Origin of the sequence: Paenibacillus sp. MER TA 81-3 (assembly GCF_023713585.1) — a bacterium.
Classification (GTDB): domain Bacteria; phylum Bacillota; class Bacilli; order Paenibacillales; family Paenibacillaceae; genus Paenibacillus_B; species Paenibacillus_B profundus.
On the sequence record NZ_JAMAWB010000005.1, the window covers coordinates 1 to 354808 of the forward strand.

Consider the following 354808-nt stretch of genomic DNA (forward strand, 5'->3'; position numbering starts at 1 on the left):
TATTCGGGTGTTCCAATAACAATCCTCTTGTATTTCAGACATTGAAACGGGCCTTGCAAGAAGCACCAGGAAGCAAGCCCATGCTTCATAGCGACCGGGGTTTCCAATATACCTCTCTGGACTTCAAGAAGCTCTTGGACGACAACAAATTGACTCAGAGTATGTCCCGTGTTGGATGATGCATCGATAACGGTCCAATGGAATCTTTGGTGGGGAACCCTAAAATGCGAGAAGTATTATTTACACACCTACATACCTTTGAGGAGCTCGAAAAAGACATCCAGGCCTACATCCACTTTTACAATTACGAACGATTACAAGCAAAACTAAACGGCAAAGTCATCAAAGATGACGAGGGGATAGCCCTTTCTTCTTTTTGACATACCGGATAATCATCTTGCGCGTGTCGTGAACGTGGCGATTGATCGTCTGGATGACCAGGACCCTTTCTATACCCATGGCGTAGCGGAATATCGCATCATTGTCTTCAAGCCGACGAAAGCCGTCGAAGGGCTGCACAGCCGTCTGTTTTCAAATTAATACGGAACAAAACCCGGCGGTCCTCATTCTGCCGGGTTTTGCTTTTTGCTTCGTTATATTAGTTTCGCATACCGTCAATCGGCGTTACGAAAAACAACCAGAACTCGATTTTTATGCTGTGTTCCGCCAACGATATTTTTCCTTGTTTTAAAGGGTTCCTTATACGATTATAAAGAGGCAGATTCGCGTTTTTTTCATCATTGACAGTCTATCGGAAACCCTCTATGATTAACATAAAACAACATGAATTAACAACAATCCACAACAATACACAGAAGGAGCTGGCTCGATGTCTTTGTCCTATGAGGAGCGCAAAGTAGACATCCTTGCGACGCTGGACCGAACCGAACGCGTCCAAGTGCAGTCGCTGGCGGATCAACTCCAAGTGTCCACCGAAACGATTCGCCGTGACTTGGATCGGCTCGAGAAAGAGGGCAAGCTCAAGAAGGTATACGGCGGGGCCATCAAGGCTCGCATGGAGGCATGGGAGGCGCCTTTTGTTCAACGTACGCATATGCTTGCCGCAGAGAAGCGGGCTATTGGCCGATATGCTTCGTCCCTGATTGGCCAGGGCGAGACAATTATGGTCGACAACGGAACGACAACGATCGAGCTCATCCGTCATTTGCAGGATCGGCCAGACGTGACGATGATCACCCATTCCATTCCCGTCATGCTGCTGGCGCTCGAACTATTCCGCGGCAAGATAATATTCGCCGGAGGGGAGATCGACGGCCGCTCGCAGACTGCGTCTGGCACGCTCACGGAACAGATGCTGCAGCAGTTCACCGTGCACAAGGCATTCATCTCTGTCGGCGGCGTGTCGCTTGTTGAAGGCACCACCGATTATGAATTGAACGAGGCGAGCCTCTCCCAGCGGATGATGGAACGGGCTGAAGAGGCTATCGTGCTGGCCGATCATACGAAGTTCGGCAAGACGACCTTTGCCCGTATTGCGCCGTTGGAAGAGGTGTCTAGGATCATTACGGACGAAGGCTGTTCTCCGGAATGGATACGGCAAATCAGCGACCTTGGCGTTCAGGTCATCGTTGCGGCCGAAGATGGTCGCAGCGGGCAGGGTTAATCCTTTGTTACACCGTGATCAAGCGTGCTTCGGGGCCGGATAAGCTTCTTAATGCCCGGGCAGCCGCATAAGCTAGAAACCATGTGAACTTTATAAGGATGATGAATATGATGACGGACATGATAGCCATACACCCTGAAGTATGGCAAATCGATTATTGGGAATTAACGATTCGCGTGATCATTGCGGTAGCGCTCGGCGGCGCGATCGGGCTGGAACGCGAACTGGGCGAGCATGCGGCCGGTTTCCGCACGCATATACTCGTCTGTCTCGGCTCGGCCTTGATTATGATGCTCTCCAGCTATGGCTTCTCGGCATTCATCTATGAGACGAACGTCCGGATGGACCCGGCACGCCTTGCGGCTCAAGTCATCAGCGGCATCGGCTTCTTGGGAGCAGGCACGATTCTGCGGACCGGGATGACTGTGTCAGGGCTGACGACGGCAGCCTCACTATGGGTAGTAGCCGCCATCGGCCTCGCTGTAGGGGCAGGCTTCTATTACGGCGCCATCTTGACCGCATTCACCGCTTTCTTCAGTCTGTTCATGCTGAATAAGCTTGAGAAAAAGTTCGCGCGCTTCACGAAGTCTTCGCAGACCCGGCATCTTGCCCTCGTCGTGCATGATGCGCCGAGCCATATTGGTACGGTGCTGCAACTCCTTAAGGAGCAGGGGCTAACCGTATGCGACATGGCAGTCGAGCCTCTTGATTCGTGGAATGGAACTGGAGATGGATTGCAGTCGAATACGGATGTCGGCGCATTGGATATGGAATGCGTCTTGCTTCAATTGACATTGAAGTCCCGGGCTTGGCACGTCGAGACCTTGCTTGGGGAGCTGTTATCTTTGCCATGCGTCAAATCCATCAAGCATTTCGCCCTAGAAGACTTGGTGATTGAACGAGGGAAATGGAGCTTGAGCGATCTGTTCGGCGGCGAAAAGCGTCCGGGACGTGACGTGGACACGAAACTATAAAAATAATTATAAACAATTTTAAAAAAAGTTGTAAAAGAGGTTGTTAAACTCAATCGCAGATCACCTTTATATAAGAAGAACCAAACCCCAATTGCCACGCTCGTCTATGTTCAAAAGGTTCAATGTGAACACCTTTAAATAAGAACACCCCGTGCTAGGATCCTTCAATGGTGTCCTCACACGGGGCTTTTTGTCATTATTCGGCGTATTTCTCGGGAAATAACGCTTCCTCGCCATGTTCGCGTCGAAAGAACTCGTTACGCGTCGTAACGTTTTGCACGATACACAATGATGCATAATAGGACAGAGGCAACCGCCCAGATGAAAGTAACGCCGATATGGCTCCAAATATCAGTCAAGCTGCCGCCATTCCAGAGGATGTCGCAAGCTGCCGCCATTTGTTCCGTAGGCAAGTAGCCAATTGCGATGTTGACGGCTTCGCTGTTCAGCAACGCGCCGAACATCGGTCCCATGAGGAAGATGAGCAGGAGCGGCATGCCGAGGAATGACGTTTCCATTGACGTGCGGGACATCAATCCGATTAAGGTGCCGAGCGCCAAATACATGACGATATTCGGGATGAGCAGGAGTAAAAAAGACACCAGGTTAATGCTCGGTGTATTGGCAATCAAGATGGACAGGATGACTGCACTTACTGTCATAATGGCCGAGATGGCGCTCTTGCCGAGCAGCACTTCTATCGGCTTGGCCGGAGAGAGCATGAGCACGCGCAGCGTATGCTTCTCTTTCTCTTCGGCAACCATCATCGCCTGTACGAAAGCTCCGGTAATGCTCAGGGCCATGTTCATAGGCATTGTGAGGACGGAAGCCCCCACACTCTGTTCGCTGCGGAACAAGAAAGCGAATATGACAGGAATTACGGCAGTTAACAGCAGCACCGGGTTTTTGGAAGAATCCTTCCACTCCTTTTGAATAATGGCCGAAACACGTTTCATTGCTAGTGTCATTTCAATATGCCCCCTGTTACTTTGATGAAAATGTCGCTTAAGGTCGGTTCGTTCGAATGAATCGCCACCATTTTGCCGGTCGTCATCCAGTCGTAAATACGGCGTGCGCCTTCGTCATCGCGCTGCACCGAATAGGTGCCCTCGGCAGTCGTTACCGTTATTGTCGAATCCGCATATTTTAGGCGCAACCTTTGCGGTGTGTCCATTGCAGCGATATGACCTTGATGGAGGAAAGCAACCTGATGACAGAGCGATTCGGCTTCTTCCATATCGTGTGTCGTGAGGAAGATGGTCGTCCCAGCACGGTTTAGAGCTTTCAGCGCATCATGAATATGTCTTGTGTTGGTAGGGTCCAGAGCCGATGTCGGTTCATCCAGGAACAAAATGTCCGGATTATGCAGCAGAGCTCTTGCCAGTGTAACCCGCTGCTTCATGCCCTTGGAGAGTGTCTTGACTGTTGTCTGCCGTTCATTAGCGAGATTGACCTGCTCCAATACTTCCTTTGCGCGGCTCGATGGCACATTGTAAAGCTTGCAGAATAGCTCCAGATTGTCTTGAATCGACAGCCGGTCGTACAAGGTGCTGTTATCGGTTAGAATCCCGATTCGCGATAAGTGGCGATGACGATCGGCTTCGTTCATCTTTGCAATGTCAACGCCGAATACGCGGGCCGTTCCGGTAGTTGGAAGCAGTTGACCAGACAGAATTTTCACCGTCGTCGTCTTACCGGAGCCGCTCGGCCCAAGAAAACCGTATATTTCTCCGCGTTGTATCGTAAAATCGATTTGTCTCAAGGCCTGTTTGTTGCCGAACGCCTTCGTTAAAGCCTGCACTTCAATGATTGGTTCCATGTCACGTTACCTCGCTTTATATAAATGGTTATGATGAGTGTCGTACTCTGTGTCGTCTGCTTGCAAGCTGCGAACGGTAAGCGTCGTTTGCAGCTTGCCTTTTGACATCCTCATCATATCCCGAATGCCCAGGAGACGCCTTATAAAGGCGGCAACTAGCGTATTTTGGAGGGTGAATGGAACACTTCACGGGGTGAGTGGAGCAAGTGGGTTCAACTAATTCCCATGATGGTTTTCATCTCTTCGTACTTATTCTTTGATAACGGCACCGTGCTTTTCTTTTCATCATCCAGCACCAAGCTATAGCTGTTGCGGGACCAAATGATGACTTCACGCACCCGCTGCAGGTTGACCAGGTAGGAGCGATGACAGCGGAAGAAGCCGAACGGCTTTAGTTTCTTTTCCAATTCCGCCAGAGTCATCGAGCAAGGATACATGCCGGAATGAACGTGCAGCTGTGACGTGCCATCCTGACTCTCGATGAAATTCATTTCAAGCGGGTCGATGAGCACGATTTTATCTTCCACACGTGCTGGAATTTTATCGAACGAGAGCTGTGGATACCAGCGTTGTCCGAGTGTATCGGCATCGTCCTCCAGCGCCGAATCCGATGAGACCTCTTCAGCGTTGCCCCGATCCTCATTCCGCGCGGCGGAAGCCTCTTCTGCCTGAGCTGCTGACACTGCTGGATCATAAAGCGTTTCTTCGCTGTCTGGAGCTGATACATCTATGTCGTAGACAGCATTCGGTTCCTCCGGTTCCATAATGGCTGCGTCGTTCTGTTCCTCCTCGATCAATACGGGCTTGAAGCCGGACGGGGTCCAGCGAATGACATCATCCGTCATCGTTAACGCGCTTTCTAACGACGGTACCGTCATGAAGATGGAGACCCCCTCCCCGCACATCGCCTGAATCCATTGACGCAGCAAATAGCTGCTCTCCAAGTCCATCTGGAATTCAGGATCTTCAAGGATGATCAGCTCGGGGCGATGAATAGCGGCCCGAGCCAGATGGAACCGCCGCTGCTCCGATATCGAGTATTTGCCGAGCGAAGTATGCTGCTTCTCTTGCAGTCCGACCAGTTGTAGCAGTCGGTCCACCTGCGATTTGTCGAACGAGCCGTATAGCTTCATATAGAAAGTGAGCGCATCTCGTGCAGAAAGCCGCTCATGAATGGCGTCTGTTTGCCTTATCCAGCCGATACGGGAAGTTGCGGAGGCAGCGGACAGAGGCTGGCCGCCCCATGTCGCTCGTCCAGCAGAGAGCTTCGATCTGTCCATTAACACATCTATAATTAGCGAGCCGGTTATATGATTACATTGAACAGCCAGGCATTGGCCGGGCCGTATCGTTAAGCTAAGTGATTCTAACAATGTTGAATTTCCTTTCGTTACGTACAGTTTGTCTAAAATAAGACCGTCCGAATCCGAGGCGGGCTTCAAGGTCATGGAGAACACTCCGTTTCTTTATAATCAAGGATTGTGTGATAAATATCATTTATTATCATAGATCGAGATGATGGAGTTGAGTAGTCTGTTGTCGTGGAAAAGAAGCTTGCAAAAGCAGGGAAAAGAGTCAATGTTCGTGTTTTATGCATATAAACGAAGATTAGAAACTGAATTCCGCCTGTTTATAAGGTTAATTCACGAACGTTAGGTTGATAAACTGTTGACTTGTTCGGTGGAATTCGATACAATATCCATGTCGCCAGCAAAGCGACTGCAAGGAGCGATTGGACTCTTATTTGTTTATCCTGTTCGTATATCCCTGGAGATAAGGTCTGGGGGTCTCTACCAGGAGCCGTAAATTCCTGACTACGATGGGTGTGCTTTTGCATACCTGAACGTAACAGGATATTTTTTTGCCCGCATCATTGTGGGCTCTGGAACAGAGACGAATCAGACCAAGACAACGCGCATATCGAGGAGGAACCAATGAGCAAATATGATGTAATTGTCGTTGGCGCAGGACCGGCCGGAATTTTTACATGCTATGAACTGACGTTGAAGGCTCCCCATTTGAAAGTGATGCTGGTGGATAAAGGACATGATATTTACCGCCGCAGCTGCCCAATATTGGAGGAGAAGATTCAAATGTGCCCGCCGGCTGCCGGCAAGAAGGAATTTGCGGGCTGCCTTCCGGCGTGTTCCATCACGAACGGGTTCGGTGGTGCCGGAGCTTATAGTGACGGTAAATTTAACGTTACAACCGAGTTCGGGGGATGGATGACCGATTATTTGCCGCCCTCGCACGTGTTGGACTTGATTAAATATGTAGATGGCATCAATTTGGAGCATGGTGCGACACCAGAAATTACAGACCCAACGACTGAGACCGTTCGCCGCATTGAGCAGCAAGGTTACGCAGCTGGGCTGAAGCTGCTGCGGGCGCAGGTGCGCCATCTGGGTACCGAGCAGAACTTGGAAATTATGAAATCGATATACGAATATTTGCGCCCGCGCATTGATATGGTGTACAAGGCGGAAGTGGCCGACATCGTCACCGTCAAGCAGGACGGCCGCCATGTGGTGACCGGCATTGAGATGAAGAATGGAGACACCCATGAGGCTGCTCAGGTCGTAATCGTCCCCGGACGTGACGGTTCGGCGTGGCTGACGGAAATCTTGAAGAAGCGCCGCCTGAAGATGTTCAACAACCAAGTGGATGTCGGCGTGCGCGTGGAGACATCCGATGTTGTTATGCGTGAAATTAACGAGCATTTATATGAAGGGAAATTCATATTCAATACGTCTGTCGGGACACAGGTCCGCACCTTTTGCAGTAATCCGTCAGGACACGTCGTGGTAGAGAATCATAGCGGCATTATGTGTGCGAATGGCCATTCCTTCAAAGACCCGAAGCTCGGATCCGCCAATACGAACTTCGCGCTGCTCGTCTCGCATAAGTTCACGGAGCCGTTCGACAAGCCGAACGAGTACGCGCGAGAGATCTGCAAGCGGGCGAATGACCTGTCCAACGGGGGCGTCATTGTACAGAAATTCGGCGACATTATGCGCGGACGCCGTTCCACGGACAACCGCATCAAGGAAGGCTTCCTTGAGCCGACCTTGAGAGAAGCGGTTCCGGGTGATTTGGGTCTCGTCTTGCCATACAACACGATGAAAAGTTTAGTGGAGATGGTGGAGGCGCTGGATAAAGTAACGCCAGGCATCGCTTCGGAACATACGCTGTTCTATGGGGTGGAGGCGAAGTTCTATTCTGCCCGGCCGAAGCTGGACCAGTCGTTTGAATCGGAAATCGCGGGGCTATACTGTGGTGGAGACGGTGCGGGAACGACCCGCGGACTGGCGCAAGCCGGGGCGGCAGGCGTTCATATCGCCCGCAGTATTATGGAGAAGCGCGAAGGAACCTTCATCTAATATAGGCAACAAAGTACGTTCAACAGGCCTGCAGGCGTCATACGCTCGCAGGCCTGTTCGGTATAGGGGAGCAACGTTGCGACTTGTGAATAAAATGGTACATCTTTGAAGCAATCTTTGTGATAAATTGCACAACATCGTCTGAAACACTTCGTTACAATGAACTTGCAACCGGTACTTCTCATGCACATGATGCTCGAAAAAGAGAGGAACGGCTGCAGATTTTCTTGACATGACAGAATCGGGCATATCGGTACTGGTGTACAGGGGGGATTCATATGGCTGGCTATTTAAAGCCGCAGCGGATTGCAGAGGCGACGGTGGAGACCGGTGTTGTGAAAGCGAGAAATCCGCTCTCGGCGATGATTATCCTTGGATTTCTTGCCGGAGCGTTCATTGCGCTTGGGTACTTGCTATATATTCGTGTAACCGCAGATGCGCCTCAAGAATGGGGCAGCATCAACAGCTTAATCGGAGCGTCATTGTTCCCGGTGGGGCTCATTCTCGTTCTGCTTGGAGGCGGGGAACTGCTGACAGGCAACATGATGGCAGTGCCATTGGCACGTATGAAAGGCCGCATTTCTACGGGCGAAATGATGCGCAACCTGATCGTCATTACACTGAGCAACTTTGTAGGAGCGCTGTTCGTTGCGTATTTCTTCGGGCATATCGTCGGTCTGACGGCATCAGGGGTTTACTTGGAAAAGACGGTGGCTGTGGCGGGGCATAAGCTGCACGACAGCTTCCTGCAAGCATTCATATCCGGTATTGGCTGCAACTGGCTTGTTGCGCTGGCGGTCTGGCTATCTTACGGGGCCAAGAGCTTTAGCGGCAAAATTATGGGGATATGGTTCCCGACCATGACATTCGTTGCCATCGGATTTCAGCACGTTGTGGCTAATATGTTCGTCATTCCGGCGGCCATATTTGAAGGCCACTACAGCTGGGGAGAATATTTCGTGAACTTCGTTCCGGTCTGGCTTGGCAATTTGGCTGGCGGCGTCATCTTCGTGGCTGGAGCTTATTATTTGACCTACTTGCGGAACGTTCCCGAGAAGGAAACAGCTGTGAAGACGCAAGCTGTGCCAGCGCAGTCAGGCACTTCCACATCTGTGGGGGCATCGACGGCAGGGGCGAGCATAAGCTAATTCTATTTAGATTAAAAAACTGACATATGAACCAAGCCCTTATACGGCTTGGTTTTTTCGGTATCTCGCCTCAGAGTGTCACGTTACCCTTACCGAAGAAGGTATGCCTGTTCTATCCCTTGCCTCACTCTCCCATTGATTCAGAAAAGGCAGCATGCCCTTCCCTTTGAAACGAAAACATGATATCGGGCTTCGGTACTATGGCCCTTATGTTCATTCTCCCATACAGTCAGGAGTGATAACGTCGAGGATAAGGCACATTTCGTTGCGTGTCCTGCCATGAACCGACCGCTCATGATGGCAGTTAACTAGAGTGGTCACTGGACGTGTCACTTTCTGATGGAAGGGGAGAATGGAGCAAAGGGGCGGGTGAAGTGAATCACCGTCAGTTAGAACGCGCACTGTACGACGGAACATTGCGTTCATGGTGAAGAGTCAATGCCCTACTATTTGACAGACGGGCGCGTGTCTGTATATGCCCCGGTTGAACGAGCTGGGAAATATGCTAGAATAGGCAGTGGTTCGTGTTAAAAGAATGAACTTTGCAGCAACAGGAAGGTGAGCCATTACTATTCTCTGTCTGTAAATGATCACATATAGTACAATAATATAGCGGCTCGATTAGCTGTGGGCGGCATACTAAGTTGTAACCGTTTCCGCAACGGACGTATTGCTCACGGCGTGCCGCAGGAGGCGCAGCCGTTCCGGCTCGGGCATCGCGTGCAACATGTAGAAAAAGGCTATCAGGATATGAAATGATGACCACTTGGAGGGAACTGGCATGAAACTGAACATGCAAGGCAACATCGACGATTTGACACAAGGGGTGGTTGAACTTCAGCGACTATTAGGTATTGAACTAGCGGAGGACGGCATTGCTGTGCACGTGGAGCGTGGGGACGGTCCTCTCACAGTCAAGCTTTCACAAGGGCAAGGTGTGATCCGCTATCAAGACAAGATTCACTTCTTCCGTGCGCTTGGGCTCTTTGTAGAGCAGGCGCGTGCGCAGGCGGAATTTAGCATAACGGAACATCCTCAATTTACTTATAACGGAACGATGATCGACGCTTCGCGTAACGCTGTTCCGAATGTGCATATGATGAAAGAAATGATGCGTTCCATGGCTCTGATGGGCTTGAATGGCGTCATGCTCTATACCGAAGATACGTATGAAGTACCGGAACGTCCATACTTTGGTTACATGCGGGGCCGCTATACCGCCGAAGAATTGTACGACATCGATCAGTATGCTGCACAGTTCGGCATCGAGATCGTTCCATGCATACAGACGCTGGGCCATCTGGCGCAAGCGCTGAAGTGGGATTACGCGGATGAATTGCGCGATACGGAGGACGTGCTGCTCGCCGGTTCCGAGGAGACGTATCGATTTATCGAAGACATGATCGTGGCTGTTACGAAGCCGCTTCGTTCCAAGCGCATTCATATCGGCATGGACGAAGCCTTCGGACTTGGTCTCGGCCGCTACCTGTTCAAGAATGGCTTCCGCGAACGGTTTGACATTATGAACGAGCATTTGAGCCGCGTTATGGACATTACGCGCAAGCATGGGCTGGAGCCGATGATGTGGAGCGATATGTACTTCCATCTGTTGATGAACAATGGCGGACATTATTACGATCTGGACATAGATTTTTCCGCAGAAGTGGTGGAGAAAATTCCGAAGGGCGTACAATTCGTCTACTGGGATTACTACCACGACGACCAAGGCTTTTATGAAGAATTTATTGAGAAGCATCGCAAATTCGGTTCTGATCCGGTATTTGCGGGCGGCGTCTGGGTATGGGGCAGCATGAGTCCGAACTACGGCAAGACGTGGCAAAACACGAATCCGGCGCTTATGGCATGTAAATCCAAGGGGATTAAGGAAGTATTCGCTACGGCTTGGGGCGATAACGGCCAAGAAACGAACCACATGACGATTCTGCTTGGCTTGCAATTGTTCGCGGAGCACGGTTATACGGCAGGCGAAGTGGATGAAGCGAAGATGAAGGAACGCTTCAAGCTGTGTACGGGGCAGGATTTCGACGATTACTGGCAGCTGACGTATCTGGACGAGACGCCGGGTGTAACGAAGAACAACATGCACGGCTCGAACGGCTCCAAGTTCTTGCTGTGGCAGGATACGCTTATCGGCTTGTTCGATAAGCATATTGAAGGTGAACTGGAGACCGCGCTGCCGGAGCATTATGCGAAGCTGGCACAGCGGCTTGCGGATGCGCGCGGGAAGGCGACCGGAGACCACGTGCGTGTGTTCGACCTGTACGCGAAGCTCGCCGAGACGCTCGCCGCGAAGGCGGCGATCGGTCTGCAAGTGACGCGCGCTTATCAAGGCGGCGACACAGCGGAGCTGCGCCGTATCGCGGAGGACGTGCTGCCGCGCATTCGCGCGCTTGTCGACACGACTCGCAAGGCGCACCGCAGCTTGTGGATGGCGACGAGCAAGCCGTTCGGTTGGGAAGTGCTCGACATTCGCTATGGCGGCGTCCTTGCCCGCCTGCAATCGGCGGAAGATCGCCTCATCGATTATGTCGAAGGCCGGACGGAGCGCTTGGAAGAGCTGGAAGCGGAGCGGTTGCCGTTCTATTCGAACGACCCGGTCGGGGAGCATCGCATCTCCCATTCTCCGTTCTTCCACCGCATCGCGACGGGAGCGGTGTTATCCGCCACTTAATAACTTGATGATTGCACGGGATGAGACTCGGTGATATATGTTTCACCGAGTCTCATTTTACTGGAAATGGCAATCTGTGATACTTCTACATACCGAAAGAAGGAATCTCGTCATGTTTATATACGGATTATTGTTGGTCATTGCCTCTGCCTTCGCGCATGCCACATGGAATATGTTCGCGAAGCGGAGCATTCATAAGGAATCCTTTTTGTTTTGTCTGCACGGTTTGGCTGCTATTTTGTTTATGCCGTTCTTTATTCATGATATATACGTGATGGAATGGACTTGGCCAACCGGATTGCTGCTCTTATCTTCTCTATTCCTGCAAGGGATTTATTTATGGCTTGTCTCCAAAGCGTATCAGTTTGGCGATCTATCTAAGGTCTATCCGATGATGCGGGGGACAGCAGCCCTTATCGTGCCTATCGTCAGTGTATTTATGTACAGCGAGAGCCTGTCTCTCGTGGGATGGATCGGATGGGGGTTCATCGTCGGCGGATTGTTCGCGTTAAGCGGGATGTTCTCCTCGAAGGAGCTGCGAGACAGACGATGGTGGCTCACCTTGGCCGTAACGACTTCCGTCGGGCTGTGTACCGCAGGCTATACGCTTACAGACAAGACGGTCGTGGAATTCTTCAGCCCGCTCGGTCTTATCCAAATTTCTAACTTTGGCGCGCTTCTCTTTCTGGCTCCATCCATCGTCCGAACGAAGCAGCTGCGTCAGGAATGGCGCGTTAATTGGCGCACCATTGTGCTTGGCACCATTTTATCACCAGGTTCGTACCTATTGTTCCTGTATGCAATGACGTTGGCGCCGCTCGCTCATCTGGCTCCGATTCGTGAATTCAGCATTGTCATTGGGACATTGCTTGGCATATTTGTCTTGAAAGAACAGCAGGGGCGGACGAGGATCGTGACGTCGGCTGTCGTAGCGGCCGGTATGGCCTTAATTAGTATTTGGGGATAGGGGAGAAGGGAACGAAATTCAATGCAAAGCATGGCGAAGCTGCTTCTCGGGCAGGTATCGGACCGTTATGGAGGTTTGATGCTAGTGTTAGCGGTCACACCGTTGATAGTCCATTCGGATCCGCTTGGAACCTTACTGCTGCCGCTTTCGATCGCAAGCCGTGGGCGGGTGCATATCTCGATCCCGGTGGAGTTGGCTTCACTGTGCTTGCTTGGGTGCGCGCCGAACCGGGCAGCGCCGCATACTATTGCATTGCAGCCGAAGGCGAGCATGCGGGCGTGCAGCGCGTCATTGACGACATGCTATCCGGTACCCTTCTGACCATGCGGCGGTTACTGCGGATTTGGTGTGGGACCAGGCGACGTAGGCTGCCTAGAGCACAAGCTGGGATAGAATGAAGCCTATAACAACCGCGACCGAGGTCGCGACGAGCCCAGGCAGCATAAAGCTATGATTGAATAAAAAGCGCCCGATTCGTGTCGTTCCCGTTCGATCGAAATGAATGGCCGCAATGACTGTCGGATAGTTCGGGATGAAGAAATAACCGTTCACCGCCGGAAACATCGCTATGAGAGCAGGGGCAGGCAAGCCTAAAGCGATGCCGAGCGGCATTAAGCCGCGCACCGTTGCCGCCTGACTGTTCAGTAGAATGGACATGGCGAACAAGGCGAAGGCGAACAGCCATGGAGCCGCAGTGACGGCATCATGGATCGATCCTTGCAGCACGTCCATATTCCCTTTAAAGAACGTATCGCCCATCCATGCAATACCGAATATGCTGATAACAGCCTGCATGCCAGCGACAAACACACCGCCTTTCACTACACTGCCGGCTGGTATGCGGGTGATGAGCAGAATGACGGCAGACGTAGAGAGCATGACCATTTCGACGACTTGGGGCATGCCCAGCGTATGCATGAGTCCTTCCGCATCTGTCCAAGCAGGACGCAGGGACGGAACGGAACCGAATAGGACGACGAGGACGACGCCCAGCAAGAACAGCACGACCGAAGCAACTGCTCCTCGGCCCAACCCGGGATTTGCACTGGACACTTCTTGTCCGCCAGCATCCTGCCCGTCACGAACGCCAATTGGCGGCACGCTTCCTTCTGTGACGCGACGGCGAAATTCCTCGTCCTCAGCGAGAGGCTTGCCGTACCGGGTCATAATTAATGCGGCAACTAGGCAGCCAATGAACGTTGCGGGAATGCTCACCAGCAATATATCAAATAGATGGTATCCTTGATCAGACAGGAGCGATAGCAGAGCGACGGTCGCTGCCGAGATCGGACTTGCGGTAATGGCTTGCTGGGAGGCGATGACCGCGATGGACATTGGCCGTTCCGGCCGCACTCCCGATTGGCGGGATACCTCGGCAATAACCGGCATAACGGAGTATGCCACATGTCCGGTTCCGGCGCAGATCGTGAACAAGTACGTGACGAGCGGCGCCATGAACGTGATGTGCTGCGGATTGCGCCGCAGCGCCCGTTCGGCAAGGCGCACGAGCACGTCCATCCCTCCGGCCGCTTGCATAGTAGAGGCTGCTGTAATGACGGCAGCAATCATCAGCATTACGTCAATGGGCGGAGCGGTAGGTTCCAACCCGAAGCCGAAGGTGAGTATAGAGAGACCAAGTCCTCCCATGACACCCAGGCCAATTCCACCGAGTCTGGATCCGACGTATAAGGCAATGATGACAATAAATAGCTGTAACCAGAACATGGATAACATCCTTCCAACATCTTCATATTGTGCAAAAAGACAGAAGTGCCCGCTATCGCTGGGCCTGCATGGAGCAGGAGATGCCGCGATAGCGGGCGCTTTGATTGTTGATGCAACACGGATTGTGCAGGTTCAAAAAGGTGACTTTTTGGACAACCTTTAATTAACAATCTTATATTTATCGTTCGTCAATTCGAAAATTTTCTTGATGCCGGAGGTGCAGTACACGTCATGCTCCGTCGTAATAAAAATCGCTTCCACATCGGGATTGGATTCGACGAATTTCATTCCTTCCTCCAAGCCGAGGGCAAAGGTGGAGGTAGAGAGCGCATCCGCGTCCGTCGAGCTAGTCGTAACAATCGTTACACTGCTCAAACGATTCTCGACAGGATAGCCAGTCTCGGGATCAAGAATGTGATGATAGTGTTTCCCGTTTTCGACAAAATAACGTTCGTATACGCCAGAAGTGACGATTGTTTTGTCCTTCACCTTCATTTTGCCGATTTGATTGCCTCGGGTAGTGTCCGGGTCCTGCACGCCAATGGTCCAATCGGTGCCCCCAGGCTTCTCGCCCACGGCGTAGATGTTGCCCCCCAAGTCGACAATTGCGCTTGGAAAGCCAGATTCGCGCAAGTAGTCAGCAATGCGGTCGGCTGCATATCCTTTACCGATACTGCCCATATCCAGTTCCATTCCTGCTCGGTTCAGCTTGATTTCACGTTTGTCCGCATTGAGCGTCACATCTTGATAGCCGACCAGTTGCAGCTTTTCCTTCAATACGTTTGGATCCGGTACTTTGGCATTCTCGTGTCCAATGTTCCATAAATCCACTATCGGGCCGACCGTCGGGTCGAAGCGCCCCTTCGTCCGTTTGGCATAATCGATCGACTTCGCCACTACGTCGAACGTTTCTTGCGATACTTGAACCGCCTCTTTGCCGGCAGCGCTGCGTATTTTAGCAAGCTCGCTCGTGTCCTTCGTTCGGTTCATGCTTGCGTCGATTTCATTTAGTATGGATTCAATATCTTTGAATTGTTTGTCTCCGGCACGCTCATCATATATCTTGACGGTAACGATGGTATCGAAGATGAAGTACGACTGTTGTTTAATGGAAGATTTGCTGCCAGCCGTACCGGATTCCGTCTTGGAGCCGGAAGCGCTGTTGTCTTTGCCGCCATTTCCGCATCCGCTAACAATGAGAGCGAAGGCAGCAAGCAGAAGGAGCGCGCTGCGCAGCAAACTGCGTGAACGATGTGTCATAGGCCATTCCTCCAACATTTTTAAGCTTAAAGTGGTCTTATGCAAGCATCTTATTATAGCAGTTCCCATAAAAGTTGCAAATCAAGCACATCATACATGGAGCGAAGAAAGCTCTTTTTATATCCTTTGTTCACGGTTCCGCCAAGTAACGAACATTGAACCTTCCTTCACGAAGAGGTATAATGACATATAGTTTTAAAATTAAAATGAATCCCGAGGAGTCAACAAACATGAAACGTGGAGACCTGATCCTCATCGGTGTAATTGTCATCGCGGCGCTGGCGTTTCTCGTGCCGAAGTGGCTGTTTCAGAACGAAAGTGAAAATTTGCACAATTCAAAGGTGGTCGCCCATATTTCTGTAGATGGCGAGCCCTATAAAAAAGTGGAATTGACACAGGAAGAGCAAATTATTAAAGTGGACACCGATCACGGCTTCAACATCCTGAAAGTTCACGATTACGGCATTGAAATGTTCGATGCTGATTGCCCGGACAAAGTATGTCTATCCTTCGGCTTCGTATCGCGACCGAACGATACGATCGTATGTCTGCCCCATCGCGTGCTCGTAGAGCTGTTCAGCGAAGGAGATGGCGGTGAGGAGAGTGACATCGATGCCGTCGTTCAATAAATCGGGGGGCTCACGCCTGCCGAACCAATCGGAAGCGTTGAAGAAAGCGGTCATTATAGCTATCTTCAGCGCTGTTGCTGTCGTGCTCGGATTCGTTGAAGCGATGCTCCCGGTACAGACGATTCTCCCTATTCCCGGAGCGAAGCTGGGGCTTGCCAACGTGATGATTTTGGCATGCTTGTACTTTTTGAACGGACGCGATGCGCTAATGCTCGTCGTTCTGAAGACGCTCCTCATGACATTAATGCTCGGCACATTCTCCGCTTTCTTATTCAGCTTTCTGGGATCGCTGTTCAGCTTTATCGTCATGTATGCCATCCTGAAGATAGGCCGCGACAGCGTGAGCTTAATCGGTATCAGCGTTGTCGGCGGGGCTGCGCACAATGCAGGTCAATTGACGGCGGCGTATATCGTCTTCGGTACGGCTAATATATTTTACTATTTGCCTGCTTTGCTCATTACCGGCGTCGTTACGGGGATTTTCATCGGCATTGCCGTAAAATACATCGTTGCCGCGCTGGAGAAGCTGCCGTTGTTCGACACTTGGACTCCTCAAGTCGACGCATCCGCAGCAGACGGCAAGCGCAGAACGCTCTCCGTGGAGCAGGAGCCAGTTCAAGCAGCGCAGCCGCATCAGGCTGTACCCGCACCTGCGCATACGCAGCAATCTGCGTCCCATCCGTCTCTGGATTCGTCGGCCACGCACGATTTAAATCCGGGCGATGCCATCGTAATGAAGGACGTGCATTTTCAATACGGGAGCAAGCAGAAATTGTTCAAGGGCATATCGCTGCATATACCGCATGGACAATGGGTATCCATCGTTGGTCCGAATGGTTCGGGCAAATCGACGCTCATTAAGCTATTGAACGGTTTGTTTATGCCGCATGCTGGGCATATTTATGTGAATGGGCTCCACCTTGATGACAGCAGCGTGGGTGAGATTCGCCGACGCGTCGGTTTTTTGTTCCAAAATCCGGATAATCAATTTTTTGCAACGACAGTGAAGGACGATATTGCATTCGGCATGGAGAACCGCTGCGTCTCCCGGGAAGAGATGGAGCGGCAGATTGCAGAGGTTGCCGCTGAGTTCCGTGTCGACCAATGGCTGGAACGCCATCCGGCAGAGCTGTCAGGTGGTCAGAAGCAGCGGGTGGCTATTGCAGGAATTATGGTGCTGCGGCCCGATATTATTATTTTCGACGAGGCCACCTCGATGCTCGACGAACGTTCCAAGCGGGAGCTGACGGCGCAATTGCAGCAGATGCATGCGTCGAACCGTTACACCATTATTTCTGTCACGCACGATGCGGAGGAAATTCTAGCTTCGGACCGTGCCATTGTGTTGAAAGAGGGACAGATTGCGGCCGATATGCGGCCCTCTGAATTGTTCCATAAAAAAGAATTGATGCGGGAATGCCGCCTGCAGCCTCCGTTTACGTTGGCATTGTCTCAAGCGCTGCAAGCGCGCGGCATCGGCGTGGCCGATACGAATGATGAAAGAGAGCTGGTGAAATCGCTATGGCCATTGTGCGAGCAGAACGGTTAACGTTTCACTACCCTAGACAGGGGCCGTCTGCGCCTCTGGCGCTGAACGGACTGGATCTGACGCTGGAAGCGGGGCAATTCATTGCCGTGCTCGGTTCGACTGGCTCCGGCAAGTCTACGCTTTTGCAGCATTTTAACGGTATATTGCAGCCCGTCTCTGGCTCGCTGCAAATACTTGATTATACGTTTGTCGGCGGGGAGAAACAGAAGGGCCTAAAATCGCTGCGGCAGCGAGTCGGACTCGTATTTCAATTTCCTGAGCATCAATTGTTTGAAGAAACGGTGGAACGCGATCTGAAGTTCGGTCCGCTCCAATTCGGGCAGAGTGAGGAGGAGGCTGCCGCTTCGGCCCGCAAGGCGCTGAGGCAAGTGGGCTTGGATGACGCGCTTCTGCAAGCGAGTCCCTTCGAATTGAGCGGCGGACAAATTCGCAAAGTAGCGATTGCCACCGTGTTGTCTTCCAACCCGGAAGTGGTCGTATTGGATGAGCCGACGGCTACGTTGGATCCGGTGAGCCGGACGGAGCTGATTCAGCTGCTTCACCGCTTATGCAGGGAAGAGGGCAAGACGATCGTCATGGTTACGCATCGTCTGGATGAGGTGTTTGCTTATGCGGATACGTTCGTGCTGATGAAGGAAGGGACGGTGACGTTCCAAGGCGCGCGATCTGAATTGATGAGTCAGCCGGAACAGCTGGAAGCGGCGGGCATCGTCATTCCGAGCACGCTGCGCTTTGCCGCTCTCGTAATGGAGAGGACAGGCGCTGCGTGGGAAGAACTGCCGTACGATATCGAGGCATGGGCAGATTGGATTGCAGTCCGGCTCAAAGACACCCAGAATGACTATGACGGCGAGAACGGGAAGGAGGATCAGCTATGCAAGCCAAAATGATGATCGGCCGCTATGTCGCTGCCGATTCTTGGATTCATCGGCTTGATCCGCGTGCGAAGCTCATTGCGATGGTAATCTATCTGGTTGCAGTTATATTAGCCGAGCAATTCACGGAGCTTGCCGCACTAACCGTATTCGCGCTCCTCATTATGATGAGCTCGCGCATTTCGCTGTACCGCTATTTTCGCGCGTCACGACCGCTATGGTTCATTATGGCCTTTATGTTTATTTTCTACATGCTGTTCGATAAGAGCGGAAATTCACTAGTAAATGTAGCTGGACTGAACATTACGACCGGTGGGGTTACCTATGGCGCGTATGCGGTATGGCGTATGGCGCTGCTCGTTACTTTTACAGCAATATTGACATTCACGACGACTCCGGTAGATTTGAATCTTGGATTAGAACGCGTATTCAAGCCTATTAAATACGTAGGCGGGTCGCCGCAGCAATGGTCGATGATGATCGGCATCTCGTTACGCTTCATTCCTACCATTTTTGAAGAGGCAGACAAGGTGATGAAGGCGCAGGCGTCTCGCGGGGCAGATGCTCAAGATTTATCCTTTACCCAAAAAGGGAAAATGGTCATGACGCTCATGGTGCCAGTCATTGTGAGTGCTTTTCGGCGTGCGGAGGAGCTCGTGCAAGCGATGGAGGCGCGGGGTTATGTTTTGAACGCTCCCCGTACTTCACTTAGGAAGCTAACGTGGAGTGGAGCGGATCATGCATTTATGGCTTTGTTTATCGCGATGCTGCTGCTTGTAATGTGGTGGTAAAAGCCTAAAACGTGAATTTTTTTCAACAATAGTGTTTGGAATAGCACATTTTTGGTCATAAATTGTGAAAATAATCACAAATTTAGCTTAAAATTATGATATAATTTTTTGTGAGGTAATTGCTGCTGCATGCTGCAAAATAAACACAATATAAGCTTGGGGGAGAGCGATTGTGGCTAGATATTTTAACGGAAAAGAAATTGAACTGTTGGCTCCGGCCGGAACATTTGACATTTTCAAAGCGGTCATTGACTCGAATTGCGATGCGGTATACTTTGGGGGACCGAGCCTCAATATGAGAATGATGCGCAAAGGCTATAACTTATCGTACGACGAAGTACGTGAAGCAATTAACATGACGCATGAACGCGGCAAACGCGCGTACGTGACCGTGAACAACCTGATGAACGAAGAGGACCTGGACGAAGCAAAGCGCTATTTGGCGTTTTTGAACGATATTGGTCCGGACGCGATCATTGCACAAGATTTAGCCGTATTCCCACTCATCCAAGATATGAAATTAACGAATGTGCCCATCCATTCTTCCGTCATGATGAACGTTCACAATCTGGATATGATTGAAGCGCTCAAGCAAATGGGCGTCACGCGGGTCGTCGCTTCGCGCGAGATGGATTTGCATACAGCCGAGCTGCTGCATGCGAAGACGGGCATGGAGTTTGAATATTTTGTACACGGCGATATGTGTACGGTGCATGGGGCGAACTGCTTGTACAGCTCGATGCTGTACGGCAACAGCGCCAACCGCGGCCGCTGCATGAAGCCTTGCCGCTGGGACTACCGCGTGAAGAAGGACGGCAACGTATATCCGACCGAATATCCGCTGGCGGCGAAAGATATGTACATGTATGAGCATATTCCTGAACTGATTAAGTCAGGCATTACCTCCTTCAAGCTCGAAGGACGGATGCGTGATCAGGAATTTCTGCTTATGATTACTAACAGCTATGGCGACGCAATTGACCGGTATATTGCCGACCCAATCGGCTATGACCGCAAGGAGAACAGCGAGACGCTGCACGAGAATCGTAAGCGTGATTTCTCGACTGCCTATGCGTTCGGCAAGCCGGGAATTGATTATATTAACACCCGTTATGAGGGTACAGGCAAGTTCTACAGCACAGGGAAAGTATTCAGCACGCCTACGGCGGAGCGCGAAGTGAAGCTGGAACGGTTGGAGCAGGTGCGTGACACCATTGCGGAAAGCCGCAAGCCTGAGACAGCGGATGTGCGTCCTCAGCTGTCCGTACACGTCAACAATTTGGAACAAGCGAAGGCAGCTGTGGAAGAGGGAGTCGATACGGTATATGTAACCGGTGATGTATTCCAGCCAGATCGGCCGTTTACCCGGAAAGACCTCGAAGCGTTGACTTCGATGAAGGGCGCTTCGCAAATCATTCTCGGCATGCCGCGGATGATGAATGAAATGCATATGGAGCAATACAATCATTTCCTGCGTAACGGCAATTACGACCTGGATGGATTGCTCGTGACCAATATTGGCGCGATGCACAAATTCCGCGACTTGGGACTGCCGATGATTGCCGATTTTAACTTGAACGTCTTCAATCATATGTCGGCAGAGCTTTATCACAACCATTTCGGCATGGAGCGGGTGCATTCTTCTCTGGAGCTTCCATTGGATGATTTCTCGAACCTGCTGAAGCAATCGAAGGTGCCGGTAGAAGTTATCGTGCATGGCTCGCCGATCGTGATGTATTTGGAGCTTGATTTGTACGAGAATGCGGAAGTGATGGACCCGATTATGCAGGAAGACAACAAGCATGTCGACAATCAGTACCTTGTGCTGCTGACGGATAAAGGGGAAAATCCGGTCTACCGCGATTGGAGCGGCCGCAATCACTTGGCTCTGGCGAAGGAGCTGTGCTATATGCCGTTCCTGAAGGAACTGCACGAAGCAGGCGTGAACCATTTCCGGATTGAAGGCAAGACATACACGACCGAACAGCTGCGTGACATCATTCGGATGTACCGGACCGCTATTCAAGACTTGTCGCACTGCGGAGAACTGTACCGTGAGATGAAGCCGGTGTATGCAGGTTATACGCTCGGATCGCTTCAATTCGGACAAGCACTGGCCTTGGAACCAGCCGGAGTATAAACGAAGGGGTGGATGAAAGGTGATAGACACAGGAAAAGATAAAGAGAACGGATATATCGGGCCGGAGGGCGTCGTCGCGAAGCGGAAGCAATATTTCTTCCCGTGTACGCATCATTTTTATAGCAATCCGCCGCAAATCGTGCGCGGTTCCATGCAATATTTGTTCGACGATACGGGAAAACAGTACGTGGACTTTTTTGCCGGCGTATCGGTTGTAGCTTGCGGGCACTGCAATCCCCGCATTACGGAAGCGACAATCAAGCAGCTGCAGACGTTACAGCATACGACTACCATCTATTTGACCCAACCGATGGCAGACTTGGCGGAACGGCTCGCGAACGGGATTCTGCCTGGAAATCTGAAGCGGACCTTCTTCTGCAACAGCGGCTCAGAAGCGAATGAGGGCGCGATGCTGCTGGCCAGATTGCATACGAAGCGCCGTGACTTCATCGCCTTGGAGCAAGGCTTGCATGGACGCACCTTCTTGACGATGGGTGTGACGGGCATCCCGATGTGGCGTTCCGACGATCACCTCGATCAGGGCGTAACCTTCATTCCGCGTCCGTATGACCCGGCTACCGATAACGAGACGGCTGCGCGCCGTTCGATTGAGGCGTTGAAGCGAGTGCTCGCAGAGAAGGGCGACACGATTGCGGCCATGATCGTAGAGCCAATTCAAGGGAACGGCGGCATGATCGCGCCTCCGGATTGGTACTTCCGCGAAGTGAAGGCATTGCTGGAGCAATATGGCGTCCTCCTTATCGCCGACGAGATTCAGACCGGGTTCGGCCGTACGGGACGCATGTTCGCCATGAGCCATTACGGCGTCGTGCCGGACATCATGTCCATAGCGAAAGCGCTCGGCAACGGAATACCCATCGGTGCCTTCGCCACGACCGATGAGATCGCGGCCAGCTTCAACCGCGCGTCTGCATCGACGTTCGGGGGCAATCCGGTATCGTCAGTGACTGCGCTCGCCGTATTGGACTATATTGAGCAGGAAGGCTTGGTGGAACGAGCAGAGCGTCTAGGCGGCTTATTGAAGACGGGACTGCAAAAGCTCCAAGCGAAGCACAGAATGATCGCCGACGTGCGCGGCAAGGGCATGATGCTTGGTGCCGAGCTGCGCGGTGCAGATGATGGTGAGAGCGCGGCATTGACGGACCGCGTGCTTGAAGCGATGAAGGATCGGGGCTTCATTATCGGGAAGAATGGTGTGGGCCGCAACGTGCTCGCATTTCAGCCGCCGATCGTCATGACGGAAGAAAATATCAAGTCGATGCTGACCGAGCTGGATGACGTGCTGGCTGGCATTCAGCCGTAAGTCATGTGGGCATCGCAGGCATCAAGTTCAAGCGGATATGGGCGTTCCTCATCAGGCTCGTCTATTCCGTTTTGACTTTAATAGTTGGAAGACAATGCCGGAACGTCCCGCAATGGAGGAGCAACTCATGGAAATGATTCAGAAAGTATTCCGGAAGACGCGCATGTTCGGTGAGCTTGTCATGTTCTCGCATACGCTGTTTTCGCTGCCGTTTGCCGTCATCTCCATGGTCTGGGCGGCAGGCGGCATACCTTCGGCGCATGTGATGCTGTGGTCGCTGATCGCGCTTATAGGAGCTCGGAATGGAGCGAACGCCTTTAATAGACTCGTGGATCGGCGCTTCGACGAAGCGAACCCGCGCACCGCGCACCGCCATATGCCGCGCAAGCTGCTGCGGGAACGCGAAGTGACGCTGTTCGTCATCATTAATTTCGCTATCTTCATCTTAGCGGCAGGCATGCTCAATTCACTCTGTCTCTGGCTGTCGCCAGTAGCGATTGTGCTCATCTGCTCGTACTCGTACACGAAGCGGTTTACATGGCTATGCCACCTGTACTTGGGCTTTACGATTGCTTCCGCGCCAGTCGGCGCCTGGTTCGCGGTAACGGGGCAGTTCGCCGTTACGCCGTTCATTCTGGGAACCATCGTCATGCTCTGGATCGCGGGATTCGATATTATCTATGCTACGCAGGACATTGAATTCGACCGCAAGACGGGGTTGTGGTCGGTGCCGAGCATATTCGGGTACGAAGATTCTCTCTTCATCGCCCGCTCGCTGCATACGATTATGATTGTGCTGCTGCTCGCTCTGTTCTTCATACAAGGCTTAGGCTGGCTGTACTTGGCAGGCATCGGAGCTGCCGTCGTGCTGCTCGCGATTGAGCACAACATCATCAAGCCATCGAGCCGCCAACGAATGAATGTAGCGTCGTATAACCTGAACCAAGTCATTAGCATGGTCATCCTGTTCTGTACGATGGCCGATTATTTTCTGCGATAACATAAGCAAGGGGAGGTCATGCTCCGATATCCCGGCATGGCTTCCCTTTTTCATGTTAATGAACACTTCGATTGCATTTTTGCAGTTTTTCAGGCTCTTATTAGAAAAATGGTGAAAACAAATGTACATTTGCAGTTCTTCGGGTATGTCGTATGACATAACTGATAAAATAGAGAGTTACATTAACTTTTATACACCGAGCGCTAGTATGTTCAGTATTTTCGAAGTCGCACCCTCTATTAAAATTGAACTACATTGTTTCCCGTGGTCGTAGCAAGCTCCATTGGAAAAGGTATAGCGAAATGTACGGATAAGGCCATTAAAAGTGATGGGGACTGTATTTTGTACAGTGGATCTGGCGAAGAGGGGGACGGATGAACAGAGATATTTTCACATAGGCTCCAGCGAAAATAAATCATTTAAACAACAACAACCCGCCTCCTGACAGCGAAGGGGCGGGTTGTCGTTACTTCATGTTGGAATCGCCTTTGGCGTCCTCTTGCTCTAGCGCATAATCAAGGTCATCGATATCATATATCGGAATTGGAATTTCATTCTCGATTAGACGGCCGACAAACTCGAATTGATCCGTGAGCAGAGGAGCTTGTTCGCGTAATGCAGTAAGAATAAGTTCAGTCTCCACTGGATCGAACAGCTCTCCATAGCGGGCATTGTCCATGGCATTCACGATGATGCAGGAGACGTTTTCTTGCAGAAGCAGCGGTGGGCTTTGACGCCAAGGCACCGTCAAGGCACGTTCGATTTTCTTTTTATTCAGCTCGCTCTCGAAAAAAGTAATGAGCTGCTCAATCTGCTGCTTGGCATGTACGTCATCTTCAGGATCGGGCATCACCTGATCGCCTTCTAAACGCATCTCATACAATTCCATAATGGTCGTGTAAGGAATGATATACTCCACCGGGCGCTTAGGAGTAAATAATTGACCGTATACCGCTAACATCACGGCTTCGATTACAAATCGTCGAGGCTTCATTGTCGATCCCCCTTTGTCTAAGATGTGATAGCTTGACAAGCAAACTGCACATTAACATAATACCACCTTGCCCTAACGCGCAAAAGAGTAAACGGTACAATTTGTAAATGAAGATAACAATAAAGCCGAAGCCCTTCACAAAAAGGGTTCGGCTTTCCACTCATGATATCGTTAGTAAGTTCGTTCTTCGAAGTAGTTCCACAGCGTTCTTAAATCCTCATGAGCGTTGAAATCCGAGAGCTGATCAATGATGTCCCATGCCCGTTGCATAAAGTCATGGCTCATCAACAGCGCTTGGTCCAATGCGCCGCTGGCGCGAATGAATTCAATAGCCTCGTCGAACGCCGCATCAGGTGAAGTCGAACGCAGCTCGCGCAGCCTGCTCGCTACAGCCCCGTCCTTCATTGCTAATATGACAGGCAGTGTTGCATGGCCGTTGCGAAGGTCCGCACCGGCTGGTTTGCCCAATTGTTCCGCAGACTTGGTAAAGTCCATAATATCGTCGCGAACTTGAAACGCCATGCCAAGATGGTCGCCGAAGGCATATAGCAGCTCCGATACCCTGTCGTCGGCATTGGAGGCTTTCGCCCCGACCTGCAAGCATGTCGCCATCAGGAGCGCGGTCTTGTTGCGCGTCTTCTCCCAGTATTCATCAAGCGACAGCTCGAAATTGTAGCGATGATGCATCTGCTGGTATTCGCCAATGCATAGCTGGGTCGTCGTCACGGACGCTACGTCCTGAATGTAACGTTCGGGCTCTTGGACGTTGGAAGTCATCAGCTCGATGACACGGCTCATCATGTAATTGCCGATATGCACCGCTTTATATATGCCCGTCTTGCGGTGCAGGGCCGGTTGGCCACGCCGCATATCCGCCTGGTCCAAAATATCGTCATGAACGAGCGAGGCCGCATGGATAAGCTCGACGACAGCAGCAAGACGGTATGCGTCGTCGGATTCCGGCTCAGTGCCGAATCGGCTGCCTACGATCGTCATCATCGGACGAAGGCGCTTGCCGCCTGCACGGATGAGTTCCAAGACGCTTTGAGCGACAATGGATCGGGAGGATACATCCGGATCGTGCAGAACGATGCGTTCTAAATCGCGATTAATGCGCTGCAGCGGGATATTCAACTGCTCGTGAAGCGAATCGTTATATGACTTCATAAGCCACCTGCTTGTAATGCTTCGCTAGAAACCGGCATATGCGCTGGTGCAGAAGCATATCCGTCGTGTTGCCTTCCGCGCGCCGAATCTGAATGCGCTTGTTCGTTGTGGCCAAGTCGATGACGAGCTTCATCTGTCCGTGGCGAACGGCGAATTGGTAATACATGCTCATCAAAAAGTCGCCGTCCAATACGGTTTTACCCGCAAGTTGTTCCTCGGCAGGAACATGCTGATGGGTGCGCATGGCTTGACGAAGCAGCCAATAGCAGCCGAGCAGCGCCCGCCGCTCATCTGGCTCCATATCGTAGGCATGCAGCGCGCTCGCCATATCCAACAGAAAATGTTCATCGCTTCCGACCGTCAATCGGATGCCTGCTTCAGGCGGCATCTCTTGCGTCAGGAGCCGACCTGTTTCCATTATGAGTTGCCGATTCATGGGAACCCCCCGCTTCCCTCAGAAATAAGGAAAGTAATGTGACACATGGTACACATTACTTTTCCTATATGCAATAAAGACTATTCTTATTTACGTATTAATCCGTGTAAAGGTACCAACGTTTCACGAACGGTATCTTCTTCCAGATTCGTTTCAGGCGAGGGTACAGATAGTAATCCGCACCGAACGTGCTGCCGGAACCGCCGATAAGCGCGATGCCGCCGAAGAAGTACCAGAACATTTCATAAGGAGCCATGCCGGACGTGTAAATCATGACGCCCATTGCACATGTTGCTATCGAAGCGATAGCTGTGAACAAGCCCAAGATGAGCATAATGCCGAAGATGACTTCAGCCGCAACCATGCAGCCTTGGAAAATGTAAGCCATCGTCGTATAGCCGCCGTCATGCGTGTAGAACATTAAATCCATCGACCAATCCACAATGCCCTTAATGAAGTTAGGCACTGGAATCGCTTTGATGGCCGAGCTTGCGCCTTCTACGGCCGATGCCGCCGTCTGAGCATCTACGGTTGAATGCACCGCATCCACCGCTTGCGAAGCAGCCGTTACGCCGTCCATCGCCTTAGGCGGGATCAAGAACATCTGGGAAGGATCCTTCAGCAATTTTGCGCCTTTTTCCCAGCCTTGCATCAGCCACATGACACCGATATAAATCCGCAGCGGAACGAGCCAGAAATTCGGCGAACGTTTCGAGAAGTGACCGCCGACGAAGCTTCTGCGGTTTCTAACATGGAAGAATTCGTGCATCATGTAAGACCAAATCTTATGGAATCCGAGTACTTGCAAGAAGTACACAATATTGATCATATGTTTGAAGAACATCGCCATGAAGCCTGAGAAGTGGAACATTTTCTTCGGCGTGCCCACGGCAGCTACCCCATAACGGCCACCGATACACACCATCGTACCGTGGAACGTCGGCTTGTAGGATTTCTTCGTTCCGCCCTTGATGTCACAAGTGATATTGTGGGCGATGAGACCTGCGGAATGCTCTGCGTTCTCGACCATTTGCGGAACGGGACGCTCTTCGCCTTCCGGAATATAGAAGATGTTGTCGCCGACAACATACACATTTTCATGGTCAACGGACTGCAGCTTGTCGTTCGTTAGAATACGTTTGCGCCCTTGCTGCTGTACGTCGAGGTTGCCGACGAGGTCGGAACCTTCGACACCGGCCGTCCAAATGACGGTGCTCGATTTGATCTCGTTATTCTCACCGAGAACGACGGAATTCGGCGTAACACCGGAAATTTTAGCCCCGGTTACAATTTCAACCTTCATTTTGCGGAGATATTTATCCGCTTTGTCAATCAGATTCTGCGGCAGAATAGGCAAAATCTTCGGAGCCATATCGGCTACGACAAGGCGAACTTCTGACTCGTCCACACAGAATTCGTGGCACAGCTCTTCACGGTATTCCGCCAATTCGCCGATCATTTCCACACCGGTAAACCCGGCGCCGACGACGACGAATGTCAGCATTTGCTTGCGCAGTTCTGGATCCGATACTTTCGTTGCATCCATGAACATTTGACGGATTTGATGCTTCAATACGACTGCGTCCTCGAAGGACCACAGCGAGAATGAGTTTTCTTCCGCACCGGAAATGCCGAAGAAGGATGGCTTGCACCCGGTACCGATTACGAGATAATCATAATCGTAAGATTTTTTCTTGCCTTTCAATGCTTTACCGTCGAAGTCGATATTCGTAACTTCATCCAATACGACTTCTACTTTGCGACCGGCAAAGATTTGCTTCAGGTCCATCTTGATGGCTTCTTCATCAACACGGCAGGCCGCAACTTCGTGCAGCTCGGTCATCATCGTATGGAAAGGTTTGCGGTCTATCAGCGTGATGCTGACGTCTTTGTCTTTTTTTAGACGATTCGCCAGCTTCTTCGCCGTCAGGACCCCACCGTAACCGCCGCCCAAGACAACGATCTTTTTCATGGTTTCACCCCTGCGATAGCTATTTATTTGTAAATGGTTAAAAATTGAACTTCATGCTATCAACAATGGAGCCCCGCGAGTAAAAGCAATGATGCACCAAGCCGTCCAAAGCATGCTCGTTGACCATCTTGCTTTCCTACAGCGGAGCTTCCAAAGTCTTACCTATTTCCATCAAGGAAAATAAGAGATTCGTCTTACTTCGCTTGAGCCAACGCTTGTTCAGCCAATTGCACGAAGCCACTTACGTGGATGGATACGCCAGATACAGCGTCTGTTTTGCCTTCGCCGTTAACTGCAACAGCTTTAGGATCTTGCTTCGCGATCAATTCTTCATCCATTTTCTTGGCTTGCTCGCTCCATTCGAACTCAGATCCGGCTTTTTTCATGCCATACTCTTCGCCCAATTCTTTCTTTGTTTTGCCGCCGTCTTTGCTGACAGCGTCCCAGTTAACTGCTGTAATTTTGCCATCTTTTACAGTAATGTCGAGGGTATCTTTCCAGCCGGATTTTTCGTCAAAGTCAGCTGCTTCGGCATGGTAGTCGCCATCTTTGTATTGGGCTTCCGTAGCTGTGTTTGTGTCAGTAGTTGTTTCCGTGCCTGTTGCAGGTTCCTTCGCTTCTTCTTTCTTATCGCCGCAGCCAGCCAGCATGCCTACGACCAATACTGCGGATAACAACAGTACAAGTTTCTTTTTCATTTCAGTCCCCACCTTTTCCTTATTCAAAAATACTTTGTGAAAATTTTAACTAACCTTTTGACAACCCAATTATAACATCGAGTCCATATTTTAGATGTGATAAATGTCACACTGAATAAACAATTTTTAAAATACTCTACACCATACTTTGCCATGTTAGCCTCTATCTTATACAATAAAGACACCGTAAAATCAGATGCATTCGGATCATATGTCAACACCTACATGCTCTTTGCAAAAACAAACTTTGCCGAACAAACTATGAGGTGAAAAGATGTTGCAAGCGAAAGACATCGTACTCGGTCTGCTCATGCAAGGTCCTAAGTCGGGATATGACATTAAACAGGAATATGAAATAGAGTTATCCCATTTTTTTGATGCCAGCTATGGTTCCGTCTATCCGGCACTGAAGCAATTGGAGAAATCCGGCATGATCGTCAAGGAGACCGTTATGCAGGACTACCAGGCGCAAATCAAAGCCATGCAGCAGGGGATAGATTATTTAAAATCTGACCAGGGCCATGAGTTTTGGGAGATGCCGTCTTGAATAGTCATTCGTATGAATAAGGAAATTAAATCTCTTCGCATGTCTGGTTCCAAGCACTCCGGACATGCGATTTTTGTATTGGCTTTCTCATTCATTTATGTTAAAGTTAACGACTGCGCCCGGCACTATCCCATCTGTAGATGATGTTCTGGCAAGGCGTCGCGGTTCGAAACCATCCCGCGTAATCAAAACTAAAGGGGATTGCATCATGTTTAATTTTGTGTGGGGCGTCACGTTCGTTTTGGCGAACTTTGCGTTCTTTTTGCTCTGCTACCGGCTGTTCGGTAAGTACGGCTTATATGCCTGGATAGGAGTAATGACCGTTATCGCGAACATTCAAGTCGCTAAGACGATCGAAATGTTTGGCATCGTCATGACGCTTGGCAATACGGCCAATGCCAGCCTGTTCATGACGTCTGATTTACTGAACGAGAAGTACGGGCCGAAGGAAGCGCGCCGTGCCGTATGGTTCGGATTCTTTACGCTTATTATGACGACGGTCATCATGCAGATGGCGCTCGTCTTCACGCCGCAGCCAACCGACATTGCCCAGCCGTCGCTCGAAACGATCTTCGGTCTCATGCCGCGTCTGGCGCTAGGCAGCTTGACGGCATATTTTGTTAGCCAGTTTCTCGACGTGAAGCTGTTTGCCTTGGTAAGGGCAAAATATCCGAAAGCAAACCAGCTTTGGATTCGCAGCAACGGAAGCACCGGTATTAGTCAATTGGCCGATTCTCTCGTTTTCTGCACGATTGCCTTTGCCGGATCCGGGTTATATACGTGGGACGTCTGGTTCCAGATTTTTTTGACCACTTACGTGGTGAAGCTAATCTTATCCATTGCATCGACACCGTTTCTGTATTGGGCAAGAAGCTTCCGTGTGCCGGACTATCTGGAGCGGGATCGGACTTCTAACTGACGCATCCGAGTCGCCCCTATAGGTTCGGCTTGCTGGCCTGTTTTCCTTTTGTATGAAAAGGAAGGCAGGCTTTTGGGCGTTCCCGTTCCTGGAGAAAGTATGCCTGTACACCCATTGCTTCACTCTCCCCATCATTCAGAAATTCAGCCCCTATTTTCAAACGAAACCATGATTTCGGTCCAGACTTTCCTAGAACGGCTCTTAGTTTCATTCTCCCATACAGTCAGGAAGGATAACGATGGGGCCAAGGCGCATGACGTGTTGCATAGATACCAGGGTATAAACGGTTGAGCATGATGGCAGTGAACCAGAGTCGTCCTTGGGAGTGCGGCCGCTTGACGGCGTTGAACCAGCGTTTTCCTTAGGTGTGCCGTTTTCTGATGGAAGGGGAGAACGAAGCAAAGGGTTGTATGTCGCCCCCTGAGCGTACCGTCGCCTGACGGAAGGGGAGAACGAAGCAAAGGGTCGGATGAAGCGAATCCCCGTCAGTCTAAACGCGATCCCCCATCTTTGAAAGGTCTCGCTAGAGGTTTTCTCGCGGCTTCATAAAACCTTCGCAAAGAATAGGGCTCGTTCATGTTGCCACAGTGACAGCGAATAAGCTGCTGTGCAAATAGCGGGTCAGGTTGCACATGCTTATGCATGCAGAACTCCCATTTCAATTAAAACAAGCACCTCCTGGACCGCATGAACCGATGCGGGGAGGTGCTTGTTTGGCTTCGTGGAATGATAGATTGCATGCTATCTGCAGTCATTGCTGCGACTAGCTGCCTCCGAGCATCGCGCAGCGTCAAGGGATCAGTAGTGGCAGCCTGGAGTGTAAGTGATCGGAAGCGTAATGGTAAGAAAATTAGATTGATTCTATTCAATAGGTCAAATATAATAAAGATATAAACAATGTAAGCGATTACAAATGGGGGGGGCGATGCATTCCGCATCGTTTGTAATCCTTCACCTCGCTTATTGCAGTAATTCCATTATAGCTCATGAAGTCCATTTGCAAGGGTAAGATACTATCAACTAAGGTTAACAGTTTTAGCACACCATCTTGCAGCAAGGGGGATTTACTATGAACCATGGAAAGAAGACATTACTGCTCACTCTCATTATGGTGCTCATGTCATCGATGGTGCTAGCGGCATGCGGCAACAGCTCTTCCGGGGCCAAGCCGGGCGATGCTTCCGGCGAAACGGCTAAGAAGGATGAGAAGCCCGTCGAACTTATCTGGTATACGATTGGCACTCCGCAGTCGGATGTAGACAAAGTCATGGCGAAAGTGAACGAATATACGAAGGAGAAAATCGGCGCCACCATCAAGATGAAGATGCTGGATTGGGGCGATTATGACCAGAAGATGCAAGTTATTGCTGCTTCCGGCGAACCGTATGATATTGCATTTACTTGTTCCTGGGCATTTAACTATATTAACAACTCGCAAAAGGGAGCCTTCCTTGAATTGAATGATTTGGTGGACCAATACGGAAAAGGCATTAAGGAAGCGCTCCACCCATCCTTCCTTGAAGGAGCGAAGATTAACGGCAAGCTGTATGCGATTCCAGTCAACAAAGAGCTTCCGGCGCAGCGGGTGTTCCGCTTCAATAAGACGCTGGTCGATAAATATGGGTTTGATATTACAAAAGTGAAGACACTTGAAGATTTGGAGCCAATGCTGAAGACGGTGCTTGAGAAAGAAAACATCAAGCCGATCAACTCCAAAATCGGTCTGCCGCAAATGTTCGATTATATCATTAACGCGGACATTCCAATCGGCGTTCCGCTCGATTCCAAAGACTTGAAGCTGCAGCTTACGCTCGATACCCCAGAGCAGATGGCGCAGTTCGAAACGATGCGCAAATATTATAAGGCGGGTTATTTGCCTTCTGATGTCGCGTCGTATACCGATGCCAATGCAAGTGAAGCGCTGAAGACAGGACGTTGGTTCGTCGATACGGCGCATTACCAGCCGTATGCGGAGAATAGCTGGTCTGAGGGAATTCCAGACAAAGTCGTCGTTCAACCGGCTGAGGCTCCGATAGTATACAACTGGTCCGTTACCGGGTCGATGATGGCGATTTCTGCGACATCGAAATATCCGGAGAAATCGATGGAATTCCTGAACTTGCTCAACACGGACAAATATTTGCGCAACCTGATTAACTACGGCATCGAAGGCGAGCACTATAAGCGGGTGGACGATCAGACGATTGATCTGCTGCCTGCTAAGAAGGAACGCTACGATTTGCCGACCTTCACCCTGGGCAACCTGTTCTTGCTTGATTTGCTGCCGGCAGATCCGAAAGACAAATGGCAGAAGTTCGATGATTTCAACAACTCAGCTATCAATGCGCCGTTGCTTGGCTTTGCACTGGATACGTCCAAGATTCGCACCGAGATTGCGGCCGTGCAGAACGTGACGGACGAATTCATGAAGACGCTGACGACAGGAACCGTTGATCCGAAAGTGTATGTGCCGAAGGCCATGGAAAAATATAAACAGGCCGGTATTGAGAAAGTGATGGAGGTAGCACAGCGTCAAATTGATGAGTGGAAGAAAACGAAGCAATAATTGGATATACAGCGAGGCCGCAGCCGGAAAAGGCTCGGCTTCGCTGTTCTTGCTATATCCAGTTTTCATAGAACCTGCACTATACGGAGCCCACACATAGAGGAGGTACTTGAGCATGAACGAACAGAGTCCCAACATCATTATGATCGTCACCGATCAACAGCGCCGCGACACGCTGCGCTGTTATGACCCGAATACATTGTGCCAGACACCTAATCTGGATGCGTTAGCCGCAGACAGCGTGGTATTCGACAATGCCTATACGACTTGTCCGGTCTGCACGCCGGCAAGAGCTTCGCTTCAGACCGGCATGTATCCGTTCAAGCACGGCATGCAGACTAATACGTACACGTTGGGTTGCATTGTCAACGAGCTTCCGGACAGTCCAGGTCTGCTCAGCCGCCAACTGCAGCGGCATACGAATTATAGCATCGGACATACGGGCAAATGGCATCTCGGGCAAGGCCCGGTGGAACGCTCCAAGTTCGACCGCAACTTGAAGCATGTGGCGTTCCCGGACATCATGGCAGGTCATCGTTCCCTGCCTTCCGATGTCGGTTATGAGGGGGATGACTTTCCTGGGCATGGGGGCGGCGGATGGAATTATCCACAGTTCAGGAAATACTTGGCGGATGCCGGACTGGAACTGAAAATAGAGCACCGCATCAGCGGGCATTACGAAGGTCATTTTGCGGCAGAAGTGACGTCTCCTGTTGAGACGACGATCGAGCATTATTTGACAAATTGCGCCATGTTTCACATGGAACGTTTTCTGGAGAGGGAGCGGCCATTCATGATGGGCATTCATTACTGGGGGCCGCATGAGCCTTATATTGCGCCCAGCAGCACACTGGATTTATACCGTAATATATCGATGCCGCCGTGGCAGAACTTCCAGGAAAGGGAAGTGAACAAGCCGCTCATACATGACATTAAACGAAGTCCGGTGACGGATTGGATCGTGTTCGAGCCTTTCGTGAAGCACTATTATGCGAGCATGACCCATATTGACGCACAGATTGGACGCATCGTTGACTTCCTGAAGCAGCGCGGCATTTACGAAAATACTGTTATTATGTTTTGCGCCGACCACGGGGAATCGCTCGGCATCCATGGCGGACTGTGCGACAAAGGCTTTTTTATGTATGACGAAACGTGCCGCATTCCGCTTCTCATTAAGCCATCCCATGGACAGCCCGCAAGCCGGCGCGAGTCCGCTATGGCAGGCATGTGCGACCTGTATGCCACCGTGCTGGACTGTGCAGGCGTTCATGAGCTTCCTGCAGGAACGGATGGCCGTTCGTTGTTGCCTTTGATAGAAGGCAAGGAGGTAGACGATTGGCCAGAATCGGTCGTCACGGAAGGGGCTGGACTTGGCGGTGTCATGTTCACGCAGCGTATGATTCGGCGCGGCGATTACAAGTATGTATTCAACTGCGGCGATATTGACGAGTTGTACAATCTGCGCGACGATCCGCATGAGTTAGTTAACCTGGTTGGGCACACATCCTATGCCGATATGTTGGCCGATATGCGGCAGGCGTTGGCTTCATGGATGAAGGAGCATGACGACAGTTTGCTTATTGAATTTGTGCGCATGCGCCTAAGAGATAAATAGGGAGGACTTACAGCAATGTATAGAAAGCCAAATGTAATCTTAATATATTGCGATGACTTGGGATATGGCGATTTAGGGTGCTAAGGATCGGACGCTATACGAACGCCGAACGGGCCGTCCTCGGAAGCGCGCAACTGGCTGGACGGACGCGAGGACGAATATTATGGCGGCAGCGCCGGCATCTTCCGCGGGCATAAGGCGAGCTTGTTTGACGGCGGCATCCGCGAGCCGGCCATTCTGTACGTGCCGGATGCGCTTCGGGGCGGCACATGCGGCAGCGTGAACGATGAGCCGGTCATGATGGCTGATATAGTGCCGACGGTGCTGGATTGGGTGGGCGTGCCGTATGCGGCGGATACATTTGCCGAGCGCAGTCTGAAGCCGATGCTGACACAAGCCGGGACCTCCCCACATGAGCGGCTGTACTGGGAATACGGCAAGCAGCTTGCCGTGCGCGAAGGCAATTGGAAGCTTGTGCTCAACGGGATGCTGGACTTCTACAAGGGACAGCCGGATGAAGTTCATCTGTCCGACCTATCTGACGATCCGGGCGAGCGTGTTAACTTGGCCGAGGAACATCCAGAGCTGGTGGAACGACTGACGGCGGATGTAAAGCGCTGGTATGACGAGCTTACGGCTGAGGGGTGACGGAGAAGCCGACGATAGTTAGCATGGAGGTCCAAAGCGCTTGCAGTACGCACTGGCAGGTGCGTATCCCTTATTAAAGAAACCCGACCCACGGCCGGGTTTCTTTTACACTATAGAGTTTATAAACAATCGGGATAGAAGATGTCTTTTGCCTTGGAGTCGTCACGTTACCTTCCCGGAGAAGGCATGTCATTTCCATCCCTTGCCTCACTCTCCCTTTCATTCAGAAAGGCAGCACCCCCGTCCCTTGCAAACGAAAACATGATATCGAGTGTCGGGTTACCGTGCAATAGTCCATTGCTCCATTGCTCCATTCTCCCATACAGTCAGGAAGGATCATGTCGAGGATATAGGACATGCCGTGTCGTATAGACATCATGCCATGAGGTGTCCAATTATAATGGCAGTTATCCAGAAATGTTCATTGGCATACAGCCTCCTGATGGAAGGGGAGAATGGAGCAAAGTGTCGGATGAAACCCCGATGGAATGCCCGTCCCCTGAAGGGTGGGGAGAACGGAGCAAAGTGCCGGATGAAACCCCGATGGAATGCCCGCCCCCTGAAGGATGGGGAGAATGGAGCAAAGTGTCGGATGAAACCCCGATGGAATGCCCGCCCTCTGAAGGATGGGGAGAACGGAGCAAAGTGTCGGATGAAGCTCCCATGGAATGCCCGCCCCCTGAAGGATGGGGAGAACGGAACAAAGTGTCGGATGAGGCCCCGATGGAATGCCCGCCCCCTGAGGGATGGGGAGAACGGAGCAAAGTGTCGGATGAGGCCCCGATGGAATGCCCGCCCCCTGAAGGATGGGGAGAACGGAGCAAAGTGTCGGATGAGGCCCCGATGGAATGCCCGTCCCCTGAAGGATGGGGAGAATGGAGCAAAGTGTCGGATGAAACCCCGATGGAATGCCCGCCCCTGAAGGATGGGGAGAACGGAGCAAAGTGTCGGATGAGGCCCCGATGGAATGCCCGTCCCCTGAAGGTTGGGGAGAACGGAGCAAAGTGTCGGATGAAACCCCGATGGAATGCCCGTCCCCTGAAGGGTGGGGAGAACGGAGCAAAGTGCCGGATGAAACCCCGATGGAATGCCCGCCCCCTGAAGGTTGGGAAGAATGGAGCAAAGTGTCGGATGAAGCGATTCCCCATCAGTCTGAACGCGCCACTGTACGAACGGAACATTTCGTTCATGATAAAGAGTCGAAATACCTTACTATTTGACAGAGAGTATGATAGCACATAGAACTTGCTTCAAACGCGGTCGCCCATCTTCGAAAGGCCTCGATTACGTTTATGTTGGATGGCTATATCATTTCGGAGACAAGAAAAAAAGTTTCTATTACTAAGGCAGCTACAGAATATTGTGAAACCCAACTCCCTGCGGAATTGGGTTTCTCTTTTAACACAACTGTGAAAATGCTTCTATCTCCATTCGGCCGGAATATCGTTCTGCATCATGCCGCGCGTCCGTTCAGCGTTTCGGCCATGGCAATCGTTATACATTTGCTCCAACTCATTGTCATTCATTGATGGATGCATTTGCTTCATCCATGGGAGCATTTGCCCGAACCCGGAATCATCCACAGCCGCATAAGCAGCCGTGCCCATGACGAAGACTGCGGCCAGCACGGTAATAGCGATGACACTCTTTTTCATTGTTCATCCCTCCTTGTGAATTAATGTACATGAAAAATGTGTAGAAACGATGTAGACGAAGGGGTTCATTCGGGTCCAAAATGCTGGACTTTACGTTGACCGGGGACTATAATTACGAATGAAACGGCAAACTTCGACAACTATATACGCACGCTAGGGGTGCTGGAATATGGCCGGCTGAGATTGTATCCCATTAAAGATACCGACCCTTACACCTGATCTGGATAATGCCAGCGTAGGAAAGACGTTGAACCGCGTCTCTAATATCAGGTTTCATGCTTGTCAGATGTCCTGTAACTTGCTGCGCTTCTGGAACGCCAAGTGGCTTCCGAAGGTTATACGCAGCGGCGAGACGGGCAAGCATTAACTTGAAAGAAGGAGAAGATGGCGGTCATCGCACCATGCATTTTCGCATGTACGCATATAATGGCAGAACAGCGTCCCGATGAGGGGCGCTTTTTTTATTTTCATAGCATGCATTGGTTGTCGTCACGCCGTTGAAAAGCACGAAACGAAAGAGTTATGAACGAATAGAAAGGCGGGGGATTGACGATGCAAAGAACGCGGATGGCACGCGGATGGTTGCTCGCACTTGTCATGATGATGACTGTTGTGCTGGCTGCATGCGGAGGAAAGGGTCAAGAGGCAGCGCCTCAAAATAATGAGGCGGCGCAAAGCGGTGCTCAAGATCAGGACACGGAGCAGCCGAAGGAGAAGAAGGACGTCAAGGTGGTGCTGGAGTGGACTCCGAATACGAACCATACCGGCCTCTATGTTGCGAAGGAGCAGGGCTTCTATGAAGAGGAAGGCTTGAATGTGGAGATTATCCAACCGGGCACCGGCGGAGCCGATGCGATGATCGCTTCCGGCGAGGCGCAGTTCGGCATCAGCATTCAAGAGGGCATTACACTTGCGCGCGTACAGAACGTGCCGATTGTGTCCATTGCCGCCATCATTCAGCACAATACGTCAGGCTTCGCAGCGCCGAAGGACAAAAATATTAAGACGCCGAAGGATTTCGAAGGCAAAACATACGGGGGCTGGGGCTCTCCTGTGGAAGAGATGGTAATCCGTTCTCTTATGGAGAAGGAAGGCGCGGACTATGACAAAATCAAGAACGTCAACATGGGTTCGGCGGATTTCTTTACGGCCGTAAAGAAGGATATCGACTTCGCGTGGATTTTCTACGCCTGGACGGGCATCGAAGCCGAGCTGCGCAATGAGCCGATAGATATGATGTATGTTAATCAATACTCGGATAAATTAGATTACTATACTCCGGTCATTGCGACGAATGAAAAGCTGATTCAAGAGGATCCTGAACTTATAAAAGCATTTATGCGCGCAACCTCCAAAGGCTATCAATACGCGATCGACAAGCCGGAGGATGCAGCCGATCTTTTTTTGAAGGCCGTTCCGGACTTGGATAAAGATTTGGTTGTGGCAAGCCAGAAATGGCTCAGCTCGAAATATCAGGATGATGCGGCACGTTGGGGCGAGCAGAAGCGGGAAGTGTGGGATAACTACATGAACTGGCTGCTCGACCACAAGCTGATGGAAAAAGCGATTGATATCGATAAAGCGTACACGAACGATTTCCTTCCTTCGGCTTAACATTCAGAAGGACACGAGAAGGGAATGTGCAGAACGGATAGGAGACTTGACTAAGGAGGAGAAATAAAATGGTGAACAGCTTAGTGAGCATTCAAATTATTCCGAAGACGAAGAATGGGGAAAATGTGATCCCTTACGTGGACCGTGCGATCGAAGTCATTCAAGCCTCAGGCGTGAAGTATCAAGTGGGACCGCTGGAAACGACGATGGAAGGCGAACTGAGTGAATTGATGCAGGTCATTGAACGGATGAACGAAGCGATGATCGAATTGGGTAGTTTGAACGTCATTTCCCAGGTCAAAATTTTGTACATGCCTTCTGGCATTACGATGGATGAATTGACGGTGAAATACCGGCCATGAACCGACGCCGTCTCGCAAAGGCAGGACCGCCCATAGCGGCGTTCCTGCTATTTATCTTATTATGGCAAGTCGGGGTCATGGTGTCCGGCGTAGAAAAATGGATGCTGCCGAGCCCGCTCGATATCGTGAAGGAAGCGTCTGACAACGGGAGCGCCCTCCTGGTGCATACGCTTGCAACGCTGAAGCTAACTATCATAGGGTTCGGAGTCGGGGCAGCTGTAGGGCTTCTGCTCGCGTTTCTGCTTCATCCGATTCCCTGGCTCAAAGACGCCATTTATCCGTTGGTCATCGTAAGCCAGAACATCCCGACCATCGCGCTCTTGCCGCTGCTCATGATTTGGTTCGGCTTCGGCATGATGCCGAAGATTGTCGTCATCACGCTCGTCTGCTTCTTCCCGATATGCGTGGCTGCGCTCGATGGTCTGGCGCAGACCGACCGAACGATGCTGAATTATATGCGCATGGCCGGCGCAACGCGGGCCCAGCTATTCTGGAAGCTAGAGCTGCCGCATGCGCTGCCGTCCCTGTTCTCTGGCCTGAAGATTGCTGCGACGTACAGCGTCATGAGCGCCATTATTTCTGAATGGCTCGGTACGGACAAAGGAATCGGCTATTACATGGTGCTGCAAAAGGCGGCGTTCCGCACCGATCGGATGTTTGTCGCGATTGTGGTCGTCGTCTTGTTGAGCTTGGCGATGTTCGGAGTCGTACGCGCATTAGAGCGCGTGCTGATCCACTGGCGCCGCGATGACAAAAAGTGATGAAAGGAGAAGCCACATGAACGGAAATGCGATACTTGCGGAAGCGCGGGATGTGCATTCCGCACGAGAAGGAGGCCGCCCATTTGCGCTTGAGTTGAAGGACGCCAGCATGTCCTTTGCCGGAAGCACGGGCAAGCTCCACGTATTGGACAACGTGTCGCTGACGGTCCAGCAAGGCGAATTCGTGTCCATTATCGGCCCTTCCGGCTCAGGCAAGAGCACCTTGTTCCACCTGATCGGCGGCTTGCTCCGTCCGGCGGCAGGGGCAATTCAGGTGAATGGCCAAGACGTCGTCGGCCAGACGGGACACGTCAGCTATATGCCACAGCAGCCCGCGCTATTCCCTTGGCGCACGGTGGAGGACAATGTCATCCTCGCCCAGGAAATAGCCGGGACCTCCAAAAAGGAGGCGCGCGAAGAGGCGCGGAAGTGGCTCGCGAACGTCGGCCTGTCTGGCTACGAGCGTGCCTACCCGCATGAGCTGTCTGGCGGCATGCAGCAGCGCGTCGCTTTTCTGCGCGCCATGATGAGTCCGCATGAGCTCATGCTCCTCGACGAGCCGTTCAGTGCGCTGGACGCGCTGACGCGGAGCGGCATGCAGCGCTGGCTCATCGATCTATGGGAGCGCCACCGTCGATCCGTGCTGTTCATTACGCACAGCATTGAAGAGGCGCTGCTCCTGTCCGATTCGATATACGTGCTCTCGAATCGTCCAGCTCGGGTGCTGCAGAAGGTGCGAGTGCCATTCGCGCGGCCGCGCACCGAGGCGCTGGCCTCGGAAGCAGAGTTCATCCGCTTGAAGCGGGATCTGTCAGAGCTGCTGCACAGCGTTCAGAAGCCAGTTGAATAATACGGCAAGGGTTGTCTCCACAGGAGAGCAGCCCTTTTTTACGTTTAGTGCATGTTCAAAAAGGAAGCATTTGGACAGGCTCTATTACGGAGTGTTTACCGAATATCTCAAGCCCTATCTGACCTGACAATATTACAGGGCTTGCGTTTTTCAGTAATTGCATACGAATAGCTTTATCAACACAATTTATTAACATTGCGTGTTCAAAAAGGTGCAGATCATCTTGCTTCGCGGGCCGGTATCACATTGGGAAATCACGAAATCGCTGTCCGCTAAATGGATTTGAAAAGACAGACGTAAACCAACTAGGCGTATGTTTAGGGATACTATCATTAATAGATGAGAGGATTTGAAAAGATTACAGTGAAAGGCTTAACAGTGAAAGCTGGACTCAACCGGGAGACATTTTATTCAAAACAATATCTAGGGCCTAAAGGTGACCCCGCACGGCAAGACGATTCGAGTGATGATGATCCCGGCACGGGCAGATTATACGCTGCGAATGATACGAGCTGCATCACCGGAATAGATCGCGTTAACGAATTAAGATAAGTTGCTACTGGATGTGATCTGTGCACCGGCGGACATCGCATCGTTTTCTTACCATTTACAGCGATGTGATGCGGATGACTAACCGTTCATATTTGGGTGGAAAATGTTAGTTTTTACGTTTATAATGAGGTTCTGTCAAAAAAAGAAGGTTAACGGAACAGTGGAACTGCAGTTTTCTGGATGATTGAGTATGATGTGCTTATCACCTTCATACTCGACTTATTTGTCGCGCAGAAACGGTTTCGTCCATAACGAGGGGACGGCAAAGCTGTTTCGATTGGGGAGGAAACAGAATGATAGCAAAGGACAGCAACTTACGCTTCGTCGTTGCCGGACTGCTGCTCGGTATTTTGATGTCGGCGATGGATAACACCATCGTGGCGACTGCGATGCCGACCATTGTCGGGCAGATGGGCGGATATGAGCAATACGTCTGGGTTACTTCCGCATATATGGTTGCGACGATGGCAGGCATGCCGATATTCGGAAAGCTGTCGGACATGTACGGACGCAAACGGTTCTACATATTTGGCCTTCTCGTCTTCTTGATCGGCAGTGCATTGTGCGGAACTGCGGACAGCATTGTAATGCTAAGCGTATACCGCGCTATTCAAGGAATTGGCGGAGGCGCTTTAATGCCGATTGCATTTACGATTATTTATGATGTGTTCCCGGTGGAGAAGCGGGGCAAAATGACTGGACTGTTCGGGGCGGTATTCGGTATATCAAGTGTGGCCGGGCCGCTGCTGGGCGCCTATATTACCGAGTATGTCGGCTGGGAATGGGTGTTCTACATTAACCTGCCGCTTGGTGTTCTGTCATTATGGTTTATTTTACAGTTCTACAGAGAGACAGCAAAGACAACGAAGCAGCGGATTGACTGGGGCGGTGCGGTTACGTTGGTCGTTGCCGTAGTGAGCTTTATGTTCGCACTGGAGCTCGGCGGCAAAAAGTTTGAGTGGAGTTCGCCGGTCATTCTAGGACTATTCGCAACGTTTGTCGTCTTCCTGATTGCATTCCTTCTTATTGAACAGCGTGTGAAGGAACCGATTATATCGTTCTCACTCTTTAAGCGCCGTCTGTTCGCAGCCAGCCAGGGCGTGGGATTCTTCTATGGAGTCACGTTCGTCCTCGCCACTGTATATATTCCGTTGTTCGTTCAGGGGGTATATGGCGGAGCGGCCTCGAACAGCGGTCTTGTTCTGACACCGATGATGGTGGGGTCTGTCATTACGAGCTCGATTGGCGGAATTATGGCATCTAGAACAAGCTATCGCAAATTGATGATTATATCCGGCTTTTTCTTTACCGCAGGTATACTTTCGCTAAGCACGCTGTCGGCCGATACACCGCGTGCGTTAATTACGCTGTACATGGTGTTAACCGGTTTTGGTGTAGGGTTCTCCTTCTCCTTGATCAGCATGGCATCGATGCATGGCATGGAATATCACCAGCGCGGAGCGGCCAACTCGACGGCCTCCTTTTCCCGTTCGCTCGGGATGACGATTGGGATTACTGTGTTCGGTTCTGTGCAATCGGGCATCTTTGCCAGCCGCATGAAGGAGATGTTCCCTGAGGGTGGCGCAGCTGCCGATATTAAGCCGGAACAGCTGCTTAATGCGGGTCAGAGCCAGAACTTACCGCCTGAAGTGCTAAAGGGTATGTCTGACGCGCTTGGCGATTCCATCGGCGGCACCTTCATGTGGGCCCTCGTGCCGGTTGCCTTGGCGCTCATCTGTATCGCGCTGATGGGGAACGCCCGTATGATGGAGCAAGGCAAAGGGAAGAACGATAAGCCGGGCAATGGAAGCGGAACGGATGGCGCATTGAAATACGGCGAAGCGAAATAGGGGGCGGAGAGAGATGACGGTGCAGCGCAAGCATCCTAATCATTCTAATCATCCTGAACAGATTGAACAGCTTGCGAATATGGTGGACAGTCATATTCATTTGGACCTGTATCCGCCCGAGGATACAGCGGCTCTCGAGCAAGCGCTGGTAGCGCCGGGCCTCGATTATGTCGTGGCGGTATCGATGGGGCTGGAATCGGGCAAGCGCACGAAGGCGTGGGCCGAGCGTTATCCCGGGCGAGTGCTGCCGGCTTACGGCTTTCACCCCGAGCAGACGCTGCCGGCCGATGCCGAACTTGCCAGCCTGCTCGCTTGGATGGATGCGCATGGGGAAGACATGATCGCAGTAGGCGAGGTCGGGCTGCCGTACTATATGCGACAAGAGGTGCTGGAGCAGGGGCGGCCCTTTGAGCGTCAGCCGTATATGGAGCTGCTGGAGCACTTCGTTAAGCGGGCAGCGGCATGGAATAAGCCAATCGTGCTGCATGCCGTGTATGACGATGCTCCGCTCGTCATTGATTTGCTGGAGCGCAGCAGTGTGAAGAAGGCGCATTTTCACTGGTTCAAGGGAGATGCGCGGACAGTGGAGCAAATGGCGCGGAACGGGTATTTCGTTTCATTCACGCCGGACATTGTGTATGAAGAGGAAATACAGGCACTGGCCCGCCGCTATCCGGTGGAGCAAGCAATGACTGAGACGGATGGGCCATGGCCGTTTGAAGGCCCGTGTGCGGGTCAGGTGACTGTACCTTCGATGGTCCGTGAGGTTGCCGGAACGTGGGCGCGAATTCACGCGATGGACATCGGTGAAGCGGCGGAACTGCTGCGGAATAATGCGCGGCGTTGTTACGGCGTGTAGGCGGGACGGCAAAGATTACAACAGAGACAAGCAAAAGGGGCGATCCAGCGGATCGCCCCTTTTCTGTCGAGACCCCATCATGGTCTCCTTTATCTATTCCGTTACAGTGCGTGTTCAAAAAGGGAGCTTTTTGAACAGCCTCTTACAGCACCATGGCGGCAATGAAGCCGAACAGCAAGAGCGGCACGTTGTAATGGAGGAACGTCGGTATGCACGTGTCCCAAATGTGGTCGTGCCGACCGTCGGCATTCAATCCGGCCGTCGGCCCGAGCGTGCTGTCCGAGGCAGGGGAGCCGGCGTCGCCGAGCGCTGCGGCGGTCCCGATAAGCGCTACGGTCGCCAGCGGGCTGAAGCCAAGCTCGATGCACAGCGGCACGAAGACGGTGGCGATGAGCGGAATCGTCGAGAACGACGAACCGATGCCGAGCGTGACGAGCAGGCCAATGGCCAGCATCAGTAAAGCTGCCAGTGCCCGGTTGTCGCCCACCGTATGGACGGCCGCTTGCACGAGCGACTCGATATGTCCGGTCTCGCGCAGCACCGCGCCTAAGCCGGAGGCCGACATCATGACGAAGCCGATGTAAGCCATCGAGCGCATGCCATCCGTCAGCACGCGGTCGGCTCGGCTCCATGCGATGACGCGCGTGATGAGGAGCACGGCTAGTCCTGCCGCGGCGCCGTATATCATCGATCCGGTGCTAAGCTGTACGGCAAGCATTGCTGCCACGGCACCGAGTCCGGCCCATGTGCCGCCAGCGCCTGTCCGGGGCTCTGCAGCCTCAGCTTCTCCCATGCCTGCTCCAGCCGCTGATTCCGTGCCGACGATATAGGTCCGCGGCTTGCGGTAGGATAGGGCAAGCGCCGTCATGAGGCCGACAACCATGCCAACAGCAGGGATCATCATCGCTTTCGGCAGCATGGACGCACTAACAGTAAGACCGTTCATTGTCATATTGCTGACTACGGTCTCATGGAAAATGGCGCCGAAGCCGACCGGCAGGAACATGTACGGCGTAATAAGACCGAAGGTCAGGGCGCACGCCACTGCGCGCCGATCAAGCTGAAGCGAGTTAAAGAGCGCCAAGAGCGGCGGTATCAGTACCGGAATGAAGGCGATGTGCACCGGGATTGCATTTTGCGATAAGCAGGCGATGAAGGCGATCGCAACCAGCACGCCGTAACGTGCCGCAGCCCGCGGAGTATCCCCCGGTTGCTTCCCGCTCACGAGCCGAACGGCTCGCTTCACCAGCCGCTCCGGCAGTCCAGTCTCGGTCAACCCTGCGGCAAATGCGCCAAGCAGCGCGTAACTCAGAGCGATGCTCGCGTTATCCTTCAGGCCTTCGGTGAATACCTCCACCATATGGGTCATGCCGAGTCCGCCTGTCAGCCCGCCGACGACTGCGGCCGTCAGCATGGAGAAGATGACGTTCACCCTCAATAAACTTAATCCGAATAATACGACCAATGATAATAAGACCGCATTCATTATATTGTCACCCTAACGTTACTATGATAATTAATTAAAACATTAATACTTTACCATAGCAATGTATAATAATTTCCTGTTATTTCAATAAATTTGTATGATTCTTCAAAACTCATAACTCCTCCTGCAGACCTACCTCCTTTCCGTCTCATGAACCGCTCTCAATCCGTTCTCGAACAGGAGATAGAAGTCCCTCTGCGAACGGATGTATACGATTATCTTTTCCGATAAACTAATATGCAGTTAGGAAAAAAATACGTCTCAAAAACGATTGCGCTGCTTAATGAATTCCATTAAACTAAATGGGTTCTGCAACAAAATTAGAGAGAACAGAACGACAATCTATGATGTGATGGGGAGAGATGCACCATGGCTAACGCACAATCTGGGAACAGCAATTCAGCTTTCAGCTTGTTCCGCAATCGCTTTGTGCAAGCAATCATGCTGGCCGGTCTGTTTATGCAGGTTGGTATATGGGTGAGGAATTTTGCAGTCCTGCTTTTTGTAATGGAAATGACGAATGGAGATGCGTTCGCCGTATCGATGGTGTCCGTCGCGGAATTCGCTCCCATCTTCGTCTTCTCTTTTATCGGCGGCACATTCGCCGATCGCTGGCGCCCGAAGCGCACGATGATTTGGTGTGACTTCTTAAGCGCTCTGTCTGTTTTCGCCGTCATGCTGACCATTTTATCTGGCTCATGGCAAGCTGTCTTTTTCACGACGTTCATTTCCGCAATTTTATCCCAGTTCTCGCAGCCTTCTTCTATGAAGCTGTTCAAGCAGCACGTGCCAGAGGAGATGTTGCAGGCGGGGATGTCCATCTTTCAAACGATGGTTGCGTTATTCATGATACTCGGTCCGGCTATCGGAACGGCTATTTTCCAAAAATACGGAATATCGGTATCGCTCGTTGTCACAGGTATCGCGTTTATATTGTCCGCGGTCGCGCTCCTGTTTCTTCCATCTGATCATGCAGAGGATAAAGAGAAGCATGCCAACTCGAACGTATGGCAAGAACTGGCTGAAGGCTTCCGCTATGTGATGCAGAGCCGTCTGCTGAAGCCGCTTGGGGCTAGCTTTGCCTTTGCTGGCTTGGCGCTCGGTCTCATCCAACCGATGGGAGCGTTCCTCGTTACGGAGCGGCTTGGACTGCCGAAAGAATATTTGAGCTATCTGTTGATGGCGAACGGTATCGCAATGCTGATCGGCGGGGCGCTGGCTATGGGGCTGTCGAAGAAGCTGTTGCCGCAGCATATGCTTGCAATCGGAATGCTGACCAGCAGCGGCGGCATGCTGTTAGCCGGTCTGTCCACGGAGCTGTGGCTGACGCTGACCGCGCAGTTCATCAGCGGACTCGTACTGCCTTCGATTCAGATCGGAATCAATACGATGATTTTGCAAAATACCGAAGGTGCGTTTATCGGTCGCGTCAATGGCATTTTGAGCCCAATGTTCATGGGGGCAATGGTCATTACGATGTCCTTGTCAGGCTGGATTAAAGGAATGACCTCGATTGTGTTCATGTACGAAGCCGCGACAGTCTTGTTCTTGATCGGCATTGTAGTGCTGACGCCGATTCTGCGGATGCGGAAGCAAGCTGCGCCACCTATGCCTATGCCTATGCCGCAGGGACAGGCTACCGGCACGGAATCATAATCGAAATATTGCCATCGTTTTGTGAGTTTTGTGAAGAACTGCGGCGGCCCATTGACATTGGGCAGGCCGCTTGTTCATAATAAGAGAAATAAGTTGGAAGGTTAGACCAACATCGATGACGAGAACAAGTGCGTTGTGATGCAGTCTGAAGAGAGTCGACGGCCGGTGCGAGTCGACGTCTGGCACATCGTAACATCCTCTCCGAGATTCTATGCCGAACTCTGCCGGAACATGCGGCTTCGCAGATAGTAAGTGTGGACGGTATATCCGCCGTTACCTGGATGCGCGGTTAATCCGCGGCCAAGTGCCGCAGGACATGAAGTGTAGTATGCAGTAAGGTGCATTGCTTTCATACTGTCTTTAGCCCCCTGAGTAGAAGAGAAGAGGCGTCTGAGAGAAGTAAGAAGTAACCTTATTCATGCAGCTCTTGTTTCTGTGGAACAAGGGTGGTACCACGAGAAGAAGCTCTCGTCCCTTATTGGGGCGAGTTTTTTTTATTTTTATAAGCAGAATATAAGACTAGACATGCAGTACCTACACCGAAAGCGAGGAAACCGATATGGAGACGACACACACGGCTCCAGCCGTTACAATGGAGCATATTGTTCGCGCACACCACGTGCTTAAGGAAGTGATTGTTCGGACCCCACTTCAACGAGACCCGATATTATCGGCAAAATACGGCTGTAACGTATATTTGAAGCGGGAGGATTTGCAAATTGTGCGATCCTTCAAAATACGCGGGGCATACAATATGATTCGCCACTTAACTGCCGAAGAACTTGAACGCGGCATCGTCTGCGCCAGCGCAGGCAACCATGCGCAAGGGGTGGCTTATTCCTGCCAGGCGTTGAAGATTCAAGGCACGATCGTCATGCCAAGCACGACACCGAGCCAGAAGGTGACGCAGGTGAAGCGCTTCGGGGGCTCTCATGTCAATGTGGTGCTCACGGGAGATACGTATGATGATGCATTCGAAGCGGCGATGAACATTTGCAAAGAGAACGACATGACCTTCATCCATCCGTTCGATGATCCCTTTATCGTAGGAGGGAACGGAACCGTAGGCATGGAGATTATGGAGTCGCTTGATGTGCCGGCTGATTACGTGTTCGTTACCATTGGCGGTGGCGGTCTGGCAGCTGGTGTTGGTACGTACATCAAGACCGTTAGCCCATCGACCCGCATCATCGGTGTGGAGCCGGAAGGGGCAGCTTCCATGACGGCGGCGCTGGCACAGAAGGAAGTGCTTACGCTGGAGACGATTGATAAATTCGTCGACGGTGCGGCTGTGAAGCGGGTCGGCCAGCTGCCTTACGAGATTTGCTCGCAGGTGCTGGATGATGTAATTCGCGTTCCCGAAGGGAAGGCTTGCACGACGATTCTTGAATTGTACAACGAAAATGCGATCGTCGTTGAGCCTGCCGGATCGCTGCCGATTGCGGCGCTCGATTTGTACCGTGACCAGATCCGCGGCAAAAATGTCGTCTGTGTCATCAGCGGCGGCAACAATGACATCGATCGGATGCAGGAAATTAAAGATCGTTCGCTTATCTATGAAGGCTTGAAGCATTACTTTACGGTCAATTTCCCGCAGCGGGCAGGCGCCTTGCGTGAGTTTCTGCAGGAGGTGCTCGGGCCGAACGACGATATTACGCGATTTGAATATAATAAGAAGCACAACATGGACAATGCCTCTGCGCTAGTAGGTATTGAGCTCAAGCATCCAGAAGACTACGAGCCGCTTGTCGAACGGCTCCGCAAGAAAGGCATTCAGTTTATTGAATTAAACAAAGATATGACGTTGTTTAATTTGCTTGTATAAGAGGTATTCAAAAAGGTCGCTTTTGATCGCGAAGCATCTGCCCGCATATGCGGGAGCAGGTGAATCAGAGTTGAACTCCCGCAACGATACGGGTATATTAATAAGCAAAGCGTTAAGGGCAAAGAAAGGTTGATCATTGGTGGAAAACCCAACTAACACATCCAACTTTATTCGTAACATCATCGTAGATGACTTGAAGGAAGGCCGTGTGGACAGCATCGTGACCCGATTTCCGCCGGAGCCGAACGGTTATCTACATATCGGACATGCAAAGTCGATCTGCTTGAACTTCGAACTCGCACGCGAGTTCAAAGGCCGCGCGCATTTGCGTTTTGATGATACGAATCCGTTGAAGGAAGATACGGAGTATGTCGAGTCGATTAAAGAGGACGTGAAATGGCTCGGCTTTGAATGGGACGGACTTTATTTCGCGTCGGATTACTTCGAGGAAATGTATAAGCGTGCGGTGCTGCTCATTAACAAGGGCAAAGCGTACGTCGATGACTTGAGCGCGGACGAGATCCGCCAGAAGCGTGGGACGTTGACGGAGCCAGGACAGAACAGCCCGCATCGTGACCGCCCGGTGGAAGAGAATCTGGATTTATTCGAACGTATGCGGGGCGGCGAATTCCAGAACGGGGAAAAGGTGCTGCGCGCCAAAATCGACATGAGCTCGCCGAATATCAACCTGCGCGATCCGGTTATTTATCGTATCGCCCATGCGACGCATCATAATACGGGCGACAAATGGTGCATCTATCCGATGTACGCATTCGCACATCCGATTGAGGACGCGATAGAAAGCATCACGCATTCGATCTGTACGTTGGAATTCGAGGACCAACGCCCGCTGTACGATTGGTTCATCGAACAGTGCGAGATGGAATCGATACCGCATCAATATGAGTTTGCCCGCCTCAATTTGACGAATACGGTGATGAGCAAGCGCAAGCTGAAGCTGTTGGTTGATGAAGGAGCGGTGGACGGCTGGGATGACCCTCGCATGCCGACCATTTCCGGGCTTCGCCGCCGTGGTTATACACCAGAGTCCATTCGTACGTTCTGTCGGGAGATCGGCGTAACGAAGGGGAGTGGCGTTATCGATTCGAAATATTTGGATCATTTCCTTCGTGAAGACCTGAAGCTGAAAGCGCCGCGGACAATGGGCATTCTGAAGCCGCTGAAGGTCGTTATTACGAACTATCCGGAAGGCCAAGTGGAATGGCTGGATGCAGAAATCAATCCGGAGAATCTGGAAATGGGTGTACGCCAAGTTCCGTTCTCCCGCGAAATCTATATCGAGCAAGATGACTTCATGGAAAATCCGCCGAACAAGTATTTCCGCTTGTTCCCTGGCAATGAAGTCCGCTTGAAGCACGCCTATTTCATTAAATGCCATGACTTCGTGAAAGACGAGAACGGCAACGTGGTTGAAATTCACTGCACGTATGATCCGGAAACGAAGAGCGGCAGCGGATTTACCGGGCGTAAAGTGAAGGGGACGATTCACTGGGTGGAAGCCTCGCACGCGCTTCCGGCTGAATTCCGTCTGTATGAGCCGCTTATCCTCGATGAAGAGAATGATGAAGATGATTCGTCATCGTTCTTGGATCGCATCAATGCGAATTCGCTCGTGAAGGAACACGGCTTCGTGGAACCAAACATGAAGGATGTGAAGGGACAGGATAAGTTCCAATTTTTCCGACATGGGTATTTCAATGTCGATCCAAAAGGCTCGAGCGAAGATCATATCGTGTTTAACTTAATTGTTTCGTTAAAGAGCTCATTTGAGCTGCCGAAGAAGTAATTGCGCCGAACCTTGACGCACGAATAGACCGGAATGAGCAGGCTGTGCGAGAGATCGGCAGAGATTGCCATACAGGCTGGGAGGTCAAGAAGCATGAACGGGAAAGTCATTTTACTGACATCGGATTCGATTGGGGCGCAGGAGAACGGTCTCGGCGCTACCATTCTGGAAACATTTTTGACGCTGCTGAAGCAGCGGGAGGAGTAACCGGCGGCCATCTTCTGCATGAACCGCGGAGTGTTGGCCCTTACGTCCCGTTCGCTGGCATCGCTGCAGTTCGCGGAATTGGCTCAAGCGGGGGTGCCGGTGCTCGCTTGCAAGACATGTGTCGATCATTACGGCATCGCAGATGAACTGGCAGCAGGCGAAATATCGAGTATGGGTGCATTTGTCGATTTGGCTTCGCAGTACGAAGTCGTCACATTGGGATAGCAGAGCAGCTGCACAGCTATATTAGTGTATACGGAAGACCGAGTTCTCTTTGAGGGCTCGGTCCTCTTCTATTTTTCGTCGCTCCATGCGAAAAAGCCCTGACCCTTACGGAAAACCTCCGTGGGGGCAAGGGCCGTAACAGGCTGGCGCTGCAGTTACTCCAGCAGCTTCAGCTTCAGCTCTTCTATATCCGTTTCGGTTAAGCCGAGGGCATCCTCCAAGTACGGGTGGACGCCGCCGTATGCTTGTTCCATTTCCTCGAACGCGGCGGTCAAGTATTCTGGACGAGCTTCCATGACGGCTTGCAGCACGTCAGGGTTCACGAGCCCGTGCCTATCCGCCATCCAGGCTTCCGTCTTCAGACGCAAGTTAAAGACATTCAAGTACCTATTCGTCAGCATATAGTCGTGCATGACCGTCTCCTTCGGGACGCCGATCGCGATGAGAATGAGTGCGGATATGAGACCGGTGCGATCTTTGCCGGCTGTACAGTGGAAGAGAAGCGGCGTGCCATCCTCGCGGAGCAGCAGCTCGAAGACGCTGCGGATGCCGGCTGTGGAATGAACGAGCGAACGGTTAAGGTTGACGAGCAGTTGCCCCTGCTCGCCCGTATTAAAGGCGGACGGCTGTCGGATGACATCCCGCGAATGGCGAATGGCAGTTGACCCTGACAACTGCACGAGCGGGACGTGATTGCTGTTCACTGCCTGCAGGGGCGGAGAAGGCATGGAGGCTACTTCGTCGCTGTCGCGGAAATCGCACAGGGCGCGCAGATGGAGTGAATCGAGATAGGACACATCGTCCACTGTCAATTCAGATAGCTCTGCGGCCCGGTACAGCCGGCCCCAGCGTACTCTTCGTCCGTCGCTGGCAGCATAGCCTCCCAGATCGCGAAAGTTGGAACCGCCTGCAAGCGGCAGCACGCGTTCACCTACGGTCAACACCGCATAGCCGCTCTGCACCACGTGAACGTAGCAACGGCGTCCGGGCGTTGGATCACCGAACTCCAGAGCTGTTCCCTCGGTGCCGGTGGTGCTGGTGATGAAGGTAGCCTGCGCCCGATCCCAGTCGGGTGAAGGGCTGTTGTACACTTCATACTCGGCACCAGGCCTGCCGCATGATAAGTGTAAGCTTAGCTTGCCTGGTGCGCTTCCGCGCGTCAGCTCGGCTTGAAGGGCTGGTGCAGTGGAGCGGGTAGACGATGTCATCGATTCGGATGTGGACATATCGCATCACCTCTATCTATGATGTTAGGTCTCCGTGCGGGCACGGGACGGAAGACAGTGTTGCTGCTTCCATCATACAACATATCAGACGCTTCGAGCGAACGAGCAGCTCTACCGTACACCCCAAGCCGTTTACAAGGGGGTGGTCGCAGCCGTTAGAGGGTAGATAAGTCAATGGCCGTGGAAATGGAGGATGCAGCAATCTCCTCCGGAGTCACCTCGCGACCGAGCGTGCTCGACATATAGATGCCTTCACTGATAAGCATGGTGTTCAGCGCCAATTCAGCTGTTGGCAGAAGCGGCACAAGTCCGTTCAACGCAGCTGCCCAGTGACCTTGCGAAGAGTCGTATGCCCATTCATCCGGGTTGAGCAAATGATTACGGCTGTCCATGGCATCGAGATCAATCGTCGCGTTCAAGTCTAAATCGGCTACTGTGCTGTGATAGGAGAATGAATGCGCTCCCTGGCTCGTGCGGTAAGGCATGCGGATACCGCCTTCGGATCCGACGATGCTGCTGCCTTCGAAGCTGCTAAGGTATATCGCCCATGCTTCGATGATATCGAGCGTCACGCCGCCTTCGAATTTGACGAAGCCAAGACCAAGCTCTTCCACGTCGAACTTGCTCTGCTCACGGCGGTCCTGGAGCATTTCCATTTCTTGATACGTCTGCCCGCTGATGCGCGCCACCTTCGGCAGGCCAAGCAGGTATAGCAGTTGGGAAATGTGGTATACGCCCATGTCATATAGCGCTCCGCCTGAAGCGGTCGCTTTCTGTGTGAAGGCCATCGAGCCGTATCCGTCGACGAATGGGCGGCCGCGGCGGCGGAAGCCTGTGGAGCGGGCGTGATACAGCTTGCCAAGCTTCCCGGCGTCGATTAATGCTTTAGCTGCTTTTGTCTCTTTGGAATAAAGCGTCCCCAATTGGATGTGAAGCATGCGGCCGGTTGCTGCGGCGGCTGCTACCATTGCTGCGCCGTCCCGATAGGAGCCGGCAATCGGCTTCTCGCAGTAGACGTGCTTGCCGGCTTCCAATGCGGCTATCGTAACTGGAGCATGGAAGTTGTTGTGCAAGCATACATCGACAGCCTCGATGTCATCTCGTTGCAGTAGCTTGCGGAAGTCGGTATACACATGGGGCACCCTGTATTGCTCGGCGACGCGCGTTGCTTCTCCTTCATTCACATCGCATACCGCGATAACGTCGACACCTCCGACATGCGCATACTCATTTGCATGGTGCTTTCCAATCTGACCGACACCAATGATGGCGATACGTCTTCGTTCCATTTATTTTCCTCCTGCTATCACTATCTCTTCTCTATCCGCTCCTCCTTAAATTCGGGTTCTTGCAACCTTTTCGATGCTGAATAGTGGTCTTTTTGAACACGCGCTATAATAACATTCAGTCTGAAATATGTTCTGAACTGCTGCTCTCGTTCCGGCACGCGGCCACATGATGACGCAGCTTGTTCAATGCGTCGCCTACTGCGTTCAATTGGTCATTGTCCGCATTGTACTCAATGGCCCAATATCCATCGTATCCGTTTTGGATCAAGCTGGATACACGCTCCACGGCGTTATCTGCCTCAATTAAGCGGTGATCGACATGGGTATGGCGGACCCAACGGCTAACTTGTCGATCTCCTTCCTTCGCTAAGAGCGCGGCATCTTCCGCTGTAGCCTTACGGTGGCCGAATGGAACGCCTGTCGCCTGCCAGCGTCCGAGATGAAGCAGAATGCCGTAATGCGGGTGGTCGACTGCTTCGGAGATGCGAACGAGAGATTCCGGGAACAATGCGAGCCCGGTATGATTTTCGGGGCCTACCCAGTAACCGCCGTCAGCGGCCCGATCAGCATATTCACGGTAACGTTCGACAATGTAGTCCAAAGCTTCGTCGCTTAGCTGACCGTCACCGTGCAGCACCGCATCCAAGCGCACCGATTTCGCCTCCAGTATTTCAGCGGCCCGTAGATAGGAGAGTGCATTCTGATGGAGCGCCTCCCGTACCTCCGGATCAGCGTCCCATAGATGTGCGCTATCTACAGCAATGTTCACCAGGGTCATTTCTCGCTCCTTCAAAGCGTCGCGGATGCGCCGCAGTTGGTCGTCGTCAGCGACTTTCCAGAGCGGGCGCGAGCTGTCAGCGAAGAAGGCGTTCCAGAAATCAATGGCGTGGAGCTGATAACGTGCATGCACCGTGTCAATATAAGAGAAAATATCCATTTTCCCTTCCACGCGCATGTTATTGAACGAAAATCCACCTATAGATAATTTCATGCTTCTCCTCCTTTGCACAGCAACGGTTTCCCTACGAGCGTAGCAGATTATGGATTCTTGAACAATCCCTTCCTAGTGCTGTAATAGTACTGTTTAAATACCAAGCTTACCCTGCTGTTGCTTCTTGCGCCGGATCCCGAACTTTTCCGCGATGTCGCTATACATAAGAGGTTGTTCAAAAGGTCTTCTTTTGATCACGAAGGATATTTGGTAAGCGTATTCAGCTCTAACAATCGTCGGAACCATTTCTCTCTAAAAGGAGGGTCCGCCAAGTCGTCCTTTTGTTCACTATCCCAACAATTCAGAAAATGAGCACAATATCGAATATAGAACCGTTTTCTAAGCTCTTATTTGAATTTATTAGCCCTTTCTTTTACTGATTAAGCCATCTTTACAACATTGCTTTTTTCCAAACCTTGTGCATCGGTCCTGATCACCAGAGTGGACAAAGAGTAAATCGAAACAGGGGTGAGAACACGAGAGATAGCTTTGAGATGCATAAACAAAATAGGGAACCCTCTATCATTCGGGTCCAACACCGATTGACCGGGCTGCGGATTTTCCTGAGAAACCAGTGACGAGGTATTTGTCCTCGCTTGAACACCACACCCAGAAACGAAAGCCCGCATACTATCGCTGCGGGCTCGGGAAGTGCTATTCCATTGTTATTTCGTTACCATTGCTCTTTGATTAAAAATAATTAAAGAACACGCTTGGCACCGACATAGGTGCGGCTTGACCAAGAGGATGACAGGCTCGACACAATAACGCGGTGAGCATTGCCTGATGAAGCATTCAAATACTGGTTGTTGCCGATGTAGATGCCAACATGCGTTATGGATTTTCCTCCGTCCGCAAAGAAGAGCAAATCTCCAGGCTGCGGGTTGCTTACGGACGTGCCGGTGGCACGATACATGTCGCGGGAAGTGCGCGGCAGGGATATTCCATGCTTGCTATATACATAATTAACATATCCGGAGCAGTCGAAGCCGCTCGGCGAAGTTCCGCCCCATACGTAGGGCACACCGACGTAACTGTGGGCCGTGTTCAGGATGCGATCCGTCAGGGCGCCTGTTTTTGGCTCAGCTGCCTTAGGCACTTCTGGGGCATGGCGCTCAATGCTTGGAATGGTCTTTAAGTATTGAGGATTCCATGTAAATTCTAAATTGTATTGCTCCATTAAAAAGCGCAGCGGGAGATATGTATTGTTTTTGTACGCCCATGGCTCGCTTCCCATATCAACGGTTTGGCCATCAATTTCGGCTTTCGGACTGTCGGTGCGGAACCGTATGGTCTTGTCGCCGTTGGAAAATTCAATCTCAACAATATCTTCATCAACAGTCGTCCAATTTATCGTATATCCCATTTGATCGGCAAAGCCGCGCAGCGGGACGTAAAGGTTCTCATCTTCATCAAGAATTGGAATAATATCAGTAAATTGTAGTGCTTCTCCGTTCACATTAATCGTCACTTGCTTTGCTTCGGCAGCATGTACCGTCGCTCCAAGAGCGCCGTCTGCCCACAGCATGCAACCGAATACTGCGCCTGCCACTAGGGCAGTGCGTAAGGCGGTTTTCACTGCATCTCCTCCTTAAATGTAAAAAATGTAATCTGATTACTAATTAATCGACAAAACTAGACTAGCATAGTTGTTAAAAAGTTGACAATAGTCTGGGAGAATCATTATTACAAAAATGTAACTATTGTTCGAACTCCCTTAGCAGTGCTGATTTTAAGCGGAATCTTTGCTAAATTAACCACAGAACTGATATTGGAAATAAGAGGGATAATGATGAAAATAGAGAAAATTGTCGAAAAAAGTACTGGGAATTCACCCGTAAACCTTACTATGTCAGTAGTTGCAAACAAACTGGCCGAGGATGAAAAGGAGACTTTGCTTATGCATGTATTTGTGAAAAGACAGAAACCGTATCAGCAAGTTGGGTGCGCCCATTCGCGCAACGTCTTAATTGAACATGGAGGCGGGGGTGAAGGTCATGAAGCTGGATTTAGTGCTTTGGAACTATGGCTGCTCGGGCTCGCTTCCAGTGTGGGAACCTCGATGGAGGACTATGCTAATGAGAAGGAATGGAATATTACCTCTCTGCAGATTGAGGTCGAAGACGAGGTGAACGAGGAGGGTTACATTATGGATTTGAAGTTCTATATTACGGCTGAAGGGCTGACTGCTGCCCAGAGAGGTGAAATGTTCGGTGCCGTCCGGCAAGAGTGCAAGCTGCTGCATACAGTGAACCCTAATGTAGAGCTCTACTTCGCTGACAGGCTGGTGAAAGACGAAATCGGGCCTGCAGATTAGGTGGATACGGTTGTTTCAATACGTAAAATTATGGATCTAACACTTGCAATATAATACAATTAGGTCAAGTTCAAGAAGGGAACTTGAACAGCCTCAAGCTGACTGCTTGGTGAACATCAGGCAAGTATATTGCATGTGGGAACGAACCATTTGTGTTGAAGGAGACCGGGGTGGATGAGGACGATATTGGTAGCGGATGATGACGATCATATTCTCGAGCTTATCGGATTGTACTTGCGTAACGAAGGGTTCCGGGTGCTTGAAGCAAGGGACGGATTGGAAGCCATTCAACTAATGGAAGTGAATCGAGTGGACTTGGTTATTTTGGACATTATGATGCCGTGTATGGATGGGTGGGAACTGTGCAGCAAGCTGCGGCGCGGCTATCCTGATTTGCCCTTGCTTATGGTGACCGCGAAGGGGGAGCCGGGGCAGAAGATCAAAGGGTTTCAGCTTGGTACTGACGATTACATAACGAAGCCGTTCGATCCGATGGAGCTCGTCATGCGAGTGAAAGCGTTGCTTCGACGTTATCGGATCGTATATTCACAAGTTGTCCAGCTTGGCCAGCTGCGGTTGGATCGCAGCAGTTATAAAGTGATTAAGCCGGAAGACGATTCATCTATGACATTGCCGTTGAAAGAGTTCGAGCTGCTATTTAAGCTCGCATGCTGTCCAGGACAAATCTTGACGCGCGAGCAGTTGATTCAAGAAATATGGGGCATGGATTTCGAAGGGGACGATCGCACGGTGGACGTGCATATTAAGCGCCTTCGAGAACGCTTTTCCGGCTATGCGGAGTCATTCAACATCGTGACCGCCCGAAGTCTTGGCTATCGCTTAGAGGTATACCATGATTAAGACGCTGTATGTCCGGGTCGTGCTCACTTTTATGCTAGCATTGATTGTAGGGGTTTTCGCTGCATTTTCTGTATCTGGGATGTTGTTTCAAAAAGAGATGGAGGAGGTTGCGTTTCAGGATTTATCGAAATTGGGACAAGATCTGGTTCGACTTCGTGCAGGTATGCCGTTGCCTCAATTTCAACAATATTTACTCTCCATGCACTCTTTAGATACGTATCAAATGCAAATCTTCGACAGTCGAGGCCAGACTTTGCTGGAGCGCGGCATCGATGGACGCCAGATGCTCCATGTTGAACCTGACAGGGTTAAACGAGTATTGACGGGCGAACAAGTACGCATAATTGCGGATAATGACGATAGTGGTCCGATTATTGGACTCCCTATCGATATTAACGGAGAACGGCAGGCGCTTTTTTTGCAGATGTCCTTCGGCGGCTCAAATGTCATCGGGCGCTTCATTATCATGGTGCTTATCGTCGTGCTGGCAGTGGGGAGCCTGTGCTTCCTCGTGGCTGCGCGTTATATCGTCCTTCCGGTGAAGAAGATGACCGTGGCTACAAGGAGAATGGCAAAGGGTGATTTTACGACTGAATTACGTATGAAGAGAAAAGATGAGATCGGAGAATTGGCGGCCAGCTTCAATTATATGGCCAAAGAGTTGAATCAGGTGGAGAAAATGAGGCAAGATTTCGTCTCGAATGTCTCGCATGAGATTCAATCACCCTTGACGTCCATATTCGGCTTCGCCAAGGCGCTTAAAAATAACGTTGTCCCCGAACAGCAGCGTGAACGGTACCTGCAAATCATTATGACGGAAAGCGAGCGCTTGTCTCGTGTAAGCGACAACTTGCTGCAGCTCGCTTCCTTGGAATCAGAGCATCATCCTGTAAATATGAGGGCCTATTCGTTAGACGAGCAGATTCGTAAAGTCATTGTTGCTTGTGAACCGCAGTGGCAAGCCAAATCATTGCAAATGGACCTGCAGTTGGAGGCAGTCACGATTATCGCGGATGAAGACATGCTAAGTCTCGTCTGGATGAATCTGATTGGCAACAGTATGAAATTCACTCCGGATAACGGGACGATCACAGTCGTGTTGTCCCGCCAGTCCAAAGGAATCGAAGTTGTCATTTCCGATACCGGCATCGGCATACCTGAAGCGGATTTGAACCGGGTGTTCGAACGGTTCTATAAGGCGGATCGGTCACGGCGGCGTGACGGGAACGGAAGCGGTCTGGGCTTGGCAATTGTGAACAAGGTTATGTCTCTGCATAACGGGACGAGTGCGCTGGCAAGCGTGAGCGGTCAAGGAACCAAGGTGACGGTGACACTGCCGTTAATAAAAGGATAATTTGCCGATAGTGTCTACTGTCTTGCTATTTATTCATCGTAATAAGGTAATATATGTTCTCCACGACCATAACCGGGTTCGCTGCGGCTATGGTTTTTTTGTTCCTTGATTTTCCTTTGTTCATGCTCCGTTCATATTTCATTGTTACGTTGTGTTCTAAGCCGGTGCATTGGAACATGGAGCCGTAAAGGAGGAGACAAGGAGGAAACTATGAACTCGTTGATTCGATTTTCAATGAAAAATGTGGCTGCGGTTCTTATTATCGTAGCGTTGCTGTTCGGGGGAGGAGTGTATGCGTCCACGGGCTTGAAGATAGATAATATGCCCGACATTTCGTTCCCGTTAGTCTTAGTGACTGCAAGCTATCCGGCGCCTCCGCAGGACGTGATGGAAGAGGTGACGAAGCCGCTTGAGAAAAAAATATCCGGCATGGAGCGCATAAAGTCAATCTCCTCGACGTCCAGCGACCAAATATCTTCGATCCTCGTGACGTTTGAGGAAGGTGTGGACCCGGAGCGGAAGAAGTCGGATATCGAGAGCTTGATTCAAGAAGTTTCACTCCCGTCTGGAATGGAACGGCCTCATGTATCTACGCTCGGAGTAGCATCCATCCCTTCCTATTATTTGGCGGCATATGCGGATGAAGGCATGACGCAGTCCGAACTGGAGCAGCATTTCGAGAAGACGATCAAGCCGGGATTTCAAGCGTTAAGGGGCTTGGATCATATGGATATTATCGGCGCGAGCAGCACAACACTCAACATCCGTTTGTCGCCGGAGAGGCTCCGTACTTACGGACTTGCGCCGGCACAAGTGTCGGAAGCGCTGCGCAGCGCCCTTGCATTCGGACCTGCGGGAACGGTGGAGATTGATGGGAACACACTCCTTGCCCGTATGGATAACGGACTCCGCAGCGTGAAGCAGCTGGAGGGAATCTCATTGCAGACTGCCCTTGGAGGGACTGTGCATCTTGCTGAACTAGGGCAGATCGCAGAGATTACCGAGTCCAAATTCATGGCCAGATTGGACGATCAACCGGCCATCGGCATCTTGTTGTATAAGGCGAGCGGATCGAATGCCGTTGAATTTTCCAATGGGGCCGACCGGCTGATGGAGCAGTGGAAGTCATCGCTCTCCGGCGTAACCTTTAAAAAGGTATACAATTACGCGGACCAGGTGAAAGAATCCATTGGCGGGCTTGTGCGCGAAGGTCTTATCGGCGCTTTGCTGGCGTCGGTTATGATTCTTGTCTTTTTGAAAAATATACGGATGACGCTAATCGTGCTCGTGTCCATTCCTCTGTCGGTGCTTATCGCTCTGCTGCTTATGAAATGGATGGATATATCGCTTAATATTATGACGCTTGGCGGCATGTTTATAGCGATTGGCCGCGTAGTCGACGACAGCATCGTCGTCATCGAAAACATTTATTCCAAGCTGCAGCGAGCCAAGGAGAGGGACGAGTCTGTTATCGCCTTGGCAACCAAGGAAGTGGCGAATGCCATCACCTCATCCACGTTGACGACGGTGGGGGTATTTGCGCCGATTGGCATGATTAGCGGCCCGGCAGGACAGTTGTTCCGTCCGTTCGCCATTACGCTCGCCTGCGCCTTGATGGCCTCGCTGCTGGTAGCCTTGACCGTTATCCCGATGCTTGCCAAGCTAATCGTGCTGAAGCAGGCTGATGTCAAGGGGCACGGGGAGCCGAAGACATCCGCTCTTACGTCTGGCTATCGCCGTATGTTGGAGTGGTCCTTGACCCATCGCCTGAAGACGCTGCTCATATCTGCGCTGCTGCTTATCGTCACGATGGTGGCAGTCGTGCCGCAGCTTTCCTTTACATTTATGCCGGAAGGCAATCCGCCGCGGCAGTTCTTCTTCACGGTGAAGCTCCCCTATGAGAGCTCCTTGAAGACGACGGATTTCATCTTGAAGGAAATGGAATCGGAGCTGCGTGCGGCCCGGGATGGGCAGAACCGCCCTCTGTTCACCTTCATTGAGACGCTGGTTGGCTATGGCGGAGATCCGAACCCACTCCCCTATATGGCACAAGTCTATACGGAAGTGAATGAAGAGGCTGACGTTGGGCAGGTGAAACGGGAGTATAAAGCGAAGCTGGCTGCGCTGCTGCCGGCTGGATCGGAATTGGATACGCGCACCTTGTCTGGCGAAGCCGGATCGGCGCCGGATTTCACCTACGTGCTATACGGAGAAGATGCTGCTCAGCTTGAGCGGGCTGCCGCCGTCATCAAGCAGGAAATGAAGCAGTTCCCTGAATTGTCCGAAATTAAGGATTCCTTGAGTGAAGCTGCATCGGAAGTTGTCATCGATGTCGATCCACGGAAAGCGAATCAATTCGGCCTTACCCCTGCCGTCGTACAGAACACGCTGCAAACGTGGTTGTTCCAAGACAAAATTGGCGAGTACCGGTATGAGGAAGGGCTGCTTCCTACTGTAGTGGAAACCGAGGGCGGGGGACGGAACGGCTTGCAGTCTGTCGGCCTTATCCAATTGAAGACACCGACTCAAGACACGATAGCGATCGCTGATATCGCGGATATCAAACAGGTGCAAGCACCTGCTTCCATTAAGCGGGACAATCAAAAACAGGTTATCAACATAACCGCGAAAATCACGGGTCAAAACAAAGGCGGCATTAGCGCGCAGGTTGCGGCCGGGCTGGATCCCGTTGAGCTGCCCGAAGGCATCAGCCGTTCTGTGTCAGGCGTAAGTGAGGACATAGGCGAGAGTTTCAGTCAGCTGTTTGTAGCGATGGCTGCAGCGGTATTTGTTGTTTATTTGATTATGGTGCTGGCATTTGGCAATGCGAGCGCGCCATTTGCCATATTGTTCTCCTTGCCGTTCGCGGCTATCGGCGGCGTGCTTGGGCTGTTTGTAACCAATGAGTCGATCAATATTACATCGCTTATCGGCTTTATGATGCTTATCGGCATCGTGGTGACGAACGCCATCGTGTATATCGACAAGGCGCAGCAGCTGCGCGAAGCGGGCTTTGATGTGCGCCCAGCCTTAGTCGAAGCAGGTCTCTCCCGTCTGCGTCCTATTATTATGACGGCGGGAGCCACGATTATGGCTTTGCTGCCGCTTGCTTTCGGATTCGGGCACGGAACGCTGATTTCAAGGGGCTTGGCGGTCGTCGTTATCGGGGGACTGACAGTTTCTACACTCTTAACGTTGATTGTCGTTCCGATTATATACGATATCATTGCACGGCTGCAGCGAGGCGGCAAGCGAACTTCCGGACAACAGGGGAACGATGTAGCGCCGCATGCCGCAGGAAAGGGGATATAATGCATGAAACAAACACAAATAGAACGCCGAATGAAAAAGGTGCTTCTGTTGGCTTTGCTTGCGGGAGCGATTGCCGTCGTTGCCGGATGCTCTCAGCCAGACCAAGCCAAGGAGCTGGGAACGGAGAGCGCGCCGCCAACGTCCATACCTGAGGTCAAGACGATGGCTGTGACTAAGCAGCCAATGGGGGCGCCAGCGGAAGTGGTAGCTGATATTATTCCAGCGGTCACGATGGACATTGTAGTGAAGGGGGGAGGCGATGTCGTCTCGGTTCTGAAGCAGCGCGGAGATCAGGTGCGCCGCGGGGAAGTAGTGGCCCAGACGGATGTGACCCGCATCGTACTGCAGAAGAAGCGGGCAGAGAGCGCTTTGCAGAGCGCTCAGAAGCTGCTTGTGACCTCTCAAGAGAGCCGGCGTACCGATATGGCTGATGTGCGCTTGTCGATTACGAAGCTGGAAGTGCAAATCGAGGAGCAGACGAAGGCGTTGAACAAGCTGAAAAACGGGTATGACGAGGGAACAGTGGAAAAAACAGCGGTTGAACAGGCAGAAATGCAGCTTAAAAACGCACGCCTTGATTTGCAAGTGCTGAAGATGAAGCTGGATACAGCGGAGCGCGTCCAGTCCGATGTGACTGCAGAGGATCAAATCGCGGCGGCACAGTATCAGTTGACGGAGGCGAACCTCGCGCTGGAAGAAGCAGATATTAAAGCGCCTACCGATGGCATATTGACGGAATGGGAAGCTCTGACAGGGATGAATGTGACGGCGGGAACGAAGCTAGGCCGCGTTGCTAACATACGTACCGTTCGCATTCAGGCGAAGCTGGCAGAAGATATGCTGGCGCACGTAAACAGCAAAAAGACGTTATCCTTTTACATTTCCGGCAACCGGAATAAGAGCTATACGGGGTCGATCACATATTTGTCTTCCGTCATGGATATGGATACGCGCACATATGCCATCGAGATGAAGGCGGATAATGCCAAGCTTGAACTGAAGCCGGGAATGAAGGTTCAGATCAGCCTGGCGGGAGAGAAAGAGCGCGAGGTTCCTGTCGTGCCGGCGAATGCAGTCGTGCGTGACCAGGGAGCGACATTCGTCTTTATATATAAAGACGGTAAGGCAGTGAAGCGTTCTGTCACTCTGGGTCCGTTGGAGGAAGCCATGTATGCGGTGACGGACGGATTGCGGGAAGGAGAGTCCATTATAGTCTCAGGTCAGCATCAACTAAAGGATAAGCAGCAGGTGCGGCTTGCGCAGTAAAGGAGATGGCGAAAAATGAATAGAAAATTGATTCAATTGACAGCTGCCGCTGTTCTACTTGGAATCAGCGTCGGCTCGACTTCGGTCTACGCGCGCCAACCTGCGGATGACGGTCGTGCAACCGTTCATGCCGCCAAGGGGGAGAAGCCTAACGTAGCCAACCCGGTCAATCAGGGGACTCAGGAAAAACCGGATTATACGGCTAATAAAGTTAAAAATGTTAACAACACTAATCCGACTATACCGGTACAGACGTCGACACCGAATGCAACGGAATATATGAAGGCCAAGTTCCGATTACAAATCGAGTTAGCCGATGTCATCAATAGCGATACGACTGAGGGGCGGCAGGTTGCCGCTGTAATTAAGCTAAAGAACGAATCCGGCAAACGGCTTCGCCTGCCTGACTATGAGCTGTTCGTGCAAATGGATAATAAGGTGGAGTACGCCATGGAGCCCAGCTCGAACAATGCGCGCGTGCTGTCACCGGGCGAAATGGCCGAATGGCGCTGGATGAGCCATGTGATGGCTGAGGAAACGGCTGCTCCTGTCCGATTTATATGGAAGGAAATCAATCGTGAGGTGTATCCGAAAAAGGAGACTGCCATCGCCATAATGAATATGCCGCAGCAGGCATGGGAGAATGACTACACGCCGATAACCGATCCTGAGTCGATTAAGGAGTGGGGCCAACCTTTTCAGTTGAGCGCATTGTCTGATACATCGATGCTTATCTATACGCCGATAAGCATCGTGAAGAGCTCAGGTAAGCCAGAACAGGCGGCAGAGCGCGGCAAAGAAAAGCTGGAGTCCATCCATGTCGTCACGTTCCGCGTGGAGAACCGGAACAGCATACGGGAAAGTGTGCCTGACTTTAAGTTGATTGCCTGGTCTAACAATGAACTGTATTACAGCAAGAAGCTTGGTAAAGTTCCCGAGTCGCTCTTGCCTGGGGAAGGTGCGACCCTCCGATTTGCGGTCGAGACAGGGCCCCGCGCGGAGCTGACCGGCTTGCAGTTGATGACGCCGGAATCGTTCCAGCCTCCGGGAGCGGCCGATGCGACGCAAGCTGTTACGTATCAAGTAGGGCGTCTCTTCATTAACATTACGAAGCAAGCGTCAGCCCAAGTGACACCGACCGACTACAAGCTGCGGGAGCCGATGAAGTTCGGAGCTGGGGTTGATTTGTTCCCCGAGGGATTGAAAGTATCGATCGAGGAAGAGACGACGCTGGAGAACAAAGAAGCGGGCTTCAAAGCGCTGCTGCTTCGCTTCAAGCTCGAGAACAAGAGCGGCTCCTCCGTTGTGCTGCCATCGTTCCACGCTGAATTGGAGAATAAAGACGGAGCCCGATTCGGCGGAGAACGGATCGGTTCCAAGACAGACAAGAAGGCGCTCATACCGAATGCTGCTGTCGTTGAATCGCATCTGTTCGTTCTGCCTGATGGGGATAAGGGACAAGAGCTGCTGCTTCATATTGTTGACAGCCGCGAAGAGAAGGAGTATCCATTCGTCGTCGATACGTTCCGTTTTAAGACGAGTCCTGATTATACAGGCGACTTGTTGTTCGACATGTACCCGTTCCGATTGAAGATCGACGATTGGGAGGGCAAGTGGATCCGGGACGGAAATTCGATGATGGAATCAACCTCATACGCATTGAAGCTGAAGCTCAATATCGATCGCGCCCAACAGGTAATGGCCGATCCGAGCTTGTCCAAAATCAGATTGGAAATGACGGATCACGGCGGCCGCGTGCTCGGAACGAAGCTGTTCTCGCTCGTCGAGGAGCCTCGTCTGGCAGAGGGTGAGCAGAACATCATCTTCGAGAATATTGACATGAGTAGTGTGAGATACCCGGTTATCGTCAATTTCTACGAAGTGCTGGATACGCCTTACGGCCCAGTGAAGCGTTTCTTGGGCAAAGTTATCCGAAATTAAATAGTTAACATGCGCTATCCCCTTGTAGGTAACAATGAGAAAACACATAGGTTAAGATGTGTTTTCAATTGTTACCTCTAGGGGAGTTTTTCTTTTTATTAACATTTTAAATGAGCTCTTCGTCTAATGGATAAGATAGCACATGATTACGGAGTGGCTAGTGGGTGAATCATGCATGAACAATGCTATTTATAAGGAGTATCCGGAAACAGAACGTAACTCTACTATAAATAACTTGAGCTAGATTGTTCTCCGCAGTCGAAGTTAGTTCCATTGGAAAATATTCAGTGAAATGTACGGTTTAAGCGTCTAAATGGCGTTCAGACTGTATTATGTCCAGTGGATTTGGCGCTTTTCAGTGATTGCTCCTCAATGGAATGGCAAAGCATTGGATAATTCCAATGAAACCTGTTGTAGAAGAGGCATAGGTGCTGTTCCATTGGACAAAATCCAATGGAAGATGAGACAAGTGGGATACGGACCTGCCTTCAGCCCCGTTTTTTCTTAATAGAGGTTGTTCAAAAAGTCCGCTTTTGATCACGAAGTCACTCAGGAAGTAACTCAGGAAGTAACTCGGCGTCGAATCTTGCATTCACTCTCGAACAGCATATGCTTTCGAAGTCTGTTTCCTGCGGAAACTTTTCAGCTGCTTATGTAGTCTCGCCTACACTGCGCTGCTCCTTACAAGTTTTGCGGAGCAAAAACTTGCTTCGGGAGCATACGCTTAGAGTTCCTGCAACCTTCTCGGTGCTGAAAACTGGCCTTTTTGAACACGTGCTTATAATGAACCAACCAAAAACTATTAATTATTTGTATTTGTTTCTCCTGTAGCGAAAAATGCCATCAATACGTTGCAGGTGGAACTGCTGATAAATAGGTGAACCCCAATAGCTAATTTACCTTATTGTGGAGGAGGTGTTTTTGATCCGTAGTAATACGATTATTTTGGTTTGTTATTTTCCGCTTTAGTTGGTTGCGCTTCGACAACGGATCACGAAGAGGGAGCGCAGAAGTCTAATACGAGTATAGAGAAGTAACGATAAACAGCAGCCTACACCGAAGTGCCGGTGCAGGCTGCTGTTTTTGTTGGATTTATGTCAACGTAACCAAGAACGTACGAATTTCATACGGCTTGAGCGTAAAGGCAAATTCGTCTTTCAGCACATCGCCCTGCGGACGCTCCATCAAGTCGCATTCCTGCCAAGACTTGATGTGCAGGTCGCTTATCACGCGAACGTTGCTGCGGGAGCCAGAGAAATCGTGTACGCGAAGTACGACCTGCTCGCTGTCTTCCGCCTTTTTCACGGCGTCAATCATGACGTTCGGCGCGTCGATGCGGAACATCGAGAATTCATCCTGCTCGCCCCGGCCTGCGGTGCAACGGAGCGGGTTGTTCAGCATCCAAGCCTCCTGAACGGTATGGCCCGCATACCAATCGCCTGTGTGCGGCAGCAGCGAGTACGTAAATGCATGGTACCCTTGGTCAGCCGTCGGGTCAGGGTGAGTCGCGCACTTGATGAGCGATAGGCGGATGACGTTGTCTTTAATGTCATAGCCGTATTTGCAATCGTTCATCAAGCTGACGCCGTAGCCGCGATCGGACAAGTCTGCCCATTGATGGCCTACGGACTCAAATCGCGCCCAATCCCAGCTCGTATTCCAATGTGTCGGCCGCTTTACGTTGCCGTACTGGATATCGTACGTCGCTTCCGTTGCACGCACATCGACTGGGAACGCCACCTTCAGCAATTGCTTCGGATTGCGCCAATCAGCCTCCGTCTTGAAGTCGATGCGGCGGTTATGCGCGTAAACGATCATATCTTGCTCGATCGTCGCCTTCATGTACGTCCAAGTGAAGCGGACGACTGCACGGAGTTCGCCGTTCTCCATCGTTTCCACAGATTCCAGCGTCGTCACCTCACGCATTTTCTCCTGATAGAACAGATCGATATCCCATGCTTCGTGAGCAAGCGGCTTATCTTCGAACACCTGCAGCACGTTGCCGCGTGCGCCTGCCGCCAGCACTTCGCGCTCTGCCTGCTTGTCGTAGATACTGGTCAGCTGGCCATTTTCGTTCCACGCAAGCGTGTAGAACGGCGTGTCCACGCCCGAAGCGCTCACCGCAAATGGCGACCCCGATACATCTGCTGCAGCTGGAGCTTCTTCCGCCTGAAAGCGGATCGTCGTGAAGCCCATGGACGGCACGTCCTTCACCTCGACTATCCAGCCGCCATCCGTGCGCTGGGCTTGCAGCGTGTCGCCCGTTGCGTCCAGCCATGCGCCAGCTGCGCCGCTTGCGGCCGTATCGATGCTCACCCAGTGGGTGGCCGTCCACGGCGAGCCGTTCCATACCGTGAACGTGCCCGCGCTACCAGCCGGAAGGAGCTTCTGCACGGACTCGTTCAGCACGCCTTCACCAAGCTGCCACGCTTCCGCATATTCCGCGGTGCTGTCCTCGTACACTTCATGTATCGAGGAGCCCGGAATGATATCGTGGAACTGGTTGCGAAGAATGATCTTCCAGCCTTCGTTCAACTCGCCGTGGCGATAACGCTCCCAGCCATAACGCAAGCTGTCGAGCGCATTCAGCCATTCAGCCTCGCGGTACATGAGCTCGAGCTTGCGATTCATCCGCTTGTTGTACGCTTGGCTCGTGTACGTTCCGCGGTGATATTCTAAGTACAGCTCGCCGTCCCACGTATGGACGTATTCGCTCGTGTTATCCACCGTCTCGTGCAGCTTGTTGAAGAACGAGCCTGCGGTTCCTGTCTCGATCTTTGGCATGCCTGGCATCTTATCCAGACGGCGCCGCATTTCGAGCATCGAGCGGTTGACACCGCCGCCGCCATCGCCATAGCCATAGGACAAGAGCAGGTCCTGGTTCAGTTCCTTGTTGCGGTAGCCGTCCCATATTCCTTTGACCGTCTTCGGAATGATATGTCCATTATACGTATAGAACCAGGAATCTGGCTGGCTCCACGGCTCTGGCGTCGTGATGAAGTGGGTCAGCACTTCGGAGCCGTCGATACCGCGCCATTTGAACGTGTCGTGCGGAATGCGGTTGTATTGGTTCCAGCTGATCTTCGTCGTCATGAACGTGCGGATGCCTGATTTGCGCAATATTTGCGGCAGGGCCCAGCTGTAGCCGAACACATCCGGCAGCCACAAATAATCGCATTCTTGGCCGAACTCGTCGCGATAGAAGCGCGTGCCCACCAGCAATTGCCGCACGAGGGATTCACCGCTCGTCAGGTTGCAATCGGCTTCAAGCCACATGCCGCCTTGCGCTTCCCAACGTCCCTCCTTCACGCGGGCTTTAATGCCTTCATACAGTTCTGGATAATCGCTCTTCACATAATCATAGAGCTGCGGCTGCGTCTGCAGGAACACATAATCCGGGAACTGCTCCATCAAGCGCAGCACCGTCGAGAAGGAGCGTGCGCATTTCTCGCGTGTATGCTTCAAGCGCCATAGCCAAGCGACGTCGATGTGCGTATGGCCGATGCATTGCACTGTTACCGGTGATGCTTTCTCGATGCGGTCAATCTGAGCATGGAGGGTATCGCGCGCTTCCGCCACTGACGCATAGAACTCGTCAGAGCCCGGCACCGCCCAATCGATCAGGCGGAATGCGTCATTGACCGCCTTTAACAGCAACGGCTTCTCTGGACGGCCTTCTTCCAATACCTGACTCGTATCGAGCGCAGCCCATGCGGTATAGAACAAATCGTCCGCAGCTTCGTCGAGCCAGCACAGCTCGGCGCGTCTAATGTCATGCTCTTGCTCCTGTGGCTGACCGCCGCCTTCCAGACCGGACCAGAGGCGGAACGTCAGATCAAGCTTGTTGCCCGAGACACGCTCTGGGAAAAATACTTCCTGGTGATTCGAATCAACACCTTGATACGGCTTGCCCTCGAAGTAGAACAGTGATTCGAAGCCGGAATTGTTGCCGCCGCCTGTCGAGCCGAAGTCAAATCGTCCGAGCACCTTGCGGCCAGACCATTCGGCTGGAACATCCAGTGACGCCTTCATCCACAGATACAAGTCGCGTCCCTTCCATTTCTCGCCGACGCGCAGCTCAGTCCATTGGCCGCCCTCGGGCAGCTCAGGCGCAATTTCTTTCCCTTCGTTGACCTGGCTGTGGAACACCGGAATGCCAATACGATCGCGGTAACGCAAGTCGTTCAATTCCTGCAAGCGAGCTTGCAGCTTGTTTTCCGTTAAGAACATAGGAAGGGCCTCCTCTTTATAATGCAATTAATTTATATTTAATATATTGATCATGATATTATAGGTGTATGGTAAAGTCTAGTGAAGGAATTGTTGTTTTACAGTAAAAATTGTGGCTCTGGCACCATTTGGTTCTCCTTCTACATGCAAACGTTTGATAAAGTAATAAGAAGGGTGTAATGTAAGCACGAATCTGCCGAAAAACGAATAGCCCGTATTCAAAAAGGCAACTTTTCAAAGGGGACATTGTAAGTGACCTCTGCCACAGACAAATCGTTAATTTAACGATGGAGGTAAGCGCCATCATGTTCAAACAAATTTATCAAAAGCATTTCAAGAAAAAGCTGTTCAATAAATTGATTGCCGTGTACTCCTTTATCGCGGTCGCTTCCTTGCTCACCGTATCCGTGTTCGCCTACCAATATTTTGCGCGCAACGATATTAATACTGCTTTGCTGGAGCAGCAGCGCATCGTGGATAACATGAATCGCTATTTGGATCAGAAATACGATTTGGCGCAGGCGATAACCCAGCAGGTATTCCAAGATAATATGCTCATACGCGACACGGTTTATTTGCTCGAGCAAGGATATGAGCAATACATTCGCTACCGCCTCGATACGTATAGCTCAAGCAACGTGTTTTTTACCCGCAATCTACAGGATTTTTATGTACTGCAATTCTGGAAAGATCCCGATTTGCAGAACATTAATTTGATCAGTCCTACGAAGCAATTTGCCCTGATGTACAGTGCGCAAGCGTTAAGCGGCAAAATGTATGATTGGAGCAAGGAGCCCGGGCTGAATGAACAGTGGAGACGGGAGCGTTATGGTTTTCAGAATCCTTCCTATATGAGTCAGAAGGCGAAGCAGGCGGGAACTGAAACGAAGAACGGAACTGCCGATCCAGCTCCTTCGGATGTCGAACAGGGCGTTCAGGAGCCGGTGAACACTACGGACACAACCCGAGATATGCCGTTATTCACTGTGACGACACGCATCAGCAGTCCGGAGACGCTATTGACGGCGGGGCATATATCGATAGATTTCAATGCCAATGGGATTGCGCGCCAGCTCGGGTCTTCCATTAGAGGAGAGCAGTGGCTTGTCCTGAATCCAAAAGGGGAGATCGTATATCCCGCCCAAGCGGCCTATGATGGTCAAGTATGGCCGAACTTTGACAAGTTGGCTTCCATAAACCGGAATAAGTCGCAAGCGGTTGATCTGGATGGGCAGAAGTCATACGTCATCGTATCCAAGACGAACAAGCTTGGACTAACGGTAGTGGGTGCTTTGCCGCAAGCCGCGATTACCGATCATTTATCCGGGATCAGGAATACAATCGGCATCGTTACGATCCTGTGCATTGTCACCGTTTTGACGCTGACCTATTTCTCTGTGCTCCATCTGTCCCGCCGCACGCAGACGATCGTCAAGGCGATGAAGAAGGTGCAGGACGGCAATTTGAATACGCGTTTGCCTGTGGATCGGGAAGACGAGCTTGGTCTGATTTCGGAAAGCTTCAATAAAATGTGTGAAGATTTGAAGCAGTATATCAACCGCTTTTATAAATCAGAATTGAAGCAGAAGCACGCAGAGCTTATCGCGCTGCAAGCCCAGATTAAGCCTCATTTTTTATTCAATACGTTGGAAGTGATTCGGATGCGTGCCATCTCGCAAGGCGTTCATGATGTGGGGGAGATGATCTATAGCCTTGCTTCGATGTTCAGACATATGGTTAAAGATAAGACGGTCATTACAGTCAATGAAGAAATCGAGAACTGCCGCAGATACTTGGAATTGACCCGAATCCGGTACCGGGATAAACTACAGTACACGATCCATATGGATGAAAGACTGGGCGGTTATAATATTATGAAGCTGTCGGTGCAGCCGATCATCGAAAATTACTTGGTTCACGGTATTGGTCTGGAGCGGACCGACAATCACATCTTAATTGAAGTGATGCAGTCGGAAGAGGAACTCGTCATCCGCATTTCCGATAACGGGAAAGGGATCGAACCGGAACGTCTCAAGCAAATTCAGCAAGAGCTGGACGAAGCCCAGATTCAAGATCATGGATCGCTTGGCTTGAAAAATATACAGGAACGCCTCAGAATCTTGTATGGCGAATCATATGGCTTGACGATTGACAGTGTATTGAACCTAGGCACGATCGTTACCATTTGCGTGCCGCTTAACTAATAGGTGGACTAGGGTTGGGGGGATAAACGATGTATGATGTGTTCTTAGTCGATGATGAACCGTTTATTATTGATGGTTTGCAATCGATTTTAGAATGGAACGATTACGGGCTTCGCATTGTCGGTCAAGCAGAAAATGGTGAGGCGGCATGGGACATCTTAAAAGACCAGCCCGTCGATTTGGTCGTTACCGACATTATGATGCCGAAGATGACCGGACTTCAATTAATAGAAAAAGTAAAACAGGTTCATCCGCACACGAGATTTATCATTTTAAGCGGATATAACGAATTTGTATATGTAAAGGAAGGAATCAAGCTGGGAGTAGAGAACTATCTGCTCAAGCCAATTAATATTGAGGAATTTCGATTAACGTTGGAAAATACAGTGCAAAAATTAGACCAGTCCCGCATGCACCATATGACTGAACAGCATAACCGCGACATCTTGCGCGATAATGTGCTGTACCGCTGGCTGCGCGATCATATCCATTTGGAAGAGCTGCAGCAGCGTGCCGATTTGCTCGATATTCAGTTCAAGCATCCATACTATATGGTTGTATTGGTTCGGCCTGAGGTTCGGATGGACAATGAATTAGACTATCAAAAGCAGGAAGCGGTTGCTAAGGAGGCAAGAGCGCTTCTCGACTCAGCGTCTGGAGGCTTCTGCGTCAGGGAGTGGGATGGCGAGACGGCCATTGTATTCGGCTTATGCCAACCTGCGGACAAGCAGCCGATTATGGAGAAGCTGCGCGAGTGGAAGAAGGAAGCGGAGAGCAGATTGCTGACGCCGCTGCAAGTGACGATAGGCAGTGTGCAGGACGGGTACGCCAATGCGTCGCTGAGCTTCACACATGCGAAGCAGGTGCAGCCGTATCATCTCGTGCGGCTCGATGACGATGTCGTTGATTGCGATGAGATCGCAAGCTACCGCTCCTCGCGTCCGGCTGCCGTTCAACCAGAGACGGAACCCTATGTGAAGCTATTGTATGCCCGTGACCGGGGCGGAATCGCCGCACAGCTGCAGCGGGATTTTGACCATTTGTCCGTGACGGAAGGGGTGGCACCGCGTGACATTCGTAATTTTGCGGTGGAGCTCCTGATTGCTTGGAAGCAATCGATGAAGGATTCAGCCATCTTGCAGCTGGATGATGAGCAGGATTGGTTCGATGATGTGTATCATATGCAGACGTTGGATGCATTGAAGGAGCATGTGATGCAGGTGGCCAGGCGCATGATTGAACGACTGGCTGAACCGGAAGATATGAGTCCGGTCGTGAAGCAAGTGCTGCATGACATTCATGACCGCTACGCGGAGGAATTGTCGCTGAAGACGCTGAGTCAGATCTATAACATTAATCCGGTCTACCTAGGTCAATTGTTCCAAAAAGAAGTGCAATCCACCTTCTCCGATTATTTGAATAAGACACGAATTAAAAAAGCAAAGGAAATGTTAGTCGAAACGAACTTTCGCATGACAGATATTGCGGCGAAAGTCGGATATTGGGACAAAAGTTATTTTTACAAACAATTTAAAAAGTACGTCGGCATTTCTCCTAAAGAATACCGTGAAATCCATTGGAAGACAGATTGAATTGGGATGAAAACCATAATAGGAAAGGGCATCCACATCGAAACGGAGCAATAGTTTCGGCGTGAAAGCCCTTTCTTTATTTTGTACACCAAATCTAAAGTTTGTTGACTATTGGAAACGTATTAATTGGGGTACGCTAAATGTACAACATAGCAACGGGGGATGATCGGATGCAATCCATCAAGAATGCTTTTTCGAACTTAAACCGCAATCGGATCTTTCTTCTCATGGTTCTGCCAGGAGCCTTGTGGTTTTTGTTCTTCTCCTACCTGCCGATGTTCGGAACTGTGATCGCTTTCAAGGATTATCGTTTTAGCAGAGACGGCTTCCTCGCTAGCTTACAGCAGAGCGAATGGGTAGGATTTAAAAATTTCGAATATCTCTTTAGTACGAATGACGCCTATGTCATTACACGTAATACGATTTTATACAACTTAGTGTTTATCTCACTTGGTCTCGTATGTGCCGTGGCGATGGCTATTATCTTAAGCGAAATCGTCAACAAGCGATTGGCTAAAGTATATCAGACGGGGATGTTCCTGCCTCACTTCTTGTCTTGGGTTATCGTCGGATACTTTACGTTCAGCTTCCTGAGCGTAGACAAAGGGGTTATGAACCAATTCCTGACGTGGATGGGCAAAGACCCGTTATCTTGGTATTCGGAGACGACGTACTGGCCTTACATTCTGGTGTTCTTGAACCTGTGGAAAGGGATCGGTTATTCCAGCGTCGTGTATTTGGCGGCCATTGTAGGTATCGACAAGACGTACTATGAAGCCGCGATGATTGACGGAGCGAGCAAATGGCAGCAAATCCGCCATATTACGATTCCATCAATTACGCCGCTCATCACTATCTTGACTTTGCTAGCGGTTGGTCGGATTTTCTATGCTGACTTTGGTCTGTTCTATCAAATTCCGCGCGATTCGGGTCCATTGTACGCGGTTACGAACGTTATCGATACTTACGTGTACCGTGGTCTGAAGGCGACAGGCGAAATTTCGATGAGTACGGCTGCTGGTCTATATCAATCAATAGTCGGTTTCATTCTCGTCATGACCTCGAACTGGATTGTACGAAAATTCAACAAAGAAAATGCACTGTTCTAGGATAGGGGGGAATGACATTGCGTAAGAAAAAACATCGTGACGTTCATGACTTGCCGAAAGGCATGAACATCCTGTTCAACATTATTGCCGGTGGTTTTGCTTTCCTGTGTGTGTATCCGTTCCTGTTCGTTATTGTCATCTCATTGACGGACGAATCATCGTTAGCGACGAAAGGGTACAGCATATTCCCGGATAAATGGAGCTTCTCTGCTTATGAATACATTTTCAAAGCGGGGGATCAATTGCTTCGTTCCTACGGGGTAACAATATTTATTACGATTCTCGGTACGGTTGTCAGCTTGGCTATGATTGCATTGTACGCCTACGCGATTTCACGCAAAAACTTCACGTACCGTGGATTTTTCTCCTTCATTGCATTCTTTACGATGCTGTTCAACGGCGGTCTCGTACCGACGTATATGGTAGTTACGCAAGTATTGGGCTTGAAGGATTCCATCTGGGCACTCATTCTTCCGCTCGTCATGAACGCGTTCTACGTGCTCATCATGCGGACGTTCTACAGTACGACTGTTCCGGATGCAATTATTGAATCCGCGAAAATAGACGGGGCCGGCGAGCTGCGGGCGTTCTTCAAAATCGTGCTTCCGATTTCCTTGCCGGGTATTGCCACGATCGGGTTGTTCGCAACACTCGGCTTCTGGAACGACTGGTTCAACGCCTTGCTCTACATTGACAATCCGGCACTCGTTCCGCTCCAATCGATGTTGATGCGGATCGAGAACAGCATGCAGTTCCTGCTCAGCAACGCACAGCTAAGCTCTTCGGGTCAATCGCTTGAATTGCTCCGCTCGCTGCCGCAAGAAGCGACGCGCATGGCGCTCGTCGTGTTGGCAACTGTGCCGATTGCTTGTGCGTATCCATTCTTCCAACGTTATTTCGTACAAGGATTGACGATTGGTGCTGTTAAAGAGTAACACATATCTACAATCTTGATTATTTCCCGGGCGGCGGCATCCGTTCATAATAGATGCCGCTAGTTCGGAAATAATATACACAACTATGTGTGGTACAAAAGGGGAGGAAACAAAATGGCTAAGGCAAAAAAAATGTTGCTGATGACGTTCTGCCTCATGTTGGTCGCGTCTTTGGCACTGGCAGGTTGCGGTAGCAAAAAAGAAGAAGCTACTGGCGGCACAGGTGAAGCAGGGAAAAACGAAAAGCCGGTTGAACTGATCTGGTACACGATTGGTACACCGCAAAAAGACGTTGACAAAGTTATGGAGAAAGTAAACGAGTACACAGCTGACAAAATCGGCGTTACCGTAAAAATGAAAATGTTCGACTGGGGCGATTATAACCAAAAGATGGGTGTAATTGCTGCTTCTGGTGAACCTTATGACATCGCTTTCACTTGCTCATGGGCATTTGATTATGTAACGAATGCTAAAAAAGGCGCTTTCTACGAACTGGATGACCTGCTCGAGAAATATGGCCAAGACATTAAGAAAAACGTTCACCCATCCTTCCTGGAAGGGGCAAAAATCGACGGCAAAACGTATGCAATTCCAGTTAACAAAGAATTGCCTGCACAAAAAGTATTCCGCTTCAATAAGGAATATGTTGATAAATACAACCTTGACATTAACAGCGTGAAAACATTGGAAGACTTGGAGCCGCTGCTTGCGAAAGTTAAAGAAGGCGAACCAGGATTGTATCCAATCTCCGCTGACAAGCAATTTAAATTCGGCGTTCCTTACGATTTGGTATCCGAGAACTTGCCAATCGGCGTAGCTTTGACTGATACGAATGACCTGAAATTGGTTAACGTATTGGAACAACCGGATATGATGAAGAACTTCGAAAAAATGCATGACTACTACAAAAAAGGCTATCTGAAAAAAGACGCAGCAACGGCTCAAAACGGCGACGAAATGAAAACAGGCAAATGGCTTATTGACATGCCGGATACACAACCGTTCGCAGACAACCTCTGGTCCCAAACATTGGGCTATGGAGTCGTCTCTACGCCTTACACAGAGCCATATGTATACAACTGGTCCGTAATGGGGTCCATGCACGGTATTTCCGCAAACTCCAAGTATCCGGAGAAATCGATGGAATTCCTGAACCTGTTAAACTCTGACAAATACTTGCGCAACCTGATTAACAACGGTATCGAAGGCGTTCACTACAAACGCATTGACGACGAAACAATCGAATACTTGCCTGCGAAAACAGATGGTTACGATATGCCGTCCTTTACACTGGGTAACTTCTTCATCTTGGATAAACTGCCTACTGACCCTAAAGACAAATGGGAACAATTTGAAGAGTTCAACAATTCCGCTAAAAATGCGCCATTGCTTGGATTCCACTTCAATGGGGACAGTGTAAAAACGGAAGTTGCTGCTTTGCAGAACGTAAAAGAAGAATTCTACGCTTCCTTGTACACAGGAACAGTAGATCCGAAAGTATATGTTCCAAAAGCGGTTGAGAAGTTCAAACAAGCTGGTTTGGACAAAGTTCAAGCAGAAATGCAAAAACAATTGGATGAGTGGAAAGCATCCAAGAAGTAAGAAAGCAGTAATTCATATGAGGCAACAGCATCTCGCCTTGCAGCAGATTTGACAACATGGAATGACAGCAATGCATAAGCGAAATGAATAGCCCAATGTGTGCAATCAGGTGAAGCGTTGGCTTCACCTGATTGTGTTTATATAAGGTTGCACAGTGACCTTTTTGAACATGAACTATATGAGTTGTATTTTCACAATGTCTTATATACAATATGATTGACATATTTAATGATTTATTTGTTATAGAGAAAACACACAGATGGATTGGAGAAGGAGAGAGCCGATATGGAACGTCTACCGCAAGCCGTGCTTCGCGTGATGGAAGAAGCGAAGGCAAAATTGGCAGGTAACCCGAAATTGATGCAGCTGTTCTTGAACTGCTTCCCGAACACCTTGCAAACAACGACCAAATTGCATGAGGACGGTACGTCCTATGTCTTTACCGGAGATATTCCGGCGATGTGGCTGCGTGATTCATGCGCTCAAGTGCGTCAGTACATGCCGCTTGCTAAAGACGATGCTGACGTTCGCCGCGTAATTGCTGGACTGGTACGCAAACAATTGAAGTACATTCAAATCGATCCGTATGCCAATGCTTTTAATGAAGAAGAAATTCCACTTGACGAAATCCATCACCGCGACCAGACGAAATTGAATGGTTGGGTATGGGAACGCAAATACGAAATCGATTCCTTGTGCTATCCGTTACAGCTCAGCTATCTCTATTGGAAAGAAACTGGGGATACGTCGTTGTTCGACGGAGAATTCAAGACGGTCGCCTATATCATTATGGACTTGTGGACAGCTGAGCAACGTCATTTCGAGCACTCGCCATACCGCTTCGAGCGTATGGATTGCCGCAAAACCGATACGTTGAAGAACAACGGCATGGGCATGCCGGTTAACTATACGGGAATGACCTGGTCTGCCTTCCGTCCAAGCGATGACGCGTGCACATTTGGTTATCTAGTGCCTTCCAACATGTTCGCAGTCGTTGTGCTGCGTTACTTGGAGGAAATCGCGGGAACGGTGTACCAAGATGCTCCGTTTGCTGCAAAAGCGCGTGCCTTGCACGAAGAAATTGAGGATGGCATTCAAAATTACGGCGTCTTCCACCACCCGAAATACGGCAAGATTTATGCATATGAAACAGACGGCTACGGTAACTTTAACCTGATGGATGATGCGAACGTACCTAGCTTGCTCGCAATTCCGTATCTCGGGTATACGACGGCTGATGATCCAATCTATCAAAATACGCGCCGCTTTATTTTAAGCGAAGAGAATCCGTACTTCTATGCCGGCAAAAAAGCGAAGGGCATCGGCAGCCCGCATACGCCTGAACGCTACATCTGGCACATTGCGTTATCGATGCAAGGGTTAACGGCGAATTCCCAAGAAGAAATCGATTCGTTAATGACGTTGCTTGCGGAGACGGATGCCGATACAGGATATATGCACGAAGGTTTCAATGTCGACGATCCAGCACTATTCACACGTGAATGGTTTGCATGGTCGAACAGCTTGTTCTCTGAACTGATTTATCGCGAACACTGGTTGAAAGCATAACATCTAGAGGAAGAGAGGGATTGAACATGACGAAAAAGACAGCCCACATTATCTCGCACACTCACTGGGACCGCGAATGGTACATGCCATATGAGTATCATCATGCGTTACTGATTGAATTGATGGATACATTGCTTGACACGTTGGAGCACGATCCAGGCTTCAAGAGCTTCCATTTGGACGGCCAGACGATTATGCTGGAGGACTATTTGCAAGTTCGCCCGGAAATGAAAGGCAAGCTGGAAAAGTATATCCATGAAGGCCGCATTCATATCGGTCCGTGGTACATTCTTCAGGACGAGTTCCTGACGAGCAGTGAAGCGAACGTGCGCAACCTGCAGATCGGGCATCGTGACTGCGCTCATTACGGCGGACACATTTCCAAGGTAGGCTATTTCCCGGATTCATTCGGCAACATGGGACAAGCTCCGCAAATGCTGAAGCAAGCCAATATTGACGTGGCAGTATTCGGCCGCGGCGTGAAGCCGACTGGCTTCAACAACCAAGTGTCTGAGGATGCGGCTTATGAGTCTCCGTTCTCCGAAATGATCTGGCAATCCCCAGACGGATCGCGTGTCATCGGTATTTTGTTCGCGAACTGGTACTGCAACGGCATGGAAGTTCCTGTGGAAGAGAAGCAAGCAGTTGCTTATTGGGAAAAACATATTGAAAATGCAGAGAAATTCGCGTCGACGAATCATCTGCTGTTCATGAATGGTTGCGACCACCAGCCGATTCAGACTGATTTGTCCCAAGCGATCGAAGTGGCGAAGAAGCTGTTCCCGGACGTTGACTTCGTTCACTCTAACTTCAACGACTATGTAGATGAGCTGAAGCAAGAGTTGCCGGAGAACCTGCAGACGATTCAAGGCGAACTGCGCAGCCAACGTACGGACGGCTGGTATACACTCGTCAATACGGCTTCTTCCCGCGTCTATCTGAAGCAGATGAACGCCGAGAATCAGACGCTGCTGGAGAAAGTGGCAGAGCCGCTCGCTGCGTTCGCGCATCAAGCAGGCAAGCCTTATCCTCATCACCTGTTCGTGTATGCATGGAAGACACTGATGCAGAACCATCCGCATGATAGCATCTGCGGCTGCAGCGTGGACGAAGTGCATCGTGAGATGGTTACACGCTTCGAGAAGTCGAAGCATATGACAGAAATGATTATTAATGAAACGGTCGATAGCTTGCTTAAGCAAATCGATACGACTGTATATAGCGGCAAAGACATGGTACCGTTCACCGTGTTCAACACGGCGGGCTATGACCGCAGCGGTATCGTGGAAGTGAAGCTCGAGCTGTCGCGCCGTTATTTCCGCGAAGGGCATCCGACGAAATTAGCTGCGGAAATGAAGCAGGAGCCGATCGTTCCGGGCGCAGTCGTCGATGCGGACGGCAATGTGCTGGATTGCCAATGGGAAGATGCGGGCGTTACCTTCGGCTATGACTTGCCGAAGGACAAATTCCGCCAACCATACATGGCGCGCTCCATCAACGTGCGTTTGCAGGCGAAAGATATTCCGGCATTCGGATATCAGACGCTCGCATGGGTGCCAGGAGCTGCGAAAGAGCAATCTGCAGGTCTTGTTACCGGCGAATTTACGTTGGAGAACGATCGTTTGAAAGCGGAAGTGGGCGAGGACGGATCGCTTACATTGACGGACAAAGAGACCGGACATCTGTATGCGGGATTGAACGTGTATGAAGATGCGGGCGATATCGGCAACGAGTACATGTTCCGCATGCCGGAAGGCTCGAAGCCGTTGACGACGGCAGGACTGAAGGCAGAGCGCAATGTCGTCGAAAATACGCCGTTCCGCTCGGTTATCGAGGTCACGCATCATTGGAGCATTCCAGTTTCCGCCGACGAGACGCTGAAGCAAGAGCAGCTCGACATCGTCGACTTCCCGAGACGGAAGGCACAGCGTTCGACCGACATGGTTCCTTTTCGCATCGTGACGCGGTACACGCTGGATCGCGGGGCAAAGCGCGTGGACGTGCATGTGACAATGGACAACCAGTCCAAAGACCACCGCGTCAGAGCATTGTTCCCAAGCGGCTTCACAGCTGAAACGCACTTGGCGGAATCGATCTTCGAAGTGGCGCGCCGCAACAACGTGCCGGCACAAGAGTGGGAGAATCCGAGCAATGATCAGCACCAGCACACGTTCGTCAGCGTTAGCGACGGCAAGCTTGGCTTGACGGTAGCGAACAAAGGCTTGTTCGAATACGAAGTGTCGCAAGACAATAAAAATACGATTGGCGTCACATTGCTCCGCTCTTCAGGCGAGTTGGGCGACTGGGGTTACTTCCCTACGCCGGAAGCGCAGTGCATTGGCACGCATACGGCGGAATATGCGATTATTCCGCATGCGGGTGATGCTGTAGCTGCGGGCGTGCATGCTGAAGCACATTCGTTCCAAGTCCCTTGGATCGTTCGCCAAGTGGACGTTCACGAAGGACGTCTCCCAGCGAACCATGCATTCTTGGCATGGGAAGGCGAAGGCGTGGCGTTCTCCTCGATTAAGATGGCGGAAGAGTCAGGCGACATGGTCGGCCGTTGGTTCAACATCGCGCACGAAGGCAAGACATTGAACGTCCGTCTGCCAGAAGCGGCGACAGGCTTCTACCGTAGCAACATCTTGGAGCACACGGGCGACAGCATTGCGTCCGCGAACAACCAAGACGTAACGATTCAGCTGGGCAGCGCGGAAATCTTCACGCTCGGCATGAAGAAATAAGAAAGCAATCTATAAACGAAAAAGATGGTGGGGCAGGAACTATTTCTGCTTCACCATTTTGCGTTTTGTCGGCTGCATTCCGCCCCGCCCAGACGTTGAGCGCAGAGCATAGCATACTTTGAAGCTTGTCCCGCGCCTGCTTAGCGCACGCAGAGCACCCGCTGCTAGTAACGCACACAGAGCAATCGCGCACCCGCTGCTAGTAACGCACACAGAGCAATCGCGCACCCGCTGTTAGTAACGCACACAGAGCAACTCGCATCCGCTGCTTGTATCGCCATACAGGGCAACTCTACTTTCTTGCGGAAACAAGCCCCATTGGAAAATATACAGTGGAATCTACGATTTAGGCGACTAAATGGAATGTAGACTGTATTTTGTGCAGTGGATCTGGCTGCTTTTCAGCTGTTGCTGCGGAAAGAGAGTCAAGCCACTGCATGAATTCCAATGAAACTTACCGTAAAGAGATAAACGCTGCCATTCCATTGTACGAAATCCAATGCAGCAAGTGGCAAGAGAGATTCATCCCGTCCTTCAGCTAAAACGGGAACAGTCCTTCAGGTCATTCAGATTCAGACCTTTTGGGACAGCCAGCCCCTTTCTTGTATTGCCCGTTTCATCCATTGCCTCACTCTCCCCTTCATTCAGAATGACAGCAACCCATTATCCCCCTGCAAATGAGTATCTTTCATAGGATGAGAGATGAACTGAAACATAAATGTTTGTTTTGAGCCAAGAAACATGATGTCGGGCATTGGTTCGATGACCCTTATAATCACTCTCCCATACAATCAGGTAGGATAGCGTCATAGGTACATCCCGTTTTGTATAAACACTGTGCCGTGAAGCGACCGCTCATGAAGGCATGGCAGCGGGCATTTAGCGTCGTCACAGGAGCGTACCGCCTTTCTGACGGAAGGGGAGAATGAGGCGAAGGTGAGGCTGAAGCAGATCTCCCTCCGTCTGAACGCGCCATAATGCTTGGAACATTTCGTAAATCATGAAGAGTCATTGGTGATTCACTTGGCAGCGTCATGCCTCGTCATCGTGAATACCGTCTCCTGATGGAAGGGGGGGGCAAAGATGAATGCCGCTTATTTGGCTTATACGCCGATAACGGTCAGTTCTTTCGGATAAGAAGTCAGCACTGTAACACCTGTCTCGGTGACAGCAACATCGTCTTCGATGCGCACGCCTGCCACCTGAGGAACGTAGATGCCCGGCTCAATCGTAAAGGTCATGCCCGATTGGAGGAGGTCATCGTTCTGGCTGTGTATGGACGGATACTCATGAACATCGATGCCGAGACCATGTCCGAGACGGTGTGTAAAGTATTGGCCGTAGCCCTTCTCTGTGATGACCTGGCGGGCTGTCCGATCCAGGCTGCCGAACGTGACACCCGGCTTCACGGCTGCGATTGCTGTTTCGTTCGCGGCAAGCACTGTGTCATAAATCTCTTTGCACTTCGCATTTACTTCGCCGACGGCAAACGTGCGTGTTATATCGGAAGCATAGCCGTTCAAGTATACGCCCAGGTCGAACAGCAGCAGCTCGCCCTCTTGAATTTTGCGCGTACCCGGAATGCCGTGCGGCAGTGCGGCATTTTCTCCGGCAAGCACCATCGTGCTGAAGGAAGGGCCATCGGAACCGAGCTTTTTCATCAAGTATTCCAATTCCGCCACGACTTCGATTTCGGTCATGCCTGTTTTTACCTGGCTTACACATTGACGGAGCACGTCTTCGATGAGGTTCACTGCTTCCTTCATCCGCAGGAGCTCCTCTTCCGACTTGATAAGCCGCATGCTTTGCAGAATTGGGCCGGCATCCGCGTATCGCTGCGCCTGCACGGCATGGTCTAACGTTTCAAAACGCTGCAAGGACATATGATTTTTCTCGATGCCGAGAAGCGGAAGGCCATGCGGCAGATGCTGCTTCAGCACATCGTAGGGGTTATCTGTATCTGTGTGGGTTGCGATCCGCTTCACAGAGGAAGTGGAGGCCGCTTTATCTCCGTCGAGAGCAGGCACAATCAGTGCCGGTTCCTCATGCTGCGTTATGATGAGGCCAAGAAAGCGCTCATGAGGATCACAGGCAAACCCAGTCAAATAGTACACATGCTTCGGATCGGTAATGAGCAGCGCAGTAAGTGATTCCTTTTCCATTGACTTCATTAATGAGTTCCACTTTTCGTTCATCTCGATTCATCCTTTCATATATATCTACTGTTAAATCGAAGATACCACGAACGGTTGGAAATTGCGAATGGACAAAACGGAAAAAAGGAGTATTATATATAATACAGACTGATTATTTTAATTACTTTTTACACATTGTGTTTTAGTCTGTGTTAATACGTTTATTTCATTAGTATATATTCGTTATACAGTCTGAGCAGATAAAGTGGACATGGAAAGGGTGAACGACATGAACACATCGAAAGAACAACCACAACATCCAGTCGTAAGCCGCGGGGCAGACATCGTCGTCGAATGTCTCAAGCGGCAAGGCGTCTCTCACATATTTGGCATTCCGGGGGCTAAGGTAGACAGTGTGTTCGATGCACTAGTAGATCAAGGCCCTTCTTTGATTGTGTGCCGCCACGAACAGAATGCCGCGTTCATGGCTGCTGCAGTCGGCCGCTTAACAGGCAAGCCGGGCGTATGCCTCGTCACTTCGGGGCCGGGCGCTTCCAATCTGGCCACCGGGCTCGTTACCGCTACGGCAGAAGGGGACCCCGTCGTGGCCTTGAGCGGGGCGGTATCGCGCGCGGATCGGTTGAAGCGGACACACCAATCGATGGATAACGCGGCATTGTTCCAGCCGGTGACGAAATACAGCGTCGAAGTACAGCATCCAGACAATTTGCCCGAAGTGCTCACGAATGCATTCCGGGCAGCGACGTCGCCGCGCCCAGGTGCAGCGCTCGTCAGCTTGCCGCAGGACGTCATTACGAGTCCGGTCGAAGTGTCAGCGATCGGCCCGCTTCCTTCACCGAAGCTGGGGGCTGCTCCTTCCGAAGGGATTCGGGCAGCAGCCGAAGCACTGCACGGAGCGAGCATTCCAGTCATTTTGCTCGGTATGAGAGCTAGCACACCGGAAGCGACCTATGCGATCCGTGAATTGATCTTACATACGAATTTACCGGTTGTAGAGACGTTCCAGGCGGCGGGGGCCATTTCGCGCGAGCTGGAAAGCCACTTTTTTGGACGGATCGGATTGTTCCGCAATCAGCCTGGTGACGATCTGCTGGCGCAAGCCGACGTCGTTCTGACGGTAGGCTATGACCCAGTCGAATATGATCCGAAGTTCTGGAATAGTGATGGCCTGCGCCACATTATTCATTTGGATGAGGTCCAAGCTGATATTGACCATGATTACCAACCAGACTTAGAGCTGCTTGGCAGCATTGAACGGACGATACAGGAATTAACGAAGCACTTGTCTGGCCTGCAGCGCACGCCGGAAGCTTCCGGACTGTGTGATTCCTTGCACGCCAAGCTATTGGAAGCTTGTGAGCCTCCGGAGCATGTGCAGGAAGGATTGCTGCACCCGCTGCAAATTATACACGGCCTGCGCCGTGTGATTGATGATAAGGTGACGGTAACGTGCGACGTCGGCTCGCACTACATCTGGATGGCGCGCTACTTCCGCTCTTATGAGCCGCGCCGCCTGCTGTTCAGCAACGGGATGCAGACGCTCGGTGTCGCGCTGCCATGGGCAATAGCGGCAGCGCTGGTGCGCCCCGGCGAGAAGGTCGTCTCGGTATCGGGCGACGGAGGCTTCCTCTTTTCCGCCATGGAGCTGGAAACGGCTGTACGGCTGAAATTGCCTATTGTGCATCTCGTATGGAACGATGGCACGTACGATATGGTCGCCTTCCAGCAGCAGATGAAATACGGACGCACCGCCGGCGTGAACTTCGGTCAGCCGGATATGGTGCAGTTCGCCGAAAGCTATGGGGCACAGGGCTATCGTGTTACGGATCCGGATGACTTGGTGCCAACGCTGCAGCGGGCGCTAGCGGCGGAAGGGCCTGTCATCATCGATATTCCGGTCGATTACAGTGACAACATCGCCTTGGGCAATATGCTTTTGCCGGACCAATTCCATTAAAAAGCAAGGAGGGCATAATATCATGAAAGCCATATTACAACCAATGCAAGACCTACAAGACATAAAAGAACTGCAAGATCACGCATCAAACAATAAGCCCCTTGCCGGCCATGCAGCGCGACGGGGTGATTTAGAGCCCGTCACCATCTTTCAGACGTCCACGATGAGCGCCTTGTTGGATGGTGTCTACGAAGGAAGCATGACGATGAAGGAATTGGCTCGGCACGGAGACTTCGGCCTTGGTACATTTGATGAGTTAGACGGGGAATTAATCGCGTTCGATGGGGAATTTTATCACCTTCGACATGATGGGAGCGTCAAATCGGTTCATGCGGAGGAAATGACACCGTTCGCTTCGGTGACCTATTTTCAGCCGGAGACGACGTTCGCCATCGATCGCCCGCTGAACCGCATGGAGCTTGAAACGCTAATTGACAGCTTCCTCCCGAGTGAAAACTTATTCTATGCGCTGCGCATGGATGGACAATTCGAACAGGTGGTGACGCGTACGGTCACCAAGCAGAAGCGTCCGTACCCGACGTTGGTCGAAGCGACAAAATCCCAGCCGGTATTTACACTTAATCAAGTCGAGGGCACGATGGCGGGATTTAGAATGCCGGAATTCGCCCAAGGCTTGTCTGTAGCAGGCTACCATCTGCATTTTGTGGATGATAACCGCACAGGCGGCGGACATGTACTAGATTTTACGCTGCTTAGCGGAACGATCCAGATTGGCAAGCCAGCGGAACTGCATCTTCATTTTCCGGAAACATCGGGTTTTATGAACGCTGATCTAACAGGCCGCGATGTGGCGGGTGAGATCGAGCTTGCAGAAGGCGGGACTTCCCGGTAAATTTCCGTTATTCATTTCTATTGAACCGCCTTGCTTTTTCCAAAATGGAGAGCGCAGGCGGGTTAACTTCGCCAAGAAGGTCTGAATGGGAGAGCATGGAGCCCGTTTGGACCTTTTTTTATCGCAACATGCTTAGTATATCGGTCCTTAGCAACGATCTCCCAAAGAGTCAGGGAGGATAGGAAATAGATATGGATGTGGAAATGCACGTGGAAATAGGTGTGGAATTGGATACGGAAATAGTAATGGATAACGTATAACGTGGATAACGCAGGTTGGTCCTCATCTATATGAAGTCTTTTCTGATTCAAAGGGAGAATGAGCATAAGGGGATGAATATGAGGGAGATGGGCCATCAGGCTCTCATCTCCCCAAGTTCGAACACTTCATTATGAACTTTAAAAAACAGGTTAATCTGCAGCATTTTGTTACAATTGTCCTCGATACCACTGTGTATACCCGAGCCTCCACGACAGGTAATAGCATAGCGTGATCCCGCCGAGCAGCAGTACTAATAAGAGCCAATCCTTCCAAGTGACGCGCAGCTCCGTGTAGTAGGTGCGATCGCGCCGTCCGCTGAAGCCTTTGGAAATCATAGCAGCTGCCACACGCTCTGACTTGCGGATTGCGGAGGCAAGCAGCGGAATGGCATATCGCTTCCAAGCGCGCAGCTTGTTCTTCCAGCCCCGTTCGCGTTCGACGCCGCGCATGCGGTGAGCGTGCTGCAGAATGCGCAGCTCTTCCTTGAAGAACGGAAGAAAGCGATAGCCAGCCAGTATGCCGTACGCCCATTTCGGAGACAGCTTGCACTGCTGCATCAGGCTCAGCATGAAGCGGACAGGGTCGGTCGTCAGTATGAAAATTAGCGACAGCGCGGAGAAAATTAGCACTCTCAGGCCTAGAGATAAAGCTTGATGGAAGGTTGCTTCTGTCACAATGAACGAGCCCCACTGCCAGAGCACAGCACTTGCAGCGGGATCGGCTGTACGCGGAAATAGAAGTGCCGTCCAGACGTAACCAAAGCCCATGATAAGAAAGGGAGCAAAGCCCAATAGCCATTTGCGCCAAGGTACCCGCCCCAATCCGAAGGTGAACAGGATGGTAAAGGCGAGCGCCAAGAGTGGCGTTACCGGATCAAAGGTGAGTGACAACAGTATGACGGCAAGAATGATCGCCAGTCCCTTGATGCTCGGATTCCAATCCCGCAGCATCATCTCCGTTCACCGCCTTCCGCAAGTTGAGTGCGGAGCCGCCCGGCTACCGAATAATTCATCGGCATTCGCAGATGATTGGCCTCCAACAGAGAAGCATGTTCCGTCCATAAGGAGGCCGGAGATCCATCATAGCGAATCTGTCCCTCGGACAAGACGATGACACGGTCGGCATACGCTTCAACCCATTCCATATCATGCGTAATCATAAGCACAGCCGCACCGGCTTGCACCCGTGAATGGAGCATGTCCATCAGCTGCTTCGAGGCGTAGGCGTCTTGGCCGTATGTTGGCTCGTCGCACATGAGCAGCTGCTGGCTGTCGGTCAGGACAGCTGCTACGCTGAGACGCCGTTTTTGCCCTTGGCTCAGCGCGAAAGGATTGGCATCCGCTATTTTAGTCAGCCGGAAGCGTGTCAACGTATCGGTGACCTGGCTTTGAACAGCCTCTTCGCTGATGCCTTGCAGCCGCAGGCCGAACGCAAGCTCGTCGTGTACCGTATCTGCAATGAACTGATGCTCCGGATTTTGAAACACGTACCCGATGAACGCTCTCAGCTCCCGTTCAGCGTAACGATGAAGGTGAATGCCCTGCAACAGGATGTTCCCCTCATCTGGCTGAGTTAGCCCGGACAGAAGCGAGGCGAGCGTGGATTTTCCGGCCCCGTTCGGCCCGACAAGCGCCACCCATTCTCCGGCGCGCAGCGTAAGAGAGACACCATCGATGACGGCGCGCCCTTTTCGGCGAAATACGAGTTCGTGCGCTTGAAGGAAGACACGGTCTTCGGTATATGACCGCTTCGCCTTCAGTGGTGTTAATAGGCTTAGCGCCGTCGCTTGAGCGTCGCGGGGAAGGGATGACAGCTTGGCAAGCAACTGCTGCTCCGTCAGTGGCGGATCGTCTGCGTCTTCAGCGATGTCGGTAAAATCCCTTGAGGACACGTCAGTTGCCTTTCCGACCATCGACAAATCCTCCACTAACGCCTGCTGCAGCACAAGCGCCCGAGGGAGCCAAATGCCATGCGCCTTGGCCTCGGCAACGTGATGCTTGAAATATGGAGCGGGCAGTCCGTCGTAGACGATTATTCCGTCCGCATCCATGACGAGCAGACGATCCGCTATGTCAATCCAATCATCGAGCTGGTGCTCGATAATAAGCAATGTAAGACCTTCCCTGAGCGCGAGCTCAGTCACGAGATTGGCGAACTGGCGTCTCGCATACGGATCGAGATTCGACGTCGGTTCGTCCAGCACGAGCATCCGCGTGCGAAGAGCCAGTGCGCAGGCGAGGGCCAGCTTCTGTTTCATTCCTCCGGACAGCTCGTGGATGAATGCATGGCGCCAATCGTTCAAACTGACTTTATCAAGCACTTCGCGTATGATATGGTCCATGTCCGCGCGAGGGCAATTCCAATTTTCGAGACAGAAGGCGATTTCCTCTTCCACCCGCAGCATGCAGAACTGACTTTCGAAATCTTGAAAAACGATGCCAATGAGCTGTGCGATGTCTCCCGATTCATAGTCTGCCAGCGGCTTGCCGTATATGCTCACGCGCCCCTCCACATGGCTGTCAACCGCATAGGGATACAGTCCAGTAAGACAGAAGGCGAGCGAGCTCTTGCCGCATCCGCTCGGACCGAGCAGCAGCACGGTCTCGCCATCGTGAACCGCAGCGTCGATATTGGCAAGAACGGGCGCGTCGTGCTCTTCGAAAGCGAGGGTCAGCCCTTCCGCCATAATTGCTTTCCTGCTGTCGTGCTGATCGTCCCCTGCTGGAACGGAAGCCGAATGACTGCGGCCTGTTGCAAGAAGCTGCCCAGCCGTCATCTTACTTGCGCTCCTTCGCTATCGGGAAGCTTCGCAGGACGCCGGTCTTCGCCAATGCATCCGCGATCCATTTGCCGAGAAGGCCTGAGATGAGTGCTCCGCTAATGCAGCGCACCACGAGCATGGCAATGACGAGACCGAGGGAGTAAGCCCCGAACCCGCTGCGAAAATAACCCCAAATAAAGCTGAATACGGCGGAACCGACGCCGGCTGCCATAAGGACCTTTGTCGAATAGCTGCGATAACGCGAAGCGGCAAACACAGCTTCCGCTCCCAAGCCTTGAATGAGGGCGGACACGATCAATATCGGACCTACGGCGTTGCCGATGAGAACCTCCACGACACCAGCAACGGTCTCCGAGATGACTGCTGCCCCGGGTTTGCGAATAATATAGGCGGCGATAATCGATACGATAAACCAAATGCCAAATATAATTTCGTATCCCATCGGGCCCATGAAGCCAACAAGCACATTGCCCACTTGCAAAAAGAGCAAATAAATAACTGCGAATACGACGGATAAAGAGCTAAGCACGATAATATCGCGTAATTTCCATTGGTTGTTCATGTACAGTTCCTCTTTTCACCACGATTTATCTCGATGCATAAGTATTGCGCGCGTCTAAGAGCGCTCTTTCTTCGATGGGCTGTTGGCGGAAATTGTCGCCGTCATAACGACATGCGAAGCGTCGGAGGCTTGCGCTTTTACAAATGCATGCTCCAATGTAGTGAATACCCGCTGCGCGTCTCCGTCCAGACGGCTCGCATAGTGGGCGCTTCCGCCGAAGGTGCCTTCTTCCTTCGCTAACGCGACAATATCGTAAATCGTATCCATATAGCTCGCAGAACCGAGTGGATAGAGTGAGAATTGGGAAGCGACCTCGATCTGGATGGCTTGGCTATGTCCGGCATTCAGACGGATGTCGTCTGCGCTCAAATACACATCCCCTTCAGAATCTCCCGGACAGCCAATCGAAAAAGTCGCATTCAGCACGACATGTTCCCCACTAGCCGCACTATGCAAAAATATCGACTGGACAACGTCAAAGACATGCTCTGTCCGTCCGCGCACGCATGTGCTGACATCATCGGTTTTGGACCAGACCTTGGACATATTTGTTTCCTGTAAGGCCCCGATAATAATGTCGGTAAACCGATCGCTCATCGGATAGATCGAGAACCGGCAGCCGACAATGCGGCTTGATCCGCAAGATGCAGTATTCATAATAAACTCCTCTCTTGTTGCGGTTATATTTTGGCTAACAGAACGACAAAAAAACTGCACCATGAGTAAGTGCAGTTTCGATTCGAGATAACGTCTAGTCTCCATACGTGATGAAGCCACACTATATCTATCAGTCGACTACACTTCCCCACGCTAGTATTATCTAGTTCGGGTTATAAGGGTTAACAGCGTTGCCGCTGCCTCTCAGCCTGTTCAAGCACCCCTAGTGTTTCGAGATTACTATGCAGTTGTTCATATGCATTGCCGCTTTCATTATACAACGGACGGCTGGAATGTAAAGGGCTAATTAAGCGCCGTGAAGCAATTATCGGATCCGGGCTACGGTAAAGTCTCCCGCTAACGAGCCCAGCTCCGCGCCTAGTGCGGACGATGTCACAGAGCCGCGCGCGTCCAACATGTAGCGGAATTCATAAAATCCGCCAAGCGTCGCTTTGAAGTTGGTTTCCCAATAGTTAGTCATCAGCCATGCGTATGTTTCCGGCTTGGCGTCTTGCAGCTGTTGCGTATGAACAAGACGGCGGCCGTAGTCGAGCGGGCCGAACTGTACGAGCGGCGTGTCTGGCGTGCCGAGGAGCAATGTCCGGGACTGTGCTTCATTGACCCACGCCAGCCCTTCTTGAATGCACATGTAATCCAGCAAGGTGCCAGGCAGTTGGTCGATCCAAGGCCGCACGACGGCGCCCGCCTTCTCAACGTACAGTGTGTCCTGTGTGGCATCGCCATTGGTGAACGGAAGCGCGACATAAACGTTCTCTGGCAGCCAGACGCTGTCTTTGTGCAGACGAACGGACACGTCAACGCGGTTCATCGTCGCGTACACCTTCAAGAAGAGGGCGTAATAGCTCATGCCTGGCACTTCATACAATAACTCGACCGTGGCGTAGAGCGGTCCGTTCTCCAACGGACGGACACGGATGAGACGTCCGGCAGAACGCTCAACATGCAGCCCCTTGCGGTTGCGGCCCATGCGGCTGCGCACCGACCAGACCTGACTCTGATTCGTGGGGTCTCCAGCTGGCGTCACCTCATAGATTGGGGTGAAAGCGCCGTATGCACGGTCTTGATGAAGCAGATCCGCTCCTGTCTCCTTGTTCCGCCATAACACGATGCCGCTGTCCTCTCTCCACTCGATACGGATGAAGGGCGATTCGACACTGTGCTGCGAGATGATGACTGGATCGTGCGCGGATGAATCCTCCAACAGGTCTTCCATATCATACACGCGATCGCTGCCGACCAGCTTCGTGCTGGAAGTCATATAACCGGCTGCCAGGCCTGTGCCGTCCTGCGGACGGATGAGAAGTGTGCACTCAGCGCCTGCAGCCAACTGAACCTCGACGATGACTGCCTGAGGATGCGGGAGCTGGTGCGGCATGACTTGGCCGGTGGCTTCATTCACCACTTCCAACCCATTCTGGAATAAGGCGGGCTCCCAGCCGTCTATCGACAACGTGACGAGCTTATTCGCCGGCGCTGGTTCCGTATTGACGACGCGGTAGCGGAATGGACGCTCCGGATACAGCGTGGAAGCGCCTTGAGCTAAGAGTGTCTTATCCAGCGCCCGGTGAGCCAAGCGGCTCGCTTCCGCAGCATAGGCCTGCTTGCGCACTTCGAGCAGCTGCACGTTCGGATGCCACGGCTCGGCGATGGAAGAATGATAGCCCCATGTATGCTCGGCGTACATGACGAGCGCTTGCTCCGTCGCAGCAATTTCGTCTGCCGTCACGATCTGTCCATCCGGATCAAGCCGCTTCACTTGGCGCAGCGTTCGTTGCGCATCACGGAACAGCTGGGTATGCATCGCCGTCGAGCCGACGCCGTCCGACCACCAATCCGGCCAGTCGCCGCGGTATACCGGAATCGCGTTGACATCCTCCTGCTTAAGGCGGGCAAAGAAGCCGCTCAGCGTTGTCATTTCGATGCGAATCGGTTCCCCGTATTGCTCGTTCCATTTGTGGATGAATTCCATAATGCGGCCGTTCGGTGCTGCGTTATCCGTGCCTAAGCCAGACAGCATGACGGGAACGAAATCGTATGGATAACGCTCTTCTTCCAGCTTGCATACGTAGCGATGCAGGCGGATGCGCGCAATGTCGTCATGGTGCGCATCAATAAGCTGATTGTCGAACTCGTCCTGAATCATATATTTGCCGAGCGCATTCGGGCATAGCCCGAGCTCGTTGCCGAACATATAATGCTCGCCGTTCCAGACGAGAAGCCGTGCTCCGCTTGGCGCTTCCCACCAAAATGGTGTCTGCTTGCGGCCGAGCGCGAACATGCCATGATGGGTATGAATGCAGCTGAATAAGTGCTTGATGCCGTTGGACAGCAAGCTGTCGGCATAACCCCAGCCATACCCGTTAATGTCGGCGGTCATGGCAGAATCAATCGTATGGCCAATCGATCTGGCGTAAGCTTGCGCCTTGCCGTGTATGCTGCGCAGCAGATCGTAATCCGGCAGCTCCGTCATGTTCAAATAGGTGCCGGACAGCTCGATGTCACCACTTATGACCGCAGCGGCGAATTGCAGGCGCTCCTCATCGGATGCGCTTTCAAGGAAACGCTCGACTGCCCAGAACGTTTCGCATGTCCATTTGAAGCCCTGCCATTCCGGCTGTGCTCCGTCCTTGGCTTGGCGTACAATGTTCAACGCTTGGCGGATGAAGTCGACATGATATTGCTCGATCCGCTCCTGCCGCTCGGTATAGCCGATATCCGTATGTGAATGGTGGATGGCATAAATGGTCCAAGTCCGCTTCGGAGCGGGTGTCTCGGCAAGAGAAATACGTTGTTCCAAGTTCAAGTTCATCGTGAATCACTCCTTTAATGTGTATGGAGGTCAGGGGAGGTGTGATCATGCTTGCCCCGGACTTCACTGGGTCTACTAGCCAAGATGGACGTGCCGTCTGGCCAGAAGGAAATCGTTAATCGTATGGAAAGGCACATGTGCTCATTGAAACAGGGCATCGATACCCAAATACGTATATTCCATCACTTGATTGTTCGTCTGCAGCTCGCATTCGCATGGCTGCAGCAGCGCGTTCAGTTCTGCGGCGAACAAATCGGCACTCTTAGCAATTTGTCCGCCCAGAATAAGCCGGTGCGGGCGGAAGCCGTGAATATAAGGCGACAGCATCTCAGCAAAGCGTGTACCGAACTCGCGGAAGACATGCAATGAAGCGGTATCTCCGCCGCGGGCTGCTTCCGCCAAGTCGCGCACATCCTGATCGGGGCAGCGTGCATCCAAGAGCTCAGCGAGCTCCAGTATGCCGCGGCGGCCGAATTGCTCGTCCACGAGGCGGCCACGATACGCTTCGGCATAGAGCATGCCGCTGTCTGGCACACCGCTGCGGCCCGCAACGGGACGACCGGCCTCGATGAAGGCCGAGCCGAGCCCAGTGCCGAGCGTCAAGCAGAGGAGACGCCCGTGCGGGTGCAGGCGGCTTAGTCCAAGTGCGAACAGCGTCGCGTCGTTCTCGAAGCGAACGTCGGCGTTGGCCAGAGGGACCGCCCATGCTTCGCCGGACGCCGCTCGGCGGGAGAACTCGGCGCGGAGCGCGTCGCGTACGTTGACGCCATATAGGCGGTCGTACTTGCCCAGGCCCTGCAGGCGCGACACGCCCGCTTCGTAGTCGAACGGCCCGGGGAAGGCGAAGCCGATGCGCATCGGTGCCTCAGGCCGAGCCGGGCCTGCGGCCGCGTAAGCGCCAAGCAGCTCGCGACAGGCGTCGGCGAAGCTCGCCACGATGCTGGCGGCGTCGCCCTCCGAACGCGATGGCCACTGGCCGCTCACGTTCGGCACGAGGCGCCCGCCTGCGACGACGGCCGCCTTCAGCGCCGTGCCGCCGGCGTCCAGCGCCAGCGTCACCGCTTGCGGCGCTGGAGCGGAGCCGCAGTGCGCAGCCGAGGATGGGCCGCGCATCGATCAGGCCTCCTCGCCTGTGCGCCAACCGTGCGGCAGAAGCGGCGTTGACCAGGTGGACGCCACGCCCGCCTTCACGAGCTTGCACGGAGTGCCGCCAGCGTTCTCGAGGCGGTAGCGGCCGACGCTGGCCGGCACAATATACGCTTCCGCGTAGCCGAATTCCACGGCCTTCGCTTCGTTATCCAACGGCACGAGGCGTACGCGCTCGCCCTCGACGAGATTGTACATGACGAACTCGCCGTTCGTATCGTCTTCCCAGCGGTCGAAGAGATGAACCCGCTTGACGCAGAACAGCAGATCGTCATGTTGTCCGAGCAAATACTCTTGGTTGGCGCCTTGCTCACCGAGCAGCTGCGGCTCGGACATCAGATGGCGCTTGACCCAATCCGTATTTTTGTCGAAGTCGACATTATGCTCGGCATGCTCAATGCTAATCGGGCGCGGTTTGCCGTCTAAGTCCTTGCGCAAATAGTCGTATATTTTGAACGTAAACCACCACGTCGTGGAGGATACCTCAAGCACGAGGTTGCCTTCGCCAGAGCAGTGAACCGTTCCAGGAGGAATGAGGAACAAATCGCCTTTTTTGGCATCGAACTCATTCACATAATCCGTGAACGGCATCGGCACACCCGTCTCCTGAGCTTCACGAACGGCACCGAAGAAGCTGTCCGGAGTGCTGCGGCCGGTCAGGCCGAGATATACTTTAGCGCCATCCTTCAGCTCCATAATGTAGTAGGATTCTTGCTGTGTCATATGCTCGTTAAAGTTCTCTTCTACATAATCCTGCTTCGGGTGGACCTGACACGACAGGTTGCTGCCGTCAATCGTATCCAAATAGTCGAAGCGGACCGGGAAATAGTCGCCGAACAGCGCAACCGGCCGTTCTCCCATTACGCGGTAATATTCATAGGTCATCAGCAGCGTGAAAGGCACCTCGATCGTGCGGCCTTCATACTTGATCAGCATTGAATTTTCCGGTGCGATCGGCTCGAAGCTCCATGCGCAGTTCACCCAGTCCTGCGGCAGATCGCACAGCTCCTTCAAATACTGGCCGCCCCACACGCCCGGCGCAAAAAACGGCTTAACTCGCAGCGGCTGTGCGGCAACTTGCTCCAGCATGCGGCGCAAGCCGGCTGTCGTCGTAACGACGGGATCCTTCGGCTTGTTCATGTCTACATAATAGTCAAAGCGCTCCAAGTTCCGCTTCCGATAGGTCTCCCAGACCGGCCATTCGAGGAACAGGCAGATTTTATATGTTTCCACATGATCCCGATTCCATGACATGCCAAGGTTGCACAGGTTTTTGCGGTGCTCAAGCTGCTGATATTCACGGGATACGTCGAAGAAGAAGGACAAGTGAACGTTTGGTTGAGCGATCCATAGCGCCCCTGGGCCGAACAGCAGGATGATCTGCTTGCGAGAAGCGTCAGAGCGGTGCGAATGCCCCGCAGAATCGGCTTCCACAGCGGCTGCGAAGCGGTCTTTCGCATCGGTCATAAAGTAATCACCAACGTCCGCATCCGACGCCATATAGCCAAAAGCGCGGTTATCGGTAATATAGCGGTGGAATTGGCGGCGCAGCGTGTCGCCGCTGTGCATCAAGCTCGTGGTGCTGTAGACGTGAGCGGACACCTGTTCTCTATCTAGGCGTTCGACAATGCGCGCAATGACAAATTGCATATTTGCGCCATGCGTGCTGTCTAAGGCAACGACCAGCACATCTTGATTCAAATTATTTAAGGCGGACATAATCGCTTCCGCTATTGGTTCTGTACCATGCTCAAGTCCTTGCGGCATCCACGCCAACGGACGGTCGCCTTCACAGGATACGGACGAATGAATCACATTGTGCGGGTATTTGTTAAACATGAAGCAAGCCCTCCATTCTATCGCAGGTCATTGCGTAGGGAGAGGTAATCGCTCTCCGGTTCGCTTATGCCCCCATTGTAATGAAAGAAGGGAAGGCTGTATTTGGACAAGGAAGCTCCTTTTTTGTACAAAACGGACATGGATTCCGTTTAGGTGCGAGGTGTGGCTTTCAGGCGGGAACGCCCTTCGGCAAATTGCGAGCGCCGAAAACGGGCGGGGGATACACCCAGCTTGCGGGTGAACACTCTTGTGAAATAATGAACCGATTCAAAGCCGCACCGCTCGGCGATATCCTTAATCGCGGCGTTGGATCGGAGCAGCATCTCCTTCGCTGACTGAATTCGGCGCTCTTGCACGTAATGCACGAACGTTTGACCGCTTTCCTGTACGAATAAGCGCGAGAGATGCCGCGGGGAAATATGCAAATGCTGCGCAACGATCTCTAACGACAGCAGACCACTCAAGTTATCTTCCAAATAAAGCTGCGCCCGGCGGAATAAGTCGTTGACCGGACGCGCCGTTTCTTCTGCACCGAACGAGGTCGGCAGCCGATTCGGATCCAGCGTGAACAGCGGCAGCATGGAATAGAGCAATGCATGCGAGGCCGCTTGCAGGACAGGGGGCGGGTAGATCGCCTGCCCGGCGTCGAACATGCCAAGCAGCGCCTCCCATAACTTTGCCATCGGGGACGCAGAGGCATCCGGCATTATAGGCAAGGCGTGAGCGGCCATATGCTGGAACGCCTGGGCGTAGTCATCCTCCGTATGCTCCTCATCCATATCGAAGGCAACGAAGCATAATGCCAGCCCTTGATCGCTGCGAATCTGGTGCCAGATGCCAGGGCGGGAACAGAAGGCGGTTCCGGGGGTCAGCGGGTATTCTTGTCCGTCATCGGTGTACTCGCCCTCGCCATTTAACACATAGCACACTTCTAAGAAGGAGTGGCGATGCACAGTATTATTATAATGCTGCGGCATAAAGCCCCAATAATGCACGCGAAAGGCGATGGGGCCATTGCGGAGCATGGTGGCATGCACATTGAGCGCCGTGTTTGCTTTTTTGAAAACGGAATGGTTCATCATCATGCTTCCTTACCGGGATCAAGGGTGGTTTGCACATTGGACTGTTCGACATCGGAAATGAGGGAGCGGAGATCCTGCTCCATCCCAATGCCCGCCACCATGAAGCCCATAGCTATAAAAGATACGATGGCACGAAGACGGATAAATCCTTTGCGCGGTTGTTTTTTCATCGTTGTCTCCTTTCGGCGCCACCTATATTATGAGGAAACATTTGGGACTGTCTCTTTAGTGTGACGTTTGTTACAATAATCTTTACGACTAAAACAGTGTATCGTTTCGGCAGGATCACGCACCGAAATACACTTCACAGAAGCGTCACATAAAACGCTTTCTTCTTCCTTATTGTTTGCATTTTGTCACAGCTTTTAACAATTGAATATGGCATAATATGGATGCAGGAAGAAATCATCATATGGAGGGGACGGACGATGTTGTTAACGGCAGAACAGCCGGTGCAGTGGAACGATGAGACCGTAGAACGTTTGGAGACACGCAAGGCGGTGTATCAATTGTTAGCCGATTTCCTTGGCGAAATGCCAACGCTCGATGTCATTATGTCTTGGCGGAATCATCAGGGGTTACAGGAGATGTCCTGCGCGTCTGAAGGAGCCAAGCAGCTGCGCTTGTTGTTAGAGAACTTGTCGATTAACGAGTTGTACGCCGTATTCTCTTCGCTGCGCGATGAATATATGCGCCTCTTCGGTTCCTCGGGCCAACTGCCCGTGACTCCGTGCGAGACGATGTATCGTGCCAGCGAACAGATGCTGCCGAAGTCCTACGCTCAAGTTGTGCGGCAGACGTATGCTGAATTCAGCTTATATTTTAAAAAAATGAATGGTGAGCCTGACGATCATATCGCGATTGAACTGGAGTTCATGGCCGTTCTGATTGAGAAGATGATGAACAGCGTCATGACGGAAGAGCGCTTTGACCGTTATATGAACGGACAGCGTGAATTCGTGCTGCATCATTTGAAGCGGTGGGCGCCGCGTTTCGGGGATGACCTGAAGCAGCATGCGGAGCATCCGGTATATCAGGCCATTGGTCTGCTGCTTAAAGAATTTATTTCTAAGGAAGTAACTTGGGCGGAGAAGACGAAGACTGCATAAATATTGCGTTACGATTCGCATAACAGAATTGCGTCACTAAAATTAAGTTTCTAGAATTGAGTCACTCGATATTGCCAATCTATTATGAGATACATGATTATTCATAGCAAAGGGACCTTTCCAGTAGAAAGGTCCCTTTTTCCAACATCCTGATGAGGGTGAATAGATGCAGATGCTTCGCTCGGTTTCCCCAGATGACCTCACTTAGATTTGTAACAAAGATAAGCGATCTGTGCTAGTTCAAGGCTAATCATCCTTGATAGTCAGCCCTCGCCAATATATCGACCAAGCGGCTTCAAGCTTTTTCTCAAAGCGATCGGGTCCACCGTACAGCAGCTCTACGAATAGTCCATCCAGGATGCATATGAACGCTTTGGAAGCTTGTTCCGGATGCACGCCAAATATTTCTTGTGTTCTGAGGGCTTGAGCCATTCGGGGAACCAGTCCATTTTCCAACCGGTCCAAAAATTCATTCATGCGCTCCATGACTTGCTCCCGCAGCGTTTCTGGGGGGAAGAAGGAAACACGCAAAATGAACTTCAGCACATCGTACTGCTCATAACGCTGACGGTATGATTGAATCAGCAGGGTGAGCTGATCGTGAAGTGACAGATGATCATGCTTATTGAAAAAATCGGTAATCCAGTTCCACTCATCTATAAATACGGTTTGAAGAACATGAAGAAATAAATCGTCTTTGCTCTTATAATGAGCATAGATGGACGGCTTCTTGATGCCGACGTCTTCGGCGATTTTGGCTAAAGACGTCCCGTCATAGCCATACTTGGCAAAATGGGAGAGGGCGATGAGTTGAATGCGGTTTGCGGTCAAAGGGAATTCCTCCATTCCTCGCTGTTCCTTCATCTCGCAGAAACGGTCCTGTGTTTACAGTAATAGGCGGATGGCCGCCTCTACTTAGCTACCTACCGTTCGTTCGAAAATTATGTCATACGATTGTAACCGTTGTCAATGACATATTTGATGTTGTTGTTTTCGGGTATAGTAAAGCAATATAGCTTGTGCACTACCTTCATTGTCCCATCAGCTGGAAGAGTTTATGCGTTATGTAGTCGTCTTATCATTTATTTGGAAAAAACATTGGTTTATGCTGCGTATATGTAGATAAGTACAACGATAGGAATAGGAGAAAATGGGTGAATAGATAGAATGGCTAGTTAGAATGGGGGAGAATGTGGATGAGAAGAGCACTGCAGGTCGGGTTATTCATCATCATGTTGTTGACGTTTGGTCTATATATTAATGATACGTTTGGAAATACAATTGCTACAGCGCTAAGCATTATGACGACGCTGGCGGTCATTACGCTGGCAATCATTATCTTTATGGAGAACCGTCATCCGTCCAGCACGGTAGCTTGGATATTAGTGTTGGCGCTCGTTCCGGTAGTCGGGTTCATATTTTATATGCTGTTCGGACAGAACTATCGCAAGCGGCGGCGGTATGCGCGTAAAGCGCAGCAGGACAGACAAGCGTACGCCTTCATCGATAACGAATCATTGCTTCGCAGGGAGCAAATATTAGGCTCGTTTACCGATGATCAACGTCAATTGCTGCGCCTGACCAGCCGTCTCAGCAAGAGCCCGATCTCGTTCTCATCGGATACGCGCATTCTGAACAACGGGGAAGAAACGTTTGCTGCCCTGCTTGCAGAGCTTGGCCGAGCGGTTCACCATATTCATATGGAATATTACATTTATAGAGACGATGATATCGGACGGAAGATTAAGTACATTCTGATGGAAAAAGCGAGGCAAGGCGTGGAAGTCCGATTCATGGTCGATGCAGTAGGCAGCATGCAATTGCCAAAATCGTTCCTGAATGATCTACGGAGGGCTGGCGTAGAAGTAGCCGCCTTCGGTGCGGTGAAATTCCCGCTGTTCTCGAATCGGGTCAATTATCGCAATCACCGCAAAATTGTCGTTATCGACGGCGATGTCGGGTTTATCGGTGGACTGAACGTCGGCGATGAATATTTAAGCCGCAGCAAGACGTACGGCTTCTGGCGAGATACGCACATGATTGTAAGGGGCGAGGCAGTGCAGACGCTTCAGATTATATTTCTGCAGGATTGGGCGCATACGACGGCCGCCAACCTCTACGGGCCAGAATATTTGCTGCCGAGGTCGGTAGAGGCGACAGCCGGAGCGGTGCAAATTATCGCAAGCGGGCCTGATCAAGATTTCAAAACGATGAAAAACGTCTTTTTCTCAATGCTGACCTCGGCCAAAAAGTCCATTTGGATTGCTACGCCTTATTTCATTCCGGATGAAGATATTTTTACGGCGCTGCGGGTAGCGGCATTGGCAGGAATCGATGTGAAATTATTGTTTCCAGCCAAGCCAGACAAATGGCTGCCGTTTTTTGCGTCCCATTCTTATTTTCCCGGCCTCATGGAAACGGGCGTACAAATTTATGAATATGAAAAAGGCTTTCTGCATTCCAAGCTTATTATAGTAGACGGCGAGATTGCTACGATAGGAACAGCTAATATGGATATGCGCAGCTTCCATTTGAATTTCGAAGTCAATGCGATTTTGATGCGAACGGATAGTGTGGCGGCGTTGGTTGAAGATTTTGAACGGGATTTGCAGTACACGACGCCGATAGAGGAAGAAGAGTTTGCGCACAAGAAAATGATAACCCGATTTTTGGAATCCGCAGCCCGCCTATTTTCACCATTGCTTTAACGAGACGGCTTGCGGTGCATATCCCCGCATTCCGCACCAGCTTTCTGGTGAATTACATGCCGAGGGTCGATCCGCCGACCAAAAGCTTAGCGTTGTGTGTGCGGTACGGGTGCTGTGTTCGCCCCGATAAACTCCGCCATTCCACTGCCTTGAACTGTCACACGGATGGCCGGAATGACCCCCGTCAAAAGGGGCTGGGACTGATTGACTGCTGGCACCGTTTATGGCATGATGTTACTAATCATTCATTTGAGAACGATTTTCATTTTCTACAAGATTTACAAGGTGAAATATCTCATTTATACAGGTATCATTCATATACGTAATTAGAGCTGCTTCGCTTGATGGCGGAGCAGCTTTTTTGATTCTGGGCAGCTTCATGATCAAAAGGGGACTTTTTGAATAACCTCTAACAGACTTTAGTGGGAGAACGGGGATGGATGCAATGTGGAGTAACCGCAACGTATGGATTGTGCTGAGCGGAGAGTTTATCGCCGGTCTCGGCTTGTGGACTTCAATTATCGCGAATTTGGAATTTATGCAGCAGCACGTGCCGTCAGACTTTATGAAATCGCTCATTTTATTTGTGGGACTGCTTGCAGGCGTGCTAGTCGGTCCGTATGCAGGGAAGGTCATCGATACGAGCAGCAAGAAGAAGGTGATGATATACGCCGGAATCGGGCGAATGGTCAGCGTGTGCTTCATGTTTCACGCTTTGTCGATGGATTCGGTATGGTGGATGGTCCTGTTTGCGGTCAGTTTGCAGGTGTCTGCGGCGTTCTACTTTCCGGCACTTCAGTCGGTTATTCCGCTTATCGTCCAAGATAAAGATTTGATTGCGTTAAACGGGGTTCATATGAATGCTTCCACTATCGCCCGTATATTGGGAACAGCGATGGCGGGAATGATGTTGGCCGTCATGAGTCTGTCCTCATTATATCTCACCTCTCTCGTTGCGTACGCGCTGTTGCTTGCGTCCACCTTCTTCTTGCAGGTAGAGGGTACAGGCACGCCACATCGCAATAGGAACCAGAAAGGCAAAGAGAGCGGCGGGTTCAAGGATATCGTTCCGATGCTCAAACAACTCCCTGTAGCTGTCATGGCGCTCGGGTTGTCGATTATTCCAGCGCTGTTTATCGGAGGCTTCAATCTGATGGTCATCAACATTAGCGAATTGCAGCATGATCAGCAGATTAAGGGCCTGCTGTATGCAGTGGAGGGGACAAGCTTTATAGTTGCCGCATTTTTCGTGAAGCGGATTTCCGGAAAAGTGAATTTGTTGAAAATGCTGCTCTCGTTTTCATTTGTCATCGCCATCTCGCAAATGCTGTTGTTCTTTGGGGATATCAGATGGGTGGCGCTGCTGTCATTTGGCTTGTTCGGCCTGGCGGCAGGTTTTTTCTTCCCTTTGCTGTCGACGTATTTCCAGACGACCATTCCGAAGGACTATCATGGCCGCTTCTTCTCGTTCCGGAATATGCTAGACCGGGTGCTGTTCCAAATCGTCCTGCTTGGGACGGGCTTTTTCCTCGATACGATCGGGCTCCAGTACATGGTGCTCATCTTCGGCGGAATTTCATTGGTGTTGGCGCTGTATGCCTTGCTTTACTCCGACAAGATAACGGCACGAATGCTCTCCAAGCATGGCGGGCCAAGTGTGGAAACGGGGAGTACCCCGATGTAATCAGTTCCCGTTCGCATTGTGTTAGAGAAATGCGGCGGGAACTTTTGTATTTTCCTGGAGGACATATGGCAATATTTTACCGTTATGTGAAACAGTGTGCTATACTCTGAATATGGTATAGAAAGCGATTTCGTAGAGAACAGGGGAGGATAGTGAATGGCAGGCTCAGAAGAGATTATCCGCACGACGGAACGTTATGGAGCAAGGAATTACGATCCGCTGCCTATTGTCATTTCCAAAGCGGAAGGTGTATGGGTAGAAGATCCGGAAGGGCGCCGTTACTTGGACATGTTAAGCGCATACTCGGCCTTGAACCACGGACACCGCCATCCGAGCATTATTCAGGCGCTCTTGCGCCAGGCAGAGAAGGTGACGCTATCTTCCCGGGCGTTTCACAGTGAATCGTTGGCCTCATTTTATGAGAAGCTGTCGGCCTACACGGGGAAAGCGATGGTCTTGCCGATGAACACAGGTGCGGAAGCGGTGGAAACTGCCCTCAAAGCAGCGCGGCGCTGGGCATATAACCATAAGCAGGTCCCCGCTAATCAAGCAGACATCATCGTATGCAGCGGCAATTTTCATGGGAGGACGATTACGGTCACCTCCTTCTCCTCGGCGGAGGAATATAAGGAAGGCTTCGGTCCGTTTACGCCAGGCTTCACGATCATTCCATTCGGTGATGCTGAAGCGCTGGAGCAGGCTATCACACCGAACACGGCCGCTTTTCTCGTAGAGCCGATTCAAGGGGAGAATGGCATCGTCATTCCTCCCGACGGTTATTTGCGCCAGGCCTACGAAATATGCAAACGGCACAACGTCCTGTTCATGGCGGATGAAATCCAGACCGGCTTCGGGCGTACGGGCAGACGGTTCGCCTGCGACTGGGAACAGATCGTGCCAGACGTCTATATCATGGGTAAAGCGCTCGGAGGAGGCGTGCTGCCTATCTCGGCCGTAGCGGCGGATGAAGAGATTCTGGGCTTGCTGCAGCCTGGATCGCACGGCTCTACCTTCGGAGGCAATCCGCTTGCTTGTGCGGTGGCGGTAGCCGCCTTGGAAGTGCTGGAGGACGAACGGCTTGCCGAACGCTCGGTTGAGCAGGGAGCGTATTTTAAGCAGCGGCTAGAGGGCATTCAAAGTCCGGTAGTCCGCAATGTGAGGGGACGAGGGTTGTTCATCGGCGTGGAGCTGACGGAGCCTGCACGACCGTATTGCGAGATGCTGATGCGGCTTGGCATGCTTTGCAAAGAGACCCATGAGAATATCATCCGCCTGGCGCCCCCGTTAATTATTGAGGCAGCGGAGCTCGATTGGGCGTTGGAGCGTATCCAGCGCGTTTTGGCTCGCGCATAGCCGTACCCGCTTATCAGTCTTGGAGCTGTGTTGCATATTAGCTTGCAAGGAGGAGAAAGTTGTCGATGACGATGACGATGAATCGAAAGCTGTCAATGATTAGTGTTCCATTCGGATTAGGGGCTGGCAGAGCGGGAGCGGAGCAGGGACCGGAGAGCATTGTTCGCTCCGGATTGCTGCGGCAGCTGAAGCAGTTGGGGATAGAAGTGGCGGCGGAGCGCGAAGTGAATCTGCCATCGGCGGCTCCAGCTAGAGAGCAGTTGGATGAAGTGCCTGTTCCCGCGCGGAACGCGAAGCACTTAGCCGAGGTGCTCTATACTTGTTCCGCGTTGGCCGAACAGGTGTCAGCAGCCGTAACGGACGGTTGCTTTCCGCTCGTGCTGGGGGGCGATCACAGTATCGCGATGGGCACGCTCGCTGGATTGACGCGCCATTATCGCAATGTAGGAGTCATTTGGTTCGACGCCCATTCCGACTTAAATACGGAGGAGACGAGTCCAAGCGGGAACGTTCACGGCATGTCGCTGGCTGTTGCGTTGGGCAGAGCAGAGTTCGCGGAAATGCCGTGGTCAGGACCATACGTGAGAGCGGATCGCGTCGTGCTTATCGGGGCGCGCGACCTCGATCCCGGAGAGAAAGAATTCATTCGTCAGCAAGGCATCACCTGCTTTACGATGCACGAGATTGACCGCATGGGCATGGAACGGGTTGTGCAGGAAGCGCTGCGCATTGTCGGCAGCGGCACGGATGGAGTTCATCTCAGCTTTGATGTGGATAGCGTCGATCCTTACGAAGCGCCGGGAACGGGCACGCCAGTGCAGGGTGGAGTGAGCTACAGGGAAGCGCACTTGGCGATGGAGCTGCTGCACGAATCTGGCCTTGTCACTTCGGCGGAGTTCGTGGAAGTGAATCCGACGTTAGATGTGAACAACAAAACGGCAAGGCTGGCCAAGGAACTTATCGGTTCGTTATTCGGACAGAGAATTTTATAATGAATGAACAAAACCGGAGGCGCAAACCTCCGGTTTGTAGCTTCCAAGTATATATACTGGCTATGGTCACTTCATGATGACGTTAGGGATGCTGCCTATGGATAGTACCTGCTCCAGCGGCATCTGGACCTCTGCCCCATGATGATCGAGCAAGTAGAAGTTCTTTCCAGCATCTTCATGGCGGCGCAACAAGGCCGTGAATGGCTCCATTTGTTCCTGCAGCATCATTTCGTTTCATTCAAAGACGACACATTTCACGTTATGCTCCAGCAGCTGTTCCATGCCGAGAAACGCTTGGTATTCTCCCCCCTCGATGTCTACCTTAATCATGTCGATATGCGGCAGATGCGCGAGTGCATCGTCCAGCCGTATGGCCTCCGTCTCGAATTCAGATATATCGTCCCAGTAATGCTTGACATATTGTTGGCTATGCTTGTTCAGCTTGGCCGGACGGTCCCGTCAAATGGGCGAGAGACAGTGAAGTAACCGACATTAGCCCCGATATCGACGACAACGTGCCCCTTTTTTACGTGATTCTTCAAATACTTCGTTATCGCCACTCCATCGCGCCGTGCATGACGAGCTCTGGTGTAATGCTCAAATCGGCGGAAGGGACGATGAGCTTCTCTCCGTAAACAGGCTTGACGAGCAGGCGCTCATTGCCATGTAAATCGCGTGCATGCAGTCACTCCTTCGCAAGTGATGTCTTCCAATATAAAACTTTTCCATGTCAGACTTCTACAAACTTATGCGCCGCGATTCTGCAACATAACGATTGAATGGGAGACGTCTGTAAATCGCTGTGCCGGAGGGGTTGTGTTCTTGGCGAAGCCTTGGTAGGATGAGTCTGAAAGTGCTTGCAGCGGTCGGCTATCGTCGTGGAGAAAGCGGGACCGGTTGCGTACAATAGATACGAGCAACACGAGTGGAATAGTGGAACCATCAGGATAGATTGGAAAGAACGTTGGGGGAACGCTTAAAGAGGAGGAAGGGCGATGAAGTATCGCAGTGTGTTTGACATCATTGGTCCGATTATGGTGGGTCCGTCCAGTTCGCATACGGCCGGAGCGGCCAAGATAGGACGCCTCGCGCGAAGCATCTTCGGCAGACAGCCGAAGCGAGTGCATATTTCCTTGTACGGCTCGTTCGCAGAGACGTTCAAGGGACATGCGACGGATGTGGCGCTCATTGCGGGGGTGTTGGATTATGATACGAATGACCCGCGCCTGCCGCAGGCGCCGCAGTATGCCGAAGAAGCCGGCATCGAGGTAGTCATAACGACGGAAGACGCCGTGCCTGAGCATCCCAACACCGCCCGCATCATGATGTCGGACGAACGGGACGAGATGGAAGTAGCAGGCATCTCCATTGGCGGGGGCAAGGTGGAAATTACGGAATTGAACGGGTTCGAGCTGAAGCTTTCCGGTCTATGTCCGGCCATTCTCGTATTGAACCATGACCGGTATGGAGTCATCGCCGGAGTAACGCAAATATTGAGCGGCCAGCACGTCAATATCGGACATATGGAAGTAAGCCGCAAGGAGAAAGGCAAGATGGCACTCATGGTCATTGAAACGGATGAGAAGATAAACGAATCCATTATAGACGAGATTCGCGCTCTAGCGGGGGTTAACCGCGTGCTGCGCATGGAAGATTAATGACGCCATCGAGGAAGGGAGGACAAGATTATGTTCCGCAATGTAGCTGAATTAGTCGCGCTTGCCGAAGAGCGTTCGTGCTCGATCGCGCACATTATGATACAGCAGGAAATGGAAGTGCGCCAAACGTCGCGCGAATCGGTTATCGAGCTGATGACTCGGAATCTGGACGTCATGGAGCAAGCGGTTGCGCGCGGTCTGTCAGGTGTTAGCTCCCACTCTGGTCTGACGGGAGGAGATGCGGTCAAGATCCAGCAGTATATTGACTCCGGCAAAGTATTAAGCGGCGAAACCATAATGGACGCCGTCAGCAAAGCGGTGGCGACGAACGAAGTGAACGCTGCGATGGGGCTCATCTGCGCGACGCCGACGGCAGGCTCGGCCGGTGTCGTGCCGGGAACGCTGTTCGCGCTCAAGGAGAAGCTGCAGCCGACACGTGAACAGATGGTGGACTATCTGTTCACGTCGGGGGCCTTCGGCATGGTCGTGGCGAACAACGCCTCGATCAGCGGCGCGGCGGGTGGCTGCCAGGCTGAAGTGGGGTCAGCCGCAGGTATGGCGGCGGCAGCCATTACTGAACTGGCGGGCGGAAGCCCGCGCCAAGCGGCGCATGCGATGGCGATCGCGCTGAAGAACATGCTCGGCCTCGTCTGTGACCCTGTTGCAGGCTTGGTCGAGGTGCCGTGCGTGAAGCGCAACGCCATGGGCGCGGCCATTGCGATGGTGGCGGCAGATATGTCGCTTGCCGGCGTGGAGAGCGTCATTCCGTGCGACGAAGTCATCGAGGCGATGTTCCGCATTGGACAGACGATGCCTACTACGCTGAAGGAGACTGCGCGCGGGGGCTTGGCTGCCACCCCGACAGGTCAGCGGTTGAAGCAGCAAATTTTTGGAGATCAGACGACAAAATAAACGAAATTATCGCAGAATGAACGAGATAAATGAAAGATCTGGAGTCCGAATGGTTGGACTCCAGATCTGTAGGGGGTACCGAAATGCAAGAGCGACAGCCTGAACCGGGGGGATTGACCGGGCAGCGCAAGACAGAGCATGTTCGCATCTGTTTGGAGGAGCCGGTGAACAGTATTGGCATTACAACGGGACTGGAACGATACCGCTTTGTGCATCAGGCGCTTCCGGACATTGACTATCGCGACATTGATCTTGCTACCGCTTGGTTGGGCAAGCCGGTGCGGACGCCGCTCTTGATCAGCTCGATGACGGGAGGCAGCAGCCATACGGCGTCGATTAACCGCCGCTTGGCCGTCGTGGCGGAAGCGCGCGGCTGGGCGATGGGCGTCGGCTCAGTGAGGGCGGCGGTAGAGAATCCAGGCGTCGCGGACACGTTCCAGATACGCGATTTGGCGCCAACGATTCCTATGTTCGCGAACTTGGGCGCGGTGCAGTTAAATATGGGCATGGGGGCGGATGAATGCCGCCGTGCAGTGGAACTGGTGCAGGCAGACGGGCTTATTTTGCATCTCAATGCGCTGCAGGAGGTGTTTCAGCCGGAAGGCGACTTGAACTTTGCCGGGCTGCTTCACCGTATCGAGGAAGTGTGCCGTACATTGGAAGTGCCCGTCGGCGTGAAAGAAGTTGGCTGGGGGATAGCGGCGGACACGGCCAAGCAGTTGGCCGAGGTGGGCGTCGCCTTCATCGACGTCGCCGGAGCGGGAGGGACCTCCTGGAGTCAAGTCGAGAAGATGCGGCTCCCGGATCCGATTCGCCGGCAAGCTGCCGAGGCCTTTGCCGATTGGGGGATTCCTACGGCAGAGAGCGTGCGGCAGGTGCGCGCTGCGTTGCCTGACCACATGGTGGTGGCCAGCGGCGGGCTCCGCACTGGCGTCGATGCGGCCAAGGCGCTTGCTCTGGGTGCGAACACAGCTGGCTTCGGACGCTCCTTGCTTGCAGCGGCGGCCGATTCGGAAACAGCGGTGGACGCGGTGCTGGCACAGGTGGAGACGGAGCTGCGCATCGCGATGTTCGGCATTGGGGCACGAACGATCGAGCAGTTGCGAATGACTGAACGACTAGTCTAATAAGTGATCATCCTGTTATAATAGGATAAACTAGAAATGGCCGCAGCCTGATAACTGTGGCCTGTTTCTTGCAAATGTCAACCTGGAATAGTCATGAAAAACAGAAACTTTTCACGGAAATCGACGCTTTTTGTTCATAAAATCCTCGCTTTTCACGGTTTTTTACCTTCATATCTTGAAAATGTGTTTGAAAACATCATTTTTGGTAAATAAAACCTGTACCCATACTATGGAAAATCCTTTATATTATGATCGGAATCACATTCAAACGTTCGGATTTCATGATAATAAGTGCGTAAATAGTGGACATCGAACGGGAGAGCGTCGATAAATATTATAATGAGTGAAAAGGAAGGGTTGAATGGGATGAAACAATCGATTTTCAACTTTGATACCAAAACGGTAGTCGCTATCGGTATTGGAGCTGCTCTGTACGGCTTGCTCAGCACGATTACGATACCGTTAGTTCCTCAGACGGGATTGCGCCCGGCCATTGCCATTCTTACTATTTTCGGCGCGCTGTTTGGTCCTGTCGTTGGCTTTTTAAGCGGAGCGATTGGCCATATCATTACCGATTTAACATGGGGTGGCGGCACGATTTGGTGGTCTTGGGTGCTCGGTTCTGCGATTTCCGGTTTAGGAATGGGGCTCGTTTATGCAAGCAGCTCTTTTAACGTAAATGAAGGTCGTTCCACGAAAGGCAACATCGTTACACTAGCTATTTCCGGATCGGCTGCTTTGGCGGTCGGCTACGGGATTTCCAGTATTCTTGATGTCTATTTGTTTGGCGAGGCGCCGGACAAAATGTGGGTGCAATTTTATGCATCCGCCATTGCCAACATTGCCGTACATTTGATTCTCGGTGTGTCAGCTGTGCTTGGATTACTTAAATTGAACCGTCGCAACTCGAATTTGCGCGTACTTAAATAGGTTGCTAGATTGCAGCATGATGACAGGAGCTATTGAATCTATGAAGGAACCGCTTATCTCGTTTCGAGATTTTAGCTTTCAATACCGCAGCTTGTCTGAGCCGACATTGAGACAAATTAATCTGGACATTTATCCAGGTGAGAAAATACTCATTGCCGGGCCAAGCGGCTCGGGCAAATCTACGTTGGCCCATTGTATCAATGGGCTGATTCCTTTTACTTACAGCGGCACGTTGTCCGGAGAATACTCCCTTAGAGGGCAGCGTCCGGCCGACCTCAGCATTTTTGAAATCAGCCGCAGCGTCGGCACAATATTGCAGGATCAGGATGGTCAATTCATCGGCTTGTCCGTCGGCGAAGATGTTGCCTTTGCCTTCGAGAACGACTGCATGGCATCGGCGGACATGAAGCCGAAGGTGACGCATGCGCTCGATATTGTTGACATGCTGCCGCTTCACGATCAGAGCCCACACGAATTATCGGGCGGACAGAAGCAGCGAGTGTCGCTGGCGGGTGTGCTGTCGATGGAGGCGGATATTTTGCTGTTCGACGAGCCGCTTGCCAATTTGGATCCAGCCAGCGGCAAGCATGCGATGGAACTGATGGAGGAGATTCACCGTCAGACCGAGAAGACCATCATCATTATCGAACATCGCGTCGAGGATGTGCTAGAGCAGCCTGTCGACCGTGTCGTCATTATGGCAGAGGGAAGAATCGTTAAGGTGGGAACACCGGATGAAATTCTATCCTCCAACATCATGCGCGAGCACGGATTGCGGGAACCGCTTTACGTCTCTGCGTTGAAATATGCCGGCTGCGACTTGCTGCCGAAGGACAAGCCGTCCTCCTTGGCGCAGGTGAGCGCCAGCCCTGTTGTTAAGGAACGTCTGGCTGTGTGGGCGGACAGCGCTGAACCCGCATCAAAGTCTGCTCCTCATCCTCCGCTTATCGAAATGGAGGATGTCCGCTTCTCCTATGATGGGGAACGGGAAATCATCCGCGGCGTTTCCCTTGCGATAGGCATAGGGGAACGCGTTGCGCTGCTCGGCAACAACGGCGCAGGCAAATCGACGCTGTCCCATCTGCTGACCGGCATCGCGAAACCGAATGCCGGAGTCATCCGGCTGCAAGGAGAGCCGATCAATTCTTGGTCAATTCGCCGCCGCGGTGAACATATCGGTTATGTGATGCAAAATCCGAATCATATGATTACGCAGCCGATGATCTGGGACGAAGTCGCCCTTGGCCTGCGCGTGCGCGGCTTATCGGAAGATGAAGTGAAGACGCGGGTGGAAGAGACGCTGCGCATCTGCGGCTTGTACGGGTATCGGGAATGGCCGGTATCTGCGCTTAGCTACGGTCAGAAGAAACGGGTGACGATAGCTTCCATCTTAGTTATGGAGCCGAAGCTGATGATTTTGGATGAGCCGACAGCTGGACAGGACTATAGGCATTATACCGAATTTATGAGCTTCATCTCGCACTTGGCCGACAGCGGCATGTCGTTTCTTTTTATTACGCATGATATGCATTTGGCGCTTGAATATACGGAACGGGCCGCGGTTCTGTGCAACGGGGAACTGATTGCGGTAGGCGATACCGCGCATGTGTTGACGGATACAGACGCAATCGCGCAGGCGAATTTGAAAGAAACGTCGTTGGGCGCTCTGTCGCGTTTAACCGGTGTCTCCGCACCGGAAGCGTTCGTGCGTCATTTTATCGTGCAGGAGAAGAAGGTGAATCATCATGAGTAAGGCTGGAATGCTCTATATCGATAGTGACACCTTGTTCCACCGCATGGACGGAGCAGCCAAGCTTATCGTCTTGGCTGTCTGGACCGTCGTCGTCTTTTTATTTCAGGATATTCGTATCTTTGTCCCGCTTTTTCTGATCGGGATCATTATGTTGCTGTCCGCCAAGCTGCCATGGAAACGAATCCGTCTCCTCGTTTGGCTCATGATCGTGTTCAATATTTTCAACTCTCTGTTTACGCTTGCCATTACACCGGCCTATGGAAGTGAAGTGTCGGGCTCGACGACGGTCATATTGGATTTGGGATACAATGTGCTTACGCTTGAAACGGTAGTTTACGTACTGACCTTATCTATGAAATATATGTCGCTTATGCCGATTACCGTATTGTTTATTTATACGACGCATCCGACTCGTTTGGCCAGCAGCTTGAACCGGGTAGGGGTTCCGTATAAGGTGGCTTACGCGTTCAGCATCGCGTTCCGCTACATTCCAGATATGCAGGCGGAATTTCGCAACATCTCGAACGCTATGCAAGCACGGGGGCTGGGCTTCGGCAAAGGCGAAGGGACGCTGAGCCAAAGGCTCAAGCATTTCGTCTCGATTGCCATTCCGCTTGTCCAATCCTCGCTTCACAGGATTGAGACGATCTCGAATGCGATGGATTTGCGCGGCTTCGGCAAGCATTCCAAGCGGACGTGGTATTCTGCGACGGCATGGCACCGCGAGGATTATATAGTCATCGTCACGAGTCTCATCGTGCTTATTGCAGCGATAGCTTGGCGAGTACAGGGCTACGGAACGTTCTGGCATCCATATTGAATAATGAATCGGGTTCTCCAAGAGGAGGCCCGATTTTTTGATCCCAAAGATAATGTCCACGTATCTTACAACATCCTTCGTGTTCACTGACCCCTGTTTCGCTCATCCCTTTCGCCCACTCTCCCCATTTCTCAGTATTGCAATGAATGGCTCGGCGCGCAGTGATCGATCCGTGCATGTTATGAACGGACTAGCGAGCTGCCGTGATTGGTTCAGATGCGCAACAGCACGGCAGCTGAAGTAATAGTTTATTGGAGCGATTTGAATGAGATGGTTCTGAGGAACAGGGTGTGGAAAATAGATTAATGATAGGAGGTAGAAAGGATTCCGTGAATGGTAAGAAGTCTCTGAGCGCTTTGCTTAAACTTATCTGTCTCAAACGGTGATTCGATATGGTTCACATTATTCTGAATAGTTGGGAGAGTGAACAAAAGGGCTTTTGAAGGCAATCTTCTTTACGGAGAAAGAGCAGGCACGTAACGCTAGTTGCAGCAACCCGTGTGTTAGGGATGCATGCGTAAATGAACCGCCTGAATCAGTCGTCTTTTGTCACAAATTAACAAAAATTTCATATCAGCTTAATACTCTCTTACCAGAGGAAAGTTATGGTAGATGAGGATGGTGAATGATATGCCATCACAATATGAACGTTACCGTTAGAAGGGGAGAATCGTAACATGCAAATGCAAGCAAAGTGGATGCTGCTCCTGCTGCTCTGCTTCACGATGTTGGTCGGATGCGGACAGTCGGGAAGCTCGAACGCAGGGCAGGCTGCCGATAAGGCGGCAGGGCAAGGAAACAGCGGCACAGAGCCATCTGGCGACAAGAAGCCGAACGGTGGCGAAGAGAACATTGAGCTGACGTTCTACTATCCGATTGCCGTAGGCGGACCGCTAACGTCAGTGGTTGAGAACATGACGAAGAAATTTACGGAGAAGCACCCGAACATTACGGTCAAGCCGGTGTATACGGGCAGCTACGCGGACACGACGACGAAGATTCAAGCCGGCATTCAAGCGCAGCAGCCGCCGGATGTAGCCGTGATGCTGTCCACGGAATTGTTCAGTATGCTTGACACGAATGCGATACTTCCGCTCGATGATTTCATTGCGAAGGAAAGCGGAGACGTGCTGCAAGATTTCTATCCGGCTTTTCTTGCGAACTCGCAAGTGGAGGGAAAGACGTATAGCATTCCTTTCCAACGCAGCACGATCGTGCTTTATTATAACAAGGATGTCTTCAAGGAAGCCGGTCTGGATCCAGAGCAACCGCCGAAAACGTGGGCGGATCTTGTCGAAGTTGCAGCGAAGGTAAAGAAAGCAGGACGCAATGGCATCGAGGTTCCGGGCTCCGGCTTTGCTTATTGGATGTTCCAGCAGTTTGCTTTACAGAACATGAGCGACCCGAAGCAGAACTTGATGACGCAGGATGGCAAAAAAGTATTTTTCGATACTCCGGAAAATATTGAAGCGCTGCAATTCTGGCAGGACCTGTCTCTCAAGCATAAGATAATGCCGGATGGCGTCATTGAGTGGGCCACCGTTCCGACTGATTTCCTGGAGCAGAGGACGGCGATGATGATTCATACGACCGGCAACCTGACCAATATTAAAAATAGCGCCAAGTTCGATTTCGGAGTCGCTTTTCTGCCGATGAGCAAGCAGTATGGATCTCCGACAGGCGGAGGAAATTTGTACATATTTAAAGATATTGATCCGAAGAAGCAAGCGGCTGCATGGGAATTCATCAAGTTCATGACCGAGCCGGAGCAGGCGGCACAATGGAGTATTGATACGGGATATGTTGCAGTACGGAAATCAGCTTATGAGACGGACATCATGAAGACCTATGCGGCAGATTTTCCGCAATCGGTCGTCGCGCGCGACCAGTTAGAACATGCATATGCGGAATTGTCTACACATAACAACGGCAAAGTGTCCAAAGCGCTGACCGATCAGGTGCAGGCTGTCCTGACTGGAACGACCGACGCCGCGACCGCATTGAAGAAGGCGCAAGAAGAAGCGGAGCGTGCGCTCAAGCCGTTCAATAAATAACAATGTGTCCACACAAGGAGGACTAGATGCGGATGAGCGTCACATGGAAAGAACGGCTCGCGCGCAACGGACTAGCTTGGGCCTTGCTGCTGCCATCCTTGTTATTTCTAATTTTGTTTACGTATTATCCGATGCTGAAGACGGCATGGCTAAGTCTGTTTCAAGCGGACTTGGCCGTGCCGGAGCCGGTCTTTAACGGAGCGGACAATTATGCGTTCCTATTTTCCGACCCGGTGTTCCAGAAGGTGTTCAGCAACAACTTGTGGTTTGCTGTCGGCACGGTGCCGACGTCTATGATCTTGGCATTTCTGATGGCGCTCTTCGCGGACAAAGCAATGGCGGGCAAGACGTTCTCCCGCGTTGCCTTCTTCTATCCGAATATGGTTCCGATGATAGCGGTGGCTAACATTTGGTTGTTTATTTATACCCCGCAGTACGGGCTGCTGGCGCAGTTGGCGCAATGGGTAGGGCGTGCGGATATGAATCTGCTCGGTCATCCAGATACGGTAATGGGAGCTATGATCGTGATGATGATCTGGAAGGAAGCCGGCTATTTCATGATTTTTTATTTGGCTGGTCTTCAGAACATTCCGAAGGACTTGTATGAGTCCGCTTCTATGGATGGCGTTGGCGCATGGAAGGTGACTACACGAATTACGATACCGTTGACGATGCCGACAACCCTGTTTGTGGGGGTCGTCGCGTTAACGAACGCTTTCAAGCTGGTCGACCATTTGTGGATAATGACAAAAGGCGGGCCGGATAATGCGAGCAATCTGCTGCTCTATCATATTTACGACACGGCCTTCAGCTTCTACGACCAAGGGATGGCAGCGGCGATGACGGTCGTTATGATTGCGGTGTTGCTTATTTTGTCTTCCCTTCAATTTTTCGGCTGGGATCGCAAAATTCATTATCAATAGAGGGGGCTCCGAGGCTTTATGGGGAAATCGGATGAATTGGACAGAGCGGACGCGGTCAAATTCAGCCTAGACCGTCATTCCGGGATTGGCGCACGAACGGACCGCGAGCTGCGAATCGGACGTCTGAAGCAACGCGCCGCACGCGGGATATGGCATTTGGTTATGCTGGCCGTCGGCGTCGTCTGGCTCATTCCGTTCGTCTGGGTCATCTGGACAGCGTTCCGCCCGAAAGACGCAGGGATGAATTCATTCTTGACGTGGCAATGGACTTTGGAACATTTTGCCCGTGTATGGGAAGGGGCGCCGTTCGCTCAGTATTATTTGAACACGCTGACGATAGCCGGCGGGGTGCTCGCCGTTCAACTATTTAGCTTGACGCTGGCCGCCTACGCCTTTGCACGTCTGCGCTTCTTTGGCCGTGATGTCGTGTTCATGCTGTTTCTGGTGCAGATTATGGTGCCGGCAGACGTGCTTATTTTTTCTAACTATCATGTATTAAAAGAATTCGGCTTGCTCGATACGAAGCTTGGGATTATGCTGCCTTACTTTGCATCGGCCTTCGGAATCTTTCTGTTGCGCCAAACGTTCAAGCAGATGCCGCTGGAGCTTGAAGAGGCGGCAATGGTCGAAGGATGCTCCCGGATAGGTATTTTGTGGCGCATCTTCGTGCCGCTCTCGCTTCCGGTCTATATCTCATTCGCCGTCGTTTCGGTAAGCTATCAGTGGAACAACTTCCTCTGGCCGCTTATTGTGACGAACTCGGTGGAGAATCGCCCGCTTACGGTCGGCTTGGCCATGTTCGCCCAATCGTTCGAGACGGGCGCGCAGTGGGCGGAAGTGAGTGCGGCCACATTGCTCGTCGTCGCTCCGCTGCTCATCGGATTTCTGCTTTTTCAACGGAAATTTATTAACAGCTTTATGCATTCCGGCATCAAGTAGCACGTAAAATATAAATAAAATGTGAAAGATGAAAGAAATTTATAAAACAGAATTAATGTTGTGAAATTTTACCTTAGCAGGTTGGCCATTTTTTCAATAAAATGAAGTCTATATCTGCCGCCAAGGCATCATAGATATGATCGGAAGGGGTGCGTTACAGACAACATGCCAACACAAGGAAAATCTCAACAACATTCGCAACAGAATTCTTCCTGCCAATCGGGTTCCAAAAAATCGGAACAATTTAGCTCCTCGGGATTTATATTGGCGGCTATCGGCAGTTCGGTCGGCTTGGGCAACATGTGGAAATTTCCGTATGTTACCGGCCAGAATGGCGGCGGAGCCTTTTTTCTCCTGTTCATAATATGTCTGCTCATTGTCGGCTTGCCGGTTCTGCTTGGGGAATTGGCCGTCGGGCGGGCAGGGCGCGGCGATGCGGTAACTTCGTTCACGAAGCTTTCCAATAAGAAAGGCTGGGGCGCGCTCGGCTTCGTCGCCGTCTTGGCGGCGTTCCTCATCATGACCTACTACAGCACCATTGCAGGCTGGACGCTGCATTATGCGGTAGAATCCCTAACCGGCAATCTGTTCAACAATCCGAACTACGAACAGCAATTTACCGCTTTTACAGCCGGCATGTGGCCGATCATTTGGCAAATCGTCGTCATGGCGCTGTCTGGTTTCATTATTGCGCGGGGGATTTCCGGCGGAATTGAGAAGTTCAATAAAATCGTCATTCCGGGACTTTTGCTTATTTTGCTTATCATGCTCGTGCGTACGCTTACGTTGGACGGAGCTGCCGCAGGAATCAAATATTTCTTATATCCCGATTTCTCCGTGTTAACCTTTCAATCTGCGTTAGCGGCGCTCGGTCTCGCATTCTTTTCGCTATCGCTGGGTCTGGGAGCCATGCTGACGTATGGCGCTTATGTAGATAAGCGTCAGTCGCTGCCGCTCGCGACGTTGGCCGTTGGCGCTGGAGACTTGACGTATGCGTTGATCGCCGGCTTGATTATATTTCCGACGACGTTCACGTTCGGCATCGAGCCTAATTCTGGACCTGGACTCGTATTCGTTACTTTGCCGGCTGCATTTGCGTCCATGCCTTACGGCAACTTGTTCGGCGGGCTGTTCTTTATTCTTCTGGCTATCGCGGCGGTTACCTCGTGTCTATCGCTGACGGAGGTTCCAGTCTCTTATTTGATTCGGCGGTTCGGATTCACCCGCGGCAAAGCGACAACCACTGTCGTGCTTGCCATGTATGTCATTGCGCTGCCGTGCACGCTTGCCGCTGGAGGAGCATGGAGCAATGTTAAGTTCGGCGGGCGTAATTTGTTCGATTGGCTCGACTTCATTACGTCGAACGTCATGCTGCCGCTTGGCGGCTTATTCGTCACGCTGTTGGTCGGTTACGTATGGAAAGATGCGGGTAGTGAAACGGGATTGCGATCGTCGGGGATGAAAATTTGGCTGTTCACGATGCGTGTTGTCGCGCCTGTCTTAATTATTTTGATTTTCCTTTCATCTGTCGGCCTCGTATAACGTCGGCAAGAGAGCCTTTCTCCGTCTTAGGGGAGAGGCTTTTTTTTATATTTCGAGAAAAAAATGCATTTTCATGCAACATAATTGCAAGTCGTCCCGTCTATGAGGTTGAAAAAGAAACGAATCCCGGGATGAGAAACACCACATTCAATAAAAAACGAACTGGAATGCAGGAGGAACTCGATATGAAGAGACAAGCTTGGATGAAAATGTTGTTGACGACGTGTGTAGTGGCAATGGCGGCGCTCCCGCTGACAGCGGCAGCGAAGGCAGACCAAGTACAGGGCACGGTAGTGAGCCCGGCGGCGGAACAGAGTTCAGACATCACGATCCATAACACGGACGTGAAGAAGCCAGAGCAGCAGGAATCCTTCTCGACCAAAGGGACCATCGATCAAATTACGTATACGAAAAACGGCGCTTATGTGATGATGAAAGGAAAATCCGCGCAGACGCAAAATATAGATGAACTTCGGCTTGTGTTCGCCAAAGGAACGCTAGTGGTCGATCAAAACGGCAAGCAAGCGGACCTGCTGCAGGCGCTTGATGAAGGTTGGACGGTAACGGCTTATTATGGTTCCGCCATGACGAGCAGCATCCCGCCTCAGGTGAATGCGGAGAAATTTGTCGTCGAGCGTCCGAATGCGACAGAAGAGTTCAAGACATCAGGTGTCATTACAGAAGCGGGCAAAGACCGCATCTCAATTATTGGGGAATATCCGATAATATTGAATATTACCGATAAGACAAAGATTACGGATGAATCCGGCAAGACGCTGACGAAGGATGCCTTGAAGCAGGACGTACGCGTGGAAGTGGAATACAGTCCGGTCATGACGAGAAGTCTGCCGCCAATCAGCCATGCCGTCTCCATTGTCGTAAAAGAAGAGACCGTTCGCGCAGAGGGCACGATCGGCAAGGTGAACCAGCATGACGGGAGAACGTCAGTTGCGGTAGATGTGAAAGCAGATGGAGGCCAGGTGAGCGGCATCGTGCTGAATACCGATGAGAATACCGTCATCGTTAATCAATCCGGCGAGAAGCTTGACGCCAAGGATTTGAAGGCTGGACAGAAAATCATCGGCTTCCATGCTCAAATTATGACGATGTCGTTGCCGCCGCAGAGCTATGCTTACCAAATTGTCATAGCGAACTAACTTTATCAATCACCATTTCTTCTCACCATTTCTTCGTATCTCTGTTTGCATGCAGCCGATGCTGGGTAATGTATATAAAATGAATAATCGACTGTACAACGAAACAAGGGTGGTGAAGCTTTGTGCGGCGCAAATTACTGCGTATTGGCAATAGTTTCGGCCTTATCCTGACAAAGGATATTTTGTCGAAGTTGAAAGCAGAATACGGAGATTTATTTGAAATGGAAGTTAGGGAGCAGACTGGAGAAATTGTCATTCGCAAGGTCGCTGACGCATCTAACCGCAATAGAATAAAAGAGAAGACGAAAATATCGGTGTAGGGATTGTATCCCTGCACCTTTTTTTGTCGTTCAACAAGAAACAACCCCTGCAGCTCACTGTTGCCGAAAGGGTTGCTATGTTACCGTCTATTCAAGAAAAAGGGGGAGAATGTCATGCTATTATATAATCACCGAATTCTTTCCGTTTGAAACAACGGACATAAAATAATAGAATATACCTATTCATTTCACGATTATTCGACATTTTTCGATAAAAACAGTTCCATAGTTGACATGAAATGATATAATGGAAATTAAAACCACGGCCCCTATAATAGGGGTGGCTTATGGAGGCGTAGAGAAAATGGGCATGGCTAATGAAGCGGGATGGATTCAGGCATTCGGCTCGGAAGACAATATGCCGGAATTACTCTGTGTCATAGAGAACGGATCAAAGGAACAGTCCGCGGAAGCGGCTCAAGCTTTATTTGAGCAGATTTGCCGGGACAACGATGTGGATGAAGCAGCCTTTCCTCTGATTGATCCGCTGCTTGATATTTTGACCATACGTCACAAGTCGGTCGCCAAGGCAACGATCCTGAACGGTATTGCGCAGGTGCTGCGATGCTCCATGTCGAATCCGCTCCCTTTCGGTGTCACCCCGCTGTGTTACTGCAGCAGCCATAGTCATGGGGTGGAGGAAGAGACTAGTGCGGCGGCAGCGGTGGCACGGCACTGGCACAATACGCTGCGCGGCCGTTATGCGGAATGGTCTGTATTAGCAGAGGAAGAGGAATTAACGGCAATCCAAGTCGTATATGTGCTGCATTTGCTGCAATGGGATGACCCTCAAGTGGAAAATAAGCTGTTGCGTGCCGCTTTTAATGGGGAGACTTCCCGGCTTCGTCTGAACGCGCTCATCGCGCTTGCCGATCATCGCCGGCGTTCAGGCAAACCATTCAACCCATCGATTGCGTTCGGTCAGCATCGCGACGACGATCTGTATGAGACGGTACGTGCTGTCTGCGCAGTGTTAACGGCTTCCGAAGCTCAGTCTTTGCAGGTAACGGCTAAGCTGCTGCAAGGTTGTGCACTGCCGCGGCTCGATCGAATCCAATTTCCTTGGGCAGATGGGGCAATATCCTCGCTATGCGCACAGGCTGCCTGTTACCTATTTCAGGACGGCACTTCGATCGAAGAGCGAGCTGTGTTCTGGTTGGAGGCGCTTGAAAAATGTATTCATGCGCATCAGCTGCGCTCGCGCAAAGTGATATGGGAGATTGGAGAGTCGACCGTACAGTGGGATGAAGAGTTGCTGCAATGGAATTGGAACGGCCCGATGCTCGTGGCGGACGGCATGCTGCTCTCGTTGTTTCCTGTGAATGGCGTTCCTGTTGCGGAAAAGGGGGAAGAAATATCTCTTCCGTCGAACGTTTCGCGCGCCATCAAATTATGTCTCCAGCATCAAGTGGAGATGCCGAACGCAGAGCGTTACGGCGTAAGTCGTGTCATACGGCAGTTGTATCGTTTTATTACGTAAAGCGGGGTATTCCTGGCCCAGCATTCAACTGAGAAGGAACACCCGCGAGATATTTAAGAACGTGAAATGACTATATTGATGATGCCGAGACGGGACTAGTCCGTCTTTTTCTTTTTGTGCTGATAGGGGGTAACGGTTTTGGCTCCTTCCAATGTATCATTGACAAAGGCCATATCTTGGTTTTTCACTTTCATGTTGGTGGTGCCAGTGTAATTTCCTCGGTGTGTCTTGTTTTCCATGATGAATTTGACCTTCTTTCGATGTAAGATGTCATCCATCTCGTTCAGGATGCTCCGCCCTATTGTTAGCAAATTAGAAAGATGCTATCCAGATGCTATCCGTGAACGTGTGACAGAATCGAAACGCTTTTTGTAATCAAGCACGAGAAATTGTTGACAATATGGAAAAAATCTAGTCGATGACTAGGTTTTTTGTGCGTTGTTGGTTATAATGGTTAAGGAATTTTTGCACGTATTTATAGGCATCGAAACGGCATTGCAACGAACGAAATAATCGAAATCATTATCGAAATAGAACTATATTAAGGAGTTGTAATTATAAATGGCACTGAAAGCTGGTATCGTCGGATTGCCGAACGTTGGCAAATCTACATTGTTTAACGCAATAACGCAAGCAGGCGCAGAATCTGCCAACTACCCGTTCTGTACGATCGACCCGAACGTCGGCGTGGTGGAAGTGCCGGATGATCGTCTGGACAAATTGACGGAATTGGTCGTGCCGAACCGTACGGTTCCGACAGCGTTCGAATTCGTAGACATCGCAGGTCTTGTGCGCGGCGCGAGCAAAGGCGAAGGGCTTGGCAACAAGTTCTTGGCGCATATTCGTGAAGTGGACGCGATCGTGCATGTAGTGCGCTGCTTTGAAGATGAGAACATTACGCATGTGGACGGCAAGGTTGATCCAGTAAGCGATATTCAAACAATCAATCTGGAGCTCGTGTTGGCCGATCTCGAATCGGTAGAAAAGCGTCTTGATCGTACGAAGAAGAATTTGAAGAGCGGCGATAAGAAGTATGCGCAGGAAGCCGAAGTGCTTGAGCGCTTGAAAGACACGCTCTATAATGATAAGCCTGCGCGCAGCATGGATTTGAGCGATGATGAGAAGCTGCTGGTGCGCGATCTGCACTTGCTGACGATGAAGCCTGTGTTATATGCGGCGAATGTAAGCGAAGACGGTGTGGCAGATGCGGAATCCAATCCATATGTGCAGCAGGTGCGCGAATTCGCAGTGGCTGAGAATGCGGAAGTCGTGCCTATCAGTGCGAAGGTGGAAGCGGAAATCGCCGAATTGGAAGGCGAGGACAAAGAGATGTTCCTGCAGGAGCTGGGCTTGGATGAATCGGGCTTGAACCGCCTCATCAAGGCGGCTTACCGCCTGCTCGGCCTGTATACGTACTTCACCGCGGGTGTGCAAGAGGTGCGCGCTTGGACGATTCGCAAAGGCATGAAGGCGCCACAAGCGGCGGGTGTCATTCATACTGACTTCGAACGTGGCTTTATTCGTGCCGAGGTCGTATCGTATGATGACCTGGTTGCAGGTGGCTCGATGAACGTGGTGAAGGAGCAAGGCAAGCTTCGTTTGGAAGGAAAAGAATATGTCGTGCAAGACGGTGACGTCATGCACTTCCGCTTTAATGTTTAGATGAACGCCTTGCGCGAGTTGCAAGGCTGATGAATATAGGTGTTAAAGCCGGAGATTGAAGCATGAGAGAGGTGATCGTATTATGTTGGACCGTCTGCAATCCCTTGCGGATCGATATGATAAATTGAGTGAATTGTTGTGTGATCCGGACGTGGCGAACGATCCGAAGAAGCTGCGTGAATATTCGAAGGAACAGTCCGATTTGCAGCAAGCTTATGAGGCTTATATGGAATATAAGTCCGTTGTGAGCGAGCTGGAGGCGGCGAAAGTAATGCTGCAAGAGAAGCTGGACGATGAAATGCGTGACATGGTGAAGATGGAAATTGAAGAACTGAGCGCGCGCCAAGCTGAGTTGGATGAGAATATTCGCATCTTGCTTCTGCCCAAGGATCCGAACGACGACAAGAACGTCATCGTCGAAATTCGCGGCGCGGCCGGCGGCGACGAAGCGGCGTTGTTCGCGGCCGACTTGTACCGCATGTATACACGTTATGCGGATACGAAAGGCTGGCGTACGGAGCTGATGGAAGCCAACATCAGCGATTTGGGCGGTTTCAAAGAGGTCATCTTCTTGGTATCCGGCAAAGGCGCCTACAGCAAGCTGAAGTATGAGAGCGGAGCGCATCGCGTGCAGCGCATTCCATCTACGGAATCGGGCGGCCGCATCCACACGTCCACGTCGACGGTAGCGGTCATGCCGGAAATCGAAGACTTTGAAGTGGAGATTTTCGATAAGGATATCCGTGTCGATACATTCTGTTCCTCCGGCGCGGGCGGACAGTCCGTCAATACGACGAAGTCAGCCGTACGTGTCACGCACATTCCGACCGGAATCGTAGCGACGTGCCAAGACGGCAAATCACAGAATGATAATAAAGCGAAGGCGCTGCAAGTGCTGCGCGCGCGTATTTTCGACGTTAAGCGGCAAGAAGAGGAAGCGAAATACGCAGGCGAGCGGAAGAGCAAGGTCGGTACAGGTGACCGCAGTGAACGGATTCGGACGTACAACTTCCCGCAAAGCCGCGTGACGGACCATCGCATCGGGTTGACGCTGCACAAGCTCGACCAGGTGATGAATGGGGATATGGAAGAGATTGTTCAAGCGTTGACGTTGACGGAACAAGCGGAGCTCCTTGAAAAGGAGAATCATGCATGAGTGAGCACAGCAGATCGATGAGTGAAGGACAGACGCAGGGAACCGGCAATCCGGCCCTGCGCTTTCACCTCGTTGTGCCTGCGACGATTCGAGAAGCCTGGGTGCAGGCTTCTTCTTTTTTAGCGGCGAGCGGGGTGGATGACGCTGCGCATCATGCCGAGCTGCTGCTGCGGCATGAGCTGGAGATGGAGCGTGCGGCTTATTTGGTTGCCTTGCCGGATGCGCTGCCGGAAGCGGTGAACGGCCGCTTCGAGGAGGCGATATCGCGGAGGGCTGCGGGCGAGCCGACGCAATATATTATCGGCTGGCAGCATTTCTATGGCCTGCCGTTTGAGGTGACGCCGGACGTGCTGATTCCGCGTCCGGAGACGGAGCTGCTCGTGGAGGCCGTCATCGCGGAAGCGGCCCGCCTCTGGCCGGAGGAGGCGCCGCTTGAGGTGGCGGACGTCGGCACGGGGAGCGGCGCCATCGCGTGCACGCTGGCGCACCTGCGCTCGGCGTGGCGCGTCATGGCCGGCGACATTTCGCCAGCGGCGCTGCGGGTAGCCGAGCGTAACGCGGAGCGCCTCGGCGTGGCGTCGCGCCTGTCGTGGCTGCAGGGCGACCTGCTGGCGCCGTTCGCCGGCCGCGGGCTGGACATCCTTGTGTCCAACCCGCCGTACATTCCGGCCGGCGACTTGGCGGGGCTCATGCGCGAGGTGCGCGATTATGAGCCCCGCACGGCGCTGGACGGCGGTGCGGACGGGCTCGACCCGTATCGCCGTCTCGTCGCCATGCTGCCGCTGCTTGGCGCGGCGCCGCGCCTGATTGGCTTCGAGGTGGGCCAAGGACAGGCCCACGCCGTAGCCGCGCTGCTGAAGAGCGCCGGCTACGGCTCGAAGCTCGTCATTGTGCCTGACTTGGCGGGCATTGAGCGCCACGTCATCGGCGTGCGTTAGCTGCGCAATGTGCAATGATTCGCAGCACGCGCATTGAATAATTCGATTTATTTCGGAGATAGAGTTTTTTCGCGTCTGTGCCGCCTTCCTTATGGCTGCCGGATCGGAGAGACTCTATCTTTTTTTCTGTGAAAATCGAAATTGCTAGGTTTAATCACCTGACTGCCGGACATAATGATAGACAAGAGGCGCGCCCAACCTCACAAGGAGTAGAATGAACATGAAGATTCGTGTGTTCGTACTCGGTCTCGCACTTGTCACGATGGCAGCGGGAGCTTTGATGCGTTGGGAAATTGGTCGTGTGGATGCGGCTATAGGTGAAGTTAAGGAATTGAAGGCAAATGCGGCCTTACAAGAAGCTTCAGGTCGGAATGCCGATGACGTAATTCCGGAGGATGCGATACGCTTGCGGGTGCTGGCGAACTCCGATACGGATCGGGACCAGCAAGTAAAGCGCATGGTACGCGATGCGATCGTCGAGCAGATTAACGGCTGGCTGCAGCATGAAGCTGCACCGCAATCACGGGACGAGGCCCAGGCGCTCATTGCGAAGCATATGGATGAGCTGGCGCAGGCGGCGGCAGACGTGCTCGCCGAACAAGACATGTCTTACGAAGCGAAGCTGGAGCTAGGCGAAGTGTCTTTCCCGGCAAAATGGTACGGCGGCAACGTGTATCCTGCCGGCATGTATGAGGCGCTGCTCGTGACGTTGGGGGCAGGCGAAGGGCAGAATTGGTGGTGCGTGTTGTTCCCGCCGCTCTGCTTTATTGATGGAGATACGGCACAAGGTTCAGCAAGCGGCGACCTGCAAGCGGGAAAAACAGCCGAAGCGCAGCAAGCAGGTGTAGCGGGGGATGCTGCTAACGACGATCCGAGTGCCGCTGAGGATGCGACTGAAGTCCGATTTTTCTTATGGGATATGCTTGTCACTTTGCTTCAATGGATTTCTGAAGTGTGGACTGCTCTAGTCGGATAAGATATGCTTTTCATATATTCAAATTATTTGTGCAATCATATTTCTAAAATAATTATTCAGATAATTTTCAATAGTGCATTCGTGTATACACTCGGCTCATTTTTGGATGATATCTATATAAGTTGAACTATAAACCTTCCGAGTAATTGATTGTGTGCGCTGATATTCATACGGCCCAGGGCTGAACGCTAGGCTGTACTCCTTTTCCAATCCTCCATTGGATTTTATCCAACGGAACAGCACATATATCTTTTTACGGTCGGGTTTCATTGGAGTTCATCCAATGCTTTGTCACTCATTCCACAGCAAATGCTGAAAAACAGCAGATCCACTGTACGAAATACAGTCTAAATGCGGTTTAACCGACTAATTGGTACTTTCTACTGTATGTTTTCCAATGGGACTTACTTCGAGCGGGGCAAACAATGCAGTTCAACTTATATAGTTTGATATACATTTTGTAATCAATTGCTGCAATTATTTTTTATTAATGTGAAAACGATATGCCATTGACTACTGTATACGTGTGTTGTGCATTCTAATGAAAACTTAATATGAAACACTGCATGCTATGAATATGATATATGTTGTTTTCGCTATATACGCAACTAACTGCGTAATTATGCTATAACTGGACGATCCTCCGGCTCTTATGGTACAACTAATGAAGAAGCAAAGGAACGTGAAAGAAAAGATGTCGAAGCTCCTTCGGCATCTTTTCTTGCGATGCAACAACATTACCTTCTTGCTGTTTTTCACAATCGACTGAAGATGTCTTGTTTACCTTTCTAATGCAAAAGTACGTGAAGATTCGTTAGTTTATCCATTATTTGTGCGATATGAAGGGGATCACCTGAACTTTTACATCTCATGGAGTTTATTTTTAGAAAAAGGCTTGAACGGGATGCACCTTTACAGTATGGGAACAGAGTGAGACGCTCAGTTTAAATCATCTACAAGCCCCGGTAAAACAACGAGCAAGTAATAGACAGCAACTAGAATGCGGCAAACAAACAACTTGTAAACGGCCAATAAACGCTAAAACGCCAAACGCTAAACGCTAAACGCTAAACGTTAAACGCTAAACGCTAAAATGATAAACGATAAACGATGACAAATAACAATTAACAAATAACAAAAATAACAAGCAGCAGATACTAGGTAATCTATATCGAGGAATAAGAGCAATAGGAAGAAAGTACACAACCTCAATAACAGTAAGGACTTGACGCCATGAACAAATCAAATGATAGCAAAGTCGAAGCAAACCGCATAGGAGCACCCATTAGCCACGCCGCTGCCCGGCCTCAAGCCACGAAGTGGTGGAAGGTGGATGGGGCGATTCCGGTACAGGAACAAGCGTGCATTGTGCAAGCCGCCGCCATGCTGGCAGCAGGGCAGACGGTTGCCTTCCCGACGGAGACGGTATATGGCCTCGGGGCGAATGCTTGCGACAGTGAGGCTGTGGAACGCATTTTTACCGCCAAAGGACGCCCGTCAGACAATCCGCTCATCGTGCATATCGCGGATGTGGCGCAGTTGGATGCGCTGGTGCTGCCCTACGGAGAGACCGCACAGCGGTTGATGGAACGCTTCTGGCCGGGGCCGCTTACCATTGTGCTGCCGGTCCGGCCGAACGCGGTCTCTTCCCGCGTGACCGCAGGGCTCGACACCGTGGGCGTGCGCATGCCGGCGCACGATACGGCGCTTGCGCTCATTCGCGCTGCAGGCTGCCCGATTGCGGCACCAAGCGCGAACCGCTCGGGACGACCGAGCCCAACCCGCGCGGAGCATGTGCGCGCGGACCTGGACGGCCGCATAGGCGGCATCGTTGACGGCGGCACAGCAGGCGTCGGCGTGGAGTCCACGGTGCTCGAAGTGCAGGGCGATCGTGTGCACGTGCTGCGGCCGGGTGGAATTACGACAGCGATGCTGCGTGAAGTGGCGGCCGAGGTGACGGTCGATCCAGCGGTCGATCCGAACGGCGGCATGACGAGAGCATTGCCGCCGTCTTCTCCTTCGGCGGCACCGATCGAGTCGCAGCGTATGGCAGAGCATGCTTCAGGACTTGCAGCTGAACCGCCATTGAAGGAAGGCGCAGCGGGCCACACGGCAGAGCAAGCGGCAGAACGCTCAGATGAGCTGCTCTCGGTACAACCTGCGCCGCGCTCGCCTGGAATGAAATATACGCATTATGCGCCGCAAGGCACCCTTTCTATCGTGCAGGGACCGTCGGCGGACCGCGTAAGCCGCTGCATCCAAGCGGAACTGGATGCAGCCAAAGGACGCGGCGAGACGACCGGTGTATTGGCATTCAGAGAGCATGCCGAGCAATACCGGGCGGACATCGTCGTATCGCTTGGAAGCGTGGAGGCGCTGGAGGAAGCGGCCCATCATTTATATGATGCGCTGCGCCATTTCGATGAAGCGGGAGCCACCTATATGCTGGCGGAGGCTTGTCCGGCAGAAGGCATGGGACTTGCCGTCATGAACCGGCTTATTAAAGCAGCGGGTCACCGTATCATCCACTGTTAAAGATATGAAAATGGGTAAAATAGAGCTTGTCATGATTAAGGCCTTGTCCGCATACGTTGATTAAAGACGATCGGACGAGGAGAGAGGCAGATGTGGGAAACGGCTGCACCCCTAGGTCAATGGATTACGATTCTCGCTATGGCCCTGGCTCTTGGCTCGGACGCCTTTTCCCTATGTCTTGGCATCGGAATGAGAGGGGTACGGCGGATGGATGCCTTTCGCATCAGCGTCGTCATCGCGCTCTTTCATGTACTGATGCCGCTGATGGGCGTCATAACGGGCATATATATGAGCATTGTGCTCGGGAAGGTGACGGCGATGGCTGCCGGCGCTCTTCTCGTAATGCTCGGCGGACATATGATTTACAGCTCGTTCAAAGGGGGAGCATCTCACTTTATCGACACGGCTTCGTTCTGGGGTACAATTTTGTTTGCGCTGAGCGTCAGTGTCGATTCGTTCTCTGTCGGAGTAACGCTTGGCATGTTCCGTTCTGATTTGCTGATTACGCTCGCTGCATTTGGTCTGTTCGGCGGTGCGATGTCCATTCTCGGGCTGCTGCTTGGACATCATGCGGGACAGCGGCTCGGTGAGTACGGCGAAGCGGTGGGCGGTGCTGTATTACTCGTATTCGGCATCTTGTTTTTGATCCCTTCTTGACTTAGGGTACAATAGATAGAGGAGAACTTCACGAGAGGGGGAATGTGATTATGAAACGCATTTTGTTTGTGTGCACAGGCAACACTTGCCGCAGTCCTATGGCAGAAGCGATGCTGAGACATTTGGCAGAGGATAGGTCTTTGGACCTAGATGTGAAGTCGGCCGGCGTAGCGGCGTGGGATGGCACTCCTATTTCGGAGCATGCGGCTGAAGCGCTTGCCGAACAGCAAATTACGAGCCATCGGACGTTTCGGTCCACTGCCCTGAACGAAGAAGGGATACAGTGGGCGGATATTATTTTGACGTTAACCTTTGGTCATAAGCAGCATGTGCTGCAGCGCTTTCCTCATGCAGCGGACAAGACGTTCGCGCTGAAAGAGTATGTAGAGCAGGACGGGGCGGTGGTGGATGAGCGGGAACAACTGCTTGCTCTGGCGGCGGAACTGCAGTTGAAGCTGGCGCTGGGTGAAGAGCCGACTGAAGAAGAACGGAAGCAGCTCTTTGAACTGCAGCGGCGCGCACCGAGCATGGATGTGGCGGATCCATTCGGAGGCACGTTAGAGCAGTACCGAATGACGGCTGCGGAAATCCGCGAGGCGCTTCATCTGCTGCTGGACAAGCTGGACAAATAGGGATTGCATTTCATTTCCGTATCCTTTATTATCAGGGATAGAAAATGCAGGTTCGATGTAACTGGCGACGAAAGTGGGTAACCACGGTGGAGCATCGAATAATACGGCCGGTCGCCTGGGCGAAAGAGCAGTGTATGGTAATTGCCATGCTATGCTCTTTTTTTCATGTTATATTATGCTATATATGGTATAGATGGTGCTGAGTTGTTATGGATGTGATTTCTTGGATATTGCATCGGGGCGAGCATCCTGCATTCGTATGAGGCGCTTGTCTCAGGGGATGGTAAGAGAGAGGGAAGAAAATGCAATTTGTTTGCTCCAACTTCCCGGAAATTCGTTATAATAGAGCCATGGCTTGTCTCATGAACAACGTTGGATGCGCCTTAATGAAAGACGACGGATGGAGGGAATAACAATGAAAATTGCCGTAGGCGCAGATCATGCCGGTGTGCGGTTGAAAGATGGAATTATTTCAGTCATTAAGGACATGGGTCATGATGTTGTTGACTTGGGCTGCAATTGTACGGAATCGGTAGACTATCCAGATTACGCGGTGCCGGTTGCAGAGATGGTTGCTTCCGGGGAAGCAGACCGGGGCGTGCTCATTTGCGGCACAGGCATCGGCATGTCCATCGCCGCGAACAAAGTGCCGGGTGTGCGTTGCGCGCTCGTTCACGATCTGTTCTCTGCGAAAGCGACCCGCGAACATAACGATACGAACGTACTGGCCATGGGTGAGCGTGTCATCGGGCCTGGGCTTGCTGAGGAAATTGTGCGCGTCTGGCTGAGCACGGAATTCAGCCGAGGCGAACGTCATGTAGGGCGTCTGGGCAAAGTAACCGATGTGGAGCATAAATATCACCCTGCACCGTAATGAAGCGGAGGTGGAGTTATTATGAGTAGTAACACTCGCGAGCAGGCAGGAGCGGCTGCACGTGCCCTCGTGCAAGCGGCGGACTTGAAGCCCGGGCAGCTGGTTGTTATCGGGTGCAGCACGAGTGAGGTAGCCGGGGCGCGGATAGGAACGTCGGGCACGCTTGATGTAGCCCAGGAGATTTTTGCCGGGCTGGATGTGCTGCATACGGAATTCGGGCTCTACACGGCATTTCAATGCTGTGAGCACCTTAATCGCGCGCTCGTCGTAGAACGGCACACGCTCGAACGGTTCGGGCTTGAGGAAGTTGCTGCAGTACCTGTTCCGACAGCGGGCGGATCAATGGCTGCCTATGCGTATCGTCGATTATCCGCTGCTTGCTTGGCGGAGACAATCGCAGCTGATGCCGGAATCGACATCGGCGAGACGCTCATCGGCATGCACATACGCCGGGTTGCCGTGCCGCTCCGAACTGAGGTACGCACTATCGGCAAGGCAAGAGTCAATATGGCGGCAACGCGGCCGAAGCTTATCGGCGGGGAAAGAGCCGTCTATCGACTGCCGGATATCGCAGGTACAGATTCCTGTGAGTAAGATGAGGAGTAAGAAGGCTGCCGGATGACGATAACACATGGAACCTTAACGCAGAATGCGTTGTCATACATTGCAATAAGGTAATTTAACAATGGGAGGGTTATGGTAATGGTAGATCATTTAAGACAATCCGATCCGGACGTATTGAAAGCAATGGATCTGGAACTGCAGCGTCAGCGCAACAACATTGAACTTATCGCTTCGGAGAACATCGTAAGCGAAGCGGTGATGGAAGCGATGGGTACGGTGCTCACGAACAAATATGCGGAAGGCTATCCGGGCAGACGCTACTACGGCGGATGCGAGCATGTCGACATCGTCGAGAACATCGCGCGGGATCGTGCGAAGGAACTGTTCGGAGCGGAGCATGTTAATGTGCAGCCGCACTCCGGAGCGCAAGCGAACATGGCTGTATATTTGGCAGCATTGAAGCCGGGAGATACGGTACTCGGGATGGACTTGGCGCATGGTGGACACTTGACGCACGGCAGCCCTGTCAACGCATCGGGCCTGTTGTATAATTTCGTTGCATATGGCGTCGAAGAAGATACGTTCCGCATCGATTATGACAAGGTGCGCAAGGCAGCTTTCAAACATCGCCCGAAAATGATCGTTGCAGGTGCCAGTGCTTATCCGCGTATTATCGACTTTGAGGCACTGGCTTCAATTGCGAACGACGTAGGCGCGCTGTTCTTTGTCGACATGGCTCACATTGCCGGCCTCGTAGCGGCTGGACTGCATCCGAGCCCAGTTCCCCATGCCCACTTTGTAACGACGACGACGCATAAGACGTTGCGCGGTCCGCGCGGAGGCATGATTCTGTGCCGCCAAGCATGGGCTCAGGCGATTGACAAGGCAGTATTCCCGGGAACGCAAGGCGGTCCGCTCATGCACGTCATCGCATCCAAAGCGGTTGCTCTGGGCGAGGCATTGCAGCCGTCCTTCAAGGAGCATGCCGAGCAGGTGATTAAAAATGCGCAAGTACTGGCAGAGTCCCTTATGGCGGAAGGATTGACGATCGTATCCGGTGGTACGGACAATCACCTCATGCTCATCGATACGCGCGGCATCAACATAACTGGTAAAGATGCGGAAAAAGTTCTTGATTCCGTTGGCATTACCGTGAACAAGAATGCAATTCCGTTCGATCCGACGAGCCCGTTCATTACAAGCGGGATCCGTATCGGGACGCCGGCAGCAACTTCGCGCGGCATGGATGTGGCGGCTATGCGCATTATCGGGCAGGTCATCGCTATGACGCTCAAAAATCCGGCAGATGCGGCAGTATTAGATAAAGCGCGAGGTATGGTACGTGACTTGACGGCGCAATATCCGTTGTATGAGACATTGAAATATTAATGGTAAAGGCAGCGGGTTCCCGCTGACACAGGCCGGTATGCCTTGAACAGGCATGCGCGGCCTGTTTTTGTATGTGCTGCAGATGGCTAAGCATTAAGGACATCAGTAGTAGGAGATGGGTCAATGTACCTGTGTGAATGTAGTGATGCACTACCTTTTTCCCATGGCTTATTCGCTTGCATGTATAACCAATCCAAAGAATGTTTACTAATATTACAGTGACTCTTTCTTTTCCAAGTTCAGGGAAGCGGGAAAAAGGCTGACAAAAGTGATGGGGAACACTGTGCAGTGACGGGATACAAATGTTATAATAGAGCCTGTTTAGCGTAAACTGATAACTTGAAGGCAACGAGAGTAAAAAGCGGAGGGACATGTTATATGGGCAAATTGGTCATTTGCGATCATCCTTTGATTCAACACAAAGTGACATTAATTCGTGACAAGAGCACGAATACGAAAGATTTCCGGGAACTGGTGGACGAAGTGGCAACCTTGATGGCGTATGAGATTACGCGCGAGCTGCCGCTGCAGACCATCACGGTGGAGACGCCGGTAGCGGAGACAGAAAGCAAAATCATTGCAGGGCGGATGCTCGGTATCATCCCGATTCTTCGTGCGGGGTTAGGCATGGTGGAAGGCATCGTTAAGCTGATTCCCGGCGCCAAAATTGGACATGTCGGTTTGTTCCGCGACCCGGAAACCTTGAAACCAGTAGAATACTATACCAAGCTGCCTAAGGATGTTCACGAGCGCGCGCTTATCGTCATTGATCCGATGCTCGCAACAGGCGGCTCGGCCATTGCTGCAATCGATGTGCTGAAGAAACGCGATTGCACACAGATTAAGTTGGCATGCCTAATCGCCGCGCCAGAAGGTGTCAAGGCAGTGCAGGAGGCGCATCCCGATGTGGATATTTACCTTGCCGCATTGGACGAGCGTCTGGATGATCACGGTTATATCGTGCCTGGATTGGGTGACGCAGGGGATCGTCTGTTCGGCACGAAATAACAATACGTTTAGACTACGGAGGATTAGAAGATGTCCAAAGTGAAAGTAATGACGGTGTTCGGTGTGCGTCCAGAAGCGATTAAGATGGCGCCGCTCATCCTGGAATTGCAGAAACATCCGGAACAAATCGAGTCCATCGTGTGCGTCACGGGCCAACATCGTCAGATGTTGGACCAGGTGCTCGATGTATTCAGCATCAAGCCTGATTACGACTTGAACATCATGCAGGCGAGCCAGACGCTGAATGACATCTCGATTCGGGTGCTGCAAGGATTAGAGCCGGTGCTGCAGGAGGCGAAGCCGGATATCGTGCTTGTGCACGGAGATACGCTTACAACCTTCTTGGCTAGTTATGCGGCATTTTTGCAGCAAATCCAAGTTGGACATGTCGAGGCCGGATTGCGCACATGGAATAAATTGTCGCCGTATCCGGAAGAAATGAACCGGCAATTGACCGGAGTATTGGCAGACCTGCATTTTGCGCCTACCGATTGGTCGGCAAATAACTTGAGACACGAAAACAAGAAAGATTCATCGATATTTGTCACAGGCAACACGGTAACAGATGTGTTTCAATATACAGTACGATCCGATTACACGCATGAAGTGCTCGATTGGGCACAGGGCAAGCGGCTCGTGCTGATGACGGCTCACCGTCGTGAATCGCAGGGAGAACCGCACCGCAATATATTCCGCGCCGTGCGCCGTATAGCGGACGAGTTCGATGATATCGCCATCGTGTATCCGGTCCATCTTAGTCCGGCAGTTCGTGAACCGGCCTATGAGATGTTGGGGGATCACCCGCGCATTAAGCTGATTGACCCGTTTGATGTGGTGGACTTTCATAATTTTTATCCTCATACGCATCTCATACTCACCGATTCGGGCGGTCTCCAGGAGGAAGCACCGTCATTTGGCATACCGGTACTCGTCCTTCGTGAAACTACCGAACGACCGGAAGGCATCGATGCAGGCACTTTAGAATTGGTCGGTACCGAAGAGGAGATGGTATACACACGTACAAAGGCATTATTGACGGATGAATCAACTTATGCACGGATGAGCAAAGCCGCCAATCCCTACGGGGATGGCAAAGCATCCCAACGAATTGTCAGTGCGATTCTTCACAATTTTGGCATGCAGGCGGAGCGTCCGGAAGAATTTCACACAACGTTCACAAATTGATTCAGTGCTGTCTTCTAGAGCATAACGTTCCAGCATACAGTGACACTGTACGGTTTACGCGGTTTTTTGCAGCCTGGGAAACGAAAATACATCGTTTTCATCCTTATAAATACAGGGTTTTTATGAATTGACAAAATCTCGTATTGTTAAGTAAAATGAATGGGAATTATAGCCTATGAAGACCACTAAACGCAATGATAACCTGTGGCTGGTCGCTCTCAGTATTGGTGGAGCCGGCGTTATGCTTGCCATATATATTCTCATTGGATTTTTCGTTGGGAAGTGGTTAGCTCATGCATTGGACGGACCTAAGCTTTGGCTTGCCGTAGGTGCGATATCCGGGATGTGTCTCGGTATCGCGAACATCGTCTACTTTGTTAGAAAGTTCATGGGGGAACAAGATGAATGATATGACTTCCATTGTCAATGCCGTTACCAGAGTGACGTTCATCCTGTTGTCGGTGTTCCTTCTCGTATGGGCTTTTGCACCGGAATACCGGCCAATAGCTGCAGGCTTGACGCTGGGCACGGCTATAGGCTTGATCAACGTTCGATATTTGTCGATGAAGGTCCGGCAACTTGTCGACCTTGCCGTAAGCGCGGAGAGGAAGCGGTACAATTTTGGAATGGTTACGAGAATGTGTATTGCATTCTTGGCCGTCATGATCGCAGCGAAATTGGGTCATGTGAAAATATCGCTACCGTCAACCATAGTCGGATTGTTCATCGCGCAGCTATTGACCATTCCTGTGAGTATCTTTTTTGGAATAAGACAAAATAAGTAACTTTATTTTGGAAAGGGGTGAACACATTACATGCATTCAGCACCGATTATTCAACTTGGGGGCTTAAACATCGACTTATCGGCAGTATTCATGCTGCTAGTAAGCATGATCGTCGTATTCGTGCTTTGCCGCTTGGCCGTGCGCAACTTATCGGTCGAAAATCCTTCCAAATTGCAAAATTTTATGGAATGGGTTGTCGAATTCGTGCAAGGTATTGTCGGCAGTGCCATGGATCTTAAGAAGGGTAAGCCTTACATTTCTTTAGGGTTGACGCTCATCTTGTTTATCTTTGTATCCAATCTGCTCGGTTTGCCGTTTGCCATCATGACTGAAACGCATCATCCGGTATCGATTTTCGGTCAAGAAATCGTGACGACAAGTCAGGTTGCACTCGACAAATTGGCTGCGGAGGGAAAAGACCCGCATATCGAACTGCTATGGTGGAAATCACCGACAGCGGATATTAACATTACGTTCGGTCTTGCCATTATCGTCTTTGTCCTGATGAACTACTTAGGTTTGAAACATAACCGGAAGCATTACTTGAAACATTATGTGGAGCCATACTGGTTCTTCCTGCCTCTGAACATTATTGAGAATTTGGCCAAGCCAATCGCTTTGGCGATTCGTTTGTTCGCGAATATTTTCGCGGGTGAAGTGCTCATTTCCACCATTATTAAGGCGGGAGTATTCGGGGTTCCATTTCTCGCGGCGTGGCAAGGATTCAGTATTTTCATTGGCGCATTGCAAGCCTTTATCTTCACTATTTTGACAATGGTGTATATTGCGCAAACGACGATACACGAAGAGTATTGACAAACTCTGCCCGAACCCTTTCCCGTTATGGGTTACTTCGGATGAGATATATAAACAAAGCACTAAAATAATAAACAGATTCGAGGAGGATTTTCTAATGGAAATGTTAGCAGCAGCAATTGCAGTAGGTTTAGGCGCTTTGGGCGCAGGTCTTGGTAATGGTATGATCGTCAGCCGTACGGTAGAATCGATTGCTCGTCAACCAGAAGCACGCGGTCCATTGCAGACGACGATGTTTATCGGGGTCGGTATCGTAGAAGTTGTTCCGCTCGCGGCTACAGTTATCGCATTCTTGATCCTTTTCTCTTAATGATGATTATAAACACGGTTTGGCGGGGAAGGCCGATGCCATCCGCGCCTTCGTTTTGTTAATCCACTTCATGCTTAACGGAAAGGAGTGACTGTAGTGAGCTTAGTTTGGGAAAATATGGTTTTTTCAATTATTGCTTTTTTAATTCTCTATCTATTACTGAGAAAATATGCTTTTGGGCCTCTGTTCGACGTCATGGAAAAACGCCGGGCATTGGTTCAGCAGCAAATGGATGAAGCGGCTAACAGCCGTACGCAAGCACAAACGTTTGTGGAAGAACAGAAGCAAGCTCTTGCTACAGCGCGCAAGGAAGCGTACGACATTATCGAGCAAGCGAGACAGACCAGCGCGCGACAAGCAGACGATATACTTTCTGGCGCAAAAGAAGAATCGGTTCGCTTGAAAGAAGAAGCGGCCCGTGATATCGAGAGCGAGAAGAACAAGGCGGTGGCTGCGCTTCGCAACGAAGTAAGCAGCATGTCCGTTGCGATTGCTTCCAAAATCTTGGAGAAACAAGTGGATGAGAAGGAGCAAGAGCAATTGGTTGGCCAATACCTGAAAGAGGTAGGGGACAAACAATGAGCCAAGAAATCGGAGTTGCAAAGCGTTACGCCAGAGCGCTGTTCGAACTTGCCGAGGATCGCAAGACTGTCTCGGAAACCGAACAGCAACTGAAAGATGTGGCGACAGTGGTATCCGACAACGAGAAGCTGTATATCTTGTTGACATCGCCGAATGTTGTGTTGGCAGACAAAATCGGGGTGCTGGACATTGCGCTCAAAGATCAAGTCTCCGACATTGTATACAATACGCTGCAGCTGCTTATCGAGCGCGGCCGCATCAATATTTTGCATGAGGTGGTTAACAGTTATATTCGCATTGCGGGTGAAGCGATCGGGCTGTTGGATGCTTATGTGACAACGGCTTATCCGTTGAATGATGCGGAGAAGCAAGCTGTTGCCGCAGAGTTCGGTCACAAGCTGGGCAAGACCATCCGCATTCATAACGTGGTCGATGCATCCATCATTGGCGGCATGCTCGTCCGCATTGGGGATCGTCTGTATGATGGCAGCTTGTCCGGCAAGTTGGATCGCATGAACAAAACATTGAAATCTCAAGCACGGTAGTTTTCATATATAGCACGGTAGAATGGGGTGAAGCGAATTGAGCATCAGACCTGATGAAATCAGCACGCTGATTAAAAGTCAAATCGAGAAGTACAAATCGGAAATCGAAGTGGCAGAAGTCGGCACTGTCATTAATGTCGGTGACGGTATTGCTCGCGTGCACGGATTAGAGCAATGTATGTCCGGTGAGCTGCTCGAATTCTCCAATGGCGTTATGGGGATGGCACTCAACCTGGAAGAGAACAACGTAGGTATCGTTATTCTTGGACCATATACAGATATTCGCGAAGGAGACCAAGTGAAGCGCACAGGTCGCATCATGGAGGTTCCTGTCGGCGAAGCGATGCTAGGCCGTGTCGTAAATCCGCTCGGTCATCCGGTCGACGGGAAAGGACCAATCGCGACAACAGAATTCCGTCCGGTAGAAGCGAATGCGCCGGGCGTTATCGACCGGAAATCGGTTCATGAGCCGATGCAAACTGGTATTAAAGCGATTGACTCGATGGTTCCAATCGGACGAGGTCAGCGTGAGCTGATTATCGGCGACCGTCAAACAGGTAAGACGACGATCGCGATTGATACGATCATTAACCAAAAAGGCAACGGCGTAAAATGTATTTACGTTGCAATTGGACAAAAGCAATCCACAGTTGCGCAAGTCGTGGAGACATTGCGCCGCCACGGTGCGCTTGAATATACAATCGTCGTAACGGCATCTGCTTCCGAGCCAGCTCCACTTCTGTTCTTGGCTCCATACGCAGGCTGTGCGATGGGTGAATATTTCATGTACAAAGGCGAGCACGTGCTTGTCGTTTACGATGACTTGTCGAAGCAAGCCGCGGCATACCGCGAATTGTCCTTGCTCCTTCGCCGTCCTCCAGGACGTGAGGCGTATCCAGGGGATGTCTTCTATTTGCATTCCCGTTTGTTGGAGCGCGCTGCGAAGCTTAGCGACGAGAACGGTGGCGGTTCTTTGACCGCATTGCCTTTCATCGAGACACAAGCGAACGACGTATCCGCTTATATCCCGACCAACGTAATTTCCATAACAGACGGACAGATTTTCTTGGAGTCTGACTTGTTCTATTCGGGTCAACGTCCTGCGGTTAACGTAGGTATTTCCGTATCCCGCGTAGGGGGAGCGGCGCAAATCAAAGCGATGAAGAAGGTCGCTGGTACGTTGAAGCTCGATCTTGCGCAATATCGCGAGCTGCAAGCATTCTCCCAGTTCGGTTCTGATCTGGACAAATCGACGTTATCCCGCTTGAACCGCGGTGATCGTCTGATGGAGATCTTGAAGCAGGGTGTTAACCAACCGTTGCCGGTTGAGAAGCAGGTTGTCAGCATTTACGTGGCAACGAGAGGGCATCTCGACGAAATTCCGGTGAAAGATGTCCGCCGCTTCGAAAATGAATTCCATGCATTCCTTGAATCCAATCACGAGGCTATTTTCCAATCGATTCGCGACACGAAAGATTTGTCGAAAGAGAATGAAGAAGCATTGGTAAATGCCGTGACGAAGTTTAAGAAAAGCTTTGCCGTTTCGGTTTAATATACAGAATCATATGCAGCCGGGCCGCGCTGCGGCGCCCCGGCAGGCATGCTGAAGAAGTCCGCTTTGCCCCGCGCAAAGTGCCAAAGGCAGGTGAAACGTAAGTGGCTATAGGAATGCTTGATATTAAACGCCAGATTAAGAGTGTACAGAGCACGAAGCAAATCACGAAGGCGATGGAGATGGTTGCTGCAGCGAAGCTGCGCCGCGCACAGGAGAAAGCGCAAGCGGCTCGTCCTTATGCGGAAAAGCTTAAAGAAGTAGTGTCCAGCATTGCGGCAGGCACCCAAGGCATTCAGCATCCGATGCTCGAGAAGCGTCCGGTCAAGAAGACGGGATACCTTGTCATCACTTCAGACCGGGGATTAAAGGGCGGTTACAATGCCAACGTACTCCGCAAAGTGTCACAAACGATCAAGGAACGCCATCAGTCCAATGATGAGTTTGCGCTATTTGTCATCGGACGCAAAGGGCGGGATTATTTCCGCCGCAGAGGGATGCCGATTGTGGAAGACGTGACGGAATTGCCGGACTCGCCAACGTTTGCCGACATCAAGTCGATTGCATACAAGGCGGTTAAGTTTTTTGAGGAAGAGCAGTACGATGAATTGAACTTGTTCTACAATCAATTCATTAACGCGATCACACAAACGCCGGTCGAGAAGCGCCTTTTGCCGCTAGATGATAACACATTCAGCGGAGGAACAGCTTCTTACGAGTATGAACCATCTCCGGAGAGCGTGTTGGAGCAGCTATTGCCGAAATATGCGGAAACGATCATTTACAGCGCACTGCTGGATGCGAAAGCAAGTGAATTCGGTGCGCAAATGACGGCAATGGGCAGTGCGACGAAAAATGCGACGAAGATGATTAATTCGCTGACATTGACATACAACCGTGCGCGCCAAGCGGCGATTACGCAAGAGATTTCGGAGATTGTAGCTGGAGCGAACGCTCAAGCATAACGGGATAGCGCAAGCTTTTCAGTAGGAGGGAACGAGATGAATAAAGGACGCGTTATTAGCGTTACGGGTCCGGTTATCGACGTTGAGTTCGAACGTGGACAACTGCCTGAGATTTTGAACGCGATCAAGATTGAACAGAAATCGACGACTCCTGGCGCACCTGACATCAACTTGACGTTGGAAACATCGGTTCACTTGGGTGACAACGTAGTTCGCTGCGTTGCGATGTCTTCGACAGACGGTCTGGTGCGTGGCATGGAAGCAACAGATATGGGTTCGCCAATTACCGTTCCTGTGGGCTCTGTTACACTGGGGCGCGTATTTAACGTACTCGGCAATACGATTGACAATGCAGGCGATGTTAGCCGTGAGATGGTCAGTCCGATTCATAAACCGGCTCCTGGCTTCGATGAATTGTCCACGCAGGCGGAAATTTTGGAGACAGGCATCAAAGTTATCGACTTGCTTGCTCCGTATGCGAAGGGCGGTAAAATCGGCCTCTTCGGCGGTGCGGGCGTAGGGAAGACGGTAACGATTCAAGAGCTTATCAACAACATCGCACAAGAGCATGGCGGTATCTCCGTATTCGCTGGTGTAGGCGAGCGTACACGTGAAGGTAACGACTTGTATTATGAGATGAGAGAGTCCGGCGTTATCAACAAGACGGCGATGGTGTTCGGTCAGATGAACGAACCGCCTGGAGCGCGTCTGCGCGTGGCCCTGACTGGTTTGACAATGGCGGAATATTTCCGTGATGAAGAAGGCAAGGACGTGCTTCTCTTTATCGACAACATTTTCCGCTTCACGCAAGCGGGTTCCGAAGTATCCGCGCTTCTCGGCCGCATGCCTTCCGCGGTAGGTTATCAGCCTACGCTGGCTACGGAAATGGGTCAATTACAAGAGCGGATTACATCGACGAAGAAAGGTTCCGTTACTTCCATTCAAGCGATCTACGTTCCTGCGGATGACTATACTGACCCGGCTCCTGCAACAACGTTTGCTCACTTGGACGCGACGACGAACTTGGATCGGAAAATTTCCGAGATGGGTATCTTCCCGGCTGTTGATCCGTTGTCTTCTTCTTCCCGTATTTTGACTCCAGAAGTCGTGGGCGAAGAACACTACGATGTTGCTCAAGGCGTGAAGAAGATTTTGCAGCGCTATAAAGAGCTGCAGGACATTATCGCCATTCTCGGTATGGATGAATTGTCAGAGGAAGACAAGCTGACAGTTGCACGTGCCCGTAAAATCCAACGTTTCTTGTCCCAACCGTTCCACGTGGCAGAGGCGTTCACGAACATTAAAGGGAAGTACGTACCGGTTAAAGAAACGGTGCGCAGCTTCAAAGAAATTCTGGATGGCAAGTATGATGACCTTCCGGAAGCAGCTTTCTTGTTTGTCGGCACAATCGAAGAAGCTGTGGAGAAAGCAAAGACGCTGTAAGCGGCTTGACGTGAAACGGGCTGCCTAAGCCAATGCGGCAGGCAGAACGGAAGGAGGAAACCGCAGTTGAGCACCTATTTGTTGGAAATTGTTACACCGGAGCGCAAAGTGTTCGAACAGCAGGTGGACATGATTAGCGTCAAGGGCGTCGAAGGTGAGCTAGGTATTTTGGCGAACCATATTCCTTTGGTCACTCCGCTTCAAATTGGTCCGATGAAGATCAAAGAAGGCGGCAGAGAGCATTGGATTGCGGTTCACGGTGGATTTGTCGAAGTGCGCAAAGACAAAGTCGTCGTGCTTGCGGAAAGCGCTGAATTACCGGATGATATCGACGTTGAACGCGCGAAAGCAGCGAAAGCCCGGGCGGAGCAGCGCCTGGCGATAGCTCAACGGAGCAAGCAAGATTCCGTCGATTTCCGTCGTGCGGAATTATCGCTCCATCGTGCCGTGACGCGGATTAAAGTATCGCAAAGACAATGGTAAAATGCCTTTGGCATTAGTAAGGGATTGTCCCCGCAAGCAGAAGCTCTGCTGCGGGTACAGTCCCTTTTTCGTTAAGCTTGGAATCATTCTGAACATGGATTAACACGTAGCACAAAAAACCGGGTGAGTCATGTCGTGTACGGAGCCCACCCGGTTCTTGTCCGTATGGTTACCCGTTTATCTTGTCTTGAGTTGGAGCGCATTGTGCAGCATGACGGCTGCTTCTGCACGCGTTGCCCGGTGGAGAGGCTTTAGCTTTCGGTCTTCATAGCCGCTGAGCACGCCGTAGGAAATGGCAGTGTATACATCTTGTTCAGCCCATCCGGACAGCAAATACGTATCTGTATACCGTTTGTACGCTTCAGCCAATGATCGCTTGGGCAAATGCGAAGCTTGGACTAGCATAACCGCCATCTGTTCGCGTGTAATCCAATCATTCGATCCGTACGTATTCTCATCATAGCCTTGTACGATACCGTACGATTGTGCCGTCGCGATAGCGTCCTTGGCCCAATGCTTGGCTGTATCTGAGTAGACGCGACCGGCACGCGGCTTCAGCTTGTATGCGCCAACGATCATTTGCGCGAATTCGGCTCGTGTCACCCGGCGATTCGGCCGGAACGTTCCATCCTCATAGCCGCTCATCGTGTGGTCGGCGATGAGCTGTGCGATCGTGCTCTCTGCCCAGTGTCCGCGAATGTCCCTTAGCGGTTCATTGGCGGCAATCGGAGGAGTGTACGGTCCGATTCCTCCCCCTGGCAGTGCAGGGTTCGCTACATCTGCGATGAAGTAGCGTCGCCCGTACATATCGAATTGAGATACAGCGTTGAACTTGCCCTGCAAGAGCGGCTCGGTGAGTTGAATAGACTGATCTTTCCACGTGTAATCATTTTCCCACAACGGAATGACCAGCACCGCTTCTTCATCCTTGAGCTGTGCCTTGAAGCGATTCGGCTGAACAGCGACAGTCTTATTGCGCAGCTGAGCTGATCCTGTCAGCACGTCCACGCTTCCGGTAACTGCATGAAGAATCGTACCCGGGATATCGCTGCTCTGGTAAAATCCTTCCCAATGCGCACCATTGCGGGTTCCGCCAGCAGGAAGCACGAGCAGTGGCTTCTTCGTATCTTCGTAGCCGCTGATGAACAGGCTCATGCGTTCCGACACCATTTGGTTCAGTCTATTCGTCAGCTCCTTGGCCTCGACTGCGATCTCTGCCGGCAACGACTGCCATTCAGCGGACTGGGACGACAAGAGCGTTCTTACGGGCTCGGTGCCATTATAGGCGGCTTCCCGCCAATCGATTCCGGCCTCATCCGCCAACAACGCTGCCCACAGTGTGACAGCACGGCTTTCTTCCTCAAGGAAGGTTAACGCGGACGGCTTCCATTGCGCAGCTTCCGCACGCAGTGAACGTCTCCATGACGCCACATCACTGGCATCAGGATGAGCAGCTGCGTACAGAGCATAGTGACTGACGTACCCTGCCGTTCCTTCGCGGATCTCTTCGTTTATGCGTGCACGTGAATCGTCAGCGGCGTATTGATGATACGTATCCCACCAATATTTTGCTTCCTGCAGACGATTCTTACGGTAAGTCTCATCCAATACGGCGCTGGTCAACCGATCGATAAGTGCCAACCGGTATTCGCGCGGTTTTTCACTCAGCGGGTATCGTGTTGCGCGTCGTTTGCCTTCGCGAGGGAAGCCCAACGTAATCACCAGCTGCTCTGTAGCAAGCCGGAAGGCTCGTTCCGCTTCCGGTTCCGTGATGGGTCCTTGCAGGCGGCTATCCACCTTCCGTACGATTACGGCATGGCTGCCTTGCCATGTCCGCACGCTCACTTGCCCGTAGTCGGGCAATGGCAGAGCGGCTTGACGATCGCTCCCCGCCAGCAGCCGGACGCTTTTCGCTTCGATGGCGTAGACCTGATCGCCATCCGCGTAGAGGAGTACCACATCAGACCATGGAACATGCGGCCAGACGTTGTTCAGCTGCGGCCAGGCCGCGGCGCGAAGCGACTGCAGCAGATCAGGTACAGAAGCATCAGCAGCTTCGTTGACATGAAATCGCCGGGGGACTTGTTCCTCGCCGGTGATTGATTCGGAATGCGGCTTCGGCTGCGGGGAAGACGTCGAGCACCCATTAAGTGCGGAGACGAAAGTGAGGAGGAGACAGGTAACCCAGATTACCCACCGATTGAGCTTCCTTCTTCCGTTCGTGTTATGTGCATCCAATTACGCCACTCCTTTGTCATAAATACATCCATTCAGCGTATCTATTGCATTTAGTGTGAAGTAGAAACGAAAAACTTATGCGATCGGACAGAAGAGATGCTTACGGCGGGGGAGCAAACCTAGCAATATATAAGTTGAACTAAATTGTTTTTAGCAGTCGGAGTAAGCCCCATTGGAGAATATACAATAAACTGTACGGATTGGGCGGCTAAACGGCATATAGAAAAAACCGGGGAGACAAGCGTACGCGTGCCTCTCCGGTTCTAAACGGTCTCCATATGTTGTATTAAGGGAATTAAAAATTGATGGCCTTAAGAATTAATGGATTTAAAAGTTAACGACTTCAAAAATTAATAATATCAAGGTTTAAGCACAACCTCAGCTTCGACCTTTTTCTTATGCATTTGATAGAACGCATCCCCGATCGTTTGCGGATCAAACGGTGTATTATGCTGAACGAACCCGCATACCGTTAATGTGCCGGCATACAGTCCGTATCCTTTGAACTCCTCGTGCAGACTGAGCGCCAGACTGCGCAGCGCGGATTTGCCGATGCCGAGCGATGCCAATGCCGCCGTCGGATGCATAGCCTGTCCGCCACCCGTAAGCAGCAGGGAGCCCGTGCCACGTGCTCTCATACCGGGCAGTACGCATTGAGCGGCCGTTAACGCCCCAATCACGTTCACTTTAAAGTCCTCGGTCACTTGTCCGGGCACCACTTCGGAAGGAAGCCCGGGTGTGTGAGCAGAAGCGTTGTACACGAGCACATCAGGTGTGCCCCATTCTGTGTCCAAGTGTGCTAACGTATCCCGTAGCGCCTGCTCGTCTCCCGTATGGGCAACCGCACCGGCGGCTTCTATATTCATGTCGTGTAAAATATCCTGCATTTGCGAAAGCGTCTGTGCCTCGCGTGTAATAAGCATGGGACGGTATCCCCGTTGTCCGAACGACTTTGCAATGCCGAGTCCGATACCGCATCCTGCGCCGACGATCCAAATCATCGGTTGTGTCATTTCATTCAACCCCTTGTTGTTAGTCCAATGTATAAGAGGTTGTTCAAAAGGTCCCCTTCTGTGAACTTTTTGAACACGCACTATTAAGTATTGTAAACCGAAGAGACAGGTAAGTTCAAAATCATTTTTCACATTTCCGACAATTGGATAAAGTATCAACTATAACTGCTATGTCCGATGGATTCAATCGAACTTGATGCGCAGGAAGCCAATCGGGAGCGTGTCAAAATATTGAAAAATATTGCTTGACGGTGATGGGAGAAGCTTTTATAATGAAGACAGTTAATATTGATAATCATTCTCAAATGGATGATGGTCATATTAAACAACAGTGTCGAAATCCCTTCTTCTTGGTTATTTTGTTTTGCAGTAGGTTCGTTAATTGTAGGTAGTTTCCTCATCCTCCGTGAGCTGTGGTACGTCCGCAGCTCCTTTTTTTTTGTGAAATGGCTTTGTGTTGTCACAAAACGTTCAATTGGAGCATTTTCTACAGGTTGTGTAAAAATACCCCTTTTGATCACGATGATTATCTGATGGCATTTCGACATCGAATCTTGCATTCCCCTTCAAGTCCAGTGCTCATGTAGTCTCGCCAATGCTCGGCTCCTCCTTCTTCAGCTTCTTGCAACCCTCTCGGTGCTGAAAAGTGTACTTTTTGCACATGCACTTCTAGTCGCTGATGCATGTGAATAGTTATATATTGAATAAACCATGTCATTCCCGAAAAAAGAGGTAAAAGGTGGCAGGAATTGCATAGACGGGGTTGGTAGGTTTTGTTATAATTGTGGCGGGTTTATTACAAATTGCACAGTTTTCTTGCAAAATGTTAGCTGCTGCGACGGAGGGGATGTCTTTGGAGTACATCAATAATTACGTCATTGTGGCCATTTTTGTCGGGCTGGGTATTTTCCTGCCGGTTGCCGCACTGACGGCTGGCCGATTATTGCGACCGAAGAAGCCTACAGAAATGAAGCAGACGACTTATGAAAGCGGTAACGATCCGGTCGGTGTCGGACAAGTCCGGTTTAACATCCGGTACTACTTGTTTGCGCTTATGTTTGTCATTTTCGATGTGGAAACCGTTTTCTTGTACCCGTGGGCGGTCGCGTATAATCAATTGGGATTGTTTGCGCTCGTCGAGATGTTGATTTTCGTTGGATTGCTGTTAGTCGGATTAATTTATGCCTGGAAAAAGAAGGTGCTTCAATGGAACTCTCATTAGAGTCAATCACGCCGGAGGAACGGCAAGAGTTAGACCGCAACGTGTTTTTTGGCACGTTGGAGCAGTTGAAGGCATGGGCGCGCAGCAATTCACTATGGCCTTTGACGTTCGGGCTTGCATGCTGCGCCATCGAAATGATGGGGACCGGAGCATCCCATTACGATCTGGACCGCTTCGGCGTTATTTTCCGGACGTCCCCCCGTCAGTCGGACTGTATGATTGTGGCGGGAACCGTCACGAAGAAGATGGGGCCGCTCTTAAGGCGACTGTATGATCAGATGCCAGAACCGAAGTGGGTTATTGCCATGGGCTCTTGCGCCACTGCGGGCGGACCTTACGTCAAATCCTATGCGGTCATTAAGGGTGTAGACCAGATTGTGCCCGTCGATATTTATATTCCGGGCTGTCCGCCGAATCCCGCCGCGCTGATTTATGGCATTAACAAGCTGCAAGAGAAGATCCGCTATGAGGCGAAGACCGGGAAGCGGGTGACCAACTCATGAGTGAAGAACAAAAGGATAAGGAAACGAAACTAGAGAGAACGAACGACGTGTCAGAACCACAATCAGAAGAATCGGTAAAGCCGGATACTGAGGTGCCGACAGATACGGCTGCAGCAGCCGAGGCGGGAACCTCCCCAACGGCGGATGCACCTGCGTCCACGGGGGCAGACAAGCCGAAGCGGGCGCCGCTCACTGAAGAGGAGAAGGCGGCTCGCGTGCAAGCAGCAGCCGAAGCGCGCGCTGCTCGTGCGAAAGCCGCTGCCGAAAGAGTCGAGGGAAGCGCAGAAGCACCCGCCGACAAGCCTGCGCGTGCCCGCGATAAGGCAGAGGGCACCGCGGCAGGCGAGGAGAAGCCGGAGCGGCCGGCACGCGCACCGCGCGCCAAGGCGAATGAAGAGCCGCCGAAGCCGAAGGAACCGTCGCCGAAGCAGCCCCTTCTTGACCGGCTGGTCGCCATGCTGAAGGCGGACGTGGCTGAGGATGCGGTGGAGGATGCTGTCATCAACTATGAGAACGATCATTTGCCCACTGTGACGATTAAAAATGAGCATTGGCTATCCTGCGCGCATCAGCTGCGCGGTCATTTGGAATGGTCATGCGAGTATTTACGCAACCTGTCCGGCGTGGATCAGGAAACGCATCTCGAGGTTGTTTACCATATGATTAATTTATCGACGAAGGCAGAAGTCGCGGTTCACGTCAAGGTTGATCGTGAAGCGCCGACGGTCGCCTCGGTCACGCCAATCTGGCCGACGGCGGATTGGAACGAGCGTGAAGCTTATGATTTGCTCGGCATTCAGTTTACGGGACATCCCGATTTGCGCCGCATCATGATGCCGGATGATTGGGTAGGACACCCGCTGCGCAAAGATTACGAGTCGTTGGATTCGGAGGTGTAACCACCCGTGATTCGCACAGAAGAATTGCTTTTGAACGTCGGACCGCAGCACCCTAGCACGCATGGAGTATTCCGTATCGTCGTCAAGCTGGACGGTGAGGTTATCACTGAAGCCACTCCGGTAATGGGTTACTTGCACCGGGGAACGGAGAAGCTGGCCGAGAGTCTGAGTTATACGCAAATTATTCCTTATACGGACCGGATGGATTATGTGTCCGCCATGACTAACAACTACGTGCTCGTGCATGCAGTTGAGAAAATGATGAGCATTGAAATTCCGGAACGAGCTGAATTTCTGCGTCTTATCGTGATGGAACTGCAGCGTGTTGCAAGCCATTTAGTATGGTGGGGGACATATTTGCTTGATATAGGGGCGATGAGTCCGTTCCTGTACGCATTCCGTGACCGGGAAATTATTATCGATTTATTTAACGAGTTGTGCGGAGCGCGTCTCACCTACAATTACATGCGGGTTGGCGGCGTCAAATGGGATGCCCCTCCGGGATGGATTGACAAGGTGCGTGAATTCCTCCCGTATATGAAGAAGCGGTTGAACGAGTACGACAAGCTAGTTAGCGGCAATGAGATTTTTCTCGCCCGCATCAAAGGGGTAGGCGCTTATGATGCCGAGACAGCCATCGCATATGGCCTTAGTGGGGCCAACCTGCGCTGTACGGGCGTGAACTGGGACTTGCGCAAGGATGAGCCATACAGCTTGTATGACCGGTTTGAATTCGATGTGCCGCTCGGCGTGAACGGAGATTGCTATGATCGTTATCTAATTCGTATGGAGGAGTTACGGCAGAGCCTGCGTATTTTGGAGCAAGCAGTGGAGCAGTTCCCGAGCGAAGGAGAGACGATGGGCAAAGTGCCGCGTGTCATTCGGCCGCCGGCCGGAGAAATGTACGCACGGATTGAATCTCCGCGCGGTGAGATTGGATGCTATATTATTTCTAAAGGGAAAGCGGAGCCGTACCGCTTGAAGTTCCGCCGTCCATCTTTTGTCAATTTGCAGATCCTGCCGAAGCTGCTCGTTGGTGAGACGATGACGAACCTCATTACCATATTGGGCGGGGTCGATATCGTCGTTGGGGAGGTGGATTGCTAATGGACGAACTACTGAAGCAGACACTTACGTGGCAGAACGGATTTATTTTTCTCGGATGGGGAGTCGTGTTTCTCTTCGTCGTTCTTGGCTTCGTCACCTATGCAATTTACTTCGAACGCAAAGTTATCGGCTGGATGCAGCTTCGTCACGGACCTACACGCGTCGGACCGTTCGGACTGCTGCAGACGGTTGCCGATATTTTTAAGCTTTTGCTTAAAGAAGATACTATTCCTCGCAAAGCAGACAGAGCGCTGTTCATCTTAGCTCCAGTCATCACTTACGTTCCGGCGTTTGCCGTGTTAGCGACGCTCCCATATAGTGCAAACCTGGGGTTTGCCGATTTAAATGTAGGACTGTTATACTATGCGGCATTGTCCAGCATTTCAACTATTGGTATCATTTTAGGTGGTTGGGCTTCGAACAACAAATATTCTCTTTTGGGAGGAATGCGCTCTGCAGCGCAGATGGTAAGCTATGAAATTCCGCTTGTCATTTCCGTCGTCGGCGTAATTATGTTGAACGGATCGCTCAGCTTGCGTACTATTGTAGAAGGGCAAGGAAACTACTTCTGGGAGTGGAACTTTCTCCCGCAAATTATCGGCTTCGTCGTCTTTATTATTGCCGGGGTGTCCGAACTGAACCGCACCCCGTTCGACTTGCCGGAAGCGGAGTCAGAGCTCGTAGCAGGCTATCACGTCGAGTACAGCGGCTTCCGCTTCGCCTTTTTCATGTTGTCGGAATACGTGTATGTGTTCGCGCTGTCGGCACTTACGACCGTATTGTTCCTTGGCGGCTGGCATCCACCGCTTCCGTTTCTCGATTTCATCCCGGGGCTGCTGTGGTTCGTGCTAAAATTCTCGTTCTGCGTCTTCTTCCTTTTTTGGCTGCGTGCGACGATGCCGCGTATTCGCGTGGATCAATTGATGAGCTTCGGGTGGAAGGTGCTGCTGCCGCTTGCCCTAATCAACGTATTTTTGACGGCGGTATACATCGAAATTTTCAACAAATAGTTCATGTTCAAAAGATCTCATTTTCAGCAGCGAGAGTGAATGCGAGATTCGATGCCGAATCGTGATCAAAAGGGGATTTTTTGAACAACCTCAAAAAGGCTAGGGGTGAAATCCGTGAAGGGATTGATAAAAGGTCTTGGCGTCACCTGGAAGGCGATGACATCAAAAAAAGTCACCTATAAGTACCCGGATGTGCCTCTGCAAATGCCCGACCGGTTTCGCGGGATTCAACATTTTGACCCGGACAAGTGCATCGTGTGCAACCTTTGTGCGAAAATCTGTCCTACTGATTGCATTACGCTGACGGGCAAGCCGAATCCGGACCCGGAGAAAAAAGGAAAAGTGATCGATACGTACGATATCAACTTTGAGATTTGCATTCTGTGCGATCTGTGCACGGAAGTATGTCCGACCGAAGCGATTGTCATGACGAACAATTTCGAACTTTCGACCTACAGCCGGGATGATCTGTTCAAAAATATGGATTGGCTGAACGACAACAACGAACTGATCCGGCAAGAAAACAATTCCGCCATGCCAAAAGGGGGCGCGAAGAAAAATGTTTAACTTCTCCATTGAATGGACGGGGGAAACGGTTGCCTTCTTCGTGCTGTCCATTTGCATAATCTCTGGTGCTGTCTTGATGCTGAACTTTACGAAAGTGGTGCATATGGTCGTTTCGCTGGCGTTCGCTTTTCTGGGGCTCGCCGGCATGTATGTGCTGCTCGACGCGGAGTTCGTTGCTTTCGTGCAAGTGCTTGTGTACACGGGGGCGATCACCATCTTAATGATATTCGGCATCATGATGACCCGGCACGACAAGCAGGATGAACAGTTCGTGCGTCCGTGGAAGGAAGGGTTGGCTTCAATTGGCTGTCTGGCCCTGTTCGGAGTTCTCTTTTTTTCCATACGAAGCGCCGAATTTCCTGTGCACGACAAGGTGTCGTTGGCAGAGGACAATACACTGAATCTTGGGAAGCAAATTTTTACGGAACATGTCATCCCGTTCGAGCTGCTGTCCGTTCTGCTTACGGTGTCCTTCATTGGGGCTATCGTCATCGCGAAAAAGGAGGCGGACTAAGATGAGCACGATGTTGGCTTCTTACTTGACCCTCGCCGCTATCTTATTCTGTATCGGCCTGTTCGGAGTATTGACGAAACGCAACGCCGTTATCGTGCTCCTATCGATCGAGCTGATGCTGAATGCAGCCAATTTGAATTTAATCGCATTTTCTAAATACGGTGTAGTGCCAAGCTTAAAGGGGCAAATCTTCTCGCTCTTTACGATTGCTATCGCGGCCGCGGAAGCGGCTATCGGCATTGCCATTCTGATCGCGTTGTACCGGAACCGCGGGACGGCCAACGTGGACGAATTTGACGACTTGAAGAGATAATCGGTAGGGAGGATACGACAATGGAATCCGTCTTTTCGCAGTACGCTTGGGCCATTCCGGTCATTCCGCTGCTCGCGTTCCTCGTGCTGACGGCATTCGGCCGCCAGATGAAAGGCGTGGCCGTCGCGATCGGCGTCTTCAGCTCGTTCGCCGCGTTTGCACTTTCCGTCCTTGTTTTGTGGGAACGGGTACAGGGATCACCGGATGACTATACCCGAAGCTTTGAATGGTTGGGCTTTGGGGCTATTCGTCTGGAATTCGGATTTGACGTGACGAATTTGAATGCGTTGATGCTCGTTATCGTCACGCTTGTGAGCACGTTAGTTAACATTTATTCCAAAGGGTATATGCAAGGGGACGAGCGGCTGACGGTGTTCTACGCCTATATCGCCCTGTTTACTTGCTCGATGCTCGGACTTGTGCTGTCGCCGAATATGCTGCAGCTCTACATATTTTGGGAGCTGGTCGGCGTATGCTCATTTTTGCTCGTCGGCTTCTGGTATGAACGGCCGGCGGCGCGCGCGGCGGCTAAAAAGGCTTTTATCATAACGCGCATCGGTGATGTGGGGCTCTTGATTGCGATCCTGCTTCTGTTCTGGCACATGCCGAACCATGCGCTCGACTTCTCGATGATCAGCAACGTGTTCGCCAGTGCCGACTCGCTTACGCAGCATGGCATTTCAGCGGGCATCGCCACCTGGATTGCCTCGCTGATCTTCATAGGCGCAGTCGGGAAATCAGGGCAATTCCCGCTGCATGCGTGGCTGCCGGATGCGATGGAAGGTCCGACACCGATATCGGCATTAATTCATGCCGCGACGATGGTTGCCGCCGGCGTATATCTCGTGGCGCGCACCTTCGATATCTTCCACGTGTCGCCGACGGCGATGACGATCGTCGCGAGTGTAGGCGGTTTTACCGCCATCTTTGCGGCCACGATCGCTATCGCGCAGCGCGACATGAAGCGTATCCTGGCTTACTCGACCATCAGCCAGCTTGGCTACATGATGCTGGCGCTCGGACTTGGCGCGGTAACCGCCGGGGTGTTCCACCTGTTCACGCATGCTTTCTTTAAAGCTCTGCTGTTCCTGGGCGCAGGCAGTGTCATACACGCGGTACATACACAGGATATATTCCAAATGGGCGGGCTTGGCCGCCGGATGAAAGTTACAACATGGACGTTTGCCATCGGAGCATTGGCGTTATCGGGCATACCGCCGCTATCCGGCTTCTGGTCCAAGGATTCCATCTTATCGGCAGCATGGGAGCACAATAAGCTGTTGTTCGTCGTCGGTGCAATCGCCGCATTTTTTACTGCATTTTATATGGCGCGGCTGTTCTTCCTTGTCTTTACCGGTCAGCCGTCGAATGAATCCGATGCGTCCAAGGCGCACGAGTCGCCTTCATCTATGACGGTGCCGCTTATCATTTTAAGCGTGTTGGCCGTGGTTTCTGGATTTGTGTACACACCGTGGACCGGTTCCTTCGGTACTTGGTTGACGGGGGAAGAAGCAGGGGAGCATGCCAACGTTATCGTTATGGTCGTCTCCGTTCTGGTAGGCGTGCTTGGAATTGGTATAGGGTATATGATATATGGCCCTGGCCGCAGTCGGCGTGATGGACTCCAAGACTCAGCTGGTCCAGTATATCGTCTGCTCGCAAATAAATATTACATCGATGAACTGTATCAAATTGTGTTTGTCCGTTCCTTGCAGGGTATAGGCCAAGTGCTGAAGGCCATCGACAAGTGGGTCATCGACGGCCTTGTTCGTCTGGTGGCTGGAATAATGGTTGGCATCGGCAAGACCTCGACCCGTCTGCAGAACGGTCAGATGCAAACGTATGGTTTGGTATCGTTGTTCGGATTTGCAGGTTTGGTTGTGCTTGTATTGGCGCTCGGAAGGAGGTTCTGGTAAATGTGGAGTGAACTTTCATCTTGGCCGATATTGACGCTGCTCACCTTCTCTCCGCTGCTCGGGGTTCTTATTTTATTGCTCGTTCCGAAAGGGCGCGTGCGAGCCATCCAAATCGTGGGCATTGGAACGACAATTTTGCCGCTGCTCCTTGCACTCGTTATTTATGGCGGTTATGACATGCTGGAACAGGGAAAGGCGCTTACGGAGCAGTCATCATGGATTTCAATACCGCTCAACATCGAATTAATGAGAGGCATTCAATCCTGGACATTTGATATACAGTACCATCTATCGATTGACGGCTTATCGTTGCCGCTCGTCGTTATGACTACCATCGTGGCATCTATGGCAGCCTTTGCTTCACTTTACCTGAAGAAACGTTGGAAGACCTATTTCATTCTGTTTCTCCTGCTTGAAGTTGGGATGCTCGGCGTCTTTATGGCGCGGGATTTGTTCTTATTCTTTATGTTTTTCGAATGGACGCTCGTTCCGACGTATTTCCTTATCGGCATATGGGGCTTCATGCACCGCGAGAAGGCGGCGAACCGCTTCCTCGTCTACAACGGTCTCGGTTCCGCGCTCCTGTTGGTCGCTTTTGTCATCTTGACGGTAACCGCTGGCTTCGGTCCGAATCCAGCAGTGAGCGATGGCAGCCAGTATATATACAGTGGCAACCTGAACGTCATTATGCAGAATTTGGGCAACCCAGAGGCATTTGTGAACATGGCGGTCGAAGGTAACACGTTCTATCTTACGGAAGGGATGCGCACATTGGTGTTCGTCCTGCTGCTCATCGCGTTCGGAATTAAGCTGCCGCTCTTCCCGTTTCATACGTGGATGCTGCGTGTTCATGCCGAGGCGCCTGCTCCGGTCGTCATGCTTCACTCCGGCGTGCTCTTGAAAATGGGCGCCTATGGTCTCATTCAGTTCGGTACGGCGCTTCTGCCGCAGCAGACGGCGTCATGGGCGACCGTCATTGCCGCCCTTGGCGTAATTAACATCCTGTATGGCGCGATACTGGCCTTCGTGCAAAAGGAATTCCGGCTTGTGCTTGCTTATTCCAGCATCAGTCATATGGGCTTCGTGCTGCTCGGCATCGCGGGGATGAACGATATCGGTCTGCAAGGAGCTGTCGTGCAGATGGTGTCGCATGGATTCATCTCGGCACTCTTCTTCCTGATAGTAGGCAGCCTCTTGGAACGCACGGGCACGACACGAATCGATGAATTGGGCGGCTTGGCGAAGAGCATGCCGTTTATATGCGGCATCCTGCTGCTTGCGGGGCTCGCATCGCTTGGCTTGCCAGGCCTATCCGGATTCGTGGCCGAACTTCTATCGTTGCTTGGATTGTTCGGAACGATGAAGTGGGCAGCCGTGCTCGGCGCCTTAGGAATTATTTTGAGCGCGGTCTATGTTCTGCGCGGGGTGCTGGCCATCTCGTACGGTCCGCTGAACGAACGGTATACAGCTTTAAAGGACGCCAGACTCGTGGAAGCAATGCCGATTATGGTATTAACCGCGTGCATTGTCTTAATCGGCCTATTCCCGTACTTTGTGACGGCTCCGATTGAGACTGGTGTGGAACACATCATTGAATTATTCAAGGTGAGGGGGTAGGCCGATGGATGCGCCAACTGTTCAACTGCTGCAAGTGGGCGATCTTGCATTGCTGGCACCCGAGCTTACGCTCGTTATTGCAGCCATACTCATCACGCTCATCGATCTGGTGCTCCCCCGCCGCGTAAATCGAGATCTGATCGGGGGACTGTCGTTACTTGGCGTGCTCGTTTCGCTTGGGTTCGTCTTATGGAAGCTTTATGAGCGTATGCAGCAATCATCAGATGCCGTTCAACTGCTGAATCACAGCTATCGTGTTGATGAATTTGCTTTGCTGCTCAAAATTGTGTTTTTGGTCGGAACTGCATTCACTCTGCTCATGAGCATCGGCAATGTGCGGGATGAAGAAATTCCGCACCGGGGAGAGTACTATTACTTGTTGCTGCCTGCTGCGCTAGGCGGCATGATAATGGCCTCCTCCGGAGATTTGATTACGCTCTATGTCGGACTGGAGCTGCTCAGCATCACATCATACATTTTGGTGGCGATGAAGAAGAGCGACCGGAAGTCGACGGAAGGTGCGTTCAAGTACGCTGTCCTCGGCAGCGTGGCATCGGCCTTTATCTTATATGGAATGTCCTTCCTATACGGCATCACTGGCAGCACTCAGCTTGGAGCAATGGCGCAGGGATTGACGGGGAACTCCGCTTCCTTCGAGGCAATCATCTATGTAAGCTTTATTTTGATGCTTGTGGGCTTCGGCTTTAAAATTGCGGCTGCACCGTTTCATGCGTGGTCTCCAGACGTATATCAGGGAGCTCCGACGCCGGTTACCGCGTTTCTTGCCGTCGTATCCAAAGGAGCGGGTCTGGCCATTCTGTTCCGCGTTTTTTACAGCTTGTTCCTAGGCCTTGGCGGACCAGAAATGGTCATCTACCGTGATTTCTCGATTATGCTGCTGGTCGTTGCGGCGTTGTCGATGATAATTGGTACGACTATGGCACTGCGACAGGCGAACGTGAAGCGGCTGCTTGCTTTGTCTGGAATTGCGAATGCTGGCTTTTTGCTCGTTCCAATTGCATTGAATCCGCTGGGAAGTCATTTGCATACATCGAACTTCTCGGAGTTTATGTATTACTTGGTTGCTTACTTATTTATGACGACGGGGGCTTTTGCTGTCCATATGGTAATAGAACGCTCCGCTGGACATGATGAGATGAGCGGGTATGCCGGTCTGTATTACCGCTCCCCGTGGATCGCGGTCGCTATGACGGTGTTCGTACTATCGTTAGCGGGCATTCCGATTACAGCTGGCTTCTTCGGAAAGCTGTACATTATTTTGGGCGCAGTTGCCTCGCAAGCGGTGTGGATTGCCATTCTCATGATGGTGTCGGGCGTCGTGTCCTTCTATTTCTACTTCGGATTTATTCGCCAAATGTATATGCGGGCCGGCAGCGAAGCTCAAGTCCGTGTATCGCTTACGCAAGGCTTCGTCATTGTGATATGCGTGTTGGCCGTTATCTCGCTTGGCGTGTTCCCGAACATGGTGATGAGCGCTATTCAACGGGTCTTCTCCCTCGGGACGGATTTATTAATACGGTAAACATGCTTCCCGCGCAAAAGATTACAGGAAGTGTATGCAAGGACATCGCTCCAGCAGTGACCTGTAGGACTTGGACTTCCTAGTCAATCTTATAACGATGTATTTTCTTAAAAGAGACCTGAAATTACTCCATCGGAGGATTTTGGGTCTTTTTGTTTTGTGGTAGGTCTTAGGACCTAAATTAACGTTTTGTAACAGGAATGGCTGCTTTCATGGCGAACCTTAACATAAGCTGTGACCTGATTGGTCATATGCCAACAAGAAGAAGAGCAAATTAGATTAGAGGTCAGGAAGAACGGCGAATACGTGTTGTATTCTTCAAACTCAACTGGCCTTGATGTACGAATTGGATGGGATTTATGATGAAACGATTGTCTCGTGCCGTCGTATCGACCTTGATCATTGCGCTTACCTTTCTGACGTTAAGCGAGACGATTGCATCGGTACCGTTGAATCAAGCATTGCAGCAAAGGTACAAGACGGAGGAAACAGAACAGCAGGGCATGAGCAGCATGAACGTGACAAAGCGTACAGCCGCTTATTCAACTGCGAATGATGAAGCTGAGGCGTGCGCGACCTCCTGGATTGTCAAATGGAAGCAGGGGCAGAAGGATGCAAAACTGCTGCAAAAAAGTGAGATTATAAACGAACAGGCTGCCGTTGATATTGCGGTGCTTAGGCCTGTAGACGAAGCTGAGACGGAAAATTGGTTGCACGATGCGAAGCACTCGCGACAGGTGGAATACATCGAGCCGAACCATACGGTACATTCATTAGCATCTGGGGTAAAACCGAATGATACGCTGTATGCGCAGCAGCATTATTTACGGCAAATCGGGGCGGATACGGCATGGACTCAAGCCAAGAGCAATTCGTCCATTATTATAGCGCTGGTAGATACGGGCATTGATTTCAATCATCCGGATCTCAAGCAAAATATCGTTAAAGGCATCAACCTTCTAGATTCAGGCTTGCCCCAGGATGACAATGGGCACGGCACCAGTGTAGCGGGTGTGGTTGGCGCCGTGGGCAACAACAACAAAGGTACGACCGGTCTGCTCTGGTCAGCTAAGATTATGCCGATTAAAGCGCTCGATTCACGTGGCTACGGCGATGAGGACAAGCTGGGCGCAGGCATATTGTATGCAGTTGACCATGGCGCGAAGGTCGTCGTCATGTCCGTCGGATTGTATCGCTATTCGAAATATATGGAAGACATTGTAAACTACGCGGAGAAAAAAGGCGTCCTGCTCATTGCGGCAACCGGGAATGACGGGGGACGATATCAGGATAAAGTAGCTGTCAAGTATCCAGCCGCTTATCCTACTGTCTTCGCTGTTGGTGGCACTACACCGCAGATGAAGGTGGAGCCGAGGACGAATACCGGTCCGGAAATCGACGTGGTTGCGCCTTGGCACGTGTTCACTACCGCATTGGGCGGCGGATACAAAGCAGAAGAAGGCACATCGATGGCAGCGCCGCAAGCGGCGGGAGTGGCTGCGCTCTTATGGAGCAAATACCCCGAGTTGAAGCCGTATCAGGTTCGCCATCATTTACGCTATACGGCGAAGGACATTGATGGGAAGGGCTGGAACCGTAAAAGCGGCTACGGTTTGCTCCGTGCCGATGATGCATTGACTGTACCGTTTCAGGAAGATGCGTTCGGGACGAATACGGCTCGCAATAAGGCGAGGGTGTTCCCAATCGACACTTCGCTAAGCGCGGTTCTCCGTACAAAGGAAGAGCATTGGTATGTGGTCGATGCGCCATATGACGGTACGTTAAAGCTTCAATTTCAACGTATTCAAGGGTCGGGAAAAGTACATGTTACGCATTTTACAGGTGAACAGGTTTCTGGGACAACGTACAGTGACGTTGGCAGCAAACAGCCTGCTATTCCGGTGAAACGGGGGAAAAATGTACTGCGTCTGTCGTCCGATGACATCATTGGCAGTGTGGGGTTAACCTATAAACTAGCCTCGCGCTTCATCGTGTATCAAGATCCGTTCGAGCCGAACGACAAGCAGTACCAGGCTTATGCCATTCCGGCTCGAACGCAAGATATCGTTGGCACGTTCAGCCATGCGGGCGACACGGATTGGTACATGATTCAACTGCCGAGCAAAGCAACGCTGCGGTTGAAGGTAAGTACGGATACGGTCCGCATCGATCCGGCGCTTGAAATTAAAGGCTCGCAAATCGATACTCGCTGGATTGATGAGCAGAAGGAAGGGCAGTCCGAAATCGCCCTGCTGGAGGATCTGCCTCCTGGGAAGTATTATATTCAGGTGCAAAATGCAGTGACGGCACGCCCGGAAGCAGTAGCCGGCGAGTATACGCTGCATGTGGATTATATGACTCAGCTTGCTGATCCGAATGAGCCGAACGATAAGATGTACGAGGCGGTTACGATTAGCGAGGGCACCGAATATAAAGGCGTCTTTCACGAAGAAGATGATGTCGATTGGTTTCAATTCATCGTCAAGAAGCCAGTCTATGCAACGTTCAAGCTGAGCCAGCTGCCTTCGAACCGCATTGTCTCAATGGCGGTTATGTCGAAGGAGCAGAAGTCTCTTGGATCTGGGAGCAACGCTTCGGGGGAAACCGAAGTGGCGGCCGGAACAAAGTTGGATCCGGGAACGTATTATATACGCCTGACGACAAACGCGAAGTTTGATACGAAGTATTATCTTCTCTCTGTAAGCACAGAGCCGCTTATCGCCGGATTGCGGGACGTAAAGGGCCACTGGGCGGAGGATTCGATTGTTGAAGCCGTGACGTCCGGATGGATGAATGGATACGGCGACGCGAAGTTCGAACCGCATCGGCATATTTCCAGGGCAGAGGCCGCTTCGGTCATCGCGAACGCCTTCAAGCTGAAGCGCGATATCGGGCAGGCTCCTGCGTTTACGGATGTGCCCTCTTCACATTGGGCTCATGCTGCGGTTGCCCGGGTAGCCAAAGCAGGCATTACCTCTGGGGTGGGGCCAAAACATTTCGGTCCGAACCGGATGGTGAAGCGGGCCGAGATGGCCGTCATGCTTGGCAAAGCGCTTGGTCTTACACCGGCGAAGGTAACCGAGGCGCCATTTCAGGATGTAGCCGCTACACATTGGGCTGCTCCCATGATTGCTGAAATGAAGCGTCAGGGCCTGATCTCCAACAACCAGGAGGAAGGGTTCGGTCCGGAGCGCTTCGCGACACGGGCCGAATTCGTGGCGATGCTCGTCAATGTGCTGAATAGTGAGAAGTAAGGGAGGAATTCGCGTTGGAGGATTCGTTGTCTCAAGTAACTTCATCCGTAGGATGGAGCGGCATGGCGCATATGCTTATTACGCTTATATGCATTGCTATAGCTTGGTGGTCGCTGCAGCATCTGAAAATAGACTTGTTCATCCGACATCCGCAAAGTCCGCAAGGAAAAATGCTGCATCTTATCCTTGCGATTATTGTGGGCCGTGCGGTTGCCCAGTTTTTTTTAGATTATTGGGGATGGACTCAATCGCTGCGCTTCTTGTTTTGAAACGATTCAGAATGGTTAAGAGGAAAAAGGACAGCGTTCCCTTACAGGAATGCTGTCAATGATTCGCACAAACAAAGCTACGCCCGACAGAGAATCAGAACTTGTCGAATAACATCGAATAAAGATGTCAACAATGGTAGATAACCCTAAGTAAAATGTGGAAGGGTATGTCGAAAAATATCGCTTGTACCTACTTGTAATACAATGGTATTATGGAGTTTGGGTGAAAAAAAAGCGTGCCATTTTTTACGGATTTATAGATGATGGGGCGAAAAAAAGCGCGGAGGGAAACATGATGAGCAAATTTATCGTCCGCGGAGGCAGACGACTGACGGGCACCGTGCGCGTAAGTGGCGCAAAGAATTCAGTGCTTCCGATCATCGCTGCTTCGTTATTGGGAGAGAAGGGCGCAAGCATCATTTACGATGCTCCTCCACTCGACGATGTCAAGACGATACACCATGTGTTGGAGAAGCTTGGAGCCAACCTTACATATTCCAATGAAACCATTCGTGTTAATTCGGAGAAGCTTCATTCATTCGAAGCTCCTTATGAACTCGTACGCAAGATGCGGGCATCGTTCCTCGTCATGGGTCCATTACTGGCCCGCGCGGGACAGGCGCGTATTTCCTTACCAGGCGGCTGTGCCATTGGAACCCGGCCTATCGATCAGCATTTGAAAGGTTTTGAAGCGATGGGTGCGGAAATCGGACTTGGTCAAGGGTATATTGAAGCGAAAGTAAACGGCCGACTCAAGGGCGCCAAGATTTATTTGGACGTTGCGAGTGTCGGTGCGACTGAAAATATTATGATGGCGGCGACGTTGGCCGAAGGGACAACGACGATCGAGAATGCCGCTCGCGAGCCGGAAATCGTTGACTTGGCGAACTATTTGAACAAGATGGGAGCCAAGGTGCGCGGTGCCGGAACGGGTGTCATTCGCATCGAAGGTGTAGAGCAGTTGCATGGGGCCGAGCATACGGTCATACCGGACCGTGTTGAGGCGGGAACGTATATGGTTGCCGCGGCAATGACGGGCGGCGATGTGTATGTCGAGGGTGCGATTGCAGATCATCTGGGTCCGGTTATTGCTAAGATGGAAGAAATGGGCGTAATTATCGAGCCTGATGAGAACGGCATTCGTGTTCGCACTGATAAGCCGCTCAAAGCTGTAGACGTGAAGACGCTGCCGTATCCGGGCTTTCCGACGGATATGCAGTCACAAATGATGGCGCTTCTGCTTGTTGCGGAGGGGACATCGGTCGTCACGGAGACGGTGTTTGAGAACCGCTTTATGCACGTCGATGAATTTAATTTAATGAATGCCAATATTAAGGTGGAAGGCCGTACGGCCGTAGTGACCGGTAGAGTTAAGCTGGCGGGCGCCAAGGTGTGCGCTACCGACCTGCGTGCAGGCGCTGCACTCATCTGTGCGGGCTTAGTTGCTGAAGGAACGACGGAAGTCAGCGGCGTTCATCACATCGATCGCGGATATGTGAACTTGGCAGAGAAGCTGTCTTCTCTAGGCGCAGACATCTACCGCGTGACGCTGGAGGAGCAACCGGTTGAGGTGAAGGAAGAGCAGGAAGTGAAGCTCTTTAACGTACAGCCGACTTGGGCGTAAGTTCAGGTTACAGTTTGCGGAACGACCCTCAACGGAGGTTTCGACAGTTGAGAAGCATATATAGTTGAATCAGAAGATGAGGCCGTCCCGGTAAGGGGCGGCTTTATTAATGAGCTTTTCTATGGACAGGAACGTACTGTGCGCTGCACCTTAACCCAGTGCTGATATATTTTCAGAAACTGCGAGCCCTTACAGGGTTCACCCCAGTATGCGCATAGACTAGAATGAGGCGAATTGCTGTTTCTACATGTATGTGCTGGTGTGGATACAACTTAGCCGTTTTGAACGGTTCTGTCCACTACCTATAACTTTATACTTCTCTTTCATTGGAAAACTTACAGTAGAAATTAACTTTTTCGAATAAAATGTTCAATCCACTGGAAAATGTCCAGTGAAATTGAGTCATTTCCGCTGAATTGTTGCTAAAGAGCTGATTCCACTGTACCTAATCCAATACAATACCCCTTTATAGCAATTGGAACTATAAAACACTGCACAAAATCCAATGGAAACTAATCTTTGATTTATGAGGGCAGCTATACGTTTCTTTTCCTCGGTCCTTTTGTCCAATCATCCATCCGTTCAGGAAGTGCCAGCGTTACGAGTGAAAAGTAGCTATTTATGTAAAGTATCATCTACCCGGAAACTATCGAACTTTCAATTCTTACGTTCAATCGCCCCTTCGTTTAGGACCAATAACGTTAGGAGTAAGCAACAGTTATTTCCATAATGTGTCATTTACCGGAGGTTACCTGGCTCTCTCAGTTCTTATGTTCATTCTCCCTTTCGTTCAGGAACTACATCCGGTATGAACTGCTATCTACTCAAAGGCTGCATATTATTCTTGGGCAATCAAAATGCATAGTTTCTGACTTAAAGGGAGAGTGCATCAGAGGAGAGAAGCGAAGAACATAGCACCGCGAGCTCGGCCATGTTTTTAGCAGCTGTATCAACTCGTCAAAACATGAAAAACGGAAACGCTAGAACCAGTGCTTCATATTTGTTACCTTCTGAATACCCAATGGTTGGTCATTGTTGCTGATCGGGGCGCAAGGAGGTACATTGGAATAAAGAAAAAAGTAGGAGCGTAACCTGTGTAGATTATTCCATTGTAGATTATTCGATTACCGAGGATTGCAGAGGAATTACTTCGAGTCTCTCACCTGTGCTGGGTTGACTGCATCACCACAGAGAAACGTTTTCTCGTATCCATTGTCCTGATAGTAAGGACGTTGTACCTCAATAAGGAGGCGATGCCATGCTGTATTTCTGGTTTATACTGGGGGCCGTCGTGTTTGTATTGCTGTTAGGCACCATCTTTTTTTATAAAAATCGAAAGAAGAGGCAAAGGGTTGTCTCGATGGCGTCCTATGCGAAGAAGAAGCCGGTGTCCGGCCAGCCGTGTTCGTATTGCAAAAGGAAAGCAGTGAAGCTTACGTTTTACGCAGGCAATCACGGCTCCGTGGTGGGAGTATGCGCTTCATGCAGGAAGAGGGCGGAGCGGCAAGGGTTGCTGCCTATTTGAATAAAGGGATGTCTCTTAAAGCAGTTTGTGCTTGAACAGGGACATCCTTTTCTGTTGATAGGAGCCGTGATGAGCAGAGGATATCCTGTTAGAAGCGCGTGTGTTGGCTAGGTGCACAAGATAGGCCGGATGAGGGCGCGCTTTTGACTATTTCCATTTCGCAGCTCTATTGGTTTCCGCGGTTCTTTCTTCTCTTAAAAAAGCATAGGTTAGAAGAAGCAGAGGTTAGACTCGCTCTTTTCGAGAGATGCTAGAAGTATGAGTACGAGTTTCAAATGGAAACACGTTCGAAACGTGAAAATTAACCTCGAGAAATGGGAGTGTTGCGGGAGAGGAGAGAGAAGCCTATGGCTATGCAGCCGAGACTGCTGCTTGAAGAGGCGCGGCGACTGGCGAGTCGCCTTCGACCGCGCCTATGGGGGGGCTTCCGGGTGCTTCGGCGTCGAGGGAGGCGACGGAGCCGGAGGAGCGCAGCCCGTCCCCGGCCGGCGTTGGTGCGCGCCACCGCATGGGCCGGCGCGCTCACCGTGCTCGCCCTGCTCATGCCGCTGCTGTTGGTGGAACCCCGCCCGCTGCAGCGGGCGGCAAGCCCCGGCAGCGAGCGCACGGCGCAAGTGGCGCCGGATGTGGCGCCGCCCGAGGCCGGGGCGGCAGAGCAGGTGCGCGTGTACCTGAGCGGTACGCGCCAGGTAGAGCGCGTCGCGCTGGAGCAATACGTGCGCGGCGTCATCGCGGCAGAAATGCCAAGCGACTTTGAGCTCGAAGCGCTCAAAGCGCAGGCGATTGCCGCCCGCACGTACATCGTGCGCCGCCTGCTGGCACAGGACGCAAGCGGCGCACCGGATGGGGCCGACGTCACCGACACCGTCGCCCATCAAGCCTATGTGCCGCTCGCAGAGATGGAGCGGCGCCCGCAGGACGCGGTGGCGAAGCTGAACCGCGCCGTGAACGAAACAAAAGATATCGTGCTCACATATAAAGGAGAGCCGATTATGGCCGCTTTCTTCTCGACGAGCAACGGCTATACCGAGAACGCGGAGGATTATTGGACCAATCCCGTTCCGTATTTGAAGAGTGTATCGAGCCCTTGGGATCAAGCGATATCCCCGCGTTATACGGAACAGGTGGAAATGGGAGTGAGCACCGTACTGGCGAAGCTTGGCCTGTCGGCCAATGCGGTACCGGCTCTATCTCGCTTACTGGACTCTTCGAACGGTACGAACCACACGCGCCCTGAACCTTCAAAGCATGACAGTAAGTTGTCAGCTGCTGCCTTTTCGAAAGATATTCGAATTCTCTCACATACACCGGGCAAACGCGTAGAGCAGGTGCGGATTGGAACACATCGGTTTACAGGCCGCGAGGTTCGGGAAAAGTTAGATTTGCGCTCCAGCGCTTTTGAATGGAAGATGGAAGGCGACAAGGTTCTCATTACGACCTTCGGATTCGGCCATGGTGTTGGCATGAGCCAATACGGCGCTCAGGGCATGGCGAAAGAAGGCGCATCGGCGGAGAAGATTGTAACTTACTATTATAAAGGAGTTTCGCTCGACAAAGCTTCGAAGTTACTAACTTTAAATCTTAAAAATTAGCAAAACACTACGTATAAAAGTGATAGCCCCGGTAACAATGGTTACTGAGGTGATCACAAATGAGTGAACAAAACCAAAACTCAAAAAACAAATCTACAACAAGTTCATCGGCAACGAGTGCAACGAATACGCCTGAAGCTTCTAAATCGATGCAAGGAGCTCAAGCGGTTCAAACATCCGCGTGGAGAAAGCTGTTGTCGAAGAAATGGGTCTTTCCCGCTTTGTACATGGCCGCAGCAGCAATCATCCTAACGTTAGTGTGGGTCTATCAAGACATGAACCAGCAGCCACTAGACCCAAATAAGGATGCGACGCAGGTAGAACAACAAGTAGATTCCGGTACATTGGCGGAAGGCAAGACGAATGATGAGGCGGTTGAAGTGGTCGCATCCAATGAAACGTTGGGTTGGCCAGTAGCAGATGCGCAAGATGTAGATGTTGTCATGTCTTTCTATGATGACAAAGCTTCCAAAGAGGAGCAAGCAGCTGCTATGGTAGAATACAAGCAGACGTTTACTCCGAACGTAGGTATCGATTTGGCTCGCAAGGATCAAAAAGCGTTTGATGTTCTCGCAGCGATGAGCGGCAAAGTAACTCGCGCCGAGCAAAACCCGAAGACAGGCTTCGTAGTGGAAATCGACCACGGAAACAACTTGAAGACCGTATACCAGAGTCTGGTTGACTTGAAGGTGAAGAAGGGCGACACCGTGAAAAAAGGTGATGCGCTTGCTACAGCCGGACGCAACGAGCTGGAGAAGAACCTGGGCGTTCACGTACACTTCGAGGTGTATGATGACAACAAGCCAGTCAATCCATCGACGCTGTTGGCCAAAAATTAATAACACCCTGCGTTGGAAGAATTAATCTGACGACGCCAGTGGAAAAGCGGGAGCGCGAGCTTGCCGCTTTTTCTTTGTATTGATGTGCGCTCCGCTTCGAAAGGGGGAAGTTGGACATCCTGTCTAAATTTTTTTTCAGGTTGAATTATTCGCCTGGGATATTCGCTCCAAGGTTGTCCCACTTCGGAAGCTATTGCTACATTTTTTCCTAATCCAGCGAGCTTTTTTGGGACAGACAAGCTTTAGCCTCTTCCATCACTCCCTCCTATTTGTCCGCAGAACCTTGACAAATTTAGTGGTTAAGCCAAGCTTGTCAGGATTCGTAACAACGCATAAGTGTCCGCACCCCTCATATAATGTACCAATTAAACCGAGTAGGGGAGGCGGGAACGTGCACGATTACATCAAAGAACGGACCATCAAAATCGGTCGCTGCATCGTCGAGACCAAGCATACGGTTCGCACCATCGCCAAAGAGTTCGGTGTGTCCAAAAGCACGGTACACAAAGATTTAACCGAACGGCTGCCCGAAATTAACCCTGATCTGGCGGACCAGGTGAAGCACATTCTCGAATACCACAAGTCCGTACGACATCTTCGGGGAGGGGAAGCGACCAAGATCAAATATAAGAAGTCGAGTACGAAAAAACGCGAGGTGATGACCGCAGGAAAGTCTTAGGTAACCCTTCTTGAAGTTGGAACCGCTGCCTATTCGATAAATAACTCCTAAAATCGATTCCGAAATGACAGGTTTCGCCCCTCATTCACATTGAACCTAGCGCTCTAAATATGATATGTTAAACGATGAGTAAATATTTTGCAGGAAACGGTCGCAATTCATCGAAATATATGAAAAAAGAATGTGGAGGCTCTCGAACTTATGTTAAGCAAGGATATCGGAATTGACTTAGGAACGGCGAACGTTCTGATTCATGTCAAAGGGAAAGGGGTCGTGTTGGACGAACCGGCGGTCGTGGCGATTGAGAGCGATTTGAAGCGCGTTCTGGCTGTTGGGGAAGATGCCCGCAAGATGGTCGGGCGCACACCGGGCAACATTGTGCCGATCCGCCCGTTGCGTGACGGGGTTATTGCAGATTTTGACATTACGGAAGCGATGTTGAAGCATTTTATTAACCGCGTCGGCGGCCGCAAATGGTACTCACATCCGCGTATTCTAATTTGCGCGCCGACGAACATCACCTCAGTGGAGCAGAAGGCGATTCGGGAAGCTGCTGAGCGCAGCGGAGCGAAGGAAGTATATTTAGAAGAAGAACCGAAAGCGGCGGCAATCGGCGCGGGCATGGATATTTTCCAGCCAAGCGGCAATATGGTCGTGGACATCGGCGGCGGAACGACGGACGTGGCGGTATTGTCCATGGGGGATATCGTCACCGCCTCTTCTATTAAAATTGCAGGGGATAAGTTCGATAGCTCCATCATGCGTTATATTAAACAGAAGTACAAACTGTTAATCGGGGAGCGTACCTCCGAAGACATTAAGATTAACATCGGTACCGTGCGTCCGGCAGGCGGAGAGCGGGAGATGGACATTCGTGGACGGGACATGGTATCCGGCTTGCCATATACCGTATCGATTACATCCAATGAGATTCGAGAAGCGCTGTGGGACCCGGTATCCTCCATTGTCGTTGCTGCGAAATCGGTGTTGGAACGGACCCCGCCAGAATTGTCGGCGGATATTATCGATCGCGGTGTCATCTTGACGGGCGGCGGCGCGCTGCTTGACGGATTGGACGAGCTGCTTGCGGAGGAACTGAAGGTTCCGGTCCTGATTGCAGAGGATCCGATGCATTGCGTTGTAAAGGGAACCGGCATCATGCTTGATAATTTGGATAGGGTCATAAAGAAAAAGTTTATCTAGTCCGATAATATACATAGTGTAGATTAATGGATCGGGAGGATCGGACATGATTAGAGGGTTATATACGGCTGCTTCCGGCATGATGACGCAGCAGCGCCGTCATGATACGGTAACGAATAACATTGCCAATGCGAATACGCCAGGCTTTAAATCGGTGACGGGCGTGTCGCGTTCATTTCCGGAAATGCTGCTTTCGCTGCAGGGCAGCGATAAGGCCTCTGGACGGGAAATTGGACGGCTGAACACCGGCGTGTTCGCAGAAGAGAGCCGCATGCTGTTTAACCAAGGAGATCTCATGCAGACGAACCAATCTGGCGATTTTGCGCTGCTTGCTGATCTGCAGGTGGCAGGCGTAGCATTTGACGAGTCCGGGAAGGGCCGCGATGCTCAAGGCAACGTCGTATTTAAGCCGGAAGCATTTTTTACGGTTCGGGAAGGCAACGAAGTTCGATATACGCGTGACGGACACTTTCGTGTGAATGCGCAGAATGAGCTGGTTACGGCGGACGGTGCTCAGGTTCTTAACCGGAATAATGCACCCATCGTGCTGGACGTACAAGCCCTTGACGATGTAACGCTGAATGCAGCAGGTCAAATGTATAACACCCGTACTGGTGCTGCAATAGCAGGGGCGGATCTGCTGATTACCCGCATTGACAACCCGAATGATTTGATTCGAACAGGCAACGGACGCTTCCGTCTGCAGAACGGCGGACAGCCGGGAGCACCGGTTGCGTTGGGCCGTGACGTGCAAGTTCAACAGGGATATCTGGAACGTTCCAATGTGGATGCGGCACAGTCCACGATCGACATGATGATGGCGTACCGAGCTTATGAAGCGAATCAAAAAATTGTTCAGTTCTACGATAAATCGTTGGACAAGACTGTAAACGAAGTTGGCCGCGTCTAATGACACTTTAGGAGGAACGACATGAATCAATCGATGATTGCCGCATCCGTGTCGATGAATGGCATCCAACGCAAGCTGGATGTGATTGCGGACAATGTGGCTAATGTCAATACAAAAGGATATAAACGGAAGACAGCAAACTTCGCCGATGTGCTTACAACGGTGCGCCAGCACGATCCAGACTATCGTCTGCCTGGACGGGCAACGCCAATGGGATATACGATAGGCAATGGCTCGCATCTCACGTCGTTGAATCGTGATTTCACCCAAGGATCTCTCACTCAGACAGGAGTGGATACTGATTTGGCGCTCCAAGGGGACGCGATGTTTGAAATAATGACTCGCGATGGCGCAACAGCTTGGATTCGTGAAGGAGCCTTTCAATATAATATAGACAGAGCAAGCGGTGAGAAAATACTTGTAACCGCGCATGGCGATCAGGTGTTGAATGCCGAAGATTTGGAAATTCGTATCGCACCCGATAGAGAGCTGCAAATCGATGAGAAGGGGCGCATGTTTGCCGTTAAGAACGGTGAAGCGCCTGAAGCGCTGGGCAGCTTGAAGCTTGTTAAGGCAATCAAGCCCGAACAGCTTGTACAGACGGACAACAATTATTATGTATTGCCTCCGAATCTGGACCGCAACACGGCCGTCCAAGTGCTGAATCTGGCCGATGGCGATCGCTCGGACCCGAATCAGCCTGCCATCTATGTTCGACAAGGGATGCTGGAAGAATCGAACGTGTCGCTTATCGATGAGGTGAATGAGTTGATTCAAGCGCAGCGTGCTTATCAACTGTCCGCACGAGCGTTGACTTCAGGGGACGCGATGTGGGGACTGGCGAATAGTCTGCGCGCGTAAATGAAGTAGGTGATAATATGAGTGATACCCGTGATAAAGATAGAAAGCTGCCTGATTTTGAGCCGCTTCAACAGGACATATCGTTAGCGCGTCTGTCACGCTCACAACATAGCGATGAACAATCGGCTGACGAAGATCCTCTTGCTGCGGCCGCTGGCAGCGTGCGTGCTTCAGGAACTTCTGGCAAGCCTGTGCTGGAAGAGCGGCGTAAGGAACGGCGCAAGGAATCCGCACGCACGGACAAAGAGAACAAGAGAGAAGCGAAAGGGCACAAGCCGGCGCGGCGTTCCAAACGCGTCAAATGGCTCGTTCGCCTGGCCATTATTCCGATGCTATGCATCTTGACGCTATTTGCAGGCATGGTTACCGGATATGTGGTTCTAGGGAAAGGCTCTCTTGGTGAAGCATTAAATCTGAATACGTGGACTCATCTGTTCCAATTGGTGTTCGCCTGATAACATCCCCACTTCGGTGGGGTTTTTTGTTTGATAGTTCATGGAGGATGAGGTTGCAGGCGCTTCGCATCGGCTTTAGATTTCGTGTTTAGGTTACGGGGCGACAGTTTTATTTTTTATTTGGGCCATGTATAATGAGTTGGAGGAACATTGAAAATGGGGGTTACTGGGGGTTTTAGGGTTGAATTTACCGAATATGCTGACGATGGTTCGATTTCTTCTAATCCCCGTCTATGTGGCTTTGTTCTTCTTCGGTGAGCGGTACGCCGCGTTTGGCATCTGGCTGTTGGCCGGATTGACCGACATTTTGGACGGATATATCGCACGCAAGCACAATATGGTGACGACTGTCGGCATGATGCTAGATCCGTTAGCGGACAAGTTGATGATGTTGACTGTCATGCTGTCTCTGCTCTGGGCAGGAGATTTGCCATGGACGGCTGCTATTGCGATGCTAGTGCGCGATGCAGGGATGATTATTGGATCTGCGCTTTTTCATTTTAAAGGGAAAAAGACGGTGCCTGCAAACTGGATGGGCAAACTAACGACGGTCTTCTATTATATTGCAATATTATTCGTATATTTTCAGTGGCCTTATGCGATCGAGCTGCTGTGGGCCGTCATTATTTTTTCATTCCTGACCTCGTTGAGGTACGTCGCCCTGTTCGTCCGCTTGAACCGAAAGATGGAAGCCTGAGCATTGCGCCAAGGGAGACAAAGCGAGAACGACGATAGAGAATAGGCAAAAGGAGCTTCCCGTCCAGCGCCTCGCCGCTTGGGAAGCTCCTTATCTCAACCTTCACGCCTGCAGTCATGAAGGATGCTCTTAGTGTTGGCGCATCGGTACTATTTTATTCAAATTAGAGAAAAATTAAGAGGAAATTAGAAGAAAGGAGAATGAACTATGCTGAATATCGAACAAATTCAAGAGATTATTCCACATCGCTATCCGTTTCTTCTTGTCGACCGCATTATTGAAGTAGAGGAGGGCAAGCGGGCTGTCGGGATCAAAAATGTAACGATGAACGAGCCTCATTTCGCTGGCCATTTCCCGGGATACCCGGTGATGCCAGGTGTGCTAATCGTTGAAGCCCTTGCTCAAGTTGGAGCGGTTGCCATTTTGAAGATGGAGCAGAACCAAGGGAGACTTGCCTTCTTCGCGGGTATCGACAACTTCCGTTTCCGCGGACAAGTTGTGCCAGGAGACACGTTGACGTTATCTGTAGAAATTACGCGTCTTAAAGGAAGCATCGGCAAAGGACAGGCCGTTGCGAAAGTTGGCGAACAAGTCGTTGCCGAGGGCGAATTAATGTTTGCGTTATCAGATCGCAAATAGATTGCCATTCATTGTGAACAGGTATGCAAAGAAAAGACCTCGTTCGGTTATTCTAAAGGAAACGACGTCAGCAAAGAGGAAGATTGCCGCATAGGTGATTCGTTCTTTTGTGGAATAACGGGGGAGGTCTATGCGCCGTCGATGTCGAAAAGACTCGGAAGCGCTCGAAGAACATGCCATTGCGTATGGCATTCGTATTGGTTTAAGGAGGGAAACAATTGCTTCAACAGTTGGAAAATTGGAACCGGCGCATGAAGAAGTGGCTGTGGCTGCTTGTCATCGTTGGGTTAGTTGCTGCCACGCCTGTCGTGGTTCAGCGTGTGCAAACCGAACATACGGCCAATCAAATCGAGATGGTGTTCAACTATCGCGATTTAGTGGACATTTCCGCCTACAAGCCGAATCCGGCAGCGTTCATTGACGAACAATTGGAACGGTTGAAAGAGGCTGGCGTGCAGTCTATGGCTATGTTCGAAAGTACGCTGGCGGAATTGAAATCTTCTCGTCGCGTGATGCTGTACAATTCCCAGGATGCCGCGATGCTGCAAGGCAAGCTCCTTACTGGGGATGAGAACTATACATATCTGTTATTCACGTCCACTTCCAATGAAGAGCGGTTATCACCAATAATTGAGAAGACGTTCATGAATTTGGGTATTCAGGTTCGCCTATGGCAATTCGATGGGAAGAACGGCTTAATCTTGGAGACGCCGATTGAGAATGCGGTGATAAAGATGATGCCGCAGGATCCTGTCGCGGTAGAACAGCTGGTAGCGAAGGGCTTCCATATCGTCCCGCGCCTGTCCGACTCGTCGGAATACAATCAGGCGGAGATGGACGAGTTGCTGCGTGGTTATGCAGCGATTGGCGTCAAACGAATCGTGTTCGACGGCGAATCTGTCAAGGGATTCAATGACGACGCGGAGAAGAAGAGCTTGACCGCCTTTGCCGAGCTGTTGAACAAATATGATATTGGCTTTGCTGCAATTGAAGGGTTGAAAGCTCCGCAGAAAGGGATGAATAAGCTCGCTTATTTGACCAAATACAATGTGGCGCGCTTGCATTCCATCAATGGTCAGGAGTCGTTCAATGAACCGGAAGTGCTGGCGGACCGGTTTACACTTGCAACGAAGGACCGCAACATCCGCATGATTTACTTGAACGCGTCGGTCAAAAAAGCAACGACCAAAGCGGAAATCGTGCACTCTATCGACAACATTCTCCACACGCTGAAGGAGCCAGGCAAAGCGATTGCTTCCATTGAAGCGAACGGCTTCACGATGGGACAAGCGGTGCCGTTTGATATTGTCGACTCTTCATGGCAACGCTATGCGAAGATGGTTGTTGTTGTGGGTGGGGTTGCGCTTATTGCGCTGATGATCTCTTTCTTTGTGCCGTATATTATGCTTCCGGTGTTTCTTATCGGTCTTGTCGGAAGTGCAGGTTTATTTGTCCTGAAACCGACATTTTTCGAGCAAGCGCTGGCGCTCGGCGTATCGATTAGCGGGCCGACGATTGCGATGATATTGGCCGTTCGCCGGGTTGAACTGAATCCTCCGGTCACAGCGTTCGGCGCTCGATTTAAGAAATCAATCGCGCTGTTTGTACGAACGACGGTAATATCACTTATTTCTGTGCCGTTAGTGATTGCATTGTTGAATAATATTACGTACAGCTTGGTGCTGAACCAATTCCGCGGAGTTAGTCTGCTGCACTTCGTGCCGCTAGCGCTTACTGCATTGTACGTATTCCTGTACCGTGGCGATTCCGTATTCAAGGAAGCGGGCCGTTGGTTGAAAATGCCGATTACCGTGTTATGGGTTGTTGCCCTGGGAGTCGTTGGAGTTGTCGGGATGTATTATCTGTCCCGCACAGGCAACGCCGGCAACGTATCATCCTTTGAATTGTCGTTCCGATCGCTGCTGGAAAATACATTCGGCGTTCGCCCGCGGAACAAAGAGTTTTTGATGGCGCACCCGTTATTTATCGTCGCGGCATTTGTCGCTTTCCGTTATCGATTTGCCGTGTTCGCGTTTATCGTGGCTGCGATGGGGCAGCTGTCCATGGTAGATACGTTTGCTCATATCCATACGCCTGTCGTCATTTCGGCTATTCGGACGCTGCTCGGTCTCGGCCTTGGACTGGTCATTGGAATTATCGGCATCTTCGTATGGACTATCATTGAAAGGTGTTGGGATGCATGGCGTCCGAAGTTACAAGGATAGCTTTATCTGGCTATTACGGATTCAATAACAGCGGGGATGAGGCAGTGCTCCTGTCCATCCTCACCGCGTTGGAGCGTGCGGGAGAGCAAGCCGGCATGAAGCTTGAGCCGGTTGTGCTCTCTGGCGATCCTGCCACCACCACCCGGTTGTATGGGGTGCGCGCGGTTCACCGTATGAAGCCAGGTGATCTGCTGGGGGCGATTCGCAGCTGTGACGGCTTGATTAGCGGTGGCGGCAGCTTGCTTCAGGATGCGACGAGCTCGAAGACGATTCCGTATTATTTGGCGGTGCTGAAGCTGGCACAATGGTTCCGCAAGCCAACCTTTATTTATGCGCAAGGCGTCGGCCCTGTTCGGCGGGAATCGTTCTATCCTTATATCCGCCATGTGTTTAACCGCAGCGCATATATCTCGGTTCGCGATAACGAGTCGGCCGATCTGTTGACCCGCATGGGGTTGCAGCGGGATCGCATGCACGTAGTTCCGGACCCGGTTATGGGGCTTCGTCTTCCCGAGGCGGAATCTGGTGATGCTTCTGCTCATGCTATGCTGCCTGTTGGTGCGGCACAAGGATTTGATGAAGCCGGGCGTCCGTATGTCGGCGTATCGCTTCGCTTCTGGAATGAGGACCGTACGGATATGACGGCTATCGCGGATATGTTGAAGCGGGTTTGCCGCGCTCAAACGGTTCATTTGCGGTTTCTGCCATTCCATGGACAGGCGGATGAAGAAGCTTCACGCTTCGTGATGGAGAGCTTAAAGGACGAGGTAAAGCTATGGAATGGCGATATGTCTGGCGCTTGCGACGAGAATACGGTCGAAGGTGACATGGGGGACGAAGTTCCTTATGGCGCATCTGCTGTAACTGGTTCATCCGTAATGAGCCTATGTCCGGCTCTCGAGCACCCGCAAGCGATGCTGCGCGAAGTAAGTCAATGCCGCGTGCTTGTCGGCATGCGTCTGCATTCGCTCATTTATGCCGCGTCACAGGAAATTCCGATGCTGGGTATATCGTATGACCCAAAGATCGACCAATTTCTTCATCGGCTTAATCTGACAGCAGTCGGCTCCACAGCCAGATTAGATGCTTCTGAGGCAGCCGATGCGATTTTGCATTCACTCGAAAATGTGGAAGCATGGCAAACTGCGCATCATCAGGTCATTTCCGCATTGAAGCAAGAGGCGGAACAACCCGCGCAACAGGTTGCAGCATGGCTGCGTCATAAGAAATAAGGTGGTAGCGACATGAAAAAAGTGGTGGATGTGCCGACCGTCTCGATATACGGCATCCCTTTTTCAAAATTAAATATGCGCGACACGGTTCAAATGTTAACCGATTCAATAGACAGCGGACAGCAATCGCTGCAGGTCATTACAGCGAATCCCATCATGGTCATGGCTGCGTTGGAGAATGATAAGTTCATGAGCATTATGAAGCAAGCCGATTTGATCGTGCCGGATGGAACGGGCGTAGTCTGGGCCGCTAATTACGTAGGCAATCCGGTGGCTGAACGCGTGACGGGGTTTGACATGCTGCATGAATTAATGAAGTTCGGAGAAGACCGTCGCTGGAAAGTATTTTTGCTTGGAGCTGCGCCCAAAGTGGTTCAGGCTGCTGCGGAGCGGCTGCGTCAACAATATCCAGCTGTGGATATTGTTGGAGTTCGCGACGGTTTCTTCGGTGAAGCGGAGGATGAGGATGTCGTCCGTCAGGTTCAGGAAGCGAACCCGCATATATTGTTCGTCGCACGCGGGGCGGACACGCAGGAGCCTTGGATTGCGAAATATCGCCATCAGCTTCGAGTTCCCCTCATGATGGGCGTGGGCGGAAGCTTTGATATCCTATCAGGCAGAACAAAGCGCGCTCCGAAATGGACGCAGAAGCTGCGCATCGAATGGTTGTACCGTTTGGTGACGGAGCCTAAGCGTTTTAAACGAATGCTGGTCCTGCCGATATTTGCATGGAAAGTGATGCGGGATAAAGAAAAGGTGACAAAAGCCCATTGAAATGTCGTCCAATCTTTCATTTTCGTAAGAATCCTTATCGATACAGCGTTGGTGTTTCCATTATGAACGGAGTATAATTCAATCCGGTAACATAAATGGGGGTTGAGAACAACCGATGATAACCGTATATGTAGTAGGTGGATTGATAGCATTGCTGTTGGCCACCGGATTAACGCCGTTAGTTAAGAAGTTTGCGATTAAGGTCGGAGCGGTTGATGTTCCGAATGCGCGTAAAGTCCATACACGCATTATGCCGCGAATGGGTGGGCTTGGTATTTATGCGGCCTTTGTTTTGACGTTGCTTGCTCTTATGCCGTTTATTCCTGACACCTTGTTCGGTTCTGCACGTGATGGCAATCTGGTTAAAGCATTGCTCGCCGGGGGTTCAATCATCGTACTCGTGGGGGCGTTGGACGATCGCTTTGAATTATCGGCTAAGGTGAAGCTGGTCGGGCAGATTATCGCTGCATGTGTGGTCGTGTTCGGGTTTGATTTAACTGTGAACTTCGTAAATGTGCCTTTTGGTGATAAATATTGGTCAATTGAATCGTGGATTGCGATTCCGTTGACGATTTTCTGGATTGTCGGTGTGACGAACGCCATCAATTTGATTGACGGACTCGACGGATTGGCGGCTGGGGTATCCGGTATCTCGATTGCGACGATTATGGTCATGGCTGTCTTTATGGGAAATCCGGCTGTCATTCTACTGTGTGCAATTCTGCTTGGCAGCATTGTTGGATTTCTATTCTTTAACTTTCATCCGGCCAAAATTTTTATGGGTGATACGGGCTCGCTATTTTTGGGCTTCAGCTTGGCGGTATTGTCCATGCTCGGCTTCAAGCAAATTGCGATCGTCTCATTCATAACGCCGCTTCTTATTATCGGCGTGCCTTTATCGGACACCTTCTTCGCGATTATCCGCCGTTGGTTGCAGAAGAAGCCGATTTTCGCTCCAGACAAGGGGCATTTGCATCATTGTCTGCGCGAGCTAGGATTCAGCCACCGGAAGACGGTGCTTATCATTTACGGCATTGCCGCATTTTTCGGGATGCTCGCCATTATCCAATCGTTCGCGGCATCGCATGATGCGAATTGGGTCACCTTCGTCGTCATCTGCATCCTGCTCATCTCACTGCAGCTTGGAGCTGAAGTCATCGGCATCGTCAGCAAGACGAAGCGTCCGATGCTCAATATGCTTCATCGCCTGCGCGTGAAGGCGCATGCGGATTCACGCACGAAGTAACACAAAACTTTTATATGAAGCTTGTTCTCCTAATGTGAGAGCAAGCTTTTTTTGTTTCCATTATTGACGTATCTCTTAAATTTGGACAGCTCAAAGCCGATAACATGTCTATATGATTATATTGGTTGAATAAGGCATAATGGAGGCGATACAATGCGTGCGTGGTTAAAACCCCTTTGCATGTTGCTGGTCGTTGCCTTGATGTCCACGGGAATACCGCTGGGTATCGTAAAGGCGGCAGACGATCAAGAGGGAGCAAGATATTTTCACTTTTCTAATCTGAGCACAGTAAAGGATCATCCAACTCAGGTAAACACGGAAAATATTGAAGTGAAAGGTACGTTTAATGGAGTATCTTCAAGCTCGATTGGTTACAAAGTTGAATTAGAAGTGGACGGAAAGGTTGTTCATACAACGTATGGAACGGATGTAAAGCCGACTATTACAGGCAATTCATTCGTATTCCGCGCGGTTCCTTTGCGGACGGGATTAAACATTGTGACGGTTACGGGGCTAGGGCCGAACGGTAATACAGTTGAAGCCAGCGCTTTCGTTGAATTCAGCAACGTGCCGGCCATTTCCGATATTAAGCTGTCTGACGGACGTGCTCTGGAATCGGGCGCGCCGCTCATTGTGAAGAGCGATACGGCAGGTCTGTCCTTGAAGGCGCCAAATGCCTCTGAAGTATCTGTAAATGGCCGCCAGATGTTCAATGGTGGTGCAGGTGTCTTCGTTTCATCTGGCATTAAGCTTCAACCAGGCTTGAATGATATTATCATTGTGGCGACGAACGGCAACTTGACCTACACGATTACGCGTCAGGTGATTTCGTTCAACGGCATTTTGACAGGCTTTGATACCTTCATCGGGGACAAAGCGATTGATCATACGTCGAATCACTATGTGACGGGTTCGGTGGGCGGTGTCGTTAAAGGAAAGTTTATCGTCCCTAAGTCGCAGCAAAGTACAACGCCGAACGATCCGACAATGGAAATCCTCGTAACGAAAGATGGGGATCCTAATCCTCTGCTTGATGAAAAAAGCGGTACGACGATTACAAAAGTTGACGAGAGCTCGTCCTATATCATTTATGAATATATAACAGATGGCTCGGTCAACACCTCTGCAACGGGCAAACATTCGCTCAAGCTGACGGTTACGTTTGATGGCAAGACGAATGTATTCAACAATTTCTTCATTATAAGAGACAGCAGCGCCGCAGAAATCGTGGACGTGAAGCAGTTGTTCAATCCGCAAGAAAGCGGAGGTGGAGTGACGTTCGGAGCAGAAGCAACGTTCGCACAAAATAGCACAATCTTTGAAATGCCGCTCTATTTGAAGCTGCAGCTGAACAATTTTAGCAGTCAACCGATTACGATCACGGATTGGCAGAACGGCAATGAAGTTAAAAACCCTACCTTCCAGGCTGTGACTGGATTGACGACCATCAACAGCGAGCCGGTTATCCGCATCGATGCTTTGCCTGCTGGCGATCAGACTTTTAAAATTGAAGTGGGTGGCGAAGTATACGAAATCAAGGTGAACTACGCGCCAGGTCCTTACATTAAGTTGACCAACGTGTTCGATGGCAAAACGTTCGATAATGCGAAGGGTCTCCCGAACATTCAAGGGCGTTTAGTTAACTTCAACCTTCAGAACACGTCTGAAATGGATCGAACGTATATTACCTTTAATGGTAAGAAAGAGAAGTTGTCAGGCATCAATGCAGGTAACGGGGAGTTTGACCATCCGTTGGGTGGCGACCTTGTTGCGGGACCTAACAAGATTACGATCGATGGGGTGGCCAACGGAGTTCCGATTAGTTACACCATTACGATTTTCTTTTTTTCGAAGGATGTCCCTGCGATTGTGAAGATCTATCCGGTGCCAGAAGCGACGGATCCGACCAATCCGAACAAGGAAGACACGGAACAGAAGTTCAAATTAATAAAAGATTTCGAATTTGTCACAAAAGAGCATTCGGCTGATGTATGGCTTGAAGTGCAAAATGCGACGGGAATGAACATTTATATCGACGGGAAGCTCTTAACGACGCTCGAAGAGAAGGATTTCATCAATGGCAGTCCGAATACGAAGCCTTCTATCATGTTTAAAGAGCAAAACGTGCAAACGGGTTCCTACTTATTCTTAATGCATGGATTGGAATTTCCGAAATCCGGCAAGAAGAACGTGACGATCGAGGCACGCAAAGGCGTTACTACGGCACGTCAAACTTTGGAAATTACACGCGAGCAAAATACGTTTGAGTTGCTGTCGCCGAAGCTTCCGGAAGAAAGCGTCGTGAATCAGAACTTCCTGAAGGTAAGTATTCGTGCGGAAGGTGCGGATAAGGTGCTTATCGGGAAGCAAGAGCTGGTCAAAGGCGAGGAAGATATTTTCCGTGGCGAAGTGACGTTGAAGAACGGTAAAAACACGATTAAATTTACGGTCATGCAGGGCAAACAAAAAATTAATGGCAACTTTGAAGTGAATTATGCCAATGCGGCGCTCCCTGGAGCTCAATACAAGGCGTCCATCGGCAAGAACGGGAAGCTGTCCGTATTTGGAGGCAATCTGGTGCTGCAGCTGCCTAAAGGCACGATGCTGCGCGACATGAATCCGCGCCAAGGGCAAACACCGAAGGAAATACAATTGTTCGATAAGCAAAGCGTGCTGTTCGGTATTTCTGATCCGGATGATGGCAGAACGATCACTCGCGAGAACCAAGTCGGTGTCCGTAAACCGATAACCGGTGGAAGTGATGAGTTCCTGGATGGTGTCATGAGACGAATCGATCCAGATGAGTTTGCACGCAGCGTGCTGTTGCCTAAATCTCATTTTGGACTTGGTTCCCAATTGTATTGGATTGACGCAGGATACTTCAACTCAGAAGACAGCGTCCTGAATCAGGACTATAAGCTGGCTAGCGCGACACATCCTTATGATGAAGCGAAAAAATTCTATGAGCGTGGAGATCGGATGTGGCTCGAGCCGACGCATCGTGGAACAATTACTTTGAAGTACGACCCTAACATTGTAAATGAGCAAGCTCGCAATGTAGGCATCTGGCGCTGGAACAACACGAATAAGCTGTGGGAGAATGTTGGCGGCAAGCTGGATACGAAGAAAAAGACAATTACCGCGCCTTTTGACGGATTCGGATATTACGGAGTATTCAGTGTGCGATTCAGCTATGACGACATCATTTCGCACCGTTACGCTCGTCCGAGCTTGGAGCTCATGCTCTCGCGCGGCTTTATGAAAGCGAAGAATTTGAACGAATTCGGCGTGTATGACAACATTACGCGTGGTGAATTCGCAACGATGCTCGTGAAGATGCTGAACATTCCGCTAGACTACGATGCGGACAACCTGACGTTCGATGACGTATTGAACTATGAAATACCAGATTTGCTGTGGGATTATCGCTATATTGAGACTGCAGCCCGCAAAGGGATAGTTCGCGGACTGGCTCCGCGCTTGTTCATGCCGAACGGTGAGTTGACCAGACAAGAGGCAGCAGCCATGATTGCCCGTGCGATGAACTTGAAGCTTGGCGAGACAGAGAAAGAACAGGCGAAGATGCAGAAGTCATTCACAGATGCCAACACGATTGACTACTATAGTATAAGTTCTGTATCTGCGGTATCGAAGGCAGGCATTATTGCCGGCATTCCGAATGAACTGCAGGAAGGTCAGAAGAAACCGACCTATCGCTTCGATCCGAGATCACCTCTGACGAGAGCGGATGCGGCAGTGATGGGTGAGCGTATTCTTACCAAATTGAAAAAATAATCAAAAATCGTTGATTTGCTTGTTTTACTTTTGTATATTGCGGGTATTGAAGAGAAGAGCCGATCTGTCACTCGGCTCTTCTTCACATGCCGCCTGCTCATTCCCAATACTGAGAGGGGATGTATGAAATCCATAATGGTGGATTTACTGTAACGGGCTGGTAAACATTAGTGCGTGACGGAATACAGCAGGGAAGCTATACTATGGATTGTAGTCGCTGATGCATACATAAACGATGTCCGATGGTATAGCAAAATGTATAGCAGAAGCAAGCAAATGCTTGTGTACATGCAATGTTTTTGTGGTTATGATGAAATCTGCGAAAAAATAATTTTATTTTTTCACCGAGAGCGCAACTTTTTGCGAAGTGGTGCGTTTAATATGATGAAGTCGAAAACAGTGGTTAAATTCTATATTGTTCCCTGTATTTCACAAAAATATGCTTTACGCTGGGCGTTTGTCATTGTATAATGTCTAGAGTGGTATGAGTATTTCTATTTATTCTCATCTGTTCTTATTTTGATTACTAGTTTCTGTGGCATGTCCTTGTGTTACAGACTTCTTTTTTGAATACATTTCGCTCTTACTCTGGGAAGGGGGTGAATCGGCGAATGAGGGAAATGAGCTATCAAACTTCTACGCAATATTCTCAACAAACGAAGCAATTTAGAGGAGGAGAAAAAAAGGTTATGAAGAAAAGATTGGCCCTGCTGCTTTCCGTTGCTATGGCGTTCTCCATGTTCGCTAACGTAGCATTCGGTGCTGACGCAGCTAAGACGACACAAGAAAAATTCGACGCATTGAAACAACAAGGTGTATTTAACGGCTATCCAGATGGAACTGCTGGTCTTGACAAAGAAATGACTCGTGGCGAGTTCGCTAAAGTCATCGTTAAATTGCTCGATCTGAAAGAAGTACACGGCGTGTACTCTTACAAAGATAAGAACTACGGTGCTTCCAACTGGGCAGCTCCTTACATCGAAGCAGTTACTGCTGAAAACCTGATGCAAGGTAAAGACCTGGAAAAGAAATTGTTCGACTTTAACGGTAAAATCACTGTTGAAGAAGTAGCAAAAGTATTGGTTGAAGCGTTGAAATTGGAACTTCCTAAAGACGCTCAAAACAATGCTTCTGCATGGGCAAAAGAATATTTCCAAGCAGCTGTTGACGCTGGTTTGATCTCCAAGGATGCAAACCCTAAAGCGAACGCAACTCGCACTCAATTGGTAGAAGCATCTTTTGCAGCTGACGAAGCTTTGAAAGGACCAAAAGTTGAGTCCTACAAAGTAATCGACAGCAAAACTGTTGAATTCACAATGAGCGACAAAGAAGTTGTTAAAGTAACTTTGGAAAAAGCTCTTGAATCCAACAAAGAAACTGAAGTGAAATTCACTCACAAAAACAAAGAGTACACTCACAAAGTTACTCGCGTTGTAACATCGGCTCAAAAAATCGAGTCCGTTACAGCTGATAACGTGAAAGAAGTAGTTGTTACATTTGACGGTTCTCTTGAGCAAAAGACAGCTGAAAACAAAAACAACTACGAAGTGAAAGATATGAAGATTGACAGCGTAACATTGTCTTCCGACAAGCGTTCCGTTACAATCTTGCTCGAAGAAAACGGTTCTGACATGAAGAACCAAAAAGAAACAGAACTGAAAGTGAAAAACGTTCGTAACGAAGACGGTTCTAAAACGTTCAGCGAAACGAAAAAATTCACTCCAGTTGATGTAAAAACACCAGAAGTTAAAGAAGTTGTTGGTTTGGGTACGAAAGCATTCAAAGTTGTTTTCTCCGAGCCGGTAAAACGTGGTGACGCAGTTGCATCCAGCAACTACAAAGTTGATGGCAACATGGTAGCGGGCAGCGTTGACTACATGTATCCAAATGTAGTAATCGTGAACAAAGATTTGTCCGTTGGCGACCACAAATTGAGCGTCAGCAACATTACAGACTTCTCTGGTCTGAAGAGCATTCCTACTGACAAAGAATTCACAGTAGCAGAAGATACTTCCGCTCCTGAAATCGTGTCTGCAAAGACTAACGATTTGAAAGAACTCGAGATTGAATTTAACGAAACAGTTAAATCGATCGAGAAACTTTATCACAACGTATCCGGCAACACAGGTAAAATCACTTACAAGGATAACAAAGTGAAAGTTACCTTCAGCAACCAAATGTACAACGGAGACAACACTGTCTATGTTAAAGGTGTAACTGATTACAGCGGCAATAAAGCTGACCGCGAAATCAAAGTTAACCCTACATTGGATACTACGCGTCCAGAAATCTTGAAGTTGGAAGTTAAAGAAGTTGGTGCGTTGAACAACCATAAATTGGTGCTTGAGTTCAACAAAAAATTGGATAAAGACTCTGCAACTAATACAGTAAACTATACGTTGAAAGATAGAGACGGCAAAGTCTTGAAAAACTCCAACGGTGTAGACGCTGATGGACATCCAATTATGAAGCCATCCTACGACGAAAAAGATAACAAAGTGACAATTAACTTGAATAGTAAATTGTCCAACCAAACAGACTACATCTTGGAAGTAGTTGGCGTTCGTGATACGGCTGCATTGCAAAACACAATTGCACCATGGTCGCAAACATTTACAGCTAAGCAAACTTCTAAAACGGGAATCGTTCGTTCTTGGTTCACTCAAGGTAACGGCGAACAAAACCTTTACGTTCAATTCAAGGACAACATGAGAACTGATGGCGACGGAAGCGTGTTGGTTAAAGAGAAATATCTCTTCAACAACAAATCCATCACTGATCATGAAATCAATATGGTAAGTGGCGACACAGTTCGCATCACTTCTAAGGCTGACAAACTTCTTACTGCAGCAGAAATTGCGGATACGACGAAAGACTTTGCTTTGTCCGTAAGCCAAGTGAAAAATGCCAACGGCGATTACATTAAAAATGGTGATTCGTATACGTTGACATATAGCGGTAAGTTGAACAAAGAATTTGCAAATAGCATCTCCGTAAAGAACGCAAAAGTAGTTTCTCGTAATGAAATTAAGGTTGAATTTGCTGGAAAACTCAACTATGTAAATGTAGATGATTTCTATGTTACAGCACTTGGTTCTTCCTATACACCTTCAGAGCATGAACAAAGCAATGATGGTACAGTTCTTACTCTGAAATTCAACGGAGATCAAACGTTACCTACTAGCCTTTCTGGCGGAAAATTATGGGTTAGAGATAGCGTAACTACTGCTGACATTCTGAATGTTCGTGTTCAAGCAGGAGAAACACCTCTTACTGATCTTAACAATGTAAGACCAGAAGCAGTTTTGAGTTCACTGTCTGTTACTCCTACAGCAACTACTGCAACTTATCAAGCAACCATTCGCGTGACTGGAGATGTTAAAGTTGATAAGCCTGCTGAAGGCATCTTCACTGTAGAAGTTAATGAAGGACTAAAAGCTGTTGACAGAGTAACTAAAGTGAGTGTTTCTAACTCAGACAGCAAACTCTTGGTGATTGAATTCACTATGAAGAATGAGCCTGGTAAACTTATTAGCCTGACTAAGGACGACTTTGTCAATGTTAAGATGAGAGACGAAGATAACAATGTAAATAAATACATTGTTGACGCTAATGTCCCTACAAGTGCTCCTCAAGTGGCAATGAAAGGTTTCACTACAACAGCTCAATTCACTGAGAAGAAGTAATATCTTAAAGAAAGCCCTTCGGGGCTTTCTTTTTTTATACAAAGCTTACAACAATGTAACCCAGCAAATCGCGCGAAAAGCGAAACTTTCGGCTTCCCCCTAGCGTTATAATACATAGAAGAAACTTTCGATATAGGAGGAAGCAGATTGAATAAGAAAAAAACGATAGCGGCCGTACTTTCGCTGTCTTTAGCCTTAGGCACATTCACAGTCGTAGCTCCAGAAGTTCAGGCAGCTCCAAAGGCCTCCGACAAGCAGACTCAAACGAAGACAACAACGAAGACACCAGTCGTGAAAACTTTGGACAAGTTGAGTTCAATCAAACTTACGGGCAAAAGTTCCGTAAAATTAACCGATGTCAACATGTATCGACAGGATGAAAGCAATATCTTGTCTTATACGTTGACGTACACGAACAATGAAGCTCGGAGTATTCCCCTTATTGATTATTGGACAAAGGTACGCACGAAGAGCGGCACTGTTTACTCCAGCAATTTGACAGATGCCGACAAAGATAAGAAGGTCATTCCGGCTCAATCACAGCTAAGTGTTACATACTATGCAAAAGTGGCTAAACATTTAACGGTTCACGATTTGAATTATGACATCATTAAATGGGATTTTAGCCAATCTAATTTTGAAAATCGTATAGGATCGTTCCAAATTCCAACCGGTATAACAACTTCAACCGTTTCTGGAGGAACTCGCACGGTACGGATGAATGATGTTCCGATTAAGACTAGCGTTGATCGGGTTAATGTTTTTCCTTCTGATGAATATCACTATGTTAACGTAGCTGTCAATGTCCTGAATGCCGGTGTTAAAATGCTGGAGAACCCTGCTTACAAATATGCGGTGAAGACGACTAACGGCAGCAGCTATATTTTAGTTCCAGATGGAAGCAGCAAAGACTATAAGCTTCAACCTGGAGAGAAGAAAACATTGAACTTTATGACGACCATTCCGAAAAGTGTAAATGTTGACAAGCTTGAACTTCAAGTGCTTCAGGAACAAGCTCCGGCGAAAGAGAATGAAACAGGAAAAGTGAATTTGGCGGTGGGCACATTTGCGCTTCCGAAAGCGAGTGACGGAAACTCAGGTGTACCTGCTAACAAAGACAAAGTCATTACGATGAATGATGCAAAAGTGAGCACGAAAATAACGACGGGTTGGGTAAACCAAAGCTATTTCCAGAACGACATTACATTGACATTTATGTTCGAGAACTTATCCAACAAACCAGTAACCGTGCCAAAATATGAATTTGAGCTCCATGGCCCGAAAGGCTTTTCAACTCCGATTCCAACAAAATCGTTAGAAAGCTTGACGTTGAAGCCGATGGAGAAACGGCCAATTACGTTGAATGCATCAATCTCCACAGATATCGGTACGGATCAATTAAAATTGCATATGAATCGGCCTGGGGATACGAGAGAAAAAGACGCGAAAGATACAGTTCCAAATGCTTTTAAATATCCGGAAGGTATTTACAATGTTCCTGTTCTGCAGTCCATGCAAAATAAAACAGGCAGCGAGTATAACGTTCAACATAGCAAAGGAAACTTAGGGATTACGATTGATTCGCTCCAACGTTTGCCTTGGACAGATGGAAATATCGTTTCGGCCAAAATGACAATTAGAAATAAAGAGTCGAAATCAATCCAGTTGCCTGCACTTGAAGGTGTATTTAAAATTGATGCTGCAGAATCTGGTGGTAAAACGCAAGTCGTGACTTCCAATGGTGCGCTTATCATCGGTCCAAAAGAACATGTAAATGTGTACGTTGTTACGAAGCTTCCTTCGAACCTGGATTTCACGCAAATTCAAATTGCTCTGCTTGAGAAAATTGGGGAATCCGACAGCGCGCAACTTATTCAATTCACGAACATCGGAAGTTTGCCAGATGTTCCAGTAATCGAATATGGTTCTTATTTCAATCTTGAAACGGAAGGCCGTAAGGCAGAGATTATGGCTCGAAAGTCGAAGGTATATGCTGGGAATTCCGAACAAATTGTTTATACGGATCTTGAGATGAATAGTCGAGAAGGGATGCAAGCGACGTTGTCACAAATGGTCGGTTACTATCGAACATCCGACGGGCGCTATTATAAAGCCACTATCGCGCAGATCGACCGGCCGACCAGTCCAGAAGGCAAGAACGTTGTGACAGCATGGGCTAAGTTGCCAAGCTCTGTCAATACGAAAGATATGCAGCTCGTATTAGGTGAAGGCATTAAAGAGAACAAGCTGACGGCACCAAAGGAAGAGTCGGACGGTTACGTTAACGCGGTAGCGATGAACTTGGAAATCGGTCAACTATCGCTCAAACGGTACTTCGATAATTTGGACTTCTTCCCGTATTCGTTAACGATTAACGATTTCTATGCAACGATCAACAATTCTGCCCTGAAAATTGACTTCAACTATGAGTTGAAAAAGGATATGCAGTATGATATGGGCGAATATGAACATAAAGTCGTGCTGGAAATTACGGATGCAAGCAACCGCAGATTCGAAAGAGAGTTAGAAATTGATAAAGATGGCGGATTGAAAGTCGGGAAAAACTTGAGCTATACGACAAGCTTCTCCGATGCGCTCTTTGAACGAATCCAAAATGGGGGTTATCAAGTCTCCATCTACGATTCTTTCAAAGGCGAGAAAGTTAAGATTGCCAGCTACGGCAGCGCCTATAACATCAGAAACGCCCGTACTGCAGACTAACTGTCTGGCGGCTTTCGCGAACCCCCTCACTGCGAGGGGGTTTTTGGCAAGGGGCACAACATTTCCTTCGGGTCGTTCCGGCTGACGGCGGCACACTATACCTAAAGAATGCAAACCTGAAGGAGGAGCTTTATCGTGAGTAAAAAAACGTTAGTTCCAGCGAGCAAAGATGCCTTATACCGTCTTAAATATGAAATTGCGGCCGAGTTAGGCTTGCCGGTCGCTCAGCATGGTGTGCACATCGGCATGAATACCGAATTCGCGGGGGAGTTGGGTAGTATACCAGTGCAACAGACGACCAACAATGATGATTGGGGGCATCTGACGTCACGTGATGCCGGTTCCGTTGGCGGTGAAATTACGAAACGCTTGGTTATGCAGGCTTTACAGAAAAAATAGGAAGTCCAACTTTCATTTCATTCATTGACAGGACCGGACAAATACAGTAATATGATTTTTCGAAGGCTGGTATACAACCTTTTCCATGATGGAAAAGGTTACTTTTTTGTTTAGGCTGCTCGCGGGAGAGCCATATTAAAGGTTAGGAGGTCGAGTCCTATGTCATTGAAAGGACGCCACTTGTTCACATCCGAGTCCGTTACAGAAGGACACCCGGATAAAATATGCGACCAAATTTCGGACGCGGTGTTGGACGCCTTTTTGGCCAATGACCCGTATGCTCGGGTCGCGTGTGAAGTATCCGTAGCTACAGGCTTGGTTCTGGTTATCGGAGAAATTAGCACGAAAGCGGATTATGTTGATATTCCGTCTATCGTTCGCAATACCATTAAAGATATTGGGTATACGCGCGCGAAGTATGGATTTGACTATAACACCTGTGCGGTGTTGACCTCGCTTAACGAACAGTCTCCTGATATTGCGCAAGGGGTTAACGCAGCCATTGAAACGCGCACAGAAGATATGAAGCAAGAGACAGAAAACATTGGTGCGGGTGACCAAGGTTTAATGTTCGGCTTTGCGACAAATGAAACACCTGAACTGATGCCGCTTCCGATTGCTCTGTCTCATCGTATTGCACGTCGCTTGTCGGAAATGCGTAAAGACGGCACATTGCCTTATCTCCGTCCGGATGGTAAAACGCAAGTGACGATCGAATATATGGATGGTAAACCGGTTCGTGTCGATACAATTGTAGTATCTACTCAACATGCCGAAGATACTTTGCTTGAACAGATTCAACAAGATATTAGAGAGCATGTCATTGCTCCGGTCGTTCCAAGCGAATGGTTGGATGACAAAACGAAGTATTTCATCAACCCGACAGGACGCTTCGTTATCGGCGGACCGCAAGGCGATGCCGGTCTGACAGGCCGTAAAATCATCGTAGATACCTATGGCGGTTATGCACGTCATGGCGGCGGCGCATTCTCCGGTAAGGATCCGACGAAGGTAGACCGTTCTGCAGCTTATGCAGCGCGTTATGTGGCGAAGAATATCGTAGCTGCCGGCTTGGCCGACAAATGCGAAATTCAATTGGCCTATGCTATAGGCGTAGCAAACCCGGTATCCATCAGCGTAGATACGTATGGTACAGGGAAGGTAGACCAAGACAAATTAGTGGAACTCATTCAAAATAACTTCGACCTGCGTCCAACAGGAATCATTAAAATGCTCGACCTGCGTCGTCCGATATACAAGCAGACGGCAGCATACGGACATTTCGGCCGCAACGATCTCGATTTGCCTTGGGAACGTACGGATAAAGCAGATTCGCTGCGTGAGCAAGCTGGAGTAAAATAAAGCGTAATGATGGACCTTTTCTCGTAGTATGCGAGGAAAGGTCTATTTTGTTTTTATCCGATTAAACTATCTCTTCTAAAAAAACGGCCCCTTCTTGCCGACAAATAGAGTAGAATTGTCTTATCGGAAGGAAAGGAGCATTCTTCATGAAAAAATGGCTTTCCGCCCTGCTCGCAATCGTTCTCACCCTGGGAGCGTTCGGATGGGGGCCAGTCATTGCGGAAGCAAGTACTTCTGCAAATGATACAGCACTAGCAATTATCGCGACGACACCGACAAATGGACAGTCTGGTGTTTCGGCAAACCCTGCTGTCAGTTTTACATTTAACCAAAATGTAAAGATAGTAAATGGAAATGTGACTGTAACGCAGCAAGGAACGGGCAACAAGCAAATATTCAATAAAGATGGAGGAAACGGCATTGGCAAGGTGGTGTCCACCGACTTGCAGACCTACCAATTAGAGGGCTTACAGCCCTTGCAGCTAGGCGCCACTTATGAAGTATCGGTAGATCCTCTGCTTTTCATCAGTGAGGGCACGAACGAATTTTATAATGGCATGAAGTGGTCATTTACCGTAAAGCCGCAACCTGGCATTGAACGGGTATTACCCCAACAGGGAGTTGCTTCGGTTAATCCAAAGCTGGAAATATCATTTAAGCAACCGGTACAAGCTGGGACGGGGAGCATTCGTATTATTCGTTATAGTAATAACAGTGCGTTAACCCCAATTCCGGCAAAGAATTTTACGCTTGATTCAACAGGTCTAGTTGCCAGCTATCAGTTGAACGAGTCTCTTGAAGCCGGTACTGCTTATTATGTGACGGTTGATCCGGAATCTTTTAAAGATGCCGAAGGAACTCCGGTAGAAGGATTCACGTCGGCAGACCGTTGGTACTTCGAAACGGAGCGCGGAGCGGATACGACACCACCTGTTATTCAGAGCCGGGTGCCTGAGCGAAATGCAGTATCGCCGTTGCAATCTAAGATAGAAATGACATTTAATAAGCCTGTCTTTCAAGGGAAAGGGGACATTCTTGTTAAGTCAGACGGCAAACCGGATGTGCGTATTCCGGTAACCTCAGCCATTGTAGGTGGGGGCACGGCAGTAATCAAGTCTGTTAGTACGCTCACCTTTGAACAGAATCGAACGTATACCGTTATCGTGCCGGAGGGAGCATTCCGCGATCAAGCCGGCAACTTGATGAAGGAAGATACGTGGACATTCCGCGCTCAAACCATAGACACATCAGCACCGACGATCTCATATTACGATCCGTACACAGGCAGTACTGGGGTATCTACGTCGAAGACACTGACTGCCACGTTCAACAAACCGATTGCCTATTCAGGTACGGGTGTGGAGCTTCGCCGTCAAAATCAAACGACGAGTGAAAAAATCAATGTTTCTACTTCCGGTAGTGAGCTGAGAATTACACCGGCTTCCAGACTGCAGGACAATATGGTTTATACGGTCAACATTGCCAGAGGGGCCGTTAAAGATTCATCCGGCAATGAGTTTGCAGGCGCGTCTAACTGGACGTTCTCAACATCGGCCACCGACCGCACTGCACCGGCGGTTGAAAGTGTCAAGATGTATAGCAACACGCTGATTGAGATTCGTTATAACAAGTCGCTGGATTCGAGTGTTAATCCATCGTCTAGTGAATTTACGGTTACGGTTAACAACGGGGAGCGGAAAGTGAATAGCGCCTCAGTATCGGGCAATAGCGTATACGTTTCGCTCGTAAGCGGGGTCGCTGTCGGTCAGGACGTCAAAATCAGTTATGCCGCACGATTCCGTATGGTACGCGACACGTATGGCAATGCGGCGCCTTCGTTCGGCAGTCGTGTAGTGGAAAATAAAGTGGATTCGTCCCTGTCCAAAATCCGTGAAGCATCGATCTATAGCGATAAAATGTATATTTACTTCACTGATAATTTGAAAGACGTATCTTCTTATGCAGGCAGCCAATTTACCGTTACGTATGATGGCTCTTCGGTCGGTATCGATAAAATATCAAACAGCGGAAACGTGTTGTACCTGACCATGAACCGAACGGTATCAAATGGTGAAGTGGTCAAAATAAGCTACACTCCGGGCAGCTACCCGCTAGAGGATAGAAACGGAAGCAAGATCGGAGCGTTTGAAGGCGAATTCGTACGCAACTCGTACGATACGAAGCCGCCGGAGTTGACGGAAACGAATGTCATCAGCAACAAGCTAACCTTGATATACAATAAAGCGTTGGATAAGAACAGCGTTCCGCTGAACAACCATTTTTCAGTTCTCGTTAACGATAAGCCTAGATATGTAACAAAGGTGGAAATTAAAGCTAACCGGGTAGAGTTGACATTGCAATCTGCCGTGGCTACGAGTGATACGGTTACCGTGTCCTATGTAAGAGGATACCCAGCGCTGCGCGACTTGAACGGCAACTTGGCGTCCAATGTGAACCTTGCTGAGGCTGGCAACGTCACCGACAGTGAAACGCCTGTGGTGCAGTCGGCAACATGGAGCTCACCTTCTGTCGTGCTAACGTTTAATAAGAAGCTGGAGAGCATGCAGGCGTCCTCTTACAATCAGTTCTATATCCGAGCAGGGAATCAACTGCTGTCCGTCAAACAGGTGACGGTAAAAGACACTAAGGTTACGATTGAGCTCTTGAATCCACCAGCGCAGACAGACGCGCTGACTGTGTCCTACAATACGAGTTCTAAGCCGATAAAATCGACATCGGGCGTTGAAATTAAAACGTTCAGCAATATGAATGTCTCAGTCGGCCTGGAAGAGTTGGCAGGCGCCAACTTCGTCAAAGTGGCAACGGACACTTCATTTATCGATTCCATGATCGTGTTATTAGACGACGTGGCGCAGAAGTCTTCGGATAGAACGAGCAGCGGTCAAGTGGTCAATCGCTACACACTGGACCAGAACAAGCTGAAGACGGCGTTTCAGTTCCTGTCGAGCTCATCTGGTACCGATAAGCAGTTGATGTACGAAGTGCCTTCAAGCGAGTCTGCAGCTCGCGTGGCGGTTCCGTTGAGCGCGTTCGACTCGGCTTATATTAGTAAAGATCCGGTGATGTTCGCAATCAAGTACGGGAATACCTTGTACGGCATCAATATTAGCAGGGACAGCATCATTCAAGTGGTGCAGAACATTAAAGGCTCTCTTGCTAATTCATCGCTATTAATTGAAATAGAGCCTGCCCAGTCGCAGGGGACCAATATTCAAAATACGTTGGGCCGTACCCAATCGACAGCCCTTGTGCAAGGACATCGCTTTACGATATTCGGTTATACTGGCGGCAACCAGTTAAACGGTATGACCGAAGTGAAGATGGATGCAGTTATTAAAATGAGAACGTCGGATTCTGTGACGGCGGGAAGAACAGCCATTGTGGAATATCAGGCAAAGGATAATCAATTGTCCTATGTACCCACGAAGCTAACCCGTTCCGGTGTAGTCACTGTCGCTGAGGTGCGTGCGAAGCAGAGCATGCTGGCTGTGTTTGCGATTGGGAACAAGGTGTATATTGATATTCCGGGGCATTGGGCACAAGCCGATATGACGGCGCTCACCGCCAAAATGATTATGGATGGCCGAGGAAGCACCAAGTTCGAGCCAAACAAGCCGATTACACGTCAAGAATTTGCAGTATCCATTTCAAGAGCACTTGGATTGGAGCCGAGTGAAGAGTCGGCAAAGAGATTCCGGGACATCAACAGCTCGACATTGGATGGAACATACGTTGGAGCGGCTGTGAAGGCCGGAATTATAACCGGATTCCCAGATGGCACCTTCAAGCCGGACGATAGCATCACTCGCGAACAGATTACGCTCATGATGGTGCGCGCTGCCCAAGCTGCCGGTCACCGTCTGCCGAACTCCTCGACAACCGTGCTGAGCATGTTCAAGGATAGCAAGCAAATTACGAGCCTAGGCGCCCCGACTGTAGCTCAAGCCGTACAGGCTGGTCTTATCCAAGGTGTATCGAAAGATAAGTTCCAACCCAAAGGATCGGCAACGAGAGCGCAAGCGGCTGTTCTGCTGAGACGTCTTTTAAGCACAATTGACTATATAACTTTAGAGTTCTAATATTTTTTAGCAATATAGTAGATTTCTCTTACTATTAATTTCAGCCCTATCCGTTGTCTATCTGACACAAGGATGGGGCTTTTTGTCATTCTATGACCCGGGAAATATACGAATTGGTAACAAAACCGCAACTTTTTGTCGATTTTAATAGTCTATATATTAGAAGAGTTGAATAAATGGGGAATCGATACATATCAGTCATCATCTATTAGCTGGGAAATGGGAGAGTTGGATATGATGAAGTCACCTGCATCCGCCATACGGATGCCTAAGGGTCGTTGGGGAACGAAAGCGGCAGTCGTAGTGCTGTCGGGAGCGCTGCTGATTCAACCGATTGCGGGTTGGGGAACTTATGTTTATGCAGATGCATCAAGTGGGACAGTAAGCAACGCATCTATCAATCAATTGCAGAAGCTGAGCGAAGAAATTATTACTTCAGGCGCGAGACTCGTAAAATATCAATATGCGACCAAGCGCGGCAGCAAGACATACAAAACGTTGATCAATGTCATTGAAGCGGATTTGAAAAATCAATATTTGAAGCTGGATGTTATGACGGGCCAGAATGGGAAAACGGCGACAAGCCAGCCCGTGACGAAAATGACGAAAGATACCGGAGCTGTCGCAGGGGTGAACGGGGACTATTGGATGATGGGCTCGGACCGCGTTCCGATGGGAGGCTCCATTTCCAATGGGGTCCTTATTACAAGCCCGGCGGAGCTGCAAGGAATGTACGCGTTTGCTGTATCGAAGGATGGCAAGCCTAGCATCGGGCAATATCGCTTCGAGGGGAATATCACTGCTTCCGACGGCGAGACCTTTCCACTCTCTGGCATCAACAAGATGAAGTATGACAAAGAGCCTGGCAAAGTCCATAGCCATACGAATGCGATGTATATTTATACAAGCGCTTGGAAAGGGACAAAGCGGCCGAATGACACCACATCGACACCTACGGAGGTATTGGTCCGCGATGGAGTCATAGAGCAAATATCCGAGATGGCGCCGCTTCCGATAGACGTGCCGGAGGATGGGTACATTTTACGCGCTCATGGAAAGGCAGCGGAGTTCATCCGGCAACATATGCAGGTAGGAGCACCTGTTCAGTCCAACTATCGTCTTGTTTCCCAGTCTTCGGGACAGGCTGTCGATCCGTCATCCTTCCAGATGATGATAAGCGGTCATACGCTGCTTGTGGAGAATGGGAAGGCATCGGCCTTTACTCGGGATACGAGCGGGATTAGCGGCAGTTCGGTGACGGCGAGAACGGCGGTAGGCTATTCGAAAGACGGGCGCTACGCCTATATTGTTACTGCGGAATCCAACAGCGTCAGCTCAGGGCTCACACTGAAGGAGTTCCAGCAGGCACTCATGCAAGCGGGCGCATGGAAAGCGGTGAATCTGGATGGCGGCGGCTCCACGACGATGGCCGACCGACCGCTCGGAGAGACTGAAACGAAGCTTACGCACGAAACGAAGGAAGGCGGCAACAACATCCGCTCCGTCGTGAACGGCCTGGGCGTCTATACGACGGCCCCTAAAGGTCAAGTGAAGGGCATGACGCTGCGCGGAGAGAAAACGTTGTTTATCGGGCAACGTGCTACGTTCAGCATGAAGGGCTACGATGAATACTACAACCCGGTAGTTGATTTTACTGGCGTGGATATCAAGTGGAGCGCGTCTGATAATAAGCTGAAGTGGGACGGAGATGCGTTCGTAGCCAATAAATCGGGAAAAACACAAGTCGTGGCAGCATCCGGCGGAGCGAAAGCGACCGAGGAAGTCGAGATAATCGGCGCCGATCAAATCGCTGAAATGCGCATCGCAACGTCTTCTGCTCCATTGAGCGAAGGCTCCAATATTAAGCTTCCTGTGAAGATCACGCTGCAGGACGGCCGGAATTACACGTTGCCAGCCTCGTCCGTGAAATGGGAAATGAGCGGCTTCAAAGGTACGGTGCAAGAGGGCAGCCTTCACGTCGATTCAGTGCCGGAAGGCACGAAGATTGGGTATGCCATAGCAAGCTATGATGGGTTGCGCACGATGATTCCGCTGACGGTTGGGGCAGAGAAGCTGTTTGAAGACTTTAATGCCGTTAACTATCCAGTCTCTTTCTCTGGATTGCCGAGTGGGACGACGACTGGAAAGGTTGCTGTTGAAGGAAGCATCGGCGATCGCTCAGCGAATGACAAAGCGTTAAAGCTCACGTATGACATGACGTCAGGCACGGGCAACAAGTTTGCCTATGCGGAATTGAACGGCTCTACAGGAATCGAACTGCCGAGCGGTACGAGCGGCATGAAGCTCGACGTGTACGGCGATAAGAGCTTTAACAATCTGCGGATGGAAATCCATGATGCGAACAAGAAAATTCATTATGTCAATGTGCAGGAATCAATCAACTGGGAAGGCTGGAAGACGCTAGAGGTCAACCTTTCTTCCGAGAACATTGCTTACCCGGCGAAGCTGAAGCGTCTCTATCTCGTGAATTTCGCCGATGGGCAGGATGAGCGCGCTCCGCAAGGGATGATCGCGATTGACAACTTGAGAGCGCAGCTGCCGGCTGGGTCGTCTTCGATACTAAGCAATGCAGCGATGGATCTGACGGTGAACAGCAAGTCGGCGAAGATTAACGGCGAGACGAAGAGTCTTGACGTTGCTCCTATGGTCCTAAATAGCTCGACATACGTGCCGGTCCGCGTCATCCTGGATGCGTTCGGTGGAGAAACGAAATGGGACGGAGCCTCCCAAAGGGTCACCATCCTGCGCGGGGACCGCTTTCTAGAAATGAATGTCAATCAGAAAACTTTTAATCAGAATGGCAAACGACTTACGTCAGATGTCGCACCTGTTGTCCGCAATAATCGAACTTTAGTCCCGCTGCGGCTCGTATCGGAACAATTAGGCCTAACTGTAAAATGGGAACAAAAAACGAAGTCCATTACCATACGTTGATGTGTTATGATAAAGGGTGAATATCCTTTCATCCTTTACGACAAGGAGACGGAATGTAAGTGGAGAATCAAGTCGATGTGATTGACCGCGTAATTAAAAATGCAGTGAAAGTAATGGAAGATAGCAAGTATCAAATATATGAGATTTTGGACTCGTCACGCCATGAAGCCATTAACATGTGTAATGAGCTTCAAGAGGTGATGGACCAGACGGCGGAAATATGTGATAAAGTGGACGAGCTGGAACGAAACTATCGTCTGGCTCGTTTGCGTTTGACTGATGTCAGCCGTGACTTCGTACGCTATACGGAAGACGATATTAAGCAGGCTTATGAGAAGGCGACCCAGCTGCAGTTAGAACTTATGATTTATCGGGAGAAAGAGGGCTATCTCAAAACACGGAGAGATGATCTGCAAAAGCGTATGCGATCCGTTGAAGGTTCAATTGAACGGGCGGAAACGATCGGATCTCAGATGAGTGTCGCCCTCGAATACTTGTCGGGAGATTTGAGTCAGGTCACTCGTATTTTAGAATCGGCCAAGAATCGGCAGCTGCTCGGTTTGAAGATCATTTTGGCCCAAGAAGAAGAGCGGAAGCGCATCGCGAGAGAAATTCACGACGGACCAGCCCAGTCTCTGGCCCATCTAGTGCTTAGGACGGAAATTGTAGAAAGAATGCTGTTGAAGCAGGATTTTGAACTGGTGAAGAACGAAATAGTAGATTTGAAATCTCAGGTTCGTTTCGGTCTGGAGGAAATACGCAAAGTTATTTTCAACTTGCGTCCGATGGCTTTGGATGATTTGGGGCTCGTGCCGACACTGCGCAAATTCATTCATGATTACGAAGAGAAGCACAGAATTAAGACGTCTTTCGAAATTAGAGGACTGGAACGGCGTCTGAAATCGGAAATGGAAGCTGCCATTTACCGACTAGTGCAGGAGGCGTTCACGAATGCAGCGAAGCATGGGCATCCATCTCATGTGACGTGCGAATTGACCTATGACGAGAACGAGGTTCGACTTGTCATTCGAGATAATGGATTTGGATTCAAGGTGGAAGCCCTGGAGACGAAATCAAAAGAGCATATGCACTTCGGAGTGCTAGGCATGAAAGAACGCGTGGAATTGCTCGAAGGTCATATGGACATTCATTCAGCTGAGAACCGCGGGACTCGAATCGTGATTCAAATTCCGACGAATGTGGAGAAGAGAGAGGAGTAAACCTATGGAGAATCGTAATATGGGAAGATCACAGATTAAAGTACTCCTTGCTGACGATCACCAGCTTTTTCGTGAAGGACTGAAACGAATTTTAAATATGGAAGAGGATTTGGAAGTTATCGGGGAATGCGGTGACGGCATTCAAGTCGTCGAATTTTGCAATCAGGAGATACCGGATGTCGTGTTAATGGATATTAACATGCCGGTGGAGAACGGGGTGGTGACTACCGAGCGACTTCGTGATATTTTCCCTGACGTGAAGGTAATCATCCTATCCATACATGATGATGAGAGCTATGTATTCGAGACGCTGCGCAAAGGGGCTTCAGGTTACCTGCTGAAGGATATGGAGGCGGAATCGCTCATTAATGCGATACGATCAGTCGTTGGCGGGTATGCTTACATACATCCTAAGGTTACGGGCAAGCTGATTCAACAGCTGCGACGCATGACGTTGCTGGATGGCAGTGGAATCGTAAATAACCAATCCGGCCGGGATTCGGGCGTGAAATTTATTGCCGCGGAAGATAACCCGTTGACGAGACGGGAGGCCGAGGTGCTCCGTTTAATGGCGGAGGGCAAGAGCAATAAGATGATTGGCGAATATTTGTTCATCAGTGAGAAAACGGTGAAAAACCACGTCAGCAGCATCTTGCAGAAAATGGAGGTTGATGACCGGACGCAGGCGGTTATTAACTCTATTAAGAATGGTTGGGTTACGCTGTAACATATTCTAAATTAAAATGCATGTTCAAAAAGTTAACTTTTCAGCACCGAGAAGGTTGCATAAACCCGAAGAAGGAGGAGCGGAATGTAGACAAATCTACATAAGCACCGGATTTCGAGGGTGAGTGCAAGATTCGATGTCGAATCTGCGTCCTGATGCACTTCGTGATCAAAAGGGGACTTTTTGAACGACCTCTATAAAAGGCGACGCATGTCCGTCACCCTGACACCCCTTGCGGCATACACTTGGTAGTAAGGAGGTGGCCGCATGATCGCAATGCTATTATGGATTGTTGGGTGCTACGGGTTGGCGGTAGCGGCCGTTCATCTGGCGCATAAATGGCAGAAGCTGCTGCGTGGTGCCGCACCGGCTCCATGGATGCATGTCGTTATCGTGACTGAAAATGATGAACGCCATATGGAATGGTTGATGCGGGCGTATAGTTGGTATGCATGGCTGAAAGGGCGTCGTTTGCACTTTACCGTTGTCGATTGTGGTTCCACGGATGCAACAATCCATATTGCTGCGCTTGCGGCACAAGGACACGGCGTCAGCTGGCAAGGGCTGTACATTCGTCAGGATGAGCTGGAAACGGTTCTTATGGATTTACAGCAGCGGCAAGCAGCAGAGGAAACGTTGATTGTCGTTCAACCGCGTCGAAAAGAAGATTGGATGAAGGTTCCCTTTGTGACTGGCAATGCGATGTAGACGGTGGTGGCGCCGATGGATTCGGCGATGCTGCGCATGCCTTAGACATCGCTAGTCCTGTTCGCACCTGCACATCATCTGTCTAGTTTTCAAAGGGTATCTATGAGTCACGATTCTTGTGAACGGATACATCGAGGACATCTTTTTGCAGATTTTTGTAATAATGGGTTGCCAGAAAGGGCGGAATCGTATACAATTTTATACAAATACGATAGGCGCTGAGCATGAAGCACATGCCATTCCGATTAACGGATGGGGTGTGCTTTTTTTGATCTCGTGGACCAGACAACGTGAACAGGCCGACATCACCACTGTATGCTTCAGGAAAGCGCCGTGCGAATGAAGGAGAGAAAGAGGATGCAGGTAAGAATCTATGCCGTGCGAACGGAGTGCGGGTGGAACACAGGTATGACTCTGGATTGGCGCGTGGATGCAAGCTATTGGTTGTCAGAGGATGGGCGCAAGGCGAATGGAACGAAGCTTGTAATACTGCAGCAGGCTGTCTCGATTCAGGTTGGTTTGTCGGTACTCGAACAGTTCTTGTTCGTAAAAGAGATGGATGAATGGGGAAAGCGGAAATGGATTCAATATTTTGCCGAATTGCTTATACCGCATCGCGAGACGTTGGAAGAAAGTGCGCAGCTGCTGCTGGCGGAAGAACATCTGGATGTGCTAATTGTCGAGCCGCCGCATTCCGAGCCTACCTCGAACACGTACGTTAAGGAGCATCGAGATCAAGGATACTTGGTTGCCGAACGTGCGGCCATCTATATGGGAGAAGAAGAGCGTGCTACAGGCAACATCACCGATGTGCATAGTCAGCAACAAGAGGAAAGAACAGGGGCGCAGCGCGCTCCTCTTTCTTTGTTTGCGGAAGCGCGGCAATTTGCAGATGTGATGTGCGGGCGATTGCTGTTGGACGAGGAAATCGTTCAGCTTCTTCGTCACAAAGGGTGGGAGCGACTCGTTCCGATGAGACATGTGCTCATTCAATTTGGTTGGCTGCAAGGATGGTTGGAGTTACGTTCCAGCATTCAATGGAGCCGGGAAAGTGATGCTCATGATCGAAAGCGGAGGAAAGGGATATGGTGGCTGGGTACATCATCACTGTGGCCATTCAAAGATAAATCCACGGCAGCCTATTGCGGTCGATGCGGGAGCACGGAAGGATTGAATGCTTCTTCCTGTGCATCGTGCGGCTCCAAGCGTTGCCTGACGTGCACACAATGCTTGAATCTCGGCCGCAGCCGCTCCTGCGCGCTGCTCATTAGAGGCGTATTACAGCAGGAAGCGGACAGCCGTCAGCAAGCAGCGCCTGTCGAAGAGAGACTGAAAAAGTGGAGCTTGGCCCCGGCGCAAGAAGCGGCGAGTACACAGGCCTTGAAGTACATTCAGACACTCCGGGAGAAGGTGCGGCGTAATCAGAGAGACAAGTTACTACAGGGGAAAGGAGCGTTCTTGCTGTGGGCGGTGACAGGGGCGGGGAAGACAGAAATGATATTTCCACTGATCGAGGATACGCTGCTGCACGGCGGACGAGTGCTTGTAGCGACGCCACGGCGTGATGTGGTGTTGGAGTTGAAGCCCCGCATTGAGAAAGCATTTCCCGTTCAGAAGGTGGTCACCCTTTATGGCGGCAGTCCTGAGCGTTGGAACGAAGGCATGCTCACACTTGCGACTACGCATCAGCTGCTTCGCTTCGCAGAAGCTTTTGAGCTCGTCATTATTGATGAACTCGATGCGTTTCCGTATCACAACGATCCCATGCTCCATCGGGCTGCGAATCGGGTATGCCGTCCAGGAGGCGTGTTCGTCTATTTGTCTGCCACGCCTCCGGAATCGATGCAGCGGGACGTAAGGCGCGGGAGAATGGCTCATGCCAAGGTTCCGGTCCGGTTCCACCGTCATCCGCTGCCTGTGCCAGCTCACATTACGATGCCTGCTGTCGAACAGTGCCTCACTCGCCGTTCGCTGCCTGCTCCGTTGATGAAGCGATTGATGCATTCAGTCGAGCGGGGAGCCCAAGTGTTCATCTTCGTCGCCCGGATTCGTCAGGTTGAACCGATGGTCCGATTATTGAGCAACCAGTTGCTTGGAATCCCTGTAGGCGGCACTTCTGCGGTGGATGAACTGAGAAGTGATAAGGTGATGCGATTTCGGGAACGGAACATTCGCGTGTTAGTGACGACGACCATTTTGGAGCGGGGAGTGACGGTGCCGAAGAGCGACGTTTATATTTTGGATGCGCATGACCGCCTCTTCGATGCCTCGTCGCTTGTTCAGATGGCAGGCAGGGCAGGTCGATCGAAGGATGATCCCGCAGGCAGCGTCGTATTCGGTTCGGCCCAATGGAATGAGGCGCAGCGGAAAGCCGTGTATCAGATTCGTGAAATGAACCGGATCGCAAGGCGAAATGGCTACTTGCTGCCTGATGAGGAGAGGAGGAAGCAGGTTGGTTAGCTTGCCGCAATGGGGCGAGTGGATGGAGAAGGCCTATGGGAGATTGCTGCAGCCGCGAGTGAGCGCTTGTTTCGTCTGCAACAACAAAATAAGCGGTCCGTCGTCCTCTACGACTACAATGGAACCGCGCGCGAGCAGGCTGATGCAATTGCTGTGCTTAAAATGCATTGCGACAATTCCGTGGATTCAGGCTCTAGGCTGCCCTTCATGCGGACGCAGCATTCGCTGCACCGACTGCATGCGGCATCCGCTTCCGAAGGACGGGTTATCCGCCAATCGCAGCGTCGTGCAATATGATGAGCAGATGAGGCAGTGGCTCGCCGAATACAAGTTCAGAGGGGACATCCGTTATGAGCGTGTTATGGCGAATATGATGATATCGTCGTATAGTCTGCTGTTCGAATCGGTGTGGACTAGGCGCTCGAGAGTACGGAGACCACGACTGCTTTTGGACGCTGGGGATAGTCTACTGCCGGACCTCATCACCTATGTTCCCACCAGTGAGGCGCGTCTGCGCGCACGCGGGTTCAATCAAGCGGAGCAGTTGGCGCTAGAGTTAGGTCGAGCCTGGAAGATTCCGGTCCTACCACTGCTTGCACGGGTACAGGAATCCGAGAAGCAGAGCATGCAGTCGCGTGGCGGGAGGGCGAGTAATATCGCGCACGCTTTTGTCATGAAGGAACAGGCCCGGAACGACTTGATTGCCACCCTGCGAGATCTTCCTGTGGAACGATGGAAGAAGCTTAACGAGGTGCGCTTGTTGCTAGTGGACGACGTATATACGACAGGCAGTACGATTCGCGCATGCGCGCGGGAGATTGCCGTCTGGAACAAGAAATTTCGCATTCCCGTTGCGCTCGCGAGCTATACTTGGGCTCGAGCGTGAACGTATCTAAAAAACTGCTCGTCAACTGTCGATGAATAGGATATGATGAGATCATATGCAGCAAGCATCGAAGGGGGCGAAAGACATGGAATTGAGCAATTGTCCGCGCTGCGGAAGACTGTTTGCGAAGGCGTTCAGAGACCTCTGTCCGGCTTGCTTGAAGGAGATCGAACAGGAATATGAACGCTGCGTTGCTTATTTGCGTGAGAAGCGTCAAGCCGCGATGCAGGAGCTGAGCGAAGAGACGGAAGTAAGCGTGCGGCAGATTACCCAGTTCATTAAGGAAGGCCGCATCTCGGTATATCAAGCACCGAATTTGACGTATGAATGCGAATTATGCGGCAACCCGATTCGGGAAGGTCACATGTGCGAAGTATGCAGAACGAGGTTAATCCGAGATATGAATGAAGCGCGACAAGAGACGAGTGCAACTGTGGAGAAGCCTTCATCCAGTAATCGGGCTTATAAAGTCATTGACACGAAGCGGGAAAGATAGTATAACTTCTTTCAAATAATACTTAATATATCTTGACAATAAGCCGATAATCTTAGTAATGGTTATCGGCTTTTTGATTTTTAATGAGGTGAATCGAGATGAAAATTAATGAGACGCAGCGTCTTGGAGCGATACATACTTATCAGAAGCAGCAGGCAATGAACCGTGCCTCGCAGAAGCCTTCCCGCAAGGATGAGTTGATCATCTCCACGGAAGCGAAGGAAATGCTGGATGCCCAAAATCGCGTACAGGATACAGGGCGCAGCGAGCGACTTGCGGAGTTGAAGCACGCAGTAGCTACTGGCACGTACCATGTAGAATCGGATAAGATTGCGGAAAAACTACTTCCCCTGTTTAAAAAAGACGTCGAATGAGCGGAGGACCAAACGTGAGTGCATCAGCATTAATAGATGTATTGAGTCGAATGGAAACGGTCTATCAGCAGCTTGAAAGCATTGGAGAAGCGAAGACGCAGGTCATTATTCAAAATGATATTAAAGAGCTGGTTCGTCTGTCGAATCAAGAGTCAAAATGGTTGAAAGGCCTTTCCGCTCTGGAAGAAGAAAGGGAAGAAGCTGTATACGCTTTTTTACAAAGTAAAGGAATTAAATCCAAATTGAAGCTCACCTTGACCGAGATTATGAAGCTCGTATTTGATGCTCAAGAACGTACTCAGATGATGGCGGTGCAAGAGAGGATTGCCGCTACACTTCAGCGTTTGAAGCAAGTGAATGATCATAACCAAACGTTAATTGAACAATCATTGCATTTTGTAGAGTATCAATTGAATCTTTTTATAGATTATTCAGAACAGGACATGCTGTATCATCGTCCTGAACAACCAGCCTCGAGCTACAGCAGACCTGGCATGTTGGATACACGTGCTTAGATAGATACAGAAAGGAACGAAGTGAATATGAGATCAACCTTTCACGGGCTAGAAACGAGTAAGCGCTCCTTGTTTGTTCAATCGACGATGATGCAGACATTGGGGCACAATATTGCGAACGCATCAACGGACGGATATACGCGCCAGCGCGTCAACGCTACCGCAACCCGCCCGTTATCGATGCCTGGCATGTTCAATAGCGTGGCGCCGGGACAGCTCGGGACCGGCGTTCAGTATGACAGCATTACCCGCATCAGAGACAGCTTCCTCGACGTCCAATTCCGCAGAGAGAACCAAACGCTAGGTGCCTGGAGTATTGTCGATAACTCCATCCGCTCCATTGAAGGCTTTTTTAATGAACCTACCGAAAATGGAATGCGCGGCGTCATGGATAAGTTCTGGAACTCCTGGGAAGTTCTTAACCGGGACCCTTCCTTGCTCAGCGCGCGTGTAGAAGTAGTTGGCGCGGCCACGAACATGACGAATATGATGAAGCATATCGACGAATCGTTGACAAAGCTGGAGAATGACATCAATTCCAGTATTAACATCAAGGTCAATGAAGCGAATGACATCATCAACAACATAGCCAACCTGACTGACATGATCAAGCGTGTGGAAGGCACAGGGGATAATGCCAACGACTTCCGGGATCAGCGCGATCTTCTCATTGATAAGCTTTCAACGATAGTTGACGTTCAAGTGACAGAAGGCGAGCATGGCGACATGACGATTTTGGCAGGTGGCGTCACAGTGGTTGAGAACGCAGAAGCGACACCGATTACCGCCGATATTGCAGCCACAGCCGGTCAATTGCAAGGTTATGCCCTATCGTTGGGAGAAGTAGGGAAAGTTCGCGATCAGATGAATGCGATGGTGCAGACGATGGTTACAGGCAACGTGCAGGTGGAATTGGCTGCGGGATATGTTGCCTCATCCAACTTGGTTGCGAAGAGCTCTGTCGAGCTAGAAAATGGCATGACCATTCCACCGGGAGGCACTATTCCGGCAGGGGCGCGTCTGAAGAGTGCCGCACAGGTTGAAGTGAGCGGCTTCAATGGCCTGCATTCCTTGGGATATTCGCTATCAGATCCGGCAAAATCGGGAATTCCGTTCTTTACTTCCACTGATGGTGGCAACTTCTCCATCTCCAATATTCAAGTGAATCCGGAAATTACGAATGATGTAAGCAAAATAGCGGCTTCGGGCCGATACGATACGGCAAACGGACAAAACATAACGGTCAAAGGGAACAGCGTGATTGCCCATGCCCTGGCTTCCTTGCGTGACAAAACATTCAATTACCCGAGCGACATGACTTCATTGTCCACTGGCTCGATTGATGACTACTATCGCGCTATGATGGGCGACATGGGGACACGAGCGGCTAATGCAGAGCGTAATGTGAAAGTTCAAAACGATATGGTGGATTCAGTCACGTTCCGCCGTCAATCGGTAAGCGGCGTATCCTTGGACGAAGAAATGGCGGACATGATTCGATTCCAACACGCTTACAATGCGGCAGCCCGCAACATGACGACCGTCGACGAAATGCTGGACAAAGTAATTAATCAAATGGGCGTAGTTGGCCGTTAAAAATACACAATATTTATTACCATGAATAGCAAGGAGGACTTGAAATGCGCGTTACGAGTTCCATGCAAAATACACAGTTGCTGCACAATTTGCGGTATATGAACAGCAACATGACCGATTTGAACAACAAGCTTTCTACAGGACAGAAAATTCATAGACCTGGTGATGATCCTGTCGGTATCGGTTACCAGATGCGCTATGACAGCGAGTTGAATCGAAACGATGAATTCACGACGAATGCCCAGATGGGGACGGGAATGCTAAAAACGATGGATTCACTCATGCAGCAAGCGAGTGATGTCTTGAAGAGGGCGCGTACGCTTGTGCAGCAGGCTTCGAACGGAGCGACTCCTGATGATGCACGACAAGCAGTTTTGGCGGAGATGAAGCAACTGAAAGAGCAGTTGGTCATGATCGGGAACAGCTCGTACAATGGACGATACTTGTTTAACGGCCAGAAGACAGACCAGCCGCCATATACCAGCGATGGAGCAGCAACTCAGCAAACGGATCAAGGCATATATAAACTGAACGTGAGCCCTGCGGTTACTGTTCCGGTAAGTATTACCGGGGAGTTGATATTCGGAAGTGCGGTTGATACGGCAAAACCGATAGACAAGAATAACGATAACATTTTTCAGACTATGGACGATATGATCAAATCTCTGGAAAATAACGATGTTCAAGGGATGTTATCAGGTTTAGGACGAATTGATGCTTCATCTGATAGGATGAATACGCAGTGGTCAGAAGTTGGTGCGCGCATGAACCGGTTTGAATTGATGGAGAACCGATTGGCAGATGACAAGGTGAGTTTGAAAGAACAGCGTAAGGGCGTGGCGGACACGGATATGCCAGGCGGAATTATTGAACTGAAGACGCAGGAAAATATATTGCAAGCTGCATTGGCGACAGGTGCACGAATTATGCAGACCTCGCTCATTGACTTTATCCGTTAATCCGGGAAGGGCCTGATGATTGTGCGTATATCTGAAGTTGTAAAACAAATCCAATCGAATACGTTCCGCTACGAACCAGCGGAATTACACATTCGCAATCATTCCGCCGAGATGGATACCAACTGGGAGCAAGTATGGGATGAACTCGGCCTAAAAAAGCCGCTAGGTGTGGCTCGTGAAGTTCGGGAAGTGTCACAAGAGGCGGCGTTGCAGGCAACAGTGCAGTATGCCCAAGAAGGGGATCGGCTAGGCAACATTGCCAAGCAGAAGACGACATTCGGGCAGCTCGCCTTCGAACGGTACATGCAGAAGGGACAGAAGGAAGTTCGTATATACGCACTGCCTTCTCAAGGAGTATCTATAGATGTACGGATATTTCCGCCTGAAATTCAAGTGCAGACGAAAGGTGTTGTCCGAGATTGAAATCGAAGAGTGAGTATGTAACGTCAACAGTCATTCACAGCCCGAGTTATGGGGAGCTTCACCCTCAGCCACATCAAATCTATGAGTTCGTCAAAGGAATGGTCGGCTTTCAATCGATTGTCGCTTATGCACTCATGCCTTATGAAGATTCGGTGTTCTATATTTTACACGCAGTAGATGAGGATCGAAGCTTCATATTAATACCGGCGGAGAATGTTCAAGACTACAGCTTTGCGATTGACCAAGCCACAGTGGAAGTGCTGGAGATAGGGCAGCCTGAAGATGTGGTAACGATGCTTGTCGTGAACATCATTGACGATGTCATAAGCGTAAATTTAAGGGCTCCAGTTCTGTTTTCTCCTAAGACACAGAAGGGCTGTCAATACATTATCACGGACTCTAACCTTCCTATTCGGCACTTTATTCAGGGAAGGGGAGAATAAAATGCTCGTTCTGAAACGGAAAATCGGAGAAACCGTCATGATTGGCGACGAAATTGAAGTTCGTGTTCTCGGTGTAGAGGGAGAATATGTGAAGCTTGGATTTGCAGCACCGAAAAATGTGCAAATTATGCGAAAAGAGCTGTACGAGAGCATTGCAGAGGAGAACAGTTCTGCGGGGCTAGTCACACTTACAGCCATGGAAATGAAAGATATGAAACAAATGTTAAAGCACTTTAAAAAGTAAGTGTATTATATAACTTGTAGATTGAGTAATAAAGGGATATTTATACTATGTGAATCTAATGAGGTGGATATAGATGAGCAGCATTCATCGTACAGACGCCAACGGGTTAGACTTACAAGTTCATCGTGCGACGATCCAATCAGTGAGAAATGCACTTAGCAAAGACCTTTTGGATGAATCTAACGTTGTTCAAACAACTGCCAAAGTATTCGATTATGAAAAGCTACAGCCTGAGGACAAGCTTGATTTGCAGAAGAAGGTCGAAGAATTAAACGAATCGATTGCTAATTCAGGAAAAGAGATTCATTTCAAGTATCATGATGATGCCAAAGAACTGTATGTCGAAGTAGTAGATAGGAAGACGAAGGAAGTTATTGCAAGTTTGCCTCCGGAGTTCTTGATCGAATTGTCGGTAAAGATGAAAGAATTGATCGGATTGTTTTTGGATAAAAAAGTATAAATTTCAGGATGAAAGGTGGAGATAAAGATGTCTATGAACATTTGGGGATTGGGCTCAAATATGGATACCGGCTTAATGATTGAACAGCTAATGAAATTGGAGCAAATTCCTTATACGAAATTACAGGAGAAAAAAGAGAATTTTACTAGTTTCCAATCCTATTTTCGAACATTGAATACAAAGCTGTCAACACTTAAAGATAAAGCGTCTGAACTTACTTTGAATTCCAATTTCAATCTGACAACTACAACGAGCTCTGATGAACAAACCGTTAAAGCTACAGGTTCTGATAAGGCGATCTCCGGAAATTACCAAGTATCAATCCAAAAGCTTGCACAGTCACATGTTATCCAATCCAATAGCTTTAAATCAACGAATTTAGAATCTGGTTTGGCAGGGCAAAAGATTACTATACAAGAAGGAAAAGAAACACTCGAATTTGAATTAAAGGGGAAAAACAATGGAGAAATTCTTGAAAATTTAAAAAACGACATAAATCGGAAGTCGAAGTCAGTGCAAGCAACTGTAGTTGAAACATCACCTGGCGAAAAAACGATAGTATTCACTTCAGCAAAAACAGGTGAAGAGAACTCTTTCAAAAAAGATTCCGGACAAGGTGTTGTTTTAGGCGGAGATTTGACTTCTTTAGGAATATTTGATTCCGCTACGAATTCATTTAACACGGTACAAGCTGCGCGAGATGCGGAGTTGACCGTCAATGGATTACAAATAAAGAGCGCATCCAATGAAATTAAAGGCGTTATTGAAGGAGTTACATTAAATCTAAAAAAAGAGAACTCCACCGCTATGATTTCTGTCGGCCATGATTCCGACAAAGTTGTAGAAAAAGTTAAGGAATTCGTTAATTCATTTAATGAAGTCCGAAAACTAATACGCGACAATGTCGGAAAGGGAAAGCCTCTGCAAGGCGACTCTACGCTTAGACAATTGGACTCAGAATTATACAATTGGATGTCTGGGAAAATTGCCGGCTTAGCAACAACAGCAGACATTGGTATTGAAATCGATAAAGGCAAAAAAGCTGAAGAAATGACGGGACAAATATCTTTTGATGAGAAAAAATTTAAAGAACAATTAAATCAAGATCCGGATAAAGTCATCTCCATGTTCAATGCTGAAGGAAAATCAGGAAAAGGGATTGCAACGATTTTTTCTGAAGAATTGAAGCAATGGACGAGCAAATCAAATGGGTTGATTCAATCTCGAATCAAAGGATACGATTCAGATATTACATATGTAACAGATTCGATGGAAAAGATGGAAGTGCGGTTGCAGAACAAAGAAAAACAATTAAAGAGACAATTCTCTGCTATGGAAGTTGCGCTTGGGAAATTGAAAAATGAGCAGAATTGGCTGCAAGGTCAATTTAATAGTTTAACTAGAAAAGACTAAAAAATGAAATAATCAAGGGGAGACAATACGTGTACTCAAATGCTAACGGTTATTTGGCGTATCAGAAGAACAAATACGAGACGGCATCCCCCCATAGGCTAACGTTAATGTTATATACCGGTGCGATTAAATTTGTTAATCAAGCTGAACTTTCGCTCCAAGAAGGAGATTATATCAAGGCACATCAGCATCTGATTAAAGCCCAAGATATTATCTATGAGCTAATGGCATCTCTTAATGAACAAGAGGGCGGAGAAGTAGCAACTAACCTTAAAAATTTATACTTGTATATTAACGAACAACTTGTACAAGCGAATCTAACGAAGAGCGTAGAGCCAATTTTAGAAGTTAAACCTTTACTTCAATCAATTAAAGAAGCTTGGGAAGCTATCGGCAAAGATGTTGCCGTTGGTTCTTAATGGAGAAGATATGACTAGATTGGAAGCGTATCAACAACTTATTGCGTTAACCGAGGAATTCATGCGGGAAGTTAAGTACAATGCTAACTGGGATGAACAAAATTTTAACTTGTTTGAACAAAGTTGGAATAAATTAAAGGCTATAATTGAAACACAAGCGCAAGAAAAATCAAGTGATGAGGAAATGGCACTATGCAAACAGTTAAAGCATACACATGATTCTCTGATCGAATATATTTCAAACAAAAATTATCAATTATCAGATGCTGTACAAGGTGTACGTAAAAGTCAAACCTTGTTCAATGCGTATTATGGCTTAGGCAGAATTGATAGCAGTTCGATCTACTTTGACGAAAAAAAATAATAAGAAATATGTAAGTTTTCTATAAACAATTAATGATCATATGTCGATATAAATAATAGCCGCAAGGAAGTGGCAAATTATTAATCACGGAGGATGATTATAATGTCGATGTTTATTAACACGAACGTAGGTGCCATTAACGCGCACCGCAACCTGGGTATCAACAACTCTGCTATGGGTAAGACAATGGAAAAATTGTCTTCCGGTTTCCGTATCAACCGCGCTGCTGACGATGCTGCCGGCTTGGCTATCTCGGAAAAAATGCGTTTCCAAATCAACGGTTACAATCAAGCAACGCGCAACGCACAAGATGGTATCTCCATGATTCAAACTGCTGAGGGTGCGCTGACAGAAGTTCACTCCATGCTGCAACGTATGAACACGTTGGCAAACCAAGCTGCAACAGGTACGTATGAAGATAAAGATCGTGATAAACTAGATCTTGAATTCAAAGAATTGGTTAAAGAGATCGATAACATTGCGGACAATACCAAATTTAATGGTAAAGCTCTTTTCGATGGAAGTACTACAAAAGTAGGATTCCAAGTTGGATTCGAGAAAGATGTAAAAATCGAAGCTGAATTCGAATCTACTAAAGCAGATAAATTAGGTGTTAAAACTACTGATAATATCAAAACATCCGGTGCTGCTTCGACTGCAATGGCAAATATCCAATCTGCAATTAACAGTGTATCTGCAATCCGTGCAAAACTTGGTTCTGTACAAAACCGCCTGGAGCACACAATCAACAACTTGGGCGTAAACGCAGAGAACCTGTCCGCTTCCGAATCCCGTATTCGCAATGCTGATATGGCGAAAGAAATGACAGACTTCACTCGCAACCAAATCTTGGTTCAAGCAGGTACAGCGATGTTGGCACAAGCTAACTCTGCACCGCAAAGCGTTCTGAAATTGTTGGGATAATCAATCATTTCAAAATCCTTAAACCCTTTTCTGGGTTTAAGGATTTTTTTATGTTCTTAACTCTGTTATAAGTTCAATTCGCATGCCAAGAAACCGATATAAGTAGTATGACGATGTCGAAAGGTTGCGATTAAGAATGAAATTTGAAATAGATGGTCATATCGTGAAAGAATCTGTTGATGCAGTAGATCTCCCAGAACTGTTGGAAAATTCGCTGCGGCAACTAGCTAGTCAAAACAGAAGACTATCCGAAATCAGGATTGATAACGTTCCTGTCTACACAGATGTGTTGTCTTATGTCAAAAGAGCAGAGATGACCATTGAGTATATTCAATTACTTACAGTTTCCGTTCATCAATATGTGATGGACTTAAGTAAGCAAGTTAAAGAGTATTTACCGAACCTCATTGCAGGGATAAGGGGAATCACAGATCAATTTTATGGAGAAGTAACCAACGAAACTTGGAGTTATCTTATTGAAATCATTGAAGGAATGAATTGGCTTAGTCAATCGATGCACACTATTGATGAAGAAATCAAACATACAAGCAAGCCAATTTTCAAGGTGAACATTGAGTCACACATGCTTGCAAACATGAGAGAACATTTCGAAACTATAAATACTGCGTTGGAAAACCAAGATTATGTAACCGTGGCGGACATTTTTAAATATGAGCTTACTGCTCTTTTTGAGGAGTTGTTAAGTCAATTGCAAGAGGTGCCTGAATCCTATGTGTAACAGCCAGTATTACATCCTGCCTATATTTGAGGAACAGTATCCAGAATTGGTAACTGCTTTGGAGGAATCAGCAGGCAATGAAAGCATTTCTGTTCAATTAACAGATTGCAAAAACGGAATGAAAAATCTGCAGTTGATACAGGAAGAAACAGGCCGTAAGGTCAACATGTATAGTTCGTATAGTCCCGATAACGAGATTCAAAGATGGTTAGAGTCGATTTCTCCTCAAATTGAGCACAGTGAAAGTGTTATATTGTTTGGTTTAGGGTTAGGTTATCACTTGGAAGTTCTAATTGAAAGGTTTCCTGACAAATTATTTTTTGTATACGAGCCTTCTAACCAAGTAGTCCGGCATTCATTTGGCAGTACACTTGTGTCACAGTTACTATCAAGAAACAACGTGAAATTCTCGGCTGTTCAGAAGTGGGACCAATTGTTCTATATGATGCATGTGTATAGTGAAGAGTCCCCAGCATTGGTGGCAATACCGTTTTATCAACGGGAGTACAAGGATGAATTCGAAAAATTTCAGACTCAAATGAAAAATATGCTTGTAACCTTGAAAATTAATGAAAATAATGATATCAAATATCGAATACAGTGGATAAGAAATACGGTTCTTAATCTGCCAGCCATACTATCAAGACCATCTATTAAGAAGATGAAAAGTAAACTTGAAGGTAAGCCTGCAATAATTGTTGGATCCGGCCCTTCTTTGAACGAGGACTTGAGTCTTCTTAAATCACTTGAGAACCGGTTTTTTATTATCGCTGCGGGAACAAGTACACAAGCTCTGGAACGTGCAGGAATAACGCCACACTTAATAGTAACAATGGATGGCGGCCATTTTAATAATGTAGCTTTTAAAAATGTAAAAGTAACAGAGGTTCCCAAACTGGTTGTTCCACAAGTGCATCATGGTATTGTTGACCGACACATCAATTCTATATATCATGCCTTTTTAGACAATGATTTGATTGCAAATTACCATGTTCCATTTGAAGAAGAAATTGCACCTGTCTTCTATTCAACTTTCTCCGTAACCGGTACAGCGATACAAGCAGCGAGCTATTTTGGCTGTGAACCCATACTTATGACGGGGCAAGATCTATCTTATCCGAACATGTCCTATTATGCAGAAGGTGTTACGCATCTCAATGCTAAAATACAGCAATCGGATATAGCCTTAGCTACTGAAACGGTGGAGAACGTTAATGGTGATCTAAATGCAACAACACCTAAATTGTATATGACTTTGAAGGATATTGAAAATTTACTAGCATTACATCAAGATAAAACATTCATTAATACTTCCCGAAATGGTGCCAGCATTAAGTACACGAGATGGGCACCGCTACAAACTGCTTTAGAGCAATATGTTTCTTCAGAATTTGAACCAGAAACATTTACTGATCTTATAGAACAATTAACGTGTTGCTATACACTTGAGATACAAAGAAGCATAGCTAAGAAGGTATCAGAAGTTCCACAACAACTTGAGCTGTTTAGAAAAAAAAGTATAGTATTGTTAAGAGACTTGAAGAAGCTGCGGGAGTATAGTCGAACAAAGCCTCAGAAATGTATAAGTATCCAAAATAACGTTCAACGAGTATGGTCTGATTTGTATACTAACGAACTTTTCAAAGCTATTTTCGAAAAACTGTTGCAACCTTCTCTTCGACATATGGATCGTGAGTTGATGCATCTAACCCCCGACTTACCGATAAGGAAGATAAGTGATATACTTTACCAGGCCATTGAACCAGTCATTAATGATTTATTAGGGCAACTGCCAGCCATCGAAAAAATTTACAAAGAGGGAACAAATCGTTTACAAAAATCTGGCCATCTAGCAAATGAAGGTTAAGGAGCATCTTGAATGTACAAAGACAAAAAAATTCTCATCATTGGCGGAACCGGTACAATCGGGACATATCTTACAAAACAACTTCTCGCGTATGAGCCTAAAGTTATTAGAATCCTTAGTCGTGACGAGTATAAACAATATCAGATGAGTTTAGATTTCAAAGAACATATTTCCCGTTTGCGTTTTCTAATTGGTGATGTAAGAGATGCTCAGCGTGTGACACGTGCCATGGAGGATGTGGACTACGTGTTTCATTTAGCAGCTATGAAGCATGTTCCCCTTTGCGAGTATAACCCGTTTGAAGCGGTGAAAACTAATGTAATTGGGACACAAAACGTAATTCAAGCAGCCATTCATAATCATGTCAAAAGGGTCCTGTTTACAAGTTCGGATAAAGCCATTTGTCCGACAAATACTTATGGTGCAACCAAGTTAACGGCAGAGAGATTAATTATTGCTTCTGATTATCAAAAGGGTCCCAAGCATACGGTGTTTTCGGCGGTCCGATTTGGAAATGTGATGGGTTCAAGAGGATCGGTCATTCCACTATTTAAAAAACAGATATTAGAGCAACGCAAAGTAACCATTACGGATCTTAATATGCTGCGTTATATGATGACTCCTTCTGAAGCTATTTCATTAATGTTGAAAGCAAATGAGATAGCACAGGGTGGGGAAGTATTTGTATTAAAAATGCCAATCATTAAGCTGAAAGATTTGGCAGAAGTGTTGATAGAGGAAGTATGTGCAAAATACAATATTTTCGATCAGATTTCAATTGAAGAGATAGGGATTAGACCAGGGGAGAAAAAATGGGAAGAACTAATTAGTGATGATGAACGATTAATTGCTGATGAGACGGAAAGGATGTATATCATTCCGCCCTTTCATAAAAAAAATAGCAGCTCCGCAAAACAGGAGGTTTGTTATACCTCTCCGCAAGATGAGCTTCCTATTAGTAAGGAAACATTGCGTCGCTGGATTCGGGAAGAGCAGCTTATTTAGCTGCATATAGCGTTTCCAACCAATGAAGAAAGGGAAGTAGATATGAACTTTTCTGCAATTATTCCAGTTCATAACGGAAAAGCGTTATTAGAGCAAACTATTCTTACTTTATTAAGACAAACTGTTGCTCCAACCGAAATTATTGTCGTAGATGACGGGAGCACTGATGGAACTTCCGAATTGTTACATCAGCTTGCGCAAATATACTCTAACATAATTCCAACCTTTCTAAATGAGAATAGAGGGGTTTCCTATGCCCGTAACTTAGGAGTAAGTCATTCCACGGGCAATTGGTGTCTGTTCATAGACGCTGATGATTTAGTTGACTCATTGCTTTTAGAGAAATATATAAAGCATATTCATGAACTGGAAGAACAGGGAAGCTCTATAGATATGCTATTTTGTGCCTATGAACAAATAGATGAAAAAAATAATAAAATCACTTCGCCAAGCAGATTCAGACAGATAGACTCTTATGAGTACCTTGGATATCTATTTTATCGAAATCCAATTGTAAGCACTTCCGGCGTTGCGATAAAACGCGAAGTGTTCCAACACTTAAATGGCTTTAATCAAGAGTTTACATACAGTGAGGATTGGGACTTATGGTTACGAGTAGCAGAAAAAAATGTTGTGTCCTACATTGACGAAGTTCTTGTTCAAATTCGACGCCATCCTAACAATACCTCACGGGTTATAAATAATATGCAATACGGGGAAAGACTTGTCTTAAAACAGTATACTCCCGATTTTATAAAAAAGGCTATATTCCAGAGAGGATTATCCGAAGACCAGAATAGGCTTGATTATGTGTCAATTGCATACCGGCTTGATTTGTGGGATGAGGGCTATAACGAGTTGAACAAGGTGAGTAAGGATTCTGATTCTCTATATTTTTATAAGGGCTTGTATCATCTTAATAGACAAGATTATAAGAGAGCAAATGATTGTTTTATTATCACATATCAAATGAATCATAACCATCTAGCAGCACTTAACAACTCTGCTTGTTGTTTGTGGATGATTGGTGACGAGGAACAATCTGTAATCATCCTTCGCAAACTAGTTAATGAAATGCCGGATTATATGGATGCGGTCTTTAATTGTAAACAACTCTCGAGAGAGCCTGCTAATAAGACTATTGACCTTCGTTATACGTGGAGGGAGTTGCGTAAAGTATTAACTGTTTATCAGAGTTAAAAAACTTATAGGGGATAGTTTATATGTTAAATATTATAGTGTTTGGAACGGGAAGTAGTGCGGAATCTCTTTTTGCTAAATTAGATTTTAATAAGATTAATATAAAATTTCTATCGGATAACAATACTTCTAAGCATTATCTCCAATATAAGGGGTATTTGATCCTTCCACCCGAAAAAATTAGAGAAACAGAGTTTGACTATGTTTTTATCGCTAGTCAGTATTCCATCGATATCTTACAGCAGTTATTGGAATTGGGGATTCCTTATAACAAAATTATACCGTATGACTATGCAAACCATAGTAGGTTGAATATGAAATTTCATGAAGAAGCTTTCCAAACCGTGATAAAAAGAAAAAAAACAGACAATAAGAAAATGAAGATAGCAGTTACTAATTACGGTTATTCTCATTATAATGGATATGCTCTTTATCAAAATATACCAAAATATATTAAGTCGAAATATCAAATTGACTTGATAACAAAGAAAAATGTAGAAGTTCTTCAAGACTATGATGTAATTTGTTCATCATGTTTTGATGGTATTTATGATTCTAATCACATAAATATTGAGATGTGGCATGGATTTCCTATAAAAAGAATGGGAAATATGCATGAAGAATTAATTTCCGATAAATATCTTAACTTTCAAATAAAGCGTTCAAGTGCAATTAATTTAATATTGTCTTACTCAGAACTATACAGCACCTTTTTTAATTCATGTTACCCAAATAATATAACTAAATATAGAGTTAGTGGGATGCCTCGAAATGATTTGCTATTTAGAGAAAATGGTTTGAACAAGATAGAGAAAATCTGTAATAAAAAGATTGCTGATTGTAATATTGTCTTTTACTTACCCACTTGGAGAAAAAATGAGCATGTTGTTGATTCGAGTAAGGATTGGATAAGTCTATTTGGGCTTTCTGATGAAAGTGAATTGGAAATAATTAATATGCTCGAAGAACAGAACCTATTTTTAGTTGTTAAACTGCACCCGGTTGAATATAGAAAATACAAAGACTTGGATATTTTCAAACATGAAAGAATACATTTACTTACAGAAGAAGCTCTATCGTCGCATGAAATTCATTTGTATGAATTATTATCATCCGCAAAGATTTTAATTACAGATTACTCGTCCATATTTTTTGATACTTTATTAATAGATACGCCTGTTATATTTACACCTACTGATGTTACTGAGTATAAAAAGAATAGAGGATTTCTCCTTGAACCTTATGATTATCTAACACCCGGTCCTACTGTCGCTTCTATTAAAGAATTAAATGTGGAGATAAAAGCTTATCTTGACGGGGATGACAATTACAAAAAAGATAGAGAACTAGTAAGAAAATTAGTACATAGATATACTGACAGCAACTCAAGTTTAAGAGTATGGGAAGAAATAGACAATTACCTGTCAAACTTATAGTTATTTGATTAAGACGAAGTCAAAAAGAATTGGCATCCACCCCTTGAGAGGTAGAGCGAAGGAATGCAAGGGCATAGACCTAGTGTGATATGGGAGGGGAAAGAATGAAGAAAGTTGTAACTTACGGAACTTTTGATTTGCTACATTACGGACATATCAATTTACTTAGAAGAGCTAAAGAATATGGTGACTATCTCATTGTGGCCCTTTCTACTGATGAATTTAATGCTGTTAAGAATAAAAAGTCCTTTTTCTCATTTGAAGAAAGAAAGCTTATATTAGAGTCGATTAAGTATGTGGACTGCATTATTGAGGAAAAATGCTGGGAACAAAAAGCTGAAGATATTGTGAAAAATAAAATTGAAGTGCTAGTGATGGGTAACGACTGGGAGGGTAAGTTTGACCTGCTGAAAGATTACTGTGATGTCATTTACTTACCAAGGACACCTGAAATATCAACTTCAAAAATAAAAGAGGATTTGAGAATGTGCAGATAGGACACCATCGATAGGGGGATTTTTTTATGTTCGAAAAAGTAAAGGTAATGATATTTGGAACTGGGGAAGGAGCAAGAAGAGCTCTTGCTATATTAGATTTGGATAAGGTTGAGATTCTTTGTTATATAGATAACGATTCCTCGAAGCAGAACACTCTTTACAATGGTATCAAGGTTATAAGCCCAGAAGAAGTAAAACATAACTATGATTTTATTGTCATAGCAAGTATGTTCTTTGAAGAGATATTTTCTCAACTGATTGAATTAGGGGTGGAGAAAGGTAAGATCATAAAGATATTTAAGGAAAAAACTAGTACCTCAAAGGAAATGGTAAAACAACTGTTTGAAGAGAATAAGGTGTACACCCAATTAATAAAGAAATCTTGCCTCGAACATTATTACAATAACTATGCAGTGTGCGATATGATTATATTGGAGAAAGATAGAAATGAACTTTTATATAATTTTCCAGATTTTGTTATAAAAGGATTAGACTATGTTAGAGTCTCTACATTGGAATTGATCTCGCGAGAAATATACTCTAACAATATTGAAGGGGCAGTTGCTGAATTGGGTGTTTATAAAGGTGATTTTTCTAAAATTATTAATCATCTTTTTAAAGATAGAAGACTTTTCTTGTTTGATACTTTTGAAGGGTTTAGCCAAAGAGATGTGAATTTTGAAAAAAATCATCAATTATCGAACATTAAAGTTGGGCATCTATGTGATACAACAATAAACACGGTCTTATTAAAAATGAATAACCCAGAAAATTGTATTGTCAAAAAGGGCTATTTTCCAGAAAGCGCACAAGATATTAATAACGAAAAATTTGCATTCGTAAGTATTGATACTGATTTATACACTCCTACTCTAGAGGGCTTGAAGTTTTTCTATCCGCGGTTAGAAAAAGGAGGGTATATATTAATTCATGACTATAATCATGTCAAATATAAAGGTGTAAAAAAAGCCGTCAAGGAATTTTGTAAAGAAGAAGGACTTAATTATGTACCTTTAAGTGATTACTTTGGAAGTGTTGTAATAGCAAAATAATAAATATGCCCTTTATATTCATAAATCCGGGTTCCTTTTAGCCATTCGATAAAGATTATAATTTTTTCAAATGATCACTTTTTATAGCGGGATTTTTGCGAGAGGCAAGTCAAATTGCTATTAATTCGAGTAATTGAGGGATGAAAAACTAAATGAGGATAATACAAGAATATGTAAGTAGGAATTATGACAGAGTAATTGGTTGGGGAACCAGCGGATACTATGAAAAATACTCCAAAGAATTGAGTGTCGAATTAGATTATTTAATAGATAACGATCCAAATAAGAGGAATCAATTACTTGATGGTAAAAAAATATATCCACCATCAATTTTATGCAACGAAACTCCCAAAAAAACTTTAGTTATTATATTTTCAAGTTTTTACAATGAAATTAAAGAAACCATTCATCAGTTTGGTGACTTTTATACTATTAGCGGTAATCAACTGATTGGATTTGGTCATCTGCTAATGAAGAGTGAAAACAAATTATTGGAGGACGATGAATTAGACAAGGGTATTATTATTAGTATATCCAGAAATAATTTTGCGTTGTACCTTGGCGGCACAAGCAAATTTATAAGAGAACAGATGATTCTTTACAAAGAAAAAGGATGCATTAATCTTCACTTATTTTGGCGTATATATAACATTAAAGGCTTCAATGGGAGTTTTTTAACAGTAGTTAAAAATGGATCGGAAATTGGGCTGTTTACTATTGATCAATTCTTTGAAGCTATCAATAATATTAAAGCATTAATTGTTCATAATCTAATTGGTATGGAATTATCAGTGCTTGATACCATAATTAATAAACTGGATTCAAAAGTGCCGATATTATATTATCTACATGATTTTTCTTGTATATGCAGTAACATTAAGTTGATGCATAATGATGAGACTTTCTGTCATGGTTATGAAGATGAATGGAAGTTGTGTGCAAGTTGCGAGAGTAACGAACAAAAGAAAAAAATATTTGAATATCACAGTACTCTTTTTTCTATTAATAATATTAAATTAATTGCTCCTTCAAACCATACAAAATACGCTGTAACCAAAGCATTTAATCTAGATGAAAAAAAGATTGCTGTGATCAACCACCAGAAGCATACAATTGTAAATAAAGAAAAAATATCAGTGAATAATAAAATTAAAATTGCATATGTAGGTTATAAACACATCCATAAAGGTTGGGAAATATTTAAGAAAATCTTTTTTGAGTTTAAAAATAAATATGAATTTTATTGTTTGGGAACCAATGATGAATTTATTGAGGGAATAAATTATATAGATGTTTCCTTCATTGAAAATGGCGAGCTAGCCATGGTTAATAAGTTGGTTGAACATTCCATTGATGTAGCTTTTCTATGGTCTGTTTGGCCAGAGACATATTCATATACATACTATGAAAGCTTCGCAGCTGGATCACTTGTAATCACTAATGTATTAAGCGGGAACATTGCAGATCAAGTTAAAGTAAATCAAAACGGAGTTGTTTTTAATAATTATACTGAGCTAAGAGACTTATTATCGAATGAAGAGGAGCTACGTAATACGATTTTGAACAACAAAAAGATAATAAAAAATTTGAGGAGCAATAAAGAAGACATATTTGAAGAGATTGATATTGTTAAGAACATAAATAATTTAGAACTGTGAATAGAAAATTAGAAAAGCTGTAATAAATATAAAATAGTAAATAGTTAATTAATGATATGAGGATTTTAGCTATGAATGCATTAGTAATGAGCATATCAAAAAAGTTCTGATACTCAGAGCAATTAAGAAAGCACTTAAAAAGATAACAAAGCTTTATTATACGGAGCTGACATAGATGAATATTGTTTGGGCAAGTATTTTTGTGGATGTCTGCCTATCAATCAGCTGATAAAACTGAAGAGTTTAATGCTGACGCAGAGAGTGACAGTTTGTTAGATAACACTAATTTAAATTAGTGTTGAGGGATATAGTGTGATGCGAAAGGTCGTTATCTTTAGTACAGGTAACAGTGCTGAATCGCCGTGATGCTGCAATCTACATTCTCTAGTAGAACTTCTTAGGCTGTAAAAGTCGAAATCTTGAGAATAAGCGGGAAAACAGGAGAAAAATATTACTTTATAGTGGAAGTTATAATTGTCATATTGATATCATTGATTACGGAAATTTATAAATATTACACAGCTCATTGCAAAGTGGTATCTCCTGAACTTGAGGTACCACTTCTATGTATCTATAGCTGCTTGGTCATACGCTGGTAGTGTTACCGAGTAAATCATTGCCTCTTAAAAGTAAGCATTTATAATAATGAAAAGAGGAAGGGAATACAATGTACAGCATAATTATTTTTGGGACGGGCAGTAGTGCTGAAGCAATTGTTAGTCAATTAAACAATAATAAGGCAAGTATCATCGCTTTTATAGATAATAATATAGAAAAACAAGGGATGCTGATTCATGGAATTCCTGTGCATGCCCCGCAAAGTTTAAAAGACAATGATTTCAGTTATGACTATATAATAATTGCTAGTCAATTTGTTTCTTTCATTTATAATCAATTGTTGGAACTGGGAGTTGATTCGAGAAAAATAATACCTATCTATTCGGAGCTGCACACTTCCCAAATAAAAGAGTATATCGATAATATATTGAATGATATGACATATAACGATAATCATGAGATAAAGAGAATATCCATGGTTTCCATCAATCCTTCGGGATGCAATAGCAGAGCCTTATATCACCTGGCACCGGGATATATTAAGGATAAGTATGAGCTTGTTCTAAGGGAAAAAGGAAGCCTGGATAATGTTGAGGATGATGCCGTCATTACGACACATAGAAATGTTGCCCTGAAAGGAAATAAAATAAACATAGAGATGTGGCATGGATTCCCTTTAAAAGGGATGGGCAGGATGAACCGAAATGTAAACCAAGAAGATACAGGCTCTTCAGAAAACTGGAGTTCAGCGCATTTAATTTCATCGTATTCAGATATATATACTACACTTATGAATGCTTGTTTTCCTACAAACGTCACACAGTACACCGTGACCGGAATGCCTAGGAACGATTATCTTTATCGAAGTAAAGGGAAAGACGGTATAGTTAAAATTTTTGGCGATGTAATAAAGGATAGAACGATAGTTTACTACCTGCCGACATTTAGAAAGAAGACAACATATTCAACTAGAAATTTTGAAGAAGGCAATAGAATATGGAACAATACTTTTGGCTTTGAACAGTTTGATGAAGTCAAGTTCACGAATTTTTTGGAGCGACACAATATATTGTTAGTATGCAAACAACACGCATTTGAGGAAGCAGTCTACTCCCATGTCATTTCAGACTATATGAGGAACCACGTTTTGCAATTAACCAATCAGGCTTTAGAGGAGCAAAATTTAGATCTTTATGAAGTTCTTAATGCCTGTGATGTGTTAATAACAGATTACTCTTCCGTTTATTTTGACTATCTATTGCTGGATCGTCCCATTATTTTTACACCTCTGGATATAGAAGACTACCGTAAGACACGGGGATTTTTATTAGAACCGTATGATTTCTGGACACCTGGTGAACATGCGATGAGTCAAGAGGGTCTTGAGAAAAGCCTGCTTCTTGCTCTTTCAGATCCAAAAGCCCATGCAAAACAGAGGGAAGTGGTTAGAAATATAATTCATACGTATCGAGATGGCTGTTCTACCGAAAGAGTATGGCGGTGTATCGATGAACTTATATCTAACTATAGAACTCGATAATAAAGTATATAGCTAAGAGAGAGGGCTTCCGTAGATGAATGTATTAGTTATGAGTATATCCCGCAAGATTCCAATGTTAAAAGCTGTAAAGGAAGCAATGTTGCGCTTTAATGCACAGTCAATCCTTTATGGCGCCGATTCAGATAATTCTTGCATTGGCAAGTATTTTGTAGACGTCTTTTGGCAGTGCCCACCTATTGATAGCTTGCCATTGAATCACCTGATTGAATATTGTAAAGCCAATCGAATAACGATTATATTACCTAGCAGAGATGGGGAATTGATATATTTTTCTAATCTTAGAGATGAATTACATGCTCACGGAATTCATGTGATGATATCAAATGTTAACTCTGTCCGTTTATGCATAGATAAATTGTCATTTTATCATAAATTAAGCGAAAATAATTATCCGGTCATCCCTACATTTACGAATATGAATTTCAATAGCGAGCGTTATGTCGTTAAGGAACGCCATGGATCAGGAGCATTGCACATGGGAATCGGATTAAATGATGAGGAAACACAACAACATGCTGTACGTTTGAAGTCCCCAATCTTTCAACCGTATGTGAGCGGATTAGAATGTAGCGTAGATATTTATTTGAACAAACAAAGCATTCCACATGGAGCGATTGTTAGACAGAGGATTCAGGTTGTGGAAGGGGAATCTCAAATAACCTCCTCGTTCCATCATGAATATATCGAGAAGCTGTGTTGCGATATAGCGCAATTCCTTCAACTTAAAGGTCATGTTCTCTTTCAACTGTTGATTGATAAAAATGAGAGTATTCATATTATTGAATGTAATTGCAGGTTCGGTGGAGCTTCAACACTTAGCATTTCTATGGGACTGGACAGCTTCTATTGGTTTATGATGGAGAGTACAGGGAAGACCTTGCACCATGCGCCCTTCCTTAGATCTTCAGCAGACAAAACGTTGATTCGGCATGCGGAGGATTTCATACTGTGAAGGTATTCGTATTTGACCTAGACGACACGCTATATGATGAGAGCACTTTTGTGAGAAGTGGATTTATGGCAGTGGCAAATTATTTATGGCAAGAATTTGGAATTCATGGAGAAGAATCTTTTAAATTGATGTGGAATAGTCTCGAAGAGCATGGCAGGGGATTGGTATTCAATGAAACTTTGAGGCATTATGGCTTGGAGCGACAACAAACAGTTCGTAAATGTCTCTCTGTATATCGGTTACACTCCCCCGATATACATTTACTCCCAGATGCAGAGTCTATCTTGCAAGATTTAAATGACCGATCCGTATACATTGTTACGGATGGACATAAAATTGTTCAATATAATAAGCTGGCAGCCTTGGGCTTATATACGAGAGTAAATCGATGCTTCATCACATATCGCTATGGTAGGAAACATGCAAAACCGTCGCCCTACTGTTTTAATAAAATTGCCCAAATAGAAAAAGTCAACACATCCGATATAGTATACATTGGAGATAATCCGAATAAAGATTTTGTCGGGATTAAACCGCTTGGATATCGAACGATACGAATTAAGCGAGGCCCTTACGCTAACTTGTTGAAATCTGATGAGTTTAATGCTGAGGCAGAAATTGATACATTAACAGATATTATTAACGTTATACAATATTGGGGGAGGTCGAGGAGAACACAATGAAAACCATTATCATCATTCAAGCCCGAATGGGCTCATCACGTCTTCCGGGGAAAGTGCTGATGCCACTGGAAAAGCATCCCGTGTTGCGCTATGTAGTAGAGCGTTGCAGAATGGTAGCCGATGTAGATGATGTTATCGTCGCCACCTCTACGTTGCCAGGAGATGACAGAATTGCTGACTGGTGCGTGGCCAACAATGTATCCTATTTCCGTGGATCGGAAGATGATGTATTAGCACGATATTACGAATGCGCTTGCTCATTTTCTCCTGATTATGTAATACGAGTAACTGCCGATTGTCCTTTTGTTGATTATGAAATGGCGTCGGAGATTGTGCGGACGATGAAGCGAATGCCTTCGGATATTGTGCTCGTGCAGGGTGAACTTCCGCGTGGATTGGTAGTTGAGATGATCTCGTTCCGTGCTCTGAGGCACATATACGAACATGGGCATGAACCGAGACACCGGGAGCATGTGACTTATTATGCGTATGAGTCCCCACATGATTTCTCAGCAACAACATATGATGCTCCTGCGAACCGACGCTATCCAGAATTGCGGATCACACTGGACACCGAGGAGGATTATGCTTTGTGTCAGGCTGTTGCGGAACACTTCAACGGTGAGGTGGGAGTATCGGCAGCAGAAGTGGTGTCATATTTAAATGAACATCCGAAAGTAGCGGCTATTAATGCTCATATCGAGCAAAAGCTTATAATTTAGAAGGTGGAATAAACCAGGATGTTTCAAGTAGTGATTAGAGTGGATGCATCAGAGGAAATAGGTTTAGGGCACATTATGAGATGTATTACACTAGCGCAAATGTTGCAGGGGCATTTTGATGCAAATATTATTTTCGTATGTAATAGTAGCATACCAACATTCGTGGTAAATCAGATTAAAAAAAATAATTATACAGTTATATTCATGGATGGGGATCTTAATACATCAAGAAAAAACAATAAAATTGATGCTCGGATATTCATCGAGGCAATACGAAAATATGGGGAAATAGATTTGGTGATAGTTGATCACTATCAATTGGATATAGAATGGGAGAAAGAGATTCGTGCGCATACAAAATGTATATTAGTAATAGATGATTTAGCAAACAGACATCATGATTGTGATGTATTATTGGACCAGAATCTGACTAATAACATGAGTAAAAAATATGAAAACCTCCTCCCAAGACATTCGCTACAACTATTGGGTCCTATGTATACATTGTTACGGAAAGAGTTTTTTAATCTATCAGAAATGATAGATAAAAAAAAACGTTGCCGCAACGTATTCATTAATTTTGGAGGAAGTGATCCCACGAACGAGACAATAAAATTTCTAAGAACATTGAAACTCCATATAGAGGAGTTCCGTGAGGTGTCATTTTCCGTAGTTGCTGGTCCATCAAATTCTTGTCAGTTGGAAATTAAAGAACTGTGTAACCATTTTCCAAATGTGATTTACTATCCGGAATCTAAGGAGATTCCAGAGATGTTACTGAATTCTGATCTCGCTATAGGGGCTGGAGGGGTTTCGCTCTGGGAGAGATCCTTTATGGGGGTACCATCGATTGTAATAGCAGTAGCAGATAATCAGATTGAAGCTATTAAAGAAGCTGAAAGATTGGGGATGGTGTGGTATATAGGAGTTTCTAATGAGGAGTGCAGTAAAAAAGTATTAACTAATCTACGGTATATTTTAAGGAACCCTACCAGATTAAAAGAGAAAAGCAGCAATAGTTTGTCGGTCATGGAGCCATTAAGAGGCACAAAAATCCATCCACTATTATTAACATTAGAAACAATCATGACTTGAAACCTTGAAAAATCTTGCAGTATATAAGGATGGAGGGAATGTTTTGATCCTGGAGACTATTGTACATAACTTATCCCTTATTGATGAGCAACTGATGAATAAAAATATTATCATCTTCGGCACAGGGAAAGGTGGAAGACTTACACATTTTGTTTTGAAGACAATGGGATATTCCATTACATACTTTGTTGATAATGATCAAAGCACGTGGAATAAGAGTTTGTTAGGGAACACCATCCATTCTCCTGCAAGTTTATTGAATGAACAGAAAGATAATGTAATTGTGTTAGTTGCCAGTATGTACCATCAAGATATTTCCGAACAATTGGTTTCAATGGGTTTAGTTCTCAATGAAAATTTTAAATTTGCTTTATTGGATGAAGCAGTCATAGAGAAGAAACAAGTTCAGACAAATACTACGAATATAAATTATGAGAAGCATCGAAAAACTCATTACTACAAAGGAGTAGAAATTGGAAGATATACATACGGATATGATAAATTAGAGTTTATTCATGTGGTCGAGAAAATCGGTTCTTTTTGTTCCATCAATAGAACCGCATATATTGGTGCTAATCATCCTGTCAACTATATCTCAACTAGCCCTATCTTTTATCAGCCTAAAGGTATGGTTATTGGTGGTGGTGAACTTCTTGGAGTTTTAAAAGACGAAGATGTTCCTAATTTTTATGAAATAACAAACAATAGGAAAATTGTCGTTGGAAACGATGTCTGGATAGGTGCATATGCCGTTATACTTCCATCAATAAAAATCGGAAACGGTGCTATTATAGCTGCTGGAGCAGTAGTTAATAGAGATGTACCAGATTACGCTATTGTAGGCGGTGTTCCAGCAAAAATTATACGATATCGATTTACAGAAGAAGAAATTAAGAAGTTAAATGAAATTAAATGGTGGGACTGGCCTGAAGAGGAGATCATAAAGAATGCAAGGCTCTTTATGAATAATAAACTTTTCTTCAAGAAGTATTCTAACTTTCTTTAAGAAGGGTGAATCATGGATTTATATCTGAACAACCGTATAATTGGCAAAAATCATAAGCCTTTCATCATTGCCGAAATGTCAGGCAATCATAATCATTCTTTGGAACGTGCCTTGCAAATCGTCGAGGAAGCCGCGAAGGCTGGAGTAGATGCTGTTAAGCTGCAGACCTACACAGCCGATACGATGACGTTGGATATCCACGATGGAGACTTTTATATTGACGATCCAAATAGCTTGTGGAAAGGCAGTTCGCTTTACACGCTTTACCAAGAAGCTTACACCCCGTGGGAATGGCACAAGCCGATTTTTGACCGCTGCAAGGAGTTGGGCTTGATTGCGTTCAGCTCACCTTTCGATCAAACGGCGGTCGACTTTTTGGAAACGTTGGACGTTCCGGCATACAAGATTGCTTCCTTCGAAAATACGGATCACCGTCTTATCCACAAGGTGGCACAAACCGGAAAACCGATTATCATGTCGACCGGCATGGCGACTGCAGCTGAATTAGATGAGTCGGTGCGCGTAGCACGGGAAGCGGGATGCGAGCATCTTATTCTGTTAAAATGCACAAGCACGTATCCGGCTTCTCCGGAAAACACGAACCTGATGACCCTGCCGCATATGGAACAATTGTTTCAATGCCATGTAGGATTGTCAGATCATACGATGGGCGTAGGTGTATCTGTGGCAGCTGTGGCGCTTGGAGCTGTCGTAATCGAAAAGCACTTTACTTTATCACGTGCGGACGGTGGTGTAGATTCGGCATTCTCCATGGAGCCTGCCGAGATGAAGCAGTTGATCGAAGAGAGTAAGCGCGTATGGCTGAGTCTCGGTCAAGTCAAGTATGGCCCGACTGATGCGGAGAAGCCATCACTCAAACATCGGCGCAGTCTGTATGTTGCGAAAGACATGAAGGCGGGGGAGACGTTTAAAGAGGAGCATATCCGTGCCATTCGCCCAGGTTCTGGCTTGCCGACAAAATATGCTGATCTTTTCATCGGGCGTAAGGTAAAGTGTGATGTCAAAAAAGGAACGCCAGTTCATTGGAATCTATTGTAGTTAGCTTCATTTGCGCCTAGAAAGGGGAAACATTATGAACATCTTACTAACCGGCGGTGCCGGGTTTATCGGCCGATGGGTAGCGAAGAGGCTGCTTGAAGACGGGCATCGTGTATGGATATTGGACGATCTGTCCAACGGTCGGGAAGAGAACATTTCTGAACTACGCCAACATCCGGGATTTATGCAATTCATTAAAGGAACAATTATGGACGAGGGCCTGCTTGGGTCTTTGTTTGACGATCAACGCTTTGAAATATGCTACCATTTGGGAGCATCAATTAACGTGCAGGATTCGATTGATGATCCTAAAACGACATTTAACAATGATTCAGTAGGAACGTTTTATATTCTCGAACAATGTCGAAAGCATCGCACGAAAGTAGTATTTATGAGTACATGTATGGTTTATGATCGATGCACGGATGAACGTGGTATAACTGAGCTGCATCCGACGAAGCTAGCATCTCCTTATGCGGGAGCGAAAATCGCAGCCGAGAATATGGTGCTATCCTACTATCATGCATATGGGCTGCCGGTAGTTGTTGTTCGTCCATTCAACACTTACGGGCCATATCAGAAGACTGGTGGCGAAGGTGGAGTAGTTGCAATCTTTATTAAACAGAAGCTGAATGGCAAACCTCTCAATATCTACGGTGACGGTAAGCAGACTCGCGACTTACTGTATGTTTCTGACTGTGCGCAGTTTGTAGTGCAGGCTGGCTACAGTGATAAAGTAAATGGTGAAATTGTTAACGCTGGGTTAGGGCGCGACATTTCAGTAAATGAATTAGCGTCGCTGATAGCTGGCAATCCAGATCAGATTTGCCACATTGAACATATTCATCCACAAAGCGAAATTGCAAAGCTGTTGTGTAATTCAGACAAAGCCAAACAATTGCTGGGATGGGAACCGAAGGTCACGTTGGAGGAAGGTATTCAACTTACTCAAGAGTGGATTCAATCAACGGATTTAATATAGCTTGGGCAGCACTAGGGGGCGCATAAATAGTGGCGAATACGAATGAAGGCAGCCGAGAGTCATTTATTCCTTATGGACAGCAGTGGATTGATGAAGACGACATTGAAGCGGTTGTTAGGACACTTAGAAGCCCATTTATTACACAAGGGCCGGCTATCGAACAATTTGAAGCACGAATAGCGAACATCGTCGGTGCACGGTACGCTGTTGCTTTTACGAACGGAACGGCTGCGCTACATGGTGCATGCTTTGCTGCCGACATTGGTCCTGGGGACGAGGTCATTACGACACCTATTACGTTTATTGCGAGCTCCAACTGTGCCTTGTATCAGGGTGGCAAGCCGGTGTTTGCGGATATTGATATGAATACGTATAACATTGATCCTGATGAAATTGAAAAAGTGATGACAGACAGAACTAAAGCGATCATTCCAGTCGATTTCTCCGGACAGCCTGCCGAAATGGATCGCATCATGGACATAGCAAAGCGCAAAGGACTGACCGTTATCCATGACGCTGCTCATTCATTAGGTGCTGTGTTTCATGGAGTTAAAGTTGGTGTATGGGCAGATATGACGATGTTCAGCTTTCACCCGGTTAAGCATATCACGACTGGTGAGGGAGGTATCATCGTAACCAATGACGAACGATTCTATCGTCGCTTGCAATTATTCCGCAATCATGGCATGACTCGAAACCCGGAAGAATGGACGCGTAATGATGGCCCTTGGTACTACGAGATGCACGAACTCGGCTATAATTATCGCATGACGGATATGCAGGCAGCGCTTGGATTATCACAGCTGAATAAGTTGGATGAATTCGTGGAGCGACGCAAACGGATTGCAGCCCTCTATAATGAAGCATTTGGAACACTGGATGGAATCGTTATTCCACAACAGCACAAAGATGCGGGTTCAAGCTGGCACCTCTATGTTATACGTTGGCAACCTGAATACTTTGTGGCGGACCGTCGTGAGATATTTGAAGCGCTGCGGCAAGAAGGCATCGGGGTACACGTTCACTATATTCCGGTGTACAAGCAACCTTATTATCAAAGGATTGGATATGACATGGAGCTTTGCCCGAATGCGGAAATATACTATCAGACAGCCATGTCCATTCCGGTATTTCCTAAAATGAGTGATGAGGATATCAATAGAGTTATTTTGTCCGTTAAAAAGATACACAATCAATATTTAAAGTGAAAGTAAAAGTATTGAAACAGAGATAAATTAATGGATTATTTTGATTGACAACGCTTCCATCCGGTGATATAGTCAAACTTGTGAAGGACAAATCTTCACGGCATTTGAAGATGAAGGGAATGTTATCGACATGCAAGGTAAAGTAAAATGGTTTAACGCTGAGAAGGGTTATGGCTTTATCGAAACTGCAGAAGGAAACGACGTATTCGTTCACTTCTCCGCAATCCAAACAGATGGTTTCAAAACTTTGGAAGAAGGTCAAGCAGTAGAATTCGATATCGTGGAAGGCGCTCGCGGTCCACAAGCGGCTAACGTAATCAAATTGTAATCATTCCGGCGTGAGCCGAATTATATATGATTCCGATTAGCTCCACACCCCAGGCTGTACAGCCTGGGGTTTTTTTGTTTGTAAGGTAGTGGAGTGACACATGCTGAGGGGATCATTCTTCGTAAAATCATTGTTTCACCCCTTCCAAACAAGGGTATAAAAGTATACGGAATTGTAAACGAATTGTAACCGTTTTTTTCGTTCCGTGCCCAAATATATGTTATAATATAGACATCAAAGGAGGAGTGTCCTATGAATTATAAAGTTCGAGGTCAGAACATTGAAGTTACAGACGCGCTACTTGACTATGTCGAGAAGAAATTAAGTCGACTGGAACGGTATTTTGAAGCTCCCCCTACCTCAGACGTCAACGTGACGTTGAGCGTGATTCGTGATTTACACATTGTTGAAGTAACCATTCCATTAACTGGCTTGCTTCTCCGGGCGGAACACCGCAGTAAGGATATGTATTCTTCTATTGATTCCGTTGTGGATAAGCTGGAGCGCCAAATTCGCAAGCATAAGACGAAGGTGAACCGGAAATTCCGCCAGTCGGGAAACGCGGACCATCTGTTCAGCGACGAAGTGACACAGCTCCCTGCGGGTGAAGAGGATATGCTCGAAGTTGTGCGGACGAAGCGATTTACGCTGAAGCCGATGGACGTGGAAGAAGCTATCCTGCAGATGAATATGATCGGACATAATTTCTTCGTGTTCTCCAATTCGGAGAGTAAAGAAGTGAACGTGGTGTATCGTCGGAACGACGGCCGCTATGGGCTAATAGAACAAGGCTAAGAACGGGACAGCGAATCTGGAATTGAGAATTAGCAGAGACTGCACCTGATACCAAAAAAGGACTGAGCCTAATTCCACAACGGAATGGGCTCTTTTCGCGTATAATAGAGGTAGTCATTGCTCCTTTGAACATAATTAATATAGTATTATGAAAGTTTCATATCACTTACGAAATCAGCCAGACTCCCACCATACTGCTGTATCGGCATGAAAATGTACGCAAAACGTATGAAAACTTGCCTGGCGGCGGTTGCGGGACCTTGTTGAAACTGTTACAATTTATTGCAAAACAAGTCATTGTCACCGTTCTTTCTCTACAGACTGACCTGAGGGGGAGCGGCCATAAAATCACGATTGGATTTGCGTGAAAGGGGTTAACCATGCTAGGAATTGTGAAGAAGATATTCGGCGACGCCAATGAACGCGAAGTGAAGCGGTTAATGAAGACCGTGGAGCTTATCAGTGGTATGGAACCGGAATTTGAAAAGTTGTCTGATGATCAACTGCGCGCGAAGACAGATGAATTCCGTGAGCGCTTGGAGAAGGGCGATACGCTGGATGAATTGCTGCCAGAGGCGTTTGCAACGGTGCGTGAAGCGTCGAAGCGTACGCTAGGCATGCGTCACTATGACGTGCAGCTCCTGGGCGGTATGGTGCTTCATGAAGGTAAGATTGCAGAGATGAAGACCGGTGAAGGGAAGACGCTCGTCGGAACGCTTCCTGTTTATTTGAACGCGTTGTCAAGTAAAGGCGTACACGTCGTTACGGTCAACGATTATTTGGCTACGCGTGACAGTGAAATGATGGCCCAAGTGTACAACTTCTTGGGGATGACTGTCGGCTTGAACTTATCCGGTATGGACCATGCGATGAAGCAAGAGGCATATGCCTGCGACATTACGTACGGGACAAACAACGAGTATGGCTTCGACTATCTGCGCGATAATATGGTGCTGTACAAAGAGCAGATGGTGCAACGTCCGCTCAACTTCGCGATTATTGATGAAGTGGACTCCATTCTTGTTGACGAAGCGCGTACACCGCTCATCATTTCAGGACAAGCGGCGAAGTCGACGGATCTTTATTTCATTGCGGATCGCTTCGTTAGCAAATTGAAGCATGAAGAAGACTACACCATCGACGTGAAGACGCGCCAAGTCGCGTTGACGGAAGTGGGTGTATCGAAGGCGGAGAAAGCGCTCGGCATCGAGAACTTGTTCGACGTGAAGAATGTTACGATGAACCATCACATTCAGCAGGCGCTGAAAGCACATTCGATTATGCGCCGTGACGTTGATTATGTCGTGAACGAAGGCGAGATCGTCATCGTCGACGAATTTACGGGCCGTATGATGGCGGGACGTCGTTACAGCGATGGATTGCACCAAGCAATCGAAGCGAAGGAACAGCTCGAAGTACAGAACGAGAGCATGACGCTGGCGACGATTACGTTCCAGAACTACTTCCGCATGTACCGTAAGCTGGCCGGGATGACCGGTACGGCGAAGACAGAGGAAGAAGAATTCAAGAGCATTTACGGGTTGGAAGTTATCCAAATCCCTACTAATAAACCGAACCAACGGAAAGACTTCCCGGATGTCGTCTATAAGACGGCGAACGCGAAATTCAACGCGGTCGTAGAAGAGATTGTGCAGCGTCATCAGAAGCAACAGCCAGTGCTCGTCGGTACGGTATCGATTGAGAACTCTGAGCTGCTGTCCGACAAGCTGCGCAAAAAAGGCATTAAGCACCAAGTCTTGAATGCGAAGTACCACCGAGAAGAAGCGGAAATCATTGCGAGCGCGGGTGAACCGAATCAGGTTACGATTGCGACAAACATGGCTGGTCGCGGTACAGACATTATTTTGGGCGAGGGCGTATCCGATGTCGGTGGTCTTCATATCGTCGGTACGGAGCGTCATGAGAGCCGTCGTATCGATAACCAGCTGCGTGGCCGTGCCGGTCGTCAGGGTGACCCAGGCTCTTCGCAGTTCTATCTGTCGCTCGAAGATGAGCTGATGCGCCGCTTTGGTGCGGATAACGTACTCGGCATGATGGAACGCCTTGGATTCGAAGAGGATCAACCAATTGAATCCAAGCTCATCACGCGTGCTGTAGAGTCCGCTCAGAAGCGCGTCGAAGGCAACAACTTCGACCTGCGTAAAGTCGTCCTTCAATATGACGACGTCATGAACCAGCAGCGCGAAATCATTTATCGTCAGCGCCGTGAAGTGCTGGAAGCAGAAAATATCCGTCAAATTGTTATGGATATGATTAAGCCGTGCGTGGAACGCGTAGTCAGTGTGCATTGCAACGAAGACGATATTCCAGAGAACTGGGAATTGCAAGAAGTCGTTGATAACATGCACCGCAATATGTTGGATGAAGGGACCATCACGAAGGATGACCTGTGGGGCAAAGAGAAGGATGAGATTATCGAGTTCCTCTTTGACAAAGTGATGGCTAAATATACGGATCGTGAGGAGCGCATCGGACCTGAACTAGTACGCGAGTTCGAGAAGGTCGTCGTTCTCCGTGCAGTTGACTCCAAGTGGATGGACCACATCGATGCAATGGATCACCTGCGTCAAGGGATTCACTTGCGCGCCTACGGTGGTACTGACCCACTGCGCGAGTACCAGTTTGAAGGCTATGAAATGTTCAACAGCATGGTCGCTTCGATTCAAGAGGAAGTGTCCACCTACATCATGAAGGCGCAAGTTGAGCAAAATGTGGAACGTCAAGCGGTCGTAGACGAGAGCAAAATGTCGACGAATGCGGAGCCTGGGGAGAAGCGCCCGGTGACGAAGGAAGAATCCGTCGGCCGCAATGATCCTTGTCCGTGCGGCAGCGGCAAGAAATATAAGCAGTGCCATGGCAAGCAAGGATAAGGCTGCGAAGCCTTAAGCGAATACTAGCTAGCCAATTGACGGAGCATATCCGTCACGACTCATACAACTCCAGCGACGGGCGGCCTTTGCCGCCCGTTATTTGGGGAGACACTATGGACCGAGGTGAATTACGATGATCGACGCATCCGTACGCCATAATTTGCGAGACATCGCCGCGAAACTTACAAACCTTAGGGGGTCTCTTTGACCTCGATCTGAAGCAAGAGATGATTTCCAACTATGAGGAAAAAATGTCGGCTCCCGACTTCTGGGACGATAATGAGCGGGCGCAGGGCATTATTTCCGAATTAAACGCCGTCAAAGGCAGTGTGGAAGAATATCAGAAGCTGATGCAGGATTATGAAGACGCGCAGATGATGATCGAGTTGGCGGAGGAAGAGGACGATGAGTCCTTGGCAAACGAACTAACGGCGAATGTGGAACAGATTCTCACCCGCGTGGAGAATTTCGAACTGCAGCTCTTGTTAAGCGAGACGTATGACAAGTTCAACGCGATTTTGGAGCTCCATCCCGGAGCGGGCGGCACCGAGTCGCAGGACTGGGGCCAAATGCTGCTGCGCATGTACACGCGCTGGGCGGAGAAGCGCGGCTTCAAGGTCGAGGTGCTGGACTATTTGCCAGGCGATGAAGCGGGCATCAAGAGCGTGACGCTGCTTATTAAGGGCTATAACGCGTACGGCTATCTGAAGACGGAGAAAGGGGTACACCGTCTTGTGCGGATTTCCCCGTTCGATTCTTCTGGCCGGCGCCATACCTCGTTCGTCTCTTGTGATGTCGTACCGGAAATTACGGACGATGCCGACATTGAGATTCGTACGGAAGATTTGAAGATTGATACGTATCGTGCCAGCGGCGCGGGCGGTCAGCATATTAACACTACTGATTCCGCCGTGCGGATTACGCACATCCCGTCGGGTATCGTTGTGACATGCCAGTCGGAACGGTCGCAGATTAAGAACCGCGATCGCGCGATGACCTTGCTTCGTTCGAAATTGTACGAACGCAAGATTGAAGAACAACGGCAGCAGCTTGCTGAGATCCGTGGCGAGCAGATGGATATTGCATGGGGCAGCCAGATTCGCTCCTATGTGTTCCATCCGTACAGCATGGTGAAGGACCACCGGACGCAGGTGGAGACGGGGAATGTCGGCGCTGTCATGGACGGCGATTTAGATGCGTTCATTGAAGCCTATTTACGAACTTTAATACAACCATCGTCAGAAAATTAACATGCAGCACACCGACAGCAAACCTGCGCCGATTTCAATCGGGGCAGGTTTTTTGCTGTGCTTGATCGCTTTAACTTAACAAAGGCTGCGCATACTATACTATCGGTTCAGCCAATGTTGTCCATTGGAATAGGTGTAGGGTAATGTCCACACATACAAGCACATCTATTGTATAGAGAGGTATTGCCGATAAAGGAGAGAAACCATGTCCAACTCATCGAAGTCATCGAAATCATCTTCCCATTCATCCAAGAAATCTCGGCGCGGCGGCGTGCTCATACCTTATGAGCATCCGATGCGTACTGTGCTCGACTACGTGCTGCTACTCGTTGGCGCCTTCATTATGGCTTTAACTTTTAATGCCTTGCTGCTCCCGAATCAGATTGCATCTGGGGGGATCTCTGGGTTATCCATTATTTTCCAGAAACAATTCGGTTGGAATCCGGCCTTTACGCAATATGCATTCAATATTCCATTGTTTATCACCGGTGTATTCTTCTTGGGTAAGCAATTCGGTGTACGAACCTTCATAGGCTCGGTTGCACTCCCGACGTTTATTTTCTTAACTGCTCATATCGAACCGGCGACAGACAATCCGCTGCTGGCGGCTATCTTTGGCGGCATCGGTCTTGGTCTAGGACTCGGGATTGTATTCCGCGGACGCGGCTCAACGGGAGGAAATGCGATTTCGGCGCAGCTTCTGCATACGTTCGGGAAGATTAACCTGTCCTTGGCGGTTGCAATCTGCGATGGAGTCATCATTATTTTGGCAGGCGTGCTATTGTCCTTCGAAAGCGCCATGTATGCGCTGATTGGCTTATTTGTGACCAGCAAGATGATCGATATCGTTCAGGTCGGCTTGGGCTATACAAAGGTGGCGTTCATTATTAGTGAAGAGGCGGATCAGTTGGCAGAGGCGATTCTCCATGATCTGGACCGCGGCTTGACGAAGCTGAAGGGGGAAGGCGGCTATACAGGCGAGGGACGCACCGTGCTCATGGTTGTCGTTGGGCAGACGGAGGTCTACAAGTTGAAGTCGATCGTCCGATCCGTTGACCCGCAGGCGTTTGTCATTATAAGCGATACGAACGAGGTGCTGGGAGAGGGCTTTCAGATAACTCAATAATTATAGTAAAAGCGACAATAACACGATTAGGTGTTATTGTCGCTTTTATATCAACCCATGATTTCATAAACCTTATCCATAATTTCTGATTTTTTAGTCTTTATTGCTTGTCTATAATGCACCTCTATTTCAGTAAGTAAATCATTATTGATTCCCGATTCGTTTATTTCTGTTTTCATCTGATCCATTAATTTGGAAAATGTATTGTCAACCTTTTTTTCTAGCTTTTTGGCTGCACTCATGTAAATCGAAGATATATCTATTAGAGAACGTGAAGATTTACCCTCTTTATGATCTTTGTATTCCTGCCAAGCGTTTTTCGTTAAAGTATCTAGACGATCTAGCGCAGCAGATTCTAATTTTTGAAACACTGGTTCAAACTTGTGTTTAACTTGTTCCTCTGGAGTAAGAGGAGCAGTAGCAGTAGGGATTTCACTTTGACTTTCATTTGTTTTCTCGTTTTGACCTTCCTGCTCATCTGGTTTATATGTTGTTTCCTTATTGTTAGAATCGGGTTCGTTTTCAATTTTATTATTCTGTTGTGATATTGGGAGGGGGTTATCCACAATAATATCGAAGTCAAAGAAATTATCCTCGACTCCAATTTCAGTTGTAGCAACGTCCCTAGAGGTATAGTGATGATATGCCCAAAACCCTAATCCAGATAATCCGACAATAACTGCAGCTGTAATTAAAAATATCTTTTTCATACACAATATGCCCCTTATCCTTGTTATAAACAGTCGAAAACTGTATAATGTTGTATAGGTCAGTTTAGGTAGTATATGGTCCATCTAAGCTATGAATGCGATTTTAATTATGAATACATGAATATACACTTTTTCATTCTATAAATTGAATAGTAGTTCAAATTCAGATAAATGTCTATATTCTAATTAAAGTTAAAATTATAATTTTCCGGAAATGTCTCCTTTCCGTTATCAAAGGAGGTACTCGGTCGTGCTGTGGGAAAGAATCCTTAGGCATGAATTGCCAATGGTGCGACGTGAGGTTGGGTTAGATGCCCGTATAGAATATTCATACTATATTACTGTACCCACAAAAGCAAACCTTCGGTACCTAGTACTGAAGGTTTGTTTTTGTTTTTCTTTTTTTAAGATTGTATTAAAAGTTTAAGTGTTAACGATAAATATTTTATATATCAGACAGTAATAGAATAACTACTTTTGATGCTTAATTCATAGGCATTAAAAGTAGTTATTTTATGATTGTGGACGGTGGAGGCGAAGCGGTTGAATCGGGAATTAAGGACATTAGGGTATAACTAGAGGGCGCTTGATGATTATTTTGATGGTTGTATGGAGTTGAAATCTCGTTTGTAAAACTTGTAATCGCTTATAAAAATTCTACAGTGATGGCAGTGAGGATACATGAAAAAAATTCTGATTATATCCCAAAATTACTATCCAGAGATCGGAAGTGCAGCAAATAGAATAAAAAACATGTATGTGGAGTTAACAAAAAGGGGGTATGAGGTTACAATATTAACATCCAATCCAAGCTATCCAAATCGAAACATATATAAGGATCCACAATTTTGGGAACAAGAAAGTTTGGAGAAAGATGTAATAAGGATACATACAAAGGCCCGCAAGTATAGTCATAGCATATTTAACAGACTTTTATTGTATTTAGAGATGACGTTGAAATTTATATTGAGCATTAGAAAAATTGATGGGAAGTATGATTACGTAATTGCGACAACGCCAGCAATATTTATTGGGGTTGCAGGTTTAGTGGCTAAAAGAAAGTTTAAAGTACCTTTAATACTCGATATTAGGGATTTGTGGCCAGACTCCTTAATAGGAGTGGGTGTATTTGCTTTTAAGCCTTTTATTAAGATTGCTAGTTTATTAGAAACAAAGTTATATCATGACGCGGATCATATTCTTATCAATAGTGAAAAATTCAAGCCTCATATTATCTCCAAAGGAATAAATGCTGATAAAATATCATTTCTACCCAATTCTTTAACTGAAAGTGAGTTGTTCTATCAAAGCAGTTCATTAGCCCAAAATAAAAAAGAATTAACAGTTATTTATACAGGAAACATTGGATTAGCACAGGATCTAAATCTATTGATTGATGTAGCAGTGAAAATGATAGATAAATCAGGAATTAACTTTAAAATAATTGGTTATGGATTTAGAAATAAAGAATTAAGAGAACTCATAAGTAAGAAGCAGCTAAAAAATGTTCAATTCATTAAACCAAAAAGTAAAACAGAGACCATTAAAGCTATCGATGAGGCAGATATTGCTTTTCTTAGCCTTACGAACCATGAGGTATTCAATACAGTTCTCCCTGGGAAAATAATGGACTATATGTGTATGCGTAAGCCTATTATTGGAGCTATATCAGGCTATGCTGCAGAAATCGTTGAAAAAGCTCAGTGTGGATACGTTTCTCGAGAACGGAAAGTAGACGAAATATGTAGTTATATTTTAAAACTAGCCGATAATAACGAATTAAGAAGTTTATTGGGTGAAAATGGATATAAATATGCTTTTGAAAATCTACGATGGAAAACAAATATCCCTGTTTTAACAGAAATAATGGAGAAGGAATATGTCGAAGAATGTATGCATGTTCGTATGGAACCACTTCACAAATGACGCTCGCGTATTAAGGGAGTGTACGTCATTAGCTGAAGCCGGATACGAAGTAGATTTAATATGTATTCACGATTGGAAACGATGTGATCTGCCGAAGTGGGAACAGCGGAAAGAAGGATTTACGGTAACGCGTGTAAATAATCGCCTTCCACTCCTACAGAAAGTATTTGGGGCGGCGAATCGAGTAAAACAATTCGTAATTAACAATATGGTTATAATGCTACTATTTGTATTATTTACAACTTTTTCATTATGGAAGTTTCCTATAATAACATCTTTTTTACTACTAGCTGCTATTCTATTCTCTGCAAAAAAAGTAAGAACTTTAACCATGCGTTATTATATCCTAATGCAAATGGTGAAAAGTGGATTGAAAAAGAATTATGATCTGTATCATTCTAATGATTTAAATACACTGCCACAAGGATGGCTGTGTGCGAAAGTATTCAGAAAGAAAAAGCTGATTTATGATTCTCATGAAGTACAAACAAGTCGCACAGGATATAATAGTAAAATTTATGGAGTTATGGAAAAATTCTTTATTAGATTTACAGATGTAATGATTATGGAAAATCATACACGTGCCAAATACGCTGAAGATTTATATGGATTCTATCCAAAAGTTATTCATAATTATCCTTTCGTTGCACAACCTGAAGAAAGCGATAAAATTGATTTACATAGAATATTGGAAATTCCACAAGGGGAACCAATTCTTTTATACCAAGGCGGTATTCAAACGGGAAGAGGATTAGATAAGTTAATACAAGCAGTTCCGATGTTTGAAAGAGGAACAGTTGTATTTATCGGTGATGGACGAATAAAATCAGATTTGCAGAAAATGGTTTTGGAATTACAACTTGAAAATAAAGTGAAGTTTATTCCTAAAGTTCCTGTGAATGAATTGTTACATTACACTAAAAACGCTTATTTAGGTTTTCAAATATTAAATAATGTTTGTTTTAATCATTACTCAGCCTCATCTAATAAATTGTTTGAGTATATGATGAGTGGCGTACCTGTTGTTGCTTGTAGCTTTCCTGAAATTCAGCATGTTGTAGAGAAAGAGTATACAGGTATTTGTGTTGATTCTCATGACCCTGCTTCTATCGCAGAAGGTGTGAACTACTTACTTAACCGTCCCGAAGAGAGGGAAAAAATGAAGGAAAATTGTTTTACTGCAAGGAAAAATTATAATTGGGAAAATGAAAAAGAGATTTTTTTAGATATATATAAGGGTTTGCAATAGAGTAATGAATAAAAAATTTTCTAATCTGTACGTTATTATAGGGGTTAGAAGATGGGATTGATGGATGGTGACAAAGTCAAAATTAAGTGTAGTAATTGCAAACTATAATAAAGAGCAGTATTTAGAGCAATGTCTTAATTCTGTTATAGGTCAAACTTTGGAAAATATTGAGATTATTGTTGTAGATGATGGATCAACTGATAACAGTTCGGAGATTTTGAAAAGGTATGAAAAGCAATACAAGTACATAAAGGTGTATACACAGGAAAATGCAGGCGTAAGTGCTGCACGTAATACCGGGCTGAAATATGCACAAGGGGAGTATATTACTTTTTTAGATGCAGATGACTATGTGAATCCAATGGCTTACGAGCAATTATATAAACTCGTAATTAAAGAAAATGCAGATATTGGTATTGCGAATATTGAATGTTTTAACGAGTATAAGAATTGGCCGCTTTCTTATATGAAAAAGATATTTCTGAAGCGGTTACCTACTGTCAGACATATTGCTACACATCCAGAATTGCACCTTACACCATCTGCCAGCAATAAAATATTTAAAAGGGAGTTGTGTAGACAATATAACATCTCTTTTGATGAAGGATTGCAGGCAGGAGAAGATTTATTATTTACACAACATTGTTTGCTTGTAGCTAATCGAATTGTTGTAAAGGATATTTCTCTTCTTAATTATAGAGTAATAGATAGTGGAGATAATTTATCAAGGAAAACGACTATATCGTTTTTTCAACAATTAGTTGCACTACAAAAGAAATTAGAAAATTTGTATGAGATACATCAAAAAAAATCTTATATACAGTTCATCGAGAAAAGGCAGTGGAAGTTCTTTGTTGATTCTATCATTTTAAAAGGTGCAAGCTTTTCGAAGGAACAAATTTCTGAAGTTATTCAATTGGGAAATGAATTTCTATCAATTCTATGCGGTTTGGATGCTACAGAGGACTTAGATGTACGTGATCAATTAGTGACAGAAATAATTATGGAGCATGATTCCATAGCTCTAGAGAAATTTTTAATCATTATTCAAGATGACTCTATTTCTAAAGAGATGATTTGTGAAGATAAACAATATTATCATTATTTTTATCGTTTTTTTCCTCAATATAAGACTTTTTTACAAGTTAGAAATTTGGTATTAAACCATCGAATCGAAGGCATAAAACTTCGTCAATCAGTTCTATCGATTAGTGGATATGCATTTATTGAAAACATGTCTACAAAGCGAATACAAAAAGAACTTGTATTTCGTAGAAAAGGAAGTACTAAAACAATTCAATTAAGTAATTCGTTACGTACCGATGTAACATATCTTTTTTCTAACAATACAATTGACTATAATGATGCTGGTTTTGAAACAGTCGAAATTAATATAAGTGATTGGTTAGAAGAAGGAGAATGGAAAATATCTATACGCCTCATCAAAGGAAATACTGTTGTTGAAGAGCCAATGAAGGTGCTATTAGCACAGTTGCGCAATAATACAAAGCATTTAATTTCAAATCTATTTGAAATTAGAATGCTGTATAAAAATAGCGAAGCTGCGATTTGTATTCGTAAATGTAATTATATGCAGAAAGCAATGAGTAAATATCGTGAAATCAAGCGAGCAATGCGATATGATGTTGGCCTTTGCAAGCGGAAACATTATGCCGCTTTTTTTGCGATTGTTGCATATAAACTATTTGGTTTTTATTTTCGTAAAAAGAAGATATGGTTAATCGGAGAGAGAGAAGATACTGCACAAGATAATTCCTATCATTTGTTTACATATCTTCGAAAGAAACACCCTGAGATTCCGATCTTTTATGTTATTGATAAGGAATGTAATGATTATAAAAATGTCAAGGAACTAGGAAATATAATCCAATTCGGAAGCTTTAAACACACATTCTATTTGTTGAATTGTAATAAGACGATAAACAGTTATTCAGAAACAGCGAATATGTATACGGATGCTTATAAACATATTTTAAAGTATTATCCGGAATGGCAACGAAATGAGAAAATCTTCATTCAGCACGGTGTGATTGGCGTAAGCCGGGTAAATCATGTATTAAATAAAAATAGAATGGGCTATTCCTTGTTTGTCGTATCTTCTCAATTTGAAAAAGATCATATCGTAAAAGAATATGGTTACGCAGAAGATGAAGTAATTGTAACAGGGCTTGCACGTTGGGATGCCTTACAAGATGAGAGTAAGGGAAATGAAATTTTACTCATGCCAACGTGGAGAAGTTGGATTAAAACGAAAGAGCAATTGGAAGAATCGCACTATTGGCAAACGTATATGGAATTTTTGCACAGCGGAGAATTACATCGAATTTTAGAAGAGCAAGATTTAACGTTAACGTTCTTCCCACATTATCAAACGCAAAGATTTGGCGCAGAAACGCCTGTGTTTCATGAACGAATTAAACTCATTAAACAAGGGGAAGAAACAGTTCAAAATTTGTTAAAGCGACACCGATTACTTATTACAGATTATTCTACAGTTTCATTTGATTTTGCTTATATGAATAAGCCCGTTATTTTTTATCAATTTGATTATGATGAGTTTTATTCTAGTCACTATAATGAAGGACCGATAGATCATAAGAAAGCATTGTTTGGACCGGTGGTAATGGATCTAGATAGTGTTCTTCAGAATATATTACAACAATCCAAGGGTCAATATTCTCATTGTTCATTTCAGAGTAATAGGGAGAAATATTTAACAAAAGGTACACGTTCACATTGTGAGACAATAATTGAAAATATATTTAGAACCAGATAAAGGGGGGGGGGATTATGAAGGTAATTACTGTTGGAAGAAGGAGTCAGTTGATATATTAGGAATGCTATAAATAGGGGACATGTGCAAAGCCACTTTAGAGAATTTAGTGTCTTATTCAATAGAAAATGGATTGTTATTTAGTGCTTGTATTAGAACGATTTGATCTTGGTGTAACAAAACTGTGGGAAGAAAGTTAATTATATGCATCTTTAAGTCTATTGAACCACTAGCTCATTAATTAATATTACAAAGAAAACTTTGAGGAGATAAACGTAATTAAGCTGAAAGATGATAGTTATTTCTATTGTGCTGCAAACATCTGTGGGGCTGCTTTTCATATCATTTTAATAATTGATATTACTTAAAGTTAGAAAGGAAGATGGACGAGATTGTAAGAAAGGTGAGTTTAAAGAGGTGAGTGAGATGAATATAATCTCTTTAGGTTATGAAACAGGTACAATATTAAGTATGATTTCGAGTGAAAAATTTTATGTAGACATTGACTACACACTAGGCTCTATTATAGATGTAATGTCTCCAGCACTAAATATTGATCCCCAATTAATACAACCAGCAGCATATAATAAGCAAGTTATTTTAGCTAATGAGCTAAATAAAAGCTTTGTAAGAGATATCGAAGAGTTAGGAAGAAAGAAAGATTATATTATTATTGATTTATTAGATGAAAGATATAATTTACTAAAATATAAAAGGACTGTAGTTTTAGAAAGCTGGTTATTAAAGGATAGTAATTTATATTTAGAGCTACAACGTGATTCTAGTACTATTTCGAATGTTGATTTTACTTTTTGGAAAAAACATTGTGATAAATTCATAAAACTTTTGAATACTCACTTTGTTAATAGAGTAATTATTCATGAGATGTACTTATCAGAACAGTATTTAAAAGATGGAGTATTCTTGGAATACAAAACCATTGATAAAATTAGAACTTGGAATACGAAATTAAGAAAATATTACAAGTATTTAAAAAAACACGTTCCAAATGCTAAGGTAATTAGCATTGAAGACAATAATTATACTGATCTATCCTTAATCAAAGTTCCAAATCCCTCTAAAAAGAATAAGAAATACATTGAACAACTTGTAGAGGAAATGCGAGGTTTATATCAAAAAGAAGAATATACATATAATGCAGCAGTTGTTATTGCAAGTTATAATGTTGAAAACTATATCGAGGAAGCGATTCAATCGGTACTAAAACAAACACTAGAAAATGTACAAGTTGTAATAGTAGATGATGGCTCAAAAGATAAAACACAAGATATTATTAAAGACTTGGCAAGTAAGCATAGAAATATAACTTATCAATTTTTAGAAAATACAGGAAGCCCGTCAGAACCAAGAAATATAGGGATAGGTTTAGCGGATGCGAAATACATTACATTTTTAGATGGGGATGACTATTTAGGACTTGATGCTTGCAAGAAAATGTATTCATATGCAGAAGAACAACAAGCAGATTTAGTTGTAGGTAAAATGATGTCCTTTGTAGGTGAATCATTCTTTGAATCTTCTAAGGTAAATCCAAGATTTGCCGAAAGATATAAATATGAAAGTAGTATTGAAGGGTACAAGGATACACATATTAAACATAATCCAGTTCTCTATTTATTCCCAAGTGCTTGCGCTAAATTTTATAAATCAAGTTTAATTAAAAGAACTCGTTTTAATCAGCATATTAAATACGGAGAAGATTTCTTATTTGCTATTGAAAGCTTTTTTGATTCTAGAAAGACTATTTTAATTGAGGATTTTGTGTATTATTATCGTGGTAGACGTGAAGACAATAATGAATCAACAACTCAACAAAAGACACTTGAAAATTTATTAGACTTACAAATAGCGATGACATCTGTGGATAAAATTATAAATAAACATCGTTTTTCCATTGTTCAGTTAGATAAATTCCACAAGAGTATTCAATATTTTAGACTTTTAGAGGCCAATCAACATATTGCTAATATTCTAGATTATCCAGAAAATGAACAAATTCAGGCGTTAAAGACAATTAAAAATACTTTATTTGGGAAGGGGGTTGATCAAGAAAGAATAAAAGTTTTCTCTATTATAAATTATTCTAAATTATCACTCCTGATAACTGAAAAGTATGAAGAACTAATTACCTTATCCCAATTACTTAATAAAGTCACGATGTATGATTATGTAGACCAATTTCCTTTTAAAACACAAAAACGGAATGATAATTTATATTTTTCTTTTATGTATAAAAAGAAAGAGATTTTAGTCGATATTACACATTTTTTTGAATCAACTAAACTAGTGAATCGATTACTTGATATCAAATTTACTGATAGAGAAATGATTTTAAGAGGATTAGCATATTTCAACAATATTTCAATAACAAATAAAAAAGATATTAAACACACCATTGTAATGAAACATAGAAAAAGCGAGAAAGAATACTGTTTTACTCCGGCATATGCATATAATAACAAATTTTCCTCTTCTCGCTTTAAGTATGGTCATAGCGGTTACGAGGTTACTATTGAATTTAATGATAAAGTTGAACCTGGCGGATATGACTTTTTTATTGAAACTGATTTTTTAGGTATTCAAAAAAGGGTACCACTTGGAGGTATGAATAATAACTTCATTTATAAAGCAAATAATCATTTCGTGCAAAATGATGAAGAAAGATTTGAAGTTATTCCGATTGTTAAAACTAGAAGTAAGTTGGCGTTAAATTATAAGAAGTTTAATAGCAAGTGGGAGTACTTAAAAAGAAAATTAGCTTCTAATATTCGAAAAAAACAGTATTCGATGAAGCAGATTAAAAATAATAATCATATCAGTAAATCAAAGAAATTAAAACTCTTTTTAGGAGTAGTAACAGAAGATATTTCACATTTATTACTTCATAAAAAGGAGATCTGGTTAATCGGAGAAAAAATAGGCCGTTCTGCAAATGATACTGGGTACTGGTTTTTTAAGCACTGCAGGGGGAAATATCCAAACAAAAATGTATACTATTTAATCGATAAAAAATCTCCTGATTATGTTAAACTTAAAAAGCTAGGGAGCGTCATTCCATTTTATAGTTTAAAACATATTATTTATTCCATGAATGCTAAATATGTATTTAGTAGTGATAATGTAAATATACTGTTACCGTCTAATATTAAGCATTTAAGAAAGGCTACACGTGTGTTTATACAACACGGTATCATTCTCCCAGGTCGAGTAGAAAATGTATATCATTCTAGCAAAGATTTGACAGACTACATTTTGACAAGTAGTAATTTAGAGACACAAATTATCAAAAACCATTTTGGTTACAATAATGAAGAAATTTGGAATTGTGGACTTACTCGATTTGACACGTTACAAAATAAAGAAAAAGAAAAACGAATCATGATGACACTTACTTGGCGTAAAGACATACAAACTTTGAAACAATTAGAGGGAAGTAAGTATCTCACAACAATTCAATCCTTGCTACATAATAGTAAATTTATAAAAGTATTAGAACAGAATAATATTATGCTGGATGTATGTTTACACCCAAGAATGTGCCAAATTTTAGAGGGAGATAATTCGAGTATATTAGAGAGTTTGAAAACATCACCAAGTATTGAAATTCATGATTTCAATAAAAAAAATGTTAGAGAATTAATTGAAAGGAGTTCTATGTTGTTGACGGACTACTCAAGTATTTCCTTTGATTTTGTATATCTTGAGAAACCAATTGTTAATTATTTGTTCCAAAATAATACGCCAATTTCTAAGGGGAATGTTGAAAATGTATTACCAGGATATGTATCATATTCAGAAGACGATGTAATTCACGCTATTGAATCATATCTAGTAAAACATAGAAGGCTTAAGAAAATTAATAAAAAGAAATACATTAAATATGATGATGGAGGCAACTGTGATAGACTTGTGAAATTTGCTAGTAGGAGTCGATGATTTGTGAAAATCTGCGTAATAGGCTTAGGGCACATTGGCCTCCCTACTTCCGCCATGTTTGCGAAACATGGCGCTGAAGTAGTGGGGATCGATATTAATCCAGATGTTGTAGAAATGTTGAATCAAGGTAAAATTTATATCGAGGAACCCGGACTGGAGGAAGTTGTTAAAAAAGTGGTAGAAGAGGGAAGATTTCGTGCTTCATTAGAGCCTGAGGAAGCAGATGCTTTTATTATTTCTGTTCCAACGCCAAATAATGAAGATGAATATAAATCCTGCGATTTAACGTATGTTTTAAATGCTACAAAGAGGGTTCTTTCTTATACAAAGCCAGGGAATGTAATTATTATAGAATCTACAATTGCTCCACGAAGTATAGATGATTATGTGCGGCCTTTAGTAGAGAAAGCTGGTTTTAAAGTGGGGGAAGATGTATATTTAGCTCATTGCCCAGAGAGGGTTCTCCCAGGAAGTATTTTGAAAGAGCTGGTCTATAATAATCGTATTATCGGTGGAGCAACACCAACTTGTGCTCTAAAGGGAGCAAAGGTATATAAAACATTTGTACAGGGTGAAATTATTTTAACAGATGCAAAAACAGCTGAAATGTCTAAACTAATGGAGAATACTTTCCGAGATGTGAATATTGCCCTCTCTAATGAGTTAACAAAAATATGTAATTCATTAGGGATTAATGTATTAGATGTAATTAAGATGGCTAATAAACATCCGCGTGTAAATCTGCATCAACCAGGGCCAGGAGTAGGTGGACATTGCTTGGCAGTCGACCCTTATTTTATTGTTGCTAAGACGCCTGAATTAGCTGGAATTATTAATTTATCACGAAAAACCAACTCATCTATGCCACATTATGTAGTTCAATGTATTCGTGAACTACTGCATGATATTGAAAAACCTAAAGTAGCAGTGTTTGGGGCTGCCTATAAAGCAGATGTTGATGATATGCGGGAAAGCCCAGCAATGGAAGTGATTTCAATACTAACACAAGAAGGCTTTGAAATTTCAATTCATGATCCACATATCAAATCTGGCGGCTATCATTTTGTTTCTGCAGAAGAAGCAGCTGCAGAAGCTCACTTATTACTCGTATTAACAGATCATAGTGAATTTAAAAAAATCAATTATAATTCTATTGCTAGTAAGATGGCGAATCCACTATTGTTTGATACACGAAATTGTCTGAGCCCAGAAATGATTTGCTCAATGCAGATTGTAAATTTTGGGAATTTACATAAACGGATTGAAGCTAAAAAAGCGGTATTAGTATGAATGCGGTAAGTGCCATTGTTAAAGAGCATAAAAATAACTTGTATATGATAGGAAGGTTGTCTATTTATGAATTAAAGACAGCTTATGTAGGTAATAGACTAGGTTTGGTATGGATGATATTAAATCCACTTATCCAAGTAATCATATATTGGCTCGTATTTGGTTTAGGAATTCGAGGGGGGGCACCAATTCAAGGTGTTTCCTTCTTTGTATGGTTAATATGCGGACTTATTCCTTGGTTCTATATTGGAACAGGAATTACACAAGGTTCAAATGCGATACGTTCTAGGTTGGCGATTGTGTCGAAGATGAACTTTCCTTTAAGCGTTATTCCGACATATGTGATAATCACTCAATTGTACACTCATTTTATTCTAGTAATTGTTTTAATGACTATAGTATCCATAAGCCATGGACTATTTGCGGTCTCTATAGTGGGTCTCATTTATTTTAGTTTTACGGCTACCTGCTTTCTTTTAGCACTGTCGTTTATTACTTCTACTTTATCGACCATTGTTAAGGATATTCAATATCTAGTTCAATCGATTAATCGGATGTTGTTTTTTATAACGCCAATTATGTGGACAATGAGTGATCATACTCCCCATTTTCTAAGAGTGCTTATAGAAATAAATCCGTTTTACTACATTGTTGAGGGATATCGAAAATCACTATTGTGGGGGGATATCAGCATGATATTTTCTTTAAAGACGCTATATCTTTGGGTCGTTACATTGGGGATGTTTGTCCTTGGCTCAATACTGCATGTAAGGTTTAGGAAGTATTTTGTGGACTATTTATAAAAGGTGAATATCTAAATGACTTATAAAGTTAGGTTTAAACAAGTAACCAAAAATTTTAGATTGTACACAAAAAGCTCGGAGAAAATTATGGATTTGTTTTCAATCCGAAGAAAAGGGACATTCCACTGTGCTTTAAATGAAGTATCTTTTGATCTTAAGGAAGGAGAAGTTGTTGGAGTAATTGGATTAAATGGTTCAGGTAAGAGTACATTATCTAATCTACTTGCAGGTGTGACGATACCGACAAAAGGAGAAGTTGAAGTTAATGGTTCCGCTGCATTGATTGCTATTTCTTCAGGATTGAATAATCAATTAACGGGTCTAGATAACATAGAATTAAAAGGGTTAATGATGGGGTTAACAAAGCAGCAAATTAAAGAGATAACACCGAAAGTTATTGAATTTGCAGAATTGGGGAAATTTATTCACCAGCCAGTTAAGGTGTACTCGAGTGGAATGAAGGCAAGACTTGGTTTTGCAATTTCTGTTCATATAAATCCAGACATCTTAGTAATTGATGAAGCCTTGTCTGTAGGGGATCAGTCGTTTACGAATAAATGTCTGGCCAAAATCAATGAATTTAAAAATAACGGAAAGACGATTTTATTTGTCAGCCATTCTATATCCCAAATCCAAATTTTTTGTGAAAAGGTGATATGGCTTCATTATGGTAAAATAATGGAGTTTGGCGCAGTTGACGATGTTCTTAAAAAGTATACCGAGTTTTTAATAGCTTACAATAAGTTATCAAGTCAAGAAAAGCAAAAGATACGTGAAGAACATTGGGGCGTTAGTTAGTATTTTAATATACAATGTACTTTTATTCAGAGATTTCAATTACAATCCCAAATTTAAAAATTGGCGTTAACTCCGCAAATTTTGAATTGTCATAGATATGTGATTCATTACAAACACCACAGAGTGTTGTTCAATTACATATCTATTTCAAAATACATACTATTCTAATGAGGTGAAAGAGAGAGATGAAATTACAGAAGAAAATCGTTGTATCTACTGTGGCAGCGAGCTTAGCCTTAGGTACACTTACAGGTTTGCCGCTCAGCAGTAAAGGTTTGCAAGAAGCTTTAGGTGTTAACGTGGCATATGCGGCCGTTAACTCGGTTGATGATGCTATCGGTGTGGCAGCACGCAGATTGGGTGCAATTAATGATCAACTGCAAGGAAAAGGAAGTGCCGGTCCTATTAAAGGGGCGGAGGAAGTATCTAATGTACAGCAGAAACTGGCTGTATTAAAAGGTGAAAAGGCAACGCATATTATTGATAATGTTTGGGAAGGCAAGTTGGATAAGTACGGAGTAGATAAGGAAGATGCCTTAGACTTGTTTATTTCACTTGCACAAGTCGCATATGGTAATGCTGAAGAACTCCAACGTTTTAGCAGTAAGGGAGATTTATTGCAAGTGCTTAAATCAATTGACAAGGATTTATCATTTGAAGATGTCAAGGGGTTTGCAGATGCTGCCTTTGGAACAGCGCTAAACAAAGAAAATTTATTAACTATTATCGACGAGTTTGAGAAAAATGGACTTGACTCAGTAATGACTATGCTGAAGTCCCAAATTCAAGGTTTTATTGACAATAATACAAATAATCGAGTTGCCAAATTGTTTAAGGATTCTAATGTGTCCTTTACCGATCTGGAAAATGTGAAAAAGAATATGGCTGAAGCTATCGGAGATAGCTATCAACCTGCAACAAATGCCATCATTGTTGCTGCAGCACGAAACGAATTGGCATTGGCTGAGGCAAATGGTGAACGTATTAATTTAGCATTCAAGCTGAAAACTAATCATCCGAAAGCCGTGGAGATATCCAACTATCTGTCTACCGCTACGGCAAAAACAAAGATAAATAAACATATCAAATGGAAGCTTGAAGATGAGTCTAAATTGGTTATTAATGAAAATAACGTTGTAGCAGCTAAAGCGGATGTTTCCCCGGGTACGTACACAACAAATGTAATCGCGACCGTTTATGGAACAAGATTGAATGAACAAGTCGTATTGAAAGAATTGGTGACCGTTGTTAAACCTGACACTGGAGGCCCAGTTAATCCAGGCATTCCTGGTGGCGGCGGTGGTGGCGGTGGCGGCACTGCGGGTGGCACTTCAGGTGGAGGAGGAACTGTAACTTCTGCTGATAAGGTTTTACCGGACTTCTCTAAAGCGATAGATGAATTCAAGAAGTCATCTTTGGAATTAAGCGCTAGATTCGCTCAAGCTCTTGAAAAAATCTCTACTTTGGATGTTTCTTCTTTAGTTAAGATGGAGAACGGCAAAGCCGTGTTGCAATTGAGCGACGAACAAGTGAAGAAAAATGTTGAAGCTGTGAAGAAGGCATATGATCAGTTGGTGGCGGAAGCTAAGCTCATCGATTCCGGATTTAAAGCTCCTAATCTGCAGCTTACCTTGAATGTAGGCAACACAGAAAAAGACGCTGTTGATATTAAACTTAGCAAATATCTGTTTGAGACTATTGCTGCCAATGAAATCACGAGCATCAATATACTCGCAAATGGTGCATCTATCGCTGTGCCATCGAATTGGATGAAGGCTGATGCCGTATTAACCATTGTGAAAGAGCAAGCTTCTGTTGCTTCCAATGTCACTCCGTTGCCGCTAGTATCTGATGTTTATACCTTTAAAGTAACGGTTGATGGTAAAGAAGTTGGAAACTTCGATAAAAAGGTAACTATTAAGTTGCCACTCGTGAAATCAGATGGTTTGGAACAAGAATTGTTTACGATGGCACAAATCGAGCAAGGTAAATTTACTGCTATTAGCGGTAAGGTCGTGAATAAAGCATTTGAAAAAATGCAAGCTTCACTATCTACCTATGTAGTTGTCGAGAACAAAGTTCAATTCAACGATATTAACAGTGTCCGTGCTTGGGCAGGCCGACAAATCGAAGTAATTGCTTCCAAAGGCATTATCGAGGGCAAAGGCGATGGCAAATATGATCCTAAAGCAGATGTGACTCGGGCGGAATTTGCAAAAATGATCGTGAAGTCCTTAGAGCTGGAAAACCGCTCGGCTGCACAAAACTTCAAGGATGTGACTCAACAATCGTGGGCGTCCCAATACATTGCGGCTGCCTCCGAACAAGGTATTATTAAAGGCGTTGGTAATGGCAACTTCAATCCGAACGCTAAAATCACGCGTGCAGAGATGTCTGCAATGATTGCAAGAGCTATGCAATCGACAAAACAAGTGAATTCTGCGGATGATGCTGTCCTTAATACATTTACAGATGCGGCATCCATCCCAAGTTCGTTGAAGGCCGACGTCGCTGTAGCTGTGAAGGAAGGCATCGTCATCGGTAGCGATGGAAAGTTTAACCCTCAAGGTAAGGCTACTCGTGCAGAAGCTGCAGTTATGATTTATCGATTGATGAAATAAAGGCATTAACAGTTGAATCCTCTTCTCATTTTTATGGGAAGAGGATCTTTAGTTTTGTGAATCACACGTAAAGTAAAGTTTTTAATACTATTTGAAGCAGGTGAGTTCTGTGTTGAAAAAAGGAATTCGAATTAGAATTGTTAATAAAATTGTCCTCTTATGTATTATAAGTTTGTTGGCGAATGTATCCATTGCAGCTGCATCAACTAAAACAGACAATATACCTGTAACCGTACTTCCGGTTCATTATCAGTTCAATGGGGTTGAATACGCTCCATCTAAAGAACAGCATAGTTTCCTTTACAACAATTCAGTCTATGTTCCTCTGCGATTTGTTGCGAACAGTTTAAACAAAACTGTACGTTGGGACGCAGCCACCAAGACAGTGACTGTACGTGAGCCAAATGCCAGTGAGCAACTACTTATTGAAGAATACAAATTGAATGCGGCAGTTCGTAATACAGGTCAAGTAGCTAAGACCGATGTTAAGGATGCCGTGAAGAAATTAACTGTGAATGTTGCACAAATAACTTACATTTTTGACGGAAAGACAGTCAAGCCTAAAGCAGAATTGCCAGGACTAATTACTAAAGGAACAGTATATGTACCAGTTCGCTTCTTCTCCGAGGCACTCGGTAATGAAGTGAAGTGGGAAAAGAAAACGAATACGGTATTTGCGAATACGCCCGAACATTCAAAAAATCAAGATCAAAAGGATGAGTCGACGAAACCAGCAGACAAATCCAATCAGCTATCTACAGGTACAACGAAAGAGGAACAGAAGGGTAATAACGGCGGGCAGTCTGGTAATGTAACAGCTCCAAATAATCCAAGCACCCCAAGCAACCCGAGCAACCCGAGCAACCCGAGCAACCCGAGTGATCCGATCACTCCAACCAAAACGTATGATTCTATCGTGAACGATGCGGAGAAGAAATTATATTCATTGCAATCCAAAGCGGAAAGCTCGTTGTTGGAAATAGCAAAAAAATATATAAATGAAAAAGATAGTACTGAAAAAGAACGCCTCAAAAACGAGGGAATTAATGAGTTTGATTCTTTTAAAAATCAATTTGAGTCTATTATTAATGAGACACAGCAACAATTATCCTCGAATGGATATAATACAAATATCATCAACTCATATCAAAAAGAATTCGACCGTCAAGTTGAGTTGGGCAAGAAAATTCTAGACGGCATGTTATAATGTTTGTTCATGAACCCCCGTATGGCAGGCAGGATTGATTCTAGTCCTGCCTGCTCTCTACATTTTCATTACACTTGCATCCTTACCCTTCTCCCCCACCCTTACACACTCTAATGAGAAAACGCCCTATAAACTGACAGCAAGCGTCTGAGTTCTAATATGATGAAACGAATAAACTAAGGGCTCTAATTGCACAATGCAACTTCACATACAGCAACGTGATCAGCAGACAACACAGAACATGTGCCGCTGGTCACGTTTTTTTATTGTGAATAAATATAAAAACCATTGTATTTATATAAATTAAGTCGTATAATGATACATAATTATTCAGTTGGAGCGTATATTTTTGTGAATAAAGGGAATGGAGAGAGCGGCATGGGGAACGAAAAGAAGGTGAACGTGGCTATCGTTGGCTCGACGGGCTATGGTGGTGTGGAGTTGATACGGCTGTTGTTGAATCATCCGAACGTGAATATTGCTTCGGTCATTTCCGCTTCAAGCGCGGGCGCGCCGATTGCGGACGGATTCCCGCATTTGAACGAAATTATGTGCGATACGTTGGACGGCGTGAATGCGGAGGAGATACGAAGGAAAGCGGATGTGGTGTTCACGGCCACCCCTTCTGGCGTTAGCGGCAAGCTTGTGCCTGAGCTTATCGATGCAGGGCTAACCGTTATTGATTTGTCCGGTGATTTCCGCATCAAGGACGGAGCAGTATACACGGCATGGTATAAGCATGAAGCTCCGCAAGCCGAGCTGCTGGAGGAAGCGCCATACGGCTTATGCGAGCTGTATGCAGATAGCGGGTATGCACAGGGCCAGCGCATTATCTCCAATCCAGGCTGTTATCCGACGGCGACGCTGTTGGGTCTGGCCCCTGCCGTGAAGGCGGGTTGGATTGATCCAGCGAGTCTGATCATTGATGCGAAGTCTGGCGTATCGGGAGCGGGCCGTGGTGTAAACTTAGGCGTGCACTATGCAGAATTGAACGAAAATTTCAAAGCGTACAAAGTCAATAAGCATCAGCATATCCCAGAAATCGAGCAGACGTTGAGCGAAGTGGCGGGGACTCCAGTCACCGTGACGTTCACGACACAGTTGATGCCGATGACACGCGGTATTATGTGCACGATGTACGCTTCATTAACCGGAAATTATTCAGAACAGGACTTTATTTCATTATATAAAGAGCATTATGCGGGGCGGCGCTTTGTACGCATTCGACCACAAGGCCAATGGCCGGCGACGAAGGAAGTGTTCGGCTCGAACTACTGCGATATCGGATTCGCGGTGGATGAGCGCACGAAGCGGGTAACGGTCATTTCCGTCATCGATAACGTGGTGAAGGGAGCGGCTGGGCAGGCGATTCAGAACCTGAACCTAATGATGGGCTGGGACGAAGCGCTAGGGCTGCAGTTGACGCCGGTATATCCTTAGTAGTGAGACATATGGCGATAACATGAACAACCCAACCTATACCATTTTGAAAAAAGAAGGTCGATGTCTTATGGGAAAACATAAACACGCAACAATGACTATGGAACGCCAGTTCGAGATTATAGAAGGGTCGGTCACGACTCCGCAAGGATTCCGGGCAAGCGGTCTGCATTGCGGATTGAAGAAGTCGTCGCGCAACGACATCGGCGCGATTGTATGCGAGGTGCCGGCTGTCGCGGCGGCGGTATATACGACGAATGCGTTCCAAGCGGCGCCGCTGGCGGTGACGAGAGCGAGCTTGGCTGCAGAAGGCAAGCTGCGAGCGGTGCTGGTGAACAGCGGCAATGCCAACGCATGCACGGGCAAGCAGGGAGAAGCGGACGCATACCGCATGCGCAGCGCCTTCGCGGAGCAGATCGGGGTTGCGCCGCATTACGTTGCGGTCGCGTCAACCGGCGTCATTGGCGAGCCGCTCAAGATGGATTGCATCGAGCGGGGCATCGCAGAGCTTCCGGCAGGATTGACGGCAGCGGGCGAAGGCGCGGAGCAGTTCGCGCAGGCGATATTGACGACGGATCTGGTGAAGAAGGAAGCGTGCGCGGTCGTTACCGTTGACGGCAAGCTGGTAACGATTGCCGGATCGGCGAAAGGTTCGGGGATGATTCACCCGAATATGGCGACGATGCTCGGCTTCGTTACGACGGACGCCGTCATTGAGCAGGAAGCGTTGGCGGCGCTGTTGAAGCGCACGACCGATGCGACCTTCAACATGATTACCGTCGATGGCGATACGAGCACGAACGACATGCTGCTCGCGATGGCGAGCGGACTTGCCGGACATGAGACGCTGCAGGAGAGCCATTCCGATTGGAACGCGTTCGCTGAAGCGTTCCAATACGTATGCGAGCAGTTGGCCAAGGCGATTGCGCGCGATGGGGAAGGCGCGACGAAGCTCATTGAAGTACGCATCGCTGGCGCGGCTTCGAATGAGGCGGCGAGCGCGATTGCGAAGTCGATCGTCGGCTCCAGCCTGGTCAAATCGGCCGTATTCGGAGCGGATGCGAACTGGGGCCGCGTCATTGCGGCCATTGGATATTCCGGACAGCAGGTGAATGTGGACACCGTCGACATTCAGGTTGGACCGATCGCAGTGCTGAGCCAATCGACGCCGGTAGCTTTTGATGAAGAAGAGGCGCTTGCTTACTTGAAGGGGGATACGGTCGTGTTTCACGTAAATCTCCATATGGGTACAGGCGCAGCGACTGCTTGGGGCTGTGACTTAACGTATGACTACGTCCGCATTAATGCGGCTTATCGGACATAAAGCCTGAGGGCTCAGACGAGTGCAAGAATCGATGTTGAAAGACATCGTGAGATGCTTCGTGATGAAAGGTGAGGAGGGGGACGGAACGATGCGCACTGTATCGGAACAGGATAAATCATCGGCGCTGTCCGTCCAGACGAAGCGGTTCGTCATGAAATGCGGCGGCAGCACGCTCGCGGCATTGCCGGATTCCTTCTACGGACAATTACAGCAGCTGCAGGAAGAAGGCACGATGCCAGTTATCGTGCATGGCGGCGGTCCGGCAATATCAAGCATGCTGGATAAGCTAGGCATCGAGTCCGAGTTTATCGGAGGTCTCCGCAAAACAGATGAGGCCGTGCTGGATGTTGTCGAGATGGTGTTGGCGGGCCAGATTAACAAGCAAATCGTGCGGCGGCTGAACGGTATAGGTGCTGCATCTATAGGCTTATCCGGCATAGACGGCGGTTTGATTCAAGCACGGCCGGTAGCGAATGCTGCGGAGGTCGGTTATGTAGGCGATGTGACGCAGGTCAACGCTGGATTGATTGAAGGGATGATGGCACTGCAATATATGCCGGTTATCGCACCCATCGGGCTCGATAACAACGGACAGCGCTACAACATCAATGCCGACACGGCAGCCGGTGCGGTGGCCGCTCATCTCGGTGTAAAGCAACTGCTGGTCATTACGGACGTACCGGGCATTATGAAGACGGAACAGGGCGTTAAGGCTGTCCTGCCTGTCGTCACGACATCTGAAATCGAAGCGATGATTGCAAGCGGTGAAATATATGGCGGAATGATTCCGAAGGTGCGCGCGGCTATGCAATGCATGGAGGGCGGCGTGAAGGAAGTCGTTATCGCAGACGGAGCCGAGCCGAATGTGCTGCGGCGCATTATGGCAGGAGAAGCCATCGGCACGAGAATCGTACGAGTGCGTGAGCAAAAGAGGGCTTTTTGAACAACTTCTACAAGGATGATAAAGGGGTGAATGTAGTGTTAAAGCCAAATGATACCGTAACAAACGCTTTGCTGCCAACCTATGCGCGCTTCCCGATGACGCTCGTCAAGGGAGAGGGAAGCCGATTGTGGGATGACCGAGGCAACATGTATTTGGACTTTATGAGCGGCATTGCCGTCACGAATCTGGGGCATGCGCCGGAACGGGTCAAGGCGCGAGTGCAGCAGCAGCTGGATACGCTGTGGCACGTGTCGAACCTGTTCCGCATTCCGCAGCAGGAGCAGGCAGCCGAGCTGCTGACGGCAAATACGTGCGCAGATGCGGTCTTCTTCTGCAACAGCGGCGCGGAGGCGAACGAGGCAGCTATTAAGCTGGCCCGCCGTTACCATGCGAAGGTGGCGCAGTCCGGACGCAGCGAAATCATCACCTTCGAGCAGTCGTTCCACGGCCGCACGCTGGCGACGCTGACGGCAACGGGGCAGGATAAGGTGAAGGACGGCTTTGCGCCGCTGCCTGCTGGATTCCGGTCCGTGCCGTTCAACGATATCGCGGCGCTGAAGGATGCCGTGAACGAGCAGACGGCGGCCATCATGCTGGAAATCGTGCAAGGCGAGGGCGGCGTGCTGCCGATTAAAGCGGCGTTCGCGGCAGAAGTCGCACAGCTCTGCGAAGCGAATGGCATCCTGCTTATCGTGGACGAGGTGCAGACGGGCATGGGCCGCACAGGGGCGCTGTTCGCGCATGAGCATTATGGCTTGAAGCCGGACATTTTCACGGTGGCCAAAGGGCTCGGCAGCGGCTTCCCCGTAGGAGCGATGCTGGCACAGGAGCATCTGCGCGAAGCGTTCGGTCCGGGAAGCCATGGCTCGACATTCGGCGGCAACCCGCTGGCGATGTCGGCGGTGCTCGGTACATTGGAGACGATGCTGGAAGACAAGGTCGCGGTGCGTGCGGCGGAAAAAGGGACCTATCTGTTGAACGCGCTGCGCGTGAAGCTGAGCGATGTGCCCGGTGTCAAGGACATTCGCGGAATTGGACTTCTGATTGGCATCGAGTGTCATGAGCCGGTGAGCGACCTCATTACGGAAGCGCAGGGAGCCGGACTGTTGTTCATCAGTGCCGGACCGAACGTCATCCGCTTGCTGCCGAACTTGCTTGTGACCGAGGAAGATATGGATGAAGCCGTCGATATCATTCACACGGTTTTGGCGAAGCGATCTGCTGCTGTAGCCTCGATCTCATAGATATCAGGCCGGATCTTAAACTATCGGACATCATTTCGAAGCTTCACCTAAATAGATACTCAAGCTTGAACAACCCCGGAGGTGGGATTATGACGACAACACAAACCAAGATTGATTTGCGCGGGCGCGACTTTATCGCGTTGGCTGACTATACGACAGAAGAAATCCAATATTTGCTTGACTACGCCATTGAACTGAAACGGAAGCAGAAGGCGGGCGAGACCTATCAACCGCTGAAGGGCAAGACGTTGGGAATGATTTTTGAAAAATCATCCACCCGCACTCGCGTTTCGTTCGAAGTGGGCATGTACCAGCTCGGAGGGCACGCTCTGTTCCTCAGCAAGAATGACCTCCAGCTTGGTCGCGGCGAAACGGTATGGGATACGGCGCAGACGATGTCGCGCTACTTGGACGGCATTATGATTCGGACGTACGCGCATCGCACGGTCATCGATTTGGCACGCGGCGCGACGATTCCGGTCATTAACGGTTTGACGGATATGAATCATCCGTGTCAAGCGTTGGCCGATTACCAGACCGTGCTCGAGAAGAAGGGCAAGCTGCAAGGGCTGAAGCTGGCTTATATCGGAGACGGCAACAATATGGCACACTCGCTCATGCTGGGCGCAAGCAAGCTTGGCGTGAACATTGCGGTCGCTTCACCGGAAGGATATACGCCCGATGAGGGTATTGTGAAGCAATGCAAGGAGCAGGCCGGGGCATTCGGTTCCGATGTTCTCGTGACGCAGGATCCGAAGGAAGCGATCGCGGATGCTGATGTCGTATACACGGATGTCTGGGCGAGCATGGGCTTCGAATCGGAGCAGCAGCATCGCGAGATGGCGTTCCGCCATTTTCAGGTGAACGAGGAGCTGACGCGCTATGCGAAGCCGGATTACCTCTTTTTGCACTGCTTGCCTGCGCACCGCGGCGAGGAAGTGAGCGAAGGCGTCATCGATGGCAAGCATTCCGTTATTTTCGACCAAGCAGAAAATCGACTGCATGCGCAGAAGGCGATTATGGCCGCGCTGATGGGTTAACAGGGATGAGATATGAATCTAGCAGGATGAGAATTGCGAACAGCGAACGGGGGAAATACGATGGCGAAGAACAAGATTGTGCTGGCCTACTCGGGCGGGCTTGATACATCGGTCATTTTAACATGGCTCAAAGAAACATATGATGCGGAAATCATCACCTTCACAGCGGATATCGGTCAGAAAGAAGAGTTGGACGGCTTGGAGGAAAAGGCGATTGCGACCGGTGCCTCTAAAGTATATATTGATGATTTGCGTGACGAATTTGCGCGCGATTTCATCTATCCGATGTTCCAGGCGGGGGCGCTTTACGAGGGGCAATATTTGCTCGGTACGAGCATCGCGCGTCCGCTTATCGCGAAGCGCATGGTTGACATTGCCCGCAAAGAAGGGGCGATCGCGATTGCCCATGGCGCCACTGGCAAGGGCAACGACCAAGTTCGCTTCGAATTGACGGCGGCATCGCTTGCGCCGGATATTCAAGTGATCGCGCCGTGGCGTTCGGAGGAATTCCGTGCGCAGTTCCCGGGCCGCGCGGAAATGATCGCCTATGCCGAGAAGCATGGCATCCCGGTGCAGGCTTCCGCCGCGAAATCTTATTCGATGGACCGCAATTTGCTGCACATCAGCTTCGAGAGCGGAGTGCTAGAAGACCCATGGTTCGATGCCAGCGCAGATGCGAGCAAGGATATGTATGTGCTGAGCGTATCGCCGGAGGATGCCCCAAATGAGGCGGAAATGGTGGAGCTTGCGTTCGAGCAGGGCGATTGCGTTGCCATCAACGGCGAGCAGATGTCGCCGCTGCAGGTGATGGAGACGTTGAACGAGCTTGGCGGCAAGCACGGCATCGGCCGCATCGACATGGTGGAGAACCGCTTCGTCGGCATGAAGAGCCGCGGCGTGTATGAGACACCGGGCGGCACGATCTTGTTCACGGCTCACCGCAAGATGGAATCGTTGACGATGGACCGCGAGGTCATGCACCTGCGCGATTCGCTCATTCCGCAGTACAGCTCGATTGTGTACAACGGCTTCTGGTTCGCGCCGGAGCGCCTTGCCATTCAAGCGCTCGTCGCCGAGAGCCAGAAGCATGTGACGGGTACAGTGCGTCTCAAGCTGTACAAAGGCAACATCATTGGAGCGGGTGTACAGAGTCCGCTTAGCTTATACAATCCGGATATCGCCACGATGGAGGCAGATCCATCGCAAGTGTATGATCAGAATGACGCCACCGGCTTCATCCATCTGCACGCGCTGCGCCTGAAGGTAGCTTCCGGCGTTCACGGCACGAGCGTTCATGGAGCGAAGCTGGAGCAAGTGAAAGTGGAAGTGTAACGGAAAGACATACAGACATGCGCGGGAGGCGATTCCTTAAGCGACAATCCCAATCCCGCCGCCTTCATTGGAAGGCAGCGGGACGCGCATGGTGAGGAGGAAACGACGTGAGCAAATTGTGGGGCGGCCGGTTCACGAAGCAGACGGACCAGTTGGTGGAGCAGTATACGGCGTCCATCACTTTTGATAAAGAGATGGCGGAAGAAGACATTCAAGGCAGCCTTGCCCACGTGACGATGTTAGGCAAGTGCGGCATTTTGCCGCAGGATGATGTCGAAACGATTAAAGAAGGCTTGCATCAGGTGATGAATCGGATCCAGAGCGGGGACATGAATTATTCCGTCTCCGATGAAGATATCCATATGAATATCGAGAAGACGCTGATCGACCTGATCGGTCCGGTCGGGGGCAAGCTCCATACGGGCCGCAGCCGCAACGATCAGGTGGCGACCGACATGCACTTGTATTTGCGCAAGCGGGTCGTCACGTTCGCCGGCTTGCTGGTACAACTGCAGGAAGCGCTCTTGAAGCAGGCAAAGGCCAATCTGGATACGATTGTGCCTGGCTATACGCATTTGCAGCGGGCGCAGCCGATTCTGTTCGCCCATCATCTGATGGCGTATGTGTCCATGTTCGAGCGGGACATCGAGCGTCTGACGGACAGCTACAAGCGCATCAATACGCTGCCGCTTGGCGCAGGAGCTCTCGCGGGCACGACCTTCGCCATCGACCGCCATTTCGTGGCGGAAGAGCTCGGCTTCGAGCGGGTCTACGAGAACAGCTTGGATGCGGTGAGCGACCGGGATTTCATTGTGGAATTCCTGTCGAATGCCTCGCTCATCATGATGCATTTGTCCCGCTTGTGCGAGGAGCTGGTACTCTGGTCGAGCACCGAGTTCCAATTTATCGAGCTAGACGATGCATTCTGCACCGGTTCGAGCATTATGCCGCAGAAGAAAAACCCGGACGTGGCGGAGCTTGTCCGCGGCAAAACCGGACGCGTGTACGGCCATCTCGTCGGCATGCTGACCGTGCTGAAGGCGCTCCCGCTTGCCTACAATAAAGATATGCAGGAAGACAAGGAAGGCATGCTCGATACAGTGGAGACGCTGGATGGCGCATTGCGTCTGTTCGCTCCGATGGTAGAGACAATGAAAGTGAACCGCGACCGGATGCGTCAAGCGGTGCGCCAAGACTTCTCCAATGCGACGGACATTGCGGACTTCCTCGTGAACAAGGGCATGCCGTTCCGTCAGGCGCACGAGGTCATTGGCAAGACAGTTCTCTATTGCATCGAGCAGAACAAATACTTGCTCGACCTGTCGCTAGACGAGTTCCAGCAGTTCTCTCCGCTGTTCGACGAAGTCATTTACGAGGTGCTTCAGCCCGAAAATGTCGTCAATGCGCGCAACGTCTTCGGCGGAACCGCCTCGGTTCAAGTGGAAGCGGCTATTGGCCGGGCGGAACAGGCGATGGTGCAGTCGAACGCATGGCTAAAAGAGAAGGCAGCAGCGAATTCGCTGAAATAAAGCTCGTTCCCAGTAGAGCGGTTGAATCGAAACCTGCTGCACGAAAAAGAGCATGCGCGTTAATAGCGTCCTGTGAGGCGCTGACGCGTTTGCTCTTTTTGTATTCCGCACTTTTCACAATTCCATCATTTGCCTACATATGTAAACTTGTGTATAATTGACAAAAGCGCTTGCGCTTTACTCAATTTCATAAGGAGGGATGTCCATGCCTCAACCGAAGTACGTCACCGACATCGACAAGATTACTCAGTTGCCCGAGACGGAAAGGAAACGGCTTAAGGAGATCACAGAGAAATTTGTATTCCGCGTTAACGACTATTATTTGAACTTAATTGATTGGAACGACCCCGATGACCCGATACGGAAGCTGGTTATACCGAATACGGGCGAGCTTCAAGAGTACGGTCGCTGGGATGCCTCAGACGAGGACACGAACTACGTCGTTCCCGGCTGCCAGCACAAGTATGGCACGACCGCACTGCTTATCGTGTCAGAAGTATGCGGCGCCTACTGCCGATACTGCTTCCGCAAACGTTTATTCCGCAACGATGTCAAAGAAGCGATGTCCGATGTGAATCCGGGCCTAGCTTACATTGCCGAACACCCCGAAATCAACAATGTCCTGTTAACCGGTGGAGACAGCTTAATTCTTGCCACCCCCAAGCTGCGCATGATTTTTGAACGCTTACGTGCCATTCCACATGTGAAGGTTATTCGCCTAGGCTCCAAGCTGCCTGTATTTAATCCGATGCGCATCTATGAAGACGAGCAATTGCTAGAAACGATTCGAGAATTCTCTACCCCTGATAACCGCATTTATGTTATGGCGCATATCAATCATCCCAGAGAGATTACTCCGGAAGCCAAGCGTGGCTTCGAGGCGCTCCATCAAGCGGGCGCGATCGTCGTCAACCAGACGCCGGTGTTGCGCGGAATTAACGACAATGCCGACGTGCTCGGCGAACTGCTCGATAAGCTGTCCTGGGCTGGCGTGACCCCCTATTATTTCTTTATTAACCGTCCGGTGGCGGGAAACAGCGAGTTCGTGTTGCCTCTTCAAGACGTATACCGTCTCGTGGAGGAAGCGAAGTCCAAGACGTCTGGACTAGGTAAAAGAGTGCGGTTATCCATGAGCCACACGTCGGGCAAGATTGAAATCTTGGCGATAGAGGATGGGAAAGCGTATCTGAAGTATCACCAATCCCGTGATGGGAATTACGGCAAGTTCATGGTGCTCGACTGTCCCGCTGATGCCGCCTGGTTCGACGATATGCCGGGCAATGAGCAGTATTGGACGCCACCGCAAAAAAAATCGGAGGACATCGTTTCAGTGAACGCGCTTCCTGATATGCCACAGCGGCGAACGAGGAGGGATGCGTAATGCAACGTTCTGTACCGCCGGTAAGCCAAGCGGCAGCACCTAACGCCTCCCCGGAGCAAGGCTCGGAAGAAGAGGCGCCCCCCATTATTAATGCAGACGGGGTCTTTCAAGAAATGCAGCGCAACGCTGTAGAATACCTTCGTCTGCAATTTACCGACATGTTCGGTGCCATGAAGCAGCTCATCGTGCATCGTGACGAGGCAAAAGCGGCTTTGGAGGGAAAAGTGTTGTTTGACGGTTCATCGGTCAAAGGGTACGGCGGCGTAGATCGCTCTGATCTCGCCTTGCATCCGGATCCAACTTCATTCCATGTGGAGACGTGGCACGTGAAGGCCACACGCATTGCGTCGGTATATTGCGACGTACGGACCGTAGACGGAGATCGTGCGCCGGGGTGTACACGCAGCATGCTCCGTGAAGTGATAAGTGAAGCGAATCAGATGGGCTATTCTTATCATATCGGCGTAGAGGGCGAATTTTTCCTCTATCCGCTGGATGAACAAGGTGTACCGATGCCGGAGACGCATGACCAGGGAGGTTATTTCGACCCTTTTCCCCTGGATCGCGGAGAAGAAGCGAAGCTGGAACTGCTGCAAGAGATGAGGAAGCAGGGCTTTCAATTGGAAGCCTCGCATCACGAAGTGGCTCCCGGTCAGCACGAGATTAACTTCCGCTTTGGCGAAGCGCTCATGATTGCTGACCGTTGGCAGACGTTCAAGCAGCTGACGAAGCAAGTGGCGATACGCAATGGGCTGCATGCGACCTTTATGCCGAAGCCGATGAGCGGTCATAATGGCAACGCGCTGCATTGCAATCAATCGTTGCAGCAGAAGGGGGGCGGCAACGCGTTCCATGACCCGGAGTCGCGGACTGAACTTAGCGATACGGCTTTGCATTTTGTCGCCGGCCTGCTGAACCATGCGAAGGGGATGGCTGCAATTTCGAATCCGATCGTCAATTCTTACAAGCGGCTGCTACCGGGATATGAAGCGCCGACGCACATCACATGGTCGGGCAGCAATCGCACCGCTCTAATCCGCATTCCAGCGGCACGCGGTGCCGGGACGCGGGTGGAATATCGTCCGCCGGATCCAACGGCCAATCCGTATCTCCTGTTCGCCATCATGCTGAAGTCAGGCTTGGAAGGCATTCGGAATCGGGAAGCTCCGCCGGAGGAAGCGAAGGGCGACCTTCACGCGCTGGCAGAGCAAGACCGTTCCAATTGGGCTGCATATCCACGCGATCTGTACGAAGCGCTGCAGCATATGGAGCAAGATGCGCTTGTCCGGGATGTGATGGGCAAGGAAGCGATGCAAGAGTATGTCTCGGAAAAATACCGGGAGTACGACAGTTATGCGGCGGAAGTGCACGATTGGGAGATGACGACGTATTTCCGCAGCTTCTGAGCACAAGGACGGCGTAGGGCGTGACCCACAAGAGGATGGCGTTTCAGCCATTCTCTTGTTTTTACTCGCATCTGACCAACTGAAAAAAATGCGGTGAAATTATGTGCTTTTCAGTTTGCGCTGCAGGATGTAATATATCTGTAAAGCCGTGTGCATACAGCTTCAGCGGCGTTGTCGAATATACTAGGAGATAGGGGCGGGTGATCCAATGGAATTTCCGTCTCGTCAAGATTTCGAACTGCTGTCCAAGGAGCAGCGAATCGAGACGATTAAAGCATTGCGCCTTCATTATCGCATTGTCGAGATGGCGCACAATTTCGGATTCAACAATTCATCTTCCTACTATGCGTGGCTAAAAAAACAAGACATCTATGAAGAGCTGTGCGGCAAAAGAGAGCTGCATAAGGCCGAACTGCCAACGCCAGAGCGAACCATGGAAAAGTATCAGCAAGAGCGAGCAATGAACATGTACCGACAAGAGAGATTTATGGACATGCATCGGAACGAGAAGACTGTGGAATCCGGTCCGCAAGCACAGGTGAACGCCAGTGCCGATACCGTCAGCTTCAAGTATAACCTCTCGTTGAATGGTTCCGACGCCGCCAATCTTCTTCGGAAAATTGCAGCCTACATCGAAGATGATGCCCAGCTCTTTACGGTAGAAGTGGAAGTCACCAGAAATTCTGCAAAGCACGACGAATAAATGCCGATTGGTTCAACGTCGGCAGCGAAAAGCCCTTCGGATTACTGGCTGGTCATGGCCGTAATGCCGCAGGGCTTTTTGTGCTGCGCGGAAAAATCGTGTTAGTGATACTCATCCGGTTCGCTCTTCTCCTTTTCTAAGAGAAAAAGCAGGGCTGAAACCGCATCCCTTTATCTCATCCATTGGATTTTGTGCAATGAAAAGAGCACGTAACCCTCTTTACGTTAAGCTTCATTGGAAAGCATCCAATGCGATTCCATCATTTTTCACTTATTTCGCAGTTTTCGTTGAAAAGTAGCCAAACCCATTGGATCAAATACAGTCTACATAACGTTTAGCCGCTCCATCCCGGCTGTCTGCTGTATATTTTCCATTGGGGCTGCTGTGGCCGCGAAAAACAAGAAACGGATATAACATCAACATGCGAAGCAGCAAAACACTTTCGCAGAGAGGGAAGTTTAATCATTCAACTTATATAGAATGCTCGTAGTGAGGGGAAAGCAACGCTTCGTACTCCGATTTAAGCATGTCGTAATACACTAAATCCTCGAAGCGATCCCATTTCAGGACGTGCTCGCGGAACATTCCCTCCTGTTTCATGCCGAGCTTTTCGATCACTTTGGCCGAGGCCGGATTGCTGGTCATTGCCGCTGCCCACATTTTGTGGAGCCCCAAGAACCCGAAGCCGAATGCCATAACACGCCCTGCCGCCTCCGTAGCAAAGCCCTGCCCAGTATGGCTTTCCGACAAAATAGGCCAATTCTCCCCGCCGATAATGGCTGGCGATGCTGTATAGTAGATTCGGAAAAAGCAAGGGGGTTATTCTAATGGTTACTGGAAATCAGGTCCGTTGACGCCATCTTCCAAAATCGGGCCTTGCTCTTGCTTAGGATTGGCCGGCGGGTCCGAAGTTCCCGTATTGACGGCAACGAGCGTCGGCTGCGGTCTATACGTATCCACTGCGATACGCTGGCGTTCGACTTGTTTGCCGTTCATAAGCTTAATGCGGTATGATTCGACGACATATCCCTTCTTGCCCCGCTGCAACGTTTCGTGTCCGCCGACGGGCAGATCCGCATTTTTCACATATTTAATCGCAGGCTCCAACACCTTCACCGTCTTGGTCTCCATTTTGTAAGACACATTTGAATCCATCGTGCCGAAAAATTTAATCGAGAGACGATTATTTTCAGCAGTGGTACGGATGAGCAGATGCTTGCCGGTCGTATTTTTAAATTTGAAATTAATATATCCTTGCGAGAAGGTCGCATCGAGTCCAATCGGCAAATACGATACCGGCAGGGAATGATTGCGCCGTTCGACAATTTCAAGTCCAGTGCGCAGCACTGCGTTGTATAGCGTGCTCGACACTTGGCAGATGCCGCCCCCGATTCCCGGAACGAGCTTGCCGTTATAAATGACGGGAGCTTCCTTGAAGCCGTACTTCTTCTCCGTTTCTGCGATAACTTTGTCGTAGTCGAACACGTCTCCCGGCTTCAACACCATGTCGTCAATCGTCTTCGCCGCTGACATGACGTTGTGCGTCCGCCCGTCTTCCGCTTGCACGAAGCTCGTCGAGAACTCGACGATTTTCCGTTCAATGCCTTCTGCCTTTAATGATGCCATCGTCACCGGCGGCTCGCTCATGACAAGCGGAACTTCAATCGCAATCGTTTGCCCTTCATGCCAAGTATGTGGGATAGCAGCTCGTATAAGCTGCTCCATCTGCATGCGATCAATGCGATATACCGTTTTCTCAGGCGTATACTGAACCTGATCGCCATCTGCAATTTTCCGCATGGCATTGACGGGTTTCCCGAACGACTTCGTTTCCCACCCTGGCGTCAAGCGTTCCTTCCATACATTTTCCCTCCAGTGAAAGCGAAGCGTCCATTCCTTAGGGAATTTCCATCTGGCTTTGATGCGATCTAGGAGAGAGCCTTCCTGCAGTCGCTGCAATGCGATCAGGATTTCGCCAGCGTCGTATTGAACCCCGAGTTTAGATAGTGTCGTTTTGACTGGGTCCACGCCAGATCTCCCAAATGTAAAGATGAACGGAGTACGCTCCAGCTGTTGGATACGCTCGCTCAGCTCCTGACGGAATCCTTCAATAGATTGTCCACTGACATCCCATGATGAAAGACGTACCTGAGGTGGTATCGTAGCCTGTGAGGCGTAGCTATGCCCCCATCCCCACAGTGCGCTAACGGCTAACAGAAGCGAGGCGAGGATGATAAACAGTGCATGTATTTTTTTCAAAGCAATGCCTCCTGCATTAAAAAAGTGAAAAATCAATCTTTTTTCACTATATGCGCGGGGTTAGGCAAACTTTACTTGGAAAGCGATTGGGATGCTTACCGGGGTGGACAAGACGGCTTTTTCATCCTTGATTTTGTTTTCATAAACTATATTTATCTGCTGTGTTTTTTTAAAAACTCAATTGTTTTCCCTAACGTTTGTTCAGCATGCGGGGAGGTGAAATCAAATTGATACTCATGTCCTAATTCGGGATTGGTCCCGTCAAATAGAACACTTTCCACTTCCACATTATTCTTTGTTAGAACGTTTATCAGATCTGCTGAATGTGGCGCCAGAGGATCGACATCACCAACTGTCAGAAAGACAGGCGGGTAATCAGGTGTTATCTGTTTGACCGTAGACATCTCATCCAATCTAGAGAAAGAGGCGAAATCCTTTACTCCTGTATATGACCAAAATACCGTCTGAATCCCAATTTTTAGTACTAAAGATGACGGAGGATAACTCATTCTATCCATATTAAAAACCCCACAATATAAAAGAACCCCTTTTAGCTGTTTTTTATCGACATGAGGGTGAATATCCATAGACTTTGCTAGTTCTTCATTAGATATAACCGCAACGGTTTGACTGGCGATTTGAGCACCCGCCGAATCGCCTCCAATGAACAATCGATTCATATCGCCTCCATATCGCGCAATATTGTTCTGCAGGTATTTCAGCGCTCGATTGGCTTGAATGATTGGACCTGGATATTTCTGCCCCGGCGCAATGGCATAGTTTATATTTGCCACTACAAATCCCTCGTTGGCTAGTGCCATTCCATATTCTTGCGTTTGTTCTTTACTGCCTGATACAAACCCGCCTCCATGTATCCACATGATAACAGGGAGATCAGTGGCAGCATTCTTCGGATAATAGATATCTAAAAGGCTATTCTCAATTCCGTCCTTATCATAAACAATATCTTTTTCGACATTAACTTGTTTTATTATGGTTTCAATGTTTTGAGGCGATGCAAAGGGTTTTGCTTCGAAAAGTTGTTTGATTAGTAATGCGTTGATCGCAGGCGTAAACTGACCAATTATGAATATGAGCAATATAGGAATAACAAGGATAGAGATAACAGAGATAGGAATCATCCATCGTTTTTTCTGATAAAACCTTTTCTTTTTCTTCATTCGAATCAACCTTTCCTTTCTAGTTGTTACTATTACTATTTAGCTTGTTAGTTGATCCCGCTAACGCAAGTATTGAGAATGTAACATAACTAGAATGACCATTTAAAATCGTAATAAACCTGAAGGATTCATTTATGGTTCGATCGACATTTTCCGTAATATGACCATGTCGAACTTGGTGCAGAGAGTAAAAAGATGTTGAAATTCGCTTTCTTTTAAAGGAATTGTTGAGCGGGTGTCGAATATATAGAGGCTAATCTTTAAAACATAGGGTGTGATAATTTGATAGAAATGCAAGATGTATGGAAGACGTATCAGGATGGCTCGCATGCTTTGCGCGGGATATCTATATGTATCGAAAAGGATGAATTCGTTTATTTGGTTGGTCCCTCGGGAGCGGGGAAGTCGACCTTTATGAAAATAATCTATAGAGAAGAAGTTCCGACCAAGGGGCAAATTTTCGTCAGCGGGTTTAATATCGGCAAGCTGAAGCATCGCAAAATTCCGTTTGTCCGACGCAATATTGGGGTGGTGTTCCAAGATTTCCGGCTGCTGCCGAAGCTGACGGCATATGAGAATGTTGCTTTTGCAATGGAGGTCATCGAGGCGCCGAAGAAGGTCATTAAGCGCCGCGTGCCGGAAGTGCTTGAACTGGTAGGTCTGAAGCATAAGGCAACGAGTCTCCCGGCACAACTGTCGGGCGGGGAACAACAGCGGATCGCGATTGCCCGAGCAATCGTGAACAATCCATCTGTCATCGTAGCGGATGAGCCGACGGGGAACTTGGACCCGGAGACATCGTGGGGAATTATGAAGCTGCTGGAGGAAATCAATTTTCGCGGCACGACCATCGTCATGGCGACGCATAACAAAGATATCGTGAACTCGATGCGCAAACGCGTCATCGCTATTGAGCATGGTCATATCGTTCGAGATGAAGCGCGGGGGGAATACGGCTATGATTTTTAACAACTTGGCCCGCCACTTCAGAGAGGGAAGCAAGAGTGTTTTTCGCAACGGCTGGATGTCATTCGCTTCCGTCATTTCTATCGTCATCTCTTTGTTCATTCTTGGCGTGTTCATGTTCTTATCAATTAATGTGAACACCATTACGAACCAAATAGACAATCAGGTGCAAATTCGTGTGTTTATGAAGCTGGATACTACAGAGGAACAGAGACAACTGGTGGAGACGGACATCGGCAACATGTCCGAAGTGAGCAAGGTTATTCCCGTGCCCAAAGAAGAAGGCATGAAGCTGCTGCAGGAAAGCTTGGGCGAAGATGGTAAGGATCTGTTGAGCGGCTATACGAAGGAAACGAATCCGCTGCCGGATTCATTTACGGTAGAGGTGTACGAGCCGACGGCGATCGCTATGGTAGCGAAGAAGATTAATGCCATTAATGAGACGAACAGCGCGAAGCCAATCTGGAAAGTGCAATACGGCAAGGGCACGGTAGAATCGCTCTTTAAAGTTACGCAGACAGTACGCAACTTCGGGTTAATCGTCGTAGCAGGCTTGGCGGTTACGGCCATGTTCCTCATTTCGAACACCATTAAAGTAACGATTATGGCGCGGCAGCGCGAGATAAGCATTATGAAGCTGGTAGGGGCGACGAATATGTTTATCCGCGGACCGTTTTTTATAGAAGGAGCGCTCTTGGGCATTCTCGGTTCGGCTGTTACACTCGGACTGTTGTTCTACGGATATCAGCAATTGATCACCCATTTTGAGTTCGGTTTATTGATGATTAGGCTGGTTCCGCTGCAGGACGTATGGCTTCTTATCGGCGGAACCTTGCTTGGCTTGGGAATTGTCATCGGCATGTGGGGAAGCACGATCTCCATCCGTAAATTTTTGAAAGTCTAAGTTCGAGGAGGAGCCGCGTTGAAACCAAAGTACGGAAAAAAAAGATGGATAGCACTGCTTGCAAGCTTTGCAATTCTTTTTTCGATGGTGCCGCCATCCACTGGACAAGCGTCCGAATTGGATAAGGTTAATAAGGAACTGAAGCAGCTGCAGAGCGAGATGCGCGCAGCGGAGCTGAAGCAGCAGGAAGCAAAATCGACGAAGGCAGAAGCGCAGAAGATGGTCGTCAAGACCACTAAGGATATGAATGTGCTGCTGGGCGAAATCGATAAGAAAGCAAATGAGATGGTTTCCGTCGCCACGCAAATCGATACGTCGGAATCGAACCTGGAAACTACGGCGCATGAGCTTCAAGAGGTTAACCACCGTATTGAAGACCGGGGGAAGCTGCTCGATACACGCGTGAGGCTTATGTATACGAACGGATTCGTATCCTACATAGATGTTTTGTTCAGTGCTACAAGCTTCTCCGATTTCCTCGATCGGATCGATTCTTTGCAATCAATTGCGGCGCAGGATAAGGAAATATTGGCCGAGCATAAGCGTGATAAGCAGCTCGTCGTACAGAAGAAGCAGGAAATCGAGACGGAATTGAAGCGGGTCAAGCTGTTATATGCCAAGCTGGACAGCGCCAAGAAAGACCTGATGTTGAAGGAAAAAGAAAAAGAAGTCATGATTGCGAGCTACAATGAACAGATTGATGAATCGGATGAGGCGAGCGAGGAGCAGGAACGCTTGCTGATGGAATTCGCGCAGAAGCGCGCGGATTTAATCCGGAAGAAGAATAGCTTGAATAGGCCGAAGCCGACACAGAAGAGTCCGCAGCGAGTATATACGTATACTGGCGGTAAGCTCGGGGTGCCGCTCGCTGCCGATTATTACATTTCATCAAAATTTGGTTCCCGTACAGATCCGATTAATGGCAAAAGCGGCGCGTTCCATAGCGGTATCGACATGGCCGTAGCGGGTGGAACGCCGATTTATGCCGCAGAAAACGGAGCCGTCATACTGGCAGAATGGTGGAGTGGCTACGGAAACTGTGTTATTATTGACCATGGGAATGGGCTTTGGTCTTTATACGGTCATATCAAGAACGGTGGAATCAAGGTTAAGAAGGGCGATACGGTCAAGCGTGGTGACAAAATCGCGGAAGTCGGAGCGACTGGGCGCGCCACTGGCAATCACCTTCATTTTGAAGTTCGCTTGAACGGTGAACGTGTTGACCCAGAGGATTATTTAAAATAATTGCGGAATATTTGACATATAATAGTGAGTGTCACGTAGAAACGGCTGTGCCGTCCTCGTCTGAGGGCGTACGGTTTCTGCGTGATGAATCAGCACCTGCATGATGTGAAAGCAATATTTTCTGATTCCATTTGCACCAAGATGCTTTATAAGGTACCGGTTGTATAAACCGAAGGTTGAATGGCCCCGAGCTTATGCATACGGACAAGACGAAGGCGGTGATTTATATGTCGTTCAAAGGGCGTACCGTCGCTCTGCTTGTGGGAGCGGCGATGCTGGTAAGCAGCGCGTTAACGCTGACCGCTGTGGATTTGCCGATATTTGCAAGCGGAGGACAAGCTGCCGCGACGGGCAGTGGCCTATCGACGCAAGAAATGCAGAAGCTGAATTCAGCAATGGGAATTATCGAGAACAAGTTCTTTACTTCGATCGATCGCGAGAAACTGGTTAACGGTGCCGTACATGGCATGATTTCTTCCCTCGGCGATCCTTATTCTACGTTCATGGAGAAAGAGGAAGCGGAGCAGTTCAATCACAGTATTGAAGGCGCCTTTACCGGAATTGGCGCGGAAGTTACGATGGAGAATGGCGAAGTGACGGTGGTGTCGCCGATTAAAGGATCTCCAGCTGAGAAGGCGGGGGTTATGCCGAAGGACGTCCTGCTGTCGGTGAATGGCGAGAGTCTGGAAGGCAAGAACTTGAACGAGGCCGTAGCGAAAATTCGCGGCCCAAAAGGATCGAAGGCGAAGATTACAATTAAGCGCGCCGGCCAATCCAAGCCGATGGAGCTTGTCGTCGTGCGAGACGAAGTGGATATGGAGACGGTCTATCCGAAGATGCTGGAAGACAAAATCGGCTATATCGAGATTCGACAGTTCTCTCTGAACACATTCGAGCGATTTAAAGAGGAACTGGAGAAGCTGGAGAAGCAGGGCATGAAGGGACTCGTCATTGATGTGCGCAACAACCCGGGCGGGGTGCTGGATATCGTGCAGAAGATGACAGAGTTGTTCGTACCGAAGGGCAAACCGATCGTCCAGATTGAAAATCGCAACAAAGAGCGCGATCGTTACAATTCCCAAGGCGCAGCTGGAGTGAAATCTTATCCAGTGACAGTGCTAACGAATAAAGGCAGCGCCAGCGCTTCAGAGATTATGGCCAGTGCGCTCAAGGAATCGGCAGGCGCTAAGCTGGTCGGTGAGCATACGTTCGGTAAAGGCACAGTTCAGACTAGCTACGATTCCGGTGATGGCGGATTGATTAAGATTACGATTGCCAAATGGCTGACGCCAAACGGCAACTGGATTCACCAGAAGGGCATCGAACCGGATATTTCGGTGCAGCAGCCAGATTTCTATTACGTGGCTCCGATTACTAAAGATACGACGCTGAAGTTCGACATGAATGATGCGGACGTGAAAAACGTTCAAATTATGCTGGATGGCCTCGGCTATAAGCCTGGACGCAAGGACGGCTACTTCTCGAAGGAGACGGAAACGGCGATCAAGGCGTTCCAGCGCGATCACAAGCTGGGGGTCACCGGATCGGTGGACGCTAAGACAGGTGAACAACTGGAGCAAGCGATTATGAAGGCAATGCGTGATCCGAAGAACGATGCGCAATTGCATAAAGCGGTAGACACATTGCAGAAGGAAATTCGGTAAAGTCTGTCGAATATAAGGAAGGTCGCAAGCTTCGGCTTGTACCTTCCTTTTTTTATTTCCTTGTTGCATAGTGCTGAAACATAACGTTGATATACATGAGAGTAAGACAGGTTGGGTATGGAAAGGAGCGGGTAAAGTGGACCTCCTAGCGGAAATCGGTGTTCATTTGGCAGAAGGATTGCTGCAATGGCTGCTGTCGCCATTTTATTGGTTGGCAATCATCCTCATTGCGTTGTACTATCGGAGACAGGTGACGCTGGAACGAAGGCTGTTCTCCGTCAAGATGCATAGTTGGGCGGAGCAAACATGGCATGCGTGGCTTGGTGGTCTCGTAGCGGGCCTCATCGTATCGGCGGCCGCCATCGGGCTCGGAATTACCGTAACCCGCGAGGTTGTTATTGCGCTGTGGATTGTCGCTTTGCTGCTGATGCTTGTGCGTGTGCGTTTCTTATGTCTCGCTTATTCTGCCAGCGTGCTTGCCTTGCTGCAATTCGGATTGCGCGTATTTGCGCCAGACTGGACGGTGGACGGATGGGGCGGAACGATGATCGCAGCGATCCGTGACATGGATGCGGCTGGCCTGCTGGTGCTCGTTGCGCTGCTGCATGCCGCGGAAGCTTGGCTCATTCGCAAGCAAGCAGCAAGGATGGCCGGGCCGCTGTTCATGGAGAGCAAGCGCGGCCGCATTGTCGGCGCGTATCAGATGCAGAGCCTCTGGCCGGTGCCGCTCATGCTGCTCTTTCCGACAGCGACAGCGGGAACGCCGCTGCCTTGGACGCCGCTCTTCGGCGGTGATATCTGGCTGCAGGGCTGGACGCTTATTGCATTTCCAGTCATGATTGGCTTCTCCGAGCTGACGTTCACACGCTTGCCGCAAGAGAAGGCGGCGGTCAGCGCTTCGCGCCTGTTCGCCTACGCGGCGGTGCTGCTCGCGCTCGGCTTGGCAGCGACATGGTGGTCGCCGCTCGTGCCGGTTGCTGCTATCGCCGCGCTCGTGCTGCACGAAGCGCTCATCTGGTACAGCCGCCGCGAGGAAAGTGAACGCAGCCCTGTCTTCACACAGGATGCGCGCGGTCTGCGCGTGCTGGCGGTACTGCCGGGCAGCCCAGCACAGGAGCTCGGCATCCGCATCGGCGAGGTCATCGCGAAGGCAAATGGCATTTCCGTGCGCACAAAGGAACAGCTGCATCAAGCGCTGCGGTCAAATGCGGCATTTTGCAAGCTTGAAGTGTACGATGCGAACGGAGAAGTCCGCTTCCTGCAGCGTGCGCTGTATGCGGGAGAGCATCATCAGCTGGGCGTGCTGCTGGCACCGGACAATAGCGTCAGCTTTGTCGCAGTAACGAGGCAGCCTTCCTTTTTCGCGCTGCTCGCTGCACCATGGGCGAAGCTGAAGCAGGGGTTCGGAGCGAAGCAAGATGAGCAAGAAATATCCACAGGGAACGATAGGGCGGATAAACATGAAGAAGCTCACCGGCCGACTGCAACGACGGACATATAAATGAAAAAAGCTCACATCCAACGCAGGATGTGAGCTTTTTATATCAAAAAATAGATAATTACTGTGAATTGTGGATAACTAATTGCGAAACAGTCTGAATTGTCCAGAAGTTGTTAACAAACTGTTGATATATCAGTGCATAACGTGGATAACTCTGTTAACATTGTGCATAAACTGTGTATTTCCAGACATTATGTATATTGATAGGACTGATGGCGTAATAATCTGAATTACTGCACCATATTGCGTAGAACGATAATTTCGACTCTTCGGTTCTGCTGGCGGTGCTCTTCCGTTTTGTTATCCACGACGGGGCGGGTTTCACCATATCCGGCAATTTGGAACTGTTCAGGATCCAGCTTCTTCTCGTCCACTAGGAAACGAAGCACAGACAACGCGCGTGCTGCGGACAATTCCCAGTTGTCCTTGTATCGTCCGCCTGGCGCGAAGGCAAGATTATCTGTATGCCCTTCGATACTGATGGTCGTATTCAGCTGTGGGAACAAGCTAGCGAGCTTGTCCATCGTCGGCATTGCTTTCTGCTTCAGATCGGCCCGGCTCAAGTCGAACAGCAGCTTGTCGCTCATACGGATTGCAATCCCTTTCGGAATATCCGACACTTCAATTTGCTCACCGAGCTTGTTGTCATCCACATATTGCTGAATGACGTTCATGAAGTTTTTCAATTCCTCTTCCTGCTTGCGAAATGCTAAATCTTTGTTCGTTATCGTTCCAATCGCAACTGCATGCTCTTCCTTCATGTCACCCGAACCACCGTCTTGAGCGGTGTCGAGGGCGCCGGTCTCTCCGGTCTTCAGATAACCGCCATCCAGGATGCCAGACCCCTTAGGCAGGGCGGAATCGGCATTGCGGAAGGAGAGTTGAAGCGTCTCGGAAAGTGATTCATACTTATCCGCATCCACTTGGCTCATGGCGTACATGATGACGAAAAAAATCATGAGCAGCGTAATCAAGTCGGCATAGGTGATAAGCCAGCGCTCGTGACTCTCCGTCTTGGCGGCGCCCTTTCTATTTCTGCGTCTCATGAATCATCCCTCGCTTTGCGTCCGGAACCATCTTCAGCGGTTGTAACGAATCTTCGGCGAGCAGGAACGAGCCAAGCTTTTTGCGCACAATTTGCGGGTTCTCTCCCGCCTGGACAGACAATATGCCGTACTCCATCATTTCCATTAAGCGAATTTCTCCCTCGCTGCGCGATTTGATCTTGCTCGCGATCGGAAGATAGATGACATTGGCCGTTGCGACCCCGTACAGAGTAGCCGTGAAAGCGACTGCAATGGAAGGACCGAGCGCTGAAGGATCGGAGAGATTGCTAAGCACGTGAATCAGCCCCATGACCGTTCCGATAATTCCCATAGTAGGCGCATAGCCACCGGCAGCTTCGAATATTTTGGCATAGCCGTCATGCTTCTCTTCGACGCCATCCATTTCAAGCTCAAGCATCTGCTTGATTAGCTCTGGATCTGTGCCGTCCACCACCATCATCATGCCATCGCGCAAGTATCCGTTCTCATGCTTCTGCGCATGGCCCTCCAAGGCCAGAACTCCTTCACGGCGGGCAATATTGCTCATCGCCACGATGTCGTCAATCAGCTTCTGCGCGTCTGTCGGGTTGCGCCGGAAAGCCATTTTGAGTGCGCTTGGGATGTTGCGCAGACGTTTGCCCGGAAAGCTGACGACAACCGCTGCAATCGTGCCCCCAAATACGATGAGTGCAGCGGTCTTTTCCCATAAACCGCTGATCTGGCCTCCTTCCCACAAAAAGCCGCCGATTAATGCGGCTAATCCTGCGATAATGCCAATTACCGTCGTTTTATCCATAAGTTAATCCTCTCCCGTTAAACATACATTTCCCATTTGCATCCAATCCATGAAAGGAGTATAATGAAAAGGGAACAAACATTCCTATTTTGAACGTATCAAGGACTTGGGCTAGACAGGAGCGCAACCGTCCTTATCCACGTATAAAAAGAACTGAAGAAGCGGTCATTTTGGATGGCGCATCCGCTTCTCTAATTTTTGCGCTGTCTCCTATTTTTATCGGGTAAAGATTGGGTAAAGTTTAGGGAGGGATCCCCCTCGTCATTTTTTGCATGCGTTTTGAGTCGGGGGACCTAGATGAATGAATACCCTTCAGGTGAAATCAGGATTAAGGAATCATTCGCAAGATGGTAATAATAGAAGTAAGAACTGGAAACGGAAAGTGCGGTGAAGTGATGGCAGATTTGGAAATCAGCACGAAGACGTTCGAGCTAGAATCGGAATTTGCGCCTCAAGGAGATCAGCCCCAAGCTATTGAACAGTTGGTAGAGGGTGTGTATCAAGGAAAGAAGGTTCAGACGCTGCTCGGTGCCACGGGAACGGGGAAGACGTTTACGATTGCCCAGACGATTGCCCGTGTGAACCGGCCGACGCTCGTTATTGCGCATAACAAGACGCTAGCGGCGCAGTTATGCAGCGAGTTCAAGGAGTTTTTCCCGAATAACTCGGTAGATTACTTTGTAAGTTATTACGATTATTATCAGCCGGAGGCATACATTCCCTCTTCGGATACGTATATCGAGAAGGACTCGAGCATCAATGAAGAGATTGATAAGCTGCGCCACTCTGCGACGAGTTCGCTGTTCGAGCGGCGGGACGTCATTATCGTAGCGAGTGTATCCTGCATATATGGCTTGGGTTCTCCGATTGAATACGGAAATCTTGTGTTGTCTCTACGTACCGGAATGGAGAAGCCGCGCAACGTCATATTGTCGAAGCTGGTAGACATTCAGTATCAGCGCAATGACATGAACTTTGTTCGCGGGACGTTCCGCGTGCGCGGGGATGTTGTAGAAATCTTCCCGGCCTCGAAGAGTGAGCATGCGGTGCGCATTGAGCTATTCGGGGACGAGATTGAGCGCATTACGGAAATTGATGTATTAACAGGAGAAATTATCGGTGAACGCGACCATATCGCTATCTTTCCGGCTTCTCACTTTGTTACGGCTGAAGAGACGATGAAGGTAGCGCTTGTTAATATCGAGCGTGAATTGGAAGAACGGCTGGAAGTGCTGCATAATCAGGGCAAGCTGCTGGAGGCGCAGCGTCTAGAACAGCGGACGCGGTATGATATCGAGATGATGCAGGAGATGGGCTTCTGTTCCGGGATTGAGAACTACTCGGGTCCGCTAACGTTCCGGGAACCCGAAGCGACTCCGTATACGCTGCTTGATTATTTCCCAGATGATTTCCTGATTGTCGTTGACGAGTCGCATGTAACACTGCCGCAGATTCGCGGGATGTACAACGGAGACCGCGCCCGGAAGGAAGTGCTCGTGGAGCATGGCTTCCGTCTGCCGTCTGCGCTGGATAACCGGCCGCTTAAGTTCGAGGAATTCGAACAGAAGATGGGTCAATCCATTTTTGTATCGGCAACGCCTGGACCATACGAAATAGAGCACTGTCCGGAAATGATCGAACAGATTATTCGTCCGACTGGACTGCTTGACCCTGTCATTGAGGTGCGTCCGACGAAAGGACAGATCGATGACCTGATCGAGCAGATCCGCATTCGCTTGGCGAAGGATGAACGGGTGCTCGTGACGACGCTGACGAAGAAGATGTCAGAGGACTTAACCGATTACTTGAAGGAAATCGGTATTAAAGTACGCTATCTGCACTCTGATATTAAGACGCTGGAGCGCATGATGCTGCTTCGCGATCTGCGCCTGGGCGTATTCGATGTGCTGATAGGCATTAATCTGCTGCGGGAAGGATTGGACTTGCCGGAGGTGTCGTTAGTTGCGATACTGGATGCCGACAAGGAAGGCTTCTTGCGTTCGGACCGATCGCTCATTCAGACGATCGGACGTGCGGCGCGCAACTCGGATGGATACGTCATTATGTATGCTGATAAGATGACCGACTCTATGACGAAGGCGATCAAGGAGACGGAACGCCGCCGAAGCATACAGATTGCGCACAATGAGAAGCACGGCATTACGCCGCAGACGATTCGCAAGAAGATTCGCGATGTCATTGAAGCGACGAAGACAGCTGAATCGAAGGGTGAGTATGATATTGGCAAGTCTGTGGAGAAGCTGTCTAAGAAAGACCGCCAATCACTGATTCAGCGTTTGGAGAAAGAAATGAAAGATGCAGCCAAGAACTTGCAGTTCGAACGCGCGGCCGAGCTGCGTGACGCTCTGCTTGAACTGCGGGCGATGGAATAACAATTCGGAAGGCTTCATGAGGTTCGAGTGAACCCGAAAAGCAGGAGGGTAACCCATTGGCGAGTGAACATATAGTGATTAAAGGGGCGCGTGCCCATAATCTGAAAAATATCGATGTGACGATTCCTCGTGATAAGTTCGTCGTTCTGACGGGCTTAAGCGGCTCGGGGAAATCGTCTTTAGCTTTTGATACCATTTATGCGGAAGGCCAACGGCGTTACGTGGAGTCGCTCTCTGCCTACGCACGCCAATTTCTAGGACAGATGGAGAAGCCGGACGTCGATTCGATAGACGGCTTATCTCCAGCCATTTCGATCGACCAGAAGACGACAAGCCGCAACCCGCGTTCCACCGTTGGAACAGTCACGGAAATTTACGATTACTTGCGCTTGCTGTTCGCCCGCATCGGGCATCCACATTGCCCGGAGCACGGGATTGAGATTACGTCGCAGACGGTCGAGCAGATGGTGGACCGCATCATGTCTTATCCAGAGCGGACCAAGCTGCAGCTTTTGGCGCCAGTCATCTCCGGACGCAAAGGCGAGCATAAGACGGTGCTCGCCGACATCCAGAAGCAGGGCTTCGTGCGCGTACGCGTAGATGGCGAGATTCGCGAAGTATCGGAGAGCATTGAGCTCGACAAGAACCGCAAACATAGCATCGAAGTCGTCGTTGACCGGATCGTTGTCAAGGATGATGTGCAAGCTCGCTTGGCCGATTCGATCGAGACGGCACTGCAGATGTCAGGCGGCAAGTTGCTCGTCGATATTATCGGCGAAGAAGAACTCATATTCAGCTCGAATCTGGCTTGTCCGACTTGCGGCTTCAGCATGGATGAATTATCTCCGCGGATGTTCTCGTTCAATAGTCCGTTCGGCGCTTGTCCGGAATGCGACGGACTTGGCATGAAGATGATTGTCGATCCCGAGATGTTGATTCCTAATCAGGAGAAGACCATTGATGACGGAGCGTTCGAAGCATGGGCCGGGAGCACTTCGAACTACTATCCGCAGTTCCTGAAGTCGGTCTGCGACCATTACGGCATTCCGACCGATATTCCGATAAGGCAGCTCGAGCCGGAGCAGATGACGAAGCTGCTGCATGGCACGGGAAGCGAGAAGGTGAAGTTCCGTTACGAGAATGATTTCGGACATTCGAAGGAAGCTCACGTAGTGTTCGAAGGCGTAATTCATAACCTGGAACGTCGTTATCGTGAGACGGCCTCGGAAGGCATCCGCGAGTACATCGAAGGGTTTATGAGCGCGAAGCCGTGTGGCGTATGCAAAGGTCATCGCTTGCGCAAGGAAATATTGGCGGTGACCGTGAATGATAAGAACATGGCCTATGTCACATCGCTGTCGATCGGGGAAGCACAGCGTTTCTTCTCTGGTCTGGAGCTGAGCGAGAAGGAGCAGATGATTGCCAATCTCATCTTGAAAGAGATTAATTCGCGCCTCGGATTTCTCGTGAATGTCGGACTTGAATATTTGACGCTGAACCGTGCGGCAGGAACGCTGTCCGGCGGCGAGGCACAGCGGATTCGTCTCGCGACGCAGATTGGGTCCAGCTTGATGGGCGTATTGTATATATTGGACGAGCCAAGCATTGGACTGCATCAACGCGATAACGACCGCCTCATTGAGACGTTGGAGCATATGCGCAATCTGGGCAATACGCTGATTGTCGTAGAGCACGACGAGGATACGATGCTTGCGGCTGACTATATTATTGATATCGGTCCGGGAGCCGGAATACATGGCGGCAAGGTCGTTGCTGAAGGCACGCCGAAGGAAATTATGGCGGATCAGGCATCGCTCACCGGCCAATACTTAAGCGGTCGTAAGTTCATTCCGGTTCCGCTGGAGCGCCGGGCGTTGGACGGAAGATGGATCGAAGTGCGCGGAGCCAAGGAGAACAATTTGCGTGGCGTCAATGCGAAGATTCCACTTGGCGTATTCACGGCAGTCACGGGCGTCTCTGGATCGGGGAAATCGACACTGGTGAACGAGATTCTGTACAAGACATTGGCGCGCGATCTGAACAGAGCCAAGGTTCGTCCAGGCGAGCACCGTGAAATTCGCGGGTTGGAGCATATCGATAAAGTAATCGAAATTGACCAGTCGCCTATAGGGCGGACACCGCGTTCCAACCCGGCCACCTATACCGGCGTGTTCGATGATATTCGTGATCTGTTCGCACAGACGAATGAAGCGAAGATTCGCGGCTACAAGAAGGGCCGGTTCAGCTTCAACGTGAAGGGCGGCCGCTGTGAGGCTTGTCGCGGGGACGGGATTATTAAGATTGAGATGCACTTCCTGCCGGATGTATATGTGCCGTGCGAGATATGCAAAGGCAAACGATACAATCGTGAAACGCTGGAAGTGAAGTATAAAGGCAAGAACATTGCCGATGTGCTTGAAATGACGGTAGAGGATGGAGTAGAGTTCTTCCAGAACGTGCCGCGCATTCACCGCAAGGTGCAGACGATATTGGATGTCGGCCTTGGCTATATGAAGCTTGGCCAGCCGGCGACGACGTTGTCCGGCGGCGAGGCGCAGCGGGTGAAGCTCGCAGCTGAGCTGTACCGCCGCAGCACTGGCAAGACGTTCTATATTTTGGACGAGCCGACGACTGGTCTGCACGTAGCTGACATCGACCGCTTGCTGCAGGTGCTGCACCGCCTCGTTGACTCCGGTGAGAGCGTGCTCGTCATCGAGCATAATCTCGATGTCATCAAGACGGCGGACTATATCATCGATTTAGGTCCGGAAGGCGGCAATGGCGGTGGAACGCTCGTTGCCCAAGGCACGCCGGAAGACGTCGTGAAGGTGGATGCCTCTTACACCGGACGCTACTTGAAGCCTGTCCTTGAACGCGACCGTGAGCGGACAGAGAAGTCGCTCGTCGCAGCAACAAAGGACGCGTAACATGCAATGGAGCATAACTTGACGATGAACCGTCGTCTGCCGAGTGGGCAGGCGACGGTTTTTTTGCTGAGGGGGTTATACTTTCATTGACTCTTCATCATGAACGAAATGTTCCGTTCGCCATGGCGCGTTCAGACTGACGGTGCTCTGCTTCATCGGCCTCTTTGCTTCATTCTCCCCATCCTTCAGGAGGCGCCACGGCCAAGGACGACTCTGGTTATCTGCCATCATGAGCGGCCGCGTTATGGCAGGGTATATTCAAATTGGCATGTATCTCATCCCCATCGTCATCCTTCCTGACGGTATGGGAGAATGGACATAAGGACCATTTGCCGAGCAGTCCGACAACCTATTCTCATTTGAAAAGGAAAGGGGGCTGCCATTCTGAATGAAGGGGAGAAGAACCTTGTTCAGACCGTCCATTTACGAATGCATCTCTCAACGCTTGGCTTGCTCCAACAATCGTGCGAAGTCGATCTTTCTCGTCGAGGAAACTCTTCTGCCCACTAGCCCCATTCATTGCATGTATGAGTCAATCACTGCAGCGCTATTCATTGGAACAATCTGAATCATTGGGAGAGTGAACCAAAGGTGGAATCGAAATAGGATTGAGGGACCACGAATGCACAATTGCTCCTACCGCCCCTAGTCTCATCGACTGTATTTTGTGCGATAAAAACAGTATATTTTCCAATAGGGAGACTCTGATCGCATTCCTTTCCAAATATGTCATTGCATTTTACAAATTTAACCTATAATATGAAATAAGAAAGAACAAAAGTAGAAAATTAACAAAAATAACTAGCGGGAGCCTGCTGAAGCAAGCTGAGAGTACAACTAATCTGTTGTAGACCGATTGAACCTGTTGGGTAATGCCAGCGTAGGAAGCGAACATGTAAATGTACGACGCATGCTGTTCGCATGTGTTTTTTGTTGTAAAAATACTATTTTCTTCCCCTTACTATAACAAGCTTTCTTGTGCCACAAGTCTATCGGAGTCTGGCAAATGCTTGCTCATGTTGCGTTGTGCTCTGTTTCCTTCCTGCAATCGTTCAATCTAGTTGTAAACTCAGTCAATCACAATCCGTCTATCATTTTCATAAGCGCGTGATCAAAAGGAGGCTTGTTGAACAACCACTATAAAGGTTAGGAAAACGCTAGCAGTCTATGAATCTCATGACTATCATCTGCCCTCTGCAGGCTCCCGACCATAAAAGAAAGGTTGGATTGATCATGTCCTTACACCAAGTATCCGTTCTCATTGATAAACTTCACAAGGAACAGCCGCTCATACACAATATGACGAATGTGGTGGTGACGAATTTTACGGCCAACGGATTGCTGGCGCTGGGCGCTTCGCCGGTGATGGCGTATGCGCGCGAGGAAGTGGCCGATATGGCCAAGATAGCTGGAGCGCTGGTGTTGAATCTTGGCACTCTCTCTGAGGAGCTGGTAGAAGCGATGATTATTGCTGGGCAATCTGCCAACGCACACGGGGTCCCAGTGCTGCTCGATCCGGTAGGGGCGGGAGCGACACCGTTTCGGACGGCGTCTGCCTTGCGTATCTTACGCGAGGTGGAGGTGTCCTTGCTCCGGGGCAACGCTGCCGAAGTAGCGCACCTGAATGGAGAAAATCGAGCCATTAAAGGGGTGGATGCCGGACAATCAGCGGGTGACGAGAGAGTGGAATTAGCCGCCCGAGCTGCCAGAAAGCTACGTACGGTCGTCGCTGTAACGGGACCGGAAGACGTCATTACTGACGGACAGACCGGTTGCATCGTGAAGGGCGGCCATCGCCTGTTGATGCAGGTGACTGGTGCCGGATGTTTATTGACATCGGTACTGGGGGCATTTGCCGCTGTGGAACGGGATTTGCTGCTGGCAGGAACTGCGGGGCTTGCTTTTTACGGAGCTGCCGCCTACCGGGCTGCAGAGCGAACGGAAGCTGCGGGACCGGGGAGCTTCCAAATCGCCCTTATCGACGAACTATCTAGGCTGAACAGGGACTCTCTGATGGCAAATACGGAAGTGCGGGAATTCCTGCCGTCTTCCGTAAAGGAAGGTGAGGCGCAATGAACGTATATAAAGCTCTGACGATTGCCGGTTCGGACAGTGGAGGCGGCGCGGGGATCCAGGCGGATATTAAAACATTCCAGGAGCTGGACGTGTTCGGGATGTCCGCGATTACGGCCATTACGGTGCAGAATACGCTGGGCGTTCAGGCCGTGTACCCGCTTCCTACCGCAGCTGTGACCGGTCAAATGGACGCGATCGGGTCCGATCTTGCGCCTGATGCGGTCAAGACAGGCATGCTTTTTAGCAAGGATATTATTAGGGCCGTGGCAGATCGGATTGAGCACTTCGGCTGGAAAGCGGTCGTGGTCGATCCGGTGATGATCGCCAAAGGGGGCTCCGAGTTGCTGCAGCAGGCGGCGGTGGAAGCATTGAAAGAGCGTCTGTTGCCGCTTGCTCTCGTCGTGACGCCGAATATTCCCGAGGCCGGGGCCATAACCGGCATGTCCATCCGAACAATGGCAGACCGGCGTGAAGCCGCCAAGCGGATCGGTGCTTACGGTTCCCGCTATATCGTCATTAAGGGCGGTCATAGCGAGGAGAATGACCAGGTGACGGACCTGCTATATGACGGACAACACTTCACCGAGCTGGATGGTAAGCGGGTTCATACCCGGCATACGCATGGAACGGGATGCACCTTCTCTTCAGTCCTGACGGCAGAACTGGCCAAAGGCTCGTCTGTCGTTGATGCAGTAGGGACAGCCCGCGCGTTCATTCAGGCGGCGCTTGAAGATACGCTTGGCATCGGCCAAGGTCATGGTCCGACCAACCACTGGGCTTACGGCCGCAGAAGGGCGGTGCGGTCGTGAGCCGAATTCCAGCAGAACGGATGCGCGCATACTTGCGGCTCTACATGGTGATGGGAAGCGTCAATTGCCGGCTGGATCCGTTATATGTAGTGCGAGAAGCGCTAGCGGGAGGCGTGTCGCTGTTTCAATATCGCGAAAAGGGAGCGGGCGCGCTGACCGGGGACAGGAAAAGGCAATTGGGATTGGAGATTCAAGCCCTCTGCCGCAGGATCGGCGTTCCATTTATCGTCAATGATGATATCGAACTTGCGCTCGAGCTCGGCGCGGATGGCATCCATATTGGTCAGGATGATGAACAGGCAGACCGTGTTAGGTCGAAGATCGGCGATAAAATCCTCGGAGTATCGGCGCATACGGTTGCGGAGGCGCGGCTCGCCGTGGAACAAGGAGCGGATTATTTGGGAATCGGGCCAATATACCCTACCCGCTCCAAGGACGATGCGCATGAAGTGCAGGGCGTATCCATCATTCGGCAGATGCGCGCAGCGGGGATCGATGTGCCTCTCGCCGGAATCGGCGGGATTACTTCTACGAACGCTGCGGCGGTTATGCAAGCGGGCGCGGATGGCGTAGCCGTCATTTCGGCGATAACCGGGGGGAATGACATTCGTGAATCGGTGGCTAGAATACGCCGGCTAGAGCCGTAAATGAACAGCTAGGGGACGATAAATCAATCATTGGCCGTCAATGTATAGCCAAATTTGAAAGGTGGAAGCTGCGAGATGAGTATCGTGAACAAATCGGGTATCAAGAAGTTGTTTTTGGCGGGACCATTCAAAAGTTTGGTGGATGCCGAAACAGGCTGCATGCAAGAAAGCGAGCAGCAAAGACTGATCCAGCTGATCTCATTTTTTGAAGCGAGAAATTACGCTGTTCATAATGCGCATAAGCGCGAAGGTTGGGGCAAAGATTTCATGACGCCTGAACAATGTACGGCCATTGACTTCGAGGAAATCCGCGCCTGCGATCTGTTCGTTGCATTTCCCGGATCGCCCGCTTCTCCAGGCACGCATATTGAAATCGGCTGGGCTTCTGCCTTCGGCAAGCCTATCATTCTGCTGCTGGAGGAGAACAAGGATTATGCATTCTTAATCAGGGGGCTCAGTAAAGTCGCCGATGTGACGTTCATTTCCTATCAAGAAGAAAAAGATTACCTGTCCAAGCTCGAACAAATGTTTAGCATTGCGGAATAGAAGGAGGAGAGGTTGGTGCGCTTCGACCATTTTCACGAATCTTATATAGCTACGTTAGACGAAATTTATAACAAACCGCAGTTCTCTAATGCGCCGCGCGGTCACCAGAGCCGCGAGAGGCTGAATTATCAATTTGTCCTCGCGAATCCCGTGGAGCGCGTCTGTTATTTGCCGAGCCGCCGCACGAATATCATATTCAATTTTGCCGAAGCATTGTGGTATCTGTCGGGCAGGGACGATCTGGATTATATCGGCTACTACAATCGGAAAATGAACGATTATTCTATGAATTGCCGTACGCTTACAGGAACGGCTTACGGTCCCAAAATTTTTCGTTTCGGATCTGACAAGGTGAATCAATGGAAACGAATCGCACATTTACTGGGTCAAGATGACCCGGATTCCAAGCGGGCTTTTATCCAGATTTTCGATGCCAATGAATCGCTGGAATCAGCAAACATCGATGTTTCCTGTACGATTGGGCTCCAATTTTTTGTGCGGGAGCGGAAGTTGTATACTGTCGCCTATATGCGTGCGAACGATGCGTTTCGAGGCATGGTCAGCGATGTTTTTTCATTCACGTTCATGCAGGAGCTGCTTGCCAGGGAGCTTCAGCTGGAGTTGGGCGATTATTATCATGTGGTCGGTTCGGTACATATATATCAACCGGATAATCATGTCGTGGAGAAGGTGCTGGAAGAGGCTCATTCTGAGACGCATGACAATCAGAGCGTTGATACTTTTCCCGCAATGCCTTCGGGAAGCCAGTGGCCTTATATTCAGACCATACTGGAGTATGAATCGTTGCTGAGAGAAGACCAAATCATCTTGTCAGGCCCGGATATTGAGGCGCTGGACATGCCTGCTTACTGGCGGCAGGTATTGCTGCTGTTCAGCTTCTACCAATCTGTAGCTTATAAGAGACCGGTGGATGCTTCCGTGTTCCATGCTTTGTGGCCGGTCTATCAGAGGCTGTTGCAAAATAAGTGGCCTGATCGGTCTATATCAAATATGCAGCATATCCAGCAGTGATAAGGGGGCAAAGGGATGCAGACGTCGTGGAAGCAAGAGGTCGTAGCTAATCAGTTCGAGGCTTACAATGACATTCTGGAGCAGACATTGGGGTTTCGATTTGTGTTTGATATTTTAAGCTCCGTTCCCGGAGGGAAGCGGGTGCTGGATTATGGGTGCGGACCCGGAAAAGTAGCTTACCGGCTGGCAGAGAGCATGGATTTGAATGTCATTGCCGTGGATGAATCAAGCAATATGCTTGATATTGCCGTTCAAAAACGTTCCCACCCTCAGGTGGACTACCACCGAATCGAAAATGATCAATTAACATTTCTGGAGGACAATTCGGTATATGGCGCCATGACCTGCTATGTGTTCATCAATACAAGCAGCCAAGATCGAATCCAGCGAATTATGCGGGAGATTCACCGGGTATTGGCCCCGGGCGCTCCCTACGCGATTTTGGACACGCATCCGGATTCGACGGGCATCGAATTTTCGACGTTCCGCAATGGGGAGCCGGGAAGAAAATATAAACATGGTGAAGCGCGGCAAGAATGGCTCCATCTTCCTGACCGGGAGGATATGATTCTTCATGATTTCCACTGGCCTAAAGAGATGTATCACGAGCTCCTGCAGGAGGTTGGTTTCAAAAATATTGAATGTTTGGAGCCTACTTTACGGCATATCCCTCCGGATGAATTAAGAGAAATAGAGCAAGCGAGTCAGTTTGAACAATGGAAAATGGAGCGGGATTATCCTCCCTTCCTCATTTATCGGGCGGTCAAAGACGCATGAGCAACTGATTTCCCGCTAAGAGACGGAGATAACCTCATGGCAAACCGGCAGAGTGAACGTAAGGAGGAATGACGTGTTGCTGGATAGATTTGACGTGTTCTTGTTTGATTTGGACGGTGTGATCTACATTGGGCCCGAGGCCCTGCCGGGTGCAGTTCAAGCGCTCGAGCGCCTTCGGATCGCGCGCAAGACGATTCGGTTTCTGACCAATAATCCTTGCATGACGCGAGAGCAAGTCGCGGCTAAGTTGAACGGACTAGGGATTGAAGCGAACGTTGGTGAAGTCGTCACATCGGGATGGGCAACAGCGCGTTATTTAAGTGAGCAGCAAGTCCATTCTGTATATGTGCTGGGGGACGAGCATTTGGAATGGGAATGCCGTCAGGCAGGCCTTGAGCTTGTTGATGTGAGCAGCGCCGAAGCTATTGTCGTCGGCTGGAGTGATGAACTTACACTCCGGGAGATACAGGGAGCCGTGACGCGAATTGTTAAGGGCGCAAAATGCATTGCCACCAATGCGGACAGGATATTCCCGGGTCCAGAAGGGCCTATGATGGCGGTCGGAACGGTTGTTGAAGCTATCAAGATGTCTGCGGGGATAATCCCGGACGTTGTGGGCAAGCCATTTCCTTATATGTTCCAGCAGGCGCTTGAATATGTGGAGGACTTGTCCCGCGCAGTCATGATAGGTGACACTCCCGATACGGACATTGTTGGCGCACACCGGATGGGCATATCGGCAATTCTCGTATCAAGCGCTCCACGTTCCGAATTTCCATCTGCGCGGGATTTTCGCAAGCCCGATGCTATCATTCCCGATTTGCGCAGCTTATGGGATCAAGAGGTGCGCTTGGAGCCTTGGACGGCTCCGGCTTTTCCTTGGCCGGATGACATCAAGCCGGGGGTGGCGGGCATTATTATGGATGAACGCCGTAGGGTTCTCCTGATGAAGCGTGCAGATAATGGGTGCTGGGGGATTCCGTCGGGTCATGTCGAGCTGGGAGAAACCGTAGAGGAAGCGATCGTTCGGGAAATCGCCGAGGAAACCGGCCTGAACGTAAAAGTGACACGGTTGATCGGGGTATATTCGAACCCTGATTCCCAAGTTTTTTCGTATCCCAACGGGAAGGTCAGCCATTTTGTGACGACGTACTTTCGTTGTGAGGTGGTGGGCGGAACGCTGGTTAGAGAAGGGGACGAAACCTTGGATGTGCAATATTTTGAATTGGATGCGCTGCCGGATAATATGTTGACGATGCATCCCCGGTGGATCGCGGATGCCCTGGCGGATGAATCTATCTCTTTTTTCCGTTGACTCGAAATCTATCAAGTTAAATGGTGATTTTTATTTTAATAGAGGCGGGTGATAGCGGCATGAAAAGTTTTAAAGGAATCATTTACAGAAATATGATGATTATTCTGGCATTGTTGCTTGTTGTCGTTAGTCCGGCAGCGGCTGGAGCGGACCATCTCAACGTACCTGCGAATATTACGTTGAAGGTAGCGGTATATCCCTACGTGCCTGATTCTTCCCGGTTTGAAGCGGCCGTTCTCGAACAGTGGGAGCGGAAGGAGCCAGACGTCAAGCTGGAGTTTGTGGCTTGGGATTCCTATTCAACTGAACCGCCTGAGGATCTGGACGTGTTCGTGTTAGATTCGATTTTCCTCAGTCATTTCGTGGATGGGGGGTATTTGCTCCCTTTCAGCAGCGATGAAATCGACCAGGCGGATGATGTTGTGCACTTTGCTCTGGAGGGCGCGAAACGAAACGGAAAAGTGTATGCCCTTCCGCAAATTTTATGCACGAACCTGCTCTTTTACCGGAAAGATGATCTGAAAATGGCGCAAGTAGATAATATTTATGAGTTATACAAGCAAGTCGGCACCAATCATTCCGATCAAATCCCGCCTCAGGCAAATAAGGGGCTGCTGATCGACATGTCTGGAGGCACGACCAAGGCGAGCATGTATTTGGAAGCGCTCATCGATGTAACCAACCGTTATACAAAATATGACGTACTTCCGCCGCTGGACCATCTGAATGAGAAGGCCATTCGCGGCTTGAGGCTGCTAATCGATATGGCGGGGATGAAGCAATCGCAGTATTATCCGGAGGATGGCGACGCTTATGCAAGAGCCTCCTGGTTCGCGCAGGGCAGCGGCAGAGCCTTTATCGGCTACAGCGAATCGATGATGCGAATGGGGGCTTACGCAGATCAGGTAAGGTTTAAACCGATTTCGTCATCGACCGCTCAAGACATTCCGCTCTTCTACAGTGATGCTGTCGGTGTGAACTCTCAGACATCCCATCCCGAACTAGCCAAAGAGCTAGCGAATGTCGTGGCCGCTTCGGATACGGTGGAACAAGCCCTGCGGCCTCATACTGACGGCCAATATCCGCAATATCTCCTGCCGGCACGCCATAGTGTATATAGTGCCTTAGAGGAGGATTACCCTATCTATTCCGAGTTATCTCGAATTGTGAACAATCCTTCTAACCGTGTATTCCGCATCGGGCCTGAGGCGCGCACGTGGCTGAATGCCGCCAAAAAAGTATTGCCGGAAGCGCTTGAGTTAACGAGCTTGGCGAGCTAAAAGCATAGGTGCCCTTGTGATCTTCATGATTCACGGGGCACTTTCTTTATAGAACAAAATTATCGCGAACAGTTGGGAGGTCCGCACAGTCGTATGGAGATGGGTGGAAACTTGCAAGTTATTAAGCAATGGTTATTCACATATTAGGGAATATGTGGTAAAATATAAAGAAAAGTCGATAAGTGTTATTTGGAAGGGTGAGGGAATGAGAACGAAGTCGCTAGAGTTCACATCTATTGGCGACCTCATCAGAACACGCCGACAGGAAGCCAATTTAACTTTAACCGTGCTGGAAGAGAGATCTGGCGTAGGAAAAGGGATTATTTCCAAGATTGAGAACGGGGAAACGAAGCGTCCAGATTTCAAAACGATGCAGGCCCTCGCGAGCGCCCTTGACTTTCCTTATGCAGACATTGTGGAGTTATATCTCTCCGTGGAACAAAGAGCCGACGTGCTTATGTCCATCTTAAGACAATCCGTCACCAGCGCGCCCACATTATGTACCCGCATTGCCTCCCGCTATTTACTAGACGAGCGAAAAGACAGCTACGATTTGGTAGAAGAGTTATACACCTTTGTTGGAACGGTCAAAGACAATCTAGCCATTAGATTAGCCTTGTACAAGCTTATCATTGATTATACGCGTTCACATGGCATCCAAACGTACTACGCTAAGGCGCTGCTGCAGGAATACCTGATTCAACGAGATAAGTACGAAGAATTGCAAACTACATATCACACCGGAAAAAGTATTTTGAATTATGTTCAATTCTTGACGATCGAAGAACAAATTAAGCTTTATTACAAGTTGGGCGTTCATGCCTACCACCTGAATAAATACGAAGAGGCGATAGAGTCGCTCCATTATGTCGAAAAGCTGGACGTTACGGAAAGCAAATTAAAAGCGGATGCTGTTCTCTTGGTCAGCTTTTGTTGCTTTTTTATCGGCAATTACGATATGGCTGAAGCGAATATCAATAAATATGAAACCTACTCGTTTCCTGCTGTTTTAGAAAATGTACAGTTCATGCGGGGAAAACTGAATGCAAAAAAAGGAAGGCTTGCTTTGGCTACTAACCAGTTGCAAGGCTGTTTGATGAGAAACCCCGGGAAAATATACATCATATGCGAGCTCATCGATTTGTATCTTCAACAGAACAACTTTAAAGCGATCGATCAGCTTATTGCAAATGAAAAGGATTATATCGAGCTTACTCGGTTAAATCCCCTCGTTATTTCCGATCAAGCTTTTTATTACAAGTTAAAAAGCGACTACTATTATAGACTGAACAGGAAAGAAGAATCCGTTGATTGTTTGCTAAAAAGCGCGACCTTGTTTTTTAAGATAGATAGGAAAAATAACGCTCATAGTTGTTTTGAACTGCTGTTTGATCGGCTATTAGGCGAGATCAGAGCAAAGAATGAAAACATCGAACAGCTATACGGTTTACTGCAGAAGGTAAGAGCAGCGTTTCATGCGCTGAAAAATATCCATCAGGAGGTTTTACAATGAAAAAAATGTGGAGCAATTTATCAGTTATGGCACTGGGTGTTGCTGTATTTGTCTATCCTCTGTTCGAGACGGTTGTGCAGTCTGACGTACTTAAAGCGTTCGCAGGCGCCGGCGGCGGAGTAGTGGAGTGGTAAATCAATTCGTTATAACGTAGCGGAAATTTCCATGGAACACCCTTCATGAAGGGTGTTCTTTTATTTTACAGATTAGTATAATTATTGAGTTTTCTAGAGTGTCCAAAAGCGAGGTTTCGAGAAACATGGGTTATACTAGGTCAGAATACAGAATCTGGATAACGAATTGTCGTCAGACCGTTTCCAGCCGGAAAGGGTGACCTAGCTAATGAATATCGCTCATTTATCGGGGAAACGCACGCAAGAAGCGTTGATGCAGACAATTGAACGAATTCGACGTGAATTGGTGCAGGCGGTGAACGAGAAGAAGAGCTTCACGGATGATGAGATCGTCAAGCTGAGCCAGCAATTGGATGATTATCTGGTGACGGTTCAGCGAGAGACATATGCCAAGTGGATGGTGTCAGCCGCCGCGTATACACGGACGGAGCGGTTGGACGCCTAAAAATATAACGAATAATCTTGTACGGGAAAGCAGGAAATATGCTCCGTGCGCCGAACTATGATACCATCAACCGGGGAAAGGGAGATGTGGATGGTACAGATGAACGTCGGCGGCTGCAGCGCACAGGTGCGCGGCATTCTGTTCGATAAGGACGGGACGCTGCTGCAATTTATTAGCCTGTGGGGTTGGTGGGCAGAGACGGTGCTTTCGGGATTGGAACGGGAGCTGAAGAAAGAAGGCGGCGAATTGCCGGAACAGCCGGGTTATATATTGGGCGTGTACATTGAAGAGGACGGTTCCGTGCGCAAGCATGATCGCCAAGGGCCGCTCGCGATGGGCTCTCCTTCACAAATGATAGGCATTGCCACATACCTGCTGTATAAGGAAGGCGTGCCATGGAACGAAGCGGTTCAGCGTGTGACGGAAGTGTTCGAGTATGCGAACGATCAAGTGCTGGAACGTGCGAACATCGTGCCGATATCCGGCGTCGTGCCGTTCTTAGAACGTTGCCGCGAGCTCAGTCTGCCTATGGCCGTAGTGACAGCGGACGACAAGCGTCCGTCAGAGCAGCATCTGGAAAAGATGGGTATCCGCCATTATTTCGCTGCTGTCATTGGCGACGACTGCGTGGAGCATGGCAAGCCATATCCGGATATGGTGGAACTCGCTTGCCGGGAGCTTGGCTTGCAGCCGCATGAAGTGGCTGTTATCGGCGATTCCGTCGGCGATATGGAGATGGGCCATAGCGCGGGCTCGGCGCTGCAGGTGTTCATCGATGAGGAGCGCCAATTCGATGCCAAGCCGGCTAAGGCGGATGTCATGATTCGCGCGTATGATGAAATTGAGCTGACGCTATAATAATAGAGCATTAAAAACCCCCTCTTATCCGATAGCTAGTCGGATAAGAGGGGGTTTTTGCTATTGAAAGAATTTATTAGTTTTATATGCAGAGGAATAGGAAAATACGTTCCCATGTAGTCCTTCCATAACAAGAAGTAGACCTCCCTTGAGCTTAGATGGCCAGGAGGTCTACTTTCTGTCAATCTTAGTCGACTGCCCTAAGGGCAATCTATTGCAAGACCGTAGATGTTCCAGCATCTGCGGTCTTTATTAGTTTATTCATGTATGACTATAATAAAACGAATTTCTATAGAAATAATACCATAAATAAGGATGCATTGAAAGGTGATGATTGTAATATACGGCTTCAGTTGTCACGAATTGACTAAGACGCCGAGGCTATTGCGGTTAACACCTCCGTTAATTTCGCCTGGAAGGCTTCTGCTCCGACACGAAGGAAGAAGGCATGGAACGATTCGCCTGCGTGACGTTCCTGTTTATAGTAGAGCAGCAGTTGCTCCAACACATGCGGAACGTCGTCGCCTTTCACACGGCCTTTCAGTGTCGTGTTGAAGCGGGCATTCGGACCAAGAATGCCGCCCACGGCGATATCGAAGGCGTCGATCATGCCTTGCTCCGTCTTCACCAACGCTCCTTGCAGGCCGATGTCTGCCACGTGCTTCTGCCCGCAAGCATTCGGACAGCCGATAAAGTGGATGCGGATGAACTCGTTCAGCTCTGGCACGCGCGCATCCAAATACTCAGCAACGCGGTGGGCGCGCTCTTTCGTTTCGACGATGGCCAGGTTGCAGAACTCGTTGCCCGTGCAGGACACGGTGCGGCTCATGAACGGCTTCGGGAACGGGGTGAGCCGCTGCAGCACGGGAGCTGACAGCACGGTATCCAGATGCTTCTCCTGAATCCCTGTTATTATTATATTTTGCGACATGGTCGTTCGCAGGGTGCCGTCACCGTACTTCTCAGCCAGATCAGCTAACTGATGGAACTCCTCCGCGTTCAGGCGCCCGATAGGCACATTAAGTCCTACGTAATGCAGCCCCGCTTGATGCTGCGGATGAACGCCATCGAAATAGGCAGCCTGCCAGCCAAGTGTTCTATCGTCGCCTCGTGCTGGGAACTTCCCGATGAGCTCTTCCAAATGCGCTTGGAATTTCTCGACGCCCCAGGCAGCGATTAAGAACTTGAGCCGCGCCTGATGGCGCTTCTCCCGGAAGCCGTTATCACGGAACAACGTCGTTACGCCGATCGCCACCTTGAGCACTTCCTTAGGACGAATAAACATATTGAGCGGCTTGGCCAAGAACGGCTTCGCTGATAACCCGCCGCCAACATGGGCGTGGAAGCCGAGCACCTGCTCGCCGTCGATCTCTTTTACGGCTGGAGTGAAGGCGAGGTCGTTAATTTCCGCGTGCGCATTGTTGTAAAGGTTGGCGGAGATGGACATTTTGTATTTGCGGGGAAGGTTGGAGAAGTCACGATTCAATAGGAAAAAGTCGTTTACTTCGTTCACGAGTGCGGTCGTATCCATTAACTCATTTGGATCGATGCCAGCAAGGGGATTACCAACAATCGTGCGAGGGCAGTCGCCGCAGGCTTCATAGGAATATAAGCCGACGTCTTCCAGCCGCTTGAAAATATCCGGGAGGTCCTCCACGCGCAGCCAATGATATTGAATCGCTTGCCGCGTCGTCACATCCATCAGACTGCGCCCGTACAGTTGGGCAATATCCGCCAACGCTCTGGCTTGGGCCACATTCATAATTCCTGAATTAATGCGGATGCGCATCATGAAATAGCCATCCTTTGGCTTTTGTTCGTAGACGCCCGCCCATTTGAACCGGCCTTTGTCGTCTTCGGGAATGGATTCGTAGCCTTGCAGCGCATACGTCTCAATAATGTCGCGGATGACATCCAGTCCGTCCTTTTCCATTTTGACAAACTCAAACTTATTCAACTTCGAAGGGTCCTGCATCCACACCGGCTCATACGCCATAGGTAATCCCTCGCTTCCTCATCTAAATTCTAATCTAATTAATTCCGATATAAATAGTATGAATTGAGCTTTAGCTCATCGTAGCATATTTACAGAAGGCCCACAATAATGTAAGGTAAAAAAAGGTATTACTCTTTCTGATAAATGATCGCGAAATTGCTTATGAAATGGCTGAAAGTAAGCGTTATCCCTTTATCTATGACATCAGTCATCGAATTCAGGCTGCATCAAGCATAAAACGTGAAAAATTGGTGACAATCTTGTTAAATATAATGATTTTGACTTGCATCTGAAGCTGGGTAAATATAACATAGACTCAGATAGGTAAAATGCGCGTGTAGAGGGAGGTCGCACCATGTTTCTGGCCGAGGGAGCACAACAAACTGAAAGTTTATTTCAATTGTTCGACATATTCATGATCGTGTTTACGATCATCCTGGTGTGGGCGGTTATTCGTCAAGTGAAGCAGCGCCAACGCAATTTATTAGCACTCGGCTTTGCCGTAGTCAGTTTGCTTGTGTTCTTGTTTGCAGACTGGATCATGATTCAGGGTTGGTAGGGGCATCCCTCCACGATTCTATATTTAGAGGTAGTTTAGTTTAAACACGGATTATTACATCGCGGGATAAGATGGCATGGTCAAGTTGCGCGAGACATAAGAAAGTTCAGAACAGACAGGCTCTTTGGTGGGAATTCATCAAAGAGCCTTTTTTTCGCTTGCGTAATAGGGAAATATCATCAATATTGGTATGTAGAGCAGTAGAGGCTGCAGAGCAAGGAAGGAGCAAACAAATGGGAGAGCGGCGTAAGAACAGCATCGGACGGCGGACGTGGCGCGTGGGGATCAGTATCGTGCTGGGACTGACGCTGGGGGTCACGAGTGTGTCCGGGCAAGCGTCAAATTCAGTTACGATGAAAGCAACGAAGGTGAAAGACAAGGTATATATCGAGGCGGATGCGTTCGAGCAAATGACGGGGAGCAAAGGGATGTATGATGCCAAGACTAAGACATACCGTTACGCGCCAAATGATATTCCAGCCATCGTAAAAAAGGTCAGTCCATCGGTCGTCTCCATCATTGGAAAGCACCGGGATGCGGAGGATAATTCGGACAATTGGCTGGCTCACGGCACTGGCGTCGTAGTGCGTCAAGATGGGTGGATTGTTACGAATGCGCACGTCATCTCGGAGCTGGTGCATCCGCTGGTCGTGACGCCGAACGGAAAATCATATCCGGTCACAAAATGGTTCGCCGACGAAGAAAGCGATCTGGCGATCGCGAAGATTGCTGTAACGGGCTTGCAGCCGGTCTCTTTCGTACAGCCTGATGCGGCATTGCAGGTAGGGGAATCGGTCGTAGCATTGGGCACGCCGGTGTCCTTCACGTTGCGCAATTCGGCGACGACGGGCATTATTAGCGGAACCGATCGTGCAGTAGAATCCAGCTATAAGCTGATTCAGACGGATGCAGCCATAAATCCAGGCAATAGCGGCGGCCCGCTTGTGAACATGAAAGGCGAGGTCGTCGGCATTAATAGTATGAAGTTCGCTGCGGTTGGCATTGAAAATATGGGCTTTGCCATCCCTGCCGACACCGTGAAGATGGCGGTACAGCACTTTTTCAAATTCGGGAAGATTATGCGGGCTTCACTCGGTGTAGAAATGGAGGAAAGCTGGGCTGCGTATGTCGGGCTGCCATCGGATGATCCAATTAAGGTGACGACCGTGCAGAGCACATCGGCGAAGAAGGCTGGCATAGCAGCTGGTGACGTATTGTATTCCATTAACGGCAAGTCTGTAAAGACGATCGTGGATGTGCATGAAGCGCTGAAGTTGAAGCTTCCGGGTCAGCCGGTGAAGCTGATGATGCAGTCGGGCGGCGATCTAGTCGCTCGGACGGTAACGTTGACGGAAGAAAAGCCCGTGAAGAATTCTGAGGAGCAACAGAGCATAGAAGTCGCGGATTGAGCAGGGAATTGCCAAAAAGCGTAGAAATAAAAAGAATCGCTAATAAGACAGGTAAATACAACACTTTTTACAACTGGAATTATTCTAGGGGGAGTGTTTTTATGGAGCCGACGACGTTCCGCGAAGAAAGGCCGCGTCAATGCATCCGCTCAGCCATTGTGGCTCTGACGCTGATAGCGATGGTAACAGGAGGATTGGGGTTGACGGCATCTCCGGTGTCGGCAGCTGCTGCAACGGCGGCGATCCAGAATCAACTGCGCTTTAAGACGGGCAGCACCAATGCATTGCTGAACGGAGAAGCGATCACGATCGTGAAGCCTTATGTGAAGCAAGGCACGACGATGGTGCCGCTAAGCATTTTTACACGCGCGTTCGATGCGTCGCTTAAGCTGGAAACGGGCGATGTGGTAACGTTAACCAATGACCACTCTTCCATCCGCATGAGAATCGGTCAGAAGCAGGCTATGCTGAACGGGAAGCTGACAACGCTTCTGGTCGCGCCTGAATTGGTGAATGGAACGACGATGGTGCCGCTTAAGCAGATAGCGGAAGCATTCGGGGCAACCTGCAAGACGGATTCAGACCAGACGATGGTGCTGAGCTGGAAGCGACCTGATCCGTTGGCTGCCGTTTCGATTCATGTGAACGCAACGACGCCGCGTATCGGAGACTCCTATTACCTGTGGTCCATGGTGCTCCCGCAAGGTTGGAGCTATGAGGTGACATCGCCAACAGAGAGTGTGGTCGTGCTCGGCAATGAATCCAGTTCTGTCGTGGCGCAAGTGGAAGTGACGGACTGGAATTCAGGCGAGTTGGAACATCTGACGAGTGCGTTCCAAGGCGTGGCGACCGAGAAGCAGTTAATGGAACATTTGCAGACGGAAGTGATTTATGCAGGAGATCTAGTATATCAGCGCACCGGGAAGCTGGAAGGGGTGGCTTATGCCCAAGGCGTCTCTGATGACGGAGATGGGATGTATCTGACGCGGGTGTTTAGCGCGAATGGCAAACGGTACGTCGTGCGGATTTTCGATGATGCGGCAAAACAGTCGAAGCAGCTGCTTCAATATGAGCCTTTCTTGAATACATTCCGTCCGAGCTATGCAGCAGGACAGGGTACGATTACGAATGTGAGCACGGTTAAGGATGGCTATCGTCATATGAAGTTGTGGGGAGAAGGATTGTCTGTTGATTTTCCAGTGGACTGGTACAAAGAGTATGGGATACCGCGCGTGCTGGCGGGTGCTGGAGACTGGAAAAGTGTAGAATATTACTATGGAACGGCGGAAGAGGGAATGACGCCGGACGGCTTGGTGAAGCGGCATGAAGCTTACTTGAAGAAGCTGTACAAGCCGGAATATGTGAAGTTGGTCGAAACCAAGGACATTTCCTTGGCAGACGGGACTTTAGCCAAGTTGAGCGTATATAAGCACCGCTATAATGAGCAGGATTGGAGCTTGAGCATGCATCTCATCGCGATGGATGAGGGCGTTCAATATATGGTGTCTTTCTATGGACAGGATAATGCGGAAGATAGAAGAGTCGGTGACCGCATTCTCGCCTCGGTGCGTGTGGACGGCAAGATGAAGGAGAAGCAGGACGACTTGAACGCGCTCCCTTCGGGGGAAAACTGGCTGATGTCTTGGGAGAAGTCTGTGCAGCGCGACGGGAAGCCGTTCGGCTTTACTGTGCAAATACCTGAATGGTGGCTGCACGACGCCAACTATTATGTTATGGAAGGCTATGAGGATAAGCTCGGCGAAGGCACAATTGCCAGCTACTCGTTGCCGAACAGCAATTTCTTCATCTATATCGAAGAGGCGCGAACGGTAGATGAAGCGTTGGCTCGTTGGGAAGAAGTACTGTTAGAAGATGACACGGTTCACTTTGTGAAAAAGGAAAAGACGACGCTGCAGGGGAAGTCGGCCTATCTGGTCGAGTTGACGGGCAGAGACGTGGACATTAACGCACCGTATACGACCCGCATGCAATTAGTCGCCGATAACGGTCACGTGTATACAGTTCTGTATACGGTTTATGATGCGTCTATGACACCTGAACTGATGGACAGTTTGAAGCAGGCAACCAAGTCCTTTACTTTCAAATAAGAAACAGCCTATTTGCAGCATTGGGCAATCATTGAAACGGAATAAAGAGAGGAAGCGCCCGCTTCGGAAGGCTTGAGTGGCTGTCCGATAGGGCGCTTTGTTGATCGCCCGCTGGCCCGCTTCAGGAGAGCATCAGGAAGTTCTAGCCTTTACTGGAGTTTCGGCGCAAAGATCGCTATACTATTTATGCATCTTCAGCAGAAAAAAAGAGATAGATACGCAGCCCATGCTGCGGCGCTGAGGAATTTAGCTTGGAGGATGAGCATGACTACAATAAAGCAGGGGATAACGCGTGGAGATATAGAGCTGTTGGCGCCGGCCGGCGATTGGGATTGTATGCGGGCGGCGGTGGCGAACGGCGCGGATGCGATATTTTTTGGGGTAGAGAAATTTAATGCCCGGGCGCGCGCCAATAACTTTCGCATGGATGATTTGCCTGACATTATGGCTTATTTGCACAGCTATGGGGTCAAAGGGTTTTTGACGTTTAATATTTTGGTGTTCGAAAATGAGCTGGAGGACGCGAAAGAGTTGATTGAGGCTTGCGTCGATGCGGGTGTGGATGCGGTCATTGTGCAGGATCTTGGTCTGGTCAAAATGATTCGCGATATTTCGCCTGATTTCCCGATTCATGGCTCGACGCAGATGACGATTACGTCTCCCGAGGCGGCGGAGTTCACGAAGCCTTATGGGATGGAGCGTGTCGTGCTCGGCCGGGAGAACAATTTGAAGCAGATTCAGAAGATTGGCGAGCAGGCGCAGCTCCCGATGGAAGTGTTCGTGCACGGGGCGCTATGCGTATCGTATTCCGGGCAGTGTCTGACCTCGGAGATGTGGGGCGGACGTTCCGCCAACCGCGGGGAATGCGCGCAGGCATGCCGCCTGCCTTATGACATGATGGTGGATGGGGAGCATCACCCGATGGGAGATGTGACGTATCTGCTGTCGCCGAAGGATTTGGCGGCGATCGATATCGTGCCGGATCTGATTGAAGCGGGCGTAACGTCGTTCAAAATCGAAGGCCGTATGAAGCAGCCCGAATACGTGGCGAACGTGGTGAGCAAGTACCGCAAGGCGATCGACGATTATTTCGACGGGCGCTGGACGGGGCCGACGAAGGAAGACGTGCGCGAGCTGCAGCAGAGCTTCTCGCGTGGCTTTACGCACGGCTTCCTGAAGGGGACGAACAACAAGCAGCTCGTGGACGGGACATTCCCGAAGAGCCGCGGCGTCTATCTCGGCACGGTGCAGCAGGTGCTGCGCGATGGTGTCGTCTGCAAGCTGGAAGCTCCGCTGAAGCGCGGCGACGGCATCGGCTTCGATGCGGGCGATCCGACGAAGAAGGAAGAAGGCGGACGCGTATATGATGTGCGCCGCAAAGGCGTGAAGGTGGAAGGCGAGGCGGAAGAAGGCTGGCTCGTCGACATCGTGCCGGGGCGGCAGGATGTGGACTTGCGCCGGGTTCACGTCGGAGATCGCATCTGGAAGACGAGCGACCCGGCATTGGAGAAGCGCATGCGCGCGACATTCGAGACGGAGAAGCCGTATCGGGTGTTCCCGGTGCATGTGCGCGTGGAAGGCCGCGCTGGCGAGCCGCTGCGCACGTGGTGGACCGACGTGCAGAAGGGAACGACCGTGCAGGTCGATTCCGAGCTTGAGCTCGACGTGGCGCAGAAGCGCCCGATGGATTCGGCGCTGCTGGAGGAGCAGTTCGGCCGCTTGGGCGGAACGGTGTACCAGCTGGAGCGGCTGGAGGCGGCGCTTGAGGGCGACGTCATCGTACCGATGCGCGAGCTGAACGCGATTCGCCGCGACGCGGTCGATCAGTTGGCTGGCGAGCGTCCGAAGCCGCCGGTATACGTGAAGCGCGACACCGAAGTGTACGGCGATGCCGTGAACGAGCATGTCGCCGTGCCATTTGGCGGCGCGCAGCTGACGGCGTTGTGCCGCTCGCTTGAGCAGGTGGAGGCTGCGGTGAAGGCGGAGGCCGCGTTAATCTACGCGGACTTCGAGTTCATCAAGCAGTTCCCGGCAGCTGTCGAAGCATGCCGTGCTGCAGGCAAGCCAATTGCGCTCGTGACGCCGCGCATTCATATGCCGAACGAGAACGGCTACCACCGGAATATTTTGAAATTGAAGCCGGATGCTGTGCTCATTCGGAACACGGGAGCGCTGCACTTCTACGTGCAGGCGAAGGCGGAAGCGGCCGCCAAGGGTGAGCCGTTCCCAACGCTGATTGGCGACTTCTCCTTGAACGTGGCCAATCATAAGGCCGTGGAGCTATTCGCGCAATCAGGACTGGATACCATCACGCCTTCCTATGACTTGAACATTCAGCAAATGGTGGATATGCTGCAGCATGCAGATACAGCGAAGCTAGAAATCGTCATTCACCAGCATATGCCGATGTTTCATACGGAGCATTGCGTATACTGCACGTTCCTGAGCGAAGGAACGGATTACACGAACTGTGGCCGTCCATGCGAGGAGCACCGCGTCTCCTTGCGCGACCGCATCGGCATGTCCCACCCGGTCCGGGTAGATGAAGGCTGCCGTAACACGGTCTACAACGCGATCGAGCAGTCTGGTGCGGAATATTTGACGCATTTCCTTGAGCTTGGCGTTGGTTCATACCGCGTTGAATTCCTGGAAGAGACGACAGAACAGGTGCACGAGGTCATTGACCTGTACGGACGTGCGCTGCGCGGCGAGATTAACGGCACTGAAGTGTGGCGCAAGCTGAAAGCAACGAATCAGCTCGGCGTGACCCGCGGGCAATTGGTGAAGTAAGACTAGCGAAGCATGAATAAATAGAACGCGAAAATGAGAGCCCGAATGGAAGTGCAGTGAGTGAGACTGTACATTCATTCGGGTTCTTGTTGTGCCATTAAGGAATGGTTAAGTTCTTCTGTAAAGCGACAAAACGAATTTCATCTCCTCTCTTTACCCTTCCCGGAAAAGGTATGCCTGTTCCATCCATTGCCTCACTCTCCCCTTTATTCAGAATGGAAGCCGCCCTTTCTTTTTCAAACGAGAATACGTTGTTGGCTTTCGTGGTGCAATGGCCCTTATGTCCGTTCTCCCCTACAGTCAGGAGGGATAACGTTGAGGATAAGGCACGGGTCGTTTCGTATATCATGTCATGAAGCGGCCGCTTGTGATGGCAGTGGAACCAGAGGAGTCATTGGGCGGGCGTGCCGTCTCCTGATGGAAGGGGAGAATGAAGCAAAGAGGCGGATGGAGCGATTCTCCTTCTGCCTGAATGCGCTATTGTATGAAAGGAACAAGGCCTCGATGGAGCTTTTCAGGAGGGAGTTTCTAATTTGCTGTAAGCAAATGCGGGAATCACAAAAGATATATGGAAAAATACGGATTTATGGGATATCATGTTGCTTAAGATGGATCGGTATTCAATATTTTCAACTGTGAAGCTTGAAAGCATAATGAATGGCGGTAGAACGGATAACGTTTGGTGAGAGTTTGAGTAGATATTTCATTTGTTTAGCGATAGGGGAAAGCATAATGCAAAAAATCATAAAGACAATATTGGTATCTGCATTTATTGTTCTATTGACAGCGTGCCAAACAGTGAAGCAGGAAATTGACAATCCGCAATTACGGGTTCTCTATTGGGATGAAGAAAGCTTTTTTAAAAAGCACGGAAACCTGTTCCTTGCAAATCATCCTGACTATAATATCGAAGTTATTCCACTTAAAGATGAGCTTAATCCAGGCAAAGCCCCAGTTGATTCTATGATGAAGGTGATCCGCGATAAACAGCCTGACCTTATACAGCCAGACTTGGATACTTATAAGGTTCTTGTGAAAGAAGGCATGCTTGAGCCAATAGATGATCTGATCAGAAAAGATGGCTATAGTCTCGATGATTATGTCCCTGCGGTGCTCGCTGCGCTTAAGGACAAGGAGAGTGGCGAACTGTTCGGGTTACCTTCTACTTTTAGCGGAATCGGTCTCTATTATAATAAGAGCATATTTCAATTGCATGGAATTCCGTTGCCGAAAAATCATATGAATTGGGATGAAATATTTCAAATGGCTGAACGGTTCGCGAGACCGTCATCGAACGTGAACGAAGAACAGCCGCAGTTCGGATTGTATCACAAGTATAGCATGAGTCCCTTTATGATGGCATTGGATATAGGAGAGGGCGGAGGATTGTCTATTTACGATCCGGTGAGCGAACAATTTACACTTCATACAGACGCTTGGCATAAGGTGATTGAAAAGACGATGACATGCATAAAATCCGGAGCCTGCTATCAAGCGGGGGTGCAAAAGGAACCGGACAGAATGGACAAGAACGGCATTCTTAAAAGGAATTATCCTTTCTTGAACGGTAATGTTGCCATGGCAGTAGAACGGTCGGATTTGCTGCGAACGTTAATCGCCAATAAGGAGCCGTTTGATGAATTCGAATGGGGTGTAGTCTCCATGCCTGTGCACCCAGACAATCCGAGCATGGGGAACGGCATCAGCATGAACGAAATATTTTCGATTCGTGAGAACTCTGCAAATAAAAAGGCGGCATGGGAATTTATAAAGACGATTTCAAGTGAATCATACGGTAAATTGATGATGCGTTCCAATACAGAGGAGCTGCCAGCGCGCAAGTCTTTGTCAGAAAAGCTGGAGCATCCCGACATCGGAGCTTTTTACGAACTGGAGCAAACGAACAATAACATTGTGGAATATTTGCGATTTCTGCCTCCGCCGGTGTTGGAGCAGTTCAAAGCGCGGGCAAATATTTAGGGGAGGCGTTAGCGGATAAGCTGACGGTTGCTGCGGCGCTGGAGGGGATTCAGCATGATGTTCAATCGGCTATGGAGCAGTTTGCTGCGCCATAACCAATAATGCATGTGTGATGGAGCAGGAGCAGTCTGCTGTGCTATAAGATCAAACTTGTGTGGACGTCGCAAAAGTTCGTAAAAGAGTAAAGCAGAGCCTATCCTTCCGCAGGATGGGTTCTTTTTTTGTGTCATTCTCGGGTGTTGTGCGGAGTGTTTTCATTTAACACATTGTTTTCTGCGGGTGGGTGGAGTCCTATTGGAACATGTACAGTGGAATGTACAGATGCGGCGGCTAAATGGCGCTTGGACTGTAGTTTGTCCAGCGGATCTGGCTGCTTTTCAGCGATTGCTGCGGAATGAGTGCCAAACCACTGTATGAATTCCAATGGAACCCGCCGTTAGGAGGTTTATGTGGCTGTTTGACTGTACGAAATCCAATGCAGGGGTGGTGAGACAAAGGGACTCCGGAGATAGAACCCGTTCTTCGGCTCTTCGTTTTCTCTTAGCAGAGGAGAAAGAGGGATGAATAGCATCGAACTGCGAATACCGGCAATATCATCCCCATAATAAGAAGCATTAGCGCCTCGGAATGGGAACAGGGTTGAGGTTGCAGTGAAGGAAAGCGGTGCAGGATACCGTAGACTGGATCTCGATCGGAGTGTAAAATGAGACTACATGAATATTTGGTTCTTTTCGGCAATACGTGACAGCAATCAACAAGAGTAGACTTCAAAGGGGATGATAGGAGCTATTAGAGATAAGGAGTTGTGTGTGGTGAAGAGATGGAATTTCCCTCATAAATTGAAAGCGATTGCAAAAGGTCGCAGTCTATATCAGCATCGTCTCATCCGCACGCTGGTCGTCCTGGTCACATGCGCCTTGGTATTTACGACCATTTCTCTATATATCGTCGCTCACTCCTCCGCGCTGGACATGCAGCAGGAAGCATATGTGCAGGAAAGGGAGCAGTTCAATGCGCAGCTCACGTTCATGGGGGACACGCTTAAAAATTTAATTATGAGTTTATACGTTGACCCGGAAGTGTATACGCTGATGCATGGGGAAGAGCTATCTATTATCGAAATTGCCTCCAAGATGCGCAAGGTGGAGCAAATCGCGAACGCAACGGGGTATTTGGAATCGATTGCGCTATATAACGGGCCGTCTGAGCAGTTATTCTCCACGAGCGCCGTCATTCAACAAAATGCCCGCGGTGAAAGGGACGCTGTTCTGCAGCAATTGACTCTGTCCGATCCCGCCTCCTTCAAGCTGATGCCTTTCTCGGTTCCGAATGCCTCCGGCACAGCTGAACAAGTCGATAGCTTGCTGTATGGATTATTTGATTTTTCCGTTACCTACCGAAATTCCTCGCATCCAGAGCCTGGCTCCATCTTACTGTTCATTCGCCCTAGCTGGTTGTTTCAGCAGTTGTCTGTCAACAGCGGGCCTTTTTCTAAAAGCTCTCAATTTTTCATCGGCACCCCTGACGGCATCGTGTTCGATCAAGACGGACGAAGGCTGGACCGCGATCGGAAGGGGCTGCGTAACGGAACGGACGAAGCCTTTGCACTTGCGTACGAGGACGTCCACCATAATCCAGGCCAATCCGGTTCCTTCGTCCATTCTTCTGCTCAGGGGAAGATGGTTATTCGCTATGCGCCGACGGAATTTTACAGCTGGACGTTGTATCAAATGCAGCCGTATCGGCAAATTGTTGCGCGCATGGATCGGTTGGCCTTTACTTTCGTGGCCGTGGGCGGGGGAACCTTGCTCGCTTCGGTTGTCATTTCTTATTTGTTTGCGTTGAAGCTGTATCGTCCGTTATCCCGCCTCGTACAACAATGGAATCTGTCTCCTCGAGGAGGTTCGCAGACCCAGGATGAGTTCTCCTGGCTGCAGCAGATGTACCGCGGTATGATGTCCCGACTGGAGCATTTGCATAACCGCGTCGAGCAGGATCGGCCACTGGCCGTACAGGCAGAGCTGAGGAAGTGGATTGCCGGAGATATTCGCGGCGATACGGCCGACTTTCAACAGTGGCTCGGGCTGCGCGAATGGCATGAAATTACAGATGGTCCTTATCTGTTCGCGCGCATTTCGGTCACGAAGCCGGATGCTGACACACATGAAGCAGCGGTCGAGGATGAAGATCTCTTGGAGATGGTGAAGGAAGAGATTGTCCGAAGGCTGCCTGACAGTTGGCGCATGACTTCGGTGCCGGAACGGAGCGGCGAGGAGCTGCTCTGGTTCTCCCTTCCCGCAGCGGCTATTGGAACGGAGCTTGAGGCAGAGCGGCTGCTTGAGTCGGCAGCTCAACAGAGCCGGGCGGCGTCTGATGGGCGCTTTAAAGAGGTCTTGGTCACCGTGGCGATCAGCGATGTCGTTGGCGGTATTGAGGAGGTGCCTGACGCCAAGCAACAGGTGGATGAACGCTGGACGTACCGGTTCGTCTACGGACCGGGTGTCGTCATCCATTCCGGGCTGCTGCGTCATCATGCGACGAGCAGCTTCACGATGCAGGTGAAGGAGCGTGATCTCACGCGCTGCACGACGAAAGCATGCGAGGCAATGCGGATGAACCGTCAGGCGCAGCTGGACGATGCGTTGGCGGATTGGTTCGATACGGCCCGGAGCTGTGTGCCGGATATGGTTCGCTCGGCGCTGCTGCTGCTTGCCTTGGAGTTGTTCACGGTCTGGCAGGAACGGGCTAGCTACGGCAAAGAGTCGGAGTCGTCGGGATTTATACAATGGCGTAATTTGAAAACAGAGCTGCAGCAGGCTGACGATTTAGAGCAAGCCCGAGGTGTGCTGGAACATTGGTTGGAGCAAATCCGTCCTACTTCAGAAGAGGAGGAGGAACGGTGCAGACAAGCGATCGTCGCTGCCATGCAGGATTTGGCGCGGGTGGAGCTGGCGAACCCTGATTTCGGGTTGGCTGCAGTGGCGGATGCGCTGCAATTGAGCACTGCTTATATTAGCCGTGTCTACCGCCAAGGCACAGGTATAAGCTACTTGGATTATTTGCATGATGTTCGCCTGCAACGGGCGATGGAGCTGCTTATGAACGACAGCTTGACGATTGCAGAAGTGATGGAGAAGGTCGGCTACCGGACGGAGAGTCACTTTTTCAAGCGATTCAAGCAAAAGTTCGGCGGTACGCCGAAGCAGTGCCGCACCCGCCAAGCGATTCAAGCCTTGAGTGATTCGGATGCTTTGTAAGGCGCGGTGACGATGCTTTTTATACCCTCGAAGCTGAATTGAGCAGTTCAGTTCGAATTGAGCAGTATGGTTGAGGAGTCGAGTTTAATATGAACGGTTGAGCGGGCCTAGCCCGCTTTTTTACATTGGAGATGAGGCTTTAGCTTGGCGTGAACGCCGAAAAAGGAGGAATGTTGAATGTGATGCAGCCTGCGAAACGATTTTCAAAATGGAAGCATGAATGGAAAATGATGAAACGGCAGCGCTCGCTCCTCGTCATGAGTGCTCCGGCTATTTTGTTCAAGCTCATTTTCAGCTATCTCCCTTTAATTGGATTGGTCATTGCTTTTAAGAGCTATCGATACGATTTAGGTATTTTCGGGAGTGATTGGAATGGATTCAACAACTTTACCTTCTTCTTTACTTCACAGACAGCATGGATCATCACCCGCAACACGGTGCTGTACAATGGCGCCTTCATCCTGCTTACAACGGTCTGCGCGCTGCTGCTTGCCATCCTGCTGCGAGAGATTATGGGACGGCGGATCCAGATGTACCAGACCGTGCTCTTTTTGCCGCACCTGCTGTCATGGGTTGTGGTAGGCTACATCGCGCTAGCCATCTTTGAACCGGGCAAAGGGCTGCTGCATCAGCTGGCGCTCTCCATGGGCGAACAACCCGTCGCCTGGTATCAGGAATCGAAATGGTGGCCGCTTATTTTGCCTTTGTTCCATATATGGAAATCGGTCGGTTTGTCCGCTCTTATTTATTTTGCAGGCATATTGGGGATTCACCCGAGCTACTATGAGGCGGCGCAAATTGATGGCGCTTCCAAGTGGCATCTGGCCACCAAGATTACGATACCGATGCTGATGCCGCTCGTCGTTATTTTGTTCCTTGTGGCGGTCGGCGGAATCTTCCGCGCGGACTTCGGGTTGTTCTATTTCATTCCGAACGATTCCAGCTTCCTCTATTCGACGACGGATGTTATCGACACGTATGTGTATCGCTCCTTGAAAAATATTGGCGATATCGGCATGACAGCCGCGGTGGGATTGTATCAGTCGGTTGTCGGATTTGTTTTGGTTATTTCCGCAAACGCGCTCGTGCGGAGGATCAATCGGGATAACGCGATGTGGTGACGAGGTAACTAATGCAAGCAGCATGAATGGTGGTTTTTAAATTTCGAATTTCGGATTTCGATGCGCAGAAAAAGGAGGGGGCAGGATGGAACGGAAATGGAGTTGGTCAAGAGGTGTAATACACGGGATCTTTCTTGTGCTTAGCATCGCGATTATCGCGCCGATGTGGCTGGTAGTGTCCGCCTCGTTCACGGCAGAGGAGGAGCTTATTTTATCCGGCTACTCATTCTTTCCGCAGGAGTTCAGCATGCAAGGGTATGAGGTTATATTACAATATCCGGTCGATCTGATCCGCGCCTATGGCGTGACGATTCTGGTGACGATAGCAGGCACGCTGGCCAGCATTTTGCTGACGGCGATGACGGGCTATGTGCTGGCGCGCAAAGACTTCCAGTATCGGCGCATGCTGACGTTCTACGTCTTTTTTACGATGATATTTAGCAGCGGGTTGGTTCCGTTCTATATGTTGGTGACGAAATATTTGCACATAAAGGATACGGTCTGGGCGCTCATTATTCCTTATTTGTTGAATCCGTTCTATGTGCTCATTATGAAAGGGTTCATGGATAAGCTGCCGCACGAGATGATTGAATCCGGAAAAATGGACGGGGCCGGGGAGTGGCGCATGTTCTTTCAGCTCATCCTGCCTTTGTCGGCGCCAGCATTGGCGACAGTCAGCTTGTTCATTTCGTTTGCATATTGGAATGATTGGTGGCTTGGGCTGCTGTTCATTGACAACGAGCAATGGGTGCCGCTGCAGCTGCTTCTGTACCGCACGATGAGCTCGATTGAATTTATCGCGAACAATGCGCAATACGTCGACGGCCTCGTTGATCTGTCGAAGTTCCCGAGCATGTCGGCGCGCATGGCCTTGGCGATTGTGGGTGCGGGACCGATGATGTTTATTTTTCCGCTGTTCCGCCGCTTCTTCGTGGCGGGGCTTACAATTGGTTCCTTGAAGGAATAAGGCGAAGGCTGGATTCGTTCCTTATGTTAAGTGTTAATGGCATGAAGGGTTAATGAGATTAAAAGTTCATGATCAAAAGGGGCTTTTTGAACGACTTCTAAAAGTATAGAACGTTAATGATATGGGGGAATGAACATGCAGAGGCAAGACGGGAATCATGTACGCGGCAAATGGAGGATATGGAGTGTTACGCTGCTTCTTTTTATGCTGCTATTGAATGCGTGCGGCGGAGGTGGAGCTTCTTCTGATAAAGGCGACGCCAAGGGGGTGTCCAGCGAGACATCCACTGGAGCGTCCGGCAGTGGCGGGCTGGAGCCGGTTGAGTTGACCTGGTACTATCCGCAGTGGAACACGCAGCGGGACTTGAAGACGGTCGAGCAAGCGATCAACGACATTACGACGAAGGAAATTCAAGCGACGATTCGGCTGAAGCCAATCGAGAACAGCAGCTACGCGCAGAAGTTGAACACGATGGTCGCGTCGAACGAGAACTTTGACATCGCCTGGACTTCGTTCTGGATGTTCGACTATGCGCAGAACGCGCGCAAAGGGGCATTTCTGGAGCTGGACGGCTTAATCGACACTCATATGCCCGAATTGAAGAAGACGCTGCCAGGCGTCGTCTGGGAAGCGCTGAAGGTGGAGGGGAAGACGTACGGCATATTGAACTACCAGACGATTACGAACCGGGAAGGATTCATTGTACAGAAGCAGTATGCGGACAAGTACAAGCTTGATCCGGCCTCTATTAAGCAAGTCAAAGACATGGAGCCGTTCCTGACTGCCGTCAAAACCGGGGAACCCGGCATTATCCCGTTCGCGCTGACACGCGGCGGTTCCTTCGAGGTTATGAAAAACTCCTTTAACCGGTTGGAGTTCATCAACAATCATGCCATTATCGGCATTTATCAGGATGACAAGGAATTGAAGGCGGTCGACATCATCCAGACGCCGGAGTATAAGGAATATACCGAATTGATGCACGGTTGGTTCAAAAAGGGGATTATTAACCAGGATGCGGCGAACCTGAAGAGTGTGAATGATTTGAAGAAGGTCGGCAAGATCGCGTCTGTCTTCCATAATGTTTTGAAGCCGGGACGGGATATCGAAGAGAAGGCCGCGTTCGGCGGCAAAGACATTGCGCTCGTCCATCTGACGGAGCCGTATGTCGGCAAGAATACGATTATCCAATCGATGCAGGCGATTAGCAAAAATTCGAAAAATCCAGAACGGGCGCTCATGTTCCTCGAGCTGTTGAACAAGGATGAGCGGCTTATCAACCTTATCTCGTTCGGGGTGGAGGGCAAGCATTACGAGAAAGTGAACGAGAACACCGTCAAGCCAATTGAAGGCGGCGGGTATGACCCGATCCAGACGTGGGTGTTCGGCAACACGTTTAAAGCGTTCTTGCGTGAAGGGCAGTCGCAGGAGGTGCGCGATCAGACGGATCAAGGAGAACGAGAGCGCCCGCCCTTCGCCGATTCTCGGCTTCACGTTCGATCCGCAGCCCGTCTTGACGGAAATGGCCAACATTCAAGCTGTGAACGACCAATACGGCCCTGGCCTGGATACGGGCACGGTTGATCCAGTGAAGCACTTGCAGGAGTACATCGACAAGCGCAAGCAGGCGGGGATTGATAAGGTGCTGGGGGAAATTCAGCGCCAGTTGGATGAGTGGAGGAAGAAGACAGGGAAGTGACATAGAGAGTGATAAATAGTAGGGAAAGAGGACGAACAAGCAAGTGGTTTCAAGTAATGTAGAGCTTTGATGTTTTGGCTGTATGGAAATCAGTAGCTTGTAAACGGATAGAGTGGTGAAGCAGGGCTTCGGACGTTGGAGTTCTGCTTTTTTTTTGAATGTAATAACTCCGGCTTGTTGCTACATACAATTTGGAAGAGATACATAAGATCGATGTGCAGATAGCCTTTAGATTCATGTATACTTACAGGGAGTACTTGGAACGGATTACTGATGGATATGGAGGTAAACATGAAAATCAGGAAAGCGATCATTCCTGCGGCGGGACTCGGCACACGCTTCCTCCCAGCGACGAAGGCGATGCCGAAAGAGATGCTGCCAATAGTGGATAAACCGACTATTCAATATATTGTGGAAGAGGCCGTTGCATCGGGTATCGAAGATATCATTATCGTCACAGGAAAGGGAAAGCGGGCGATTGAAGACCATTTCGACAACGTGTTTGAACTCGAACACATGCTGCGCGAGAAGGATAAGCTCTCGCTGTTGGAAGAGGTGCGAAAGCCGTCAGAGCTGGCGGACATTCACTACATTCGTCAAAAGGAGCCGCGCGGACTGGGGCATGCCATTTGGTGCGCCCGCAAGTTTATCGGCAATGAGCCGTTCGCCGTACTGCTGGGTGACGACATCGTCCAAGCAGATACGCCGTGCTTAAAACAGATGCTGGAAGTGTATGAGCAATACGAATCGTCCATCGTTGGCGTCCAACCGGTGCCGTGGGAACAGGTATCCCGCTATGGTGTGGTTGCCGGATCGCTTATTCATGAACGCATTCTCAAAGCGGAGCAGCTCATTGAAAAGCCAGTACAAGAGAAGGCCCCGTCGAACTGGGCCATCATGGGGCGGTATGTGCTGACACCGCGCATATTTGGATTGTTGGAACAGCAGGAGGCAGGAGTGAACGGAGAAATCCAGCTTACCGATGCGATTGCCCAATTAGGGCGGGAAGAAACCGTATTGGCGTATCACTTTGACGGACATCGCCATGATGTAGGGGAGAAGCTTGGCTTTATTGAGACGACGCTGCATTATGCGTTACAGCGGCCGGAGTTGCAAAGTGATTTGTTGGACTATATGAAACGGATGATTGGGCAGTATGAGGGAACGGAATAAATTGTAATATGACAGTACATCTGCACCTGTAACAGTGAACGATCATCTTAGCATCGGCCAGCCGTACCTGTCATACTAATGAAGTGACCAACGAGTGATTTTGGCGCAGAATGTGAATACAGAAGACCCTAATCTCAATTTCCATCGAGATTAGGGTCTTTCGGTTTAAGAGCTATTTTGCATTAAAGCGCATCGCTGCCACTTGCTCGATTTGTTCTTTCTCAGAAGGATCTGCTGCTACGAGCTTGTCATACCATGCTTGGTCGACTTGTCCTTGCTGCATGGTTGCCGCAACGTACCAGCGTGCAAGCTCCTTATTATTGGAGTCGTTTAAGTCTTCCTGCAAATAAGGTTTCATCGCTTCTGCAGCTTGCCCTGGGTCGCCCTTCATGATGTAAGCCCGACCTGCATTCATTGCCATGCGGGAGGTGACATAGAACTCATTACCTTGCAATTGCCCCTCAGGGAGCGTCTTCAAATGCTCGACTCCTGCTTTGACATGTTCAAATGCGGAAATGATTTCATCCATATATTCATTTTTCTTATCAGGTGCCTCATTGTTTGCAATTACACCTTGACGCAGGGCAGCTTCCATATATTTATCGTACCATACCATATCCCATGGGAAACTAGATGCACGTTCAGAGTAAACCTGATATAACTCTGTCTCCATACCTTTCATTTCGTAACCGTTAATAAGACGTTTGAGTAGAGACTGTTTGTTATAAGGTTCCTTTTTTAGGGCTTCTTTTAAGGTCTGTTCTGCAATGGTGAAAAACTTTTCGTCTTGTTGTAGTTGATACATCTGTTGGAACAAATAAGCTTTAAAATCCGCGTATTCCGGAACTGTTGGTCGAATGTTCATTGCTTTGTCCAAGTGAACCATTGTTTGATTAAAATCCTTCGTTAGAGCCACAGTTTCTTGTGCTTTTGTAAAGGAACTGGAAGCTTGCAGGAATAGTAGCGACGTAATAAACATCCCAAGCCCAACGACGCCAAGGATACTTGTCATGGCTATCCGGAACGATTTAGGTTTGAGTTTCTCAAACGGTTTCGATTCTACCGAGGCTGTCATACCTCCAAGACTCATGAAGACGAGGATGCCAATGTATACATAGCTCATATTAAAATCCATAACGCTATGTATCAAGATACTAGTAGCTAGAATGAAGTACATAAAGTAGCTGTTGCGTTTTTCTTCATTTGCCGTAATGAAAGATCGAATGTATTTCCAATATACGAATGCTAAAAATGCGATTAAAACGACAAAACCAATAATTCCGACTTCGACAAGATATTGCATATAATAACTGTGTGCCTGCGCTGATTCGTAAGGGTTGTTTTGATACTTCTCATAGAGCGCGCTCCATGCGCCGCCACCGGCGCCAAGCAGTGGATAGTCTGCCACCAGCTTCAACGAGTCTTTGTAAAAAGTTATACGTTCCAAAACACTGTGCTGTTGAAAATTAATGGACCCTAAACGGGAAGAAATGCTTTCTGGCAACATATTTTTCGCGCTAGTCCCGATGAAAATGAATAAAAGCAATGCTACTGCAACAGTGCCGCCGACAGGGATGAGGGCGTTCGCCCATTTCTTGGCCGAGAAGTTCCCAAGCTTTTTCTCCAGCCAAGGAGCAACAAACCTCTGAATGACCCAGCTTAGTGCAGCAGACACGACGGATGCCCCAAGGACATACATCCAGCCCTTCAAGGAGGAAGCCTCCGTTGGGTTCAGTTGAGCTTGAATGCCGATTTCCGAAACGGGATTCAATACTACAAACGTTGCCGCACCGCTTATGGCCAAATGCAAAATCCATAGCAGCTGCCGAGCAGGCTTAACAAATAACAACACAACGATAAATACGACCGGGAGCAGAACCAAGCCGCCGCGGGAGAGCGTCAGAAAGATGGATAAAATAATCGGTACCAGCATGAAGCCATGAACCGCATGACTTACCGCCTTGCGGGTTGTCGTTAAATAGAACACGGCTACAAACAAAAATGCCATGAGATAGGCCGCGTAAGTGTTCGGATACTGAAACACGGAGGCAAGGCGCGGGCCGTTGGCATCTATCCATATGGCTTGCTCATACAACCCGTCCGCATTAAGCCTCGAAAACCATCCAATGAATACAGCTGCAAATTTACCGTTTCCAAGCCAATTCAACAGTCCGAACCAAACAATGGCATAGGCGGAGCCCGTTAATGTGAACTGGATAATACGATTCAATCTTTCTTCCCCAGACATAAAATAGGCAAGAGAGAAGAAAACAGCATACGTAAACATGATTAGAACAGCATTTACCGCCAAATAACTGGAAGCTGCAAAAAATGACGAAACTCCATAGGTTATAGGTAGTAAGAATACGATAGATGTAAGTATGTCGGATTCATTATTTCTTTTTTTGAATTGAAGCAGGAATCCTGCCGCCAAGAATGATAGAATAGAAGCGATAAGGACTGACCAGTATATCGGTTTTTCAAAGTACGTCAATTGTCCGTTAAACAAAGCAAACTGAAATGGGGACCAGAACAAGAACAAAATAAGAGTAATTAACATTCCCCAATGAATAAGAGGGAATTTGTCGTTTTTGTCGTTTCTTTGCTTAGGCTTTGAAGCCCCATAGCCATATGTAGACAAAGTTCTATTCTCCTTTGCATTAAATTACGATAATAATAATAGCATAGGTAGTCGAAAACTTCCATTTCACTAATCATTATAGAAATTCAATTTTTTCGGTAATCTTACGTTATAATAGACACGGAAATACAAAAAAGTATCATCGTTATGTAGTATATTTTCTAGTCTAAATAACGAGAAGGAGAGCTCCTGAAAGTAAAGAGTTTCTTTGAAAACGTAATATTTTTGATGCCTTGAAAAGAATGGTAATGTAGATTAATGGATCACTGTTGGAAATCTGTTTATTAAACAATGCAGTCTTATAGTGTACAAAAAATAATAAGCAGATTTAGTGAATTGCTAGCAACTTATTCTTTTTGACACGTTGGATAATAAAGATGAGTGAATAAAAATTCAAAGGTTTTCACATTAATAATTATGTTTAAAGCTAACATGATGATAGAGGGCAGGGGAAATCAAGGTGAGTAGAAAGTATTTTAAGCTGTTTTTAGTAGTTTTAATTGCGGCCACAATAAATATTTTAGTTTTGTGTTATGTAAATGTAGAATTTAAAAAAAATATCACATTGAAGTATGAAGTAATGAGTCAGAAAAATGATATGTACCAAGTTTTTTTCAGTAACAATGGGGAGTTTAATGAAGAGAAGTCGATGAAAATTAATTACACGAATCAAGGCAGTAACCAAACAATGAATTATGCTATACCTACGGATACAAAGCAAATCAGGTTAGATTTGGGTACGCAAGAGGAGATCATTCGTATCAAGAATATCTCTATCAATTATTTTTGGAAGAGCGCAGAGATTAGTGGAGGTTTATTCAGAACAAGCAATAAGACAAATGATATAGAGAGTATTAAACAGAGTAATGATGACATTGAGATAGTCATTAGTGGAAAGGATCCATTTATAGTAATAAATCTAGCTAGTATTGATTCATTGAACATATCTCAAATCAATGATTATATAAATAATATCTATAAAATTTTTCTTTGCATATTAATTGATTTATTACTTTGTGTAGGAATCAAAAGATATCAATTACTTAAGAAGATGGTTATAAAAATATACCATAATAAAAGGATGATATGGAATCTTTCTAAAAACGATTTTAAAACAAAATATGCAGGTTCATACTTAGGGATTTTTTGGGCTTTTGTTCAACCCGTGATGACCGTTTTGATCTATTGGTTTGTATTTCAGGTCGGTTTTAGAACGGCTCCAATCGAAAACTTTCCTTTCGTACTCTGGTTAGTTGTAGGCCTTGTACCATGGTTCTTTTTTTCCGAGGCTATTATCAATGCAACAAACAGCATGCTGGAATATAGCTATCTTGTAAAGAAGGTAGTTTTTAAAATTGATATATTACCAATAGTGAAAATATTGTCTGCTTTTTTTATTCATATATTTTTTATTGGGTTCGCAATCGTATTATTTTTATTAAATGGTTATTTCCCAACAATACATTTAGCACAAGTACTGTACTATACTATTTGTACTTTTATTTTGGTATTAGGAATTTCCTATGCTACATCGGCGATTATTGTGTTTTTTAAAGATTTAGGGCAAATAATAGCAATTGTACTACAAATGGGTTTGTGGCTCACTCCAATTATTTGGAGTTATAATATGGTTTCAGAGCCATATCAATGGATTTTTAAGCTTAATCCTATGTTTTATATAGTGGAGGGTTATAGAGATGCCTTCATCAATCATATTTGGCTATGGGAGCATTTAAATCAAACAGTCTACTTTTGGATGGTGACTTCAGGCTTGTTTTTGATTGGAACTATGATATTCAAAAAATTAAAAATACACTTTGCGGATGTGTTGTAATGAGGTGATAAGCGTGAATGAAGTAGTTATTGATGTAAAGAATTTAAGTAAGATATATAAATTGTACGAGAAACCAGCAGATAGACTAAAAGAATCATTAAGTATAACTCATAAAAAATATCACTCTGACTATTATGCTTTAAAAAACGTTAATTTTTCGGTTAACAGAGGGGAAATTTTAGGGATAGTAGGTACTAATGGGTCGGGAAAATCTACATTACTTAAAATAATTACAGGAGTACTTAATCCTAGTGAAGGGCACGTTTACGTTAATGGTACTATATCTGCATTATTAGAACTTGGAGCAGGTTTTAACCCGGAATATACAGGAATACAAAATATATACTTGCACGGTACTATGATGAATAAAACTAAAGAAGAGATTGGAAATAAACTACAGGAAATAATTGATTTCGCTGATATCGGAGATTTTATTAACCAGCCTGTAAAAACATACTCAAGTGGTATGTTTGTTAGACTGGCGTTTGCAGTTGCGACAAACATTAAACCTAACATTTTAGTTGTAGATGAAGCCTTATCGGTTGGCGATATTAATTTTCAAATGAAGAGTATAAATAAAATAAAAGATTTGATAACTGAAGGAACAACTGTCTTATTTGTAAGTCACGATATTATTACAATTAAAACTTTGTGCAATAAAGCAATTTACTTAAATAATGGTGAGGTTATCGCATACGGTGAAAGTGGACCGATATGTGACTTATATCTGAAAAATCAAAATATTAAAAATGGATTAACGAGTATTCATACAGAAAAACGATTACAGGATAAGATTGATGGAGAATACGAAAAAGAAATTGCTGCAGATGAGACGGAGATTATTGAAGCTTTTAAATCACGTGAAGGAACAGCAAAAGTTCTGGTCACTAATGTAATCGTCGAAAATGGAAAAAAGGAGAAGTGTAAAAATTTTTACTATGGAGAACAAATAACTGTCAGAGTACATGTTGAAGTAAAACAAGATGTAGAATCATTAGTATTAGCATTGTATTTACGAAACAGAAATCAATTAGAAGTTATAGGAACTAACACAAAGTATGAAAATGTTAAGTTGGAAAAATTATCAACAGGAAGTAAATGCGTAGTAATATTTAAGTTTTGTAACTATCTTCAAGAAGGGGAATATGGAGTTTCAACTATTCTAGCAGATGATATTCCTACTCAAGAATTCTACGATAAGGTTCAAAATGTTGTTATCGTGAAATCTAGTGACCTAACTAATCAAAAAAGATGGGCTATGGTCGGTGTTCCTATGTCTGTAGAATATAAGTTTCTTTAAAATCTATGTAATGGAGGGCATATGAAATGATAGGTAGATTAGATGGTAATTCGGATGGCCAATCTGAAGAAAAACACTTCACCTCATTAACTAGTTATCGAATAAGTTTAATTATACCTTCATATAATTACGGCGCTTTTTTACCGGAAGCCGTAGAATCAGCTCTCAAGCAAACAGTAATGCCACATGAGATATTAATTTTAGATGATTGTTCAAAAGATAATACTGAAGAAGTAGGGAGATGTTACGAAAAAAAGTTTCCTAGTTTAATAAAATTCCATAGAAATTCCCGTAACATGGGTATAATTGATAATTTCAACAGCGGCGTGGGGTTGACTTGTGGTGATTTTATTTGCTTTTTAGGGGCAGATAATAAGTTCAAACCCAATTATATTGAAAAAACCTCTGAAATACTCCTTCAAAATGATGATGTAGCAATAGCTTACACTGATTTTTTGCTCTTCGGTGAAAGAGCAAAAGTGGTCTATGAAAATTTCTTGGAGGAGAGGAAAGGGCCTATAATTGATAGGAAATACTATACAATAATTTTTCCGGATTTTGATGATGAATTACTAAAAAAAGGCAATTATATGCACGGATCTTCAATGTACAGACGTAAAGCATTCGAACAAGTTGGCGGCTACAAAAATCAAGGTGACTTACCGGAAGATTATAATCTATTTCATAGAATGGTATTGGCAGGATGGCTTGCGAAAAGGATTCCTGAACCTTTATTAGAATACAGGCAACATTCTTTAGAGCAAGCGAATATTAAAAATATTGCTCTAGCAGAATCTGAGATGTACAAAAAACAAAATAAGGAACTAAAAGCTGTTGTGGCAGCTCGTGATAAAGATATAGAGGAACTTAAGGAAGCAATAGTATACAGGGATAGAGATATAGAAGAACTTAAGGAAGTAATAGTGCACAGAGATAGTGATATAGAAGAACTTAAGGAAGTAATAGTGCACAGAGATAGAGATATAGAAGAACTTAAGGAAGTAATAACGCACAGGGATAGAGATATAGAAGAACTTAAGGGAGTAATAAAACACAGAGATAGAGATATAGAAGAACTTAAGGGAGTAATAAAACACAGAGATAGAGATATAGAAGAACTTAAGGGAGTAATAAAACACAGAGATAGAGATATAGAAGAACTTAAGGGAGTAATAAAGCATAGAGATAGAGATATAGAAGAACTTAAGGGAGTAATAGGGCATAGAGATAAGAAATAGAGGAACTTGAGGGGGGGGATTGCTCATAGTAATCGTTACATTACAGAATTAAATACAGAAATCATTTGTAAAGACCAGAGTATACAGGAATTTGAGGAGATAATAGAATATACCAAACTGAAGAGAAGGTTGAAAAACATTCGCGAACTCCTCTTTGTGGAAATATGCGCAAGTATTACATCAATAAGAATAGCAGCAGTAATATGCTATTGTATTTGTATAGAATTTGGTATGGGATGATGGAGTGTGGGGCTCTGAAGAAAAAAAAGACTTTAACTAATAAATTGACGTGATTTCAGAATGTACTCATTTGTATGATATTGAACACGTCTTGTTTTTCGAACTTTTCAAGTGTTCAATAGTATTGGAGGGATTGTCAAGAGGACCTAGGCCGTGTTTGTGAATTACGGGTATTGAATTCAGATTAAAGGATTACTTGGAAGTATTGTCATGCTCTGAGTTTTGATTGATATATACTTTGTTGTGGAGATTGATTAACGTAGTTTAGAATTAAAGTAAAAATGTTATTTTATAAAAAAGTTAAATCTTGATTAAAGAACAACTAACATTACTAAAAACAAGTACCTGCAATATTAAACTTAGATAATAAAGTGCTTCGGTCAAGCCTTGGTGGGGGCGATGGATAGAGAAGCTAGATAGAAACAAATTTAAATAAGGTGGGCGTACTGTTGATAAATTTCGATATTATCCTCGTATCATATAATTCCGAAAAATGGATTTTAAAATGTCTATCTAGTTTAGAAAAAATCCAATACCCTTTAAGCAAAGTTCACATTACCATTATCGATAATAATTCTTCGGATAAGTCAACTGAATTAATCAAAAATTATCCAAATAAAAATTTGTTTGGTTCTTACCAGTTCCATTTGTTAGAGACAAACCTGGGATTTGGTAAAGCTAATAATTATGCAGTAAATCGAACAGAACAGGACTATATATTTTTCTTGAATATCGATACAGAAGTAGTTGAAGATTGCTTTACAGAGCTATGGAATGCTATTGAAAGAAGTAATCAAAACATTGGATTATGGGAATGTAGGCAGTTTCCTTACGAGCATCCTAAAGTTTATAACCCTGTTACATTAGAAGTCTCCTGGGCTAGTGCTGCAGCTTGTGTTGTACGCCGTGACTGCTTTGAAAAAGTAGGGATGTTTGATGAAAACATCTTTATGTACGCAGAGGATGTAGATTTGAGCTGGAGACTAAGAGCTTATGGTTACAAACTTCAATATGTACCTAAAAGCGTAGTATATCACTTTACTTATTTAAGTGCGGGAGAGGTTAAACCTAATCAGTTCTATAATAGTACGTATAACAATGTAATGTTAAGATTTAAGTTTGGATCATGGAAGGATATCTTTGCTGGATACGCACTTTATAAAACTTTATTTTTTGTAAAAGGTCCAGATAACCATCATAAAAGAAGAATTTTAGTAAACTTGTTCAAGAGTTTTTCTGAAGGTATGAAGTTTAGAAGGTGGAGACGTAAAAACTCATCGTTGAATTTCAAACCCAATTTTCAAATTTGGGATTATGAAATAGTAAGAGATGGTGCGTTCTATCTTAATGAGAAACAATCTAATAATTCTTTAGTTTCCATATTAGTTCGTACTTGTGGACGGCCAAATGTACTTAGGGAATCTCTTATAAGTATAAGAAATCAGACCTATAAAAATATTGAGGTTGTAATCATTGAAGATGGCCCTAATATCTCGGAAAAGATGATAAAAAGTGAGTTTAATGATCTTAATTATATTTATTATTCTACTGAAGAAAAAGTAGGTAGATGTGTAGCTGGAAATATAGCTTTGGAGAAATCAAATGGAGAATATCTGAACTTTTTAGATGATGATGATTTGTTATACTCTGACCATATTGAAGTATTGATAAATGAATTGAGGAAGAATACTAGCTTCCAAGCTGCTTATTCACTAGCTTTTGAAGTTCCAACTAAAGTTGAATCCCGAAATCCATATAAGTATAAAGAGTTGTTCCATAATGTACAGCATAGGCAAAATTTTAACCGTTTAGTCTTGTTGCATCACAATTATTTTCCTATTCAAACAGTATTGTTTAAAAAATCAATTTATAAAGAACTAGGAGGCTTTAATCCTGAGTTAGAAGTTTTAGAAGATTGGGACTTATGGTTGCGTTATGCTTTGAAATATGATTTTTATTATGTCGAAAAACTCACCTCATTATATAGGGTTCCAGCTGAATTAAGTATTGCGAGTGACAGACAAAAACTTTTTGATAAATATTTAACTATTGTTAGAGAAAATCATTTTAATAATATGAGTCTAACTAATAGGCAGATTTTTAAAGATTTTGAAAGTCATTATAAATCCAACCCAGTTCAATCAATCGTGTTCAAATCATCTGTTAAGATCTTACTGCATAAAGTCCTAAAAAAAATTTATATGAAAATGAAAAGGTGAGTACTGAAATGACTCAAAAAAAGTGGTTCTATCCCTCATTGATTTTTCTTTCGGTATGTATATTTTATCTCCAAATAATCATTGGGAAAGCTTTTTTCGGATGGGATATTCTTGATTATCATTATCCTTATTTGTATGAAACTATAAATTCTTATAGAGAATGGAATTTTTTGTGGACTGACAAAGTCTTATCTGGTTATCCGATATTTGCTGACCCTCAAGCAGCTATATCATACCCTTTTAATTTTATTCTTGCATTAATAAAGGGGAACCCAGGATTCATTATTATTGAGTTACAATTAATACTTCACTTCATTTTAGCAGGTATCTTTACTTTTTTTTATGGTAAAAAAATCGGATTGGCTCCTTTTTCATCATATGTTTCTAGCATAATATTTATATTTGGTGGGTTTATGGCTACCCATACGCAGCATTATGGAACAATAAACGCTATTACATGGTTACCACTCATACTTCTTTGTATTGAGAATGCGTATTCTTCAAGAAGAAAGTATTTTTATATTGTTCTTGCAGGGTCATTATATGGGATGAGTATATTAGCAGGACATGTCCAAACTTCTTTAAATATGGGATACCTTATTCTATTATATTTACTTTGGAAGAAATTGTATAAAAAGAAGATGGACTTAATACTAGCAAGGTCAGTTATTATTGAGTTGTTTTTACTGTACAGTATTTCATTATTGATTGCATTAATTCAAATAATTCCGACTGCAGAACTAATGATGAATTCTCCAAGAGCTCAAATGACTTTAGATGGCTCAATGGCTGCAAATTTGAATCCCGTTCATCTTATTTCGTTAGTCTTGCCATTCTTTTTTGGAAAATATGGGTATACACCATCTTGGTTTACCCGAGAGATAGTAGAAAGTCATTTGTATTTGGGATTAGTAACACTATTTCTTTTTGTTGTGGGGCTTCTAATTTTTAGTTCAAGAAATAGAGAGAAAGAAAAACAAAGTATTAGAGATATAATTGTTTTTTGGATTACTATTTCTTTTATCTATTTATTGATGGCGTTTGGTGGAGAAACAATTCTACATTATATCAATTACTATTTAATCCCAGGATACAATAAGTTAAGGAGATCTTATAATTTCTACGCAGTTGTAACTTTTGGGGTTTCCATAGTTGCAGCATTTGGTGTGCATTATTTAGATAAACTAGGAGAGGAATTTTTAATAAAAGCAAAGAGAAACATTTCTATTGTCGCTTTCTTTCTCGTTTGTTTGTTATTGGCGTTTTACGTAATACTTTCGATTAAAGGTCAGGCAATAGAGATATCCACAATTATAAATAATTTGATTATTTCGATTGTAATTGTGTTGTTGATTGCGTTTTCTCTTAAATTATATTTAGCAAAATTTATTAATCACAAGAGGCTGAAAATATTTTTATCAGTGATACTCTTATTCGAGCTTTTTACATTTAATGCGAACCAAATATTTAATAGCCAAAGATTAGATGTGAAAACCGTATTTACTCAAAGTGCATTATACGGAGAGCATCTTGAATTTATAGATGAGATAAAATCGAAAATAGAGTCAGACAATTCAGGAAAGGCAAATAAAATCTTGTATTTAGGTTTCCCGGCAACTATGCAGAATCAGTCAATGCTTGCAGATTTAGAAAATATTTATTCTTATAATCCAATGAGAGTAAATGGTTATGATCAATTTCTGAATAGTGTTTTTCCAATGAAAAATGAATCTGAGTTGGGAAGTTTAGTAAACTATGATTCACCAATGTTTAATATATTAGGGGTACGTTACATTGTAGCAAATAAAACTTATTTAGAAGCCAATAACCTTATATTTCCTGCAGAACTATTTGACACTATAGGTACATATAACGGGGGAAAATACATTGTTTTTGAAAATAAGAACGTATTACCAGAAGCGTTCATCAGTTATAATGTGAAGAGTCAGACAGGGGATGTAACAGCAGATGATTTTACAGATGACCCTTATAGAATTCTCTTATCTAATGGAAGAGAAATACAAAGTTCAGTACCTGCTGAAATTATCGATTTACAAAAAATAAATAAAACAAGATATTCTGTTAGCGTTAATATGAAAAGTGATGGAGCAATATATATTAATAAAACTTATTACAATGGATGGATAGCAATTGATAATGGTATAAAAAAAGATATGCAGAAGGCAAATGGTGCATTTCTTGGACTCGAATTAGAAAAAGGAAAGCATAATATTATTGTGGAATTCGAGCCAAAAACATATTATGTGAGTGCTACGATTAGTATCACTACATTTATTGCTGTGGTTATATTTTGTGTTTATAGTCAATTCGTTCTCAAACGTAGAAAAAGTGATAAGGTGAGATTAAATTGAAAAATATTTCAATAATAGTACCGGTATATCAAGAAGGAGATTATATCTACCAAAACATAAATGAGATAAACAGTCATTTAGAGAAGCTTACTTATGATTTTAACTATATTTTGGTGGACGATGGATCTTCCGATAATACTTGGGGTGAATTAGAAAAGATAGCAACTGAATATAGAAATGTAACAATTATTAGGTTTAGTAGGAATTTTGGGAAAGAAGCAGCTATATTTGCTGGTCTTGAGTATGCAGAGGGAGAGGCGTCTATTATTATGGACTCCGATTTACAACACCCCCCTAATTTGATAGGGAAGATGTTGTCATATTGGGAACAAGGGTACGAGGTAGTAGAAGCTGTAAAATCCAGTAGAGGTGACGAAAAATTATGGAATAAGTTTTTTTCGAATACTTTTTATGTTGTATTAAACAAGTTAGCTGGATATGATTTATCAGGAGCGTCTGATTTTAAAGTGTTGGATAGAAAAGTTGTTGAGTCATTAAATAGTATGAAAGAGAGAAACACTTTTTTTAGGGGGCTTTCTGCGTGGGTTGGATATTCTAGAAAGAAAGTACTTTTTAGTGTTGAGCCAAGAAAAAGAGGTATTACTAAGTGGTCCTTCAAGTCCTTGTTTATCTTGGCCAAAAATGCAATTACAGCTTTTTCAACAGTTCCTTTACATTTCATCACAACAATAGGAGTGTTCTTTTTAGTTGGAGCGATGATACTAGGAGTTCAGACTCTAGTTCAAAAAATAAGTGGTAATGCGGTGAGTGGATTCACAACTGTAATACTTTTGTTATTGATTATAGGAAGTATACTTATGATTGCTATTGGAATTATAGGTGAGTATATTGCAAAAATATACGAAGAGATTAAGTCCAGGCCAAGATATATCATAAAGACAGTTTTTACGAATAAGAAATCACAATTAAATCAAGATGTAATGAATCATGAATATGAAACAATCTTATAAAACTTGGATATACACAGTAACTAAATATGCTTTAGTAGGCTTACTCGGTGCAGGTATTCATTTTTTTTCAGTAGTTGTATTAGTAGAAAAAATAAGGGTCAATCCGCTGATTTCATCAGTCATTGGTTTTGTTTTTTCACTAATATTTTCATTTTTCTTGAATTTCTTTTGGACTTTCAAAATAAAATCGAATAAAACAATGCTCTCTACTTCAATAAAATATACTATTGTAAGTTTGTCGGGTCTCATATTAAATTTATTAATAATGTATATCATGAATGATTTGTTGGGAATATGGTATATTTATGCTCAATTGACAAGTACAGTGCTGGTTCCTGTTAATAATTTTATACTTAATAGAGCATGGGCTTTTAAAAATAACTTAGAGAAGGAGAAACTATGAAAGGAATTATTTTAGCGGGTGGAACGGGCTCACGTTTATATCCCTTAACCAAAGTAACAAATAAACATTTATTGCCTGTAGGCAAATATCCTATGATATTTCATGCGGTGAATAAATTAAAGCAAGCTGAAATAGAAGATATCCTGATCGTAACCGGTAAAGAACATATGGGCGAAGTTGTAAATCTACTTGGCAGTGGAAGTGATATGGGAGTTTGCTTTACCTATAAGGTTCAAGACGAAGCAGGCGGTATTGCTCAAGCGCTTGACTTAGCTGAACAGTTCGTAGGGGAGGATCAAATGGTCGTCATCCTGGGCGATAATGTATTCGAAGATGATATCGCCCATTATGTAGACAATTTCCGGAAACAAAAGAAGGGTGCTAAAATACTCCTTCAACAGGTTCATGATCCGAAGCGTTATGGTGTGGCAGAGTTACAAGGTGACCATATTGTTTCTATTGAAGAGAAGCCTAAAGAGCCAAAAAGCGATTATGCAGTAACTGGAATCTACATGTTTGACCATACAGTATTTAATATTATTAAAACACTTAAGCCGTCTGGCCGTGGTGAACTTGAAATCACAGATGTTAATAATGCTTACATAAAGCGAAATGAACTTACATTTGATGTTCTTCAAGGCTGGTGGACAGATGCCGGTACTCATGCATCACTTGCACGAGCGAACGAACTTGCCAAAGATATTACGTTTGGTGAAGAGTTTGGTAAACTGAAGCTGTAAGGAGAGTTACACATGAGAGTAGAATGTCTTTCTCTATCAGGTGCACACATTATTGAACCGGTGATCCATGGGGATCACCGGGGCTTTTTTATGGAAAGCTATAATGAACAGAAGTTGAAGGAACAAGGGATTTCATTCAATTTCACTCAAGACAATCAATCCCTATCTGCTGAAGCAGGCGTAGTAAGAGGATTGCATTATCAGCTTAATCCCAAGGCGCAGACTAAGTTAATCAGAGTCATTTCTGGGGCGATATATGATGTGATAGTTGATATTCGCAAGAACTCACCAACATTTGGACAATGGGTTGGAGTAATTTTAAGTGAGCATAACCACCGTCAGCTTTTGGTGCCTAAGGGGTTTGCACATGGCTTCTGCACGCTAGTCCCCAACACGCAAGTATTATATAAAGTTGATGAATATTATTCACCTGAGCATGATCGAGGGATTCTGTGGAATGACCCAGCCTTGGGTATTGACTGGCCGACATCAAAGCCTATATTGTCTGATAAGGACAAGGTACATCCTATCCTCAAAGAAGCGGAAATAAATTTTGAATAGGAGATAGTCTAGTGAAATTACTCATTACTGGTGGAGCAGGATTCATCGGAAGTAACTTTATCATTTACATGCTTAACAAATATCCTGACTATAAAATCATTAACATAGATGCATTAACTTACGCTGGTAATCTTGAAAACTTGACTGATATTCAAGACAACCCAAACTATCGTTTTGTTAGAGCAGATATTGCAGACGTTCAAGCGATGGAGCAACTGTTTAGCGAAGGTGTCGACGTAGTTGTTAACTTTGCAGCAGAATCTCATGTGGATCGAAGCATTCTAGAACCTGAGATTTTCGTGAAAACCAACGTATTGGGAACTCAAGTGCTCCTGGATGCAGCTAAAAAACACGGAGTGACGAAGTTCGTCCAGGTATCTACAGACGAGGTTTACGGCACTCTAGGAGAAACGGGTTTATTCTCTGAAACGACTCCGCTAACGCCTAATAGCCCGTATTCGGCTAGTAAGGCAGGGGGAGATTTGCTGGTACGGGCGTATCATGAGACGTTTGGGCTACCAGTAAATATAACGCGTTGTTCTAATAACTATGGACCTTATCAGTTTCCTGAGAAGCTCATCCCATTAATGATTGCCAATGCTTTGAATGATATGCAGCTTCCGATTTATGGGGATGGACTTAACATTCGTGACTGGTTGTACGTTGAGGATCATTGCAGTGCAATCGATTTGGTTATTCATAAAGGCAGCAATGGTGAAATTTATAATGTAGGCGGTAATAATGAGCGGACGAACATCCACATTGTTAGAACGATTCTAGAGCAGCTTGGCAAGCCAGAATCATTAATCAAATATGTTGAAGACCGACTCGGACATGATCGTCGCTATGGAATTGACGCGACTAAGATTACGGCCGAACTCGGCTGGAAGCCTAAGCATACTTTTGAAACGGGGATTGAAGAAACAATTAGCTGGTACTTGAATAACCGGACATGGTGGGAGAGAATTCAGTCTGGAGCATACCAAGCTTATTATGAACAACAATATGGGAAACGGCTGGGGGAGTAAGAATGAACATACTCGTAACAGGCGCTAATGGGCAATTAGGGGCGGACGTAGTCCACCTCTTTTCTGAAAAAGGACATCATGTAGTTGGACTGGGTAGAGCACAATTAGACATTACGGACGAGATCATGTGCAACAATGTAATTGGTGAAATACAACCCGATGCAGTTATCCACTGTGCAGCCTATACAGCGGTGGACAATGCAGAAGCGGATCAAGATAATGCCTATTTAGTTAATGCCATTGGAACAAGAAACATCGCCGTTGCGGCAGAACGTGTGAAGGCCAAAATATGCTACATTAGTACGGACTATGTGTTTGACGGCACGTCCTCTAGTCCCTATTATGAGTATGACAATACGAATCCATTGACCGTGTACGGGAAATCGAAGCGGGCAGGAGAACAATTGGTACAATCCTTATGTTCTCGTTGGTTTATTGTAAGAACGTCCTGGGTGTACGGAGTTTCAGGTAACAACTTCGTGAAGACGATGTTGAAATTAGGCAGAGAACGAGAATCATTGCAGGTGGTAAATGATCAATGGGGATCGCCAACTTACACCTGTGATTTGTCATTATTTTTAGAGGAGCTTGTAGCGACTGAAAAGTATGGTATTTATCACGCCTCTAATACCGGAATATGCTCGTGGTATGAATTTGCCCAAGCCATTTTTGAAGAGGCAAAAATGCCTGTCAAGGTTGAACCTTGCACGACAGAACAATTTCCGCGTCCAGCGCCGCGTCCCCGGTATTCGGTTATGGAGCCAATGGCTATTCGAACAAATGGTTTAACACCAATTCGACATTGGCGAGAGGCGTTGCAAGATTATATCAATCATCGATAGAACTGGATGTGAATGAGAGTGGGAGCTCGTCGGGATAAAGTCCAAATTGTTATGTCGACCTTTAACGGGGAAAAATATTTGGCCGAACAGCTTAATAGTCTGATGGAGCAAACCCATTCTCATCGCTGCATTACGATTCGGGATGACGGTTCCTCAGACAGTACATCGACAATTATTAATGAATTTGTATTTAAATATCCAAGTGAATTTAAAGTCTTTTATAAAAAGAATATTGGTGTCATTGCGAGTTTTTTTGAGCTTTTGACGAACTATGTTCATGATGATACGGATTATGTATGCTTCTGTGATCAGGATGATGTGTGGAAGCCACATAAGTTAGAGAGAGGAATACGTTACTTAAATCAGTTTTCAGGGGATGAGCCTGTAATGTATTTTACTCCTACACTAATGGTGAATGAAACGTTGCAGCCAATTAACTCTTGGCCCCCTTCACCGCATCGGCGGACATCTTTCTTTAATGCGCTTGTCGAAAATGTGGCAGTTGGAGCTACGATTATGATTAATCGTCCAGCTATTGATCTGATAAAGGTTAAGCCCCCTCATCCTAAGAATATTGTCATGCATGATTGGTGGGTGTATTTGGTAGTCTCTGCATTTGGTAAAGTGGTATACGATAAGGAAGAGAGCATTTATTACCGACAACATCAAAATAATGTCGTTGGCGGGCAAAGCGGGATCGTTGATATGTGGGTACAAAAATGGAGAAATTATCAAAAGCATTGTGAAAGTAAAATCTACTGGAATCAAGCTAAGGAATTCGAACGATGCTGGGGAGAACATCTCCCTGCAAAGTTAAGAGCAGAACTGCACGAGTTTCTGCTTCCTGATAGAGGATTTTTGAAACGAACGAAATATGCTCTATCAACATCTCTATACCGCCAGTCTACGTTGGACAATCTTCTACTCCGTCTTATGATGATTCGAGGAGACATAATCAAATGAAGGACATATCCATTATCATCGTTAATTATAATACGAAGCAGTTAACCTTGAACTGTCTGAAGTCGGTTTTTCGATCGGTAACGGACTACCATTTTGATGTCATCTTAATCGACAACGCCTCACGCGACGATTCAGTACAAGTCATTGGAGAGCAATACCCTCAAGTAAAGCTTATCGCCAATGAACACAACCTGGGCTTTTCCAAAGCCAACAACCAAGGCATGCGTGTTGCGCAGGGGCGTTATGTTCTACTGCTCAACTCCGATACGGTTATTCAACCGGATACGCTCGATATCATGATACGCTTCATGGATGAACATCTTGAGGTGGGCGCTTCAGGGTGTAAGGTCGTCCTTCCTGACGGATCTCTAGACAAAGCCTGCCGACGCGGATTTCCAACACCATCTGCAACCTTCTTCTATGTGTCTCGATTATCGAAAATGTTCCCCAAAAATCCGCGAATCAATGCGTACCACCGTGAAGATTTAGACCCTGATGAGGCTTATCCGATTGATTGTCTAATTGGAGCATTCATGATGGTGAGACGTGAGGCGATAGAGCAGGTCGGGATGCTGGATGAAGACTTTTTTATGTATGGGGAAGATGTTGACTGGTGTTACCGCATAAAGCAGGCAGGCTGGGTCAACTATTACTATCCAAAGAGCAAAATTGTTCACTATAAGCGGGCAAGCAGCCGGAATAAACCTTTTAAAATCACGTATGAATTTCATAGAGCGATATATGTCCTTTACAATAAACATTTCAAACAGCAATATCCGTTTTGGGTGAACGCGCTAATGTATGCCGGTATGGGTGCAAAGTTGGCTGCAGCTTTGACATTGAACGCGATAGCGAAAGGCTTGGCCATTTTTCGGAGACCGCAAACAAATAAATAACAACCATTCCCTTACAGTATGAATCTCTAGTATAATGGTCTTAATCAAATACGGTAAAATGAGGTTCTTATACATGATTCGCAAAAATCAGAAGTTTTTGTCGAAAATATATATGATTTTCGATATTCTCGTCATCGCGATCGCATTCGGATTGGCTTGGTGGGTAAAATTCGATAGTGGCTGGTTGGATAACGATGGCTCATTGTCTTATAGGACTTATATGGGTTGGGGAGTGGTATACGCGGCAACCGTTATTGTTGTTGGCACCATGTCTTCGCTATATCATTTCCATCGGAAAAAGCGGTTCTCGGATCAGCTTGTTCGCATCATTCAAACGCATGCGATTAGCTTGTTCGTGTTGCTTAGTTTGTTGTTCTTTTTCAAACAAATCCATATATCCCGTGAATTCCTGGCGGTCTTCGTAGGGACTGCAACAATGGGAACTATCGTCTATCGATACACTGTCAAGATTATGTTGCGCTCCTTACGTCATAAAGGGTATAACAAGCAATTTATCATTATTCTAGGAGCAGGCACACTAGGGAAACGGTTTTATGAAAATTTGCGGAATTACCCGGAAATGGGTTATGAGGTTATCGGGTTTTTAGATGATCGGGCAGAGTGGGATTTCATTGAAGAGAAACGGTATGAACCAATTTTAGGAACTTTGAATGAATTAGAGCGAGTACTGAATGACAAGTTGATCGACGAAGTCATTGTTGCTCTCCCGTTAGACGCACATCATAAATTCCCAGACATTATCGAGACATGTGAAAAAGCGGGAGTGCGCACACTCATCATTCCGGACTTCTTCGACTATCTGCCTTCACGACCATACTTTGATAACTTTGCGGGTATGCCAATGATTAACGTGCGTGACATTCCGCTCGATGTACTGCGAAACAGAGTGCTCAAGCGAGCCTTTGATATTGCGTTTTCATTAGTGGCCATCATCATAACGCTGCCAGTTATGCTTGTTATTACGATAGGGCTAAAGTTAACCTCCCCGGGTCCAATCATATTTAGGCAGGAGCGGGTTGGATTGAACCGGCGTCACTTTATGATGTACAAGTTCCGTTCAATGAAGGTGAGTAAGCAGAATACATCAGACACGGTGTGGACAACGGAAAATGATCCGCGTCGTACGAAGTTTGGCTCTTTCTTGCGAAAGACCAGCTTGGATGAACTTCCTCAGTTCTTCAATGTGCTTTTCGGACATATGAGCGTAGTTGGTCCAAGACCGGAGCGTCCGTATTTTGTGGAGCAATTCAAAGAGGAAATTCCGAAATATATGGTGAAGCACCATGTCCGCCCGGGCATTACTGGCTGGGCTCAGAGCAACGGCTTACGCGGAGACACTTCAATTGAGGAACGGATTCGTTACGATATATTCTATATTGAAAACTGGTCTTTATTATTTGATATTAAAATTATTTGGAAGACAATTATGAACGGATTTATTAATAAAAATGCCTACTAAAAATACTTGTACGAAAAAGGTATAAATTAAACTTTTTTCTCCCCAAACTGTGAATACCATCACGCTTTGGGGAGTTGTTGTTTTATGGGCCAACATGAAAAAGATATGGAAACAGACCACACGGAAGTAGGACGCGGTTGGGTTATCGCGCTAATACTCGGTTCAGCCATGTGGATTGCTATTGCCGTCATTGTCGTCCGTGTACTCTAATCTTCAATCTATGCGGTCATTGCATCCTTCTGCATTGTGTATTTCAAATCGCAAACACAATGCGCTTCTCCATCATTTTCACCGTGACAACTCTTCACGTTTTTATTACAATAAGAACATACATTCTCTTTATAGTAGGCAACCTATATATTCATCCTTCTCTTCATTGACACCCCCTACGTGCACCCTTAGACTTAACTTTGGTACACTATATATACGAGCATAAATGAAGCGAACGCTCTTTGGCGGAGACATGCAATTTTGAACAGAATGCGGCTTTCGCGAATGCAGTAATCCTGCACGTGGCATGTGTGCTGCATGATGCGTAAAAGAGCGACGGACTTGGAGGAACACAACCTTGAATACGCCAGTTATACCTATAGACTCGTGGCGGCACGTGTTCAAATTGGACCCGGATAAAGAAATCGGTGATGAAGCACTGGACAGGATATGTATGTCCGGCTCGGATGCAATCGTAGTCGGCGGGTCGAGTGGGGTGACGTTTGGGAATACGGTGGATCTGTTGGCGCGCATTCGGCGATATGAGCTGCCGGTCGTGTTGGAGGTGTCCAACCTGGATGCCGTGGTGCCTGGATTCGACGCGTACCTTATTCCAATGGTGCTGAATACGCCGAATCCGAATTGGATAATCGGGCAGCATCAGCGTGCGATACAACAGTATGGTTACATGATTCCGTGGGATTTGCTAATACCAGAAGGCTACATTATATTGAATCCTGACGCGACGGCGGCCAAGATTACGGAAGCGGATGCGAGTATATCTGCCGCGGATACGATCGCGTATGCGCAAGTAGCGGACAAGCTAATGCGTCTCCCCATCGTGTACGTCGAATATAGCGGCATGTATGGCGATATGGAGCGGGTGAGCGAGGTTAAGCGTGCTCTTCGTCAGGCTCAGCTGTTCTACGGTGGCGGTATCCGCACGATGGAGCAAGCACGAGCAGCAGCCGCAGCGGCAGATACGGTCGTGGTGGGTAACATAGTATATGAAGATTTGGATGCGGCCTTAGCTACGGTAGACGCCGTGAAGGCAGCGCCATTAAAATAGGAAATATGATTGAACACAAGAATGAGACATCGGCATACCAGCCGAGAGGATAGATTTATTTTTGGATCAGCGATGAATCAGTCAGGTTATTTTTCATTGAACAAATCTATTGCTGATTCATCTAGCAGAATCGGCACATCCCTAGACACGGATTGATCATGCCTGTTCTACTTGTCCAACAGAAAGGAGATTGCGCACTTATGTTTGAATTTTTAGAATCAGGTGCACAGACGGGAGCTTCACGAGCAAGTATTGACATTCAGGATGCGATTAAGCGCCTTAACCCAGAGCAGCGCCGCGCGGTAGAGGCGACAGAAGGGCCGCTGCTTATTATGGCGGGAGCGGGATCAGGGAAGACGCGCGTGCTGACGCACCGTATCGCTTACCTTATCGCTACGCGCAAAGCTGCGCCATGGAGCATCCTGGCCATTACATTTACGAACAAAGCATCCCGTGAAATGCAGGATCGGGTAGCGAAGCTAGTCGGTCCGGAAGGACAGGACATTTGGGTATCTACGTTCCACTCGATGTGTGTGCGCATTCTGCGCCGAGATATCGAACGAATCGGTTATACGTCCAATTTCTCCATTCTCGATTCGGCGGACCAGTTGTCTGTCATTCGAGGCTGCATGAAGGAATTAAATTTTGATACGAAAAAGTTTGAACCCCGGGCAGTGCAAGCGGCCATCAGCAGTGCGAAAAATGAGCTTGTCTCCCCGGAACGGCTAGAGCAGAAGATTGGCGATTTTTTCGACGGTATCGTCGCGAAGGTGTACAAGCTGTACCAGAAGCGGCTGAAGAGCAACAACTCGCTCGACTTTGACGATCTGATCATGTCGACAATCCATCTGTTCAAGGAAGTGCCGGAAGTGCTCGACTTTTATCAGAAGAAGTTCAAATATATTCACGTTGACGAGTATCAGGATACGAACCGTGCGCAGTACATGCTGTGCCGCATGCTCGCAGATCAGCATCATAATATTTGCGTGGTGGGGGATAGTGATCAGTCCATCTACCGCTGGCGTGGGGCGGACATTACGAACATTCTGAACTTCGAGGAAGATTACCCGAAGGCAACCACAATATTCCTCGAACAGAACTATCGGTCTACCGCGAATATTTTGAATGCGGCGAATGAAGTCATTAAGCAGAATACGGGCCGTAAACCGAAGAAGTTGTGGACCGACTCCGGCGAGGGAAATAAGATTAAAGTCTATCAAGCGGATACGGAACATGATGAAGGCTATTTCGTGACGGCGGAAATTAAGAAGAACAAGATGACCGGCACATCGTACAGCAATCACGCGATTTTGTACCGAACGAATGCCCAGTCCCGGGTAATAGAGGAAATTCTCATCAAGTCCGAAATTCCATATCAGATCGTCGGCGGCATCAAGTTCTACGACCGCAAAGAGATTAAGGATTTGCTAGGATACTTGCGGTTAATATCTAACCCGAACGATGATATCAGCTTGGAGCGCATTATCAATGTGCCGAAGCGGGGCATTGGGGCGACGACGTTAGCCAAGCTGTCCGACGCGGCGTCGGCACGAGGCACGTCGGTCATGGAAGTCATAGCGAATATGGATGACTTGGACATCGCTCCGAAGACTAAGGGCACATTGCGTGAATTCCGGGCGATGATCGATGGCTTGCATCATATGGTCGAATATTTGTCTGTTACGGAATTGACGGAAAAAGTGCTGGAAATGTCAGAGTACAAGCTGGAGCTGCATCGGGAAAACACGCTGGAATCAAAGGCGCGGCTAGAGAACATCGAGGAGTTCCTGTCGGTAACGCAGGAGTTCGAGCAGCGCAATGACGACAAGTCGCTCGTGTCGTTCTTGACCGACCTGGCCCTTATTGCGGATATCGATTCGGTGAATGATACCGACGAAGAGGAAGAAGACGCGGTCATCCTCATGACGATGCACAGCGCCAAAGGATTGGAATTCCCTGTCGTCTTCATCATCGGTATGGAGGAGGGAGTCTTCCCACACAGCCGCGCCTTCAGCGACAACGAGGAGCTGGAAGAAGAGCGCCGTCTCGCATATGTAGGCATTACGCGCGCAGAGCAGCAGCTCTTCCTGACGTGTGCACGAACGCGCACACTGTTCGGCCGGACGAATGCGAACCCGCCGTCACGCTTCCTCAGGGAAGTGCCGGAAGAACTGATGGAAGACGCATCTTCGTCGGGCACGCGCTACGGCGGGGGCGACCGTTACGGCCGCAATGCATCCTCCGCCTCCTATGGCGGGCGCGGTCTCGGCTACGCCGGAGGCGCAGGAGCGAACCAAGCGTCCGGCACAGGCGCGTCAAGCCAGGCGCCGGGCGGATGGCGCACATCCACTCCAGGAAGCAAGGCACCGGCCGCCAGTGGCGTCACTGTCACGACTTCGCTCGACAAGGCGAAGCAGGATGGAGCGCAAGACGGCAGCATCCAAGCTGGCGACAAAGTGTCCCACGCCAAGTGGGGCGTCGGCGTCATCGTCTCCGTCAAAGGGACGGGTACCGATACGGAGCTGCAGATTGCCTTCCCGGCGCCTGTCGGTGTAAAGCGTCTCCTGGCGGCATTTGCGCCGGTTACGAAAGTATAAATGAACAGCAGGTAGAATATCCTGGTGATGACCTTGAAGTGACTTTGTGGATATGAGTAAGAAAGGGGCACCCTCCGTGTCGAATGCACATTCCCGTATGGAACAACTCGTGGCGGATCTGAACCGTTACAATTATCATTATTACACGCTCGACGAGCCTGTCATCTCGGATAAAGAGTATGACAAGCTATATGACGAGCTCGTCGCGTTGGAGCGAGAAACGGGGGTTGTATTGTCCGATTCACCGACGAGTCGGGTCGGAGGCGAGATCCTGAAGGGATTCGATCCGCACCGTCACTTGTCGCGGCTGTGGAGCTTGGACAAGGCGCAGAATGAAGACGATCTGTATGCGTGGCATCAACGGGTCCTGCGCCTTATTCAAGACTACAACACGAAAAATCCAGAGGCAGAGCCTCTTCCTGCGCCCGCTTATGTGGTGGAGTTGAAATATGACGGATTGACCGTCAATCTGACCTATACGGATGGCCAGTTGGTCCAGGCGTCGACGCGCGGGAACGGCGTCGTTGGCGAGGCGATTTTGCCGCAGGTGAAGACGATCCGCTCTGTCCCGCTGACGATTCCGTACAAGGACGGCACGATTGAAGTGCAGGGCGAAGGCATTATGAACCTGTCTGTGCTGGATGCCTATAATAAGACAGCGGCCGAGCCGCTTAAAAATGCGCGCAATGCGGCGGCGGGAGCGCTCCGCAACTTGAATCCGCAAGTAACGGCGCAGCGGAAGCTGAGTGCTTTTTTCTATAATGTTGGCTACTCCGATGACGTAACGTTCACCACCCATCAAGAAATGATGGCATTTCTGAAGTCGAACCAATTCAAGGTGAATCCGTACATTACGTACTTCGATACGATAGAAGAGGTGCGCGAGGAACTGCATCGCGTGCAGGAGCAGCGCCCATCCTTGGATTATTTGATCGATGGGGCAGTCGTGAAGATTACCGATATGCGCACGCGCGAGGTGCTCGGCTACACGGATAAATTCCCGCGCTGGGCCGTTGCCTTCAAGTTCGAGGCAGAAGAGACGACGACCGTGCTGGAGTCGGTCAATTGGGAAGTCGGACGTACGGGTAAAATCACGCCGGTCGCGCGTGTAGAAGCGGTTGAGCTGGCCGGGGTGACCGTGCAGAACTGCACCTTGAACAATGTCGGCGACATCGAGCGGAAGAACCTGAAGCATGCACTGGGCGCACGTGTTTTCATCCGCCGTTCGAATGATGTCATTCCCGAAATTCTCGGTCGCGTGCCAGATGAAGAGGATGGCGAAGAAATTGTGTATCCGACGGAGTGCCCAGCTTGCGGATACACGCTTGAAATGCGCGGCGCGCATTTGTTCTGCAACAACAAGCTGAACTGCAAGCCGCAAATTGTGAGCCGTTTGGCGCACTTTGCCTCGCGTGATGCGATGGACATCGAGACGTTCAGCGTCATGACTGCGGAGCAGCTGCATGATGAGCTGAACGTACATGAACCCTCTGACCTGTACGCGCTCGCCTTCGAACAACTGGTCGTTCTCAATCGGTTCGGAGAGAAGAAGGCGAACAACCTGTTGGAGGCGCTGAATAAAAGCAAGACGCGCGACCTGGCGGCTTTCTTGTTCGCGCTCGGCATTCCGAATACGGGCAAGTCGACGACGCGGGCGCTTGCCGATCACTTCGGGACGCTGGAGGGCGTCATGCAAGCCTCAGCCGAGGAGCTAATCACTATTCCGGATGTGGGTGACATCGTGGCTGACAGCATCGTAACTTACTTCGCCGATCCTGTGAACCGAGCGAGCATTGACCGGATGCTTGAGCTTGGCGTAGAGCCGCAAGCAGTAGAGAAGCCTGCACCGGTAAGCGAAGATTCGTTCTTCTATGGAAAAACGGTCGTGCTGACCGGAACGCTGCACCTGATGACGCGCGAGGAAGCGACAGAGAAGCTGGAAGCGTGCGGTGCGAAGGTGACAGGCAGCGTATCGAAGAAGACCGATCTTGTCGTCGCGGGGGAGAAGGCGGGCAGCAAGCTGGCCAAGGCCGAGCAATTGGGCATTCCCGTCATTACGGACGAGAACGAGCTCGTGCGGCTGTTGAATGAAGCGCTTGGCGCGAGCGGCTCTGAAGCATAAGCGAACACTAAACCACAATAACCCCCTCTCCATCAGGATGAGGGGGTTATTCGTAATATTCGGCTAAGGTTGCTTCATGACGAGTTTGGTCAACATGACTGCTTTTTAGACCACTAAAAAAGTTCCATGATGTACGTTCCGCATGGACGAGAGAATGACCAAAGAGCTTGCCATTGCCGCGCTCGAAATACCAGAGTCATCTTAAGAAATACGAGCTAAGCGATAGCATGAGCCGTAAGGGGAACCGCTACGATAACGCTTACATTGAATTCTTTCATATCGTGCTGAATAAGGAACTCGTCTATCTAGAAAAATCAAGACGAGAACGCAGGTGGTACGAACGTATATTCTTGTTTACAGCGTGATTCTCTCGGTTTTATGTATCCAATCTATTGACAGAGTCCATTACCCTTATTTTTAAACTGTATATCTTTACGATTATAATCTAATAAATTAGAATATGAAATAATAGGAATATGATGTAATCATATCCTGCATTCATTTTTAAAGTAAGCCAATATTGAAGTGAAGGTTGATTCCATTAAGGTTGAAGATAACAATAGGAATGCTAAAACCCATCCATTAGTTGGAGGACTTGCTATCAATAGTGATGTAGTAATGGTTATGTTGCGACATGTACTGGAGCATTTAGCGCCAAGCTTTGGGGCCCGACAAGTACACAAGATGTTCATTTCTATATAACTGCAGGACATTGTGGTGATATGCTATCGGAGTGGAAACAAGGTGGGAACACAATTGGATATATGACAAAAAGAAATTACGGGGGAAACTCAGATGTAGGAGCAATTGAAATATACTCATCAGATTCCTCATATAAGCTTTATGGATCTAATGGAAAATCATCTGATCTGGCATTTTCAAAATACCAATTTGCATCTGACGATGTGATTGGTGATAATGTTTGTATGTCAGGCAGAAACTCAGGAAATGTCTGTGGTAAAATTGTAAGCCGAAATTTAAGTTTTAAGCAAAATGATGTACTATTTACCAATATAAGAAGTGCTACTTTTTCTGGTATGCCTGGTGATAGTGGGGCTCCTGTATTTAACCAACAGAGTGATGATTCGGCTCATGAACGCACAATTTATGGATTATTCAAAGGTGATATAACTTATTCAGATGGACATAGTGAAAGAATTTATTCTCAAGTTCAGTATATCTTTTCTGATTTGAACATTAATCAGATTATTGTCAATTAATTTTTTAAAATTAAAGGGGTAAATGATGTGGAAAAAAAACATCACTTCATTATATTTTTTAATATTTTATTTTTGTCATTATTCATTTATGGATGCTCCAATGATGAACCAAAAGAGAGTAAAACGGTGAAAGAAAAACTTGATGGATTTGAAGTGAGCTTGGAAGCAACTTCGATAAGCAACAATCGGATTTCCATTCAAACAAAGTTGAAGTATATCGGTGAAGAAGAGATACGAATAGAGCACTCTAAACCTCTCGTATCGATCTCCACTTCTGAAGATGGTAATGAGCGTTCTGCAGCACATTTTTTTGATGATGTGGGGATTTCAAAAAAGCTGGTCAAGGATGAGGAATACACTTTTGATGAGCCGATTATTATGAGTCGGAAACAGAAAGGAAGACAGACGGTTACAGCATTAGCGAAGTTTAACGCAAATACAAAAAAATATAGTATTCCAATTACCTTGATATTAGCAGGGGAATAGTCAAAAAAAGTTGTAGAAGGCCGTGAATGAACTGTAACCTGTGGAAGACACTCGATGCACTGCTTAGCAAAAGACAGCCGCTGATCTATTCCTTTATTCACGATCATCGCTACAAACTCCGCGTTGCGAAGATGTGCGCTGTGTTTCAAACGTAGTTCTCTCTGTTTTAGTGTATCCAATCTATTGACAGAGGTCCAACTGGTTTACGCGCGGTTGCTGTATGATGAGTTTCCTCAACATGATGTTGAACAGTAAGAATATGTATGATACAATTTGCGTATAATAAAAAGAAGATCGTAGCGTCAACTACGACCTTCTTCCCACAATAACCGCATGAAGAGCGGTTGGCTTAATTAGGTGAGCAATCTAAAAAGTAGACCGCAGACCTTGGTGGGGGCGGTCTACTTTTTCTTTAAGTAAGTGAGCAAAGCTAGAATGAACATTCCGAAAAGGAACATTAGACTCAATGCTTCAAATACGCTCACTGGCATCACCTCCTTTGCAGGAGATTAGCCAACCGCCCAAAAGCCATTATTGTGTTCCTATGACTATATCATAATATTTCCAATTGAACTAGATAGTGTGCTCCTGCATTGCGTGCGAAGTGCGAACTACTGCTCCAATTTCAATATCCGCCAGCCCATACCCTCGACCTCAACCTGCAAGCCCTTGTGATTTCCCGTCAGCATTGATAATAGTGCAGCAGGCCGGTATCCTACCGCCTTTCATCCTACTCCATGCATTTGCGGAAGCCTGGTTCATGCTCCCTGTCCAATCTGACCTCGTCCATAATAAATGCATGGCGTGCCCAAGAACGTCAACTGGAACAGCGCGGCCAGCTTCATCGTGCGCTTGTCGTTGCCGCACAGCGTCAGCAGACGCGGCGTATCATGGCTGTCCAGCAGGTAATGTTCTCTCCTTTGGCTTATTTAGGTTGTTCGAAAAGTCCCCTTTTGAGCATGATGCATCCTAAGAGGCCATTCGACATCGAATAGCACTGCCCGGACAAATCGTCTCCGCGGCATTGATTTTAGGGTTGAGCCACTACTAATTTATAATCCGCATACAAGCGCGTGTTGCAGTATAATTATTTTGAGGTGATTATCATGAGGCGATTGAGAATTCGTTTACTGCTCCCTTTTATCATTTTATCCGGATGCTACCACAATCAAGCCTCTACTGAAACGAGCATCCATCAGCAACCAAATAACTATATGGAGTCAAACGAATCTGCACACAACATACCCGAAAAAGCGCTCCCCGAGACATGATGGGCTCACCTATGTGCTGTTCTCTGGAAAAGAGACGAATGGAACGACGTCCCCTCTCTATAGCAACGAGCAACTGCTGGAAATTGCAAATACGATAGAGTAAGTCCTGAATCCGTGAAAGATTTTCACGCGATAGACCACACCATTGAACAGTAAGAATATGTATGATACAATTTGCGTATAATAAAAAGAAGATCGTAGCGTCAACTACGACCTTCTTCCCACAATAACCGCATGAAGAGCGGTTGGCTTTTTACAAGGTGCGAAAGTAGACCGCAGACCTTTGAGACAGGGCGGTCTACTTTTTCTTTAAGTAAGTGAGCAAAGCAAGAATGAACATTCCGAAAAGGAACATTAGACTCAATGCTTCAAATACGCTCACTGGCATCACCTCCTTTGCAGGAGACTAGCCAACCGCCCAAAAGCCATTATTGTGTTCCTATGACTATATCATAATATTTCCAATTGAACTAGATAGAGTGCTCCTGCATTGCTTGCGGATACGGACTACTGCTTCAATTTCAATATCCGCCAGCCCATACCCTCGACCTCAACCTGCAAGCCCTTGTGATTTCCCGCCAGCATTTCGCCCGTATCGGACCTGTCATCGATACTGACACTCTGCCATACACCTTCACAAATCTGCAGACTTACCGTCTGGCTTTGCTCAGATCCGTTCAGCACGAAGAGCCAGCGCCCATTCGCATCTGCCCGCTCATACGCAATGACCCGGTCGTTCTCCTCTGCATGAACGAAGCGGAAGCTGCCCGTCCGCAGCGCGGAGTGCGCATGCCGCAGCGCGATCAGGCTGCGATAATAGTGCAGCAGGCCGGCATCCTGCCGCTTTTCGTCCCATTCCATGCATTTGCGGCAGCCTGGATCATGATCCCCGTCCAATCCGACCTCGTCGCCATAATAAATGCATGGCGTGCCCAAGAACGTCAGCTGGAACAGAGCAGCAAGCTTCATCTTGCGCTTGTCGTTGCCGCACAGCGTCAGCAGACGCGGCGTATCATGACTGTCCAGCAGGTTGAACATGACCTCGTTAGCCTGCAGCGGGTAGCTTGCCAGCTGATGCTGGATCGCTTGCGCGAATCCGATTCCGTCAATCGATTCCTGTGCAAAAAAGTCATGCATTGCATACGTGAACGGATAGTTCATCACCGCATCGAACTGATCGCCCTGCAGCCACATCATGCCCTCGTGGAACATCTCGCCCAAAATATAAGCGTCTGGGTTAACGGCTTTAACCGTTTGGCGGAATTCACGCCAGAACTGGTGGTCCACTTCATTGGCGACATCGAGCCGCCAGCCGTCGATGCCGACCTCTTCAATCCAGTAGCGCGCCACATCGAGCAAATAGGTCTTCACTTCCGGATGCTCCGTGTTCAACTTCGGCATCATCGGTGTGAACGCAAACGTGTCGAAGGTCGGCACGTCGTCAATCACCTCGAGCGGGAACTGACGGACATGGAACCAATCCTTGTAGGCGGATTGCTCGCCTTTTTCGAGCACGTCAACAAAAGGCGGGAACGTGTGGCCGCAATGATTGAATACCGCATCGAGCAGCACGCGAATGCCGCGGTCGTGACACACTTGCACCAATTCCTTCAGCTTTTCATTCGTGCCGAAGTGCGGGTCGACCTTCATGTAGTTTTTCGTATCGTACTTATGGTTCGTTGTCGCTTCAAATATAGGGGTGAAGTATATCGCCGTTACGCCGAGCTGTTCCAAATGATCGAGGTGGTTCAGAACCCCCTGCAGGTCGCCGCCAAAATAATTGTCCGGCTTCGGATCGCCGCCCCAAAGCAGCACATCCTCCGGATCGTTGCTTGCATCGCCATTGGCAAAGCGTTCCGGGAAAATTTGATAGAACACCGCATCCTTCACCCAAGCCGGCGGCGCAAAGATGTCCGCAGGGTTCAGGAACGGATACTCGAACCAGCTCTTCGTCGGCTCCGGCGTTTCCTGTTGGAAGCCGCGCTCGGTCATCCACACCGTGTCATGCGCATCCTCCAGCTTGAAGGCGTAGGCGAGACGGCGGAATGGAGGAATCGTCTCCGCTTGCCAATAATCGAACAGCTCATCCTGATACATGCGCGTCATCGGAACAGAGATGGTCTTCTCTATTCCCTCCCAGCTGTTGAACTTATCCCCGTAATAGACGGTGACACGATTCACGTCATTTTTCTTCGTGCGGATGCGAACGTGAATGGTTTTGTGGTCATAAGCATATGCCCAGTTCTGCTTAGGGCGATGGTAAATGGCTTCGAGCAGCATAATAATGTCCTCTCCTTTGGCTTATATCGAACTGCTTGCAGACTGACGAACGAACGATTGATGTTTACGCTTCGGAATCGGGAGACGTCACTGACCTTCGCCATATAAGCTGATGCGGAATGATGATGCGAGCCTGCTCGAACCCGTCGCCCTTAATACGCTGGATTAGAGCCTGAACTGTAGATTGGCCCATTTGATACATGCCGATATCGACGCTTGAAATCTGCGGCAAGCACATCTCAGCCAGCGATGTGTTGTTAAATCCGACGACACTGCAATCCTCCGGAACCCGGAGCCCGTTATTCCATAGCGAGCGGATGATGCCGAAGGCAACGACGTCATCGATTGCAATGATGGCGGTCGGGCGTTCTTCAAGCTTCAAAATCTGTTCGGTGACTTGCATCGCCGAGTCAGGCGTGAATGCGCCTTCAAAAACATAGTCGCACCGGAACGGAATGCCCCCATCGAGCAAGGCCTTGCTATATCCGTCCAACCGGTCTTTCGAGACCGTCAATTCGAATGGCCCGCTGACGAAGCCGATACGGCGGTGACCGAGTTCAATTAGATGGCGAGTTATCGCCTGAGCGGCTGCAATGTTGTCGTTATCCACGGAAGTGATATCGCTGTAATCCTCGCTGCGCCCAACGAGCACGAACGGAAACTTTTTCTCCCGCAAAAACGATATATTCGGATCCTCTCGTTGAGAGGCGAGCAAAATAATGCCGTCGACGTTGCGCCCCTGAACGAGCCGCTCTACCGCTTTCCATTCTTCTATTTCATTGGTGCTGGTGGTCATCAAAATATCATAACCGCTGGAAGCTGCCTTCGTCACGATGCCCCGAATAATTTCGGAGAAGAACTGATTCTGGAACAGTTCTTCTGCGGGGCGGGGGAGAACAATGCCGATATTGTGCGTTGTCCTCGTAACTAAGCTCTTGGCCATAAGGTTCGGGTGGTAACCAAGCTCTTCCATGACCTTGCGTACTTTGCGGCTTGTCTTCTGGCTGATACGCGAATCGTTCGAGATTACGCGCGACACCGTAGAAGGCGAGACGCCAGCCTTTTCGGCCACATTAATTATGGTTACTGCCATCGGGAAAAAACCTCACTTACTATAAATGTTCTCAAGTATGAATCACAGTATAAAATAAAATATTTTTTTGTGCAAACGGTTTACAAGATAAAAGTTGAATTGTATAATCAACATATACGCAACCGCTTACAAGGCCTTTGTGAGAAAGGGTTTATTTTTTTAATGTTCTATGCAAAGGTTTGCATAGATATAGGCACAATTTTGCACCATGGTACCTCAGCTTCAACTTTGCACGCTTTGAAATTAGCAAACTTGCACAATTGAAAGGGGATTCACACATGAAGAAATGGGTAGTAACGCTTTTGTCGGTCATGATGGTATTTACAATTACGGCTTGTTCCTCCGGCGGCGGCAATAATTCGACGAACGGGGCGGGAGCAACGACAGATGCTGCGGAGTCGACAGACACGGCGACGGACAGCGGAGCAGCGGAAAGCGATCAGTTGGTTCCCGAAGAAGGAGCAAGCTTGATCGTATGGGAGAGTAAAGAAAGTCGTCCTTTCATCGAGGCTATCGCCAAGGAATTCACAGAGAAGTACAAAGTTCCCGTCAAGTTCGAAGAAGTGGCGGCTCCTGACCAAGTCAATAAGCTGGTCAATGACGGTCCTGCCGGCATTGCAGCGGATATCGTAGTCTTCCCGCATGACAACCTGGGTAAAGCGGTAACGGCTGGTCTCGTGTTCCCGAACGATTTCCATGAGGCACAGACACGCGAAGCGAACTCCGAATTGGCAGTCAATGCAGCATCTTTTGATGGCGTGCTGTACGGATATCCGCGTTCTGTAGAAACGCTCATCATGTTCTATAACAAAGACTTGCTGCCAGAGGCACCTAAGACCATGGAAGAGGTTGTTGAACTATCCAAGAAAATGAACGACATACCTAACAAAAAGTACACGTACATGTGGGAAATTGGGAACTTCTATTATGACTACATGTATCTGGCAACAACAGGCGGCTACGTGTTCGGCAACAATGGCAGCGATAAAGCGGACATTGGCTTGAACAACGAAGGTGCGGTTAAAGGGGCGGCGTTCCTGCAGCAGTTTGCTAAGCAGGTGCTTCCATTGACGACATCCGATGTAACGGGCGATGTGAAAAAGGGCTTGTTCTCCAGCGGTCAATTGGCGATGAATATCGACGGACCATGGGCGATTCCGGACTTGAAGAAAGCAGGCATCAACCTCGGCGCAGCAGTAATTCCAAGCATCGATGGCCAGCCTTCCAAGACGTTCTCCGGCGTGAAAGCTTGGTATGTCAACTCTTACACGAAATATCCGAATGCGGCTAAGCTGTTCGCAGAATATGCATCGACGAAAGACGCTCAGCTGAAAGCCTTCGAATTGAATGGCGTTGTCCCTTCTAACAAAGAAGCGGCAGCTGATCCGACAGTAGCCAACGATCCGTTCACCGTTGCGGTATTGGAGCAGTTCAAGAACTCTTACCCAATGCCGGCTATTCCAGAGATGGGCAGTGTATGGAGCCCGATGGCGGCAGGTCTTGCAGACGTGCTGAACAAAGGAAAAGATCCGAAAGCAGCGCTTGATAACGCCGTACAGCAAATTAAAGACGCCAATAAATAAAAGTGCGTGTTCCAAAAAGGTCAACTTGACTCGCAATCAAAAGGAAGGCAGCTTTATTAACTTCCTCTAAATAAAGAGAGAAAAAAGCCCGGGGGAGCAATCGCTTGCCCGGGTCGTTTAAATTGGTCGGACGTCGTGAAATAACGATATTGGATATGGAGAAAGGAGAGTCCTTTATGAGCACTCGACAATCGGCTTCTTCGGGTGATGCGCAATCTGCACTTCATCAGACAGGGCCGACGCCAGGTGAGACACATACAAAATACGCGAGCAAAGCTGCTATGCTTTCTGGTGTGTTCTGGGGTCTAGGGCAACTATTTAACCGTCAGTATCTCAAAGGTATTCTGCTCATGCTGTGTGAAGCCTTGGGGCTTTACTATTTAATCAATCAATTGCCGCGTGCATTATGGGGATTATACACACTCGGCGAGACGCCTTCCCAAATGCAGAAGGTCGGCAAGCTTTACAAGATGGTGGCTGGCGATCATTCCATCCACCTCATTATTAGCAGCTTAATTACCCTGGTTGTCCTGTTTGTATTTATTTGGATGTACATTTTAGTTGTGAAGGACGCCTTTGCAGTCGGACGTCTGCGTGAACGGGGCGATACACCGAATCGTTTCCTGCAGAGCTTGGAATATGTGAAAGAGAACAAATTCGCCTATTTGTTTTTGGCTCTGCCGACAGCGGCTGTATTGTTCTTTACGATTATGCCGATCATCTTCATGATCTTGCTTGCCTTCACGAACTATTCGGCGCCTGAGCATATTCCGCCGGCGAAGCTTGTCGATTGGGTTGGCTTGCAGAACTTTAAAGATTTGCTGCAGCTTGGATCATGGAGTGACACGTTCTACGGCGTATTGACGTGGACGATCATTTGGGCCATCTTGGCTACCGTCACTTGTTATTTTGGCGGTATTCTAGTAGCGCTGCTGGTACAGCAGGCGGGAATTCGTTTCAAGACGATGTGGCGCACTATTTTTATTATTCCGTATGCGATTCCGCAAATGTTGTCGTTTCTCATTATGCGCAACATGTTTAACGGTGAATTCGGTCCAATCAACCAATACTTGAGCTATTTCGGGTTAGGCAAGCTGCCTTGGCTGTCCGATCCGTTCTGGGCCAAAGTAACTGTGCTTATGGTCAATATGTGGGTAGGTATTCCGGTTACGATGGTGCTTGTCATCGGCATATTGACTACGATTCCGAAAGATATGTACGAAGCTGCGGATGTTGACGGAGCAACGGCATGGCACAAATTCCGCTCCATCACGATGCCGATGATTCTGTACTCAACAGCACCTATTTTAATTGGGCAATTTGCAGGTAATATTAATAATTTTAACGTCATCTTCCTGATGACCAACGGGAACCCGCCTAACGGCGAATACCAATATGCGGGCAGCACTGACTTGCTTGTCACCTGGCTGTACAAGTTGACGCTGGATAACAACAAGTTCAATATGGCGGCAGCCATAGGCATCATTATCTTCATTATTGTGGCCTCGCTATCGATATGGAGCTATCGCCGTACACGTTCATTCCGAGAGGAGGATCTCATCCAATGAGTGTGGGGAAAAAGAAAAATTCAAAGCTGCGTCTCACATTTAGCTACCTGCTGTTAATCATCATTGCAATAAGCGTCTTTTATCCGACCATTTGGATTTTGATGTCCTCCATCCGGCCGGGAACGTCTATTTATAGCGAAACGTTAATTCCGAAAAACCCGACGTTTGAGCATTACATTAGCTTATTCACATCGGACCAATACCAGTATGGCCGCTGGTATTTGAACACATTAAAGATAGCGACCTTTAACATGATTTTCGGTGTTATTCTGGTCGTCATGACCGCTTATGCCTTGTCGCGCTTCCGTTTCTACGGACGCAAAAATTTGATGTCGGGGATGCTGGTGCTCGGCATGTTCCCTGGATTTATGAGCATGATCGCCATATACATCCTGCTGATGCAGCTTAATTTGCTGGATACGCATATGGCCTTGATTTTGGTGTACTCGGCGGGAGCTCCGTTAGGAGCGTTTGTCGTGAAAGGTTTCTTCGATACCATTCCGAAGAGTCTGGAGGAATCGGCTCGCATTGATGGAGCCTCCCATTGGACCGTATTTCGTAAAATTATGCTGCCACTTTCCAAGCCGATGATCACATACGTTGGTCTTACCACTTTCGCCGGCGCGTGGGGTGACTTCATCTTTGCCCGCCTCGTATTGCGGACGAAGGAGAAGTGGACGCTTGCCATCGGACTTTGGGATATGGTTAACAACGCATCGACCAACTTTACGATGTTCGCGGCCGGTGCCGTGTTGATAGCCATTCCGATTGCACTTTTGTACTTATTCCTGCAGCGCTTCCTCGTGGAAGGACTTACAGCCGGGGCGAGTAAAGGATAATGGGAGCTGGAATGGGATTAAATTAGAAAGAAGTAGGAGCAGGAGGGATTACGATGCTAGACACAAGTGCAGCGATACACCCAGAGAATGCAAGCCAGCATACAGAGAGAAGCACGGGCGTGCAGCTTGGGATGATTACACAGATTACAGAACAGAATAATGCGCTTCTGCTTATGGGAGAGCATTTTAATCTGGCCATAACATCGGTAGACGGCGGTTCGATTCGCATCAAGTCATTCCGCGGACAGCAGCCGAATTGGAAGACGACTCCGGCGATTATAGCGTCGGAGACCCGTACTCAAGAGCCGCTGAAGTGGACGGCTGATGAAGAGCGGGTGTCAGTTGTTAGCGGAAGCACAACAGTTGAAATGAATCGGAAGACAGGTTCCTTGTCCATCCGCAACGGAGAACAACAGGTGAACATCCTCAGTGTGCAGCGAAATCGGGAGTCTCTAGGCGACTATACGGCATTTATTTCGCTGAGTGAAGATGACCATATTTATGGCCTCGGGGAAAAGACAGGATTTCTGGATAAGCGCGGCGAGCGCTATACGATGTGGAATACCGACGTGTACGCCCCTCATGTGCCGGAAATGGAAGCCTTATATCAATCCATTCCTTTCCTGACGGTGTTGAATAACGGCAACGGTTATGGATTGTTCTTGGACAATCCGGGCAAGACCGTATTTGATATGCGTACTTATGCGGACATGGCGATGATTCAATCTTGGACGGGTGAGCTTGATTTATATTGGATTGAGGGACCGACCATGAAGGAAGTTATCGTCCGCTACAGTGAGCTGACCGGACGCATGCCGCTGCCGCCGAAGTGGGCGCTCGGATATCACCAATCACGTTACAGCTATATGGATGAAAAAGAAGTGATGGATCTGGCGCATACGTTCCGCGACAAGGAGATCCCTTGCGATGTCATCCATCTCGACATTCATTATATGAACGGCTATCGCGTCTTTACGTTTGATGAGAGCCGCTTCCCGAATCCGGAGCAGATGATGGCGCGGCTGCGCGAGCTCGGCTTCCATATCGTTCCGATCGTGGATCCGGGTGTGAAGAAGGATCCGATGTATGCCGTCTATATGGAAGGTGTCGACGAGAACTTCTTCTGCAAAACGGCCGAGGGAGACATATATACCGGTCCGGTCTGGCCGGGAGAGAGCGCATTCCCGGACTTCACTGAATCGCGCGTTCGCGATTGGTGGACGGAGAAGCAGCGCTTCTATACGGACTTGGGCATCGACGGCATCTGGAACGACATGAACGAGCCGGCCATCTTCAATGAGACGAAGACGATGGACGTCAATGTCATGCACGGCAACGAAGGCGACCGCAAGACCCACGGCGAACTGCACAATCTGTACGGCATGTGCATGTCCCAGGCGAGCTATGAAGGACTGAAGGCACTGCTCGACGGCAAGCGTCCATTCGTATTGACGCGTGCAGGCTACAGCGGTATTCAACGCTATGCAGCCGTATGGACAGGAGACAACCGCAGCTTCTGGGAGCATATGTCGATGGCGATGCCAATGGTGCTCAACCTGGGGATGTCCGGCGTTCCGTTCGCGGGACCGGATATCGGCGGCTTCGCCCATCATACAAGCGGCGAGCTGCTGGCACGGTGGATGCAGATGGGTGTCTTCTTCCCGTACTGCCGCAATCATAGTGCCATTGATACGCTCCGTCAGGAGCCTTGGTCGTTCGGCGAAGAGATCGAGCGCATCTGCCGGCAATACATTTCATTGCGCTACCAATGGATGCCTTACCTGTATCATTGGTTCTATGAAGCCTCCAAAACGGGGCTTCCGGTTATGCGTCCGCTTGTGCTCGAATATCCGAACGATCCACAAGTATATAATTTGTGCGACCAATTCCTTGTGGGCGATTCGGTTATCGTTGCTCCGGTATACCGCCCGAATACGGAATGGCGATCTGTGTATTTGCCAGAAGGCGAGTGGGTGGATTACTGGAGCGGGGAGCGCTATGCGGGCCAGCAGCACATTCATGTGCATGCGCCGCTTGCGAAGCTGCCGATCTTTATCCGCGCAGGCGCTATTCTGTTGGAAGGTCCGGTTCGCCAGTATGCGGATGAGGCGGTTGCGGATGAGTTCGTGACGGCATCCATCTATCTGCAGGGCAGAAGCGGGACGAGCAGTCTGGAATGGTACGAAGATGACGGCTTGACATTTGCCTATGAAGACGGGGAATGGAATAAGATGCTTATCGAAGCGACAGAGTCCGAGCAAGCACTGAACGTGACGGCGAAATATACAACTCGCGGTTACGATTCGCAGCGGGCAAGCATCCAATTCCGCATCATCGGCCTTGCGGCCGCTCCGAAGGGTGTTGCTGGATCGGGTGAGCAGGTTCAGGCTGCGCAGCTGGCACAGCAAGCTTCGGGCTGGGCTTATGAAGCCGAGCGCGGTGAGCTGTGGTTGAAGTTGCCTAACACTACGGATGGAATTGAAATGAATATCACATTGTAAAAGTAGAATGAACTGAAAAAGCGATGGAGCATTCGGCTGTGAGGCCGGGATGTCCCATCGCTTTTTTTATTGATAACTTTTCCCGCCAAACATTTCTATTTCACCAAAAATAATTGATTAATCGCTCAACTTAACATGAACACGGGTCATCGCCCTTGCTTACGAATCCGAATTGAACGCTATTACCGAGTCGCGCCATATGAGCTGATGTGGAATAATGATCCGAGCTTGCTCAAAGCCATCGCCCTTAATACGCTGGATGAGCGCTTGGACCGCCGAACTGCCCATCTGATAAATACCGATATCGATACTAGCGATCGGAGGCAGGCACATTTCAGACAACAACGTATTATTGAAGCCAACCACACTGCAGTCTTCCGGTACGCGCAAGCCGTTGCTTCGCAATGAACGAATGATGCCGAATGCGACAACATCATCGATCGCAACAATGGCCGTCGGACGTTCCTCTAGCTTTAAGATTCGCTCCGTCATCTGTGCCGACGATTCCTGGCTGAATTCGCCTTCCAATATGTACTCTTCACGAGATGGGATTCCCGCCTCCATCAATGCTTTGCTGAATCCATCCAGCCGATCCTTCGATACCGTCAAATTGAATGGACCGCTCACAAAGGCAATATTGCGGTGACCCAACTGGATCAACCTGCGTGTAGTGTCATACGATGCAGCAATATTATCGTTATCCACCGAAATGATATCCAAATACTGATCACTGCGGCCGACCAGCACGAATGGGAACTGTTTGTCCCGTAAAAAGGAAATAATCTGATCGTCTCTGCGAGAGGACAATAAAATGATGCCATCCACATTTCGGCCATGCACTAACCGTTCGACCGCCTTCTCTTCTTCCATCTGACTTGTTCCGGCAGTCATGAGCACATCATAGCGGCTGGAAGCTGCCTTCGTAACGATGCCGCGAATAATTTCGGAGAAAAATTGATTCTGAAACACCTCATCCGCAGGGCGAGGCAGGACGATGCCCAAATTGTTCGTTGTCTTCGTGACCAGACTCTTCGCAAGCATATTTGGGTGATACCCCAGCTCTTCCATTGCTTTGCGCACCTTGCGGCTCGTCTTCTGGCTAATACGCGAATCATTCGAGATGACACGTGATACGGTAGATGGAGACACGCCTGCTTTTTCAGCTACATGAATAATCGTTACTGCCATCGGATTGTCCTCGCTTTGCAAAATAGTACCCAGAGTATAAGTCATAACCGGAGCGGGTGCAAAGCATTTGCAACAATATATGAAGACTCCGCTGAACAATCCATTTCATTCATTTGTAATCTGTCGTTCATATTCGGTTCAGTTCTCTTTCTACAATATAAAAGTCCGAAGCGACATCCTGATATGCTCAAAGGACATTATCGTTGTGGGAATAGATAGATTGGAGTGGATGAATCATGTTTTTGGCTATCCGTGAGTTGAAGCGTGCGAAATCAAGATTCGTGCTCATCGGACTCATTATGGTGCTGGTCGCATGCTTGACGCTAATTGTGTCGGGACTGGCGAATGGACTATCGGGGGGACAATGCATCTGCGATACAAAATATGAACGCGGACTACATTATATATCAATCCGACACCGATTATAAATTATCCCGTTCCGCCTTGTCATGGGGCAAGCTTGATGAAATCAAGCAGTAGGACGGGGTGAACGATGCCGCGCCGCTCATTCAGACGATGCTGACCGTAACTCAGGAGCATACGGCGCAGAAATCGGACGTTTCCTTGTTCGCTATTGAACAGAACAGCGTGCTGATGCCAAAAATTATCGAAGGCAAATCACTGTCCGGAAGCGGGAGGCATGAAGTTGTAGTCGACGCTTCGCTAAAAGAAGACGGAGTGAAGCTTGGTGACGTGCTGACGATTAAAGATACGACCGCTGCGATGAGTGTCGTTGCAGGTGGAAGAGGGAGAATTCGTTGTCGTTGTGGGCCCTTCTGGCTCGGGGAAAAGCACCTTTTTATCGATTGCAGGGGTATTGCCCACGCCGTCAAGCGGACGCATTATAATTAATGGGACGGATATTGCGGGAATTACAACGATACGATTGCGCGTGCGTTAATGAACGATCCTGAGGTTATATTGGCCGATGAGCCTACTGCGAGCTTAGATTCCAAGCGAGGACGGTCGGTCGTGGAAATGCTTGCTTCTGAAGTAAAGGCCAGGCGCAAGGCTGCGGTCATGGTTACACATGACGAACGTGTATTGGATTTATGTGATCGGATCGTCACTATTAAGGATGGCGCGCTTGTGGAAGAGCAAGCGCAGAAGCGAAGTCATACGGTTTAGGCGAAACAATAAGAAATAGCGCGCAGCTGACTCGTGTGATTAGTTCCTTCTCTTTTGAATTAGGTTTCTCGACAAAATGGGATGCAGCTTGACACCGCATCCCCAAATATCATTTGTAATTTATTTCTTGTTGCATCGAATAAAGCAAATATGGTACATTATTTCTTGTCGATTCGACGCGAAACTTGCTGAAACACAATGAAATAAAAAAGTGTTGACAACAAAATGTCGATTTGATATAGTAGTTAAGCGCTGACGCCGAAAGGCATCGACGCACGAAAGTTAAATAAGAAATATGAGTTCCTTGAAAACTGAACAAATGACAAAGCAAGAGAATGAAAATTCTCGTCAGCAATACAATGAGCAAGTCAAACTAACTTTAACGGAGAGTTTGATCCTGGCTCAGGACGAACGCTGGCGGCGTGCCTAATACATGCAAGTCGAGCGGAGCTGATGGAGTGCTTGCACTCCTGATGCTTAGCGGCGGACGGGTGAGTAACACGTAGGTAACCTGCCTGTGAGACTGGGATAACTACCGGAAACGGTAGCTAATACCGGATAGACATCTTCCTCGCCTGAGGGAGATGGGAAAGACGGAGCAATCTGTCACTTGCAGATGGACCTGCGGCGCATTAGCTAGTTGGTGGGGTAACGGCTCACCAAGGCGACGATGCGTAGCCGACCTGAGAGGGTG

The 354808-nt window shown here is 48.3% G+C and carries 283 protein-coding genes, 1 rRNA gene, 4 pseudogenes, 4 riboswitches and 1 other annotated feature; of the genes and pseudogenes, 241 read left to right on the plus strand and 47 right to left on the minus strand.

What is annotated here, in order from left to right:
• The 5 genes from M3650_RS32545 to M3650_RS08095 all read left to right on the plus strand — a co-directional run.
• Positions 1-179, plus strand: a 179-nt coding sequence (locus tag M3650_RS32545; RefSeq protein WP_369011103.1) for a DDE-type integrase/transposase/recombinase, incomplete at its 5' end; no start/stop codon positions are given.
• Between the two features lie 18 nt (positions 180-197).
• A complete protein-coding gene (locus tag M3650_RS08085) occupies positions 198-380 on the plus strand; it encodes an IS3 family transposase (RefSeq protein WP_251573692.1) in 183 nt (60 codons plus the stop codon).
• A 28-nt stretch (positions 381-408) separates the two neighbouring features.
• Positions 409-540 (plus strand): hypothetical protein, encoded by a 132-nt coding sequence (locus tag M3650_RS31860; RefSeq protein ID WP_285848372.1) that lies wholly within the window; start codon positions 409-411, stop codon positions 538-540.
• Between the two features lie 289 nt (positions 541-829).
• The gene (locus tag M3650_RS08090) at positions 830-1624 is read left to right on the plus strand and encodes a DeoR/GlpR family DNA-binding transcription regulator (RefSeq protein ID WP_251573693.1); all 795 of its coding nucleotides are present in this window, start codon (positions 830-832) and stop codon (positions 1622-1624) included.
• 107 nt (positions 1625-1731) lie between these two features.
• The gene (locus M3650_RS08095; protein WP_019420392.1) at positions 1732-2598 is read left to right on the plus strand and encodes an MgtC/SapB family protein; all 867 of its coding nucleotides are present in this window, start codon (positions 1732-1734) and stop codon (positions 2596-2598) included.
• 257 nt (positions 2599-2855) lie between these two features.
• On the opposite strand, the gene M3650_RS08100 is transcribed toward M3650_RS08095, so the two are convergent.
• From M3650_RS08100 to M3650_RS08110, 3 genes are all read right to left on the minus strand, one after another.
• The gene (locus M3650_RS08100; RefSeq protein WP_251573694.1) at positions 2856-3566 is read right to left on the minus strand and encodes an ABC transporter permease; all 711 of its coding nucleotides are present in this window, start codon (positions 3564-3566) and stop codon (positions 2856-2858) included.
• Positions 3563-4417, minus strand: coding sequence for an ABC transporter ATP-binding protein (locus tag M3650_RS08105; protein WP_251573695.1), 855 nt, complete (start codon positions 4415-4417; stop codon positions 3563-3565). Before M3650_RS08105 ends, M3650_RS08100 begins: the two co-directional genes overlap by 4 nt.
• A gap of 212 nt (positions 4418-4629) precedes the next feature.
• Complete coding sequence (locus M3650_RS08110; protein ID WP_251573696.1) at positions 4630-5865, minus strand: LytTR family transcriptional regulator DNA-binding domain-containing protein; 1236 nt, start codon at positions 5863-5865, stop codon at positions 4630-4632.
• 289 nt (positions 5866-6154) lie between these two features.
• Positions 6155-6254, plus strand: a riboswitch (purine riboswitch).
• 97 nt (positions 6255-6351) lie between these two features.
• Between M3650_RS08110 and M3650_RS08115 the strand changes: the two genes are divergently transcribed.
• The 5 genes from M3650_RS08115 to M3650_RS08135 all read left to right on the plus strand — a co-directional run bounded on the left by M3650_RS08115 (position 6352) and on the right by M3650_RS08135 (position 12925).
• A complete protein-coding gene (locus M3650_RS08115; protein WP_251573697.1) occupies positions 6352-7797 on the plus strand; it encodes an NAD(P)/FAD-dependent oxidoreductase in 1446 nt (481 codons plus the stop codon).
• Between the two features lie 278 nt (positions 7798-8075).
• Positions 8076-8945, plus strand: a complete 870-nt coding sequence (locus M3650_RS08120) for a formate/nitrite transporter family protein (RefSeq protein ID WP_251573698.1) — start codon at positions 8076-8078, stop codon at positions 8943-8945.
• A 781-nt stretch (positions 8946-9726) separates the two neighbouring features.
• Positions 9727-11637, plus strand: a complete 1911-nt coding sequence (locus M3650_RS08125; RefSeq protein WP_251573699.1) for a beta-N-acetylhexosaminidase — start codon at positions 9727-9729, stop codon at positions 11635-11637.
• A 112-nt stretch (positions 11638-11749) separates the two neighbouring features.
• The gene (locus M3650_RS08130) at positions 11750-12604 is read left to right on the plus strand and encodes a DMT family transporter (protein WP_251573700.1); all 855 of its coding nucleotides are present in this window, start codon (positions 11750-11752) and stop codon (positions 12602-12604) included.
• Positions 12605-12625: 21 nt separating this feature from the next.
• On the plus strand, positions 12626-12925 hold the full coding sequence (locus tag M3650_RS08135) for a hypothetical protein (protein WP_251573701.1): 300 nt from the start codon (positions 12626-12628) through the stop codon (positions 12923-12925).
• A gap of 51 nt (positions 12926-12976) precedes the next feature.
• Here the strand turns inward: M3650_RS08135 and M3650_RS08140 are convergent, their stop codons facing one another.
• Positions 12977-14329 carry an anaerobic C4-dicarboxylate transporter family protein gene (locus tag M3650_RS08140; protein WP_251573702.1) on the minus strand — a complete coding sequence of 451 codons (1353 nt, stop codon included), beginning with the start codon at positions 14327-14329 and terminating at the stop codon, positions 12977-12979.
• Between M3650_RS08140 and M3650_RS08145 the strand changes: the two genes are divergently transcribed.
• Complete coding sequence (locus M3650_RS08145; RefSeq protein ID WP_251573703.1) at positions 14328-14492, plus strand: hypothetical protein; 165 nt, start codon at positions 14328-14330, stop codon at positions 14490-14492. The genes M3650_RS08140 and M3650_RS08145 overlap by 2 nt on opposite strands.
• Here the strand turns inward: M3650_RS08145 and M3650_RS08150 are convergent.
• Positions 14489-15589, minus strand: a complete 1101-nt coding sequence (locus M3650_RS08150) for an FAD:protein FMN transferase (RefSeq protein ID WP_251573704.1) — start codon at positions 15587-15589, stop codon at positions 14489-14491. The two genes, M3650_RS08145 and M3650_RS08150, sit on opposite strands and share 4 nt — an antisense overlap.
• 230 nt (positions 15590-15819) lie before the next feature.
• Here M3650_RS08150 and M3650_RS08155 point away from each other — a divergent pair, with 230 nt between their 5' ends.
• From M3650_RS08155 to M3650_RS08185, 7 genes are all read left to right on the plus strand, one after another.
• Positions 15820-16218: a NusG domain II-containing protein gene (locus tag M3650_RS08155; protein ID WP_251573705.1), complete on the plus strand. Its 399-nt coding sequence runs from the start codon at positions 15820-15822 to the stop codon at positions 16216-16218.
• Positions 16202-17767, plus strand: a complete 1566-nt coding sequence (locus tag M3650_RS08160) for an energy-coupling factor transporter ATPase (protein WP_251573706.1) — start codon at positions 16202-16204, stop codon at positions 17765-17767. Before M3650_RS08155 ends, M3650_RS08160 begins: the two co-directional genes overlap by 17 nt.
• Entirely contained in the window at positions 17740-18657 is a 918-nt protein-coding gene (locus M3650_RS08165; protein ID WP_251573707.1) for an ATP-binding cassette domain-containing protein, read from the plus strand. Before M3650_RS08160 ends, M3650_RS08165 begins: the two co-directional genes overlap by 28 nt.
• A complete protein-coding gene (locus M3650_RS08170) occupies positions 18642-19433 on the plus strand; it encodes an energy-coupling factor transporter transmembrane component T family protein (RefSeq protein ID WP_251573708.1) in 792 nt (263 codons plus the stop codon). Before M3650_RS08165 ends, M3650_RS08170 begins: the two co-directional genes overlap by 16 nt.
• A 172-nt stretch (positions 19434-19605) precedes the next feature.
• Positions 19606-21573 carry a peptidase U32 family protein gene (locus M3650_RS08175; protein WP_251573709.1) on the plus strand — a complete coding sequence of 656 codons (1968 nt, stop codon included), beginning with the start codon at positions 19606-19608 and terminating at the stop codon, positions 21571-21573.
• Positions 21574-21592: 19 nt separating this feature from the next.
• Positions 21593-22897, plus strand: coding sequence for an aspartate aminotransferase family protein (locus M3650_RS08180; RefSeq protein WP_251573710.1), 1305 nt, complete (start codon positions 21593-21595; stop codon positions 22895-22897).
• Between the two features lie 127 nt (positions 22898-23024).
• A complete protein-coding gene (locus M3650_RS08185; RefSeq protein ID WP_019420410.1) occupies positions 23025-23897 on the plus strand; it encodes a UbiA-like polyprenyltransferase in 873 nt (290 codons plus the stop codon).
• 466 nt (positions 23898-24363) lie between these two features.
• Here M3650_RS08185 and M3650_RS08190 read toward each other — a convergent pair whose 3' ends face one another.
• From M3650_RS08190 to M3650_RS08210, 5 genes are all read right to left on the minus strand, one after another.
• Positions 24364-24891: a hypothetical protein gene (locus M3650_RS08190; RefSeq protein WP_019420411.1), complete on the minus strand. Its 528-nt coding sequence runs from the start codon at positions 24889-24891 to the stop codon at positions 24364-24366.
• 171 nt (positions 24892-25062) lie between these two features.
• Positions 25063-26058, minus strand: coding sequence for a polyprenyl synthetase family protein (locus M3650_RS08195; RefSeq protein ID WP_251573711.1), 996 nt, complete (start codon positions 26056-26058; stop codon positions 25063-25065).
• A complete protein-coding gene (locus tag M3650_RS08200) occupies positions 26045-26476 on the minus strand; it encodes an adenylate kinase and related kinase (protein WP_251573712.1) in 432 nt (143 codons plus the stop codon). The genes M3650_RS08195 and M3650_RS08200 overlap by 14 nt, the downstream gene beginning before the upstream one ends.
• A gap of 115 nt (positions 26477-26591) precedes the next feature.
• Positions 26592-28466, minus strand: coding sequence for an FAD-dependent oxidoreductase (locus tag M3650_RS08205; RefSeq protein ID WP_233696235.1), 1875 nt, complete (start codon positions 28464-28466; stop codon positions 26592-26594).
• Positions 28467-28660: 194 nt separating this feature from the next.
• A complete protein-coding gene (locus M3650_RS08210; RefSeq protein ID WP_019420415.1) occupies positions 28661-29164 on the minus strand; it encodes an FMN-binding protein in 504 nt (167 codons plus the stop codon).
• A 274-nt stretch (positions 29165-29438) separates the two neighbouring features.
• Here M3650_RS08210 and M3650_RS08215 point away from each other — a divergent pair, with 274 nt between their 5' ends.
• From M3650_RS08215 to M3650_RS08240, 6 genes are all read left to right on the plus strand, one after another.
• Complete coding sequence (locus tag M3650_RS08215) at positions 29439-29711, plus strand: PadR family transcriptional regulator (RefSeq protein WP_251573713.1); 273 nt, start codon at positions 29439-29441, stop codon at positions 29709-29711.
• Positions 29712-29919: 208 nt separating this feature from the next.
• The gene (locus tag M3650_RS08220) at positions 29920-30630 is read left to right on the plus strand and encodes a queuosine precursor transporter (protein ID WP_019420417.1); all 711 of its coding nucleotides are present in this window, start codon (positions 29920-29922) and stop codon (positions 30628-30630) included.
• Between the two features lie 1069 nt (positions 30631-31699).
• Positions 31700-33196, plus strand: a complete 1497-nt coding sequence (locus tag M3650_RS08225; RefSeq protein ID WP_251573714.1) for an ABC transporter substrate-binding protein — start codon at positions 31700-31702, stop codon at positions 33194-33196.
• A gap of 115 nt (positions 33197-33311) precedes the next feature.
• On the plus strand, positions 33312-34814 hold the full coding sequence (locus tag M3650_RS08230; RefSeq protein ID WP_251573715.1) for a sulfatase family protein: 1503 nt from the start codon (positions 33312-33314) through the stop codon (positions 34812-34814).
• A gap of 204 nt (positions 34815-35018) precedes the next feature.
• Positions 35019-35462 carry a sulfatase/phosphatase domain-containing protein gene (locus M3650_RS08235; RefSeq protein WP_369011100.1) on the plus strand — a complete coding sequence of 148 codons (444 nt, stop codon included), beginning with the start codon at positions 35019-35021 and terminating at the stop codon, positions 35460-35462.
• Between the two features lie 908 nt (positions 35463-36370).
• Complete coding sequence (locus M3650_RS08240; protein ID WP_251573716.1) at positions 36371-36682, plus strand: hypothetical protein; 312 nt, start codon at positions 36371-36373, stop codon at positions 36680-36682.
• Between the two features lie 201 nt (positions 36683-36883).
• Here the strand turns inward: M3650_RS08240 and M3650_RS08245 are convergent, their stop codons facing one another.
• Positions 36884-37117, minus strand: coding sequence for a hypothetical protein (locus tag M3650_RS08245; RefSeq protein ID WP_251573717.1), 234 nt, complete (start codon positions 37115-37117; stop codon positions 36884-36886).
• A gap of 145 nt (positions 37118-37262) precedes the next feature.
• Positions 37263-37377: riboswitch (TPP riboswitch) on the plus strand.
• Between the two features lie 292 nt (positions 37378-37669).
• On the opposite strand from M3650_RS08245, the gene M3650_RS08250 reads away from it, so the two are divergent.
• From M3650_RS08250 to M3650_RS08275, 6 genes are all read left to right on the plus strand, one after another.
• Positions 37670-38731: an ABC transporter substrate-binding protein gene (locus tag M3650_RS08250; protein ID WP_233696242.1), complete on the plus strand. Its 1062-nt coding sequence runs from the start codon at positions 37670-37672 to the stop codon at positions 38729-38731.
• Between the two features lie 68 nt (positions 38732-38799).
• Positions 38800-39093 carry a thiamine-binding protein gene (locus M3650_RS08255; protein WP_251573718.1) on the plus strand — a complete coding sequence of 98 codons (294 nt, stop codon included), beginning with the start codon at positions 38800-38802 and terminating at the stop codon, positions 39091-39093.
• Positions 39090-39854: an ABC transporter permease gene (locus M3650_RS08260; protein WP_251573719.1), complete on the plus strand. Its 765-nt coding sequence runs from the start codon at positions 39090-39092 to the stop codon at positions 39852-39854. Before M3650_RS08255 ends, M3650_RS08260 begins: the two co-directional genes overlap by 4 nt.
• Before the next feature lie 16 nt (positions 39855-39870).
• The gene (locus M3650_RS08265) at positions 39871-40704 is read left to right on the plus strand and encodes an ABC transporter ATP-binding protein (RefSeq protein WP_019420986.1); all 834 of its coding nucleotides are present in this window, start codon (positions 39871-39873) and stop codon (positions 40702-40704) included.
• 845 nt (positions 40705-41549) lie between these two features.
• A complete protein-coding gene (locus M3650_RS08270; protein ID WP_251573720.1) occupies positions 41550-43106 on the plus strand; it encodes an MDR family MFS transporter in 1557 nt (518 codons plus the stop codon).
• Between the two features lie 13 nt (positions 43107-43119).
• On the plus strand, positions 43120-43965 hold the full coding sequence (locus M3650_RS08275; RefSeq protein ID WP_251573721.1) for a TatD family hydrolase: 846 nt from the start codon (positions 43120-43122) through the stop codon (positions 43963-43965).
• Between the two features lie 142 nt (positions 43966-44107).
• Here the strand turns inward: M3650_RS08275 and M3650_RS08280 are convergent, their stop codons facing one another.
• Positions 44108-45451 (minus strand): Na+/H+ antiporter family protein, encoded by a 1344-nt coding sequence (locus M3650_RS08280; RefSeq protein WP_251573722.1) that lies wholly within the window; start codon positions 45449-45451, stop codon positions 44108-44110.
• A gap of 369 nt (positions 45452-45820) precedes the next feature.
• Between M3650_RS08280 and M3650_RS08285 the strand changes: the two genes are divergently transcribed.
• The 4 genes and pseudogenes from M3650_RS08285 (at position 45821) to M3650_RS08300 (ending at position 51171) form a co-directional block, all read left to right on the plus strand.
• Positions 45821-47107, plus strand: coding sequence for an MFS transporter (locus M3650_RS08285; RefSeq protein WP_251573723.1), 1287 nt, complete (start codon positions 45821-45823; stop codon positions 47105-47107).
• A 106-nt stretch (positions 47108-47213) separates the two neighbouring features.
• Positions 47214-47586, plus strand: a binding site (T-box leader).
• 80 nt (positions 47587-47666) lie between these two features.
• Entirely contained in the window at positions 47667-48932 is a 1266-nt protein-coding gene (gene ilvA, locus M3650_RS08290) for a threonine ammonia-lyase IlvA (RefSeq protein WP_019420979.1), read from the plus strand.
• Between the two features lie 139 nt (positions 48933-49071).
• Positions 49072-50739, plus strand: a complete 1668-nt coding sequence (locus M3650_RS08295) for a glutamine--tRNA ligase/YqeY domain fusion protein (RefSeq protein ID WP_251573724.1) — start codon at positions 49072-49074, stop codon at positions 50737-50739.
• A gap of 93 nt (positions 50740-50832) precedes the next feature.
• Positions 50833-51171: pseudogene (locus M3650_RS08300) on the plus strand (DsrE family protein).
• A gap of 155 nt (positions 51172-51326) precedes the next feature.
• On the opposite strand, the gene M3650_RS08305 reads toward M3650_RS08300, so the two are convergent.
• From M3650_RS08305 to M3650_RS08320, 4 genes are all read right to left on the minus strand, one after another.
• Positions 51327-52397, minus strand: coding sequence for a tyrosine-protein phosphatase (locus tag M3650_RS08305; protein ID WP_251573725.1), 1071 nt, complete (start codon positions 52395-52397; stop codon positions 51327-51329).
• Between the two features lie 155 nt (positions 52398-52552).
• Complete coding sequence (locus tag M3650_RS08310) at positions 52553-53686, minus strand: Gfo/Idh/MocA family protein (RefSeq protein ID WP_251573726.1); 1134 nt, start codon at positions 53684-53686, stop codon at positions 52553-52555.
• 115 nt (positions 53687-53801) lie between these two features.
• Entirely contained in the window at positions 53802-54677 is an 876-nt protein-coding gene (locus tag M3650_RS08315; protein ID WP_251573727.1) for a sugar phosphate isomerase/epimerase family protein, read from the minus strand.
• 700 nt (positions 54678-55377) lie between these two features.
• Positions 55378-56256 carry a C40 family peptidase gene (locus M3650_RS08320; protein WP_251573728.1) on the minus strand — a complete coding sequence of 293 codons (879 nt, stop codon included), beginning with the start codon at positions 56254-56256 and terminating at the stop codon, positions 55378-55380.
• A 321-nt stretch (positions 56257-56577) separates the two neighbouring features.
• Between M3650_RS08320 and M3650_RS08325 the strand changes: the two genes are divergently transcribed.
• The 6 genes from M3650_RS08325 to M3650_RS08350 all read left to right on the plus strand — a co-directional run bounded on the left by M3650_RS08325 (position 56578) and on the right by M3650_RS08350 (position 65728).
• The gene (locus M3650_RS08325; RefSeq protein WP_019420972.1) at positions 56578-56994 is read left to right on the plus strand and encodes an OsmC family protein; all 417 of its coding nucleotides are present in this window, start codon (positions 56578-56580) and stop codon (positions 56992-56994) included.
• A 174-nt stretch (positions 56995-57168) separates the two neighbouring features.
• Positions 57169-57855 (plus strand): response regulator transcription factor, encoded by a 687-nt coding sequence (locus M3650_RS08330; protein ID WP_251573729.1) that lies wholly within the window; start codon positions 57169-57171, stop codon positions 57853-57855.
• Positions 57848-59209 carry a sensor histidine kinase gene (locus tag M3650_RS08335; RefSeq protein WP_251573730.1) on the plus strand — a complete coding sequence of 454 codons (1362 nt, stop codon included), beginning with the start codon at positions 57848-57850 and terminating at the stop codon, positions 59207-59209. Before M3650_RS08330 ends, M3650_RS08335 begins: the two co-directional genes overlap by 8 nt.
• A 210-nt stretch (positions 59210-59419) precedes the next feature.
• Positions 59420-62521: an efflux RND transporter permease subunit gene (locus M3650_RS08340; protein ID WP_251573731.1), complete on the plus strand. Its 3102-nt coding sequence runs from the start codon at positions 59420-59422 to the stop codon at positions 62519-62521.
• 3 nt (positions 62522-62524) lie between these two features.
• Positions 62525-63787: an efflux RND transporter periplasmic adaptor subunit gene (locus M3650_RS08345; RefSeq protein WP_251573732.1), complete on the plus strand. Its 1263-nt coding sequence runs from the start codon at positions 62525-62527 to the stop codon at positions 63785-63787.
• A gap of 15 nt (positions 63788-63802) precedes the next feature.
• Complete coding sequence (locus M3650_RS08350; protein ID WP_251573733.1) at positions 63803-65728, plus strand: hypothetical protein; 1926 nt, start codon at positions 63803-63805, stop codon at positions 65726-65728.
• 1092 nt (positions 65729-66820) lie between these two features.
• Here M3650_RS08350 and M3650_RS08355 read toward each other — a convergent pair.
• Positions 66821-69958: an alpha-mannosidase gene (locus tag M3650_RS08355; protein ID WP_251573734.1), complete on the minus strand. Its 3138-nt coding sequence runs from the start codon at positions 69956-69958 to the stop codon at positions 66821-66823.
• Positions 69959-70263: 305 nt separating this feature from the next.
• Here M3650_RS08355 and M3650_RS08360 point away from each other — a divergent pair, with 305 nt between their 5' ends.
• The 7 genes from M3650_RS08360 to M3650_RS08390 all read left to right on the plus strand — a co-directional run bounded on the left by M3650_RS08360 (position 70264) and on the right by M3650_RS08390 (position 81713).
• Positions 70264-72162: a sensor histidine kinase gene (locus M3650_RS08360; protein WP_251573735.1), complete on the plus strand. Its 1899-nt coding sequence runs from the start codon at positions 70264-70266 to the stop codon at positions 72160-72162.
• Positions 72163-72191: 29 nt separating this feature from the next.
• On the plus strand, positions 72192-73754 hold the full coding sequence (locus M3650_RS08365; RefSeq protein WP_251573736.1) for a response regulator transcription factor: 1563 nt from the start codon (positions 72192-72194) through the stop codon (positions 73752-73754).
• A 170-nt stretch (positions 73755-73924) separates the two neighbouring features.
• Positions 73925-74863, plus strand: coding sequence for an ABC transporter permease (locus tag M3650_RS08370; RefSeq protein ID WP_026011016.1), 939 nt, complete (start codon positions 73925-73927; stop codon positions 74861-74863).
• Between the two features lie 11 nt (positions 74864-74874).
• Complete coding sequence (locus tag M3650_RS08375; RefSeq protein WP_026011015.1) at positions 74875-75798, plus strand: carbohydrate ABC transporter permease; 924 nt, start codon at positions 74875-74877, stop codon at positions 75796-75798.
• A gap of 114 nt (positions 75799-75912) precedes the next feature.
• Positions 75913-77400, plus strand: coding sequence for an ABC transporter substrate-binding protein (locus M3650_RS08380; protein ID WP_251573737.1), 1488 nt, complete (start codon positions 75913-75915; stop codon positions 77398-77400).
• Positions 77401-77685: 285 nt separating this feature from the next.
• The gene (locus M3650_RS08385; RefSeq protein WP_251573738.1) at positions 77686-78969 is read left to right on the plus strand and encodes a glycoside hydrolase family 125 protein; all 1284 of its coding nucleotides are present in this window, start codon (positions 77686-77688) and stop codon (positions 78967-78969) included.
• A gap of 26 nt (positions 78970-78995) precedes the next feature.
• Positions 78996-81713 (plus strand): alpha-mannosidase, encoded by a 2718-nt coding sequence (locus M3650_RS08390; protein WP_251573739.1) that lies wholly within the window; start codon positions 78996-78998, stop codon positions 81711-81713.
• Between the two features lie 1103 nt (positions 81714-82816).
• On the opposite strand, the gene M3650_RS08395 is transcribed toward M3650_RS08390, so the two are convergent.
• Complete coding sequence (locus tag M3650_RS08395) at positions 82817-83908, minus strand: M24 family metallopeptidase (RefSeq protein ID WP_251573740.1); 1092 nt, start codon at positions 83906-83908, stop codon at positions 82817-82819.
• 229 nt (positions 83909-84137) lie between these two features.
• Between M3650_RS08395 and alsS the strand changes: the two genes are divergently transcribed.
• Both alsS and budA read left to right on the plus strand, forming a co-directional pair.
• Positions 84138-85826: an acetolactate synthase AlsS gene (gene alsS / locus M3650_RS08400; protein ID WP_251573741.1), complete on the plus strand. Its 1689-nt coding sequence runs from the start codon at positions 84138-84140 to the stop codon at positions 85824-85826.
• A gap of 22 nt (positions 85827-85848) precedes the next feature.
• The gene (gene budA / locus M3650_RS08405) at positions 85849-86679 is read left to right on the plus strand and encodes an acetolactate decarboxylase (RefSeq protein ID WP_285848374.1); all 831 of its coding nucleotides are present in this window, start codon (positions 85849-85851) and stop codon (positions 86677-86679) included.
• A 428-nt stretch (positions 86680-87107) separates the two neighbouring features.
• On the opposite strand, the gene M3650_RS08410 is transcribed toward budA, so the two are convergent.
• From M3650_RS08410 to M3650_RS08450, 9 genes are all read right to left on the minus strand, one after another.
• Positions 87108-87893, minus strand: a complete 786-nt coding sequence (locus M3650_RS08410) for an energy-coupling factor transporter transmembrane component T family protein (protein ID WP_251573742.1) — start codon at positions 87891-87893, stop codon at positions 87108-87110.
• Complete coding sequence (locus M3650_RS08415; RefSeq protein ID WP_251573743.1) at positions 87890-89716, minus strand: ABC transporter ATP-binding protein; 1827 nt, start codon at positions 89714-89716, stop codon at positions 87890-87892. Before M3650_RS08415 ends, M3650_RS08410 begins: the two co-directional genes overlap by 4 nt.
• Before the next feature lies 1 nt (position 89717).
• Positions 89718-90284 (minus strand): ECF transporter S component, encoded by a 567-nt coding sequence (locus M3650_RS08420; RefSeq protein ID WP_251573744.1) that lies wholly within the window; start codon positions 90282-90284, stop codon positions 89718-89720.
• Positions 90285-90338: 54 nt separating this feature from the next.
• A complete protein-coding gene (locus M3650_RS08425) occupies positions 90339-90941 on the minus strand; it encodes a Ykof family thiamine-binding protein (RefSeq protein WP_233696265.1) in 603 nt (200 codons plus the stop codon).
• 128 nt (positions 90942-91069) lie between these two features.
• A riboswitch (TPP riboswitch) is annotated at positions 91070-91176 on the minus strand.
• A gap of 90 nt (positions 91177-91266) precedes the next feature.
• Positions 91267-93771: a glycoside hydrolase family 38 N-terminal domain-containing protein gene (locus tag M3650_RS08430; protein WP_251573745.1), complete on the minus strand. Its 2505-nt coding sequence runs from the start codon at positions 93769-93771 to the stop codon at positions 91267-91269.
• 141 nt (positions 93772-93912) lie between these two features.
• Entirely contained in the window at positions 93913-94884 is a 972-nt protein-coding gene (locus tag M3650_RS08435) for an ROK family protein (RefSeq protein WP_251573746.1), read from the minus strand.
• A 3-nt stretch (positions 94885-94887) separates the two neighbouring features.
• Positions 94888-96756: a class I mannose-6-phosphate isomerase gene (locus M3650_RS08440; RefSeq protein WP_251573747.1), complete on the minus strand. Its 1869-nt coding sequence runs from the start codon at positions 96754-96756 to the stop codon at positions 94888-94890.
• Between the two features lie 149 nt (positions 96757-96905).
• Positions 96906-97835: an AraC family transcriptional regulator gene (locus M3650_RS08445; RefSeq protein ID WP_251573748.1), complete on the minus strand. Its 930-nt coding sequence runs from the start codon at positions 97833-97835 to the stop codon at positions 96906-96908.
• Positions 97836-97837: 2 nt separating this feature from the next.
• A complete protein-coding gene (locus tag M3650_RS08450) occupies positions 97838-98008 on the minus strand; it encodes a hypothetical protein (RefSeq protein ID WP_251573749.1) in 171 nt (56 codons plus the stop codon).
• Between the two features lie 258 nt (positions 98009-98266).
• Here M3650_RS08450 and M3650_RS08455 point away from each other — a divergent pair, with 258 nt between their 5' ends.
• Entirely contained in the window at positions 98267-98947 is a 681-nt protein-coding gene (locus M3650_RS08455; protein ID WP_233696270.1) for a TorD/DmsD family molecular chaperone, read from the plus strand.
• A 246-nt stretch (positions 98948-99193) separates the two neighbouring features.
• Here M3650_RS08455 and M3650_RS08460 read toward each other — a convergent pair whose 3' ends face one another.
• The gene (locus tag M3650_RS08460; protein WP_019420942.1) at positions 99194-99778 is read right to left on the minus strand and encodes a TetR/AcrR family transcriptional regulator; all 585 of its coding nucleotides are present in this window, start codon (positions 99776-99778) and stop codon (positions 99194-99196) included.
• 365 nt (positions 99779-100143) lie between these two features.
• On the opposite strand from M3650_RS08460, the gene cls reads away from it, so the two are divergent.
• From cls to rocF, 4 genes are all read left to right on the plus strand, one after another.
• Positions 100144-101655, plus strand: a complete 1512-nt coding sequence (gene cls, locus M3650_RS08465; RefSeq protein ID WP_251573750.1) for a cardiolipin synthase — start codon at positions 100144-100146, stop codon at positions 101653-101655.
• A gap of 445 nt (positions 101656-102100) precedes the next feature.
• Positions 102101-103339, plus strand: coding sequence for an MFS transporter (locus tag M3650_RS08470; RefSeq protein ID WP_251574159.1), 1239 nt, complete (start codon positions 102101-102103; stop codon positions 103337-103339).
• A gap of 156 nt (positions 103340-103495) precedes the next feature.
• Positions 103496-104692, plus strand: a complete 1197-nt coding sequence (locus M3650_RS08475; RefSeq protein WP_251573751.1) for an ornithine--oxo-acid transaminase — start codon at positions 103496-103498, stop codon at positions 104690-104692.
• 65 nt (positions 104693-104757) lie between these two features.
• A complete protein-coding gene (rocF, locus tag M3650_RS08480; RefSeq protein ID WP_251574166.1) occupies positions 104758-105684 on the plus strand; it encodes an arginase in 927 nt (308 codons plus the stop codon).
• Between the two features lie 66 nt (positions 105685-105750).
• On the opposite strand, the gene M3650_RS31865 is transcribed toward rocF, so the two are convergent.
• Positions 105751-105873, minus strand: coding sequence for a hypothetical protein (locus tag M3650_RS31865; protein WP_285848375.1), 123 nt, complete (start codon positions 105871-105873; stop codon positions 105751-105753).
• Between M3650_RS31865 and M3650_RS33120 the strand changes: the two genes are divergently transcribed.
• From M3650_RS33120 to M3650_RS08550, 14 genes are all read left to right on the plus strand, one after another.
• Complete coding sequence (locus M3650_RS33120) at positions 105862-106170, plus strand: hypothetical protein (RefSeq protein ID WP_251573752.1); 309 nt, start codon at positions 105862-105864, stop codon at positions 106168-106170. The two genes, M3650_RS31865 and M3650_RS33120, sit on opposite strands and share 12 nt — an antisense overlap.
• A gap of 509 nt (positions 106171-106679) precedes the next feature.
• Positions 106680-107342 (plus strand): L-serine ammonia-lyase, iron-sulfur-dependent subunit beta, encoded by a 663-nt coding sequence (sdaAB, locus tag M3650_RS08490; RefSeq protein ID WP_251573753.1) that lies wholly within the window; start codon positions 106680-106682, stop codon positions 107340-107342.
• A gap of 30 nt (positions 107343-107372) precedes the next feature.
• Positions 107373-108254 carry an L-serine ammonia-lyase, iron-sulfur-dependent, subunit alpha gene (sdaAA, locus tag M3650_RS08495; protein ID WP_233696275.1) on the plus strand — a complete coding sequence of 294 codons (882 nt, stop codon included), beginning with the start codon at positions 107373-107375 and terminating at the stop codon, positions 108252-108254.
• Positions 108255-108337: 83 nt separating this feature from the next.
• Positions 108338-109381, plus strand: coding sequence for a type 2 isopentenyl-diphosphate Delta-isomerase (gene fni / locus M3650_RS08500; RefSeq protein WP_251573760.1), 1044 nt, complete (start codon positions 108338-108340; stop codon positions 109379-109381).
• Between the two features lie 366 nt (positions 109382-109747).
• The gene (locus M3650_RS08505; protein WP_251573762.1) at positions 109748-110311 is read left to right on the plus strand and encodes an ECF-type riboflavin transporter substrate-binding protein; all 564 of its coding nucleotides are present in this window, start codon (positions 109748-109750) and stop codon (positions 110309-110311) included.
• 40 nt (positions 110312-110351) lie between these two features.
• On the plus strand, positions 110352-112064 hold the full coding sequence (locus tag M3650_RS08510) for an ABC transporter ATP-binding protein (RefSeq protein WP_251573764.1): 1713 nt from the start codon (positions 110352-110354) through the stop codon (positions 112062-112064).
• Positions 112057-112884, plus strand: coding sequence for an energy-coupling factor transporter transmembrane component T family protein (locus M3650_RS08515; RefSeq protein WP_251573766.1), 828 nt, complete (start codon positions 112057-112059; stop codon positions 112882-112884). Before M3650_RS08510 ends, M3650_RS08515 begins: the two co-directional genes overlap by 8 nt.
• 677 nt (positions 112885-113561) lie before the next feature.
• Positions 113562-114938, plus strand: coding sequence for an ABC transporter substrate-binding protein (locus M3650_RS08520; protein ID WP_251573769.1), 1377 nt, complete (start codon positions 113562-113564; stop codon positions 114936-114938).
• Between the two features lie 32 nt (positions 114939-114970).
• Entirely contained in the window at positions 114971-115861 is an 891-nt protein-coding gene (locus M3650_RS08525) for a carbohydrate ABC transporter permease (protein ID WP_233696279.1), read from the plus strand.
• 162 nt (positions 115862-116023) lie between these two features.
• Positions 116024-116800 (plus strand): carbohydrate ABC transporter permease, encoded by a 777-nt coding sequence (locus M3650_RS08530; RefSeq protein ID WP_251574168.1) that lies wholly within the window; start codon positions 116024-116026, stop codon positions 116798-116800.
• Between the two features lie 165 nt (positions 116801-116965).
• A complete protein-coding gene (locus M3650_RS08535) occupies positions 116966-118342 on the plus strand; it encodes a sodium-dependent transporter (RefSeq protein ID WP_251573771.1) in 1377 nt (458 codons plus the stop codon).
• A gap of 185 nt (positions 118343-118527) precedes the next feature.
• Positions 118528-119499 carry a hypothetical protein gene (locus M3650_RS08540; protein WP_251573774.1) on the plus strand — a complete coding sequence of 324 codons (972 nt, stop codon included), beginning with the start codon at positions 118528-118530 and terminating at the stop codon, positions 119497-119499.
• A 122-nt stretch (positions 119500-119621) separates the two neighbouring features.
• Positions 119622-119819 carry an AbrB/MazE/SpoVT family DNA-binding domain-containing protein gene (locus M3650_RS08545; RefSeq protein WP_019424638.1) on the plus strand — a complete coding sequence of 66 codons (198 nt, stop codon included), beginning with the start codon at positions 119622-119624 and terminating at the stop codon, positions 119817-119819.
• 304 nt (positions 119820-120123) lie between these two features.
• On the plus strand, positions 120124-121299 hold the full coding sequence (locus M3650_RS08550) for a hypothetical protein (RefSeq protein WP_251573776.1): 1176 nt from the start codon (positions 120124-120126) through the stop codon (positions 121297-121299).
• A 95-nt stretch (positions 121300-121394) separates the two neighbouring features.
• Here the strand turns inward: M3650_RS08550 and M3650_RS08555 are convergent, their stop codons facing one another.
• On the minus strand, positions 121395-121538 hold the full coding sequence (locus M3650_RS08555; RefSeq protein ID WP_192813649.1) for a hypothetical protein: 144 nt from the start codon (positions 121536-121538) through the stop codon (positions 121395-121397).
• A 322-nt stretch (positions 121539-121860) separates the two neighbouring features.
• On the opposite strand from M3650_RS08555, the gene ychF reads away from it, so the two are divergent.
• The 22 genes from ychF (at position 121861) to M3650_RS08665 (ending at position 142356) form a co-directional block, all read left to right on the plus strand.
• Entirely contained in the window at positions 121861-122961 is a 1101-nt protein-coding gene (ychF, locus tag M3650_RS08560; RefSeq protein ID WP_233696282.1) for a redox-regulated ATPase YchF, read from the plus strand.
• 82 nt (positions 122962-123043) lie between these two features.
• Positions 123044-124117: a peptide chain release factor 1 gene (gene prfA / locus M3650_RS08565; protein ID WP_251573778.1), complete on the plus strand. Its 1074-nt coding sequence runs from the start codon at positions 123044-123046 to the stop codon at positions 124115-124117.
• Complete coding sequence (gene prmC / locus M3650_RS08570) at positions 124114-125055, plus strand: peptide chain release factor N(5)-glutamine methyltransferase (RefSeq protein ID WP_251573781.1); 942 nt, start codon at positions 124114-124116, stop codon at positions 125053-125055. Before prfA ends, prmC begins: the two co-directional genes overlap by 4 nt.
• Before the next feature lie 220 nt (positions 125056-125275).
• Positions 125276-126031, plus strand: coding sequence for a stage II sporulation protein R (spoIIR, locus tag M3650_RS08575; protein ID WP_251573782.1), 756 nt, complete (start codon positions 125276-125278; stop codon positions 126029-126031).
• A 1233-nt stretch (positions 126032-127264) separates the two neighbouring features.
• Complete coding sequence (locus M3650_RS08580; protein ID WP_251573784.1) at positions 127265-128566, plus strand: L-threonylcarbamoyladenylate synthase; 1302 nt, start codon at positions 127265-127267, stop codon at positions 128564-128566.
• Between the two features lie 90 nt (positions 128567-128656).
• On the plus strand, positions 128657-129223 hold the full coding sequence (locus tag M3650_RS08585; RefSeq protein ID WP_251573786.1) for a manganese efflux pump MntP: 567 nt from the start codon (positions 128657-128659) through the stop codon (positions 129221-129223).
• Between the two features lie 50 nt (positions 129224-129273).
• A complete protein-coding gene (locus M3650_RS08590; protein ID WP_251573788.1) occupies positions 129274-129855 on the plus strand; it encodes a low molecular weight protein arginine phosphatase in 582 nt (193 codons plus the stop codon).
• Positions 129856-129902: 47 nt separating this feature from the next.
• Positions 129903-129983: riboswitch (ZMP/ZTP riboswitch) on the plus strand.
• A gap of 287 nt (positions 129984-130270) precedes the next feature.
• Positions 130271-130729 carry a ribose 5-phosphate isomerase B gene (rpiB, locus tag M3650_RS08595; protein WP_019424649.1) on the plus strand — a complete coding sequence of 153 codons (459 nt, stop codon included), beginning with the start codon at positions 130271-130273 and terminating at the stop codon, positions 130727-130729.
• A gap of 21 nt (positions 130730-130750) precedes the next feature.
• Positions 130751-131323 (plus strand): TIGR01440 family protein, encoded by a 573-nt coding sequence (locus M3650_RS08600; protein WP_251573791.1) that lies wholly within the window; start codon positions 130751-130753, stop codon positions 131321-131323.
• Between the two features lie 108 nt (positions 131324-131431).
• Positions 131432-132682, plus strand: a complete 1251-nt coding sequence (locus M3650_RS08605) for a serine hydroxymethyltransferase (RefSeq protein ID WP_251573793.1) — start codon at positions 131432-131434, stop codon at positions 132680-132682.
• 378 nt (positions 132683-133060) lie between these two features.
• Complete coding sequence (gene upp / locus M3650_RS08610) at positions 133061-133690, plus strand: uracil phosphoribosyltransferase (protein WP_251573795.1); 630 nt, start codon at positions 133061-133063, stop codon at positions 133688-133690.
• Positions 133691-133720: 30 nt separating this feature from the next.
• On the plus strand, positions 133721-134875 hold the full coding sequence (gene wecB / locus M3650_RS08615; RefSeq protein WP_019424653.1) for a non-hydrolyzing UDP-N-acetylglucosamine 2-epimerase: 1155 nt from the start codon (positions 133721-133723) through the stop codon (positions 134873-134875).
• Between the two features lie 175 nt (positions 134876-135050).
• Complete coding sequence (locus M3650_RS08620) at positions 135051-135284, plus strand: AtpZ/AtpI family protein (RefSeq protein WP_019424654.1); 234 nt, start codon at positions 135051-135053, stop codon at positions 135282-135284.
• Positions 135277-135660 carry an ATP synthase subunit I gene (locus M3650_RS08625; protein ID WP_019424655.1) on the plus strand — a complete coding sequence of 128 codons (384 nt, stop codon included), beginning with the start codon at positions 135277-135279 and terminating at the stop codon, positions 135658-135660. Before M3650_RS08620 ends, M3650_RS08625 begins: the two co-directional genes overlap by 8 nt.
• Positions 135661-135690: 30 nt before the next feature.
• The gene (atpB, locus tag M3650_RS08630) at positions 135691-136476 is read left to right on the plus strand and encodes a F0F1 ATP synthase subunit A (protein WP_019424656.1); all 786 of its coding nucleotides are present in this window, start codon (positions 135691-135693) and stop codon (positions 136474-136476) included.
• Positions 136477-136573: 97 nt separating this feature from the next.
• Complete coding sequence (gene atpE / locus M3650_RS08635) at positions 136574-136786, plus strand: F0F1 ATP synthase subunit C (protein ID WP_019424657.1); 213 nt, start codon at positions 136574-136576, stop codon at positions 136784-136786.
• A 96-nt stretch (positions 136787-136882) separates the two neighbouring features.
• The gene (atpF, locus tag M3650_RS08640) at positions 136883-137368 is read left to right on the plus strand and encodes a F0F1 ATP synthase subunit B (RefSeq protein WP_019424658.1); all 486 of its coding nucleotides are present in this window, start codon (positions 136883-136885) and stop codon (positions 137366-137368) included.
• Entirely contained in the window at positions 137365-137913 is a 549-nt protein-coding gene (locus tag M3650_RS08645; protein WP_251573798.1) for a F0F1 ATP synthase subunit delta, read from the plus strand. Before atpF ends, M3650_RS08645 begins: the two co-directional genes overlap by 4 nt.
• A gap of 37 nt (positions 137914-137950) precedes the next feature.
• A complete protein-coding gene (gene atpA / locus M3650_RS08650; protein ID WP_019424660.1) occupies positions 137951-139465 on the plus strand; it encodes a F0F1 ATP synthase subunit alpha in 1515 nt (504 codons plus the stop codon).
• A 104-nt stretch (positions 139466-139569) separates the two neighbouring features.
• Positions 139570-140430 carry an ATP synthase F1 subunit gamma gene (gene atpG / locus M3650_RS08655; protein ID WP_026011382.1) on the plus strand — a complete coding sequence of 287 codons (861 nt, stop codon included), beginning with the start codon at positions 139570-139572 and terminating at the stop codon, positions 140428-140430.
• 36 nt (positions 140431-140466) lie between these two features.
• The gene (atpD, locus tag M3650_RS08660) at positions 140467-141873 is read left to right on the plus strand and encodes a F0F1 ATP synthase subunit beta (protein WP_019424662.1); all 1407 of its coding nucleotides are present in this window, start codon (positions 140467-140469) and stop codon (positions 141871-141873) included.
• Positions 141874-141939: 66 nt separating this feature from the next.
• The gene (locus M3650_RS08665) at positions 141940-142356 is read left to right on the plus strand and encodes a F0F1 ATP synthase subunit epsilon (RefSeq protein WP_019424663.1); all 417 of its coding nucleotides are present in this window, start codon (positions 141940-141942) and stop codon (positions 142354-142356) included.
• A 177-nt stretch (positions 142357-142533) separates the two neighbouring features.
• On the opposite strand, the gene M3650_RS08670 is transcribed toward M3650_RS08665, so the two are convergent.
• Positions 142534-144594 (minus strand): S-layer homology domain-containing protein, encoded by a 2061-nt coding sequence (locus M3650_RS08670; protein ID WP_251573800.1) that lies wholly within the window; start codon positions 144592-144594, stop codon positions 142534-142536.
• A gap of 359 nt (positions 144595-144953) precedes the next feature.
• Positions 144954-145607, minus strand: coding sequence for an SDR family NAD(P)-dependent oxidoreductase (locus M3650_RS08675; protein ID WP_251573803.1), 654 nt, complete (start codon positions 145605-145607; stop codon positions 144954-144956).
• Between the two features lie 847 nt (positions 145608-146454).
• On the opposite strand from M3650_RS08675, the gene M3650_RS08680 reads away from it, so the two are divergent.
• The 75 genes from M3650_RS08680 (at position 146455) to M3650_RS09050 (ending at position 236161) form a co-directional block, all read left to right on the plus strand.
• Positions 146455-146829: an NADH-quinone oxidoreductase subunit A gene (locus M3650_RS08680; RefSeq protein WP_036705696.1), complete on the plus strand. Its 375-nt coding sequence runs from the start codon at positions 146455-146457 to the stop codon at positions 146827-146829.
• On the plus strand, positions 146814-147332 hold the full coding sequence (locus M3650_RS08685; RefSeq protein WP_019424668.1) for a NuoB/complex I 20 kDa subunit family protein: 519 nt from the start codon (positions 146814-146816) through the stop codon (positions 147330-147332). Before M3650_RS08680 ends, M3650_RS08685 begins: the two co-directional genes overlap by 16 nt.
• The gene (locus M3650_RS08690; RefSeq protein WP_251573805.1) at positions 147329-148231 is read left to right on the plus strand and encodes an NADH-quinone oxidoreductase subunit C; all 903 of its coding nucleotides are present in this window, start codon (positions 147329-147331) and stop codon (positions 148229-148231) included. Before M3650_RS08685 ends, M3650_RS08690 begins: the two co-directional genes overlap by 4 nt.
• A gap of 6 nt (positions 148232-148237) precedes the next feature.
• Positions 148238-149338, plus strand: coding sequence for an NADH-quinone oxidoreductase subunit D (locus tag M3650_RS08695; RefSeq protein ID WP_251573807.1), 1101 nt, complete (start codon positions 148238-148240; stop codon positions 149336-149338).
• Entirely contained in the window at positions 149338-150348 is a 1011-nt protein-coding gene (gene nuoH / locus M3650_RS08700) for an NADH-quinone oxidoreductase subunit NuoH (protein ID WP_019424671.1), read from the plus strand. The genes M3650_RS08695 and nuoH overlap by 1 nt, the downstream gene beginning before the upstream one ends.
• Positions 150349-150462: 114 nt before the next feature.
• Complete coding sequence (gene nuoI, locus M3650_RS08705; protein ID WP_019424672.1) at positions 150463-150915, plus strand: NADH-quinone oxidoreductase subunit NuoI; 453 nt, start codon at positions 150463-150465, stop codon at positions 150913-150915.
• The gene (locus M3650_RS08710) at positions 150908-151429 is read left to right on the plus strand and encodes an NADH-quinone oxidoreductase subunit J (protein ID WP_251573815.1); all 522 of its coding nucleotides are present in this window, start codon (positions 150908-150910) and stop codon (positions 151427-151429) included. Before nuoI ends, M3650_RS08710 begins: the two co-directional genes overlap by 8 nt.
• 1 nt (position 151430) lies before the next feature.
• Entirely contained in the window at positions 151431-151742 is a 312-nt protein-coding gene (nuoK, locus tag M3650_RS08715) for an NADH-quinone oxidoreductase subunit NuoK (protein ID WP_019424674.1), read from the plus strand.
• Between the two features lie 20 nt (positions 151743-151762).
• On the plus strand, positions 151763-153658 hold the full coding sequence (gene nuoL, locus M3650_RS08720) for an NADH-quinone oxidoreductase subunit L (protein WP_251573817.1): 1896 nt from the start codon (positions 151763-151765) through the stop codon (positions 153656-153658).
• A complete protein-coding gene (locus M3650_RS08725) occupies positions 153659-155275 on the plus strand; it encodes a complex I subunit 4 family protein (RefSeq protein ID WP_251573820.1) in 1617 nt (538 codons plus the stop codon).
• 4 nt (positions 155276-155279) lie between these two features.
• Positions 155280-156818: an NADH-quinone oxidoreductase subunit N gene (locus M3650_RS08730; protein WP_251573823.1), complete on the plus strand. Its 1539-nt coding sequence runs from the start codon at positions 155280-155282 to the stop codon at positions 156816-156818.
• Between the two features lie 362 nt (positions 156819-157180).
• A complete protein-coding gene (locus M3650_RS08735) occupies positions 157181-160072 on the plus strand; it encodes a S8 family serine peptidase (RefSeq protein WP_251573825.1) in 2892 nt (963 codons plus the stop codon).
• A 14-nt stretch (positions 160073-160086) separates the two neighbouring features.
• Complete coding sequence (locus M3650_RS08740) at positions 160087-160341, plus strand: DUF1146 family protein (RefSeq protein ID WP_251573828.1); 255 nt, start codon at positions 160087-160089, stop codon at positions 160339-160341.
• A gap of 295 nt (positions 160342-160636) precedes the next feature.
• A complete protein-coding gene (murA, locus tag M3650_RS08745) occupies positions 160637-161965 on the plus strand; it encodes a UDP-N-acetylglucosamine 1-carboxyvinyltransferase (protein WP_192813650.1) in 1329 nt (442 codons plus the stop codon).
• 1258 nt (positions 161966-163223) lie between these two features.
• The gene (locus M3650_RS08750; protein ID WP_251573830.1) at positions 163224-163490 is read left to right on the plus strand and encodes a DUF4293 domain-containing protein; all 267 of its coding nucleotides are present in this window, start codon (positions 163224-163226) and stop codon (positions 163488-163490) included.
• Positions 163491-163837: 347 nt separating this feature from the next.
• Entirely contained in the window at positions 163838-165082 is a 1245-nt protein-coding gene (gene spoIID, locus M3650_RS08755) for a stage II sporulation protein D (RefSeq protein ID WP_251573833.1), read from the plus strand.
• Positions 165083-165141: 59 nt separating this feature from the next.
• Positions 165142-165921 (plus strand): peptidoglycan DD-metalloendopeptidase family protein, encoded by a 780-nt coding sequence (locus tag M3650_RS08760; protein ID WP_026011385.1) that lies wholly within the window; start codon positions 165142-165144, stop codon positions 165919-165921.
• A gap of 391 nt (positions 165922-166312) precedes the next feature.
• The gene (spoIIID, locus tag M3650_RS08765; RefSeq protein ID WP_251573842.1) at positions 166313-166600 is read left to right on the plus strand and encodes a sporulation transcriptional regulator SpoIIID; all 288 of its coding nucleotides are present in this window, start codon (positions 166313-166315) and stop codon (positions 166598-166600) included.
• A 201-nt stretch (positions 166601-166801) separates the two neighbouring features.
• Complete coding sequence (mreB, locus tag M3650_RS08770; RefSeq protein ID WP_251573844.1) at positions 166802-167803, plus strand: rod shape-determining protein; 1002 nt, start codon at positions 166802-166804, stop codon at positions 167801-167803.
• Positions 167804-167849: 46 nt separating this feature from the next.
• Entirely contained in the window at positions 167850-168713 is an 864-nt protein-coding gene (locus M3650_RS08775; RefSeq protein ID WP_233696300.1) for a flagellar hook-basal body protein, read from the plus strand.
• 21 nt (positions 168714-168734) lie between these two features.
• A complete protein-coding gene (locus M3650_RS08780; protein WP_019424686.1) occupies positions 168735-169574 on the plus strand; it encodes a flagellar hook-basal body protein in 840 nt (279 codons plus the stop codon).
• A 17-nt stretch (positions 169575-169591) separates the two neighbouring features.
• Positions 169592-170029: a DNA-directed RNA polymerase subunit beta gene (locus M3650_RS08785; protein WP_251573846.1), complete on the plus strand. Its 438-nt coding sequence runs from the start codon at positions 169592-169594 to the stop codon at positions 170027-170029.
• Between the two features lie 181 nt (positions 170030-170210).
• Positions 170211-170726 carry a CDP-alcohol phosphatidyltransferase family protein gene (locus M3650_RS08790; protein ID WP_251573849.1) on the plus strand — a complete coding sequence of 172 codons (516 nt, stop codon included), beginning with the start codon at positions 170211-170213 and terminating at the stop codon, positions 170724-170726.
• A gap of 207 nt (positions 170727-170933) precedes the next feature.
• Entirely contained in the window at positions 170934-171365 is a 432-nt protein-coding gene (fabZ, locus tag M3650_RS08795) for a 3-hydroxyacyl-ACP dehydratase FabZ (protein ID WP_019424689.1), read from the plus strand.
• Between the two features lie 218 nt (positions 171366-171583).
• Positions 171584-173590, plus strand: coding sequence for a DUF5693 family protein (locus M3650_RS08800; RefSeq protein ID WP_251573851.1), 2007 nt, complete (start codon positions 171584-171586; stop codon positions 173588-173590).
• A complete protein-coding gene (csaB, locus tag M3650_RS08805) occupies positions 173566-174822 on the plus strand; it encodes a polysaccharide pyruvyl transferase CsaB (protein ID WP_251573854.1) in 1257 nt (418 codons plus the stop codon). Before M3650_RS08800 ends, csaB begins: the two co-directional genes overlap by 25 nt.
• A 12-nt stretch (positions 174823-174834) precedes the next feature.
• A complete protein-coding gene (locus tag M3650_RS08810) occupies positions 174835-175596 on the plus strand; it encodes a WecB/TagA/CpsF family glycosyltransferase (protein WP_251573856.1) in 762 nt (253 codons plus the stop codon).
• A gap of 115 nt (positions 175597-175711) precedes the next feature.
• A complete protein-coding gene (locus M3650_RS08815) occupies positions 175712-176842 on the plus strand; it encodes a glycosyltransferase family 4 protein (RefSeq protein WP_019424693.1) in 1131 nt (376 codons plus the stop codon).
• A 153-nt stretch (positions 176843-176995) separates the two neighbouring features.
• Complete coding sequence (locus tag M3650_RS08820) at positions 176996-180637, plus strand: S-layer homology domain-containing protein (RefSeq protein ID WP_251573858.1); 3642 nt, start codon at positions 176996-176998, stop codon at positions 180635-180637.
• Positions 180638-181248: 611 nt separating this feature from the next.
• Positions 181249-184323 (plus strand): Ig-like domain-containing domain, encoded by a 3075-nt coding sequence (locus tag M3650_RS08825; protein ID WP_251573860.1) that lies wholly within the window; start codon positions 181249-181251, stop codon positions 184321-184323.
• 147 nt (positions 184324-184470) lie between these two features.
• Positions 184471-187044, plus strand: coding sequence for a hypothetical protein (locus M3650_RS08830; protein ID WP_251573862.1), 2574 nt, complete (start codon positions 184471-184473; stop codon positions 187042-187044).
• Positions 187045-187179: 135 nt separating this feature from the next.
• A complete protein-coding gene (locus M3650_RS08835; RefSeq protein WP_251573864.1) occupies positions 187180-187443 on the plus strand; it encodes an alpha/beta-type small acid-soluble spore protein in 264 nt (87 codons plus the stop codon).
• A 159-nt stretch (positions 187444-187602) separates the two neighbouring features.
• Complete coding sequence (gene metK, locus M3650_RS08840) at positions 187603-188805, plus strand: methionine adenosyltransferase (RefSeq protein WP_251573866.1); 1203 nt, start codon at positions 187603-187605, stop codon at positions 188803-188805.
• 146 nt (positions 188806-188951) lie between these two features.
• Positions 188952-192905 (plus strand): Ig-like domain-containing protein, encoded by a 3954-nt coding sequence (locus M3650_RS08845; protein ID WP_251573868.1) that lies wholly within the window; start codon positions 188952-188954, stop codon positions 192903-192905.
• A gap of 234 nt (positions 192906-193139) precedes the next feature.
• Positions 193140-195860, plus strand: coding sequence for a stalk domain-containing protein (locus M3650_RS08850; RefSeq protein ID WP_251573870.1), 2721 nt, complete (start codon positions 193140-193142; stop codon positions 195858-195860).
• Between the two features lie 59 nt (positions 195861-195919).
• The gene (locus M3650_RS08855) at positions 195920-197080 is read left to right on the plus strand and encodes a sensor histidine kinase (RefSeq protein WP_251573872.1); all 1161 of its coding nucleotides are present in this window, start codon (positions 195920-195922) and stop codon (positions 197078-197080) included.
• Positions 197081-197084: 4 nt separating this feature from the next.
• Positions 197085-197807: a response regulator gene (locus M3650_RS08860; protein ID WP_019424702.1), complete on the plus strand. Its 723-nt coding sequence runs from the start codon at positions 197085-197087 to the stop codon at positions 197805-197807.
• Between the two features lie 267 nt (positions 197808-198074).
• Positions 198075-198515 carry a glycosyltransferase gene (locus tag M3650_RS08865; RefSeq protein ID WP_251573875.1) on the plus strand — a complete coding sequence of 147 codons (441 nt, stop codon included), beginning with the start codon at positions 198075-198077 and terminating at the stop codon, positions 198513-198515.
• 357 nt (positions 198516-198872) lie between these two features.
• Complete coding sequence (locus M3650_RS08870; protein ID WP_251573878.1) at positions 198873-200975, plus strand: ATP-dependent helicase ComFA; 2103 nt, start codon at positions 198873-198875, stop codon at positions 200973-200975.
• Positions 200968-201861: a ComF family protein gene (locus M3650_RS08875; RefSeq protein ID WP_251573879.1), complete on the plus strand. Its 894-nt coding sequence runs from the start codon at positions 200968-200970 to the stop codon at positions 201859-201861. Before M3650_RS08870 ends, M3650_RS08875 begins: the two co-directional genes overlap by 8 nt.
• A gap of 85 nt (positions 201862-201946) precedes the next feature.
• Complete coding sequence (locus tag M3650_RS08880; RefSeq protein ID WP_026011387.1) at positions 201947-202357, plus strand: TIGR03826 family flagellar region protein; 411 nt, start codon at positions 201947-201949, stop codon at positions 202355-202357.
• 98 nt (positions 202358-202455) lie between these two features.
• Entirely contained in the window at positions 202456-202731 is a 276-nt protein-coding gene (flgM, locus tag M3650_RS08885) for a flagellar biosynthesis anti-sigma factor FlgM (protein WP_019424708.1), read from the plus strand.
• Positions 202732-202745: 14 nt separating this feature from the next.
• Positions 202746-203246 carry a flagellar protein FlgN gene (locus tag M3650_RS08890; protein WP_019424709.1) on the plus strand — a complete coding sequence of 167 codons (501 nt, stop codon included), beginning with the start codon at positions 202746-202748 and terminating at the stop codon, positions 203244-203246.
• A gap of 27 nt (positions 203247-203273) precedes the next feature.
• Positions 203274-204842 carry a flagellar hook-associated protein FlgK gene (gene flgK, locus M3650_RS08895; RefSeq protein WP_251573881.1) on the plus strand — a complete coding sequence of 523 codons (1569 nt, stop codon included), beginning with the start codon at positions 203274-203276 and terminating at the stop codon, positions 204840-204842.
• Positions 204843-204886: 44 nt separating this feature from the next.
• Complete coding sequence (gene flgL / locus M3650_RS08900) at positions 204887-205801, plus strand: flagellar hook-associated protein FlgL (RefSeq protein WP_251573883.1); 915 nt, start codon at positions 204887-204889, stop codon at positions 205799-205801.
• Between the two features lie 15 nt (positions 205802-205816).
• Positions 205817-206224 (plus strand): DUF6470 family protein, encoded by a 408-nt coding sequence (locus M3650_RS08905; RefSeq protein WP_251573891.1) that lies wholly within the window; start codon positions 205817-205819, stop codon positions 206222-206224.
• A complete protein-coding gene (gene fliW, locus M3650_RS08910; protein WP_251573899.1) occupies positions 206221-206667 on the plus strand; it encodes a flagellar assembly protein FliW in 447 nt (148 codons plus the stop codon). Before M3650_RS08905 ends, fliW begins: the two co-directional genes overlap by 4 nt.
• Before the next feature lies 1 nt (position 206668).
• On the plus strand, positions 206669-206911 hold the full coding sequence (csrA, locus tag M3650_RS08915; RefSeq protein ID WP_251573902.1) for a carbon storage regulator CsrA: 243 nt from the start codon (positions 206669-206671) through the stop codon (positions 206909-206911).
• 73 nt (positions 206912-206984) lie between these two features.
• The gene (locus M3650_RS08920) at positions 206985-207371 is read left to right on the plus strand and encodes a flagellar protein FlaG (protein WP_251573904.1); all 387 of its coding nucleotides are present in this window, start codon (positions 206985-206987) and stop codon (positions 207369-207371) included.
• Between the two features lie 27 nt (positions 207372-207398).
• Positions 207399-208784, plus strand: coding sequence for a flagellar filament capping protein FliD (gene fliD / locus M3650_RS08925; protein ID WP_251573906.1), 1386 nt, complete (start codon positions 207399-207401; stop codon positions 208782-208784).
• 29 nt (positions 208785-208813) lie between these two features.
• A complete protein-coding gene (fliS, locus tag M3650_RS08930; RefSeq protein WP_251573909.1) occupies positions 208814-209203 on the plus strand; it encodes a flagellar export chaperone FliS in 390 nt (129 codons plus the stop codon).
• Positions 209184-209567, plus strand: coding sequence for a hypothetical protein (locus M3650_RS08935; protein WP_251573911.1), 384 nt, complete (start codon positions 209184-209186; stop codon positions 209565-209567). Before fliS ends, M3650_RS08935 begins: the two co-directional genes overlap by 20 nt.
• Positions 209568-209669: 102 nt before the next feature.
• Positions 209670-210491 carry a flagellin N-terminal helical domain-containing protein gene (locus M3650_RS08940; RefSeq protein WP_285848376.1) on the plus strand — a complete coding sequence of 274 codons (822 nt, stop codon included), beginning with the start codon at positions 209670-209672 and terminating at the stop codon, positions 210489-210491.
• A gap of 136 nt (positions 210492-210627) precedes the next feature.
• Entirely contained in the window at positions 210628-211230 is a 603-nt protein-coding gene (locus M3650_RS08945) for a DUF8042 domain-containing protein (protein ID WP_251573914.1), read from the plus strand.
• Positions 211223-213097, plus strand: a complete 1875-nt coding sequence (locus M3650_RS08950) for a motility associated factor glycosyltransferase family protein (RefSeq protein ID WP_251573916.1) — start codon at positions 211223-211225, stop codon at positions 213095-213097. The genes M3650_RS08945 and M3650_RS08950 overlap by 8 nt, the downstream gene beginning before the upstream one ends.
• Before the next feature lie 12 nt (positions 213098-213109).
• Complete coding sequence (locus M3650_RS08955) at positions 213110-214102, plus strand: SDR family NAD(P)-dependent oxidoreductase (protein ID WP_251573918.1); 993 nt, start codon at positions 213110-213112, stop codon at positions 214100-214102.
• Positions 214103-214144: 42 nt separating this feature from the next.
• A complete protein-coding gene (locus M3650_RS08960; RefSeq protein ID WP_251573921.1) occupies positions 214145-215302 on the plus strand; it encodes a glycosyltransferase family 2 protein in 1158 nt (385 codons plus the stop codon).
• Positions 215303-215325: 23 nt separating this feature from the next.
• Positions 215326-216738, plus strand: coding sequence for a CDP-glycerol glycerophosphotransferase family protein (locus tag M3650_RS08965; RefSeq protein ID WP_251573923.1), 1413 nt, complete (start codon positions 215326-215328; stop codon positions 216736-216738).
• Positions 216739-216842: 104 nt separating this feature from the next.
• Positions 216843-217235, plus strand: coding sequence for a glycerol-3-phosphate cytidylyltransferase (gene tagD / locus M3650_RS08970; protein WP_251573925.1), 393 nt, complete (start codon positions 216843-216845; stop codon positions 217233-217235).
• A gap of 26 nt (positions 217236-217261) precedes the next feature.
• Positions 217262-218287, plus strand: coding sequence for a TylF/MycF/NovP-related O-methyltransferase (locus M3650_RS08975; RefSeq protein ID WP_251573928.1), 1026 nt, complete (start codon positions 217262-217264; stop codon positions 218285-218287).
• A gap of 152 nt (positions 218288-218439) precedes the next feature.
• Positions 218440-219945 carry a glycosyltransferase family protein gene (locus M3650_RS08980; RefSeq protein WP_251573930.1) on the plus strand — a complete coding sequence of 502 codons (1506 nt, stop codon included), beginning with the start codon at positions 218440-218442 and terminating at the stop codon, positions 219943-219945.
• A 667-nt stretch (positions 219946-220612) separates the two neighbouring features.
• Positions 220613-222043, plus strand: a complete 1431-nt coding sequence (locus M3650_RS08985) for a CDP-glycerol glycerophosphotransferase family protein (RefSeq protein ID WP_251573932.1) — start codon at positions 220613-220615, stop codon at positions 222041-222043.
• A 34-nt stretch (positions 222044-222077) separates the two neighbouring features.
• Positions 222078-223016 (plus strand): ATP-grasp domain-containing protein, encoded by a 939-nt coding sequence (locus tag M3650_RS08990; protein WP_251573935.1) that lies wholly within the window; start codon positions 222078-222080, stop codon positions 223014-223016.
• Entirely contained in the window at positions 223013-223699 is a 687-nt protein-coding gene (locus tag M3650_RS08995; protein WP_251573937.1) for an HAD family hydrolase, read from the plus strand. Before M3650_RS08990 ends, M3650_RS08995 begins: the two co-directional genes overlap by 4 nt.
• Entirely contained in the window at positions 223696-224421 is a 726-nt protein-coding gene (locus tag M3650_RS09000; protein ID WP_251573939.1) for a cytidylyltransferase domain-containing protein, read from the plus strand. Before M3650_RS08995 ends, M3650_RS09000 begins: the two co-directional genes overlap by 4 nt.
• 18 nt (positions 224422-224439) lie before the next feature.
• On the plus strand, positions 224440-225516 hold the full coding sequence (gene pseG / locus M3650_RS09005) for a UDP-2,4-diacetamido-2,4,6-trideoxy-beta-L-altropyranose hydrolase (protein ID WP_251573941.1): 1077 nt from the start codon (positions 224440-224442) through the stop codon (positions 225514-225516).
• A gap of 4 nt (positions 225517-225520) precedes the next feature.
• Positions 225521-226522 carry a CatB-related O-acetyltransferase gene (locus tag M3650_RS09010; RefSeq protein ID WP_251573944.1) on the plus strand — a complete coding sequence of 334 codons (1002 nt, stop codon included), beginning with the start codon at positions 225521-225523 and terminating at the stop codon, positions 226520-226522.
• A gap of 12 nt (positions 226523-226534) precedes the next feature.
• Positions 226535-227581, plus strand: a complete 1047-nt coding sequence (pseI, locus tag M3650_RS09015; RefSeq protein ID WP_251573946.1) for a pseudaminic acid synthase — start codon at positions 226535-226537, stop codon at positions 227579-227581.
• A 34-nt stretch (positions 227582-227615) separates the two neighbouring features.
• Positions 227616-228563, plus strand: a complete 948-nt coding sequence (locus M3650_RS09020; RefSeq protein ID WP_251573949.1) for an NAD-dependent epimerase/dehydratase family protein — start codon at positions 227616-227618, stop codon at positions 228561-228563.
• Positions 228564-228592: 29 nt separating this feature from the next.
• Positions 228593-229771: a UDP-4-amino-4,6-dideoxy-N-acetyl-beta-L-altrosamine transaminase gene (pseC, locus tag M3650_RS09025; RefSeq protein ID WP_483311734.1), complete on the plus strand. Its 1179-nt coding sequence runs from the start codon at positions 228593-228595 to the stop codon at positions 229769-229771.
• A gap of 130 nt (positions 229772-229901) precedes the next feature.
• Positions 229902-230099: a cold shock domain-containing protein gene (locus M3650_RS09030; protein ID WP_019424729.1), complete on the plus strand. Its 198-nt coding sequence runs from the start codon at positions 229902-229904 to the stop codon at positions 230097-230099.
• Between the two features lie 252 nt (positions 230100-230351).
• On the plus strand, positions 230352-230894 hold the full coding sequence (gene hpf / locus M3650_RS09035) for a ribosome hibernation-promoting factor, HPF/YfiA family (protein ID WP_251573951.1): 543 nt from the start codon (positions 230352-230354) through the stop codon (positions 230892-230894).
• A gap of 380 nt (positions 230895-231274) precedes the next feature.
• On the plus strand, positions 231275-233785 hold the full coding sequence (gene secA / locus M3650_RS09040; RefSeq protein WP_251573953.1) for a preprotein translocase subunit SecA: 2511 nt from the start codon (positions 231275-231277) through the stop codon (positions 233783-233785).
• Positions 233786-233918: 133 nt separating this feature from the next.
• Positions 233919-235035 (plus strand): peptide chain release factor 2 gene (gene prfB / locus M3650_RS09045; RefSeq protein WP_251573956.1). Its coding sequence is split into 2 segments (ribosomal slippage): positions 233919-233990 and positions 233992-235035, totalling 1116 coding nucleotides; the frame shifts between segments, so codons are not numbered across the junction.
• Between the two features lie 205 nt (positions 235036-235240).
• Positions 235241-236161, plus strand: coding sequence for a YitT family protein (locus M3650_RS09050; protein ID WP_251573958.1), 921 nt, complete (start codon positions 235241-235243; stop codon positions 236159-236161).
• A gap of 50 nt (positions 236162-236211) precedes the next feature.
• Here M3650_RS09050 and M3650_RS09055 read toward each other — a convergent pair whose 3' ends face one another.
• Complete coding sequence (locus tag M3650_RS09055) at positions 236212-236871, minus strand: hypothetical protein (protein WP_251573960.1); 660 nt, start codon at positions 236869-236871, stop codon at positions 236212-236214.
• 681 nt (positions 236872-237552) lie between these two features.
• Between M3650_RS09055 and M3650_RS09060 the strand changes: the two genes are divergently transcribed.
• From M3650_RS09060 to M3650_RS09150, 19 genes and pseudogenes are all read left to right on the plus strand, one after another.
• Positions 237553-238797, plus strand: coding sequence for a glycosyltransferase family 4 protein (locus tag M3650_RS09060; RefSeq protein WP_251573962.1), 1245 nt, complete (start codon positions 237553-237555; stop codon positions 238795-238797).
• Complete coding sequence (locus M3650_RS09065; RefSeq protein WP_483311735.1) at positions 238769-240046, plus strand: glycosyltransferase; 1278 nt, start codon at positions 238769-238771, stop codon at positions 240044-240046. Before M3650_RS09060 ends, M3650_RS09065 begins: the two co-directional genes overlap by 29 nt.
• 67 nt (positions 240047-240113) lie before the next feature.
• Positions 240114-242843, plus strand: coding sequence for a glycosyltransferase (locus tag M3650_RS09070; RefSeq protein WP_251573967.1), 2730 nt, complete (start codon positions 240114-240116; stop codon positions 242841-242843).
• Between the two features lie 351 nt (positions 242844-243194).
• On the plus strand, positions 243195-246797 hold the full coding sequence (locus tag M3650_RS09075) for a bifunctional glycosyltransferase/CDP-glycerol:glycerophosphate glycerophosphotransferase (RefSeq protein WP_251573969.1): 3603 nt from the start codon (positions 243195-243197) through the stop codon (positions 246795-246797).
• A 3-nt stretch (positions 246798-246800) separates the two neighbouring features.
• On the plus strand, positions 246801-248087 hold the full coding sequence (locus tag M3650_RS09080; RefSeq protein WP_251573977.1) for a nucleotide sugar dehydrogenase: 1287 nt from the start codon (positions 246801-246803) through the stop codon (positions 248085-248087).
• The gene (locus M3650_RS09085) at positions 248084-248890 is read left to right on the plus strand and encodes an ABC transporter permease (RefSeq protein ID WP_251573980.1); all 807 of its coding nucleotides are present in this window, start codon (positions 248084-248086) and stop codon (positions 248888-248890) included. Before M3650_RS09080 ends, M3650_RS09085 begins: the two co-directional genes overlap by 4 nt.
• Positions 248891-248905: 15 nt before the next feature.
• Positions 248906-249670 (plus strand): annotated as a pseudogene (gene tagH / locus M3650_RS09090) (teichoic acids export ABC transporter ATP-binding subunit TagH); the annotation flags it as partial.
• A gap of 203 nt (positions 249671-249873) precedes the next feature.
• The gene (locus M3650_RS09095) at positions 249874-252309 is read left to right on the plus strand and encodes an S-layer homology domain-containing protein (RefSeq protein WP_251573982.1); all 2436 of its coding nucleotides are present in this window, start codon (positions 249874-249876) and stop codon (positions 252307-252309) included.
• Positions 252310-252421: 112 nt separating this feature from the next.
• On the plus strand, positions 252422-253516 hold the full coding sequence (locus tag M3650_RS09100) for a copper amine oxidase N-terminal domain-containing protein (RefSeq protein WP_251573984.1): 1095 nt from the start codon (positions 252422-252424) through the stop codon (positions 253514-253516).
• 378 nt (positions 253517-253894) lie between these two features.
• Positions 253895-254956, plus strand: coding sequence for an N-acetyl-gamma-glutamyl-phosphate reductase (gene argC, locus M3650_RS09105; protein WP_251574181.1), 1062 nt, complete (start codon positions 253895-253897; stop codon positions 254954-254956).
• Positions 254957-255026: 70 nt separating this feature from the next.
• Complete coding sequence (gene argJ / locus M3650_RS09110; protein ID WP_251573987.1) at positions 255027-256280, plus strand: bifunctional glutamate N-acetyltransferase/amino-acid acetyltransferase ArgJ; 1254 nt, start codon at positions 255027-255029, stop codon at positions 256278-256280.
• An 88-nt stretch (positions 256281-256368) separates the two neighbouring features.
• On the plus strand, positions 256369-257223 hold the full coding sequence (gene argB, locus M3650_RS09115; protein WP_251574183.1) for an acetylglutamate kinase: 855 nt from the start codon (positions 256369-256371) through the stop codon (positions 257221-257223).
• A gap of 26 nt (positions 257224-257249) precedes the next feature.
• The gene (locus M3650_RS09120) at positions 257250-258467 is read left to right on the plus strand and encodes an acetylornithine transaminase (protein ID WP_311295058.1); all 1218 of its coding nucleotides are present in this window, start codon (positions 257250-257252) and stop codon (positions 258465-258467) included.
• A gap of 89 nt (positions 258468-258556) precedes the next feature.
• Entirely contained in the window at positions 258557-259507 is a 951-nt protein-coding gene (gene argF / locus M3650_RS09125) for an ornithine carbamoyltransferase (RefSeq protein WP_251573989.1), read from the plus strand.
• Positions 259508-259567: 60 nt separating this feature from the next.
• The gene (locus M3650_RS09130) at positions 259568-260839 is read left to right on the plus strand and encodes an argininosuccinate synthase (RefSeq protein WP_251573991.1); all 1272 of its coding nucleotides are present in this window, start codon (positions 259568-259570) and stop codon (positions 260837-260839) included.
• Positions 260840-260946: 107 nt separating this feature from the next.
• Positions 260947-262368 (plus strand): argininosuccinate lyase, encoded by a 1422-nt coding sequence (gene argH, locus M3650_RS09135; protein ID WP_251573998.1) that lies wholly within the window; start codon positions 260947-260949, stop codon positions 262366-262368.
• A gap of 205 nt (positions 262369-262573) precedes the next feature.
• The gene (locus M3650_RS09140; protein WP_019424746.1) at positions 262574-263749 is read left to right on the plus strand and encodes a KamA family radical SAM protein; all 1176 of its coding nucleotides are present in this window, start codon (positions 262574-262576) and stop codon (positions 263747-263749) included.
• The gene (locus M3650_RS09145) at positions 263749-265155 is read left to right on the plus strand and encodes a glutamine synthetase family protein (protein WP_251574001.1); all 1407 of its coding nucleotides are present in this window, start codon (positions 263749-263751) and stop codon (positions 265153-265155) included. Before M3650_RS09140 ends, M3650_RS09145 begins: the two co-directional genes overlap by 1 nt.
• Before the next feature lie 208 nt (positions 265156-265363).
• Entirely contained in the window at positions 265364-265858 is a 495-nt protein-coding gene (locus M3650_RS09150; protein ID WP_251574003.1) for a hypothetical protein, read from the plus strand.
• A 471-nt stretch (positions 265859-266329) separates the two neighbouring features.
• Here the strand turns inward: M3650_RS09150 and M3650_RS09155 are convergent, their stop codons facing one another.
• The 3 genes from M3650_RS09155 to M3650_RS09165 form a co-directional block, all read right to left on the minus strand.
• The gene (locus tag M3650_RS09155; protein WP_251574011.1) at positions 266330-266608 is read right to left on the minus strand and encodes a GNAT family N-acetyltransferase; all 279 of its coding nucleotides are present in this window, start codon (positions 266606-266608) and stop codon (positions 266330-266332) included.
• An 81-nt stretch (positions 266609-266689) separates the two neighbouring features.
• Positions 266690-268117, minus strand: coding sequence for a VanW family protein (locus tag M3650_RS09160; protein WP_251574013.1), 1428 nt, complete (start codon positions 268115-268117; stop codon positions 266690-266692).
• A 152-nt stretch (positions 268118-268269) separates the two neighbouring features.
• Positions 268270-269298, minus strand: a complete 1029-nt coding sequence (locus M3650_RS09165) for an alpha/beta hydrolase (RefSeq protein WP_251574015.1) — start codon at positions 269296-269298, stop codon at positions 268270-268272.
• Positions 269299-269580: 282 nt separating this feature from the next.
• On the opposite strand from M3650_RS09165, the gene ftsE reads away from it, so the two are divergent.
• The 5 genes from ftsE (at position 269581) to M3650_RS09190 (ending at position 275578) form a co-directional block, all read left to right on the plus strand.
• Entirely contained in the window at positions 269581-270267 is a 687-nt protein-coding gene (gene ftsE, locus M3650_RS09170) for a cell division ATP-binding protein FtsE (RefSeq protein WP_251574018.1), read from the plus strand.
• Positions 270257-271168 carry a permease-like cell division protein FtsX gene (gene ftsX, locus M3650_RS09175; RefSeq protein WP_251574021.1) on the plus strand — a complete coding sequence of 304 codons (912 nt, stop codon included), beginning with the start codon at positions 270257-270259 and terminating at the stop codon, positions 271166-271168. The genes ftsE and ftsX overlap by 11 nt, the downstream gene beginning before the upstream one ends.
• A gap of 18 nt (positions 271169-271186) precedes the next feature.
• Entirely contained in the window at positions 271187-272413 is a 1227-nt protein-coding gene (locus tag M3650_RS09180; protein ID WP_251574023.1) for a murein hydrolase activator EnvC family protein, read from the plus strand.
• A 227-nt stretch (positions 272414-272640) separates the two neighbouring features.
• Positions 272641-274077, plus strand: coding sequence for a S41 family peptidase (locus M3650_RS09185; protein WP_251574187.1), 1437 nt, complete (start codon positions 272641-272643; stop codon positions 274075-274077).
• A gap of 136 nt (positions 274078-274213) precedes the next feature.
• Positions 274214-275578 carry a PDZ domain-containing protein gene (locus tag M3650_RS09190; protein ID WP_251574024.1) on the plus strand — a complete coding sequence of 455 codons (1365 nt, stop codon included), beginning with the start codon at positions 274214-274216 and terminating at the stop codon, positions 275576-275578.
• Positions 275579-275808: 230 nt separating this feature from the next.
• Here the strand turns inward: M3650_RS09190 and M3650_RS09195 are convergent, their stop codons facing one another.
• Positions 275809-276624, minus strand: coding sequence for an OmpA/MotB family protein (locus tag M3650_RS09195; RefSeq protein WP_019424757.1), 816 nt, complete (start codon positions 276622-276624; stop codon positions 275809-275811).
• The gene (locus tag M3650_RS09200; protein ID WP_233696356.1) at positions 276608-277420 is read right to left on the minus strand and encodes a flagellar motor protein; all 813 of its coding nucleotides are present in this window, start codon (positions 277418-277420) and stop codon (positions 276608-276610) included. Before M3650_RS09200 ends, M3650_RS09195 begins: the two co-directional genes overlap by 17 nt.
• Before the next feature lie 395 nt (positions 277421-277815).
• On the opposite strand from M3650_RS09200, the gene uvrB reads away from it, so the two are divergent.
• Positions 277816-279813 carry an excinuclease ABC subunit UvrB gene (gene uvrB / locus M3650_RS09205; RefSeq protein ID WP_251574189.1) on the plus strand — a complete coding sequence of 666 codons (1998 nt, stop codon included), beginning with the start codon at positions 277816-277818 and terminating at the stop codon, positions 279811-279813.
• Between the two features lie 56 nt (positions 279814-279869).
• Positions 279870-282740 carry an excinuclease ABC subunit UvrA gene (uvrA, locus tag M3650_RS09210; RefSeq protein ID WP_251574025.1) on the plus strand — a complete coding sequence of 957 codons (2871 nt, stop codon included), beginning with the start codon at positions 279870-279872 and terminating at the stop codon, positions 282738-282740.
• A gap of 75 nt (positions 282741-282815) precedes the next feature.
• Here uvrA and M3650_RS09215 read toward each other — a convergent pair whose 3' ends face one another.
• Complete coding sequence (locus tag M3650_RS09215) at positions 282816-282968, minus strand: hypothetical protein (protein ID WP_251574026.1); 153 nt, start codon at positions 282966-282968, stop codon at positions 282816-282818.
• A 1005-nt stretch (positions 282969-283973) separates the two neighbouring features.
• Between M3650_RS09215 and thiM the strand changes: the two genes are divergently transcribed.
• The 12 genes from thiM (at position 283974) to M3650_RS09275 (ending at position 294172) form a co-directional block, all read left to right on the plus strand.
• Entirely contained in the window at positions 283974-284816 is an 843-nt protein-coding gene (gene thiM, locus M3650_RS09220) for a hydroxyethylthiazole kinase (RefSeq protein ID WP_251574027.1), read from the plus strand.
• Entirely contained in the window at positions 284813-285625 is an 813-nt protein-coding gene (gene thiD / locus M3650_RS09225) for a bifunctional hydroxymethylpyrimidine kinase/phosphomethylpyrimidine kinase (protein WP_251574028.1), read from the plus strand. Before thiM ends, thiD begins: the two co-directional genes overlap by 4 nt.
• Positions 285626-285645: 20 nt before the next feature.
• Positions 285646-286272 carry a thiamine phosphate synthase gene (thiE, locus tag M3650_RS09230; protein ID WP_285848388.1) on the plus strand — a complete coding sequence of 209 codons (627 nt, stop codon included), beginning with the start codon at positions 285646-285648 and terminating at the stop codon, positions 286270-286272.
• Positions 286273-286347: 75 nt separating this feature from the next.
• A complete protein-coding gene (locus M3650_RS09235; RefSeq protein ID WP_019424764.1) occupies positions 286348-286818 on the plus strand; it encodes a nucleoside 2-deoxyribosyltransferase in 471 nt (156 codons plus the stop codon).
• A 15-nt stretch (positions 286819-286833) separates the two neighbouring features.
• Entirely contained in the window at positions 286834-287850 is a 1017-nt protein-coding gene (locus tag M3650_RS09240; protein WP_251574033.1) for a thymidylate synthase, read from the plus strand.
• A gap of 15 nt (positions 287851-287865) precedes the next feature.
• Positions 287866-288627 (plus strand): class I SAM-dependent methyltransferase, encoded by a 762-nt coding sequence (locus M3650_RS09245; RefSeq protein WP_251574035.1) that lies wholly within the window; start codon positions 287866-287868, stop codon positions 288625-288627.
• Positions 288628-288700: 73 nt separating this feature from the next.
• Positions 288701-289942: an HAD-IIA family hydrolase gene (locus M3650_RS09250; RefSeq protein ID WP_251574044.1), complete on the plus strand. Its 1242-nt coding sequence runs from the start codon at positions 288701-288703 to the stop codon at positions 289940-289942.
• Positions 289943-290001: 59 nt separating this feature from the next.
• Positions 290002-291222, plus strand: a complete 1221-nt coding sequence (gene bcmE, locus M3650_RS09255; RefSeq protein WP_251574046.1) for a thiamine pyridinylase — start codon at positions 290002-290004, stop codon at positions 291220-291222.
• 205 nt (positions 291223-291427) lie between these two features.
• Entirely contained in the window at positions 291428-292735 is a 1308-nt protein-coding gene (locus M3650_RS09260) for a helix-turn-helix domain-containing protein (RefSeq protein WP_251574049.1), read from the plus strand.
• On the plus strand, positions 292732-292869 hold the full coding sequence (locus M3650_RS09265; protein ID WP_251574051.1) for a hypothetical protein: 138 nt from the start codon (positions 292732-292734) through the stop codon (positions 292867-292869). Before M3650_RS09260 ends, M3650_RS09265 begins: the two co-directional genes overlap by 4 nt.
• 208 nt (positions 292870-293077) lie before the next feature.
• The gene (locus M3650_RS09270; RefSeq protein ID WP_251574053.1) at positions 293078-293314 is read left to right on the plus strand and encodes an aspartyl-phosphate phosphatase Spo0E family protein; all 237 of its coding nucleotides are present in this window, start codon (positions 293078-293080) and stop codon (positions 293312-293314) included.
• 90 nt (positions 293315-293404) lie between these two features.
• Complete coding sequence (locus M3650_RS09275; RefSeq protein WP_251574055.1) at positions 293405-294172, plus strand: HAD family hydrolase; 768 nt, start codon at positions 293405-293407, stop codon at positions 294170-294172.
• Positions 294173-294539: 367 nt separating this feature from the next.
• On the opposite strand, the gene M3650_RS09280 is transcribed toward M3650_RS09275, so the two are convergent.
• Positions 294540-296168 (minus strand): nitrite/sulfite reductase, encoded by a 1629-nt coding sequence (locus M3650_RS09280; RefSeq protein ID WP_251574057.1) that lies wholly within the window; start codon positions 296166-296168, stop codon positions 294540-294542.
• Between the two features lie 355 nt (positions 296169-296523).
• Here M3650_RS09280 and M3650_RS09285 point away from each other — a divergent pair, with 355 nt between their 5' ends.
• The 11 genes from M3650_RS09285 to galU all read left to right on the plus strand — a co-directional run bounded on the left by M3650_RS09285 (position 296524) and on the right by galU (position 313231).
• A complete protein-coding gene (locus M3650_RS09285) occupies positions 296524-296727 on the plus strand; it encodes a DUF2759 family protein (protein WP_019424775.1) in 204 nt (67 codons plus the stop codon).
• Between the two features lie 233 nt (positions 296728-296960).
• A complete protein-coding gene (locus tag M3650_RS09290) occupies positions 296961-298136 on the plus strand; it encodes a S1C family serine protease (protein ID WP_251574059.1) in 1176 nt (391 codons plus the stop codon).
• A gap of 101 nt (positions 298137-298237) precedes the next feature.
• Positions 298238-300244: a stalk domain-containing protein gene (locus M3650_RS09295; protein WP_251574062.1), complete on the plus strand. Its 2007-nt coding sequence runs from the start codon at positions 298238-298240 to the stop codon at positions 300242-300244.
• A 264-nt stretch (positions 300245-300508) separates the two neighbouring features.
• A complete protein-coding gene (locus M3650_RS09300; RefSeq protein ID WP_251574064.1) occupies positions 300509-303034 on the plus strand; it encodes a U32 family peptidase in 2526 nt (841 codons plus the stop codon).
• A 732-nt stretch (positions 303035-303766) separates the two neighbouring features.
• Positions 303767-305014: an ABC transporter substrate-binding protein gene (locus tag M3650_RS09305; RefSeq protein WP_251574066.1), complete on the plus strand. Its 1248-nt coding sequence runs from the start codon at positions 303767-303769 to the stop codon at positions 305012-305014.
• A gap of 812 nt (positions 305015-305826) precedes the next feature.
• The gene (locus M3650_RS32265) at positions 305827-308271 is read left to right on the plus strand and encodes a helix-turn-helix domain-containing protein (RefSeq protein WP_251574068.1); all 2445 of its coding nucleotides are present in this window, start codon (positions 305827-305829) and stop codon (positions 308269-308271) included.
• 170 nt (positions 308272-308441) lie between these two features.
• Positions 308442-309392 carry an ABC transporter permease gene (locus M3650_RS09315; RefSeq protein ID WP_019424781.1) on the plus strand — a complete coding sequence of 317 codons (951 nt, stop codon included), beginning with the start codon at positions 308442-308444 and terminating at the stop codon, positions 309390-309392.
• 85 nt (positions 309393-309477) lie between these two features.
• A complete protein-coding gene (locus M3650_RS09320) occupies positions 309478-310359 on the plus strand; it encodes a carbohydrate ABC transporter permease (RefSeq protein WP_251574070.1) in 882 nt (293 codons plus the stop codon).
• A 135-nt stretch (positions 310360-310494) separates the two neighbouring features.
• On the plus strand, positions 310495-311943 hold the full coding sequence (locus M3650_RS09325) for an extracellular solute-binding protein (RefSeq protein WP_251574073.1): 1449 nt from the start codon (positions 310495-310497) through the stop codon (positions 311941-311943).
• The gene (locus M3650_RS32270) at positions 311882-312058 is read left to right on the plus strand and encodes a DUF3502 domain-containing protein (protein ID WP_369011102.1); all 177 of its coding nucleotides are present in this window, start codon (positions 311882-311884) and stop codon (positions 312056-312058) included. The genes M3650_RS09325 and M3650_RS32270 overlap by 62 nt, the downstream gene beginning before the upstream one ends.
• A 291-nt stretch (positions 312059-312349) precedes the next feature.
• Complete coding sequence (galU, locus tag M3650_RS09335) at positions 312350-313231, plus strand: UTP--glucose-1-phosphate uridylyltransferase GalU (protein WP_251574076.1); 882 nt, start codon at positions 312350-312352, stop codon at positions 313229-313231.
• Between the two features lie 172 nt (positions 313232-313403).
• Here the strand turns inward: galU and M3650_RS09340 are convergent, their stop codons facing one another.
• Positions 313404-315239 carry an O-antigen ligase family protein gene (locus tag M3650_RS09340; RefSeq protein ID WP_251574081.1) on the minus strand — a complete coding sequence of 612 codons (1836 nt, stop codon included), beginning with the start codon at positions 315237-315239 and terminating at the stop codon, positions 313404-313406.
• A gap of 1093 nt (positions 315240-316332) precedes the next feature.
• On the opposite strand from M3650_RS09340, the gene M3650_RS32275 reads away from it, so the two are divergent.
• The 20 genes from M3650_RS32275 to M3650_RS09435 all read left to right on the plus strand — a co-directional run bounded on the left by M3650_RS32275 (position 316333) and on the right by M3650_RS09435 (position 340663).
• The gene (locus M3650_RS32275) at positions 316333-317706 is read left to right on the plus strand and encodes an ABC transporter permease (protein WP_251574083.1); all 1374 of its coding nucleotides are present in this window, start codon (positions 316333-316335) and stop codon (positions 317704-317706) included.
• Positions 317707-317719: 13 nt separating this feature from the next.
• The gene (locus tag M3650_RS09350; protein WP_251574085.1) at positions 317720-319006 is read left to right on the plus strand and encodes an ABC transporter ATP-binding protein; all 1287 of its coding nucleotides are present in this window, start codon (positions 317720-317722) and stop codon (positions 319004-319006) included.
• A 26-nt stretch (positions 319007-319032) separates the two neighbouring features.
• On the plus strand, positions 319033-320244 hold the full coding sequence (locus M3650_RS09355; RefSeq protein ID WP_251574087.1) for a glycosyltransferase family 2 protein: 1212 nt from the start codon (positions 319033-319035) through the stop codon (positions 320242-320244).
• Between the two features lie 689 nt (positions 320245-320933).
• Positions 320934-322703 (plus strand): glycosyltransferase family 2 protein, encoded by a 1770-nt coding sequence (locus M3650_RS09360; RefSeq protein ID WP_251574090.1) that lies wholly within the window; start codon positions 320934-320936, stop codon positions 322701-322703.
• An 8-nt stretch (positions 322704-322711) separates the two neighbouring features.
• Positions 322712-325075, plus strand: coding sequence for a YfhO family protein (locus tag M3650_RS09365; protein WP_251574093.1), 2364 nt, complete (start codon positions 322712-322714; stop codon positions 325073-325075).
• Entirely contained in the window at positions 325072-326046 is a 975-nt protein-coding gene (locus M3650_RS09370) for a glycosyltransferase family 2 protein (protein ID WP_251574096.1), read from the plus strand. The genes M3650_RS09365 and M3650_RS09370 overlap by 4 nt, the downstream gene beginning before the upstream one ends.
• Positions 326024-326449: a GtrA family protein gene (locus tag M3650_RS09375; RefSeq protein ID WP_251574099.1), complete on the plus strand. Its 426-nt coding sequence runs from the start codon at positions 326024-326026 to the stop codon at positions 326447-326449. The genes M3650_RS09370 and M3650_RS09375 overlap by 23 nt, the downstream gene beginning before the upstream one ends.
• On the plus strand, positions 326446-327189 hold the full coding sequence (locus M3650_RS09380) for a sugar phosphate nucleotidyltransferase (protein ID WP_251574101.1): 744 nt from the start codon (positions 326446-326448) through the stop codon (positions 327187-327189). Before M3650_RS09375 ends, M3650_RS09380 begins: the two co-directional genes overlap by 4 nt.
• Positions 327190-327201: 12 nt before the next feature.
• Complete coding sequence (gene rfbC, locus M3650_RS09385) at positions 327202-327750, plus strand: dTDP-4-dehydrorhamnose 3,5-epimerase (RefSeq protein ID WP_251574102.1); 549 nt, start codon at positions 327202-327204, stop codon at positions 327748-327750.
• 11 nt (positions 327751-327761) lie between these two features.
• A complete protein-coding gene (rfbB, locus tag M3650_RS09390) occupies positions 327762-328778 on the plus strand; it encodes a dTDP-glucose 4,6-dehydratase (protein ID WP_251574104.1) in 1017 nt (338 codons plus the stop codon).
• Between the two features lie 2 nt (positions 328779-328780).
• Positions 328781-329620 carry a dTDP-4-dehydrorhamnose reductase gene (gene rfbD / locus M3650_RS09395; RefSeq protein ID WP_251574107.1) on the plus strand — a complete coding sequence of 280 codons (840 nt, stop codon included), beginning with the start codon at positions 328781-328783 and terminating at the stop codon, positions 329618-329620.
• Between the two features lie 12 nt (positions 329621-329632).
• Positions 329633-330583, plus strand: a complete 951-nt coding sequence (locus M3650_RS09400; RefSeq protein ID WP_251574109.1) for a glycosyltransferase family 2 protein — start codon at positions 329633-329635, stop codon at positions 330581-330583.
• Complete coding sequence (locus tag M3650_RS09405; protein ID WP_251574118.1) at positions 330580-331479, plus strand: glycosyltransferase family 2 protein; 900 nt, start codon at positions 330580-330582, stop codon at positions 331477-331479. The genes M3650_RS09400 and M3650_RS09405 overlap by 4 nt, the downstream gene beginning before the upstream one ends.
• A 73-nt stretch (positions 331480-331552) precedes the next feature.
• Entirely contained in the window at positions 331553-332959 is a 1407-nt protein-coding gene (locus tag M3650_RS09410) for an undecaprenyl-phosphate glucose phosphotransferase (protein ID WP_019424805.1), read from the plus strand.
• Between the two features lie 84 nt (positions 332960-333043).
• Complete coding sequence (locus M3650_RS31885; RefSeq protein ID WP_285848380.1) at positions 333044-333169, plus strand: hypothetical protein; 126 nt, start codon at positions 333044-333046, stop codon at positions 333167-333169.
• Between the two features lie 358 nt (positions 333170-333527).
• A complete protein-coding gene (gene pcrB, locus M3650_RS09415) occupies positions 333528-334238 on the plus strand; it encodes a heptaprenylglyceryl phosphate synthase (protein WP_251574121.1) in 711 nt (236 codons plus the stop codon).
• 200 nt (positions 334239-334438) lie between these two features.
• Positions 334439-336835, plus strand: a complete 2397-nt coding sequence (gene pcrA, locus M3650_RS09420) for a DNA helicase PcrA (RefSeq protein WP_251574131.1) — start codon at positions 334439-334441, stop codon at positions 336833-336835.
• A 97-nt stretch (positions 336836-336932) separates the two neighbouring features.
• Positions 336933-338957: an NAD-dependent DNA ligase LigA gene (ligA, locus tag M3650_RS09425; RefSeq protein ID WP_251574194.1), complete on the plus strand. Its 2025-nt coding sequence runs from the start codon at positions 336933-336935 to the stop codon at positions 338955-338957.
• A gap of 764 nt (positions 338958-339721) precedes the next feature.
• Positions 339722-340177: a chymotrypsin family serine protease gene (locus M3650_RS09430; RefSeq protein ID WP_251574134.1), complete on the plus strand. Its 456-nt coding sequence runs from the start codon at positions 339722-339724 to the stop codon at positions 340175-340177.
• A gap of 27 nt (positions 340178-340204) precedes the next feature.
• Positions 340205-340663, plus strand: coding sequence for a hypothetical protein (locus tag M3650_RS09435; RefSeq protein ID WP_251574136.1), 459 nt, complete (start codon positions 340205-340207; stop codon positions 340661-340663).
• 401 nt (positions 340664-341064) lie between these two features.
• Here the strand turns inward: M3650_RS09435 and M3650_RS31890 are convergent, their stop codons facing one another.
• The 5 genes and pseudogenes from M3650_RS31890 to M3650_RS09460 form a co-directional block, all read right to left on the minus strand.
• Positions 341065-341154: a putative holin-like toxin gene (locus M3650_RS31890; protein ID WP_254912210.1), complete on the minus strand. Its 90-nt coding sequence runs from the start codon at positions 341152-341154 to the stop codon at positions 341065-341067.
• A 242-nt stretch (positions 341155-341396) separates the two neighbouring features.
• A pseudogene (locus M3650_RS09445) lies at positions 341397-341568 on the minus strand (alpha-amylase family glycosyl hydrolase); the annotation flags it as partial.
• A gap of 664 nt (positions 341569-342232) precedes the next feature.
• Positions 342233-342322 carry a putative holin-like toxin gene (locus tag M3650_RS31895; protein ID WP_254912210.1) on the minus strand — a complete coding sequence of 30 codons (90 nt, stop codon included), beginning with the start codon at positions 342320-342322 and terminating at the stop codon, positions 342233-342235.
• A 119-nt stretch (positions 342323-342441) separates the two neighbouring features.
• Complete coding sequence (locus tag M3650_RS09455) at positions 342442-344214, minus strand: alpha-glycosidase (RefSeq protein WP_251574138.1); 1773 nt, start codon at positions 344212-344214, stop codon at positions 342442-342444.
• Between the two features lie 64 nt (positions 344215-344278).
• Positions 344279-345307, minus strand: a complete 1029-nt coding sequence (locus tag M3650_RS09460; RefSeq protein WP_233696398.1) for a LacI family DNA-binding transcriptional regulator — start codon at positions 345305-345307, stop codon at positions 344279-344281.
• Positions 345308-345585: 278 nt separating this feature from the next.
• Here M3650_RS09460 and M3650_RS09465 point away from each other — a divergent pair, with 278 nt between their 5' ends.
• From M3650_RS09465 to M3650_RS09480, 4 genes are all read left to right on the plus strand, one after another.
• Positions 345586-346890 carry a sugar ABC transporter substrate-binding protein gene (locus M3650_RS09465; protein WP_251574140.1) on the plus strand — a complete coding sequence of 435 codons (1305 nt, stop codon included), beginning with the start codon at positions 345586-345588 and terminating at the stop codon, positions 346888-346890.
• Between the two features lie 281 nt (positions 346891-347171).
• Positions 347172-348458, plus strand: a complete 1287-nt coding sequence (locus tag M3650_RS09470) for a carbohydrate ABC transporter permease (RefSeq protein WP_483311736.1) — start codon at positions 347172-347174, stop codon at positions 348456-348458.
• Complete coding sequence (locus tag M3650_RS09475) at positions 348455-349297, plus strand: sugar ABC transporter permease (protein WP_019424817.1); 843 nt, start codon at positions 348455-348457, stop codon at positions 349295-349297. Before M3650_RS09470 ends, M3650_RS09475 begins: the two co-directional genes overlap by 4 nt.
• A 53-nt stretch (positions 349298-349350) precedes the next feature.
• Positions 349351-351798, plus strand: a complete 2448-nt coding sequence (locus M3650_RS09480) for a glycoside hydrolase family 31 protein (RefSeq protein WP_251574144.1) — start codon at positions 349351-349353, stop codon at positions 351796-351798.
• A gap of 159 nt (positions 351799-351957) precedes the next feature.
• Here the strand turns inward: M3650_RS09480 and M3650_RS09485 are convergent, their stop codons facing one another.
• Positions 351958-352986 carry a LacI family DNA-binding transcriptional regulator gene (locus tag M3650_RS09485; RefSeq protein ID WP_251574146.1) on the minus strand — a complete coding sequence of 343 codons (1029 nt, stop codon included), beginning with the start codon at positions 352984-352986 and terminating at the stop codon, positions 351958-351960.
• A gap of 236 nt (positions 352987-353222) precedes the next feature.
• Here M3650_RS09485 and M3650_RS09490 point away from each other — a divergent pair, with 236 nt between their 5' ends.
• The 3 genes and pseudogenes from M3650_RS09490 to M3650_RS09500 all read left to right on the plus strand — a co-directional run.
• The gene (locus M3650_RS09490; RefSeq protein WP_251574153.1) at positions 353223-353414 is read left to right on the plus strand and encodes a hypothetical protein; all 192 of its coding nucleotides are present in this window, start codon (positions 353223-353225) and stop codon (positions 353412-353414) included.
• A gap of 299 nt (positions 353415-353713) precedes the next feature.
• Positions 353714-354114, plus strand: a pseudogene (locus M3650_RS09495) (ATP-binding cassette domain-containing protein); the annotation flags it as partial.
• Between the two features lie 379 nt (positions 354115-354493).
• A 16S ribosomal RNA gene (locus tag M3650_RS09500) occupies positions 354494-354808 on the plus strand; the annotation flags it as partial.

Excerpts from the sequence above, each read along its gene's own strand:
- M3650_RS08085 (WP_251573692.1), top strand. The coding sequence starts at position 198 with ATGGAATCTTTGGTGGGGAACCCTAAAATGCGAGAAGTATTATTTACA.
- M3650_RS08090 (WP_251573693.1), top strand. The coding sequence starts at position 830 with ATGTCTTTGTCCTATGAGGAGCGCAAAGTAGACATCCTTGCGACGCTG.
- M3650_RS08095 (WP_019420392.1), top strand. The coding sequence starts at position 1,732 with ATGATGACGGACATGATAGCCATACACCCTGAAGTATGGCAAATCGAT.
- M3650_RS08100 (WP_251573694.1), bottom strand. The coding sequence starts at position 3,566 with ATGACACTAGCAATGAAACGTGTTTCGGCCATTATTCAAAAGGAGTGG.
- M3650_RS08105 (WP_251573695.1), bottom strand. The coding sequence starts at position 4,417 with ATGGAACCAATCATTGAAGTGCAGGCTTTAACGAAGGCGTTCGGCAAC.
- M3650_RS08110 (WP_251573696.1), bottom strand. The coding sequence starts at position 5,865 with ATGACCTTGAAGCCCGCCTCGGATTCGGACGGTCTTATTTTAGACAAA.
- M3650_RS08115 (WP_251573697.1), top strand. The coding sequence starts at position 6,352 with ATGAGCAAATATGATGTAATTGTCGTTGGCGCAGGACCGGCCGGAATT.
- M3650_RS08120 (WP_251573698.1), top strand. The coding sequence starts at position 8,076 with ATGGCTGGCTATTTAAAGCCGCAGCGGATTGCAGAGGCGACGGTGGAG.
- M3650_RS08125 (WP_251573699.1), top strand. The coding sequence starts at position 9,727 with ATGAAACTGAACATGCAAGGCAACATCGACGATTTGACACAAGGGGTG.
- M3650_RS08130 (WP_251573700.1), top strand. The coding sequence starts at position 11,750 with ATGTTTATATACGGATTATTGTTGGTCATTGCCTCTGCCTTCGCGCAT.
- M3650_RS08135 (WP_251573701.1), top strand. The coding sequence starts at position 12,626 with ATGCAAAGCATGGCGAAGCTGCTTCTCGGGCAGGTATCGGACCGTTAT.
- M3650_RS08145 (WP_251573703.1), top strand. The coding sequence starts at position 14,328 with ATGGATAACATCCTTCCAACATCTTCATATTGTGCAAAAAGACAGAAG.
- M3650_RS08140 (WP_251573702.1), bottom strand. The coding sequence starts at position 14,329 with ATGTTCTGGTTACAGCTATTTATTGTCATCATTGCCTTATACGTCGGA.
- M3650_RS08150 (WP_251573704.1), bottom strand. The coding sequence starts at position 15,589 with ATGACACATCGTTCACGCAGTTTGCTGCGCAGCGCGCTCCTTCTGCTT.
- M3650_RS08155 (WP_251573705.1), top strand. The coding sequence starts at position 15,820 with ATGAAACGTGGAGACCTGATCCTCATCGGTGTAATTGTCATCGCGGCG.
- M3650_RS08160 (WP_251573706.1), top strand. The coding sequence starts at position 16,202 with ATGCCGTCGTTCAATAAATCGGGGGGCTCACGCCTGCCGAACCAATCG.
- M3650_RS08165 (WP_251573707.1), top strand. The coding sequence starts at position 17,740 with ATGGCCATTGTGCGAGCAGAACGGTTAACGTTTCACTACCCTAGACAG.
- M3650_RS08170 (WP_251573708.1), top strand. The coding sequence starts at position 18,642 with ATGCAAGCCAAAATGATGATCGGCCGCTATGTCGCTGCCGATTCTTGG.
- M3650_RS08185 (WP_019420410.1), top strand. The coding sequence starts at position 23,025 with ATGGAAATGATTCAGAAAGTATTCCGGAAGACGCGCATGTTCGGTGAG.
- M3650_RS08190 (WP_019420411.1), bottom strand. The coding sequence starts at position 24,891 with ATGAAGCCTCGACGATTTGTAATCGAAGCCGTGATGTTAGCGGTATAC.
- M3650_RS08195 (WP_251573711.1), bottom strand. The coding sequence starts at position 26,058 with ATGAAGTCATATAACGATTCGCTTCACGAGCAGTTGAATATCCCGCTG.
- M3650_RS08200 (WP_251573712.1), bottom strand. The coding sequence starts at position 26,476 with ATGGAAACAGGTCGGCTCCTGACGCAAGAGATGCCGCCTGAAGCAGGC.
- M3650_RS08205 (WP_233696235.1), bottom strand. The coding sequence starts at position 28,466 with ATGAAAAAGATCGTTGTCTTGGGCGGCGGTTACGGTGGGGTCCTGACG.
- M3650_RS08210 (WP_019420415.1), bottom strand. The coding sequence starts at position 29,164 with ATGAAAAAGAAACTTGTACTGTTGTTATCCGCAGTATTGGTCGTAGGC.
- M3650_RS08215 (WP_251573713.1), top strand. The coding sequence starts at position 29,439 with ATGTTGCAAGCGAAAGACATCGTACTCGGTCTGCTCATGCAAGGTCCT.
- M3650_RS08220 (WP_019420417.1), top strand. The coding sequence starts at position 29,920 with ATGTTTAATTTTGTGTGGGGCGTCACGTTCGTTTTGGCGAACTTTGCG.
- M3650_RS08225 (WP_251573714.1), top strand. The coding sequence starts at position 31,700 with ATGAACCATGGAAAGAAGACATTACTGCTCACTCTCATTATGGTGCTC.
- M3650_RS08230 (WP_251573715.1), top strand. The coding sequence starts at position 33,312 with ATGAACGAACAGAGTCCCAACATCATTATGATCGTCACCGATCAACAG.
- M3650_RS08240 (WP_251573716.1), top strand. The coding sequence starts at position 36,371 with ATGCCCGCCCCTGAAGGATGGGGAGAACGGAGCAAAGTGTCGGATGAG.
- M3650_RS08245 (WP_251573717.1), bottom strand. The coding sequence starts at position 37,117 with ATGAAAAAGAGTGTCATCGCTATTACCGTGCTGGCCGCAGTCTTCGTC.
- M3650_RS08250 (WP_233696242.1), top strand. The coding sequence starts at position 37,670 with ATGCAAAGAACGCGGATGGCACGCGGATGGTTGCTCGCACTTGTCATG.
- M3650_RS08255 (WP_251573718.1), top strand. The coding sequence starts at position 38,800 with ATGGTGAACAGCTTAGTGAGCATTCAAATTATTCCGAAGACGAAGAAT.
- M3650_RS08260 (WP_251573719.1), top strand. The coding sequence starts at position 39,090 with ATGAACCGACGCCGTCTCGCAAAGGCAGGACCGCCCATAGCGGCGTTC.
- M3650_RS08265 (WP_019420986.1), top strand. The coding sequence starts at position 39,871 with ATGAACGGAAATGCGATACTTGCGGAAGCGCGGGATGTGCATTCCGCA.
- M3650_RS08270 (WP_251573720.1), top strand. The coding sequence starts at position 41,550 with ATGATAGCAAAGGACAGCAACTTACGCTTCGTCGTTGCCGGACTGCTG.
- M3650_RS08275 (WP_251573721.1), top strand. The coding sequence starts at position 43,120 with ATGACGGTGCAGCGCAAGCATCCTAATCATTCTAATCATCCTGAACAG.
- M3650_RS08280 (WP_251573722.1), bottom strand. The coding sequence starts at position 45,451 with ATGAATGCGGTCTTATTATCATTGGTCGTATTATTCGGATTAAGTTTA.
- M3650_RS08285 (WP_251573723.1), top strand. The coding sequence starts at position 45,821 with ATGGCTAACGCACAATCTGGGAACAGCAATTCAGCTTTCAGCTTGTTC.
- ilvA (WP_019420979.1), top strand. The coding sequence starts at position 47,667 with ATGGAGACGACACACACGGCTCCAGCCGTTACAATGGAGCATATTGTT.
- M3650_RS08305 (WP_251573725.1), bottom strand. The coding sequence starts at position 52,397 with ATGTCCACATCCGAATCGATGACATCGTCTACCCGCTCCACTGCACCA.
- M3650_RS08310 (WP_251573726.1), bottom strand. The coding sequence starts at position 53,686 with ATGGAACGAAGACGTATCGCCATCATTGGTGTCGGTCAGATTGGAAAG.
- M3650_RS08315 (WP_251573727.1), bottom strand. The coding sequence starts at position 54,677 with ATGAAATTATCTATAGGTGGATTTTCGTTCAATAACATGCGCGTGGAA.
- M3650_RS08325 (WP_019420972.1), top strand. The coding sequence starts at position 56,578 with ATGCATGTATTTGTGAAAAGACAGAAACCGTATCAGCAAGTTGGGTGC.
- M3650_RS08330 (WP_251573729.1), top strand. The coding sequence starts at position 57,169 with ATGAGGACGATATTGGTAGCGGATGATGACGATCATATTCTCGAGCTT.
- M3650_RS08335 (WP_251573730.1), top strand. The coding sequence starts at position 57,848 with ATGATTAAGACGCTGTATGTCCGGGTCGTGCTCACTTTTATGCTAGCA.
- M3650_RS08340 (WP_251573731.1), top strand. The coding sequence starts at position 59,420 with ATGAACTCGTTGATTCGATTTTCAATGAAAAATGTGGCTGCGGTTCTT.
- M3650_RS08345 (WP_251573732.1), top strand. The coding sequence starts at position 62,525 with ATGAAACAAACACAAATAGAACGCCGAATGAAAAAGGTGCTTCTGTTG.
- M3650_RS08350 (WP_251573733.1), top strand. The coding sequence starts at position 63,803 with ATGAATAGAAAATTGATTCAATTGACAGCTGCCGCTGTTCTACTTGGA.
- M3650_RS08355 (WP_251573734.1), bottom strand. The coding sequence starts at position 69,958 with ATGTTCTTAACGGAAAACAAGCTGCAAGCTCGCTTGCAGGAATTGAAC.
- M3650_RS08360 (WP_251573735.1), top strand. The coding sequence starts at position 70,264 with ATGTTCAAACAAATTTATCAAAAGCATTTCAAGAAAAAGCTGTTCAAT.
- M3650_RS08365 (WP_251573736.1), top strand. The coding sequence starts at position 72,192 with ATGTATGATGTGTTCTTAGTCGATGATGAACCGTTTATTATTGATGGT.
- M3650_RS08370 (WP_026011016.1), top strand. The coding sequence starts at position 73,925 with ATGCAATCCATCAAGAATGCTTTTTCGAACTTAAACCGCAATCGGATC.
- M3650_RS08375 (WP_026011015.1), top strand. The coding sequence starts at position 74,875 with ATGACATTGCGTAAGAAAAAACATCGTGACGTTCATGACTTGCCGAAA.
- M3650_RS08380 (WP_251573737.1), top strand. The coding sequence starts at position 75,913 with ATGGCTAAGGCAAAAAAAATGTTGCTGATGACGTTCTGCCTCATGTTG.
- M3650_RS08385 (WP_251573738.1), top strand. The coding sequence starts at position 77,686 with ATGGAACGTCTACCGCAAGCCGTGCTTCGCGTGATGGAAGAAGCGAAG.
- M3650_RS08390 (WP_251573739.1), top strand. The coding sequence starts at position 78,996 with ATGACGAAAAAGACAGCCCACATTATCTCGCACACTCACTGGGACCGC.
- M3650_RS08395 (WP_251573740.1), bottom strand. The coding sequence starts at position 83,908 with ATGAACGAAAAGTGGAACTCATTAATGAAGTCAATGGAAAAGGAATCA.
- alsS (WP_251573741.1), top strand. The coding sequence starts at position 84,138 with ATGAACACATCGAAAGAACAACCACAACATCCAGTCGTAAGCCGCGGG.
- budA (WP_285848374.1), top strand. The coding sequence starts at position 85,849 with ATGAAAGCCATATTACAACCAATGCAAGACCTACAAGACATAAAAGAA.
- M3650_RS08410 (WP_251573742.1), bottom strand. The coding sequence starts at position 87,893 with ATGATGCTGCGGGATTGGAATCCGAGCATCAAGGGACTGGCGATCATT.
- M3650_RS08415 (WP_251573743.1), bottom strand. The coding sequence starts at position 89,716 with ATGACGGCTGGGCAGCTTCTTGCAACAGGCCGCAGTCATTCGGCTTCC.
- M3650_RS08420 (WP_251573744.1), bottom strand. The coding sequence starts at position 90,284 with ATGAACAACCAATGGAAATTACGCGATATTATCGTGCTTAGCTCTTTA.
- M3650_RS08425 (WP_233696265.1), bottom strand. The coding sequence starts at position 90,941 with ATGAATACTGCATCTTGCGGATCAAGCCGCATTGTCGGCTGCCGGTTC.
- M3650_RS08430 (WP_251573745.1), bottom strand. The coding sequence starts at position 93,771 with ATGAACTTGAACTTGGAACAACGTATTTCTCTTGCCGAGACACCCGCT.
- M3650_RS08435 (WP_251573746.1), bottom strand. The coding sequence starts at position 94,884 with ATGCGCGGCCCATCCTCGGCTGCGCACTGCGGCTCCGCTCCAGCGCCG.
- M3650_RS08440 (WP_251573747.1), bottom strand. The coding sequence starts at position 96,756 with ATGTTTAACAAATACCCGCACAATGTGATTCATTCGTCCGTATCCTGT.
- M3650_RS08445 (WP_251573748.1), bottom strand. The coding sequence starts at position 97,835 with ATGAACCATTCCGTTTTCAAAAAAGCAAACACGGCGCTCAATGTGCAT.
- M3650_RS08450 (WP_251573749.1), bottom strand. The coding sequence starts at position 98,008 with ATGAAAAAACAACCGCGCAAAGGATTTATCCGTCTTCGTGCCATCGTA.
- M3650_RS08455 (WP_233696270.1), top strand. The coding sequence starts at position 98,267 with ATGTTGTTAACGGCAGAACAGCCGGTGCAGTGGAACGATGAGACCGTA.
- cls (WP_251573750.1), top strand. The coding sequence starts at position 100,144 with ATGAGAAGAGCACTGCAGGTCGGGTTATTCATCATCATGTTGTTGACG.
- M3650_RS08470 (WP_251574159.1), top strand. The coding sequence starts at position 102,101 with ATGTGGAGTAACCGCAACGTATGGATTGTGCTGAGCGGAGAGTTTATC.
- M3650_RS08475 (WP_251573751.1), top strand. The coding sequence starts at position 103,496 with ATGGCAGGCTCAGAAGAGATTATCCGCACGACGGAACGTTATGGAGCA.
- rocF (WP_251574166.1), top strand. The coding sequence starts at position 104,758 with ATGACGATGACGATGAATCGAAAGCTGTCAATGATTAGTGTTCCATTC.
- M3650_RS33120 (WP_251573752.1), top strand. The coding sequence starts at position 105,862 with ATGGCGGCGCAACAAGGCCGTGAATGGCTCCATTTGTTCCTGCAGCAT.
- sdaAB (WP_251573753.1), top strand. The coding sequence starts at position 106,680 with ATGAAGTATCGCAGTGTGTTTGACATCATTGGTCCGATTATGGTGGGT.
- sdaAA (WP_233696275.1), top strand. The coding sequence starts at position 107,373 with ATGTTCCGCAATGTAGCTGAATTAGTCGCGCTTGCCGAAGAGCGTTCG.
- fni (WP_251573760.1), top strand. The coding sequence starts at position 108,338 with ATGCAAGAGCGACAGCCTGAACCGGGGGGATTGACCGGGCAGCGCAAG.
- M3650_RS08505 (WP_251573762.1), top strand. The coding sequence starts at position 109,748 with ATGAAACAATCGATTTTCAACTTTGATACCAAAACGGTAGTCGCTATC.
- M3650_RS08510 (WP_251573764.1), top strand. The coding sequence starts at position 110,352 with ATGAAGGAACCGCTTATCTCGTTTCGAGATTTTAGCTTTCAATACCGC.
- M3650_RS08515 (WP_251573766.1), top strand. The coding sequence starts at position 112,057 with ATGAGTAAGGCTGGAATGCTCTATATCGATAGTGACACCTTGTTCCAC.
- M3650_RS08520 (WP_251573769.1), top strand. The coding sequence starts at position 113,562 with ATGCAAATGCAAGCAAAGTGGATGCTGCTCCTGCTGCTCTGCTTCACG.
- M3650_RS08525 (WP_233696279.1), top strand. The coding sequence starts at position 114,971 with ATGAGCGTCACATGGAAAGAACGGCTCGCGCGCAACGGACTAGCTTGG.
- M3650_RS08530 (WP_251574168.1), top strand. The coding sequence starts at position 116,024 with ATGCTGGCCGTCGGCGTCGTCTGGCTCATTCCGTTCGTCTGGGTCATC.
- M3650_RS08535 (WP_251573771.1), top strand. The coding sequence starts at position 116,966 with ATGCCAACACAAGGAAAATCTCAACAACATTCGCAACAGAATTCTTCC.
- M3650_RS08540 (WP_251573774.1), top strand. The coding sequence starts at position 118,528 with ATGAAGAGACAAGCTTGGATGAAAATGTTGTTGACGACGTGTGTAGTG.
- M3650_RS08550 (WP_251573776.1), top strand. The coding sequence starts at position 120,124 with ATGGGCATGGCTAATGAAGCGGGATGGATTCAGGCATTCGGCTCGGAA.
- M3650_RS08555 (WP_192813649.1), bottom strand. The coding sequence starts at position 121,538 with ATGGAAAACAAGACACACCGAGGAAATTACACTGGCACCACCAACATG.
- ychF (WP_233696282.1), top strand. The coding sequence starts at position 121,861 with ATGGCACTGAAAGCTGGTATCGTCGGATTGCCGAACGTTGGCAAATCT.
- prfA (WP_251573778.1), top strand. The coding sequence starts at position 123,044 with ATGTTGGACCGTCTGCAATCCCTTGCGGATCGATATGATAAATTGAGT.
- prmC (WP_251573781.1), top strand. The coding sequence starts at position 124,114 with ATGAGTGAGCACAGCAGATCGATGAGTGAAGGACAGACGCAGGGAACC.
- spoIIR (WP_251573782.1), top strand. The coding sequence starts at position 125,276 with ATGAAGATTCGTGTGTTCGTACTCGGTCTCGCACTTGTCACGATGGCA.
- M3650_RS08580 (WP_251573784.1), top strand. The coding sequence starts at position 127,265 with ATGAACAAATCAAATGATAGCAAAGTCGAAGCAAACCGCATAGGAGCA.
- M3650_RS08585 (WP_251573786.1), top strand. The coding sequence starts at position 128,657 with ATGTGGGAAACGGCTGCACCCCTAGGTCAATGGATTACGATTCTCGCT.
- M3650_RS08590 (WP_251573788.1), top strand. The coding sequence starts at position 129,274 with ATGAAACGCATTTTGTTTGTGTGCACAGGCAACACTTGCCGCAGTCCT.
- rpiB (WP_019424649.1), top strand. The coding sequence starts at position 130,271 with ATGAAAATTGCCGTAGGCGCAGATCATGCCGGTGTGCGGTTGAAAGAT.
- M3650_RS08600 (WP_251573791.1), top strand. The coding sequence starts at position 130,751 with ATGAGTAGTAACACTCGCGAGCAGGCAGGAGCGGCTGCACGTGCCCTC.
- M3650_RS08605 (WP_251573793.1), top strand. The coding sequence starts at position 131,432 with ATGGTAGATCATTTAAGACAATCCGATCCGGACGTATTGAAAGCAATG.
- upp (WP_251573795.1), top strand. The coding sequence starts at position 133,061 with ATGGGCAAATTGGTCATTTGCGATCATCCTTTGATTCAACACAAAGTG.
- wecB (WP_019424653.1), top strand. The coding sequence starts at position 133,721 with ATGTCCAAAGTGAAAGTAATGACGGTGTTCGGTGTGCGTCCAGAAGCG.
- M3650_RS08620 (WP_019424654.1), top strand. The coding sequence starts at position 135,051 with ATGAAGACCACTAAACGCAATGATAACCTGTGGCTGGTCGCTCTCAGT.
- M3650_RS08625 (WP_019424655.1), top strand. The coding sequence starts at position 135,277 with ATGAATGATATGACTTCCATTGTCAATGCCGTTACCAGAGTGACGTTC.
- atpB (WP_019424656.1), top strand. The coding sequence starts at position 135,691 with ATGCATTCAGCACCGATTATTCAACTTGGGGGCTTAAACATCGACTTA.
- atpE (WP_019424657.1), top strand. The coding sequence starts at position 136,574 with ATGGAAATGTTAGCAGCAGCAATTGCAGTAGGTTTAGGCGCTTTGGGC.
- M3650_RS08645 (WP_251573798.1), top strand. The coding sequence starts at position 137,365 with ATGAGCCAAGAAATCGGAGTTGCAAAGCGTTACGCCAGAGCGCTGTTC.
- atpD (WP_019424662.1), top strand. The coding sequence starts at position 140,467 with ATGAATAAAGGACGCGTTATTAGCGTTACGGGTCCGGTTATCGACGTT.
- M3650_RS08675 (WP_251573803.1), bottom strand. The coding sequence starts at position 145,607 with ATGACACAACCGATGATTTGGATCGTCGGCGCAGGATGCGGTATCGGA.
- M3650_RS08680 (WP_036705696.1), top strand. The coding sequence starts at position 146,455 with ATGTCTTTGGAGTACATCAATAATTACGTCATTGTGGCCATTTTTGTC.
- M3650_RS08685 (WP_019424668.1), top strand. The coding sequence starts at position 146,814 with ATGGAACTCTCATTAGAGTCAATCACGCCGGAGGAACGGCAAGAGTTA.
- M3650_RS08690 (WP_251573805.1), top strand. The coding sequence starts at position 147,329 with ATGAGTGAAGAACAAAAGGATAAGGAAACGAAACTAGAGAGAACGAAC.
- nuoH (WP_019424671.1), top strand. The coding sequence starts at position 149,338 with ATGGACGAACTACTGAAGCAGACACTTACGTGGCAGAACGGATTTATT.
- M3650_RS08710 (WP_251573815.1), top strand. The coding sequence starts at position 150,908 with ATGTTTAACTTCTCCATTGAATGGACGGGGGAAACGGTTGCCTTCTTC.
- nuoK (WP_019424674.1), top strand. The coding sequence starts at position 151,431 with ATGAGCACGATGTTGGCTTCTTACTTGACCCTCGCCGCTATCTTATTC.
- nuoL (WP_251573817.1), top strand. The coding sequence starts at position 151,763 with ATGGAATCCGTCTTTTCGCAGTACGCTTGGGCCATTCCGGTCATTCCG.
- M3650_RS08725 (WP_251573820.1), top strand. The coding sequence starts at position 153,659 with ATGTGGAGTGAACTTTCATCTTGGCCGATATTGACGCTGCTCACCTTC.
- M3650_RS08730 (WP_251573823.1), top strand. The coding sequence starts at position 155,280 with ATGGATGCGCCAACTGTTCAACTGCTGCAAGTGGGCGATCTTGCATTG.
- M3650_RS08735 (WP_251573825.1), top strand. The coding sequence starts at position 157,181 with ATGAAACGATTGTCTCGTGCCGTCGTATCGACCTTGATCATTGCGCTT.
- murA (WP_192813650.1), top strand. The coding sequence starts at position 160,637 with ATGAGCAAATTTATCGTCCGCGGAGGCAGACGACTGACGGGCACCGTG.
- M3650_RS08750 (WP_251573830.1), top strand. The coding sequence starts at position 163,224 with ATGCTGTATTTCTGGTTTATACTGGGGGCCGTCGTGTTTGTATTGCTG.
- spoIID (WP_251573833.1), top strand. The coding sequence starts at position 163,838 with ATGGCTATGCAGCCGAGACTGCTGCTTGAAGAGGCGCGGCGACTGGCG.
- M3650_RS08760 (WP_026011385.1), top strand. The coding sequence starts at position 165,142 with ATGAGTGAACAAAACCAAAACTCAAAAAACAAATCTACAACAAGTTCA.
- mreB (WP_251573844.1), top strand. The coding sequence starts at position 166,802 with ATGTTAAGCAAGGATATCGGAATTGACTTAGGAACGGCGAACGTTCTG.
- M3650_RS08775 (WP_233696300.1), top strand. The coding sequence starts at position 167,850 with ATGATTAGAGGGTTATATACGGCTGCTTCCGGCATGATGACGCAGCAG.
- M3650_RS08780 (WP_019424686.1), top strand. The coding sequence starts at position 168,735 with ATGAATCAATCGATGATTGCCGCATCCGTGTCGATGAATGGCATCCAA.
- M3650_RS08785 (WP_251573846.1), top strand. The coding sequence starts at position 169,592 with ATGAGTGATACCCGTGATAAAGATAGAAAGCTGCCTGATTTTGAGCCG.
- fabZ (WP_019424689.1), top strand. The coding sequence starts at position 170,934 with ATGCTGAATATCGAACAAATTCAAGAGATTATTCCACATCGCTATCCG.
- csaB (WP_251573854.1), top strand. The coding sequence starts at position 173,566 with ATGGCGTCCGAAGTTACAAGGATAGCTTTATCTGGCTATTACGGATTC.
- M3650_RS08810 (WP_251573856.1), top strand. The coding sequence starts at position 174,835 with ATGAAAAAAGTGGTGGATGTGCCGACCGTCTCGATATACGGCATCCCT.
- M3650_RS08815 (WP_019424693.1), top strand. The coding sequence starts at position 175,712 with ATGATAACCGTATATGTAGTAGGTGGATTGATAGCATTGCTGTTGGCC.
- M3650_RS08820 (WP_251573858.1), top strand. The coding sequence starts at position 176,996 with ATGCGTGCGTGGTTAAAACCCCTTTGCATGTTGCTGGTCGTTGCCTTG.
- M3650_RS08825 (WP_251573860.1), top strand. The coding sequence starts at position 181,249 with ATGAGGGAAATGAGCTATCAAACTTCTACGCAATATTCTCAACAAACG.
- metK (WP_251573866.1), top strand. The coding sequence starts at position 187,603 with ATGTCATTGAAAGGACGCCACTTGTTCACATCCGAGTCCGTTACAGAA.
- M3650_RS08845 (WP_251573868.1), top strand. The coding sequence starts at position 188,952 with ATGAAAAAATGGCTTTCCGCCCTGCTCGCAATCGTTCTCACCCTGGGA.
- M3650_RS08850 (WP_251573870.1), top strand. The coding sequence starts at position 193,140 with ATGATGAAGTCACCTGCATCCGCCATACGGATGCCTAAGGGTCGTTGG.
- M3650_RS08860 (WP_019424702.1), top strand. The coding sequence starts at position 197,085 with ATGGAGAATCGTAATATGGGAAGATCACAGATTAAAGTACTCCTTGCT.
- M3650_RS08865 (WP_251573875.1), top strand. The coding sequence starts at position 198,075 with ATGATCGCAATGCTATTATGGATTGTTGGGTGCTACGGGTTGGCGGTA.
- M3650_RS08870 (WP_251573878.1), top strand. The coding sequence starts at position 198,873 with ATGCAGGTAAGAATCTATGCCGTGCGAACGGAGTGCGGGTGGAACACA.
- M3650_RS08880 (WP_026011387.1), top strand. The coding sequence starts at position 201,947 with ATGGAATTGAGCAATTGTCCGCGCTGCGGAAGACTGTTTGCGAAGGCG.
- flgM (WP_019424708.1), top strand. The coding sequence starts at position 202,456 with ATGAAAATTAATGAGACGCAGCGTCTTGGAGCGATACATACTTATCAG.
- flgK (WP_251573881.1), top strand. The coding sequence starts at position 203,274 with ATGAGATCAACCTTTCACGGGCTAGAAACGAGTAAGCGCTCCTTGTTT.
- flgL (WP_251573883.1), top strand. The coding sequence starts at position 204,887 with ATGCGCGTTACGAGTTCCATGCAAAATACACAGTTGCTGCACAATTTG.
- M3650_RS08905 (WP_251573891.1), top strand. The coding sequence starts at position 205,817 with ATGATTGTGCGTATATCTGAAGTTGTAAAACAAATCCAATCGAATACG.
- csrA (WP_251573902.1), top strand. The coding sequence starts at position 206,669 with ATGCTCGTTCTGAAACGGAAAATCGGAGAAACCGTCATGATTGGCGAC.
- M3650_RS08920 (WP_251573904.1), top strand. The coding sequence starts at position 206,985 with ATGAGCAGCATTCATCGTACAGACGCCAACGGGTTAGACTTACAAGTT.
- fliD (WP_251573906.1), top strand. The coding sequence starts at position 207,399 with ATGTCTATGAACATTTGGGGATTGGGCTCAAATATGGATACCGGCTTA.
- M3650_RS08935 (WP_251573911.1), top strand. The coding sequence starts at position 209,184 with ATGTTGCCGTTGGTTCTTAATGGAGAAGATATGACTAGATTGGAAGCG.
- M3650_RS08940 (WP_285848376.1), top strand. The coding sequence starts at position 209,670 with ATGTCGATGTTTATTAACACGAACGTAGGTGCCATTAACGCGCACCGC.
- M3650_RS08945 (WP_251573914.1), top strand. The coding sequence starts at position 210,628 with ATGAAATTTGAAATAGATGGTCATATCGTGAAAGAATCTGTTGATGCA.
- M3650_RS08950 (WP_251573916.1), top strand. The coding sequence starts at position 211,223 with ATGTGTAACAGCCAGTATTACATCCTGCCTATATTTGAGGAACAGTAT.
- M3650_RS08955 (WP_251573918.1), top strand. The coding sequence starts at position 213,110 with ATGTACAAAGACAAAAAAATTCTCATCATTGGCGGAACCGGTACAATC.
- M3650_RS08960 (WP_251573921.1), top strand. The coding sequence starts at position 214,145 with ATGAACTTTTCTGCAATTATTCCAGTTCATAACGGAAAAGCGTTATTA.
- M3650_RS08965 (WP_251573923.1), top strand. The coding sequence starts at position 215,326 with ATGTTAAATATTATAGTGTTTGGAACGGGAAGTAGTGCGGAATCTCTT.
- tagD (WP_251573925.1), top strand. The coding sequence starts at position 216,843 with ATGAAGAAAGTTGTAACTTACGGAACTTTTGATTTGCTACATTACGGA.
- M3650_RS08975 (WP_251573928.1), top strand. The coding sequence starts at position 217,262 with ATGTTCGAAAAAGTAAAGGTAATGATATTTGGAACTGGGGAAGGAGCA.
- M3650_RS08980 (WP_251573930.1), top strand. The coding sequence starts at position 218,440 with ATGAGGATAATACAAGAATATGTAAGTAGGAATTATGACAGAGTAATT.
- M3650_RS08985 (WP_251573932.1), top strand. The coding sequence starts at position 220,613 with ATGTACAGCATAATTATTTTTGGGACGGGCAGTAGTGCTGAAGCAATT.
- M3650_RS08990 (WP_251573935.1), top strand. The coding sequence starts at position 222,078 with ATGAATGTATTAGTTATGAGTATATCCCGCAAGATTCCAATGTTAAAA.
- M3650_RS09000 (WP_251573939.1), top strand. The coding sequence starts at position 223,696 with ATGAAAACCATTATCATCATTCAAGCCCGAATGGGCTCATCACGTCTT.
- pseG (WP_251573941.1), top strand. The coding sequence starts at position 224,440 with ATGTTTCAAGTAGTGATTAGAGTGGATGCATCAGAGGAAATAGGTTTA.
- pseI (WP_251573946.1), top strand. The coding sequence starts at position 226,535 with ATGGATTTATATCTGAACAACCGTATAATTGGCAAAAATCATAAGCCT.
- M3650_RS09020 (WP_251573949.1), top strand. The coding sequence starts at position 227,616 with ATGAACATCTTACTAACCGGCGGTGCCGGGTTTATCGGCCGATGGGTA.
- M3650_RS09030 (WP_019424729.1), top strand. The coding sequence starts at position 229,902 with ATGCAAGGTAAAGTAAAATGGTTTAACGCTGAGAAGGGTTATGGCTTT.
- hpf (WP_251573951.1), top strand. The coding sequence starts at position 230,352 with ATGAATTATAAAGTTCGAGGTCAGAACATTGAAGTTACAGACGCGCTA.
- secA (WP_251573953.1), top strand. The coding sequence starts at position 231,275 with ATGCTAGGAATTGTGAAGAAGATATTCGGCGACGCCAATGAACGCGAA.
- M3650_RS09050 (WP_251573958.1), top strand. The coding sequence starts at position 235,241 with ATGTCCAACTCATCGAAGTCATCGAAATCATCTTCCCATTCATCCAAG.
- M3650_RS09055 (WP_251573960.1), bottom strand. The coding sequence starts at position 236,871 with ATGAAAAAGATATTTTTAATTACAGCTGCAGTTATTGTCGGATTATCT.
- M3650_RS09060 (WP_251573962.1), top strand. The coding sequence starts at position 237,553 with ATGAAAAAAATTCTGATTATATCCCAAAATTACTATCCAGAGATCGGA.
- M3650_RS09065 (WP_483311735.1), top strand. The coding sequence starts at position 238,769 with ATGTTCGTATGGAACCACTTCACAAATGACGCTCGCGTATTAAGGGAG.
- M3650_RS09085 (WP_251573980.1), top strand. The coding sequence starts at position 248,084 with ATGAATGCGGTAAGTGCCATTGTTAAAGAGCATAAAAATAACTTGTAT.
- M3650_RS09095 (WP_251573982.1), top strand. The coding sequence starts at position 249,874 with ATGAAATTACAGAAGAAAATCGTTGTATCTACTGTGGCAGCGAGCTTA.
- argC (WP_251574181.1), top strand. The coding sequence starts at position 253,895 with ATGGGGAACGAAAAGAAGGTGAACGTGGCTATCGTTGGCTCGACGGGC.
- argJ (WP_251573987.1), top strand. The coding sequence starts at position 255,027 with ATGGGAAAACATAAACACGCAACAATGACTATGGAACGCCAGTTCGAG.
- argB (WP_251574183.1), top strand. The coding sequence starts at position 256,369 with ATGCGCACTGTATCGGAACAGGATAAATCATCGGCGCTGTCCGTCCAG.
- argF (WP_251573989.1), top strand. The coding sequence starts at position 258,557 with ATGACGACAACACAAACCAAGATTGATTTGCGCGGGCGCGACTTTATC.
- M3650_RS09130 (WP_251573991.1), top strand. The coding sequence starts at position 259,568 with ATGGCGAAGAACAAGATTGTGCTGGCCTACTCGGGCGGGCTTGATACA.
- M3650_RS09140 (WP_019424746.1), top strand. The coding sequence starts at position 262,574 with ATGCCTCAACCGAAGTACGTCACCGACATCGACAAGATTACTCAGTTG.
- M3650_RS09145 (WP_251574001.1), top strand. The coding sequence starts at position 263,749 with ATGCAACGTTCTGTACCGCCGGTAAGCCAAGCGGCAGCACCTAACGCC.
- M3650_RS09150 (WP_251574003.1), top strand. The coding sequence starts at position 265,364 with ATGGAATTTCCGTCTCGTCAAGATTTCGAACTGCTGTCCAAGGAGCAG.
- M3650_RS09165 (WP_251574015.1), bottom strand. The coding sequence starts at position 269,298 with ATGAAGAAAAAGAAAAGGTTTTATCAGAAAAAACGATGGATGATTCCT.
- ftsX (WP_251574021.1), top strand. The coding sequence starts at position 270,257 with ATGATTTTTAACAACTTGGCCCGCCACTTCAGAGAGGGAAGCAAGAGT.
- M3650_RS09185 (WP_251574187.1), top strand. The coding sequence starts at position 272,641 with ATGTCGTTCAAAGGGCGTACCGTCGCTCTGCTTGTGGGAGCGGCGATG.
- M3650_RS09195 (WP_019424757.1), bottom strand. The coding sequence starts at position 276,624 with ATGAGACGCAGAAATAGAAAGGGCGCCGCCAAGACGGAGAGTCACGAG.
- M3650_RS09200 (WP_233696356.1), bottom strand. The coding sequence starts at position 277,420 with ATGGATAAAACGACGGTAATTGGCATTATCGCAGGATTAGCCGCATTA.
- uvrB (WP_251574189.1), top strand. The coding sequence starts at position 277,816 with ATGGCAGATTTGGAAATCAGCACGAAGACGTTCGAGCTAGAATCGGAA.
- M3650_RS09215 (WP_251574026.1), bottom strand. The coding sequence starts at position 282,968 with ATGGCAGATAACCAGAGTCGTCCTTGGCCGTGGCGCCTCCTGAAGGAT.
- thiM (WP_251574027.1), top strand. The coding sequence starts at position 283,974 with ATGTCCTTACACCAAGTATCCGTTCTCATTGATAAACTTCACAAGGAA.
- thiD (WP_251574028.1), top strand. The coding sequence starts at position 284,813 with ATGAACGTATATAAAGCTCTGACGATTGCCGGTTCGGACAGTGGAGGC.
- thiE (WP_285848388.1), top strand. The coding sequence starts at position 285,646 with ATGCGCGCATACTTGCGGCTCTACATGGTGATGGGAAGCGTCAATTGC.
- M3650_RS09235 (WP_019424764.1), top strand. The coding sequence starts at position 286,348 with ATGAGTATCGTGAACAAATCGGGTATCAAGAAGTTGTTTTTGGCGGGA.
- M3650_RS09245 (WP_251574035.1), top strand. The coding sequence starts at position 287,866 with ATGCAGACGTCGTGGAAGCAAGAGGTCGTAGCTAATCAGTTCGAGGCT.
- bcmE (WP_251574046.1), top strand. The coding sequence starts at position 290,002 with ATGAAAAGTTTTAAAGGAATCATTTACAGAAATATGATGATTATTCTG.
- M3650_RS09260 (WP_251574049.1), top strand. The coding sequence starts at position 291,428 with ATGAGAACGAAGTCGCTAGAGTTCACATCTATTGGCGACCTCATCAGA.
- M3650_RS09265 (WP_251574051.1), top strand. The coding sequence starts at position 292,732 with ATGAAAAAAATGTGGAGCAATTTATCAGTTATGGCACTGGGTGTTGCT.
- M3650_RS09270 (WP_251574053.1), top strand. The coding sequence starts at position 293,078 with ATGAATATCGCTCATTTATCGGGGAAACGCACGCAAGAAGCGTTGATG.
- M3650_RS09275 (WP_251574055.1), top strand. The coding sequence starts at position 293,405 with ATGGTACAGATGAACGTCGGCGGCTGCAGCGCACAGGTGCGCGGCATT.
- M3650_RS09280 (WP_251574057.1), bottom strand. The coding sequence starts at position 296,168 with ATGGCGTATGAGCCGGTGTGGATGCAGGACCCTTCGAAGTTGAATAAG.
- M3650_RS09285 (WP_019424775.1), top strand. The coding sequence starts at position 296,524 with ATGTTTCTGGCCGAGGGAGCACAACAAACTGAAAGTTTATTTCAATTG.
- M3650_RS09290 (WP_251574059.1), top strand. The coding sequence starts at position 296,961 with ATGGGAGAGCGGCGTAAGAACAGCATCGGACGGCGGACGTGGCGCGTG.
- M3650_RS09295 (WP_251574062.1), top strand. The coding sequence starts at position 298,238 with ATGGAGCCGACGACGTTCCGCGAAGAAAGGCCGCGTCAATGCATCCGC.
- M3650_RS09300 (WP_251574064.1), top strand. The coding sequence starts at position 300,509 with ATGACTACAATAAAGCAGGGGATAACGCGTGGAGATATAGAGCTGTTG.
- M3650_RS09305 (WP_251574066.1), top strand. The coding sequence starts at position 303,767 with ATGCAAAAAATCATAAAGACAATATTGGTATCTGCATTTATTGTTCTA.
- M3650_RS09315 (WP_019424781.1), top strand. The coding sequence starts at position 308,442 with ATGTTGAATGTGATGCAGCCTGCGAAACGATTTTCAAAATGGAAGCAT.
- M3650_RS09320 (WP_251574070.1), top strand. The coding sequence starts at position 309,478 with ATGGAACGGAAATGGAGTTGGTCAAGAGGTGTAATACACGGGATCTTT.
- M3650_RS09325 (WP_251574073.1), top strand. The coding sequence starts at position 310,495 with ATGCAGAGGCAAGACGGGAATCATGTACGCGGCAAATGGAGGATATGG.
- M3650_RS32270 (WP_369011102.1), top strand. The coding sequence starts at position 311,882 with ATGGCCAACATTCAAGCTGTGAACGACCAATACGGCCCTGGCCTGGAT.
- galU (WP_251574076.1), top strand. The coding sequence starts at position 312,350 with ATGAAAATCAGGAAAGCGATCATTCCTGCGGCGGGACTCGGCACACGC.
- M3650_RS09340 (WP_251574081.1), bottom strand. The coding sequence starts at position 315,239 with ATGGCATTTTTGTTTGTAGCCGTGTTCTATTTAACGACAACCCGCAAG.
- M3650_RS09355 (WP_251574087.1), top strand. The coding sequence starts at position 319,033 with ATGATAGGTAGATTAGATGGTAATTCGGATGGCCAATCTGAAGAAAAA.
- M3650_RS09365 (WP_251574093.1), top strand. The coding sequence starts at position 322,712 with ATGACTCAAAAAAAGTGGTTCTATCCCTCATTGATTTTTCTTTCGGTA.
- M3650_RS09375 (WP_251574099.1), top strand. The coding sequence starts at position 326,024 with ATGAATATGAAACAATCTTATAAAACTTGGATATACACAGTAACTAAA.
- M3650_RS09380 (WP_251574101.1), top strand. The coding sequence starts at position 326,446 with ATGAAAGGAATTATTTTAGCGGGTGGAACGGGCTCACGTTTATATCCC.
- rfbC (WP_251574102.1), top strand. The coding sequence starts at position 327,202 with ATGAGAGTAGAATGTCTTTCTCTATCAGGTGCACACATTATTGAACCG.
- rfbD (WP_251574107.1), top strand. The coding sequence starts at position 328,781 with ATGAACATACTCGTAACAGGCGCTAATGGGCAATTAGGGGCGGACGTA.
- M3650_RS09400 (WP_251574109.1), top strand. The coding sequence starts at position 329,633 with ATGAGAGTGGGAGCTCGTCGGGATAAAGTCCAAATTGTTATGTCGACC.
- M3650_RS09405 (WP_251574118.1), top strand. The coding sequence starts at position 330,580 with ATGAAGGACATATCCATTATCATCGTTAATTATAATACGAAGCAGTTA.
- M3650_RS09410 (WP_019424805.1), top strand. The coding sequence starts at position 331,553 with ATGATTCGCAAAAATCAGAAGTTTTTGTCGAAAATATATATGATTTTC.
- M3650_RS31885 (WP_285848380.1), top strand. The coding sequence starts at position 333,044 with ATGGGCCAACATGAAAAAGATATGGAAACAGACCACACGGAAGTAGGA.
- pcrA (WP_251574131.1), top strand. The coding sequence starts at position 334,439 with ATGTTTGAATTTTTAGAATCAGGTGCACAGACGGGAGCTTCACGAGCA.
- ligA (WP_251574194.1), top strand. The coding sequence starts at position 336,933 with ATGGAACAACTCGTGGCGGATCTGAACCGTTACAATTATCATTATTAC.
- M3650_RS09430 (WP_251574134.1), top strand. The coding sequence starts at position 339,722 with ATGACAAAAAGAAATTACGGGGGAAACTCAGATGTAGGAGCAATTGAA.
- M3650_RS31890 (WP_254912210.1), bottom strand. The coding sequence starts at position 341,154 with ATGCCAGTGAGCGTATTTGAAGCATTGAGTCTAATGTTCCTTTTCGGA.
- M3650_RS31895 (WP_254912210.1), bottom strand. The coding sequence starts at position 342,322 with ATGCCAGTGAGCGTATTTGAAGCATTGAGTCTAATGTTCCTTTTCGGA.
- M3650_RS09455 (WP_251574138.1), bottom strand. The coding sequence starts at position 344,214 with ATGCTGCTCGAAGCCATTTACCATCGCCCTAAGCAGAACTGGGCATAT.
- M3650_RS09460 (WP_233696398.1), bottom strand. The coding sequence starts at position 345,307 with ATGGCAGTAACCATAATTAATGTGGCCGAAAAGGCTGGCGTCTCGCCT.
- M3650_RS09465 (WP_251574140.1), top strand. The coding sequence starts at position 345,586 with ATGAAGAAATGGGTAGTAACGCTTTTGTCGGTCATGATGGTATTTACA.
- M3650_RS09470 (WP_483311736.1), top strand. The coding sequence starts at position 347,172 with ATGCTTTCTGGTGTGTTCTGGGGTCTAGGGCAACTATTTAACCGTCAG.
- M3650_RS09475 (WP_019424817.1), top strand. The coding sequence starts at position 348,455 with ATGAGTGTGGGGAAAAAGAAAAATTCAAAGCTGCGTCTCACATTTAGC.
- M3650_RS09480 (WP_251574144.1), top strand. The coding sequence starts at position 349,351 with ATGCTAGACACAAGTGCAGCGATACACCCAGAGAATGCAAGCCAGCAT.
- M3650_RS09485 (WP_251574146.1), bottom strand. The coding sequence starts at position 352,986 with ATGGCAGTAACGATTATTCATGTAGCTGAAAAAGCAGGCGTGTCTCCA.
- M3650_RS09490 (WP_251574153.1), top strand. The coding sequence starts at position 353,223 with ATGTTTTTGGCTATCCGTGAGTTGAAGCGTGCGAAATCAAGATTCGTG.